Genomic DNA, 403,747 nt, shown 5'->3' with positions numbered 1-403,747 from the left:
TCTCTCTCTCCCTGAAGAATTAATAGTCGAGTGCTTGTTTTCCGGTGAAACTGGTGACAGGCGGGTAAGCGCGTTCGTCGGTGACGACGTCAATGACAGTCAGAACATTGGAACGAAGAGCCGTCTCAAGTGCAGCGGCAAGTTGATCAGCCCGCTCTACCCGCATGCCGTTGACACCGCAGGCTTGCGCAATTGCCGCATGATCGACCGGCTGGAAATGCACGACATCGGTATATGCACCAAAGAGGCTGAGTTCCGCATGTTTCTGGTAACCCAGAATCTGATTGTTGAGCACAACAACCACAACTGGCAAATTCATCCGCTTGGAGGTTTCGATCTCGGCCCAGACATGCGCGAAGCCACCGTCGCCCGTCAGGCAAATAACCGGCGACTGCGGGCGAGCTGCCTTTGCGCCCAGCGCAAACGGTAGTCCCCAGCCCAAACCGGCCAGGCCCCGCGGGGTGATGACCCGTTGTCCGCCGGAGCGGATGGTCACACCATCGGCAACCCAGATCGAGGAATAGGACGCGTCCGCCACGACAATGGAATCGGGCGTAAGCAGACGGTCGATTTCCGCGACAATCCGTTCGGGCCGCAGCGGTGTCGCATCCGAACCCGCCTTGGTCTCGCGCAGTTTTGCGCCATCCTTCAAGCCATCGCGAATGCGTGTCTCAGTGGCCGGGCGTTGCGCCTCGCGAACAGACAGGTCTTGCAGCTTCAGTGCTGCAACAAGGGCCTCCAGCCCAAGACGCGCATCGCCGACAAGGCGCAGTGCCTCGTAGTTGCGGCCAACCTCTGTGCCATCAATATCGATCTGGATATAGCGCGCGTCTTTCGGATAAAGCTGCCAGCTGTCGGTGCCGTTCTGATTGGTGCGATTGCCGACCAGCAATATGACATCTGCGTCCTGTACCATCGGCGCGAGTTGACCCGCACGCGCGCCAGGCCCCATGAAATAGCCCACCACGCCAAGCGAAAGCGGATTGGTTTCGTCGATTGCACCCTTGCCCATCACCGTGGTCGCGACAGGAAAACCGAGAGCCTGCAGCGCAGACAGAGCTTCATAGCCGCGCGCGCTGTGCACGCCGCCGCCAGCAATAACCAAAGGTTGACGTGCGGACGCAAGCAGCGCCGCAGCTTCGCTGACACGTGCCGGATCTGGCGCAACCGGATCAAGAGGGTAATGGCCAAGAGAAGCCTGACGTGCAGTCTTTAATGCACCGTCGTCCAGTTCATCGAGAACATCGAGCGGAACCAGAAGAACAGCCGGGCCTGCACGACCGGTCGTCGCAACCGTAAAGGCCATATCGACATAGTCTTCGATACGCGAAATCTCGCTGACGCGACGAACCCATTTGGCTGCTCCGTCAAAGAGCGCCAGATGATCCAGCTCCTGAAAAGCGTTCTTGTCGGTAAACTGGCGATGGACATCCTGAACAATTGCCACAACCGGAATAGAAGCCTTGAGTGCTTCGGCGAGGCCCGGAACCAGCAAGGTTGCTGCCGGACCGTTCTGAGCGGTTACGACCGCAACTTGCCCAGAGACGCGGGCATAAGCATCGGCCATGGCCGCACCCGCATTTTCCGTACGGTAGCCGACCTGCGTAATGCCGAAATCAGGCGCGGCAAGAAAGAACGCTGAAGGGATCGACTGTCCGAAGACACGGGTAACACCGTGGCGCTGCAACGCGCCTGCCAAGATATGAGCGCCGGTACGATTGGAACGTCGTTGAACATCTAGCATCTGCGCTTACTCCTCGCCGCAGGCAGTCGTTTTAAGAACAATCTTGCCCGTATGTGCTGAGGCTTCGAGATGAGCATGGGCTTCACGCACATCGGCAAGGTTGAATACGGAATCGATGACGGGACGAGCCCCCTTGTCGAGGATCAACGGCAAGACCTCGGTCTCCACCGCGCGGGTCAATACCGCCTTCATCGCCAACGGGCGCGCGCGGAGCGTCGAACCGCTGAGCGTGAGGCGCTTGAAGAGCAAAGGTCCCATGTCCATCTGGGCCTGCGATCCTTGCTGGAAGGCGATTTGCGCAATGCGTCCATCCTCGGCTACCAATTGCAGATTGCGCTGCATGTAGCTGCCCCCGACCATATCGACGATCACTTCCGGTCCACGCCCCTCGGTCAATGCCCGACCGGCCTCAACGAAATCGGTTGTGCGATAATTGATCGAGGCCACCGCGCCCAGAGCTTCGGATGCACGGCACTTGTCGTCCGAACCGCATGTGGTGATCATGCGTGCGCCGATGGCCTTGGCCAGCAATGTCGCGGTCACGCCGATACCGGACGTGCCGCCATGCAGGAGCACCGTTTCGCCGGGCTGAAGGCGAGCGCGCTGGAAAAGGTTGCTCCAAACCGTGAAGTAGGTTTCGGGAATACCCGCCGCCTCAATCATCGACAGACCGGCTGGCACCGGTATGCAGACATCCGCCTGCACCACGGCTTCTTCAGCATAAGCGCCACCGGCCACCAGCGCCATGATGCGGTCACCCACGCGGAAACGCGTGACGTCATTCGCCGTCTTAAGGACCACGCCCGACAGTTCCAGCCCCAAAACGTCAGTCACACCGGGCGGTGGTGGATAGTTACCGGCACGCTGCATGGCATCGGGCCGATTGACGCCTGCCGCATGCACTTGTACGCGCATCTCGCCGGGCTTCAGGGCGGGCAACTCACGCGCAACAAGTTCGAGAACTTCAGGGCCACCCGGACGGGCAGCTATAACGGAAAGCGTCGTCATATCAGACATTGGGATTTCCTTCGGGAAACAGCATCACTTTGAGCGCGGCCCGCTTTCGGGCGAGCGCAAATCCTTCTTCGGCGTCAGCCAAAGACAAACGATGGGTGATCATGCGGGTATAAAGCTCAGGCTCCGCAGCGAGACGCTCAACGGCTTCAGCGAAGGCTTCCGGTGTGGCGTCGTGGCTGCCGCGCAATTGCTTTTTGCCGCGCACCAGCACATTGAGATCAAGAGTGAGTGGTTCGGCATGGATACCGACAACCACCAGAACGCCGCCAGAACGAAGCTGGGTCAATCCGGAAGCCACACTTTCAGCGCGCCCGGTTGCTTCGAAAATGATATCGAGCCCGCCCTCGAAGTGGCTCGTCACAGCATCCGCCAAATTCACATGCTTCAGGTCCACACAAGCTTCGATGCCCATGGCACGCGCCAGCTCGAGGCGTGCATCATCATCATAACCAGCAAGCATCACCTTCGCGCCGCGCGCTTTGGCGACAATCGCGACGCCCATTCCGATCGGACCGGGTCCCAATACCAGCACCCGATCTCCAGGCAAGACTTCGCCGACATTGACGGCATTGATCGATACCGCCAGTGGTTCTGTAAGTGCGGCCACGTCCAGCGGCAGCGCATTGGGCAGCAACAGCGCATTTTTAGCGGGGATACGCACCTCCTCCGCGAAGCCACCATCCCGATGGAGACCAATCACGCGGCGCGTTTCACAACTGCCCGGAAGGCTATTGCGGCAGGATTTGCATTTTCCGCAAGCAACGGTTGGACAGCACACAACGGCATCGCCGATGGCAAGCTGGCTCACGCCAGCGCCGAGGCCAGTCACGATCCCCGTAAATTCATGTCCAAGGGTAAGCGGCAGAAAGGATTCCATGAAGCCGTAAGCAGGCTCCCATGCATGCGCATGGAGATCGCTGCCGCAGATGCCCGCAGCATGAACTTTAACGGCAATCTCTCCAGTGGAGAGGGCCTCAATTCGATCGCATTCTACCAACTCCGCACCCGGAGCGGGTAGACGCTTGCGCAAGGCTAGCATTAAATCCTCCTCCGGCGCACCGGCTCCTCAACCGTATCGCGCCATGTCTATATATGTTATAAGCCACATGTTATAACACTGAGTCAATTGAGAACCGCAAGATTGCCGATCAAAGGGGTGATGAATGGTAGAAGCTACAGCGACCGAATGGATAAAACCCATTCAAAGACAAAACCTTAGCGAGCTTGCCTATACCAATCTGCGTGAGGCGCTTATGGAGGGCCGACTCAAGCCGGGCGAAGACCTGCCGTTGCGTCCGATCTCCAGAAGCTTCGGAATCAGCGCCACGCCGATGCGCGAAGCGCTGTTTCGGCTTGTCGCCGAGCATGCGCTTGAGATCGATGGACGTGGCCGTATTTCCGTGCCTCACCTCACCCGTGCGACGCTGATTGAAGTTCGTAAAGTGCGCGGTTTTCTCGAAGGAAACGCTGCGCGTGAAGCCGCGCTCAATGCCAGCCCAGAGGCAGTCGATGCGCTTGAGGCTATTCATAATAAGCTGAGTGCAGCCCAGGATGCCGATGACTTTCCTACCGCCATCGGGCTGAACACCAAATTTCACCTGAAACTTTGTGAGATTGCGGGCCTGCCGGTCACGCATGAAATGGTATCCAATCTTTGGGTCCGCTGCGGGCCCCTGCTCTCTCATCTCTATGATGGCGGCGTACCGCTGAACTGGGATCCGCATCCGCATGTGCGCATTGTGAAAGCCATCCGCGCCAGAGATCCCGACGCCGCCTATGAAGCGCTGAACATGGATATTGAAGGCGGTGGCGCCGGACTGTTGGCACATGTGAAAGACTGATACTCTCGCCTCGTCCTGTGCGGCTTTATGGGGAGCAGGCATGTCCATTGCTCTCTCAGGCTGCCGTATAACGGGACTCGACCCACCGTATTGACGCCTCAAGCCCATCCGCATCCAACGGACGCGGGAGATGGCCGATATGCGGCGCAGTCATCGTTCTGCTGACGATTTCTCCGATCTCGTCGTCAGCCGCAGCGCGTCCACCGAGTTCGATCAAGGTGGCTGGCAGGCCAACACGACGGGAAAAGGCAACAAAGGCATCGATTTCAGGCGTCTGCGCCCCTTGGGCGTGCATCTGAACGACATTTGCATAGGCAACCTGAAGGCCATGCATTTTTTCCGCGAAAGGCGATACTGCGGTCAGCCCACGCGTCATCGAATGCGCGACAGACAAGCCCCCGCTTTCAAAAGCAAGGCCACTCATCAGGATTGTCGCTTCCACGACGCGCTCCAGCGCGGGCGTCGGTGTTTTCCTGTCTAATGCGGCGAGTGCGGCCTCGGCATGTTCCAGCAATATTGCGTGACACGCTTCGGCCAGAACCACAGCTGTCCAGGCGGAACTGCCACCGAAAATGTTCTTGCCCTGCGCATTGGCGCAGCATCTTACTTCATGAATTTTCCCGATCGCGTCGCCTATTCCAGCCAGGAAAAATTGCTTCGGAGCTTTCGCGATAACCGCCGTATCGGCCAGAACAAGCTCGGGATTACGCGGGAGTTTGCTGACGCCCACCATGCGATGGGCATCGTCATACATGACATAATTGTGCGAGGTCGGCGCATCCGTCGATGCGATGCTTGGCACTGTTACGACTTTGGCGTTCAAGCGATGCGCCAAGGCTTTGCCCGCATCGATGCATTTGCCGCCGCCAGCTGCCGCAACGACAGAAGGCACGCCGGCGAGCGCATCATGTAACCTGGTGATTTCGGCCTCGGTGCAATCACCGCCGAACATCAATACCGCGACTGTGATCTGCTGGTTTCGAAACGATTGCTCGATCATGTCTCCGTACTGTTCCCACAGCACGGGGTCGGCGACCAGAACTGCATCTCCGCCAAGTCGAACAAGTTCGGGACCAAGCTCTTTCAGAGCGCCTGCACCCTGTACATAGCGCGATGGTGATCCAAAAATTATCATTTGCGTTCCTCCCCGGCGTTTCGAGCGAATGCCCACCCCGTCGAATTTTTTGCGATTGCATATCATATATGATGCTTGATGTATCCTCGAAGAGTCAATATACATATTTTCGTCTGGTCGGAAGGAGCCGCCTTGACGCAAACATGACGCCCGCTTTCAGGATTGGCCCTTGCGGCGCATATGCCACCCATGGAGAACAATATGACCCTGCCATCGCCCATCGGAATGTCATCCGCTGGAGCATCGCCCGGCGCGAACAGCTATATGCCCGATGAGAAAACGGTTTCATTTCTGCGCGAGCGCGCGCAATTCATTCGACTGGAAACCATTCGACTAATCGATATTGCAAAGACCGGGCACTACACCTCTGTCTTCTCGGCGGCAGAAGCCTTCGCAGCGCTTTATTACGACGTGATGAACCTGCGTCATGGCGAGCCGCATTGGGACGAACGCGACCGGTTCACGATTGGCAAGGGCCACGCAGCCGTTGGCCTGTTTCCGATTTATGCGGATCTCGGCTTTTTCCCCAAAGAATGGCTCGATGATTACACGCGGCTCGGCAGTCCGCTCGGCGATCACCCGGACATGCGCAAGGTTCCAGGCGTGGACTTTTCGTCCGGCTCTATCGGTCACGCGCTATCGAATGCTATCGGCATCGCCCTCGCGCAGCGCTGGACCGGCAAATCCTACAAGGTCTTCTGCATGATGGGCGATGGCGAAATGCAGGAAGGTCAGGTCTGGGAGGCGGCACTCTTTGCAGCCCAGAACCGGATGAGCAATCTTATCGCCATTGTCGATCGCAACGGCTACCAGCTCGACGGCAAAGTGGACGACGTGATGAACATCGAGCCGCTTGACCAGAAATGGTCGGCTTTTGGCTGGGAAGTCCATGAAGTCGACGGTCATGACGTGACCGCTGTCACGGAATTGTTGCGCCGCTTGCGCGCAGACGACACCCGCGAGCGCCCCGTCGTGGTGATTTCCAAAACAGTGAAAGGCAAAGGCGTTTCCTACATGGAAACCGAACCGGGCTGGCATTTGGGCTGGCTGGACACCGAGGACGCAGACGCAGCCGTAGCCGAAATCAAATCGAAGGTAATCTGATATGAGCAGCCCTAAATCCCCTAATTCCTGGCAGTATCGCGGCCTGAATATGGTCAATCCCGGCCTCGACCACCTTTCAAATGGCCTGATGCAACTCGTCGAAGCGGGGCATAATGTAGTCGCCGGCTCCGCCGACCTTCAATATTCCAATGGTTTGAACCGTTTTGCCGCCGCCCATCCCGACCGATATATTTCATTCGGCATCTCCGAGCAGAACATGGTTTCTGTCGCAGCAGGGATCGCCACCTGCGGCGTTACGCCCTTTGTGGCGACTTTCGCATCCTTTCTCGGACTTCTGACCTGCGAACAAATCCGCATGGATGTCGCCTATTCCGCGCAGCCGGTGCGGCTGGTCGGCCATCATACGGGTATTTCGCTGGGCTTCTACGGCACCTCGCATCATGCGACGGAAGATATCGGAACGATGCGTTCCATCGCCGATCTGGCCGTGGTTTCGCCGTCCGATGGGGCACAGTTGGAAGCCGCAATCCGAGCTTCAGCCGATTGGGATCAGCCGATCTATTTCCGTATCGGGCGCGGTCGCGATCCGGTGGTTTATAGTGACGGCGCGAATTTCCAGTTCGGCAAGGCGCATGTTCACTCTCTCGGGGACGAGCTGACAATTATCGCCTGCGGCATTACCGTTCATGCTGCGCTGGAAGCAGCAGTCGCACTCAACGCTGCTGGTCATTCGGTCGGTGTCATCGACATGGCTTCGATCAAGCCGCTGGACCGCGATGCCGTTCTTGAAGCCGCAGAACGATCCCGCTGCATCATGACGGTGGAAGAACACAATGTGCTCGGGGGCCTCGGCTCGGCTGTGGCAGAAGTGATTGCCGACGAGGGCAAGGGCGTGCGCCTGAAGCGCCATGGCATTTATGACGAATACGCGTTGATCGCGCCGCCGACGCATCTTTACGCACATTATAAACTTGATGGGGCCGGTATTCGCCAAGTCGCGGAATCCTTCATTCGCAAAGGTCAAATGGCATGAAAACGGCAGTCATCACAGGCGGCGGCACTGGTATCGGCCTGGCCACAAGCAGATTTCTGCTGTCGCAGGGCTGGCGGGTGATCGCTGGCGGCATGGACAAGGAAGAGCCCCTGCCCGATGGGCTTGAGTTCATCCAAACGGATGTGACCAATACCGATGATCTTGACCGGTTGATGAACAGTGCCGAACGAATTGATGCGCTCATCAATTGCGCTGGTATCATTCGGCAGGCGCGCGAATGGCAGGCAGCTGAATTCCATAAGGTGCTTGAGGTCAATCTCACCGCCTCTCTGGCAGCAGCGACCGCAGCGCGGGAAAAGTTGCTGGCCGCAAAAGGCAGTATCGTCAACATCGCATCCATGTGGAGCTGGTTCGGTTCGGCCAACGCGCCCGCTTATGCCGCATCCAAGGGCGGCATCGTTGCACTGACGCGTTCCCTTGCCGTCGCTTGGGGACGTGAGGGAATACGCTGCAACGCCATTGCTCCGGGGTGGGTAAACACGCGGATGGGAGCAGGCGCTAAAAACGATCCATCGCGCGAGCCAGCTATCACAGCACGTATTCCGCTTGGACGCTGGGCGGAGCCTGAAGAAATCGCGGAGGTGATCGGTTTTCTGATCTCACCTGCCGCGCGTTATATCAATGGAGCGCTACTCCCGGTGGACGGCGGCTATTCCATCGCATGATAGAGGCCGTGCCTCGTCCATTACGGGGCACGGCACAACACCACTCAACGAGCGTTCTCGCTGTTCTTTTCTTCTATCCGGGCGACGAGTTCATTCGCCCATTGAATATCAGCCTGCATCGCATTGCGTGCTGCGTCAGGATCGTTGCGGCGCAAAGCCTCAATGAAGCGGAAATGCTGATGATCTTCGCCGGACAATTGCCTGACCGGCATTTCCTCGTGAAATGTACGCAGGAACGGCCCCATCAGTGTCCACATGTTTTCGCAAATCGTTTCGACATAGGGCAGCTCGGCGCGGCGCAAAATCAGAAAGTGAAACTCACGATTTGTCTGAGCGGCCTCGCGTGGGTCCTGTGCCGCCGCTGCGGTGAAACTCGCATTGAGCTTCTCGAATTCTTCTACAATCTCACCTGTAGCAGTTTGGCCGACGCGGTAGGCCGCCATACCTTCCAGATTGTTGCGAATAGCCACAATCTCGCGCAGATCGCGCGGCGTCAAAACAGGCACCGCGACCGAGGTGGCGGCAACAAAATTCAAGGCCTGCTCCGAGGCCAAACGCATGATAGCTTCGCGCACCGGCGTAATCGATGTACCGTAAAGTTCGGCCACACCGCTAATCGTGAGACGCTCCCCCGGACGATATTCACCCTCCATGAGAGAGAGGCGCAGATTGCGATAAATCTGTTCCGACAGGTTCGCTTTAATGACTTGCTTCTGGACCATCCAAATCGCCTTTCATTTGGATATATCGCAGCAAAATCAAGCGATGGCCAGCCATAAAGTGGCATTACAACGCGGCAACCCATCGCGGACCACTGATCGCAAACAAAGCACATTCGTTGAGTCCAAGTGCTCCAGTTTGGTTGAGCGCAATCCCCTCTCTTATCATCAGTCTAGAAACCACAACCTCTAACTTCCGCCGCGTCCACGACATGTCTGCACTAAAAATGATGGCTGACGAGAGCCGCACCCAGCCCCACCAGTATCGTGCCACACGCCTTTGGCACCATCCAACCCATCCTGTTACTGTGGAAGCGTCCAAAGGCGAGAGACGCAATAGCGACAGCTGCAACGTCGGCCGTTGAGAAAATCAGGTTAACGACGATGCCCAACACAAGGAACTGAAGCCAGAGCGGAATTTCGGTCGCCGGCTGCACGAATTGCGGCAGAAAAGTTAGGAAGAACAGCGCTGTCTTCGGGTTGAGAACTTCAACCACGATACTGTCGCGAAACGTTTTTGATACCGGACTTCCGGATTGATCGCCTTCTCTATTCCAATTAAAGAATAGGGCGAACCCCGACCAGATCAGATATCCGGCACCGGCAAACCTTATAATTGCGTAGATGATCGGTGCGTGTTCCATCAACGATGCAAGGCCTATCGTGGCAGCAACGATATGCACGTAACATCCCAGATGAACACCAAGAGCCGCCATCAGGCCAGCATTGCGACCGTGCGCAAGGGTTTGCGCGGTCATGTAAAGTATTGCTGGCCCTGGCACGCAAGCAAATGTTAACGTCGCAACAGCAAACGGTATCCATAAGTCCAGCGACGACATAATGGCTCCTCCCCATGGTCCAATGGCAGGAGTATTAGGCTTGGCTGAAACGCAATGATATACGGCAGGTGTCGTATTTAGACGGCAGGAATGCTCGGATAATCTACTTTTGGTTAAAGCTTTTTAACGCGTATCAAGGCACATAAATGTCCCGATCAGACCACTAACTTTGTTACCGTGACCACTTACGAACCGGTCAATGGGGTGACATTAAAATCGTGGGCTCGATTTTAGCAATTCCCTGATATGGATTTGCATGAATCGCCAGGATCCACAGACATAAAGTTGCGCTGACCGTGTATATAAGCAGAGCCACAATTCCGGCTCGAACTCTGTCTGAATGTGTTGAAGAAATCGCAATTACTGTCATGATAGTGAGAGAAATAACCAAATACCATCTGTAGGAATCTACAGACGTCGTTCCAATAGAAAGCCTCATGCTTCTGGCATCTTGCAGAATATCAAGATCGCTTAATAAATACGAAATTACGGGACCTGGAATGTTTTCTTTGCTCATTTTCAATATCACGTCGCGGATGTCCTGCAGGGACTTTTCGACCGAGCCAGCTGGCTGCAGGTTTATGTTCTTCACCCATTCATCGTCTACGACAGCGTTCCTGTAGCGGATCAATACCTCTCGCAGAGGAGGTGCATCGATTTCTGGAGAATCGGCAATTCCAATCAATCGAATGATCGCGGAGCGCTCATCGCGTGTGGCTTGATTTGCTTTTGCGGTAATGGCCCATATGTCAGCCGCGACAAATCCGAGTGCAAGTGCCCAAGCCGTCGCCACTGTAGCGACAAATGCTCCGACTGGTATCGATAGAGGGTCACGTTCGGCATATTTTGCAAATATATGCAGCATCAGACGCCCAAACAGAAAAAACGCTCCCCCTAATGCAGCAAACGCAAGGAGAGACATTTGGACGGAGAGCGCAAATATCGTAACCATCTTAAAGGTGCCCCGTTTCTTTTTGACTTCCAATATTGTTGTTACGGTATAGAATACTAATCGCCAATAAAGATTACGATGCTATTAAGTTTGCGACCATAGTGGTACGGGCATTTCTTGGGAGAATAGCCATGCAAAAAAAGATTTCAGTCGCAGCAACCAGTGTGGTGTTACTTATCAGCTTGGTGAATTCCGCGTCAGGCGCGTCGATAGGCGGAGGGAATCCCCACCCTGTCAGCGATTACGTGTGCAAAGACGGCACTCATCTGGCTGTTCGTCTCCTCGGAGAGAGCGCTTCGGTATCTATCAACGGCAAACCCGCCATCGACCTGCCCTCCCAAGGGACAGATGGAACGACCTATTCCGACGGCCAGCAGACACTGGCGATAGTAGATGGTCGACTCTCATGGACCATAGGCCTGGCTGCGCCGATCGCTTGCACCGGCGGCTGAGCACCTACCCGGCCAACGGAGAGCACCGTAAGTTGAGAAGACAAATTTTATTTATAAGATGATTAATGTGTCAGTCGAGTTGACAGCTGGCTTCAATTTAAACGCGAACTTATAAGTTTATCTCGGCGCGCCCGATTGCCGCAAACAATCTCGCCCATACAAGCAAGCAGCAAGATGCGTTGATAGACTCAACGTTTTAAAGCACCCACAAGTCAGAACTTCCGTATCCGCGCTTAAGTCTGGCAACAAACGCTCAAGACGCCCCTAGCTTCTTCCCGGCTATCTCGCAGCGTTGAATCACGTCCACCGGTGCTTCAAAATCAAAGTCGGCAACAGTCTCGTTCTCCGCAATTGCCTGCCCCAACACCTTGAACTCCTTGCCGCTCGCTCCCGGCTTTAAGCTGAACGCATGGGCTTTGAGATGAACTACTTTTCCGCGTACGAGGCTCTCCCCTTCCCCGCCTTTCGTCCTTATATCCCCATCAACCGTGATGGTACCAAACGGCTTTGACAGCTGGACGCCGATTGCGCCATCACCAAAGGTTGTGATGCTCTGGAATTCGGCATGGTTCAGCGTACCGTCATAAAGGTTGAATCCCCGCGCACCCAGACCATGCGTCTCGATAGGAGCTTGAATCTTGAGCGCGTTGATATCACCGAAATTCACGAACCCAATGCCGCTTGAACCGTAGGAAGTTATCGGGGCTTTTGCCGCCCAGGAATCGACAGCTCCCCAATTGTCGAGAACCATATCATTAGGACTATAAGTCGTCACCGAATCCTGATTGATAACGCTCAACGCGTTGACGCCGGAACCCACAAACACGCCACCCGTAATCAGATTGCCGGTGCCTTTTGGGATTCCACCGTCCGAATGGATTTCTCCCGTGGTGAGTTCGGTGAGTTCGATCACGCCGCCAGCTTCGGTTGGAGCCGGAGCCTTAGCCATGTCGGCATCAAAAGGAATATACGCTCCACCGAATATGAATATACCACTGCCCCGCAGAGGATTTTCTTTGCTGCCGCCCGAAAGATTATGGGCTTCCAGTGTCCAGCGGCTCGCTTTATTCTTCGAGTTGTTGAGGACCGTCAATCCGCCAAGCAGAACTTCGACTCCGAATCCTGAAGGGCGATGCGCGGCAATTCGGGCGTCCGCCCTTTCAACATGAATGTCATCAAGCTTGATATGCGCTGCTAATGCGCCGGCTGCTTCCAGATGAAAACGGCCGACAGTTCTTATATTGTCAACCGTAATCGTACCGAGATCGGTGTTTTCATCAGCCAGACCGATGGCGATCTGAGTTTCATCCGTCACTATCCGCAAATCAGCGATCCGATGGTTCGCACTCAAGATCAGGCCCGGTTGCCCTTCCTTGAAACGCAATTCGGCTGTGCCATCAACACCACGAAGCAGCGTTCCCGATGACAATTTAAGGCTGGGAAGATTATCGATGACACCTTCGACCTCAATGCTCTTCGCATTTTCGTGAATGGCAAGCTGAATGTCGGCAGCATCTTTCACTCGTCGTGTATTATTAATCATGGAATACTCCTATTATTGTCGATGCCACAATTTTTTCGGACGCATTGCGCCGTTTACTTGCCATTTCAATTGAGGAAATAGACCTGCTGCCTAGATTTTCAAGTATTCAGGCGACAAATCCTTGACGGATTTCGCCCCCGCCAACAGCATGACGAGATTCAACTCTTGGTGCACGTGCTCAAGCACACTCTGCACGCCCGCAGCTCCACCCACTGCTGATCCGTAGAGAACAGGACGCCCAACGGCCACAGCAGAAGCTCCAAGGCAAAGGGCGCGGAATACATCAATACCACGGCGGATTCCGCTATCGAAAAGCACCGGCACGCGGTTGCCTACCGCATCGCTGACTTCCTTCAGCACACTGATGGCACCTGGAACGCCGTCGAGCTGGCGTCCACCGTGATTGGAGACCTGAATGGCGTCCGCACCCGCTTTGATCGCCGTATCCGCATCTGTTCCGCGCATAATCCCTTTGACGATGACCGGCAGTTTGGACACTGATTTGACCATACGAATGTCATCGGGAGTAAGATCGATCTTCTGATTTCTGAAATTACCAGTTCCGCCGTAACGCGGATCATGATTGCCAAAGCTGAATCCGGGTGGGAAAGGCTTGCCCAGTTCAATGAACGCATCGCTCGCGCCGGGCCCAAGAGCATCTGCTGTGATGATAATCGCGGAATAGCCAGCGTTTCGTGCACGCTCAAGCAGACTTTGCGTCACATTAATGTCTGCGTTGAAGTAAAGCTGGAACCATTTGGGTCCTGTGGTCGCCTTGGCTATTTCTTCGAGTGGCCGGTTGGATGCACCCGACGATTGGTAAAGCGTACCAGCCGCTCCGGTGCCAGCGACAGCCGTAATCTCGGCTTCAGGATTAGCAAAAATTTGCGCGCCCATCGGGGCCACCATGATCGGAAACGGCAGTTTCTGGCCCAGAAGCTCCAAACCAAGATCAACATTATCAGCCGCGACACCAGCGAGACGGTGCGTTCGAATGGGGTAGTCGTTAAAGGCACGACGGTTTTCGCGCAGTGTCCATTCATCGCCCGATGCATGGGCGATGAATGCATAAGCAGGCTCACTCATGATGGCTTTTGCGCGTTGCTCAAGCAGGTCGAAGTTTACGATATCAATTTTTTTGTCCGTCGACCGTTTTGTTCCGCTCGCAGCGGCTGCAGCTTTGCGGGTATTCCCGGTCGCATGGGCAGCGCCGGACAGGGCAGCCAGCGCAAAACCCGCGCCGGCTCCTTGCAAGAGATTGCGTCTTGAGTGATTCATATGTTCTGTATCCTGTGTTTGGACCAACGGCTTGCCACCGCAGCCTTGAAAGACTGCTACCAGGCACCACGGCGGTGATTGCTAACCCAGCGATACATGCCGAGAATATTCAACGTCTTCATCGTGCTGAATGCAGTCCAGCTCTGAACCTCCGGACTGAATTTGACGTTGCGATAAAGTTCATCCCAGGACTGTCCAGCCCGCACGAGGTCGAGAACCTGCCGATGAAGATCGACGATGTAATTGCGTTCTGCAACGATGTCTTCTTTCTTCGCCGGGCTGTAATGACCGACATCGATTACATCGACGTCCTGCTTGATGACCCAATCAAGGGTCTCCACCCATCCATCATAATAGAAATCGAGGAAGTCATTGTATGGCATGGACTTGCTTTCGCAGACATCCGTGCATTGCAGAGCTTTGTAGCCAGGGAAATAGACCATCACCATGCTGTTGGAATGGCTTGGCGCGACGCGGTGCAAACGCACCTCCTCCCCGCCCAATGTGATCGTCATATTCTCATCGAAAACTTTGTCAGGCACCGCCGTCGGAAGCTTTTCGCCAACGATGGGCTCGACTGCCCGTTGGTTGGCGATAACCGTGGCTCCGTCCTGCTGAAAAATCTGTCCACCACTGACGTGATCGGCATGGGCGTGGGTGTAAACCAGATACTTCACCGGCACATTGAATCGCTTCTTGATTTCGTCTTTGAGCCAGCCAGACGTGCAGCTCATCGCGGGGTCGATAACAAGTGCGCCTTCCGTGGTAACCAAAACCAGGCCACTATGGACAGCCAGTCCTGCACCGGTCGTATGACGGTAGAGATTACCCTTGACCTGTTCCAGGCTACGAGGAGTATCGGGGCAGGCTGCGCCGGTGAAATCGGGAAGAACCGCGCGATTGGCATAGGGCGTTTGATCGAGAACGACAGCATCATCGCTGGCCGCCAGCGCAGCCGTGCCGGTCATAACAGCCAAGAGCAGCGCCACGAGTTTAGTCAAAGAAAGTTTCATCAATTATCCCCTTGAGGTGTTCGGCGAAGGGTATCTGCGGATACTGAATTGTCCTGAGTTTGATTGCGGCCCATCTTGAACAGCGGTTGTCGGCCCGACATTACTGGGCCGGAAGCTACCGCCCGTTTGATCTATCTGACAATTCGGATAATATTGATGATTATGAACAGTCCATTCGATAGAACCAAAAAACAGCCCACCCTGGATCAGATCAATGTGTTCCTGGCCGTTGTCGAAGCGGGCGGATTTTCTGCGGCGGCACGGCGGCTGCATCGGCAGCAATCGTCTGTCAGCTATACGATTGCTGCATTTGAGGCCCAATTGGGCGGCGTCGCGCTGTTCGATCGGACAGTCCGCCGTCCCGTACTGACGGAAATCGGGCGCGCGGTGCTGATCGATGCGAGGCGCATCGCGCAAGAAGTGGATGGTTTGAATGCCCGGATGGACGGGCTACTGGCCGGTGTGGAGCCAAAGCTTTCCATTGTAGTCGATGCCATGCTTCCCGGACCTGCTCTTGTGGCCACCCTTCGCGATCTGCGCGCCGAATTTCCCAAACTTGCTGTGCAGTTGAGGACGGAGGTTCTAGGTGGTGTCCCGGCAGCCGTTCTGGACGGATCAGCCAATATCGGAATCAGTGGACCGCTTTTTTATCGTATCGACCGGCTGGATCAGGTTCGTATCGGTCAGACCAGTCTTATCCCTGTGTGCGCACCGAACCATGAACTTGCAAAAATGCCGGGACCAATTAGCAACAGGCAGGCGCGAGCTTTTACCCAATTGGTTTTGACAGACCGCTCGGAAATGTCCAAAGGCCAGGACTTTGCCGTATTGTCACCAGACACAATCCGGGTTTCGGATATCCAGGCCAAATACTGGTTGGCGCTGTCTGGCCTTGGATGGGGTAACCTCCCCTTGTGCCTCATCAAGGATGATCTTGCAGCAGGCCGATTGCACGAGGTTAAACTGGCGGAATGGCATAGAAGGCCCTATCCCTTCCACACAGTTCATTCCATTGACGCACCGCCCGGTCCGGCTGCCCTACGCTTTGCAGAATATCTTGAGAGACATTTGACCGAAGATTAGCCTTCGTGCTGGCATCTACACTTCTCAATAAATTCCAGCGCTGAAAAACTTGCAGTAATACGCACGAGCGTCCGCATCGGCTGCGATTGTTCCCTTTGTCTTCATGATCGCGATACAGGACGCGGAAATCGCCGCGAGCGCATAGCCAAACTCCAAAGCGACGAAAAGCTAAATAGTGGAATCTTCGCATGAGAAAAAACCACCCCAGACGACATTTTCCTAAATATTACATTTGCAGCTATATCAAAATAAGCGTGCATATCGTTATGTGTTGATATTGCAACAGGTTATATGTGAACTAATACTGTCATAAAACTGATAATTGAAAATGAATGTATTCGATGTTTTTTTGATTTCGCAAATACAACTACTTCAGGTGACGAATCATGAAAATCACTACACTTCTGATTTCTTTCTCAGCGGGGATCATATCTTTGCCGGCATTTGCCGCCGATGCAATTGTTGCTCCAGAGCCGGAAGCCGTCGAATATGTTCGCGTTTGCGATGCTTACGGCGCGGGCTATTTTTACATTCCAGGCACCGAAACCTGCCTGCGCGTTAGCGGCTATGTCCGTTATGACGTGAAGGGTGGCGACGACGCCTATACAGGCTTTGATCGCAAGGGCTGGGACAAGGGCGCCCGCTTCACGTTGCGCACCCACACCGCGACCGAAACCGAACTGGGCACGCTCAAGTCCTATACCGAAACCCGCTTCAATTACACGGCGGACAATTCCGGCTGGGATGGCGAGTATGGCTCCGCGTCGAGCGGTGTCGACAATCGCCGCGCCTATATCGAACTTGGCGGCTTCCGCGTAGGTATCGACGAATCGGCCTTCCACACCTTTACCGGTTACCTCGGAGATATCATCAACGATGACGTTATCGCAGCTGGTAGCTACACCACGGGCCAGATCTCCTACACCTTCAACGCTGGCAATGGTTTCTCGGCCCTTATCGCAGCCGAGCAGGGTGGCAGCAGCTACACGATTGACGGCTACACTCCGCACCTTCTTGGCGGCTTGAAGTACAAGGCTGGCTGGGGCTCGATCGCAGCTGTCGTGGCTTACGATTCCGTTCTCGAAGACTGGAATGCGAAGCTTCGTGGCGATGTGAACATCACCGAAAGGTTCTCGGTCTGGGTACAGGGCGGCTATTCGTCGGAAGAAACCCCAGATCAGAATTACGGCCAGTGGGGCGGCGAATGGGTTGTCTGGGGCGGCGCGAAGTTCAAGGCAACCGAGAAGGCCACAATCAATATCCAGGGCGCTTACGAAGATTGGGGCAAGACCGCAATTGCTGCAAACGTGGCTTATCAGCTGGTTCCTGGCTTCACCATCACCCCGGAAATTGCCTACACCAAGTGGGATAGCGATCATCCGCTGCGTGAAGCTGGTCTCGTAGGATCAGACGGCATTCAGGGTACGGTTCGCTTCCAGCGTTCGTTCTGATTATTTGGCGTGAATCGTAATAATTACGAAAGTAACGTTTGACAAATTCAAGATAAATATGAATATTGAAATCGTGATAATCTGACCTCCAATCATGATTTCATCACATAAACTAGCAGCGGCAGATTATTTCTGTCGCTTTTTTTAACTGTATTAAATATTAGTTTTCATATTGCATCGTCACATAAATTCACAAATATTACGATTAGCAGACATAATGTTGGATGTTTCAGTGCAACATCGATCGACAGAACAAAACCGAAATCGACTTTGGTAATTGTCTGGAAGAGATATTAATTCTCTTTGGCATCATTGTTCGCATACAATGAAAGGTCGAATTCATGAAAATAAAGTCGTTCCTGATTGCTTCCGCTGCGGTCGTGACATCAGTTCCGGCATTTGCTGCCGATGCAATCGTTGCTCCAGAGCCTGAAGCTGTTGAATATGTTCGCGTCTGCGATGCTTACGGCGCGGGTTACTTTTACATTCCGGGCACCGAAACCTGCCTGCGCATCAGCGGCTATGTCCGCTACGAAGTAAAGGGTGGCGACAATCCTTATTCCGGCGTTGACCGTGAAGGCTGGGACAAGAGCCTGCGCTTTACGCTGCGCACCTCGACGGCTTCGGAAACCGAACTTGGCAGCCTGAAGACCTTCACCGAAACCCGCTTCAACTATTCGTCCAACAATTCGGGCATCGATGGCGTTTATGGCGACACCGGCAGTGATGTCGAACTGCGCATGGCCTATATTGAGCTTGGCGGCCTCAAAGTAGGTATCGACGAATCCGAATTCCACACCTTCACTGGCTATCTCGGCGACATCATCAACGATGACGTGGTCTCGGCTGGCGCCTATCGCACCGGCAAAATCGCTTACACGTTTGCAGCCGGTAATGGCTTCTCGGCCGTTGTCGCTCTTGAACAGGGCGGAGATAACGATGGTGGCTTTACGGCTCCTCGCGATGGTGGCTATGCAATTGACGGTTACATGCCGCATGTTGTCGGCGGCCTGAAATATGCAGGCGGCTGGGGCTCGATCGCTGGCGTCGTAGCATACGACTCCGTTATTGAAGAATGGTCCACGAAGGTTCGCGGCGACGTCAACATCACCGACCGTTTTGGCCTCTGGCTTCAGGGCGCCTACTCTTCGGAAGCAAGCCCAGATCAGATGTACGGTCAGTGGGGCGGCGAATGGGCTGTCTGGGGCGGCTTGAAATACGCACTGACGCAGAAGGCAACGTTCAACCTCCAGGGTGCAACCGACGACTGGGGTAAAACTGCCGTTGCTGCCAACGTAGCCTATGAACTCGTCCCTGGCTTCACGATCACGCCTGAAGTCACCTACACCAAGTTCGGCGGCGATTGGAAGCGTTACGAAGCAGTTGTCAATGACAACAACGTAAATGATGCTTGGGGCGGCACGATCCGCTTCCAGCGTTCGTTCTAAGCTGTTTTCTGAGAAAACAGCTACAGGTCATAACAGGCGATCAATAATGACGAAGGCTTAGACGTCATATATTCATCGATGCAGTGACAACCAAAGCAGCGGCGACCGCGTCATCCGGTCGCCGCTGTTTTTTTGAGTTGATAGCCAGACAGACGACAGGTGATTGGCAGGACAGAGGCCCGCGGTCGATTCACTTGCGAGCCTACCGATCCGTCCCACGTTCTCGCAGGTCGTCCAATTTTCGCTATATCACCTGTTCAAGCGAACGCACGATATTCGCATTCGCGCAATGCGACTTTTAAGACATTATTTCAATAAATTATGCCGAAAACAACAAATATCAAATTTATGTAATTTACATTTCGAGATACATTTTCTAAGATAATAGAAATACTTTATATATAATTTTTCATGAATAATTTCCGTACTGTATCTTTATTTGTAATAACCTGCACATTTCGCCTCGGCCTTTATTCTCACTGAGGTTCTGATTGTCGAAAACTATGCGATGATCGCCATATTAGGAATAGCCGATACGATTACTGGCATGGGAATTCCGTATATTGCCAGCGTCTTTGGCATATTCCTGTTACGTCAGACATTCAAATCTGTACCCGCCGAATTAGAGGATGCAGCGCGGGTCGATGGATGCGCGTGGCTGGGCGTCCTTTGGCGCGTCTACGTACCGGCAGCTAAATCCACCTACCTGGCTTATGCTCTGGTCTCGGTTACCACCCACTGGAACCATTTTCTCTGGCCACTGATCGTCACCGACACACCCGGAAAAAGACCGCTTACGGTAAGGCTGTCGCTGTTTGGATCGCCTGAAAGCGGCGTGGATATTTCAACCATCAGCGCCGCGACCATTATGGTCATTGCGCCATTGGTTATAGCCTTTTTGATTTTTCAGCGCCAATTTGTGCAAGCATTCCTCAGAGCAGGAATTAGGTGAATGACCAAGCGAACGTGGTTGAGTGCCAAACAAGCCATGCATCCCCACTATCTTCTCCAAGGGAGCATACCCGCTAATTTTTTACCTTTTATTTCGACCTTAAAGGTCTCGTACTCAAAGATTATATGTCGGCATCAAACCTATAATGCGAGAGCGTCATCTCCGTCAAAACATTAAAACCACTTCGATGTTCTCTGACATTTTCATAAACTCTCCAATTGCAAATGCTTATCATATTCATTTAACATATTGATATTGCTTGACAATTTTTTCAGTTGCAAATAGGAAATCCGCATCGGGGAGTAGCCACCACCGAAGTGCAGCCCATTGAGGCAATGCCAAGATCAAGTGGGGTCACGTCAACACAATCGCTGAAAAGCGTGGCGCGACCAGCCGTTTAACGGCCCGGCAAGACCGTGGTATCAGCCATCCGCCGACGGACGGATGGCCTTTGTTGCCCGGCCAATCCTCCGTCTGAGCAGACATGATGTCCCCCATCACAGTATTATTTCTTTCCGTCAGTATGTCGGTCGATGCTTTTGCGGTCTCTGTTGGGCGTGGTACTGCCTTGAACCGTCCTCGACTTTCCGAGGCTTTGCGTACCGGCATCGTCTTTGGCGTGGTTGAAGCCATCACCCCGTTTCTCGGCTGGGTGGCTGGCGTTCTCGCCAGCGACTGGGTTTCCCATGTCGATCACTGGCTTGCATTCGGGCTGTTGTCGGCAGTTGGTCTGCATATGCTTTATACAGTCATCTGGCCCAAGGATGACGACGGAGAGGCATCTCAAGGAGGTTCGTTCCTCGTTCTGCTCGCAACGGCGCTTGGTACGAGCATCGATGCCATGGCTGTCGGTCTGTCGCTGGCCTTTATCGGTATCAACTTGCAGGGCATCATCGTGATTTCAGTGGCCATCGGTCTTGCGACATTCATCATGTCCACGATGGGCCTGATGATCGGCAAGGTAATCGGAACCAGGTTCGGCAAGTTTGCCGAAGTGGCGGCGGCTGTTGTGCTTTGTGCTTTGGGCACGTCCATCCTCGTTGAACATCTTTCGGCATAGGTTTTCAGGGCGCGCAAATTTTCCGCACACGACTGTAATGATGGGGGAGGCGCAGCCCTCCATCATTTGAGAGCGGCCCTTGTGGGATGCTTTCACAAATTTTCCATTCGGAGTTGCCCTTTCCATAAAACATGACTAAAGAACTCATATTTCTGAATGTGTCTTTGGATCAGGTATATGTCTCCGTTGAATGCCGTTTTTGAACGTTTCTTTGTACGGGAACGCTCGCGCCTGAAACGGTTTGCCATAAAACTTCTCGGCAATGCCCACGATGCCGACGACATTCTGCAAGAGACCTACATCAAGCTCTCTTCCCGCGAACTTTCAGACGGCGACAGAGGCCTGGTGGTTCGCACTCTGACGACATTGGCCATCGATCACATTCGCACTCGCAATGTTCATGACGCAGGCGGCAAGGCAGCGAGCGACGAGGTCTTCGTGGAGCACATTCAGCCTGAACGCATCGTTTCGTCAAAACATGATCTCGCCGTTCTGCTCGACGCGATCAATCATCTTCCGCGCCGCCGTGCAAAAATCTTCCTGCTCGCACGTGTAGACGGCATGACTTATGGACAAATTGCCCAAACACTTCACGTTTCACTCAGCACCGTCGAGAAAGAAATGGCTGCCGCCATAGCTTTTTGCCATAAGTGGCAGCAGTCACATGGCTGATTGCGATTCATCTCTTCTAACTTTAAATAGCAAGACTATGTTGGAATCTGGCAACCACGAAAAGTCGAAAGACGTAGCGATTGATGACGCCGCGACGTGGTTTGTCCGTATGAGCAGCCACCCAGTACCGGACGATACAAAGCGCTCGTTTCAATTGTGGCTTCAAGAAAGCCCTGCCAACCGGGACGCCTATGACAGCATTTGCAAACTTTGGGGCGAGTTGAAAGCACCGGCTCAAATTGTAGCCCGATCAAGCCGTCGCGGCTTGGGTTGGGTTGAACGCTTTTTCTCTCAACAGACCTTGAAATGGGCGCTCTCTGCATCTGTAGTGGCACTGGTCGTTGGCGCAGGCGCAATCTGGCGCGATGAAGGTTTGATCGCCCGGCGATTTGCCGACTATGCCGCATCGCCCGGAACCCAGAACGAAGTTGTGCTCTCGGATGGGACCAGAGTCTATATGGACGGCGACAGCGCCATCGACACGACGTTTTTGACAGGTGAGCGCCACATTAGATTGATCCGCGGTAGCGCGTGGTTTGATGTCGCTCGTGATGAAGATCGACCGTTCTATGTCGAAACACAGAACGCAACAGTTGGCGTTCTTGGGACAGTCTTTACCGTCGACATTGGAAATAATGACTCAACAAAGGTCAGCGTCGAGAGCGGCACGGTATCTGTTCGCTCCGCAACTGGCGAACAAATCAAGCTTGGAGCGGGCAATGGTACGGCGGTTTCGTCCCGTGGTTTTCAAAAGCTCGAAAATGCCGACATAGACACAATGAATGCCTGGCGGCGCGGGCTTATCATTATGAACCAGACCCCTCTTCGAACCGTTTTGTCAGAAGTTTCACGCTATACAACAGGCCGAATTGTCGTGTCGGACGAAAACATCAAAGATCTTCAGCTTTCTGGCGTCTTCCGCACGGATGATGCCGATGCAATATTCACGGCACTCCAGTCAATACTTGACCTGAAAGTCAGAAGAATTCCAGGTCTGCTGACGATTATCTACCGCTGAAATATTTCTAATAGAAATTGCACATTATTTTTACGGGTTTTGCCGGTCTCGTCCGTTCTTTGCATGAAGGGCTTCATACTCATGCAATTGAATAGGGACGGTTCATGGAAAAGACACTCAGAACAGCGCTTGCGATAGGCAGCATTTCACTGATCGCGTTCGTGGTTGCGAGAGCGCCGGGCGTCATGGCGCAGGAGATGGATTTGAAAAGCCATTCGTCTGCGTTCGATTTCAATATTCCGTCGAAACCTCTTCTGGCCGCGCTGGCTGATTTTGCCGAAGCGACAGGCATCCAGATTGTGAAACAGGATGGCAACCCGATCCAGGGATCATCCCATGCCGTTAGCGGTCGCCAGTCTGCCGAAACGGCCCTAACGCAAATGCTGTCGAACTCGAAATTACGCCATCGTTTCATTGATGCGCGCACGGTGAGCATCTTTGATCGTCAAGGCACCATAGCGCCCACGGATGGGACGACCTTTCTCGAAACAATAGTGGTCGGCAATGCTAGAATGACAGATGCGGCATCGGTTTATTCAGCACCGCGCTCCAGTGTTTATGTCTCCGGTGAGGAACTCGATCGCTATGGCGCTATTTCTGCTGCGGACACTCTCAAGGGGCTACCAGGCATTCAGGCCGCTGATAGCAGGAATGGCGGCGGCGTGGACGTCAATATCCGCGGAATGCAGGGGCAAAGCCGCGTGGCAGTGACAGTGGATGGATCGCAGCAGGCTCTGAATGTTTACCGCGGTTATGCAGGCACGCAGCAGCGCAGCTATTTCGACCCGGATCTCGTCAGTGACATGGTTATAACCAAGGGACCGGCACTCGCGCCCGGCGCAGCTGGCGCAATTGGCGGCACTGTCGCGATCACAACCTTGCGTCCCGAAGACATTCTCAGCCCGGGCAAGAATATCGGCATCCGATTAAAGGGCGAATTGTGGGACAACGGCATTAAGCCGCCGCATCGCAACACACAGATAAAGAGCAGCAAGGAGTTGTTCGCGCAGCCCCACGAAGGCAAAGAAAATCTGTTTGACTCGGATGCCAGGTCAGGAAGCGCTGCTTTTGCCTTCCAGCAGGACAATTTTGATTTCATCGCAGCCTATGCCCGTCGTAATCAGGGTAACTACGTCGCCGGACGTCACGGCCACGATAAATACCGCATATTCAGCAATTCCGGTTACGAGCAGAATTCGGCGGCGACCTCCTATGCGCCGGGCGAAGAAGTTCTCAATACATCCGCCAAGACAGAATCCATTCTTTTGAAGGCGACAATCCGGCCAACAGACGAACAAGAACTGGAACTTAGCTACCGTCGCTTCGATGGTCGTTTCGGCGAAATCATGCCATCCGATATTTTCCGGTCCGGAACAGCTGGCATTTATCAGTACCCGCAAGGTGAGATGTTGATCAATTCGGCGTCCGCACGGTACGCCTTTGATCCTGAAGACAATGACTGGATAAATCTCAAGGCCAATCTGTGGTGGACCGATGCCCAAAGCAGCCAGATAAATGGCGTCACAGGTCCCAAGTCACAGTATTTCGCAAGCGACCGCAGCTGGGTCAGAATGTCCAATCGCCGCATTGGCGGGGATATTTCCAACAAAACGGATTTTGCATCACGGTTTGGCGATTTCAATCTCACGCTTGGTGGTTCGTTCCAACATGAAGAGATTCAGCCACAGGATGGCGTTGTTATTACCGAGCACGATCTTAACACCAACCGGTTTCTGCGTAATGGTTCCAGAACAGAAATGAGCCTTTCAGGTCAACTACAATATCGACCGGTGGATACGCTCAAATTCTGGGGCGGCGGTCGCTACAGTATGTTTCGCTCGAAAGACCGCAACGCTATGTCGAAAGCGCGATGGGAAGACGCTTTTGGGCGCTGGATATATGCATCCAACTCAAAGGAAACTGGCTATATGTTCTGGCGACCGGATGCCAATGGTCTGTTTAGCGATGCGACAGACCCTCGCCTGAACAATGGACTGCTCTTTGGTGACAGCAACAATCCATTCGATGGGGTACCATTCAACGAATTTGGTGCTACCTATACCCATGCTTTTGACCCCCGTTGGTCGGAGACGGTTGTTGGCTTTGACCGGGGCCCGAGCCTATCAACCAAGGATAGCGGTTTCACGCCTGCTTTTGGTGTAAATTACGAGATCGCGCCTGACACCTTCCTTTATGCCAGTTATGCCGAAGGCATGCGTATGCCTTCGCTTTTCGAAACCACTTTGGGAACGCTTCAGGTGGAACCCACAGGTGGACTCAAGCCGGAACGCTCGCGCAACTGGGAGATCGGGGCCAGCACCACGCTCGACAATCTGCTAACGGCTGGCGACACAGCATCGTTCAAACTCGCTTACTTCAACACCAATGTTAAAGATTACATCACTCGCTACTATGATCCGAATACGAACGGCGTGATGACCTTCTCCAATGCAGAAAGCTACAAGACGAGCGGCCTTGAGTTTCAGTCGAGATTCGACAATGGCAAACTATTTGCCGATCTGTCGGCAACCTATTATTTCAAGACAGAGACATGCGACCCCACATTCGCGTCCTATTTGCGTGAAACCGCAGGGATTTATCAGCATACCGAGAATACACCCGACTGCACGCCGGGCAGTTTCATGGGCTCCTATACCAATACGCAGAACCCACCCAAATATGCTGTAAACCTGACATTGGGCAGCCGCTTCTTTGAGGAGAAGCTGATCCTGGGAGGGCGAATGACTTATACATCTGGTCCGACAGAGGAAATAACCGAACCTTGGCAAACCGGAGCGACAACGCCGCAACTTGTCTATCAGCCGGTCGCAATTTTCGATGCCTTTATGAGCTACAAGCTGAGAGACGATGCTATTTTAAACGCATCGGTGCAGAACATCACGGACCGCTATTATCTGGATGCGCTGGCACAAAGCTTCATGCCAGCACCAGGCCGCACCTATCGCGCGGGACTGACAGTCAAGTTTTGAACTCGTGAAGCATCAGATATCGCCCACGCCATCTGACTATTATCAGTTGGTGGCGGGGACGCCAGTCAGGACACTCACTTGTGGAAAGGCATTTACGAATGGATTGTTCGACGCAGGCAGAAGCCGCGCAAAATCCGTGAGAATTTGCGCGTAATCCTCCGCGTGAAATTCGTATGGCAGTTCCAGCCGAAACTCGGAAACTTGCGGCAGTACAGGATCGGTTGCGAGCGTTTCCAGAATTTGGTCAGTCGTGCCCACAATATCGGGCAGAAACAAAGTGCGGCGCGGACCATGGGCGAAACCTGTTCGCTTGTCGCGCTCGGCGGCAAATTCCGCATAGCGACGACGCGCATCGGGACTTGCACTGTCGGTGGGCAGAATCACGCGCCCAAGTGCAACACGCGGCGCATGTTCATGCCCCCATTCCCGACGGAAGCGTTTAATGAGTGTTTTCTGTGCTGTCAGAAAATCGTCCGTATTTTCACCGCTGACAATGTTTCCTGTCAAAAGGTGGAAACCGGTCCGGCCTGCCCATCGTGCGGAATTTTGCGAGCCGCCGCCATACCACAGGCGGTCGGTCAGCCCTTCGGCAAAAGGTCTCAAACGCGGGATTTGCCCCCCCGCGGCATTGCCCGCTTCGGTTTCGCCGGAAAGCGGTTCAGAGCGCAGCGCCTGGGCCAGTTTTTCTGCGCGCGTATGGCTGTAATCAGCAGTTGGAACAGCATCAACGAAATCAGCGATCAGATGCGCAAAAGGCGGCGCGCCCACCGAAACACCAACATTCAGCCTGCCATGGGACAGCAAGTCCACAGTTGCCAGATCTTCGGCCAGCCGAAATGGATTTTCATAGCCGAGCTGAATGACCGCAGTGCCAAGCCCGATGCGTTTCGTCCGCTGCGAAGCAGCAGCCAGAAATGTGGCTGCGGATGAAATGCCACGCTCCAGATGGCGCTGGCGCACCCATGCGCTATCATATCCCAGTCGCTCTCCATGCTCGAAAAGCTGAAGCGTATCCTCTAAACCTTGTGCGGGGTCATTCGTGAGCGCGACGAACAACCCACCTTTTCTTTTGTGAATGAGGCCGCGAGATAAGCTCCTTCATCGATAGGAGCGGAATGGAATGGTTGGAGAACGCGCTGATGCCATGCTTGAAGTCATGGATGAAGGCATGCATGAAGCTAGGCATGAGGGAAAGTATCGTCGGATCGAGGTGATCACCGGTCGGCGCCAGCGGCGGAATTGGTCAGACGAGGAGAAGGCGCGGATCCTTGCGGAAAGCGCGGAACCTGATGTTAACATCTCGGCCGTTGCCCGGCGCTGGGGCGTCAATCGCGGCTTGCTGAACGTCTGGCGCCGGGACGCTGGGCTGACCTCCCAACGATCTGCGAGGTCCAGTGCGCAGCAGGCGATGTTCGTGCCCGTGACGGTGGTTGGCGATCGAACGCCTCCCGGAAGCTTGCCGTCGGATGTCGCCCACGTTGCCGCAGGTCGGATTGAGATCGAGATTGCTGGCGCGCGCATGACGGTTATGGGCCCGGTAGCACCTGAACTGGCGCAAGCGATGGTGGCGGCCTTGCGAGGTCGCCGGTGATCGGAGTTTCGCCGAGTGGCGTGAAGATCATGGTGGCGACGCAACCTGTCGACTTCCGGCGCGGTATGAATGGTCTTGTGGCTTTGGTGGCGTCAGCGCTTGCGGCCGATCCCTATTGTGGCGACGTGTTCGTGTTCCGCGCCAAGCGTCTGGATCGACTTCGCTGCATTTACTGGGATGGGTCAGGCATGATCCTGGCGACAAAGTGGTTGGAAAGCGGAAAGTTTGTTTGGCCCCCGATCCGCGATGGTGCGATGCAGATGAATGCCCAGGAGTTCTCACTTTTACTGGCGGGCATTGACTGGACACGGGTCAAGCGAAACGCGGTGAGACGACCCTCAAAAGTAGGCTGATCCTATTGGTTTTGCTTGAAGATTCAGGTTCATATGGTAGGGTCAGTCATGCTGCTTCGACCCGATCCCTTGCCTCAGGATGCTGCGCAATTGACCCGGATCATTCTCTCGCTCGACGAAGAGAATGCCGACCTCAAAGCGCGTATTGTCTTCCTTGAGCGCCAGCTCTTCGGGACGAAATCGGAGAAGATGACGATCATCGATCCGGCCCAGGCAACACTCGACCTGGGCGATCCAGGCGATATTCCCGTTGCAGCCAATGACGATGCCGCACCGGCCGATGAAGACAAAACACAGGCACGGCGATCGCCTGCCCGCAATATCGGCCGTTTGCCCAAGCATCTTCCGCGCTATGAAGAGATCATTGAGCCGGAGAGCAAGATTTGCCCTTGCTGTTCGTTCGAACTGCATTGCATCGGCACGGACGTCAGCGAGGCGCTCGACATCGTACCTGCTGTTGTCCGGGTCAAACGGACGATCCGGCCGCGCTATGCATGCCGGGCCTGTGAGAGTGCCGTCGTGCAAGCACCTGCACCGGCGCGCGTGATGGACGGTGGCATGGTGACCACTGCGTTTGCCGCGCATGTCGCTGTTTCGAAGTTTGCCTGGCATCTCCCGCTCAATCGTCAGGCGCAAATGCTGGCCTCCTGCGGTGTCATCATCGATCGCGGCACGCTTGGCGCCTGGGTAATGCGGGTCGCCTGGTGGCTGGAGCTTCTCTATGACGCGCTTACCGCCTTTATCCGCTCGCAGCCGAGAGTGTTCTGTGACGAGACGCCGTTGCCCCGGCTCGAGCCGGGCCGCAAACGAACCAAGGTCTGCCAGTTATGGGCGCAGGCGGTTGACGACCGTCCCTGGAATGGTCCGGCACCGCCGGCTGTGGCCTATATCTTTACCGAAAGCCGCAGCGCCCGCGAGATCGAGGGACAATTGTCGTCGTTTACCGGCGTGCTTCAAGTCGATGGATACCAAGCCTATAAAACCATGGTCAAACGTCGGGGCAAGAGCAATGTCGCACCCATGCGGCTAGCCTTCTGCCTTGCCCATGCCCGGCGCAAGTTCGTTGATGTCGTCAAGCTGACGGGTTCTTCGGAGGCTTTGTCGATCCTTGCCAGGATTGCGGAAATCTATCGGATCGAAGCAAAACTGCGCGGCGAAAGCGCCGATACCCGGCTCGTCGTGAGACGTCGGGAGGCAGCTCCAGTCATGAGGGAGCTGAAGGCCCACCTCACCGAACTGCGCGACGAGGTGTCGGCGAAATCGGCACTTGGCAAGGCCGTCAGCTACACGCTCAACCATTGGAGCGGGTTGACAGCCTGCCTTGATGATGGCCGGATCGAGGTCGACTCCAATGTGGTCGAGCGTTCAATGAAATCCGTGGCCCTGACGAGGAAGAATTCGTTGTTCGTGGGCAACGAGCGGGGTGGAAAGACTTTCGCTGTCCTCGCATCGCTCGTCAACACCTGTAAACTGAATGGTGTGGACCCCGAGGTCTGGCTTGCCGATGTGCTGGAGCGCATCATCTCCGGCAAAGTGAAAGCCAACGAAATGGAAAGTCTCCTGCCGTGGGCCTGGAAGGCTGAGCGTGAAGCGATGACACAGCAGGAGCGACGGGCGGCATGACACCGAACAGCCAGGCGACGACGGCACGACCGAAGCTCGATGACGAGGCGTTCGAAGCCTTTATCAGGGCACGTCGTCCGGCATCGCCAATCTGGTCAATGAGCGGTCTCGATGGTTATCTTACGGCTCTCATCATCGGCCCGAAGTTCATCGACCCACGCAAGTGGATCCCGGAACTGACCGGCCAGGACGCCCTGAACTTGCCGATGCAAACAACCGAACATCGGGCCGTGCAGACGATCGTTGCGGAATATAACCGTATCTCCGCGAACCTTTCCGAAACCCCGAAAGACCACAGGCCCAGGTTCACCAGGATCGATGACCAAACCTTTGATCCGTTCGATTGGGACCTCTGCTTTTTGCTGGCAACAGGATACGCGCCGAGGCTTTGGCAGCCGGTTCTTCGAGGTCATGCCGGGACTGGCGATATCATTGCGCCCATCCGCAAGCTCGGCGAGACAAAACGGAAAGCGACCCGCCAGGATGCTGCTGACGTCGCCGAAGCACTCGTCAATATCCGAACCTACTTTATGCCGAAGCGGGCAAAACAGAAGTTCTGAAAGAAAGTGCTATTGCGATCCCGTCAACGCCGAAAGCAGTGGGCTGTTCGTCGCGCTCACGGTCATTCTCCCGGTGACTACCGGGAATGAGGAAGGCAAAATGTTCTATGTGTGAAAGAGGCATGGTCAATTTCCCTTCTCGCGCAGCGGCTTCGCAATAGCTTTGAAGTCGAATTCAATAGGTTTCCCCGCGCAGATGGCTCGCGAGAAACCCCAGATTATCCTGTCCCCAATAGGTCTCGGTATCATAGATATAGGTTGGAAAACCAAAGACGCCCCTGGCCACGGCCTGTTCACGATCCGACTTCCACTTGGCTTGAACATCGTAATCATTCTCACGTGCGGCCAGATAATCGCCGTTGAAACCGGCCCTATCCGCAACCGCACTGCGGACTTCCGGCTTGCCAATGTCCTTTGCCTCTGACCAGAATGCATGTTGGAAAACACGTGTCAGCTGCAGCCAGTTTTGACCATCAAGATGGGCCGCGATCACACTGAAGGAAGCAGGTGTGGGATCACTCAAAGCTGGACGGCCATCGATGAAAAGCGGCTTGCCACGAAATTTGGCCCAACGCTTGAGATCCTGTGTGCCATAAGCGCGACGTACTTCCGGCCGATTGCGCGAGAGGATGCCGCCATTTTCCTCAATAACGGTTGCGAGGTAAGGCTTGATTTCGACCACATGCTGCTCTGCCAGTTCCTCAAGCGTATCCAGCCCAAGATATGACCAGGGCGAACCGATGGAAAAGAAATAATCGATCGTTTTTGGCACATTATGTCCTTCGATAATGACTGTACCGGAAGTTTATTTGAACTTCGGCAATCCGGGCGGATTGGTCTCCGATTGTTTCAAAGCTTCTTCGTCCAGATGCCAGCGGTCGAGAATGCGGGCATAGTCGCCGCTTGCGATCAGGCTATTGGTGGCGATCGTCAGCGCATTGGCAAGTCCGCTGCCCTTGCGGGTCGTAATTGCCACATCCGAACGATCCGGCCAGCCCGCACTGAGCGTGCCAACACGTTTGATATTCTTGTCACGTGAGGCAATGAATACGAGCTGTGCATGGGGTTGAACAATCACATCGGCCCGACCCGATTGCACAGCAAGAAGGCTGGCGGCCTCATCATCATAATATTGCAGTTCCAGCGGTTTCAGTCCCGCCTTCTCATTCTCCTCGCTCCACTTGACGAGAATGCGTTCCTGATTGGTCCCGGCACCCACGATGATGCGGAGGCCTGCAGCATCCTTTGGCTCCTTGATGGAGGTAACGCCACTGTCGGCCTTTACGAAGAAGCCGTGCAGGCCCTGCCGATAGGTCGAAAAGTCGAACTTTTCCTTGCGCTCTTCCGTAACGCCAACATTGGATATCACGGCATCATATTTGCCGGATGCGAGACCCAGCGGCCAATCGATCCATGCAACCGTAACGCTTTCGAGTTCAAGCCCAAGGCTTTCAGCAATCGCGGACGCATAGTCCGCATCCGCACCCACAACGGTCTTGGCATCTGTGGCATAGGCCGCCAGCGGCGGCCCGCCCGGCGCGACGGCCACAGTCAGCTTGCCCGGCGTGACGAATTTGAAATCGGCGGGAATGGCGGCGATTGCCTTAGCATCTTTCTGCACATGAATGCGGCCCGTCTGTTCGGGCGACAAATCAAAATCATCTTCTGATAGCGCTGGCAGGGTTGAAGCGCCAACCAACGCCCATGCAGCTATTAACAGAGCACCTGCTCTCATGAACCATTCTCCATTTATGTAGAATAAAGCGGGCTGGCACACGCATCCCCTCATGTGCCAGCCCCACCCCTCACGAACCGCTTTTCGGCAGGCCCTGTGGATTTGTCTTGGCTTCGGTGATGGCTTCCGGTCCGAGATTCCAGGTATCCAGAACCTTGGTATAGGCGCCGCTCGCGATCAGATCGTTGAGAACATTGGTCAACGGGCCTGCAAGCCCGCTGCCCTTACGCGTTGTAACCGCAATCTCGGCGGTGATCGGCCAGCCACCACTGACCGTGCCAACCAGCTTGGTCTTGCCATTGATGCCAGCGGAATAGGCCTGGGTCGCGTTCACGCTGAACACCGCATCGGCACGACCACTTTGAATGGCGAGGTCCTTGACCGCGTCATCGTCGTAATATTGCACCTCGATCGGTTTCAAACCCGCTGCAACATTCTGCCGATCCCATTCCAGCAGCACCTTTTCCTGATTGGTGCCCGCATCGGTGATGATCTTGAGCCCTTCAATATCCTTTGGCTGTTTCAATTCCTTGATCGCGCTGTCTGCCTTAACGTAGAAGCCAAGCTCATCCTTGCGATAGGTGGAGAAATCGAACTTCTCCTTCCGTTCTTCCGTTACGGTGACATTGGAAATCACCGCATCGAATTTGCCCGAAGCAAGCCCAAGTGGCCAATCGGCCCACGCAACGGAAACCAGTTCCAGATCGCGTCCGAGACTGTCGGCAATGATCTGTGCCAGATCGACATCGTAGCCGATGACGGTCTTGGAATCTGAAGCATAGTCATGCAACGGCAGATGCCCGCTGGTGCTGATGCCGATAGTCAGAACACCATCTTTGACGAATTTGAAGCCCTTGACTTCCTCGATACGTTTATCGAGTTTTTCAACCCGCAAGCGGTTCGGCTGTTCTGGGCTGAGATCAAATTTACCCTCACTCCGTGCCGCATTCGTCATCAGCAGAGCCGTTGAAATCAGGCCCGCAGTGAAACATCCCGCTTTTCTGATATAAGTCATATGCCCATCTCCTAGAGTGTAAAACACTGTGTAATGACCTGATTTCTCTACATTTCGCTTTGTTACGAGCGGAACTTACGATCCGCTTTTAGGCAATCCGGCAGGGTTAGTTTTGGCTTCGTCAACGGCTTCTGAACTCAGGCTCCAGCGTTCCAGAACCTGTCCATATTTGCCGTTCTTGATAAGCTCATTGAGCGAGAGCGTCAGTGCGTCAGCCAAACCGCTGCCCTTGCGCGTGGTGATTGCCACTTCGGCAGTCTGTGGCCAGCCACCGCTCACCGTCCCGACAAGCTTGGTCTTGCCGTGCTGCGCTGCGGCATAGGCTTGCACTGCATTGACGCTGAAGACCGCATCCGCACGACCGGATTCAATCGCGAGACCCTTGACTGCATCATCGTCATAATACTGTACTTCGATGGGTTTCAGTCCGGCTGCGACATTCTGCTTGTCCCACTGCAGAAGGATGTTTTCCTGATTGGTGCCGGGATCGGTAACGACCTTCAGGCCCGCAATGTCCTTGGGCTCTTTCAGCGATGTGATTGCACTGTCCGCCTTGACGTAAAATCCAAGTTCGTCCTTGCGATAGGTGGAGAAATCGAACTTTTCCTTGCGTTCCTCGGTCACGGTCACATTGGAAATCACGGCGTCGAACTTGCCAGATTCCAGTGAAAGCGGCCAATCGGCCCAGGCGATTGGCACCAACACAAGCTCGCGCCCCAATGTATCAGAAACCAGCTGAATCAGATCGGGATCGAAGGCCACCACGGTCTTTGCATCCGTAGCATAAGTGCTGATCGGGGGCACCCAAGGATTGATGCCGACGACGAACTTGCCATCCTGCACGAACTTGAAATCCTTGGGGACAGCATTGATAACGGCATCGCTTTTCTCCGTGCGCAGACGGTTTGGCTGTTCCGGGCTCAAATCGAGTTCTGCGGAAATGGCTGGCGCGCTAAACAGTGTTGCTACTGCCAGAAGGCCGCCCAATATTGCGCTTTTGTAGTTACCTGATTTCATTGAATAACTCCTGAGAATGTTCTGAATTTTGGACAAACAATCCCCGGCGATTGCCCCGTCAGGGCAATCGTGATTGTCGGGGTGTGGTGTTAAACGGACGTTCTGGCGTCAGAGGACTTTTGCTAGAAACTCCCGGGTTCGGGGATGCGTTGCCGCATTGAAAAGCTGCTCCGGCCTGCCGGTTTCGAGAATGCGGCCCTCTTCCATGAAGACCACCGTATCTGCCACTTCACGGGCAAAGCCGATCTCATGGGTTACGATGACAAGCGTGGTGCCAGAGCGTGCGAGCTCCTTGATTACATCCAGCACTTCACCCACCAGTTCGGGGTCGAGCGCAGAGGTCGGCTCGTCGAACAGGATCACTTTGGGATTGAGTGCCAGTGTACGAGCGATGGCGACACGCTGTTGCTGACCACCGGAAAGCTGACGCGGATAGGCATTGATTTTTTCGCTGAGACCAACGCGCGCCAGCAGACGTTTTGCAATCACGGTCGCGGCATCCCGGCTCAGGCCACGGACAATCATCGGCGCTTCAATGATGTTTTCCAGCACGGTCAGATGCGGGAAGAGATTGAAGTTCTGAAACACCATGCCGACATCGACGCGTTTTTTCAGAATGTCTTTTTCCTTCAACTCATAGAGCGTGTCGCCACTCTGGCGATAACCCAGCAGTTCGTCATCAATCGAGATAAAGCCGTCATCCACACGCTCCAGATGATTGATGGATCGCAGCAATGTCGACTTGCCCGAACCCGATGGGCCGAGGATCGCTGTCACGCTCCCGGGCTTGATGTGCAGACTTACATTATCAAGAACGAGATTGCTGCCGAAGCTCTTCGATACACCGTGAATGTCCACCGCACCGCGTCGCACACCGGTAAACCCGCTGACAGCAATTTTTTCAGCAATCCGTGCATCAGGCTCGCTCAGCGCAACAGGCTCGATCCTGGTCGATAACGGGGTTTCTGCTGGAATGAAACGAGCGAAAAGTCGTGTCAAAATAGCTGGTGGTGGATTGCGCAATGCACCGCGCGAAAAATGGCGCTCGATGTAATATTGGGCGATCGACAGGACCGTCATGATGATCAGATACCAGACGGTTGCGACCATCAGCAGGGGAATGACTTCGAGATTGCGGCGGTAGATGACTTGCACCGTGTAGAAGAGTTCCGGCAGCGCAAGCACATAGACCATCGATGTGCCTTTAGCGAGACCGATGATCTCGTTGAAGCCCGTCGGAAGGATCGTGCGCATGGCTTGCGGAAGCACGATGCGGAAGGCTTGTCTGCGCCGTGGCAGGCCGAGCGCGGCGGCAGCTTCGAGCTGCCCCTGATCGACAGACAGAATGCCGCCACGGATGATCTCGGAAGAGAATGCAGCCTGATTGAGGCTCAACCCTAAAAGGGCGGCAGCAAACGGACTGAGTATCTGAACGGTGGGATATTCGGCAAAGGTGATATCGGTATATGGAACACCTAATCTGACCGTTTCATAGAGATAGCCGAGATTGTTCAGAACCAGAAGCAGGACGATCAGCGGAATGGAGCGCAGCAGCCAGATATAGGCCCAGGAAAGACCGGACAACAGCGGCGAGCGTGAAACGCGAGCCAACGCGAGTGCGGTTCCAAGGGCAAAACCCAGCACTGTTGCAAGCGCTGTCAACCACAGTGTCCGCATCAAACCGACGAGAACAGGCTCGGAGAAGAACCATTCTGCAAAGACTGGCCAACCCCATTTCGGATTGGTCAGAACCGATTGCAGCGCAGCGATAATCAGGCCTGCGGCGATGACTGTGCCAACGACGCGTGCTGGATAACGGGCCGGAACGATGCGATAATGTTTGAAATCGCCGGGACTTACGCGAGAGCCTGTCTCTCTATCCGTACCCGCAAACTCTGTAGCGATAGCCATGATCAACACTGCTCCGAATAGCCGTTCAACTTATGAATCACCGCAGGAATTCCTGCTTTTGAAGTCACCGGATTCCATTTTTGGAGATGAGGCGTCGAGTTTCAAAACAAATAAGTCTATTTAATCAGGCGGTGGCGGATGTTTTTTCCATAACACCCACCACAACGCCCAAGCATCTACTTAGCCAAACACCACCTGTTTTAAAGCGGATTCGGAAGGATGAAAATTAACTTGCCCTATATTCTCGATATTTTTCTCGAAAGGCAACGTCCCGTAAATTTCGGGATCGACCGCGACATCAAAAAGCGCCGTATATCCGTTTCTTAAATAGAGTTCCCTGGCTTCCGGCTGCCGGAAACCAGTGGTCAGATAGACGCGGCTATAACCCTGCTGACGCGCCTGCGCTTCCAGTTCATCCAGCACCTTTTTTGCCAATCCCTGTCGACGGAAATCACTATGTGTCCAGATGCGCTTGAACTCGGCGGTCACATCGTTATAGCGCATGAATGCGCCACCAGCGATTGTCTGGCCATCACGAAGCAACAACAGGAAATTGCCGTGCGGAGGCGCAAAAGCTTCCGGCGGATATCTGTTCATTTCGGCGGCTGCACCCTCTTCATTGAAATAGGTGCCGTAGCGCGTGTCATACTCAATCGTCAGCGCCTCGATCAATGGCACTGCACGAATATCGGTCGTTGAAGTGTAGAGAAATTCATCCGCCATGATGGGCCATCCATGTTGAAGAAATCGTGCAATCTCAGATCAGCGATGCTTCGGTCAGCCGAACCCAAAACAACGCGGCTGGAAGCAGGATTTTATCGTTGAAATTGTAATCGGGGCTGTGCAGACCGGCACTTTCACCATTGCCGACGAAGAAATACGTTCCCGGCTTTTGTTCGAGCATGAAGGCAAAATCCTCACTCGCCGTGCGCGGTCGGAAATCTTCGATAACTGTGCCGGTGGGGAAAGTGCTTAGCGCGACCTGTCGTGCAAATTCCGTCTCGGCTTTTGCGTTGATCAAAGCAGGAAAGCCCCACTGATAATTGACATCAGCAACAGCACCAAAACTTTCGGCCTGTGAACGCGCGACAGCTTCAATCCGCCGCCGCAATTCCTCGCGCACAGTTTGCGAAAACGAGCGGATGGTAATGCCAAGATCAACATGCGCGGGAATGACATTCAACGCATCACCGCCATGAATGGAGGCCACCGTCACAACCCCCATATCGAGCGGATCGAGATTGCGCGCGACCACCGTTTGCAAGGCCAGAACAATGGATGAAGCCACCACAACCGGATCTACCGATTTGTGTGGTTCGGCCCCATGACCGCCACGGCCGTTCACGCGAATTCTTGCCCGGTCCACCGATGCCATCGCCGGGCCAGTCACAAAGCCGAACTTGCCTGCGGGCACGCCCGGCCAGTTATGCAGCCCATAGACGGCATCGCACGGAAATCGCTCAAAGAGGCCGTCCTCGATCATGCGTCGGGCGCCAGCCCCGATCTCCTCAGCTGGCTGGAAAATCAGGTGCACCGCACCGGAAAAACTGAGCGAGATAGCGCGCTGCTGTCAGCAGAATGGTGGTATGTCCGTCATGGCCACATGCGTGCATCACACCGGAGTTGCTGCTTGCGTAATCAAGGCCAGTTGCTTCGATGATTGGCAGGGCGTCCATGTCTGCCCTGATACCAATGGCCTTGCCGGAGTTGCCGCGTTTCAATGTGCCAACGACACCAGAACCACCAACGCCGGTTGTAACATCATAGCCCCACTGACTGAGATAATCCGCCACCAGAGCAGAGGTTCGTGTTTCCTCGAACGCCAGCTCCGGATGAGCATGAATGTCGCGACGCAAAGCGATAAACTCGTCGATAAACGAGGCAAGACCCGCCTCGATTTCCAGTTTGCGGTTTACGTCTGGCGACCGTTGAATATTCATGCCGCACCCTTTCGGTGGCTTTCGGCATCATTGTTTTCAACGGGCTTCGCATAACGGCTCTGCGGATGCTCCAATCCAAGATTTCCGCGCAGCGTGTCGTATTTCAGACTGCCTTCATGATATCCGCGCTTTTCCAGAATTGGCAGAACATGGGCAATGAAATCATCCAGCCCTTCAGCAATCACCGGGAAGCCGAGGATGAAACCATCAGCTGCCTTTTGCTCTTTCCAGAGAATGATTTCGTCTGCGATTTTTTCCGCCGTACCAATGAAGGACGTGCGTGGTGTGGCAACATTCAGCGCCACTTCACGTAAACTGAGCCTGTTTGCAGCCGCGTCGCGCTTGATACGATCCGTTGTCGAACGGAAGCTGTTTTTGCCGACATCACCAAGATCCGGGAAAGGCGCATCAAGATCATAGGCGGTGAAATCATGATGATCGAAGAAGCGACCGAGATAAGACAGAGCTTCGTTGATGCTTACGAGATTACGGATCGCATGATATTTCTCTTCGGCCTCGGTATCGGTTCTTCCAACGATGGGACCAATGCCGGGATAAATGCCGACATCGTCCTGCGAGCGCCCATGCGCAACAGCGCTGGCTTTAATCTGCGCATAAAATGTTTGGCTGTCCTTGATGGTGCCGGCATTGGTGAAGACGGCGTCCGCATGTTTACCCGCAAGTCCTACACCCGCTTCCGAAGCGCCGGCCTGAAAGATGACGGGCTGGCCCTGAGGCGAGCGCTGGATATTGAGTGGCCCTTCAACCGAGAAGAAGCGGCCCTTATGGTCGAGCCGATGGAAGCCCTCCGGCCTGTAAAACTGTCCGCTCTCGCGATCGCGAACGAAGGCATCTTCATCCCAGGAATCCCAAAGACCTTTAGTCACTTCGAGATATTCATCGGCGATTTCATAGCGTAACGCGTGTTCTGGGTGTGGCTTGCCATAGTTGCGGCCCGACCCTTCAAGTGGCGACGTCACCACGTTCCAGCCCGCACGCCCGCCGGAGATGAGATCAAGCGATGCAAACTGTCGCGCAATCGTAAATGGATCGCTATAGGACGTCGAAACCGTGCCTGCGAGACCAATGCGCTTCGTGTTCGCTGCGAGCGCCGAAAGGACGGTCAAAGGCTCAAAGCGATTGAGAAAATGCGGAACGGAAATCTCGTTGATATAAAGCCCGTCGGCGATGAAAGCGAAGCTGACACCAGCCTCTTCGGACTTGCGCGCCGTATCGATGAAAAACTGGAGATTCACGCTTGCATCTGCCGGCCCGGATGGATGTTTCCAGGCATTCATATGTCCGCCCGCACCCTGAAGCATCACACCGAATCTGATCTGCTTGGAACCCATTTTAGATACTCCTTATCGCCAGTGGCTTTGGATCAGGCGGCAATTGCCAGACGTTCGCCTGCCAGGCCTTCGATGGCAGCTAATCTTTGCTCATGAGAAACAGCGGGGAACTCGAGCACAAACTCGGCCACCCCATATTGCTCGTGCAGTTCATCGAGCTTCTGCTTCACCTGCTTTGCCGATCCTGCGAGCACATTTGGATGCTTTTCTTCAACCCGGTAATCAGCCTCTCCAGCCTGCCGCGCAAACTCGGCGGCGGCCTCCTGTGTGCCAACCGAAACGGATTGTCCGGAGGCGAGATGCACCTTGAAGATTTTGATTTTTGAGACCGCAGTATCAACCGCGTCTTCGCTCTCGGCAACCACTGCGCCAAGCGCCAGAACCGGCACCTTTCCGGTCACTTTGTGATAGGCGTCGAACGTTTTCTGCAGATTGGCAGTATCACCATTCAAATGACCGGCATAGACAAAATCCCAGCCGGAATGTGCGGCAAGCAACGCGCTTTCCGGGCTTGCGCCAAGCACGAACTTTTCCGCAGAAACCTGTGGTTTAGGCGTTGCCGCCAGTCCTTCAAACGGACCGGAAGCGATCTTGCCACCGCCAAGAAACGCGCTGAGCTGCTCAAGCTTGCTGTTGAAATCGAGGCGCTTTTCGCTGCCTGTTTCCTGCTGTAACGCCCTGGTTGATAAAGGAAGTCCGCCCGGCGCCTTGCCGACACCGAGATCAACGCGCCCGCGCCCAAGGGCAGCCAGAAGGTTAAAGTTTTCGGCAACTTTGTAAGGGCTGTAATGCTGAAGCATCACGCCGCCAGAGCCAATTCTGATCCGCTTTGTCGATGCCAGAAGATAGGAAACAAGCACCTCCGGCGAAGGCCCGGCCAGTTCCTCCGCGTGATGATGCTCCGCAACCCAGAACCGCTTGTAGCCCGCTTGTTCGGCCGCCTGAGCATAAGATACGGTGTTCGCAAGAGCGGCTTCCGCATTGCCCGCTTGTGCTACCGGACTCTTGTCGAGAAGACTTAACTGATAGGGCATCGGTACATCCACTTTCGCTGAGCATTACATCGGGTGACCCCTTCGCGCAAAGCGCACGTCTAGGGATCAGCCTCAGATAGTTTCTCGGCTGCGGGACGAAATCTCAAAGATCAGGCAACTTAAATCTTCTGCATTGCGATAAATTTATTCTGCGGCGCAGTTATATGTTGAAACGGCCTGCTTTGCCCGTCTTCTTCTGCTGTTGCCCAAGCAGTCAACACCCCGGTGCACCGATGATGTTGAGACTCGAACGCAAAATGGAAACCAGACCGGTTCGCTTATTCTCAAGGTGCGAGGCTCACGCCTCTTGTAAATCACTCTCATATGTCTTCTTGGTCTTTGGCACACAGAGGCAGGCAGGCACGATCAGCACCGCGATAAGCATCATCGCTACAAAGGTCGCGTGCAGCGCGTGCTGAAGCGCCAGCCGTAGCTCATGCTGATCAATCAACATCTCCGCCCCATTCAGCAGGTCACGAAGTTGTTCTGACGTAATCGCTTCACCGTGGTTGGCATTCGCAAGACCGTAGGTGAGCACTGCGCCCAGAATGGCCGCGCCGAGTGTGCTTCCCAAATTACGCGAGAAAACATTCGATGCCGTAGCGCTGCCACGCTCTGACCAGCTTACGCTGTCCTGCGTCAAGATTAGTGCCCCGATGTTAAGCAGCCCCATGCCGAAACCCATGATCAGAGAACCGGCTCCAGCCATTGTTGCCGAACTTGACGGGGTGAGCATGACAAGCAGAGAGGTTCCGATTGGAATACAGATGCTTCCGACGATCATGATTGGACGCAGCCCAAAACGCGTAAACTGTCGCGATGCAATTGTTGCCCCGCAGGGCCAGCCCAGCAGCAGCATAGTGAGGGCAAAGCCCGCGACCACGGGAGAACGGTCGAGAACCGTCTGTACATACATCGGCAAAAATGTCGTGAGGCCCATAATCGACATGCTGGCCAGGAAAACTGCAAGATTGGAAAAAGCTATAGGACACTTCAGCCACAGGTCGGGCGCGACAATGGGTTCCTTCGTGCGGCGTTCCTGCCAGATGAAGGCAATCAACGAAACGGCAAAGAGAATGAATGCCAGAATTCCTTCCAGTGAAACCGCGCTCTCCATCAGGGTAAGCGCAATCATCAATGACGAAATGGAGACAGCGAAAAGTGCCGCGCCGAGCACGTCGACCGAGACCGGTTTTGTCCGCTTCTCTTCATGCAGGAAGAGAAGAAAACCAGATGCCGCCAGAATACCGACGGGAATATTGATCCAGAAAACCCAGGCCCAGCTCAGATTGTGAATGATGAGACTGCCAAGCAACGGGCCGACGACGGCTGACAAAGCCCATACACTGGCAAGATACCCTTGGACCTTGCTACGCTGCGCTCCGGGAAAAAGGTCCGCCACCACAGTCATGGCCGCAGGCTGGATCGCCCCTGCGCCGATGCCCTGCAAAAGCCGGAAGACGATCATCGAAGGCATCGACCAGGCGAAGCCTGCCAAGACCGAAGCGGCGAGGAACAGCGCGATACCGAAAATAAGAACGGGCTTGCGACCATAAATGTCTGCAAGCTTTCCAAACACGACGGTCGTCGCGGTCTGGGTCAACAGGAATGACGAAAAAACCCAGGAATACAGATTGAGTTGTCCCAGCTGTGCTGCAATCTGCGGCATTGCGGTAGACACAATCGTTGCCTCGACGGCGATCATGGCCATGCTCGCCATGATCGCGGCGACAACAAGCCCGCGATGAGAGTGTTTTTCTGTCATGGATCGCTTTCAGACCAGAACTGGTCGTCGTTGAGAGAAGCCTCCTCGCTCCCGGCTTGCTTCTTAGACCCGCTCGACCACCATCGCAATACCCTGCCCGCCACCGATACACATTGTTGCCAACCCGTAGCGGCCACCGATACGTTCCAGTTCATAGCAAAGCTTGATGAGGATGATCGCTCCCGACGCTCCTACCGGATGGCCGAGAGCAACGGCGCCACCATTCGGATTGACCTTATCTTCCGGAAACTCCAATTCCGCGCTGACCGCACAGGCCTGCGCCGCAAACGCTTCATTGGATTCGATCACGTCCATATCGGCGACGGTCAGACCCGCCCGCTGCAAAGCCTGTCGGCTGGCGGGAACGGGGCCCATACCCATTACCTCGGGTGCGACGCCACCGAGTCCGGTTGCGATGATGCGGCCTAATGCCTTGACACCATGGGCTTTAGCGACACCCTCCTCCATAAGAATTAGAGCTGCCGCACCATCGTTGAGACCCGATGCATTGCCCGCCGTTACGGTGCCGTCCTTGCTAAAAGCAGGGCGCAGCTTGGCCATATCCTCCAGAGAGACATTGCTGCGCACATGTTCATCCGTATCAAACAGTTTTTCTGTCCGACCCTGCTTGACGGTAATTGGCAGTATCTGGCCGCTAAAGCGGCCATCTGCGATTGCTGCTGCCGCTCGACGGTGCGATTCAACCGCGAAAGCATCCTGCTTTGCCCGATCGATGCCAGACCGCTCAGCGATATTCTCAGCGGTCATGCCCATGTGACCATGACCGAAAGGATCGGTCAGAGCCCCCACCATCATATCAATCGCGGTCACATCGCCCATCTTCTGACCGTTGCGTGCCTGCGTCAGTAAATGGCCAGAGCGGCTCATGCTCTCCGCACCGCCAGCAAGCACGATATCGGCTTTGCCAAGCTCAATCTGTTCGGCAGCGGAAACGACCGCCTGAAGGCCCGAACCGCACAAGCGGTTCAAAGTCAACGCAGGCGACGTGTGAGGAACCCCAGCACGAACCGCAACAACGCGCGAAATATACATATCTTCCGGTCTGGTGTGAATGACATTGCCGAAGACTGTCTGCTCAACCTGATCGGGCTCGATGCCAGCACGCGCGATCGCTTCGCGCGCCACTGCGGCTCCCAGTTCACACGGAGGAATACCTGCAAGAGAGCCACCAAAATCTCCGATTGGCGTGCGAACCCCGGAAGCAACAACCACTGAACGTTTCATGTTGGTCTTCCTTAAACCTTGTCAGCCATTTCAGGCAGAGCCTGGAACAAATCAGCCACCAGCCCATAATCAGCAACCTGGAAGATCGGCGCTTCTTCATCCTTGTTGATGGCGACGATGACGCGGCTGTCCTTCATGCCAGCCAGATGCTGGATCGCGCCGGAGATGCCGACAGCGATGTAAAGCTCCGGTGCAACCACCTTGCCCGTCTGGCCAACCTGCCAGTCGTTTGGCGCATAGCCCGCATCGACTGCCGCGCGGCTGGCGCCAACCGCCGCACCGAGCTTGTCGGCAACCGGAAGGATCACTTCCTGGAACTTTTCAGCCGAACCAAGTGCACGACCGCCTGAGATGATGATCTTGGCCGAGGTCAGTTCCGGACGATCCGAAGCCGACAGCGCATTGCCAACAAAGCTCGACAGCGCCGGATCGGCAGGCACCGTTGCGTTCTCGACGGCAGCCGAACCGCCCTCGCCCGTTGCGGAGAAGGAGGCCGTGCGAACGGTGATCACCTTCTTGGCGTCGGTAGACTGCACTGTCTGGATTGCATTGCCCGCATAGATCGGACGCTTGAACGTATCCGCCGACACCACTTCCATGATTTCGGACAACTGCATCACATCGAGAAGCGCTGCAACGCGCGGCAGGATATTCTTGGCCGAGGTCGTCGCCGGTGCGATGATCGTGTCGTAATTGACGGCCAGTTCCACGATGAGCGCTGCCGTTGGCTCGGCCAGACGGTTTTCCAGCGCATCGCTTTCAGCCAGCAGAACCTTGCGCACGCCTTTGAGCTTGGCGGCTGCATCGGCTGCAGATTTTGCACCCTTGCCTGCAACCAGAATATCGACATCGCCGCCGATCTGGGCAGCTGCCGTCAGCGCCTTTGCCGTCTGGTCCGAAAGGGTTGCATTGTCGTGTTCGGCAATAAGAAGAATAGCCATTTTTCTCGTCCCTTCCGATTTCTTAGATGATGCCGTCAGCCTTCAGCTTCTCAACCAGCTCGGCAACCGAGCCAACCTTGACGCCAGCCTTGCGGCCACCCGGCTCTTCGGTCTTCAGCACCTTGAGGCGCGGTGCAATATCGGCGCCGAAATCGGCAGGCGATTTCTCGTCCAGCGGCTTCTTCTTCGCCTTCATGATATTGGGCAGCGACGCATAACGCGGCTGGTTCAAACGAAGATCGACCGTGACAATCGCCGGAAGCTTCACATCGATGGTCTGCAGACCGCCATCCACTTCGCGCGTGACCTTGGCCGAACCGTCAGCCAGTTCCACCTTGGAGGCAAAGGTTGCCTGGCTCCAGTTGAGGAGCGCCGAGAGCATCTGACCGGTCTGGTTGGCATCGTCGTCGATCGCCAGCTTGCCGAGGAAGACGAGGTCCGGCTTTTCCGCCTCGACCACGCCCTTCAACACCTTGGCGACGCCGAGCGGCTCGACCGTCTCATCGGTCTTGACCAGAATGGCGCGGTCCGCACCCATGGCGAGCGCCGTGCGCAGCGTCTCCTGTGCCTGTGCCGGACCAACCGAAACAGCCACAATCTCCGTTACCTTGCCAGCTTCCTTCAGACGGATCGCCTCTTCAACCGCAATCTCGTCAAAAGGATTCATCGACATCTTGACGTTGGCAAGCTCAACGCCCGAACCGTCTCCCTTCACACGGATCTTTACGTTGTAATCGACAACCCGTTTTACTGCGACAAGGACTTTCATTCCTGACTCCTTCGAATTTTTGCTGCCCCAATTCCATCGGATCCAGACACAATCGCAGCCAACTGGGTGGCTCCCGTCGATGCGTACATCGCGTTATGGTCTGGTTGATAAGAACTGGGGCAAATCACATTAAAAATCGATGATTTCTGCGGCTCTGGCTGCGAGTGCAAAGGGCCCCTCGCGCCAGGAATAGCCAAGCTGCATGGCGGTATCGATTGCACCAGCGTCCGATGCAATCTCGGACAGATGTGTCTCGCAGTAGCGCACCAGCTTGCGCAACACCGAACGCGCATAGTTCCCAATTGGACCTTGTTCGCTAAGCAGGTCATGCAATTCCGTAGGCAACGGCACCGGGCGAGTGGCGCGATAAAGCATTTTGTCAGTATCGAGCACTTCGAACTGCCCATCGGCGGCCTTGCGGTAGAACCCGCCGCCCGCCTTGCGCCCAAACGACCCTTTTGCCAGCAATTCAATGATGAGCGGATTGCCCGGCAGATTATAGTCCTGCAAGGCATCATCTTTCGGCAGCGCCTGCATCAAACCGCCCCATATGGTTGGCACGAGGTCAATGCCAATCAGATCGAGCAACCCGAAAACACCGGTATTTGGAACTCCGAGTACCGTCTGCACAGCGTCGGCAGTTTCGATATCCAGTCCAAAACGACAAGCTTCCGTGACCGACACCGCTATCCAGAAACAGCCGATACGGTTGGCTATGAAGCCTGGCGTGTCATGGCAATCAATCGGTGTTTTGCCCAGCAATAATCTGGCCGCTTGATGCAACTGATCGCGCAGGTCAGGATCAGCCTGATCGTCGACAACAACTTCCAGAAGCGGCATCAGTCGTGGCGGATTGAAGAAATGCGTGATGGCAAAGCGGCGTGCAAGACTGCTTTCCATATCAGCAACCAGATCATGACGCGGGATGGTTGATGTGTTCGAAGAGAGAATTGCCGACGGTTTCAGATGGGGTGCAATTTTCCGGAACAACTCGCGTTTAATGTCGAGTTTTTCCACCACCGCCTCAATGACCCAGTCTGCATCCTGTAACCGGGCGAAATGATCGTCAATATTGCCGGGGCGTATTCGGGCTGCAGCCTCCGGCGTCGTAAACCCGCCCAATTTAAGTTGGCGGGAAATCCCGGTTTCCGCCGGTTCGATACGGTTGACGCCACGGGCAATATCCAGCAGTTCAACGGCAATACCGGCATCGGCAAACTGCGCTGCAATACCCGCCCCCATTGCGCCGGCTCCGATGATCCCGACTTTCTTTATTCCGGTTGTCTCGGCACCCGCGACTTTTGCTATCAGATTCTGCATGACGTGATCTCAGTCCAGCCGTACATCGATGAGCACCGGCCCATCCTTGGCCAGAGCTTTGGTCAAGGCTAAATCCAGCTCGCTATTGGTGGTCACCGTCACCGCCTCGACGCCAAAGCCCCGTGCAATCGATACCCAGTCAATTTCCGGCCGGACCAAGCTCATCATGTCGAGCGCTGTCGGGCCGGGTTCGGCACCAACCTTGGCATATTCTCCGAGCAGAATGGCGTAGGAGCGATTGTCGAGCAGCAATGTGGTGACGGGCAAGTTTTCGCGGGCCTGCGTCCACAATGCCTGGACCGTATAGGCGGCGGAACCGTCAGCCTGCAAAGCGATGACCCGTCGTCCCTTGTCGCCGACCGCTTCCGCCCCGATGGCAGCGCCCGTTGCGAGCGGCATTCCTCCACCGATTGCACCGCCTGTCACAGTCAACCAATCACACGGAGCAGCCAATGGCATGACCGCAGCAAAACCGCCTCCTGAGGTCAGCGCCTCATTGACGATGATGCTGTTTTCCGGAATCTGACGCGCTACAATCTGGGCCAGAGTATCCGACGTTACCGGACCATCCACCGGCACTTCGATCTCTCCATTCTGGATGGCGATGTCGCTTTCACGAGCCCCAAGCACTGTGGCCAAAGCAGTCAACGCACCCTTCGCGTCCTGATGAGCGGTCGTCAGAGTCAGAACCTCGGCATCGGCGCGATGCAGCAGGCTCGGCAGACCGGGATAGCGGAAGAAGCCCACTGGTGGCGGACAATTGACCAGCACGACCAGATCATAAGGATCAAGACAATGTAGCGCTTCCGTTACCACATAAGGCACGACCGGCAGCACCAGCCGCCCTTTTCCCTTCGGCATGTTGGAAATGGTTGAACTTCCCATCAATTCAGCGCCGGTTTGGTCGGCAATGCCCTTGAGTAAGGGATGCAACTCTTCGACGACAGCCGGATTACCGAGGATGATGACCGCCTTGCGGCCAGATTTCAGAGCTTCGGCAACTTGTGTCACGATTGCCGGGTCCATTGGAGATGGCCCTTCTATGCCCCCAAGTTCCGCCGTTTCGCCGCCTTCGCTCCATGACACGTCTGCGGGCAAGACCAGAGACGCGATCTGGCCATAGCCAAAAGAGGCCTCTTTCAGACCAGCCATAGCATCGGCACCGATTGATGCCGGCTTTGTGCCGAAGCGATGCCAGTCTGAACTGCCCCCTACGAGCGCTTCCACATCGGCGGTCAACGGACTGTCATGCGCAACATGATCTGTTGCATGATCACCGACAATATTGAGCATGCCGCTGCCAGCCCGACGCGCATTATGAATATTGGCAATGCCATTGGCATAACCTGGACCGCAATGCAGCAGTGTTACCGCCGGGCGCTGCGTGACGCGGAAATAGCCGTCGGCCATCCCGGTCACCACATTCTCCTGCAGACCCAGCACACACCGGATACCGGGTATCCGATCAAGCGCCGCGACAAAATGCATTTCACTCGTGCCGGGATTGGCAAAGCAGGTATCTACCTTGGCAGCAACAAGACTATGGACGAGCGCTTCCGCTCCAGTGAGATGCGGTCTGTTCATAATGTTTCCAGTCGGACTTGAGTGAACATGGCCGCCATACGCCGACGGCGGCCAGCGGCTTCGTTTTAACGATGTTCTATGATGAGGGCGTCCACAGCGATGGCGCTGTCGGTTCCCAGCATCAACGGATTGACGTCTAGTTCGAGCAAATTATGCCGATGATCGCCAGCATAGGCCGCAATGGCCATGACAGCATCAATAACCGGCTCCAGTTGCACCTTTGGCTTGCCGCGAAAACCGTCGAGAAGCGCAAAGCTCTTCAGTCCGCGTAGTGCATTTTCAACGTCTGCACGACTGACCGGTAACAGCAATGGTGTGGCGTCCTTCAACAGCTCCACCAGAATACCGCCTGCACCGATGACGAGAACCAGCCCAAACAGCGGGTCGCGTTTGACGCCGACGATCAGTTCAGCAAGTGGGGCCGCTTGCATCGGTTCCATCAGAAATGTCGTAAGCTCGATTGAAGCATCGTGCTGTTTGACCGATGCGACCATGCGCTCGGCTGCAGCGATGGCATCATTTCGGCCACGAATGTTGAGAGCAACACCGCCAACTTCTGTCTTATGCGCCAGCTGATCGTGCAGAACCTTCAGAACCATCGGGGTGTCGAAGGTTTCCGGCAGTTCGCGGATCGTCTCAATGGTCAAAATGTTGCCGTTCGGCACATTCAACCCATAGGAGCTCAATCGCCGCTTGGATTCCGCTTCATTCACTGTCACGCCGTTTGAAGGCAAGGCGGTGACTGCAAACGGGACTTTGGGTTCCAGGGCAGCATCGCCCTGCCGCCGGTCGCACCCAACCATTTTGCAATAATTCGCCCATTTCGCGACAACCTGCGCAGCATCATGCAGACCATTCAGAGGGACTATCCCTTGCGCGATCAGCGCTTCGGCATCTTCTGGCGGTATGCTTTCCGTATTCACCGATGCATGAAATACCGGCTTATCCGCAATCTTGCCAGCTGCAGCCAGAGCCCGGTCCATAGCCTGATGCGCGGATTTATCCTTGTAGGGCGATCCGACCGGCGGATAATCGATCACCAGCATGGCCGCATCGTAATCACCGTTCAGCATGGTGGTGAACATGGGTGTCAGCAGTTCTTCGCTGCCCCAATAGCCTGCTGTGAAATCGAGCGGGTTGGACACATGACCAAAATCAGGCAATGTCGGCTTGATGATAGCTTTCTGTTGCTGACTTGGCTGTGGCAATTGCAGGCCAGCAAAGGAACAATAATCCGCAGCCAGGCCATTATCGCCGCCGGAACTGGAAAACACGGTGATGCGCTCGCCTTCAAGCGGTGCGGCAATCGAAGCAAGCTTCATCATTTCGAGGAATTGCGGGACCGTATCGGTCTCGATCACGCCGAGACGGGCAAACAATGCTTCATAATATTCATTTTGCCCGGCCAGCGAACTCGTATGGCTGGCGGCCATCACCGCACCAAGTTCTGAACGCCCGGAACGGCAGACGATGACCGGAATGCGCTTTGCACGCGCCCGCAAGGCGGCCTGCGAGAACGCGGCCACATCACGTATGCCTTCCATAAACAGACCCAGACAGGTCACGTTCGGGTCATCGATGAGGTAATCAATATAGTCTTCAAAGCCGAGAACGGCCTGGTTGCCCGCGCTGATCAGATAGGAATAAGGCACCGAACGACCGTTGGAAACCAGATGCCCGGTGACGTTGCCACTCTGGGAAATGACCGCCGCGCCGCGACTGTTCTGCAACTTAGGGTAAAGTGCTGGCCAGATCGAGCCATGATTGACGTAATTGACGAGGCCATAGCAGTTCGGGCCGACCACCGCCATGTCGCCTGCAGCTTCGACAAAAGCCAGATTGCGTTCAAAACCCGCCGCGCCAATTTCGGAAAAGCCGGAAGCATAGCAAACGACACCACCCGCCTTCATGGCCGACAGTTCACGCAATGCGGTGATGGTCGCATCGGCATTGACGGCCAGAAATACCGCATCAGGCGAAACAGGCAGATCGGCAATCGACGGAATGCATTTATATCCGGCGATTTCGCTGCGTTTGGGATTCACCACATAGACATCGCCAGCATAATCCTGCTGACGCAGGGTTTTCAATGTTGCCTCGACCTGACCACCACCAATGAAGGCCATGGCGCGGGGCGCAAGAAGACGCGCAAAATTCTCTCGCAGCGTAGGGCTGACACGGCCCTCCTCCACGCTCGTACTCACCTGTAGCATATTCCTCTGCCTCTTAACTTAAGGCACTGCCAGCCCAGCGGGCTCAAACTTCCACGGCAGCGCTCGTTCCAGCTTGACTGGTAAGAGGTGCAGACGTCGGGAAATTCTCCACATCGAAATTGGGCAGCAGCGGATGATCGGCGGGATTTTCGCCAAACAGATCGCACAGCCATTTGCGGATGATGATACAGCAATCCTCGGCCGAATAGGCTTCTTCCATGACCCAGCCGTGCCATAGCCCGTCCGCCAGTTGCGTAAGAGCGATGGCCGCCAGACGGACATCAATTTCCATATTCTTTTCTGCCGCGACCTTGGCAAGCCGACGTCCGAGAAACGCGCGGTATTTGCCCCATAGTTCGCGATGTAATGCCATGATCTCTGGAACAATCCAGGCGGCACTGTTGTAGTGAATATGAACCTGTTGATATCCGCGTCCGTGGAAAAATGGCCCACAGGCAACAAAGTATAGCGTATCGAAATTCCCGGTCTTCACCGATGATACAAGGTGCCGGTAATAATCGTCCCCATTTTGAAGGTAATAGCGATGTGCTGCGGTCAGCAGATCTTCCTTGCTGTCAAAATAGTGGTTTATCAATCCACGTGAAAAACCAGATTCTTCACTGATCGTGTTGATCGTCGAATTCAGATAGCCATGTTTGACTATTGAATTCAGCGTCGCAAGGATCAGATCCTGTCGTCTGATTTCGTTGGTTTGCCTCTTTTTGACAGCTTTCCGCATTCTTTACCTTCTCGAAGGCCGATGACTAACGGCGACACTTATTATTGATACGGTCTCAACAGATCCTTTGCGATAATATCCTGATGGACCTCGGACGTACCTTCCCAGATACGTTCGATACGCGCATCTCGCCAGAAACGCTGGATGGGGAATTCTTCCATAACGCCCATGCCACCAAAGATTTGCACGGCATCGTCCGCAACCCGGAACACCATTTCCGAGCACCAGTAATTCACCATTGACGCTTCAGTGCGGTTCATCGTCTGATTCTCAATTTTCCACGCGGCTTCTTTCACCATAAGATCACCGAGCTTTATATCAACCGCCATATTGGCAACCTTGAAACCGACCCCCTGGAATTCACCAATTGTTTTGCCAAACGCCTTGCGGGTTCCGGCCCACTCCTTGGTCATTTCGAAGATGCGTTCAGAACGACCGACACAATGGGCGGCCAAAGCAACCCGGCCATCGTAGAGCCACTCATTGGCAGTATCGAAGCCCTTGCCCTCTTCGCCCAGAATATCATCGCTATGAACACGAACATCTTCGAGATAGACCATCGTCGGATTATAGCCACGGGTGACGATCGACTTCATCGGCTCTACACGCAGTCCCGGCAGGGTTTTGTCGAGCAGAAACGCCGTAAAACGCTTGCGTGGTCCGCGTGGCGTTTCATCCACGCCGGTAACAGCAATGAGAACGATGAAATCTGCGATATCGGCGTGAGAGATAAACTGTTTCACCCCGTTGATAACCCAGTGATCCCCATCGCGCACGGCCTTGGTCGTAATGCCGCGTGCGTCAGACCCCGCACCGGGTTCCGTGAGCGCGAAGGCATCCTTACGTTCGCCTCGGATAGCTGGCTTCAGATATTTTTCAATTTGGTCGCCCTTGCATTTGAAGAGGATGCCGGTAACGCCACGGTTCATGCACATGGTGAGCGCGGCGCTCGATTTACCAAGCACGCGTTCAGCCTGCATCTTGGTCTGCTTGTCGAGACCCGGGCCACCCCATTCTTCCGGCAGATTCATCCCGGCGAAGCCCGCCTGGATCGATTTTTGCTGAATTTCCTGTTTGATTTCCTCAGGAACGTAGCGAAGTTCCTCAACGAGATTCTCGTGCGGATAAAGTTCGCGCTTGCAGAACTCTTCCAGTGAATCGATGAGCGCCTGTTGTTCAAAACTTAATGCAAAATCCATGGTGTTCCCCCTTTACGCGCCGATGAAATTCGGTGCGCGGCGCTCATTGGCAGCAGCCAGGCCTTCTTTATGATCTTGGGTCTGTGCGCAGACCTTGCCCGCCGCTACTTCTTCCAGCTGCTGATCGGATAGGCTGCGCGTATGAGCGCTGTTCAGCAATTTCTTGGTCTGCGCGATGGCGACAGTCGGCCCGCTTGCCAGTTGCCGGGCGAAGGCCAGCGTGTCCTGCCACAGATTGTCAGAGCTGCTGACGTGGCTGACGAGCCGATTTTGAAGCGCAATCTGGGCGGTCCATAATTCACCCGTATAAGCAAAACGCTTTGCCGCCTCGAGACCAATCACGCGCGGCATCAACCAGGTTCCGCCGCAGTCCGGGTTGTAGCCGACATTGGTATAGGAACAGATGAACTTGGCCTTTTCCGATGCGTAGCGAAAATCGCACGCCAAAGCCATATCAAGACCGGCACCAACGGCTGCACCGTCGATCATGGCGATAACGGGCTTGGGCATTTCATGGACTTGCTGAACCAGTCGCAGCGACTCCTCGACCCAGTTCATGTCCGGCCAATCCGTTCTGCCCGCCGCCCATTCCTTCACGTCTGCACCGGCTGAAAAGGCGCCACCGCGTCCAGCCAGAATAAGGGTGCGGAGCGTTTGGTCAGCCGCCGCTTCCTTTAGTGCCTTGCGCAGTTCTATGGTGATCCCCATACCGAGCGCATTGCGCGCCTCCGGCCGGTTGAGCGCAATAACGCCCACCGCGTCATGACGTTCAATTTCCAGAAATTTGTACATAGCTCTCCCTTTCTGCCCAGCCACAAGGGTTGGGCAGTCTCAATTGTCATTCAGTTATTGGTTCAGCGTCCGCGCCAGCGCGGCGGTCGTTTTTCGAGGAAGGCTTTTTGGCCTTCGATCATATCCTCCGAGGACAACATGGCGGCAAAGGTGGACAGCTCCGGATTATCGCCAGCTCGCAATCTCATGGCGTCGCGGTCTGACATGCCATCCACGGCACGCAACGCTTCTTTCAACGCCTGTTGTGCCAGCGGTGCAGATGCCGCAATTTTCCGGGCTATTTCCAATGCCATTGGCATAAGATTTTCTCGTGACGCGGTGCGATAAACCAACCCCCAACGCTGCGCTTCCTGCGCGCTCATGGGTTCGCCGGTCCAGATCATCGCGGTTGCCACATAATAGGGAATACGGCGAGGCAGACGTTGCAGTCCCCCGCCATCGGGCAGCAGTCCCCGCTCGAGCTCGGGCAGCTGGATGAAGGCGTCATCCGCCATCAAAAGAATATCGCAAGCCAACGATATTTCGAGACCACCGCCAATGGCCGGGGCGTTGATAGCAGCGATCAGCGGCTTTCTGAGTGACCACAACGTCGTTATACCGCCGAAACCACCCTCTTTTGCGCCTTCGGTGCTTGCACCACTGTTCTGATCCGTTCCTTCCTTGAAATCATAACCAGCTGAAAAAGCACGCTCTGACCCGCTGGACAGAATACCGACGCGCAGATCGGGATCACCTTGCAAATAGAGCGCTGCCTTCTCCAGATTGCGGCTGAGACTGCGGCAGATCGCATTGACCTTTGGCTTGACCATACGGATCTCAAGTACGGATCCGTGTCTCTCAAGGTGGACAAAGCCATCCATTTCTCGGTTAAGTTCTGCAATCATATCAACCACCGTTCTTTGCTGCCCGCTGGCTGTAAATGTGCAGCAGAACCGGTGGTAGCGATGTGACAATCAGCATGAGTGTTGAAACCGCCGCCAATGTAGGATCGAGATCATCGCGCAGCGTGGAGAAGGTAACGCGCGGCAATGTCGACATGGGCCCCGATGCCACCATCAGCGAGATAATCAATTCGTCGAAAGAGATCAGGAAAGACAGCAGCATCGAGGTTGCGACCGAAAGCTTGAGCTGAGGCAAAGTCACAGTCAGAAAGGCTTTGAGCCGATTGGCACCGAGACTGCGTGCCACCATTTCCTGCGATGAGTCATAACTGCTGAAACCGGCCAGCATGGTCAGGATCACAAACGGCATCGCAACCACGGAATGGCCGAGGATCATGCCCCAAATGGTGTTCAACAGCATTCCGATCTTTGCATAGACAAAGAAAATGCCGACAGCGATCAGGATCGAGGGCACTGCCAGCGGCGCAACCAGCACCGTCTTCAAAAGACCCTGAACGGCGATGCGTCCCTGATTAAGAGCGTAGGATGCCGCCACGCCGGTGACAGTCGCAACGATCATGGTCCCAAATGCGACCCGCAGCGACACCCAGAGCGAGCTGATCCACTTTTCCTGACCGAAAAATGAAGCATACCAGCGTGTGGACCAGCCTGCTGGCGGGAAAACCAGTGATGTCGTTGAACTGAACGAAACCGGAATGACGATCAGGGTCGGAACGATCAGAAAAAACAGCACCAGTCCGACGAGAATGTAGAGCCAGAGACGTGCACGGTGAGAAACGTGAGCTTCCATCATACCACCTATCGATCCGACGACAGCCGGCGCACCAACACCAGACTGATCCACAAGCAAAGAGCCGTCATTGCCAGCAGCAACACCGCAAGGGCAGCCGCAGGACCCCATGTCGGGTAAAGCGAGATCATCTCCTCAATGCGCTGCGCAATCATCTTTACCTTGCCACCGCCGAGCAGTGCGGGCGTGATGTAAAAGCCGAGGCACATGACGAACACCATTATGGCGCCAGCGACCAATCCGGGCATTGAAAGCGGAAGGAAGATGCGCAGGAACGCGTGCGTTGGCGACGACCCCACATTGGCGGCAGCACGCATCAGATTGGCGTCGATGGCCTTCATCGATGCATAAAGCGGCAGCACCAGAAACGGGATCATGATATGCACCATACCGATGACAACGCCGGTGGTGTTGTTGACCAATGCCAGCGGCTGGTTGATGAAGCCAAGGCCTTGCAATGTCTTATTGACCACGCCGTTGCGCTGCAAAATGATAAGCCATGAAAAGGTACGCACCAGCCCGGATGTCCAGAAGGGCACCAGCACTGCCAACATCAGTAGCCCCGCCCATTTGGGGGACAGGATCGACATCAGATAGGCAACCGGATAGCCGAGCAGCAGGCAGATAACGGTGACGATGAGCGCGATCTTGAACGTATTGAGAAACATCTCGATGTAGACAGGTTCCGAAAAGAACAATCGGAAATTTCCGAGACCATATTCTCCATTGATGTCGACAAAAGACATCGACAGCAACCACAAAAGCGGCGCCACCATCAAGATGCCAACAATAGCGAGTGCAGGGATGGTGAGGCGCACCATCGACCAGCTTTCGTATTTTTTTTCGCGGTTCAGCGCACGGCGGTTTTCATCCAGTTCGGCTTGCATCACTGGTTTGGGGGCTGCAACAGGAAACGAGACAACAGCTTTTGTCATCATCAAGCCTCCGCGCGTACAAGCCGCGCGTCCGCCCGTTCTAGACGCAGCGCCACGCGTTCACCAACTTTTGGCACTGCCCGCAGATTTTCCGAGCGGTTGGCAATGCGTGTGAATACCTTATGGCCACCATCCAGCATGACCTCGAAAAGCAGGCATTCACCCTGGTAGATGGCCGTGACGACCTGACCGGAAAACAGGTTCGCTCCCGAAGCGCGCGCCGCCGCTTCGTCTGTGGCAAAACGCAGACGCTCGGGGCGCATGCTCAGCAACATGTCGTCGTGCAGTTCGCCTACATCATCCGACAAATTCACGTCCTGGTCGCCATAGCTGACACCTGCGTTAGTGCGCCGGAGCGGCAGAAAACTGGTTTCACCAATGAATTCCGCAACAAAACGGCTTTCCGGGTGTTCATAAAGATCGGTCGGCGACGCGATCTGGGCCAGTTTGCCCTTCGAAAATACGGCAATCCGGTCCGACATTGTGAGCGCTTCACGCTGATCATGCGTGACGGAAATGGTCGTCATGTCCAGCCGGTCATGCAGTTTGCGGATTTCGATCTGCATCGTTTCCCGCAGTTGCTTGTCGAGCGCGGACAAGGGTTCATCCATCAGCAGAATGCGCGGTTCGAACACGATGGCGCGCGCCAGCGCTATACGCTGGCGTTGTCCCCCAGACAGTTCGGTGATCTTACGCTCGCCATAGCCACCCAGTTGCACCAGATCGAGTACTTTCTTGACCCGTTCCTCGATTTCGGCTCGACCGATCTTACGCAAACGCAGCGGATAAGCGACATTCTCGAATACCGACATATGCGGGAACAGGGCATAGTTCTGAAAAACCATGCCGATATTGCGCTTATGGGGCGGAAGATGCACGATTTCCTGTGTACCAATCTTGATCGAACCATCCGTCGGACGGGAAAAGCCCGCAATCATCATCAGAAGGCTTGTTTTTCCTGACCCGGAGGGGCCGAGCAATGTGAGAAATTCACCGGCTTTAATCGCCAGCGATACGTCGTCAACCGCCCGGACCGTACCGTAATGTTTGGACAGTGCTTGGATCGTAACCGGCAAAGCCGTCGTCGAGGAGTGTTTCATCTCTGCTTTCCATCAGCGCACAACAGGACACCGCAGCATTGTCAGCTACAGACTGTAATCTTGGGCTCCATGAAGAAAATTCCGGGTTGGAGGCCGAAGCCTCCAACTTTCCAGAACCAGCTATTGCATCATAGCCTTGTCCCACATGGTCTGCGCCTTTTCGTGATTTTCGGCCCAGTACGGCATGTTGGTGATGAGCTGCTTCTTGAGATTCTCAGTGCTCGTGACAATGCTCGCCGCCTTGTCGGCGGGTACAAGCCCTTGTTTGAAGGCATCCTGGTTCATCGGGCCATAGGCGATATAATTTGGCAGGTTCGCCTGATATTTCGGGTCGAGCAGATGGTTGACCAGGCGCATTGCACCTTCCGGATTGGGTGAATTTTTGGGAATGACCAGGCATTCCACATCCATCACCGCGTCGTCAAGCTTATAGGTATAAGGTGCGCCTTCCTTGATGGCGGCATCTATGCGGGCTGCCCAGATCGATAACATATCGACCTCTTCGGACGTTGCGAGCTGGGTCGCCTGCGCGCCCGTGGCCCATTGAACACTGATATTCGGTTTCAGCGTAGACCATTTGGCCATCGCCCTCTCCATATCAATGGGATAAATCTTGTCCTTGGCCACGCCATCGGCCATCAGGGCAATTTCCATATTTGTCGCTGGCGAATTCCCCGAGATAGCGCGGCTGCCGGGGAATTTTTCCGTATCGAAGAAGTCGGCCCAGTTTTGTGGCCCCTTGTCACCATAAACGTTTTTGTTATAGGCAAGGACCGACGTATAGGCGGTGAATCCTACCCAATATTTTGAGCGCAGGTGTTCCGGGATTCCAGCCGCATTGGGAATTTTTGAATAATCGAGCGGAACCAGAAGCTCTTCTTTACCGGCCAGATCACACAGACCACCATAGAGTTCGGCCACATCGATATCAACCGCATTTGCACGCACCTTGGTACGGATATCGCGGATACCGCCAGCCAGTACATAATCGACAACGGTCATGCCATGGTCTTGGGGCAAGTGGTCAAGAATGGCCTTTCGCACGCCTTCCTGATAGGCGCCGCCGTAGGACGCATAACTGACCTTTTCTTCAGCCCCAGCCGAACCGGCTGCCATGGCAAGCACTGCACCCAGTATGAATGTCTTTTTCATTGTTCCTCCTCCCTATGCGACCCACTAGCCGCGTTTTTTTGCATGCAACAACCGGCAAAGGCACTTCCTCCAAAGCACCTTATTCGGCATTCCGCTGACAAAAGTCAGTTGGAAAATGCGCGTAACCCCCTTGTCATGGCAAGGCGGCAATCACTGACCATACGCTCGATAAGCTCCTGACAGCTCGGAATATCCTTGATCAACCCAAGCGTCTGACTTGCCCAGACCAGACCGCTATCCAGTTCGCCAATTGTCAGCGCGTGGCGACCTCGCTCTCCGGAAACCAGCGGTCGAACATCTGTAAACTCCGCACCGCCCGGTCGACCTTCGATAGCGACGACTTCATCGGAGATTGCATTTTTCAAAACACGCCCGGTGTTTCTGAACGTTCGAAAGATCAAATTGGTGTCGCGCTCACCGGCATTGACCAGCGCCTGTTTGATGTTCTCATGAATGGGAGCTTCTTTGGTGGCACAAAAGCGCGTCCCCATGTTCACGCCCTCGGCACCGAGCATAAAAGCTGCCGCCATGCCTTCGCCAGTGCCGATACCGCCCGAGGCGATCAATGGAATTTTGACCTGCGCCGCTGCAGCGGCAAAAAGGACCAAACCGCCAACATCATCCTCACCCGGATGCCCCGCCGCTTCAAATCCATCGATGGAGATGGCATCCACACCAGCCCGTTCCGCTGACAGCGCATGACGCACAGCCGTACACTTGTGAACGACAACCGCACCAGCCGCCTTTATTTTCTCGATGAACTCTTTTGGACTGCGTCCCGCCGTCTCTATCACCTTCACACCCGACTGTAGCGCCGCATCAAGATACTCTTCATAAGGTGGAGGCGCTGTCGTGGGGAGTATCGTGAGATTGACGCCAAATGGTTTATCGGTCATCTGCCGGCAGCGAGCGATCTCTTCGCTTAGCGCTTTGGGACTAGGTTGCGTCAGTGCTGTCAAGATTCCAAGGCCGCCCGCATTCGATACAGCTGATGCAAGTTCGGCACGACCAACCCATTGCATTCCGCCTTGAATGATCGGGTATTTCGTTTTCAATAGCTCGGTTACTCGGGTCTTCACGCCCCACTCCCTGCTGCAATCAAACCTGATGATTAGATACTGAAATTCGCCGCAGATGAAGTCAAACAAAAAATTTGCTGAACGTCCAACTTTTTATTAACATGCAGATATAACACGATGATTTTCGTCGGAGCCCCATAAAGAGGGCCAATTGGAGGGGGAACATCATGAAACTGCGAAAGATCACGCCATATCAAGGACGTAGTCTAAATCACCGCCCAGTATCTTCGAATTCACCACCCCCGGAACAGCACGCAGGAGCCCCGAATCCCGTGTCGCCGACGGCTGGTCTGATAGTTCGGGCGTGGTCTCCAGAGCGGCAACCTGTCGCGGTCATGGCGCGTCCACATGTATGATGTACCGACCGCGACAACCCTTCCCCATCTTGAACACTGTCCTTGCGAGTATTTTCAGGTCGCGACTGACCTTGAGGAGGCCGCATGATCCCACTGCGTTTCCTTGGCGCTGCCGTTCTATGCACAAGCAGTCTTGCTTTTACCCTGAATGATACGACGACCAAGTTTCTCATCAGCGACTATGATGTGTCATCGATCATTTTGATCCGCAGCCTGATGGCATTGCCGATTCTTTACCTGTTTCATGTGCGGACAACCGGGCGAAGCAAAATATGGTCGGCCAGAATTGGGCTCCATGCGCTGCGGGGAGCCTTTGGCTTGATTGCCGCCTATTTATACATCGCTTCCCTGAAAACTCTGACTGTCGCTGAGGCGGCAGTCATTCTCTTTATGACACCCGTCATTATCACTGCGATGTCCCGTTTTCTGCTCAAGGAGAATGTCAGTTTTCGCACATGGCTGTCGATCTGTTTCTGTTTCCTTGGCGTGGTTGTGGCGATCAATCCACGGGCATCCAACTTCAATTACGCTATGGGGCTGGCTGGTACATCGAGCGTGTTTTACGCCATCAATGCGATCAGTTCGCGTTGGATTCCGTCCGAAGATAACCTGTGGACGATCTCGTTCTTTGGCGCGTTTTTTTCGGCGCTATTTGTCGCCCCGTTCGCCATTGAGCATTGGCGTGGACTGCAAGTCCCACACCTTGCCCAGTTTGGGGCTGCGGCGGCATTCTCCAGCATGGGCATAGGTTTAAGCGCCATTGCCTACCGCATGACATCACCTGCCCTCCTCGCCCCCTTCGGTTATTCGGGGCTGATCTGGTCGATTACGGTCACCTGGCTGTTCTGGGGCATTCATCCCAGTCTCAATGCCATTCTCGGCACGTTCATTATTCTAGGCAGCGTCACATTGACCATCAAAACCAGCCGCATCATTCCCCAACCGAATCCGCAGAACTGTATCAAGGGATCCACAAATGACGACCCCAATCCTTGTCGATATGAATAGAGCAACCGGCATCAGCACCGTCACATTCAACCGCCCTGAAAAATACAACGCTATCGATGAGGCGATGGCAGCGGCCTTTCATGAGGCCGTGCAAGCCATAGCATCGGACAAGGGCATACGTTGCGTCGTTCTCAAAGGCGCGGGCAAAGCGTTTATGGCAGGTGGAGATGTCGCGGCTTTTGCAGCCGACCCTGATAGGGCTGATCTTGTCTTGCAGCGCATATTGCGCCACATGCACCCAGCTTTGTTAATCCTGCAGCAATTGCCAGTGCCTGTCATCGCGGCAATACACGGACCGGCAGCTGGCGCCGGATTGAGCATGGTTCTATCGGCAGACTATGCCATCTGCAGTCAATCAGCAGAGTTCATTCTTGCTTATGATCGACTGGCGACGGTGCCCGATTGCGGCGGCAGCTGGTATCTTCGGCAAAAGCTGGGGCCGCGTGCTGCTTTTGCCCTTATGCTCAAGGGTGGCAAACTCAATGCCAGTCAGGCCAAAGCAGTTGGGATCGTCAACGACGTGGTTGAGGATAGCAGTTACCAGGAACAGCTTTCTGCCCTGATACAAAAAATTGCCTCTGGCCCAACACGAGCCTTTGGACTGTTCAAGCAATTGCTGGCCGCGGATCTTTCGTTGGCGGCTCAACTTGAGGCAGAAAAGGCAGCCTTCATGGAAGCCACTTATACGCATGATTTCCGGGCTGCCATCCACAACTTCCCGAACAAGCAACCGGTTCAATTTCTCGGATACTGAAACGAGATCGTGTCCGACGGGAACCGTTGTATTCAACGTCACCCTGCAAAACCTAACAATTACCAGAGAGGGAAATATCGTGCTCCAATCCGACCAGAACACCAATTACATCGTAAAGACTGACATTTATATCGATGGCGCTTGGGTCGAACCTTTCGGAACCGACACCATTGCCGTCGTCAACCCCGCCAATGAGCAGCCTTATGCAACCATTTCGGCAGGCTCAACTCAGGATGTTGATCGAGCGGTCACAGCCGCCCGTAGGGCATTCTCTTCCTGGAGCGAAACCCCGGTTGAGGAGCGCGCCCGCTTCTTGCGCAAGATCGCAGAAATATATGAGGCGCGTCTCGAAGATATGGCCAAAACCATTTCGCTTGAAATGGGTGCGCCTATCACCATGGCCCGCGATCAACAGGCCGCTGCAGGCTTGTATCACCTCAACGCGTTCATCCAGGCGCTGGAAAACTTCGATTTTGAAGAAAAGCGAACAGATAATTCCGGCGAGATCATCGTGCGCGAACCAATCGGCGTCTGCGGTCTGATTACCCCATGGAATTGGCCAATGAACCAGATTGCTTTGAAAGTTATTCCAGCGATCGCGGTCGGATGCACGGTAGTTTTGAAACCCTCCGAAATAGCGCCCATGTCTGCAATGCTCTTTGCCGAATTTCTCCATGAGGCAGGGCTTCCAAAAGGCGTTTTCAACCTTGTCAACGGCGAAGGTTTGGTCGTGGGCGAAGCCATGTCACGTCACGCGGACATCGACATGATGTCATTCACCGGCTCGACTCGTGCGGGCACAGCCGTCGCGCGCGGCGCGGCAGATACAGTCAAACGTGTCTCACTTGAGCTCGGAGGCAAATCCCCCAATTTGATTTTCGCGGATAGCGACATTGAAAGCGCGGTAGAGCGCGCCATTGCGGAGTGCTTCAACAATACCGGTCAATCCTGCAATGCCCCCACCCGATTGCTGGTCGAGAACTCGGTTTACGATCAGGTCGTGCAGCTCGCCGCTCGTGCCGCTGATCAGATGCTGGTCGGTGATCCGGCTCTCGAAGGAGATCATATCGGCCCGCTATCATCGAAAGTGCATTTCGACAAAGTTCAAGGTCTGATCCAAGCAGGCATTGATGAGGGTGCACGTCTGGTTGCAGGTGGCCTCGGTCATCCGAAAGGATTTAACGCCGGCAACTACGTCCGCCCGACCATATTTGCGGATGTACGGAACGATATGACGATTGCGCGCGAAGAGATATTTGGTCCGGTGTTGGTCATCATTCCGTTTGCCGATGAACAGGAGGCTATCGCTATCGCGAATGATACACCATACGGTTTATCCGCTTATGTCCAAACCGGATCTGTTGAGCGCGCCAAACGCCTTGGGTGGAAGCTCCGCGCAGGCATGGTGCAGATCAACGGCTCATCGCTTGGTTCCGGCAGCCCGTTCGGCGGCTACAAGCAATCCGGCAATGGCCGTGAAGGTGGAAAATGGGGGCTGGAAGACTTTACGGAAGTTAAAGTAATCTCCGGCTAAACGGACGCGAAAAACGCCAACCGCGGCGAGTTCAATCTATGTTGGAAATTAATCCACTCGACTGACATCATGAAGCCAACTGATTGATGATAGCGCGTTCTCGCCGCGCTCCCAAACGCTAACTATCCAAATTTTTGAACAAAAGCTGAACTGTTTATTTTACCGTCATAAGTGTTGAGCAGCCCTGCCCACTAGACGATGTTTCGCGGCAATGATCGCGCGAATTTTTACGTCCGCCCACAGCGGCCCGTGATCAGGGTATCCAATTTTTTGCACCGCGCATCTGCAGTTGCTTCCAGAAAGGCAGTATCGCTTTGCGCTTTTCATTCCGCTCCCTGTTTAAAGATTTTGAGAAATTATCGGCATTAAAGACTCATTATTGCATTACAAAAATTATCCGCTATCATATTTCAATCGAAGTAATCGCATAACAATTAAATGGGAAAATGACAGTGCCAGTGATTGCGGAACTGATCGAGCTAATCGGTGCTGACGCGGTGATCGTCGATGCCGCCGAAATGGCGCATGCCACCGAAGACTGGCGCGGTCGATATAGTGGCAAGGCGCTTTGCGTTGCGCGTCCGGCGAATACGGAACAGGTTGCGGCCATCGTCGCCTGCTGTAATCGCCACGACGTTCCCGTATTGCCGCAGGGCGGCAATACGGGTCTGGTCGGCGGGTCCGTACCGGCAAAGGATGGCCCGGCACCGGTAATCATCAGCCTGGAACGCATGCGCCGCATCCGCAATGTCGACCCCGTCAATAATACGATGGAAGTCGATGCAGGCTGCGTGCTCGCCAATATCCATACCGCCGCAACCGACGCCGGACGCTACTATCCGGTCAGCCTTGGAGCGGAAGGCTCGTGCCAGATCGGCGGCACCATCGCCACCAATGCGGGTGGCACGTCGGTTCTGCGTTATGGCAATACCCGCGAAAACATTCTCGGGCTGGAGGCCGTCTTGCCAGATGGTTCGGTCTGGTCCGATCTCAAGGCCCTGCGCAAGAACAATTCGGGCTACGATCTGAAGCATCTCTTCATCGGTTCCGAAGGCACGCTCGGAATCATAACCGCCGCCGTATTGAAATTGCATCCGCAACCCATCCGCCATGTGGTGGCATGGGCCGGGCTGCCCAGCGCCCATTCCGCCGTCAAGCTTCTGACCACCGTGCAGGAACGCTACGGCGCCAAGCTTTCCGGCTATGAACTGATGAACCGCCTCCAGCTCGATCTGGTGGTGGCAAACGTTCCGCAGCGCCGTTCGCCGGTCGATACGGAACATGATTGGCATTTGCTGATCGAACTGTCCGACAGTGGCGGCGAAGACGATCTCGACGCTGCGCTGGAAAACCTGCTGGGACAGGCTTTCGAGGATGGCCTTATCGAAAATGCCGTGATCGCCAGCAGCGAGGCCCAGCGCGCCGCGATGTGGGAAGTGCGCCATAGCGTTTCGGAAGCCAATAAGAAGGCGGGCGTCGGCCTGACCACCGACTGCGCCGTACCGGTTGCCGCGACCGCCGAATTCATCGACCGCGCCAGCGCCGCCGTGCTTGATCTCGCACCCGATGCGTCACTCGTCATTGTGGGGCACCTCGGCGACGGCAATGTCCATTTCATTCCTTTCTTTACCTTCGACGACTGGAAGGCGCTGGAAGACCGCGACGCGCTCGCAGCCAATATCCGCCATGCCGTCAACGACGCATCCTTTGCGCTGGGCGGCACATTCAGCGCCGAACATGGCGTCGGACAGATCTCGCTCAAGGAAATGGAGCGTTACAAGACAACCACCGATCTGGCGCTGATGCGGGCTGTGAAGTCCGCCATCGATCCAAAAGGATTGTTCAACCCTGGCCGTCTCATACCAGCAGCACGGGCGGAGCATTGAAATCGAAAGCATTTCCAGCAGAAGCGTGAAGCGGCTTTGCGTCGGATAATGCGAAAAACAATGAGTTAGAGCCGACCATTGGTCTGGTTCAGCATTTTAGAAAGGGAACGAACATGACAATCAAGAATACCACCTGGTCACGCCGCCAGTTTCTAAAAACCACCGCAGCAGGTGCAGTCGCTCTTGCCGCCCCTGCGATCTGGACGCCGTCACAGGCCCAGAACAAGCGCATCGTCGTGCGCGATGACGGTGGCATCTACACCAAGGCTTACGGTGCCGTTTTCTACCGTCCGTTCCAGGAAGCAACCGGGATCGAAGTCGTGGGTGTTCAGGCCAATGCGGAGCCAACCGCGCAGATCCGTTCAATGGTCGATGCCGGGTCCTACACCTGGGACATGGCGAAGATCAGCGAACCGGCCATCCTCATGCTCACTGCGGGAGACAAGAAGTATCTCGAAAAGCATGGTCTCGAAAGCGAAGCCGTCATCGCCAGCCTGCCGAAGCAGTATCTGTCGGACTACGGCGTAGGCAACAATGTTTACACCACCGTTCTTGCCTATCGTACTGATGCTTTCGAGGGACGCGATGCGCCCAAATCCTGGGCCGACTTCTTCAATCTGGAAAAGATTGAAGGCCGTCGTGCACTGCGCAAGCACCCGTTCGACACCATCGAACAGGCCCTGATGGCTGAGGGCGTGGCCAATGCGGACGTCTATCCTTGCGATCTCGACCGCGCCTTCAAGTCGCTCGACCGCATCAAGAAGGACGTTTCGGTATTCTGGACCAGCGGTGCGCAGGTCGAGCAGATGCTGATTTCCGGCGAAGTGGACATGATCCCGACCTGGGTTTCGCGCGCGCAGTCGGCGCAGTCGGGCGGCGCTCCGGTTGAAATCGTCTGGGACCAGAACATCTGGGGCCTCGACAACTGGGCGATCCTTGCCGGAACGCCGAATGCCGATGCCTGCCGCGAATTCATCAAATTCGCCTCCGATCCGAAGCGTCAGGCGCAGCTGGTCGAATATTTCGCCGCTGGCGTCACCCAGCCAGAAGCCTTCGACATCATCGATCCGAAAGTCGCGCAGAACTGCCCCACCTTCCCGGATCACATCAAGAACGGCGTCAAGATCAACGCCCAGTATTGGTATGACAATCAGGACAAGGCCATCGAACGCTATAATAGCTGGCTCCTGAGCTAACCGGAGCAACAGGCCCGGCATCAGCCGGGCCTGTCACTTCGAGCAGATACGATGTTCGTTCAAACAAAAATTTAGAGCGCCGATCCGGTTCAAGCCGATCGAAACGCGCTCTAGCCCAGCGGAATTGCCATGTCTTCATCCAGCCTAACCATCCAGAAACTCGCCAAGCGCTATGGCGACTTCATCGCACTTGCCGAAACGGACCTTCTCGTCCCGGAAGGCGAGTTCCTGACCCTGCTCGGCCCATCGGGATCGGGCAAGACAACCCTTCTCAGCCTAATCGCGGGTCTTGCACGACCGGATAACGGCGCTGTTCTGATCGGCAATGAGGACGTGACCTACAGCGCACCGCATCTGCGCGATATCGGCGTGGTTTTCCAGAACTACGCCCTGTTTCCGCATATGACTATTCTGGAGAACATCGCCTTTCCGCTGAAGATGCGCAAAGTGGCTGCAGAAGAGGCCCGCAAGCGCGCCACCGAAGCGCTGGAAATGATCCGCCTGCCGCATATTGCGCAGCGTTATCCGAAGGAACTGTCCGGCGGCCAGCAGCAGCGCGTGGCGCTTGCCCGCTGCATGGTCTACCGCCCGTCGATCATTCTCATGGACGAACCGCTCGGCGCGCTCGACAAGAAGCTGCGCGAACATATGCAGCTTGAAATCAAGCGCATTCACCGCGAACTCGGCGCGACCATCGTTTATGTCACGCATGATCAGGAAGAAGCGATGACCATGTCGGATCGCATCTGCCTGATGAATTCCGGCAAGATCGAACAGCTCGGCACCCCTGCCGATCTCTATTTCCGCCCCCGGACACTGTTCGTCGCCGACTTCCTCGGTGAATCGAACCTGCTGCCTGCAAAGGTCGAGAATATCGAGGGTGATGAAGCCGTAGTCCGCATCGGCGCAAAATCCGTCGAAGCGCGCGCGCTCAGCAATGGGTCGATTGCAGCTTCGGCTTCCATCCATGTGATGATCCGCCCGCAGAACCTTTCTGTGGCGCTTGCTGACGAAAACAATGCTTCGGCGCTCCGCGCCACCGTCACCGATGTGATGGTGACGGGCAGCCTCACCAAAATCTATATGCGCGCAGAAGACGAAAGCCTGCCCGAACTGGTTGCGGCTTTCCCCACCCGTATTTCCGGTCGCGCTTTCCAGATCGGCGACGTGCTTGCACTTTCGTGGCACGGCACCGACGCGGTCACCATTGCCGGCAACGGGAAGGCCTGACCATGAGCGCGCTTCCGACCCGTACCAGCAAACCGCCGAAGCCGCTGTGGATCAAGCATTCGCTGATGATCGCGCCGTTGATCGTGCTTCTGCTGGCCTTCCTCGTCTATCCCGTCGGCAAGCTGCTGTCGCTGAGCTTTATCGGTCGCGACGGATTCTCGCTCGCCGCCTATCAGCAGCTTTTCGCCTCCAGTCTTTATCTCAACGTCCTGTGGATCACGCTGAAGATTTCGCTGGCGACGACCGCGCTTGCGGTCGTGCTGGGCTATCCCGTGGCCTATCTCATCTCCACCGCAGGCCCGAAAGCCAAGAGCTGGCTGATCTTCCTTGTGCTCCTGTCCTTCTGGACCAGCTTTCTGGTGCGCGCCTTCGCCTGGGTGGTGATTCTCGGACGTAACGGTGCCATCAATCAGTTCCTGCTGGCCATTGGCGTCATCGACCGTCCGGCCAACCTGATCTACAGCCTCGGCGCGGTTCTGGTCGGCATGGTGCATGCCATGCTGCCGCTTGCCGTGATGACCATGCTGTCGGTCATGGAAAATATCGACCGCAACCTGCCGCGCGCCGCCTCCACGCTGGGCGCGCGTCCGGGTTCAGCCTTCTGGACGGTCTATTTTCCGCTATCCATGCCCGGTGTGGCGGCTGCCGCCATCATGGTCTTCGTCACCTCCATCGGCTTTTTCATCGTGCCTGCGCTTCTGGGCGGTCGCTTTGAAACCATGATCACCCAGCTCATCATCGATCAGGTACAGCAGACACTGAACTGGGGTCTGGCCGGAGCGATTTCCGTGCTGCTTCTCGTGGTCGTGCTGGCGGTCTTCGTCATCTATGACCGGATTTTCGGCTTCGAAAGCCTGACCGGCGAAACCTCGGCAATCAATGTGAACCGCGACACCGCCGCACGTCGCGCCGGTGCAAAGTTTCTCGCCATCATTGGCGATATCAGCGACAGACTGATCGCGCTCTTTCCCGGCAGCCGCAAAAGCTCCGATGCCGAAACCTCGCCCAAGTTGCTGAGCGGCTTCGTCTGGGCTCTGCTCATCATGATCAGCCTTCCAGCCATCATGATGATCCCGATCTCGTTCAGCGCCGCTGGACTGAACTGGCCGCCGTCCGGCTTCACCATGCAATGTTATGAGCAGATGTGGAACACGCCCGTCTGGTCGCAGGCCCTGTGGCGTTCGCTGGTCGTGGCATTGGGCGCTGGCATCCTGTCGATGCTGATCGGCATTCCCGCTGCCTTCCTGCTGGCCCGCGCCAATATTCGCGGCAAGGCAGCAATCCTCGCCTTCGTGCTGTCGCCCATCGTCGCACCGCGCATCATCATCGCTGTCGGCCTGTTCTATGTCTTCGCAGAACTCGGGCTGGTCGGCACATCTCTCGGCCTCATCATCGGTCATACGGTGGTGTGTGTACCTTACGTGGTCATGACCATGGTGGCGGTGCTGCGCAACTACGATACGCGTCTTGATCTCGCTGCCCAGAGCCTCGGCGCCAGCCCGGTGAAGAGCCTTGCCTATGTCACCTTCCCGATGCTGGCGGCAGGCATGTTCTCGGCCTTCCTCTTCGCCTTCGCGACCTCCTTCGACGAACTGACCATCGCGCTGTTCTCGTCGGGCGGCCTGAACTCAACCCTGCCGAAGCAGTTCTGGGACGAAGTGACCCTTCAGGTCTCGCCGGTCATCGCTGCGGTATCGACGTGCCTCCTCGTCTTTATCTCAGTGCTGATCTTCGTGGCCGACCGCCTGCGCCAGCGCAGCATGTCCCGCTGAACCAATTATTGAATTCGCATGAAAGGACTACCCATGATCAACTCTTCCAGTCTTCGCGGCATTTTCCCTGCGCTCGTCACCCCGGTTCAAAGCGACGACACGATCGACCTGAAGGCGACCGATGCGCTGTTCGCCTGGCTGAAGCAGCAGGGCGTGGACGGTGTCGTTCCGCTTGGCGGAACGGGTGAATATGGCGCTTTGGCTCGCCGCGAGCGCAACCGCTTTGTCGAGCTTTCGGCCAAGGCGATGGAAGGAAAGGGCCCTGTCGTCGCCGGTGTGCTCGATCCCGGCTATCACGACGCCATCGCTTCGGCGAAGGACTTTGCAGCGGCTGGCGCAGACGCTCTGCTGGTGATCACGCCTTACTACACCAACCCCACGCAGGCTGGCATCCGGGACTATTTCCTTCGTTATGCGGACGAATCTCCCTTGCCGATCCTGCTCTATGAAATCCCGTATCGCACGCGCATCGCAATCGATCCGGAAGTTATTCACGAGCTGTCGCGTCACGAGCGCATCATCGGCATGAAGGCATGCAACACCGACATGTACCACTATCTGCGCGTGGTAGCGGGCATCGATGCAGCATCTTTCGCCGTACTCAGCGGAGAAGACCACCTGTTCCCGCTGCATGTTGCAGCTGGTGCAACGGGCGGCATCGTCGTGACCGCAAACCTTCTGCCGCGCGTCTGGCGCAAGATGTTTGATCTCGCCGCAGAGGGCAAGACCGCTGATGCGCTGGCGCTGCATCGCGACATGATCCCGTTGATGAATCTGGCCTTTGCGGAAACCAATCCGGGACCGATGAAGTCGGTGATGGATCTGATCGATGTCAACGCCCCCACCATGCTTGCACCACTGCGCCAGCCGAAGCCGGAATTGAGCGAAGCGCTGAAGAAGGAATATGCACGTCTTCTGGACAAGTACGAAAGATCGCCTGTCGATCTTGCTTCTTGAGCCTTTAGTTAGGCAAATACAAAGTTGAGGTCGGGTTCGCGATCCGACCTTTCGAGCGCAGGGCTTTGCGGTCCTGCGCTTTTGCAGCACATGGAAAATGAAAGAGCCGATATGTCGATGCAGGCGGATACAGGGAAAAAGTCGGGGGAAACGGGCCGCGAGGAAGCCGATCCCAAGCGCTCATCCCTTTTCGTCGGATCGACCGAAAAGACATTTCAGATTCTGCAGGTCTTCGACGGGCCGCAACGGCAGTTGCCGCTTTCGGAAATCGCAAAGCTGGCGGGGCTGGATCGCAGCGCCGCGCAACGTCTGGTCCATACGTTGGAGACGCTTGGATTTCTGCGCCGCGTCCACAATACCCGCAACTACGCCCTGACCTCCAAGGTTCTACAGTTCGCCTATAACTATCTTTCCGCCCATGAAGTCCTCCATAAGGCAGCCCCCTATCTGTTGGAGATCAGCCGCACGGTCGGCGAAACCGCCAACCTTCAGGAACTGGATGGGACCGAAATTGTCTATGTCGGACGCTTTCCGGGTCAGCATCTCGTCAATGTCGATATCATGGTCGGCAGTCGCCTGCCGGCGCTTTTCACGGCATCGGGCACGGTCATTCTGTCCCACCGTTCGCCGGAAGAACAGGAAGACGTCTTCGAACGCTCTGTACTGAAGTCGCTGACGCCCTATACGGTGACGGACACAGGCCGCTTGAAAGCCCGCATTCAGGAGGCGGCTGAGAAGGGTTATGCGATCGTCGCCAACGAAACAGTTCTCGGCGATATTTCGGTTGCCGCAGCCGTCACCGACGAACGTGGTCGCGCTGTCGCTGCTGTCAACATCGCCGCACCGACCACACGCTGGTCACTCGAACGCGTCGAAGCCGAATTGGCGCATCATGTTCAAGTCGCGGCCACGTCGATCTCCATGTCGAAGTTTATTCGTTAGGACAAGACGCGTCGGCTCAACCGCCTCACGCATTGGAGGCTCATCCTCCGTTATGGAATGTCGCGTCTTTCCGTCTGACATGGATTGAATTTGCCTATCGATTAACAATATTGCTCAAAATACCGGCAAAAAGAAATAGCTTGACGGAATTGCGCTAAATTCAGTAATTTCTCAGTCAAATTGTTACTTGGCATTTGGGCCCTTCTCGGAATCTGAAAATTCCGGAGGGGTTTTTTTGTTTGGCTTTCTGCATGTCTCAAAACAACAAAATTGACATCCCTGTCGGCGTCTTGTTTTCGCACTCCGGTCCTTATCAAAAGCTGGGTTACGAGGGCTATTGCGGAGCTATGGCGGCGATCAAGGCCGTCAATGATCGTGCGCTTCCGTTCAATCTCGTGCCGCGCATCGCCGACCCAAGTGGTAACCCTGACCGTTATGCGCCGCTGAGCGAAGAACTGATCTCGCAAAAGGGTGTTAAACACATCATCGGCTGCACCACATCCTGGAGCCGCAAGGAAGTCATTCCCGTTGTCGAAAAGCGCGATACACTGCTCTGGTATCCGTGCGTCTATGAGGGATTTGAGGCCAGCGACCGCGTCGTTTATGCGGCGGCCTGCGCCAATCAGCATCTTGTACCGCTGATCGACTTCATCGTTCCCCGCTTCGGCAATCGCGCCATATTGCTCGGTTCAAACTATATCTGGGGTTGGGAAACCAATCGCCTCGCCCGCGAAATGCTGAATGCCGCGGGTGGCGAGGTTCTCGGAGAGCGCGCCATTGCAATCGGCGACACGGATATCAACCATCTCATCCGCGAAATCGAAAGCAAGAAGCCCGACTTCATCCTCAACAATCTGATCGGTGAATCGTCCTACACGTTCCTGCGCGCCTATGCAGAACTGGGCCGCAAAAACCGCGATTTCCGCACCGATGTCAGGCCGGTTCTGAGCTGCAATCTCTATGAAAGCGAGCTGGAGCATGTCGGCGATGCCGCCGCGGGCAATTATAGCGTAAGCTGCTATTTCCGCACGCTGCCGGGCGAAACCAATCGCGCCTTTCTGGAAGCCGTCAGAAGCAACGGCTTTGACGGTAGCCTATCGGCCATCTTCGCCCAGGCCTATTCCAGCGTCCTGATGATCGCCGCCGGTATTGAGCGGGCTGGCACCGACGATGTCGAAAAAGTGCTTGCCGCCGTCCAGACGCACCCCACCAGCACGCCGCTTGGCGATGTGCTGGTCGAGCCGCGAACAAACCATATCGCCCTGCCCGCGCATATCGGACGGGCCAGACAAGATTGCAGCTTTGAAATCGTGCATGAGGCCGAGGTCGCCATTCAACCGGACCCGTTCATGGCGCGAACGCATCTGCAAACATCCGTCAATCCCGGCCACCAGCCCGGCTTTCTGAGGCTCGTCAAATGACTATGACAGACCCGGCCTTCACCGTCGCCAGTTGGGGCGCATTCGAAAACTGGACCGCGCTGATCGTTCATCGCCGCCACACCAATGTCGATGCGATTGTGCAGCAGTTGCGCCGCATCGGCGTGGACGCTGTGGAATGCTGGCCGGACCTGCCTGAGCACGCCGACATCTCCCGGTTCAACGTCGTCTTTTTCGATGTCGATATGGGATATGACGAGCAGTTTCCGTGGCCGCCGCAACAGGCGCCTGTGCCCACCGTCGCCCTGATCGGCTCGGAAGCGCCGGGCCGGATCGGCTGGGCGCTCAATCAGGGTGCCGATGCGCAGCTTTTGAAGCCAATCGGCAATGCGGGCGTCTATAGCGCGCTGGTCATCGCCATGCATAATTTCCAGCGTCGCCATGCGCTGGCAACCGAAATTGGCGAACTGCGCGAAAGCCTTGCCGGGCGCGAAGCCATTGCGCAGGCCACGGCAATCCTAATGTTAGCAGACAATATCTCCGCCAGACAGGCCTATCAGAAACTGCGCCTTGCCGCGATGGCGGAGCGCGTCAGTGTCGAGGCCTTTGCCCGGCGCTTTCTGAACGAAAAGCAGACAGGGAACGATCGTGAGCGCGCTTGACACTCTTCCGGTCGGCCAGAAAAAAGCCGAACGCGGCGTTCTTGGCCGCATCATCCGCCGACCGCTGGCCGCTTTCGGCCTTGTCGTCATCGTCGTCACTGTCGCCGCCGCCATTTTCGCGCCCTGGATCGTCCCCTTCGATCCGAACGAACAGTTCTTCGACGGGCTGACGCTGGAAGGCGCGCCGCTCGCGCCCAATCTGAAATTCTGGTTCGGCACCGACCTCGTCGGGCGCGATCTTTTCTCCCGCCTGATCTATGGTGCGCAGACATCGCTGATCATCGGCGTCGTGGCCAACGGCATTGCCGTGCTCATCGGTTCGACTGTCGGCATTTGCGCCGGGTATTTCCGTGGCTGGGTAGAAACCGTGCTGATGCGCTTTACCGATCTGATGATGGCCTTCCCCGCTTTGCTGCTGGCCATTGTGCTTGCGGCAATCTTCAAGCCGAGCCTCTGGATCGTCGCAATGGTGATCGCCATGGTCAACTGGGTTCAGATTGCGCGCGTGCTCTACACGGAAACCCGGTCTCTCTCCGAACGAGATTTCATCGAGGCCGAGCGTGCCATGGGTGCGGGCGCGCCCCGCATCATCCTGAAGCACATCCTGCCGCATCTCTTTTCCACGATGATCGTCTGGGCAACGCTCGGTATCGCCACCACCGTTCTACTGGAGGCGACCCTGTCCTTCCTCGGCATTGGCGTGCAGCCGCCGACGGCCTCCTGGGGCAATATCATCTTCGAAAACCAGACCTATTTCACGAGTGCACCCTGGCTCGTCTTCATTCCGGGCGTGGCAATCCTGTTGCTGGCGCTGGCCTTCAACCTCGTCGGTGATGCCTTGCGCGATGTGCTCGACCCAACACAGCAGGGACATCACTGATGCTCGCCTATATTGCCCGCCGCCTCATCCAGACGGTGATGATCCTGATCGGCATCAGCTTCGTAACCTTCATCCTGCTTTATCTGGTGCCCGCCGATCCGGCGCGCCAGATTGCCGGTCGCAGCGCCACCGCACAGACGGTCGAAAATATTCGCGAGCAGCTTGGCCTCAACCTGCCCTTCTATGAGCAATATCTGCGTTATTTGAGGGGCCTCGTTCAAGGCGATCTCGGACGCTCCTATCTGCAGAAAACCGAAGTGGCATCGCTGATCTGGTCGCGTCTGCCCGCAAGCCTGCTGCTGATGGCCGGAGCCATCTTCTCGGAACTCGCCATCGGTCTCACGATGGGCGTCATTGCCGCTACCCGGCGCGGCAGCCGCACCGACAATGCCCTAATGATCTTTTCCTTCGTCGGCGTTTCAGCACCGCAATTCGTCATCGGCATTCTGATGCTCTACGTGTTTGCGGTTAAGCTCGGCTGGTTCCCGATTGGCGGCTACGGAACGTTCATGCATCTCGTCCTGCCTTCGCTGACGCTCGGCCTTCTGGGCGCAGGCTGGTATTCGCGCATGATGCGTTCCTCGCTGCTCGACGTTCTTCGTCAGGATTATATCCGCACTGCCCGCGCCAAGGGGCTGGCACGCTGGAAAATCCTGCTGCGTCACGCCATGCCCAACGCCATACTGCCGATCATCGCGATGATCGGCATCGACATCGGCCTGTTCATGTCGGGCATTGTCGTCGTTGAAAGCGTGTTCGGCTGGCCCGGCATCGGCCAGCTTGCCTGGCAGGCAATCCAACGCGTGGATATTCCCATCATCATGGGCGTCACGATTGTCTCCGCTTTCGCCATCGTTCTCGGCAATCTCATCGCCGACCTCATCACTCCACTGATCGATCCGCGCATCAAGCTGCGGTGAAACCAAAAGACTCCAGAGAAAGGGACACCGATGAAAAAGACTTTTCTATCCGGCATATCGGCGCTGGCGCTTGGCCTCGCCATCTCGTTCGGCGCGCAAGCCGCCGACATCAAGCAGGGTGGCTCGATGATCGTCACCTATAAGGACGACGTTTCGACGCTCGACCCCGCCATAGGCTATGACTGGCAGAACTGGTCGATGATCAAGTCGCTGTTCGACGGTCTAATGGACTACGAGCCGGGCACCACCAATCTGCGCAAGGAAATCGCGGAAGATTACACAATCTCCGACGACGGCAAGACCTTCACCTTCAAATTGCGGAAGGGCGTGAAGTTCCACAATGGTCGCGAACTGAACGCCGATGACGTCAAATATTCCATCGAACGCGTCGTCAACCCGAAGACCCAGAGCCCCGGCGCTGGTTTCTTCGGCTCCATCGTCGGTTTTGAAGATGCATCCGCAGGCAAAGCGGAGACGCTCTCCGGCATCACCGTTGTCGATCCTTACACGATCAAGTTCGAACTGAGTCGCCCGGACGCGACCTTCCTGCATGTGCTGGCGCTGAATTTCGCCCACGTCGTGCCCAAGGAAGAAGTCGAGAAATACGGTGCAGATTTCGGCAAGCATCCGGTTGGTTCCGGCGCGTTCAAGATGACCGAATGGACGCTCGGCCAGCGCATCGTCTTCGAACGTTTCAAGGATTATTACAATCCGTCGCTGCCGAAGCTCGACCAGATTACCTTTGAAGTCGGTCAGGAGCCGGTCGTTGCCCTTCTGCGTTTGCAGAACGGCGAAGTCGACATTCCGGGTGATGGCATTCCGCCTGCGAAATTCATCGAAGTTACCAAAGATCCTAAGTTCAAGGACCTGATTATTCAGGGCGGCCAGTTGCACACCGGCTACGTGACCATGAACGTCAAGATCAAGCCTTTCGACAATGTGAAGGTGCGTCAGGCCGTCAACATGGCCATCAACAAGGACCGCATCGTCCGTATCATCAACGGTCGCGCCGTTCCGGCCAATCAGCCGCTGCCGCCATCTATGCCGGGCTATGCCAAGGACTATAAGGGCTATCCTTACGATCCTGAAAAGGCAAAGGCGCTGCTTGCCGAAGCCGGTGTGGGCGATGGTTTCGAAACTGAACTGTTCGTCGCCAATACCGATCCGCAGCCGCGCATTGCGCAGGCCATCCAGCAGGATCTGGCCGCCATCGGCATCAAGGCCTCGATCAAGTCTCTGGCGCAGGCCAATGTCATCGCGGCTGGCGGCGAGCCCGAAGGCGCACCGATGATCTGGTCCGGCGGCATGGGCTGGATTGCCGACTTCCCCGATCCGTCCAACTTCTACGGCCCGATCCTGGGTTGCAGCGGCGCGGTACAGGGCGGCTGGAACTGGTCATGGTACTGCAATGCAGAGCTGGACAAGAAGGCGCAGGAAGCCGACGCCATCGTCGACCCGGCCCGCAAGCAAGAGCGCGAAGCCATGTGGCGCGATATCTATCTGAAGATCATGGACGACGCGCCGTGGGCGCCGATCTTCAACGAGGAGCGCTTCTCGGTTCGCTCTGAACGTCTGGGCGGCCCCGACGCGATCTTCGTCGACCCTGTCCACATTCCGGTCAATTACGACGAGGTTTATGCAAAAGATGTGCAATAATTGCCAATATACCATTCATGGTCGGCATCATCATTTCGGCTGGGACAACTCGTTCCAGCCGGTTGAAACGGTCGCGCCCGGCTCGACCCTGAAATTCGAATGTCTGGACAGCGGTGCAGGCCACTATCATCGCGGCAGCACGGTCGCCGATGTGTCGACGATGGACTTTTCCAAGGTCAATCCCGTTACCGGCCCCATCTTCGTCGATGGCGCCAAGCCGGGCGATGTCCTGAAAATCACCATTCACCAGTTTGAGCCTTCGGGCTTCGGCTGGACCGCAAATATTCCAGGCTTCGGTCTTCTTGCTGATGACTTCAAGGAGCCGGCACTAGCATTGTGGAACTACAATCCCACAACGCTGGAGCCAGCACTTTTCGGAGAGCATGCGCGCGTTCCGCTGAAACCGTTCGCCGGAACCATCGGCGTTGCACCGGCGGAAAAGGGCCTGCATTCGGTTGTGCCGCCGCGTCGCGTCGGCGGCAATCTCGACATTCGCGATCTCGCAGCCGGAACCACGCTTTATCTGCCGATCGAAGTCGAAGGCGCTTTGTTCTCCATTGGTGACACCCATGCGGCACAGGGCGACGGCGAAGTTTGCGGCACCGCCATCGAAAGCGCGATGAATGTCGCTCTGACGCTGGATCTCATCAAGGATACGCCACTGAAGATGCCCCGGTTCACCACGCCGGGGCCAGTGACACGGCACCTCGATACCAAGGGTTACGAAGTCACCACCGGTATCGGGTCCGATCTGTGGGAAGGCGCGAAAGCCGCCCTCTCCAACATGATCGACCTTCTTTGCCAGACGCAGAACCTTAACCCGGTGGATGCCTATATGCTCTGCTCGGCTTGCGGTGATCTGCGCATCAGCGAAATCGTCGATCAGCCGAACTGGGTCGTGTCGTTCTACTTCCCGCGTTCCGTTTTCGAATAAGGCATGAGGGGGCGGTCCCCGCCGCCCTCTTCCATCACTCAGCGAGCACAATCATGAACACGCCTTCTCCGCTTCTGCAGGTAAGAGATCTGGTGACGCAGGTTGCGACACCTGACGGTGCACGCACTGTCGTCGACCGGCTTTCCTTCGATCTGCAATCCGGGAAGACCTTGTGCATTGCCGGCGAAAGTGGTTCCGGCAAATCCATGACCGTGCTCTCGCTGATGCAGCTTTTGCCAAAGTCCTTGGCGCGCGTGACCGGTGGCACCGCCATGATGAACGGTCGCGACATTCTCAAGCTCAACGAAAACCAGATGCGTAGTGTGCGCGGGCGTCATATCGGGATGATCTTTCAGGAACCCATGACCTCGCTGAACCCGGTTCTGACCGTGGGGCTACAACTGGCGGAAGCCGTCGCCAATGAAGCTGGCCCGAAAGGCAGCCTGTCGGGTACCGCGCTGAAACAGCGTTGCAAGGACTTGCTCGATCAGGTGCAGATTTCCGATTCCAGTCGTCGTTTGCTGCAATATCCATATGAACTTTCCGGCGGCATGCGTCAGCGCGTCATGATCGCCATGGCGCTTGCCCAGAAGCCTGAAATTCTCATCGCCGACGAGCCGACGACCGCGCTCGACGTGACTGTCCAGTCGCAGATACTTGCGCTCATTCGCAAGCTGCAGGCAGAGAACGGCATCTCGGTCATTCTTATCACCCATGATATGGGCGTCGTCGCAGAAATGGCAGACCATGTTCTTGTGATGAACAAGGGCAGGCAAGTGGAGCAAGGCCCGCTTCGCGATGTCTTCCATCACCCTCGTGACGAATATACGCAGCGATTGCTCGCAGCCGTACCGCGGCTGGGCGAAATGACTGGCACCGATAAGCCGAAGCGCGCGCCAGCTGAACCAAAGGCCGAGCCAGCGCCCGCTCCATCCAGCCCTATTCTCGAAGTCGAGAATCTGGTTGTTCGCTTCGACATAAAGGGCGGTATCTTGCAGCGCCCTGTTCGGCGCGTTCATGCTGTGGAGGGCGTATCCTTTACTGTCAATCGCGGTGAAACGCTGTCACTGGTCGGTGAATCGGGCTGCGGCAAGTCCACGACGGGTAAGGCCCTGCTCAATCTGGTGCCATGGAGCGGTGATATCCGCATTGACGGCAAGAGCACAAAGGGCCTGAGCCGCACGGCGATGCGGCCAGTGCTTCGCGACATTCAAATGATCTTTCAGGATCCCTATGCTTCTCTTGATCCGCGCATGCGGGTTGGCGACCTTGTGGGTGAGCCGCTGACGATCCATGGTCTGGCATCCGGCAGTGAGCTGAAAGACCGGGTCGAATATCTCTTTCGTCGCGTCGGCATGTCTGCCGACCAGATGAAGCGCTATCCGCACGAATTCTCCGGCGGCCAACGGCAGCGCATCTGCATCGCGCGCGCTTTGTCGCTTTCACCGAAGCTGATCGTTGCGGACGAAAGTGTTGCGGCTCTGGACGTCTCCATTCAAGCGCAGGTTTTAGACCTTCTGCAGGATATCCAGAACGAGACAGGCGTGTCCTATCTTTTCATCAGCCACGACATGGCGGTTGTCGAGCAGATCAGCCACCGTGTGGCGGTGATGTATGCAGGTCGCTTTGTGGAAACCGGGACACGCTCGCAGGTGTTTGAGCATCCCGCCCATGACTATACGCGTCGGCTGATGTCGGCGGTTCCCGTAGCTGATCCAGATCGTGAGCGTCGATTGTTTGTCGCCAATGAGGGCGAGCTTCCAAGTCCCGTCAAGTCGCTCGATTATGTAGCACCACATCTTGATTGCGTGGAGCTAGGCGGCGAACACTTCGTTTGGCGGGAAGCTGTGGCCTGATGCTGGGAGCGCCCACCCATGACATTGCTTTGGGCACTGGCTTTTAGTTGAAGCGGTCAATCAGCTCTGAAATTGACCCCAATCCCAGCTGCCCCATAGCATTGATCAATTCGGCACGCAGCAATTCAGCCATCTGTTCCGGCCCCCTGGCAACACCGGCCGCAGCGACGGCGTAAAGAAAAGGACGGCCAATAAAAACGAAATCGGCTCCGCGATCGAGTGCAGAAATGATATCGGTCCCTGAGCGGATACCGCCATCCATTAGCACCGGGATCTGTCGTCCCACGGCTGCGCGAATTTCCGGCAACGCAGCTAATGGCGCCGGTGCCGCTTCGAACTGCCGTCCTCCATGGCTGGAAACAATCAGTGCATCCGCCCCTGTGTCGACAATTCTTCGGGCGTCGGACGGATTCAACACACCTTTGACGATGAATGTTCCTTTCCAGCGTCGCCGCAGGTCGCCCAGAATTGTCCAGTCGAGCCTGCCCGAAGTCTGGCGGGCCATCAATCGCGCCAGCGATGTGCCGGACTGCGACCCCGATGCATAGTTCGCAAAATTAGCAACTTTCGGTGACCCCGCACGCAACGTGGCAAGACACCAGGCTGGGTGGGTCGCAAAGCTGAAAATGCTTCCAAGACTGGGACGCAAGGGCAATGTAAAACCATTCGCCAAATCCCTCAGCCTTCTGCCGGGAGCCGGTATATCAACCGTGACGACAAGTTTTTTGATACCGGCAGATTCCGCACGATCAATCAGATTGTCCACGATAGACTGATCTTCGCCCACATAGAGCTGGAACCAGGCATCCGGGTTAACCTTGGTGATATCTTCCATGGTTGTCGATGCCGCCGTCGAAAGTACGTATGGAATGCCAAGCCGATAGGCAGTCGCTGCCAAGGCTATATCCGTTTTTGGCCACACAAGATCGGCAAGCCCTATCGGTGGAATACCAAAAGGCAAAGACTGTTCCGTACCAAAAAGGCGGCAGCTCGTGTCGAATTCAGTATGACCCCGCAGAACACGCGGCACGAGTTCCAAGGCATTGAATGCAGCTTCGGCCCGACGCAACGCATTCTCGCGCCCGGCACCGCCATCGATAAAATCGAACGCTATGCGAGGCAGGCGCCGTTGAGCCGCCTGACGTGTGTGTGAAACGCCGATCAAACCCATGGCGCGTCCTCAAACTTCTTCTACGAGTGACGGTCGGCGGCGGCGCCACAAAGCGATGAGTGCAGGAATGGCAATCATCGCAATCCCGGCGGTCATAACACTCCCGACGAGCCAATTTGAAAAGAAGACTGAAAGCGACCCTTGGGAGATCATCAAGGACTGACGAAAGGCATCCTCTGCTTTCTGACCGAGCACCATGGCGAGCACAAACGGAGCGATGGGGTAGTCCAGCTTCTTGAAGAGATAACCTACCACGCCGAATATCGCCAGCAACACCATATCGAATGATGCGCTCGCCACCGTATAGGCACCAATCAAACATACAAACATGATCAGCGGTGCCACGATGGCAAAACGGACCCGTAGAATGACAGCAAAGAAGGGAACCGTTGCCAGGGCGAAGATGACACCAATGACATTGCCGAGATACATCGAGGCAATCAAACCCCAGACGAAATCCGTATTCTGGACAAATAGCATCGGACCGGGATTGAGCCCCCAGATCAAAAGGCCTCCCATCATGACGGCAGCGGTTGCAGAACCTGGAATTCCAAGTGCCAGCATCGGCAATATCGCCGAAGAACCGGCGGCATGATCGGCGGTTTCCGGCGCGATGATACCTTCTGGAATACCGGTTCCGAATTTCTTTTTGCCGGAGCGTTGCGCGACACCATAGCTCATGAAGGAAGCCGCCGTTGGCCCTCCCGGTGTTATTCCCATCCAACAGCCAATGGCGAGGGAACGCAGATATGTTGCCCAATATCGCGGCAGCGTTGCAATCGTTTTGAAAACGCGACGGATTTCAAGCTTTGATTTCACGGAATCGAATTTCAGGTCTTCCTCCATCGTCAGCAAAAGCTCTCCGATGCCGAAGAGGCCTATCACGGCAACGAGGAAGCTGATCCCGCGCAGCAGTTCAGAAAAGCCATAGGTCAACCGCACTTCACCTGAAACGGTATCCATTCCGACCGATGTGAGTGCAAAACCAAGCGCAATTACTGCAGCGCTCTTCAGCATCGACCCGGAACCGAACCCGATAAAGCAGGAAAAAGCGAGAAAATAGACGGCGAAATATTCCGCCGGTGAAAAGCTGAGCGCGAAGGAAGCAATCCAGCTCGATAAAACCGTGATCAGCGCCACCCCGCACAACGCACCGATACCTGCGGAGGAAAATGCATAGGTCAATGCTTCGGTAGTCTCACCGCGCTTGGCCATGGGATGACCATCGAATGTGGTTGCCACCGAAGATGGTTCGCCAGGGATGTTGAACAGGATCGATGTGGTCGATCCACCAAAGAGTGCGCCCCAGTACATACTGGTTAGCAGGATGATGGCCGAGACGGGCTCCATCGAGAATGTCAAAGGCAACAAAAGCGTCACGCCATTGGGCGCACCCAACCCCGGCAAAACGCCGACGAGAAGCCCCATCATGACGCCTGCAATCATGAGGAATATATGATAGCCGCTAATAGCGATCGAAAAGCCGTGCAGAAGATTTTCGAGGTTTTCCATTATTTCCACCTCACAATCCGAGAAGAGGTTCGATCGGCCCCTTCAATAGCGGGATACGAAACCAGAACTCAAACATCACATAGAAAAGACCAACTGCGAGAAGAGCGATCAAAAGCGCATTCAAAGTCGAAGCCTTGGCTTGAAACCGGATAGTCAAAAACAGATAGATCAGGCCCGCGCAGTAGATGCCCAGAAGATAACTGGCAACGACCAGTCCTATGATGGGCAGGAAGAACGACAGGACATCGCGCGCGCCATCGAGTGTCAGAAAAACTCTGGCTCTATAACGCTCACGTTCGAGATAGCTCGAAATCGCGATCCCCATACCGGCGAGCCCTATTGCCCATCCAAGATAGAATGGTACATAGCCTGAGTCCGGGCCGCTGGATGTCCAGCCATAACCCAGACCGGCGGCACCGTAAGCAACGAGTACGCCTATAGCGACGAGCAGTGCTGCCACAAACATTTCGGCAGCAAAGCGCGTTAGCAATACCTTCCTGGTATCGTCCATATCGGTCTCTCCCATTTCCAGTAGACAGCGCGGCTTGAACGCGGCCGCACAAAGCTTGCCCTATTTGACAAGCCAACCTTCACGCTCAAACACCGCTCTGGCTCTCGCACTATCTTGATCGACATAAGTCTGAAGTTCAGACCCCTGTAAAAACAGATCGCCCTGCATGGTTTTCTGCAGATAGGCTTGCCATTCCGGCTTCTCGCGCACTTTCGACAGAAGATCGCGAAAATAGGCCTGTTGCTCGTTGGTTAATTTCGCTGCGGAAAAGATCGTTCGCGGAATCTCGTAGGATTGTATTTTGCTGCCCTGACTTGCACAGGTTGGAATATCTCCAAAGCCCTGCCCGTCATACACTTTGTTCGTGTCCTCAAGCTTGGCGTCTGCAAAAACGCAGATTGGCCTCACCGCACCACCAGCCCACTGTCCCACATTTTCCGACGGGTTATTGGTATTGATGTCGACATGCCCGCCGGCCAGCTGTACAGCGGCTTCACTTCCACTCTTGAAAGGAATGTAAATGAAATTGCCGCCTGCCTCTGCCGCAATCATGCGCACGAGAATCTCATCACCGTCTTTGGACTGGGTGCCACCAGACTTCAAAGGTGCCGAATTATCTTTAGCGGCGTTCGCCACATCCTGATAGGTCATGTAGGCGCTATCTTTGTTGGCCCAGAGCAGGAAAACATCTCTGGCCATGCTGGCGACTGGTGTCAGATCGTCCATCGAATAGCCGACCCTCGCCTTCATTGGCAGCAGCCACGCATTATTGTTTCCGAACAAGAGCTTATAAGGATCCTTGCCGCCGGTGACACCATACATGAAGGCTTCGCTTCCAGCACCGGCTGGCTTATTCGTCACGACGACATCCACATCCGCCAAATCATACTTCTGAATTATAGACTGGATTGTGCGCGCAAACAGATCGGTCCCACCGCCCGGCCCCGCACCTGCCACGAATTCAAGATCCTGTGTCGGTTTCCATTCCGCCTGTGCGATGTCCGAAAACGACATAGCCGCGATCAATGCCAAAAATGCAGTCGAATAACGCATTCCATCCTCCCAGTGGTTTGCTTTCCATCAGTATTCCTGCTCATCCCAACAGATGAAGCAGAGGTACAATCATCCTTTTCCACGTCCCATCGACGTCGGCATTTTCAACAGTTCCGCCTTGCGTTCAGGCGACATCGAAAAGCCCAGACCCGGAGTTTCCGGCAGAGCAATCTCGCCTTCTCCCAGAGCCGTCAGTCCTTCAAAGACCCCTTTGCACAGTTCAACCGAGACGAGGTGCCATTCAACCAGACCGCCATTGGCCATGGCTGCGTGCAAATGCATATTGTGAAAAGGAAATGCCCCACCATTGTCGATTGTGGTGTTAAAGGCCTGCGCCATGCCCGCGATCTTGGCACCCATCGTATAGCCGCCACCGATACAGACATTCGGCTGCAACACATCAACAGCCTGATGCATGAGTAGATCGCGATACCGAAACAGTTGCCCCTCGTTCTGGCCAGCAGCTACCGGAATTCTAATCTTGCGGCGAAGGTCCGCCAGACTTCCAACATCGTTTCCACGCAGGGGCTCCTCGAAGAACCGAATATCGCAATCGGCAATCCGTTCTGCCAGAAGTTGCGCGTGAAATTTGTCCAAACTGCAATTGGCATCAATGAAGAGGTCGACATCGTCACCAACCGCCAGGCGCACTGCGCGAATTCTGGCCTCATCTTCGCGAATGACCGCATCAAGCGAACGACCACTATCACGACGCGCCAGCGCATGATGGCCAACGACCATTTTCAACCGTTTCTGCCCCTGGCGGGAGAGGTGAGCTGCCGCTTCCGCGAGTTCCTCCCGATCAAGCGCGGCGAAACCAAACGTTACATAGGTTTCGACCTTGCTGCGCGCACCACCCAACAGACGCCAAACCGGCATCTGCAGTTTCTTTCCCGCTATATCCCACAGTGCAATGTCGATTGCGGAGGCGACGTGACTTGCATAACCGGTTTGCCCACGAGGGCTGAGCAACCAATAAAGGCGTTCTGCCACGGCCTCACGCGACATTACAGGCATGCCGACAAGATTGGGTGCAACAAGGCTGTTGACGGCAGCGCTCACCACCTCTTCATCGGTAATCGCCGTAAAACCGTGTCCAATGGCACCGTCGGCGGTTTCAATCTCAACCACCACGGCAGACAATTCAGTCGAGCGATGAATTGCACCGATTTTCAACTCGCACGGCAGAAAGACCGGGATAGCCTCTACCCGCGCAATTGTATCGCCTGCTAAATCGCTTCTAACCAGCATATTCATGGCTTCCTCCCAAGTGCCGAGCAGTCATAATGCTCGACAACCATTCACGGCTTGACGTTGACCTCTACCAGCGCCAGCCCCTTGTTCGCTGACGCATGGGTGACAGCAGCCTCCAAAGCCGCCGGCAAATCTTCCGCTCGTTTAACGTGCTGTGCAAAAGCGCGACTGGCTTGTGCGACCATCGCAAAATCGGGTGTCGGTCCCAGCGAGGTCAGAGGCATGATGTTGGCCTGCGCTGCATAGCCTTCCGGGTAAAGGTCGGCGACCGACTGCCGCACCGCACCCCACTCGGAATTGTTTACCACCACAACCACGATCGAAAGACCCAGGGCTTCTGCAATCTGATGACAGACCACAGGGTTGGCGAACATGTAGGAGCCATCGCCCATGGTCGCGACGACCAGTCGGTCAGCTTTTGCCAGTTTCATGCCCAGAGCGGCTGGAAACGACCAGCCCAAACCACCAGAATGCGGTTCCTGAAACCAGCTTCCATGCCTGTTCAATGTCAGCGGCTCCAACGGGCAACCGAGCTCCGACAGAACCGACGCTTCGTGGTTTTGTACAGCTCGCGAAAGGCAGAGACTGACATAATCCTTGGTTATACCGGAGTCCTGCCCGGTCTCAGCCTTGGAAATCACCTTTTCGCGTCGCGTGCGACAACGGCCCTGTGCGTCTTCGCGGCGGGTTTGGATATAATGGCCGCTTTCGACGCCCAACTCCTCCAAGGCCTTTTCCAACGCAACAAGAAATGCACCAACCTCGCTGGTAATGGTCCGATCCGAAGGAAAATTCCGATATGGGAACCTTTCGTAGAGCGGATCCGCGCCGACCTGAAAAATCCGGCAATCTGCTTTCGGTTCATGGATTGCAGGAGACCACGGCGCCAGACAATCCAAGACGACGATCAGATCAGCATCGTTGATCCATGGCGCGATTTCCGCACCGGTCGAAAAAGGATGATCAGTCGCAAGTGCAAGCTGCACTGCCCAATACTGGCTGACGGGGATAGCCCAGTTTCGGGCTATGCGATCAAGGGCAGCAAAACCCTGTTCTGTCCCAGCACCTTTTTGCGCCACGAATAGCGGCCGCCGCGCATCCCGGATGGCTTGCGCCAGCTCAGCCACGCCATCAAAATCGAGCGCAGAAACAGACGACGCCACTCGACTGGGCGCGGTCAGGCCTTCATAGTCAACAACCTCGCACAACACTTCGCGCGGAACACTGACGTAAACCGGACCTCTCGGTGTGGAATTTGCAATGGCAAATGCCCGATCAACGACATCTGGTATCTGCTCCGGAAAGCGGAGTTCATAGTCCCATTTGGAAGCTTCACGGACCAGCGCATGCTGATCGCGCATCTCCTGCCCCCAACCGATGGGCGCTGTTCGGGCACCGAACCGACCCTTTTCAAGCGTTGGCGTTCGCCCCGACAACAGCAGCATGGGGATTTGTTCCGCCGCGGCGTTGATGGCGCCCATGGCGCAATTTGCAAGGCCAACATTGGTGTGCGCCATCACCGCTTGAGGGCGGCCTGATGCGAGATAGTACCCATGCGCCATTGCGACAGCGGCTGACTCGTGGGGAATAACAAGCGCCTCCGGCAAAGCTATTCCATTCGCCTTGGCTTCAGCCAGCCCCTCAATGATCGGGGGAAAGTCAGTACCGGAATTGGCAAAAATATAATCCACGCCAACAGCTTTCAAACGCGCAAGGAGCGCACCTCCCGCGGTCATGGAATGGCTAGTCTGGGGACGAACATCCACGCGTTTTCCTCCTCCCGAGAATTTGCGTCTTGTTCTGCTTCTCGCAGATATTTCTATATGTGAAATTTATATTGCAATTAATGATAGGTATGTTACGCTTCGTTTGTCAACACGCTTCGGAATTTTGCGGATATCGCGTTCTGTAGGGAGAAAAATGCGTCATGAGCCAGGCCAATGGATCGGTTATTAAGGCCTTCCAGATATTGGACTTATTCGACGATCAGCTGCTCCAGATTGGATCAAGCGATGTCGTATCGCGCCTGGGGTTGAATACGATAACAGCGCATCGTTTTCTGAAAACCCTCGAAGCTGCGGGCGCGCTCGTGGCGGTTTCGCGTGGACATTATCGACTGGGCTACAAACTGGCCGAACTGGGAAAACGCGCCGCCGGAGCAGACAATTTGCGCAGCGCCTTGCAGCCTGTGCTCGACCAACTGACGAAGGACGTTGGCGAAGCAACACTTGCGTCCAGTTTTGACGGTGAAAGCGCGATTTGTATCGCCCGTGCCTTGCCGGATCGGCCGATGTTCGTATCGATACAGCTTGGCAGTCATCTTGAAGCCTATGCCAGCGCGCATGGTAAATTGTGGCTCGCCCATTTAAGTGAAACCGCGCTTGATGCCTATCTTGAGCGCGTTGAGCTCAAGGCGATCAATGAGGGCTTTGTGCCAAACCGGTCGGGGCTCATCGCCGAACTGCACGAAATTCGAGAGTCCGGCCTTGCCTTTAATCGGGGTGAACGGGAGCCCGATGTCTATGCGCTGGCTGTGCCAGTCCTTAACCCCTCCGGCAAAATGATCTGCGGCCTTTCAGTCTTCAGTTCAAAAAGCCGGATGGAACCGCTGATCGCCAATGATCTCGCAGCCAAACTCCGGGCTGCCGCAAAGAAAGTGCAGATCGCCTTCTACGGAACGGCAACCCACGCCAGTTGAACACACCTCAATTCCAAAAATGGGAGGATTAGATGAATATTGGACTGCTGATAGATGGCCAGGATGTTCCGGCACTGGGCAGCGCGACCTTTACCCGTATTGACCCCGTCACCGGAGAAGAGGCCACTGTAGCGCCCGCCGCCCGGCAGCCTGATGTCGACAGGGCCGTCAAGTCATCGGCAACTGCCTTCGCAGCATGGTCCGAAGTCGGCCCGAGCGAGCGCCGCACCATCCTGCTCAAAGCGGCGGATCTTCTCGAAGCCCGGATCGGCGAATTCACCGCCTGCGGCATCGCTGAAACCGGGGCGACTGCCCCGTGGATCGGATTCAACGTCGGGTTGGCTGCCAAAATCCTGCGCGAAGTCGCCGCCGCAACAACTCAGATCAAGGGCGAGATCATTCCATCCGATAAGCCTGGAACCCTTTCCATGGCCGTACGCGAACCGGTTGGCGTCATGGTTGGAATGGCGCCATGGAATGCCCCTGTCATTTTGGCGGTACGCGCCTTTGCGATGCCCATTGCCTGTGGCAATACGGTTGTTCTCAAATCGTCCGAGATGTGCCCGCGCCTGCATCGCATGCTGGGCGACGTAATGATTGAAGCGGGTCTGCCAAAAGGTGTTCTCAATATTGTCAGCCACAGCGCTGATGACGCACCGGAAGTTGTCAACGCGCTTGTATCGCATCCTCTCGTTAAGCGGATCAACTTCACCGGCTCCACACGGGTGGGGAAAATCATCGCACTTGAAGCTGCCAAACACCTCAAGCCTGTGCTTCTGGAACTGGGAGGCAAGGCGCCATTGGTCGTACTGGATGATGCCGATCTTGATGGTGCCGTCAACGCGGCGATTTTCGGTGCCTTCATGAATCAGGGGCAAATCTGCATGTCCACCGAACGCATCATTGTCGATGAAAAAATCGCCGATGAATTCGTGACCAGGTTTACGGCACGGGCTTCAGCATTGCCAAGCGGCAATCCACGCGAGAAAGTCGCTCTGGGCGCTGTCGTCGCGCAAGGCACAGTTGATCGGGTGCTCGAACTGGTTGCCGATGCCAAAGAATCCGGTGCCACAATCACAACTGGGGGCACGGCAAGCGGAACAATCATGCCAGCCACGATTGCCGACAGGGTTACACCCGCAATGCGTCTGTTTCGCGAGGAGTCATTCGGACCGGTCGTCTGCGTGGTGCGCGCCCGCGATGACAATCATGCCGTCGAGCTTGCAAATGACACGGAGTATGGTCTGTCCTCTGCCGTATTCAGCCAGAATATCGACCGCGCGCTCAAGGTTGCGCGTAAAATTGATGCCGGCATTTGCCATATCAATGGGCCGACGGTGGGAGATGAACCACAAATGCCTTTCGGCGGCGTCAAAGACAGCGGCTATGGTAGATTTGGCGGGTCCGCAGGCATAGACAGTTTTACCAATCTTCGATGGATCACAATCGAAGACCCCAAGCAGCATTATCCATTCTAGCATCAGCTCCATCAAACCGGAGCCATATCAGACCCGATATGGCTCCGGCCAGCATCTCAAGAGGTCCCTACATCACAGCCAGCAACATTGTTCGCCAAAGGCGTCCTACCTCTCAATCTAACCCAGGAGTGGTATCACGATGACCAAATTGACCCGACGCAATGTGAATACTCTTATCGGTACACTTATAGCCGGTGGCATAGCACCGAACAGCGCCTACACACGGAATTACGGTAGTGGCGGCACAAGACTGGCGATGACCAATATACGCATGCTGATAGGCCAGGAGATGTCTGGCCCCGGCGCGATCCTGATTGAGAATGGAACTATTTCAGCGGTCCTTAACGAAACGGACAATACGGCAGCAGCTTTGCAGAATGCGCAGATTGTCGATTATCAAGGACGATATCTGATCCCCGCATTCACCAGCAACCACGCCCATGTCGGGCTTATCAAGGGCACGACGGGCGGACGACATAATTTCACACCGGAAAACGCTTATGCAGCGTTACGCCAGTTTCAGGCTTACGGTATCGGCACGGTGGTTTCGCTGGGCTTGACCCCCACGCCCGAGCCCAAAACCCGCGAAAACATGCGCAATAACCCGCAATACGGTGCGTCCTTCATGACAGCAGGTGCGGGAATATTTGCCCCTGACGGTCTGTCACCACGTCCGCAGATACCGGAAGAAGCGCGTCAGGTCGTTCGCCAAATGGCGCAGCAACCGATAGATATCATCAAGCTATGGATCGACACATTCGGACCTATCCAACCGATGAGCGAGGATTGTTTTCGCGCAGCAATCGATGAAGCACACCAACTGGGTTTCGCTGTCGCCGCCCATGTCTACACACTCCACCACGCCAAAAAGCTGGTCGCTGCGGGTGCTGATATTCTAGCCCACGGTGTTCGCGACGTTGAGATCGATCAGGAGTTTATCGATGCTCTTCGCGAGAAGGGTACGTGGTATATTCCAACGGTGCACATGGACGAAGCAACTTATATTTTCGCCGACCAGCCTTCGCTACTGGAAAACCCCTTCCTGCAATCGGCTTTAAGCCCTGAACTGAAAGACCAGTTTTCCAGCGCAGAATGGCGCGAAAAGACAGCTACCAGCGAACGGGCACAAAAAGCGCGACGAGATGTGGAAATGAACCTCCGCAATTTGTCAAAATTGATAGAGGCTGGCGGTGTAAAATTCGGCTTTGGTGCGGATGCAGGTGCATTTCCAGAACGTATACCTGGCTTCGCCGAACATCGCGAGTTGGAACATCTGGTCAATGCAGGACTCTCGCCCGTTCAGGCAATCGGCGTAGCAACCGAGCAGGCCGCGGCGCTGCTGAAATTGACCGACAGGGGCAAGATTGCCGAAGGACAGCGGGCCGATCTGATCGTCCTTGATGCCAACCCGCTGGATGACATCACCAATACGCGAAAAATTCATGCCGTCTGGCAACAGGGCGAGCTGGTTTCCCTCGGCACTCCGTAATCGGCGGACTGTGTCGCATTCAACCGCCGCCAGATCGGTCTCATAGCCTCGTCTATATCGTTAAAAAGGGCATAGCGCCGGGCGTAATGCCCTTCCAGCGACGCGTCCGGAAGGTAATGCCGCTCGGCCTTGACCATGGCGGCTGCACCTTCGCTGAAATCGGCAAAAAGCCCGACACCGGTTCCGGCGGCAATCGCCGCTCCGAGCGCACCAGTTTCACGCGAACGGCTGACGGATACAGGAAGGCCGAGTATGTCCGCGAATATCTGAGGCCATATCAGGCTGCGAGCCCCACCGCCTGAAAGCACGGCTTCGTTGAACACGGCACCCGCTCTGCGAATCCTCTCGACATGCTGGCGATGACCGAAAGCGACACCTTCGAGAAGCGCCCGAACAAGATGTCCTTTGGTGTGCCAACCCGCGATACCGTAGAAACCAGCGCGAGCGTGACCATCTTGCTGGGCACCATAGAGGTAGGGATGATAAAGCGGATCGTCCGCTGCTGGCGTGATCGCTCCGGCCAAGGCACAGCACGCATCGAAGGGTGAACCACCGTCCGCATTCTCACCTTCGAAGAACTCCTTGACCAGCCATTCCAGATTGGCGGCCGAGGTCGCGCTGTTCTCCATCGCCATGTAGCGGGTACGATCAAATGTCGAGGACATGAATACCGGTTCATTGAGGTCCGGTCCGTCGATAATAACCTGATTGATGCTCCAGGTGCCTGCAATGATTGAGGCGCTACCGGTGCGCGAGACGCCTGAGCCGAGCGCCGAAGCGACAACGTCGAATAGCCCCCCAACCACCGGCGTTCCCGCAGCGAGCCCCGTCTGCGCCGCAACTTCTTGCGTGACAGTACCCGCGATATCAGCGCTTTCGATCAGCGGAGGAAGGAGGTCGATACAATCTTCAAGGCCATAGGCTGCCATCAAGGTCTTGTCATAGCGGCGCGTCGCCAGATTGAGCAGACCCGCGCCGGACATGTCCGAAACCTCGCTGACGCGTTGGCCGGTCAGGCGATTGACGACGAAATCCTTCGAGAAGAACACCGTGCCGATGTTGCTGAACAACTCCGGCCGGTTTCGTTTCAACCATGCAAGCAAGGTCGGCGTCTGCGATGGCCAGGGGCGCTGGCGCGCGATCGGCTGGGTGCGCTCGCCCACACCCCGAGCGGCCCATTGCTCGACCAGCCCGGTCGCACGCGTATCGATCGACTGGATGCCGATGAGCGGCGCGCCATCCCGGTCCAGCGCATAAAGTCCGTTGCCATGGCCTGCGCAACCGATTGCGATAATTTCAGCCGGCGATATCCCTGCACGCTCGATACAGCTACGGATCACGTGCCGTGCGTTCGTCCATAGCTCATCCAGACCACGCTCTACATGGCCTGGGCATGGCATGCGGCTGCGTCCCTCCTCGGAAGCAGCCGCAATTTCATTACCTGTTCGGTCGAAGATCACCGCCTTGATAACGGTGTTTCCAGCGTCGAGCCCTAAAAGATATTCTCCCATACAGAACCCCTCCCAAGGTCCAAAATCTCTGCTTTAGCCCTTCAGATAAAGTTCGAATGCCTCTTCCCCGCTCGCATTCCCATGGATAATGGCCATCAACCCTCGCACGACCGCATTGGGATTGGCATGCTGATAAATGTTGCGCCCATAGACCATGCCCAACGCACCTTGCCGCATCAAGTTCGCAGATTTGTCGAACACCGCACGAAGATCTTCCTTGCCGCCACCGCGCACCAGAACCGGGCACCGTGCGGCTTCGACCACGCGGTGGAAATCTTCCACATTATTCGTCGGGTCCGCCTTGATGATATCCGCGCCCATTTCGCGCGCAAGCCGCGTCAACGTCACAATTTTTTCGGCATCACCGTCGACCATATAGCCGCCCTTTTCGGTGACCGGCTGCATGACCAGTGGCTCGATCATAAGCGGCATTCCGTATTTGTCGCAATCGGCTCGCACGCGGGAAATGTTCTGCACACATTGACGGAACAACTCAGGCTCGTCCGGCAGCATGAAGAGGTTGACGACGACGCAAGCCGCATCCATCTCCATTGCACCGATCAACGGCTCTGCCTCGTTCTGCAACACCGCCCACATGTCACGGTGGCGGATGCGATTATAGGGGTTGCCCATATCGATACGCATGACCAAAGCCGGTTTGTCCTTCCCCGGAATGTCCTGTAGAAGGTCTGACTGGCCGTAATTCATCTGGATCGCATCCGGTGCCGCCTCGACCAACGTCTTGACGACAGACTGAATATCTTCCAGCCCATCCAGAAAGGACGGCTCGTTGCAGACGCCGTGATCGATAGCTACGTCAAGGCAGCGCCCGCCGCCAAACAGCCTGTTCATCCGGACTTTGCTATTGTGTCGCATTCTGTACTCCTTTGTTCGTTCCTTGCGGAAAGCATGATTTCGCTGACGCCGTGGCGCTCGCTGAGAAGGTTGAGAAAACGGGCGCGCTCAATGGCACGCTGTGTGGTGGTCCAGCGCTTTTCTTGAGAAAGCAGGTCGAGAACGGCATCCATCATGTCGAGCGAAAGCTCACCCGAAACGGCCAGCGTCGTTCGTCGCAAAAGCAGATCATCGAGATGTTCGACTGCCTCGTCCCGGATCAGGAACAGGATTTCACGCTCGGAATAACCGGGGTGTGGCAGTGGCCTTTCCGGTCCTGCAGTGATGAAGTCGGTGACTGTCTCGGCATGCGTACCATAACGCTCGAACAATTGAGCCATGCGCACCTCGGACATACGCCTCGCTGTCGCCAGGCCAGCCAGCCAAACCGGCGCGTTTGTGGGAAATGCGCGACCGCCGCCGATTGCGCGATCAGTTGTCGAAACAAGTCGTTGCCGACCAAGCTTTTCCAGAACGATATCTGCTGCCATTTCACCAAACGAGCGGAATGTCGTCCATTTCCCACCGATCATGCACAACACTGACGGGCCGTCGTCGCTCTGTTCGATGACCGTACAGAAATGGTCCCGTGGAATGCGTCCGGTAAAGCTGTCAGTGCTGGTGGGCAATGGCCTTACGCCGGAAAACTGGAAGACGATCTCGTCAGGCCTGACGCTGATGTCTGGCAGGACGAAGGCGAGTGATTGCAGGATATAGTCCCGCTCATCCGCCTCGCAACGCACCGCTTCGGGATTGTTCACCCGGATATCCGTGGAGCCGACCAGAACCTTGCCAAGATAGGGAAAGAGGATGCAAATTCGCCCATCCTCGTTTTCGTAATAAATCATGTGATCGGCAAGTGCGTCACGCAATTCCGCATTGTCGATGATCAGATGCGAGCCCTTGGTGCCGCCCATCAATGGCGCCGGGCGCGCCTGCGGTGGAAAAAGCGTTTCGTTGGCAATGTCGATCCAGCCGCCGGTGGCGTTGATGATCAATGCCGGATCGATGGTAACAGAGGTGCCGCCGAGATGGTCCTCAACGCGATAGCGCCCATCCTCTGCGCGGCGCAGTTCCGCGTAATTCAACGCCCAAACATCACCGTGCGCCTCCAAACCATCCCTCAGCAGTTCGATCCCCAATCTCTCTGGATGGCTCACCCAGGCGTCGAAATAGGTTGCGGAACTTTTGATATTGCGGTTGAGCGCGGGCCATTTTTTGAGTGTCGTGCGACGACCGCGAAACTGGTGACGCGGCATCAGTGCCCGCTTTCGCGTCAGGAAATCATAGATGCAGAGGCCAGCTTTGATTGCGAGGGCACCGCGGCGGCTGGGCCGACGGCTTAACCCCAGGAACCGGACGATGCCGTTGCCAAGACCGGAGAAGATATCGAACACAGGTACTGTTGTCGGGAGCGGCGCAACATAATGCGGCGCATTGCGTAGCAGGCGATCACGCTCGGCCAGCGACTCCTTCACAAGGTTGAACTCGCCATTTTCCAGATAGCGAAGCCCTCCATGGACCATGCGTGACAGGGCCGAACTGGCGCCCGAGCAATAATCGTGCTTCTCCACCAGCAATACATTCAGCCCTTGCAACGCGAGTTCCCGGAAGACGCTGACGCCATTGATGCCGCCGCCAATCACGCACACGTCCACCTTCGGGATCTGGCGGATCCCGTCCAATATCTCTTCACGCTTCATGATGGCGATCCGTTACCTGTCCATGTCAGTCAGTTTCACCGCTATGGCCGTATCGATGGCGGCAAGATCGGCAGCGTCCAGCCGGATTGTTCCAGCCCGCGCATTGTCCATTGCCTGTGTCGGGTTACGCGCTCCACAGAGCGCAAAGGTCACACCGGGCTGCGCAAGCGTCCAGGCGATCACCGTTTGAGCGATACTGGCACTGTGCTTTTCAGCAACCGGCCGGATCGTTTCGGCAAATGCCGTCGCCTTCTGCCGATTGCCGACGGAGAAGCGCGGATTGTGCTTGCGCTGATCGTCGCCAGAAAACACCCGGTCTGCCCCTATTGCGCCGGATAAGAGCCCCAACGCCAGCGACGAATAGCTCAATGTCGCGATGCCTTTGTCCCGAGTCAACGGCAGAAGGTCTGCCTCGATTTCACGATCAATCATGCTGTATCGCTCTTGAATGGCGTCGAGACCCCCAACCGCAATATAGGCTTCAAGATCATGGCGGCTGACATTGCTCGCTCCAATCGCCCGGATCTTGCCGGAGGTTCGAAGATCCTCCAGCGCCCGCATCGTCTCCTCAACCGGTGTCGTCGGGTCCTGCCAATGGGTGATGTAAAGGTCGATATAGTCGGTTCCAAGCCTTCTCAGGCTTTCTTCAACCTCGTGCTGGATCGCATCGCGACCGAGGTATCGGTGGACCGGCTTGCCGTCCTGATCGAAAAAGTGCCGCCCCTTTCGCGTATGCCAGACAAGGCCGCATTTGGTGGCAATAACCGCCTTCTCGCGGCGTCCGGCCAATGCCTTTCCGACGATCTCTTCGGAGCGGCCAAGCCCATAGGCTGGCGCAGTGTCAATCAGCGTGACACCGGCATCGAGCGAAGCCTGTATCGCAGCGATAGATTCTTTTTCGTCGGTGCCGCCCCACATCCAGCCGCCGATCGCCCAGGTTCCCAGCCCGACTGCCGAAGCGGAGACGCCGGACTTGCCGATCTCTCTTATCAACTGTTGCCCGCTCATATCCATTTCCCCTCGCCATTCGCCAGTTCCAATACCCGAGCGCCCGTTGCCTCGTCAGTCACCAGCGTATCCAGATGATTGCCGCGCAGAACGCTGAGGATCGGCGCTGCCTTGTTCGGCCCGCTCGCCACACCGATCTTGGTCGGGATCGAAGCGAATTCGGGCAGCGTCAATGACACCAGCGAACGGTTGAGGCTGTAGTCGCAGACCTGCCCCCGATCATCGAGCAGATGTGCAAGAAGTTCGCATGCCGCGCCAGAACGCTCGATTGCAGCGCGATCCGTGCTGGAAGATGGGTGCAGGTCGTAATAGCTTGAATCATCCGTCAGGATCGAACCGATGCCGACCACTGCGATCTTGGCTTCGCGGGCTCGTTCGAACACGTCGGCGACGGAGCGCATATTCATCAGCATGTCACGCTCAGCCGCACTATCGGCAAACAGCGGCGCATGGATTTGGTAGGAGTGACCGCCCAGCCGATCCGCCATCAACGTTGAGACGTGATTGACGTCGGTATAATGCTTTCCCTGCACACAACCGGTCGCCGGGATTACCTCCACAGCGAAGGGCCGCTGCGCCTGAAGCCCGGCCACTACAGCACTGACGCCCTTGCCGCCGGTGATGCAGATCGTATCTCCGTCGGTAATCTCCTCAAGCAGCAACCGAGCTGCCGCCTCACCAACCGCCTGAAGTGCCGTTTGCGGATTGTCAGACACGGTCGGCACGATCACGGCACGACCGATGCCGCCGAGCGCCAGAAGCTGTTCCTCCATGTCGACCAGCGGTTCGACGGGCGACTTGATCTTGATTTCGACGAGGCCGAGCTGGCGACCACGCTTGATGAGGCGGTTTACCGTCGCATGCGAGATGCCAAGCTGGTCGGCAATTTGCGCCTGTGTCAATCCTTCGAGAAAATGCAGGACCAGGGCCTGATGCATCTGCCTTGCGATGACAATTTCCTCGCGCGGCGCGTTAGCGGGTTTCCGTTTGGCAATCGGCATGTCAGGCAGCCTTCCGCTTATGAAGGAAATGGTCAATCGATACGGCGGCAAGCAGAATGCAACCCTTGATCATGTCTTGCCAATAAACCGAGACGTTTAGCAAGATCAGCGAACTTGTGACCACCGAAAGCAGGGCAATACCGAGAATTGCCCCCAGGATCGTGCCTGATCCCCCACTCAACGAGGCGCCCCCGATCACGGCAGCGGCAATGATGTTGAGTTCCATGCCAACACCGAAGGTGGGCGTCGCTGCACCGAAGCGGGACATGTAGATAACGCCTGCCACACCCGACAGCGTGGCGCAAAGTACTGTTACCCAGAATTTCACCTGATTGGTCTTGATGCCGGAATAGAGCGCTGCCTTCTCGTTGCTGCCGGTGTAGAAAACCTTGCGGAAGGCCGTTGCACGACGCAGCAGGAAATCGAAAAATACGACCACGGCGACGAAGATCAGAATGACAATCGGGACGCCCTGAAACGTGCCCTGCCCGATCGCCTTGAACGATGGCGGCAAGGTGAAGAGCGACAGCGGGGTGCCTTTGGTTATGATCAGGCAGACGCCGCGTACGATCACCATCGCTGCCAGCGATGTGATGAAGTGGTTCAAGCCCACGACCGTAACGAAGAAACCCATGACACAGCCGATCAATCCGCTGGCGATAATGCCGATCAGCGATGCGCTCCAGGGGTCGAGCCCCATCAGAAACAATGTCCCCGAAAGAACCATCGAGAAGCAGACGACCGAACCCACCGACAGGTCGATGCCGCCGACGATCAACAAGATCGTCATACCAACAACGACAATGCCTTCTACCGAAAACGACATCAGCATGGCCCGAAAATTGCCAAATGTCAGGAAGTGCGGCGACGCGAAGCTCATGGCGATGCAAAGCGCCAGAATGATCGCGATCAGTCCCGCTTCGCGCATCGTGCCCAGCCGTTTCCAGCCTGAGGCGCCTTTTCCATAGGTTGTTGTCACTGTTGCGCTCGTCATGACCGTCTTCCCAGCCCCTGTTTCCTGTTCATGCGACATGCTGTGATGCCTTCGAATTCTTGGGGTCATCAATGCCCGACGCAAGCCGCATGATCGCTTCTTCCGTCATCGCTTCGCCCTCGACTTCACCCATAACCCTACCCTCCCGGATGACCAGCACCCTGTCGCAAAGGCCGAGAAGTTCCGGCAGCTCCGATGAAATCACAATGATGCCAATTCCAGAGCGCGCGAGATCACGCAGCAGCCGGTGGATTTCCGATTTCGCACCAACATCAATGCCTCGCGTCGGTTCGTCCATCAGGATGACCTTCGGATTGACCGCCAGCTGCTTGGCTATGGCCACCTTCTGCTGATTGCCGCCCGAAAGCGACGAGACAGGCATGCCGATCCCGCCCATTCGCACGCCGAGCCGACGGGTGAGTTCTTGTGCGCGTTCGGCTTCAGCCTTGGAGTTCAATAGACCGAGCGGTCCGGTCAGCGATTTCAGGTCCAGGACAGCAATGTTTTGGGCAATAGAAAGATCGAGGAAGACCCCGGAACCCTTCCGGTCTTCCGAGAGATAGACAACCCCCGCCTGCACGGCGTCGGCGTAAGACTTCGCCCGAAGCTTCTGCCCATACAGAAACACCTCGCCCTCGTGAACAGGGCGCAATCCGCAGATGCCTTCGGCGATTTCGGTACGTCCCGATCCAATCAGCCCACCAACACCCAGAATTTCGCCTTGTCGCAAGTTGAAACTGACGTCTTTGAAACGGCTGTTGTCCCCAAGACCACGGACACTCAGAACGGTTTCTTCCGTACGCTCTTCCAAAGCCTGCTTTTCAGGATAGAGCTGCGTAATCTCGCGACCGACCATACGACGCACGATATCATCCGGCGTCAGGTCCGCGACGTTCTCTGTCGAAACATAGCGCCCATCGCGCAGCACGGTGACCCGATCACACAGGCTGAAGATTTCGGCCATGCGGTGGCTGATATAGATGATCGATATTCCCTGGGATTTCAGGTTTCGGATAATACCGAACAGAACCTTTGTCTCGGCTTCCGTCAGCGCCGCCGTTGGTTCATCGAAGATCAGAACTTTGCAATCGAGCGTCAATGCTTTTGCAATTTCGACCAGTTGCTGGTTGGAGATCGACAGTTCCGAGACCTTGCGGCGCACATCAATCGGTGCCAGCCGGTCCATCACTGCCTGCGCGGTCCGCTGTAACTCGGCGTAGTTCATGAAGGGCGAACGGCGACGATCTGTTGTCGCCATGAACATGTTCTCGGCCACGGTCACATCGGGGCAGAGCGCAATTTCCTGATGGACAAGACCAAGCCCAAGAGCCTGCGCAATGGTGGGCGACGTTACCCGGACCGGCGAACCCTCTACGCGGATTTCGCCTTCTGTCGGCTGCACCACACCGGCAATGATGTTCATGAGCGTCGACTTCCCCGCGCCATTTTCGCCGCAGATCGCATGAACTTCGCCCTTCGCGAGGCTGAAGTTCACGTCCGTTAACGCTTTCACCGCACCGAAATGCTTGCTCACGTTGCGGATTTCCAAAACGGACACAGACACCATGACATGCTCCTCCCCAAGCTTGCGGTGGCCATACGGAACTTAACCATCCCGGATGGCCGACACAAAAGGTTACTCGTCGATCCCTTTGGTGCCCCGCCGCTTCAGGTACTTGTCCCAATAAAAGTCGTCCGCATTCTCTGCCGTAACAATCGACAGCCCGTTGTCGACGAATGGAATGCTCATCGGATTGAAGCCGGAACGCTTGGAGTCGTTCATCGGGTCAATGAGTTCGGGATGCTTGGCGAGCCACAGCATCATGAAGCCCATATAGCCTTGCATGCCCTGATTAGGGTTGATCGAGCCGAACACCTGTCCAGCCTTGATCATATCGAGGATGTTGGCATTGACGTCGGCACACATGACGAGGATATTGCCGCCGCTTTCCTGATTGGCTTGGGAGGCCCCGATCGCCGAGTTGGCTTCCGGCATGAAAACCGCGCCCAGGTTTGGGTGTGCCTGAACCAGACTCATAAGCCCCTGATAGGCCTTGTTAGGGTCCTGGTTGGAGGCTGCGCGACCAACGAGCTTCAAGTCTGGATATTTTTCCTCCATCCGGGCGATGAAAGCCGCTATGCGCTTGTCATGGTTGTCCTGACCCGGATTTTCAAGAACGGCATATTCGCCCTTGCCGCCCATCTTCTTTGCAATCGCGTCGGCGGCATAGGTGCCTTCGCGGGTATTGTCCGAAGTGATGAACGAAATACGTTTCGAGAGTGGTGAGTCCGCAGCGAAAGTGACGACGGCAGTGCCCTGATCAATCGCCCGGTTGATAGGCTCAACGAAGGGGTCCGAGTTCATCGGATGGACAAGAATGCCCGCCGGATTTTGGGCCAGCGCCTGATCGAAGGTAGCGATCTGCTTGTTGACGTCATATTCCGGCGTGCCGGTATAGGCTGTCTCGCAACCGAACTGCTGACCGGCTTGTTTGAACATCTCGTAAACCGGGAACCAATATTCGACGCCCGAAACCATGACGTTCATGACATATTTTTCGCCCGGCTTGCAGCGAAACGGGTTTTCCGTTTCCGCGCTTGCTACACCGGTGAATAGCGTCGTTGCTAGGATCGCCGCTGCGGATGTACTTAGAAAATTGCGCAAGTTCCCTCCTTGAGGCCGAAGCCCCTCCCAATATCCTTTGTCGCCCTACCGAGCGGCCGATGAACTCTGAAGACCGAACCTCCTCCTCGAAATCCGGTAAAGCCAGATAATCGGAAGAAATTTGCTATGTCAATATAATTCACATAATGAAATATATTTCACACCACTCCGAGAAGCGTCGAGTACAAGTTGCTAATCCTGCGCGGGAAAAATCTTTGATGTTGTTATAAGCGCTGATGAGGAAGGCAGGCATGCGTGACGCGGATATGTGGCAGAACCATCAAGCAAAGTAGAATGGTGGTGAAACGCCTATTGAATAGATGCGGTGCAAGCGGCACTAGAACACCCGCTTCCACCGTCAGCTGTCAGCAATATGTGATTATGGCTTGCGCCTGCTATAGTCCCAAAGGGATTTATTGCTTGACGAAACGGCAATTGCGCCCTCTTTCATTGCCTTCGCAACATCGGTCTCATCACAGATAAAGCCGGAAGCCACGATAGGCGGGAGACGGCGTTTGTCCTCTGCAGAGAGATAGCCAAGCATGGGCGATGGCATGATCTGCACCAGATTGGGCCCGCTTTGCGAAATCGCCTTCAGGCTGCGCGGCCAGGTGGACCGGTCGGTCACAAAGACTTTCTGCATGGTCAGAAGGCCGCATTGCGCTGCCTTCTGGATTGTTGGAACACGGGTCGACAGCAGAACCGAAATGCCAATCTCTGCAAGGAATTCGATAGCTCCCTTGTCCTGCGACAGGCCTTCGCAACTGTCGATGTTCAGAACGATCAGCTTGTTGCTTTTTTTGAGCGCGTTGAGCACTTCGGCCACATGGCGCAAGGCAATGTTGGCGACAATGCCCACTTCCGCCTTGCTGTCCAGAAATGCCTGAAGATTATCCACGCCGTAGAGCGTCGCCATGACTGGCGCCCGCAAAAGCCGCTCACCGATCGTTCTGTCCAAAGTCATTCCATCATTTTCCGTCTCTTGGCATGTCGAGCGAAAGTCCGAGCTTGCCGGGGTTAAGCAGATTGTCCGGGTCGAGCGCCTTCTTCACCGTTTCAAGGAGAGGAAACGCAGAACCCAGAGCGTCCTTCATGTAAGGCGCGCGGAGCAGTCCGACGCCGTGGTGATGGCTCAAGGCTGCACCATACTTGATTAGAACGGCATTGGCAGCATCCCAGGCAGCACGATACCATTCGGCGCGCTTTTCCACTTCCACGTCGCCACGCAGCGAGAAATAGAGGCAGGCGCCGTCGACATAGGCATGCGACTGATGCGCCGAACCGGCCAGCGTCCCCGGCACTGCATTGATTGCAGCGACGACCTCGTCGTAGATCGCAGGCAGATCGCGCCAGCATCCCGTCATTTCCAGCGTATCGGCAACAAAGCCCGGGCTGCGCTTGAAGCCTTCGGCGCTCTTGCCGGTCAGATAGCGCGTGTCGAGCCACTTCTCGAAGATCGTGTCACCATCGAGCTTGTCACCGAGTTCGGCGCAAACCTTCTCGCTGATCGCCATCACGGCGTCGACCATTTCCTGAGCGCCTTCATCGGCGATCAGCAGCACGTTGCTTTCCGGCAGGCCGAACTGCACACCGCTTTCCAGCTCGTCGTAAAGACGCAGTGCTGCGGGATTGGCGCCGCCCTGCATGATACGGCGGCAGGCTTCCAGACCGATGCCGAAGCTCTTGAAGCCATAGGCGATCGCGCGGGCATAATGCGGCAGACGATGCAGCTTAAAGCGCGCCTTCACGATAATGCCAAGCGTGCCTTCCGAACCAATGAATAGCTGCTGGAGATCGGGTCCGATGGCTGCACGGGCATAGTTTCCAACCGTCACCAGCGAACCGTCCGCCAGCACGACTTCCATGCCGTACACCATGTCCTCGATCTTGCCATAGCGTGTCGAAAGCTGACCTGCGCCGCGGCAAGCGATCCAGCCGCCCACGGTGCTGATACCGAATGAGGACGGCCAATGGCCCATGGTCATGCCAAAGTCGCGCTGGATCATCTCCTCGAAAATATCGCCGAACATGCCAGCTTCAACTTCAACGATCTGGCTGTCCGCATCGAAGCTGACGAAACGGTTGAGATTGCAGACATCAAGCACAATACCGCCGCGCAACGGGAGTGCCGCGCCCGTAACGTTGGAGCGTCCGGCAGAAACCGTAACCGGAACTTTTGCTTCATGCGCAAGGCGCATGACGGACTGAACCTGTTCGACCGTCGAAACGCGAACGAATACGCCGTCGACCGTTGCGGGCTTTCCACCCGTTTCCGCGACCATGGTGCGCGCCCACCAGTCGCGGGTGTTCACGACGACATCTTCGCGCGCTGTCAGAACTTCGTCTGCAACGCCCCGCAGCTTTTCAACGAGAGCAGCGTCTACGGCAACGGCGTTCTGAGCCAGATCGGCCTCGGTGCCGATTTCCTTGATGCTGCCGGCATAATGCGGCTGGGTCGGTGCGCCAACGACATAATTTCCACGATTATAACCGCGTTTGATGGCTTCCTTGCTGATCATATTCAGTTCGCTCCTATGAGAATGGATTTTTCTTTTTCGGTCGCAGCCACATAAGCGGCGACCTGACGGTCGATTTCGGTTTGGGGGAGACCAAGCTCCTCACCCAGCAAAGCGCCCACCTTGGCGGCGGCACGGGCGGAAGCATCGCGCGCCATCAGGCGGGCACGCATACGACGCGACAGCACGTCATCGATGGTCCGGGCAAGTTCATGCCGGGCGGCGTAGATGACTTCGCCGCCGGTATAGGGCAACCCTTCCACAATCGGTTGGCAAAGTTCAGGACGAGCGGCCATCAGATCACTGACGAAGCGCGATTCCGTACCGTAACGTTCGCCCAGATGCGCCTCCATGCCACCCGAAGCGACGATTGCCTGCGCGTCATAACCGGCGGCACCGAGCAAAAAGGCTTTCTTGGTGGTGCAACGGCGGCGATCACCCAGAACTTTCGCGGCGGCATCCACCGTCTGTTCGGCCATATGGCGCGACGTCGTCAGCTTACCGCCCACAATCGTGACAAGGCCATCAGGCGCAACATGCACGGAATGGTCGCGTTTGACGTCCATGGTGCTGCCGCCCGATGAAGCGGCCACCAGCGGACGACATCCGGCAATGCTGCCGACGACATCATCCGGCGTCAGGTCGATATTGAGCGCGCTGCATGCGCCCTCGATCAGAAAATCAAGCTCGCGGCGCGTGCAATGCACATCATCGAGATCGCCCTGATAATCCTCATCGGTCGTGCCGAGATAGGAGACATTGCCCCAGCGCGTGATGGTCGCCCGGCGGCTACGGCCCGGCACGGGCACCGTCACCGTGCAGTCGTTGCGGATTTTCAGCCAGGGGATCGCCACGTGAACACCCTTTGCGGGGCGCACATGCAACGGCTTTTCGCCGTCCTTGCCAAGGCCCATCCAGTCGCGCAGCCATACGCCCGTCGCCATGATGACGGCCTTGGCGCGCACCCGAATTTCCTTGCCCTCGACGGTATGAACGATTGCGCCATCAACCCGGCCCGAACTGCGGGTGATCTCGGCAACTTTCGAGTGGTTGAGGACCGTCGCCCCATGAAAACCGGCCGAGCGGGCAAGCGCCAGCGTCAGGCGCGCATCGTCGACGCGGGCATCAAAATACATCAGGCCACCGCGCAGATACTCGTCCTTGAAGGTCGGGCAATGCGCCAGCACTTCCGCCGCAGTCAGCTTCTGATGCAGGATGCCTTCGCGCCATCCGCCTGCCAGATCATAGGTCCAGAGCAAGCCTTCAAACGCCTTGGCAAAGCGCGAGTCGAACACACCATCCCTTTCAAGAATGGGGAACAGGAAAGGCAGGCGCTGCACCAGATGGCTTGCGTTGCGGCGCAGGCGCTGGCGCTCCAGCAGGGAATGACGAACCAGCCCAAGATTGCCCTGTTCGATATAGCGCAAGCCGCCATGCACCATCTTGGAGGATTTCGATGATGTACCGGATGCGAAATCATCCTTCTCGACCAGCGCAACACGAAAGCCGCGCAGACTTGCGTCGAAGGCGCAGTAAGCCCCGGTCACGCCGCCGCCGACGATCAGAATATCGTAGGTTTCGGTGGCAAGACGGTCTTCCTGTTCCGAACGGTTCAGCCGCAGCGGTTCGGTGCGGATCATCCGGGCGCGATCCTTGTCCGCGCGCCGGGAGCGCAGATTCAGCATTTCAACTCCTGTTTAATGATAGTGACCGGATCGAACGCGTGCGACTTCCTCATCCGTGAGGGAATGCCACCGCGCTCTGCGGTCCTGTCTTTCCGCTTCGCTGGTCTTGGGGATAAAAAGATTGCCTTCGGGCAGCGTGGCGCGAGCTTCAGCAAGGTCGCTCCATAGCAAGCCATCGCTGCCTGCCAGAAATGCGGTTCCCCGCAGGCTCGCGCGATCCTGATCCGCCATGCGCCGCACCGGCACACCGCTGAGATCGGCCTGCAGCTGAAGCAGCGTATCGCTGGAGGAAAGCCCTCCACCTGCCACCACTTCCCGAACCGGAACGCCCGCCACTTTAGAGCTCGCCTCCGCACAGGAAACGACCGAATGCGCAATACCTTCCAGAATGGCATGAGCAAGATGCGCCCGGCTATGTGCCATCGAGAGCCCGGTCAGTGATGCCCGGCCATCGGGAACGATGTTCGGCTGGCGCAATCCCGTCAGGGTCGGCATGAAGAACAGCCCATCGGAAGACGGTACAGTTGCAGCCAGCTCGCTGATTTCCTTGGCATTCTCGAACCAGCGCATTTCATTACAGAGCCAGTTGAGCGCTGAACCGGTTGTGGCGGCGTAAGTCTCGACCGCGAAATGCGAGAGGTTCTCGCTCCGCCAGGCCGTCATGGTGAAAGTTGCCTCGTAGAGGCCGGGATTCTTTGGCGTCTGCTTTCCGATCACAAGATCGACGAAACTACCCGTACCGTGTACGCACATGGCTTGCCCTGCATCGTGACAGCCAAGACCGACAAGACCACCAAGCTGATCACCGCAAGACGCCTTGATCGGCACGCGGATACCGAGAATATCCTGGCGCGTATAACCGAAATCGTCAGCGTCCTGTTTCAGCGCGGGCAACAGCTCCAGCGGAAAATCCTGCGCCTCCACCCATTCGGTGAAGTAGCGGTTCTCAGCGAGAATATAGGCACCGGCAGAAGTCGCATTCGTCGGCGTGGTGACGGCCTTGCGTTCTTCGGACAGATTCCACAGCAGCCACGTGTCGACCGTGCCGAAAGCAAGCCTTTTCGCTTTCCATGCCTCGCGCACGGCGGGCGTCTCCTGCATGTGGCGCGCCGCCCATAGATAGATCGCGCGTCCGCCCACAGGACGTCCGGCAAGCGACACGAGTTTCGCGTCCCAGATGGCTCCGAGTGGTTTCAGTTCTTCGGCATAGCGCGAATCCTGCCAGACCATGGCGGGAACCAGCGCCCGGCCCGTTTGCGTATCCCACAGAACACCGGTGGCGCGTTGCGTGGCGATTGCCATTGCAGCAATCTCCACGTCCGCATCACGTGCGGCTGCAATGGTCTTGCCGCACATTTCGATGGTCTTTTGCAAAAGAACATCGGCGTCCTGCTCCACCACGTTGTGACGTGGTGAAGAGACGGCAAGCGTCGTGTAATTGACGGCGGAGACCGAACCGTCGGCCGCGACAAGCGCGGCCCTGGTTCCGGACGTTCCTTCATCAATGGCCAGAATGGCCTGTCTGCGTCCGTTCACATTATCCTCCGTTGTTACCGGTCGCCTTCGAACTGCGGCGCATTTGGCTCGTCATCCGGGCTGACCTTGGTGCGGGTCGGATCCCACTGAATGATCGAGCAGATGATGCAAGCGATCAGTGGAACCACCGACAGGATCAGGAATGTCGGGCCGAGGCCGTAGCTCTCACGGAAGAGCGGAAAGACCAGCAGGCCAAGGGCCGCTCCCATGGCGCCGAGTGCACCGATGATGCCGTTCGCGCCTGCACGCAGTTCGCTTCGGAACGAGAGCGACGACAGACTCTTGCCGTTTGCGCCCGGACCACCGGAATGGAACAGGATGAACAGCGATGGCACGATCACTGCAAGCCAGGTCGGCATGGTGTCATGGAACAGGCCCATGATGACAAGCATGACGAAGACTGCACCAAAACCGATGGCGGAAGCCTTGCGCAGGCCAAGCACGCGCCCGATGACAGGTGAAGAAAAGCCGCCGATGATACCGAATACGTTGAACACCAGCGTGCCCAACATGGCATAGATGAAATCCTTGCCGAACAGCGCTGCACTGATGAGGGGTAGATACCAGCCCACAGCAAAATACTGGATGGATTGCCCGATCTGGACAGTGGCCGCTAGAATAGTGCGGGGCAGATAGATGCCACGGAAAATCAGGGCAACATTGGCAATGCCGCGGCGGGCCTGATTGAGAACCGGTAGACGGTCTTCCGGAAGAGCGGCAACGAAATCGCGATGATAGATGCGTGTCATCGCACGGGCAGCCTCTTCCAGCCTTTCCTTGCGGGCAAGCCAGATCGGGCTTTCGACCATGAACATTGCCTGAAGCACCATGATGGCAAAGGCAAAGATACCAGTGGCCGCGACGGAATAGCGCCAGATCGCATCACCCACATCCCAGCTGTAGAACAGCATGGCCAGAAGCACATTGGTACAAACGGCTGTGTACCAGATGCCCTGCCATGTATTGAGACGGCTGCGCAGGCGCGCAGGGGTGAACTCGGCAAGGACGGCCATGGCGATGGCAAAGTCGATACCGTAGGCGGCGCCAACGAAGAAGCGTCCCAACAGAATGACTTCGTAGGAATGCGCGGTCATCACCAGCACTGCGCCGATGAGCGCGATGAGCTTTGCGAATATCAGCGGGCACATACGCCCCCAACGGTCGGCAATCCAGCCACCAATCGGATTGAAAGCGATCGACACCCACGCGGCGAATGAGGTCATCAATGCGACCTGCGCCGCGTCCAGTCCCAGATCGCGTGTCATTGGCCCAAGGCCTGCGCTCAATGCCGAATTGGCGAAGGCATCAAGAAACAGGCCACCAAGGGCGAGCCACCAGATGACACCGGCGCGGCCTCGAATGCCGTCATTCGCATCTATGTAGGAAATGATATCCGGTACGCCCCTAAGGGCTATTTTGCTTCCGTGCATTACGGCGTCCTCCCAACGTCGCTATGACATCTGCAAGAGGACTTATCCGGATTCCAGACGCAATAAGACCACCCTTGCAGATGGTCTTAAATCTTCAGTCTGCATTTGTAGTTATAGCCACTTTTTATGAGGAGTCAATGCACCACTTTTATCGCAGAAGCGACGCTGGATAATGCCGCTCTGAAGGAGGACGCACGGGCGGGCCAGCGCCGGGTATGCTGCGACATAGTCGGATGCGTAAGAGCTTGGCCGCAATCAAGACTTCAGCGCGCCAAGCAACTCTAGCAGCCCGGCTTTCAATGCCGCGACATCATCCTCATCGGCGCGCAACGCAATCTCGTTCATCGCGCCGTTGAGCAGTATGGCAAGCATAGTCGGGCCAGCTGAGAAGCGGATGGCGCCGGCATCGATCGCCTCTTCTACGCCGATGCGGAGGAGATCAAAGGAAAGTTCGCGATCAAGCGCTTCCCATCTCTCGCGCCCGAGTACACCTGGCGCATCGATAACAAGTATGCGACGGCTGTCCGGTCGGACCATAAAGTCAATCCACGAGAGAGAACCCTGCTCTAGCGCCTCGACAGGATTGGTCAAATCCTCGGTTGCGATTCGGATTGCTTCGGCCGCATCAACGGCGAGATCGCGACACACCGCCTCGAACAAATCCGACTTGTCCCGATAGTGATGGTAGAGCGCGCCCCGTGTCACACCGGCTGCGGCTATGATCGCCTCCGTGCTGGTTTGCGCATAGCCTTCCCGGGCAAACAGTGTTCGCGCCGCAGCAACCAACCGCCCCTTGGTCTGGCTCGTGCGAAGTTCATTCTTGGTCATTTCCGCTTCCTTCGGAATTTCATTGACAGACAGTCTGTTTGTTTTTAAGTCTTCCATGGAGACAGATAGTCTGTTTGTTTATAATAGGCAAGGAGGCCAGTATGCGATTTACCGACCGCTACCCCATCATCGTCACCCCAAACAAAAACGCGGCACGCGACTTTTGGGCAAAATATCTTGAGTTTGAGGTGGCTTTCGATAGTTCATGGTTTTGCCTGCTCGTCGCAGAGGGCGGAACGGCCTCAATCGCCTTCATGACACCCGATCATCCTTCGTCGCCCCCCGGCCCCGAAATCTACACCGGAAGCGGACTCTGCTTCGAAATGGAAGTTGCGGACGCAAAGGCCGCCCATGAGGAACTGGCAGGCAGGGGGCTGCCAATTACTTATCCGCTCACTGAAGAGCCTTTCGGCCAGCGCCGCTTTGGCTTCGCAGATCCAACTGGCTTGTGGGTGGATGTGGTCGAGCAAATCGCGCCGCAAAGAGACTTCTGGGACAAATATATGGTGTGATCCACACAATTCATCATCGCTCTCTAAACCGTGAGATGGTTCCGCGCCCTTTGTGTGTCGAGAACCTCCGCTGGACCGTCCAGCACGATCTCGCCGCGGTCCATGATGTAGACATGGTCGGCAAGTTCGCGACAGAAATCGAGATATTGTTCGACCAGAAGAATGGCCATGCCGGTGGAATCACGCAGATAGCGGATGGCGCGACCAATATCCTTTATGATGGAAGGCTGGATGCCTTCCGTCGGCTCGTCGAGCACCAGAATGCGCGGTTTCAGCACCATGGCGCGACCGATTGCCAATTGCTGCTGCTGGCCGCCGGACAGATCGCCGCCGCGACGCGGCAACATATCCTTCAGCACCGGAAAGAGATTGAATATCTCGTCGGGAATGAAGCGTTCCGAGCGCTTCAGCAAGGCATAGCCGGTTTCGAGGTTTTCCTTCACCGTCAACAGCGGAAAAATCTCGCGCCCCTGCGGAACATAACCCATGCCCCGGCTGGCGCGCGCATAGGGCGGCAGGCCCTTCATGTCTTCATTGTCGAACACGACACGCCCACCGCTCAGCGCCTGCTGGCCAGTGATAGCGCGCAGCAGGCTGGACTTTCCAACACCGTTGCGACCCAGAACACAGGTAATGCGGCCAGCCTCTGCCTTCAGCGATACCCCGCGCAGGGCCTGCGCCGCGCCATAGTGAAGGCTCACATTTTCAACGCTCAACATCTGTAGCCTTTCTAGCGCCCAAGGTAATTTTCGATCACCTTCGGATCGGAACTGACGAAATCGATAGATCCTTCGGCAAGCACGCTGCCTTCGGCGAGACAAGTTACCTTGACGCCCAGCTCGCGGATGAAGCCCATATCGTGCTCCACCACCACAACCGAACGCGTTTTCGCAATCTCTTTCAGCAGGATGGCCGTCTCGGCAGTTTCGGCATCCGTCATGCCCGCCACCGGTTCATCTACCAGCAGAAGCTTGGGCTCTTGCGCCAGCAGCATGCCGATTTCGAGCCATTGTTTCTGCCCATGCGAAAGATTGGCGGCGAGTTCATCCCGCCGCGCCCATAGCCGCACCGTCTTCAATATATCTTCGATGCGCTCGCGATCCGCCTTGTCCTGCCGATAGAGCAATGTCGCCCACACACCGCGCTTGCGGTCCAGCGCAAGCTCGATATTGTCCCAGACACTGTGGCTCTCGAACACGGTCGGCTTCTGGAATTTACGCCCAATGCCGATCTGGGCGATATCGGCCTCATCCTTCTTGGTCAGATCGATATTGCCCTCGAAGAAAACCTCGCCCTCATCCGGTTTGGTCTTGCCGGTAATGATATCCATCATCGTGGTCTTGCCCGCGCCATTCGGGCCAATAATGGCACGCAACTCGCCCGGCTCGATGACGAAGGACAGCGAGTTCAGCGCCTTGAACCCGTCGAAGGAGACGGACACGCCGTTGAGATAGAGCAGGCTGTTGGTGCTTTCGCTCATGGTGTCTCTCACTCCGCAGCCGATGCTTGCAGTTTGGCCTCATCGCCGGATGGGGTGGTTGCCGGTTTGCGCGACGCCATGAAGGCGCGGAACGTGCCGACAATCCCTTTCGGCAGGAACAGGGTAACGGCAACGAAGAGCGCGCCGAGCACGAACAGCCACATTTCCGGGAAAGCCGTTGTGAAGACGCTCTTGCCGAAATTGACCAGCACGGCCCCGATCACCGGCCCGACCAGTGTTGCCCGTCCGCCCACGGCCGTCCAGATCACAACCTCAATAGAATTCGCTGGCGTGAATTCGCCCGGATTGATGATGCCGACCTGCGGAACATAAAGCGCGCCCGCCACCGCCGCCATTATCGCCGAAACCGTGAAGATGAAGAGCTTGTAGTTTTCCGGACGGTAGCCCAGAAAACGCGTGCGACTTTCCGCGTCGCGCACGCTGACCAGCACCTTGCCGAATTTCGATTTGACGACTGCCGAACTGAAGATCAGCGCGACGGCCAGCACGAGTGCGGAAGCAGCGAAGAGTGCGGCGCGCGTACCGTCTGCCTGAATGTTGAAACCCAGAATATCCTTGAAATCGGTCAGGCCGTTATTGCCGCCGAAACCCATCTCGTTGCGGAAAAAGGCCAGCATCAGGGCATAGGTCATCGCCTGCGTGATGATCGACAGATAAACACCGGTGACGCGGGAGCGGAAGGCGAACCAGCCGAAGACGAAAGCCAGCAGCCCCGGCACCAGTAGCACCATCAGCAAAGCAAACCAGAAATGATCGAAGCCGAACCAGTACCACGGCAGTTCCTTCCAATTGAGGAACACCATGAAATCCGGCAGGCCGGGATTGCCATAGACGCCGCGCGCGCCGATCTGCCGCACCAGATACATGCCCATGGCATAGCCGCCGAGTGCGAAGAAGGCGGCATGGCCGAGCGAGAGAATGCCGCAAAAACCCCAGACCAGATCAAGCGCCAGCGCCAGCATGGCATAGGTCAGATATTTGCCGATGAGCGACACCATATAGGTCGGCACATGCAGCGGATGATCCGGCGCCGTCAGCAGATTGAGAGCCGGAACGACCAGCGCAGCCGCGATCAGGATTGCAGCGGCGATAAAGACACCGCGGTCGAGTTTTTTGAACAGAAATGCCGTGATCATGCTTCCACCGCCCTGCCCTTGAGAGCGAACAAACCGCGCGGGCGCTTCTGGATAAAGAGAATGATGAGGACCAGCACCAGAATCTTGCCGAGCACCGCGCCAGCATAAGGTTCGAGGAACTTGTTCAATATACCGAGCGAGAAGGCGCCGACGAGTGTACCCCACAAATTGCCGACACCGCCGAACACCACCACCATGAAGCTGTCGATGATATAACCCTGCCCGAGATTGGGCGACACATTATCGATCTGCGACAGGGCCACGCCCGCCATGCCGGCAATACCGGAACCGAGCGCAAAGGTGAAAGCATCGACATAAGGCGTGCGAATGCCCATTGACGACGCCATGCGGCGGTTCTGCGTGACGGCGCGCATTTGCAGGCCGAAGTTCGACCGCTTCAAGACGGCCAGCAGCGTGAAAAACACGGCCAGCGAAAACACGATAATCCACAGGCGGTTCCAGGTCACGGTCATGCCGCCGAGTTCGAAAGCACCCGACATCCAGGAGGGATTGCCGACTTCACGGTTGGTCGGCCCGAAAACCGAGCGCACAGCCTGTTGCAGGATGAGCGAAATGCCCCATGTCGCCAGCAATGTTTCCAGCGGACGACCATAGAGAAAGCGGATTACGCCGCGCTCGATCACCAGACCGACCAGCGCGGTAAACAGGAACGCCAATGGCAGGGCGATGGCCAGCGACCAGTCGAACAGGCCGGGATAGCTGGTGCGGATGACCTCCTGCACCATGAAAGTGACATAGGCGCCCAGCATGACCATTTCGCCATGCGCCATGTTGATGATGCCCATGACGCCGAAGGTAATGGCAAGGCCGATGGCCGCAAGCAGCAGGACGGAGCCGAGCGACAGCCCGTACCAGACATTCTGCCCGGCGTCCCAGAAAGCCTGCCTTTGTTCGATATGACCGATGGCTGTATCGAGCGCGGCGGCAAGCTCTGGCTGCGCATTGGCGCGGGCGGCATTCAAAACCGACAAAGTGGAACGATCGCCATTGTTCTGAAGAAACTGCGTCGCCTTGAGCTTGTCGGCAACCGGACGGTCCGTTGCCAGCAGCGCCGCAGCCTGCGCCTTTTCCAGAAGGGCGCGGATCGCGTCGTCCTGTTCCTTGGCCAGTGCCGCCTCGATCGGCTCAAGCGCATCCGCATCGGCGCTTGCGGCAACGATCTCCGCAGCCTTCAGCCGTTCGGCCCGGTTGGGGCTCATCAGCGTGAGACCGCCCAAGGCCGTGCGAACCGCGCGGCGGACGGAATTGTTGACCTTGACCTTGTCCATCGCGGCTTTGGGCGCCTCGCCCGCCGCTTCACCGCCGACCGGATCGGTAAGCTGGAAATTAGCGCCGGATGCTTTCGTGATGAAGACGCGACCATCCGACTTGCGTGCATAAAGATCGCCATCGCCAAGCGCGTTCAGCACAGGCACGACGCGCGTGTCGCCGGTGCCCGTAAGCTCGGAAATTCGTTCCTGCATCTGGGCAAAATTCGCCTTGCCCAACGCATCGACAAGCCCCTGAAATTCATCCGCCCGGGCTGTCGTCGCCAGTGCGGCAAACAGGACGGACATGACGAGCAGGACGGCCCGTATCCGGCGCTCCATGGCTGATTTCCTCAATAATAGCTGCATTCTCTATTGTGATTGCAAGGGGCGGGCCCGTTCTGCCCGCCCTCTGCATCCCCCGTTATCAGGACCCGCCCTGACCGCCGCACTTGCCCGTTTCGACGTTAAAGTTGCCGCAGGACATCGGCTTGCGCCAATCGGAGATCAGGTTCTTGGAATCCGGCAGATAATCGGACCATTCGTCACCGACGATCAGGCCCTGCGTCTGGCTGACGATTTCAAACTGACCGTTGGACTGGATTTCGCCAATCAGCACCGGCTTGGTGATGTGATGGTTCGGCATCATGGTCGAATAGCCACCCGAAAGATTCGGGACAGACACGCCGACCAGCGCGTCGATCACCGCATCCTGATCGGTGGTTCCGGCCTTTTCGACGGCCTTCAACCACATGTTGAACCCGATGAACGATGCTTCCATCGGATCGTTGGTGACGCGTTTGTCGTCCTTGGTATAAGCGTGCCAGGTTTCGATGAACTTGGCATTGGTCGGGTTATCGACGGATTCGAAATAGTTCCAGGCCGCGAGATGGCCGACCAGCGGTGCGGTGTCGATACCGGCCAGTTCTTCCTCACCGACCGAGAAGGCCACGACCGGGATATCTTCCGCCTTCACGCCCTGATTGGCGAGTTCCTTATAGAACGGCACATTGGCATCGCCATTGACGGTCGAAACCACGGCGGTCTTCTTGCCGGCTGCGCCAAAGCCCTTGATCGCCGCCACTTCGGTCTGCCAGTCGGAGAAACCGAACGGCGTGTAGTTGACGCGGATATCTTCCGGCTTCACGCCCTTGGACAGCAGATAAGCTTCGAGGATTTTATTGGTCGTGCGCGGATAGACATAGTCGGTGCCTTCCAGAACCCAGCGTTCGACGCCTTCGTTTTCCATCAGGTAATCGACGGCGGGAATAGCCTGCTGGTTCGGCGCGGCACCCGTATAGAACACGTTGCGCTCGGATTCCTCGCCTTCATATTGCACTGGATAGAACAGGATATTGTTCAGTTCCTTGAAGACCGGCAGGACCGATTTGCGCGACACCGAGGTCCAGCAGCCGAACACGGCCGCGACCTTGTCCTGGGAAATGAGCTGGCGGGCCTTTTCCGCGAAAAGCGGCCAGTCCGAAGCCGGATCGACGACGACAGCCTCGAGCTTCTTGCCCAGAAGGCCGCCCTTCTTGTTCTGCTCTTCTATGAGCATCAGCATGGCGTCCTTGAGCGTCGTTTCCGAGATCGCCATCGTGCCCGACAGCGAATGGAGAATACCGACCTTGATCGTGTCTTCTTCGGCGAGTGCGCCAGAAAGGCTAGGGATGGTGAGCGCGCTTGCAAAAAGTGCGGCAAGCATCTGCGACCGGAATGTCATTGCGTGTCCCTCTCTGTTGGTTGGTCCCGATTTTTCGGGTTACTGCCAACTATTGGGGAGAGGGAGCCGTTTCCTTATACGTTAAATGACGTAGTTACTGGGGTGAAATATGCATTCATAGAATTACCTGCTATCTCTCTTTGAAACGGCACAGCAAGGAGCCGGAGGGGAAATGGAGCAGCATGGCAGCGCGGCAACGCATCATCCCGGTCCGACGGGAATATAACCGCTGGGTCGCGGATGAAACGCTGGAAGATTACGCGCTGCGCTTCACCGCGAAAAGCGCGCGCCGCTTTTCGTCCAATCGCATCGCTCATACCGCCATCGGCGCAATCTCCTTCCTCGCGCTCGAAGCCATCGGCGGCGCGATCACGCTATCCTATGGCACCAGCAACGCCGTAGCCGCCATTATCGTCGCAAGCCTCGTCATGCTGGCGGTCGGCCTGCCGATAAGCCGCTATGCCATACGCCACGGCGTCGACATAGACCTTCTGACACGCGGCGCGAGTTTTGGCTATATCGGATCGACCGTCACCTCGCTCATCTACGCGACCTTCACCTTCCTGCTCTTCGCCATCGAAGCTTCCATCATGTCGGGCGCTCTGGAACTGGCCTTCGGCATCCCGATGTGGATCGGCTATGTCATCAGCGCCGTCGTGGTCATACCGCTCGTCACCTATGGCGTACGCATGATCAGCCGCTTCCAGATCGCCACCCAGCCCTTCTGGATCGCGCTCAATATTCTGCCCTTCATCTTCATCGCACTGGCAGACTGGGGAAAGTTCGACCTCTGGCTGACCTTCTCCGGCATTCAGGCTGGATTTACCGGCGGCGATAGAGCGCCCTTCGTACTGGCGCAGTTCGGGGCCGCCTCGGCAGTCATTCTGGCACTGATGGCGCAGATCGGCGAGCAGGTCGATTTCCTGCGCTTTCTTCCCCCTGAAGGCCAACGCAAATGGCGGCACAAGATCGCGGTCTTTCTCGCCGGTCCCGGCTGGGTCGTGCTCGGCGCGCCCAAACTGCTGGCCGGATCGTTTCTGGTGGTACTCACGCTGAGTGCCGGTGTTCCCGCCGATGTCGCAGCCGATCCGGCGCATATGTATCTGACGGCTTTCGGCTATATGATCCCGTCCCATACAGCGGCTTTGCTGTTGACCGTCGCCTTCGTCGTGGTCTCGCAACTGAAGATCAACGTCATGAACGCCTATGCCGGATCGCTTGCGTGGTCTAACTTCTTTTCCCGCCTGACGCACAGTCATCCCGGGCGCGTCGTCTGGCTAGTGTTCAATGTGTGTATCGGCCTTCTTCTGATGCAGCTTGGCATTTACAAGGTGCTGGAACAGACGCTCGGCGTCTTCTCCATCGTTGCCATGGCCTGGCTTTCCACGATTTCAGCCGATCTCTTCATCAACAAACGTCTTGGCCTGTCGCCGCCCGGTATCGAATTCAAACGCGCTCATCTCTATGACATTAACCCGGTCGGCACCGGCACCATGGCCATTGCGTCATTCGCGGCATTGGCCGCGCATTTTGGCGCTTTCGGGGCTATGGCCGCAGCGCTTGCGCCCTTTATCGCACTTCTGGTGGCCTTCATCGTTTCACCGCTGATCGCGTGGAAAACAGGCGGCAAATATTACCTCGCGCGCAAGCCGCGCAAATCCTGGCAAAACCAGCTCACCATTACCTGTTCGGTCTGCGAGCATAATTTCGAGCCGGAAGATATGGCCTGGTGTCCTGCTTATGCGGCCCCGATTTGCTCGTTGTGCTGTTCGCTCGACAGCCGCTGCCACGATCTTTGCAAGCCGAAAGCACACATGCGCGCCCAAAGTGCCAAAGTAGCCAATGCGCTGCTGCCTGCCGCCGTCATCGAAAAATTCTCGACACGGCTCGGACGCTATGCAGTGACGGTGGCCGTTTCCGTGGCTTTTCTTGCTACCATTCTCGGGCTCGTGGCTTATCACGCAGGTGCGGCATCGCCGGAAACTGCGCAGGTCGTCAATCGCACGATCCTGATTGTGTTTTTCGTTCTGGCACTGATCGCCGTCATCGTCTGCTGGTTCTATGTGCTGGCGCATGACAGCCGCATCGTTGCGGAAGAGGAATCCTCGCGACAAACCGCACTTCTTTTAAAGGAAATCTCCGCGCACAAAAGAACCGACGCGGCGCTGCAACAGGCCAAAGACAATGCGGAAGCCGCCAACCGGGCCAAAAGCCGCTATGTCGTTGGCCTCAGCCACGAATTGCGAACGCCGCTGAATGCGGTGCTGGGTTACGCCCAGATATTGGAGCGCGACGAAACGATTCCCCCAGCCCGACAGCCTTCGATCAAGCTGATCCGCCGCAGCGCCGATCACCTTTCGGGCCTGATCGACGGGCTTCTCGATATATCCAAAATCGAAACCGGCCATTTGCAGGTCTATTCCAACGAAATCAATCTGCATGATTTTCTCGACCAGATCATCGACATGTTGAAGCCGCAGGCGGAAGCCAAGGGCATAAGTTTCCGCTACCGCAAGGTCGAAGCGCTGCCGCAATATGTGCGCACTGACGAAAAGCGCCTGCGTCAGATTCTAGTCAATCTGCTCACCAATGCGATCAAGTTCACCGAGAAAGGGGAAGTCGCGTTGGAGATTGCCTATCGCAATCAGGTCGCCACCTTCAGGATCATGGATACCGGACGCGGCATTGCGGACAAGGACCTTGAGCGCGTTTTCGAACCCTTCCAGCGCGGCGAGGCCGAACATACCCGCCATCTGCCGGGCCTCGGTCTCGGCCTGACCATCACCAAACTCCTGACCAATACGCTTGGCGGTGAGCTTTCCGTCACCAGCGCCTATGGCAAGGGGTCCACATTTCAGGTTCGATTGATGCTGGGCGCCATCGACCGCCCGATCAATCTGGCCGCACCGACGCGAAAAATCCAAAACTATACCGGCCCGCGCCGCACTCTCATTGTGGTCGATGACAATGACGATCATTGCGCGCTGATGCGTGAAATCCTGACGCCGCTTGATTTCATCGTACTGACTGCCAAAAGCGGGACGGAATGCCTAACACTGATCGAAGGTATTCGTCCCGACCTCTATTTTATCGACATCCGAATGCCGCAGATGAATGGCTGGGAACTGGTGACCCGCCTGCGCGAGAAAGGCGAGAGTGTGCCGATCATCATGCTCTCGGCCAATATCGGCGATGGCACCCGGCCCGACAGCCTGCCGGACAATGCGCATAACGACACGCTGACGAAACCATTCGATATCCGGCAAATTCACGCCAAACTGGCGGTGCATCTGGGTATCGACTGGGTTTACGAAGAGAACCAGGAAAAAAAGCTGCAGTCGCGCGCTACAAGCATCAACAGCCCCGCGATTGCCGATTTGCAGGAACTGATCCGTCTGGGGGAGATCGGCTATGTTCGCGGCATCGAAGCCAAGCTCGCCCTTCTGGCGCAGGATGAACACCTTCAACCCTTCGTCGACAACGCGCGCGAATATATACGCGCCTTCAACATGTCGGGCTACGATATGTTCTTGCGCAATCTGGAACAGAAAATGGATAACCGGCCATGAGCGTTCTTCCCCGCGACACGGTTCTTATCGTTGACGATTCTCCGCAGACGCTCGGCTTCCTGACCGAAGCGCTGGAACAGGCTGGCTACTCCGTGCTGATCGCAACATCCGGCAGCGCTGCGCTTGGCATTGCTGAACGTATCACACCGGACATGATCCTGATGGATGCAATTATGCCCGGAATGGACGGGTTCGAGACCTGCCGCCGGCTCAAGGCAAATCCAGCCATCTCGCAAGTGCCCATCGTATTCATGACCGGCCTGACAGAAACTGAACATATCGTCCATGCGCTGGAAGCGGGCGGTGTCGACTATTTGACCAAGCCCATCAATATTGATGAGCTGCGGGCGCGCATAAGGGTGCATCTCACCAATGCCCGCTCCGTGCAGAGTGCCCGCGTCGCGCTCGACGCCAGTGGCAGACATCTGTTTGCGGTGGACCGTGACGGCGCCATTCTCTGGTCCACGCCGCAGGCGATGCGCCTGATGGATAGTGCCAGTGAGAATGGGAACGGCCAGCTGCTTTTGCAGCAAAAATGCGCCGAGTTGCTACGGGCACGGGACCGACAAGGAATCTCCAATGATAGCCCGGAATTCGTCACGACCAACGGGCAGATATCCCTGCAACTGGCGCATCTCGGTTCGACCGGTCCCAATGAGTTTTTGTTCCAGCTGACTGCGATCAGCGAAAACGGCGAACAGGACATGCTACGCCGTCACTTTGGCCTGACGGCGCGAGAAAGCGATGTTTTACTTTGGGTAGCCCATGGAAAAACAAATCGTGACATCGGCACTATTCTCGACCTGAGCGCTCGCACTGTGAACAAACATCTGGAGCAAATCTATATTAAACTTGGGGTCGAGAACCGTGCGGCAGCAGCTGTGAAGGCTACCATCGTTCTTCATAGATAAAAGCTTGGCACTCCAGGAAGCGCCATTTTTACTTCTGCGTGAACAGAGAGCTTGAATTGCATTATTTGCGATCAGGAAAATTTTCAGCGTTCTCAACTGCTGCGGCGAAGAGTTCGTCTCGGGATCGGGTCCCGACCCCACTTTGCAAGCCCTCGTCAACGAAGTGCTGCATAGCGGCAATTTTATCGCTGCGCATCTGATCTTTACGGATCAAATCGCGCACATAGTCGCTCGCGTTTGAATAGCGTCCTGTCTTTGCCTGCGCCTCAACCCATTCTTTCATCGGATGAGGGAGCGATACGTTCATGGTTGCCATTTAGGTCTCCCTTTTTTGGCTTACATTGTGCATTGGCAAAGTTTGTCAATTCAATTTCAACGACTCTGCCGCAGTGACTATGTGCCGAAATTGTGGCAACGAAGGAGGATGAAAGCACTCAGAGCATCATTACGTGATAATCAGATTGCGACCACCTTTGTGGCGTTTATCTGCGCGTTTTTGATGCTTCAGGGAATGCTGTCGGGCTTCACACGCAGCGCCATGGCTGGAAGCGAATACGAGAATGTATTCGGAGTAATCTGCTCGACCGCCGGAGCAGTTCATCTGCAAGCCAATGAAGATGACCACAAAACGCCGTCCAAATCTGGTGATTGCCCGTGTGCCTCTCTTTGCCGACTGGCATCGAGTGCCCTGCAAGTTGCGCTGACACCCACCCAGGCGTCTTTTCAGGAGCCCATTCGCAGCACCAGTCTGGTCCGATATTCAGTAATTTCGGCAGCCTCCAGTCCACAATCAAGTTTCTATTCTGAAGCCAGGGCTCCGCCGCCAATCTCCTGAACAGTTCACCTGGCGCAACCCGCCACATGGAATTCAGGAGAATTGCAATGTCTGAAGACACTCAAGGCGCGGCGCGTTCCGCATCCGCCCCATCCGATCTCTATCGTGCCGTTTGGCGCTGGCATTTCTATGCCGGTCTGCTTGTCCTTCCCTTTATGGTCACATTGGCAATAACAGGTGCTTTGTACCTGTTTCAGAACGAACTTGACGGGATCATTCACGCCGACCTCAAGCGCGTCCAAGTTCAGGAAACTTCAAAAGTTTCTCCATCAGCAATGGTGGAAACATCTCTCGCAGCCGTACCGGGAACCGCGATCAAATTTACCGATCCGGCAAGCCCGAACAGCTCTGCCGAGATAACGGTAAACACGCCGGACAATGGGAAGGTCGCTGTTTACGTAAACCCTTATTCGGGAAGTGTGCTTGGATCGTTGCCTGATCGTGGCACAGTGATGTGGACGGTCCGATATCTGCACAGTCTGAAATATTTTGGGTCCTACGCCAGAATGGCGATTGAGATTGCCGCGGGATGGGCGATACTTCTGGTGGGAACCGGAATTTATCTCTGGTGGCCACGAAAGCAGTCCGGCGGTGCCGTGAGCGTGCGGGGCACCCCATCAAAACGTGTGTTCTGGAGAGATACGCATGCGGTAACCGGTATCGTTGTTGGGTTCTTTATCGTTTTCCTTGCCGTTACAGGAATGCCATGGTCTGGCGTATGGGGTGGGAAGGTAAACGAATGGGCGAATGGCAACAATTTCGGATATCCTGCTGGCGTCCGTGTTGCCGTTCCCATGTCCGATGAACACCTGGATCATATTGCGAAAACAAGCTGGTCGCTTGAACAGGCGCAGGTTCCCATGTCGTCGGGCGACCATGACCAAATGAGTTCCATCGGCCTTGATAAAGCCGTGGCAAAATTTGACGATCTTGGGCTTCATCACGGTTACGCTGTCAATATTCCAACAACTCCGACGGGTGTATTTACCGGATCGGTCTACCCTGATGATCTGTCGCAACAACGGGTTGTCCACCTCGATCAATATTCAGGAAATGTTTTGATCGATATGAGCTATGCAGACTATGGGCCGCTTGGAAAAGCGCTGGAATGGGGAATTAATACCCATATGGGCCAGCAGTTCGGTCTCGCCAACCAGATTATCCTGGCGCTTGCCTGTATTGGCATCGTGCTCTTGGCGGTTTCTGCCGGGGTTATGTGGTGGAAGCGGCGTCCCGAAGGCTCTCTTGGCGTTCCGCCGATGCCGGGTGACAGGCGGGTATTCCGGGGACTGTTGCTTATTCTCGTGATTGGCGGAATTGTGTTCCCACTCGTGGGAGCGTCCCTGCTCGTAATGCTCGTCCTTGACTGGATCTACACGCGCTCGCGAGACCGAGCGAGAGCCGATCGGAAAGCACGAGCCTAGCATCCACTTTGCTATTTCTTAGAGCACGAAACTGACCATCCTCGATGGTCAGTTTCGCAAACTTGAGGCCGATCTGGAAAGCTGGCCAGCCTTCGCGTAGCGGACTTAAAACTCCCAGTCTTCATCCTCTGTCGCCACGGCCTTGCCGATGACATAGGAAGAGCCCGAACCGGAGAAGAAGTCGTGGTTTTCGTCAGCATTCGGCGAAAGTGCTGACAGGATAGCCGGATTGACCTTACAGGCCTCAGCTGGAAACAACGCTTCATAACCGAGATTCATCAGCGCCTTGTTCGCGTTATAATGCAGGAACTTCTTGACGTCTTCGGTCAGGCCGACGCCGTCATAAAGCGCTTCCGTATAGCGAACCTCATTATCGTACAGTTCAAGCAGCAGCTCGAAAGCAAAGTCCTTGATTTCCTGCTTCTGCGCTTCGCCCAGCACTTCAAGCGCATGCTGGAACTTATAGCCGATATAATAGCCATGTACGGCTTCATCGCGGATAATGAGCCGGATAAGATCCGCCGTATTGGTGAGCTTGGCGCGGCTCGACCAAAACATCGGCAGATAGAAACCCGAATAAAACAGGAAGCTCTCCAGAAACACACTGGCGATCTTTTTTCTGAAAGGATCATCCGCACGATACTGTTCGAGGATCAGTTCAGACTTGCGTTGCAGGAACTCGTTTTCTTCCGACCAACGATAGGCGTCATCGACATCCGGTGTCAGACAAAGCGTGGAGAAGATCGAAGAATAGGAGCGCGCGTGGACCGCTTCCATGAAGGCGATGTTGGAAAGCACCGCCTCCTCATGGGGCGTTGCCACGTCCTCCATCAGCCCCACTGCGCCGACGGCGTTCTGGATCGTGTCGAGCAGGGTCAGACCCGTGAAGACACGGATCGTCAGCTGCTTTTCCTGCGGCTTCAACGTTTCCCAGGACTGGATATCATTGGAGAGCGGCACCTTTTCCGGCAGCCAGAAATTACCCGTCAGTCGGTTCCAGACTTCCAGATCCTTGTCGTCTTCGATGCGGTTCCAGTTGATGGCGCGCACGAGACCCGGGGTCTTTCCTTTGCCGGTTTTGAATTGCATGTTCATTGGATTTCCTCTGGTCACATCTGGAACTTACAAAGCGCAGGAAACGCAGCCTTGCACCTGTGTCCCCTCAAGCGCCATCTGGCGCAGCCGGATGTAGTAGATCGTCTTGATGCCTTTCTTCCAGGCATAGATTTGAGCCCGGTTGATGTCGCGGGTCGTGGCCGTGTCGCGGAAGAACAAGGTCAGCGACAGACCCTGATCGACATGCTGGGTCGCAGCCGCATAGGTGTCTATGATCTTTTCCGGCCCGATCTCATAGGCGTCCTGATAGTAATCGAGATTATCATTGGTCATGAATGCAGCCGGATAATAGACGCGACCGATCTTGCCTTCCTTGCGGATCTCGATCTTGGACACAATCGGATGGATCGAAGAGGTGGAGTGATTGATATAGGAGATAGACCCGGTCGGCGGCACGGCCTGTAGGTTTTGGTTGTAGAGGCCACCCTCCATCACCGCCTTTTTCAAATCGCGCCAGTCATCCTGCGTGGGGATCGCGATGCCTGCCTTTTCGAAAATCTCACGTACCTTTTCGGTCGCGGGCTGCCAACACTGATCCGTATATTTGTGGAAATATTCACCTGACGCATATTTGGATTTTTTAAAACCGCTGAACGATTTGCCCGCTTCGACGGCAATGCGGTTGGAAGCACGCAGAGCGTGGTAAGTCACGGTGTAGAAATAGATATTCGTGAAATCCACCCCTTCTTCCGAACCGTAGAAAATCCGCTCACGGGCCAGATAGCCATGCAGGTTCATCTGACCAAGGCCGATGGCGTGGCTTTCATCATTACCGCGCGCGACAGACGGCACCGAGCTGATATGGCTCAAATCAGAAACCGCCGTCAGCGCCCGAATGGAGGTCTCGATGGTCTTTCCAAAATCCACTGAATCCATCGCGGCTGCGATGTTGAGCGACCCCAGATTACACGAAATATCCTTGCCGAGATGGGCATAGGAAAGGTCTTCATTAAAGATGCTGGCTTCGCTCACCTGCAGAATTTCCGAGCAAAGATTGCTCATGGTGATGCGCCCGTCGATCGGGTTGGCGCGGTTCACCGTGTCCTCGAACATGATATAGGGATAGCCGGACTCAAACTGGATTTCCGCCAGAACCTGGAAGAATTCGCGCGCGTTGATCTTCCGCTTGTGGATGCGCGCATCATCGACCATTTCACGATATCTTTCCGTGACCGAAATCTCGGTCAGCGGCTGACCATAGACCCGCTCCACGTCATAAGGCGAAAAGAGATACATATCCTCATTGTTGCGGGCGAGTTCAAAGGTGATATCCGGGATCACCACACCGAGCGACAAGGTCTTGATACGGATTTTCTCATCGGCATTCTCGCGCTTGGTGTCGAGGAAGCGCATGATATCGGGATGATGGGCATGCAGATAAACCGCACCGGCTCCCTGTCGTGCGCCAAGCTGGTTGGCGTAGGAGAATGAATCCTCCAGAAGCTTCATCACGGGAATAATGCCCGAAGACTGGTTCTGGATCTGCTTGATCGGCGCGCCGGATTCGCGAATATTCGTCAGGCTCAAGGCCACGCCGCCACCGCGTTTGGAAAGCTGCAATGCGGAATTGATGGAACGTCCGATGGACTCCATATTGTCCTCCACCCTCAACAGGAAACAGGACACGAGTTCGCCGCGCTGCTTCTTGCCCGCATTGAGGAATGTCGGCGTTGCAGGCTGATAGCGACCGGAAATGATTTCATCGACAAGGTCACGCGCCAGTTGCTCGCTGCCGCGCGCCAATGCCAGCGCCACCATGCAGACGCGGTCTTCATAGCGCTCCAGATAGCGCTTCCCGTCGAAGGTTTTCAGCGTGTAGCTGGTGTAATATTTGAAGGCGCCCAGAAATGTCGGGAAACGGAACTTTCTCGCATAGGCCTCATCGAAAAGATCACGCACGAAATTGAAGGAATACTGGTCGAGCACGGCCTGCTCGTAATAGTTCTCGGTTACCAGATAATCCAGCTTCTCCCGCAGATTATGGAAGAAGACCGTATTCTGATTGACGTGTTGAAGAAAATATTGCCGCGCAGCTTGCCGGTCACGGTCCAGCTGGATGTTGCCTTCATCGTCATAGAGATTGAGCATTGCGTTCAGCGCATGATAGTCCAGCCCATCCGTAGATTTGACGGGCTTGGGGCTGTTCGACGCTGCCGCTTGTGGCGCGTCCTCCGCAATCGGCTCTGCATCGCGCTCGCGGATCAGGGTTGTGTCGGCCGTGTCCAAAATCGTTCCATCCCGTTCCTGACATTGCCAATGTCTTCATCGGTTCCCAAAAGCTCGAAGCGATAAAGATAGGGAACCTGACATTTGGCGGAGATTATTTTGCCGGCTATGCCAAAAGCTTCGCCGAAATTGCTGTTGCCCGCGGCGATCACGCCGCGGATCAGCGAGCGATTGCCCGCATTGTTGAGAAACCGGATGACGGGCTTTGGCACCGCCCCCTTGGTTCCACCGCCGCCATAGCTTGGCGTCATGAGCACGAATGGCTCGTCTATCTGCAACAGGCTCGTGTCATCCTCACCCCTTTGGAGGATGGGAATGCGCCTCGCGCGCATTCCAAGCCGCTCTACGAAACGGTGCGTGTTCTCGGAGCGACTGGAAAAATAGACAAGGAGACCCATTGCAGAACTCATGGCGAAGCCACGGTCACGAAAGGCCGTTGATCATATCCGGGCGAAAACCGGCCCAGTGGGTTTCACCGGCCACGACGACCGGCACCTGCCGGTAACACAGCCCCCTCACGAGATCGAAAGCCTCCATATCTGCAGAAATGTCGATGACCTGATAATCAATCCCCTGGCGGTCGAGGGCGCGGGTTGTTGCGGTGCACTGGACGCAGGCGGGTTTGCTATAGACGGTAACGTTCATTTCTTCCTCACTGGATTGGGCGCAAGCTGACTGGGACCCGTCCGCCGTATGGGGGACAGATGCGCATAAAAGATCGTTCGCGCACGGGACATGCGCGTGAAGACGGACAAAATGGGGAAAGTCAGCGATGCATGAGCACCACTGGACCGCGCAAAATCACCTCTGGAAAGGTGGTCCTGAACTGAAAGGACAATACAAACTGCACAATGTGTCAGACATGGACTTCACCCCGAAGCTTGTGAGCGGGTATTCGGGGTAGCAATCGGCAAGAAGCACAACTCGCCTCAATGACTGCACACCAACCGGACACCCCGCCCGTGGACGTTCATTGCTCAAGGCAGGTCTCCTGGCTCACGGGTCAGCGCCCTTGTCGGTCTTCCCAGCTTACGCCAGTGACATGATCAACAAGAACTCACCGTTTACAGTTGCGGGGGCAGCTTCGGCTTCGTCTCAACCTTCATGGCGGCGACTCACCGAATTCCCTCTTAGCTTTCGACCCATCGAATCGAAAGAACCTAGAACACTATATATAGTAGTCTAAGTTAAAAATCGGTCAATAGATAGTTGCGGAAAACGCGCGTCGGTGGGCGAATACGTCAATCGCGACGACGAAACGACGAGGCATCGATGTCGTGCCTTTGCAGCCTTGCATAGAGACTACGGCGCGGCAGTTGCAGCACTTCAGCAGCAACGCCCACATCGCCATTGCATCGTTCGAGCGTGGCGCGGATGACCCCTTCCTCGAACCGATCCATCTGTTCGGATAACGGCAATGTGCTCGGTTCATGTTCAGGGTCATGCCGCAAGCCAAGCACCACCTGTTTGGCATAATTGCGCAGCTCGCGCACATTGCCCGGCCAGTCGTCGGAATGGAGCCGTGACTCGATGGCTGCATCGATTGCGGGGCGCGGTTGCCCGAACTGGCTGGCGGCCTCGTCGAGAAAATAGGCAAAAAGGAGACCTATATCCTTGCGGCGTTCACGCAAGGGCGGAATGCGCAACCGCACCGTTTCTAGCCTATAGAAAAGATCAGAGCGAAAACGCCCCGCTGCAACGGCACCGTCCAGATCGCCTTTGGCGGCCGCAATCACCCGCAGATTGACAGCACGAGGCTCTCCGGTCAGCGAAGGCAACTCGCGCTCCTCCACAACCCGCAGCAACTTGCCTTGCAGGTTGACCGACATGCTGTCGATCTCGTCAAGAAAGAGCGTACCCCGATCAGCATCGGCAATCCTGCCGCGCTGAATACGATTGCCAAACAGGACGTCATCTGCAACCGCATCGGGGAGCGCAGCGCAATCAATCGCAACGAAGCCGCGAGCATGGCGCGCACTCCAGCGATGCAACAGTCGGGCGACAAGTTCCTTGCCCGTACCAGTCTCGCCTTCGATCAGTACATCAACATCGACGCTCGCCAATTGGCGAATCGTGTCGCGCAGCCGCACCATGACCGGCGTTTCGCCCAGCAATGGATAATCCTGCTCGGCTTCCGCCGCAGCACGGCGCAGACGCCGGTTTTCCAGCACCAGACGGCGCATTTCCAGCGCACGGCGCACACTGGAAATCAGGTGATCGGCTGCAAAGGGTTTGGCAATAAAATCGAAGGCGCCCTTCTTGAGCGCCGTGACGGCCATGCCGATATCGCCATGGCCTGTCATCAGAATGACCGGCAATTCGGGGTCACGCGCCAGCAGCGCTTCCATAACGGCATGGCCATCGATACGCGGCATCCGAATATCGGTGACGACAACGCCGGGAAAATCGGCGGTCAGATTGGCTAGCGCCGACTGGCCATCGCCGTGGGTTTCAATATCGATCCCGGCAATCTCGAAGGAATCCGCAAGGGCCGTGCGAAACGGCGCATCGTCATCGACCAGCATCACGCGCAAGGGTTCACTTTCCGTCATGCTCACCGTCCTTATGCACCCGCTTCCACGTCGCAGCAAAAGCCGCACCACCCAGTGGTGAAGGAACGACCCGCAACGTTCCCTCCAGTTCCGTCATCAGATCGCGCGCGATACCGAGCCCAAGACCAAGCCCGTCCGGTTTGCCGGTGACAAAGGGGCTGAAAATCTCATCATCCAGTTCCGGATCAATACCCGGACCGTTATCTGCAACGATCAACGACACTTGTTCATCGTCTTGCTCGATGATGATTGCGACATGCGGATCGGGCTGCGCCGTCACCGCATCGAGCGCGTTTTGCAGCAAATTGACGAGCACCTGTTCCGAGCGGATACGGCAGGCGAACACCATCAATTCTGATTGCTCCGGCATATCCAGCGGTACATTGGCATTGCGAAAACGGTCGCCCATCAACACCATCGTGCCATCGACCAGTTCGTTCAGTGGTATCGGACGCGCAACGCTGCCGCGTCGACGGGCAAAGCGGCGCATCTCCTGCGTAATGGAGCCGATGCGCGCCGTCAGATCGACGGAGGTCGTCAGATTTGCGGCAACCTTGTCGAGCTTGCCCTTGGACAGATAGTGCTGCGCATTCTCGGTCAGCGTACGGATGGTCGCGACCGGCTGATTGATTTCATGCACAAGGCCCGCAGTGATCGAGCCAAGCGAGGCCAGCCTGTTTGCCTGCGCCAACTCCTCACGGGCATCACGAAAGCGCTTGTCGGCGCGCTCGCGCTCGATCATCTCGGCACTTAGTTCCGCCGTGCGTTCGGCGACAGCTTTTTCCAGCGCAGCGCGATCAGCAGTTGCACGCGCAGCGTGCGTCATGCGCCAGTAGACGGCAGCGGCAAGCAAAAACACCACCAGCATCGCCGCAACGGTGATCAGTCGCGCCAGATCATGGGCCGCCTGCATGGACGGTGCGGTCGGCTCGATATGGACCAGTTTCAGCGCGGTCCCGGCAATGGGTTCTTCAACGACGACGAACGGATCGCCGGAAGGTCCGCGCATCACCCCTCCAGACTCAAAAGCATAACGGCTCGGCTGGAGATCGGCGGCATGGAACTGCCCGCTTTGGAGAATTTTCGTCCGTTCGGCGGTGGTAATCGGCTGGAAAGACCGCAGCGCTTCCGGCATATCGGTCGACGCCAGAATGATTCCGCGTGGATCAATCACAAAGGTCTGACCCGGATCGTTCGTCCATGTAGTGACCAACCGGTGAAACTCAAATTTCACCACCACCACGCCGACCGGATTGGTCTGATCACCGATGCGCCTGGAAAGGAAAAGACCAAAACGTCCGCTCAGATCGCCGATGGCGTAATATTCGGCGTCACCGGCAGCCATGGCGCCCTGAAAATAGGGGCGATAGCTATAGTTGCGTCCAACAAAGCTTTCCGGCGTGCCTGCATTCGATGAGGCAATAACGACACCGTCACGGGCGATGACATAGATGATAGGCGAGCCGATCTCACGGGCCAGAAAACCGAGATTGGCATTCAAGCGCGCGACGGCGTCCTGCGCCCCGCCTGCCAGCACATCCCGCAGATCGCTATATTCCTTCAACGCGACAGGAAGGAGACGAAACTTGGCCAGCTCACTGTCGATCAGACGTGTTTGCTGACGCGCAACAAGTGTTGCGTTCTGACGCAACCGTTCGGTCGCGCCCTGCTCCGTCCATAGTTTTGCAGCCGTCCAGAAACCCGCCGCCAACATAATAGCAAAAGCAAGAAGCAGGAGTTTCACCGCGTTTCGGGACATCTTCATTTGTGCAGAATTATGCAATATCCAACGCAAAGTCACGCAGATTTTTGCACAAACTATGCAGACTTACGCAGCCGCGGACCATCTTTTTCAAATAATTTCAAAGAATTAAACTTTTTAACGCCGCTCTATGGCGATTGAAATCCGCGTACCGCATCTTATCGCCACCACGAAAATGGGAGTTTCGTCAGGAGGGGTTCACCTATGCAGCGATATCAATGCCCGCCTAAAGTTAGCCGGACGGGGACTTCAATTTCCTCAACGCCAATGGCGCTTTTGTGGCGGAGCGCGGTTCATAGCTGAACCCTCCTTTCACAATTTCAGACAATCCGGCTTCGGTTTTCAAGCCGTCCGGCACCACAGCCTTTTAAAACCCTCAACACAACAGAACCCGACTGGCAGCGCAACGAAGCTGCGCTTCTGCAACGGGTTGATCCTCAGATATCGAGACATGTGAAGGAACAATAATGGCCTCAATAACATCCGAACGGAGTGATGCGCCGAGCACCAACAGTCGGCTTAAATCGATCATCGGTGGTTCTACCGGCAATTTGGTCGAATGGTTCGACTGGTATGTCTATGCTGCTTTCACGCTCTATTTCGCACCGCATTTCTTCCCCTCCGACAGCCAGACCGCGCAGCTTTTAAGCGCCGCAGCCGTCTTTGCCGTCGGCTTCGTGATGCGTCCGATTGGTGCGTGGATCATGGGCATATATGCCGACCGCAAGGGCCGTAAGGCTGGTCTGGCACTCTCCGTGACACTGATGTGTGCTGGTTCGCTGATCATCGCGCTCACCCCTGGATATGAGACCATTGGAATTGTCGCGCCAGCCCTTCTGGTCCTCGCACGACTGATGCAGGGGCTGTCGGTCGGTGGCGAATATGGTGCGAGCGCCACCTATCTTTCTGAAATGGCGGGGAAAGACCGTCGCGGCTTTTTCTCATCGTTCCAATATGTGACGCTGATCTCCGGCCAGCTCTTGGCCATTCTTCTCCTGATCGTTCTGCAATCGACCATGGAAACCTCGGCGCTGGAAGCCTGGGGCTGGCGTATTCCATTCTTCATTGGCGCTCTGCTTGCCGTTGTCGTCTTCTGGCTGCGTCGCGGCCTTGCGGAAACCGAAAGCTTCAAGAACGCGAAAGCGAAGGATGCGCCAAAATCGGGCTTCTGGACCCTGATCAAGTACCATCCGAAGGAAACTGCGCTGGTCATGCTTCTGACCGCTGGTGGTACGCTCGCCTTCTATGCCTACTCGATCTATATGCAGAAATTTCTGGTCAACACGTCGGGCTTCAGTCGTGAAGTGGCAAGCCAGATCAATGCCGTGACACTGTTTGTCTTGATGTGCCTGCAGCCGATAGCCGGTGCGCTTTCGGACAAGATCGGTCGCAAGCCCCTGATGATCGCCTTCGGTGCGGCTGGCGTGCTGTTCACCTACCCGATTTTCACCACGCTGGAACAGACCCGCGATGCATGGACTGCCGGGATTCTCGTTATGGCGGCACTGATCATTGTGACCGGTTACACCTCAATCAACGCAGTAGTAAAAGCAGAACTTTTTCCGGCTCATATCCGTGCGCTTGGCGTGGCGCTGCCCTATGCTCTCGCCAATACACTGTTTGGCGGCACGGCGGAGTATGTCGCGCTGAGCTTCAAGAATGGCGGCTGGGAACGTGGCTTTTACTGGTACGTCACCGTCATGATCGGCATTTCCTTGATCGTCTATCTCCGTATGCGGGATACGAGCAAGGACAGCATGATCAAGGAAGACTGATCATATTGCCTCCCAAGCGCAAAGAATGCCGGGCCTATGGCCCGGCATTCTTTTAGAGGGGCTCTATTTTAAGAACGTAAAGCTCTCTTTCCGATCCATTGGCATTAGCTTACCCAAACGGTCACCGGCGTTCTGAAACGGTGCGTGCGGCATTTTCGACGAGTGGTCCGAAACTGTCGCTGAAGCCTTCCGCCGACCATTCCTGCAGGCTGCCAGCCACATGAATTGCGCCGACCGGATTTCCGCCCGCATCAAGAATGGCCGCGCCAATAGCAACTTCGTTATGCAGAAGCTGGCGACACAAGACAGAATGCCCGCGTTCCCGCGTGGCATTCACCTGCTCCATCACCTCTTCCAGAGAGCGAATCGTATGGGGCGTGAAAGGCGTCAGGTCGGAACGGCTGACGATATCCGCGATTTTTTCGTCGGGCAGTCGTGAAAGAATGGCAACGCCACCCGCCGTGCAATAGGTCGGAACGGCATGGCCGACGAGCGTCGCGCTGAAGATTTCGTGCTTTGATGGCATGCGCACGGCGTAGACAACCCGGACATCGTCGAAAAGCGAAAGATCGACGCGTTCACGCACGCGGCGACGGAGCTCCAACATGATCGGGTTGGCGCGTTGTAGCATCGGATTGAGCCGCAACAGATCATGAGTCATATCGAGGATGCGCAAGCCCGGCAGGTAACCGCGATCTGCGGGATCGCGGGCGATCACATCAAGTTTTAGCAGTGAATGGACGATGCGCTGGGCTGCGCTTCGATCGATCCCAGCTGCAGTCGCTATCTGGCTCAGCGACAGCGGATGCCGTGCCTTCTGAAACGCCATCATGACAGCCACGGTCCGCGCAACAGAGCGCAGGAACAATGGATCTTCATTATAGGCTTCCCCCTCATCGGGGTCAAAAGTGGAGATGCCGCCCAGGTCTCGAAATGTGTTCATGGGAAAAATCTTTAGTCGCCGTTCAAGGATTGACAAGTACCAAAATTGGTCCCTAAGATAAAAATAGATATAGATGTATCGCTGACAGATACACGTTCCTGCCCGAGGGGGCAAATCTATGAAATGGGAGTATGCTCGTGTCAAAACGCGTGGCTGTCGCTGGCTTTTTGCATGAAACAAACACGTTTGCTGCGGCTCCAGCCGATATGGCGGCATTCGTTCAAGGTGGCGGTTATATTCCGCTGTCGCGCGGTGACGCGATTGTCGATCACGCGCAAGATGTCAATCTGGGCATTGCCGGTGCACTGAAATTTGCCCATGAAGCGGGATGGGAAATTGTGCCGATCCTGTGGGCAGGGGCCATACCGTCTGCACTGGTCACAGAAGATGCTTATGAAACCATCGTCTCGGAAATCGTTGCCGGGCTAAAGGATTGTGGTCCGCTCGACGGGATTTTCATCGACCTGCACGGTGCAATGGTTGCTGCGCATGTCGATGACGGTGAAGGTGAATTGCTTGAGCGGATTCGCGTCGTCCGCCCGGAAGAGCCGATTGCAGTCGCGCTCGATCTGCACGGTAACATTACAAAGCGCATGTTCGAACTTTCCGATGTGATGGTCGGTTTCCGCACTTATCCGCATGTCGATATGGCTGAAACCGGTTATCGTTCGGCCAAGGCGTTGCAAGCCCTGATTGATAAATCGGATGTCTGGCCGCATGGCTGGCACAAGACCATGCGTCAGGGCGACTATCTCATCCCGATTGCCTGGCAATGCACGGACGAGCAACCCGCCAAGGCCCTCTATGGCATGACGGTTGACCTGCCGGAAAATGTGCTGACAGCCTCGCTTTTCATGGGGTTTCCCGCCGCTGATTTTGCTGAATGCGGCCCTTCTGTCTTCGCCTATGGCTGGGACCACGCCGCGGTTGAGCGTTGCGCGGACGCCATCGCCAATGCGCTGGCCGCGGCGGAAGGGTCGTTTGCAGGCATTGCCTATCAACCCGAGGAAGGGGTCGAAAAGGCGATTGAACTCTCCCGCGATGCAAAGCGACCCATAGTAATTGCCGATACGCAGGACAATCCCGGCGCCGGAGGCAGTTCCGACACGACAGGAATGCTCCGGGCACTTGTGGCCTGCGGTGCCAATAGGGCATCCATCGGCTGCATGCACGATCCGGAGGCGGCGGCACTCGCCCATCGCGCTGGCGAGGGAGCAGAAATTGAAATTTCGCTGGGCGGCAAATCCGGGATAGCCGGCGACGAGCCGTTCACAGCCCGGTTTCAGGTCGAGAAACTGTCTGACGGGAAAGCCCATGCAACCGGGCCCTATTATGGCGGCACGTGGCTCAACATGGGACCATCAGCATGTCTGCGGCTTGGCGGCACGCGCGTGGTCGTGACGACCAATCTGGCGCAGATGGCCGACCGCGCCCTGTATCGCATGGTGGGTATAGAGCCGGAACAGGAAGCCATTCTTGTCAATAAAAGCTCTGTCCATTTTCGCGCAGATTTCGCGCCGATTGCCGAGAAACTTTTAGTCTGCACGGCTCCCGGAGCCATGCCGCTGAGCCCGGCCCAACTATCATGGAAACATCTTCGCTCGGGCATCCGGCTCGAGCCGCTAGGGAAAGAATTCAATCCATAAATAAAGAAAAAACCTTCAGAGGAACCACATAAATGCTGTTTTTCAAATCCCCCACCTCCGGTCCCATTCTTCGCCGGTTGAAATACGGAATAGCCGCTTCTCTGATCGCACTCGGTGCTGGCAGTTTATCAAGCAACGCATGGGCTGAAACAACCCTGACAGCCGTCATGCATTCGGATCTGCGTATCCTTGATCCAGTTATCACGACGGCGCATATCACACGCGATCATGCCTATATGATCTATGATGTGCTGATCGCCGTGGACGAGAATTTCAAACCGCAGCCACAAATGGCAGACTGGACGATTTCAGACGACCAGAAAGTCTACACTTTTACGCTGCGTGACGGTCTCAAGTTCCACGATGGCGCACCTGTCACCGCAGCCGACGCCGTGGCGTCACTGCAACGCTGGGCCAAGCGCGACGCGGGCGGCCAGCTCATCATGGACATCACGGAGTCGCTCAAGGCCACCGACGACAAGACGCTGGTATGGACGCTGAAGGAACCTTTCGCGCCGTTCCTCGATACGCTGTCCAAGCAGGCGGCCCTGCCGCCTTTCATCATGCCAGCCCGCATCGCTGCGACCCCCGCCGATACGGCGATTACCGAACATATCGGTTCGGGCCCGTTCAAATTCGTGCCTGCGGAATTCCAGCCAGGCGTCGGCGTCAGTTATGTCAAGAACGAGGATTACGTCCCGCGCAAAGAGCCTGCGAGCTGGATGGCCGGGGGCAAGATCGTGAATGTGGACAAGGTCCGCTGGGTCACGATGACCGACGCGCAGACTGCGGTCAACGCGCTGATGAGCGGCGAAGTCGATTACATGGAGCAGGTGCCGGTCGATCTGGTCCCGCTGTTCGACGGCGACGATTCCGTCGTTCTGGAAAAGCGCGATCCGCTCGGCTACCAGACCATGGGGCGTCTGAATTTCAAGCATCCGCCTTTCGACAACCCGGATATCCGGCGCGCTGCCTTTCTGGCAATGTCGCAGGAACCGGTGCTGGCAGCGCTGATGGCGGACCCGAGCTATTACAAGGTTTGCGGCGCAATTTTCGGTTGTGGCACACCGAATGCCACGGATATCGGCGCCGAAAGCCTAACGGCGAAGGGCAATATCGAGGAAGCCAAGGCGCTGCTGAAAAAGGCTGGTTATGACGGCACGCCGGTCGTGATGATGCAGCCGACCGATGTGACCAGCCTGTCGCCCCAGCCGGTTGTTGCCGCGCAGCAATTGCGTGCGGCCGGTTTCACGGTCGATATGCAGCCGATGGACTGGCAGACGCTGGTTGGTCGCCGCGCCTCCAAGGATGAGCCTTCAAAGGGCGGCTGGAACATTTTCTTCACCAACTGGCAGATTCCCGAAATTGCAACGCCGCTCAATTCGGTGATGCTCAATGGTCGTGGCGATCAGGGCTGGTTCGGCTGGCCGAAGGACGACCAGATCGAAGCCCTGAAGAAGGACTATATAGCCGCGCAGTCGCCGGAAGACCGCAAGGCCGTGGTCGAGAAGATACAGGCGCACACGCTTGAGAATGTCCTCTATATCCCGCTCGGTGAGTACAACCCGCCACAGGGCCGCCGCGCCAATGTGGTCGAAATGCTCGGCTCGCCAGTGCCGGTCTTCTGGAATGTGAAAAAGACAGAGGAATAATTCTGCCCCGGCTATCGCGCTGCAAATCTCTCTGGCGCGATAACTCCCTGTCCAACGCGGAACCGGCTCCTCCCTCCGGTTCTGCCTCACACGGGACGTGTATATGGCTGTCTATCTGATAAAACGCATTTTTGCGCTCGTGCCGGTTCTGTTGCTGGTATCGATCTTCGTCTTCCTCCTTTTACGTCTCACGCCCGGCGATCCGGCGGCAATCCTCGCAGGCGATGCCGCGACGACCGAGCAACTGGAGCGTATTCGTGAGGCCATGGGTCTCAACGAGCCGATTCTGACGCAATATTTCACCTGGATGGGCAAGATATTGCAGGGCGATCTCGGCGTGTCACTCATTTCCGGCGTGCCTGTGCTGGATATGGTTTCGCAACGCATCGGTCCGACCATTTCGATTGCCGTTCTGACCATCATCATTGCGGTTCTGGTGGCTATCCCCATGGGCGTTGTCGCAGCCTGGCGGCATCGTTCCTGGATCGACTATCTGGTCATGAGCTTTTCGGTTCTCGGCTTTTCCGTGCCTGTGTTTCTGGTCGGTTATGTGCTGTTGTTGATCTTCTCCGTCAATCTCGGCTGGCTGCCGGTACAGGGGTTCAAGCCGATTTCATCGGGCTTCGGCGGTTTCATGGAACGGGCCATTCTGCCCGCTCTGACATTGGCTTCCATCTATATCGCACTCATTGCCCGCATGACCCGTGCGGCGATGCTGGATGTGCTGGGTGAGGACTATATTCGTACCGCGCGTGCCAAGGGTGTGAGCGACCGCCGCCTTCTTTTCGTGCACGCGCTCAAGAACGCTGCCGTGCCGGTCGTGACGATTGTGGGTACGGGCTTTGCCTTGCTGATCTCCGGTGTCGTCGTCACCGAGAGCATCTTCAATATTCCGGGCATCGGTCGCCTGACCGTAGATGCCGTGCTCGCGCGCGATTATCCCGTCATTCAGGCCATGATCCTTTTGACGAGCGCGCTTTATGTGTTCGTCAACTTGCTGATCGACCTTTCATACACCCTGTTCGACCCAAGGATTCGTTACTGATGCGCTCTGAATCGACATCGGCTGGCATGCACTGGATGCTTCGCCTGTTCTCGTTGCCGCGCGTCGCTCGCGTCGGTATCGGGCCACTGGTTGCGGGCGCTCTTCTCGCCGCAATCGTTCTGCTCACCCTCATCTCACCCTGGATCGCACCGCACGATCCTCTTGCTATGAACCCTCTGATGCGTCTGAAACCGCCCTCGGATGAATATCTGCTCGGCACGGACAATTATGGCCGCGACCTCTTCTCGCGCATGATCCTCGGCGGGCGCATCTCGCTCCTGATCGGGCTTCTCGCAGCGGCGGCATCGATTGCAGCCGGTGTGTTCATCGGTCTCATCGCTGGTTTCTTCCGTACTGCCGATACCATCATCATGCGTATGATGGATGCCCTGATGGCGATGCCTTCGATCCTGATTGCCATCGCACTTGTTGCGCTCAATGGGCCGTCCATCGGTTCGGTGATCGCTGCGATCACCATTCCCGAAATCCCACGCGTGGTGCGTCTGGTCCGTTCGGTTATTCTGAGCGCCAGAGAGGAGCCCTATGTTGAAGCGGCAATGGCCCTCGGGTCCAGCACACCGAAAATTCTCTTCCGGCACCTTCTGCCGAATACGATGGCGCCCTTGATCGTGCAGGGCACCTATATCGTCGCATCAGCAATTCTGACCGAAGCGATCCTTTCATTCCTGGGTGCGGGTATCAGCACCGAAATCCCGACCTGGGGCAACATCATGGCGGAAGGCCGCCAGTTCTTCCGCATCAAGCCGTCGATTGTGCTTTGGCCCGGGCTTTTACTGACATTGTGCGTGTTGTCGATCAATCTTCTGGGCGATGCAGCGCGCGATAGTCTCGATCCACGTCTCAAGAAGCGGGAGGGCTGATATGGAACTGCGCAATCGTGATTTCTCGCAAGAGCCTGTTGTGCTTGAGGTGGAGAACCTCATCGTTGCCCTGCCGGGTGGCACGCCCGTCCTGCGTGATGTCAGCTTTGATATCCGCAAAGGTGAAACGGTTTGCCTTGTCGGTGAATCCGGATCAGGCAAATCCGTGACCTCCCTGACGGCGATGGGACTGTTGCCCAAGGATGCCCTCAAGGTGAAAGGCGGCGCAATCCGGCTGGATGGCAACGACCTTCTCAAACTGTCGCTTGCCGATATGAAGAAAATGCGCGCCACGCGCATTTCCATGATCTTTCAGGAACCGATGACGGCGCTCAATCCTGTCATGCGGGTTGGCGAACAGATCACCGAGGTCCTCGACATTCACACAGCACTGTCGGCGGAAGCCAAACGCGCCAAAGTCATCAACATCATGGAACAAGTGCACCTGCCGGATGTGGAGCGCATCTATCAGAGCTATCCGCATCAGCTTTCCGGTGGTCAGCGCCAGCGCATCATGATCGCCATGGCGCTCATTCTGGAGCCGATGCTGTTGATTGCCGATGAACCGACCACGGCGCTTGATGTGACGACGCAAAAGCAGATTCTGTCGCTGATTGCTGAATTGCAGGAAAAGCATGGAACCGCCGTGCTGTTCATCACGCATGATATGGGTGTGGTTGCCGAAATCGCAGATCGTGTCTGCGTGATGCGCAGCGGCGAGATCGTGGAGCGCGGCACCATCCGGCAGGTGCTGACGCGGCCGCAGCAGCAATATACCAAAGACCTGCTCGGTTCGGTGCCAAGTCTCGTTCCACGAGCGGCGCGCGAACCGCTGGGACATGATCCTGTTATCCGCGTCCGCAATCTTGGCATGACCTATCAGAGCGGCAGCATTTTCAGCAGAAAGCCCGGTGTCAAAGCATCGCGCGAGGTGACCTTCGATCTGCAACCGGGTCGCACGCTCGGTATCGTCGGTGAATCCGGTTCTGGCAAGACGACGGTAGCGAGATCTATCATGCGCCTGATCGAGCCGACCGAAGGTGAAATCGTTGTTGACGGTCGCGATATCGCCCATCTCGGCAAGCGCGATATGAAGCCGTTTCGTAAAAAACTTCAGGTCGTTTTTCAGGACCCGTTCCGCTCGCTCAATCCGCGCTGGTCCATCGAGCAGAGCCTGACCGAAGGCCCGGTGAATTATGGTGTCCCTTATGAGGAGGCCGTGGCGGAAGCCAAGAGGCTCCTGAAGATCGTATCGTTGCCGGAAGATGCTTTGAAGCGTTATCCCCACCAGTTCTCGGGCGGGCAGCGCCAGCGCATCGCTATCGCCCGCGCGGTTGCGCTGCGCCCGGATATTCTGGTTGCAGACGAGGCAGTGTCGGCGCTTGATGTGTCGGTGCAGGCGCAGGTTCTCGATCTTCTGGCAGAACTGCAGAAGAACACCGGTATCGCCATCATCTTCATCACGCACGATCTGCGCGTCGCAGCGCAAATTTGTGATGAAGTGCTGGTGATGAAGCGTGGCGAGGTGGTCGAGCAGGGAGAGGCGGCCAACGTTCTGGGAAGCCCGTCACACGACTATACGCGCGCACTGATCGAAGCGGCTCCCGGTCGCTTCTGGGATTTTGCAGCGGGTCAGCCCGTCGCCTAATTGGGGGCCGCAGGGAGCGGCCCCGATTTTCCGAGTGATTTTGAACAGGAATGAAATCATGCCCATCATACCGTTTATTGAGGAGAAAGCCGGCGAGATGCGCGCGGTTTTCGAGGATCTGCATCGTCATCCCGAGATCGGCTTTGAAGAGAAACACGCTGCGGGTGTTGTCGCCGATCTTCTGGAAAAATGGGGCTTCGATGAAGTTCATACCGGCATTGCCAAGACAGGCGTCGTCGGCATCCTGAACGGGCGCAATGCTGGCAATCGTCGGGTCGGCCTGCGCGCGGATATGGATGCGCTGCCCATCGACGAAATTTCCGGCGTTCCCTATAGCTCGCAAAACCCCGGTCGCATGCATGCCTGCGGCCATGACGGACACACGACGATGTTGCTCGGCGCCGCGCAATATCTGGCCGCAACCCGCAATTTCGAAGGCAGCGCCGTTTTCGTTTTCCAGCCCGCCGAAGAGGGGCTCGGCGGTGCGCGCGGCATGATCGCGGAAGGCCTGTTCGAGCGCTTTCCGTGCGATGAAATCTACGGCATGCACAACCAGCCCTTGGGCACACTTGGCAAAGCCGTCATCCGCAAGGGCGCGGCCATGGCCGGTGCCAGCTTCTTCGACATCAAGCTGACCGGCAAAGGCAGCCATGCCGCCCAGCCGCATAATGCGCGCGATGTACTGGTGATCGGTGCCGATCTGGTCGGTCAGTTGCAGACCATCGTTTCCCGCAACATTCCGGCGACCGAAGCCTGTGTCGTTTCCTGCACGCAGTTCCACACCGGCAGCGCCTATAACATTGTGCCGGAAGTGGCGACAATCACCGGGACGATCCGCTATTTCGAAAAGCGCGTCTGCGATCTTGCTGAAAGCCGCTTGCGTGAGATTTGCGCCGGTGTGGCTGCGGGTTATGGCATCACGGTTGATGTCGATATTCGCAATGTTTTTGATGTGCTGCGCAACGATCATGAACTGGCCGATGCCTATGTTGCGGCGGCACGCGACGTGCTGGGCGAAGAAAATGTGACCGACGATTGCCCGGCTTTCATGGGCAGTGAGGATTTTGCCGATATGCTCGCCCGCGTACCTGGCGCTTACATCAATGTGCTGCATGGTGGCAAAGCAGCCCTTCACAATCCAGCCTTTACGCTCGATCCCGCAACGTTGCCCATCGGGTCGTCCATCTATGCCCGGATCGTGGAAACTCGCCTGCCAGTGAATAAGGAATTAGCCGCATGAGTGCGCATGAACTGCCGTTTGATCTCGACGATATGATTGCGCGCCTGCGCCCATGGATCGAGACGGAAAGCCCGACCTTCGATGCGGCGGCCGTAAACCGCATGGTGGATGCTGCGGCTTATGATTTTGCAGCCGCCGGTGCGAGCATCGAATTCATTCCTGGACGCATGGGCTATGGTGGCTCATTGCGCGCACGCTTTCCGCATGCGGATCAGGGCAAGCCGGGCGTTCTGGTGTCAGGCCATCTTGATACTGTGCATCCACTAGGCGTCATCGATGTGAACCCCTATCGCCGCGAAGGCGGCAAGATTTATGGTCCCGGCATTCAGGACATGAAGGGCGGCAATTTCGTCGCTCTGGAAGCGATGCGCCAGATCGTTCGCTCGGGGCTGACGACAAAACTGCCTGTTACGTTCCTGCTGACACCCGACGAAGAAGTCGGCACGCCTTCGACGCGCGACCTGATCGAACAGGAGGCGCTCAAGAACAAATATGTGCTGGTGCCCGAACCGGCGCGGCGCGATGGCGGCGCTGTGGTGGGGCGCTATGCAATTGCCCGCTATAATCTCGAGACGGTCGGACGCCCCAGCCATGCCGGCTGGCTTTTGGCGGAAGGCCGTTCCGCCATCCGCCGCATGGCGGAAAAGATCATCGATATCGAAGCGCTCACTACGGATGACTGCACCTTCTCCGTCGGGGTTATTCAGGCGGGGCAATGGGTCAATTGCGTTTCCTCAAACTGCAAGGCCGAAGCGCTTAGCATGGCCAAGACCCAGAAAGATCTCGAAGACGGTGTTGCGCGGATCATGGCGCTTGCCGGTGTGAAAGACGATGTCGAGTTTATCGTGACGCGCGGTGTGACACGCCCGGTTTGGGAAAATGCGCAGCCGCAGGATATGAAGCTTTTCAACTTCGCCAATGATATCGCCCAGAAGATCGGCTTTACCATGACGGCACAGAGTTCTGGCGGCGGCTCGGATGGTAATTTCACCGGCGCGCTTGGCATCCCAACGCTCGATTCCATCGGCGTGCGGGGCGAAGGGCTGCATACATTGGACGAGCATATCTTTGAGGACAGTCTGATCGAACGCGCACGCCTTCATGCGGGCCTTTTCCTCGAGCTTGAATAAAGTGTGGCAGGTGCGGCGATGTTCAATGCAAAGTCGGATGAGATGAAATTTGATGCCCATCAGATCACGGGCCTGAAAGAGAACGTCACCATCACGGTCGATCAATGGGGTGTTGCTCATATTCGAGCCAACAACCTTCATGATCTTTTCTTTGCAGAGGGTTGGAACGCCGCACGAGACCGCCTCTGGCAGATCGATGTGGCGCGCAAGCGTGGCCTCGGCCTGCTGGCGCGCGACTTCGGCCCCGGTTACCTTGAACAGGACAGGGCTGCACGGCTGCTGCTCTATCGCGGCGACATGGCTCCCGAATGGAACGCCTATGGACCGGATTCGGAAGAAATCTGCACCGCATTTGCCGGTGGCATCAACGCCTATGTCGATGCCTGCGATGCGGGGGTGATAGCGCTTCCTCCTGAATTTCTGCTACTGGGCAATCGACCGGATCGCTGGAAGCCGGAAGATGTCGTGCGTGTGCGGACTCACTCGCTCACGCGCAATGCATCGTCCGAACTTCTGCGGTCGAAAGTGATGGCAGCAGCCGGGATCGAACTTGGCGCGAAGCTCGATCAGTTACGGAAAGAATTGTCGCCCGGTGTCGTCCCGCAACCGGTTGACGGGTTCGATCCGGTGATTATGACGGATCGGGTTCTGCGCGATTTCAATCTCGCCGTCAGCCCGGCGACCTTCTCCAGAGACCGGCTTGCCGCTACACTTGAGGAAGCCGATCTATGGACCACGATTGCTCCATCCGGTGAAATCGTCAGGGCCGCTTTCGAAGAAGGGTCCAACAACTGGGCGATATCAGCGGAGAAAACCAGCACAGGTCGTCCAATTCTGGCTCTCGACCCGCATCGCACACATGTCTTACCGTCGATCCGCTATGTCGTGCACCTGTCAATGCCGGGGCTGGACGTGATCGGCGCCGGTGAGCCGATGGTGCCCGGCATATCGATGGGCCACAACGGCACCGCCGCTTTCGGGCTGACCATTTTCGGTGCGGACCAGGAAGATATTTATGTCTATCGAACAAAGGAAAGCGACCCCGATCTTTATGCCTATGGCGAGGACTGGGAAGCCGTCAAGACGATAGAAGAACCGATTTCCGTCAAGGGATATCCAGATCAAACGGTTGCGCTGAAATTCACCCGCCACGGCCCTCTTCTCTATCAGGATGCTGAAAGCAATCGTGCCTTTGCATTGCGCACCGTCTGGATGGACCCGGGTATGGCGCCCTATATGGCCAGTCTTTCGGTCATGCGTGCAACCAGTTATGCGGACTATGCGGATGCACTGGCGGGCTGGGGGTGTCCATCCGTCAATCATATCTATGCCGATACGAGCAACACGATCGCGTGGAAGCCATCCGGAGCGTCGCCCGTTCGCACCAATTGGGACGGGCTTCTCCCTGTGCCGGGCAATGGGCGTTATGAGTGGGATGGATATTTGCCGCCGCAAGCCGGTCCTCAAGAGATCAACCCCGCTCGCGGTTTCGTGGCGACGGCTAATGCGATGAATGTGCCCGACGATTGGTCGCGTTCGAATCCGGCCATCGGCTATGAGTGGCTCGACAGCAGCAGGCATAATACGCTTCATAACGAACTATCCCGAATGGATCCAATTTCGATAGCCGATTGCGCGCGCCTGCAATGCTCAACTTTTTCACCGATTGCCGCGCGCGTGTGCGCCTGTTTATCAGCCATGCCAGCGGTGACTGCATCACGGGTCTGGCCGCTGCTTCGAGACTGGAATGGCGATCTCGCAGCCGGATCTGCGAGCGCTGCGTTTTTTGAGGTTTGGTTCAGCAAGCATCTCGGTCCGCTTGCCGCTCGATCGGAGGGCGCGACGCCGCAGATTATCCCGTTGCTCATGCCATTTGATGCACCGAGCATCGTGACCTGGCTGGAAGGCGCACAGGCCGATAAGCAGGTGGTTGAGCGCATCATCCAAAGCCTCAATGACGGCTGGGCAGAGTGCGAAACCCTGATGGGTACTGATCCTGATTGCTGGTCATGGGGACAAATCCACAAGCTGTATTTGCAGCACCCGCTGCAAGCGCTTACCGAAGAAAACTGGTCTCTGCCACCCATCGGTCTCGGCGGAAGCAGTTCGACACTCAACTATGCCAATTATCGTCTTGAGGATTTTTCTGTTCTGGCCGGGCCGTCTGTCCGCATGGTGATCGATGTTGGGGCTTGGGATAACAGCCTGTTTGTCAATAATCCCGGACAGTCGGGCATTCCAGAAACATCACATTATCAGGACCTTCTTGAGAATTGGCACGAGGGAATTCATTGTCCGCTCGTCTATTCGCCAAAGGCGATACAAGCCGCAGCCAAGCACACGATCATGCTAAAAGCATAGTTGAGGGATATTCAGATAAATTGCGGAAGATATCAGGCCGTCACATTCCGCCCGGCCTATTACCTCTCAGCAGTAATCATATCACCAATCATCGGACCGATTTTGACAATAAGCGAAGGAAAAATCCCCCGCCAATAAGAGAGGCAAGCAGGCCCGCCGACATGGGCCACGGATAGGCGAGATTGCGCCCAAGCCAATCTGCAAATACGAGCAGCAAAGCGCCGAGCAGAGCGCTGGCCAGAAGTCGCATCGTCACCCCTCGGAACCCGAGCATTGCTGCAAAATGCGGCACCATAAGACCAATGAAGCTGACGGGCCCGACAGTGATCGTCGCCGCCGTTGTTCCAAGTCCTGCAATGGCAAGAAGGATCGCCCGGCTTGACGAAACTTTAAGGCCAACAGAGCGCACCGTTACATCGCCCAATGGAAAGATATCCAGCGGTCGCCTGAACAGAAGGGCTGCAAGCAGAACGATAGTCGCGCAGATGCAAACCAAAGCCGCGTCATTCCAGCCGATGTTACCCATCGAACCTGAAAACCAGTTCAGGAGGCCAGCCACCCGCGGATTGCCACTGGCGAGAAGCAGGATCATCAGAGCATGGAACATGCTCCCCAAGCCAACGCCGATGAGAAGAACGCGTTCGGGCTGAAAAGCAGTACGCCAGCCGATCCCGGCAATGACACTCAGCACGACCAATGCGCCGAAGGTGGCGACGGCAAGCTTGGAAAAGCCGCTCGCATCGCCCATGAAGAGCACCGCGATTGCAAGCCCAAAACCCGCACCATAGCCAATGCCGAGCAAGTCAGGACTGGCCATCGCATTTCGCAGCGTACCCTGCAGAACAAGGCCCGCAACTGCGAGACATATGCCGGCGCCCGCCGCAGCAAAAATTCTTGGCCCGCGCCACCCTGTTACGGCCTCTGGCGCGGCAAAACTCCAGCCGTCAGGCGTATTCGACACCAGCACTGAAAGGATCATGCAAAAGGCAAGAGCGCATGAAAGGGCAAAGAGGAGGCGCAACGGCTTCTGGAGTCTCTTTCCAGTCGAGGTACCTTCTTGTGCTGACGAAACACCGGGCAGACGAACGCGGCTTGCCAGAATGACGAGAATTGGTCCTGTGAAGAGGCCCGTAGCGGCGCCAGCGGGAATATTGCCGACGAAAGGCGCAATGGCCCGCAACAGCTGATCGATACCGACAAGCAGCAACGCGCCGAGCAAAGCCGACCACACGAGCCTGCGCCCGTCCTGTCCGGGCGCAAAGGCGCGCGCAAGGTTGGGCGCGGCAAGTCCAATCATACCAATCAGCCCAAGACTGCTGGTAATGACCGCAGCGGTCGCGGCAGCGGCGGCAAGCAGAACCAGCCGCATCATTGCTGGTGAAATACCAAGGCCCTTTGCCTGGTTATCACCGAGCGATAGAAGATTGAGCGGACGTTGCAGAATGAAGATGAGTACTGCAAGCGGCAGGAGGCGCGGAAGCAGATAGAGACAGACTTCCCACCCACCCTGCTGCAGGGAACCTGCCTGCCAGGTCAGCAGGTTGATGAGGTAATCATGATTGAAGAGTACAAGCAGGCTGAAGATTGCGTTGCAATAAAGTCCAACCATCAAACCGGCCAATACGACAGTCGTCGAAGAAAACTGTCCGCGAGAGGCGATGAACAGCGAAAGGCTGAGTGCCATTCCCGCACCGATGATTGCTATAGCTTCATTGCTCGCGATCCACAGGCCGGGTGCGAAAACCAGGGTGAAAGCCAGTGCGATCTGCGCGCCGGAGGCGACGCCCAAAAGTCCGGGTTCAGCCAGCGGATTGCGCAGAACGGTTTGAAACACCGCGCCGCCAAGCCCGAGCGCACCGCCCACGAGCAGGCCGACCGCAAGACGCGGCAGAAAGCTGTAATAACCGATCACATGGCGCGGATCGTCGGGATTGGGAGCTGTTATAATATGCAGCCATTCTGCGGGCTTAGCGATGCTAAGAAAGCCCTGGACAATCAACAGCGCTACACATGCCACCGAGAAGGCCAGCATTATCCAGCGCAGGGAGGAGTGTCGCGGGCGGGCGCAGGTTGTTTCAAGGCCGCTCACGCCATGTTCTCCAATCCCGAGGCGATGAGGTCCGCCAGATGGGCCGCGGAAGGCACGCCGCCAAAGGGATGAAACTGGTTCAGCCATGCGACGCGTCCATCGCGCACCGGTCGGAGCAGTTTCCACATGGTGTTTTGCTGTAAGGAGCGTTCGGTCTGAATCCGTTGCGAGGGAATGTCCACGACGAGAAATGCCGCGTCAGCGCTTTCCACCAGCTGATCAAGCCCGACACGAGCCATGCCGGTTCCATTCACCGGGCCAGACCAGACATTCGAAAGTGCGAGTTTTCGCAACACGGCATCGGGAAGCGTGCCTTCGCCATACATGGTCATTTCACGGCCGCCAATATCAGGCAGCATGACACCCACCGCATACTTATGTTTTGAGACCGTTTCACGCGCCTTTGCAAAGCGCGTTTCCGCATCCTCCACCACGGAAGATGGCACGGAAGGCGAAACACCACACAAATTCGCGACGCGCTTCAATATCTCGATCGCGAGCTGGTATCGTTCGACATTGGGCGTCGTGATGCTCGGCACCAGCGCGACACGGGCAACATCGGCGATGCGCGGTGTCATCACCAGATTATAATCCGTCGCGATCACAAAATCGGGCTTCAGCGCTGCAAGCGCTTCAAGATTGATCTCCCAGAAAGGCCCGACATCAACGACCGTTTCCGGTAAAACCGGCGCCGCCATACGCTGACGGTAGAAACTTGTATCGGAAAGCCCCACGGGTACAATTCCGAACGAGAGCATGGCTTCCGCCGCAGCCCAATCGATCGCCACGACACGCGGAGCAGATGCGGCGGCGACTGCGGAACCAAAGCCTGAAAGCCCCGCGCAAAGCGCGAGGCCCGAACCCAATATTATCTGGCGACGTGTCAGCAAAGCATCTGCCTTAGAAGCTGACCTTCACCCGGCCAATAACCGAGCGGCGGTCGCCTTCATAGCAGCTGACAGTATCTTCACAGGTGGTGAAATACTTCTTGTCGAAAAGGTTCGTCGCGTTGAGCTGGAAGGTCATGTCCTTGTATTTGTAGCTCACACCGGCGTCGACCAAAGTGCGGCCGTCAACCTTGACGGTGTTGGCCTTGTCACCATAGCTGGAACCGACATAACGCACGCCGCTGCCCAGGCTCAAGCCTTCCAAAGCGCCGCTGTTGAATGTGTAGTTCAGCCATGCCGAAGCCTGATGTTCAGGCACCATCGTCGACTGCTTGCCGATATAGGCGGCGGCGTCTTCGGTGATTTCGGTATGGGTGTAGGTATAGGACCCAATGAAGTCCCAGCCATAGGAAAGGTTGACTTTGCCTTCCAGTTCCAGACCGCGTGAATGGACCTCGCCGGTTGCCTGCGGGCCATCGATGTAGCTGTAGGAAACAACATTCGACTTCACGATGTCGAACCACGCCATCGTGAACAGGCCGTCAAATTCCTTCGGCTGGTATTTGACGCCGGCTTCCCACTGACGCCCTTCCGACGGATCGAAGGTGTTGCCGCTATTGTCCGTGCCAAGATTTGGAACGAAGGATTCCGAATAGCTGACATAAGGCGCAATCCCCCATGGCGTGACATAGGTGACACCTGCACGACCGCTGAACTTGCCGATATTCTGGTCGGTATCGCTGTCGTCGAGACGATTGTGATTGTCGAGGTTCAGCCAGTCATAGCGACCGCCGAGTGTGACGATCCAGCTGTCGTTGAACTTGATCTGATCCTGCGCATAGACACCGGTCTGATTGTATTTCTGACGATAGCTCTGCGTCAGCGTCGTTGGCACGGCGATCGGAATACCGTAAGACGGGTTGAACGGGTTGAGGCTCGGTGCCGGGTCACGATATTGCGTGACATCGGAGTTGGAATAGGAATAGTCAAGACCGAGCAACGCTTCATGCGCGATATTGCCGGTTTCAAATTCGGCAACTGCCTGATTGTCTACGACAAAGCCGCTCATATTCTCGTCGAAACGGCGCGCCTGCCGGGTAATCCCCGTCGGTCCGAGACCGAGCGCCAGCACATTGTCGAGAAGGAAACTCACCTGACCGTAACGCAGGTTCTGCTTCAACGTCCAGGTGTCGTTCAGATGATGTTCGAACTCATAGCCGATACTGCCCTGCTTCTGCACGCTTCTGTTGAAGTCGGGATCACCAACCAGAATATTCGGAGAGTTCGGATAGAGATTGCTGATCGTGGCGGGCAGAACGCTGCCGCCGCTGTCATCACGCAAAAGCTGGCCGGAGACGGTCAGCGACGTGTCGGCGTCCGGCGCCCAGGTGAGCGACGGCGCAAACATGTAGCGGTCGTCCTTGACCTCGTCTCCATTGGAATATTCGAACTGCGTATCGCTTTTGCGCACCACGCCGATCATACGATAAAGCAGCGTCTTGTCCTCATTGACCGGCCCCGTCAGATCGACGCCGAACTGCTTGCGGTTATAGCTGCCATATTCCACCGAGGCTTCATGGAAGGCTTCGGCCTGCGGCTTCTTGGTGACGCGGTTGACCAAACCGCCAGCATCGCTCTGGCCATAGAGCGATGACACCGGGCCGCGCAGCACTTCAATCGAATCCAGCTCATAGGGATCGGTGCGGAAGAAGGTGTAGCTGTTGGAAAGCTGGCGCAGCCCATCCTGATAGGAGCTTGTGGACTGGGCGTTGAAGCCACGCATCAGGATCCAGTCATAACCTTTCGGGTCGGGGCCATAGGTTTCAATGGTCACGCCCGGCACATAGCGCAGGATTTCCGTCACGCTTTGCGCATTCTGGGTTTCGATCTGCTTGCGGCTGACCACCGAAACCGACTGCGGCACTTCAATTAAGGGCGTATTGGTCTTGGTTGCGCCTCTGGAGTTTTCGACCACAACGCTGCCCGATGTATCGCCTGCCACTGCGCCTTGCAGAGTAATCGTGTCGAGAAGCAGCGAACCGTCCGCAGCCACGGCTACCGCGTCGCCAGCCTGTTGGGCTGAAATGGTCACGGTGTTTCCGCGAATGCGATAGGACAGGCCCGAGCCGGACAGAATGCTGTTCAGCGCTTCCGAGCGGGTGAGCGAGCCTTTTGCGCCAGTGGAATTCTTGCCGCGCACGATATTGGCATCGTAGAAAAGCTGGACGCCGGTATTATTGGAATATTGCACCAGAGCCTTGGACAAAGGCTGCGCCGCAATATTGAAAGATATACGCTGCACCTGTTGCCCGGCACCTGCGGCCTGCGCCCAGACCGGGTTGGTCGCAAACGAAACGACGGCAACCAGTGCGCTTGCTGCCAGAAGATCCAAGAATAGCTTCGATTTGAGAAGAAGAACTGCGCGTCCCTGGCCAATCCCTGTGTGAATTCCGCTCGTCTTATCCACGCGCATGCTGCAATCCCCAATGTCTGACACCCCGCCGACGGGCGGGAAACTCTGTTTCATGGCGGCCGCCAAGCAGCCCCTCAGATGGTTAGACACCTCGGAAACGCGAACTAATGATCGGTCCGGAAAATATTTTTGATAATTCTTGTCATATTAACGCCGCGTGACGACTGTTACCCAGCCGGAAGCGTTCATAACCTTGACGGGAAGGGTTTCCGCAATGGTGGCAAGCGCCGCTTCCGCATCGCGGGTATCGAAGATCGCCGTCACCGGCATATTGCCTATTTCGGCATCGGTCAGGAAAATCCTGCCCCGGCGATAACGTTCGAGTTCCGTTAGCACACGGCGCAGCGGTACATCTTCAAAGATAACGCGATCATTGCGCCATGCTTCGACGATCTGACTGTCAGAGCGATGCGGCGCGGCGATAGTGCCACCAATGAACGTCAGCTGCCAGCCTTCATCAAGTCGAACTGGCGCAGCATCACCAAAGGCCACCGACACGGCATGTTCAACAACGGAAACGGTCACGGCATCTTCGTCCAGCTTGACATCGAAGGCTGTGCCAAGCGCGGTAATTGTGCCACCTTTGGCGGAAACCACGAAAGGGCGCGTCGCATCGGCGGCAACCTGAAAGAAGCCCTGTCCCTGATGCAGCACCAGATCGCGGCGCTTGTCCGAAAATTCGACCGAAAGGGCGGAATAACTGCCAAGCTCCACCGTGCTGCCATCGGCAAGGGTAAAGCTTCGGCGCTCGCCCACATCCGTCTTGTAGGTCGCAAACAAGCCGGGGCGCGACAGCATATAGGCACCGGGCGCCAGTACCAGCGCCGCGAAGCCGCCCAGAACGACCCCGCGCCTGCTGACACGGTTCGATCCTTTGTACCTATCATATTCCGGTTTCACGGCATCAAACCGCTGCCACAGAGCTTGCGCACGCTCATAAGCAAGCTGGTGGGCCGGATCGGACGCTATCCAGACCGAGAACGCACGCCGGTCATCGGCGCTAACGGCTTTGTCCTGCAAAAACACGAACCATTCCAGCGCTTTCATGAAAACCGGGTCAGTCTCGAAATCCTTCATGCCTGTCCACAACTGCCTTGGCTCTTCCTATGCGGAGAGCCGTTTGTCGAGTTCGGCCAGAGCCGCTACAATCTGGGTTATAACCGTATTGCGCGAAATTCCCATACGCGCGGCCACTTCATCGTAAGTGAGGCCTTCGATCCTATTGAGGACGAAAGCCTGACGGCGGCGCGGCGGCAAATCTGCGATGGCTTGCAAAAGACGTCGCAGCTCGCTGCGATATAGCGCCGTCATTTCCGGCGAAGGCGTGCCGTCGGCGTAACGCTCCGGCGCATCGTCTTCCAACTCCACATCCGCCCTGCAACGGGCGTCACGTAAGTGATTGAGCGCAAGATTACGTGCTGTGCGCTTCACATAAGCGGGACCCGGCACTTGTGCCGCATCGTCATAGTGAGAAAGCAGGTTCAGGAAGGCCTGCTGAACGACATCTTCGGCTGCGGCGGCGTTTCCGACAATACGACGCACAAAAGTCCGCAGACTAATCTGCTCGCTCTCATAAAGTTCAGTCAGATCCCAAAACCGGGAAGTCATTCCTTCGCGCGCTCCAGACAACATGTTTACAGCCGCATCTGCGAAATAGCAGCTGTCTCACGCCATAGAGGTCCGAAAAATATCGCGCAATCACAATGATTTAGAAGAATTCTAGGCGGACAAAATAAACATGCATAAATTACTCAGCTTTTATCGTTAGAAAACATCGACTTCGGTTGAAAAATACACGCGCCGGTCGTTGGCGGGGAAAGGCAACCATCAAAATTCTAATATCTTAATGTATCTAAAATATCACATAAATCGCCTTGATTGCTTGGGCGAATATTATCGAAACATCTTTAAACCGGATCTATGCCACCCTCCTGAAAGCCATACGGTGAAACATGATCGCCAGAAGCGCCGGCTCGACAAGCGGCGCGGTATAACGGTATTGCAGGCTGATAGCCTCCCTGTGCATGAATGCTCAGCACATGTGCCGTCCATCGCGCGATCTTCCGGGTCACAACACCGTCAGATACAAACCGTATGGCAAACCTAAAAATCCCATCTGTGGTCGTTGAAAATAGTTTGCGATATTAACGCTCTAACTAGTTCTTGTCGTTCGTTGTTCAGCACAATATGGTTTGGGTGTTAACTCCTGTATTGACCTTTGTTTTTGGACAGAATGCGCATGAATGACAAACGAGGTTCTGGCGCTTCGAAGCCACTTAATCCGGCAACATCATTCCACGAGAATGACCGCCCCACTTTGAAGACGATCGCGTTCATGACTGGGCTCGGTGTCACGACCGTTTCGCGCGCTTTGAAAGATGCTCCTGAAATCGGCCCTGAAACTCGAAAACGCGTTCAGCTTATTGCGCGCCAAATCGGTTATCGCCCCAACCGGGCGGGAGTGCGACTGCGCACAGGCAAGACGAACGTCATCGCACTTGTCCTCAATACACAGGACGAAATCATGGGCTTTACCAGTCAGGTCATTCATGGCGTGGCCGACGTTTTGGCCGAGACCCAATATCATCTGATCGTGACACCCTATTTCGACTCCAGAGCGCCCATTGAGCCGATACGCTATATCGTTGAGACCGGCTCCGCTGATGGTATCATTTTTTCACGTACAGAACCCGACGATCAGCGTGTGCATTATCTGATCGAGCATGATTTTCCATTCGCCACCCACGGGCGAACGGATGCAGGCATTGACCATCCATATCACGACTTCGATAATCAAGCATTTGCCCGAAGGATGGTGGGGGAGCTAAGCGCTCGCGGGCGCAAAAAGCTTGTGTTGTTGACCCCTCCAGCGCAGCTGACCTATTACCGCCATATGGTCAATGGGTTTTATGAAGGGTTGCGGGAATTTGGTTGCTTCGGTTCGCCGTTGGAAGGTGTTGATCTCGATACACCACTTGAAGATCTTCGTGTTTATATCGCCGATCTGATGAAAAGTCCTGATCGCCCCGATGGCATCATATGTTCGGGCAGCGCAGCAGCATTGGCTGTTGTTGCGGGCATTGAAGATGCCGGATTGCATATCAGTCAGGAAGTTGATGTTGCGGCGAAGCAGTCCACCCAAATTCTACGCTGGTTCCGCCCCGGCCTGATTGTGGTGGAGGAAAGTTTCAAACTGGCCGGACAACAGCTCGGCAAGGCGATTTTGGGGCGCATCAATGGAGCGGATATAAAATCGCTCCAGACGATAGGATAATGAAAGCACAAGTTGAGCTACAAGCCGTTCCGACGATCGAACGGCTTGCGCTATTCGAGAAAAGAAAAAGCTAGCTCATTGCCCGCTTTGCTTCGGCTTGTGCCGGAAGCAGTAAAGCCTCGGCGGCGGCAATATCAAACGCTTCAGGTCTTGTGCACGTTGTCGCCACCTCAACGAAACGCCCCTCCTCGCCCGATTTGAGAATGGCGAGCATGACATCGACACCATGCAAGGCGCGTTCAAGCGAACAGCGCATGTCACGGCCTTCCAGGATAGAAGTCGCCATGTCGGCCAATCCGGCTGTACGATAATTCGCCATCATGCCATTGGAATGTTCTTCATTCGCAATGCCAAATGGATGGCTCCAATTTTCAACAGTCGTCGCAGGCTGACCCGGTTTTACCACCTGCACGTCACCGCCAAAGAAGTTCGGATCGGGCAGATAGAGCGACCCTTCCGTGCCATATAGTTCCATATTTGCATGGCGATGCGACCAGACATCCCAGCTTGCAGACAATGTGATTGTCGCGCCTTGTTCAAACTCAAGGAGCGCATGGATGGTGGTTGGGGTTTCGACCGGGATGGTTTCACCGTTGCGTGGCTCCGACAGGATAGTCCGCGTCGGCGTCGCGGCTGAGGTCAGCGCCGCAACCCGTTTTACCGGACCGATCAGGTTGATCAGATTGGCAATGTAATAGGGCCCCAGATCGAGGATGGGACCACCGCCGCGCTTGAAGAAGAAATCCGGGTTCGGGTGCCAGTGCTCCATGCCATGGCTCATGACATGGCAAGTGCCCGATGTGATGCGTCCGACATGACCACGATCGACTTCACGCCGGGCAAGCTGATGCGCTCCACCAAGAAATGTGTCGGGAGCGCAGCCCACTTTGAGGTCGCGACCATCGGCGAGCGCCTTCAGCTCCAGACCCTGTTCCATGGACAAAACCAGCGGCTTCTCCGAATAGGCGTGCTTGCCTGCGGCCAGTATCTGTTTGGTGACGGCGTAATGCGCATCAGGAATAGTCAGGTTGACGACGATATCAATGTCGTCATTCTGCAGCAATTCGTCGATGGTCTGAGCCTTTATGCCAAATTCTTCAGCGCGCGCCTTGGCCGCCGCTGGATTAATATCGGCACATGCCCGAATTTCGATGGATCGAAACATCGGCGAAAGCCGCAGATAGGCCGCCGATATATTTCCGCAACCGATAATGCCGACACCAAGTGTGTTCGTCATTTCCTTCTCCAGATCAAAGTGTCTTTACGGTTTCGATGGAACGGCTGGCAAATCGCGCATCGTCCGATGGGTTGTCGTGCTCCATCACGAAATAGCGCACCGGCGTTTTGCGCAGGGCTGCAAACAATCCCGCCCAATCGACCGTTCCATGGCCCACATCTTCCCAACCGTCCTCGTTGGTCTTTTCACCGCTGACCGCAATATCCTTGACGTGCACAGCGAGGATGCGGTCACCATAGCGTTCGATCCATTGAAGAGGGTCGGCCCCGCCCTTGATGATCCAGGCGATGTCGGCCTCCCATGCGAGTTCCGGCGACGCATCGAGAATATGTTCCTGCGGAACCGAACCGTCCGGCAGCGGTCGAAATTCGAAATCGTGATTGTGCCAGCCGAACGCGTAGCCTGCCTTGCGATAGGGTTCGCCGGCAGCGGCAAGCCGTTTGCCGAACGCCTGCCAGCCTGCAACCGTATCCGGGCGGCGATCCGCATCGAGATAGGGACAAAAGATTGCTTTCATATCCGCAACCTTTGCGATCTCCAGAACACGGTCGACTTCGTTTTCCAGCATATCGAGGCCAAAATGACCGGTCGGCATGGACAGTCCGAACGTATCCAGATTTTTCTTCAGTTGCGCCGGATCGGCATAGATGCCGCCATATCCTTCGACCCTGCTGTAGCCGAGATCGCGCAGCATGGTCAAAGTTCGCTCTAAAGGTTGGAAATTGCGGGAGCTGTAGAGTTGATAGGAATAACCATTCATGTCTTTCATCCTTTGAACCTGATCCTGAATTTTAACCGGACTTCGACGAGACAAGCTCTCGCGTCACGGCGCGAACTCTTCGTGCCGTCTCTTGAACGTCAGTCGTTTCACATATGATGGAAGCGCTATCGCGCGTGTGCGTAGCTGTTCATCTAAAGCCTTTCCTCAGACTGAGAATCGAATAGCGACAGGGCGTCGGCTTTGAAGCCGATCCTGACCTTATCGCCTGCCCGATAACGCTTGCCGGCTTCGACACGCGCAGACAGCGCATGTCCGTTTAGCTTGAGCCAGACCAGACTATCCGCGCCCATCGGTTCATCCAGATCGACCGTGGCCTCGAACCCGTCTGCGACATCAAGCTTGATATGTTCGGGTCGGACACCCAGCGTCACCTTCCGCCCCTGCTCCAGCGCACCGTCATAACCGTCGAGTTGCACCGCAGCTTCGCCTATGTGGAAGACCGGCTTGCCGCTTAGCGAAGCGATTTCGCCGGAAAAGAAATTCATGGACGGCGACCCCAGAAAACCGGCAACAAAACGGTTTTTCGGGCGATTGTAGATTGTCAGCGGGTCGTCAAGCTGCTGGACGACGCCGCCTTTCATCACAGCGATGCGATCCGCCAACGTTAAAGCTTCGATCTGGTCATGCGTGACATAAATCATCGTATTGCCGAGCTTCTGGTGCAGGCGCTTGATTTCGACACGCAACTCGGAACGCAGTTTGGCATCGAGATTGGACAGCGGCTCGTCGAACAAAAACACATCAACATCGCGAACAAGCGCCCGCCCGATAGCGACGCGCTGCCGTTGGCCGCCCGACAATGCCGAGGGCTTTCGTTGCAGCAATGGTTCAATCTGGAGGATTTCGGCGGCACGTTTAATGCGTTTGTCGATCTCAGCCTTGGGCAGGCCCGCGACGCGCAAACCGAAAGACAGGTTTTTCTCGACCGTCATTTGCGGATAAAGCGCATAAGACTGGAACACCATGCCGATGCCGCGATCCTTGGGCTCTTGCCATGTAACATTGCGACCTTTGATAAAAATGCTGCCCTCGGAAATATCGAGCAGACCTGCGACACAGTTCAGCAAAGTCGACTTGCCGCAACCGGATGGTCCCAGAAGCACAAGGAACTCGCCCTCGCCGATTTCCAGATTGAGATTTTGCAGGACGTTGACCGAACCGAAATCGAGCGACAGATCCTGAATGGAAACACTGGAATTCATGAGGTTCATCCTTTCACTGCGCCCGCAGCGATACCGCGTACGAAGTAACGGCCTGATACGAAGTAAACGAACAAGGGTACGGCGCCTGTCAGAATGGTGGCGGCCATATTGATGTTATATTCCTTCACACCCTGCATGGAGTTGACGATATTGTTGAGTTGAACGGTCATCGGAAAATTCTGCGTTCCTGCGAACACTACACCGAACAGGAAATCGTTCCAAATTCCGGTCACCTGAAGGATGATCGCGACCACGAATATGGGGAACGACATCGGCAGCATGATCTGGAAAAAGATGCGCCAGAACCCCGCGCCATCGACCCGCGCGGCCTTGAAGAGTTCGGGCGGCAGAGCGGCAAAATAATTGCGGAACAGCAGTGTCAGTATGGGCATACCGAAAATCGTGTGGACGAACACAACACCAGCCAGCGTGCCGAATATGCCTAGTTCCCGCGTTATGATGACAAGCGGGTAAAGCATGACCTGATAAGGAATAAACGCCCCGAACAACAGGACCGAAAAGAAGATTTCCGATCCTTTGAATTTCCAGTTCGCCAACGCATATCCGTTGACCGAAGCAATAGCGATGGACACGATAACGCTTGGCACGGTGATCTTGACGGAGTTCCAGAATCCGGCGCGGATGCCTTCGCAATAAAGGCCGGTGCAGGCCTGGCTCCATGCCTTGACCCACGGTTCGAACGTGACTTCGACGGGTGGTGCAAAGATATTGCCGAGGCGTATTTCCGGCATGCCCTTCAATGAGGTCACAACCATCACATAGAGTGGCAAAAGGTAGTAAACAGCGGCTACAAACAGGATGCTGTAGAGCATGACGGTAGCAGGTGCAAAGTGTCGTTTCGGCTTGCGCCCCCAAGGCCGCGCAGCACTGCCTTGCGCCACGCCAAGCGGAACCTCGGTTCGCTCCAGCGCAGTTTCCATTTTCCGGTTCAGCACTGCTTCCGTCATCGCGCTTTCCTCCGGCTGTATTCGAGCATGGTCCATGGGACGAGGATGATGAGGACGGCGGTGAGCATGACCGTCGAAGCGGCAAGCCCCTGTCCAAGATTGGCCCAGCCGAACATGAAATCGTAGACATATTTGGCTGGCACTTCCGACGCTATCCCCGGACCGCCATTGGTCATGGCGACAACCAGATCGTAGAGTTTCACAATGCCGGTCGCGATCAGCACCACTGTTGTCACCAGCACCGGGCGCATCATAGGCAGAATGATGAAGAGATAGGCTTTCCACTTGGGAATGCCGTCTACACGCGCGGCCTTCCAGATTTCATCATCCACATTGCGCAATCCGGCCAGCATCAGGACCATCACCAGTCCGGTCATCTGCCAAAGCCCGGCGATAACGATTGCGTAGATGACATAGGTTCGGCTTGACAGGATCGCCATTTGAAAACTGTCGAACCCTATATCGCGAATGACTTTTTCCAACCCCAGTTGAGGGTTGAATATCCATTGCCAGACAAGTCCGGTCACAATGAATGACAACGCATAAGGATAAAGAAAGATCGTTCGAAACGTATTCTCGAAACGGATCTTATGGTCCATCAGCGCCGCCAGCAAAAAGCCAACCACCAGTGAGAACCCCATGCAGAGAACACCGTAGATTGCCAGATTGCGGACAGACACATGCCAGCGGGAAGCGCCGAAGAGCCTGACATATTGATCGAAGCCGACAAAATTCCATACCGGCAACGATTTGGAGGACGTGAAGGAATAGGCGACGGTCCAGAGTGTACAACCGATAAAGACCACGAGAACAGTCGCAATCATTGGAAGTGCTGCAATTTTCGCATTCAGATTGCGAAACATTCCGGAGGGCTTTCTGCGACTGCCCTCTTCTATAACGGCCATGTTATCCTCCCTGTCCCATTGCCGGAAAATCCGGCACTGCCCTCCTCAAAGCAATGCCAGACCTTGCAACCGAGCTAATGCGCCTGTTCGATGATCTCCGCAAACCGTTCCTGAATATCATCGACCGTCATGTCGGGATTAGAAAAGAATTCCGCCGAAAGGCTTTCGATCTGCCCCTGTGTATCGGGCGCACGCAACTGCTCAACCGACGGAACGATATTGTCCGGATTCTTCAGGATATCAATGCCTGCGCGCATGCAGCTCGAAGCCGTATCGAGGTCGATGTCGCCACGGATCGGCAGCGATCCTTTTGCGAGATTGAAAGCCACCTGCGTTTCCTTGGAAACGAGCATGCTCGCCAATTTGAGCTGGGCCTTGGTGACTTCTGGATCCTTATTCTTGGGGAAGTATATCGCATCGCCACCCGTATCGAGATATTGATGGACGCCGAGCCCCGGCAGGCAGTCATAGTCTTTCCCGGCAACCTTGCCCGCCGTGCCGAATTCGCCCTGCGCCCAGTCGCCCATGATCTGCGTACCGGCCCGGCCTGTCAGCACCATATTCGTGGCTTCGTTCCATGAGCGACCGACATACCCGGGATCAGCCAGCCCGCGTGCCTCAGCCAGCGCCTCGAAAACCTTCTTCATTTCAGGACCGCGCGCCGCTTCGGCATCCTTGTCCTTATTGACTTTGAGGTAGAGGTCCTTGCCACCAATGGCTGTCGTCAAAACCGTCAACATCCCGTTCACTTGCCAGCCATCACCGGTCGCCAGCGGCACGATGTTCTTTTCCTTGAGCTTTGGCCCCGCCGCAACGAGATCGTTCCAGTTTTTCGGCGGTTCCGCGCCAGCATCTCGAAAGGCTTGCGGGTTGATCCACATCCATTCCCAAGAATGAATGTTCAATGGCACACAATAGAGACGCCCCTCATAGGTACAGGATTCAAGCAGGCTCTTCGGGCGTATAAAATCGGCCCATCCTTCCTTTTCAGCGAGTTCCGTGAGATCGGTCATCAAACCGCCCTGAACCAGTTCTTCCGCCTGCCGTCCGTGATTGAGCTGGGTGGCGCCCATCGGATTACCGCCCAAAATACGGCTGATGATGATGGGACGCGCCGTAGAGCCACTGCCGGCGATGGCACCATCGACCCACTTATCCCCACCGAGCGTATTGAATTTTTCAGCCAGAACCTTGACCGCAGCCGCTTCGCCGCCCGAAGTCCACCAATGCGTCACTTCAAGATCGGCAGCGAATACCGATCCGGTCATTACGCAGCACACCGATGCGACCAACGTCGCGAACTTCAATCGATACATTTCATCTCCTCCCAAATCTGAAACGTTACAGGTATCGTATTCAAAACCATCTGCATTGCAAGAGTTTAATTTGGAAATGATCATAACTCACTGAATTAGCAGATTAATATCCTATTTCTTCCCAATTTTTTGGTCACGCGATCCTGCCAGAGCTCCTTGATAAAGAGAATACCCATTACATTCCAAAACATTTTCTGAAACGTTACAGATTTTATAAAACCTTGGGATTATACATCACAGCTTTGGCGTCACCACCAATCTTTCGTCTCGTTGTGCGCTGCGCACAACCTATCATCGGCGACGATAGAGGATCATCCCGGCGTGATGAAAAATGTCATTGATAAAATTGCCATCGACGATGAAACCGGTGTCGTGCCAGTATCTGATGCGGTTGCCGGACAGTTCGTAACGGCTTCGCAGGCGCGTTCTCGTATGCCACGCGCCTCCACAAATCGGGCCAGGAGTTAACGTCGGGCGTTTCCGCGCTCAATCACCCCAAGGCCGAAGTAGGTGGTTGATCGATATTCAGTTTTTGCATCGATGCGGGTTGCCCCGCTCAACGCTGCCGCCCACTCGTAAAAGAGCGGGAGGCTTACAATACATCAGCCAAGGCTTGGATGTTCAAATCATCATTGAATCGGGCACCGAGCTGGAAACGACATAGAACCCCATGGCATAGAAAATTAACTCAGCTTCCTGCCGACGGTTTTCGCGACCAGCGCCAGCGAAATGGCCCCTGCATCCGCATGTCCGATGCTCTTCTCAGCTAAGGGTCTTGCTCGACCGAGTTTCGGCACAAGTGGCGCCGTCGCGTCTGCCGCCGCCTTTGCAGTCTCTGCAGCATTGTTCCAGGCATCGGCCAACGTCTTGCCAGATGCAAACGCCCTTTCGAGCGTTTCCACGAAAGGAACAAACGCATCAACCAATGTCTTGTCGCCTGGTTTCGCCCCGCCAAGGGTTGTCACTGAATCAAGCGCGCGTCTGCCGCCGCGAACGACCGCACCATCCTCCATCTTGCCATTATCGGAAAGCTCGGTGCTCCAAGAGCGCAGCAGAAGACCCCATAGCGCGCCAGATGTTCCTCCGGCCCGGTCTGCCCAGGCGTCGCCTGCCACAGCCAATACGCTTGCAGCACCGGCACCTGCCTTAACAGCCTGATCCGCTGCATCTTTTGCAGCCGCAGAACCTCGACGCATACCTTGTCCATGATCGCCGTCGCCTGCAAAAGCATCGATACGACCAAGTTCTTCTTCGGCCTCGACCAGTACGTCGGCGACAGCGTGCAAAATACCCTGAATGCAAATGCCACCGGCCTGCCCCGCCTCATCGGCTGGAGCAAAAACAGAAACCGCATCCTCGTTGGCAATCACATCGTCGGCAGGCTCGACTGCGATTGCTTCGCCGCGGCGCAAAACCGGCGTATCGCAAGCTGCCGTCCAATAGCGTTCGAGTTCGTCATCGAGCCAAAGAAGGGTCAGCGAGCAACCTTGCATGTCGAGACTGGTAACAAACTCACCAGCTTCCGGAGCGACAACGTGAAGATCAGCTTTTTCCAGCAGCGACGCAATCGCCGTCCACAAGACGAACAGTTCTTCATATTTGGTCGCACCAAGACCGTTCAGGATAACGCCAACTTTTTGCGTTCCTTCGGGGCGTTCCGCCAGAAGTTTCTCAACCAGCAGGCTTGCCAGACCGGAGGCAGGCAGGATCGCCTCTTCCTTGATCCCCGGTTCACCATGAATGCCGAGACCAAGCGCCATCTGGCCTTCCGGTACGGTAAAGAGCGGGTGCGGAGCGCCAGGCAAAGTACAGCCTTTGAAGGCAACACCGAAAGACACAGTATTAGCATTCGCGAGACGTGCAAGGCGTTCAACCTCATCCAGTGACAGACCAGCTTCGGCGGCAGCACCGGCAATCTTGAACACGACCAGATCACCAGCAATGCCGCGCCGCTTCTCGTGCATATCCATCGACGCGCTAGCCACATCATCGGTCACGGGCACGATGCGGACGTCGATACCCTCGGCACGCAGACGTTCGGCGGCCACGCCAAAATTGAGGACGTCCCCGGCGTAATTGCCGAAGCCCAATAGAATACCGCCGCCCTTATGCGCCTGCCGGCAGATACGCGCCACCGCCGCCGTGGAAGGTGACGCAAATACGTCACCGGCAACGGCTGCATCCGCGAGTCCCGGCCCCACATATCCGGCAAATGCAGGGTAATGGCCAGAGCCGCCGCCCACGACTACAGCGACCTTGCCGTGAGGCACCTTTGTGGAGCGCACAACGCCGCCACGCACGTGGCGAACATAGCGGCTAAAGATACTGGCAAAACCGGCAAGAGCGGTCGAGGCAAACTCCTCCGGCGCGTCGAAAATGGTCGTCATTAAAACAGTCCTTAATCTGGGTCATTAGCCGCGAGGCAGGATGCGGCGTAGGTAGTCACGATTTGTTGCCGCAACGGAAAGCCCGTCGCCACCATAATGTTCACATAATAGCGGACTGGCAAATCCGTGATCCAGCGCCATTCTGATCGCTGCACGATAATTGATGATCCCGCTTTCAAGGGGAGCAGGATGCGTGACGATGACACCGGACGCTGGATCTTCTGTACGGGTGTAGTTCTTGACGTGCCAGAACTTTGCGTAAGGCGCGACCTTCTCCATCATCTTCTGCCAATGCTCGACCGGGCGGTGCAGACGAATGAGATTACCCAGATCGGCATTGATCCCAACATTTTCGAGACCCACGTCCTCAACAAAACGAACTGCGCTGTCCGCAGTGCCGAGATAAGTATCCTCGTACATTTCAAGCGACAGCTCTATACCAAGCTCCTCTGCGTGGCGACCGAGTTCGCGAATGCGTTCAACAGCCTTGTTCCAGATAGCCGGATCGTCAGGATTCTTCGCTCCATCGACCGTCCAGAACCACAATGCCTGTTTCTGCGCGTCCGTCAGCGGTTCAAAAAGCCCGAAGGAAACGCAACTGGCGCCGACTTCCTTGGCCGTGTCGATGACCTTGTGCCCATAGGCCAGATATTCGTCGCCGTGTCGTGCATCGATCACGCTGCGCCGCGAGGTGGAAATCGCAGGTATCGTGAAGCCAAGCGATTTGGCGACCGACATAAACTCGTTAAGACGGGCCGGGGACAAATCCGCCAGCCGCAACCAGCTGTCAGTTGGATCGAGTTCGGTAAACCCTGCATCCGCAACGTCAGACAAAGTGCGCGCCCAATCTTCTGGCGACTGATCCTGCACCGAACTGCCATCCGGCAGCATATTGGGATACTGGATCATCGCCGCTGCAATCGGCCAGGTTTCACGTGTCCATTTGGATGTCGTCTGTTTCAACTTGTGTTCCTGTTCTTTTGTGTGATCCATCAAAGTCACGCCATATTGCTGTTACCGGAGGAAATTTCGGTTTTTCGGCTGCGCAGTTTGGCAATACCCCAGAAGATGGCGGGAGAAACAAGCAGGAAGACGCCGAGCGTCATTAACGACGCAACCAAGCCATTCGACCAGAATATGGAAAGTTCGCCGCCGGACATCATCATCGACTGACGGAATGCATCTTCTGCCTTGTCTCCGAGAACCATGGCGAGAACCAACGGCGCCAGCGGATAATCTAGTTTCTTGAAGATATAACCCAGCACCCCGAATGCGATAACCAGCCAGACGTCGGTTATCGAGTTGGCGACCTGATAGGCACCGGAGAAAATGACCGCAACAATGATCGGTCCGATGATCGAGAACGGCACGCGCAGAATAGATGCGTAGAGCGGCACGGTCGCGAGTACCAGAATAACGGCGACGATATTGCCAAGATACATGGACGCAATCAGGCCCCACACGAAATCCGGACGATCCGTGAACAATGTCGGGCCGGGAGTGAGGCCCCAGATCATCAGGCCGCCCATCATCACAGCAGCGGTAGCCGAACCCGGCACGCCAAGCGCAAGCATCGGGAGAAGCGCAGATGTACCGGCTGAATGGTCAGCGGTTTCCGGTGCCACGATACCGCGAGGGTCCCCCTTGCCGAACTTCGATTTATCACGGGCGGAACGACGGGCCACGCCATAGCTCATAAAGGATGCGGCCGTTGGCCCGGCGGGTGTTATGCCCATCCAGATACCGATCAGCGTCGATCGTGCAAGCGTAAACCAGTAGCGCGGCATTTCCAGCAGCGTACGCCCAATCTCACCGAGACGCACCCGCGCCTTGATTCCATCAAAGCGTAACCCCTCTTCCGTCGTCAGCAACAATTCGCCGATCCCGAACAGGCCCATCACTGCAATCAGAAAGGAAATACCCTTGATGAGTTCCGGTATCTCGAATGTCAGGCGCAAATTGCCCGAGATCGTATCCATGCCCACCGAAGCAAAAGCAAAACCGATCATCATGGAAACGAGCGTCTTGAAGGGCGATTGAGCGCCCATGGATATGAAGCTGGCAAAAGCCAGAAAATAAACAGCGAAATATTCAGGCGATGAAAACCGCAGGGCGAAATTGGCAACCCAGCTGGAGAGCAGTGTAATCATCACCACGCCCGCCAGTGCTCCGATACCAGCGGAAACGAATGCCAGCGTCAAAGCGCGGCTCGCATGTCCGGCCTTCGCCATCGGATAACCATCGAACGTGGTGGCAACAGAGGAAGGCTCGCCTGGAATATTGAACAGAATGGACGTTGTCGATCCGCCGAACAATGCTCCCCAATACATACAGGAAAGCAGAATAATCGCGGAAATAGGGTCCATCGTGAATGTCAGCGGCAAAAGCAGGGAAACGCCATTGGGCGCGCCCAATCCCGGCAGGACGCCAACCAGAATTCCAAGCGTCACACCCAGCATCATCAACAGAACATGATTGAAACTGAGTATATGCGCGAAGCCATCCATCAAGAGACTGAAGTTTTCCATGTCTTTCCTCCAAAGACATCGGACTTTCCGGTATCAATAAATGCCGAAGAAAGCCTCGACCGGGCCTTTAAGGAGCGGAACCTTGAAGCCGATTTCAAAAATGACGAAAAAGAACAGGGAAATGGCGATACCGGCTGATATGGAAGCCCACCACTTGTAGCGTCCCTGAAACATCATCGCTCCAGCGATGTAGAGTGCCGTGCCGACATACAACCCGAGAACCGAGGATATGGCAGCGAAGGCAACGAGCGGCAAGGCGAAACCGAAAACCGGTTTCAGCCGGGAGAGTTCAACGAAGACTTCCCCGCTACCGCGATGTTTTACAAATGCCACACCGAGATTGACCGCACTTCCGAACATGATCAGCAGCCCGATGTAGAACGGAAAATAACCCGCATCCGGCCCCATTTCCGTCCAGCCTGTACCGGCCTGTTGTGCGCCGAAACAGACCGCCGCTCCCAGCGCGCCTGTCAGGAGAGCAACGCCCATCTCGATGACGAAGCGGGAAATGCCGCCTTCACCTTTATCACTCATGGGATGAACCCCTTTGATGAATGATGCAGACGCCATCGGCGTCTGCATGACTGCACAAAACGTCAGTTGGCGAGCCAGCCTTCACGCTTGAGCACGGCTGTTACCGCTGTTTCATCGTTCTTGATAAAGGATGAGAGTTCACCACCGCTCATATAGGCGGAAGATTGCGAACTATCGGCAAGATACTTCGCCCATTCAGGCGTCTCTGCAACCTTCTTGAGTACGCCTGCATAGTAATCGACGACGTCCTGATCGACGCCTGCGGGAAGCCATACGGTGCGTGGCATGGAGTAATTTTCGATTGTAATTCCTGCTTCCTTGCAGGTCGGGATGTCGCTCCAGCCCATGTCGCCAGCAACCTTGCCGTCACCCTTGAGCTTTTCTCCCTTGAAAACACAAAGTGGCTTCACCATACCCGCCTGCCATTGACCGAGGTTCTCACTCGGATTGTTGACATTGGCTGCGATGTGCTCGCCCGCAAGCTGAACGGCGGCTTCGCCACCGCTTTTGAACGGGATATAGCCGAGCTTTGAGCCCGTAGCATCGTTGATCATGGATGTCAGAATCTGGTCAACGTCCTTGGACTGGCTGCCGCCAATCTTCATGCCCGCATCATCTTTCGCCTTGGCGATAAACTCTGCGGCTGTCTTGAAGTCGGACTTTCCATTGACCCAAAGAATGAATTCATCCGAAGCAAGCGCCGAGACGGGGAGCAAATCTGTCGATTTATAAGGAACTTTGGCGCGCACTGGCAGAAGGTAGGCGTTGTTGGTTCCGAATGCGAGCTTGTAAGGATCGCCCTTATAGCCAGCAGTATAGACAAAGCCTTCCGCCCCGCCTGCGCTGCCTTTGTTTGTGACAACAATTGGCGCGCTCATCAGATCATATTTACCGATGATAGACTGGATCGTACGCGCGAAAATATCCGTGCCACCGCCCGGTCCGGCAGTCACAACAAACTCCACAGGCCGTGTCGGCTCGAATGCCAAAGCAGATGATGCGATTATTGCCACACCTGCCGCCAGGCACGCGATATGCAAAGACTTCTTCATGGTCCATCCTCCCAGTTAAGCGGCACAGGCCTCCCCCCATGCCGATAGTGTCAAAATGTCGAAAATCAGGCCGCGTCTGAAAGTGCAGCTGCTCTTTTCGCCATTCGTGCCGCGAGCAGGATCGCTTCGCGCGTGGCCCCCACGTCGGCGACGCCCTTCCCGGCAATATCGTAGGCAGTGCCGTGAGCAGGAGTGCAAAGGGGGAAGGGCAATCCGCCCATCATTGTCACACCTTTGTCGAAGCCCATCAGCTTCATCGCGATCTGCCCCTGATCGTGATACATGGTCAGCACCGCCTGAAAGCCATCCTTCAGCGCGCGCAGAAATACTGTGTCAGCCGGAAACGGACCATCGACATCGAACCCCTTGGCCTTCGCCGCCTTGACTGCAGGCTCAATGATGTCAATTTCTTCCATGCCAAAGCTGCCGCCATCACCGGCATGCGGATTGAGTCCGGCCACTGCGATCTTCGGATTGTCATATCCCGCCTTCTTCAAGCAAAACCAGGCCAGTTCCAGCTCGGCGAGAATTCCTTCAACAGTCAAGGTGGCAGCTACATCCTTGAGTGGAATATGCGACGTCACGCGTGCGTTCCAGACTTTCTCCAGAACATTGAACTCACGCACCTTGCCTTTGAAGTCCAACACATCGGCAACAAAGCGGATTTCGTCGTCATAACCTGGATAGGCGAACCGCATGGCCTGCTTGTTGAACGGCGTAAAGCAAACAGCCTGCGCATGCCCGACATCGGCAAATTCCAATGCAGTACGAAAGTTCTGGGTTGCAAATGTTCCGCCGACCAGCGTGGCTTCACTGCGCACGACATCCTTCGGATCGAGATTCCTCAAGTCAATGAAGACGTGCTTGCCGACCGGCATGTTCGGTGCATTTTCGAGAGTGGATTCCTGAAGATCAAGCTCAACACCCGCAATATGCGCACCTTCGTCCAGAATGCGGCGATCACCAAACACGATGAGATGCGCTTCCTTTCTGACATCGGGCAAAGCGAGGAGACGTGCTGTCAGCTCGGGACTGACACCGGCTGGATCCCCCATTGCAAGCGCAATCACGCTCGGTTCAGCGCCATTAGCGGTCATTCGTATCCTCCTCGTCTGCATTCTGTATGCAATATGCATATGGCAGGTCTCAGCGCGACGCAAGTATTTTGTATTCTGTATGCAGCATTTTATATTGACGGTTGAGAGCAGGCCAGCCATCTTCACCTCGAACGGTGAGGTAAGGATTCGGGCTCACCCTTTGAGAAAAAGGCCGATGGACGAAAATCAGAAAACCGAGCAAGCCGAACACGGCACACAATCGTTCCGCCGCACGGCTTTGCACGATATGCTTGTCAACCATCTGCGCGACATGATCATTGAAGGACAGCTGGAGCCCGGCACGCGCCTGCATGAAGGGCAGCTTGGAGAGCAGCTCGGCGTGTCCCGCACACCGCTGCGTGAGGCTATCAAATATCTGGCCAGCGAAGGACTGGTCGAGCTTGTTCCAAGCCGCGGCGCAGTTGTGAAACGGTTCAGCGCAGCTGATGTCAAGGACATGCTCACCGTCCTACGTACCCTGGAAGAGCTAGCAGGCAAACTCGCCTGCGAGCTCGCAACCGACAAGGAAGTTGCTGAGGTTCGTTCGCTGCACGATGAAATGATCAAGCGCTACCGAACCGCTGACCGGCTGCAATATTACAAACTGAACCAGCAGATTCATATCGCTATTGTTCGTCTTGCCAAGAACCCTACGCTGGCAGACGTTCACCAAATGCTGCAGACACGATTGAAACGGATCCGTTTCGTCGGCCATGAAGGCGCCGAGAAATGGGCGGCGGCTGTATCGGAGCACGAAGAAATGATCGAGGCTCTGGAAGCCCGTAACGCGACCCGGTTGTCCGAAGTATTGGGCCGCCATTTGACCAATGCATGGGAGCGCGTACGCGAATCGATGTAGACGAGCCGTTCGCGGAGACGTGCGGCGAATCCAATGCCACGCCGAAAATTATCGAATGGCATGCACACGAAACATGCTGACACTGGGTTGGCGGCAAAAAGCCGTCGATTGCGCTAGTAATGCGGGTGCCGATATAACAGTTCGGAGCTGACACGACCCGGAAAGGACCTCCATGCTGCCGACCGAACCCGATCCTCACCGCCTGGAAATGACGGTTTTGATGACGCCCGACATGGCAAATTTCAGTGGCAAGGTTCATGGCGGCGCCTTGTTGAACCTGCTGGACCGTGTCGCTTTTTCCTGTGCGTCGCGCTATTCGAAACAATATGCAGTTACGCTTTCTGTCGATCAGGTCACGTTCAAAGAGCCGATCAATGTTGGTGAACTCGTGACGTTTCGGGCTTCGGTGAACCATACGGGCCGGACGTCCATGGAGATCGGCATTCGCGTGGAAGCGGAGCATATCCGCTCGGGCAAGCGCCGCCACACCAATTCCTGTTATTCTACAATGGTAGCGGTCGATGATACCGGGCGACCTGTTGCAGTGCCTGCCTTGATCCCAGTCGACGCTTTGGATCGCAGGCGCCATGAAGCAGCCGAACTCCGACGGACGCTCCGACGGGAATTCGCACAGCGGATGGAAATGGTTGCCGCGACCGGGCGAGACATCGTCGACACCACGGAGTTGTAAAAGCAATCTTTGCTACGAAGATCGCTTGGCGGACAGCCGAAATCGCTGATGGGCGTCGGCTGGTGCTTAGATCACCAATACCGTATGCAGGGCTGAGCAAGAGAACGGAAAGGCCCTTTCACCTAAAAAAGTGCCTGCTCGACGGAATCTTCATTCAGCAAGCGCGTGGGTGGCGACGCACTGCGTTTCAATTCTCTTGCCGGTGTGGCGATCAAAGCTGGCGCCGGAAATGGCGGCGGACCTTCCACATGAAAAGCGCATGCGCCAATATCTGGAGCGCTATGTCGATTTTATTTTGGGAAGATGCTGAGCGGGCGGCTTTGTTCGATTATTTGAACAACAACCCGGTCCGGACGCTGGAACAAACCGCTGATTTGTTCCGGGATTTCCTCGCATATACCGATGCGATCATTCTCGCCGCGCAGGAAGCGGGTTCAGTTCGTTCAGGATCGCCAAAGTTCCTTGCAAGTTTTGCTCGCGGTGCGACCCGTCATACCCTGAAACGAAGACGTCCCAACCCGCTTCCCCTCGAGCCCGAGGAAAGGCAGTTGATCATCGATATGTGCTGGAGTGCTCTGTCGGGTGCCAACAAGGCGTAGCTATTAAGGAGTTTAACGAACCGCGACTGGCATTTGGAATAACGGCGCCTGACTTTTTGGGAGTAGGCCCGCTCACTGATCTTACATGGTGAGAAACAAGGGTCTGACAGTCCCAGTGTGTACGAAAGCTTTCTATTCGTTTCGATGTTTTCCCACCTATCGTGTTCGAAGCACGTTGCCAGTCGTTCCCGCATCAACGTTGAAAGTTGCCGGTTGACTACTATAAATGTAATTTAGCGGGAGTTAAAAGCCAAAGGCAGAAAGAATGACCCAAAACAATCTGTCGAGCAATTCATCCCAGATTGAGCCATTACAAATTCATGATATCAAGGTCATAGATAACGTAAAGCTCAAAAAGGCGATCACCGCTGCAGCCTTGGGCAATGCGATGGAGTGGTTTGATTTTGGCGTATATGGCTTCGTCGCCTATGCTTTGGGCCAAGTGTTCTTTCCAAATGCCTCGCCCGGTACGCAGACCATTGCAGCCCTTGCTACTTTTTCCGTACCATTTCTGGTGCGTCCCCTTGGTGGGTTGTTTTTTGGCGTCATGGGTGACCGTTTTGGCCGCCAGAAAGTCCTTTCCCTTACCATTATAATCATGGCCGCCAGCACTTTTTGCATCGGCCTCATCCCCTCTTACGCCACCATTGGCATCTGGGCCCCAATCCTTCTGTTGATCTGTAAGCTGGCGCAGGGCTTTTCCGTCGGTGGTGAATATACGGGGGCTGCTATTTTCGTAGCAGAATATGCACCCGATAAACGTCGCGGCTTTCTGGGCAGCTGGCTCGATTTTGGCTCGATTGCCGGCTTTGTTCTGGGAGCCGGTTTCGTTGTTTTTCTCAGCACAATGCTCGGCGAAAAAGCCTTTCTGGAGTGGGGATGGCGGGTTCCATTCTATTTTGCTGCGCCTCTCGGGCTGATCGGACTGTATCTGCGTCATGCGGCTGAAGAAACGCCAGCGTTTATGCAGCAACTTGAAGCACTGGAAAAAGAAGATCGGGATGCAATCGAAGACCGCCCGATGGTGTCATTCAATGAAATTGTCAGCAAATATTGGCGTGCGTTGAGTGTGTGCACCGGAATGGTGCTGGTGACGAACATCACCTATTACATGCTGCTGACCTACATGCCAACCTACCTGTCGCAAAGCCTTGGCTATTCCGAGGACCGCGGTGTGCTCATCATCATCGTGGTGATGATCGGCATGCTGTTTGTTCAGCCAGTTGTGGGATTTCTCAGTGATCGGTTTGGCCGCAGACCGTTTCTGATTATCGGAAGCGTTGGCCTGCTGTTGTTGTCTGTAGTTGCCTTTCACCTGATCGCCAGTGGCAACATCGCAACGATATTTGTCGGGCTGCTGATACTGGCAGTCCTGCTTAATTGTCTCACTGGCATTATGGCGTCAACACTTCCGGCGCTTTTCCCCGCGCGTATTCGATACAGTGCTCTCGCGGCGGCATTCAATATTTCGATTATCATCGCGGGACTGACGCCGACCGTTGCAGCTTGGCTCGTCGAGGCCACAGAGAACCTCTATTTGCCCGCCTATTATCTTATGTGCGCTGCAGTTATCGGGCTGATCACGGCGTTCTTTCTACCCGAAACGGCTAACCGTCCACTGAGAGGAGATACACCGAGCGCATCGAACAAGACCGAAGCCAAACAGTTATTGCAGGAAGCCTATTCCAATATAGAGCAGCGCGTTCAGGCAATCGATGAGGACATTCTCACGCTCGAACAACAGATCGAGGATTTGCGCCTGCGTAGACAGGCACTCGTGGATCGACATCCAAAACTTTCTTGATCTCGCGTGGAAGCAATACTGCGCCGACGAGTGGCAGATGTAACCTACCCTGCTTGTCAGAACGGTGCTTCTAAAGTGTAAACCTGCCCGAAGAAGCCGCGACGGAACAGGCGACGAAGCTTAAACGGGATTGCTACTTACGAAAGGGTTTCAAGTTGAAATTCTGAACATGCATAGTGAGTTGGCCCCCATTGAAGCATGGCGTCGATCTAGCGCGACTAAATAAGACAAATCCACTCTTGTTTTAAGAACAACATTTGGCTTATAGGAAAGCCAGTTCCACAAGGCCGACGGAAAACAGCGCCCCGCAATCCAGGATTTTATCAGTGACTGCAATGAAAACTCTTCTGGCCGCTACCGGCCTTGTTGCTGTGTTCGCGCTTCAGAACAATGCAGCAGATGCCGCCACACAATATCCGCTGACGCTCGAAAACTGCGGTACGAAAGTTACGTTTCAGAAGGCGCCGGAGCGCGCGATCGGCCTTGGACAGAACAGCGCCGAAATATTATTGCTTCTGGGCCTTGAGGACAAAATGGCGGGAACGGCGTTCTGGCTAAGCAAGGTTTTGCCGCGGCTTGAAGCCGCCAATTCTAAAGTGAAGCTTCTCACCGTTGAGTTCCCGACATTTGAATCGATCCTTGCAGAAAATCCGGATTTCGTAGCGGCAGCTCTTCCAAGCCTCATTGGCCTGAACAGCAAGGTTGCAAAGCGCGAGGATTTCGACAAGGTAGGCGTCCCCACCTATCTTTCGCCCAGCACGTGCCTGAGCACAGAGAAGGTCAGGGATGAATATGGTAGCCGCGACAAGCTGTGGAACATGGATCTTCTTTATAAGGAGATCGACGAGCTTTCGCAGATTTTCGATGTTTCAGATCGCGGTCAGGCGCTGATCGCTGATTTCAAGGCACGCGAGGCGGCCTTGCGCGCAAGCGTTCCCGCGAGCGGTAAGAAACTTTCTTATGTCTTCTGGTTCTCCAGCCCGTCGCCATCGGCGGACGCCTATCTGGGTGGAGGAAACGGTGCCTCGAGCTTTATCGCTGACGTTCTGGGCGGCGAGAATGCCATCAAGGCAGAAGCCGAATGGCCGACGCTTGGTTGGGAAAGCATTATCGCCGCCAACCCTGACGTCATTGTTGTTGCAAATCTCGACCGTAATCGTTGGGAACTCGACAAGCCAGAAGCCAAGATCCAGTTTCTCAACACAGACCCTGCGGTCAGCCAGATGCCAGCCGTCAAGAACAAGGCCATTGCCGTCATGGATGGTCAGGCGATGAACCCGACCATCCGCACGATTTATGGCGCAGAACAGGTCGCGGAACAGCTGAAAGCGCTTGGTATTCTCAAGTGAGTGCTGCTGGACCATCTTTAAGGCATTGGGGCGCCTTCAGCATGATGCTGTTGGCGTCGCTTGTTGCAATCGGATTGGTGGTGGGTATCAGTGTCGGGATCGGAGATCTGCCGATCCCTTTATCGACAACGTTTGCAGCGATAACCAATCGTCTTGGATGGAGTTCCGTCGAGCTCAATCGCATTCATGAAACGGTCATCTGGGATTACCGCCTCAGCCGCGCGTTGGTGGCGGCATTTTGTGGTGCGGGTCTCGCGCTTTCAGGCGCGATCATGCAATCGCTTTTGCGTAATCCGCTGGCTGAACCCTATGTTCTGGGTATTTCGGCTGGAGCATCGACCGGCGCTGTAACCGTTGTCATACTCGGCATCGGTGCTGGCGCAGTTTCATTATCAGCAGGCGCATTCGTTGGCGCGTTTGCGGCCTTCTTCTTTGTTGCGCTCCTCTCCAATGGAACAAGGGGCGGTGCGGATCGCACCATTCTGGCAGGCGTTGCGGCTTCACAGCTTTTCAACGCTGCGACCTCGTATATCGTCACCACATCCGGCAACGCGCAGCAGGCTCGTGACGTGATGTTCTGGCTCCTTGGCAGCTTCGGTGGCGTTCGCTGGCCAGAATTCACGCTGGTGTCGGTGGTCATCACCTTCGGTCTTATCGCCGGCCTTCTCTATGCCCATGTTCTGGATGCTTTCGCTTTCGGCGATGAAGCCGCCTCATCGCTCGGCGTGAATGTGGCCCGTGCGCGCATTGTTCTCTTTGCGCTCACAGCAATGATGACAGCCACTATCGTCAGCATGGTCGGTTCGATAGGCTTCGTCGGGCTCGTTGTCCCTCATGCCGCACGCTTCATCGTCGGTCCGCTACACATAAGGTTGTTGCCCGCCTGCGCCATCGTCGGTGCAATCTTCATGGTGTTGGCCGATATCGCCTCACGCGCGTTGATACCGCAACAGGTCCTCCCCATCGGTGTGGTGACAGCACTTGTCGGCGTGCCTTTCTTCTCGATCATTCTATACCGTTTTCAGCGCCCATCATGACGATCAGAGCCGAAAATCTTGTCTGGAAAATTGGCAAGAAAACGATAATCGACGACGTGTCTTTCGAGGCAAAGCCTGGAAAGATGCTGGGGCTTTTAGGACCAAACGGTTCTGGAAAAACATCCCTGCTGCGTCTGATCGCGGGCTTAAAACGCCCCCATTCCGGGCATGTCCTGCTTGGCGAAAAAGATATCAATACGGTTGCCCGGCGTAGCGTCGCGCAGCGTGTGGCTTTTGTTGAACAACACGCCACGACAAACGCGGGTTTGAAAGTCCTGGACGTCGTGAGACTTGGGCGTTTTCCACACAGATCGATGTTCTCGGGCTGGACAGGCGCGGATGAAGGAGCCGTTCAAGATGCAATTGAACGCACCGGTATGACGGCCAAGAAAAACGACACGTGGCAAAGTCTGTCAGGTGGCGAAAAACAGCGTGCGCATATTGCAAGGGCTTTGGCCCAGACGCCGAAAGAACTCATCCTTGATGAACCAACCAATCATCTGGATATTCAGCACCAGATGAGCTTGTTAAAGCTGGTTTCAGGGCTACCAATCACGAGCGTCATTGCACTGCACGACCTTAATCATGCTGCCATGTTTTGCGATGAATTGATCATTATGCTGTCTGGAAAGATCGTGGTTTCGGGAACACCGGAAGAGGTCATCAACGAGACTATTCTCAAGCAAGTCTTCTCGATTGAAGCGCGCGTGGAAACTTCTCCGTTCAGCGGGCGCCCGCATATCCACTATCTGAGATAAGAAACGCGCCGGATAAAACCGGGTGTTTAATGATATACTCCGATCCATTTACCCCCACCACGCGGCGAAGAACTCTGGAAGAGTTGCGCAAGAAGGCGCCACATCTACTGTCGACAAGCCTCACCAGATGCGCAGGCTGCGCGCGGCGTCGGCAAACAATACGGCAGCACGCGAAGTCAAAAGACCACGGATTGTAGACGATATTGTTGTGATCACGCCCCCGCCCGTTCGGTCTGCATCGTCCTGGCGGATAACGAGCCAGCCGGAGTGTTGAAACGTCGATTAACTCTCACTTTTATTAGCTGAATCGAATAGAAGCGTTGAGTGCCGCCGACGCAACTTTCTCATAAAAATTGGAATAAAATATGGATAGTGCAGTGCTTTTTCTGCATGCACGAGGTCAGTCGGCCGATGAAATCCGGTCGCTGGATTGGAGTCGGAACCCGATCGGAGTGCCTGGGAATTGGCCAGCGCCTCTGGTCACTGCGGTGCAGATGATGCTAGCTTCACAATTTCCCAAAGCAATCATTTGGGGTCTGGAATATACGACGATTTATACGCTTTCAGGCCTATTCTCGGTGAGAAAGAGAACTGCATGGGAGCATCCTTTCGCGATACTTGGTCTGAAGTCTGGGATGAACTGCTGCCGATGGTCCAGAAAGCTTATGCTGGCGAAGCGACGTTTATCGAAGACTTCCCTCTGGTCATCGATCGACACGGATATGATGAACAGTGCTACTTTACTTTCTGCTACAGCCCTATCTTTGACGAGCAAGGACGTGTTGGCGGGATGATCGATACAGTCATCGAAACTACCGAAAAGGTGGAATCCGAAAAACACGCCAAGATTCTAAATGCCGAACTCGCTCACCGCATCAAGAATACATTCAGTGTGGTATCTGCAATTGCGAGCCAGACATTCAACAATTATGCCGACGAAGAGGTCATCAACACTTTTACTAAGCGGCTGTTTGCGTTGGGCAATGCTCATGATGTTCTTCGGCTTGGTAAAAGCTCGGAAGGCTCATTGCGTCAAATCGTGTCTGGGATAACAACAGCGCTGGCTGTTGCAGATCGCGTTCATATGAATGGACCCGATGTAATGATCGGTCCGAAGGGCGCGTCTATCCGCGTCAGCCGGGCGACACGGCACTGATATCCGAGGGTCTGCGTCTTCATTTCAATATCCCCAAGCGCCGGAGAGACCGCCTTCCCAACAGGGACGGACTAAAAATCGTTCTCGCATTCGCTATTCTTGATTGTAACTTTCATATATTTTTATAAGTGGTCAGGCAGACTTCCGCTTACGTTAGAGGTGGCTCGGTTTGTTTGAACAGTTTCGGGCGTTTCGCTAAGTGGATTTCCGCCTCGATTATGCCGCCACCTCGGCTGATGCCAGCGCGCGCCTCGGGCACCGTCTCGTAAGCATGCAGATAAACCTCCTCGTATTTGATCGACCGCCATAGCCGCTCAACGAAGACATTGTCGCGCCAAGCGCCTCTGCCGTCCATCGAGATGGCAATTTCAGCTTTCTTCAACACCGCCGTGAAGTCGATGGATGTGAACTGCGATCCTTGATCGGTGTTGAAGATGTCTGGCTTACCGTAGCGGGCAAGCGCCTCTTCAACCGCCTCGATGCAGAAGTCGGCTTCCATCGTGATCGACAGTCGCCACGACAGAACACGACGGCTGAACCAGTCCACGACGGCGCAGAAATAGACAAAACCACGCGCCATCGGGATGTAGGTCAGGTCCATCGCCCATATGTGGACGGCTCCGACTTGCAAGTGTTTTATAAGATATTTTGATCAGATCGCTTGCTTCCATATGTGCGGCCTTTTTGTGTGGTCGCACATGACCACTGGCCAAGATGGTCTCCGCAACGCGTGTTCCTAACAGACCTGCGGCCATTGACGGCCATTGGGCAATGCGGAGTGTCACACGTCTTGGATCGATCGATCACACCATCTGTTTTCTCTTGCAAGTTCACAGCATCAGCTCAACACGACAGCAATCATATCTTGCTCACCGAGATGGCCAATCTCCTATGTTGCCTGCGTCTGCCCTTCTGCTCGCCGGTACCTTTCTCCGCTCACCATGAGCTTCCAAGCGATGCGGGCGATCTTATTGGCGAGCGCCACAGCCACCAACTTTGGTTTCTTCCGCTGCAGAAGTTCGATCAACCATCGGGACGTATGTCTACTTCTGCCGGCTCTGACATATTGAAGAATGGCAGTTGCACCGACCACTAATATGCTCCTCAGCATTTCGTCGCCCGCTCGGGTGATTACCCCGAGTCTGAGTTTGCCTGCGGTCGAATGGTCTCTAGTGGTCTGATTCCAACATTTGCCTCCCTCGGTTCACGCGCTGAGCAAATGTTGGAATCAAAAAGACCACTAGCAACTATATGTATCTAGTGGATTTTTCGAATTTGACGTTTGAAACAGCGTATGTGTCAGCCGGGATTCAAACGTCAAATTCAATCCACTAGGTGTAAGACCTATCCAAGCGGCGAAATCGCGACCTGACTTAAACATCTTGGGATCGGGAGTCTTCATCATCAACAGCGATGCGCCAATCGGTCCGACACCTGGTATTTCGGCTAGCCGCATGCTGCATTCATCCGAGCGATGTAATGTGGTAAGCCTTTCCTCGACAGCTTTCGTTTCCGCAAGCAAATCTTGATATTCATCGCCATGCATGGCAAAAAGCGCGCGGGCCAGTTCAGGTAACGATGGATCAACCGCTATTCGCTCTAACAAAGGCTCAATGCGGCACATGCCGGTGGCAGCGACGATCCTGAACTCCATAGCAAAACCTCGAATGGAATTAGCGAGCTGCGTCCGATTGCGAATGAGCCTCTCTCGCATGCCGATAAGCATCAATGCCGCTTGCTGGTCGGCAGTTTTCACCGGCACGAAACGCATGGTAGGCCGGCTCATCGCCTCGCATAAAGCTTCCGCATCCGCAGCGTCGTTCTTGCCACGCTTAACATAGGGCTTCGCCAATTGAGGCGCGATCAGCTTCACCTCATGGCCGAATGAGCTTAACTGCCTTGCCCAATGATGAGATCCACCACAAGCTTCGAGTGCAATAGTAGTCGGCGACGCTTTCTCGAAGAATCTCACCATCTCTCTACGCGAAAGCTTCTTACGAAGGATTGGCTGCTCGGCTGCGTTCACGCCATGCAACTGGAAAACACTCTTTGGCGTATCTATACATTCGAATAATCTGTTCCAAGGACGGTCTCCCTTGATTGAGCTTTCAACGAACTCATTCTGGCACATCGCGATGCCGTTGGGAGCCGTCCACACCAACAGACCTGATTGGGTCTGGTAACCGCCAGCTTGCGCAGGAGGTAGGGATAGACCTTGTGCCCTGGCGCTGGTTTCGACGTGTTCGGGCCATGGTAGATCGCCTCGATACCCATCTTCTTCATGAGCGCGGCGACGTGCAATCGCCCAACCTCCAGCCCTTCTCCCCTCAAAAGCCCTTGCACCATCCGACTTCCGGCAAACGGGTAATCGAGATGCAATTCGTCGATCCGGCGCGTCAAAGCCAGATCGACGTTCGGCACTGGGCGCGGAGAATAATAGACACTGCCACGACTGAAGCCGAGAAGCTTCGCCTGGCGCACGACGGATAGCTCGTGATTGCGGTCAATCATTTCTTTCCGCCCAGCAATCCCGCCTTGCCGAGCGCTCCGGTTATCGTAGCGGGGACCGTGGCCCCAGTGGGGCCGCGTAAGCCCCAAGCGAAGCATCATTCTCCAGTGTTAGCTCGCCGATCTTGGCGTGAAGCGTTTTGACGCCGACGGTAGGCCCCGCAAGTTCGGCCTTGGTTTCATCGCCGAAAACGCCTGTCGCTCCCTCAAGAAGCTGTTCTTTCCACTGCTTGATCTGATTGGTATGCACGTCGAACTGCTGGGATAATTCCACCAGCGTCTGCTCGCCTCTGATCGCGGCAAGCGCCACCTTGGCCTTGAAAGCCGGACTATGATTCCGGCGCGGTCGTCTCGTCATGGTATCTCCTGTTCCCAGCATTTAAGCTGAAGTCAGGCGGAAATTCCACTTATCCTAGCTGTTCAAATTTTCCGAGCCACCTCTCCTTCGCGGTTGAAGTCGTCCAGGACGTTCAGCAGCCGGAATTGCCTCCCATCCTCCAGCCGGTCGGCCATGAAATCCATGGACCAGACCATGTTCGGCGCATCTGGCACGGTCAGAGCATCGGGCTTGTCCCGCTTCAACCGCTTGCGCGGCTTGGTCCTGAAGTTCAATTCAAGCTCACGCGTTTATGGTTCCAGTGATGCCCCCGGACATTGCGCAGATGAAGGAAACACAGACCGAAGCCCCAGGTCTTCTTAGCCTGCGTCAGTCCGATCAGGAGATCGGCAATCTGCGCGTTCTCGTCGTTCAGCCTGGCGCTGTAACGATAACATGTCTCGCTGACCTCGAAGGTGCGGCAGGCAAGCGCAACGCTCACCCCTCGCAACGCCACTGCTTTCCCGGCCATCTCCCGGCGTTGAGATGGCCGCGTCACTTTTTTCCAAGAGCCTCTTTGAGCAGTTCCGCCTGCATGCTCATCTCCGCATACATCTTCTTCAGGCGACGGTTGCTCCGCCGGGCAATTGATTCACTGGATCAATTGCTTTTCCGGCTTCGACCCTCCAGAGCCTTCATCTCGCTGATCATCGAGGCATCCATAACACCGTATTTAACTATCTGACTAAAGTGGAGAAATCTCCATTTCCCTGGTGACAGATTCATCGATGGGCGTTTCATATGTCATCAGGATGTAACCAAGAACAGAATAGAAGCCGACCGTAGCGATCAAGTCGAAAACGGCGGCTCTCCCAATGCGAGCGGCTAACCGTTTTTCGAGATCGAGTGGCAACCGTCTTTTGTCGAAAAGGCAATCGACGGCTTCCGCAATCAGGCCATCTTCGCCTTCCGGTGTGGAACGCATGGCTGCTATACGCTCATCCGACATTCCAAGCGCACGAGCGCGGCTCACATGGTGCGCCCATTCGTAAGCCGACCCCATGCGGTGTGCCGAGCGTAGAATAACCAGTTCCGAACGCTCCAGACCGAGCGCGCTGTCTTTCACAATATGCTGGCGCAACGGTGCCCAGGCCCGAACGAGATCCGGGTGATGCGCCATCGTACGGTAAACGTTCAAGGCACCGGCGAAGCCGGACCGAAGATCTTCGATAGCTGCGGGCCAGTCGGCGTCTTTGAGCGGTGGGCATGGTGTCTCGGTCATTGCGGTGTCTCTATAATTTCGTTCTTTTCAACAGCAGGAGCGTCTTCGCGTAGAGCTCTGGAACGCGGTCAGTTCCAGTGGCGGGCGCGATGATGTTGTGCACAGCGGAGGCAAAGGCGATGCGATGCGTCATCGTCAGGCCCGGAATGCAGCTTCAATTGCAGACGACACCCGATCGACAATCAGGTCGACTTCTTCAGGCTGAATGATATAGGGCGGCGCGAGCAGAACATGATCGCCGCGAACACCGTCAATAGTGCCGCCCATTGGATAGCATAGGAGACCCCGCTGCATCGCTTCCCGCTTGATCCGTGCATGCAACTTCTTTGCCGGATCAAATGGGGTCTTGGAATCCCTGTCAGCCACGATCTCGATGCCGCGGAAAAGCCCACGTCCGCGAATATCACCGACATGCGCATTCTGCCCAAGAGCGGCCTCAAGACCCGACTGGAGGCGTTCCCCCATGCGGACAACATTGTCGAGAATGTCGGTGCCAGTCAGGATTTCCACGACCTTATCGGCGGCAGCCGCTGCAACCGGATGACCGATATAGGTATGACCGTGCTGGAACAGACCGGAACCGTCTGCAAATGCGCGATAGATCCGCTCCGAGAGAACAACCGCGCCGATGGGCTGGTAACCACCACCGAGCCCCTTCGCGATTGTGACCAGATCAGGGACAATGCCTTCCTGTTCGAAGGCAAAAAGTGTTCCGGTGCGACCCATGCCACACATGACTTCGTCCAGAATCAGGAGAACACCATACTTGTCGCAGACAGCGCGGATTTTCTTGAAATAATCGGCGACCGGCCCAACCGCGCCAAGCGTAGCGCCCACAACCGGTTCCGCGACGAAAGCGATGACTTCATCGGCGCCCAGTTCATTAATCTTGGCTTCGAGTTCAGCGGCAAGACGCGTCGCATAATCGGCGCCATCTTCCTGCGCCGCTTGATCTCGATAGGAATAGCAAGGCGATACGTGATGGGTCTCCGGGAGGATGGGCTGAAACTGTGCACGGCGCCAGGCGTTACCGCCCGTCGCAAGCGCGCCAATGGTGTTGCCGTGATAGCTCTGACGGCGCGCGATGATGTGGCGACGTTGCGGCTGGCCGATTTCGACGAAATACTGGCGCGCCATTTTAAGAGCGGCCTCAACCGCCTCAGACCCGCCGGATACCAGATAGACATGGTCCAATCCGTCCGGGGTCATGGCGACGAGGCGTTCGGCGAGCGATTCCGCTGCGTCGGTCGTAAAGAACGATGTATGCGCGTAGCTGATACGATCAATCTGCGCCTTCATCGCAGCTGCAACGTCTGCATTGCCATGACCAAGACAGCTGACAGCCGCCCCGCCCGATCCATCGATGTAACTGCGCCCTTCACTATCCGTGATATAGATACCCTGCCCGCCCACGGCTCGCGGTAAATTGGCAATTATCGAACGGTGGAGAATTCGTGTCATGTTTCTCTCGATTGCCTTGAAAAGTTCATCGACCTACGTTTCGATACATTTGTTGCAGGCTTTTCCTCTCTTTGCAACATATGTTTTATAATGTGAACTTTAGGCACAAACGTATTATTTATGCAGCCGTGAAACGTTGTGATCATGGACCAGCGGAGCGCTTTAACCCCATAACTTACGAAATTATTTGACTTTTTACGTAAGACGGCCAAATTCGATTGAAACTCATCCGACGAAAGACGATACAAATGTTGCATACCGACTCATTACGGGCGCGCATCATTGCTCGCTTTGACGAAATGTCACATCAGTTACAGCAAGCCGCCCGATACATTCTGGCGCATCCACAGGATGTCGCCCTTGTGTCCATGCGGGAGCTTGCGCGCAATGCAGGCGTCCAGCCTTCCACGATCACCCGTTTGACCAAGTTTCTCGGCTTGGACAGCTATGAAGAAATCCGGTCGCATCATGCGCAGGCAATTCGAATCAGCGCCGATGGCTTTGCCGCCCGCGCCCTGCAATATAATGTCGATACGTCGGGTGGTGACACCAACGACCTCGCCCGCAATATGCTTCAGGGCCTGTCGGCCCAGCTTGCGCGTCTTTGTGAACCCCAGTCGCTCAACCACTTGAGCGCAGTGGCCGACCATCTCTTGAAAGCCCGTCGTGTCTATGTGCTGGGACTTCGGTCCTGCCATTCCGTTGCGTGGCATTTTCATTATGTCATGTCATTGTTGGGCGACAAGACAGTGCATCTCGATGGCCCGGCGGGAACCGGCGGCGATGCACTGATGCATGCAGGCTCCGAGGACGTTCTTTTTGCCATTTCAATAAACCCTTATGCATTGCAGACATTGGAACTTGCTGAAATCGCCAGACAAAAGGGCATGCCGATTGTCGCGATCACAGATAGCGAAGTTTCGCCGCTCGTTGCGATTGCCAATCAAAGCGTACTGGTTTCAACCGAGAGCCAGACATTCTTTCATACGTTGACGCCAGCGCTTGCCGTTTCGGAAGTGCTGTGCGGCCTTTTGGCCAATCGCAATCGTTCTCAATCCGTCGAGGCGCTGACCAATGCCGACCGTTATCTGCAATCCTTGAACATTTACGCAAGCACGATCCCGCACCGAAAGCTCTAGACCTCACCTTGGTCCGTAAATCACACAGGCTCCAACCGATTGATATGACGAATAAATCGGCATTCTGAACAATTTTCACGATCACTTTGCGCAAATTTTCATTGCGACAAACATAAAAAAGCATTTTATATTTGCATACAGCAGAGAGGGATCAACCTTCAACGCAACCAACGATAAAGGGAACACATCCATGAAAACGCGTATTCGTCATCTGTTGCTGGGCGCTGTTATCGCCGCCATCTCCATCGGCACTGCAAAGGCCGAAGACCTCATCGTTGCGACCGATACCGCCTTCGTGCCCTTCGAGTTCAAGCAGGGCGACAAATATGTCGGGTTCGACATCGACCTGTGGGATGCCATCGCCAAGGATCTCGGCGTTACCTACAAGCTCCAGCCGATGGACTTCAACGGCATTATTCCCGCACTTCAGACCAAACAGGTCGATGTTGGTCTTGCCGGTATAACCATCAAGGATGAGCGCAAGCAGGTCATCGATTTCTCCGACGGATATTATGATAGCGGATTTTTGCTGATGGTGCCTGCAGACAGCGCAATCACGGGCGCGCAGGACCTGAAAGGCAAGACGGTGGCGATCAAGACCGGAACCTCTGCTGCTGACTATGCCAAAGCGAACTTCAAGGACACTGAACTGCGTCAGTTCCCGAACGTCGACAACGCCTATATGGAATTGCAGACGGGCCGCGTGGATGCAGCCATGCACGATACGCCGAACATCCTCTACTACATCAACACCGCGGGCAACGGTAAGGTAAAGGCTGTGGGCGAACAGATGATGGCTCAGCAATACGGCATTGCGTTTCCCAAGGGCAGCGATCTCGTCTCCAAGGTCAATGCATCGCTCGCCAAGCTGAAGCAGGACGGAAGCTACACCGCTATATACAAGAAATGGTTCGGCACCGAGCCCAAACTTTGATCCGTATTTAAACGGTCTTCGCGCGTCGGGCTTACCGACGCGCATCCTATGGGAGTACACCAATGCAGTTTGACTGGTCGGTGGTCGTGGATGCAATGCCCGCCCTTTTGGGTGGCGCGCGCCTGACCATCCTGATTGCTCTTGCCGGCCTTGTCGGCGGCACCATTCTTGGAACAATTACCGGCTTCATGCGCGCCTATGGCAACTGGCTGCTGAACGCCATCGCCTTTATCTATATCGAGATTATTCGCGGTACTCCCATCGTCGTGCAGGTGATGTTCATTTATTTCGCCTTGCCGATGGTCGCGGATATTCGTGTGAACCCGATGACTGCGGCGGTAACTGCAATCGTCGTCAATGCTGGCGCCTATATTGCCGAAATCGTTCGCGGCACATTGCTTTCAGTCAGCAAGGGCCTGAAAGAAGCGGGGCTCGCCCTTGGCCTGCCGATGTGGAAAGTGTTGGCCTATGTCATTGGTCCCATAGCTTTCCGCCGCATGATCCCACCGCTTGGCAACCAGTTCATCGTCAGCCTCAAGGACACCTCGCTATTCATCGTAATCGGCGTTGGGGAATTGACCCGGCAGGGTCAGGAGATCATGGCTTCCAACTTTCGCGCCGTCGAAATCTGGACCGCAGTGGCGATATTGTATCTCATCATGACGGGCGTTCTGACCCTTGCTCTCCGCTTCACCGAAAAAAGGATGCGCATCCTATGAGCATCGTTGAGTTCAAGAACGTTACAAAGACTTTCGGCCACATCACCGTTCTCAAGGATGTCGATCTCAGCATCAATGCCGGTGAGGTGGTTGTTCTGATCGGTCCCTCCGGTTCAGGCAAATCCACGCTTTTGCGCTGCATCAATGCACTGGAAGAAATCGATGCGGGTGACCTGATTGTGGACAAGATCAGCGTCCGCGATGGACGCTCGCGCGTGCGCCTGATCCGTCAGGAAGCCGGTATGGTGTTTCAGCAGTTCAACCTGTTTCCTCAGATGACTGCACTCGAGAACGTGGCGTTCGGTCCGCGCCGCGTGCGCGGTGTTTCGAAAGCCGAAGCAATCGAGCAAGCACAGGCCTTGCTGGTCAAAGTAGGCTTGGGAGATCGCGGCGGACATTATCCGTCGGAATTGTCCGGTGGACAGCAACAGCGTGTCGCCATTGCGCGCGCCTTGGCCGTGAAGCCCAAACTCATGCTCTTCGACGAACCCACCTCGGCGCTCGATCCCGAACTGCGTCAGGAGGTGCTTAAGGTCATGCAATCGCTCGCCGAAGAGGGCATGACCATGATTGTCGTTACCCACGAGATTGCTTTCGCCCGGCAAGTGGGCACCAGACTGATCTTCATGGAGGGCGGCAAGATCACGGTCGATGGAAGCCCTGCCGAATTGCTCGATAATCCCGAAAATCCCCGCCTGCGCGAGTTCCTTCAACATGTCCATTAATGTCTCCAATCGGCTTTCGGCAATCGCAGTCGCTGGAACGCCTTTCGAAATCGGAAAGGCGCTGGGGCAGCATGGCGCCGCCGCAGCGCACCGGCATCTGATCCGCACCCACGCCTGGGCCGTCGTTACCGGGTTCAGGGACAGCGAGTGTGTACAAACGGCGCTCGCGCTGACGGAAAAGCATTTTCCAAACTACCTGGACGAGCTAACCGGGCTGGCTGATGGCCTGGACCTTCCTTTCGAGAGTGTTTTTGCTTGGAACTGCCGTGGTGATGTATGGGCTTTAAGTCCGGACGGTTGCACGACCGTGCAGACACCCGGCTCCAAACCGGGGATCGCTCATAATGAGGATGGTGACCCCGGACTTCGGACGGGCTGCGCGATTGCAACCGTCCAGCCGGATCAGGGCCGCGCTTTCAGCGCATTTGTTTACCCCGCCTCCATTCCGGGCCACACATTTGCGCTCAATGACGCCGGGCTTGTGATGACCGTCAACAATATCCGCTCCCGCCAGAGCGGCAACGGGCTTCCGCGCATGGTGCTGACCCGCGCTCTACTCGACTGCACATCACTGGATGAAGCCATCGATCTCTTGCGCGCTTCGCCGCGCTCGGGCGCCTTCCACCTGACGCTCGCCCGGCCCGGCGAGCCTGAAATCCTCAGCGTCGAATTCACCCATGGCGATGTATCGGTCATTCCGGTGGCCAAACAGTCTTGCCATGCCAATCATCTGATCCATGATACTATGATCGCTGAAAAGCAGGTCGTGACGGGTTCGTCGCTCTCGCGACAGGAACGTGGCGATGAAATACTCGCCCTTTGCGGAACGACATCTGCTGAACCTTTGACCATTTTGCGCGACACACAACGGACGGCACTGCCGATCTATCGCATGCAGCCGGATGACCCCGATAATGAAAACACACTGGCCACAGCAAACTTTGTGATTGGCGCCGATAGTGTTGAATGCGCAGTTTATGATAATCTCGAATCTTCTCCGCGCTTTCGTTTTCGCAGCGATGCGCTCAGCCCTCAATGAGGTTCATGGATGACCGGTGGCAGCGCATCGACTGATTTCTTACGTCCACAGACGCTGGAACAGCTGCGTGCGCTGACAGTCGATATTCGGCGCGGCGCGGCGGGACCATCCTTAGGCGGCAAATCGCTGGATGTGCTCTCGCGCCTTGTCGATGTGCCGGAACAAACTGCCGTGCGCTCAATCTCGGAACTTGCCGAGATCCTCGGGATCAATGCATCGACATTGACCCGGCTTGCCCAGCGACTGGGCTATAGTGGCTTTGCTGACTTACAGAGCATTTTTCGTGAGGCCATCGCCGACGACGAACAGTATTTTTACAGCCGACAGGCAGGTAAACTTATGTCCGTCAAATCCGAACCTGACGAAGAACTGCACGTCATCGAGATAATTTCAGCAGAATCCAAGGCGAATATCGATGGGTTCCTCTCGCAATTGGACAATACCCAGTTGCGCGAAGCGGCTGCGCTGCTCGCCCGTGCCGGACGCATTCGCGTTCACGGCGTCAGACAATTTCATGCTTTTGCGAGTTTTCTGACCTATGGGCTGTCGATGATCCGCAATGATGTGGCGCTGCTGGATGCGCCACGCCTTGGGGAAGCGGAGAGCATTGCCCAACTCTCACAGGGCGATGTCATTGTCGTTGCCAGTTGCGCGCCCTATACACGCAATGTTGCAGATGTAGCGAAGGTGGCGGCAAAGCACGGCATTGATGTGATCGCTATCACCGACACCCGTGCGTCACCACTCGTCGTGCCTTCGAAACATGCGTTCTTCATTCCCCATAACAGCAGCTTCTTCAGCAACAGCATGGGTGCGTATATCGTCTTCTGCGAAGGACTACTCAATCTCGTGGCGCGCGCGCTTGGCGATCAGGCGATACACGCGCTTGCAAAGCGTGAAGCCCTTATAGACGATCTGGCAATAGAAACGGATCGGTAACCCTTATCACCGGCCATCACGCATCCGCGTTCTGAAATCATCGTTCCAAGGCTCGCGCACCGAAATGGAGCCTGCGACATTCGAAACCGTCTTGGCGAGCGCTTCCTGTTCGTCGGCACTGAGCGTCCCACCGGGGCGAACGAGGTTGATATTGACAGCCGCCACCACACGCATGGAGGCGTCGAATACAGGCGCCGCGACGGAAATATCCCCTTCGAAAATTTCGTGATGCGTCGTTGCAATGCGCTCGCTACGAACCTTGTGCAGCCGGGCAACGATATCTTCCCTGGTTAAAAGAGAGCCGCTTGCATAGGGGACAAATCTCACTTCATCGATCAACTTCTCCGCTTCCTCCTCTGGAAGAAACGCAACAATCGCCTGACCGATTGCCGAGATATGCCATGGGAAGCTGGAACCCAACGCCACGTTGGGCGACACCACTTCATGGCCTGACGCCCTTATCACCACAGTAATCTGGCCACGGTCCAGAACGCCCATATTCACCGTTTTACCCAGACGATGATTGCAGGCCAGAATATGTGGGGTGGCTCTTTCAATGAACTGATTTCCCCGCAGATAGATAGACCCCATCCTCACGAGGCCAGGCCCCGGAGAATAGCGCCGTGTCGTTGGATCCTTGATCAACAAGCCGGAAGCCACAAGGGTTCTTGTGAACCGCTGTACAGCCGTCTTCTCTATGCCGGTCATGGATACCAGTTCGGTCAAGCCTAAAGTTTGATGGCCGTACTCAAAAGCTTCCAGAATTCTCAAGCCCCGTTGCAGCGAGGTGCTTAGCAGACGCGAGTTCTCTTCTGGTTCACTCATGGCTTCTTGCTTTCATGAAGGCTGGGCCACTTCTTCTCAATTTTTTTCAGAGGCGGCTCAACGCAAAATTCGTTCGTAATCAATCGTCTCTCTATCTCATTGTGCAGCTGCCGCTGTCAAACCGATATTAAATGTATTGACTCGAATGGCGATAAATGTACCATTAATTCATATAACGCACTTTAGTAGCGATTATCGCTACTTCTCAAAAGGGAACAAAGATGGACGGCTCAGCGGAAGAAACGTTTCTTTCCAAACTTCGAGAAATCGTGGGCAGCAACAACGTCCTGACGGACAGGGACGATCTGGCTGCCTATGTGATCGATGCGCGACGCCGTTACGAAGGAACCACCATGGCCGTTGCCCGCCCGGCGACAACGGATGAGGTTTCGAAGATAGTCGCGCTTTGCAGTCGGGAGAAAGTGGCTGTCATACCGCAGGGCGGCAATACGGGAATGTGCGGTGGCGCAACCCCGCTTTTGAAAGATCGAGCGTCCATCGTCGTCGCGCTTGGTCGAATGAACAAGGTGCGTCACCTCGATCCGGCGAACAATACTATTGCCGTCGATGCTGGCTGCACGCTCTCATCCATACAAGCCGCAGCAACGGAAGTGGAGCGGCTTTTCCCGATGTCGCTGGGAAGCGAAGGCACATGCCAGATTGGCGGCAATATCGCCACCAATGCGGGCGGCACCTCGGTGCTGCGCTATGGCCCGATGCGTGACCTGGTCCTCGGCATTGAGGCGGTGCTCCCCGACGGACGCATCGTTGACGCGATGAAGGGACTTAGAAAAGATAATACCGGCTTCGCGCTCAAACATCTTTTCATCGGTTCTGAGGGAACGATTGCAATCATAACCGGTGCGGTGCTCAAACTCGTCGCCAAACCCGCCAAAAGCTCAGTCGCGATGGTCGGCCTTGCCGATATTGATCAGGTTCTGGACCTGCTTCACAAGGTTCAGATGGCGGTGGGGGACAGGTTGACCAACTTTGAGGTTCTATCTTCCGGCCAATACGACCTCATAATGAACCTCCCGAAGGGGCTACAAAATCCCCTGGCCGAACAGCATGCATGGATAACAATTATCGAGCTCACCGACCCTGACCCAAAGGCGGAGCTCGACGAATTGCTGGCCTCCATACTTTATGAAGCCATGGAGGCGAAGATCGTTGATGAAGCCATTCTGGCCAATAGCGACGCCAAGGCCGAGCTGATTTGGGAAATCCGGCATTCCGTCACCGAAGCCAATGTGAATGCTGGCCTCACCTTTTCTCACGACACCTCTGTCCCCGTTTCCCGCGTCCCGCATTTTGTAACCGATGTTCAGAAGCACATCGGTGAAAGGTTTCCTGAAGCGAAGGTAGTGTTTGTGGGACATGTTGGAGACGGAAACATTCATGCCGTCGTCATCCTGCCACGTGAGCTAAAGACCGACAAAGCCGCCGTCGACGCGCTGGCTGCCGCCGTTAACGCAACAATCGACGAAGTCGCGATTTCGCTCGCAGGTTCGATAAGCGCCGAACACGGAATTGGCCGCTCCAATCGCGCGCGTCTCCACTCTTATCTTGATGACACCCAACTCGCGCTTATGCGAGGCATCAAATCGGTATTTGATCCCGAAGGCATCATGAATCCGAACGTTCTCTTCTAACATATCGAGGATCAAGAATAATGACCAAGTGTGTGGCACTCATCGATCCAACCATTCTGCCGGTGGGCGTTGAATATCTCAAGAGCCGGGCGCGTGTGACGCTTGCTTCAGACGGCAATGAAAAGACTTTGATCCAAACGATCCAGGAAGCACAGGCGCAGGCGCTGATCGTGCGGGTGGAGGATGCAACCCGCACGATTTTCGAGCAATGCCCAAGCCTTTGTGTTGTCGGCATGCACGGTGTTGGAACAGATACTATCGATATCGAAGCCGCCACGGATCAGGGCATTCTGGTTCTGCATACACCGTGGGTCAACTACAAGTCCACGTCCGAACATGCGCTGGCGCTTCTGATGTCCGTGGCCAAAAAGATTATGCCCGGCCACCAAGCCGTGAAGGATGGCAAATTCGTTTACTACCGTAATAACCATCTGCCAACGGAACTGGAGGGAAAGACGGTTTTCATCATCGGTGTCGGGCGTATCGGTGGTGAAATGGCCCGTAAATGCAAAGCCGCGTTCAATATGCGTGTGCTGGGCCATGATCCCGCCTACACCGCCGACGAACTGGCCAAAAAGGGCGTTGAGAAAGTCAGCCTGGAGGACGGACTGAGGCAGGCGGATTTTGTCTCTATTCATACGCCGCTCAATCCCACAACGCGCCGCATCATGAATGAACACACATTCTCTCTCATGAAGAAAGGTGCTACCTTTATCAATGCTTCGCGTGGTGGAACGATGGACCAATCGGCACTGCTTGCTGCACTTGATTCAGGTCATCTGTTTGGTGCAGGTCTTGATGTCTTCAATCCGGAACCTGTCCCATTGAACGACCCTGTCACGACCCATGAAAAGATTGTTTTGAGCCCCCACTTTGCCGGAGACACCAACGAAGCGCGTAGCCGTTGCTCCGAAACGATCGCCAAGTCGATCATTGACGCGCTTGATGGTTTGTCGGTTGAAGGCGTCGTGAACCCCGAGGTTCTGACACGCGCCAATTATCGGCTGGGACATCTGCTCGCAGCGTAAAAAGAATACAAAAAATAGGGAAACAGATGTCACGGCTATTCAAAAGCAAATCGGGAGCAGAACACTCCAGAGCCTACTATCGAAATCCGCTGCGGGCAAAACTCCAACGCGGTGAATTCACACAAGGTCTCTGGATCACCTTGTCGAACCCCGCCGTAACAGAGTTTGCAGCGGAACTTAATCTGGACTGGGTCTGCGTTGATATGGAGCATGGCGCAACCTCTTATGCCGATGTCGCCAACCATGTTCGCGCCGCCAAGGGAACGGAAGTTGCCGTTTTCGTGCGTGTCCCTTCCATATCGGTGGATGCAATTGCGCGTTGCCTGGATCTGGGCGTCGACGGGATCGTCCTGCCACTCGTCCGCTCTTCGGAGGATATCCTTCGGGCCATGGATTATATGCTTTACCCACCCAGAGGAAGCCGTGGCCTTGGAGGGGAAAGGGCGCAGAAGTGGGGGCTAGGCGTGGACGAATATATCGCCTCGGCCAATGACGAGCTTATCCTTATGCCCATGATCGAACACAAGGATGCGGTTTCTGCGATCGACGACATCCTAAGCATACCGGGCCTCGACCATTTCTTTATCGGCCCCGGCGACCTGTCGTCCAGTCTTGGACATCTCGGACAATGGGATACAGCCGATACTGCAGCAGCGATCGAGCATGTCCTGTCCCGAGCCAAGGCGCATGGGGTAACTGCAGGTATTTATGCCATTGGTCCAGATGACACCAGGAAGCGGATAGAGCAGGGCTTCAAGATCATCGCTATAGGCTCCGATCTCGCTCTGATGGGCAGGCAAATCCGGCATGATCAGGAAGTTCTGGGCGCAACGCTGGCGGATGCCGCAAATCCCGGGGAGTGAGATTGCAGCCATGTTGAACAAGCTAAACGTGAACTCGACCACAAGCAGCGCTGATATTAAGCTGGCGGTGAAGGGCCTCAGCAAGACTTATGGTTCCTTCACCGCCCTCCACCCAACTGATCTCGAGTTGAAAGCCGGGGAGTTTATGACCCTTCTCGGCCCATCGGGATCAGGCAAGACAACACTTTTGATGATGGTGGCTGGTTTGCTGAATTCCGACACCGGCGACCTCTGGATCGACGGTCGCCGCACCACCAACGCGCCCCCATGGGAGCGCGGCATCGGAATGGTGTTCCAGAACTATGCGCTTTTTCCCCATATGAGCGTCTTCGAGAATGTCGCCTTTCCTTTGCGGATGAGAAACGCGCCGCCCGACGTGATCAAGCGCGAAGTCACGAACGTCTTGCAGATGGTGCAGTTGGAACACACCGCGCATAGACGTCCGCGCGATCTTTCCGGCGGTCAACAACAACGCATCGCGTTGGCTCGCGCTTTCGTATTCAAACCGCATATTATCCTGATGGATGAGCCATTGGGCGCGCTCGACAAAAATCTGCGCGATCAACTGCAACTCGAAATCAAGAATATCCACCTCACCCACAAAACAACGATCCTTTACGTCACGCATGACCAGGGCGAAGCCCTGACCATGTCGGACCGGATCTGCCTGATGAATCACGGCAGGATAGAACAGCTGGATACCCCGTCTGAACTCTATTTCAGGCCAAAAACGGTGTTTGCCGCGGATTTCCTGGGCGATTCAAACTTCATCGATGGCGAAGTCGTGAGCCGGAATGGTGACTATGTGCACCTCGCGGCCAGTTTTGACCGGCAAACAATACTGCGCGGATATGGACCAGCTTTAAGCGTTGGCGACAAAGCCAGAATGATGGTTCGACCAGAACGCCTCAAGCTGTCCGCCGACGCGCCGCAGAACTGGAACGCTATCCCCGTAACGGTAAAGCAATCGATCTTCGTGGGCAGCTTTACACGGCATTATGTCTCCGATCCGACCGGCGCTGAAATGGCGACATTGGAACTCACGTCGGGACCAAACGGTCAGCCAATGGCCGGGCAAAGACTGATGGCCGTATGGTCGCCCGACAGCGCAGTCGTTCTACCAAACGCGCCGGGGAGATCGTGATGAACGTCAAAGCCGTCAGGGGTAATCTCCAACCGTTCAACCTCTCTTTGCTTGCTGCAAAATGGGGTAAGATCGCACCAGCGCTCGTTATTCTAATTGTCATTGCCATCTTGCCGGTCGCCCGGCTTCTCGAGATGAGCTTCCGTGATGGAGGCAATTGGAGCCTCAGCCATTATGCGCGTCTTTTATCGTCACCGGTATATCTCCGCGTGCTGGGCACCACGTTCCAAGTAGCTGCACTAACAACGATCTTTACCCTTATCCTCAGCTACCCGATCACCTATTTTGCGGCGAAATTACCACGACGCCAAAAGAACCTGCTTCTTTTCGTCATTATGCTTTCGTTCTGGTCAAGCTTTCTGATCAAGACCTTCGGCTGGATGGTGATCCTGAGCAAGAATGGGATGCTTAGCCAGATACTGTCGTCGCTCGGCCTCATCAGCGAACCGGTCGGCTTTCTCTATACGCCCACCGCTGTCGTGATCGGCATGACGCATGCGATGGTGCCCCTTTGCATCCTGACCATGTTGCCGGTGTTTCAATCCATTGATCACAATCTCTCAAAGGCGGCCATGGTGTTGGGTGGCAAGCCGGGCAGCGTTTTCTGGCAAATCTACTTTCCACTATCGTTCCCCGGCGTGACCGCCGCTGCCCTTCTCGTCTTCATCACGTCTCTTGGGTTCTTCATCGTACCGGCGTTTCTGGGTGGCAGACTGCAGACGATGCTGACCCAGCTCATCATTGAGCAAATTCAGGAATATCTGAACTGGCCTTTTGCCGGGACACTATCGCTCCTGCTGCTCTTGTCGGCTCTGCTGGTCTTCTGGATTTATGATCATCTGTTTGGTCTATCCGCCCTCACCGGCACATCGGATCAGGGAAAGTCCGGTCGGTCTATGGGATCGATCAGTCGGCGATTGATGAAGATTGCTTCGCTTGTCTCGAACACTCTTTATAATGGCGTGAACCGCCTGACTGGTTCCCACATGCAGAGTGTCGGAAACCTCGCCCGCTATCTCGTTATCGGGTTGACACTTTTGTTCCTGATTTTTCCGGTTCTCGTCATGATGCCGGTTTCCTTCACCGCGGGCAGCCGCATGACCTGGCCGCCGGAAGGCTTCAGTCTCCGCTGGTATGAGGCCATCCTGGCCTCACAAATCTGGACTCAGGCGGCAATACGGTCTTTGATTGTCGCTCTGGCTTCAGCAACCCTGGCCGTCATTATCGGAACGCCCGCAGCTTTCGCTATTGCGCGCCAGAAACTACCTGCCAAGACCTTGATCCTGGCGATCATTCTCTCGCCTCTGATCATGCCACGTATGGTTTTGGCCGTCGCACTGTTTTATCTCTACGCGCAGATCGGTCTGGTCGGGACTTATATCGGACTGATTATCGGCCACGCAATTCTGGCGATTCCTTATGTGGTCATCACAATCATTGCCGTGCAAAAGCACTTCGACCCGCGCTATGAGCAGGCCGCATGGAGCCTTGGCGCACGCAAGTCGCAAACGTTACGGCGCGTTACCCTGCCTCTTCTAAGCGGGGGCCTGTTCTCTGCGTTCATCTTTGCAATGATCACATCGTTTGATGAGCTCACCATCGCCCTTTTCGTCACCGGTGGCTTAACCACCACACTTCCAAAACAGATGTGGGACGACGCGATGAATATCGCCACCCCGACACTCGCAGCGCTTTCAACGTTGATGCTTCTGTTTGTGGCTGTGATGACACTGATAGGTCTCAAACTGCAGTCTCGTAACTGACGACGCTACTCACTCATAGAAAAACAAGGAGGGAACTATGAACAAGATGATGATCTCAAGGCGCAGCTTTTTGAAAGCGACCGCAACAGGTGCAGGGATCGCACTTGCCGCGCCGATGATAGCCCGTTCAGCATTCGCACAAACCAGGCAGATAGTCATACGGACGCCCGGCGGCCCGACCGCCATAGCAATGCAAAAATCCTATTACGATCCTTTTGAGGCGGCGACCGGCATCAAGGTGGTTCCAGCCACCTCGACGAACGAGCCGGTCAGTCAGGTAAAGGCCATCGTGGAGTCCGGCGCCAAAACATGGGATATGGCGGCATCGTTTTCGCGCTCAACCATAAGTCAGCTGATCAAGGATGGCGATTATCTCGAACCGCATGGACTGAGTGATGATCCGGCTATCGCCATGATACCCAAAGCCTACCGCAATGACTTCGCCGTGGGACACGGCATTTATGCGACACCGATCACCTATCGAACCGATAAGTATCAGACGGCACCTAAAAACTGGGCAGACTTTTTCAATGTGGAGCAGTTTCCAGGACCGCGTGCCATGCGCAAAAACCCGGTGGAGACACTCGAAATCGCACTGATGGCCGACGGCGTTGCCAGAGAGCAGCTATATCCCCTCGATATCGACCGCGCCTTCAAGTCGCTTAACCGGATTAAGCCCCATATTTCGAACTGGTGGACAACACCGGTGCAGGCAACCGAACTCATCGTCAATGGAGACGTGAATATGGTTCCAGTATGGGTAAACTTCCCCGTAGCAGCCATCGGCGACGGCGCTCCGCTGGGATTAAGCTGGCAAAACAACATTTTCGGTGTGGACATGTTTACGATACTCAAAGGATCGCCAAACGTGGACGCCTGCCGGGAGTTCATCAAGTTCAGCCTTCAGGCGAAGCAGCAGGCGGGCGTTGCGTCCCAGGTCGCAATCGCTCCCACCAATCCCGACGCCTTCGCCTTGATCCCACCCGACAGAGCAAAGCTTCTCGCCAGCAGCCCGGAAAACTCCAAAGACGCCGTGGAAATCAACAGCGACTTCTGGTCCGCCAACCGAGACGCGATTTCGGATCGCTTTAATGAATGGCTGCTCGAATAGTCTGGCCTGTACCAACAATCATTCAAGCAGACAGGAGAGGCAATGGAAAAAGCGAATTATCAATTCTCCACGCCCGTGCTTGCCAACGCATCCGAACGGGTGCTTGGCCCATGGACGCCACGGCAGATGATCCTTGATGGACTTGTTGCACTGCGCAAGGACGACAGAGCAACAGGCAGAGCCTACACCATAAGGCTTCGGCGATCATCAAAGCCTTCGAGAGCAAATGCCGCCCGAACACTGGCGGCTTACGATGCCGCGCCCGCCGACAGCATTGTCTTCATTCAACTGGTGGATGATCTTGGGGGTGCGGTTGTTGGCGATATTATCGCGCATCGGCTGAAAAAGCTGAACGTCGCTGGCGTGGTTGTTGAGGGTCCCGTGCGCGACATTGACGGGCTCATCCAGTTCGGCCCGCCGATCTGGTATCGGAATGCAGTCGCGTCGGGCCTCGAACTGGCTGAACAGAGGTTGAAGTCCAGGTTGCGCTGCAACTGGGCGCGGCTTTGGTGGAACCCGGATCGATCATATCGATCGATCGCGACGGTGTGTTTGTCTTCCCCGGTACGCACTATGAAGCACTGGTCAGCCAGGCCGATACGATTACAGCCAAAGAAGCATTGGTTCATGCAGCCCTGGAAAACAACGAAAGTTTGTTGAAGGTGCTGAATTTGGACGACGAGATAACCCCTTGATCGGGATGCAGAAAGGTAATTTCATGTCGAACGAGACGAATTTTTCACCGGCGGCGGATGGCGTCGGCAGTTCAACTATTTGGGATGTTACGGAACATCTTCATGGTGGCTTTTCCATCCGTCACAGGACCATCGACACATTGAAAGCACTTCGCCCAACGGATCATGCGATTGGTGTGGCCTATACGATCAGAATGCGCCGGGCCAAGAACAGCGACCCTTCAAACAGACTTCAGTTTTTGCAGGCCTATGATAATGCACCCAAGGGTGCTGTGGTTGTCGTTGAAGTGCAGACCGATATTGGCGGCGTGCCCATGGGCGATCTGGTTGCCCATCGGTTGGCGGCAATCGGGGTCAGCGGCGTCGTGATCAATGGACCCATCCGCGATACGGCGGGTCTGGCGAATGTTGCACCACCAACATGGTACAAGAACATTACGCCTGCGGGTCCGGTCTCGAAAGAGATAACGGTGGAGGTTGGCGTTGATGTGGTGGTTGATGGCGCCGTTGTTCGCAACGGCGATCTTATTACCGCTGACGCAGACGGCATCATGGTAACGCCGCCCGGCGAGGCCGATGAACTTGTCACTGCGGCGAATGCCGTCGTTGAGCGCGAAACTGCTATACATCAACGCCTTTCGAAAGGCGAAAGCCTCGCCTTCATACTGATGGGGAAATAGGCGAAACTCAACCAATTGTTGCCGGGCGCCGTCAGGCCTTTGAACAAAACGCGAGAAGCGGTAAGCTTCCGCGCATAGGCTGATTTCGCACCAGAACACAGCTCTTCCCAGGGAGGAATAAGCAATGCCATCGACCAAGGTCGCGCCGCTCACGAAAAACCTGAAGGATCTGGAACGTCAAATTCTGTGGCACGCCTGCTGGATGATCCACAACGCCAATCATCTCCGCGAAAAAGGCGAGGTTAAAGTTGGCGGTCATCAAGCGTCGTGCGCCTCTATGGTGTCGATTATGACGGCATTGTATTTCCACGTTTTGAAGCCAGAGGACCGGATTGCTGTCAAACCGCACGCATCGCCGGTCTTTCACGCCATCCAATATCTGATGGGCAATCAGACCCGCGAGAACCTTATCAATTTTCGCGGGTTTGGCGGGGCACAGTCTTATCCGAGCCGCACAAAGGATATTGACGACGTCGATTTCTCGACCGGTTCCGTTGGGCTCGGCGTGGCGATCACTGCCTTTGCCTCGATTGTACAGGATTTTCTGGCGGCGAAGCCTTTTGCGACCGATATTCCGAAGGGCCGCATGATCGCGCTCGTCGGCGACGCCGAACTCGATGAAGGCAACATCTATGAATGTCTTCAGGAGGGCTGGAAGCACGATCTTCGCAACACTTGGTGGATCATCGACTATAACCGCCAAAGTCTGGACGGTGTGGTGCGTGAGAACCTGTGGCAGCGGATCGAAGGCATATTCACCGCGTTCGGCTGGGATGTCAAAGTGCTCAAGCATGGGATACTCCAGCAAGCAGCCTTCAAGGAGCCCGGTGGTGAGAAGCTGCGAGCATGGATCGACAATTGCCCGAACCAGCTCTATTCGGCGCTGGCCTTTCAGGGTGGCGCAGCATGGCGGCGGCGTCTGAACGATGAGATTGGCGATCAGGGCGACGTAAGCCGGTTGATCGAAAGCCGCTCCGATGAAGAACTTTCCGATCTCATGAACAATCTCGGTGGCCATTGTGTCGAAAGCCTCGTGCAGACGTTTGAAGACATCGATCACGACCGGCCAACCGTTTTTCTTGCTTATACGATCAAAGGATGGAGCACGCCGCTCGCCGGTCATAAGGACAATCATGCCGGGCTTATGACCAAAGCCCAAATGGAAGAGTTGCAACGACGCGTCGGTGTGCCCGCAGGAAAGGAATGGGAGGAATTCGGCGCTATCCCGGATTCAGCCGAAGTCAAAAAGTTCCTCAAAACCGTTCCGTTCTTTGCCAATGGCAAACGGCGGTACAGTGCCAAACCGGTTCGCACGGAAGGCCCGGTATTCCTTGATGATCGCGAGCTTTCGACGCAAGCCGGTTTCGGCAAGATACTGGATGCGATCGGTCGTAAAGACGACGATCTGGCGCGCCGCATTGTCACCACGGCACCCGATGTGACGGTTTCAACCAATCTCGGTCCCTGGGTCAATAGGCGCGGGCTGTTTGCACGCCAGACCCTGGCGGATACTTTCCAGCAGGAAAAGGTGCCGTCGGTTCAAAAATGGTCATTTGGACCAGGCGGGCAGCATATAGAACTAGGAATCGCCGAGATGAACCTGTTCCTGCTTCTCGGCGCGGCAGGCCTGTCTCATTCGCTTTTCGGGGAGCGGCTGATCCCAATCGGCACCGTCTACGATCCCTTCGTTGCGCGCGGCCTCGATGCCTTGAACTATGCCTGTTATCAGGACGCCCGGTTCATGATCGTTGGCACGCCTTCCGGCGTCACTCTCGCGCCGGAGGGCGGAGCGCATCAGTCCATCGGTCAGCAACTGATCGGCATGAGTCAGGATGGCCTTGCCAGTTTCGAACCGGCATTCCTTGACGAACTTTCAGTCATCATGGACTGGTCTTTCGACTACATGCAACGAGTGGGGCATGCGAAACATGATCCCCGAACCTGGTTGCGCGACGAAGCTGGCGGATCGATTTATCTGCGCCTGACGACACGACCAATCGAGCAGATCACGCGTCGGGAAGATCCAGCGTTCCGTCAGGGTGTCATCGACGGCGCTTACTGGCTGCGTGAACCCCGACCGAACACGCGCCTCGTTTTGGCCTATCAGGGTTGTGTGGCGCCCGAAGTTCTGACGGCTGCAGGCCGCCTTGCAGAGACACAAAGAGACGTTGCCGTGCTCGCCGTCACCTCGGCAGATCGCCTGAATGCGGGCTGGACAGCGGCTCAACGGGCGCGGCGCCACGGATTTGGCGAGGCCGTGAGCCATATTGAACGGCTTCTGGCCCCCGTTCCTTCACATGCGCATTTCATCACTGTCACGGACGGACACCCTGCAACGCTCGGATGGTTGGGCTCCGTTCATGGCAACGCGACCACATCGCTGGGCGTTGAACATTTCGGCCAGACGGGATCCATCGCTGATCTCTATGCGCATTTTGGTATCGATACAGATTCAATTATCGATGCCGCGGAGGCTATCTCCCGGCGTTTCGCAAAAGCAGGTTAGGGTCACAAGAACGACCCTGCATTCGCAGCAATCTCCCGCTTGTCAAAGCGGGAGATTTAACGCGCTTCTGAATTTGGTTGATTAGTGGTGCTGTAGTATCTCACCGAGGAAGGTTCGTGTGCGGGGATGCGCCGGCGCTCGAAAGAATGTTTCGGGATCATTCTCTTCGAGAATCTCTCCGTCCGCCATGAAGATGACCCGGTCCGCAACCTGACGAGCGAAGCCCATTTCATGCGTCACGCAGATCATCGTCATGCCATCGCGGGCAAGCGACACCATCGTATCAAGAACTTCCTTGACCATTTCGGGATCGAGCGCCGAAGTCGGCTCATCGAAAAGCATGGCCTTGGGCTCCATGCATAGCGCCCGCGCAATAGCAACGCGCTGTTGCTGTCCACCGGAAAGCTGCGCGGGATATTTTTCGGCCTGATCACCGATACGCACCCGATCGAGATATTTTCGTGCCGTCGCTTCCGCTTCGTCCCGCGAAATTTTGCGCACCCGCATCGGCGCCAGAATGCAGTTCTCCAATACGGTCTTATGTGGAAACAGGTTGAACTGCTGAAAGACCATACCAACTTCACGGCGCACCGCATCAATGGCTTTCTGGTCTTCCTTGACCGCGTGACCGGCAACGACGATCTCGCCGCCCTGGCTCGCTTCCAATCGGTTGATGCAACGGATCAGGGTGGATTTGCCGGACCCCGATGGACCACACAGAACGATCTTCTCTCCCTTTGCGACCGTCAGGGAGACCTTTTTCAGCGCATAGAAGTTGCCATACCACTTCTCCACGTCGCGCATCATGATCATCGGTGGCGCATCTGACTTTTTATCAGTTGTCATGAGAAGTTCCCTTTCTTATCTGGAGAGGCCGGCGGCCATGCGTCGTTCAATACGCCTGCCCCACAAGGAGAGCGGCCAGCACATGGCGAAGTACATCGCCCCTACCACACCGAACACGAGAAGCGGTCGGTAGATCTGATTGGAGATTATCGAACCGGCGCGGGTCAGTTCAATGAAGCCAACAATCGCGGCAAGCGACGTGCCCTTCAGAAGCTGAACAAGAAAGCCAACGGTGGCCGGCAACGATAGTTTAAACGCTTGCGGCATGATGACGTCGACCATCAGGCTGTAGCGATGCAGTCCAAGCGCATCCGCCGCTTCAGTCTGCCCTTTCGGAACGGCTTCAATCGCGCCACGCCAGATTTCACCCAGAAAGGCCGAAGCGTGCGCGGCAAGGGCTATGCCCACCGCCGCCCAGGCCGGGAGATCGAAACCAAGAAGGGGCAAGCCGAAATAGGCAACAAAGAGCTGCATCAGCAAAGGCGTGCCCTGAAAGAGACCAATCCAGCCGATTGCGATAGCCCGAACCCATTTGAGCTTCGATACCCGCATCAGAGCGATGATGATGCCGGAGACAATACCGCCAGCAAACGCCATAGCGGTCAGGATGAGCGTCCAGCCGAGACCTTGCAGCAGATAGGTGAATTCTTGCAGTCCCATAAGTCGTCCTCCTCAACGCTGCGGATAGCTGAATGCACGCCGCCCGATGGCGGCAAGCGACCACATCGTCACCAGCGAGATCACCAAATAAATGCCGGTCAGGGTGAAATAGGTTTCAAAGCTGCGGAATGTTTCCGCCTCAATGCGCTGTCCCGCTGAGGTCAACTCATAGGCGGAGATCGACGTGCAAATTGCGGTCGCGAGCGTGAGCAGGATGAACTGGCTCGACAGTGATGGATATATCGCGCGCAACGCCGGTTTCAGAACGATCATACGGAACACTTCGTGCCGGTGAAGGCCGAGCGCCAGTCCCGCTTCCGTCTGGCCTTTCGGAATGCTTTCGACCCCGCCACGGATAATCTCAATGGCATAAGCGCCGCCATTCAATCCGAGGGCAAGAATGGCCGTCAGTGTGGGATTAAGCCGCACACCCGCAAGAGGCAATGCAAAGAAGATGAAGTAAATCTGTACCAGAAACGGCGTGTTGCGGATCACCTCAACAAAGGTCGTGACCAAAAAGGATGGGATCACCCTATGAGTCCGCAAGATTGCAACCCCCACGACACCGATGATGGTGGCGAGTGTCATGCCGACGACGGCCAGGAACAGCGTTCCCAGTGTCCCATAGACCAGCGAGGGCCAGGCATCCGCGACGACGCTGAAATCAAGTGTCATGTTCTAACCTCCTCCAGCAGGGCGTTCAGTCCCATTCGGGTTCCCATTCAAAACGGGAGAACCGTTCGCCGCGTGCAAGCGCATGGATTGCCGCCATATCTTCCGGGGACAGTTCAAAATCAAAAATATCCCGGTTGGACTTCATATTCTCAGGTTTGGCGGAGCGCGGAATGGCGCCAACATTGTCCTGCTGCAGAAGCCAGCGCAAAGTAACTTGACCAGCGGATTTTCCGTATTTGCGCCCAAGCTCGACAAGGATATCCGAGCTGAAAACCTTGCCCCGCGCTATCGGCTGATAGGCATTTAAAAGCATGCCTGCCTCACGCATGCGCGTAAGGAGCTTCTCCTGTGACAGATAAGGGTGATACTCGACCTGATTGCAGAACAACTCGGCGTTATGAACATCCAGCGCTTCGTCCAGAAGTGCGACCGTGAAATTGCTGACGCCGATCAGGCGGGTCTTACCGCTCGCTTTTGCTTCTGCAAAAGCTGAAAGCGTTTCGCCGAGAGGAACAGTCTTGCTCGGCCAGTGCACCAGAAGCAGATCGACATAGTCAAAGCCAAGCCGCTCCAAGCTTTCATCGACCCGGCGGGAAACTGTTTCCGGATCAAGATCGGTGAACCAGATTTTGGACGTAACGAACAAGTCTCCGCGTGCGACACCGCTCTCGCGAACAGCGCGCCCCACTTCAACCTCGTTGCCATAGCGAATGGCCGTATCGATCTGACGATAGCCAAGCTCAATCGCCGTGCGGATTGCAGCTTCGCCTTCCGGCCCTTTCAGTTCGAACGTGCCCAGTCCAAGGCTGGGGATCGTCACGCCCTGAATGGTCTTGGTTTCAAGGTTTTTCACGCTACAACCTCCCCGGTCACTTTGGCCAGTATGTCATTTGATGCCCGCAGCGTTCGCTTCGCCCATTCAGCAACGGACAAGCCTTTCGACTGACGATCATTCGGGATTTCGACCGCAACCGGGATATCAGCCGGCAAAGCATCGAACATGCCAATGAGATCGAGCTCGCCTTCTCCTGGCAGGAACCGCTCGTGGCGTGCGGCAAAATTCAGCTCTTCACGACTTTCCGGGATTTTGGCCGGAGCATCGCAAATCTGCGCATAGTGCAGCCATTGGCGCGGCACAGTGGCAATTTCTTCGATCGTGGTGCGCGCTCGCGAAACATGGAGCGTATCGATAATCACGCCCTGATTTGGCTGGTCAGCCGCAGTCAGCACGCGGGTCGCCGCCGCAAGATCGCGGAGTTCGGACTGCGGCATGAACTCCAGATCCATCGACAAACCGAAAGGACGCGCAGCCTCACACAGTTTCACAAAGGAGTGGGTCAAACGCACCTCGTCGGCGTCATCACTCGCAACCAGAATGGCACGTGCACCCAATTGGGCCGAACAATCCAGAAACGGCAGATATGGCTCGGGATCGAAATCCGGTCCTATGCGGATCATCTCGATGTCGAATACCTCGACGCCCTTGTCATTCATGAGGCTGATAAGTGATTTCACACGGGCTGGCTCGTCCATCAGCGCATAAGCCAGTCCTCCGGGAACAGCGGGCAGCAGGCGAAAACCGAGATAATCGTAACCTGCTTCCGCTGCGGCCAGCACGGCTTCTTCCGGCGCGACGCCAAGCCCGGTCAGGAACGAGAGTGATGTCTTTCTGCTCGTCATGCCGCCACTCCGGCTGTGTTCAGCATTTCCGCAAGGGTCACGGTACGGTCCTCACGTCCCGCAACATCGACCGCAAGCGTGGCGGCGAGCGTCAACATGCCATCGCGTGCCGTGATCAACGGCTTGGCATTGCCATGGATCACATCGACGAAATGGTCGAGCTGGTTCACATAGGTCAGCGAGCCATCACCGGGCCGGTATTCGCGGATCAGCGGATGCTGCCAATGATCACTTTCCTCCGCGTGTCGCCATAGATACATATCGGAAACGGACAATGCTGCCTTGCGTCCGGCAAGGAAGAGGCATGGTCCGGGTTGTGCCGGATGATAGAGCGCCTGACCGGACGTATATTCCCAGGCCCAGGGGCTGACGGCACCATCGGAAATCAGGAACGTGCCCAGTACCCCATTGACGAAGCGGATCGAGATACTTGCAGTATCTTCCACTTCGAAGCCGCGGCGCGCAGATGACGTAAAGGCGCGTATACTTTCGATCTCGCCTACCAGATAGCGCAGCACATCAATGTCGTGGATCAGATTGATCAGCAGCACCCCACCACCCAATTTGCGTCGCCATTCCGTATTGAAATAGTCATCGGGCTTGTCAAACAAGGTCATGCCATTGACGGCAACCAGAGGGCCGAGTTCGCCCGCGTCAATGGCACGCTTTGCCGACCGGATATCCGGGCTGTGACGCCGCTGATGCCCGACGAGCACAGCAACACCCGAACGTTCGGATGCTTCTACAATCCGGTTGGCTGACGCCAGACTTTCCGCAATCGGCTTTTCGATCAGGCAAGGTACACCGCGCTCGATGCAAGCCAGAGCTGCCGGTGCATGCAACTGGTTTGGCAGGGCGATGATGGCACCGTCCAGCTTTGCCTCATCGAGCATCGTGCCATAGTCGGAGAAATGCGGGACGGAAAGCCGTGCCGCCATTTCAGCAGCGGCTGGCGTCGGGTCGCAAATGGAGGCAATTTTCGCGCGCCGGTTGGAAGTCAGAAGTTCCGCATGTTCGCGGCCAATCAGGCCCGCCCCCATAAGACCAATGCGTGTCATGCCGTCATCTCCGTCATTGCCCTGAGAGCAAGGCGATACCCTTGAGCTCCAAAACCTGCCATCACGGCTGTTGCCGTTCTCGATACGAGCGACTTGTGATAGATTTCCTCACGCTGATGCACGTTGGAAATGTGCAGCTCGATCTTGGGACCATTGAAGGTCTTGAGTGCATCAAGAATAGCAATCGAGGTGAAAGTAAAGGCGGCCGGATTGATGATGATCCCAACCGCTTCGTGACGTGCGGTATGGATCGCTTCGATGATTTCACCTTCGAAGTTCGACTGGCGAAAATCAATCGCCACACCGAACTCTGCGGCATCCGCCTCCACCCAGGAACGAATTTCATCGAGCGTCGTTCGACCGTAAATTTCCGGCTCACGCTGACCGAGCAGATTAAGGTTGGGGCCGTTCAGTAAGAAGATTTTACGCATGTTCAAACTTTCCGTGGAAACGAGGGCGCGACTTCGCAATCGTGGCCGCGCACCCCGCCTCATCATGCTGTATTGGAATTGTCGCTGATCTTATTCGACGGTGTAGGGCACGCCTTCGAGCTTCTCCGGGAAATTCGGAAGCTTGTCTTCGCCGAGCCACTTCTTGTTGATCGCCTCAAGACGGCCATCTGCCTTGATCTTGTCGATGAACTGGTTCAGCCAGGCGTTGATTTCCTTGTCACCAAGCTTGGCCGTAACGCCCATCCACTGTTCATTGAAGACCAGTTTCTGCTCGTAATCGTTGCCCGGTGCAGCCTTGTCGAGATTGATCTTGTAGGTGGTGTTGCCACCAATGGCATCGACCTGCCCGGATACCAGCGCCTGCATTGTCGAACTGTCATCATCGAAACGGCGGATATTGGCGACATCGCCCAGAAGACTGGTGATTGACTTGTCCTGCGCAGCACCGCGCGGCACGCCTATACGAAGGCTTTTCGCGTCTTCAATCTTGGTAATGTTGTTCTTGGCGCTCGACAGAAGAATGATCTTCAACCCGGCATAGGGCTTGGTGAACTGGACAGCTTTCGCGCGATCAGGATACATGCCCATGACCGCCATCTGCAGATCGACCTTGCCGGTCAAAAGGTTGGGAATACGTGCAGCAACGGCGTTTGGCACGAACTCGACCTTGACACCCATTTCCTCGCCGATCAGCTTCGCAACATCGACGTCATAGCCGACATTGTTGCCTGTGGAGTCGATTGAACCCCATGGGGCCTGTTCGCCCATCACGCCGATGCGAACGACGCCTGCGCTTTTGATTTTCTCCAAGGCCTGTGCATGGGCTGCAGAAGCGCCGAATACCATAGCCACGCCTGCAAAAAGCGTCAGTGCAGCATTACGAATTGAGAATTTGCCCGGCATTGATGGTCCTCCTCAGGGTTTGTGCCGTTTTGTCCAGACAGCGACTCCTCTTCGCTACCGGACCTGTGTTCGTCTTTTTATTAACCAACCGGTTGGTTGATGTCAATCCACGTGATATCCCTGTCCGCAGATCGATGACTTATGCTCAAGCTGCTGCCCAATTCCTTCCAATGTGGTAAGAGGACAGCCAGTCCGAGGAATCCAGATGACGAACACCGATACGATGCCAACACAGAACACGCTCGATCCTGGGCAACGATCGCCGGAAAAACGCAGGCGCCTTCTGCTTGAATCCGCTATTGCGGAGTTTTCGACCCATGGAATTGGCGGCGCTCGGGTGGATCGCATTGCGCAGCGGGCGAATTCCAATAAGGCGATGGTCTACCACTATTTCGGCAGCAAGGAGGAACTCTACGTTGCGGCCATGGAACACTTATATGTCGGCATCCGTTCCGCTGAAGAGCAGTTGTTGCTTGATCCCGCCGACCCCATTGGCGCAATGAAAGCGCTGATCTCCTTTACCTTCCGTTATTACATCGACAATCCAGCTTTCGTGCGGATGATCAATACCGAGAACCTGCATGGCGCGGTCCATTTGCAGGCGGCGACCGGCATGGAGGGGCTCAACAGCGCCATCGTCAACAGAGTATCGACGATTATCGAGAGCGGTGTCGCCCAGGGACTTTTCCGTCATGTCGATCCGCTTGATCTCTATATCTCCATCTCTGCGCTTGGTTTTACCTATGTCTCCAACCGGCACACGCTGAAGGTCCTGTTCGGTCGTGAACTCCTTGCAGAAGACGCTATCGATGCCCGCTTGCAGACGATGACCGACATGATCCTGCGATTTATCGCTGCGGATGGCCATCAGGCCGCTCCCGCCACTGCACGATAATGGGCAACGGTCTGGGCAATCCCGTCACGCAGCGACGTGACGGGGATGGCTCCCAGCAGACGCTTGTTGTCGGTTGCCGCGATATTGGGCGCCATCGGTACGGCTTCACCGGCAAAGTCGATTTTGGCACCGGGTATTTCTGACCGGATAGCCCGGATGACGTCGGGCACATCCTCGCATGCGCCACCCAGCGAAAAGGCGTGCGCACCTTCGTAAGATCGTGTTGCCGCAGCCGCAAACGCCGCCGCCACATCGGCCACGAAAACCATGTCCTGCGGCCCTGAATAGCCAATTGTATAAGAATTGCCACGAACCGCTTCGCGACAGGCAATTGTCGGCCCGGCGGTTAGCCCGCTTTCCCGGCCCGGCCCGTAAACAACGGTGGGACGCAGGCCGATACTGGCAATACCAGAATCATGCCAATAGGCTCTGGCGCTTCCCTCACATGCGAGTTTGAAAGCACCATACTGCGTGACCGGATAAGGCGTCAGCCCATCGTCCGGGCCAAAGACAGCGGCACTGCTGGCATAGGCTACCCGCCCAATCGCATTTGCCTTGGCGGCTTCGAAGACATTCAGCGTACCAATCAGATTGACCGTTGCACCCAGCACCGGATCGTTCTTGCAAGCGGGCGTTAAAAGTGCTGCAAGATGGACGATAGAGGTACAATCGCTGGCAGCCGCCTTTACAGCCTCTGCATCTGCGATATCGCCTTGATACCACTCAACCTGCTCAGCCTCGTCGCCGACAATTTCCCGCAGAATACGTCGATCACTGGTACGGTCGAATATCCGCACTTCGTGAGCTTGCGCCTTCAACGCCTTCAAAATCCATCCGCCCAGAAAACCGGCCCCACCGGTAACGAGGACCCGCGTCATGCTGCCCCCTGCATATCTTCGGAGGTCAGTGAAAAGGCGGCATCGTAAATATTGCTGATGGGAGAAGAAAGAACGCCGGTTTCAATTGCCAGTTGCTCAATCTGTGGCAGCGCCGAATGAAGTCCCGGATTTGAAGACCCTTCAATGAGAACCACCACATCGAAACCGCTTTCGCTCATTTCGGCACGCAACTCGGTTTCCCTGGTGCGAACGCTCGAAACTTCGTTGCGCGAAATACCGATATGCACGCAAGCGGCACCACGAACGGCGAGCATCTTGTCCGCAAGCCCCTGCGCCTTCGCCCTCAGCCCTTCCTCTCCTTCGCTCCCCGAAAGATCGAAGCGGATCGTTGCCACAGAGCCTCCGTCGCCAGTACCGGCGGTCGCTATCCGTTCGCAGGCGACGCGCAGAAAGTTGCGAAAGCTCGGCGCGACGGCAGCAGTCCACCGCGTTGGATTGTTCAGACGTTCGAGATAAGCCGGTGACCGAAATGTTTCGACTGTTTCGCCAGCATAGATTGTCCCGAAGACATATCGGGTGGCAGCGGGCGCGTGGAGCCGTTTGCCTGTCCTGAAGCCGGGTATCGAGAGGCGTTCAGGCATATGTTCCCGTGTGTGCCACTCGATATATTCGTCATGGGCACCATCTTCGATGTCGTGCCAAATCGCCAGAAAGGCAGAGCCCTTCAGTCCCATATTCTTCTCCTCCATTCTGCTTGCCCCGCGTCCTCCCGCTTGACAAGTCGGTCGTTTCCGACCCATTTAGGCTACTAGAATGTTAGTATTCTATAGAATGTCAAGCACAAGATTCGCCGTCCGTTTGGGAGCACCAAACATCTCATTCACAGGGCCGCTCGAAAGCGGGCCGGATTATCAGGGAGAAAAGCCATTATGGCAGAACAGGAAACATCACGCGTCGCGATTGTAACCGGCGGTGCGGGAGGGCTCGGATTTCCCATTGCGGCACGCCTTGCGGCCAAAGGGCACAAGGTCGCGCTTTGGGATATCAACCGCGAGCGCGTGGAAGAAGCCGCCGCAAAATTGCCGGGCGCCAAAGGGTATGTGGTGAATGTGATGGATGCCGCCGAGGTTGAAGCTGCAACCGCAGAGGTGGTAGCTGAGATGGGGCCACTCGGCATCCTCGTTACCAGCGCCGGTCACAATGGTCCTCTGGAGCAATTCGAAAAATATCCCCATGACGGCTGGCGGTTCGTCATGTCGCTCAATCTGGATGCCGTCTTCTATTGCTGCCAGTCGGCGGTGCGTGAAATGCGCAAGACCGGATATGGCCGCATCGTCAATATCGCCTCCATCGCCGGCAAGGAGGGCAATCCCAACGCGGTCGCTTATTCCGCCTCCAAAGCGGGCGTTATTGGCCTGACGAAATCTGTCGGAAAAGAGCTTGCAACCACACAGATTCGCGTCAACTGCGTCACGCCCGCAGCTATCGAAACCGAGATGATGAACCAGCTTACGCCGGAATTCAAAGCCTTTGTAACCGCGAAAATACCGGTCGGCAGGCTCGGCGAAGCCGACGAAGTTGCAGCACTGGTGAGCTGGCTCGCCTCAGAAGAATGTTCGTTCTCAACCGGCGCGGTCTTCGATGTGTCCGGCGGTCGCGCAACCTATTGAGGCCGCAGCATGTATAAAAAACATCCTCTCTCCCTCGCCTATCTGACCGTCTTCGGTTGCCCACCCGTTGATAACGTCAAGATCGCAGCGTCCTGCGGTTACGATATGGTCAGTCTGCGGCTGATCGCCCCGCACGGACTGGAACTCGCCCATCCCATTGTCGGCCAAAAGCCGCTGCTCCGGGAGATCAAGGCCGCCGCCGCAGATACCGGTGTCTCGTTCTATGACGGGGAAGTATTTACGCTTTTGCCCCAGACCGATATTGCGGCATGGCTACCAATCATCGAAACGGCTGGCGAATTGCGCATGCCGGTGATGCAGATCACCTGCGAAGACCCCGACCTGTCGCGGTCTTCGGACAATCTGGCGCAGATCGCCGATGCTGCAGCACAATACGACATCAAAATGGCGGTAGAGTTCATGCGCTGGCGTTCGACGGCGACGATCCAGGATGCAACGCGCCTTGCCACCGCATCGGGCCGGAAAAATGTCGGGCTCCTGATCGATGCACTGCATCTGTCCCGGTCGGGCGGTAATCCCGGTGATGTTGCGTCCCTGCCGGAAGGACTGGCGCTCTATCTGCAACTTTGCGATGCACCGGCTGAACAGCCGGTGGACAATGCCGGTTGCATTGCTGAGGCCCGAACTGGACGGATGTTCCCCGGCGACGGTGGTCTTTGGTTGCGCGAACTGATGTCCGTCCTGCCCGACGATGTCGTCATCAGCGTCGAAACTCCGCATAAAGGCGATACCGAACTTAGTTTCCTTGAACGTGCCGAACAGGGAATGGCGGCAACAAAACGCTTCCTCGACAGTGTGTAACTGCCGTAGTGTCATGGCACCGGGGGTGTTGCTTCGCCCCCGGTGGACGCGTACAGGAATCATTTATACTGCATTGAGAAGTTATTTTAGCTGCAACAAGGAAAGGGTCCGCAGAAATGCATTCAAAACCGCGATCCTCGCTGGGTGCACGGGTGACCGACAGGTTGCGGCGGGCAATTATTGACGGTGAACTTGAACTGGGGGATGCGCTGTCGGAAGACAAGCTCGCAACCGCGCTCGGTGTCAGCCGCAGTCCCGTCAAGGAAGCCTTCGCCATTCTTGAGCAGCAGGGCCTGATTGATGTGCAACCACAGCGGGGCACTTTCGTTTTCCTGCCGACCCATGAAGACACCGTCAATCTGTGCGAGTTCAGAAAGACAATCGAAGTTGAAGCGGTACGTCTTGCCATGATGCGCAGGCGTGATGAAACGTTGAACGCGATGCGCATCGCAGCGAAAGACATGGTTGAGGCATGTGAGGCTGGCGATGTTTTGCGCGGTGCCCGGGCCGACGATCATTTTCACGACGCGGCGCTGGAAAATTGTGGCAATCCCTACCTCGTTAACGCCTATCATCTGGTCGCCAGCAAAGTTGCGGCGTTGCGGTCGCATCGCTCGTCTTTGCCAACCCGCAAATTTTCCAGCGCGGAGCATCTCGTCATTGTCGATCTTCTCGAAAACAACCAGATTACCGAAGCGCTGCAGCAACTTTCTGCACATATCATGATGATGGCTGAGCGTTATGGCATAGATAACGAACCGGTGCGCGCGCTGGGTACGCGAGCCGCTCGCGGCGCCAAGCTCGATCATATCGGACCGCTTACAGATTAGCGCATAATCCGCGCGGAGCGAGCCAAGCGTCCACGGGTTCAACCCCATCGAACCCCGCGCCCCCGAGTGAACCGTAGTCAACCCTCGTGCATAGCAGCAACGCGGCTTCGAGAACGCGCGGGCGATAAAGCACGCAATGCCACATTTGGGAGAAGGAACACAATGAAAGCGCTGGTTTATCTGGGTAAAGAAAACATGGTTTATCGCGAAGTCGAGGAACCGCAAGCTGGCCCCCGTACAGCGCTTCTCAAGGTCAAGGCGTGTGGCATCTGCGGATCGGACATGCATGGTTATCACGGACACGACCCGCGTCGGGTTCCACCGATGATTATGGGACATGAAATAGCTGGTGTTGTGGAAACAGGACCTTTGGCCGGGCAGCGTGTGGCGGTCAATCCACTTTTGACCTGCGGAGAATGCACCGAGTGCCTGTCCGGGGCGCAACAGCTATGTGAGAACCAGCGCAACATAGGGCTCCCGCCGCATGCAGGCGGCTTTGCCGAACGGATCGTGGTCCCAGAACGCAATCTGGTGAAAATTCCAGACGACATGGATTTTCGTGTGGCCGCGCTCACCGAACCGGTAGCGGTCGCCTATCATGCAGTTCTTCTCGGGACAAACAATTTGCGTCGTCCGCTTTCGGCAGCGCGCGTTGCGGTGCTTGGCGGGGGAGCCATCGGACTGACGACCGCGCTTGTCGCAATCGCCCAAGGGGCGGGTGCTGTAATGCTTGCAGAACCAAATCCTATTCGCCGCCGGACCGCGTCTGCCGTCAGTTCCGCGATTATCGCCTACGATCCCAACGATGCGCCATTAGCGCCTCCGGCGAACTCAGTCGATCTGATCTTTGACGCGGTCGGCGCGAAGCAAACGAGAGAGGCAGCATTCTTGATGGCACGCCGCGGGGCTACGATTGTGCATCTCGGCCTTCTGCCGGGATCGGAAGGTGTGGATGTCAGACGGATCACGCTTGCGGAAATCGCTTTCATCGGCTCCTATTGTTATTCAATGACGGATTTTCGGGAAACAGTCGCGCTGCTGGCATCCGGGCGACTGGGTCCGCTCAATTGGGTCGAAAGCCGGCATTTATCCGAAGGGAGCCAAGCCTTCCGCGATCTTGATAGGGGGCACACCGCCGCCGCCAAGATCGTCTTGACCATCTAAGCAATTGTCCGAAGGTTTGCGCCCCTTCCCCGTCAGCTTCTATCCGTGGGAACCAAAAGTGCCACACTTCCCGATTGTTCGCCACGGCTTGGGTCAATTCTTCTGACAGCGCACTGTAATCGCCTTGACTGTCTTGGCTCATGTGCCACAAAGAGCATAGGTAACTGAAATGGGATATTATGAGCGCTCTTGAAAAATCGCTGACCATCATCGAGCTGCTCGCGGCTCGTCCTGCCGGTCTGTCCGTCTCAGCGATTGCCCAGCATGTCAATCAGCCTCCAAGTGGCGTGCACCGCACGCTTAACGAGTTGATTCGACTTGGTTATGTTCGTCAGGTTCAGGATCAGGGCGACTATGCGCTCACCATGAAGCTCGCAGCGCTCGGTGTAGGTTTTCTCGGCCGCACGGGCGTTGGAGATGTGGCTCAGCCCATATTGGACCGGTTGGCCCAAACCAGCGGCGAGTTGATTCGTCTCTCGGTGATTGATGGCGACGATCTGATCTGGGTCGCGGTTGCACAAGGCGCGACCGGCGGTTTGCGTTATGATCCCGGACAAGAACAGGGCGTCAATGTTCATCTGGCCACAAGCGCAGGTGGTCAGGCGTGGCTTGCGTCGATGACCGATGAAGAGGCTCTGCACCGGGTTGCGCAACAGGGCCTCGTCAACAGCAACAAGCCCTCCGGTCCTGGTGCTCCCACCACGATCACTGAACTTCTGAAAGTGTTGGCGCAGACACGCAAGCGTGGCTATTCCATTTCGGTCAATAGCTACATTATTGGCATGGCTGCGATGGCTGTGCCGGTTCGCAGCGGCGGCGAGGTTATTAGCTGCCTTTCCATCGCCGGACCAACTGTCCGCATGACACCGGAGCGGATGGCGGAGCTTGCACCGCACCTCACCAGAGCAGCAGAAGAGATCGGTCTTGCGGCGAGTGGATCGCGCTACTTTCCCGGCTTGCACAAGCGAAGCTGAGGCCCGGCCGGCATAGAGCATTTCCAGCAAAAGTGCGTAGCGCCTACGCGGGGAAATCAGTTCACTGGACTGATTTCTGATCCCGCTTCGATACGTAGGATAATGCTTAAAAGCAAATAGATAGAGCGGTTCCACGATTCCGTCTTAACCGGAACCGCCCTAAAAAAGCCCCGAATGGATTATCCCTCGGGGCTTCTTTTGTTTGGGAGGATTAACGCAGAGCTGAAAAAAGCTTAGCCAGCCTTGCGTAAGTTTTGTTGTTCAGACAGCGCCCAGCCCAGAGGTTGCAGCTTTTGCAAAGCGTCCTGAATTGCGGCGTCCGGTTCGGAACTGAGAATTTCCACGACCGACAGTCCCCGATAATCCGACGCGGCCAGTGCTTTGGCCGCCGCCACGAAATCAACGCTGCCCGTTCCGATGGGGTCGTGCTTCCAGGCGCTTTTCCCAGTGTCGGACATGTGCAGTATATCGAGGTAAGGGACCACCAGCGGGATAGCTTCGCTCAGGTCCTCACTGATGAAATGCGCATTGGCCAGATCGTAGCAGATGGTCAAAGCGGGGCTCGCAAATTCTTCCACCCATTTGACCATGCTCTTTGCATCCGGCAAAACCCCCATCGGGATGTTTTCCAGAAACACCTTTACCCCAGCCCGCTCCGCATAAGCGACCGTCTTCTCGAGAGAACCCCGGAACCAGCCCTCCAACTGCGCCTTTGGTGGCGCATTTAGAGAATTATATCGCCCTGATACGGAGACAAAGCCTTGCGCCCCAAGTTCGTAGGTCGCGTCCAATAGTTTCTTGTTGAAGCCGACCGTCATTTCGCGAATTTCTTCGCGGGGCGAAGCAAGATTATGGTCCAGGCTCTGTGCCGTCAGCGAATGAATGGTCAAGCCTTCCGCTTCCAGAAACCGACGGATGCGCGCATAATCACGCGCCGTCATATTCTGGATGTCGAGATGCGCCGGGCTGACCATCACATCGAAATGCGTGAAGCCAAGCTTCGCCAGACGCTTCAAAGACTCTTCCAGCGGCACTGTCCAGGCATCACTGATCGTACTCACTCCAAGAGGAAATGAGGCCATTTCTTCTTCTCCCGTTTTGATCGTCGCGACTTATTTCAGAGGCGAATTTGCAGTCGGAAAAGCGATGGTCGAACGCATGTCGGTCGTCAGCCAATCCGGCCCGCCTTTCGGTGGCCACACGTTTTTAGCAACGGAATCTACACGGATCTGGCCGCGTTCGTTGACCGAAGCGAAAGGCCAGATATGCGTCATGCGCGGCTTGCCGTCGACGCCATACATGCAGATGGTCAGCTTTGAGAGTTCCGTGCGCGCCGGTACAGCCGCTTCCCATGCCTTTATCGTCGGTTCCAGACCACCGGTCTTGAGAACGTAGGTGCGAAATTCATAGGCAGGACCAAAGCTGCCGATTTCAATCGGCGGCAGAAATGGAAATGGCGCATAGCCTTCAAGTTCCAGTCCGGTCAGCCATTCGGCAGCACCAAACGGGCTGGCCGCGCGAAGTGTGCGCTCACGCTCGACTTCAAAATCGCCGGTGGTATCAAAGCCGCGCAGAACCAGAACCTTATTCAACGCGCCAATATCGGCATAGAAAATGCCCAGAAGACGCCCCTTGCCTTCCCCCGCGAATGCTTCCACTGCCGGCGCAACCTTGGCGGCTGCCCCCATGGACGTGGAAAGAGTGGCGATTTCATAGCGTTGCATGTTTCTTCCTTTCATTCGTGATAACGTCGGGCGCATCTTGTGACACATCGGTAAGCTTTCCGGCGGCATGTTTGGCCACACGCCATCCAAACACCACGGCTGGACCAATGGTCGTGCCCGGCCCCGGATAGGTCCCGCGAAAGATGGAGGCGAGATCATTGCCGCAAGCATAAAGCCCATGGATCGGCTCGCCGTTCTCATTGAGAACCCGGCCAAATTCATCGCCGGAAAGACCCGCGCTGGAGGCGAGATCAGATGGGCGCACAGACATGGCGTAATACGGACCGGCACCAACCGGCCCTAGGCACGGATTAGGGCTGAAGCTAGCGTCGCCATTGAACCTGTTCATCACCGACGTGCCGCGCCCAAAGTCTTCATCAGTACCGGTTGCGGCAGAACGATTATAGGCTTCGACGGTCTGGACAAGCGTGCTCGCGTCGCAACCGATCTTGGCCGCCAGTTCCGGCAAGGTCGCGCCCTCAATCACATATCCGGCCTTGAGCATGGCTTTCAGGTTCTTCGCCCCCGGCAGGATCATCCCCATACCATAGCGATGCAGAAATGCTGCGTCGCAAACCAGGTGGGCTGGATTGGCGCCATTACCAATCTGGCCCATGGAAAAATCATGATAGGAATTGGATTCATTGACGAAGCGCTTGCCTGCGGCGTCAACCGCCAGCAGTCCCGGCTTGGCGCGGTCGAGGATGATATGCGGCCACACGGCCAGCGATCCGTCGGCCCGACGATAGGACGAGCACGGCATCCAGAGGGCGGGGCTATCGCCGCCATCTTCGAAGCGCGCGCCTATCGCCATTGCCACATCCGCTCCATCGCCGGTGTTGGTGACAGGCGCCAGCGAATAATCGCGCGCCGCTTCAGGAAACAGCCGGTCGCGGATTTTCTTGTTCCAGCATACGCCCCCCGTCGCCAGCACGACCCCTTTGCGAGCCCTGACGCGACGCAGTCCCAATGGCCCCTCCAACACCGCGCCAACAACGCGGCCATCCTCCACAATCAGTTCATGAACGCCGGTTTCGAACAGTACTGGCACCTTTGCCTTGCGCAGACTAAAGAGAAGCCGTGCCACCAGTGCATTGCCCATCAAAAGGCGTGTTCCGCGCTTGTAACGTAGACGGTCGAGCACATAGCGCCCGACGATCTGAACGGTGCTGCGGAAATTGGCGATGGAGCCAAAGGGTTGCAGCAAGGCGCCCAGTTCATTGCGTCCCACCATCATACCGCCAAGTCCCATGAATTCGCGGCGCGGCGGACGAACCCGGTCGAAATCATCACGCTCCAGCAGGCGACCGTCAAAAGCGACTGGGCCCAAAGCCCGGCCCCCATAGGCAGAACCTGGCCCGTCGAGATAGTCGGGATGTGCAAGAGCGGCGGCAAATTTCACATCGGTGCGACGGTCGAGTTCCTCGATAGCCTCGCGCCCTGAGGCGAGAAACGCCTCGCGCAGCCGAATGCCGCTGCGATTGGCGACAACGCTTTCCAGAAAAGCGCGCGCATCCTCGACGGTATCAGGAACGCCTGCTTCTTCAGAAAGATGTGTTCCCGGCACCCAAGTGGTGCCACCCGAGGTTGAGGTTGTGCCACCAACCTGTTTGGTCTTTTCACATAGGAGGACATTTAGTCCCTCCAGAGCACCAACCAGCGCCACCGTCATGCCACCAGCGCCTGCACCGCAAACCAGCAGATCGACTTCGTCTGTTCCGTGCTGATCATGATCAGATCGCATATTCTGTTTCCTTGCTGTTGGATTGTGCGCTCTCTATCGCGGCCCGCTTGGCAATGGTTTCAGCTGCGAGGAACCCAAAGGTCATGGCAGGGCCAAGCGTGATACCACCACTTGGATAGTGACCACCCATAATGCTGTTCATGTCGTTGCCGGCTGCATAAAGACCGGCAATTGGCTGGCCCGAAGCATCGAGGACACGCGCAAATGCATCGGTCTCGATACCGGTAAATGTGCCCAGACTGCCCGGTACAATTCGCACCGCATAGAAAGGTCCATTGCGGATGGGAGCAATACAGGGATTGGGTTTCTGATCGGGGTCCCCCTGAACCCGCTGATAGAGCGTCTGGCCGCGATTGAATTGCGGGTCTTCTCCCCATTGCGCATCACGGTTGAACGCTGTGACGGTCGCGTTGAGACCCGCCGCGTCGATGCCGCAGCGTTCAGCCAATTCGGTAATCGTTGCGCCATTGATAAGATAGCCGTTGTTCAACCAACGCCGATAAGGAACGGGCGCTGGTTTGACAGCGCCAAGACCGTAACAGCGCAAAAACCGATGATCGCAGATGAGCCATGAGACAACTGGTTGCCCCTCCGGGGTCGCTGCTATCATATCACAAACATAGTCATGATAGGGGCCGCCCTCATTGGCGAAACGGCTTCCCGAAGCCAATACCGCGATTACACCCGGCTTTCCGCGCTCGACCAGATGCGGAAAACGCCCCACGGTTCCATCATTGCGGGGAACGAGCGATACCGGCGCATAGGCCGCACCATGCACCATGCGGTCGGATACGTGCCCGCCGACCATTTCGGCAAGACGCATACCATCGCCACTGTTTGTCTTGGGCGCTGCCGATGCGTGATCCGTACCGGCCCGAACATGCGGCAAGTGTTCAAAGAGACGCCCTTTATCATGCGGAAAGCCACCTGTCGCCAGCACAACGCCATGTTTGGCAGTGACAGTAAGGGGGCCTTTAGCGGTCATGAGAACGGCGCCCGTGACACGTCCTTGATCAGCGGTCAATTCGCGCGCTGCGGCTCCCGACCAAAGGGTAATCTCCTTATCGGATGCAGACCGCAATAGCCGCGCGACCAGCGCGTTGCCATTGACAAGTTGCATCGCCCGGCGATGAACAACGAGATCGCGCAGATGTTTCGACACGCGCCGTGTAACATAGGCAAATGCCTTGAGTGAACGCATCGCCGTCAGGAACATGCGCATGTCGACGCCCGATGCGATGCCCATGCCCAAAAACGTTGTTTCAGGGATGGGCGGGCGCAATTTTCCGATCAAGGAGCCAAGTTCGCGACCGTCATAAGGTGCAGCGACAACCGAACGCCAGCCTGTCGCCGCCGCCGGTGCATTGCCGTGAAAATCCGGTACGCCGCTGCCCGGATTGAAGCGGACTTGCGTGTTGCGCTCAAAGAAAGACAGCATGCGCGGCGCGGCTTTCAGATAACCGTCGATCATGGCCTCATCGTAACTATTACCAAGAATATGCCTCAAATAGGCTTTCGGCTCATCGGGGTTTTCACCCTTGCCAGCCGATACGGCATGAGGCGCATTGGGGATCCACAACCAGCCACCGGAAAAGGCAGTGGTGCCACCAAATACATCGGCTTTTTCGGCCACGATGACCTTCAATCCGAAATGCGCTGCCGCTACCGCTGCAGAAAGTCCCCCGGCACCAGAACCGATAACGAGGACATCGCATGCCGCTCGATGAGAGGATATCATCGGGTCGTTGTTATCGATGGAGTGGTCGGGAGACATATGTATTTCCTATCTGCCAAAACGCGTAACTATCGGGCTTGGGAGTAAAGGGCGGCGATGGCCGCAATCACCAGCGGAACCGCAAAGACGATCATCACCGTCGAAAGGCTTGCACCCGAACCGATCAGAACACCACCCATCGACGGGCCAACGACGGCACCAAAGCGTCCCGCTCCCATGGCCCAGCCAACGCCCGTGCCCCGGACGGAAGCCGGATAAAGGCTGGCTGCAAGACCATAGAAGGAATTGAAGCCGCCATAGATCGCCATTCCCATGAGGAAAGCCGTGAAGAGTACGATGCCCAGCGACATGTGGACTGTTCCAAACACCACCAGAAGTGCAGCGGCGAGAACTAGGAACACAGCCCCGACAATGCCTTGCGGAAAGCGGTTCGAAAGCTTGCCCATCAGCAACGTTCCCAGAAACGCGCCGAAGTTCAGGATCGCACCGACATAGATGGCATTTTCCAATGTCAAACCGGCTTGGGAGGCGAGCTTCGTCACCCATGAGATAACGAAATAAAGCGACAGGAAGCCCATGAAAATTCCGACCCAGAGCCAAATCGTTGGCACCAGGCGATTTTCGGCGAAGATGGTAGCGAAACCGGCAGCTTTTTGCTGGGGGGACTTTTGCGGCAATTGCTCGACCGACTCCATACCGAGCCTCGCCAGCACATGATTGACGCGTTGCAGAGCATTTTCAGGCCGTTTGCGGACCAGAAAATCCAGCGATTCCGGTAGGAAAAACCAGACGAACGGCAGCACCACCAACGAGGCAACGCCCGCGCCGATCAGCATCATATGCCAGCCGTAGACAGGGAGCAGCGGTGCCATGGCGAGGCCGGTAAAAACCGCCCCAAGCGGATAGCCAGCGGTCATGACGGCCACGGCGAAGGAACGCTCCCTTACCGGTGCAAATTCCGCAGCAAGCGCGGCCATCGAAGCAAGGATCGCGCCGATCCAAACGCCGATGAAGAAGCGCAGGACAACCAGTTCCATGACTGTGGTTACAAAGCCGCTCAGGATCATGGCGACGGTGATTGCTGCCAAGGCAGTAATCGTCAGTGGCCGGCGACCCCATCTGTCTGCAAGCGGCGCAACGAAGAAGCAGCCGATCACCATGCCCGCAAGACTTGCGGAGAACACGACACCAAGCCGCTCCGGTGACAGCGCCCAGTCTGCCGAAAGCGCAGGCGCGATATAGGAAAGAATAACAACATCCATGCCATCGATGGCGTTCAATAAAAAGCAAATCGCCAGAATGATGACTCTCAACGAAGACCAGTTTTGCGAAGCGCCGATGGCTTCTAACGCAATATTGTCCTGCTTCGTTTGATCAATGGCTTTTCCATGCACACCCTTGCGGGCTGCAAGCGTCAGTTTTGCGCCATCGGACCCGACGGCATCTATGCTGTTCATCTGTTCCTCCACTCGATCGCATGCGTTCCACGTTGCATTTGCAGCGCGGTTCCACCGTCATGATGCGACATTCTTGTCCTCGTGCGCCGAGGACTCACGATCCTCACTCCCCAGCGTGAGGATCGTTATACATAAATTTGAATATCATTCCAGAAAATAATTTGATTTTAATTTTTGAGGGAATTCACCAAGCTCAGTGTCGCGGCCAGCGCCTGAGCCGCTCTTTCACGCGGCGCCAGCCGCGCGTGCAATTCTTCGGAGGCGATTTCCACACTGATCGGCACATTCGCAGGCAAAGCCGCCAGAAATGCGCGCAGATCAATACCGCCCTGTCCCGGAAACAGCCGCCCGCCGCGGGCAACGCGGATCAGTTCGCTATCGGTGTCGATGAATTCCTTTGGCGCATCGCATATTTGAAAATAATGAATACGCTCGGTCGGAATACATGTGAGATCATCGACCTTGCCGCCAGTGCGGTCCCAATGCAGAGCGTCGGCAAGCACACCACCATTGGCTTGGCCGGCCTTTTCCACGATGGCCAAAGCCGCTTGTGCGTCCCGCACGCCAGTCCACGGCATGAATTCGAGATCAGCGGTCAAACCATAGCGGCCCGCAAGCTCGGCGAAACGCGCAAAAGTCTGGGTGAGCCGCGCTGGATCTGGATCGTCACCAGCAACCAGAATATTTGCAGCGCCGAGCACTGCCGCACATTCCAGAAACGGCAGAAATTCCTCGACCTTTGTCTGGGCTTTCAAACGCACGATCTCGACATCCCCAATGCGAATGCCGGTATCGGACAAAGCTGACCGGGCCTCTCTCAGAACTGCCGGGTCGGTCAAAATGGGATAGGGGCCCTCACCGCTGGCGGCGGCTGGAAGCAAGCGCAGACCAACGCTGTCATAGCCAGTTTCCGCTGCGATGCGGATCGCTTCTGCAGGAGCGAGATCGAGAACGGTGAGGAATGCGAGTGCGAAATGCCTGTTCATGTCGTTCACACCGCGCAGAGAAAATCGACCATCAGATCGCGTACTTCGACGAACATGTCGGCACCGGTGATTGTGCCGCAGCCGATTTCGCGCGCACGCGCCACAAGCGGGGAAATGGCCGGTTTGGTGATCACTTCTCCCACAAACATGTCGGATGTCAGCTTGTCGCCGTCAAAGGGAAGAGCATCGCCTTCCTTCATGCCCGCAGGCGTCGCATTGACAATAACATCAAATCCGGACGGGTCTGATGTGCCCACGTCAATTTTCGCCAGACCCAGAGAAGAAAGCCGTTCGATCAGGCTATCGCGGCGTGCCGCATCCATTTCGTGGACCGCCAGTTCCGCGATGCCCGACTGAACGAGCGCATAGGCGATAGCCCCACCTGCACCCCCAGCGCCTGCCAGCAAAACCTTTTTGCCTTCCAGCTGGCAGCCAGCCTTACGTAGCGCCGCAACATGGCCCATTCCGTCAAACATCGCGCCTTCCCAGCCTGTTGGGGTCCGTCGCAACGTGTTGACAGAGCCCAGAAACGCCGCCGTTTCGGAAAGACGATCCGCCATGCGCGTGGCTGCGATCTTGTGGGGAACGGTGACAATAATACCATCCAGATTCTGAAGCGCGCGGGCGCATTGCCAGAAACTGGCCAGATCTTCGGGCTTCACGTGGCCCGGTATGCAGATGGCATTATGCCCCCGGGATTGAAGCATCTCGGTTACACCTTGCGGCGATTTCACCTGTGCGATGGGATCACCGATGACGAAGTGGAGACGCAGCGCGCCATTCAGCTCGGGGGCCATATTTCCTCCAATAATTGAATATAATTCAATTTTCGAATATCATGCCAGAAACAAGCGGTCGAGCGAAAAGCGCCGCTCCAGGTCATTATAAGATCGCTGGAAACGAGCTGTTCCAAAGAAATTGGAAAGGCCGAACGCCGTCACTTCCGCAAAACAATGATTGAAAAACAGAATGTGACATGTCAGTTTTAAATTGACATGTCAGTTTCGCAAATGCTACGTTCATATTATAGACTTTTTGTCCATAATGTGAACACAGGAGGAGCCGTGGTCGCGCAACCGCCCGGGGATATCGACCCCGAAACATTGCGTCGGATGCCCTATCAAAAGCCGCAGCCAGTAGAAATGCTGCCTGATTTGGTGGTGCCCAACGCCATTCCAACCGACGAACGTATCTGGGTTCCACAGTCCGAAAATGTCTGGTTCCGGCCATTGTGCCTCAACCGGTCAGCCGGTTACTGGATGAACCTGTTGAAGGTTCGCAAGTCTGGCGTGCTCAGCCGCCATCGTCATCCTGGCCCTGTCCACGCGCTGGTGCTTAAAGGCAGCTGGCGCTATCTGGAGCACGACTGGATCGCCACCGAGGGGGCCTATGCTTTCGAACCACCAGGCGAAATCCACACGCTGGTTGTCGATGAAGGTGTGGAAGAAATGATCACCTATTTCCAGGTTAATGGTTGCATGTATTACGTCGACCCCTGGGGCAACAATAACGGCTATGAAGATGTCTTCACGAAGATAGACATGTGCCGGAAACATTATGAAGAAATCGGCCTCGGCGCCGACTATGTCGATCAGTTTATCCGCTGATCGCAATCGGTTGCCGGATACAAAATAAGTCAAAAAGGCAGGTTTGAATCCTGCCTTTTTGCAGCACCAGTTGCACGCTCCCATTCTCCCAACCCCTCAAAGAGTTTTCACCATGACCTATGCCCCCGATCTGTTTTCAGGGAAACTGGCGCTCGTCACCGGAGCCACAACCGGCATTGGAGCCGGAATTGCGACCGGCCTTGCCAGACTTGGCGCGCGTGTCGTCGCCGTTGGCCTCGGTAGCGACCAGTCAAAGCCGGAAGCAGGTCTCGATATCAGCTATCATGAACTGGATGTTTGCGATGCAAATGGCGTTCAGGCGCTGATTGACGGTCTCGACCGGCTCGACATGGTGGTCAATTGCGCAGGCGTCATCCGGCGGCATGAGGAACATGAACTCGACGTGTTTGAAAAAGTGCTCGCCATCAATCTTACCGGCACGATGCGCGTCTGCACGGCAGCGCGCAGCAAACTCGCGGAAGGCAAAGGCGCCATCGTCAACACCGCTTCCATGCTGTCCTTCTTCGGCGGCGGGCTTGTCCCCGCCTATAGCGCCAGCAAGGGCGGCGTGGCTCAGCTCACCAAATCGCTGGCTATCGCCTATGCTCCCGACGGCATCCGGGTGAATGCTGTTGCACCCGGCTGGATCGCCACGCCGTTGACACAGGCTTTACAGGACGACCCCACGCGTTCCGGGCCCATCCTCGACCGCACCCCGATGAAGCGCTGGGGCAAGCCGGAGGATATTGCTGGCGTTGTCGCGTTTCTTTGCAGCCCTGCGGCAGCCTTTGTCACCGGTATTGTCATGCCCGTCGATGGCGGCTACCTAATAGCCTAACCAAAGGCCGAAGGACCGCTGAAACAGGGAGAATAGATCCTGACAATGCAGGAAAAAGTACCCGGCACCGCCGCGTTCTCCCGTTTCATGCAGGTCTTGCAGGCTGTCAGCGATCAGGAACAACCGCTGACGACTGCCAGGCTTGCCACGGCGGTCGATTTGCCTCGCCCTACGGTTTATCGCATCGTTGCGGCGCTCAGGGCCGAAGGTATGCTGACGGAAGTTCGGGGATCGGGCTTGTTGTTGCTGGGCCCGCGGCTTATCAGCCTTGCCGCACGCAGCTGGGAGCGTTCGGATTTGAGACAAGCGGCGGAATTGCCGCTGGCGCGGCTGCGCGACGCCATCGATGAGACAATCCATCTGGCGATCCGCAGCGGCAATGAAATGATCTATATCGACAAGCTGGAAAGCAACCGAACCGTCAGGATGATGTCCCGGGTAGGCACAAGGGTGCCGCTTCACTCCAGCTCGGTCGGGAAAGCCTGGCTTGCGGCGCTTGATCAGGCTGAAATTCAGGCAACGCTCGATACGCTGCCCCTTCCCCAAAGAACGCGCCATACGATTACCGGTCGCGACGAGTTCGCCCGTGAGATCGGGGCGACCCGCGAGCGCGGTTATTCCCTCGATCTGCAAGAAAACGAGGACGATATCTGCTGTTACGGTCGCGCTATCGTGGATCGCAACAGGCAGGTACTGGGCTGTATCAGTGTCAGCATGCCGCGATATCGGTTCGAGGAAACCCCGGCGGAAGCAATCCTCAGGGCGATGGCGGATTGTGTCCGCGACATCGCCCGTCAGTTTAATGAGTTTAACGGCTGACCCTCACGCAAACACGACGGAGACCGGGCTGCCGATCTCATAAGTTTCGCCAAGTGGCGAAAGCGCCCCGCTTGTCTGATCAATCGCGTAGACCGCGAGCGAATGACCGTCCTGATTGGCTGCAACCAGACAGCGCCCACTCGGGTCGATAGCGAAATCGCGCGGGGTTTCACCCCGGGTCGTGTACCAGCCAACAGCCTCCATTTCTCCACTTTCAGCATGAACCTTGAAAGCGACGATAGTATCGTGACCGCGATTGGATGCGTAGACGAACCGTCCGTTCGGGTGGACGCGGATTGCCGCGCAAGCCGATTCACCGGTAAAGACCGCGGGCAAGGTGGAGATTTCCTGGATCAGCCGGATTGCATCGTCGCCAAGGGCATATGCGCTGACCGAGCATCCCAGTTCATGCACAACGAAGAGCTTCGACCCATCGGTCGAAAGCGCCATATGCCGGGGCAGATACCCGCCTCTGGTTTTCACCACGCGATCGGGAGTTGTTGTTATCAAGCCTTCAGCAAGTGAATAACGCGCAATCTCATCCGTTCCTGCATCGCAGATCAGAACGTGGTTGCCATCGGGAGTGACCGCTGCGCAGTGAACATGCGGTCCTTCCTGCCTGCTCTCGTTGGGACCCGTCCCACTGCGCTGAACATTGACAACCACTCCGGTCGCAACACCGGCGGCGTCGAGTTCGCAGGTTATGAAATTTCCGCTCAGATAGTTGGAAACAAAAAGCCTGTCTTCGGCTTTGTCCAGCGCAACGTGGCAAGGCCAGTCGCCCATCGCATCGACTCGACCGAGCAATCGTATATCGCCCGAGGCTTTATCGAAGCTGAGCGCTGCCGCCGCCGCGCCATCCTTGGCAGAAAGTTCCTCGACGGCATAAAGCGTCTTCTTATCGGCAGATAGCGTCAGATAAGTCGGGTTGCGAAGCCCCGCGAATTGCGAAACCGGTGTGATCCGACCGCTTTCGCTCGAAAGCCGAAGAACGCTGATCCCCTGCCCGCGCGCCTGCACATGGGGTAGCGAATCCGTATAGCTGCCAATGATCAGGGTGATTTCGTCCGGATTGTTATTCTGTTCGGTCATGATTGGGGTCTCCTCCATTCATTGGGCGATGCGGGCGTAAAGATCGTCCTGCGGATGATAGCCGAGGAAGCGTTTGCCATTGTCGAGGCTCCAGTCTGAACCGGCATTCGCCGATACACCGTTAACCACAATGCCTTGCTCCGGCCAAGCGTCGCTCGATGCGGTGACGCTGGCGAAGACAAGCTGTTCGAAATCGCCGTTGGATAACCACATATTGCGGAACCATCGTAATGTGCGCGCTTCCTCTGCGTCGGCGGCGCTAGTCGCGCTCTGCCCGCTGGGCGAGCCGGAGGTGCTGATATCGGCAGGGTCGTTGTCGCCGGGCAACGCCCAACCGACGCGCAACGACACAGCGCTCAGACGTCCCTTGGAACCAGCGGCAAGACCGGCGACGAAACGCTCACCCATGATCTTGGAGGAACCATACGCCGTCGAGTCGATATCCTTCGTGCCATCGTTCCAGCGGGTGCCCGGCGCTGGCGCCAGTTCCTCGCGGAGGGCACCCGGAGCCATGGTGGCGGCCAATTCGCCATCCTTGTATCCGCCCATCGCGTGATTGGACGAGCAGAAGACATAACGGGCGACGCCATGCTCAAGACAAGCGAGTCCGAGATTGACGGTCATGTCGAATGACGCAGCCGCTTCGGACCATGTGGAGTCCGGCACGGGGTTTTTTGCGGCAAAATGAACAACTGCATCCACACCCTCAAGGTGTTGACGCCAACTTCCGTTCGCATCCGTCAGATCGGCCACCACGATTTCGATCTTGTCGTTCTCCGGTTTCGGTGGCGTGCGATTGGGCGAATAGAAACCAATGACTTTCTCGCACCAGGGCGCTGCGGCCAGTGCTGCGACAGCCTTCGCGCCCAGATTTCCACCAGCGCCCGTCACAATAACCGTTTTTGCCGTGCGCAATTTGGCATCCTTCTCCATATGTCTCACTCCCTTTCGGTATCTTTTCGCCTTTCAGCGCATGAATCGTTTGAACAGGCTAGATGCCGTGTCTCGTCCCTTGCGGTACAGAATAGTCGTGCAGCGGACGAAACCTCAACGCATCCTTGTTAAGGGTCGCAATATCGGGGCATCCAAGAAGTCCCAGCCCGCGATCCACCTCCGACGACAGGATGCCGATGGCATGCCGCGCGCCAGCCTCACCGCCTGCGGCCAGACCATAAATCCCAGCGCGGCCGATCAGCACAAGATCAGCTCCCAGAGCCTTCGCCTTGAGAATATCGGTGCCGCGCCGGAAGCCGCCATCCAGCATGATAGCAAGCTTGCCTTTCAGCTCGGCGGCAATTTCCGGAAGCACTTCCAGAGCCGATACCGCACCGTCAAGCTGACGTCCGCCGTGGTTGGAAATCACGATCCCATCGGCGCCGCAATCGAGCGCCAGCCTTGCATCGGCTGCCGTCGAGACACCTTTCACGATGAGTTTTCCCGGCCACAGATCGCGCAGCCAACGAATGTCGTTCCAGTTGAGAGATGGATCAAGCTCGCGACCTAACACCGCCGACGCACCTTTGGCAGAGTCCTGTCCCGGTGGCAAAAGATCGCCAAGGTTCTTGAAACGCGGCAAACCATGCGGGATCGGCACATCCAGCAACCAGCGCGGATGCAGAGCCGTGTCGATAAGGTTGCGCAGATTGAGCTTCATGGGGCGGCGAAAATTGCGAAGGTCCCATTCGCGATTGCCATAGACCGGAATATCCGTCGTGACCACAAGGCCTTGAAACCCGGCGGCCTTGGCGCGTTCGGCGACTTTGCGGACGAATTCGCGTGTCCGGTACATATAGACCTGCATCCACAACATACCGCCTGCATGTTCGGCGATATCTTCCATCGAGGTATTCGAGACATTGCTGAGCGTGAACGGAATACCAGCTTTCGCAGCGGCGCGCGCAAGCTTCAGGTCGCCCTGATGCGTGAGCATTCCGTTAAAGCCGGTCGGCCCGATAGCAAACGGGCTCGCCACACGCTGGCCGAACAGCTCGACCGACTGGTTTCGACTGGTCACATCGACAAGCGTGCGCGGCAGAAAGCCGATCTGTTCGAAGACTTCCCGGTTGCGGTGCAACGTCACCTCGTCATCCGCTCCGCCTTCGACATATTCGAAGCAGAAATTCGGCGTTCGGCGGCGCGCGATCAAACGCAGTTCCTCGATGTTGCGGGCGCGTCTGAAATCCCAACCCGCGTAATATCGTCTTTTCATCAAATGCTCGCTGTCCGTTGCAGAATATGCCCATGCAAACAGAAATGTAACATGTCATTAATTGTATTAATGGCTCCGCACCCTCTGCCTGCGGAGCCACTATCTGGAAAATGCGTCAGCCGCTGTGATAGCCACCATCAACCGGCAATACGGCACCGGTGACGAAAGCTGCCGCAGGTGACGCAAGGAAAAGCGTCGGCCCTACAAGATCATCCACCGTGCCCCAGCGCTTCAGCGCCGAGCGCTGCGCGATCTTGTCCGCACTGCCCTCGACCTGCCAGAGGTCTTTCGTCATGTCGGTCTTGTGATAGCCCGGCGCGACTGCGTTGACGCGCACGCCGTCACGACCATATTTATGCGCCATGGCGCGGGTCAGACCGACGATACCCGCCTTGCTCGCGGTGTAGGCGGGCACGGTTTCATCGGCAAGATAGCTCAGCATCGATGCCACATTGATAATATTGCCGCCGCTCGCCTCCAAGAGAGGATAAGCGCTGCGGGCGAGGCGCATGGCGCTCGACAGGTTGATATCGATCACATTCAGGAATGTATCTTCATCCCATTCCTTGTCCGGGCGGGAAATGCCCTGACAATTTACCAGAACATCCAGACGCTCCAGTTTGGCAAAAAATGCATCAGCGGCTGGCGCATCGCGCACATCCAGACGCTGGAACGACAGCCGGTCAGTCGCAAACTGTGCGGCCTCTGCGATACGCTGTTCTGAACTGCCCGTGGCGATGACGGTCGCACCGGCTTCGGCAAAACCGCGCGCCATGGCAAGCCCGATGCCGCTGGTACCGCCGGAAACGATCACAACTTTGCCGTCAAAGACCGGCTTTGCGAATGTGCTTACATCCATTTTGATTAACCTCCTCATTTGTCCTTGAAATCACGAAGCCAGTGCCCTGAGCGCCGAAACCACCATGTTGGCTGTAACGGGCATCGGCTCGTTGTGAATAATCTCGCCTTCGCGGGTGGCGCGCCTTGCGACGACGCCAAGTTTTTCTTCCGTCACCTCAGTTATGCCGATATCGGACAGGCGGTTGGGAAGGCGCACCGATTGACAAAAGGTACGTACGCGCTCGAATTCTTCTGTTTCGCCAGCAATGAGCAGTCCCGCCAGCACGCCGATCGCGACCTTTTCGCCATGCAGATGATGGTGCACGTCATCCAGTTCGCAAAGGCCATGGTGAATGGCGTGGGCGGCTGCAACGCCGCCGGATTCAAAGCCAATGCCCGACAAGAGAATGGTGGCTTCGACGACGCGTTCCAGCGCCGGGCCCGCCTCGTTGCGGTCGCATTGCGCAAGTGCTTCTTCACCGAAGGCAAAGATTTCATCCCGGCATCTGGAGGCAATGGCAAAAGCCAGATCGGCGCCGGGCAGACCCATGCAGTTCGCCGCACCACTTCGGCGGCAGGCCTCGGCCTCATAGAAGGTGGCAAGTGCATCGCCGATCCCCGCCGCCAGATAGCGGGAGGGAGCGCGCGCGATCAGCAGCGTATCGACAAGGACGAGATCGGGATTGCACGGCAGGAACAGATCATAGGCAACCGTACCATCATCGCGATAAACCACGGCAAGCGCACTGCACGGCGCGTCGGACGCGGCAATTGTCGGAACGACGACAACCGGAAGGCCGAGCCGGTGAGCGACAGCCTTGGCCGTATCGAGCACCTTGCCACCGCCGATCCCGACGATCAGGTCTGAGGACGATGTGGCGGCCAGTTTCTGGACATGCTCCACTTCCGCTTCCGAACACTCGCCGCCATGTCTGACAGCCACCGGCTGCATGGCCTCGCCGAAGGCGGAACACAGGCGCGGTTCCAGCTCCGCGAAAAGAAAACCGTCCAGAAGCGCCAAAGGTTTGACGCCAAGTTCGGGACTGTGCTGCCCCAGTTGCGCGAAGACATTGGGGCCCTGGATATAGCGGCCCGGAAAACGAATGCCACGGACGGAAGACAGGTTGCTCATGAAGCCCCTCCGATCCGCACCACGATTTTCCCAAGTACGTTACGCTCGCGCATGCTCTTGAGCGCATCGACCGCCTCGTCCAGCGAAATGACCTGCTCGATCATCGGGTCAATTTTCTTTTGCTGCAAAAGCGCCAGCATGGCGTCGCCCATCACGGCGAAGTCTCGCTGGGTGGGAACATGCCCGGCGGCATAGGCGCCGCCCAGCGCCACCTCATGGATGGAAGCGGCATAGGTATAGGGCGGAACGTCACGCAAAACCGGCATGGGATCAATGCAGAGCAGATGCCCGTTATAGCGGATCAGATCAAGTGACTGCCGCGCATCGCCGGGATTGGCGACCTCCAGCATGATATCGGCTCCGTAACCATCGGTGAGCGCGTGCACGTGTTGCTTCAGATCTTTTGCATGGCGGTCCAGAACATGATCCGCGCCAAGCGATCTTACGCGCGGTTCCTGATCCTTGCGCGCCAGAGCGATGACCGTCGCGCCTTTGGATTTGGCGATCTGCATGGCAAAGCCGCCCACGGCGCCGCTCGCGCCCTGAACAAGTACGGTCTGCCCTACTTCCACGTGCGCCTTGCGCACCAATGCCTGATAGGCAGTCAGGCCAGCACAGGGCAGCGCCGCCGCAGACGTCGCCGCTATATCGTCTGGCAATCGGGACAGGACGTGGCTGTCAGCCAGTGCAAATTCGGCCAAAACGCCCTGCCGGTTAAGGTCGCTGTGCCATAGGACTCGATCCCCCACGTTCCAGCCCGTCACGTCCGGTCCCAGACTGTCGATCACGCCTGCGCCATCAAGGCCAACGACATGCGCGCCGGTTCCTTGCCACCATGGCGCAAAGCCGGTCGCAAGTTTCCAGTCCACGGGATTGAGCGATGCCGCCTCAACGCGGACGCGGACCTGCCCTTTAGAAGCTTGTGGACGCGGAATCCGGCGCAGGCTGACACCCTCCATCTTCTCGTCCGGCGCATCGCAAACGACGGCCCACATCAATGGCTCGCCTGAAACATGTAACATGTTAGAAATTTCTGCACTGCGGTCGGGCTTTGTCATGCCGTCACTCGTCCATCAGACCGGCGTAATAGACTTCAGAATAGCCGATGTGCTGGCGCAGGAGTTTGCGCACCGCTTCCACATCATTGGCTTCGATTGCATCGCGCAATCCCTTATGCTCGCTGAGCGAATGTTCGACATGCTGCGGCTGTTGGCTGAAACGCGTGCGGAGCGCGGCAAAGCGGCTATTAACCTTGCTGGTGAATGTTTCCTCCAGGAAAGGCGAACATGCACTTTCCACGAACAGAAGATGCAACCGCGTATCGAGCTTTTGATATTCATCAATTGCCCCGCGCTGGGCGCAATCGACCATCTCGTCATAAATCTCGCTGACGCTGCGCTGCAACACACGCAGGCTGCGCTGCATGGCAAGAGAAATTGCCTCAAGTTCCAGCGCCGTGCGCAGCTCGGACAGAGCCTGAAGCTCCTGCGGTGTCGGCTTGAAAACAAAAGTTCCTGACTGCGCCCGGATTTCAATCAGCCCTTCTGCTTCAAGGCGGATATAGGCCGAACGGATTGGTGCCTTCGTGACCTGATAAAGTTCCGACAACTGGCCTTCCGAAATCTTCTCGCCCAGCGCAAATTCGTTGTTGACGATATCGGCGCGCAGTCGTTCCAGCACGATCTCGGATACCGGTTTCGGTCGGACGATTTTTGCAATCGTTTTCTTGGATCTCATATCATCCTGCCCGCTTGCTACCCATGGCGCCGGTCACAGTACCGGCCATGGCTTCAACTGCCTTTGCCGCAATCACAAGTGTCGTCGAGTTGGTATTGCCACTGATGATATTTGGCATTGCGGAAGTATCGCCGATTCGCAAGCCCTCGACACCCATCACTTTGAGATCGCTGGTGACAACCGCATTCGGATCGTCCTCGCGCCCCATTCGCACTGTACCGACCGGATGATAAACGGTTTTGACGAATGCCCTTGCATGTTTGGCCAGCTCTTCATCCGTATCCTTGCCGGTTCCCGGAAAGATTTCGCGGTCGACCATATGCTTGAGCGGCGCCGAATTCAGCACCCTGCGCGCCTGACGCAAGCCCGCGACAGACAGGCGCAGATCTTCCGGATCGGACAGATAATTCGGGTTCACCAGGGGCTGTTCGTCAGCCTTTCCGGAACCCAGCCGTACCGTTCCCCTGGACGCCGGACGCAACACACAGGAATTGATGGTCACGCCATAGCTCGGCTTCAGATCGGTTGTGCCCCGGTCGAGATAAACCGACGGAATACAGAACTGCTGTATCTTCGCGTCGTTGGAGAAATCATCCGGGTCGAAGAACGAACCGGCTTCCACCCCGTTCGATGTGACAGGACCGCTTTTGAACAGAAGATATTGCAGGCCATTGCGGATCTGGTTCCAGCCCCTATCCTGCCCGAAATAGCCGTATTTACCGTTGCAGAACGCAAGCACCGGCACCTCCGTGTGATCCTGAAGGTTTTCGCCGACGCCTGCGCGATCCAGCACAACGTCGATGCCGTGCGCCTTCAGATGCTGCTGCGGACCGATGCCCGACAGCATCAGGATTTTCGGCGTGGCGATGGCCCCGGCGCAAAGCACCACTTCCTTTTGCGCCTCGATCTCGGTTACCGCATTGCCGCGCGAAAATATCACGCTCTTTGCACGTCCGTTTTCGATGCGCACGCGATGAACGAGGCTACCGCTTGATATATCGATGAGACCCGTTTTCGTCGCCGGATAGAGGAAAGCATCGGCTGCCGAACAGCGTCGACCATTATGCGTGTTGAGCTGGAAAAAACCCGCTCCGGTCTGCTGACCGCGATTGAAGTCAGCCTTGAAGGGCAGGCCTGTGGCCTGCGCTGCCTGCACATAAGCCCGCGACAACTCATTGACATGCAACGGGTCGGAGACTTTCATCGGTCCTTCGCTGCCATGCAGATCGTCGTTGAAACGGTTATTGCCTTCAATGGCGCGAAAAAGTGGCAGCAGTCGCTCGTAACGCCAGCTCTCGTCGCCGGTCGCCTCCACCCAGCGGTCGTAATCGGTGGACTGGCCACGGATATAAACCATCGCATTGACCGAAGACCCGCCGCCGATGACGCGGCCGGACGGAATGACCGGTGTGCGTCCATTGAGCTGTTCCTGTCGTACCGACTGGAAAAACCACATATAGCGCGCAGCATTCAGCAACTTCACATAACCTGCCGGCATCTGGATCAGCGGATTGCGATCCGATCCGCCCGCTTCGAGAACCAGAACACTTGCGCCCTGCTCGGCCATTTTAGCCGCAATATAGGAACCGGACGTGCCGCCACCGACAACGATATAATCATAAGCCTTGCGCGTCATTTGAACTGGTCTTCCTTTGCCGCATGAAACAGAAGCAGTTGCGACGGATCGATGGAAATCGTGATCGCCTCACCGCGTTCTACACAAATATCCGGCGGCGTAACGATGGATATGCGGGTCGCGCCGACATCGGCAAAGACAATGCTGTGATCCTGCAATTCCTCGGTAATGAAGGCATTGGCTTTCAACTGGATCGGACCATGCGCGCCGAGTTTCAGGAAATGCGGGCGCACTGCGATCTGCCCCTGCGGCCCTACCTCTTGCAGACGCGGCAGCAGATGGTCCGGCAGATCGATATGATTGCCCTCCACATCCAGCGCACGGTCGGAGGTTGCCTTATAAGGGAGAAAATTGATCGGCGGCTCGCCGACAAATCCCGCCACAAAGGCGTTTTTCGGGCGTTGATAAATCTCCGATGGAACGTCGAATTGCTGGATATTGCCGTTGCTCATCACCATGATGCGGTCGGCGAGCGCAAGAGCCTCTTCCTGATCGTGGGTCACATAGATCATCGTATGGGCGAATTCCTGATGGATCGCCTTGATGAACCGCCGCATGCGATAACGCTGACGCGTATCGAGATGGCTGATAGGCTCGTCCAGCAAAAAGACCGACGGCTTTCTGACCAAGGCGCGCGCCAGTGAAACACGCTGCGCCTGCCCCGACGACAGACCACCCGGACGCAACGAGAGCAAAGACTCCAGCTCCATCTTGGATGCGATGTCGCGCACACGCTTTTTTACCTCCGCATCGCTCATGCCGGATGCGCGCAGGGGAAAGGCGATGTTTTCGAAAACGGTAATCGGCGCATAGAGCGCGTAATTCTCAAAGCTCATGGCGACGTTGCGATCGCGAGCGCGCACATCGTTGACCTTTTTACCGTCGAAATAAATGGCACCATCCGAAACGGTTTCAAGGCCAGCGATCATGCGCATGGTCGAGGACTTGCCGCAGCCGGAAGGCCCCAAAATAGCAACGAATTCACCGTCATTAATCTCAAAATTCAGCGGGTGCACGGCTTCCACGGTGCCGTATCGCTTGACGAGGTTTTCCGCTCTTATCGATGCCATCTGTCAGGCCCTTCCTTCCAGAGCCTTTTCGCCCTGGAACAACTGAAACTTGCCGGGATCGATTGCAACGCCGACCCTGTCACCAGCGCGCACAGAGGTCGTTGTCGGCAGCGATATCGACACCTGATCCCCACCCACATTGACGACGGCAATATTCGCATAACCAAGATGCTCGACGACGCTGACCTGCCCTGCAATCGTGCCGGGCTTACCCGCTTCACCAAGCGAAACCGCTTCCGCCCGGAAGCCGGCCTTGAGATCATCCAGCTTGCTGAAGCGGCTGAAATGTTCATCGGAGACAATCTTTTCACCGGCCAGGCTTGTCAGTCCGACGCTCTTGCCTTCGCCTGTCACACGCACGGAAACGAAACTCATCGGGGGATCGCCAATGAAGGAGGCAACAAAAGCGTTTTCGGGCCTGTGGTAAAGCTCCGCAGGGGTTCCAACCTGTTCCAGCTTGCCCAGATTGAGCACCGCGATGCGGTCGCCGAGCGCCAATGCCTCACGGCTGGAGGTGGTGGTGAACACCACGGTCGCATTGAGGTCTTGCGCAAGCGCCTTGAGTTCAGCCCGCATCTGGTGACGCAGCTTTGCGTCAAGGTGGCCGATGGGTTCGTCCAGAAGATAAATGTCGGCCGGGCGGATGATAGCGCGTCCCAAAGCCACGCGCTGACGCTGCCCGCCAGACAGGAAGCCCGGACGGCGATCGAGCAGATGGCCGATGCCGAGCATCCCCGAGACCCGCTTGACCCTGTCTTCGACTTCCGCACGCGACATCTTGCGCGCCTTGAGCGGAAAGGCGAGGTTTTCGCCGACGCTCAGATGCGAATAAAGCGCGTAATTTTCAAACGCCATCGCAGCATCGCGCCGTTCGGGCGGCAGCGGCAACAGGGAAACGCCGTCGCGCTGAATATCGCCCGATGTCGGCCTGGTGATGCCGCCCAAAAGGTTGAGCATCGTTGACTTTCCGGCACCTGCTGGACCGTAGAGAACGAAGAAGCTACGCTTTTGAATATCCAGATTGATCTTGCGCAGCGCAACCGTTCGCAAGCCGTAACGTTTATGGACGTTGACAAAACTATACATGGTCAGTCCACCTCTTTCATGAGGGCGGCGATTTCAGCTTCGGCCAGCGCGCGCTCCTTGCGGCAGCTTTGACGGACGAAAATGAAGAAGCCAATGGCGAGTATGGCGGCGACGATATTCATGATCGTGACCGAAAACCCACGGTCAGGAAAATGTGCTTCAAGAAAGCAGAGCCAGAAGAAGACAACGCCGATGTAGATCATCACGGACTTGAAGCCCGCATCCCAGATTTGTGAGAAAGACATCGTTACCCCCTCACCGCGCCGAAAGTCAGTCCGCGGACCATATAGCGCTGCATCAAAAGGACGAAGAGAAGCATCGGCGCGACCGAGATCGTTGCCGCTGCTGCGACGGGACCCCAGAGAATGCCTTGCAGGGTGAAGAAGCTTTCAACGCCGACCGTCACCGTCGAGGCAAATTTGCGGGTGAGAATGTAGGCGAAGAGGAACTCGTTCCAGCAAAAAATCAGGGTGAAAACCGTGGTCACGGCAATGCCGGGTGCAGCCAGCGGTAACGTCACCTTGCGCAGTACTTTCATGCGACTGAGACCGTCCATACGCGCCGACTGTTCCAGTTCACGCGGAATGTCCTGAAAGAAGCTGACCAGAAGCCAGATGGCGAACGGCAGATTGAACATCACATAGGACACGATCAATGCGCCATGCTGGTCGAGCCCCAAATGCATGAACTTGCCAAATCCGGTGCGCCCGATATCGCGAAAGATCAGAAAATAAGGCAGGATCACCGCAATGGCTGGCATCATCTTGGTGGACAGGATGAAGAACAGCACATGACCATCGCCAACATTATAACGGGCGAAACTGTAAGCCGCGAGCGAGCCGACAACGATCACGATTGCAGTCGAGATCACCGAAATGATGAGCGTATTGCGCACATAGAAAAGGAACCCCTTGTCAAAGAGCGCATGCTGGTAGTTTTCCAGTGTGGGCGTGAAGAAAAACTGGGGTGGCGACACCATGATCGCCGATTCCGGCTTGAAGCTCGTCAGCAGCATCCAGAAAATCGGAAAGAAAAAGAACAGAAGTACGACAAGGATCGCCGCATAGCGCAGAATTTCTTTCAGTGGTGATGTCTTGTGTTGCAACATCTCATGCCTCCCCTGCACGATCGGTGAACTGCTTGAGCAAAGGCTTGAGCGCGAAGATTGACGCCACCAGCATCACGTAAAGGAAAAAGACAGCCATGGTCGAAGCATAGTCCATGCGGAAAAGCTTCAAGCCTGTGCGATAGAGATAGAAGGTCATGGTTTCCGTCGAGGTGCCAGGACCACCCTGCGTCAGCACCGCGACCGCATCATAGAGACGAACGCAATCAATGGTCCGCAGCACGAGAATCAGGAACAGAACCGGCTTGAGCAATGGAAAGGTCAACGTGCGCAGGACGCGCCATGTGGATGCGCCGTCCAGTTCGGCAGCCTCGAAAGGTTCCTTGGGCAGCGCCTGAAGCCCGGCCAGCACGATCAGGGCCACAAAGGGCGTCCACTGCCAGACGTCAAAAATAATGACGGACCAGAGCGCGATATTGAAATCGCCGAGCCAGTTGGGCTCCGGCAGACCGAAGGCGCCCAGCACCCAGTTTACGACGCCGAACTGCGTATCATAGAGGTAGCGCCAGAACAGCCCCGTCACGGCAGCCGAAGTCGCCAGAGGCAGGATCATGATCGATCGGATGAGGCCCTTGCCATAGCTCGCCCCGTGGATGAGAAACGCAATCGCTATGCCGAACGACATTTGCAGGCCGACCGATACGATGGTGAATTTCAGCGTGATCCAAGCCGCAGCCCAGAAGGCCTGGTCGGCAAATATCGTGCGGAAATTGTCGAGCCCGATATAGTCTCCCAGTTTACCACGCGAGAGGTCGGCAAAACGGAAAGATACGTCCACCGCATAATAAAGCGGCAACAGCGCGAAGATAATGATGACCAGCATCGCAGGAACGATAAGCAGGACCGAGAATGCGCGGTCGGACGCCACCTTTGCAGGTGGAGCATGATAACTGTTCATGACAGGAATCCGGTCTGTTTCTGAGTAGGGGTACCGGAGCGGCCTGCGGGTGCCGTCGGGCGGAAACCGCTCCGGGTGGATGTTGGGCATTTCAACCGGAAGGCTCAATGCTTCCAGAAACATGCCAGTTGATCCGCTGTCGGGATACCGTCCGACAACGATCTGGTTTACTTACCGATAGGGCAAGGACCGCCGCAGATTTTTTCAACTTCAGTCGCAAGGCTTTCAGCCGCCTGCCGTGCGGTCAACTGACCTGCCGCCGCTGACTGCAACGGAATTTGCATCGTGTTGTAGATCTTGGCGCCAAATGGAGAGGAGACGAGATTGGACGTGAAACCGTTCATGCTCTCGAAGACCTGGGCCAGCGTTGCATATTCGCCATTGGTCTTGCGCGCTTCCGGCGTCTGGAACTTCGGATCGGTCAGGATCGACATCAGGGTGGTCGCACCGCCATAGGATGCAAACTTTGCCTGCGCTTCTGGTCCTCCGATATGGGCAATGAACTTCATTGCCATATCCGGATTTGCCGAACTCGACGAAACTGCCAGAAGGAAGCCGCCGACATAAGACATTTTACCCGGTGCCTCCGCGACGGCCATTTTCGCTCCGGGCACGCTTTCCTCGGTTTTGACCGCATTTGGCCACTGGTCGAGGAAGAAGTCATGCGTCATCGCAATCTGGCCGTCGCGCATCTGGTTCATGACACCGTCATAGGTGACGGTCAAAGCCGCGGGAGGCGCGAATTTCAGAAGTTCGATATAATCGGACAGGACCTTCTCGACGTCATCGACAGGAACCTTGCCCTCACTGTTCAGCCAGTCGGACTTCATGTCCCACAAAGGCGCCGATAACTCGTCCTGAATGTCGGGAAAACGACCGGCCATCAGACCGACACCGTAGAAGTCTTTTTTCAGAACTTCACCTTTCAGTTTTTCGCCCGCTTTGCGCGTGAAAAACTCGGCCATGTCGCGATGCTGCTTCCAGTCGGCAGGCTTCGCCAGCTCGTAGCCATATTTGGCTTTAAAGGCGGCCTGCTCCGCTGGATCTTCCCAAAGGTCGGCGCGATAGAAGAAGCCCGAGGAATAGGTATAATAAGGCAATCCCCACAGATCGTCCTTATAACGGATCGTCATATTGGCGAGAGTGGGGTGAATATCGTCGATGATGCTTTGCTTGTCTTTCAGAAAATCCGTCATCGGCAGAATGAAGCCGTTTTCTGCAAACTCCGCATATTCCGCGTTGTTGAGCGTCACGACATCATAAGCGCCGGTCTGCCCCACCATCTCGATAACCTGTTTGTTATAGAGCTGGGAATTGTCAATGTTGATGACATTGACCTTGGCGCATTCCTTTTCCTGAAAGTCATTGACGAGCTGCGCCATGGCGTCGGTGTAAAAGCCTGCAATCGTAGACCAGGTGATCTCGACGCGATCCGCGTCGGAACAGGCAGCAGAAGCCGGACTGGACAAGGCGACAAGACAGAGCGCGCTGGCGCCCAGAAGATAATTTCGCATGATTTCCTCCCATTTCCTAATTAGACATGTAACATGTCAGATTGAGAGTCAAGACGGTATTTTCGTGCTATTGCGGATTTGCAATCCTGCCCTGCATGGCGATCGCTGCAAGGTCAGGCGGCATGAAATCCCATGTCGCAGCTGGGGCCTGACAGAACTGCCGCGCCTCCTCCGCAGAATGAGGTGCACCTTTGCCGTCGGGAGATTAGCCGGCAAATCGATAATCACGGCGTTCTGCGCGCCGTAATTTATTCGCCACGGCGACTGGGTGCCGTTTCAAGGGCCTGTAAGTTGTCGACGGTTCTTATGAAATGACAGACCGAAGGCATCTTCGCCGCGTCGAGTCATTGACTTTTTTCAATTGTGACAGTTAAAAACGCTCAAAATTCCTTCAATGGACCATTCACAAGCGGCTATTTCGGCCGCTACATCGCGTTAGTAATCAAGAGTAAATCATGGCAAACGAAGATCTCGAAGCTCGGCACTTAGAGACCTTGGATCGAGATTTGGGCCGTTTCGCCAACCTCGAAACGGCAGCGAGTTACGTTTCACGTCCGCTCGTGGCACCGGGCGTCGCGCTGGTATTTATCATCCTTGCAGGGCTTGGCGCGGCCATGCTGCTCGGTCAGACCAGCCAGACGCTGATTGTCGTCGCCGCGGCCGTTTTTGGCGCCTATATGGCCTTAAACATCGGCGCTAATGATGTGGCCAACAATATGGGCCCTGCCGTCGGCGCCAATGCGTTGAGCATGGGCGGCGCGATTGCGATTGCCGCCGTGTTTGAAAGTGCGGGTGCGCTCATCGCGGGGGCTGACGTCGTGTCCACCGTGGCGACGGGCATCATCGCGCCAGATACGCTCGCCACCCCGATGATGTTCATCTGGGCAATGATGGCGGCTTTGCTTGCCTCTGCCCTCTGGGTTAACCTCGCGACATGGATCGGCGCGCCTGTCTCGACCACTCATGCGGTTGTCGGCGGGGTCGTCGGAGCGGGTGTCGTCGCGGCAGGCCTCGGCGCAGTCAATTGGTCCCAGATGGCGGCAATCGCGGCAAGCTGGGTTATTTCGCCTGTGTTGGGCGCTATCATAGCGGCTGGTTTTCTTTGGCTGATCAAGGCCCGTATCGTCTATCGCGCGGATAAAATTGCTGCGGCTCGCGTCTGGGTGCCCATCCTTGTGGGGCTCATGGCGGGGACCTTTGCAACCTATCTGATCATGAAAGGACTGAAGCAGCTGATCGACGTGTCGATCGGGGTAGCCTTGATTATCGGATTGGCATTTGGCATCGGAAGCTGGATTGCCTTGATCCCGGTCATTCGCCGCCAGTCCCGGGGCCTCGAAAACCGCAACAAGTCGCTCAAAGTCCTGTTCAGCATTCCCTTGGTCGTTTCGGCTGCACTGCTCAGCTTCGCCCACGGCGCGAATGATGTCGCCAATGCTGTCGGGCCGCTCGCGGCAATTGTCCAGACATCACAGACTGGCACGCTAACTGACGGCGTTGTAATACCACTCTGGGTCATGCTGATTGGAGCCTGCGGCATTTCCTTCGGCTTGTGCTTGTTTGGTCCCAAACTCATTCGCATGGTTGGCAATCAGATCACAAAGCTGAACCCGATGAGGGCCTATTGCGTCTCACTCTCAGCCGCAATCACGGTCATTCTGGCCAGCTGGCTGGGGTTGCCCGTCAGCTCGACCCACATTGCCATCGGTGCGATCTTTGGGGTCGGCTTTTTCCGCGAATGGGACACAGAACGGCGGTTGAAGAAAGCACGCCAGGCTCTACCACTGAATTCTGTTCCCGTAGAAGAGCGTCGCCGTCGCAAGCTGGTTCGCCGTTCGCATGCACTGACCATTGCTGCCGCCTGGGTAGTGACTGTCCCCGCCGCCGCGATCCTCTCCGCCATCCTGTTTGCGCTGCTGAACCAAATCTCCGCTGGAGTCTCCTGACCAGACCAAAAAACTCCGTCTCCTTGACCCGCCGAGGTCAGTAATCGCCGCTTAGCTCCAACACATGGAACCTCAGCTGGTCTGGCCGGTTATCCTTGATGCGTGCGAGGAGGAGAGTGACAATTGAGCGATTTCGATCTTTACTACTGGCCAGTACCATTCCGCGGCCAGTTCATTCGAGGAATTCTGGCCTATGCTGAATGCTCCTGGGATGAACATGATTTCGGCGAGATTGAAGAACTCATGCGCCTTGATGTCGAGGAGCAGCCGATCGCATTTATGGGCCCACCGGTGCTGATTGATCGTCCGCGCAATTTTGCAGTGTCACAAATGCCCGCGATCGCCATGTACCTCGGAGAAAGGCTGGAACTCCTGCCAACAACGATCGAAAAACGAGCATTGACAGCCAAGATTGTAAACGATGCCAACGACGTCATCGATGAACTGACGCTCGACGGCGGGCGTGAAATGTGGACGCGTGAAAAATGGACCGAATTCGTTCCCCGACTACGCCAATGGCTCCGCATTTTTCAAGATACTGGCAAGCGAAACGGGCTTAAAGTCGATACAGGATTTATGCTTGGAACTGAAAAGCCCGGCATCGCCGACATCGTGACTTCTATCGTTTGGTCTACGATGGCCGACAGGTTCGCTACAATTGAGACCATAATCAAACATACCTCACCGATGATATGGGGTCTTTCCAAGCGGATGCAGGAGATACCGTCGCTGGCTGCGCTGGATACCAAAAACTTCAATGATTATGGCGATGCCTATTGCGGCGGAGAAATCGAGAAGTCGCTTCGGAAAATAGCGACCTAGAGCGGTTCCGGTTCAAACGGAATCGGGGAACCGCTCTATCTATTTGTTTTTACGCATTATCCCACATGCAGGCCCGGTGCTTCCTGTCCTGTGCTTTCGACATATTCGGTATAGCCGCCACCATATTGCTGAATGCCATCCGGAGTGAGTTCCAGCACGCGATTGGAAAGCGCCGCCAGAAAACGACGATCATGCGATACGAAAAGCATTGTGCCTTCATAAGATGAAAGCGCCTTGATGAGCATTTCCTTAGTGTCGAGATCAAGATGGTTCGTCGGCTCATCGAGTACGAGGAAGTTCGGCGGATCGAACAGCATCGCGGCCATGACCAGCCGCGCTTTTTCACCACCGGACAGCACCCGGCATTTCTTCTCGATATCATCCCCGGAGAAGTCGAAGCAGCCAGCTAGCGCGCGCAACGGAGCCTGCCCTGCCTTTGGAAAACGCTGCTCCAGCCATTCGAGAATAGTGCTGTCGCCGTCCAGAATATCCATCGCGTGCTGCGCAAAATAGCCAAGTTTCACGCTGGCGCCGAGATTCACAATCCCCTGATCGGGTTCCGCTGCACCTGCGACAAGCTTCAGCAGCGTCGATTTACCGGCGCCATTGACGCCCATAATGCACCAACGCTCACGGCGGCGAACCATGAAATCCAGTCCGTCATAGATCGTGCGGCTACCATAGGTTTTGTTGACGCCCTTGAGACTGACCACGTCTTCTCCCGAACGCGGAGCGGGCGCGAAGTCGAAAGCAACCGTCTGGCGCCGACGCGGTGGCTCCACACGGTCAATTTTTTCAAGCTTCTTCACACGGCTCTGCACCTGCGATGCATGAGATGCGCGCGCCTTGAAACGCTCAATGAACTTTATTTCTTTGGCCAGCATTGCTTGCTGACGCTCGAACTGGGCCTGTTGCTGCTTTTCGTTCAGCGCACGCTGGCCTTCATAAAAGGCATAATCGCCCGAATAGGAATTAAGCGAGCCGCCATCGATTTCGATAATCTTGGTGACGATGCGGTTCATGAATTCGCGATCATGCGATGTCATCAACAGCGCGCCATCGTAGTTCTTGAGGAAAGCTTCGAGCCAGATCAGGCTTTCAAGATCAAGATGGTTGCTTGGTTCGTCGAGCAGCATAACATCGGGCCGCATCAGCAAAATACGGGCAAGCGCCACGCGCATTTTCCAGCCGCCGGACAATTTGCCGACATCGCCGTCCATCATTTCCTGACTGAAACTCAACCCAGCCAGAACTTCACGCGCACGGCCATCCAACCCGTAGCCATCGAGTTCCTCATAGCGGGCCTGAACCTCGCCATAGCGCTCGATGATCGCATCCATCTCATCGAGCCGATCGGGATCGCACATGGCCGCTTCAAGTTCGCGCAGTTCCCCCGCAACGATGCTGACCGGCCCGGCGCCATCCATGACTTCAGCGACAGCCGAACGTCCGCCCATTTCGCCGACATTCTGGTTAAAATAACCAATCGTCACGCCTTTTTCGACCGTGACCTGACCTTCATCCGGCAGTTCTTCACCGGTGATCATGCGGAAAAGCGTTGTCTTGCCAGCGCCATTTGGTCCGACAAAACCGATCTTTTCACCACGGTTCAATGCGGCGGAGGTTTCGATAAACAGAATGCGATGGCTATTCGACTTACTGATATTGTCGATACGGATCATGAGTGTGGGAGGCCTTGTGATAACTTGGCCTTCCTATGGCATGCCTTGCTCGTGCTGTCACGGGGCACCGCGCAACCCGCGTCGCTAATTTCTTTCTTAATACAGGAACGGGCAAATTGGCCATTGTTCGACCGGCAAGGCAGAAGCAACGCCGAACTACGCCGCTCGATCCCTCTCAACGCGATTTCGTCCGTGTTGCTTGGCACGATAGAGATAGCTGTCGGCGCGGGCGATTGCCGATTTAAACGGCTCGCCCTGTTCCAGCACTGTTACGCCAAAGCTCACGGTCAGCTGCAGATCGGCAGATATATGGCGCCATCGTCTGGCTGCAAATGTCTGGCGCAAATCCTCGGCCAGAGTAGTTGCAACCGACGCAGAAGTTCCGGGCAGGAGTGCCACAAATTCCTCACCCCCCAAGCGCGCCACGCAGCTTCCCGGGCCCGCCCGTTCCTGTAACAATTGAGCAAAATCAGTCAAAACCATATCGCCGGCATGATGGCCAAACCGATCATTCACCGTTTTGAAGTGATCAATATCCGCAAGAATGATTGTCGTTGGCTCGACCGACCCATTGGCCAGCTGAAACGAGCGCAGGAACGCCTGCAGACCTCTGCGGTTTGGAACACGTGTGAGCGAGTCCGTGTGAGCCATATCGCGATAGCCGTTGATCAGATCGATACTCACCGCAAGGACAATCGAAAACGTTAAGATAACGCCGCCGAAAAGCCCCGTATATTGCAGCATAACGCCCCAGAACGAACGGCTCCAAAAGCCGACCTCAGGCGCGGCGTCGCTCAAAAACAGATAGACGACACTCTGAACCAAAAGAAACGCGAAGATGACAATAAAGGTCACAAAAAGTACGTTCTCGGAAGAGGATTTCTTCTTTGCTCTCACCTGCCAGAGAGACGCCAATGTCAGTGATGCGCTGCCACTGAGTATCGACAGCGTCTCAAGCCTCACGCTTTGAAAAAGCGCCAGCGATAGTGCCGCTGCGCCAAGGAAAATCACGACAAGAGCGATTTCTAAAACCGGCTTCTTTGGCATTTTGAAATGGTAAACCAGCGCGCGGCAGCATAGGGCCACGCCCGCCAGAATGAGCAAGTCCTCTCCCAAAGGTTTAACCGCCGAGAATGTGGCCGTGCGAAAGAGCATCAGGCCATAGCCAGCTCCAAGCAGGCATAATCCGCGACCCCATAGAATTGTTGGAAAACCGAACCGGGCAGCAACAATCAGGCCAAAACCGCAAACAAGGATCAATAGTGGAACGGACCATTCCAAAGCGGAATTGATCATACGGCGGCCTTTACAATCATTTAATTGAATACAGACTTAACTGATGTCAGAAGGCCGAGTATGCCACGCAAAAACGTGGATTGCTTACGCCGTCCTGTCCGCTGATCGACTAACACTTAAGGGCGCATTCAACAACCCACGGTTTACTTAAAATCAATCAAAACAATGTGTTAATCATACATGATTGGTGAGAACAGTGACTACCTTATCTATAACGACCTGCTATCAGGGCGTACCTTTCCCAACGACGGCTGATATTCCATTCGTTGGCTTTGGGCACCACACTAACTGAGTGAATTCCTGCCTACCTGCAGAGGATCGAGCTACTGACAATAGGACGGCTTCTTACCGCTTACCATGCCGCAACCGCGCTTGATTTCATCCCTGATCAAATCGCATGAATTTCCCGAATTGCACGGCGGGTTGGTGGCGGGCGAAATTTCCTTGCATTGGTTGACGAGAATATTGGCCGCTTTCGCACCAATCTCTTGTTTACAATCCATGGCTGCATCGGAATCGTCCTGCTGTCCGATTTTTTTCAGCCAACCCAACTGCTGGCTCAAGAGACCTATTCTTTGGCGCGTCAGGACTTCCTTGCAATCCGCTTCAGACACCATGATCGCGTAGTTTACTTGCTGATAGCGGCATTCACTGTCGCGGTACTTGATCCAGTTGCGCTGGCTTTCCTTGAGCTGCGCTTGACTTCCATCCGGCAAGGCATTGATGACCTGACCATAAAGGTCATTCAGCCGGCGATCCGCCGCCTTCAAATCGGCATAGGCAAGAGAAGACTGGAGCACAGCAAACACAACCAAACCGAACATCATCAATCGCTGCATCGTCTCGCTCCTCTATCGCCTAAAATCTGAACGGGCACCGGCGGACCGAGCGTACTCGATCCGCCGTTACTGGTCTACTTGGTTGTATAACCGCCATTGACGAGAATTGTCTGCCCCGTCATCCACCAGCCTTCCGAGACCAGCAAGCGGATCCACGGAACAATGTCGCCAATATCCGTCAGGCCTGTCTTCGAGAAGCTCGAAAGTGCTGCGGCTGTCTTGTGATAGGCCACCGCGTCCGCACCTTCAGCGGGGTAGAAGAACGGCGTATCCATGGGACCGGGTCCGATAGCGGTCACTGAAATCCCGCGCTCACCGAACTCTTTTGAAGCGGCGCGCGTGAAATGTTCGACGGGAGCCTTCGTACCGGCATAGCTCGAATAAAACGGCGTATAAGCGCCGAGCAGCGAAGTGACCAGCGTGCAGATTTTGCCGTTATCGTTCAGTTGCTTGCCTGCTTCCTTGATGAAAAAGAATGCGGCTTTCGCATTGACTGCGGACATCTCGTCATATTCAGCCTCGGAGATCTCGGTCATTGGCTTCTTCAAGACCTTGCCGACGGTATTGATGGCAATATCCGGCTTGCCAAGGGCTGCAATCGCGTCAGCGAAAAGCTTCTCCGTCGCGCCAGCCGTGATCAGATTGGCCTGAAATGCAACGGCTTCCGCACCTGCCGCCTTGACAGCGGCAACGGTGGCATCGGCATCCGCTTTGCTTGCTGCGCTGTTATAGTGGATCGCGATTGCCTTGGCGCCATGAGAGGCGAGATCACGCGCGATAAGCCCACCCAGATTTTTCGCACCGCCAGCAATAATGACGGTTTTGCCTTTGATGGAATGATCGGTCATGGAAAGGGCCTCCTTTGAAAATTACCGAATTCATCAGCTATCCCTCCAGGAAGGGGCTGATACTCGCTATATGAGCATGCATATCTGAGTTATCGCTACTAAATCAGATGCTGTTATTCCTTTCTGATTGAATTCAGATATGACAGTCGTTTTCGAACAATGGCGGCTCTTTGGAACGCGGCAGGTTAAGAGACAACCTGCCTGCGTTCTTATATTTCGCCACGCCTTATCTTTGTGGGCGTTGTATGCAACCGTTCCCTTATCAGGGAAGTCATATGGCTTTGGCTTCCAAACCCGCAAATCCGCCAGATTTCGGCAAGCGGCAGATCGTCGGCGCGAATGAGAAGTTCTGCGCGCTCGACACGCAGATCAATGAGATACTGATGCGGGCTTTTGCCGGTAGTTTGACGAAAGGCGCGGGAAAAATGGCTGACGGATAAGCGCGCCAAACTCGCAAGGGTTTCGATAGGAATGGTATCTGCGAGATGCGAGCGCATATAATCGTCCACCGTGCGCCAGGCCCTTGCCGAGAAACCACCTGCGAGACCGTTATATGTAGTTTTCCTAATGGAAGAATGATTTCGCAGGAGATGCAGCCATAACGCGACATTCAGGGAATCCAGATACAGCAAATTGGAGCTGTCGTTTCCGCGTAAAATCTCCTCCCGCATGAGCCGCGCAAGCGCCAATGCGGTCTTATCTATCCGCCCAGGGCTCAACGGTCTTAACTCAAACTCATCCGTCTCAAATTCTACACCGGCCAGATTGCGCAACCGATCGCTTCCGAAACAGGACAGGATGTTTTCCTTTGGCGTACGCCAGCGCGCGAAGAGATCAGCCTGATCCGGAATAAGCTCCAGCGACCCCATCGGGACATTCGCAGTGGTGCTTCGGTCGGAGCCTATTCTCGCCTCCCGTTTTATCTGCGGTGTGAGCAGGATAAGCGCGAAGGGATCTGGGGCCACAATCTGGATTTGATTTGGCCCGGTCCGGGTAAGGGTGACCGCGCTTTGATCGCTCTTGTGCAACTTACCCCATTCTTCGGGAATACTGTCGAGCCACTTCATCCGACCGCCGAGCTCAAAACCGTACTAAGCCGTTCGATTTGCGCAACAAAAGGGCGACCGCTGCCAGTTAACTGGGGGCGAACTGACAGCGGTCTGTCACAGTGCCTGCGTTGGAGAGTGCGGACAACCAACGAGGATCTGTGGACTTCGATTACCCACTCACGCGAAGGTAGAACTTCTTTTCTATCGAGAAAGGGCTGTGTTCGAGCAGAGGGATATTCGCGACCAAAAATGGCGCTCTGCAATTTTAGTCGCCAGGCGGCACGTCTGAAATCCATCCGCAGTTCGCCGATTATTAAAGATTCGCTTCTCAAACCAGCCGCTGACAGCCAGTATATCCGATCAACCATGCGCACCCCTTAAACGCATTATTTAACACGCTCGTATTGACCAACACTCGATCAGAATACGCTACTTTGAATAGTCCTTAAATGAGCAACAGGTTTTGGGGAGGTTACGTAACCGTCACATCCACCGCGAAACGTCAGACGGGGTTGATATCGGACGGAATGTTACGGAAAAACTTTGGTATATAGCTTCCCTTGGGGATCGCGATATGGATGGGTTCCAGCTTTCCCTTCCCGTTATTGTAGACGTCCAGTGATTGTCGGAGCCTCTTGGCACTTGTTCTGACGAGTGAATCGCCTGCGAGATCGTGCCCGCTTTTCCGGTCAAATACATCCAAGGCGATTGTATATTCTTTTATTCTGTCCGCCCGCCCTGAAAGGGTTTCTTCGACAATATAGATAAGAAATTTCCGCGCACGCGGCGATCTGGAGAATTCGGCTGCGCTTGTCAATTTGGCAAGACATGCACGTATAGCTTCATCCATATCCGGAAATTCATTCTGTTCCACTTCCCGCTGATTTACGCCATTCATCGAAATAGTGGACGTCTTCGAAAAATCGGCAGACGTGCTGGAAGAATGCTGTATTTCCGCTCCGCTGTGCAGCACAGAGGCTTCGACCGTAACGGACGACTGATCCAACGCACGCGATTTCGATACGGTAAGCGCATCGGGAACTCGGCTTATCCTATCTCGATAGGCCGCAATGATATCCAAATTTATTGTCAGAAGCACTGACAGCGCGAGTATAAGACCGCCGAAAAGACCTGTATATTGCAGAAAGACGCCCCATATGGAATTACTCCATAGACCAACTTTGGGATCGACGTCTTGGACAAATATATTCAACCGCTTGCATCAACAAACAAACAAGTGCAAAAGAAAAAACTGATATTAATATCCATTCACTAGCGGTTCTCATTCCAAATTTTACGCGCGATAAATATAAAATCAAAAGAACAGCGCATCCGGTTAGAACAGATAGACTTTCCAGTCTAATGCTTTGAAAATAGAACAATGAAAAAGCAGCCGCTGCTAAAGCGAGCAAAACGATCAGCGCATCAAAAATCGATAGAACCCTAAGCTTAAACTTGCTCGCAAACGCATGGCAGCAAATCGCAATCCCCGACAGTATCAGGAGATCTTCACCAAGCGGTTTAATAGCGGAAAAGCTTTCAGTACGAATAAGCATCAACGAATAACCGACGCCTAAAAGACACAAACCCACGCCCCATTTTATGGTCGTCGCGTTCATCTTTGCCGCGACGATAAGTGCGATCCCGCAAAGGAAAAGCAGTATCGGAACGGACCACTCCAGGGCAGCAGTTAACATAGTTCAGGGCCTTTTCTTTAAACCGCGATAACGAGGGCAATAAAGGGGGGAACCCGCGCCATGCAATTTGGAGGGTTGATAGCCGCTCCTTTTAAAAATCGACTAACACCAGGTCTTTGGCCCTACAATAAATTTAATCGCTTATGCATTTCAAATGAGTATTTATTTCGTACATTTTCAGTGAACGCGCATATAACGGGGGACACTAAAAAGAATTCAGTATCCCCCTCGCGAGGACGGCACGAAAGCTTTCGATTGTTGATCCAGCCGTCCGTTTAGTTGTCGGTATCCGGATTATCGACTTCGCATCCCACGCCATGGCAACCGGTATAATTGCCTTGTGTATCGAAGTTCGGATTGCCGTCCCTATCGAACTGAGGCCGTGTATCTATTTGGCTTTCTTCACGGCGGCGGCGCTCCCGCTTGCGTTCACGATCACGCTCTTCCTGTGCCTGAATGCGATCCTGAGCGCGCTGCTCATCTTGTTCATGAAGCGCACTTTGTTGCATCATGCAGTTCGCGAAGGCATCGGTGCCCGGGCGAAAGCCGAAGGACGAACATTTGTCTTGGAAGACTTCATCTGCGGTGACACAGCCAGTGATTACCAAAGGCACAGCTGCAAGTATGAGGTACTTTAACTTCAATCGTGGCATTCGATACTCCTCATATGGGGGAACAGATGGCCGCGTGCGAGGCTATGCTGGATCAAGCCCGTCTCGAAAGAACACGGCACCAGAGCAACATTTAAACTTGGAAACACGACGACGACTGCATTTTTAGAGGTCTTTGTTAGCTGACTTCCTGTAGTTCACGATCTGCAATGTCATCCTGACTTTTAGAAAAGGGCGACCACGTCATTTCGTGGCAGCGACGCATCCGGCCAGAGATTAATCCACCCGACGGCCAATATTAACAGCCGCCGCGCCCCTGCCCATTAAGAGCTTCTTTTCTATGGCAGATTCGAAGTAAATACGAAATCTTATTTTGACGACGCATAACAACATTGCCATTTGCTTTGCGTTTTAAAGATAAGGGCGGCGCGTTTGCGCGCCCTCATCTATGCAACCTGCTAATCAGGGCTGTCCACCAAACATCCGACACCGTGACAGCCGATATAATTGCCATGCGTATCGTAGTTGGGTTCGCCGTTTCTATCGAACTGCGGTGTGTTATCGATACGCTCAGAGCTATCCGGCCTGTCGACAGTGCACCCAATGCCGTGGCAGCCATTATAGTCACCGGAGTCACGGTAGTTGCTTGTTGCATGGCTGTGTTTGTGCTTGTTATCGGCAACCATTCCCTCGACGATTGCACCGAGAACTGCACCTGCGACAACACCGCCAATATCATGACCATGATGATCGTACTGGCGCGCACCCGGATCGAACCCATCGCCCCGGCCATGGTGATAGCCACCGACATCTGCAAATACGCCGGAACACCCTTGCGCAACCCATATATAGCGGCTCTTTGGATTGTATCCCCACGTGCGGTTCAGTATGCAAGCAGAGCTTGACGTTTGATGGATAAGTTGTGGCCTGGACAGCGGCCCGGCGTAGCATTCATCGTATTTATAGTCTCTTGAGCGGCACTCGACAGTCGTTTGAGCTTTTGCTTCGAAAGCGAGTGGCGGCGCAATTGTTGCACCAACCGCGATAGCCCCCACCATGGTCAGATATCTTAGCATTCTTCCCTCCGAATCCGTTGACATTCCGTCGTGCTGGTCAGAGTGCGCCTAGAACACGTGACCAATGCAACAAACCCAAGAGATATACTTATACAATTTCGTGATGACTTGTTTAGTGTAATCTGAATTAATGTTAACATAAAGAAAATTAGTAACTTATAATATACATCTATTTATGAGATAATGGGCGCGAGTTGGCTGCTGCACTTAAGTGCTGATCGCGACGCTACTGAAATGGAGTTCTGCAAGGAAAGTGGCTTCGGCGAAGGTAATCGGCTGGAGATGTCTTGCTAAAAGCAATTAGAACGCGAAGACAGAGTGATAATTCCTCGCGCGACTATTCAATCGCCATTCTGTTGGTTCTTCTCAATCTGATAGGTAAGCCAGCGGCAGAACATGCCGATAATGGATGTTGCCGCGCCGGATATCAAACATATCGTCAGCAAAATACTTTTCTGCGCGCCGTCCCAACTAACGACTGCCAACAGCAAAACGCTTAGCGTGGAAACGAGATAGCCAGCACCCTTCAGTTTGTGCAAGGAATTCGGGCTCATCCTCGACCCCATCTCGCTAATCGTTTTTAACGCGCTCAACAAGCTGAGCGAATGGCCCGTCAATATATGCCTGTAGCGTCGGGAGTGCCTCGGCCTTGATGCCCTTCTGACCGAGAAAATACTTGATCAGTGCATCGGAACCTTTCATGAACTTGCCCCGTTCAACCTCTGCAGCGGGGAAGCTCAAATCCTCCAGCACCGGGGACAATTTTTCCCTGATCTGAGCCTGCTCAGTTGTTCCTTCGGCAAACTCGATAAGCTCAATACAATCAAGCATTCCGGCTTCCAGAAATGCGAGCCGCAGTTTGAAACAGAAAGGGCAGCCTTTCTTCAAATAGACCACAGGCTTGCTTAAAGCGGGTTCAGGCGCATCGGATGCCGATAGCCCTTCTCCCAGGGCGCCGGTGACGCCTCCGGTTTCCTCGTCTGGTCCAGGCTTGCTATAGTGGTCATTGTCTGCGGTGCGAACTGATTTGGGCTGATTGTTCATGTCTCTCTCACTGCATTAGCGGACAACGGGCAAGGCCACTTGGTTACAGTTTTACGGCCTCCTCGCGCGGCCAGAACCTGAGCTTGCGGCAAGCTTCGACAAAAACCGGGATCGAAGTCGCACTGTCGATGGAAAGCAGGCCCTTATCGGCATCCGGCGCTATGCCCGCCTTTGCAAGGAGCGGGAGAGCTCCGGAATTGAACCCGATGAACTTGCAATGCGCAAAAGCATCGGCCACGAAATCACGCGCTGCAGCTTCTCCGGTCAATCTATTGGCCGCCTCTTCTGCCAGGACAAGGGCAACGGCGTCAAACACAACAGAGGGGCCACCATCAATCATATGATGGGCCACGATCCATTCGCCAGCGGAGGTCTCAAAACCGCCAACTGTTGGAGAGACAAGTTCTATCACCGCTCCTTCTGTCACAGCCGCTTCACGGATCGCTTCAACCAGTTCCATATCCGTCCCATTCGCCACAAGAACGCCGATCTTGCGGCCCTTGAAGCTTGAGGGACCATTTTCAATAATGCTGAGCGCTGGCGACAGAGGCAGATCCTGGCGCACGGGTGCAAGAGCATCGGCGGGCTTTGGCATTGTGCGGATGCCAAGCCTCTCCGCGACCTCGTTTGCCAGCCCCTCTTCAATATTCATCAAATGCGAGACCATCCGTTCGCGGATAATGGGCGTTTCTACTTTCGACAGTTCGAAGGTCAACGCCATCGCAATATGTCTTTGCTCAACCGATGTCTGGCTCAGATAGAATTGGCGAGCCTGGCTATAATGATCGTTAAAACTCTCCGGGCGCAAACGGACTTTTTCACCGCTTTCCTGCGCTTCAAAAGAACGGAAGCCGTTGACTGGATCGGGGCGCGGCCCCTTCACCCAGGAATTGGGCTGATAATTGGCCCGGCTGTCTGGATTGCGCATCGCCATATGCCCGTCCTGCTGAAAATGCGCAAACGGACATTTGGGCGCGTTGATGGGAAGCTGGGTGAAATTCGGTCCACCGAGCCGCTTCAGCTGGGTGTCCAGATAGGAAAAATTGCGCCCCTGAAGCAAAGGATCGTTCGAGAAATCAATGCCGGGCGGCACATTCTGCGTCATGAATGCAACCTGCTCGGTCTCCGCGAAAAAGTTCTCCGGCATGCGGTCGAGGACCAGCCGACCGACCGAAATCGGCTGGAGAATTTCTTCGGGTATCAGCTTGGTCGGATCCAGCACGTCGAAATCGAAGCTGTCCGCAAATTCCTGATCGAAGAGTTGCACGCACAATTCCCATTCCGGGAAGTTACCGGTTTGAATGGCAGTCCAGAGATCGCGCCGGTGAAAATCTGGATCGGCCCCGTTGATCTTCACAGCCTCGTTCCACACCACCGATTGCAGTCCGAGCTTCGGTTTCCAGAGAAATTTGACGAATGTCGATTGATTGTCTTCATTCACGAAGCGGAACGTATGGACCCCGAACCCTTCCATGAAGCGAAACGAGCGTGGGATTGCGCGGTCCGACATGATCCACATGATCATGTGCATGGATTCCGGCGTCAGGCTGATGAAATCCCAGAAATTATCGTGAGCGGATTGTGCCTGCGGAAAAGCGCGATCCGGCTCTTCCTTCACGGCATGAATGATGTCAGGGAAGCGTATCGCATCCTGAATGAAGAAGACTGGAATATTGTTGCCGACGAGATCCCAATTGCCCTCCTTGGTGTAAAACTTGACCGCAAAACCGCGCACGTCACGGGCGAGATCGAACGAGCCTTTTGAACCCGCAACCGTGGAAAAGCGGACGAAGACCGGTGTTTTCTCGCCAACGCGCTGGAATATATCGGCGCGCGTATATTCGGAGATCGACCGGGTGGTCTCAAAATACCCGTGCGCGCCATAACCTCTCGCATGGACGACACGTTCCGGTATGCGTTCATGGTCAAAATGAAAAATCTTTTCCCGAAAATGGAAATCCTCGATCAGCGTTGGGCCGGATTCGCCGATTTTAAGCGTATTCAGATCGTCTGATACCGGCCCGCCCTGAGATGTCGTCATGACCGGAACATCGTCAGTCGCAATCTGGTGAAGATCGCCACTGTTGCCGGGAAAAAGCCTCTGGTCGTGGATTGTAATCGGCTTGTCTTCGGCGCTCGGCCTTTTGCTCGCGGGCATGGTTCGCTTCCCCTTTTTCAACGGTTGTGAGCCACTTGGAGTGACAGGAGCTTGCGTCCTAACCTTGCGAATTGGGGTTTGTTCCAAACTGCCGCCTGCGCTTGTCTTTTAAATCAGGCGCGCCAAGACAACTTTGCTAAGTTTCCGGGACCGTTACGGCGAGACTTTCGGGGCATTCAAACGCGATTTTGGCCCGCTGACAAAACCGGACCCTCGCAACCAGAAGCGCCAGGGCTTCTCAACTGCTCGACTGATACCGATGCGCGGACCGCAATCCACAGTGCATGGCTGTTCAGGCGCCGAAAGCAAAAACGGGGCGGCATCGAGCGCAGCCCCATCCAACTCGCCGGAAATTGCCAAAGCCTGGGCAAGCTTCGCCGGCCCCGAACAAAGCTGCTTAAGGTCCGTCATACCTCGCCGTTCCTGCATGAGCGGTATGCCCTGTCGCGGCTCAATTGCCCGCAGGAGTACGGCAGATGCATCAGCGCAGACAATGTTCATGCACCAATGCAGGCCATATATCCGATAAACATAGGCGCTGCCCGGACGTCCAAACATGGAGGCGTTTCGGCGCGTCGGACCAGAGAAACTGTGAGAGGCCGGGTCAGTTCTGCAATAGGCTTCAGTTTCGACAATCAGACCGCCGACTTCGCCGACGCGAAACGTCCAGCCAATCAGTTGCGGAGCGATCTCTACAGCGCTGCGGTTCAGAAACATGCGCCCAGCATCATTATTGTTCATGAAGGCCTTTAGCGCCGGTGTTTTCAAGCCGAAAGCGGTTCCTTTGAAAACAAGCACAGTTAGGTGTCATCCGCAATGACCCCTTGGCGTGCATTGGAATTTGCTACCCCAGTGTTCGGCTGATGACGATCTGCGTACTTCTTGTGCGAGAGCCGGGCGGAAAGCTCTACAATATAGTTCTGGTCCCGCAGCCCGCTATCATAGAGAAGCAGGATGGATGACGCCAAATCCCGGCCCGAATATTCATGATCACTCTCTTCGAGGATGATCGCCGCCAATGTATAACAACTGCGCATGAAGTCGACCTCGACCTGGCTGTAAATGCGGCTTGCTTCGTGGAATAATGGCATGTCTGCCTCCATTAAAAAACCATTATGCGCCTACTTCTCAGCCGCGTATCAAAGGGTCTGCTAACGTACAGACCATATAGCTTTCCCGCAGTCTCCGTTCTTCAGACCGCCTGTTGCCACTATCGGACTCCCCTTCTAAGTCCCATTTCTGCAAAGCTGCTCGTTTTGAAGTACATCTCAACAAAGCGGCTTGCCCGAAAGTGGCTCCTGATTGGCTGGCTTTGCCGGAATTGTCCGCTAGCGTACCAAAAATCATTTGCCGGATCAAAGTGTTATAGACTTAAAACCGTCAAAGAGGATTGGGAGCGTGACGGCGAGGCGCTCGTACTCTGCCCGAAGAAAAACAAGATGTACGACAGAAATACAGTGAAAAACCGCCTGTTAAAAAGCCTTCCGCCAGACATCTACAATCAAATTCAAACTTTATTGGAGCCTGTTACCCTGGAACGTGGACAGGTACTCGTTAAAGCTGACCAACCTATCGATTATATTTACTTTCTCTGCGAAGGCATCGGATCGGTCATCACCGTGTCTGATAAAGGTCCAATGGTGGAAGCGGGCATGTTCGGTCGCGAGGGATTTTCGCCCACATCGGCGGCCGTTGGCGCAACGACCAGTATCCATGAGGTCGTCATGCAGGTCAGTGGTTCTGGCCATCGGATCGAAATCGGCGCGGCGCGGGCGGAAATCAACCGCAACAGCTTGTTCGCCAATTTGCTGGCTCGTTACATTCAGACCTTCGCCTCGCAATTATCCTACACAGTCTGGGCGAATGTGAATCTGCATATTCACGAACGTCTGGCTCGCTGGCTTTTGATGTCTCACGACCGGACCGACGGGGATGAAATCGTGCTCACCCACGATTTCATCGCGTTGATGCTCGGCGTCAGACGTCCCAGCATCACGACCGGCCTGCACGTGCTGGAAGGGAAAAAGCTGATCATATCCGAAAGAGGCCGTATTACGGTTCGTGATCGAAAGGGTCTGGAGGATTTTGCCGGTGAAGCCTACGGCAAACCGGAAGAGGAATATCGTCGTCTTTTTGGTCTGAGCGGTTAGACCGGATCGGAACGGGCGCGGTCAAAACTGCCCATCAGACGTGAATACTCTTTTTCCGGCCAGCCGTAAGCATCCCGCGCATATTGCTCCAATTCTCGGCGGCTGCGAATGAGAACCGCTCCGCGCACGGATTTGATCAGGCCCAGCCCCTCCAATATATGGAGCGAAGTGGTCACGCTTGGTCGCCGGACCGCAAGCATGATAGACATGAATTCATGGGTCAGGGCGATTTCGCTGCCAGATATCCGATCGTCACACATCAATAACCAGCGCGCGAGGCGTTGAGGAACATCGTGAATGGCGTTGGAAGCCGCAGTGTGGGCCAGTTGAACCGAAAAGGCTTCTATTGACCGGATCATGATATTGGAGAAATTGCAGCTACTGGCCATCCAATGACGAAACCGGTCATAGGGTATTTCGTACGCTTCGCCTGCGACCTGTATGAAGACATCGTAAGAGCTTGTTTCAACACCGGCAATTGCCGAGGTCGGCACATAACCGTCAAATCCAAACAGCCCCGCCTCGGCCCGGTGACCTTCGGCGGTCGTCACCACAATGGAGCCGATGCCGGATGTCATAAAATAGACTTTTGTGATTGACCGGCCTTTTTCCGCAATAATGACACCCCGCGGAAGATCGACAGGCACGGTTTCACGGATGATCGCAGCATAATCGTCAGGCGGGAGCAAAGCCAAAAGTTTGTTCGCCATGGCGTCTTGGCTGGGAAATGACATACATGCACCTCTTCTGGCTCGTCATGAAGTACAACCACCAGAAGAACGGTTAGTTCCGAAAAACCTCCCTTCCAACTCGGCGGAAACACTTCCCCTTTTGGAAAGGCGGCATTAGAAACAGTGAGCGAACCGGCGGCTTGCTCACTGTTTGTCGTCAGAGCTCAAATCGCCTTCGAGCTGATTGCGCGCCCTGTTAAGCCTGCTTTTGATGGTGCCGATGGTGCAACCCGCTTTTGTGGCGGCGTGCTCATAGCTCAATCCGTTAAAAATCACCAGTTCGATGACGTTCCGGTGAAGTGGCGATAACCTGTCATAGGCGCGTCCGACATCCTGCAGTTCCATGGCCCAGTCCTGCGACGGACCGATCGTGGGCCCGTCCCACTCCTGCATGACATCCTCGCGCCGCGCGCGCTTGATTTTGCTGCAGAAAGTGTTCTTCATAATGGTGAAGAGCCATGACTTCAGCGGCCCAAACGGCACATATTTATCCTGGTTCTTGAGCGCCTTCACCACTGTCTCCTGAACCAGATCGTCCACATCGGTGGATTGCCGGCACATTGTTCGCGCAAACTGATGGAGCGCGGGTAAAAGTTTCAGCAACTCATCTTCGAAATCGGGATTGGATGACATGGTATCTCCTCCTGCCCACCCGGTGAGATAAGGCCTCTCGAAGCTATTGGTTCCGACGCAACTGCAATTGGTACGTTACCGTACATTTTTTCGGCAGGCAGGGAACAACCCGGAGCGTGGATGGTTAGGACTAACCAATTCGAGGAGCATGACATGAATATTCTGACGATCAACGTTCGCAGCGACGAAACGCCAGTAGTCGTGGAATTTGTAGGGGAAGCGGAAGAGAAAATTACGGTTCAGCTTACGTCCAGCAGTTCGTCGGAACGAAATGAACAACTCGAGCAAGCGGCAAACTGTCTGTCGCAGGCGATAAAGACGGTCGAGATAGAATTGGGACGGGCAACCACGCCCCCGCAACGAGACGATGAAAATCAGCGCCTTGAAAAAGGTTTGAAGGACAGTTTTCCGGCAAGCGATCCGGTTGCCGTGACAACGCCATCGACACCGGCCTCAGCCGATCCAAAATCCTGAGGTTTGTCTTTTCGAAACGCAGATGGGGATTTCGATGAAAAGCGATCTTGTCGTCCCGCCGCCCTCATTGCATCGCCTCTCATGCCTGTAGAAACGGGTCTTTTGCGGGGTAAGCTCCGGCCCGGCTCCATGCATCTTTGTATCGACATGCAGAATCTGTTTGGACCAAACTCACCATGGTTCGTTCCGTGGGTAGAACAGATTTTGCCACGGATCATCGATATCTGCACGGCCCAGCGCGACAACACCATATTCACGCGCTTTATCCCGCCAAAGCGCCCCGAGGATGCGATAGGTATCTGGGTCGATTACTATCGGAAATGGGAAGCGCTCACGCTGGCCCATATTGATCCTGCGCTAATTCAGCTTGTGGACCCGTTGAAGGATTTCGTGCCTCCCGCAGCCGTACTCGACAAGACAGTCTATTCGCCATGGACAGAAGACCATCTCCAAACCTATCTGGTCAATAAGCGCATTCATACACTCGTTATCACCGGTGCGGAAACGGACCTTTGCGTACTCGCTACTCTGCTGGGGGCCGTGGATCGTGGATATCGGGTGATTATGGTTCATGATGCAATCTGCAGCGTTTCCGACCAAACGCATGACGCGATCATGTCGCTTTGCCACCAGCGCTTCAGTGAACAACTGGAACTGGTTTCCACAGAGGAACTGATAGACGCCTGGCGTTGAGGTTGGAGGTGTAGCCTTGCCGATCAGCGGCCCCAAATCAGGATAAGCGCCACTATAATCACTAGCAGGATCACCAGCGCCACTAAGAATGGCTGCACAGTTCGCTTTCTATCCTTCTCCCACTGACGCAGGGCCGAAGCGTGACTGGAGGCATTGCTGTCGTGCTTCATACTGTCTGGTGATTGTTCATGATCGCGCCCCGGAGAGGAACTGCCGCCCGCTTCGGAATCCGTTTCGAAAGGCGCTGCAGCCGGATCAAATCCAGGCGCCTTGTCACCGGTTTGTCCCTTCTGGATAGCACCGCGTATGCGGGATCCTTCGCTCGTTTTGTGTCCGTCCTTGTCCATTTTTGATCTACCTCGGCAACCAAACCCCACGTTGGCCCAGATGTTCCCGGTGCGCCGTCAGTGTTATTTGCCCCGGCGGCGTCTCCCAACATCGCCGGGGCAGGCGCTTAGCGTTCGAACACTCCAAGTGTTGCTTCGCGCCATCCATCCGATGAGCCGTACCCTCGGATGTTCAAGCTGGCAGTGCTGGAGGACGTGCAGACACATCCGCAGCCTTGATAGCGGCAATGAAGCACTCTCTGGCTGTGTTGGGCTTGTTCTCAAGGTCGGCAAGACAGTTCTCGATGGCGCGCCAGAATTCCGCACCGCGGGCCTCATGCGGCCATTCTTCAAGAAGATATTCCGCAGCCATCGCCGTGTTCGTGACCGTGCAGTGTTTGCCCGTTCCGAGCAATTCAACGTCGACAGGTTCACCCCAAGCCATGGCAACCTCCCAAAAAGATGCCCTGCCTCGGCGGGGGCGAAAGGCAGGGCTGGTGACAGCCTGGCAAGCAATGTTCGAGCGGGACTGACACCAATTCTAGATCGGTGAGCCTAACCGCCTGCGCTAGAGTTTGTTCCCTCAAGATTTGAATTTGCCGCCATCGATTTTTGACGGCGATCCATGAATTTCTTATTGGCGAGCCCGGCGACCAGTTCGGTAATATAATTATGGTCGCGAAGACCGCTGTCATAAAGCAACAGTGTCAAAGACGCCAAATCGCGCCCCGAATATCCCCGGTCACTTTCTTCCAGCATTATAGCCGCGTGAGTATAACAACTTCTCATGAAGTCGACTTCAATTTGATTATAGATGCGGCTCGCTTCATTAAAAAATGGCATGTCTGGCTCCCGGCTTTGACATAACCAGCGAACCATATTCATTCTCATAAAGATATCATTTCCTGATCACTTAATATGTGGGTCAAGAAAAGCTCATCCGTACAAAAGGATGCGGTTATTCATTATTTTTTCCGCGCAGCTTTCTTTGCACCTTTAGGTAGAATTAAACCGTTATACAACTTACTATTACGTCAACTATTCAGACTTTTACAAGCCACCCGGCCGGTAAGGGCGACCGGATGGTCGCCCCTACCAACTTTGGAACATCAACGCCTGCGACGATCATCATATTCGTAATCGCGGCGATCATCCCATCCCCGCCGCGACGCTTCGGAATGGCCTTCCGGATCGCCGAACCAGCCGCCATGGCCCCGACTGCTGGAACGCCGGTCATCGTCACGGCTTGCGTAACGGCGATCATCATCGCGACTGGAATAGCTGCGTCGACCGTCATCGCGGTCATCGCGTCGTTCGTCCCAGCCCCGGCGGGCGGCTTCTGCATGCCCGCGAGAGTCCCCGTACCAGCCACGACCACGATCATCGTCGTCATAGCGACTGGAACGACGGTCGTCGTAATCATCATTGCGGCTGGAATAGCGGCGACGATCGTCATAATCCCTGTCGTCGCGGCGTTCGTCCCAGCCACGGCGGGCGGCTTCAGCGTGTCCTTGCGGATCACCAAACCAGCCGCCGTGGCTGCGTCCCCTGTCGTCATCGTCGTAACGACTGGACCTGCGATGATCGTCATCACGGCGGCTTTCGGCATAGTGGCGACGACCGCCGGCTCTGCTGCGGTCATCATCACTGACAAAGCGGCCCTGATCGTCACGTTCTGGCATATTACGTGGCATTTTTTCCTCCTGATTGTATGAATTTTGCGCGCAGTGGCGCATTGAGCTGCAAGAGCCCTTCTCCAGCTGCATTCCCGCAGCCGCGAGTCTTCCGGTTTCGATTAAGCTGTACCCTTAGCGGATGGCGCCGTGGCCGAGCGGACCTTAATGTTGTTTTGAACATCCGCCACGCCCGCACATGCTCCGGCGCAATCCTCGGCGCGGCGTTTATCCTGTCGGGTTGCGACTTGTCCCTGCAAGGTGACTTCGCCCTTCTTGACGCTGACCTCAATGTCGGAAGCATCAAGATCCGCATCTTCCATCAAGGCATCAGAGACATCTTCCTTGATGCGTTCGTCCGTCCGGGTGTAACCTTTCGGTCCCTTTCCGCGATGCATTCCTGTGCCGCTTGTGGACTTCATCGGCTCATTGCGTGCGCCGTGACGCTCATAGCGGCTATCGCGCGCAAAAGATTCTCTTTGCGGCGAATTATATGCGAAGCGTTCCTCGTCATCGCTATAGCCGCGCGAACGATAATCACCCGGATAGCGTTCGTCATAGTCGCGGTAGTTTGCGCCACGGCTTTCATAATCACGGTCCCGGTAGGGTTCGTTATAATAGTCGTCGCGATCTTCGTTTTGGTATCGACCTGGCATATCACGTGCTCCTTTGGTCATTGGCAAATGACAGCCAACCCAACCGCAAGCGATTGCCTTTGTTCCTGCATGTTTAGATTTTTCTGAGACCCGCCCGTCGCTATCAATGAAATCGAACAAACAGCCGGTATCAGCGGCTGAACAGGTCCAGCCACGCATGATACATGCCTTCTCCAGTCAGCAAGAGAAAAGGTTATTCAACGGCTAACTTTGGCAAGGCGATTGATATTTCAAGCGCGTTGTCCGTCCACGCCCGATCAAGTCGGGCCGCAAGGGCTGAGACCAGCGCCTTTTCAAGTCGCGTTCCGAATCCTTCGCTTGGTTGATCGTTATGATGTTCATTGCCCGTTTCCAGCCAATGAACGACGACAGCTTCCTGTGTTTCTTCTATGCTGACCAAAAGCTGGCCCCCTGTACCCGCCAGTGCGCCATGCTTGGCGGCATTCGTCGCCAGTTCATGCAAAAGCAGCGACAGATTTGTCAGCGACTTGCCCGAGATTGCAGGATCAGCCCCGGAAATACGAATATTCTGCTCATCATAGGGTTGGAGAATGGTGCCTAACAGAGTCTGGAGTGGCACCGAAGAAACCGTCATTTCGGCCTCTTCCCATGCTGGCATTGTCAGTTCATGCGCCCGCGCAAGCGCGGCTAGGCGCGCCTGGACGGTCTCGCGGAGTTCGTCAACCTGCGTGGTCGATCTTGCGCTCAGCGAAACGATTCCGTTCGCCAGTGCGAAAAGGTTTTTCACACGATGCTGCATCTCGCCCATCAGGAGCAGCTGCTGCTTTTGCGCCTGCAGACGTTCTGTAATGTCGCGCGCGATCTTCGAAGCCCCAACAATCACGCCATTCGCATTGCGAATGGGTGAAATCGTCAACGAAATATCGATCAGCGTTCCGTCTTTTCGCTTCCGGATTGTTTCAAAGTGGTCGACCCGGTTGCCATTGCGTATCGCGGCCAGAATAGCCGGCTCTTCGCCCAACCGGTCGTCTGGAATGAGAATTCTCACCGGCTTGCCAATGACTTCTTCCGCCTGATAGCCGAAAAGGCGCTGTGCACCTCTGTTCCAGCTCTTAATAATCCCGTCCAAGTTCTTGCTGATGATGGCGTCATCAGAACCGTCGACAATCGCGGCCAGCCAATCGCGAATGTCGAGTTCCGTATCGCTAAATTGCGGCCGCGGCGCAGCTGTGACGGACAACGTGAATCGACGTATACCGCCGGTCGAACCAACGAGCCGCTCATCGCCAGTTTGATCTTGATGACTTTCCATCTTATCCGCCCATTCCAAAAAGATTAATTCATATTAGTCGATCATGACGCGATATCAATTGTCTGAAATAAACCAACCGGATTCCAGGTGCAGGCGTTGTCCGCCCCTTCTCGTTCGCGCCGCAATTCCGTTCTTGCGAAAGGGTGTTTCGATCCCAAAGCTTGCAAGCGCAGCGACACAAGGAACAAAAATGTACGCGCCAGGTTAGGGAGCCCGAAACTTGTATTGGCGCCAGCTGCCGTTCGAACAACACTTGCCAAGCTGACGTCAGCCCCAGCCTTACCACCTCAAGGCAGGACATCTTTTATTGGGAGACCGCGATGGCTTGGGGAGAACCCGTTGATATTCAGCTCTACGGCGTCGGTAAGTATCAGGTCGTGACGAATACGCCAATGGCGGCGGAATGCCTTTTAAACTATTGGCCGGAAGGCGCCCAGGGCGACGAATATCAGGACGCATTGCAGGCCTGCCTCGCCGATATGGAGGGGCTGCCCAATACTGCCCGGGCGTCATTTATCAAAGCCGCCGAAGCGGCGGGACTGATGGTCCGCCATAATCAAAAGCCCACGCTTAACTAAGCGGCGACGCCTTTTCCCAACTGTCTTTGCTTTTCCAACCGCTGAAGGTGCAATGAAGTGGGCCTGCCAAAACATCTGTTTGGCGGCTGTGTAACCGTATCATTACCAGATAAGCACTGTCTTAAGTATTCCCAGCCTGCATAAGCTTAAGATAAGATCGAGGGTCCCGGTGCCGTTTCAAAAGATAGGAAAACGGTCACGTCTATATTGATGGTAACCAGCAATGGGACTGCTCGCCTCGCATATCTCTCCTTTTCAGCCAGATTTGATGTGGCGCACCGCCGACCGCACGCGCCTAAAGGGTGGTTTTCAAGGCACAGCTTATGCCGATCAGTGTGAATGTAAGCGGGGCCAATACTTCATTACGGAGGTCAGCCGACAATCCTTTCATCGCCTCCCCCCCGCACCAGCCAAGTTTTTTAGCGCCTACTATCTGATGCTCGACACACCAAGGAATAATCCATGAGCCAATCAGTTCATCCTCTTTTGCGCCTGCGAGACGGTCATCATGCGCATGTCACCTATGAAGAGCTTTTCTTCGATCTCGTTTACGTCTTCGCCGTCACTCAACTCAGCCACGCGCTGCTTCATCATCTGACCGCGTGGAGCGCGCTTGAAACGCTGGTGCTATGGTTCGCGGTCTGGCTCGGCTGGCAATATACGTGCTGGGTCACCAACTGGTTTAACCCCGAACAGCCGAAAATGCGCCTTGTTCTGTTCGGCTGCATGGCGCTGGCGCTGGTCATGGCCGCCTCAATCCCGGACGCGTTTGGTGAAGGCGGTCTGATATTCGCCGGGTGCTATGTCGCAATGCAGCTTGGACGAACCGGCTTTATCGTCTGGCAATTGGGGCGGGACCACCCGCTTTCCGCTAATTATCGGCGCATGCTGGGTTGGCTCACCATTTCGGCCTGCTTCTGGATCGGCGGAGCCTTTGCGGACGGGGAAGCCCGGCTGGCGCTTTGGATCGTGGCAGCGCTTTGCGAATATGTTTCGCCCATGATCGGCTTTGCCTTGCCGGGAATGGGTCGCTCACACGTCAGCGATTGGACGATCGAAGGTGGGCACCTCGCCGAGCGTTGCCAGCTCTTTGTCATCGTGGCGCTGGGCGAAAGTCTTCTAGCAACGGGCGCCACACTTGCAGGCGCGGAAAACTGGAACGTTGCCGAACTGTCCGCCATGCTTGCCACCTTTCTCGGCACCATCGCCATGTGGTGGCTCTATTTTGGGACGTCGAGCAAGGATGCGACCGCCCGCATTACGCAGGCCCGTGATCCGGGAAAGATCGGTGCCTATTTCCACTACATCCACGCCATATTGATTTTCGGCATCATCGTGAGCGCTGTGGGCAATGATCTCGCCATGGAGCATCCCGCAGGTCATGCCAGCGTGGCGCAAATTGTCGTTATCGCAGTCGGTCCTGCTATCTACCTGATTGGCAGCGCGATTTACAAATATGTCGTTTACGGTCGCCTCCCCCTGTCCCATATCGGAGGGGTCGTTTTGTTGGCTCTCATTGCGCCTTTCGCACAGAGCGCCGATCTTCTCACGCTGGGATGGCTCACAACCGCCGTGCTTTTTGGTATCGGCTTATGGGAAAGCCGGACCAGGAGCGAAGTTTCCTTAAATGAAGGCGGCGTCCACCAATAAGGTGACGCCAGGTCTTTCTTTCACGGCGGCGCATCAGTGGATGCGCCGCAGCAATCTTTCGCGATAGGTATCGACAATCACAGCAAGTATGATCACCGCGCCAATGATGATTGGCTTGTAATTATCGCCGATGCCGAGCAATTGCAGGCCAGTCGCCAGAACTTGCAGAATACAGGCGCCCGCCAGTGTGCCGACGATCGAGCCTTTTCCCCCAAAGAGACTGGTCCCGCCGATAATGACTGCCGCAATCGCGTTCAGTTCATAGCCGATACCGGCGATCGGGCTGCCAATATTCAAGCGCAGCAAATAGACGATCGCGGCGATACCTGCGGTGACGCCCGAGATAACAAACGCAGCAATCTTATACGTGTCGGGATTATGCCCCGACAGACGGACCGCCTCATCGTTGGCCCCAACGGCGTAGATCATGCGACCGAAAACAGTAAACCGCAGGATGAACCAGCCTGCAAAAATGACCGCCACTGCCACCAGAAAGATTGAGGGCAGAAAGCCGCCGATGATCAGATTACCGAAATCGACGAAGCCTTGCGGCAATCCCGTAATGGTCGAGTTGCTGGACACTACACGCGCTGCACCAGCGGCTATATTCAACATGCCGAGCGTAACAATGAAGGAAGGAATCTTCCAAAAGGTCGACACCTTACCGTTGATGTAGCCACAAAACCCACCAACTGCGATGCAAGCCAGCACGGCAAGCGGTATCGATAATCCGGGTTCCAGACCTGATGTCATGATGAGCGCACCTATAACCGTGCAAAGCGCGAGCACCGAGCCAACGGAGAGATCAATGCCGCCGGTCAGGATGACGAAAGTCATCCCCGCCGCGAGAACCGTATTGATGGCGATCTGGACGAAAATCTTCAACGCGTTGCCGGGCGTGGCGAAATAAGGCGCAGTGAAAGAAAACACCAGCGTGATCAGTAAGAGAGCCAGAAAAACGCCAGCATCACGCAGCAAGAAGCGTTTCAACTTCTGTCGGTCCGTTGCTGCGGCTCTCTCGGGCACAGATGGCTTAGCTGTCATTGAACATGCTCCTGATAGGCAAGCGAGAGAATACGCTCCTGATCAAATTGCGACCGAGGCAGTTCTCCTACCAGCTTGCCATTGGAGAACACGATAATGCGGTGACACATGCCAATGAGTTCAGGCAAATCCGAAGAGACCATAATGATTGCTTTTTGATTTGCGGCCAGCATCCAGAGTAATTGATAGATTTCGCGTCTGGCACCGACATCGACGCCCCGCGTCGGTTCATCCAGGATCAATGTTGAGGAACCGCGAAACAGCCATTTTGCAAGCACCACCTTTTGCTGGTTACCACCAGACAAATTGCGCACCGATGTGCCTATGGAGGCCGTTTTGATCCGCAATTGCTCAACCAGTTCCATAACGGATTTCTTTTCTTCGCCTTTGTCCAGCAATCCGCCATGGGAGATTTTCTTCAAATCGGTGATCGTCGCATTTATGTCTACAGGCATATCCAGCATCAGCCCCTGCCCCTTACGATCTTCGGTCAGGAAACCCAGTCCCTTTCTGACAGCATCTTTGGGATTGCGAATATTTACCGGCTTGCCGTCCACACGGATTTGTCCCCCGCCTTTGGGATCAGCACCGAAGATCGCGCGCATGATCTCCGTGCGGCCCGATCCTACCAGACCTGCCACACCCAGAATTTCGCCCTCGCGCACCGAAAAGGAGACCGCAGGGTCTGTTGTCGATCGTGTAACGCTTTCGACCTCGAGGGCAACCGAACCTGGCACGATGGTGGAGTCGAAGCTATATTCGTCTGCAATATCCCGGCCAATCATCATGCGGACCAGATGGGGCACGCTCAGCCCCTCCAAGGCGCGCGTTTCAACCAGACGACCGTTGCGCAAAACGGTGACCCGGTCACCAATTTCAAAGACTTCATGCAGGCGGTGCGAGATATAGATGATAGTCACGCCCTTGACCTTCAGTCTCCCTATAATGGCAAAGAGCCGTTCAATTTCAGGCGGTGTCAGTGTCGCCGTCGGCTCATCCAAGACCAAAAGCTTGCTATCATAGCCAAGCGCCTTTGCAATTTCGACCAATTGCATTTGCGCGACGCCCAATTCGGAGACAAGTGTGCGGGGATCTAACGCCAGCCCAACCTCGTCCAGCAATTCAGCGGCACGCCTGTTGAGCGAAGCCCGATCCATGATGCCGCAACGTCGCGGGAGCCTTTCCAGCATCAGGTTTTCCGCTATGGAAAGGTGCGGAAGTAAATTGAGTTCCTGATGAACAATGCGAATGCCCTGAACCTGCGCATCATGCGGTGTCTTGGGCCTATATGGCTGATCATTCAAGATAATCTCGCCAGCATCGGGTTGATAGATACCCGCAAGCAGTTTGATGAGCGTTGACTTTCCAGCGCCGTTTTCACCGAGAATAATATGCGTTTCGCCGCGCAACAGTTGTAGATTGATACCGTCCAGAGCGATTACGCCCGGAAAGACTTTGCCGACGTTTTCAAGCTTCAAGATCGCGTCGGCTGACTGCATACTGTTCCTGCCTGCCGGAGTGACGGAAGGCCGCAACGGAGTGCATCCGATGCGGCCTCGCTATCTTGCGAGTTGCTAGAGGTCCTTAGCGGTAATCAGCTTGATATCCGTCTTGACCCAGCCTGAGAATTTTTCTCCCGCCAGTTCCTTAAGGCCATAATCGATGCCCATTGCCGCCATCTGCGCGCCGAACTGGTCGATCGTGGCCAGCATCTTGCCGTCCTTGATCAGTGGCTGTACGGCGGGAATATTGTCGAAACCAACGACTTTGATCTGGCCTGACTTGCCTGCTGCATCAAGCGCCTTCACAACGCCCAGCGCCATTGAGTCATTGGCTGCCATAACGCCCTGAATATCCTGATATTGTGTAAGGAAATTCGTCATGAGTGTGTTGGCTTCTTCCGTCTCCCAATGTGCGGTCTTGGAATCCAACAGTATCAAGCCGCCTTCGGCCACAGCATCATCGAAACCCTTCTTGCGCTCCTTGGCATTGTCGGCCTCGGGATTACCTTCGAGGATAACCACCTTACCGCCCTTGCCGAGTTCCTTGGCAAGTGCCATGCCGGACAGCTTTGCGCCTTCGCGATTGTCGGGTCCGAAAAATGCCAGATCGACACCGGCCTGCTTCTTCGCCTCTTCATCAAGCGCCACGTCGATATTGATGACCTTGATGCCAGCTTCCAGCGCCTTCTTCACCGGTGTGACCATAGCCTTGGAATCGGCCGGCGCCAGAACGATCACATTGAACTGCTGCGTGATGAAGTTTTCAACCGCATCAACCTGGGCGGCGAAATCACGTTCGTCTTTCATGCCAACAGCGGCAAAGGTAAACTTGTCCGTATTCTTGGCCGCATAATCTTCAGCACCGGCCTGCATTTGCTTGAAAAACTCGTTTGCAAGCGACTTCATGACAAGCCCGATTTTGGGTTTGTCCGCTGCAAAAGACGGTAAGGACGGCAAAAGCAGAGCGCCTGCTCCAGCCGCGCTGGTCGTTAGAAACTGGCGTCGCGAAATTGAACCTAGACCCAGCCCATTAATTATTGAACCTTTAGTCATGAATTCCTCCCCTCGCTTCAGCATTAAGCTTGAGCGTGAATTCAAGGTAGAGCCGGAAATGGAAAACTGTCAAGACTACAGAAAGTGGGAGATTATAAGTAACTCGCCAGGGCGAATACATTCGATAAAATTGAATGGCAGATAGTCTTTTCCCAGTTTCTTGGGTCTAACCCGACACACCATCTGTCTCTAACAAGCAACTTCCACCCACCGCAAAACTCGCCCGAAGGCTTCGCAAAGTTGATTGCTCTTCCCCGGTGCAACAATTCCTCGACTTGCTCCACTGAAGGTTTGTGCGAACCGCTCGGCCGTTTTTTATCGACTTGTCTAAGTTGCTCTAACCAAGTGCTCGCTTGATCTTTTCAGGTGTGATCGGAAGTTCATAGAACCGCTTGCCCGTGGCATGCGCTATGGCGTTTCCAATGGCCGGAATGATCGGGATCGTCACGACCTCGGCAATGCCCTTTGGCGGCGAAGTGTCGGAAAGCGGCGTCAGATAGTCCGCGCTCTGTTTCCATACGGCGACGTCTTTCGACCTCGGCAATGTATAGCGATTGAAATTCCATGTTCCGTCGCCCGGACCATCATCGTAAAGTGGCAGCTCCTCCATAAGCGCGTGGCCGATGCCCATGGCGAGGCCACCCTGCTGCTGGCCCGAAACCAGTTCGGGCACGATGATCTTGCCGGGATCGAGAATGCTGTGATGCTGCATGATCTCAACCGCACCCGTAAAGGTGTTGACGTTGAGTTCCACAATGCAGGACGCTGGCGCATAGGTCGTCACGCCCGCATTGACGCGCTGCACCGGCGGGAAATTGACCTTGCTGCGTTTGATATATTCATAACCACCCGTGGTCATCCGTTTCGCCTCTGCGGGAGCGCCATCACCATAGCGCACCGCCAAAGCGTCGATGGCAAGCTCGCGCATGCCTGCGCCGGGTATGGTGAACTGGGCGGTCGCCCATTCCCAGCGGCTGAAACAATGAAGCGCCACGCCGGTGATCAAACCCAGTTCGTGCGCCTTGCGGGCGATGCGTTCAAAGGAAAGCGTTTCCATGCTGCCGCCGCCCACGCCGCCCGGGACGATACGGATGTCGGCGAAAGTGACGTCGCCGGCCGATATTTGTCCGTCGGCTGGCCCTTCGCTCCAGATAGTCCGAGCGGCAGGCCAGATGGTGTTTTCCAGCAGGAACTGCGCGGCCTGCCGGGTGCCGAAGCTTAAAAAATACGCGCTGTTGGAGGCGCTCATCGCTGGCAAAGTGGCAGGCACCCAGAAAGGGTTCTTCTCGGCCTCGTCCTGCTGCGCCTGCGTCATGGTATAGGGCGAACCGGTGCTGGTAATCGGAAGCTGCGGAAAATCCGTCACGCCGAATTCGACATCATCCGGCACCTTACCGATAATGTCGCGCACCAGAACCTGTTGCGCCGTTGTCGCTCCGGTGCCAATTTCCTGCACGCAATGCCGCATGGTCAGCCGCCCCTGTGCGTCGAATTCCAGCGCTAGCGCGGAGGTGTCCGCCCCCGTGCCGTAATCCTTCTGCACCTGCGCGAAGCCGATGCCGTAAAGGCGCCCCGGATGCGCCGCGTCATAATCCTTCTTGGCCTGTTTGCGATTGGTCCACAGCGGATTACTGGCCGCCTTGTCGAGCATTTCGATATTGCGCGGATCGCCAAGCGGCTGAGCGCCTTGCGTGTTCAGGTAACCCGCCTTGGTGGCATTGCGACGACGAAGCTCAATGGCGTCGATGGCAAGTTCATTTGCCAGTTCATCAACCATAAGTTCAGTCACCGACATGACCTGAAGCGCGCCATAGCCACGCATGGAACCGGCCTCCACGGCCTGGCTCGCCAGCGCGACCGAACTGAAATCCGATTTCGGCAGATAATAGATCGATTGCGCCGCCGTTGCAGCGACCTGCGCGACGGAGAAGGAATAGTTGGCCCGTCCGCCTCCATTGGCGACATAGTGCCCTTTCATGATTTCGAACTGGCCCGTCTTGCGGTCGGCGACAAGCGAGACATCCATATGGAACGAATGTCGCTTGAGGCCCATCTGGAACTGCTCATATCGATCATTGGCAAGACGCACGGCTTTGCCACCGCCGTAAAACGCCGCCATCACGCAATAAAGCGGGAAAATCGAATGGTCCTTCGAGCCATAGCCAACCGTTGTGCCGGATTGGAGCTTGATCTCATCGACCGGAAAGGTCTTGTTGCCCTTGACGATCATGGCCCCCGCCCGCCCCACTGCGCCCGCATCCAACTGACGAGCGCGGCGATCTCGCCCTCGTCCATCGTGTCGGCGAAGGCCGGCATGGCGTACATGCGCTGCTGGTTGGTGAATGCCTGAGTGGCAATACCGTTCAAAACGGCACTGATCAGCGCGTTCGGTTTATCCAGCGCAACTATGCCGTTGCCTTTCATGGCGGGCGCGACATTGGGTATGCCTTCGCCGTTCAAACCGTGGCAGCCCGAACAGGCCGAAATATAGGACATACGCCCCTTGTCCATATCGGCATCCGGCGGCAACGTAACGGCCTGCGGCAAGGCTTCGGGCGCGGGTTTTGGCGGCGGAATATTGCCGTCACTGTCCGTCAGCAGATAGGTGGCGATAGCGCGAATATCGTCGTCGGACATGACATTGGTGGAGAAATGGGTCACCGTATTCATATCGGCGAACGATGTTCCCTGCGGAGCAATGCCCGTTTTCAGATATTGGCTCAAGGCACGCAGATCGAAGCCCTGTCGTGCCAGGCTGGGCTGCGTAATGTCGGGCGCGACCATGCCCTCCAAAATGCCCCCTTGCAGATTGCGCGCAAAGTCGGGCGCCATCATGAGATTGAGCGGCGTGTGGCATCCACCACAATGAGCCAGCCCTTCAACCAGATAAGCCCCTCTGTTCCAATCGGCAGAGCGCTGGTCGTTATGCGTCGCTTCGCGTTTTGGGAAAAGTCAGAAGCGCCCAGAAATTCACGAAAGGACGAACCGGAAGCCGAAAGATGGCGCTGTTGGGTCTGTTGGCGACAGCCATAGGCGGTATCGTCATCAGATAGGCGTAGAGCGCATCGATATCATCCGGCGTCGTTACCTGCGTAAACAGGTAGGGCATAGCCGGATAAAGATTGCGATGACCGGGCGCGATGCCATATTTCATCACGCGATGAAAATCGGCCCGGCTGTATCTTCCAATGCCGTAAGTCGGATCTGGCGTGATGTTGGTCGAATGCAGAGTGCCAAAAGGGGTGGCGATAGCAACGCCTCCCGCTGCCATCGGACCTTCGGGCAGGGAATGGCAACCGAAACAATCGGCAGCGCGCGCCAGTTCCTGTCCCCGGGGGACAAGCGCATGCATCTGTTCGACTGACAGCGGTGTTTGTACATCCGGGCTGACGGTTGAGGTCCGGAACAGACCCAGCAGAACCGACAATCCGCCCGCGATGACAACGAGCGTGACGGCCAAAGCAATGTGGTAAAGACGCTTATGTTTCATGCCCCGCTCCGCCCCATCAACCGATGACGCAGCCGGGTGTTGCGAGAGCAACATCCCGGATCGCCTCGTAATAACGGACATAGCCGGTGCAGCGGCAGATATGCACATCGAGCGCATCCTCAATCGCCGCTTCCAACTCAGCACGCTTTACAGGCTGTCGTTTCAGCTGTTCGATAAAAACGGTCGCGCCTGCAACGAAGCCCGGCGTGCAATAGCCGCACTGAAAGGAAAAATGATCGATGAAAGCCCGCTGCACCGGTGTCAGGCTGAGAATACTACCGTCACTGTCGCGCTGCGCGTGGCCCTCAATGGTGAGGATCGATTTGCCGGCAAAAAAATGTGCATCATAGATGCATGTGCGGCTTTCAGCCTTGGTGCCGTCAGGCTTGACCTCGATAACTGTACAGGCATGGCAGATGCCCTGACCGCAGCCAAAATGCGTGCCCGTCAGGTCGAGATATTCGTGCAGAAAGTCGATCATCGGCATCCCGAGCGGAACGTCAACGGGTCCGACTGTGGCGCCATTAATCGTCAGGGTCAGCGGTCGCTTTTCCATATTCTATCCCGAAACCTGTTATTGATCAGCCGCTCGAACATATCGCCACAATATAATTTTTACCGATATCTTACATGTAGCTAATTTAACTAAATGTAATATTATTCAATTAAATAATAATCATTCTTCCATTAACGGACTATGAAACTAAATCCGACCGAATATCAATTCAATAGATAAATAATAATTGGTTGTTCCCATTCAACACGAGCTACCGCTGAATTAACCTTTACGGATATGCGTCCTGTTTCCGATAACGCCGGACGGCAGCGTCAGAAACGCAAGGCGGCCAATTCCAAGTAATCATCTAAAAAATTGTTATAAAAGCACTTTCCAGAATCTGGACAGACAGAAAAACTGAATTATTATATTAGTTATGCGTCAGCAATAGAATATAGATTTGCAAGCCTGGGGGTCCGCGTTGTATTTTCTCACTGACCCTGTGGTGGCGCTATTTGCTTCCCTTGCAATAGGCTACCTCATCGGCCGCTTGCGCATTGGCCCGGTTCGATTGGGCGGGGTTTGCGGGACATTGCTGGCGGCGCTGGCAATCGGGCAACTTGGCGTCCGCATTTCGCCGGACCTGAAGGACAGCGCCTTCACTCTTTTCATCTACGCTCTCGGATTTACGGCGGGACCTCAGTTTTTCGCCAATATTCGAGGTGGGTGGCGGTATGGAATTTTTTCCATCATCGAAGTTGTATGCGTCACTTTGCTGGTTTCGATTGCGATCATTCTGTTCAAGCTCGATATCGGAACGGCAACCGGCCTTTTCGCAGGGTCCGCGACGGAATCCGCGGTCATCGGCACAGCGTCACAAACGATTTCCCGTCTGCCCGTCTCGCCAGAAGAGATTGAACAATTGCAGGCCAATGTCGCCACCGCCTACAGCCTCACCTATCTGTTCGGCCTTTTGGCAATCGTGGTGTTCACGACCCAGCTTGCGCCAATACTTTTGAAGGTCGATCTCAAAACCGAGGCGCAGGCGCTCGCCAGAAAACTGGGTTCGGAGGATGAGGACGACGTTCAGGTCGAGGGGCTCCCCATGTTCGTCGCTCGTGCTTTCAGGGCTGGCTTCATCGGCGGACAGACGGTTGGCGATTTGGAGAAAGGCTGGAATTGGACGGTCACGATTGAACGTGTGCGCCGACATAAGAAAATTCTTCAAACAGACCCTACGTTCCTTTTGATGCCGGATGACATTGTCATTGTGCATGGACGCCGTAACGCTGTTATCGCCATTCAGGATTCATTTGGAGACGAGGTGCCCGTGCCAGACGGCACCAGTCTGGCGCTGGTGACCCGTGAAGTGGTTCTCATCCGGGCTGACGCATTTGGGCGTCAAATTCGCCAGTTGCGCCATTCGGCGTCGCCAGAATTGCGGCGTGGCGTGTTCATATCGAATATTCGCCGGTTAGGGCAGAATATCCCGGCTCTGCCCGGTACGGTTCTCCATGAAGGAGATGTTCTGACGCTTTATGGACAGGAAGAGGTAGTCACCCGCGCAGTGCAAGCATTAGGCAAGCCTTTGCCCAAAGTCGCCAGCACAGATTTTGTCTTTCTCGGACTGGGCATCGTCGCTGGTCTTCTGCTGGGCAATTTCTCCCTCAATATCCGCGGCTGGGAGCTGACGTTAGGGTCAGGCGGCGGCGCCTTGATCGCTGGCCTTGTCTTCGGTTGGCTCAACATGCGAAATCCGGCGCGCGGCGGGTTTCCGGTTCCTGCCGCTGAATTTGCGAAAGATTTCGGACTGGCGACATTCATCGCCGCCATCGGGTTAAGCGCCGGACCCGAGGCGATCGATCTTGTCCTTCAATACGGACTGATCCTGCCGATCCTTGGCCTGATCGTTTCCTTCGTTCCGGCTCTCGTGTCACTTTTTGTCGGCGCGAAACTGATGAAGATCGAGACACCAATTCTTCTTGGCGCAATCGCTGGTCAGCATTGCAGTACGCCAACGATCAGCGCACTTGTGTCCCAGGCCGGGAATTCGACGCCGGTCATCGGATACACGGTCACCTATGCGATTTCCAATGTTCTCCTGCCCCTTATGGGACCAATGATCGTGGGGATTGCTGCGGCGCTCGGAAGCTAGCTGACCCCAGCAAATCTCCGGCGATGTGCCCGTTACGTGGTCGGCAATCCGAGGCGAACGGCATAGGCCGTCAGCTCGGCAGAACTATGGAGATTAAGCTTCCGCATCAGGTTTTCGCGATGCTTGCGTGCGGTCAACGGACTGATCCCCAGTCGCGTAGCTACATCCCGCGCAGTCAGCCCTTGCGCGACCAGCGCCAGAATTTGACGTTCGCGACGCGTCAGCGGGATCGGCGACAGAATATCCGGCGCGGGCTCAGAGCTGCTGCTGCCCATCGCCCCCGTGATCGCAAAACGGATGGACTGGGCCAGATAGGTCTTGCCATTTCTGACAGCGTCGATGGCGGCGCCGATTTCTTCCGGATCGCCGTCCTTTGTCAGATAGGCGCTGGCCCCGGCTTCCATCGCGGCGAGAATTGTTCTGGGCTCAACATTCGCAGTCAGGATCAATATTTTCAGTCTGGGCGCAACAGCTTTTATTTCCGAGATGAATTGAATTCCGGCGACCCCTGGCATGCCGAGGTCTAGAATGAGCAGATCGGCCCCTGCACTGCGCACATGCTCCATAACGGACGTTCATCATTGGCTTCCGCGATGACGGAGATGCCGTCCATCACGGAAACCAGAAGCTTCAGCCCCTGACGCACGATAGCGTGGTCGTCGGCAAGAATGGCGGTAAGAGGACGGGTCATCCGGCTATCATTCACCTTGCATTGGCGCCCATTGGCGCAAATCGTTCAAATCACAACTTATTGGCGGCAAGTTACTGATCGATCAATAATTTAAGTATATCACTGCGCAACAGACGACAATGCAACATATTGGGAGGACGGATGCAGGAAGACAGGATACGTCAGGCTCTCACGGAGCTTTTGTACCGAAATTCCTATGGCGTCATTATCTCGAACGTCGTCATTTCTCTCGGTGCGATCTATGTTCTGAAAAATGCTGTGCCAACAAGCTGGATAGCCGGATGGCTTGGCGCACTTTATTTGCTGACCGCAATCCGTGTTTTCGCATCACGCCAATTCTTTAGCCGCCAAAGAGACGCGCAGTCCATTCAGCGCTGGGCGTGGCTTGCCGCGAGCTTTTCCTGGATATCTGGCCTGTTGTGGGGCGGGCTGGGGTGGGCGGGGTTTCTGCCGGAAGCGCCAATCGTTCTGTCCTTCACCGTCATCGTCCTGACCGGACTTGTCTGTGGCACGGTGCCTTCGCTCTCGGCCTTTCCACCAGCGCTGGTCGGGTCAATCATCGCGACGGTCATACCGATAGCGGTGCGTTGCATCACCAGCGAAAGCGAAATTTCTGGCGCCTTCCTGTTTCTGCTGGCCTCGCTTGTCGCCATCAATTTCTATTATTGCCGGATCACCTATCGCATGTTGCACGAGACCATTCGCCTGCGACTGGAAAACGAAAATCTGGTCGAGCATTTGCAGGAGGAAACGGACCGGGCGCAGCGCGCCGACAGGGCCAAGACACGTTTTCTGGCGGCGGCAAGCCACGATCTTCGCCAACCGATCCACGCATTGAGCCTGCTGATATCCACGCTCGGAGTCTTGGGGCAGCGCGGCAATGTTGCATCCAGCGATGCACGCGATCTCGCCGGGAAGGCAAAATCCGTCGTCCACGATCTGAGCGGACTTTTAAACGAGCTGCTCGATATTTCGCGGCTCGACGCGGGCATTGTAACGGTGGTGAACGAACCGGTTTCTCTGTCGGTACTATTTCACGACCTGCATGACGAATTTGCGCTGGAAGCAGAGCAACGCGGACTTCAGTGGCATGTTGTCGAGAGCGATCTTTATGTCGATAGCGATCCGATGATGCTCAAACGCATCCTGAACAACTTTCTATCGAATGCTTTTCGATACACCAAGCAAGGTCGCATCCTCCTTGGCTGTCGCAGACGCGGCGATGCGATCGAAATTCAGGTCTTCGATACGGGCCCCGGTATTCCAACCGATCAACAGGCGAAGATTTTCGAGGAGTTTGTCCAGCTGCAAAATCCGGCGCGCGACCGGTCGCAAGGTCTGGGACTAGGGCTCGCCATAGTCCGGCGCACAGCCATGCTGCTGGGACATCCGTTGAAACTCGTGTCCATTCCGGGCCGAGGCTCAATGTTCTCGCTCACGGTTCCCCAAACCCGCGACGAAGACCACGCAAACCCGCCAGGGCATCTGCCGCTCGAAGTGGAAACCTCGCTCGGCGTCATCGTCATTGATGACGAGAAAGATGTTATCGACGCCATGGAGCAGCTGCTTCACCTTGATGGGCACCGGATTTATCCGGGGCGCTCAGCCGCAGAGGCTGAGGCATCCTATGCGGCAGCCCTCGAGAGTGGGGACGCGCCGGTCGATTTGATCATTGCAGACTATCGGCTGGGCGGAGGCGTTACCGGGCTCGACGCCATTCAAACACTGCGTTCGGTGGTCGGGCGACCTCTGCCGGCGATTATCGTCACCGGAGATACCTCTCCCGCGCGATTGAGGGAGGTCAATGCCAGCGGGGCACTCATGCTGCATAAGCCCATTGATGTCGATGAACTGCGCGAAGCCATTGCCGCCGCGATTTCCGCCCCGGTCAAAACCTCACCCTAAGCACGGCATTTACACCCTGTTGATAGGCGTGAGAACCAATCTGGCCGGTATAATTGACCCCAAGCGTAGCGCTGCGGGAAAGATTGAAGTTCAGGCCAGCCTCGATGAGCGCTGCGTCCTTCGCAATCGGCGCTCCGTAAACCGTGAAGGCGGATGACCCGATGAAACTGTTCGTCGAACTTGTGTCGATATCGCCATAGGCGTGACGCCAGCCAATAGACCCGTGCGCATTGGCCGATACATTGCCCAGCATAAAATGTCGTGACGCCCGCAAGCCGATGGTGGTGAAAGCTGTGTCCATCGTATCGCTATCGACAGAGAGCCGCGCCGCCGTTCTTCCCGCTTCATTGAAGCCATCCGTGCGGTGATGCACATAAGCGAGATTAGCAAACGCTTCCAATGGAGCATCTTCCCTACCCCATTGATAAGCAAGTTCGCCAAAAGCCTGAAACGTGCTGGCGTGATAATCGCTGTTCAGACTATCGGAAAAGCGCGAAAAAATGACGGATCGGTCGAGCTCGATTTCGTGCCACGTATAGGCAAGCCCGGTGCGGAAGGCGATTGCATTGCCATTGTTCAGTTTCCAGGACGAACCGGCATAGGCGCCCAATGTATAATTATCGCTTTGCCCCGAGGATGCGCGCCCATCCACATCGAATGTTGTCCGGCTATAGCCCGCCAGCAATCCAAGACGCCAATTATCGAATACTGTACCGTCTACTCCCGCAACGAAGCCGCCGGTATTGTAGTCAAGCCCCGCAGTGTTTCCGTTGCCGTCGATTGAAGCCCAGTTACCATAGCCCTGAATCCAGGCGTTATAATTTTGCTCGCGAGCCGTGGATGTTATCGCCGCAAACGCGTCCGGCCTGGCGGCAGTCGAGCCACTCTCGGGACCATAGGAAAGTAGAGTTGCGGAGGGCGACAGCACGAAGCTCTCGGTTGATCGCAAACGACTGTTCATGGCGTCGCGAATAACGGCGCTTCCTTCGATGAGTGCTGCTTTCGTTGAAGCATAGGCTTCGCCGGACAGAAGGTTAAAAGCAGATCGCGCCTCGTCTGCGCTGAGCATCAACAATCTGTTGTAAAGTTCGAGAGATGGCCCCGACTGCTGCAGCGTATCCAGCGCCTTTGCCGTCGCGATCTGGTTCCTCGTTTCCGAAACAGTTGCGAAGAGCGCCGGTGGCGGTGTGCCCGAGGTCGGGTCGACACCTCCCCCATCCGTCTGACCGACATTTTTGACAGCAATTGTCAGATTAACGTTGTTGAGATCATAGGTCTCGTTTGCATTGATAAAGGCCGACTTCGATACTGTATCCTCAAAAGCGCCGTTTATTCCGCCATCCGAGGTGAGGATCGTATAGGTCTGTCCGCTTTGATACCTGGTGGCAGGATCAAGGGCGGTCACGCTGACATTTCCGCCCAAAATCGTGGTTGCGCCGGTCACATGCGTCAGATCGCTCATGCCAGCGCCTGCAATATCAACGGCGAAAGTCGATCCACTTTGAAGCGTCAGGTCTCCGTTGATTGTCAACGTACCAATCGAATTGCCAGACGACAAAGTTGCGCCAGTCAAAATGTCGACCAGCGACCCACTGCCCGAACCGATGGAGCCATGCCCACCAACCAAGGCACCGTCTCCTATAATGAAGGAGCCACCCAAAACCGCATTGCTGTGACTATCATCCGATCCGACAATCAAGCCGCCTGCGGACACTTTGGTCATGCCCGCAAATCCGGGGCTTTCGCCGTTATAGGCGAGCGTTCCAGGTCCAGCCTTGATGAAAGTCCCCTCACCCGTCAACAGACCGGTAAACTGCGCGCTGGTCACCTGATCGAATGTAAATGCGGCCGCGGCAGCAATAGAGACATCGCCGGAGAAACGTTCCGCGCTGGAAGTCAGGTCGCCTTCCTGTACGATCCAGTTGAGATCTGACGCGCCACTCAAGATAAGGCTGCCAGATCCTTCCTTGATCATCGTTCCAGCAACCCCGCTTGCGCCCGCTATATTTCCGGCAAAATTGCCATCAGCTGCCTGCGCGAAAACGACGACACCCGCATTTGCGATATTGCCCGCAATCGTTTCCGAATTGCCGACGAGACGACCCGCCTCAATGACCGTGTTGCGATAGCTATTACCGCTATTTGTGAGTTGAAGCGTCCCTGCCCCCACCTTCACGAGATCATCCTGTCCCGATATGACACCGTTCACGGTGAGGTCGGTATTATCCAGCACATCGAAAATTCCGGCCTGCGTAAGCGTGATCGACCGGCTCGTCTGGAAACTCGCCGTCGTCGCCAATGCGCCGCCGTTGAAAATCAGGCCACCGGTCGGATCGCCGAGATTATCATCGCGCAACACCTGCAACACGCCCCCCGCTATCGTCGTGCCGCCTGAAAAACTGTTGATACCACCAAGCGTCAGCACGCCGCTGTTGAGTTGCAGAGCCAGCCGACCGCTGCCGCCATCTTGAATCACGCCGGAAAATTGTGACGGGCCGACAGACGAACCGTCAATGGTCAAGACACTGCTTGTCGCCGCGCCATTTTCAACGAGACCAGCGCCTGCGCCAATACTGTTGATAGCGCCGACGGTTGTACTAAACCCATTGAGTTTGATGGTTCCCCCAACGCCACCCGGCAGATTGTCGAAATTGACGCCAACACCTGACGTCACAGCATTGGTGGCCAGAACATTAAGCGTGCTATTGCCATAGAGGGTCTGAGCGCCACCGCTCAGACCGCTGGTGGCGGAAACGTTGAAAACGCTGCTATCGTGAAACTCCCGAGCGCCACCGTTGACAGCATTGGCCGCCGACGCATTCAAGACACTGAGATTGTAGAAATGTTGCGCGCCGCCACCGACCGCTTCGCCCACGCCAGCATCCAACACGCTGTTGTCATTGAAATATTGCTCACCACCGCTCAGCGCGTTGGCAGCTGTCAACGCCATGACGCTATTAATGTAAAAACTCTGCGTTCCACCGTTGACTGCGCTTGATGCGGTCGCATTTAGATGACTGCTGCCATTGAAAAACTGCGAACCGCCAACGATGGCGTTCGCTGTCGCGGCGTTCAACGCGCTGGTGTCATAAAAAACCTGCTGCCCGCCACTGAGGCCGCCTGCCGTTGTTACGTCCAGCCTGCTGCTGGCGTTGAAATACTGAAAGCCGCCACTAATCGCATTTGTCGCCGATGCATTTAGCGTGCTGGTGTCGTAGAAGCTCTGCCCGCCGCCGGCAATGGCGAATGATTGTGACGCATTGAGACTGCTGAGGTCGTTGAAATATTGCGATCCGCCAATAATGGAGTTCATCGCGGTGGCGTTCAGCGCACTCGAATTATAGAATGCTTGCGTACCACCGCTAATAGCACTGGTTGCTGTCGCGTTGAGCAGGCTTGTATCCCGAAACAGCCAGGTGGAACCGGATATGTTGGGGAAATAGTCGGCTGAGTTCGCGTCAACAACCGTAGCGCCCGTGCATGGCGACGACGTGCAAGCAGTCTGGGCGTCTGCCGGCGCTGTGAGGGCGAGACCGGCTGCGACTAACAAGACCGCCTTGGTTATGTCGAGATTTATGACCGACGCCGGGCTATTCTTCCAAGAGGCCAGTCCTGTCTGAACCACACGCGCCTGTTCAACTCGCTCTCCAATTAATCCGACCAAATACGCAATCAACACACATCCCCCACAAACCAGCCGGCGAAAGCAAAGCCAATCACCCGGGCTTGAGCACTCGAGACCAGCATTCCTGAAACGGAAATGCTGGGATCGGAAACTCCGTTCTGTTTGTTAAAGGGGTAGGTTATGCGCGCCGTCAGAGGAACATCACCAATATACAAGGTCGCCTAGGCTAATCGACGATTATGGGCTGAACATTACGCCATTGTTGGTATCGCACTACGACACCTATCGAATGCGGTTTCCCACATTATCGGGGATCATCTTCCACCCGAGCATCCCAACATTCCGCACTGAAACAGTCCGGAAATGATCGCTATAAGGTTTTCGCTGGAGCCGTTCGCACATGAGGGGCCCAGCACGTCTGATGCCTTTTAGACGGTCGAAAAGAGATTCTTTGGGTCTTTGCGCAAACACAGCTGTAGATTTTTTGGTGTCAATCAGTTATAGAGTTGCGTATCGAATGCTGCGTTACGCCCTGGCTCACGCGGCAAAGTTCGAACTGGAACACTCCTCCAAAAAAATTAAAAACAGACAATCGCTCGAGCTAAATTTAAGACCCACTTAGCTTTTGTTTGCGAAATTTTTCACCATAATTTCAATAGCTTGATTTCATCGCAATCCATCGCCCCCAGTACCTTTATAAACACTCATTCATGCGCGTCTCGTTTTGCGCGCTGGGTTGGAATGCCGTGTACAACCTGTGAGACTGAGGGCAACCTCAACCCGTGTAGTTATTCGATATTCTCGCCCAGTCCAGCAATACTCCTACGATCAGCAATATCAGTCGATGCGCCCCGTCAATTCAATTATATGACCGCAGCAAACGGCCCAACAGTAAAGTCGGCAACCTGACGGTCGGCCTTGAGATGACGGCGAGACAAATTATTCATGCTTGGAGACACGTTAGTATAACTAAAAAATTGTTTGGAACTGCAAACGTTTTACTCGTGCGTACGACTGCGCTCGTTTCGTTATTGCCCACGCCCGCCATATTCAATCGAAACTGAAATTGACAGCTGTCAACGCGTCAGCGCAAACAACTCTTTGCCACCCATAACAGCACTTTCACCGCATTCCATCCATATGTGAGAGCCCTATCACGACATGAATAACGCACCGGAATCGTCCGGCATGGGCATTCGACCCTGATCGTAGGTCCAAGTCTTCATGCTGTGGGCTAAGTAAGAATCGGTTATCATCGCCTTCAACAACTGGCAGGAGTTTTTCTATGAGTGTCGCCTTCGCCAAAGAAGAGAGCGCAGAAGCAGCTTCGGAAACGATATTGCCAGATCGTGAAATCTCGCCTCACCCCAATCTTGTGACAGAGAAGGGCTTGCTACTGCTGCAGGAGGAGCTTCAGAAGGCGCGAGATGCGTATGAAGTCGCAAATTCGATCGAAGACATCTCAGAACGCCGCCGGCAGACGGCACATCCAATGCGTGATCTCCGATACTATGCAGCCCACCTTCATTCAGCGCAGCTCGTACCAACACCACAATATCCATCGAATGTTGGTTTCGGCTGCGTTATATCTATCAGCAGGGATGGCGGGGCGCGCCAAACTTATCAGATAGTCGGCGAGGACGAAGCTAATCCGAAGTCTAGCACGATATCGTTCGTTTCGCCGCTGGCACGATCCGTCAGCGGTAAATCACTTGGCGATATCGTCATTTTGGGCAACAATGAAATTGAAATCCTGGCAATCTCGTGAGTTTTTCAGAAATGCCGGCTCGGCTCTAGACAGATTTATTCTTCACCAATCTGCGTCAGACCCAGTTGTCAGCGCATTTCCGGCAACATTGACAGCTGTCAACGTAAACAACACATGACGGAAGATTAAATTACCACCAGATTGCTCGTCAGTAAAATCGTTTAGTCCCGATAATTGCTTTGCTTGATGTTAACTATTCATTAACTAAAAACAAATTGCGGTGAAGACAGAATCGGGGCATCTTTGTCAGCGCATATTTGTTACGTTTTACTGAATATGCGCTGATAAGGACGAGCCATGCACCAAAACCCGACAGCATCTCCGCAACCTCATAGCAGCCTTCAGTCTTTGATTGAAGCCGACGCTGAAGAGCTGTCGAAGCGACTTCAGGCGCATCAAATGCGCATTTTTCCGCCAACAGCGCAGAAATCGATTCGCTCATTCACGCCCGCGGAAGCTGCATCTTTTATAGGCGTGGCGGAAGGCTACCTCCGGCAGATCGTATCGGAAGGCCACGGACCAGCGCCCCAGAGCAATGGTCGGCGGATGTATTCCATTCAGGACATCCACGCCATTCGGCAATTGCTGGATGACAACTCTCCCAAGACGCACGGCAAATATATCCGTCATCGTCGCAACGGCGAGAAGTTGCAGATCATTTCGGTCATGAACTTTAAGGGTGGCTCTGCAAAAACCACTACGTCGGCCCACCTCGCCCAGTATCTGGCTTTGCGCGGATATCGGGTTCTGGCCATTGATCTCGATCCGCAAGCCTCACTTTCGGCGATGTTCGGCCATCAGCCTGAGCTTGACGTGCGCGTCAATGATACGCTGTATGGCGCCATTCGCTATGATGCGGAACGACGTGAGATTACGGATATTGTCCGATCGACCTATACGCCGGGATTGCATGTCATTCCGGGCAATCTCGAGCTCATGGAATTTGAGCACGAAACGCCCAAGGTTCTGGCTGAGCAGAAGAATGAAGCCATGTTCTTCTCACGCATCGGCAGTTGCCTTGCGGTAGTCGAAGATCTTTACGATGTCGTTGTGATTGATTGCCCGCCGCAGATGGGCTTCCTGACCCTGTCCGCCTTGTGCGCGGCCACATCGGTTTTAATCACCGTCCATCCGCAGATGCTCGATGTTATGTCGATGAACCAGTTTCTGCATATGACGTCCGACCTCCTCGCTGTTGTTGAGCGCGCCGGTGGGAATACGCAATATGACTGGATGCGTTATCTGATCACCCGCTATGAGCCAAACGACGCGCCACAAAATCAGATGGCAGGCTTCATGCGCTCGATATTTGGCAATCGTGTTCTTGAAACTCCTATGCTGAAATCGACCGCTATTTCCGATGCGGGTCTGACAAAGCAAACCCTTTATGAGGTTGATCGTTCTGCATTCTCCCGCGGTACTTATGATCGAGCGTTGGAATCGTTGACATCTGTCAACGCTGAGATTGAAGACCTTATTCGCCAGACCTGGGGGCGTAACTAACCATGGCCCGCAAGAATATTTTCGACTTTTCTGAACAGTCCGAGCCATCGCAGACAACTGACGATCGCTCCACAGGCTCGTCCTTTGAGCAGGCGAGGCCGCTTGCAGGTCTGGATCGAGACCGCGCAAATCGTCCCGCCGCACTTGGCGCGATTTCGCAGTCTCTCGAAAAGATCAACGAACGGTCCGCCCGCGCCGATGAAATCGAACGTCAGCTTTCAACTGGTCAAACGATCGTCGAGCTCGATCCCGATCTGATTGACAGTTCATTCGTCTCTGATCGTCTGGGGTTTGACGATGAGGACCAAACGAAGCTCATTGAGCAGATCCGCGACAGCGGGCAGCTGGTGCCAATTCTGGTGCGCCCTCACCCCCAGAATGCGAATCGGTTCCAGATCGCTTATGGTCATCGGCGCGTCGCAGCGATTAAAGCGCTCGGCATCAAAGTCAGAGCGGTCGTCAAACAGCTTACCGATGAAGAACTGGTTATTCATCAGGGCCAGGAAAACAATACGCGTTCAAACCTCTCCTTCATCGAAAAGGCTTTCTTTGCCTATATATTGGAAGGGCAGGGCTATTCGCGAGAAACGCTTTATCAGTCGACGGGCATTGATAAAGCCATCCTGTCCAAGATGATCACGATCATCAAGTCGATCCCCGAAGAGATCATCCGCAAGATTGGCCGTGCCCCGTCTATCGGGCGTACGCGCTGGGAAGATTTCGTTAGCCTTTTGACAACTGTCGGCGAATCTGTCGCAACGGACGCCATAGGTAGCGCTGGCTTTTCCACGTTGCGTTCAGACGATCGATTTCAATTCGTATTCGATGCGCTCAAATTGTCAGCGTCGAAGGATAAGCGTCAAAAGAATGCTGTTCTATCACCTGTTCTCGGTGACGGTATTCAGCCTGTCTCCATCAAACGAGCTGGCAAAAATGTACAGTTCACCTTCAATGACAAGGCGGCTCCGCAATTTGCCGACTTTATCCAGTCGCGACTTGAAGAGCTCTATGCTGAATATAAGGCCGGCGAAGCACCCAAATAGCCTGGGAAGCGTAAGCCTTCAGCACTAGATCTAACCGATACATAGCCCAGGAGACTAAACCGCAAAAGAAAAAGGCCCCCAAAACGTTGCCGCATGGAAGCCTTCCTCAGATTTAAGCACTCAGAGAATCGCATTTCCATGAATCAGTGTCAAGAGTCATAACGTCATTATGGCGGCTGAATTTCTTTTGCCTGAAAAAAGGTAAGAGGAAATGCAAATTCTGGAGTCAATAACGTCCACATTTCGTGGGCGAAGGATGGCGTTTGGCCAATTGAAGCCTTCTTCACCGACCAAATTAGATGGCAAGACGGTCAACCGTTGGGCGATCTATAAAGAGCTTTGCATTGCCAAGTCAGTGTTCGGGATCAACGATCGCTGTCTGGCGGTGATAAGCTCGTTGCTGTCGTTTCTTCCCGAGAATGAAATCACCGTCAAAAACGGACTTGTTGTTTTTCCTTCCAATCGTCAGCTCTCCTTGCGAGCCCATGGGATGCCGGAATCGACTGTTCGTCGCCATATTGCTACTCTCATCGAGAGCGGCCTGATTGCGCGACGCGATAGTCCCAATGGCAAGCGCTATGCGTATAAAAACGAGGCCGGACAGGTAGAAGAAGCTTTTGGCTTTTCACTAGCGCCGCTTCTCTATCGTGCAGAGGAAATCTCGCAAGCCGCCAAGCAAATACAGGCCGACGCAGCGCTCCTCAAACGTAAGCGTGAACAGATCACCTTGCAGCGACGAGACCTCACCCAAATGATCAACGCAGCACTGGCTGATTCTCCATCCAGCTTCTGGCAGAATGTTCATTTGCGCTTTCGCGTGATCGTTGACGCCATCCCCCGCCGTGCTTCAACGACAGAACTTCAAGACATTCTAGACAAGCTGACCGCATTACGGGCAGAAATTGATAAAGCGTTGATTCAGATGAACAATATTGAGGAAATGAGCACCAATCACAACCAAAATGAGCGGCATCATATTGAATCCCTGCCTGAATCCCATTTTGAATCTCAAAATATAAAAATGAATGATTTGAAGGCGTCTTCTTCATCATTCACCGAGACCACGATTAAAACCAGCAAACCCGACCCCACGAAACAGATCTCCCTCGATACGGTGCTCAGAGCATGTCCTGACATCAAGGATTACAAACCAACCGGCATTACGTCTTGGCGTGATTTAATTGAAGCAACGAGAACTGTTTCAGCTTTCCTCGGCATCACGCGATCAGCCTATCATGAAGCCTGTCAGGTCATGGGCGTTGAAGGATTGTCAGCGACAATTGCCGGCATTCTACAGCGCATAAGAGAAATCGGATCAGCCGGCGGTTATTTGCGTTCTCTAACCCACAAAGCACGAGTAGGGGAGTTCTCCATCGCGCAAATGCTCTTGTCGTTGATGAAAGCAAACAGATCTCAACATGCTTTGAGTTGACGAATACGCTAACGAACTCCGTTCTGCACACCGCAACCGGGACATCATCGTAACCGACATGGCCATTCCCGCCTGGTGCCTGCGAATTATCCTCTGCAGGTGATGTGGAAAGGGGCGTCTCGGGTTGGCGGGAAAATCTAATCAGCTTGGAAGAGGGGGCATGTTTTGAAATCGAAACTGTGGGTACCGTGAAAGCGTTCGAACCTCAACGTTACGGTGTACTACTAAAACTAAAACCAATCCGCTCGTTTAATGTATCGAAGGTCTGTTGTAGTTTGTCGCTGTTCGATCGAGACAACAGCTCCGGAAATGCCTGACGCAAGAACAACCAGGACGTCCCAAGCGTTATGAACTGGTTGCGATAGCGTGGGCCAGAAGCAGGGCCCGTTCGCGCGCATCGCCGGTCAGTTCAACAATGGGGATCGCGCAACGAGCGCCAGCGCCTGATAACAAGCGGCAAAGGCGATCCATTCGGTCTCGGCGGGAGGCGCGCGCGCTGGCAAGATGCGATCATCGCCTGAAGTTGATAGGCGCCGGGGTGACGGCCATGGCGCGGTTCAGGCCGTCTGGGCCGCTCCGGATCTGCGACCAGTGCGGCGGCTGCGATCCTGACCAGCAGGAGGATCGGGTTTCCTGCCTTGTCGGAGCGCGCGGCAAAGCGCGATGCCTACCATTCCATAGGGACGGCAAGACCGTGGACATCGGGCTTGTTTGGCATCAATGCCGCAAGCGGGCGCCCGAGGCGCAGCGCTTCATGGCAAAGATCCGCACCAGCCAGTGTGCGCATTCGCTTGCCATATAACCCTCGTTGAAAATTAGACAAACCACTTCCAGCACGGTGGAATGCCGCTGCCGTCGTTCACGGCCCTGAGGGGTTTCGAAGACAGCTGTCGATGCGTTGAACGACGGTGGCTTCAGATACGAAAAAGGCGTGCGCCACTTCCGGTATCGATAAACCGCCCAAGAGCCTGGCCCTGCTCGGCGGGCAACGGGGGATGGCAGGCCGTAAAGATCAGCCGCAACAGGTCATCATCAATGACTTCATCAAGCCTGGCTTCGATATTGGGATCGGCCTGTACCAGTTCCGTGAGGTCGATTGCCGGTTCGCGATGCTCGCCGTCGATCAGCGTGGTGCGACGCTGCCGGTCTAGCGCGCGGTACTTCGCCACATGCATCAGCCAGGCGGCAGGGTTGCGCGGTACTGTTTATGGTCGCGCCGTCAACCGCCGCGTGCAAGGTTCCGCCATTGAGAGTGATTGCGTCATTACCAAACGTGTCATGCTCTCGTCCGTGGCGCGGTTGGCCACGACTGTTCCTTGTGAGATAGTTGTGCCACCGGAACAGGTATTGGATCGATCAAGATAAAGCGTGCCCACGCCCCCATTTTATGAGGGCACCGGCCCCAGAAATAGTCGTTGCGGCGGTTGGAGCACATCTTGAACCTTTGAGATCAGGCGGCTTCTTTCAAAATAGCACGGATAGGTGTTGGTGCAGTGCCCAGATATCCAGCAATCATCCGGGTGATGTGCTCGACAATATCGGCCTCGTCCGAGAGTGAGTGGCCGCAGTCATTGAGAACGATGGCATGGGTCAACGTCTCCACTGTCGTTACGCATATAAACGCAGCCGTATCGAGGTCATTGAGCTGAACGTCGTCCTTGCATTTCTCCAGATAATGCCGAACCAGATGGAGCGTGTCCTTTCGGATGGCTTCCACCTTGGCAAGTTTTCCAATACGGGGAACTTCTTCTTTCAAGATGCGGTGGAGCTCAGGATTAACCCGGTGCGCAGCAATCATCGCGCGAATGAGCTCCCGCATGCCACTATTCAGGTCGTCTGACGCGCGCTCTTGCATGGCATTTTCCAGCAGAGCCAGAATTTCACGATTGTGCCTTGCGACGAGCGCAGCCACAAGCGACTCCTTATTGGGAAAATACTGGTAGAGCGATCCAATGCTCACTCCCGCTACTGCAGCAACGCGATTTGTGCTGGCCCTCGCATATCCATCGCGCACCAAAACGCGAGCAGTGGCATCCAGTATCGCCTCGACGGTCATTTTCGACCTCTCTTGCGAGGCAGCTTTTCTGGGATTTGTAGCGTTGAGCTTGGCCATATTCTCGATTTCCTAATGCGAGTAGACAATGTGAGTAAAAGCTCACATATATTGTATAAATCGTCAACAATAAAGAATGTGAGCTCATTCAAGGCGCTCAAATGCCGAGATGGCGCTTCATTGTTCGAATTCGGAAAAACAAAGTAAGAGTTATATAAATGGTAGTGAAGTCTATCAACACTGTGATACTTGTTTCAGTAATGGTAGTTGGGGCTGGTTGTGTAAGCTCGGGACAAAGAAATCAAATTTCTGCGGCAGATTGTGTCGTTACAAAGTACACTCAGACATTCAATGAAAAATGCGGCACGCCTCGACTGGGTTGGAAGGGCGCGAACGGAAGCGATTTCATTATTAGATAATGATCGCACGCCACATGTTGATTAGTCTCGCGGCACCCTTCGCTTGAAAAAATGGAGGAGGGCAGTGCGTAGCCTAACATCCGAGGGGCTCCGTGGGCTTAATGAGGCCCTTGGCACCGAAGGGCTGTTGATCCATCTGTTCGAATATTTTTTGCCTGGATTGGCCATTCTTGATCACTGGATGATAGCCATAGGCGGACTCCAATTCAAAAGCTCACACTGAGTTTAGCATTGTATCCGTTCTGTTTGGCGCCGGAAGCAAACTGGCCGTTATAGGACAGGCCGAGTGTGGCGTCTTCGGTCAATCTGAAATCAAGTCCTGCTTCGATGAGAGCTGCATCTTCAGCGATCGGAAGCCCAGAGACTGTGAAGGCGTTTGAACCGATAAAGCTTGCGGTGGAAACCGGCGTGATGTCGCCATAGGCATGTCGCCAGCCAAGGTCGGTTCGGGCCGTTGCCGTGATGCTGCCAGAACAAACTCTGTCGATGCGCGGAGGCCGAGCGTTGAGAAGCTGGTATCCGTCGTGCCGGACTGAACCGAAAGGGCGGCAGCAGTCTGACCCGTTTCATCAAATCCATCGGTCTTCAGGCGAACATAGGCAAGACCCGCATAAGGCTCGAACAGGGCTTTGCCGTAGTGGATCTTATAGCCAAGTTCGCCAAAGAGCTGAACACTTCCAGCATCATAATCGCCGGTCAGATTATCGGCAAAGCCGGGAAAGGCGACAGAACGGTTCATGTCCATATCATGCCATGTATAGGCAAGACCGGATCGGAAAGCCAAGGCATGGCCATTGTTGAGCGTCCATTCGGTTCCCGCATAGGCGCCGAGTGTATAATTATCGCTGCTGCCCGATGAAGCGCGATCATCCCCATCGAAGCTGGAATGGCTGTAGCCGGCCAGAAGGCCGAGACGCCATGTGTCGAGGACAGTACCGTCGATACCGGTGACAAAGCCGCCAACAGAGGATTTTACCGATCCTGCATTGCTATTGCTATCCTGCCTCGTCCAAGCGCCATAGGCATAGCCCCAGGCGGTATAGAGATTTTGAGAAGGAGCAATGCCGACAGGGGCCGCGGCATCGATGGCAGAGGCTGAAGCCGAAACAGGCCTTTGCGCTTCGGCATAGGAAAGCGCATTGATCGGCGTTGCCGGAGCGCCGCCAAAGGCTTGTTGCAGACGACCAAGGGCTGCATTGCGAATAAACTGGCTGTCGTTGATCAAAACGCCCGTAGCGGTAGCATAAGCCTCGCCGGAAAGGCTGTCGAAAGCCGCACGCGCCTCATCGGCCGACAGCATCAGCAGGCTATTGTAGAGCGCAAGCGAAGAACCCGTCTGCTCCAGCGTATCCAGGCCGCCAGCCGTGGCATACTGATTGCGGGTCTGAGCGACCGTCGTAAAGAGGGCAGGGGAGGGCTGTTCAGGCTCAACCGGAATGGGACAGCCGGTATTCAGGCAGATTTTGAGATCTGCTGCGGTGTCACTAAAGGCAAGGCTCATATCGAGAAAGGCAGAGTTCGACATAACGCTTGCGAATTCACCACTGACACCGCCGTGGGTGGTCAGGATATGGTAGAGTTGACCATTCTGATAACTGGTTTCCGGATCGATGGTGGCAACCGAGACACTGCTGCCGGAAATTGTAGCAGTTCCCGCCACATCGACGCGATCGGAAGTGCCATTGCTGGCAATTTCGATCTCAAGAACTGAACCAGGTTTCAGCGTCAGATCGCCGTCGACAGTAAGCGTGCCAATGGAGTTGCCAGGAGCCAACCTGCTTCCCGGAGCGAGCGTGACTAGAGAACCTGGCCCGGAGCCTACGGACCCGTGTCCGCCGAGTAAGGCGCCATTCTCTATTAAGACGGAGCCGGCAAGCCGCGTATTATTCTTTGTGACTTCTGAGCCAACAATGAGCCCGCCTGAGAGAACAGACGTTGTTCCCGTGAAGGCTGATGACCGGCCATCATAAGCGAGGACACCGCCGCCTGATTTTGTCAGATTGCCGACGCCTTGGATTGTGCCTGTGAGTGAAAGTACGGTGCCAATAGCGGTGTTGATATATCCAGTCGACGTCACGTCGACGTTGCGTACCATTGCAAACGTTGCTGTCGTTTCGAGCGCACCGCCATTCAACACAAGATTGCTGGAAGAACCGCCCAAGTTTGCATCCGAAGAAACAGTCAGAACGCCAGCGTTTAAGGTTGTTGCGCCGCTATATGAATTGATGCCGGACAGCTCAACTATTCCTGAACCATCTTTTATTAGTCCGCCCTCTCCGGAGACCATTCCAGAAAGATGGAGATTGTAGCTGGCCGCGTTCAGTGTTAACGCCGAACCTGCTCCAAGTTTGAAATCATTATCTAATCCAACGGGCCCATCGATTCCAGACATGGTCACTGTGCTGCCGCTGTCAAGCTCGATCCCACCTATCAGCTGTGAACGGCCGGCAAGTTCCAAGACATTTGCCGAACCACGGAAGAGCAGAGCGTTAGAACGCGTCTGATGGTCACCCGACAACCCGCCGCTGATCGCACCAAAGTTGACGATTCGAGTATCGCCATTGGCGATGATCCCCACTCCGCCAGTCCCATCGTCGCCATCATTCCCATTTTGGGATGACAATTGAAAGCCGATACCGCCATCTCCACCGGCTCCGCCATTTCCTCCCAGGATCGTTCCAGCATTCGTCAGATTGTTCCCGGCATTCAAATAAATGCCGGTACCACCGTCGCCACCATTACCTCCGTTGCCCGCATATTTGAAACCGCTATTGCCCTTTCCGCCCCGTCCGCCGTCTCCGCCCGAGCCCCCTTGTATGAGGCCAACATTTAAGTGCGAAAGATCGGAGCCCTGTATCTGCAATCCGTCACCTCCGTCACCTCCCGAACCCGCACCCCCGGTGCCAGATGCCGGCAGACCTGCTCCACCAATACCTCCGTTGCCGCCCATTCCGCCTCGAATAATTCCATAGTTGTTCATCAGGCCGCCAACAATTGCGCCATTGCCGCCGGCTCCCCCGCCCCCGCCCCCGCCGTGATGATCCTGTCCTGACAGTTCGAGTCCGTTTCCGCCGCTGCCGCCACTGCCACCCAGAAGTAGGTCTGTCGCGGTGAGATGAAGGGCGATGTCTTCAAGCCCATTTGCGCCGCCGCCGCCACCGCCGCCGCCGGCACCGTAGCCACCCTTGCCGACGGCGTCCTGACCATTCCCGCCGTTGCTTCCCGGTGCGGTTCCTCCGGATCCGCCTTGGCCACCGGTGGTTGGCAGTTTACCTGCTTTGTCGACTCCATTGCCACCATTTCCGCCGTCGCTCCCAACACTGCCTCCGCCTCCACCACTGCCTTCGCCGTAGAAACCGGAATTGAAGTCTGGCGTAAGACCGGAGCCGCCTGCTACCCCGGATTTTCCTCCCTTTCCCCCTTGAAGCATGCTGAACGCCGCATCATTTTGAAAGAATTGGTCCGAGGCACCCCCATTACCGCCGGAGTGTTCGGCACTGAATGCTGTGATCGGTGAAAACAGAGTGAGGAAGAGCGTGGCTATCGCCGGTTTCGCAAAATAGAGGGGCGTTCTGGCAGACAAAATCCTTGAATCGGGAAGTTTGAAGCAAACAGGCGAGGAGTTCGTTGATAAGAACGTTGCTTGTGACAGGCGCAATCGAGAACTCCCAACCATTGTCATTCCCCCGAGAGCTGGCCAGATTTTAACTGTTATCGTTGAGTCCTTACTGACGCACAACGGACCGAACAATACGGCAGATGCCGTATTTTTTGAGGGTACGAAGGGTTTTCTGGATCAGCTCAGTAAACGAGACGCGCGTCCACTGCGCCGCTTGGCGTTGTTATAATAGTCGGACGCCTGCTGTACGGAGCGATGACGCGATTGTTCCATCGCTTCCGGGAGCGGAATACCACGATTGGCGGCTTCGGTGAGATAGCCGGAGCGTAACCCGTGCGCTGAAAACTCCCTCGGTTCAAGCCCTGCCATTTGCACCCGCTGTTTGACGATCCGGTTGACGGCGCTTGGTTCGAGCGCTCGCGTGGACACATTGCCCCAGCGATCGACTTTTCGAAACACGCTGCCCTTGTCGATCCTGGCTGCTTCCAGCCAGCGGGTGAGGGCTTCGACGGGTCGGCCGGTCAGATAGACGATTTCATCGTGATCGGCACCACTGGTTTTGGTGCGACCAAGATGGATGCCGAGCGAGGGGAGGGGAAGGCCGTCTTCATCGGTGACAGGGGGTTGTTTGATGAGCTGTTCTACACGCAAGCCGGCGACTTCGCTGCGCCTGCGCCCGCCCGAAGCAAAGGCTACCATCAGGATTGCCCGATCCCGGATAGGGGTTAGATCCTCGCCGGAACAGGTTGCCAGCAGCTTGCCCAGAATATCGCCGGTAATCGCATGGGCACTCTTGCGGCTGCGCGGCCGGTTCGGGGCGCGCACCGCAAGCCGGATGGCCGATTTGACGGACGGTGATGAAAACGATCCCTCCAGACCGCGCCAGCGGGTCAGCGTCGACCAGTTGGCGAGACGCCGGCGCACCGTTGCCGGCGCATGCGGCCCGGATACACGCAGAAAGCCTTGTCGGCGCAAGTGTGCTTCCACGCCGGCCGGCATGCCGTGCTCGGATTCGATCTCACGTTGCTGGGGGCTCCACAAATGATGCGCGATGAATTTCAGGAGCAGGGCTTCCGGCGCCGGGAAGGGAAGGGGGCTGCCGGTTGCGGCCATTGACCAAGCTTCGAGATAGGCAAGATCCGAGGTCAAGGCGCGCAGCGTGTTTTCCCCCATGCCTTCATTGACCAGATGGCGCAGTGTCTCGACATCCTCATCCGTCAAAATGCCAGCCAGCATGTCGCGCCGGTTCATCGGCAAAACGGCGGCAATCGTGTCGAGTTGTTCTGCCCGGCTCTGGACAGGCAAGCGGTCTGGTCTGGTCATTGCACGATACTTCTCGATTTAAAACTTGCGGAAAACCCGGAAATTCCGTACATTACGGAAAACGGAGGTTGATCATGACATCCACAGTAACAGCCGCAGCCATTTCCAAGAATTTTGGCGCTTATCAGGACGCTGCCGTGCGCGATCCGGTTATCATTACCAAGAACGGTCGCCCGCGCACTGTTCTGCTCGCTTACGAGGATTATCTGCGTTTGATGCGACGGGAGCGTCGCGTCGAATTGACCGCTACGCTGACCGAAGATGATCTCGCGGCTGTTGAAGCCGCCTCGATGGAAGCAGGCCTTGAGCATCTCGATCGTGAACTGAACGAAAAATAGCATGATTCCGAGTGAGCCCAAGGTCGGTTGGATTTTCAGATATTCGTATTTGTGGCACTGGCAGTTCGAGCAGGGGCGGGAAGAGGGCGACAAGGATCGGCCTGTTCTCGTATTGGCTATCACAACGACACTGGAAGACGGATCGCCGGTTGTCAGGGTTTTGCCCGTCACCCACACGCCACCGCAACGGGCTGACCAGGCAATTGAAATTCCCGCTGCCACCAAACGCCGCCTCGGACTGGACGATGAGCGTTCCTGGATCGTGCTCAGCGAAAGCAATCGCTTTGTCTGGCCGGGACCGGATCTGCGACCTGTCGATGGTGATACCGGCTATTACGGTCCGGTGCCACCGGCGCTGTTTGCCGAGATCCGAGACCGTTTTGTTGCACTCGCTCGTAGCGCGAGTCACCGGCAAGTACATCGCTCTGAATAGGTTCTTGCGCGTTGTTAAACAGCCGCCTTTGCCCTGACTTTCGCTGATTTGCGGCGTCAAATCAATAAGCTTCGATAACCAATCTAATCATGTATTTTTCGAACTAAGGTTGCCAACAACGCGTATGGGTTCCAGTCGGCGGCCGTCTGTGAGTTCTGACGAATAGTCAAGAACGGCTAGTCGTCGCCGAGACGGGGTCGCGAGTGGCACTCATTTGCCGAGACTGTCTTGTGGATGCCTCCGCCCGAGATCAACGTCAAGCTCTTCTAGAGTGAACAAGATAAGCGATCACATCGGTAGGACTACGATGATGGTGATGATCCATAAGCTTTAACAACAGGCGAAAGTGGCTTTCAGGTGCGTGCTCAACCTCATAATCAGAGATTGTGATCAGCACGATAACTGAAAAGGGTGATTGTCGCGTTTGTGGAATTGTCGGAAAAGACCGCGGAAAATCGCGCCGGATGGGTTACAATGAGAAGGTTTGTGCTGAGCAAAGTAGACAAGGCGCATTACTAACAAGGGAGCATTTCGATGGAAACGCCGCTTAGAATTAGAAACGTTCTGCTAAGAGCTTTCCTGATCAATCTGCTATTTATCATCTTTGTGTGGTTGATGTCGCTCAGCGGCATTAAACAAGTATGATGTCCGTCTTTTTTGGCTTTAGCGTCGATCAAACCCACATGTACATGGCCAATATCACCGGGTTCTGGAAGATTCTGAACGGCGTCCTTTTCCTGAGCCCCGCAATAGCGATCCAATGGGAATATCGTGCAAAGAGATGACCATGATAAACTTGGCAACATTTTGCGACCCAGTCGCGTAAATGGATATGGACCGTAGCGTCGCCAGTCTCGTGAAGCAAATGGAGTTCGGCCCGTGGTGCTTCGCAGCGAAGAAGTTCTGTGAAAGCACGAACGATCCCCGCGCTTGCGCTGTGGGAATGAGTTAGGCTTCCAGTTGGTGAAGTAGATCGAGGTCATTGAATTCGGTGAACGGGCCAAGTGCCTTGTTTGAAATTGGGTAGTCTGTGAGAAGTCGCCCATTTACGCCGGTTGTGGAACGTAGGCGCTAGTGACGGCAGCAATAATTATGCATCTACGGGAAGGCTTCTCTGGTTGGTCGGGCCTGGGTCAGCATTATTCGGGCCAATGCCTCTGGTTCCAGTCGAGCTACGTTGTGGCCACAATCGAGAGAAAAGGTTGACCAATCCGTTTCCTCGCTCAAGCTTTGGTAAAGGTCGAGGAATGGACTTCCATCCCATCCATGTGCGCCAACGAAGACCTTACGAGGTATTTCACGCCAGCGTCCGGTTAAAGTGATTGACTGGAGAAGTGTCGCGATCGGTTGTGGGCGGCATCGTGGGTCCAGATTGGAAGGCGGGGCACAATTCAGCCCGTCACCTTTTGCACCTGCGATGAACATGTCTCGAAAGCGCGGTGTTGTCAGCGACCAGACCGAGTCGCCGGTTTCTGGGACATAAGCGTCAACATAGACCAGTGAACGGATGCGCGACGGAACGGCGTCCGCTACGCCGCTCACGATCATTCCTCCGTAGGATTGCCCGACAAGGATCAAGTCGTCACTATGCGACTTCACGACATCAACGACCTCGCTTACATGAGTTTCAAGATTGGCCGAAGGGGCAGGTGTATCACCGAGCCCCGAAAGTGTGATTGGCACAACTATGTGCCCGTGCCCTGCGAGGATATCCGCTACTTTCTGGTAGACCCAACCGCCCTGCCAGCCTCCGGCTATCAGAATGAAAGTGGCCATAATAATCGTTCCTATCGTTGGTGCGGTAACGAACTGAAGAATAGACCGCTTTTGCGCCCAAACCGGTCATTCAGCGTAATCGCAGATAGAGCGTCGTTCGAACGCGGCTCTGTCCAGAGGATCATAGTCTCATTGTCAAAATATTTTACTGTGTCGAAGGTAATTAAAAGTTTTCTCTGTGCTGAAAAGACCTCTGCCATGATTGCGCCAACGTCGCCTGGCCATTGCTCGAACACCGCAAGTGTCAGATGGGGCAGATATCCTAATTCCAGCATCGAGCCTTTCGGTTCAAATACGCTCGCCACATCCCAAAGCTTCAGGATTTCAACTGCGGTAGCGTTGCAGCTTTTCAAGCTGACTCCATAGGGCATTCATTGCCTCCACCGGGTGTTTCTTTTCGACCCTACAGCAACTAGGTGTCGCCGGTCGAGCGTTCGCTTTGGGCCTCATAACTGCCAATTGCAATACCTCAGTGTAGCTCAGCGGAAGCTAGAAGCTCACTGAGCTTGGCGTTGAACCCGTTTTGTTTGGCGCCGTATACGAACTGGGCAATCGCTCTTGCGTTGGTACCAATTATTGGTACAATCGCGTAAAGGAGTGAATATATGTCACGAAACACATCAGTTACCCTCGGTGATCACTTCGCCAATTTCGTCGATTCACAGGTGAGGGGAGGGCGCTATGGCTCTGCCAGTGATGTTGTGCGTGCAGGATTGCGCCTTTTAGAAGAACATGAAACGCGCGTTAGGTCCTTGCAGGAGGCGCTGATTGCGGGCGAAGAGTCTGGTCAGTCGAAGCCCTTGGATCGTGAGGGCTTCCTGCAGAGAATGAAGACGAAGCATGCGCTTTGATGGGTATCAGCTTACACCGCTTGCCGAGGCCGATCTCGAAGATATCTGGGTTTACACCTTACGCGAATGGTCATTAGAGCAAGCAAACAGCTATATCACTGACGTCATGGATGCTTTTGAAGGGTTAACGGACGGGAGCAAGCGTGGTCGGTTGACGGACATCCGACCAGGTTATCTCAAATATGCCGTCGGATCCCATGTGATCTATTTCCGGGAGCACGAGAACACGCTGCTTGTTGTGCGTATTTTGCACGGGCGTATGGATGTTGGGCGGCACATGTAACGCATATTGTGTTGCATTATCGAAAGTTCCAATGACGGAGGATTGTCTATCACATTGATTGAAAGACGGCCTCTCGGCCGAATGATCGGTCAGGCGCTTAGCGACGAATGAGACCAAAACCGTGGGCTTCATCTAAAAGGTGACGAACGGAGGAAGGCTGCCATTTCCTCCCACCGCGCGTCGGCCGCTCTCCCATCTGATCGAGCTGGGCCGCGATATCGCGAAGCGACAATCCGGGATCGGCAATCGCAATTGCGGCGACCAGTTTCATCAGGTGATCAGAAGGAATGCGGCGAGGGGATCGGGCAACAAGCTTCTTGTCGGCGATTTTTTCGCGGACGAGACGATGCACGGCGCGGCGCAGACGCTCGACCGTCCAGTCATGTCCGCGCCTATTGAGCACCTGTACGATATTCTCCCAGCTGTGGACCGGGCGCATTTGTTGCACCAGAGGCAACCAGGTCTGTGCCGAGGTGATCAGTTCATCGAGATAGCGTTTGTTGCGCGCTTGAGATACCGCCCGGATCGCTTCCGGCTTGCGCTCTCTCAAGCCGGGATTTCCCGGAAGCTTGCCGCGCGCCTTTGCAGCTTTGATCCCCGCTTTGGTCCGTTCTGCAATCAGCGCGCGTTCGAGCTGTGCAACGGCGTCCAGCACCTGCAGAGAAAACATGCCTTGCGGCGTGGATGTGTCGATGGGATCACGGATAGATCGAAAGTGGATGCCGCGTTGTTCGAGATCTTCGATAACCTGCAGAAGGTGACTGACCGAGCGGGCGAGGCGGTCCAGCCGGACCACGACGAGAACGTCACCGGCAACGAGTTTCGAAAGCAGCCGGGTCAGGACCGGGCGGGCGAAGTCCCGGACCCCTGCTCCTGAAAGATGCGATCACAGCCAGCTGCCCGCAACTCGTTCTGTGCATCATGGACCGGATCGTCGGTCGAGACGCGTGCGTAACCGATGAGGCGAGCGGGACGGGGCAACGCACTGGTGGCCTGACGTTTTTGACATGGCTGTTTCTCCCGCGCTTGAAGCGACTTTGTTCAAATAAGGAATGCATGAGGAAATGGTTAGTTGCAAGCGAGTTTTACTATGCAATTTAACCGCCATCAGAAGCGATTTTAATGGGTAGACGAGAAACCCTCATCAAAACAACCGTTGCGCGCCAGCGGCCTACCTAAGTTAAAAGGTCCAAATCTATAAACAGGGAGAGGGATGGATAAGCTGGAATGATCACGGTAGGCGGCGAAAAGAGATAAGCCGAGAGCCTCGGTAGATACCGAGCAATCCGTAGTATGATAGCTCGTCCTTGGCGAAAAAATGAAAGGTAAGAACACTTGGCGTCCCTTGCGGAGAACAGTGCCGTGAGAAGGGCTTCAAAAGAACTGTTTTCCTAAAATAGGTGCGACCGATTGGAGAAAATGTCAACTCGACGATACTTTAAATCCTTAGATTGTGGCGGGAGATACGTTCCTTGATCTGCCATTTGCTTTTGCTTCAATGGCAGTGTTAATTGTCGTTCAATTGGGGTGGGGGCATGATACAGAATCGATCGTTTCTTTTCTTGATAACAGGGTTTGTTGTCAGCGTTCTTGTTACGGGCTGCGCGGTATCCGATGTCGGGCCGATCAATCGTTCAACGTCTCAATTATTCGCGTTTAACAATCATTTCGTTCCCGATCACGGGGATGATGGCGCAATGATAATTGGCCTGGCGTTTTCTGGCGGCGGCACTCGGGCTGCCGCTTTTGGCTATGGAGTTATGCGGGCGCTCGACGATACGATAGCGGACGAATATCCCTATGAGCGAAGCCTGGTCGATAATATCAGGATAATATCGGGGGTGTCTGGAGGTGCGGTTCTTGCGGCCTATTTTGGCATGAAAGGGCGCGATGATTATCGGGATTTCCGTGAAACGTTTCTGGTCAGGAACGCTGAAGAACGCGTGCGCACCAATGCATTGTCGCCAGCAGTCGCCATTGGCGTTCTGAATGGCGGCGCAAATGACCGATCCTCGCTTGCCCGTTGGCTCGACGACAATATTTTCCATGGTGCGACCTATTCAAAGTTTGACTGGTCCAATGCGCCATCGATCTGGATCTCTGCATCGGATATCTACAACCGGGTTCCATTTCACTTCAGCGTAGAAACCTTTGCAGCACTGTGCAGTAATCTGAAGGATCTGCGGATTGCTGACGCAGTCGCGGCGTCCGCGGCGGTTCCGGTCGTTTTCAAGCCCATTTCGGTTGCATCCAACCATGGTGCCTGCACCTATCGCCAGCCCGATTGGCTAAGCCGGGTCATGGCCGATCCCGAGGCGTCGTATAGGTTGAAGGCCTATGGGCGCGCACTGCACACTTACCGGTCGAACAATGTGAATTTCATAAAATTGCTCGATGGCGCGCTGACCGATAATCTGGGGCTTACGCCATTTGCGATGGCCAGAGCCTCGGCGCAAACGCCCTATGGGCCATTGTCGCTTGCCGATGCCGTGAAGCTGAAGACTTTTCTTTACATTGTCGTGGATGCTGGCCGTGAGATGGAATATCCATGGGTAAAGGAGCTGCAAGGGCCAGGGATTTCTGAAATCCTCGGTGCGGTTACGGATACTGCCATTTCCTCGTCGGTCAGGGAAGGGTTCGATGCGCTGAAGCTGGCGACAACGCAATGGCGCGACGAACTCATTGCATATCGGTGCGGCCTGTCTGCAGCCACGGTAGCGCGCTATCGCGGCTCGTTGAAAGGATGGAACTGCCGCGATGTCCGGTTTCATGTACAACGCCTGTCGATACAAGATCTTCCCGCTGGCATGGCTGCAAGTTTCAATGAAGTGCCAACCCGCTTCGTGCTTCCGACAGAACAGGTGGATCAGGTGATTGCCGCTGGTCGCGTGGCGTTTAAAAGAAACGCCGTCCTCCAGAACGCCATTCGCGAAGTCCAGTCCGATGCAGGCGTCAAGAAACCGGTTAGCCCGAATATGCTCCAACAAAATCTATCATCGTCTGAAACACTGGCGTCGGGGCCATTGTAGCGCCAGCACCAACCCGGTTCTCGCAATATTACCATTTATGACTGCCGATCCGAGGCCACAGAATATACCATGATCAAACTGCTTTTTATGTTTGCCTGGGCATCGCTATGCTCGATGATTGTGTTATGGGCGGCAATGGCGCTCTGGTTTCATTTGCAGGTGGGGCAGACGATCAAAATCTGTGTCATGGCCCTGACCGCGCTTGTTCTTGCAGTTTATATCTCGGTCCTGTTTTCACCGCGTTCGAGCAGCCAGTTGATAAGCTTCAGTAACGTCGCATTCATCTGCCTCGGTTCCCTCTTTCTGGTCTCCTGGTTTTCGATGAAGCCCTCGCTCACGCGGGATTGGGCGGCAGATGTCCAGCACACGGTGACAGCGGATGTTCAGGGCGACGAGGTGACATTTCACAACATTCGTGACTTCACATGGAATGACAGCCGGATATTTGTGCCGAGGTGGAAATCCGGGACGTACAGGTTGAACGAACTCAATTCGGTGGATGTCATCTTGTCTTACTGGACGCATCCGGCCATTGCACATACATTGATTTCATTCGGCTTTGCAGATGGTCGCCATCTGGTGTTCTCAGCCGAAATCCGCAAGAAAAAAGGTCAGGAATTTTCTTCGCTGGGTGGCTTTTTCAGAAGTTTCGAATTGGCGATGATAGCGGCGGAAGAACGGGACATTGTTTATTTGAGAACCAATGCCCGCGACGAGCGCGTCTATCGATATCCGGTCGATGTTGATCAAGAGCTTATGCAGGCGATGTTGCTCAAATATATCGAAAAGGCCAACGATCTTGCCAGAAACCCGGCCTTCTACAATACACTTACGTCCAATTGCACGACGGTCGTTTTCGACCTTGTTCGCCTGCTGGAACCAGGTTTTCCATTTGATTACAGGATTTTGCTCTCCGGCTATCTGCCGGAGTTTCTCTATGACAATGAGCTGCTCATGAACAGCGACCTGCCGTTCAGTGAAATCCAGCAGCGCGCCTTGCTGACGCCGGTTCGCTCGATGGAGCGCGAACAGTTTTCTACGGTCATCCGGCAGCCTGCCGGTACTTAGCCAGGCCGGATATATGCGAGACGTGCGCTAGCTTATGTCTTGCTTCGTGTTTGCGTATTTTTTTAGCAGGCGAAGTTTGGGAAACGTCAAGAACGATTTTGGCGGATCGACCAGAGCCGACAATGCGCGCGCATAATCCAGCACCAGACCGGGCGTCCACGCCATGGATTCTGCGCGTTTGCGCATCAGTCCCGCTGCCCATAGCTCAGGATAAATGATCGCGCGCAACGCTGTCATTATTGGCCAGTTGTGGTCACGATAAACACCTTCCAGCGCTGCATCCAGAGCATCAGCGACTGCACTTGAGCAATTGCGGTTTGTGAGATTATAGGTGTTGTCTGCGCTGTAATGTTGCCAGAATGCATTCAATCGCGATGCGTCGATATTCTTAATCACCACCTGCACCGTCGATTGGCACCATTCGGCGGATTCTTCCTGATAGCTTGGCAGGAAACGTCCGGGCACATTGTTGTCTGCGGTGGCGCGTAATGTCCGGGTGAATTCGTCCGGCGATCGGTCGATCTCGACTGCCGGATAATGGCTGATATAGACGTGTGGGGCCATTTCCAGAGCCGCATGGCCTGTGGAAATGACGCCGTTTGTATCGACGGCTGCGATATATCGATTGATGGCCCTTTGATGAAGCGGGGTCATGACCTGACCTGTGGGAGTCCAGACATGGACGATCAGCTCGCTGCGATTGGCAGAATGGGCGAGGGAGCTGGAATCCGGCTTGTTCCAAAAAGGATTTCTGTTGAAGATACTGCTGATCGATGCGCCTTCTTCCAGCCGTCGCACCCGTGTCGCAATGTTCAATATGCCAAGGCTGGTAAGGATCATGACGGCGCCGACATTGAAGGCAACTGTTCCGGCGTACCATGTTGGCCATGGCTGAAGCGTTGCAATGGCGATGCAAACTTCCGCAATGCCGCCCATCAACCCCAGCCGCCAGCGGGGATAGCGGACAACCCATGCACTGCCAATGCGCACACTGCCATCCACAAGGAAGCAGAACCCCAGCACCATCGCAAGCGTGAAGTGGCTGGCGGGGGTGGCGCTGAGGATCAGCAAGGCGACCGCGAACAACGCGATACCCTGCACGACACGCATTCGTCTCGCCGTTCCCTGACTGAACGCGGCAGCCAGGAGGCCGACAGCCGCCTCCGGCAGCAGGAAATAGCCAAAAAAGCGCGACGGAATGATCGTCTTTCCGTCCAGCGCATCTATAGCGATGAATGTGCCGAGGAGAAGCCAGACGCCGCCGGTAATGAGCAGTATTTTCCAGTGCCGCTGGATAATTTCGCGACCAAGGAGAATAAGAACGATGCGTATCATGCCTGGGGGTCTCCACTGGGTTTAAGCGTGCGCTTTACGATCAGGGCGAACACCATGAAAACGACGCAGACCATTCCCACAAAGGTCGGTAGGCCGTGCTGCATCACGTCCAGAAAACCGCCTGCCAGCATCGGTCCCACCAAGGCGCCACCGCCCCAGAACAGCCCCATCGCCGCATAGACGCTGATAAGGTCCGCCCCACGGAACTGCGAGCCGATTATCGCGAGCATTGTCGTATAAATGCCAACGAAAATTCCGCCCCAGATGAACAATGCCGGGTAGGCCAGCCAGCTCACCGATAGAAGCAGGGGCCAGAGAAATGCCGTTATTGCGGAAACCGCCGTTAGGGCGATCATCAGTGTAACCCGGTTCATCTTGTCTGATAGCCAGCCGATGGGAAGCTGCAGCGCAATGGCACCGACCATGAGAACCGTGATCAGTTGTGCACCTTCGGTTTCGTTCCAGCCGAGCCGCATGGCATAAATGGCAAGGAAAGACAGTCCGGCTGTTTCAACTGCCGAATTGATTGCCGTTGTTCCCATGGCAATGGGCGACAGTCGCATCATACGCAAGAAATTTGAGTGTTTTTGCTGGGCCATTTCAATCTGTCGAAGTCCCGGCAGACTCATGATGACAAAGGCGAGGAGGGCAACGACCGCCCCGATTGCAAATGGCACCAGCCCTTCAAACCCCGTAAACGACAGGATCAGCGGGCCGCCGGCAAAACCCAGCGAGAGCGACGCCGTATAGGTCGCCATGATGCGTCCGCGATTTTTATTGTCGCTCAGCTCGCTGGCCCAGGTTTCCGTCAATACGAACAGAATTTCGGCAGAAATTCCCAGCAGGAAACGCAACGGAAACCAGAACCAGAAACTAGGCACCATTGGAAACAGGATCAGAAGCAACGCTGATGAAAGTAGCGCGGCCATGATGAGATATTTGGGCTTGTAGCGGATAGCCAGTCCCGAAAGGAAGGGTGCTATGCACAGGACGCCGAGCGCATGCATGGCGGCATTGGCACCGACAAGCGTTTCCGTCAGCCCGCTTTTGATAAGCATATGCGCCACCAGCGGAGCCGTCAGGCTGTAAGTGAGCCCGAAAATTGACGCTGTCGCAATTATGATGGCAAGGGAAAGGAGCGAACTTTTTTCACTTGAGCGTTGTGTTTCAACGCTGTCGACTTCTGCTTCCAGTCTCAATTCTTTGCCCCAACCCAAAAGAATAGAATCGATGATACCCCATTGTCCAATACACCGCTCTTCGTAATCAATTAGTAAAGCCGAAATTGCAAAAATTCTACATAGAGGCCTCCCCGAAAAGGGTAAAACGGTTTTCGGAGAAGACTTGTGCTGAAAAGAGATTTTAAAACATTGATCTATTTCATTCAGATCGGTCGTCACACTCTGTGTAACTTCGAATAAACGCCGCGATAAACCAGAGGACCTATATCCAATTCCCTTCTAGAGAACACGGTTTATTTACGCCCTCTATATAATGAGTTGCGCCAACGTATTTTTTGGGGGGGCGTTCATGGCAACATTACTGGGGATGTCGATTTACGTATCATTCTTGGCATTTTGCTTTTTCGGGGCGCTTTTATATGCCTGCGGCTGGCTCCTTCTGAAGCTGCGGGGCCTGCGGGCGTTGAAAGATCCGACTTCGGTGCCCATTGGTGCCTTTGTCGGCACGATATCCACCGCATGGGCTTTGTCTCTCGGCTTCGTCGCGGCAGATGCATGGACACTCAATTCTCGAGCGGATCTCGCGACCAGCAACGAACGGTCTGCGATATTTCGAATGTTGGGGACTGCTCATCCCACGGTCCTGAACAATGAGAGACTTAAGAACGCAGTGGAAACCTATCGGAATCTGGTGGTGTCAGATGAATGGGGAGCCGACGACAATATCGTGCCTTCGCCCAAGGTGGAGAAGTCGCTTCTTGCCATTCGTTCCGTTGTCCAGACGGTGGCCAGCGACGGCACGCCCTCTCCGATCGTATCCCAGCTCATTCATGATTTTAACGAGCTTCAGAATGCGCGCAATGATCGCATCGCTATCGCTAATACGTCCATCGACCAATATAAATGGTATCTTGTACTGGCGCTGACATTCCTGACTATCGCCACTATTGCCTCGACCCATGCGGATCGGGTGCGGGCTGGGAGGCATGCCTTGCTACTTTATTCGGCAACGGCTTCGATCAGCTTGTGGATTCTTGCGATCCATGCCAATCCATATATCGGCACCGAAGAACTAAATCCCACGCTGTTGTTTTCAAGCCAGCGTAGCTGATCAGGCACGTTCTCGAGCGGTCATCACGATGAACGACCGCTGTTAACAAGCTGCATGTGGCAGTTTATAAGTAAGCGCGATCCAGTTCATGCTTAGTGCGGTCGAAGAGTTGGAGGTCCCTCCGTGAATAGTATCATAGCAGCCGCGATGCGCGCCCACTGCGCCGCTTAGCATCGTTATAATAGTCGGACGCCTGCTGCACGGAACGATGACGCGATTGGTCCATGGCTTCGGGGAGTGGAATGCCGCGATTGGCGGCTTCGGTGAGATAGCCAGAGCGGAGGCCGTGGGCTGAGAATTCTTTTGCATCGAGACCTGCCATTTGCGCGCGCTGTTTGACAATCTGGTTGATGGCGCTCGGTTCGAGCGCTCGCGCCGAAACATTGCCCCAGCGATCGACTTTTCGAAACACGCTGCCTTTGTCGATTTTTGCCGCTTCCAGCCAGCGGGTGAGAGCCTCGACAGGCCGCCCGGTCAGATAGACGATTTCATCGTGATCGGCACCACTGGTTTTGGTGCGACCGAGATGAATGCCGAGCGAGGGGAGGGGAGAGCCGTTCTCATCGGTGACCGGTGCCTGTTTGACCAGCTGTTCTACACGTAAGCCGGCGACTTCGCTACGCCGACGACCGCCCGAGGCAAAGGCCACCATCAGGATGGCCCGATCCCGCAGAGCCGTTAGATCCTCTCCGGAACAGGTTGCCAGCAGCTTGCCCAGAATATCGCCGGTAATCGCATGGGCACTCTTGCGGCTACGCGGCCGGTTCAGGGCGCGCACCGCAAGCCGGATTGCCGATTTGACGGCAGGCGATGAAAACGATCCTTCCAGACCGCGCCAGCGGGTCAGCGTCGACCAGTTGGCCAGACGCCGACGGACGGTGGCCGGCGCATGCGGCCCCGACACGCGCAGAAAGCCTTGTTGGCGCAATTCCTCTTCCACGTTGGCTGGCATGCCGTGATCGGGTTCGAGTTCACGTTGCTGCGGCCGCCACAAATGATGGGCGATGAATTTCAGCAACAGGGCTTCAGGTGTCGGGAAGGGGAGGGGGCTGCCGGTCGCAGCCAGCGACCAGGCTTCGAGATAGGCCAGATCCGAGGTCAGGGCACGGAGCGTGTTTTCGCCCATGCCTTCATTGACCAGATGGCGCAGTGTCTCGACATCCTCATCGGTCAAAATGCCTGCCAGCATGTCGCGGCGGTTCATCGGCAAAACGGCGGCAATCGTATCGAGTGTTTTGGCGCGGCGTTCGACGGCGGAAACGGGCACTGATGGCACGGGCAAAACTCCTTGATTGACCTGAAAGCGGCTTTCTGCGGCACAGCTTTTAAACCCTGACCTTTCACCGATTTGCGGCTTCAAATCAATCACCTACGATAACCCTTACTTATCGGAGGTCAAAAGCCCAACCCAGAAGCATCACCAGTGCCGGACATTAAATATTCCCTGGTGTCCGTTTGAGAACTTGTTTACCATAAATTCAATGCGTTACGAACTCGATCATTTGCCTCTGAAGACCTTGCTGTTGCCGCTGGCGCGTGCCAGTGCAGGATTGGCGCGTCTCGACGAGCGTCTTGCTCCTTCTTCGGTCGGCACGGGGCTGATCGAACGGCTCCATTTTGCCGATGCCTGCGCCTCGCTGTGGCTCGATGGCGAGCTGGTCGAGATGGAAGATCTCGTCCTGCATGAGGCAGCGCGCGATATCCGCTCACCCAGTCATGCGCTCACCATTGCCCGCGATGTGTTGCAGACAAGGCGTCGCATTACAGCGCAGCCGCCGGACTGGGCGCTGAGCCCGAACGGTCTGCGCAGCCTCCGAATTGGTGGGCAGGCGTGGCCTGCATCCTCTCCTGGGGATGGCATCCTCGCGGAGAGCGAAAACGCCGCGGTGCACGATGCGGCGGTCAGCTGGCGAGGCGGGGAGGGGAGAAAACATCGTTGGGGTGATAGGTTCGACCTGCCCGGCATCGATCTTGACGCCATCGACGCGGTGCTGGCACGGTCCGAAGACGTTCTCGCCAAAGCGAGACAGAAGCAGCGGTTTCCGAAACCCGAGGCCGACCCGCTGATCCGCGATCCCGACTGGGATGAGGACGAACGGCTCGACGAATGGCGGGCGGTGTTACGTTCAATCAGCGATTTGCCGCCGGTTTTGCAGGCCATCCTGGCACTCGATGCCTGGAACGAGCTCGCGGTGTTGCAGCGGGCGCCGTGGCTGGGCCGTCAGCTGGCAGCATCGCTGCTCCGGCGGGAAGGGCTGACGACTCAGGCGCATTTGTTAGCCTTCAGTATGGGCCTGAAAACCATCCGCGTCGAACGGCGGCGTCATCGTAATTTCGAAACCCGGATACTCGCCAATCTCGAGGGGCTGATGGCGGGTGTCGAGCTAGGGTTCAAGGAGCATGACCGGCTGCGGTGTTGTCACGTTAAGTTTCTCTGACCGGAAAGGCCCGTGGCTCGTAGATATTCAGGCGAAACAGGCCGCAATTTTCCATGCATCGAAAGCTTCGAGGCGATGGTAGCGAATTGTGTGTGCGGCTCGGCGACGAGATGGAACAGAGAAACAATTGCGGGTCGCTGAGTGCATGGAGACGAACCGTTGCAACGCTCCAGGCGACCGATGACCTTGCATGGTTCGCTCCCGTTTCCTAAACGGCAGATGGCTATTTTCGGCCCGATTATTGAGGCCCTTGTGCGACCAATGGTCAAGGCCGGGCGCCACTTCTGCCTTTGCTGCACCGTAGGAGCGGAGCTTATCGGTGATGATCCGTTTGGGAGCAAAGCCATAGCGCTTCATTAACGCCACGAGCAGTCGCTTTGCCGCCCTTTTATCACGCCGCTTCTGCAAGATTTCTTCGAGAACGGAGCCATGTTGATCCACCGCACGCCAGAGCCAGAATTTCTCTCCAGCGCATTTGACGACCACTTCGTCCAAATACCAAATATCGCCAGGGCGCGCCTGACGCCGCCGCAAGTTGCGTGTGATCTGGGGTCCGAACTTGGCGATCCAACGACGAACTGTCTCGTATGATACGTCAATTCCACGCTCAAGCAGCATTTCTTCAACTTCACGCAGACTAAGGTTGAACCGCAGATAAAGCCACACCGCATGAGCAATAATCTGTGGCGGAAAACGGTGACGCTTGAAGATGATATCTGATGTCTGCATCGCCAAAATTTACGCCCAAACCGTCAGGCAGGCAACTGTAGCCCAGTTAACGTGACAACACCTAACCAACACATGTTCCTCTCCTTCAATCTCGTAGATCGGATTGAGCCGCTTCGCCGGGATGGGGGCGAACGTTTTATGTATTAGGGGAATGACAATACGTGTTTTCAGCTCATCCAGTAGATCAGCCTGTACGTCGAGCACATAACCCCCGCCCGGATTGGGGTAAACGTCATATCTTGCCATTAGAATTGACGGTAACTTTCAAGAGGCAAGCCATTCGCTTCGACGTAAGCATTAGAGCTTTGTATAGCTGGACGATTTTCTTCTTTCCAAAGTGCTGACTTGGCGGCAGCGAGCGCCTGCGCAATTCCGCTCTCGGCCGCACGGGAAATATTTATTTTATGTCGGCGCGCTTCGGAAAGAAGCTCAATATCGATTGAGAGATTGGTTGCGCGCTTGAATGTCCGGGCAGATTCCTGTTGTGGCATAAGACATGCTCCTTTGGTAAGCAGAATATGCGCATATTTATGTGCATTCAACTAAAAACTGTATGGAACCTGAAGGCAGATAATGCTGCCGAACTGGTCGCATTTATGTGCATGGTCACGGTCTTACGATGTATAGCCCCGCGTTCCATTAAAGACGCTGGGTTGAGCGATACACGAACAACTGACACGATCCGGTCTCGAACGAGATATGCGAAACTCTGACTGGCAATCAGATGGCACGACCAGCAGCGGAGTGGGAACAGTTGTCTGAAAACTGGTTCCTGACGCTGCACCGCAACTTAATAGGAGGGAAACGGCTTGTAGCCTTTAATATTAACGACTGCGCAGAAGATGGTCTTCAGACAGGGAAATCGCAACCAAGTCCATCACGGCGCATATTGCTGGGACTTTGCGCAGATCGTTATGAACTGTAAGTCAAGTCTGTTTTCGAACCAAATGTTCCAGGCTATGTCGACGCTGCAATCGTCAGCACATGGTTTGAAAAGCAGGGTGAAGAAGTAGGCGATCATAGGGGCCACACAACATGGGGGCGCAATCAGGCGCAAACTTCATCGAAAGCTTAGTGCTGATGCGATCACAACCTAGATAGTTCTCTCCTTGTCGGGACGACTAAACGGTCGTGCTCTTACTGAGCACTCGACGGTCGTCGCTCAGTTTCAGGCTACGGCAGTAATTCGGACGCTGCGGTTCAATATGTGCCTTGCATGCTGAATAAACAAAACGAAGCTTTGAGGTTTTTTGCAATCCGAGCGCCGCCTTTGCTGTCAGTTCGGATTTTCCGAGACGACTCGAAGTTGCGCGCGCTATCTGGCGCGTCGTTTTCCATCGAATTGACACATGATGGAACTTTCTGGCAACTTCCCTGGAGATGCGGAGGGGGTTCTATGGCTGAGGAGATCGGATTGAAAAACGCGACGAGGGTCGGCAAAACACAGCAAACATCACGTGATAGTCGCTACCCTCGAGATGTCATCGGTATCATTGTCGATATGCAATCGGGCTTTTCGAAATCCAATCAGCGGATTGCGGCGGGCATCCTTGGAGAACCGCATCGCTTTGTCGAGCTGCCAATCGAAGAGTTGACCAATTGGCTCGATGTTTCTGCGCCGACGATTACCAGATTTGCGCGTACCGTCGGTTGCGAAGGGCTGAAGGATCTCAAACTGAAAATCATGGGCTCCGTTCGCGTCGGTCGTCGATATATGGAGCCGGATACTCCGCCGAACTCGGTAGGGGAAATAGCCGAGCGTGTCAGCCAGCGGGCGCAAAAGACCATTTCGGATATGCACCACGCGCTGGATCTCGATCGAGCCGAACAGATCATCAAAATCATCAGTCGATGCCATACGCTTTATGCTTTCGGCAGTGGCGGCGTGTCGTCATGGCTTATCGGTGAGTTACAAAACCGCTTTTTCAGGCTCGGTATCCGAGTTGTTCCGAGTGACGATCATACGATGCAATTGATGCTGGCTTCCACCGTGGAACGAGACGACGCATTGTTGTGTTGTTCGTTGACTGGCGACAACAGAGAGCTTGAGCGGGTGGTCACTGTTGCGCAAGGCTATGGCGCGAAAGCTATAGCCCTGTGTCCTTCGGATAGTCTCATAGCCAAGGCAGTCGATCTGCATCTCGCTGTCGATAATCCTCCCGACGAGGATATTCTGTCGCCAGCAACTATGCGTTACGCCTACCTCATGTGTATCGATGTCATTGCTTATGGAGTTGCCATCGAGCGGAACGAGACTGGTCGTGAAAAGATGCGGCGCATCAAGCAGCAGCTCGCCAATGTTCGGGGGAGTGATCGGACGCAGCCTTTGTGCGATTGATAGTCAATTGATTGATGAAATTTTACTTTTGGATCAAATTTTGCTTCTTTTATAAGCAACTAAGCGATTTCAGTCAAAAAATGACATAAAAATGAAAAAAATATTGGACAGAGAATAATTTTCACGCATACTGGCACCATAAATAAGAATTGAAATGCCAAGATGACAATCAACGCCTGAGGGGCGTTGATTATAGTTTTCTCTTTAGGGTTCGTATTGTTCGAATTCTTGCAATCAAAAATAAATAAAATGGGGAACTGGCATGAATAATGCGCTGGATCGATACTTGCTGTCTAGAAGACAGGTATTGGCGGGCATGGCTGGCTTTACGGCCACAGGAATGCTTGGCAAACGGGCGATGGCGGCACCGTCCACGGCCATGGCATTCATCGGTTGGCAGTACCAGCCGCAGATTGTCGCTGAAAATGTAGAGACCTTCAAAAAGCTCTATGATGAAAATGTCGCGTATGAGCTGGTGACCGGCGATTATCATCCCGTCGTAGAGACCAAGCTGACCGGCGGACAGCATATGGATATGCTTTACTCAGAGGAAAACTATATCGCTCGCTGGCATGCTGCTGAATGGATCCGCGATCTAGATTCATTGCCGGGTGTGGCCGATATCAAGGCTGGCATGTTTCCTGTGAGTGTGCAGTCATTATCCTTGCCGAATGGTGGCCCATTGTGCGGTTTGCCCTATTATGCGGGATACAATACTTTTCTCTATAATGAGGAGCACTTATCCAAAGCAAAGGCGGATGTGCCCAAGACCTGGGATGAAGTGCTGGAGCTAAGCCGGAAGCTCAAAACCGATGGTATCAGCGATGCTCCCTTCCATGGCATGTGGCAGCAGCAATGGTCCGATCTGTCGTGGAACATCTTTGCGTGCTGGTATTCCGAAGGGGCCAAGATCTTTGATGAGAAGGGCGACTTCGTCGATGAGCCGGCACTTCGAAAAGTGCTGGAATTTTTCCAGACGGTCTACAAGGAAAAGCTCGTTGTGGAAGACATCATGACACTGCCGGGTGAAGGTGTGCCGAGCTATGCTTCCGGCCGTCATACATTCATGGTGGTGCATGACTACAACCACAAGGTCGTCAACGATCCGGCCGTTTCCAAGATCGCAGGTAAAGTGCGCAATGCACTAATGCCAGGTGCTACCCAATCGACCATGGCATGGACCGCGGCCTATCTGATGGGCGCGCAGCCCGTTGACGACCAGCGCGTTTGGGATCTGTTGCAGTTTTTTGGTGGTAAGGCCTCGGATGGCCAGTACCATGTCATCAAGCGTTGGGCGCTCGAGTTCGGTCTGGGTTCTGCTTATCGCGAAGTGATGGCTGACCCGGATATCGTCGCGAGCTTTTCCAAGTGGCGCGACCTCGACATCTCGGCCAAGCAACTCGGCATGGCAACCTCACGCGCCATCGGCAAGGCGATCTGGTTCCCGGAGTGGGATATGTTCATGATGCAGCAGCTCCAGGAATATATCCGTTCAGGCAGTTCGACTGATGCCTTTGTTTCCGCGCTTGCCGCGAAAGCTTCTGAGCTGAAGGCCCAGTATCAATAAGGCTGTTGGCTGGAAGCGCTCCGGCCACCGCCGTCTATCCCTTTCCGTTTCCCAGTCTGGTGGTGACTGCTTTTGGCTGTTTCGCCGGGCGAAGAGTGTGAGGTCGTGATGACACTTACGATAGACAGTCGCTCAGCGCATATACCCACGAAAGACCGGCGCCAACTATTCCGGCTTCCGGCATTTGCCTATGTTTCGGTGACACCAACACTTTTCCTGATGATCCTTATCGTCGGAATTCCGCTCCTCTACAGTTTCTATCTCTCATTTGTAAGTGTGAACCCCATTACCAAGAAGTGGGTGTTTGTCGGTTTAGGCATGGAATAGCCCCTTAATTGCCCGGACAGTTTCTGCCACTTAAATAAGTGATAGGACTACTGTTCACATTATGACTGGTAATAGCATTAAGATGGAAATTCTTTCCGGCCCTGAGCGGCGTCGACGCTGGAGTACCGCGGAGAAACTTGCGATTGTCCACGAAACCTACGAGGCGGACGCAACGGTCAGTCTGGTCGCCCGTCGTCATGGCATTGCGCCTAACCAGCTGTTCGCGTGGCGCAAGCTTGCGTCACAGGGTGCATTGGTCGCAACGGCAGCCGAAGAGGAGGTTGTCCCTGCCTCGGAATACCGGGCGCTTCAGGCTCAGGTGAAGGAATTACAGCGCCTGCTGGGCAAGAAGACGATGGAAGGGGAAATTCTCAAGGAGGCCCTCGAAATCGCCAGCGGCCCAAAAAAACGCATGCTGCACTCAATCTCGCTGCCGAAGGACGTTTTGCGATGAAAGCGGTATGCGAGACGCTAGGTGTTGCCCGGTCGAATATCGCGGCGCGAGCCACAGGCACCCTTTCCAGAGCCCGAGGGAGACCTCCGCTTCCCGACGCTGATCTGGTTGCTCAGATCAAGGCGATCATTGAAGAAATGTCGACCTATGGCTATCGGCGCGTTCATGCCGTTCTGCGGCGCAAGGCCCGTGAACAGGGGCGTTCATGGCCGAACGCCAAACGTGTTTACCGCGTGATGAAGCAGCATGATCTGCTCCTTCAGCGCCATACCGGAGCTGCCGGTGAACGCAGACACGACGGGCAAGTCACCGTCGAGCGCTCCAATACCAGATGGTGCTCCGATGGCTTCGAGATCACGTGCGACAACAAGGAAAAGGTCCGCGTTGCATTTGCGCTCGACTGCTGTGATCGGGAAGCAATCGCTCATGTGGCCACGACAGAAGGCATCAAGAGCGAAGATGTGCAGGATCTTGTCATCACGGCGGTAGAAAACCGCTTCGGGCGCATCAATACGCTGGCAGAGCCCATCCAGTGGCTTACCGACAATGGTTCATGCTTCATTGCGAAAAGCACCGCGTCCTTGCTCCGGGATATCGGTATGGAACAGTGCAGAACACCAGTGCGCAGCCCGCAGTCAAATGGAATGGCTGAGGCTTTCGTCAAAACATTCAAGCGCGATTATGTCCGGATAAATCCGACGCCGGACGCCGAAACTGTCATGGCTCAACTGCCATCATGGTTCGAGCACTACAACAATCTTCACCCGCACAAGGCTTTAGGATATCAATCTCCACGAGAGTTCCTGAGCCGAAATGCTCAATTCTGAAAATGTCCGGTTTTTATGGGGCAACTCCAAGGCAATTACACTCGCATCTTCTCCAACGGTGACTTCTGGGCGGCATTGGGGCGAACGCTTTATTTCTCGGTTTTGTCCGTCGCGGGGACGACGGTTGTCGGAACTGCCATGGCATTGGTGCTGAACAGGCACTTTTCGGGCCGGGGATTTCTGCGCAGTGTCGTCCTCATTCCCTGGGCAATGGCTCCGGTAACCATCGGTGTATTGTGGTCTTTCGTCTACGCAGGCAACTTCGGTCTGCTGAACGGTTTACTGAATGACATCGGTATGGGGCATTTGGCACGTCCCTGGTTTGGCGACGGCTTTCGAGCGCTCAATCTCGTTACGTTGACCCAGATATGGAACCAAGCGCCATTGATGACGCTCATGCTCCTCTCAAGCCTGCAATCCATGCCCTCCAACCTGCATCGCGCAGCTGAGCTTGATGGGGCCGGGCCGGTAACGCGCTTCATGGCGATCACCCTGCCATGGCTGAAATCCACGTTGTTATTTGCGATGATCGTTGCCACCATCAATGCGCTGATGACTTTCGATATTATCTGGATCATGACCCGAGGCGGTCCGGGTGCGGCAACCACGACGCTATCCTGGCTTGGCTATCTTCAGTCGTTTCAATTCCTGAAATTCGGAGAAGGGGCAGCACTTCTATATTTGCTGATGATGCTTAGCCTTTTGCTTGCACTGGTCTATTTCGCTTTCCTGTCTCCCAAAAAACAGAAACAACCATCACAGGACGCCATGACCGAGGTCTTATCGTCAGCGCCGCGTACCAGAGCATTCATGGTAATCTTGCCTGCTTTCTCAAGACGTCGCCTTGTCCAACCGCAGACGGCGAAGCGTTTGACCACGATCGGCTTTTATACTGCCGTTATCACAGTCTTCCTGTGGTCCTTCCTCCCGGTTGCCATGCTTGTTCTCATCAGTCTGTCACCAACAACGGATCTCATACGAACACCACCGTCCATGATACCTTCGGCATTGACGCTCGATAACTACCGGGCTGTTCTGATGCCAAGTGGTGGTACGACAAGTGTGCAGGCGGCACGCGTACCTTTATCGTTGCTCAACAGCTTTGGTATCGGCGTCGTCGTCTCGGTTATCAATGTGGCTCTGGGAACTCTCGCCGGTTATGGATTTGCCCGTTATGCCTCGCATAGGTTCTTTTCGGTGAGTTTGTGGGCGCTTCTCATAACGCGCATGGTTCCGGCGCTCACTCTCGTCCTGCCGTTTTTTGTGCTGTTTCGCATATTGGGCCTCATTGATACACATCTGGGGCTTGTGATCGCATATTCAACGATCCTGATGCCGCTTTCCGCTTGGATGATGAAGACCAGCTTCGAAAATGTACCGCTCAGTCTGGAGCGGGCGGCACTGATCGACGGATGCACACCGTTCGAGATGTTCCGCAAGGTGCTGATACCTGTCGTAAAGCCGGGAATTATCGCGGCACTGATATTCTGCTTTCTGGTTTCGTGGAATGAATTTCTCTTCGCAATGATCCTGACATCCACGCCGAAAACTCAGACTATCCCAGTGGTTATCGCCGGGTTTCTCAGCCAGGCTAGGTTCAATGAATATGGCCCGCTATTCGCGGCGAGCGTGCTGGCGATTATTCCTCCGGTGGCAATCGCCTTCTTCTTTCAAAAATATCTCGTTCAGGGTGCGCTTTCAGGCGCGGTCAAGGGCTGAAAGGAAACTCTTATGGCATCAATTCAGATCGCAGGCCTGAACAAACAATATGGTGCGTTAAACATCCTGAAAAACCTCGATCTTTCGATCGATGATGGCGAATTCATCTCATTTCTCGGGCCGTCGGGTTGCGGAAAGTCAACGTTGCTTTTCTGTATAGCGGGGCTGGAGGAGATCAGCGAGGGATCGATCCGCTTTGACGGTCAGGAGATGTCGGATCTGTCGCCCAGAGATCGCAATATCGCGCTCGTCTTTCAGGATTATGCGCTCTATCCGCATATGAGTGTTCGCGACAATATTGCATTTCCGCTGCGCCGACAGAAAGTCGATGAAGCGACAATCAATCGGCAGATTGGCTGGGCCAGCGAAGTTTTGGGTATTGAAGCTTTGCTTGACCGGCTCCCGGCTGCGCTTTCCGGCGGTCAGAGACAGCGCGTCGCTGTGGGGCGGGCCATTGTCCGCAATCCTTCCGTTCTCTTGATGGACGAACCCCTGTCCAACCTTGATGCCTCTCTGCGCGTGCGCATGCGGACGGAAATCCGGCGCTTGCAGAAGGAGCTTGGGATCACGGTCATTTTCGTAACCCACGATCAGGAGGAGGCGATGGTTCTGTCTGATCGTATTGCGGTGATGAAGGATGGTGTGCTGCAACAGTTTGCACGTCCCATGGAGGTTTATTCCAGTCCCGCCAACCAGTTTGTCGCCGGGTTCATCGGTAGTCCGCAGATGAATTTTCTTCCTGCGGAATTGTGTGGCGGGTCCAAGGGTGAAATCATCGGCGTTCGTCCCCACGATCTTAAGCCCGTACCAAGGGCGGCAGGCGGGCTGAATTTGTCCGGGGATCTGGTTCTCGTCGAACCAGCCGGGCCCTACCAATTTCTCGATGTCGCAATCGGGGACCACGCGGTGCGTGCCACCTGTACCGATGCCAGCGGTTTGTCTCCTGGATCGAGAATTATCCTCAACGCGAGCGCGGAAGCAGTGCGTTTCTTTTCGAGCGACAGCGGCGCGCGCATCAATCAGCAATTAAAGGAACCGGAAAGCAGAATTCATGTCGTATGATCTGGTATTGAAGAATGGCCGGGTAATCGATCCCTCGCAAGCCATTGACCGTGTGACGGATGTGGCCTTCAAGGATGGCAGGGTTGCCGCGGTTGGAGAGGGACTGACAGGCACAAAAATGCGCGATGTTTCGGGCCTGATCGTGACCCCAGGTCTGATCGATCTGCACACCCACGTGTATTGGGGTGGCACTTCGCTCGGGGTGGACCCCGATCTGTTCGCTCGCAAGAGCGCGGTGTCTACATGTGTCGATACCGGCAGCGCCGGACCCGGCAATTTCCCGGGCTTTCGCAAACATGTCATCGAACGCAGCACGGCGCGTGTATTGGTTTATCTGCATATATCCTTTGCGGGTATCTATGGTTTTGCCAAGAACATCATGCTGGGTGAAAGCCATGACATTCGCCTTCTGGCCGCGCGCGAGGCAGTCGAAGTCATCAATGAAAACCGGGATGTGATCGTCGGTGTGAAGGTTCGCATCGGACGTCATGCATCTGGTCCCGCCGGTATTCAGCCGCTTGATGTGGCGCTTCAGGTGGCCGATGAAACCGGCCTTCCGCTAATGGCGCATATCGACGAGCCACCGCCTTCCTATGAAGCGGTCGTATCGCGTCTTCGCAAGGGCGATGTACTCACGCATTGTTTCCGTCCGTTTCCCAATGCACCGATCGATGGCAAGGGCAATATCAAACCGGAAGTTCTGGCAGCGCGTGAACGAGGGGTTATCTTCGATATCGGTCACGGCATGGGTTCATTCGCCTGGAAAACCGCTCGGGCCATGATGGGGCAGGGCTTTATGCCCGATACGATTTCGTCCGACGTGCATGCGCTGTGCATCACCGGGCCGGCCTATGATCAGGTGACGACATTGTCCAAGTTTCTGGCGCTCGGCATGCCGATCAGCGACGTTATCGCAGCATCGACGATCAATCCGGCGCTTGCTGTCCAACGGCCTGAGCTCGGGACTTTGAAACCAGGTGCTGTAGGAGACGCCAGTGTTCTCGACCTGCGTGCCGGCACGTTCCCGCTTGAGGATGTGCGTGGTGAAGTGGTGACGGCATCACAGCGCTTGTTCGCTGCCGGTCTCGTCATTGGCGGGCGTGAAATGGATATGGACAGCCAATCGTTCGCAAACGCAGCAGAATGAATGGGAGGGAAGATCATGGATGGTGGTTACACATCCGCTAAAATCGGAAATTTTATCGCAGGCGGTTGGGAGACAGAGCCCGAAACCATGCCAGCGATCAATCCGGCGACTGGCAAGCAGATAGCGCTGTTGCCGAAATCGACGGTTGCGACTGTCGACAGGGCGGTGATGGCAGCCAAGACGGCTTCTTCTTCCTGGGCATCGACGCCGATATTTGAAAGAGCGGCTCTTTGCGTGAAAATCGGATCGGCGATTGATGCGTCAAGGGAAAAGCTCGCACGTATCTTGTCCGGGGAACAGGGTAAACCGCTCTCTGAGGCGATGGGAGAAGTCGGCAAGGCTGCAGACGGTTTTCGTCTAGCATCCGAACTTGTCAAACAGATGGGGGGAGAAACTCTGCCCACTGAGGACCCGACCAAGCTGGCAATGACAATTCGCCAGGCACGTGGCGTCTATGGTGTGATCACACCATGGAATTTTCCCGTCAACATTCCGGTCGAGTATCTCGCGCCGGGTATAGCGACGGGCAATGTCATAGTCTGGGTTCCTGCACCTTCAACGTCCTTGATCGCCTGTGCTCTGATGGAAGTCATCGAACAGGCGGGGCTGCCTGACGGTGTTATCAATCTGGTGATCGGTGAGGGCGCTACCGTGGGTGATGCCGTTGTTGTGCATCCCGATGTCGCGGCAATCGGTTTCACGGGAAGTGCTGCGACGGGCAAGCGCATCGCCGAACGTGGAGCAGGCAAACCACTTCTCCTGGAACTCGGCGGAAACGGGCCGGTTATCGTCTTTGAGGATGCCGATATCGAGGCTGCTGCTTCTTCTGCCGCTGGTGGGGCTTTCTTTAACGCGGGGCAGGTTTGTGCCGCGACTGGGCGCGTACTCGTCCATGAAACCGTGGCCGATGCGCTCTGTGAAAAGCTTGTCCAGCATGCCGAGCGCCATGTGCTAGGCGATCCTTTTCAGCAAGGCACGACGATGGGGCCGCTCAACAATGCCAAGGTTGCGGTCAAGGTGAAAGAACATGTCGATGATGCGGTGGCGAGTGGTGCAACATTGCTTTGTGGAGGCAAGGCGCGTCCCGATCTGGGGAGTGACCTGTATTTTGAGCCAACTGTCATTGCCGGTGTAACGCGCGATATGCGGATCAATCGCGAGGAAACATTCGGACCTGTCGTTCCAGTGCTGACGTTCCGAAATGACAGCGAGGCTCTCGAACTTGCTCTAGACAGCGAATATGGACTGTCGGTGGGCGTATTTACCAAGGACATGCAACGCGGTCTGTCGGTTGCTAAAGCTATTCCGGCAGGCATTGTGAACATCAACTCCGGCAGCACCTATTGGGAAATCCATCTGCCTTTCGGCGGTGGTACGAACACCAAGAGCGGTATCGGGCGCCTTGGTGGGCTGCATACGATGGAGGCCATGACGGAACTCAAGATGATTACGATCACTCTGGATCGCAGGTAGGAGCGATAGGATGGAATCTGTATCGAGAAAGGACGAACGGCTGGTCAATTTCGCGCTGTCTGCGGACGAAGAGGCGAGAATGATTGCGGCGCTTGTTGATGAACTCATACCGGGCGATGCAATCTGGCCGTCGGCTTCTGCGGCAGGCGTCCACGGGATTATTGCTCTGCGGTTGTTTTCATCATGGGACACTGCAGCTCTTGAAAAATTTGCCGATTTGATTGGCTGGCTCAATGGCAGCCTATCGAGCGACGAACCAATGCAGCGGACTGAAGCGGTTGCTGCGTTCGAAGTTCGTGATCCCGATCTTTTTGACAAAATTTACATCGCAACCGTGCTTGCCTATTACGAGACGCCGTTTGTCGTATCGGTTATCCAGCAAAGCGGCAGACCTTATTCCATCCGTCCTCATCTATCTGGCTATCCGATGGAGCCGTTTGACTTCAGCAAGGATATCCCCACTCACAATCGCGGTCATTATCTCGCGACGGACGCTGTCGTGCCTGTCGATATTTCCGAACTGGCGCTTGAAACGCAGAAAACTGAAAACTGGGGAGTTGCACGATGACCGCGGATCGGACTTGCGACGTTTTGATTATCGGTGCCGGTGCAACCGGCTCTCTCGCGGCACTGGTACTGGCACACGCCGGACTTGATGTGGTTTGCCTTGAGCAGGGCTCCTGGGTTGAGGCTGAAGATCACCCGCATCTTCATTCGGATTGGTCCTGGCAGCGGCGCACTAATTGGAGCCCGGATGTCAATAAGAGGTCCCATCCGGACGATTTTCCGGTCAACTCGGATTCCTCGCAAATACTGATGTGGAACGGAGTTGGTGGATCGACGAATGTGTATGGCGCCATCTGGCCGCGATACCGTCCATCCGATTTTCGAAAAGGGACGGAACATGGGTTACAACCCGATTGGCCGATTTCCTATGAAGACCTGGCGCCCTTCTACGAAGCGGCGGATAAATTGGTTGGTGTCTCCGGGTTGGCGGGTGATCCGGCTATGCCTGATCGGGAGCCCTGCCCAACCCGTCCCATGCCGGTGTCGAAAGTGGCCAAACGACTCTCTTCCGGTTTCGACAACCTCGATTGGCATTGGTGGCCGGTAGAAGCAGGAGCCATCACCGAGGATTATGACGGGCGTCCAGCCTGTAACAATTGTGGTGTCTGCAACGGTTGTCCGCGCGGCTCAATGAGCAAGTACTCCATGTCGATCTGGCCCAAGGCACTTGATGCCGGCTGCGAGTTGCGTATCCACGCGCGCGTGCTGCGTATCGAAAAGGATAGTGACGGACGGGCGACCGGCGCGCTTTATGTCGACCGCAATACCGGTTTGAAGCGATTCCAAAAGGCTCGCTTGGTTATCGTTGCCGCCAATGGAATCGGAACGCCGCGCCTTCTGCTTGCTTCCGACAATCTGGCGAACAGCAACGATCAGGTTGGCCGTTATCTCTTACACCATACGCTTGTCGCTTGTGAAATGTGGGTGAATGAGCCGGTTGATGGCCAGACTGGCTATGTCGCGTCGCTGATTTCACGCCAGTTTGCGGAAACCGATCCGTCACGTGGTTTCGTTAATGGCTTCAATTTCAACTGTATCACGTCTTCGCCATCCGCGGGAGAACTGGCCGCAGGCTGGTTTACTTCTGCGCGAGCTCCTTGGGGTAAAAACCATCACAGTTGGTTCCAGAAGCATTTTGGTCATTCGATCGGGGTTTTTGCCATCGGTGACGATCTGCCAAATCCCGAGAACCGGGTGACACTCGATCCGGAATTGACCGATTCCGATGGAGTGCCAGCCGCCCGCACCCATTATGCACCGGGCGAAAATGACAAGCGCATGATGAACTATATGCTTGATCGCCTGGAAGATCTGGCAAAGGCATGTGGTGCGTTTGAGTATCGCTTGCATGATTATCGTGACAAGAATGGCGTCTATCGGACACCTGCCTGGCATATGATCGGCACATGTCGCATGGGAAGCGATCCCGAAACGTCGGTTGTTAATAAATGGAACCAGACCTGGGAAGTCCCAAATCTGTTCATCGTTGACGGAAGCGTGCTAGCAACCGGTGGTGTCGTCAATCCCACGCCGACGATATCGGCCTTGGCGCTGCGGGCCGCTGAATATATCAGGGATAATTTCGCGACCCTTACCACGACGGAAAAAACATCCATCGCGGCATGAAACCCTTACCCTGCCGACAACGATCTGTCGGCAGGGTAGCAAACAGCCGATTTCTGCCAGAGGATTTGAGAATGCTACAGGTTCCGCCGGCTCAGCCGGGAATGAGAGAGGCGGATATCGATACGCCCGCGCTGATCATCGATCTCGACAAAATGGAAGACAATCTGGATCGTATGGCAACCTATTGCGCGTCGTCAGGTATTCGATTGAGGGCGCATGCAAAAACACACAAGTCACCGGTCATTGCGCACTGGCAGATGGCGCGCGGCGCTGTCGGTCAATGCGTTCAGAAAACCGGTGAAGCGGAAGTGCTCGCATGGGGCGGTGTTTCCGACATTCTGGTGTCGAACGAGGTCGTAAGCGAACGTAAGCTTGCGCGCCTGCTGGCTTTATCTGGCATGAGCGATGTTGCGGTTTGCGCCGACAATGAATCAGTCGTCAATTTGGTCGAGAAAGTTGCGGCTGACAGCGGCAAACGTTTCAGGGTTCTGGTTGAGATCAATGTCGGCGGAATGCGCTGCGGAATTGCTCCGGGCGAACGGGCGGCGGAGCTTGCCGCAGCAATCGCGAACAGCAAACATCTCATATTCGGTGGACTGCAGTCCTATCATGGCGCAGCTCAGCATTTTCGCAGCGAAGAAGAGCGCTTTGAGGCCATAAGACAGGCGGTTGAGAAGACCGAAGCGACGATCACGGCAATACGAAAGCGCGGACTTTCATGCGACATCGTCGGGGGTGGCGGTACCGGCACCTTCCGATATGAGGCGGCAAGCCAAGTCTATACAGAATTACAGGCTGGCTCCTATCTGTTCATGGATGCCGACTACAGCCGCAACGATCCCATGCCGCCTTTCAGCCAGTCGCTTTTTGTCTTGAGTACCGTCATGAGCGCTCCGCGTCCAGATCTGGCTGTGCTGGATTGCGGCCATAAGGGCATTGCGGTCGATAGCGGCCTGCCGCTGGTTTACGGTCACCGCAACGTCACCTATGCCGGTGCATCCGATGAACACGGTGCACTCATAGTTCATGCGGATGGAGAGCGACTGCAGATCGGCGAAAAGCTTCGTTTGGTGCCGGGACATTGCGATCCGACAGTGGATCGTTACGATTGGTATGTCGGTGTACGAAAAGGGCGCGTCGAATGCGTGTTCCCAGTCGCCGCGCGGGGAATGATGCAATGAATATTAAACGTAGCAGTCTGGCTAACCAAAACCGACTCGCATCGATCGCGTTGCAGTGCACGCAATGTGCAGCAAGAGTGGCGGCCTCGCTCGTTTATCGCTGCGATAAGTGCGAAGGCATTCTAGAAGTTCAGCACCTCGAAGAAAAAAGCGGTTATTGGGCAACAAGTGATTTCGTGGATGAGGAGGTAACGCTGGGTGAGGGAAACACGCCTCTGCGTCGTGTTCCGGAGACTTTGCTGCACGAAGCCTTTTGTGGAAGGCTCTATATCAAGGATGAAACCGGCAATCCATCCGGCTCATTCAAAGATAGACTGGTCGCCGCAGCGATTAGCAAGGCGATGTCATTCGGTGCCCGCGGCATCGTTTGCGCATCCAGCGGCAATGCGGGTGCAGCGGCGGCCCGTTATGCCGCGCACCTGGGATTGCCCGCAGTCATTGTCTGTCCTGAACTGACACCGGAGGGAAAACTCACGCAGATAATGGCCTATGGTGCTCGTCTGGAAAAAATTCCCGGACACTATGGCAACTCTTTTGCCCACGCTTTGGATATTTGTCGCAAGACGGGCTTTGTCAATGTCACAACCACTTATCTCAATCCCTATGGTGTTGATGCGCTGCGTCTGGTGGGACAGGAGATTTATAACGCACTGGGTGACGATGTACCGGATTGGGTCAGCGTACCAACCAGTTCCGGGCCGTTGGTGAAAGGAGTTTTTACCGGGTTTAAGGATGCAGCCGGATGCCTGCCCAGGCTTGTTGCTGCGCAGGCGTTGGGCTGTGCGCCTATTGCGCGTGCCTTTGCAGCGGGTGAAATGAATGTTGAGCCTTGGGAACAACCGAAAACTGTCGCGTCGGGGATATCCGATCCATTGCAATTCTACCCTCAGGAAGGAAGTCATACGCTTTCGCTTGTTCGCGCGACTGGGGGGATGGCAATAGGTGTTGAGGACGAATTTATCCTTGAAGCGATGAAAGATCTCGCGCGAACAACCGGAATATTCTGCGAGCCAACTGGGGCAACTTCGCTTGCTGCGGTGCGCAGACTATTTGCCCAAGGGCATATCGCGCGCGATGCGGTTGTCGTTTGCATCGTAACCGGTCATGGCTTCAAGGACTTTGCAGCATGGAAATTTTGATAGAATTTTCAAGGTAACATCAAGTGCAACGTGACGTCACCCTATCATGTAATCGCGTGAGAATTAAGTGCAGCGCCGGCCCAGCTTCAACAGAGATGGACCGGCGCCCAGGGCTGCTTAGTAATCGGTGATCTTTTTCATGTAGCGGCGACCATCCAGCATGACCTGCTCACGCTTCGCAGCCAGTTTGTAGGCAAATTTCCAAAGCGCATCGAAGAAAATCAACGGCACGAAATATTCCTTGAAAGTGTCATCTATGTCAGCGAGATCGAGTTTCGCTGCATCCAGCACCAACATATTGTCCGGCTCGCCGAAACGGTACAGGAAATCCCGGCCACGCTCCGCCAGCGCACGCGTTTCATCGAGCCCAATCATGACGACGAAGCAGGCATTTTTATCGACGACTTCGAAGGGGCCATGGAAAAACTCATTGGCGTGGATAGCTTGCGAGTTGATCCACAGCATTTCCATGAGCACGCAGATGGAGAATGAATAGGCTGCGCCATAAACCGGACCGCTAGCCATGGTGTACACGACTTTTTCGCGGCCATAGCGCTCTGCATATCTGGTAAAGGTTTCATCAAAATGCTGCTGACCGCGTTCAATGGCCGGTTGCAGTGCCGGCAGGCTTTCCAGGAGTTTGGGCAGCAGGCTGGTCTTTTCGCGTAAATCGACAATGCCCGCCAGCAACATGTAAAGCACGCTGTAATTGCTGTCGGCGCCATCAATCGGAATGCCGGTGGTGTAGGACGCCTGGTATTGCAGCACGTGGTCGGCGGCGGCGGCGAGCGGCGATTGCGGATCCAGCGTCAGGGAGATCACGCAGGCGCCCCGGCGACGGGCATGTTCTGCCGCCCGCACCGTTTCGTTGGTGGTGCCCGTCTGGGAGCACAGAATGACAATGGCGTCGCTGTTGAGGCGACGCGGGTCGCGTGTGACGAACTCGTCGCCATTATAGACATCAGAGGTCAGCAGTCCCGAATGGCGATCCAGAAAATACTTGCCCGGATGCATGATTGACAGCGATCCGCCGCAGGCAACCAGAAACACATGCGAAAAATCCCGCTGCGCAAGCGCACTCAAGGTTTCAGCAATATCGATAGGAAGTTGTTTGGGCATTCTATTCCTCTTTTCAGCGTCTTGAAGAGCCTGGCTGCGCCGATCGGCAGCCGTTCCGGTCCAGTGCAACATTTCCCGGTACCAATCCCGCGATACGTTGACAGTTCTACTTTAGTGTGCGAACGTTCTCACATCTTGTCAATTGGGAAAATAAGAATGATCAAAATCGCGGCGATGGGCGACAATGTCGTCGATTGTTACATTTCGCGTCGGGAAATGTTTCCGGGCGGTAACTGTGTCAATGTCGCTATCCATATGAGCCGTTTTGGGGCCGAGGCGGCCTATATCGGCGTGGTTGCCGCGGATGCGGCCGGAAGGGTCATTCAGACCGCACTGCGCGACGAGGGGGTCGATACTTCGCATCTGCGTATGGAGGCCACAGGCAAGACGGCCTATTGCATCATTGGTCATCGCGGCAATAATGATCGCTATTTCATCCGCTTTGATCTCGGAGTGTCGATGTTTGAGCCGAGCGCTGCCGATATTCAGTTTGCGCGCCGGTTCGATGCCGTCCATATCGGTCAGTCGAGTGGCCTTGACGGCTGGCTGGATGCTATTGCGCCGCAACGCCTGTCCTATGATTTCTCCATCCGTCGCGACGTGGAACACTATCGACGCATCGGCCCGAAATGCTTTCTGGCCGCTGTTTCGGGCGGTGAGCTTTCGCCGGACGAGGTTACGGCGACCATTGGCTGCCTGCGCGAGAGCGGCGCGGATTGGGTGCTGGTCACCCGCGGCACCAAGGGCGCAGTTCTTGCCGGTGCGCAAGGGGTTTTCCATGCCGAAGCAACGCCGATTGTGGCGGTTGACACGTTAGGCGCTGGCGACAGTTTCATCGCCCGCACCCTTTATGGCCTGGTGAAGGGCGAGGCGCCCGCAACATTGCTACAGGCGGCGTCACGCGTTGCTGCGGCGACATGTGGCCAATATGGCGGTACAGGTCATGCCGCGCCGATTGATCTCGGCGAGCCTATAGCCGAGTTGCAGGATTGAGTCGGCTGCGCATGTCTTTTTGAGGTTAAGGCCGGCCAGATCAACCGGGATGGTGGGCGAGCGAACAGCGCGGCTGCCATTCGGCATGCAGCACAATATCCTGCTGCGCCCGATCGGCGCTATCGAGCCGCTCCAGGACTAGACGCGCCGCGGCTTCGCCAACTTCGAGCAGTGGCTGCCGGATTGCCGTCAGTTTAGGGGTAAAGAACGACATCCAGTCCAGATCGTCGAAGCAGACCACGGACAGTTGCTGCGGAATGGAAATATCGAGTTCGCTGATCGCCAGCATGGCGCCGGCTGACATCAATCCATCGGTGGTAAACAGCGCTGAAGGCGGGTTTTCCCGGGTCAGCAACGCGATGGCGTGCTGGCGGGCAATATCGATCGAATAGCTGCCCACCTGGGCAACGAGACTCGGATCAAAGGCGATCCCGGCTTCCTCATGCGCTTCGATATAGCCGAGCAGACGTTGCCAGCTCGGATAAAGCGATGAAATATCGATTTTCTTGTGCTGGCGGTCGTGAAGAAATGCGTTGAGATTCTTGTAGCGGCCATGCTCGAGTTCCGCCAGTACGCCAATGCGACTATGGCCGTCGAGAATCATTTGGGTCACTGCGGCGTGGGCGGCCTGGCGGCCATTGACGGTCACCGAATCTGCCTTCAATCCCTTGACGCGGCGATCGATCTGGACCACCGGACAGCCGCTGGCAACGACATCGTGCAAGTGCTGCGCCTTGAGAATATCACAGGGCGCAATGATGATGCCGTCGGCCTGCTTTTCGCGCAGAAGATCCACTGCCTCCAGCTCACGATCGATCGATTCATCGCTGTTGGTGACGATCAGGCCAAAGCCGCGCGCACGAACCACATCGGAAATACCGCGCAGAATACTGGCGTAAAACGGGCTTTGCATGTCGCCCGCGACAACGCCTATGGTCTTGCTGCGCCCGGTGATAAGACTGCGTGCCAGCAGATTGGGGCGATAGCCCAGCGTATCAGCGGATTTCTTCACCTTGTCGCGGATTTCTTCGCTGGTATAGCCATAGCCGCCCAATACCCGTCCGGCGGTCGCGGTGCTGACGCCGGCCAGGCGCGCCACATCGGCAATGGTCGTCTTGTCGGCGCGTCGTTCACTCATGTCTGCGCGTTCCTTCCAAGCAGTTGCACGCTGCTCAATACCTGTACCGTTTCATAGGCGAAGTTGGGCCTGATCTCAACTTTCAACTTGACGGATGCGATCAATCAATGGCTATATTGTGAGAACGTTCGCATATCATTATCAGCAACGCAAGTAGAAGACGAGCCTCGCACGGGGATAAAACTCCAATCAAAAGGGGAGATAAATGACCAATCGTCGCAAAACCGCATCCCGGCGCATGATGGTAGCGCTGGCGGCGCTGGCCACGGCCGCCGGCATCACCTCGCTGCATGCCGCACCGATCAAGGCACTACAGGACGCTGTGCCGGAGAATTACAGGAAGGGCGTCAAGATTGCTGCCTTCAATGACTGGCCACCGGACGAGTTTGTCGAAGACGGCGTCCTGAAAGGCTGGAGCATCGATATGGCCAAAGCCATGTCGGAACGCATTGGCGTGCCATTCGAATTTACCGCAACCAGTTTCGACGCCATCATTCCGGGCCTGGCCAGCAAGCGTTTTGACGCCGGATTTTCTTCCTTCGGTGTGACGCCGGAACGGCTTGATTCGCTTGATTTCATTCCTCAGCGCAAGGAAGGCACCGCCTATGCCTTCTTGAAAGGCAAGGACTTTTCCATCAAGTCGGAAAAAGATCTGTGCGGCCATAGCGTTGCAGTGATGACCGGTGCCTGGGACTACCAATATCTGAAGGAAAAGAGCGCGGAATTGTGCGAATCCGCCGGTGAGAAGCCGATTAACCTGCAGCAATTCACGACCCAGAACGCCGCCGAACTGGCTGTGTCCTCGGGGCGTGTTGAGATGGTGGCGGCCGGATCGGCGAAAATGCACTATATGGCCAAGATTACCGGGCGCTTCAGCGTATCTGAACTGGTCAGCAATCCGGTCTTCAACGGCATTGGCGTGCGCAAGGGTGATGCGCTCGGGCCAGTTTTCCGCGATACCATCCAGTCCATGATCGATGACGGCTCCTACAAGGAAATCATGGCAAGGTGGGGCGTTGATGGGGCCGGCACCCTGGAAAAGGCGGTTCTGGTTACTAAGGACAATTCGGAGCCAAAATAATCAGGGCCGATTGAAGGAGAACGCCCGTCAGCCGGCGGCGGTGCGAATACAGCCGCGGTCCATCACGCAAGGGCCGGCCCGGAACACGGGCCGGCAGGTTTGGTGAGTTCGAATACGAATTTCGCTAAACACGATACGGTAGTCTGGAGTAAATCATGGCAAGAACAGCAAAGACGGTCGCGCATCGGCCGGATATACATAGTGTCAAACCGATACCCGTGCGCCATCCGTCTCGATGGATCACCGGCGCCGTGCTCATTCTGATCGCATTGAGTTTTGTCAATATGCTGGCGACCAATGAGAACCTGCAATGGAACATTGTTGTGCGCTACATGTTTCATCCCGACATTCTCGCTGGCTTGGCGCGCACGCTGTTCCTGACTTTTGCCGCAATGATCTTCGGTTTTGCAATCGGCATCATACTGGCCGTGATGCGCCTGTCGGCCAATCCGGTGCTGCAATGGGCAAGCTGGCTGTGGATATGGTTCTTTCGGGGCGTTCCGCCTTTGGTCCAGCTGATTTTCTGGTACAATCTGGCGCTTCTGGTTCCCAATCTGACCATTGGCATTCCGTTCGGGCCGACCTTGTGGTCTTGGGACATGAACACGCTGATCACGCCGATGAGTGCAGCACTGCTTGGCCTGTCCTTTACAGAAAGCGCCTATGCCGCCGAAACCATCCGCGCTGGCATCCAGGCGATCAATCCAGGCCAGACCGAGGCCGCCGCGACACTTGGCATGACGCGGTTTCAGATCATGAAGCGCATCGTGCTGCCGCAGGCAATCCGCATTATCATTCCGCCGATCGGCAATGACACCATTTCAATGCTGAAATTCACGTCGCTGGTCAGCGTGCTTGCCTTGCCCGATCTGCTCTATTCGGCGCAAATGATTTATTCGCGCACTTATCAGACCATTCCGCTGCTGATCGTGGCTACGATCTGGTATCTCATCCTGTCAACCGCCCTGACCATCATCGAACACCATATCGAGAACCGCCTGAAATTCCGGCAGATCACCCGTTCCGCGCCATTCCTGTCCAGACTGCTGCCCTTCAAATTTGCGCTTGGATATCAAAAATGAATGAAACGTCCGCGATCTTGCCACTGCTGCAGGTGGAAAGACTGACCAAATCTTTTGGCAATCACCGGGTGCTCGACGGCATCGACATGACGGTGGAAAAGGGGGACGTGACCTGCATTGTCGGCCCATCCGGCTCCGGCAAAAGCACATTGTTGCGCTGCCTGAACTATCTCGAAGTGCCGGATTCCGGCGCCGTGTTGCTGGAAGGCGAGCCGATCGGCATGCGTTGGCAAGGGGAGCGGCTCTATACGATGTCCTTCAACGAACTGGCACGCCAGCGCCAGAAAATGGGCATGGTGTTCCAGGGCTTCCATCTCTTCCCCCATAAGACCGTGGTGGAAAACATCATTGAGGCGCCTATGATCGTACGCAAGATAGGTCGCCAGTCGGCCACCGCTGCGGCGATGAAGCTGCTGGAAAAAGTCGGCCTTACCGAGCGCGCCAATTATTATCCCGACCAGCTCTCCGGTGGGCAGCAGCAACGCGTGGCGATTGCCCGTTCATTGGCGATGCAGCCTCGGCTGATGCTTTTTGATGAACCCACATCAGCTCTTGATCCGGAACTGGTCGGTGAGGTTCTGGCGGTGATGCGCCAGTTGGCCGAAGATGGCGTGACCATGATTGTCGTCACGCATGAAATGAACTTTGCCCGCGAAGTCGCCGACCATCTGATTTTCATGGATGGTGGCGTGATTGTTGAATCCGGCCCGCCCAAGAAGGTGATGGGCAATCCACAACATCCGCGTACCAAAAGTTTTCTGACGCGCGTGGCCTGACAGGAACGAATGATGATAACTCTCAATGCAGATCAAACCGATGCCGCGCTCGATTATCCGGGATTGATCGAAGCCTTGCGTCGAGCGCACGCGAGCGGCAAACGACCGCAATGCAACACTACCGTACTGCAGGACCGGCAAAGTCCTGACAACCAGTTCGTATCCCTGGTAGCGTGGCTCGAAGGCGAGGCCGTTGCCGTCAAGCTGGTCGGGGTTTTCCCTGCGAATGTCAAACTTCCTGTGGCCCAACCCTCGATCCAGGGCACGGTAACGCTGTTCAGCGGTCAGACCGGCGAAGCACTGATGGTCTGCGACGGCGCCATTGAAACCTTCAAGAAGACGGCGGCAGATTCGGCACTTGGCGCCAGCCTGCTGGCGCGCAGGGACGCCCGTACCTTGCTGGTGGTTGGCGCCGGGGGGCTAGCGCCCCATGTGGTGCAGGCTCATTGCGCCAGCCGACCGTCGATCGGTCAAGTCTTTATCTGGAACCGCAGCTTCGACAGGGCGGAAAAACTTGCCAGCCGACTTGAAATTGCTGGCGTCAACATTGTTGCTGTGCAGGATCTTGATGATACCGTCGCCAAGGCGGACATCATATCCTGCGTCACCATGTCAACCAGTCCGCTGGTGAAGGGAAAACTGCTGAAAGAGGGCGCTCATGTTGATCTGATCGGCGCCTATATGCCAGACATGCGAGAAGCCGACGATGACGTGTTCCGCCGTGCCGAACGAGTATTTGTCGATACGCGCCATTGTTGCGATGGTTCGGGCGAACTCGGAATTCCGCTCGCCACCGGTCTGATCAGCTCTGAGCAGATCGAAGCTGATCTGATTGAGCTATGTCAGGCAAAACATCCAGGTCGCAGCGACGACCGCCAGATCACCGTCTACAAAAATGTTGGCGGCGGGCATCTCGATCTGTTTACCGCGCAATATCTGTACAGCACTCTTTAAGAGGCCGTGCCACGTTAACATCATGGGATTGCGCACTGGACGGCTACGGAGACGCGTTATTGACTGGCATCGCGCATCGCTCAATAGTAGGCGCCGGCGGTTCATATCGGTTCCAACGCGTTTAAGAATTATGCAGTGAAGGGCAGGTCGAGCCTGAGCTTGCACTCAATCAATGTGACAGCGTCCGATTTGATTGTGTCTGGGCTATAATCGACAGTTCGACTGCGATTTGGAGCGAGTGTTGGTCTCGGTGGTTGTGTGCCTCCGCAACCACGCTTCAGCCTGCTGGACCGTCCCAATCTACGATTCCTTACGACACGCAGCCCTCTCGAATCAATGGGTCCAATCGGGTAAAGCTGCGAGCCAAAGTAATGAGGATTTCCGAACCGCGAATGATCTGATCAATTTCGACATATTCATCACGCGCATGGGCCTGGGCTATGTCTCCGGGACCAAAAACTACCGTCGGTGTACCGGATCGGGTGAATTTGGTCGCATCCGATCCAAACGGGACGCCAATCGGTTCATGAGGAAGGCCATAATCTTGTAACAGGCGTGAAAGCGCGGTGACGATACGAGCGTCAGGGGGAACTTCCATGGAGACGGAGTCGATATAAGGCCTGTGCATCGTGATTTGAGTGTCGGATGGATAACGGGCGGCGAATTCGTCAACGACTACTTTTATTTCCGTCCATGCCTCTTCGCCGGTCTGATCCGGCAATGTACGCAAGTCGAAGGTCAGGACGGCTTTGCTCGGTACCGTGTTGGGGCCTTCGCCAGCCTGCATCATTGTACAGGTCAAGGTGCGTCGCTCGAGCGTTTTGTGGTTGCGCTCGTGAGATGACATATAGTCCCGCAGATGACGCACGAGATCGGCGGCGGCAAGCAGCGCGTCCACACCCTCTTCGGGTTTGGAGGCATGCGATGCACGGCCATCGACTTCGATCTGCCACCGTATAACGCCCTTGCAGGCGTTTACCAGTGCGAGCATTGTTGGCTCTCCGGCGATGCCGAGGTCGTAAACGGGTCTGGCGCGTACATGGTGCAGAACACCCTCAAAGGTGGTTTCTTCGTCGATCGCTGCCACGAAGGTGAGGTCACAAGCACAGCCATTACGCCTGAGTTCGCGCATTGCCAGCATGAACATGGCAAGACATCCCTTGTCGTCAACCGCCCCGCGTCCGTGAAGCCGCCCATTTTCCAGACGCGGTTCGAATGGCTTGTCCATGCCTTCAACCTGTACCGTATCTGTGTGGCCTTCCCATATCATGGAGACAGCGTCTGCGGCTGCGGGCAAACGGGCCACCACGTTGGGGCGTCCCGGCAGGACTTCTTCCATCCAAACTTCGATGCCTTCGTTGCGCAGCCAGCCAGCGATGAAGTCCGCGAGTTTCGCTTCTCCGAACCATTCCGTTGGGAGACCGCTTTTCTGAAAGGCAGGATTGATGCTGGGTATGGCGACCATCGCTCCCAGCAGTTGCGCGACTTCGTCCGTGCCAATCCGGTTTTTTGTCATGGCTTGATTACCGGTTGAAAAATTTCTGAAGGGTGAGATCAGCGGCGCCTACAATGCCAGCATTGCCACCCAGTGCGGCGGGAACGATTTCCGGTCGTAGGTGAGGTGGCGCGTTGTCGGTGAATTCCTGAACCATTTTTATATAGCCTTCGGCCAGTCCCACACCACCGCCGATCACGATCCGCCCGACATCGAGCGCGAGTTTGATGTCGCTGCATAATCCGGCAATGCGTTGCGCCGAATGGCGGACGATGGATGCGGCCCATGCTTCGCCGGCAACCTTGGCGGCGAATACACCTTTCGCATCGACGGCATGGCCGGTCTTGTGTGCCTCGGCCTCAATCCAGCGTCCACTGACTATGTTTTCGAGGGGGGCGCCGTGCAACAAAGAGCCGATCTGTCCGAAATGCCCGGCAAGTCCGCCGAGCAACCGGCCATTGACTACGAGTCCGCCACCGATTCCTGTCGATATGGTGAGGAATGCCATGTCAGGGCATCCCGCGCCAGCGCCGTGGCGATATTCGCCCCATGCTGCGGCTTGCGCATCGTTGATTGCGAGAATATCGACATTGCCGAACAATCGGGATGCCGTTTCCGTCAGCTCGAAATTGTCGGGAATGGCGAGAGTTTCGGGGTTCAGAGCGGACCAGAATCCATTGCGTACCGCGCCGGTAACAGCGATGCCGATGGGCAGCTTGTCGATCTGCCATTTATCCACGGCCGCGTGGATCGATCGCAGCCATGCCTCCGGTCCTGCGTCGCGCGCTGTCACTATCGTTATGCTGTCGATGATTTCGCTCCCGCGCACCAGCGCCGCCATGATCTTCGTGCCACCTATGTCGATAGCGAGGCGCGTTTGGGATGAAGCTGCCTCGCTGGCATGGGCGCTTTCCACCGCGTCCCGGAACCATTGCGTAACGTGCTCGGTACGGGTGATGGCGGAACCGACGACGACCGCGAATGCACCGGCCTGCACTGCTTGCGCCGCATCGGCAGGCGCTTTCACGCGCCCTTCGGCGATGACGTAGGGAGTGAGTCGCCGCATGGCCGTGATCAGCGCGATATCAGGTGCATCAGGAACCGGGCCCCCGACATAACCCGACAGTGTCGTGCCGACGAAATCGACGCCAAGGGCAAGCGCCTGCCGGGCGTCTTCCAGTGAGGAGCAGTCGGCCATGGCCAGTTTGCCGCGCCGATGCGCTGCATCGAGAAGTGCTGCGACGGATGCGGGCCGTACGCGATCCGTCGCATCGAAGGCGATGATGTCCGCACCAGCATCCGCCAACGCATCGACATCGGATATGAATGGCGTGATGCGTACGGGACTGTCATTCAGATCGCGTTTGACGATCCCAATAATCGGCACGTCGATCCAAGGCCGGACAGCTGCGACATAGCGGATGGATTCGATACGCACGGCCTTAGCGCCCGCTGCAACGGCTGCCTTGGCGAAGCCGATGACAAAATCGGCATTATCCGTTGGACCATACTGCACAGGTTGACATGACACGATCAAGCTGTGGCGAAGACCGTCGCGAAGGGACTTTTTCGTGTTATTCGACTGCACGGATAATGGCTCCTGAAGCGTTGGCGGACAAGTAAGCGGCGGTTTGGTATGACCCGATTTGATGGAACTCGCTTTATAGGGGGCGTATGTGCGGGGACAGCCGGACGGAAATGCGATCGCAGGCGGCTTGCAATATGGCCAGCGTGGTTTCATGGCGGTTCTCCCGCCGGTACCGGTTGACATAAGCTATGATGATGGATGCCACGGCGGTTCCATCCGATCCGAAAATCGGGCAGCAGATGTCGGTTATACCGACGAAATCGCGGCTGTCGCGCAGTTCATATCCCTTGGAGCGAATGGTTTTGAGGTGTGTCTCCAGCGCAGGGCGGTCGATCGGCGTGGGAGAATTCGCGATGCACTGATCGATCATCCTGGCCGCAACCCCCGGCGGCTGGAAAGCAAGGATGACCTGGCCGGAAGTCGAGTCGGTGGCGAGACGCCCGTAACCGAGCCGCAGTGTGAAAGACATGTCTTCCCCACCCGGAACCGCCGCCGTCACGACGGTCAATCCATGATTGAGGACCACGAGATGTGGTGATTGCTGACTTTCATAGGCGATCACCGAAAGTTCGGGCATAGCCGCCGTCATCAAATCCTGCGCGCTCGGCGTATGGAGGCCGAGCTTGAACAGCCGGTCGGTGAGGGAGAAGGCGTCGGTTTCCGGGTTGCGCTCGATATAGCCACGTTCCTGAAGGGCCACCAGCATTCGAAATATTTCATTCTTGGAGCGGCCGAGGCCGTCGGCGATTTCCTTCATAGTCAGCGGACAGCGGGCCTCTGCAAGCAGTTCCAGCACTTCTAGCCCCTTCGTCAGTGCGGGCGCGGAATAAGACGGCTTGCCGTCGTCATTCGTATTGTTGTTCATGCGTGAATCCTCTGTGGAACCGCCACCATAGAGAACCGAAAGCGATCTCGCTATTCGTTTCATATTCAAACTTGACACCATATATAAAACTGCCATGATGAAACCCACAACAAAAAACTGAGTGGGTTCGATGACAAATTTCACGGTGGTGAAGTCCGATGGTTTGCAGCGCAAGCCGGCGACGCCGCGGCGCAACAGCATCTTCACTTCCGTCGATCTGGATCGACCGGGCAAGCAGATCGGGTACTTCAGTGTTCCCCAATCACCGCATGATGACGCGTGGGGGACCGTGCAGGTTCCGCTGGCCGTCGTGAAGAACGGCACGGGGCCGACTGTCCTCATCGAGGCTGGCAATCACGGCGATGAATATGAGGGACCGATCGCGCTTGGCGAATTGCTGCGTGAGATCGACCCATCGGAGATTTCCGGTCGCATCATCGCAATACCGGCTGTCAACATTCGGGCGGTGGAAGCGGGTACGCGAACCTCGCCCGTCGACGGGTTGAATTTCAACCGCTGTTTCCCCGGCGACTTTGACGGTACGCTGACTCGCCAGATAGCGGCCTATGTTAATGATTGTCTGTTCCCCATTTCCGATTATTTTCTCGATCTGCATTCTGGCGGTTCGTCGCTGATGATTCTTCCCAGCGCCATCATCGAACGCTCCCCAACGCCGGAAGGGCATCGCCGAAACATCAAGGCGACGCTCGCATTCGGCGCGCCCACCGTGGTGATGGTGGACAACCTGGGAGAGACGCGGACCTCCACGGCGGCGGCGAATCTGCAGGGCTTGATCGTGATCGGCAGCGAGATGGCTGGCGGTGGCCTTGTGGGTCAGGAAGCGCTTGCGATCTGCCGGCGCGGCATCCGCAATGTACTGAAATATGCGGGTGTGCTGAAAGGAGAGCCGGACATTCCAGCCAACGCCAACGCACGCGTGCTCAAGGTTCCCGGCAGTGAAGGATATATTATTTCAGACGAAGACGGGGTTTTCGAGCCCCTGAGCGAGCTTGGAGCCATCGCGAAAAAGGGCGATGTCGCCGGGCGCATACATTTCCTGCGCTCGCCGTCGCGTGAGCCGGTCACATTGCGCCATCCAATTGATGGCTTCGTCTTCGCCAAGCGGCAACCAGGGCGTGTGCGTCCGGGAAATTGCTGCTTCGTGCTTGCGAACGAATATCCAGAAGCGCTGGCGGACGAGGAATAGCCCGATGAGCTACGAAGATATCAAGGCGGCGGCGGAACGCATTAGGCCCTTCGTGCGCAGGACGCCGGTTTTCAAGCTTGAGCAATGTGCTGGTGCCGACATTCGCAACGACTTTTATCTGAAGCTGGAATGCCTGCAGGTCAGCGGTTCATTCAAGATACGCGGGGCCACAAACCGGGTGAAATCCCTGCCGCCGGAACGGATCGCGCAGGGGCTTGTCGCGGCATCGGGCGGTAATCACGGTCTGGCGACGGCTTATATGGCGCGCCACTCCGGTGTGCCAGCCACGATCTTTTTGCCGAAGAATGCCAGCCCGATCAAAGAGCAGAAACTGCGTAAATGGGGCGCGGATGTGCACTATGATGGCATGGTTTGGGACGAGGCCCATGAGGCCGCTCTGGCCTTTGCGAAGGAGCAGGGCGCATTCTACATGCATCCTTTCGCCGACGACGCTATTGTTTCGGGGCAGGGAACCGTCGCGCTTGAGATGATCGAGCAGATTCCCGACGTGGACCTCTATATCGTTGCCATCGGCGGCGGTGGCCTCATCACCGGCCTATCGCAGGTGATCAAGGCCGTGAACCCATCCGCGCGCGTTATCGGGGTGGAGCCGGTCGGTTCGCCGACATTGCACGCCTCGTTCGCTGCGGGCCATGTCGTTCAGTTGCCGGAGATTACCACCAGGGTGGCTACCATGGCCTGCGGTCGCACGGACGAGACCATCTATGAAATCGCGCGGCGTCATGTGGATGACATTGTCTTGATCGAGGACCAGGACATGCAGCGCGCCGCCGAGCTTTTGTGGTTCGAGTTCGGGATTGCGGCCGATCTCAGCGGCGCGGCTTCACTCGCCGCGCTGGTGTCGGGCGCGGTTGCGCCCAAGTCGGGCGAGCGGATCGCCGGGCTGATTTGCGGCGCGGGTATAGACGGCCTTTCCGCCTGAAGGGCGGGGCAAGGTTGGGCAAACGAATTCCCGCTGGGCCGAAAAAGGGTGCGGCGGACCAATTTCAAGAAGAGGCGGCAAACGCCCAGATAAAAACCTGTCGAGGCAGAGGAGAACTGGAACATGAGGACTATTCTTAAAGCATCCGCGGCATTGATCGCGCTGGCGCTTGCGACGCCGTCTTTCGCACAGGAGAAGGTGCTGGGCGTTGCCGCTATCGATCTGCAGAACTCGTTTTATGTTCGCATGAAGGAGGCCGGCGACGTTGCCGCTTCCGATTACGGCGTGAAATCCACATGGCAGAGCGCCGAAGGGAGCCTGGAAAAGCAGGTCGGCATCATCGAGAATTTCATCAATCAGGGTGTGAGCGCGATTCTCATCGACCCTATCGACAAGAATGCGGTCCTCCCGGCGATCAAGAAGGCGCTGGACGCCAAGATACCAGTCATCACCATGGGCAACAAGGTGGATGGCGGCGGCAATTATTCGACGCTTTATCCCGACTATGACAATATGGCCATGGTTGCTCGCGCCATTGCTACATCACTTGGCGGCGAAGGGGAGATCGCGTTGCTCGTGGGTTCGCGAGGCAATTTCGTTTCCGATACAAGAGAAAACGGTTTCGTCGATACGATCAAGAAGGAATTCCCGAAGATCAAGATCGTCGGCGTCGAGCCGACCAACTGGGACGCGGCTAAGGCCACCAATGCAGCACAGACCTGGTTGACGACCTATCCTGATCTAAAGGCCATTGGCTGCATTTCCGATAGCCTTTGCCTGGCGGCGGATTCGGTCGCCAGTTCCATGGGAACCGATCTCATTTATGGCGGCTATGACGGTGATGCTGAGATGAAGGACCTCATCGATAGCGGTAAGATGGTCATTGACGTGCTGACCGGCGCTTATCGCGTCGGCTATTGGAACATCGCGGTCGCCGCCCGTCTCGCGAAAGACGAGGAACTGCCGAAGGACCTTTTCATGCCGACCTATTTCGTCATATCCGACGAAACGGCGTCGAAGCTCCAGGCTGCCGGATTGAGCGTTGATTATATCAACACCGAAAAGGAAGCGGTCGAGGCCAAGAACTATACGGAACAGCTTGGTCCCAAGGTTTCCGTTTCGGCCATGACGGTCGGTAAGTAACCGTCCCGGAAATGGCACCGGCGTGTCACTGACGTGCCGGTGCCCAAGCCGTAATTCCTGAAAGTCCGCCTCCTTTCGCCGCCGCGCGGATAGGTCGCCATGTTCGATAGGTGGGAACCATGTCCCAGACCTGGAAATCAGCTTTCCTTCGCCGCAACGAGCCCGTTCTGATAATCGTGCTCGCAATTTCCGTTGCCGTTTTCGGCTGGATCGATCCGCGTTTTCTGACGGCGGGCAATTTCGTCAGCATCGCGCAGCAGAGTGCCGTGATCGCGCTGATCGCCTTCGCCATGACGGCAGTAATCATTGCACGCGGCATAGATATTTCCGTCGGCAGCACGCTGGCCTTTGCAGGAGTAACGGCAGGGCTTGTCCATGCATCGACGGGTTCCGCTCTGGCGGCGCTTGTCGCCGCTATGGTGAGCGGCGGCGCGATCGGCCTCCTGAATGGCGCGCTCATCGGCTTCGCGGGTATTTCGCCTTTCATCGCGACGCTGGCCACCATGGCTTTTGCGCGCGGCCTTTCGCTCAGCATGTCAGGCGCATCCAGCATCGCCATCACGGATCCCGTCATTCTTTTTGCGGGCCGCGAGACTTTCGGGTTTCTTCCCGTTTCCGTGATCATCGCGGGCATTGTCCTGTGCCTCTGGTGGTTCGTGCTCAGACGCACTGTCTATGGACGCTGGATATATGCCGTCGGCGGCAATGCGGAAGCGGCCCGCGCATCGATGGTGCCGGTGGAGTGGGTGCGGATATCGGTCTATCTCATTGCGGGCGCGACGGCGGGCTTTGGCGCGATCCTGACCATCGGTCGTCTCGGTTCGGCTCAGCCTCTTGCCGGAACCGGCCTGGAATTTACCGCGATCACGGCGGCGATCATCGGCGGCACGAAGCTTTCCGGCGGACAAGGTTCTATCTGGGGCACCGCAATTGGCGCCCTTCTGCTTGGCGTCATCAATACGGGCCTTTCCTTTCTTCAGCTTCCGCAGATCGTCATCTATTGCATCACCGGCGCTTTGATTCTGATTTCCGTGCTGGCAAGCCAGCCCGAAAGTCTCACAGAATTTTTCCGGTCTCTACGCCGCAGGAAATCGGTTTCCGCAAAGGCGGCAGCGGTCAGTGCGACTGTAAACGCCAGCGAAAAACACAGCATCGAATTGCGCGGCATGGGCAAGATATTCCCCGGCGTCAAGGCCCTTGACGGCGTTTCCTTTGCCGTGTCGGCTGGCGAGGTGGTCGCACTCGCCGGCGAGAACGGCGCGGGAAAATCGACACTTGTGAAGTGCATTTCCGGCGTGCATCGTCCCGATGAAGGACAACTCGTCATCGACGGCAAGGCGGTCGCCTTCAATTCGCCGCAAGACGCGGCGGGCATCAGTGTCATTCACCAGCATTTCAGCCTTTCACCCGATCTGACGGTTGCAGAAAACATGTTCGTCGGTCGCGAGCCGCGAACCCGGCTCGGGTTTCTCGACCGGGCGCGAATGCGGCGCGAAGCGCAGGCAATCATGGACCAGCTTTCGCTCGATATTACGGTCGATGCAGAACTTCGTTCCCTTTCCGTTGGGCGGCAGCAGATGGTAGAAATCGCGCGCGCCGTTCTCTCGGACGCCTGGTTCATGATCATGGATGAGCCGACGAGCGCGCTGTCCAACCGTGAGCGCGACCAGCTCTATGTCCTGATTGACAAGTTGAAGGCGCGAGGTGCGGGTATTCTCTACATTTCACACAAGATGGAGGAGATCTTCAATCAGTGCGACCGCGTGGTTGTGCTGCGCGACGGCAAGTTTATCGGCGAGCGCCGTACCACGGAGACGACGGAAGCCGAAATCGTTTCCATGATGGTGGGCCGCGAGGTAGGCGACGTATTCCCCTATCGACAAGCGAAAATCGGCGAGAAGGCCGTTGAGATTAAAAACGTTTCGAACGGAAAACTGCTCAAATGCGCCTCGCTGCATGTGCGCTGCGGCGAGATCGTTGCTCTCGCTGGTCTCATGGGCAGTGGCAGGTCGGAAGTGCTGCGCCTGATCGCAGGACTTGAAACATTGCATGATGGTTCGATTTCAGTATTCGGCGAGGGCCAGGTCGGAGGTGATGTCAAGACGGCAAACCGTGCGGGCATTGTCTACATCCCGGAGGACCGGCACCTTGAAGGTTTTGTCGGCACCATGTCCATCCGTGATAATCTGTCTCTCGCCTGGATTCGTGGCAACAGCCGGTTGGGTATTCTTTCCCTGCGCAGGATTGGCGCAATGGCAAAGGAAATAATCGGCTCACTCGGCGTGCGCCCGGCGCAGCCGGACAAATTGACCATCGAACTTTCCGGCGGCAACCAGCAAAAGGTTGTTATAGGCAAGTGGCTTGCGACAAATCCGAAGATTATTCTTCTCGATGAGCCGACGCGTGGCGTGGATGTTGGCGCAAAGTCGGAACTGCATCACTTGATCGCCAGGCTAAAGCAACAGGGCGCGGCTATATTGATGGTTTCCAGTGAATTGCCCGAGGTTCTGGGCGTTGCGGATCGGATCATCGTCATGCGTGAAGGGCATTCCGTGGGAGAGCTTTCCCATGGCGCGACCGAAGAAGACGTGATGGCCCTGGCGTTCGGCGACCGGCTGATCGAACAGCCGACCGGCGGAACGCGGGACGCGGTACGTCCGCTCAAGCGCCTGGCCCTGAAAGGAGGCGTGGTATGACGGAGTCCCGGAACAGGATGGCGAGGCGTGTCCTTGATCTCGCTCCTCTCATTCTTCTGATCGTCCTGACCGTGATTTTTGCCGTGGTGGATCCACGCGTGGTTTCTGGGCAGAGCCTGATCAATATCGTATCGCAAGCTACACCCATCGCGGTTCTTGCACTTGGCGCCCTCATCGTGCTTCTGACCGGCGGGATTGATCTTAGCGCAGGTATTGGCGTTGCCTTCTGTGCCGTACTCATAGCGACATTGGTCGATAGTGGTATGGGACTGCCGGGCGCGCTTGTCATAGGTTTGGTGGTGATGCTCGCGGTCGGGCTTGCCAATGGTTTCATCATATCCCTCCTGAAAATCCCGCCATTCGTCACGACCCTTGCTGCCATGGTAGCGCTGCAAGGCGCGACGCTTGCGGTGGCATCCAAGGGGGTACTGATGCTGAAGGAACCCATGCTGCGTTTCATCGGTGTCGAGCGGTCGTTTGGAGTTCCGCATGTGATTTTCACCACGCTGGCCATTGTGGCTCTGGCCGCTGTCATCATGCGCCGCACACGCTTCGGCTTGCGCACCTATGCACTGGGTTCCGACGCGGCTGCGGCTGAACTCGCCGGGATACCTGTCACCCGTCATATCATTCTCGTTTATGCTGGGTCCGGCCTGTTCGTTTTCCTCACGGCTTTCATCATGATCAGCCGCGTGCCAGTGGTGACGCCGAATATTGGCGGCACGTCATTGCTGCTGGACGCCATCGCGGCGGCTGTTCTGGGAGGCACCAGCATTTTCGGTGGTCGCGGTACGGTCTGGGGTACGGTCGTCGGGGCGCTGATCGTCAGCCTTCTGACTACGGCGCTGCGCATTTTCGGCACCGACCCATCTAGCCTCGAACTCTACAAGGGCGCAATCATCATGGCCGCGCTTCTGGCGGATTCCGGCATGACCTATGCCAAGACCCGTCTCGTGGAGGCGGCGCGATGAGCGTGTTTATGCCCGCAGTGGCTTCTTCCTTCGCTTGGATGACATCGCCCGAAGCGGGACGTCTGGCGATGGTCGGGCCCGTGCGTTCTGTCGCGTTGCTTCCGACCGGCGCTGTGGAGCAGCATGGTCCCCATCTGCCAATGGGTCTGGACATCTGGCTTGCTCACGCCGTCGCGCTTAAGGCGGCGGAGGGGCAAGATGGGATACGGGTCTGCGAACCGTTCGCCTATGGTTCCTCGCAGCACCATAGAGCTTTTCCCGGTACGATGAGCCTTGCACCTCAGACGTTCATCGCAGTTATGGTCGATCTTTGCAGTTGTCTCTGGGAGGACGGTTTTCTGCCGGTGATCATCAATGGGCATGGCGGCAACCGGGCGGCCATTCAGGTCGCAATCACGACGCTCGGGCGTGATGGGGTGATCTCGGCGGGATTTTCCTATTTCGACCTCATCGCGGATATTGCCACGGAAACCCTGCCGGATGCGGTTGGTGGAAGCGGGCACGCTTGCGCTCTGGAAACATCGCTGATGATGCATGTCCTGCCCCAAAGCGTTCGCACTGCACTGATACCGAAAGGCACGACGCCGCCATCATGGCCCGATCCACACCTTTACGCGGGACCGGCGGTTTCCGTTTGGCGTCCCTTCGAGGCGATCCGGGAAAACGGCGTTATCGGCACTCCCTCCGAAGCGTCGCCTGAAGCGGGCGCGCGCCTGTTCGCCGCCGCCGTTCAGCGCAGTCGCGAAACCATTCTTAAGATTCAAACTGGCTACGGTCAAAGGAGTTCGTCATGACGGTTCATTTCAAATCCTCGCTCAATGGCCCCAATTTGCGTGGCATGCCTATCGTGACGGAACCGGAATCTGGTCTACGGCTCGGCGTCAACCGTATCGGATCGGAGTGGCTGGCGGGCAGTTCGGGCACCTTCCTCAAAATCGACAGTCCTTCCACCGGCGAGACGCTCGGCCATATCGCGCTTTCGACACGAGCCGATGTGGGCCGTGCCGTGGCGGCCGCGGAACGTGCACGCGAAAGTCTTGGTAAGATGGGCGTTTTCACACGGGCGGCGCTTTGCATGAAGGTCGCCGACGAGATCGACCGGCGCACCGATGAGCTTGCACGCTTGCTTTGCCTTGAGCAAGGCAAGCCGTTTCATTCCGAGGCTAAAGCGGAAGTCGGTGCGGCGGCTCTCGGTTTCCGCAACGCGGCGGAACAAATGAAATGGTTGGAAACGGCCGCTTTTCCTGTTGCCGATGCCAACAAGCGTGCCTTCTGCTTCCTGCAGCCAAAGGGTGTCTTCGCGATCATCACGCCGTGGAATTTTCCGCTAGGCCTGCCATGCCTCTATTATCTTGGACCTGCGGTTGCGACGGGTAATACGGTGGTCTGGGTACCCGCCCCGACGACCTCGCTCATCGCCGTTGCCCTCATGGAATGCATGATTGAGGCAGGGTTGCCCGATGGCGCTATCAATCTCGTTCTGGGCGATGGGGCGGAGGTCGGCGACGAAGCCGTCGTACATCCCGGCACCCATGCGATCGGCTTCACCGGAAGTTCCGTCACGGGAGCGACCATAGCGAGGCGCGGAGCAGGCAAACCCCTGCTTCTGGAAATGGGCGGTAACGGGCCGACCATCGTGCTTGCGGATGCTGACATCGAGATGGCGGCGGAACAGATCGGCGCGGGTTGTTTCGCAAATGCGGGCCAGATATGCACGGCGACAGAGCGGGTGCTGGTGCATAAATCTGTTCACGATCGCTTTGTGGACGGGCTGGTGAAGGCGGCCGGAAAGGTACGCATGGGCGACCCCTTCGACCCGGCCACAACCATGGGGCCGGTCAACAACGCGGCAGCGCTGGACAAGATGTTGTCCCATATGGCCGACGCCGCCGCGCGCAAGGCGAAGGTGCTGATCGGTGGCAAGATTGCCGAAGGTATGCCGACGAATCTCTATTTCGAGCCGACCGTTGTGACGGGGCTGACGCACGAAAGCTTGCTTAACAAGGAAGAATCATTCGGACCGGTGGCTCCGGTGCTAACCTTCGAGACGGACGAGGAGGCATTGGAACTGGCGGCGACGAGTCCCTACGGGCTCAACGCGGCCATTTTCACCAATACGATCAAAAAGGCATTCTTTTTCGCTGAAAGCCTGCGCGTCGGTATCGTCAACGTCAATGAGAAGAGCTGCTATTGGGAACCGCATATTCCCGCAGGTGGTGCAGCGGGCACGCAAAGCGGCCTTGGCCGGACCGGTGGGCGCCATACGCTGATGGAAATGTGCGACCTTAAGACTATGACGATCGACATTACGCGCTGAGCTTTGGCCGTGCTTCATCAATTGAAAAAAGGATACTGAAATGACCATCAAGAGACACGGAGTGGGTGAAGGGCGCGGATCAGCGGGCCGCAAACTGCCTTTCGCCAAGGCGGTGGAAGCGGGAGGCTGGCTGCACGTATCGGGCCAGACGCCTATGCGAGACGGCGAGATCGCCGGAACGGGCATCGTCGAGCAGGCGCGCATCGCTATCGAGAACATGCTCAAGATCGTGCATGACGCGGGCTACCAGACGTCCGATATCGTGCGCGTCGGCGTCTGGCTGGACGATGCCCGCGACTTCTGGAGTTTCAACGGTGTGTTCGAACGCTATTTCGGCGATCATCCCCCGGCGCGTTGCTGTGTGGAATCGTCGATGGTCGTCGATTGCAAGGTTGAAGTGGATTGCATCGCCTACAAGGCCGGCTGAGACGGTTTCAGGCTTCAGGATACTTCGGAATGCGTTCAAACTCAATTCGAGCGGATTATATCATCGTCGGCGGCGGTTCCGCCGGCTGCGTGCTTGCCTCGCGCCTAACCGAGAATCCCGCCTTGCGGGTTGTTCTTCTCGAAGCGGGGATTGATGCCGCGCGGCCAGAGGATTTTCCTGACCTCGCCAACCCCTATCCGGGAGTTGCCTATTCCAATCCACGTTATACTTGGTCCGGTCTCAAGGCTTCCTTGCCCTATGGCGGCTCGAACCAGCCAGAAAGCAAGGCTAGCCGCTATGAGCAGGCTCGTGTTCTCGGTGGTGGCTCTGCCATCAACGGCATCGGAGCCAATCGTGGTTCGCCCCATGATTATGACGAATGGGGCGCGATGGGCATTGACGGCTGGTCTTGGGAAGAATGTCTACCTTTCTTCAAGAAGCTGGAACGTGATCTCGACATAGACAATGAGTTGCACGGCAAGACAGGGCCATTTCCCATTCGTCGTCGGGGCGATGTGATCTGGACACCTTTTACCCGCACCATGCTGCAAATCTGCGAGGATCGGGGCATTCCGTTTCTGCCCGACCAGAATGGCGTATGGGAGGAGGGTATCTTTGAAATGGCCGTCAATATGGATGAGCAACGCCGGCGCGTAAGCACGGCATGGGCTTATCTTACGCCGGAAGTTCGCCGCCGTCCCAATCTCGAAATCAGAACGGAGACTACGGTTTCGCGTATTCTCGTGGAGCGCGGAAGGGCGGTTGGAGTCTTGGTCACGCGCGGTGAAAACCGCGAGGAATTGCGCGCCGGCCGCGTCATTCTTTCCTCCGGCGCTTTGGCGACGCCCGCGATCCTCATGCGCTCCGGCATTGGCCCCGCGCCCCATCTGGCCGATTGCGGAATTACGACGTTGCACGATCTACCCGGCGTTGGCCAGAACCTAATGGAGCATCCGTCGGCGGGGTTGGTTCCTTTCCTGAAGCCTTCCGCACGTCAGAAGGGCGCACCAGATTATCATATTCCCATCGGCTATCGCTTTTCCTCCGGCCTTGAGGGTTGTCCACCCGGCGATATGCACATGAATTTCGTCACCCGCGCCGCATGGCACCCTGTCGGGCGGCAACTCGGTTCGATTTTCTTCTGGGTCAACAAATCCTATTCACGCGGCCAACTCATGCTCGATCCCGCCGCTCCGGACGGTCCGCCGCGCATTGATTTCCGCATGTTGTCGGATCGGCGCGATCTCACTCGACTTGCCGATGCCTTTGAGCGGGCGGTACGGCTTGCGAGCGATCCAAAGCTTGCTGCAGTGGTTTCCGGCGTCTATGCGGGTGGCATGTCCGAGATCGGTAAACGGTTTTCCAAGCCTTCGGCTTTGGTGGCGGCGATCACAGGATTAGGTTCGATCGGGCTTGATGCGATTGGTAAACTGCGTGAAAGGATTCTCCCCTACATGCTTGCAAATTTTGATAATCCATCGCGTCTTGCTGAAAGTCGCGAGGATCTTGAGGCCTATATTCGGGAGACTGTTGGAGGTGTTTGGCATCCTTCTGGCACCTGTCGGATGGGAGCGGATATTGACAGGATGGCGGTTACGGACAAGGACGGAGAAGTGCGCGGCCTTGAAGGCTTGTTCATTTGCGATGCTTCGATCATGCCGACAATACCATGCGCCAATACCAATCTGCCGACGATCATGGTCGCCGAAAAGATAGCAGCCACCTTAATTACTCACCATTGACAATTGGAACTATGCTAAAGGTACGAAAAATTCCTTACATTTAATACTTTTTTTCACAATTGTGATTTGCCTGTTCGTTTTACTGTTTCAGGAAATTTGAACCTTGAGCGTTCGGGATTTTTTGACTGGCAATCAGTTCTCGTTCAGGCGATTGGGTCGGCGGTGGGAAATTTTTGTCTCAGAGACTTGCATTAGGAGAATGGCGCAGGGGCTTAGTCCTCTCCCAAAAGCCTTTCGGCAACGACTTCATCTGTAACAATAATATTTGGCCGCAGAAGTTTCATTGCAGCTTTAAACACTGCTAATTTCTGCCATCCACCAGAAGCTAGCACGACTTTTCGGGCCGAACGCAGGGTTTCGGGATGAACCGCGATGACCCTATCATTCACTTGATGGTCGACGATTTCGCCCCGGGCGTTTACAAAACGGCACAGAACGTCGCCAATGGCACCGGCCCTTTCCAGAGAGGCTATCTCTTCTTTCTCGAGAAGCCCGTACTTTACAAATGTGGAGGAGGGAGACAGGTCACCAACACTGATGATTGCAAGATCAAGATGCTCAGAACGCCTGAATACTTCCCTGATGCCAGGATGGGTCATGAGGGCATCTCTCGTTTTTGCATCTGGCGCAAAAACAGGAGCGGCCATCAAAAGACATTCGGCCGAAAGTCGATCGCCCAGCCGCCAGGCAAACTCGGACGGGTTAAAGGCGCTTACTTTTGTCAATCCGCCAAGCAGTGAGACGACCGAAATTCCCTTAGCGTCCTGTTGCGGGATGGATCCTAAGGCTGAACTGAGCGTTTTGCCCCAGCCAAGACCAATCGTCACATTCTGATCAAGGCGATCGGCTATGAATTCGCCAAGAACAGCTCCAATAACGTCGGAAGTCTGTTCGTTTTGTACGGGTGTTGGTATGATGATGGCCCTTTCGAGCCCGTGACGTTCTTCTATTGCCCGTTCCAGCTCAACACAACGGCTCTGCTTTGCTGTAACACGGATCTGCACGATGCCATCCTGGCGCGCAGTTCCGAGCATCCGCAGCACGCGGGTGCGCGTAACGCCAAGTTCCTGGGCCACCTGATCCTGGGTCATACCTTCCTTGTAATAAAGCCAGGCTGCACGTACTCGCAGATCTTCCTGAAAATCACTCACTCGTTTTGTCCCCTGTTTGCGACAGCCTGTTCGGTTTTAATGCCTTACCGGAAATAAGAACGCAAACGGTTCATCTTCTGTGAAACTGCCGATCTTCAGCAATGTCTCGTCACGCGCGCCGTCGGAAGAGGTCAACCATGATGGCTACGAGCACGACACCGCCAACGATGACGCGCTGCCAGAAGCCGGATACATTTAGCAGCACAGTTCCATTTGCCAGCACCGTGAGCAGTAGTGCTCCAAGAACTGTGCCAACGACTGAGCCCTGACCGCCGCGAAGACTAGTGCCTCCTAATATGGCTGCTGTGATTGCGCCCATGAGCCAACCTTCGCCGACAGATGGCTGACCGGCATCCATCCGGCTTGCAAAAAGGATACCAGCAAGAGCGGCAAACATGCCGGCCATCCCAAAGACGAGAAACTCGACCATCCTGGTTTTTATACCGACAAGAATGGCTGCGTCTCGGTTTCCGCCCACGGCATAGATGTTGCGGCCGAACTTTGTCTGCGTCAGCATCCAGATTAGAAGAAGACCTGCCATTATGAAAATGATCACTGGAATCGGGATTGAAAATAATTCACCCTTACCAAAATACTGAAATGTCTCGCCAAGCGGCCGTATTGGATAACCTTTGGTAATGACAAGCGTGATTCCGGCGAATATTTCCCAGGTCGCGAGTGTTACGATGAAGGGATTAAGCCGAAGGAACGCGACAAAGAATCCGTTCAAAAGTCCAAGCCCCATTCCAAAGAGCATCGTAAGAGGTATGACCGCATAGGGATGGATCCCGAGGCTTGTGAGTAAAAGAGACCCGACAATTGCCGAAAGACCTGCGGCTGCTCCAACCGACAGATCAATGCCCCCCACAAGCAGAACCAATGTCTGACCAAGCGCAACCAGCCCAACAAAAGCTGCCTGACGCGTCACGACCGAGATATTATAAGTGGTCAGAAAATTATCTGTGACAAGTGCGAGTACAGCGGTCAGTACGACAAGCGCCACGAGCACGCCGCTTGCTTCCCATTGCCAGAACCGCGTGAGAAGACCCGACGAGGATCTGGTTGTGATAGGGTCTGAAACTATTTCCTGTGCCATAATTATATCCTTAACTCATGGCGAGCTGCAGCAGAGACTCCTGCGACACTTCAGCTGCTTGTGGCGTTCCTTTGACCTTCCCGTCATGCATAACCATGATCCGGTCAGAAACCGTAATGACTTCTTCCAGCTCCGATGAGATGAAGATGATAGAAAGCCCCTGCTGCTCCGTGAAACGACGCAGTTCGGCTTGAATCTCAAACTTAGCGTTCACATCAATCCCGCGGGTAGGCTCGTCCATTATGAGAATACGTGCATTCTTCATCAGCCAACGTGCGATGATGACCTTCTGCTGGTTACCACCCGAGAGGCTAGTGATCGGATCTGAGGGGGATCCGATCTTTATGCGAAGTCTTTTCACGTAATCGCCAACCTCGCTCATCATCTCGCGATTGCGCATCGTGCCTAGAGTGCGAAAGCGATCAATGGAAGGCATCGCCATATTCTCAGCGATGCTTAGCAAAGGGAAAATTCCCTCCTGCTTCCGCTCCTCAGGCAAGTAGACAAGACCTTTATTGACCATGCCTAAGGGGTCAGCATGTGTTACGTTCTGGCCATAGACGTGCACTTCACCGCAATCGGGACGCGTTAGTCCAAAAATGCATTTCGCCAGTTCGGTACGCCCTGATCCGACGAGGCCAGATACGCCCAGGATTTCACCTTGATGCAACGTAAAACTGACGTTTGTAAATTCGCCCGATCGCGAAAGATTTTTCACTTCCAAGGCCGGAGCCGTGGCCAACGGCGGCCTGCGTACTGGCTGGGCAATTTGGGCTGCAGCACGCCCCGCCATCAAACGGACCATATCGTCTTTGGTGGCTTTCACCGGATCAAGCTCGCCTACATACCTTCCGTCACGCAAGCCCGATATGCGGTCTGATAGTTCCAGAACTTCATCGAGCCGATGTGAAACATAAAAAATGGATCCGCCAGCCTTCCGAAAATCATTTACGTATTTGAAGAGCTTTTCGGTCTCCCTCCAAGTCAAAGTGGCTGTCGGCTCGTCGAGAATTAGGATTTTTGCGGAGGTCGCTGCCGCGCGTGCAATCTGTATGAGTTGTTGATGTGCCTTGCTCACATCGCACACCTTCATGTCCGGATCGATGCCGTCATCAACTGCGTGAAGGTGTTCAGCTGCCCGCCGCCGCGTTTGTCGCCAATCAATTCCAAAACCTGACGGCCTCTTTATATGCATACCAAGCATGATGTTTTCAGCAACAGTCAGATGCGGAACGAGGTTGATCTCCTGGGGGGCGATTGTGATGCCTGCGACCTGTGCCTGACTGGGCGCGCTGAATTCAATTTGATGGCCATTACGCCAAAGCGTACCTGAACTGGGGCGTACTTTTCCTGATAACACGCTCATCAGCGTGCTTTTACCCGCACCATTTTCACCGATGATTGCATGCACCTCACCCTTTCGAATGCCAAGCGAAACATCGTATAGGGCCTGGACTACGCCGTAATTCTTTGAAAGATTGCGCGCTTCGAATACATAATCAGACATGATGAAATGTCTCCGTGGCTTCAGCGGGCGCATACGTCTGCGCCCGGCTAGGCATTTCTACTTGCAATCGTCTTTTGTGATGAAACGCGAACCCGTGTCGTGGGCCATTGGATAAGTGTGGTTCTGGTTCATGGCGACGAGATAACGTACCGACCAGTAACCCATATCCCACTGCCGTTGGGCCTTAAGTGCGGTAATCGTACCATCACAGACCGCATCTACAGCTTCTGGAAGGTCGTCCATGCCGACGATTGCCACTTTCCCTTGTTTATCGGCGTTTTTAACCGCACGGGCGGCTCCGATAGGATTGGACGCGTTTGAACCAAAGATCGCGGCGAGGTCGGGGTGGGCCTGGAGTGCGTTCTCTGTCAGCGAAACTGCTTCTTCCAGAACGTCGTTATCCGGCTGCTCGAATACAATTTGCATGTCCGGGTGTTTTTCGAGCGCTTTCTTAAATCCTTTGATCCGCTGAATATGATCTGTTGCCGTCAGGCTACCCGACAAAATCCCAACTTTGCCTTTGCCGCCGAGATGTTTGGCCAGAAATTCTCCCAGATCATAGCCGTCCTGTTCACTGTCCTTAGGACCGACAAACGGAAACTGGTCATTGCAAAATGAGTTGAATGTTATGACATTCACACCCGCATCTCTGGCCTCATTTAACATTTGTGTGTTGGTGGCCTGGTCAAGACACGCCACTGCTATTCCGTCAGGATGACGACCTATATTTGTCTCGATGCGCTGATTTTGATCAGTGACATCCGCCTGAGGGGGCTGGTCCCAGATTACCTTGACTTTAATGCCCTGTTTGCCGAGCTCTTCAGCGGCAAATTTCGAGCCATCTGCGACGACGTCATACCAGGGATGAATGACTTTTGGAATGAAGACAAACGTCAGTTCCTTGTCGACCGGTTTGATCAGATCTGCTTGGTTTTGTGCCGAAACGGCCCCGGTCAATGCTGTCAAAAATATGGATGTGATGAGAGTTTTCGTAACAATTGACATGGTTGCCTCCTCCGCTCCCGTGCTTGCTTTCAATATGGATTATGAGACGTGATCAAACAGCCCAGCGTGCAGCTGGTTTTCGCTCGGCACGAACTGGGGCCTGAAGCATGAAGTCCCAGGTCTGCTCAAATGACTGAATACCTGCCTGCGAACCAAGGCCGGTTGCGACAAGCCCTGCCGCCGCCTGAGCGAACCGCACGGATGTTTCAGGATCATAGCCCTTGATCAGGGCGGTTGCGAAACCTGCGTCGAATGCGTCACCACATCCGCACGTGCATACGACATCCACCTCAAATGCGGGGATTAAGAATTTGGTACCATCGGAATGATGGTAGTAAGCGCCCACGCCACCAAGTGTGAGCACACAGCATCCCACGCCTTTATCTAGGAAGAACTGCGCGATCTCCTCAATGTTGCGCAATCCCGATAGTCCTTCCGCTTCTTCGATAGATGGAATGAAATAGTCTACATAGGGCATCAGCGGCTCCACGAGCGGTAAAAACTCTGGAGTGCCTGCCAAAAGATCGTGTGTCGTGACGCAACCTCGCGCTTTGGCGGCTTTCAAAAACTCGACACTTCGAGGGCCATCCATACGGTTCATCAGGCCAGTGCCGCCCAGATGTACAATTTTGGCATCAAGTACTTGGTCAAGCATGTTGTCGCTAATGATGAAATCACCCGTCGCACCTTTCATATGCATCGCCGGTCGCGCACCATCTGAGCGGGTGGTGACAATCGTGGTCGACGTTCGCGAATGTTCCAGGATTTGCATAGCACTGGTGTCCACACCGTGACGGTCAAGTTCTTGGAGGACCCATTTGCCCATGTGATCGGGCCCGACTGCTCCTACGGCAAGCGTTTTGAGGCCGAGTTTCGCAGCATCGATCGCGCAACTCCCAGCCGTTCCCGATACTGCGAGAGCTATTTCTTCAACAAACGATACTCCTCCTCCAGCAGGAAGCTTGTCGATCGGATAACCAAGACAGTCGAATGTGTAAAAGCCAACAGATGCATAATCGTAGCGCATTGATCCTCCCAGATAACGCAAGCGCACATTTAGTTAAACTAGACACATTTTGTGCACCGCATTTCGAACATGTCAATAGAGATTTAGACAAATGTTCTGCGAATTAGACTAGGAGTATGAGCATAATGGCGGATGCAATATGCATGAGGCTGACATAGCCCAATAATGAGCCTATTGCAAAGTGCACAATAATATATTTCAATAGATATATGTGCAACTATGTGGAATAGGTCGGAATGAGAGCTGCAGTATTACGGGCACCCAATGAACTGGCTTGCGAAAGCATTCCAGAGCCGCAATTGACCCACGGGGACCTTCTGATAAAGGTTAAGGCCGCTACCGTATGCGGTACAGATATTCGTATCTTTCGAGGCAAAAAAACTGCTGGTGTACGTTATCCATCGGTCCTAGGGCATGAGTTTGCAGGCGAGGTCGTCGATAACGGCGGTAATAAAAGTTTCTCGTGTGGCGAAGCGGTGGGTGTGTGCCCCGCAATACCTTGTGGTCATTGCGATAATTGCAAACGCGGGTTTGAGAATATATGCACCAATTTGATCGCGATCGGTTACGAAATTGACGGTGCTTTTGCAGAGTATATTCGAATACCAGCACGCGCTGTCGAAAGTGGTAATGTATTTCACCTACCGTCTGGATTGACCTGGGAAAAGGCATCCCTCATTGAGCCTTTCTCCTGTGTAATGAACGGCCAGGAAAAAATCAAAGTTGGTCTCGGTGATTTTGTTGTCATCCTCGGCGCGGGACCAATAGGTCTTATGCATGTCAAGCTTGCAAGATACGCCGGTGCCTATCGCATTCTTGTCAGCGAGCCGAATTCGGCTCGTCGGGCGGCTGCTCTATTGGCTGGTGCCGATATGGTTGTCGATCCCACTTCGGAAAATCTGCCGGAGCGCGTGAAGCACGAAACAAATGGCCAGGGCGCCGATAAGGTGATTGTAGCAATTGGCGTGCCGCGCCTTGCAAACGATGCACTGCAACTCGTGCGAAAGAGAGGATTTGTCAGCCTTTTTGCGGGCTTTTCCGTCTCGGAAACAGCGACCATGGACGTGAATGCAATTCACTATGGTGAGATCCAGGTAACGGGTTCATTCGGGCTGACACGTCTTCAGTTCGAACGTTCTTTAAATCTAATAGCACAAGGTCATATCGAACTTGATTCCCTTATTACTCACAGGTTCGCACTCGATAGAATAGACACAGCCTTGATCACCGCGGAAAGTGGCGAGGCGATTAAAGTGGTTGTGGCAAATGACTGAGAGCCGCAAATCCGCGTCTGGTGAACGCGACCCTAGATTCGCCTCACTATCCGATAGCTATTCTGTGGTGATCATAGGCGGTGGCATTAACGGTTGTGGGTTGTTTCGCGACCTTTGCGAGCAAAATATCGATTGCCTCCTTATAGATAAGAATGATTTCTGTTCAGGCGCGAGTGCTGCACCATCGCGCCTTATTCATGGTGGCATAAAATACCTTGAAACCGGAGAGTTCCGGCTGGTGCGTCAATCTGCCTTTGAACGCAATCTACTTCTTCAGAACGCACCGCATTATGTCAAACCAATCGAAACCCTGCTTCCGGTCTACTCAAAGTTTGGTGGAATTGTATCGTCTTTCAAACGTTTTTTGGGGTTGAAGTCACGATTGACAGACCGGGGGGCAATAATAATAGCGATAGGACTGCATTTATACGACTTCCTGGGGCGCCGCTTCAAATCGATGCCCAGACACCAAATGCTTTCAAAAAAAGCCGCGCTGTCAAAATTCCCCTTGCTCACGAGTCAGATCCGGTCGCTCGGTGTCTATCACGAAGCAAAGATCAGCCACGCTGAGCGACTTGGCCTGGAATTGATTGTCGACGGTCTAAAGGCAAACGCCATGGCCAAAGCGATGAATTATGTTGAGATCGAAGACGCAGGCGAACAAGGGATTACAATTAGTAGTGCGCTTAAGAATGATCGAAAGACAATAAGGGCCGGAATAATTGTTAATGCGGGCGGCGCATGGATCGATAAAATCAACAAATCCCTTGGCCTGAGTACACAATTTATCGGGGGTAACAAAGGGTCTCATCTTATCGTAAAAAACCAGGCGCTTTACGAAGCGCTGCAGGGGCGAATGGTCTATTACGGTTCGGCTGACGGAAGGGTTAACTTGCTCTATCCCTTCATGGGCAACGTTCTCATTGGGTCGACTGACATTCCACAGCGTGACGTTGAAAGCGCGACTTGCAGTCAGTCTGAAATAGATTACATGATCGAAACCACGCGCGAGGTGTTCCCCACTATTCCTATCAGCCCTCACGAGGTTATGTTGACCTATTGTGGTGTGCGTCCACTACCCGCAAGTGACGCATCTGATCCCGGAGACGTAAGCCGGGATCACTCAATCGCTATCCGCAAATTGCCCGGAACGAATATCGACGTTATGTCGCTTATTGGCGGCAAGTGGACAACATTCCGTGGATTCTCTCAGGAAGTAGCCGATCTTATTCTGGCTCGGATGGGTAAGCCTCGCATAAGGGACACAGCCGATCTTAAAATAGGCGGCGGTGCAAATTTTCCTCCCGATCAGAAAGCGCGTATTGATTACATCGAAAAGCTGACAACAAAAAGCGCGCTGTTATCCAATCGTGTAAGCGTCCTCTTTGAGCGATATGGCACAAAATGCGAGCAGTACATTGAAAATCTGAGTGGCGGCGAAGAGCTTCTGTCGAGCTGCCCCTCCTACAGCGTGGAGGAACTGCGATGGATTGCACAAAATGAGCACGTAATCCGATTGAGTGACGTTTTGTTCAGACGCACTGAGATTGTGCTTTCTGGGTCACTGACTGAAGACGTAGTTGAAGAAACAGCTCAAATAATCGCTTTGATCTTGGGTTGGGATGAATACAAAACAGGTTTAGAGAAAGGGGACGTGAGGTCAACGGCGGCCAGGAATTCCATTAGCTTACGCCAAATTGACGCCGCAACTTACTGCTAGGTCTCGGGCGTAAAAACTCTCCAAAGCGAGCGGCTTACGCTCCGGTGTCAGCTACGATTCTTGACTGGCAATCTGTGAATCGTTGTAAGGATCTTCAGCGGAAACAAGCGCGGCGATTTAATTTCATGCCGAGACCTGCGATATCCGAACTGATAGGTAATTCGCCGCGTACTGGATGTGAAGCCTACAGTCTTTTTGGACAGAGAATTTCAGCGGAAGCCTGGGGTTGCAAAGCTGAAAATTCGTTCTCCCACTATGTTGCGGGGGGGCGAGACGACTGAGGGTCGTGGGCGGCCAACAACGTTCTTAGCGGGGTATAAAGCCATTGACCAGCCGTTCTCAAACTCATTGCGTCCCACGGCGACTGGCGTTTCAATGGATATTGAAATTGCAAGCTGTGTGTTATGCGAAATGAATTATCGTGGAACGGGCAGAGCGTTCTTTTGCTCCGCTACAATTCGTTGTTTAACGCCCTGTTGCATGATGTAGTAACAACAGCTTCGTTGCGTATGCGTAAGCGCAGACGGTTTTGACGCCGCCTGCTTTCGTGGCCTAACTTATCAGCGAGCAAGTCCCAGCGAACCGGGGTTCATTAATCCGCTTGGGTCGAGCGCCTTCTTGATATCCTGAGTAAGAGACCAGGTTCCGGGCGTGAGGATCGATTCAAACGGATAGTCCCGCGCAATCTGCCAACTGACGCCGCCAAGACTGGCATAGAGCTCTTGTGTGCCCTGACGCAATTCAACCACAGCATTGCGGGTGACCGGATTGGCGGCATTGTTGAGCCATGGCTTGACAACGTCCAGGCCAACGCTTTTTGCATGAAGAGGCGTAATCTCGTCGTTCCAATAGAAGGCCGGTTCGATGAAGAATTCATTGCCGACCGTCATGCTCATGACCGAATAGACAATGCCGTATTTTTCCATGAACGCCTTCCTTTCCTGAAAATAGGCGTCATTGGCCGCAACCACTTTCTGAGCGTCGCTCAGCGGGAAGACTGCGTGGATTGGAACCCAACGCTCGCCATTGAGACCAAGCATACCGCGCACTGGCGAGAAGGGTTTGGAACGCATGACTTTGGGCACAGTGTTTTCTATTTCGGCGCCGTGCTTATTTCCGATTAGGCGCAATGTCTCGATATTGCTCTTTAATTGTTCGGTGGAATTTGCTTCCGTAACGATATGAAGCGTGAAATTGTGCGCTTTGAGGAAAGCCGTACCCCCAGCCGCGACACTCGCCGCGTCTTTCAGGCCTTGCAGCATTGATTTGCCAGCCTTCGCCACATTGCCCAGTGTTTTCAGGCCATCGGAGATGCGATTGACACTGGCCGAATGATTGGCTTTGTTGCGGTCGATCCCAAAACCTTCGGAGACAAGACGCGTACGCGCCATTTCCACCTGCGCCGCCGCCATCGCCGCCATGCTGACGAAGCCGAATGAAAGGAAGCCAGTTTCGGAAGGCTTGGGTGTTAAGCGCAGCGTCGCCGCGACCTTGACACCAAAGGCGCCGTTATCACCAAGGAACATGCCGGTCAGATCCGGTCCGCCGTAACGGGTGAAGGGTTTTGCACCCTGGCGTCCACCAGAGCCGGTGGTGACAATGCGGCCGTCAGCAAGCACAACCGTCACGCCGATCACAGAGTCCGCGACAGTACCGTTCAGCGCCGAACCAAAAAACGCGCTATTTTGTGAAAGCGCGCCGCCAATAGTGGCGTTGACGCCGGAAAGCGGTCCCCAATAACCGGTCCGAAGACCGGTGCCCTGAAGTGCGGTGTTGAGTTTATCCCAGGTGCAGCCCGCTTCAACGGTTACATATAGGTCCTCCACATTGACCTCGATCACACGATCCATCTTGCGTGTGTCGATGACAATGGAATCGGCGCGATCGGGCAGATAGCCTTTGGTGTAAGACATGCCGCCGCCGCGTGGTACGACCGCCAGGCCCTGATCGGTGGCCAGCTTCACGGCCTTCGCAAGCTCTTCGCGCGATTCCGGCAGGACAACTGCGAGAGGCGGAAGACCAGGTTGCCAGAATATGTCATTGGCGTAGTAGTCCCGGGTCGCCGTGTCCGCCAGCACCCGGTCATCGCCGAGATCGCGCTGAAGAATATCGATGGCCATGAGGTCATCTGTCCGCATGTGGGATGTCAATGTCACTAGGTCTCTCCTCCCTGTGGCTGAAAATATCATGCCCAAGTCAATAAGGCTTGTGGCTGGGCGGAGCCGCTGCTTCGGCTGCGACGTCTCGCTCTAATTGGAAAAGGAAGCATTGTTCATCGGGTATGTCAACGAACAACTTGAATATCATCTGACGACACGTTATGGATAGAGCGCCCTGCCGATGGGGATTATACGCGGCCGTGGAACGACTGACACAATGGGCTGCGTCAACATAGGGTGAGCATCAGACGAATGACCGATAAAAGCACAACCATACAGAACGTTCGCGCTGTGACCCGCGCCTTGGCGATTCTGAATTCTTTCGCTGGCAAAAACCTCCAGTCTCTCGCAGAGGTCACGCAGGAGACCGGGCTTGATAAGGGAACGACGCGGCGTCTGCTGCTGACACTGATGGATAGTGGTTTCATCGCGCAGGATCCCGCCACCCAACATTATCGGCTGGGCCGTGCGGTGCGCGATCTTGCCGCCAACGTTGCCGACGATCTTGATCTCAAGGCGATTGCTCTGCCGGTCTTGACAGAGCTCGCGGCCGATTTGCACATCACAGCGTTCATATCAGTCTATGATGAAGGTGACACGGTCTGCCTCGATCGTATTCACGACATGAAGGGCATCGAAGTTCATTGGTGGGCGATTGGCGGCACGCTACCGTATAATTGCGGTGGCGCGCCAAAACTGTTGCTTGCCTATCAATCGGCACAGGAAATCACGCGGCTTCTCAAGCGCCCGATGACGGCGATGACGCCGAAGAGCGTCATGGATGTGACAGAGTTTCGCGATCAACTGGAAAGAATTCGTCGTCGCGGCTGGGAATGCGCGGTTGACGATGTGGCGTTGGGCCTGACTGCGCTTGCAGTTCCAGTGCTCGACCGCAGCGGTGAGGTTGTCTGCTGCATCAGCATGGCAGGATTGACGCCACAGATGATCAACCGTGGGCGGCCAGTTCACCTCGCTCGTCTTCAGGCGGCCGCCGAGCAGATTGAGCGGCGTTTGAGGCAGTAGTCTCGCGATTCAGGCATGGGTTGTTTCACCGGATAATACGGCGTGAAAAGTGTCATACTATGAAATGCGTTTTACATGTTGACAGACTTGTGCATCTGGCCCTAACGTAGATGTCGAGGAGAACAGGGAGATTGAAGCGCCTTTGATGGATGGCCATCAAAAGCTCTGGTTTGAGAATTACCTCTTCGTACATCGTTCGGGGAACATGCAGATTTCGCAGCGGTACTGCTTGTGCCGCATGCATGGGACCAATGACTACTTTGCAACCGGCGGTCTGTAGCGGACCGTTGCGGAAGGCGATGGTGTGTGGATGGTGGTTCGACATGCGTTTCTGTCGACCATAGCAGGTTCTTCTTCCCGTTTTAAGATAATCAGTTTCCTTTGATCCTGGGGAGGATGTTCTGAATGGAAAAGCTGACTGCAACGCCGCGTTCGATCCGTAAATCTCTAACGGCGATATCCGCAACTATTGCAATTCTCGCCGCAACAACCAGTGGTTTTGCGGCGCCTGCTGCTGGTGAATACTCGATAGGCTTCGTGACCGAAAGCACCGGTCCGCTTGCGGCTGCGGGTGTTTCCTATGAGCGCGGCGCCCAATACGCGATTGACGAGATCAATAAAAAGAACTGGGTCGGCGAAGGCGTGACGCTCAAGCTGTCCGAAAAGGAAAGCGGTTCGGATGCCGCACGCGCCGTTCAGGCGCTGACACAGTTTGCTGCTGATCGTAATATTCTGGCTGTTACGTGTTGCATCCTGTCACCTGTTGCTGGTGCTTTGCGTCCTGTTGCGACCAATCAGAAAATACCGCTGGTTCTTTATGGCGCCACAATGCCTGGACTTCCACAACCGCCCTTCGTAACATCGATTGTTGCTCTTCCAGGGCCACAGGAAGTCAAGATGACAAAGCTGATTGCCGAAAAGCTGAAGCCGAAGTCGGTCGCCTATTTCGTCAATGCCGATAATGAAGGTTTTCAGGGGCGTTTCAAGGCCGCCCAGCAGGTGATGGAAGAGGCGGGCGTGAAAACGGCCGGTGTCGTCAGTATCCTTTCAGCGGATACCGATTTCACTGCGCCCGCCACCCAGGCCATGGGTATGAATCCAGACCTGATCATGGTCTGGACGACCCAGACGCCCGCCGCCGGTATCATAGCTGCGCTCCGCAACCGGGGATATGAAGGCACGGTTACGGCGTCGGATGTGATTTCACCGGCGCCGGTGTTCAAGAAGATCGGTGAGCCGCTGGCGGGGGTGCCGTTTCCAATCGCCTTTGCTCCGGAAATCTCAGACAGTCCAGAAGCCAAGACCTTCATCGCTGGTTACCAGGACAAGTTTAAGGAATTGCCGGATACCTACGCCGCGCAGGGCTACACAGCCACCTATTATATCGCGCAGGGGTTGAAGTCGCTGGATGGAAAGCCCACGCGTCAGGACCTTGCGAATGCTTTGTCCAAAATCACCAGTATCGAGCCGAATATCTATGGCGGCCTGCCAATGGTGAACGGTCAGGCGAGTGTTGAGAATTCGATGATCGCAGCCTGGAGCAAGGACGGCAAGGTCGTCACCTGGGAGCAAAAATAACATGCAGCTTTTCATCGAGCAGTTGATCAATGGAGTGGCGTTGGGGTCGCTCTATGCTCTCTTCGGAATCGGCTTCGGTCTGGTGTTCGCCACTTTGGGTATTCTCAACGCGGCCCACGGGACTTATGCAAGCTGGGCGGCGATTGCCGCTTATTACGTCATGGACAAGTTCGGGGCGCCGTTTCCGATCGCGATACTCGCAGGGATTATAGGGGGCGGGCTATTGTCCGTTCTGGTGGATCAGATCGGTTTCCAGCCATTGCGCGCCCGCAAAGCGGGCATGCTTGGTGCGTTGATCACCAGTATCGCATTCTGGATCATCCTCGACAGTCTTGCAGGCTTTGCGACAGGACAGCAAAGCCTTGCATTTCCCGCATCAAGCTATCCGAGCAAGATGCTGGCGCTTGGTCCGCTGCGCATTCCACAGATGCAAGTCATTATCATTGCAGCCCTCCTGATTTGTACGGTCGGCATCTATCTGCTGATCCAAAAGACCAGACTTGGCGCGGCCATGCGCGCCGTTGGCTGGAATGACGTCGCCGCTTCCCTCGGTGGGGTCAACTCGCGCATGGTCATCCTACTCACGGCTTTTCTTGCCGGCGCCACATCCGGTCTCGCCGGGGTGCTTGCAGGCGTTGCGACGTCGAACGTCTCCTTTACCCTCGGCGAGGGCTTGATGCTCAAGGGTTTCGCAGCAGTCGTCGTCGGCGGATATGACGATGTTCGAGGCACAGCGATCGTGGGCATTATGCTGGGCATAATCGAAGTGTTCGTCGCACAATATGTATCAACCGCTTTCCGGGATGGCTTCACCTATATTCTGCTTCTGGCGTTTCTCATCGCCCGCCCGCGCGGCCTATTCGGCAGCCTCAACTTCACACGAGCATGATCATGGAAACACTTCTCGATCTGTGGGCGGCGTACGGCAGTACGTTTATGTTCGCCATCGTTAATTCCTTTTTCGCGCTAAGCACCTATGCCGTTCTGTCGACCGGTGTGCTCAGTTTCACGACTGTGGTGTTCGCAGCCGTTGGAGGATTCATCGCCGCCCAGGCGGTCACACATCTCGATATCTCGATCTATCTGGCGTTTCCGCTGGCGGCGGTCGGTGGCGGTGTTGCTTCCGCCCTCGTGGCGCTCGCCTTCCTGAAGCTGGAAAGCCATTGGATGGCGCTTGCCAGTCTTGCGCTCGTGTTGATTACACGCGTCACCGCGCTCAACACGCCGACTCTGACCGGTGGCGTCAATGGTCTGGTTGTGCCGATGACGGTATCGCCGCTGGATCTTAGCATCGTGCTTGCGATTGTTGCTTTCGTCTTCTACCGCCTTTATAAATCCTGGTATGGTCTGGCCTCTCGCGCCGTGCGTGAAGATGCAGCTGTCGCCTCGACCATGGGTATCAGCCCATACAAGATACAGTTCATCGCCTTCATCATCAGCGGCATCGTCGGTGGCGTCGGCGGTGCGGCTTTGGCCTTCACGCTGCAGTTCATATCGCCGGAAACCTATTTCATTGGGATTGCTTTCACGATGATCGCATCGACGGTGCTTGGCGGATCATTCCATTGGCTTGGTCCGATCATCGGAGCGATTGTATTCACTGTGCTGCCTGTGACCATGCAGATGATCGTCCCGGCGATAGAGGATGTCGCAAAAGGTGTCGTGCTGCTTCTCATCATGATCTTCGTGCCGCGTGGCCTGATCGATCCTCGAGCAGTAGGGCTGCGTCGCGCCGCCAGAAAGCGGCAGAAGACGGAGGAGGGTGCAGCAAATGTCTGAACTGGTATCGATCACACCGATCCTTGAATTCAAGAATGTCATCAAACGTTTCGGCGGCGTGTCAGCCGTGGATGGTTTGTCAGCCCATATGCGCAAGGGCAGTGTTCACGGATTGATTGGACCGAACGGCGCGGGCAAGACCACGTTGATTAATCTGATCACCGGTCTGTACCATCCGACCGAGGGGGAAATCCATTTCGAGGGCAAAGCGCTCCAGAATATGGCGCCGCAGAAGATCGCAGAGCTCGGCATCAGCAGAACCTACCAGAATGTGCGGTTGTTCAGTGGAATGACTGCGCTGGAACAGGTTATGACCGGTTGTTATCTCTCTCGCGAGGTCAGCCTGTTCTCCTCCTTCCTAGGGTTGCCTTGGGCGCGCACTGCTTGGAAGCGCACCCGCGATCATGCGATGCACCTGTTGAAGCGCGTCGCGATGGATCATCGCGCTAACGAACTGGCTGAAACGTTATCCTATGGAGAACAGCGACGTATCGAGATTGCACGCGCGCTCGGTTCCAGCCCAAGGCTGTTGTTGCTGGATGAACCGACGGCCGGGATGAACCATTCCGAAGCCAACGCGATTGGCCGCCTCTGTCATGAACTGCGTGACAGCGGCCTCACAATCATTATGGTCGAGCATAATATGGGGCTGGTCACCGAATTTTGTAACAGGTGCACGGTCGTCAACTTTGGTCGATTGCTCGCTGAAGGTGATCCAAAGAGTTGTATCGCCAATCCCGATGTTCAAGAAGCTTATTTCGGACGTAAGAACGATGCTGAACGTATCCAAGCTCTCCGCTAGTTATGGCGCCATTCAGGCGGTCCGCTCAATCGACCTGGAAGTGAAGGCAGGTTCCTTCTCGGTATTACTGGGCGCGAATGGCGCGGGTAAATCCACCACGTTGCGCAGTATAGCGGGGCTTCACCGACCAGTTACGGGGTCGGTCAAACTTGGCAATAAGGAAATCTCGAAATTGCCGGTCCATAACGTCGTGCGTTCCGGTCTAGCCTTCGTGCCCGAAGGCCGCATGGTGGTGGCCCCCCTGACCGTCGAGGAAAACCTGGAGCTTTCCCGTTTCGCCGGGCGAACTGACGAAGCGGACCTGACGGACCGCATCTATGACCTATTTCCGCGCCTGAAGGAACGCCGCAAGCAGCGAGCGGGACTGATGAGCGGTGGCGAACAACAAATGTTGGCTATTGGTCGGGCATTGATGACGAAGCCCGAGGTTCTCGTGCTGGACGAACCCTCCATGGGCCTTGCGCCCGCAATTGTCGATCTTGTTTTTGAGTCGATCGTCAAACTGCACAAACAGGGGCAGTCGATTCTTCTCGTTGAGCAGAACGCCGCCATTGCGCTTTCAGTCTGTGATTACGGTTATGTTATGAAGCGTGGTAATATCGTGGTGCAAGGCGCACCCGACGAGCTGAAGCAAAATCCGGAAGTTCTGGAGGCTTATCTTTCTTAAAAACGTTACCGGTGGTGGTGTCAGCGCGCGCGTTGGCGGTGTCGCTCGGATGCCGGCAGATAAATGCTGTATGCTCATTAGAGCGGTTCCGGTTAACACGGGATCGGAGAACCGCTCTATCCATTTGTTTTTATTTGCATTATCCTACACAAAATCGCTGCACACTTTTGCTGGAAATCTTCTAGAGCTCGCGGCGGAAATAATCCTCATAAATTTGGTAGGTCTGTTCAGCAAGATCCACATCGGGATCTGGCCACCAGACGGTGGTCGGCGTGAGGCGAGTTTCGACGCCTGGAACATTTAGCTTTTCGGAATCGGCGACGCCGTTCACCAGCATGTCATTGGGCCCGGCGCAGATAAGCGCGGGGCGCTTCAAGAGCGGAAGACGGCTCGCCGTATCGTATTTGAAAGCAGAACGATAGGCCTGATCATAAGTCCAGCCGCTTTCCAGAATGCCGATTGCATAAAGATGAAGTTGTTCCGATGAAGGAACGCCAAGCTGGCGCGCGGTGTTTCGCTCCACCCTGTACCAGGGCCAGTACATAAACATGTCCCGTCGCCAGTTCCATACGAGCGAAATATGCATGCCCCACTTGTCTGCAATTATCTTGGGAAAATAATTATCGAGCAGGTCCGACTGGAAGTCTGGCGAGATGAACACTGGACCTTCCAACACCGCTCGGCCCACCAGATCTGGAAACAACACCGCCAGTTCAATGCCCACCAGTGAACCAGTATGCGAACCCCATATGTCGACATCCTCAAAACCGAGCGCCTCAATCACCGCAGCTGCATCGCGGGCGAGCATCTCGATTGTCACATCGCGGTCAAGCCGCTCGGATAGGCCATTGCCGAAATAGTCGATGGAAAAGGCTTGCCGGTTTCTGGACAAGCGTTGAACGACGGTTGAGAACTGTTGTGACGAGCCGCCTCCGGTCGGTATGACGAGGATCGGTCTTCCGCTGCTCCCTGCGCGGCGCAGATGCACCCGCCCGCGTGACGTTTCAACATAATCGCACCAGAGCACATTTCCGGGACGCGGCTGTGTTCTGGGAAGCGTGGTATCGTTTGCGACGAGCGGAATATCTGCTAACGCCGCTGGAAGGTCTGCTACGAGCGGCGCGTTAACCAGGTCGCCTGGCGATGTGATGTTGATAGTTCCCTCAATCAACAGACGCCAAAGCACCGCATAGCTGGCGGGCGCCACAGCTGCTGCAACAAAACCTGCATCAAGTTCGGCAGGGGTTGGTAATGGTTCACCATTGGTCGCAGGCTGGGTCGGGTCGGAGGGAATGAGCAGATGACAATCGCGCATATGATGCCAGAGCGCGGTCAGATGCGTTCCGTCCTGCCTTGGTTCCATTGGCGGTGGCTGGAGGCTGCGCTGCGCCCATGCCTGTGCGCGGTCGAGGCCGATAGCAATTGTAGCGGCTGGCTTTCGCCCGAGTCTTGCGGGAAGCGTGGGCAAAAGAGCGGCGGCCAGGTCCATGGCGGCAAGGGCATAGGAAGGATAGTCGAGGGCGGTGATCCCCTGCGCCAATGTGTGGCCCAACCCATCCATATCGGAAACAGGTAGAGAGGCTGAGCCACCAATTCCCGGCAATTCGAACACCGTCACGCGATAGTGCTGCAACGCGGCATGGAGCCTTTCCGCCAGTGGCTCCGCGCCGATGGTTTGACCGGCCAGGACAATCAGATCGGATCCGCTGCCAAGCTGCCACAACCGCAATTGTCCGGTGTCCAGCGTGATATAGTGCGGTTTTGCGGCTGTCCTGTCCGTCATTCCACGTCCTTCCGATTATGAAGCCGATGCATAGCCCTATCAGGCCGCACGCCAGGTCGCGGTCGGTTGATTGTTTAGATATTTCAGTTGCTGCTCCTCGATTTCCTTGAAGCCGATGAAATCGATGAAGGGGTCGTGGGCTTCAACAGCGCGCGGCAGGTTGCGGGACGACTTGTCTCGGGCAAGCCGGGTGAGATTTTCCTGAAGGGCCTTGGCAGCGCTCATCAGAGGCACAAGTGCGAAGGTCGCCATGCCGGCAACGCTTTCAACTTCGTCCGGCGACAGGTCCTTTTCCAGCCAGCCGAGCATTTGTAGCGAAAGCGGCACTCCGGCAGCCTGACGCATGGCGCGAAGGCCTTCGATTGAACGGAAGCATTTGCTGATCGGCTGAATCATGTCCGCCCCAGCTGCGACATAGGTCTTGGCGCGGATCATCGCTTCTTCTTCCGTCGCCGCATCCGTGCGAGCGATGATGACGAGATCGGGATTTGTGCGGGCTGCGACGGCTGCCTTGATTTTGCCAACGGCCTCGTCGATCGGAACGATCTCGACACCGCCCACGCAGATCGGGCATCGCTTTGGTGAAACCTGATCTTCCATGATGACAGCGGCGACGCCAACGGATTCAAATTCGCGAATGGTCCGCATGGCGTTGATCGCGTTACCGTAAGCCGTGTCGATATCGGCGATGACCGGCGCCTTGACGGTGTTGACGACGTTTTTAACGACGGCAAGGTTTTCTGACATCGTGTAAAGTTCCGCATCCGGCATGCCGAGGAAGGAAGCAGAAACGCCGAAACCGCTGGTCATGACGGCGTCGAAACCGGCTTTTTCGATATAGCGTGCGGACATGGCGTCATATGCGCCTGCCGCCCAGACGGTTTTCTGATTGATGAGACGTTCACGGAATTCGCGCTTGCTGAGGGTCATGAAACTATCCTTTCAAATTGTGGCGACGGGGCGCTTGAGGTATGGAACAAGGCCGCCTGCATCGAGCATTTCGCGGTCCGCATAGGAAAGTGGCTCGATGGGCAATGACGTGTTCTTGGTCAAATTTCGGACTTCATTGGCTTCCCAGTCGACTTCGACTTCGTCCCAACGATCCACCAGCCCAAGAATGCCGGGGCAGCTGGCCTGCGGAAAGCCCATGCTGATCTCGCCGCGCCAATAGCCCGGCGAAAAGGATTCCGCGATAACCCCGGTAATGCCGAGATGGCGCATCGCGCGCATGGGTGGGTAATGGGGATGGCCGTAACCGAAGTTGTTATTTCCAACCAGAAGATCGCCCGGCCTAACCTGGTTGTGAAAGTTGGGGTCATATGATTGCATGGCCGCCTTCGCCAGTTCATCAATGTCGGTGATCTTGATGTTCTTGACGCCGACGATCTGGTCGACATCGAAATTAATCTCATCAAAGATGAATGCAACGCGCCCGCGAAGGTTCTTGAGTGTCATGTTTATGCCTCATAGATATTTGCGGGGATCAGCGATCGCGCCCTCAATAGCTGAGGCGGCGACGGTTGCGGCATTGCAGAGATAGATTTCAGAATCGGGGCTCCCCATGCGACCGCGCACATTGAGCGTGCCGGTGGAGACCGCGCGCTGGTTTGCCGTCATGGTCGCGATGCGTCCGAAACAATAGTCGCAGCTTGGCGATGAAACGAAGGCGCCAGCTTCTGCGAGGATCGACAATAGTCCCTCACGACCGGCCTCCGCCATGATTTCCTGACTGGTCGGCACCACGTTGAGCTGAAAACCGGGCTTGACCTGCCGGCCCGTGAGCACCTTGGCGGCCACGCGCAGATCTTCCAGACGGCCCGACGCGCACGAACCGAGATAGCCGGTATTGATCTCGATGCCGAGATATTCCGAGAGGTTACGCGAATTGGCCGGTGTCGGTGGAATAACCACCAGTGGTTCGAGATTGGTCAAGTCAATGTCGTAGACTGCCGAATATTCGGCGTCATCGTCGCTATAAACGGGCTCGATTTTTTTCCTTGCGCGCGCAAGCGCGTATTCAAGACGTTCCCGATCCGGATTGACGATGGCGGTCACCGCGCCAGTGAACATCGCAAGGCCGGTGATGGTCTGCAGACCCTCGGTCGACAACTGCGATAGCGCCGGACCGCCGATCTCCAACACCTGGAACCGGCAGGAAGATGGCCCCATTTCCCGCACAAGATGGTGAAAGACATCCCTGGCCATGACGCCCTTGTTCAATGTGCCGCGCAGATTGACGCGCACGGTCTGGGGCACCTTGATCGAAATACGCTCACGTACAAAGGCTTCGAGCAGATTTCGGCGTATGCCCATCGCCAGCGTACCAAAGGTGCCGAGCTGGCTGATATGGCCGTCAAAATGCACGACGAACGCGCCCGGAACCGCATAGCCAACTTCGGCTGCGACCTGATGGCCGATGCCTTTGCGTTCATAGAGCGCGACGTTGTTTTCGGCGCACCACTGGCGTGTGCCGATATGCAACTCCTCCTCTTTGGGCGATGTCGCCGGCACCATATGGTCGATGAAAATGGCGTAACGGTCCGGTTCGGCAACGCGGTCGATGCCGAAATCTTCTTTCATCTGCTTGAAATATACATCCGTATAGCCGGGGAAGTCATAAGCGATGACGTAGTCGGGCTTGGCCATGACTTCGTCACCTGCTTTCACATGATCCTTACCCGACACACGGGCGAGAATTTTCTCTGCGATCGTGTAGCCCACGTCACATCTCCTTCAGGTCTCTTGATCTGGTGCTCGTCGCGCGTCAGTTGGCGCGCAACCGGGCGTTAGCGCTGCACAAGGCCGCGCTTTTTCTTCAAATTGTCGCGTCGCGCTTGCCGAAATCGCTTTCGATTTTGGGAGCGACAGCTATCCGGCGTTTGCAAACCTCATGGAAGGCGATGCCGTCACTGCAGCCGGCTCGAAGCGAAAGCCGTCGCCGTCTCTCAACACGTAACCACCATGCGGCGGGCCAAAATGCATGGGAAGCAGAAGGGCGTTTCTGTCGGCGCAATAGTTCAGGAGTTTGCGACGGGTATCGCGCGCCGCTTCCTTGTCTTCGCAAAAACAGGAATTTAGCTCAGGTGCGTAGATTTGAATCGGTTGGTGGATGCAATCCCCCGAAATCACAAAAGCGCCCTCGGCTGATTCATATTTCAGGATCAACTGCGTGACCGTGTGGCCGGGGGCCAACTCGACGCGTAGACCGGGCAGAATTTCTTCACCGTCTTCGATCAGTTCCATCTGACCAGCTTCTGCAACCGGTGTTACACTGTCGGCAATGACCTGGATGTTTTCTGGAAACAACTCCGGTCCCTTGCCGGAGGTCCAGTGATTATATTCGGCCTTGCCAAAGATATAGCGCGCGTTGGGGAAAGTTGGCGTCCATCCGCCATCCTCCAGCTTCGTATTCCATCCCGCATGATCAACGTGCAAATGTGTGCAGAAGACGATGTCGACATCTTCCGGGCGCACACCTTCCTTTCCCAGATTATCGATGAAGGGCAGGTCTAGCATGTGGAAGCGCTGGAACAGCGGCAGCGCGCGTGTCTTTCCATTGCCAGAACATGTGTCAACCAGAATGATCTTGCCATCAATGCGCAGTAACCACGAATGGATACTGGACATGACCCGGTCTTCGCTGGCGTCGTAGAAGTTCGGTTGCGCCAGAATCGGGTGTCGCTTGAATATTTCCGCATCGAAACCCGGTAGCAGCCATGACGGCCTGAAGCCTTTTTCCAGCACTTCCTCTATCCGCGTCACCGATGCATTACCGATAGTGAACGTGGTCACATCGCACCTCCTCGCCTGGTTTCCTCCCCGGCTGCATCTAGCGATAACACTCTGTTCCCGCTTTGCCAAGCAGCAAAATGCATGTCATTCTATGACACATCGATGGAATGGCGCTTCAACCTATGATGCAGGACATGGCCCTGGTGGTGTCATACAGTGATTTCGTGTTTTGACTGTTGACACGAATTTCATGGCGTGCATTTTATGGATGAACGTACCGAGCGGGCCGTCTTGCACGGTTCTTTGGAGAGAGGAGGCTCCCTTGGTTTTTCCCTGGAAAAAACGTTTCGCGCAGCAATACGAGCTATTGTTCGGGTCTCGTCTTGTGCCCTGCTATCGGGGGCGACCGGAAACCATTGACGATATGTTCAGGGCCGCCGTTACGCGCGCGTCCTCCGCGGAGGCTGTCGTCGATGGCGACAGGCGGGTTTCTTATCGTGAGCTGGAAAGCCTGGTGGCAAAAGCTGCGGCTGGTCTCGTCGAGCGCGGCGTGGCGAAGGGTGATCGCATCGCCATTCTTCTTGGCAACCGAACGGAATTCATTGTGGCGCTGCTGGCGATTGGTCGTGTTGGCGCCGTCTCGGTGCCAATCGGCACGCGGGAAGCTGCGCCTAACATTGCTTTTATCATCGGCAATTGTCAGGCGCGGGGCGTGATCTTCGAGGCTGATCTGGCTGATCGCATACCGGAAAGAAATCAGAATGGGAGCCTGCAGCTCTTCATCGCAACCGGTACTGATATCGCAGATGTGGAGAGTTTTGACGACCTGTGCGCGGGGGATAGGCGGCTTGATGAAGTCGCCAGCCCAACTTCGGAGGAAGATGCCGCTGTCATTCTTTACACGTCGGGGACGACCGGTCAGCCAAAGGGCGCGATCCTCTCGCATGTTAATATCATACATTCCTCCATGCATTTTCAGGAATGCTGGGAGTTTGAAGACGGTGAACGGTCGATCCTGGCCGTACCTGCGTCCCACGTGACCGGCCTTGTGGCGATCATCACCAGCATGATCAATGTCGCAGGATGCATCGTCATGATGCGTAGCTTTGATGTACAGGGGTATCTTTCGCTGGCCGCGCGAGAGCGAATGACGACCACGGTTCTTGTGCCAGCCATGTACAATCTCATTCTTCTGCGTGGCAACTTCTTGGGGCTGGACCTATCGGCCTGGCGGATTGGTGGTTTTGGCGGCGCTCCGATGCCGGAAGCGAGCATTGAAGCCATGGCGGAACGGCTCCCCGCACTCCATCTTTTGAACGCCTATGGCTCGACGGAGTGCGCAACGATTATCAGCGTGGTTCCGATCGGACACACACGCAAATGTCTGGATTCTGTAGGTGCGGGCGTTCCGTGTGGCGACCTGCGGATCGTCGGTGACGATGGCAAGGAAGCCGCGCCTGGGGAAACTGGAGAAGTGTGGGTGCGTGGTCCGATGACCATTAATGGTTATTGGGAGCGTGAGGAGGCAACCAGGACATCCTTCGTGGATGGCTATTGGCGCTCGGGTGACATCGGATCTATCGATGTGGAGGGTTTCCTTCGGCTTTTTGACCGGAAGAATGACGTCATTAATCGCGGGGGCTACAAGATTTATAGTGTCGAAGTGGAAAACGTTCTTGCCCGTCATCCGGGCATCGTTGAAGCAGCCGCTGTGTCGCATCCCGATAAGGTGTTGGGCGAGAAACTCCATGTCTTTGTGCAGCGTGATGCGCAGGACATCGACGAAGAGGGCATTCGCAATTATTGCCGCACAATGTTGGCGGACTACAAAGTGCCGGATTTCGTGACGTTTCTGTCAGACGGGTTACCTCGAAATCCCAACGGCAAAGTCTTGAAGCGGGCGCTTCGCGACAGGATTCCACCGCTCTGATCGGCTCGGTGACGTGTTCCATTTAACCGGAGATTTGTGAAGTGCAGTCAAGGAATGATTTCGGCTTCTCGCTTGTCGGCAAACGAGCGCTGGTCACCGGCGCGTCGAGCGGCATTGGTCGACATATCGCGCTGATGCTTGCATCGGCGGGCGCTGATGTCGTGGTGGCCGCGAGGCGCCGTGATCGTCTGGATACGGTGAAGAGCGAGATTGAAGTACTCGGCAGGCGAGCGCTTGGGGTTGAACTGGATGTAACCGACCGGGACAGCGTTGAGAAAGGGATTGAGACAGCGGAAACCGAATTGGGCGATCTCGATATTCTGATCAACAATGCCGGTATTGCTGAAACAGCGCCTTTCCTTGAAATGACGGAAGAGGCCTGGAGCAATATTGTCGAGACGAACCTTACTGGGGTCTGGCGCGTGGCGCAGGTCGTGGCGCGTCGCATGGCGGCCCGCAAGAGTGGCGCGATTATCAATATTTCCTCCGCGCTCGGTCTCGCCGTGCAGAAGAACCAGGCAAACTACGCGTCTGCAAAGGCGGCTGTGAACCAACTGACCCGCGTGATGGCGTTGGAACTGGGACGCGTAAACGTGCGTGTTAACGCCATTGCGCCGGGTTATTTCCGGACGGAGATAAACGGTGACTTTTTCGCAAGCCAGCAAGGGCGGGCCTATATCGAAAAGCTTTTTCCGCGACGGCTCGGCGCGCTTTGTGAGATGGATGGGCCGATCCTGCTTCTCGCCTCCGATGCTGGAAGCTTCATCACCGGTACGGTGGTGCCCGTCGAAGGCGGCGCTCTTTTAAAGAGCCTTTGAACCAACAGCAGTTTCAGGAGTTTCGTCTTGGATTTCACGATTTCAAAAAAGACGCAAGCGACCGCCGATCGTTTAACGGCGTTTATGGAAGAACATGTCTACCCGGCTGAAGCGGTTTACCATCACCATGTGGAAACGGCTTCCAATCGCTGGTCGATTCCACCCATAATGGAAGACCTCAAGGCCAAGGCAAGGGAACAGGGCCTCTGGAACCTGTGGCTTCCCGAATCCGAATATGGCGCTGGCTTGACCAATCTCGAATATGCGCCGCTTTCCGAAATCATGGGACGCTCGTTGATTGGTCCAGAAGTCTTCAACTGCAATGCGCCCGATACAGGCAATATGGAAGTCTTCGTGCGCTACGCCACTGACGAACAGAAAAAGCGTTGGCTGGCGCCACTGCTGGAGGGAAAAATCCGCTCTGCCTTCTGCATGACCGAGCCGGAGGTTGCTTCGTCCGATGCGACCAATGTGCGGTGTTCGATCGTTAGGGACGGGAACGACTACGTGATCAACGGGCGCAAATGGTGGGCAAGCGGCGCGCTCGATCCACGCTGCGAGATCATGATTGTCATGGGCAAAACCGATCCGAACGCCGAAAGCCACAAACAACAGTCGATGATCCTTGTGCCAACCAATACAGCGGGCGTCACGCTGCTGCGGCCGATGCAGGTCTTCGGCCATGACGATGCACCGCATGGTCATGCGGAGATTGCTTTCGAGAATGTCCGCGTGCCGAAGGAGAACATCCTGCTTGGCGAAGGGCTCGGTTTCGAAATCGCGCAGGGTCGGCTTGGGCCGGGACGTATTCATCACTGCATGCGGCTGATCGGTTGCGCCCAGCGCGCGCTGGAGATGATGTGCGGGCGTGCGCATGAGCGTGTCGCCTTCGGCAAGCCGCTTGCCGAACAGGGTGCAGTGCGCGAAGAAATCGCCCGTAGCGCCTGTGACATTGCGCAGGCGCGCCTGCTCACGCTTTCCGCCGCCGACAAGATGGATCGGGAAGGTAACAAAGCCGCCCGTGATCTGATTGCGATGATCAAGATCACAGCGCCAACAATGGCGCAAACGGTGATCGACCGCGCCATCCAGCTGTTTGGGGCTAAGGGCGTCAGTCAGGATACATTTCTTGCCGACGCCTGGAAATACGCCCGCACGATCCGCATTGCGGATGGCCCCGACGCCGTGCATTTGATGAGTCTCGGTCGTCAGTTGCTGAAGCAGCACGGGGCGTCGAGAGCATGAGCGCGCCAGTTGTCGGAGAAGGACGGAAAGGAACAGTCGGTGCAGAGGAGACCTTGCTCGATCTCGATAAGCTTGTCCCCTATCTCGAAACCAACCTTCCGGGCTTTCATGGCCCAGTCAAAGCAAGCAAGTTTCCCGGCGGCCAATCCAATCCGACATTCTTGATCGAAGCGAAATCGGGAAAATATGTGCTGCGCCGGAAGCCATCGGGTGTCCTTTTGAAATCAGCGCACGCCGTCGAACGCGAATATCGTGTGATGAAGGCGCTGGGTCCCACAACTGTTCCAGTGCCGAATGTCGGTCTGCTGTGTGAGGATGAAGCAATTGTTGGCACCGCCTTCTTCGTGATGGACTTTGTGGAGGGGCGCATTTTCTGGGACCCGGCGCTCCCTGATTTGCCGGTCGATATGCGTGGCGACTATTATCTGGAAATCGCCCGCGTCCTGGGTGAAATGGCGAAGCTTGATCCGGCGGCTGTTGACCTTTCCGATTATGGTCGCTCCGGCAATTACGTGCAGCGGCAGATCAGTCGCTGGACAGAGCAGTATAGGGCTTCGGAAACCGAAACAGAGCCGGATATGGAGGCGCTGATCCAGCATCTGTCGGAATGGCGATCCGATGAGGACCGTATCGCATTGGTCCATGGCGACTTTCGCATCGACAATCTCGTGTTCCACCAGACTGAACCGAAGATCATCGGTATTCTCGACTGGGAGCTCTCGACATTAGGCACACCGCTTGTCGATGTCGCCTATTTTTGCACCATGTTGCGCCTGCCGCGCGAAGGCTATGTCAAAGGTCTGGGCGAGATCGATCGCGAAACTATCGGCCTTCCCTCCGAAGAGGCTTTTCTCGCAGCATTTTGCAACTCCAGTGGGCTTGCGGTTCCGAAAGATTGGAGCCTTTGGCTTGCCTTTCATGCTTTCCGTTTCGCTGCGATTACGCAGGGCGTCAAAAAACGACATCTGGAAGGCAATGCGTCGAGCACAGCTGCCGGCGAGGCTGCCGCCATGATGGAAATTTCCGCCGCACTCGGTCGCAAGCTCGTCGACGTTCGGCATAATTGATACACGAAAAGTAAGGCAGTTTTTCATGACGCCCGCTTCAAAAGATATCTACGTCGTCAGTTGTGTCCGCACTGCGATCGGCGTGTTCGGCGGTTCTCTCAAGAACCATGCGCCGACCGAATTGGCGGCGCTGTGCGTCGCTGAGTCAGTCAAAAGGGCCGGTGTCGAGCCCGCCCAGATCGGTCACGTGGTCTTCGGTCACGTCATCAATACGGAACCGAAGGACATGTATCTGTCGCGCGTCGCCGCGCTTGAGGCCGGATTGCCGATCGAAACCCCGGCGATGAATGTTAATCGGCTTTGCGGTTCCGGCCTGCAGGCAATCGTTAGCGCAGCACAGGCCATTGCACTCGACGAATGCGATCTCGCAGTAGCAGGTGGTTCCGAGGTGATGAGCCGCGCGCCCTATCTCATGTCGTTCGCGCGTTGGGGGCAGAAAATGGGCGACGCTCAGTCTGTGGACGCGTTGGTTGGTGCGCTGACAGATCCTTTCGGCCATGGGCATATGGGCGTGACGGCCGAAAATATCGCCCGTCGGCGGCATATTTCCCGTAAGGATCAGGACACGTTTGCGGCGGAGAGCCATGCGCGCGCTGAGCGGGCCATCAAAGAGCGCCGATTTGCAGACCAGGTTCTGCCGGTCCTCGTCAAGGACGGGAAGGTGGAGCGGGTTTTCGACATTGATGAGAACGTGCGCGCAGGAACAACGGTCGAAAAACTGTCCAGCCTGCGACCTGTCTTCGAAATGGAAGGCTCTGTCACCGCTGGCAATGCTTCCTCCATCAATGATGGTGCGGCCGCACTGGTGTTAGCGAATGGCGATGCTGTTTCTGCCCATAACCTCAGACCGATGGCGCGCATCCTTGGCTGGGCGCACGCCGGTGTCGAGCCGGATGAAATGGGTATTGGCCCAGTCCCGGCGGTGCGCAAGCTACTCGAACGTACCGGGCTTTCGATCAGCGATTTCGACGTGATCGAATCCAATGAAGCATTTGCGGCGCAGGCCCTTGCTGTCTCCCACGCTCTCGATTTTGCGACGGAAAAGACCAATCCGAATGGCGGCGCCATTGCGCTTGGTCATCCGGTCGGTGCAAGCGGCGCAATTATTGCGGTCAAGGCCATATACGAATTACAGCGCCTTAAGGCTCGTTATGCGCTCGTGACGATGTGTATTGGCGGCGGACAGGGTATCGCCGTGGCGCTGGAACGCCCAAACTGAAGGCCAAGACGGTCATTTCCCAAGACGAAAGGCATTTTGAATGACCTACCTCGCGCCCGTTAACGATATTCTCTTCACGCTCAATGCGATTGGTGGTCTTAATGACACAATCGATAGTGGGCTTTATGGGGAGACCGATATAGAACTTGTGACAGCTGTCGTGAAGGAAGCGGGGCGTTTCGCATCCGAACGTATCGCGCCGATCAATCGGGAAGGCGATCTGATCGGTGCGCGCCTGGAGGGCGCGCGCGTCATCATGCCGCCAGCCTTCAAAGAGGTCTACCAATCTTGGGCGAAAGCAGGTTGGAATGCATTGCCCTGCGCTCCGAAATGGGGTGGTCAGGGACTTCCCTCTCTCGTTCAGGCCGCCTGCACCGAAATCTGGAATTCTGCTTCGATGGCCTTTGCGCTCGGGCCGCTTTTGACCGCGGGCGCGGTTGAGGCGATTGCCGCACATGGCTCGCCGGATCTTCAAGCGCGTTATCTGGAGAAATTGGTTTCCGGATCATGGATGGGGACGATGAACCTCACCGAACCACAAGCCGGTTCCGACCTTTCCGGTATGCGAAGCAGCGCCGTGCGGCAGGACGATGGCGCTTACCGGATCAAGGGCCAGAAAATCTTTATCACTTATGGTGAACACGACCTGACCGAGAACATCGTGCACCTCGTATTAGCGAGGCTTCCTGACGCACCGCCCGGTACGCGGGGCATTTCGTTATTCCTGGTGCCTAAATTTCTGCCCGATGGAACCCGTAATGATGTGTATTGTGGCGGGATCGAGCAAAAGCTCGGCATCCATGCTTCTCCCACTTGCACCATGATCTTCGGTGATGGGCCAGGAGCGATTGGCTGGCTGGTGGGCGAAGAGAATCGCGGATTGAACTGCATGTTCACGATGATGAACAATGCGCGTCTTGCTATGGGGCTGCAGGGTGTGGGTGTTGCGGAAAGAGCCTATCAGCAGGCGCTCGGTTATGCCCGCGAAAGACACCAGGGGAGGACTGTTCGTGGTGCGGGACCTGCGGCAATCATTGAACATCCAGACGTCAAACGTATGCTTTTGACAATGAAATCCAAGATTCATGCGGCAAGAGGTATCTGTTATCTGACAGCTGCCGCGATTGACCGTGCGCGTCTGGTGACTGACGCGGATGAAAGGCGTGCAGCTGAGGAACGCGCGTCTCTGCTGACACCGGTGGCCAAAGCCTATGGCAGCGATATTGGATGCGAGGTGGCATCGCTCGGCGTCCAGATTCATGGCGGCACGGGATTTGTCGAGGAAACTGGAGCGGCGCAGCATATGCGCGATGCTCGCATAGCGCCGATCTACGAGGGCACCAATGGCATCCAGGCTATCGATCTGGTAATGCGCAAGCTTTCGGTATCGAACGGTGAATCTGTGCGTTACCTGATTGCTGAAATTGCGACAACAGCGGAGAGGCTTCTGGGAAACCGTAATGCCGATCTGGCCGCTATTGGCGAACGGTTGAAAGCTGCATGTCGCGATTTTAATCGCGTCACGGTTTTCCTATTGAAATTGGTGGAAGAAAAAGCCAACGAAGATGCGCTTGCAGGTGCTACCCCATACTTGACCGCTTTTGGACATACGCTTGGTCTGGCGACATTGGCGACAATCGCTGAAGCTGCCCATAACCAGATCGTAGAAGGATTTGACCAGCCCCAGCACAAGGGGCGTATAGCGCTCGCTCGGTTCTTTTCCGATCAGATCGCGACCGAAGTATCGGGGCTCGTTGAATGCATTGAGATGGCTGGTCCATCGCAGCAATCTGCGGAGCTGGCTCTATCCAGCTCAGAGGGGCTTCTTACTTGAGCAGTTTAATCTCCCACGATATGGTCAGTATATTGCTTTTTTGGTAACCGCCGGCGCTGCGGATGTAGAACTATGTCACTCTAGCCATTATTGGGCTCTCATCAGGGAACTCGTTTGTGATTACAATTCGCTTTCTGAGCGAAATGTTTCGCGTGTTAGGTCTGAATAGCTCTGTTCTTTACGAAGCCGACGTCAGGTTTAGCATTTTGAATGCCTGCCAATCCGTTGTGGGAAGTTGGGCAGCGATTCTTGACTGGCAATCAGGTCGCAGCGCTAACATTCTCCAGAATAATTTCATCGTGCTCTCGAAGCAGCAATAGGTAGCCTTCCCTTCGAAGCGCCAAGGTTGGCGTGGAGTGCTTCGTTCCCTTATTCCGAAGGGCCTGTTAAGCAGAAAGAAGCCGCCGAAATACCTCGGCGGCTTCTTCCCGACATCGCGATAATCCGGATGGCTAGCTAGACAGTTTCCAACTGTTCAGGGCTCAGTCGGAGCACTGCGGCCCGACGGTGTCCTTCGAGCTGTTCCGTTGCACTTTGCCGAACAGCAGCTGGCGCTACAGCAGCAACGCCACGCTCGTCCAGCCATTGATGCGTGGCAATTTTTACGTATGAGCCCACCCAAAGTCCACCCGTGTAACGGCCCGCCGCCATAGTGGGCAGTGTGTGGTTCGTGCCGCAGCATTTGTCGGAGTATACAACACTGGCCAGCTCGCCGATGAAAATCGAACCATAGTTGCGCAGCTTTTTCGCCGTTGCCTTCGGGTCGCGTGTGTGGACCTGAAGATGCTCTGTTGCGATATAGTCGGAGTAGGCGATCATGGTTTCTTCGTCGTCAACAACGGTCACTTCGCCGTAATCTTTCCATGCAACCCCTGCTACAGCAGCGGTGGAAAGGTCCCGCAGCTGTTTTTCGACTTCTTTGATGGTCTCATCCGCCAGCTTCCGATCTGTCGTAACCAGGCCAACGCGTGTGCGTACGTCATGCTCAGCCTGAGCAAGCATGTCGGTCGCCAGCGTCGCAGGATTGGCTGTTTCGTCGGCAACGATGAAGATTTCGCTTGGGCCCGCAAGCTGATCAATACCTACTTGGCCGAAAACCTGACGCTTTGCTTCGTTTACAAACGCATTGCCGGGCCCCACGATTTTGTCGACCGCGGGAATAGTCTCCGTGCCATATGCCATGGCTGCGATTGCCTGTGCACCGCCGACGCGGAAGATGCGGTCTGCACCCGCCAGATGACAGCCTGCAATCATGGCCTGATGCGCATTCGGGGGAAGACAGGCGATGACCTGATCACAACCAGCGACTTTGGCCGGGACGATCGTCATTACCGGAGCTGAGAGAAGAGGATAACGTCCGCCTGGTACGTAACAGCCTACGATTTCAATCGGAATAACCCGATGACCGAGATGCAGGCCCGGCAAGCTCTCTATTTCCAACGGGAGGATCGTGCCGAGTTGTGCTTCGGCGAAACGGCGGACATTGGCGATGGCAAATTCGGTGTCTTGACGCGTCTGCGGATCAAGGTCGGCAACGGCCTTGAGCTTTTCTTCCTCAGTGACCTCGAAACGGTCGAGATCCGCTTTATCAAAAGCAAGAGAATATTCGCGAACAGCAGCATCGCCGCGTTCTCGGACATTTGCGATGATGTCCTTCACTATTTTTTCGACCGGCGCCGTATCAGAGACGGCGTCTCGTGTCGGTTCTTTTATTTGAATAAACTTGCCTTTCAGCGCATCGAGACGCGACGTCATCAAAACCTCCTGTGTGGGATGATCATCCTCAACATCTTTCAAGCTTGGCTATCCGACAATTGCCCACAAACCATATGTTCATTATAATCACCAAAGCAGGTGAACCAATTTCGCTCCAGGTATCCTCCCTGCGTTTACGATGACAATGTGGGTAAGCACAGAAACATGGAAAACGATATATGCCTAAAATCGGTAGCAAACTTCGCGAACTTCGTCGTCGCCGAGATCTGGGAGTTCGAGAACTCGCCGCTCGTTCCGGGATATCTCACTCCACAATATCATTGATCGAACGTGACCGGATGAGCCCGTCCATCGACACTCTTGGTGCAGTACTCGATGCGTTGGGGACAACACTGACCGGTTTTTTCTCCGATTTGCAATCCAGCCTTCCTTATTCGCCCTTCTATTCGTCGGCAGATTTAGCTGAGATTGGGAAGGTAGATACGATTTCCTATAGAGTAATCGGTCTGGACCATCCCAATCGAGAACTTCTCATGTTACATGAACGTTATGCACCTGGGGCGGATTCTGGCGAGGAATTTACTCACGCAGCACAGGAGGCTGGCATGGTGCTTTCTGGTCTGGTTGAAGTTACGGTCGGAAGCCAGAAGAGGGTGCTAAAACCCGGCGATGGGTATTATTTTGATAGCCGTGTGCCTCATCGGTTTCGGAATGTCTTCGACGGTCAGAGCGAGATTATCAGCGCGGTTACTCCGCCAACTTATTAATCCCTTCACCCTATACTGAAATACGGTGAATATATTGACCGTTTCGGTTAACCCCGCTTTCCAAAGTTTTCAAACGTGCTTTGCTATAGGCCATCGAGAGCACAAAGGGGAGCGTCCGATGAACATACTCAAAGTTTCGATTATAGCGTCCACAGTCCTGGTAGCAGGTGTCTTTGGTGCCCAGGCCCGTGATCTGACCGTTGTATCCTGGGGAGGAAATTTTCAGGACGCGCAACGTAAAATTTTCTTTCAACCCTTCGCCTCCGCGATCGGCAAGCCAGTTTTAGATGAAAGTTGGGAGGGCGGTTACGGCGTTCTCCAGGCCAAGGTGAAGGCCGGTGTTCCAAACTGGGACGTGGTGGAAGTTGAGGCTGAAGAATTAGCGCTAGGGTGCGCCGACGGTATTTATGAGAAAATTGATTGGGAGAAGCTTGGCGGGAAGGATGCGTATCTTCCTGCAGCAGTCAGTGACTGTGGTATTGGCAATATCGTGTGGTCGACCGGGCTTTCATATGACGGCGAAAAGCTCAAAGAAGAGCCAAGGACATGGGCTGATTTCTGGGATACGAAGAAGTTTCCCGGCAAGCGCGGCCTTCGCAAAGGGCCGAAATACGCTCTTGAGTTCGCATTGATGGCCGACGGCGTTCCTGCTTATCAAGTCTATGAAGTTTTGAGCAGTGAAGGCGGCGTTGACCGGGCTTTCAGGAAACTTGAAGAATTGAAGGCAGATATCATCTGGTGGGACGCTGGCGCGCAGCCGCTACAGCTGCTCTCGTCCGGGCAGGTCGTCATGACTTCTGCTTACAATGGTCGTATCAGCGGCATCAACCGGTCCGAAGGCAAGAGTTTCGGATTTGTGTTCCCAGGCAGTGTATACGCCATCGATAGCTGGGTCATTTTGAAAGATAGCCCGAACAAGGATGCGGGCATGGATTTCATCGCCTATGCCAGCAAGGCAGAGAACCAGGCGAAACTTCCTGAATATATCGCTTACGGTTTACCGACCCTTGGGGCGACGAAGCTGGTGCCTGAACAGTTCCAGAAAGAGCTTCCGACTGCCGATGAAAACATCGGCGGAGCCATCGCTCTGGACGTGGATTTCTGGACCGACAACCTAGAAGAGTTGACGCAGCGTTTCAATGCCTGGCTAGCTCAATAGGAATCAACGATTGCAATCTCTTGCTCCATTGCCCTCAGGGGCAGCGGAGCAGCCTTTGGCCTCGAGACTACCAAGAATCAGCGCAGGTTATGATGAGTGACGCGTTTATCCATTTCGACCAGGTCAGCAAAGCGTTCGGTATGATGACCGTTGTCGATGATCTCGATCTGTCGATTGGCAAGGGAGAGTTCGTGAGCATGCTGGGCCCATCCGGGTCCGGCAAGACAACACTTCTCATGATGCTGGCCGGTTTCGAGAATCCAACTAGCGGTGCAATTGCTGTCGGAGGCAGGCGCGTAGATGCTTTGCCGCCCCATAAGCGAAATATGGGAGTTGTATTCCAGAATTACGCTTTGTTTCCTCACATGTCTGTAGCGGACAACGTAGGATTTCCGCTCAAGATGAGGGGCCTTTCCAAAGCCGAGATTGTCGAGCGTGTGACGAAGGCCCTCGACATGGTTCAACTGGGAGCCTTCCACGAACGTCGACCAATACAATTATCCGGTGGTCAGCAACAGAGGGTTGCGCTGGCTCGCGCATTGGTATTCGAGCCGGAAGTCGTATTGATGGACGAGCCGTTGGGCGCTCTTGACAAGAAGCTTCGCGAACAGATGCAGATGGATATTCGCGATATCCATCATCGCTTGGGCTTGACTATCGTCTTTGTTACACACGATCAGACTGAAGCTTTGACGATGTCCGATCGCATAGCGATCTTCAATCATGGCAAGATTGAGCAGATCGGCGAACCCTCGGAAATTTACGACCGGCCAAAAACTCAATTCGTTGCCGAGTTTATTGGCGAAACTAACCTAGTGAGCGGCACAGTCGCTTCATCGTCCAATGGCATCGTGGACGTCACTTTGGATGATGGTCAAACAATCAAAGTAGCATCTACCGCAGGCTTGGAACCTCGAAGCACTATCAATGTGTCTGTGCGCCCGGAACGTATAGAGCTCGGACAGTCTGGAGCGGCAAAAAATCAGCTAAAGGTAACGGTAGCCGATATTGTGTATCACGGTGACCATCTTCAGGTACAAGTGGACGCCGGAAACGGATCCTTCGTGGTCAAGGCTACTAGAACCGCGATCACGCCAAAAATAGGGCAAGAGGTCATAGCCTCTTTCGCTCCGGAACAATGCTGGGTCGTTTCATGAACCGTCCATCTCGGCTCCAAAATCAAATCAAGTCGATAGCGCTAATTGCACCACTGGCTCTCTTCCTGGCATTTTTCTTCGTCGCACCACTTGCAACAATGATGAAGTCGGCGGTTTCCGATCCTATCGCGTCAAGAGCACTACCCACCGTATCCGAGTCCCTGCAGGATTGGGACAGAGCAACTGTCCCGTCGGCGGCAGCTCAGCTAGCACTCGCCAACGACATCCGAAATGTCAGCGACGATGAGCTTTTCGGCGACTTGGTCCGTCGATTGAACAGCGCAAAGTCCGGCTTTCGCACTTTGATGACCAAGACACGTACCGCTGTTGCGGAGAACCAGTCAATCTCCGATCTGGTGTCGGTGGACCCGCGATGGAGCGATCCGGTATTCTGGATTGCAATCCAGGAAGCGGCTGGCACCACGATTACCGACAGAAACCTGCTGTCGGCTGTCGATCTACAGCGAGACGCCAACGGCAGTATCATCAATGTGCCCGAAGATAAATCCGCCAATCGGACCACGCTCTTTCGAACGCTGATCATGGCCGGAGTGGTGACGATATGTTGTGTTGCTATAGGACTACCCTTTGCGATGGTTGCCGCATCGACTAATGGTTGGAGACGTCAATTGCTACTGGGAGCTGTGCTTCTTCCTCTCTGGACTTCGCTCCTTGTGCGAACTGCAGCCTGGTACATCATTCTTCAGGACAATGGCCTCATCAATATGACGCTTCAAACCCTTGGCTTGACAAGCGGGCCCGTACCACTCATCTTCAACCGGTTGGGCGTTGTGATTGCAATGACCCACGTCCTTCTACCCTTCATGGTACTGCCGATCTTCAGCGTTCTCATCGGGATTCCGAAAAACCTGATGCCTGCTGCTGCATCGTTAGGCGCGTCACCCTTTCGCGCTTTTTTGTTGGTACTGCTGCCCCTTAGCCTTCGGGGTGTCGTGTCCGGTGGGCTTCTCGTCTTTATGAGTGCACTTGGTTACTACATCACACCAGCACTGATCGGGGGGGCTAAGGATCAGATGATTAGCTCTGTCATCGCCTATTACGCGACTGGGGCGGCCAATTGGGGTATGGCCGGCGCGCTTGGAATTGTGCTTCTGGCTGCAACAATGATCCTCTACGTCGTCTATCTTCGTCTATCTTCGGAGGAAGCGCGCGCATGAGAACGCTCATCGTCAGCAAGGCAATATTCGGGTCTGGGGTTATCATCTTTTTGATGGCTCCGTTATTTGCCATCCTTCCTCTGGCTTTTACAGACAGCATTTTCTTGAATTACCCGATTCCTGGTTATTCTTTTCGTTGGTTTCATGAGTTGTTCACGGCCGACGCTTGGCGTCGATCCATCGTCAATAGTTTAATTATTGGAATTGGAACGACGATCCTTGCGAGCATTCTTGGTACGGTTGCTGCACTCGGATTACGTGGAAAGTCTGTATCTTTGTTATTCAGCTTCTTTCGAACAGTATTTCTGCTGCCAATGGTCGTTCCAGCAGTCGTGCTTGGCGTCGGCATGCAGTTGATGTTCGCACAGTATGGCCTCGCAAATACGTATATGGGTGTTATCCTTGCTCATACGGTCATTGCAATTCCGTTTGTTGTTGTTAACGTGACCGCTGCGCTTCAGGGCATTGACCGCCGCCTGGAAAATGCCGCAGCTAGCCTTGGCGCATCACCTTGGATGGTTTTGCGTCAGGTAACTCTACCATTGGCAACACCGGGCATCGTGACAGGGGCGGTGTTTGCTTTTGCAACGTCCTTGGATGAAGTCGTGCTAACCTTGTTTGTTGCAGGTCCGAACCAACGCACGGTTGCTCGTCAGATGTTCTCGACAATCAGAGAGAATATAAGTCCAGCCATCGCTGCTGCGGCGTTTCTGTTCATTATTGGAACGATCATCATCGCCTCGCTCTTACTGCTTTCAAAGCGAAACCCCCGAGCTAATATATAGCAGGTCGGAAGCAAGCAAATTGGGATGCGCAGTCGTCAGAACTTTGTCCGAACAAAAGTGGCAAAGTGAGGATACTGGTCGGCGAGGGTCAATTTTTATGCAAATCAGTTTTTGACTGGCAATCAAATAATTCCAGCGATCATATAAACGCGCGGACTGACGATACTTGATGTCTACTCAGCCATTTCTGAGAACAACTAATCACGAAACGCTATAATTTTCATATAGCGTAGACCCTACGGAATAAACGACGGTTCCTAATTCAATATCAAAGAATGCGCCGAGATCTCCTCAGATACGATGATCCCAACTAAATCCATCTAGGCGCATATTGCTGGGATGTTGCGCAGATCCTTAAGGAGACCGTAATCCAGATATCGTCGGCAAATAAGGAACATTTTGCTGTTACGTGTTAGGTCACGATCTCGCTCACCTATAAAACTAGGTAGTTCCCTTACACCCCCACCCGCCCGTGCGACGAGCAAGTGCTCGCATTGATGCTTCCGCTATCAGGCCATCCCCCACAATCTCATGCATTCTGCGGAGCGGACGTGACAAGCTCGATAAGGCGGGATCCTAGTTTCCCGGTCGGATTAGCAAGATCCAACACGGCATTCATGTGGTTCAGACCTGGTATTGCAAGCACGTTGGAGACTTGGCCTGTCGAACATAATTGTTCGTGGAAGGCTTCTGCCTGTTGACGAAATGGCGACGTCTCGGCACCACCAACAGCAACTATTCGCTCCGGACATGGAAGTTGTCGCGAGGTCAGCGGGGACCAATCTATCGCTTCTGCCGGTGTCATTTTGGCCTCGTCGCGAAGGAAACTATTTGGGATGCCTGACAGATCATAGATGCCACTGACGAGTAGAAGCCCTCTTATTTTCGGCAACAAAGGCATCGCTGTTTCGGCGGGACCTATTGCGGCAAGAAAAGATGCAAGGTGCGCACTTGCCGAATGCCCGCTGACCGTGATTTTCTGAGTATCCGCCCCGAAGTCGCCCGCATATTGTTCGAGCCAAAGCACAGATCGCCGCACCTGATCTACCAGCACGTGGAGGCGCTGACTGGGCATCAGGTCGTACTCTACGATAGCGGCAACGCCGCCAGCTGCAAGAACCGGTGCAGCTACGAAGCGGTAATTCTCCTTTTCACCTGAGCGCCAATAACCGCCATGAACAAACACATGGAGGGGCGCGCCAGCGCTTGGGCGCTCGGGCCGAAGGAGGTCTAGGGTCTCCCTGCCACCGGAGCCGTACCTTATATCCGCGAACACCGCGGCCGTTGACGAGATTTCGCGACTACGATCTGCAAATTCCGCCGCAATTGCATCGAACTCTGGTACAAAATCACGGATCCGGTAGAGGTCTTGGGGTGTCACGATGAATTTCCTCAAAATTGGAGCGTATACGAAAAAAGCGCGATATGCTTCTGCTTGAAATCTAGTCCACCGGACTAATTTCTGACCGTATCAAATCAAAACGCGCTCTAGTATTCCACTGCGTAATATTTTGCTTCCATAAATTCCAAAATACCCGTAACGCCGCCTTCCCGACCAAGTCCGCTTTGCTTGACGCCGCCGAAGGGGGCCGCCGGATCCGACATCAATCCCCTGTTGATGCCCAGCATCCCCGTTTCGAGGCGTTTGCCGATCTTGAGCGCTCGCTTGAGGTCTCCCGAATAGATATAGGCAGCGAGACCATATTGCGTAGCATTGGCGAGGCGAACCGCTTCGTCCTCGGTTTCAAACCTGTAGACAGGCGCGACCGGACCGAAAATTTCTTCACGTGCGATGGCTGCATCGATGGGGACGTTCTCAAGGACAGTCGGCGGATAGAAGTAGCCGTTCTCGGCCATCGGCTTGCCACCGGTCGTGATGCGGGCGCCGGCTGCTACAGCGTCCGAGACAAGGCGGTCGATTTTCTTGACCGCGTTCGTCGTGATCATCGGGCCGCATTGTGTGTCCGCGTGGTAGCCAGCGCCAACCTTTAGCGCCGCCATACGCGCTGTCAGTCCAGCCACAAATGCATCGTGTATGCCGGACTGGACATAGAAGCGATTGGCGGCCGTGCAGGCTTCGCCCGCATTGCGCATCTTGGCGACCATCGCGCCGTCAAGTGCGGGCTCAAGGTCAGCATCATCGAAGACGATGAAGGGCGCGTTGCCGCCAAGTTCCATCGAGCAACTGACGACCGACTTGGCAGCTTCTGCGAGAAGCGTGCGACCTACACCGGTCGAGCCGGTGAAGGAGAGCTTGCGAACGCGCGCATCGGCGAGCATGGCATTGGTTACGCCGCTGGGATTGGTTGTGGTCAACACGTTAACAACACCGGCCGGGACACCCGCTTCCGCGCCGAGGCGGGCCATGGCATAGGCGGTTAGCGGTGTTTCGGATGCCGGCTTTAGAATAACGGTGCAGCCAGCGGCAAGCGCCGGACCGATCTTGCGAGTGGCCATCGCGGCCGGGAAGTTCCACGGCGTGATCAGGACCGCGATACCAATCGGCTCGTGGTCAACGAGAATGTTGTGCGAGCCTGATGGCGTATGGCGATATTCGCCTGGAATGCGCACAGCCTCTTCCGCATACCAGCGAAAGAACTCGGCAGCATAGGCCACTTCGCCACGAGCATCCGGCAACGCCTTGCCATTTTCCAACGAGATGAGTGTTGCAAGTTCCTCGGCATGCTCGCTCATCAGTTGGTACCAACGGCGTAGAATTTCTGCACGCTGGCGCGCGGGTGTAGTACGCCATCCGATAGCGGCTGCTTCGGCGGCATCAATTGCGCGGCGAGCGTCGCTGATTGAGGCGTCGGCGACCTCGGCAAGCGGCATCCCCGTCGACGGGTCCAGGACGGGTATGCCGCCTCCCTTGATCCAGTTTCCGCCAATATAGAGGCCGTGAGCATGAAGTGCAGGGTCGGCATAATCGACAATCTGTGTTTTGAGGTTCATTGGATGTCCTTTGAGATCAGATAAGGCTGGCGCGATTGCCATAATGGGCGGCGGCGACAAGGTTGCGCATTTCCAGCGGGTTCAGCGGGCGCGGATTGTTCTGGATGAGGCGCGTAATCCCGCAGCTTTGTTCGGCCACCCATTCGATACGGTCATCGGCGAGGCCGAGATCGCGCAGCTTGCTGGGAATGCCGATCCGGGCGAAAAGCGCAGCGAGCGCGGGAATGACATCTTCAGCATCGTCCAGTCCTGCAGCCGTGGCGATCTGCGTTAGTTCTGGCCTGATGGTCGGGCAGTTCCAGGTCATCACATAGGGCATAAGGCAGGCGACACCCAGTCCATGGGCCGTATGAGTGAGAGCACCGACGGGATATTGGATGGCGTGGGCAGCTGCTGTTCCCGCCACACCGAAGGCCAGGCCAGCGAGGGTAGCGCCGAGCATGACCTTTTCACGTGCCGCATGATCGGCGCCATCCCGGCAAGCGGCTTCGAGGCCCTGCCAGAGAAGGCCGATGGCACTAAGCGCAAACTGGTCGGATAGGGCGTTCTTGCCGACGAAGACGCGTTGCCGCGTTATACCCGGTACGGGATCGCGCCGGATCGCCGTGAATGCCTCGATGGCGTGGGTAAGAGCATCCGCGCCGGCGATTGCCGTGAGGGCGGATGGACAGGAAAGCGTGAGTTCGGGATCGCAGATGGAAACGGTCGGAACCAGATAGGGACTGGAAATGCCGACCTTCAGGCTGCGCTCCGCATCCGAGAGAACGGCGACAGGCGTTACTTCCGAGCCCGTTCCGGCTGTCGTTGGGATCGCGATCATCGGCAGCACCGGGCCGGGCACCGCGAGCTCGCCATAGTAATCCTGTGGTCGCCCGCCATGCGCAAGGAGCAATGCCACGCATTTTGCCATGTCGAGGCAGGAGCCGCCGCCGATGCCGATGACGAAATCGGGTGCGAACTGTCGGGCATTCCGGGCGCAGGAAAGAGCTGTTTCGACGGGGACGTCCGGCAGGACCGAGGTGTCAACCATGACGGCGAGGCCGGATGTCTCGAGCAGGCCGAGCATGGCACGGAAATCGGCATCCCCAGCGAGACGCGCGTCCGTGACCACAAGGGCGCGTCGGCCAAGTACGGCTGCGACGGTACCAAGCACCTGACGCTGACCGGTTCCGAAGAGCAACTCGCGAGGTGCCCTCAATGTGCCGAAAAGGTTCATTCGTTTTTTCCTCCAGTGATCAGGCGGCCTCTAGGGCCCTAAGCTGTTCGAGAAGCGGCTGCGGCAGCGCAATACCCTCTTTCATCGCGATGGCCCGGCGACAGCGCGCGCCATCGCCGGGCACGGCAACCGGTTGGGACGGGTCGAGCGGGCGCGAGAGCCGCAGGCTCCGAAGATAGGCAGTCAATGCGGGAAGCGTGCCGTTGCCGGCTGCAGGGTCTACGAGTATCAGTAGTTCACCTTTATTTACCGGATGAACGTCATCCAGAGTTCCATGTACTTGCGGTGACAGAGCCGAGCCTGCGAGGGCCGCAACAAGCAGCTCGATGGCAAGGCCCAGCCCGTAACCCTTAGCGCCGCCGAAAGGGGCGATGGCGCCTTGTTGCGCCGCCACGGGATCCTCAGTAGGCCGCCCATCGGCATCGACCGCCCAACCGGGCGGTATTTTCGCACCGCGTAGAGCGTGATTTTTGATTTTGCCCATCGGAACGACGCTTGTCGCAAGATCCAGCACGAAAGGTTGTTCGTCCGTCGGAATGCCGACCGAAATCGGGTTCGTGCCCAACATCGCTTCAGTGCCCCTGAACGGATGAACCAGAGCCTCGCTGGTCGACATGATAATGGCGATCAGGCCGTCGCGCGCGGCCGCCTCAGTGTAATAGGGGTCGGAACAAGAGCAGTGCAAAACCGTACGCTAAGGTCGAACGGACCGTGAACCTTCATCGCGAACCCGCAAAATGGTCTGTCGGCTGGTAGCAAACTTCCTTGCGATGGCCGAAAAGCTTATTCCCATCGCCAGATCATCACGTACATCCTGCTTCTGTTTATCGCTTAGCGTTGACGGGCGGCCGAGGGTTTTACCTTCCGACTTCGCGCGCTTCAGGTCGGATTGTGCGCGCTCGATGAGCAAGTCCCGCTCGAACTGAGCAACAGCATTGAGCACGTTCATGGTCATCGTGCCGGCCGAGTTAGTGAGGTCGGCCCCACCAAGTGCGAGGCAATAGACCTTCACGTCCATTTCCGCGAGGGCTTTGACGGTACTGCTTACATCGATAGCATCACGACCAAGGCGGTCGAGCTTGGTGACGATGAGGATGTCTGCGGACTCCAGCTTATCCAACAACCGGGAAAAGCCGCGACGCTGCGCGGTGGCGGTGCTGCCGGGAATCGTTCAGTGACGATCCGGCGCGGCTCGACTTGAAAGCCGGTGGCTTCGATTTCCTGGATCTGTTTTTCCGTGGTCTGGCCGGTTGTCGAGACGCGGACATACCCAAAGGTGCGCGGTATAAGCTCAATTTCGTCTGAATAGGCTGTCCGAAACAGCCCCTCTGTTCGAAATCATGTCAAGATAATGTGTGGACAGGCTGTTTCGCCTCTGTACGAAAACGGTCGATTCCGTACAGGGGGCCAGTAGTGCAGAGTTGCAAGAGTAAAGAATGGCCAAGCGGACGCTTCTAAAAATCCAGGATCGACACGAGCTTTTCGACATTCCAACCGACGAAGATAGTTTGATCAGACATTATTCGCTTTCACCGGCGGATCGCCTGGAAATAGAGCTTCGTCGGCGCAAGCAAAATCAGCTTGGCTTTGCGGTGCAACTTTGTCTGATGCGTTACCCTGGAAGAGCGCTTCTGCCGAACGAAGTTCCCCCACCGATGCTGCTCAACTATATTGCCGAGCAGATCAACGTGGATCCACGGTTATTTAATTTATACGCAACGCGTGAGGAAACCCGACGCGAACATATCGGACACTTGCAGCGCTATCTCGAGCTGCGGAGTGCAACCGCTGAAGACCGTCGCGCCGCTTTGCGTGCGGGCATTGAAGCAGCCTCCCAAACAGATAAAGGGTTGCCCATAGCAAAAGCGATTATCGCCACATTCCGCGAGCGATGCGTTCTCCTACCGGTAGTGAATATGATAGAGCGTATGGGGCTGGCAGCGCGAGCCATTGCTCGTCGGCGCGCTGAGAGTGCGCTCATTGCTGATCTCAGTGATGAAAAATTGGAAGCTCTTGATATCCTATTGGAGGTTGACCCGGCGATCCGTCAGACGCGTTTCAATTGGTTGCGGTCCGCTCCAGACGCCCCGGGAGCAGGAAATCTGATTGGAATGACGGAGCGCATAGCGTTCCTACGCCATCTTGAGATTGATCCCCAGCTGCAACTTCGCATTCCCGCCGGTCGGTGGGATCAGATGATCCGCGAGGGCGATGCCACTCCGGCCTGGCTTGCCAGTGACTTCAGTTCCAGTCGTCGTCGCGCTACAATTGTGGCTCAGCTTATCAAGCTCGGCCAGAAGCTCACTGACGATGCGGTAACGATGTTCATCAAGCTGATCGGTCGGCTGTTCTCAAAAGCCAATAACAGGAAAAAGCAGCGGCATATGAATGCTCGGATAGAAACATCAAGGGCGCTCAAATTATTCCTCGACACAATTGTCGCCTTGCAGAATGCCAATGATGCTAATGAAGATGCAATGAAAGTGGTAAACAGGCAGGTCGGCTGGCATAAGCTGCTCCAGATCAAGCCTAACCTTGAAGCCATGGTCGAGAACGCGGACACATCGCCTTTGGTGATGGCGGCAGAACAGTATGCTAATGTTAGAAAGTTCTCGGGCGTCTTCCTTCAGATATTCACGTTTCACTCACATCGAAAGCATGATCCACTACTGGCGACGATCAGAATTCTGAGGGGGCTTTATGCGGAAGGGAGGCGTGTTCTGCCCGATCGGGTGCCAATCGGCCATCTCGGGTCATCTGAGAAAAAGCTAATATTCCTGGACGGAAAGCCGGATCGGCGGCTTTACGAGATTGCAACTCTGGCCCATTTGCGGGATCGGCTACGCTCGGGGGATGTCTGGGTTGATGGCAGCCGATCATTCCGGCCGATTGACGAACATCTCATGCCTAAGCTTGCTTTCGTCGCCATGAAAGATGAAGGCAAACTCGGTCTCGGTGTTCAAGGAGACGGCGCGGCCTGGCTCGCGGAAGTCCGGCAGATGATGGATTTTAATCTCAAGCGTTTGGCTTATCGCGCTCGCAATGGAAAGCTTGATTACGTCAGGCTGGAAGCCGGAACCCTGATCGTGACGCCGCGTGCGAGCGATATTCCCCCAGCAGCGGATGAACTGAATGTCGAAATCAGCGAGATGTATCCGTTGATCGAAGTACCCGACCTCCTTAGGGAAGTGCATGACTGGACCGGGTTCGCCGACCAGTTCACGCATGTCCGGACGGGAGATACGCCGCAAAACATCTCCGCAATGCTCGCCGGTGTTCTAGCGGACGGCACAAACCTCGGACCAAAGCGCATGGCAGGAGCGTCGAAGGGGATCACTGCCCACCAGATCGGATGGATGCGCACCTTTCACGCCCGCTCTGAAACTTACAGGGCGGCGCAGGCCTGCGTAACAGATGCTCATACGCGCCATCCACATTCGCTGCTCTGGGGAGATGGATCGACCGCATCATCCGATGGGCAATTCTTCCGTGCCAGCGACCGGACCGCCAAGCGCAGTGACATCAATCTACATTATGGCAGTGAACCTGGTTCGAAATTCTACAGCCATCTCTCCGACCAGTACGGATACTTCGGTATATTGCCAATCAGCCCGACTGAAAGCGAGGCAGTCTATGTCCTCGACGGTCTATTCGATCATGACACGACTCTGGAGATCGAAGAGCATTTTACCGATACCGGTGGCGCAAGCGATCATGTTTTTGCGCTCTTCGCCCTAATCGGAAAGCGTTTTGCGCCGCGGCTTCGAAACATCAAGGATCGGAAATTCCACACATTCGAGAAGGCCAATGCCTATCCGGCGCTGGAAAGTCATATCGGCGCACCGATCAACACCGCGCTCATTCTCGAACACTGGGATGATCTTCTACGTTTGGCAGCATCGATCACAACAGGCACAGTTGCGCCGTCAACGATCCTGAAAAGGTTCTCCGCTTCCTCGAAATCCAGCGAACTCGCAAAAGCTCTGCGTGAACTTGGTCGCATCGAACGCACGCTGTTCATGATCGAGTGGTATTCCAGCTCGGCGCTGCGGCGGCGTTGTCAGGCTGGTCTCAACAAGGGCGAAGCCGCTCACAAGCTGAAACGCGCAGTCTTTTTCCACGAGCGCGGAGAAATCCGTGATCGGTCCTACGACAGCCAAGCATTCCGTGCGTCCGGACTCAATCTGGTCGTGAGCGCCATTGTTTACTGGAATACCGTCTATCTCAGTCGCGCTGCCGCACATTTGCGGCAACAAGGCCGGAATATTCCAGACGAGTTATTGAAACATGTCTCGCCACTCAGTTGGGAACACATAAACCTCACCGGCATCTACTCCTGGGATGCAGAACAGCAAATGACAGACGGTTTCAGGCCCTTGCGCCGCACTGGCCAAATGCTACGTGCTGCGTGAAGTTCATTGTTCGTTCGCCCTAAACGTACGATTTTGCACTATTCTTGTTCCGCCCCCTACGTGTAATTCCGATCTACATCGCATTTGCCATAGCCGCGCCACTTGTTGGATGGACAGTTGGCCGGCTGCTCAGACTTGAGATTTCCGCAGCAAGGGCCGTAGCCTTCAGCACCGGCACGCGCAACTCGCTCGTAGTACTGTACCGAACGGGATTCCACTGCTCCCCGCAATAATCGTAACGCAGACGCTGATCGAACTGGTCAGTCAGCGTGCCCACGTTCGATTAGTTCCAAAGCTGGGCTCAAGCCGCGCCTCGCGCCTTTGGCTGCATTGATGATTGAATATGAGCCGCAGGCGATCGTCCAACACGGTCGCCTGCGAACGCAGCTAGAGGTTCGCCAATATCCCTGTCGTGATCTCGTCAGTCGATAGCGACTTCTTCCCGCCGGTTCCTTCCGAGAAGGCGGCGATTGCAGCCATCACGGCGTCTGCAGCAGCATCCTCGCCAAGGTGACCAAGCATCAACGCGCCTGACCAGATTGCAGCCGTTGGGTTCGCGATACCCTTGCCGGCGATATCCGGCGCGGATCCGTGCACCGGCTCGAACATCGACGGCACGCCGCCGGCCGGATTCACGTTCGCGGAGGCTGCATAACCTAGACCACCCTGAATCGCAGCACCCAGATCGGTGAGGATGTCACCGAAGAGATTAGATGCGACGACGACGTCGAGACTGTCGGGTTGCATCACAAAGCGAGCCGCTATCGCGTCAATGTGGTAGCGGTTGACCTCCACGTCAGGATAGTCCTTGGCGACGACGTCGGTGACCTCGTCCCAGAATACCATCGAATGCTTTTGAGCGTTCGACTTGGTCACTGAGGCCAGCTTTTTCTTACGTTTCCGAGCCTGCTCGAATCCATAGCGGAGGATCCGCTCGACGCCTCGCCGGGTAAAGATCGAGGTCTCCACTGCGACTTCATCCGGCGTTCCGACGTGAACTCGGCCTCCAGCGCCGCTGTACTCACCTTCGGTGTTTTCACGTATGCAGAGGATGTCGAACTCTTCCGAGCGCAAAGGACCGACAGTGCCGGGGAGCAGCGTGTGGGGTCGGGCGTTGACATAAAGGTCGAACGCCTTGCGGATCGGCAGCAGAAGGCCGTGAAGCGAAACGGAGTCAGGCACCTTTTCCGGCCAGCCGACCGCGCCAAGAAGGATCGAGTCGAACTTCCGCAGTGTCTCGATCCCGTCTTCTGGCATCATCCTCCCGGTGCGGAGAAAATAGTCGCACGACCATTCGAAGGTCTTTCCCTCGAGCGCAAAACCGAACTTTCCGGCCGCAGCCTGAAGTACCCGCCACGCTGCCTCGGTGACATCGACACCAATCCCGTCGCCGGGTATAAGGGCAATCTTGTAGGTTTTCATCCAGCTGCTCCCTTACAGACCGAGGCCGCCGACGCAGACGTATTTGGTGTCGAGGTAGTCGTCGATCCCGTACTTGGAGCCTTCCTTGCCCACGCCCGATTCCTTGAAGCCGCCGAACGGCGCCACCTCAGTCGTGATCATTCCCTCGTTGATGCCGACAAGACCATACTGAAGGCGCTCGGATACGCGGAAAGCGCGACCCAGGTCCTTCGTGTAGAAGTAGGCTGCAAGGCCGAACTCGGTGTCATTCGCTGCTTTCACGGCCTCGGCCTCTGTCTCGAACTTGAAGACCGGTGCGATCGGTCCGAAGATCTCCTCGCGGGCGAACTGCATGTCCGGGCTGGCACCGGAAACTATGGTAGGCTGGAAGAAACGACCACCCTTCGAGTGGCGTTGACCGCCTGTCACGACCTTGGCGCCCTTACCGATGGCATCCGTCAGGAATTCCTCGACCTTCGTTACGGCAGCGTCGTCGATCAGAGGGCCCTGGGTGGTGCCGCTTTCGAGACCTGATCCTACGACCAGTTCGTCGGTCGCCTTCGCGAAGGCTTCGACGAAGCGGTCATAGATGCCCGACTGGACATACAAGCGGTTGGTGCAGACACATGTCTGTCCGGCATTGCGGAACTTCGCGGCAATAGCGCCTGCGACAGCCTTGTCGAGGTCGGCATCGTCGAAGATGAGGAACGGAGCGTTACCGCCTAGCTCCATCGAAACCTTCTTCACGGTATCTGCTGCCTGCTTCATCAGATGTTTGCCGACGCCTGTCGATCCAGTGAAGGTGATCTTGCGGACGAGCGGATTGGAGGTCAGTTCCCCGCCGATCGCGCGAGCGTCGCCTGTGACGATGTTGATCACGCCTGCGGGAATGCCTACCTGTTCGGCAAGCAGGCCCCAGGCGAGGGCCGAGTAGGGAGTCTGGCTAGCTGGCTTGGCCACGACCGTGCAGCCGGCGGCAAGGGCCGGGCCGATCTTGCGGGCGAGCATGGAAGATGGGAAGTTCCATGGCGTGATCGCACCGACTACACCGACCGGGCTCTTGGTTACCATGATGCGGCGATCGGCCCATGGTGAAGGGATTGTGTCGCCATAGACGCGGCGGGCCTCTTCCGCAAACCATTGGACATAGGCTGCACTCATGCCGACTTCGCCTTTGGCCTCGGCGAGGGGCTTGCCCTGCTCGCGGGTCAGAAGCTCGGCAAGAGCGGACTGGTTGTCCATGATCGCTGTCGCGAGAAGGCGGAGATAGTTCGCGCGCTCGTTTGCCGTCGTCTGGCTGAAGGTTTCGAACGCCTTCTGCGCTGCTTCAATAGCACGGCGCGTCTCGTCCGCGCCGGCGCTCGGAACCGTCCCCAGTTCAAGGCCCGTCGCCGGGTCGATCACGGATATGGTTTTCTTGCTGTCTGCCTCGACCCATTGGCCGTTGATCAGGATTCGCTCCTGACGGAAATTGCTCCACGAGCTCATGTTCGTTCCTTTCTCAGCATCCAAAGCGAGACTGGCGGCAGAGGAGGAGGATCCTGAGCCGCCAGTCATCGCGTGACGATCAGCTCGCTACGTAGCCGCCGTCGACCGGGATCGTCACACCGTTTATCAACGAAGCGGCCGGGGAGGCGAGGAACACGGCGGTTCCCGCGAGGTCAGACGGTTCCGCCCATTCGCCGCCGGGAATGCGGGCGACAACCTTTGCGTTGAACTCGGGGTTCTCGCGGCCACCGCGGCTGATCTCGGTCTTGATCCAGCCCGGTGCGATCGCGTTGACGCGGATGCCGTCCTCGGCGAATGAAATCGCCAGGGATTTCGTCAAGGACACGACGGCGGTCTTCGCGGCGGCATAGGCCGGAACCTGCGGAGCGCCGAAGTAGGAGTACATGGAGCCGATATTGATCAGGCAACCGCGGGTCTTCTTCAGGTGTTCACGGAATGCATTCGCCAAACGCAGGTTCGCGACCAGGTGAATGTCGATGATGTTCATGAAGACGTCGGGCTTGTATTCCTCCCAACGCGACAGCTTCCCGGCGCAATGGATCACGACGTCGAGCGTGTCGATTTTCTTGGCCAATGCCTCGATCTGCTCGTCGCTCGTCACGTCGAGCTGCTCGTAGCGGATCCTCTTGTCGACGCCTTCCTTCGGCGCCGCCAGGTCGGCGACGATGACATTGGCGCCATGTGCCAGAAAGCCCTTCGCGAACTCGCTGCCGATGCCGCCCGTGCCGCCGGTGATCAGGACTGTCTTGCCAGCCACGCTGAAATCGGGAGTGATGGTCATTTTCTTACCTCGGTTATCAATGTTTCAGTGGTGAGACGAAAGTCGGTAAGGGCTTTCGATGGCGATGCCTTGCGCGTCGAACAGATGCACACGGCTTGTCGGAGTGGCGATCGATACGCGGTCGCCGACTTTGATGCGGGAGCGGCCTTCAACGACCGCTGTGACGTTTTCACCAGTGGAAGCGGTCAGAAGCACGTGGGTCTCGGCGCCGAGATGCTCGACGACGATGGCCTCTCCGGACAACGAAATTTCACCCGGGTCCGTGCTAAAGTCTTCTGGTCTGATCCCGACCGTGAGACTGTCGCCAACCTTGATCGACGACCCGTCCATGATCGGATACTGAAAGCGGACGTTGGCGCCGAATTCGACAGCGACCGACTGGGGGGAGGCTTCCACCACCTTGGCCTTCAGGAAGTTCATCTTCGGCGATCCGATGAAGCCGGCGACGAAGAGGTTGCGGGGTCGTTCATAGAGCTCCAGCGGACTTCCGACCTGCTCGATGTGGCCTCCGTTCAACACGACGATCTTGTCAGCCAGCGTCATCGCCTCGACCTGATCGTGGGTGACATAGATCATCGTCGCCTTGAGAGATTGATGCAGACGGGCGATTTCGATGCGCATCTGGCCGCGCAGGGCTGCGTCGAGGTTCGAGAGGGGCTCGTCGAACAGGAAGAGGCGAGGATTGCGGACGATGGCGCGACCGATGGCCACGCGCTGGCGCTGGCCGCCGGAGAGCTGTTTCGGCTTCCTGTCGAGCAGCGGCTCAAGTTCAAGGATCTTCGCAGCCGCGGTCACCTTCTGGTCGATAGTCGCCTTGTCGACTTTGGCCATTCGCAAGCCGAAGCCCATGTTGTCGCGGACGCTCTTGTGGGGGTAGAGAGCATAGCTCTGGAACACCATCGAGATCTCGCGTTGCGCCGGAGGCAAGTCGTTGACCACCTTGCTGTCGATCTCGACAGTGCCGCTCGAAATGTCCTCAAGCCCTGCAATCATGCGCAGCAGGGTCGACTTCCCGCAGCCGGATGGACCAACGAAGACAACGAACTCGCGATCTTCGATATCGAGATCGATACCCTTGATCACGTCGATTGCACCAAACGTCTTCTTGACCTGTTTCAAATTCAGAGTCGCCATCTCTACCTCCTCAGAAAAAGGCGATGGGACGGAGGGGAGACCCCGATCCGTTTTCGATTGGAAGGGGAGCCGCAAACATGAAGCAGCTTCGCGGAAGCAACTCCATTCTTGCGACGCATTCGAGAATGAGGATCCCGTTCGGAAGCCAGTGCCGATCGTGACCCGGCGCATCGCCCATGACGGCGTCGACGGTTGCGATCTCGCAGGCGATAGTGTCTGCGCCGACGGCACGGACCTTTCTGTCACGGAAGAGTTCAGCGACGCCTTCGTCCATGCCCGGCTGATTGCGAGCGTAGAAGTAGGCGCGGTGATCTGTGAACCAGTGGTTCTTCAGCCAACCGAAATTGACCAGGGCGATTTCTCCTTCGCCGACGGGAGCGCCATGCTTGCGCTCGTAGTCAAGGATGTCGTCCTGCGTCAGGACCTGACCCGGTTTCCAATCCCGATCCGAGAAGTCGTAAACCCTGGTCGTGGCGACAAGCTGGTCGACTGGAAGGGTGTCGACGGTTTCGCTCATCCGATCGGCGTGGATGTGGGCGGGAACGTCGCAATGGCAGCCTGTGTGCTCGGCCATGGAGATGCTCTGGCAGTAGTAGCCGTCATGTGCGTGGTTCATGGTGGGATCGATCACCATGTGCGGATGCGTCGGGAACTTCGGCATGCCTCGTTCGAGCTTCGGAGCGAGGTCCACCCGTTTCATCTTCCCAAGAATCGACGCCAGGGCCGCTACGTTATCCATTCGTGTTTCCTCCATTGCCCCATGCCTTTGTCGGCTCGGTTATTGTCGTGATGGCCACGTTCTCGGGAGCTCCGAGGAACGCCTGAACGTGCGCCATGTCCGGGAAACTCCGACGGCCGCCTTCGCCCGTGCACTTCACAGCGGCGGTGGCTGAAGCGAGCCGGAGCGCCTCTTCTTCGGACATTCCCACTCCGAGGCCATAAGCGAATGCTCCGTGGAAGATGTCACCCGCTCCCACTGTCTCGACGGCGTCGACCTTGAAGGCCGGAAGATGACGCAGCACCTCGTCGCTTCCGATCCACAGGACCCCGCGGCGCCCATCGGTGACCGCGACGAATGGGGCGAACTTCTTCGCTTCCCTCAACCCCTTCACCGGATCGTTGGTCTTGAAGAGCGCGGCCAAGCCCGGTGCGGAAAACACAGCGTGCGTCGAGGCACGGACTGCGTCGAGCGTGCTGTCGTCGCCCGCGCTATCGGCATCTAGGACTGCGGGCAATCCTTTCGCGCGTCCGGCTGTCAGCAGCGCCACTGCACCTTCGACCCACCGATTGTCAGCGAGTACCGCGTCCGCGTCGAGAAGTCTGTCGAGTGGAATCCAGGATGTGTCCGGATCAACGCCTTCGGCGCGGTAGAGGATGATCGCGCGGTTGCCCGCCAGATCCTTCAGGACGATCGAGTGCGAGGACTGGATACCTGGAACGGTTCTGGCCGTTTCAACATCCACGCCCTCATGACGCAGGCCTTCGAGGATTCGTTTCCCCTTGTCGTCGTCACCAACCCGTCCGCACCAGTTCGCCTGGCCGCCGAGACGGCTCACGATGACCGCGGCATTGGCAGCCATGCCGCCGCCGCTTTCGGCATAGGAGCGTGCCGAGCTCTTGCCGTCTTCCGAAGGGAGGTGGTCGACACCATAGATGAGATCGAGAACGCCTCCGCCGAGGCATGAAACCTTGACTGTCATTTTACGGCTCCAGCCAACATGTTTTTCACCAGGGCTCGCGATGCGAGCCAGCCAGCTACGAGGACGGGGAAGACCGCGACGATCGACGCTGCAGACATCCGCGCCCAGCTTTGACCTTCGGTCGTGAAGAAGGAGGCCATGTAGACGGGCAGGGTCGCTGCCGAATGGCCGGACAGGTTCACTGCGAAGAAGAATTCGTTCCACGTCAGGATAAGAAGAAGGAAAGCGGTGGTGGCGAGGCCGGCGCGAGACAGAGGCAGAGCGACCTCCCAGAAGATCCGAGGATGCGACGCACCTTCCATCAGGGCGGCTTCCACCAACTCATAGGGCACGTCCTTGAAGAAGGACCGCATCAGCCAGAGGACGATCGGGATGTTGAGCGTCGTGTACATGATCACCAGGCCCACCAGGGAGTCGATCAGGCCGATCTTCGTGTAGAGCAAGAAGATCGGGACGATGACGGCGACGCCGGGCATGAACCTCGTCGATAGAGCGAAGAACAGCACATCGTTCGCGCGCTTGCCCGGAAAGAACGCCAGTTTGTAGGCGGCAGGCAGAGCAAGGGCAAAAGCGGCGAGCATCGAAGCGAAGACCGCCACGAGCGTGTTGATGAGATAATGAAGATAGTCGCCCCCGAGAGCGCCTACATAGTGATCGAACCCTAGTGGTACGAAGATCCGGGGCGGAACCGAGATCGCGTCGGTTTCCGACTTGAGACCGGTGAAGAACGTCCAGATGATCGGAAAGCACAGTGCGAACGCGATCAGGAAGGTCGCTGCCACCAGCGCCATCTGCTTCATAGGCGAGCGCATGTCAGTTTCTTTCCATATAGGGTCTGATGTAGGCCAGCAGTGCCGAAGCAGCGACCGTCGTCATGACCGCGGTGATAATCCCGCCGGCCGCCGCGCGACCGATCTCGTATTGTTCGGTTAGCGTCTTGTAGACGCTGAACATCAGGTTGGCCGTCTGGTTGCCTGGGCCGCCATAGGTGCCGACATAGATCGGACCGAACACTGGAAGGATGAGGATAGCCTCAATCAGCATGCCGACTGCCAGATAGGGCACGAGGTGGGGAAGCGTGATGTGGACGAACTGATCCAGGGGGTTCGCGCCGTCGATGCGGGCCGCGTCGATCGTCTCCTGGTTCACGCTCTGTAGGCCCGCTAGCAGGATGAGCATCATGAATGGAGACCATTGCCATACGATCATGATGATGATCGCTGCCTTGGGCATCGTGGTGATCATGTCGATGGGCGACAAGCCTGTACTCGTCAGGACGTAGTTCAGGAGACCGTAGATCGGGTTGAGGATCAGGTTTTTCCAGATAATCGGGTTCACCGTCTCCATGATGAGGAACGGTGCGAACAGCATGGAATAGGCCAGGCCGCGCCCGAAGCTAAGCCTGTTGACGAGAAGGGCGAGCCCCATGCCGATCAGAGCCGTCAGGATCGCGGGCACGATCGTGAAGATGACAGTGTTCCAGATCGCGGTCGTGAAGATCGGATCCGTGAAGATGTACGTGTAGTTGCGGATTCCGACAAATCGCATTCCACGGCCCGGATAGAGCATGTTCCACGAATGAAGACTAAAGTAGAGCGTTGCAAGCAGCGGGATCTGGGTGGTGACGATCAGATATCCGACCGTCGGGATCGTCGCCCATTTTCCCGGTGCGAGGCGGCCCATCCGGGCCGCGCTCATTGTTGGGTTCGAAGACATCTGGTCCTCCGGGTTATTTGATGTAGCCGGCGTCGGTCATCACGCGTACGGCTGCTTCCTGGGAACGGTTGAGAGCGTCGTCGACCGACATGCTTCCGGCGATGACGGCCGAGAAATTCTGTCCGAACTCGGCGGCCCATGCGGCGTATTCAGGAATATTTACCTGCGCAGTTCCCGTGTACGGAACCGGATCCTTCGCGGGCTTCGACATGTCAGCGGCTTCGATAGCCTTCAGGACGACGGGGGCGAACGGCGCGGCCTTCTTGTAGTCGTCGCGCTCATAGGTCGAACGACGCGTGCCCGGAGGGATGCGCACCGGACCTTCTGTCTTGGCGACGAGGTCGATGTAGTCCTTGGACGTCGCCCAGCGGATGAACTTGAATGCGTCGTCCGGATTCTTCGAGCTGGAGACGATCCCAAGAGCCCACGTGTAGAGCCACGAGGAACCATTCGTCGATCCTTCGGTCGGGGCGAGAGCATACCCGATCTTGTCGGTTACCTGAGAGGTCTTCGGATCGGCAAGGAAGCCAGCGCCAACGGTGGAGTCCACCCAGATGCCAGCCTTGCCCTGCGACATGAGCGTCAGCGCCTCATTGAAGCCGATGCTGGTCGCGCCCGGCGCGCCGCAGGACTTGACGAGATCCGTGTAGGCGGTGAAGGCCTTCTTGAATTCGGGGCTGTTGATCTGCGGCTTCCAGTCCTGGTCAAACCACTTCGCGCCATACGAATGCATGAAGGTGATGAACGGTGCGAGCTGGCCGTAGTCGGGAACACCCTTCATCGCGATACCGTAGACGCCCGCCGAGGGATCGTTGATCTTGCAGGCCGCCGCCTTGATGTCATCCCAAGTCGGGGCATCAGGCATCTTGAGACCAGCCTTCTCGAAGAGATCCTTGCGATACATCGTGAACGAGGATTCACCGTAGAAGGGGAGGCCGTAGAGCTGGCTGTCGACTGTCATCGCGCCGCGGATCGTGGGGATCACGTCGTCGAGGTCATATGCCTTCTTGTCGGCGTCCGAGAGCTTGTCGAACATTGGCGTCAAGGGCGAGAGCCACTTGTTGGCCGCCCAGCCAGCCTGCACTTCGAAGGGGCCAACAGTGACGATGTCATAGCGGCCACCGCCGACTGCGACGTCCTGCGTGATGTTCTGGCGAAGAACGTTGTCGGGCAGGACGACGAATTTCACGGTGACATCGGGATTGGCCTTGGTGAACTCAGCAGACAGCTTCTGCATCGTCACCATGTCGGGATTGTTCACGGTGGCGACCGTGATCTCTGCGGCATGCGCGGCAAACGCCGTTGCCAGAACGGTCGACGCCATCAGAAACATTTTCATTGCACTACCTCCCAGGTTGAAGAAAACCGCCATGTTAACGTTTACATGGGCAGTTCGACGTTTGGGCCACCAAGCAGCCCAAATTGCTTAGGCCGACTTTCTCTTCGTCAGCGTGAATGGAAGCACGACATCATCACTCTGGATGTCGGCGGAGTTATCAGGGTCGAACAGAGCTGCGACCGCGGGGCCGAAGTCGAGGGCAGGAACCTTCACGGTCGTAAGCCAGGGGGCCAGCCACTCGTTGACCCTATTATCGTCGAAGCCGCAGATCGCCAGGTCTTCCGGGACCCGGACGCCACATTCCATCGCTGCACGGTGGATCCCGTAGGCGATCATGTCGTTGCCGCAGAAGACGGCCCGGACCTTGTCTTCCTTCAGAAGTTCGAGGCCATGTTCGTACCCGGCCTCCATATTCAGCGTGCTCTCGATCTGCCGGACGGACGCGCGGTCGCCGTACCCTTCGAGGAAGCCTTCAAGACGGTCGCGGCTCGCCGAATACTGCCGAGGGCCGTGGATCACGGCGCAGTGCTCATAGCCTTGCCGGGCGAAGTAGCGGCCGACCTCCAGCCCTGCCGCCATGTTATCGATGCCGACATACGGGGCTTTGATTGCGGGCGGGGGGCGGCGGTTCAGGAACACCAGGCGCTTGTGGCGTTCTGCGATCTCGCGCAGCTTTGGGGTATCTATCGCGCCGAGCAGCACCAGACCGTGAGGGCGAAGGCCTTCGGCATCGGAAAGAAGTTGATCCTGCTGATCCGCATCCTCCGACGTATTCATGAGAACCATCGACAGACCGACCGCCTTTAGCGAGCGTTCGACCGAAACAGCGACGTCGGCGCAGAAGTCGTTGGTGGCGTCGGGGACGAGCATTACCACGACGGTCGTGGTCGCAAGCCGCAGTGAACGGCCTATCTCGGAAGGAGTGTATCCAAGGCCACGCGCAGCCGTGCGGACGCGTTCGGCGGTTTCCGGAAGGACGGACCCAAGCTTCCCGTTGAATACACGGGACACCGTGGCGGTGGACACGCCGGAGACGCGCGCAACGTCATGTACGGTTGCAGGCTTCGAAGCCTTGCTGGTCCTCTTCATGAGGGTCCTCCCAGACCGTCGTCTTCTCGATGTTAACGTATACATCATCATTTCCTAATCATGTCAACGTTTACATGGTGTATTTTTTGTTAGCCGGCAGATATCTTTGGACCTGATCATAAGCCACAGAAACTCCCTGCCGGCCGGCACCAATTTGACTAAATTTCAGCGATCACAGGGTCAGGCGACGTGCTTGTCGACGACGTCGCAAAGGCGCTTGAGACGGTTCACGCCGTCTTCGGAGAGGGCCTTCTGCACATCCTTTTCCCCGATCGTGTTGCGCCACACGGCGCGGCCAGCGAGGAAGCCCGAAGCGCCTTCCTTGCAGGCCCATTCGACCGCCTGCGGAAACTCGTCAGGGCCGACGCCCGACGACAGGACGACCCAAGGGCCGTTGATGATCTTCGTCAGCTCAGCGCACTGTGCGCGGACGGCACTTTCGCCGCCTTTGCCGTGCAACGGAACTTCCGCCTTGTAGAGATCGGCACCCGTGTTCCCGAGTTCACGGGCGGCGGCGATGATGCCTTCATGAAGATCGAACTTCCGTCCGTCACGAGCGCCGCGGGAGACCGGTTCGATGATACTGATGAGACCGGCGGCTTTGCAGCGCGCAACGAAGTCAGCAACCATCGCCAGTCTGCCTTCGGCGCTTTCATCGGGGCGCCACGGAACGAGCAGCTTCAGCGCAACGCCGCCGTCCGCCTTCACCTTCGCCGGATTGACTTCCTCGTCGATCTTCACGTCGGCGACGATCTCGGTGGGGCTGGCGATGAAGTGGTCCATTGCCGCGATCATGCCGCAGGTAGGGGCGACCGCTTTCTCGGCGACGGCACGATCCCAAGCGAATTGGCGGTCGATGAGGACGGCTGAGGCATACGGGGTGAGGGTCTGGAGCGCCTGGATCTTGAAGTCGCTGAGTTGTTTGTCGGTCACTGGCTCAGACTGCTTCTCTGCGAACATCGCGCGCATGGATTCGCGCTGGTCGATGGCGAGCATCGCCAGGGCGCCTGATTGACGGGCGAGGGGTTTCAGGTTGGATGGAACTGGCATTGCACTTCTCCTTGGGTAATCTCTGTAGCGATGGTTCTTCAGATCCGCAGACCGTTGGAATCGAATGCGAGGGCCTTACCTGGCGCGAAGCTCAGGTAAACGTCCTCGCCAGTGGTTGGCATCTGGTCAGCGGGCAGTCGCGCGATGAGAGATGTCTTCCCGACAGTGGCGGCCAGAAGGGTGTCGGATCCGAGCGGTTCGACAACGTCGACTCGCGCGCGGATGCCTTGGCCCTGCTGCGTCAGCGAAATATGTTCGGGACGAATGCCGACTTCGCCTTGCTGCGAGGCGACGCCCGCCGAAGAGGACCTCCGGAAGTCGATGGCGTCGCCGGTCTCCAGGACCGCACGGGCGCCATCGATCTTCGCGGGGAGGAAGTTCATGGCAGGCGAACCGATGAACCCGGCCACGAACCGCGTCCGCGGCTCATTGTAGAGTTCGATTGGCGTGCCGAGCTGCTCGATGTCTCCGCCTTTAAGAACCACGATGCGGTCGGCCATGGTCATCGCTTCAACCTGGTCGTGGGTGACGTAGATCATCGTCGTCTTCAGGCGATGGTGAAGACGCTTGATTTCCGTGCGCACCTCGACGCGAAGCTTGGCGTCGAGGTTTGACAGGGGCTCGTCGAAGAGGAAGACCGACGGCTCGCGGACGATCGCGCGGCCCATGGCGACGCGCTGACGCTGGCCGCCCGACAGTTCACGCGGCTTGCGATGGAGCAGATGCTTGATCTGAAGAATTCCGGCAGCTTCGTCGATGCGGCGCGCAATCTCGGCCTTTTCAAAACCACGCATGCGAAGGCCGAAGCCCATGTTCTTCTCGATCGTCATATGCGGGTAAAGCGCGTAGTCCTGGAAGACCATGGCGATGTCGCGGTCTCTGGCCGGAACCTTGTTTACGACACGGTCGCCGATCGCAATCTCGCCGCCCTGGAAGTTCTCGAGACCGGCGATCATGCGGAGGAGGGTGGACTTGCCGCAGCCCGAAGGGCCGACGAAGACCATGAATTCGCCGTCCTTGATGTCGAACGACAGGTCGCGGATCGCAGAAACCGCTCCGTAGGATTTCGCCACGTGGCGTACGTCAACTGAGCTCATAAAATTAGACCTTCTTGTTTCTTGTTCCCATCAACCCTTCACCGCGCCGACCGACAGGCCTGCCACCAGCCAGCGCTGGACCGTGAACGTGAGGATTAGGGGAGGAAGGGCGATGACCGTGGCGGCCGCCATAAGGGCGCCCCAGTTCGTCGTGCCTTCGCCGATGAAATTGAATGATGCGACGATTGCGGTCTTCGTTTCGAAGCCTGAGAGCGCCAAGGCGAACAGGAAGTAGTTCCACGAGAACACAAAGCTCATGATCGCGGCCACGACGACTCCCGGATAGATCATCGGAAGGACGATACGCAGGAGGATAGTTCCGCTGCGGCAGCCATCGATCTGACCACTCTCCACGACCTCGCGAGGTGTCGCGTCGAAGTAGGGAAGCAGGATCCAGAGCGCCAGCGGCATGGTGATGACCGTGTGCGCGAGAATAAGCGCCGTATAGCTTCCGGCCAGTCCGACGCTCGAGAACATGATGAACCATGGCAGCAGGAAAAGCGTGCCGGGAGCCATGCGGGCGAATAGACTGACCGTCGCCGGCCATGTCAGTCGGTGCCAGGAGATCGCGAACGCAGCCGGAACGGCGATGGCGAGGCCCAGAAGCGTGGAGCAGCCGGCGACGACCAGCGAGTTCCAGGTAAAAAGAGCGAAGTCGGTGTTGTTGTAGAGCTCAGCATAGTTGTCGAGCGTCGGGCTGAAGAAGAGCTTCGGCGGATAGGCGGTGACTTCCAGCTTGTTCTTGAAGCTCGACAGAGCCATCCAGAGGATCGGCGACATGAAAAGCAGTGCGCCGATCGACAGAAGGAAGCGTGCCGTCTTCGAGGATGATGTGGTGTTCATGTCCAGGACACCTTTCTGCGGAGGCTAGCGAAAAATACGACGGAGCCAAGGACAAGGATTCCGAGCGTGATCATGACAGCCGAGGCGTAGCCGACGTCCATGAAGTCGAAGCCGAGCTTGTAGGCCATGATGTTGAGTGTGGTGGTAGCGTATCCAGGGCCGCCCTGGGTGGTGATGTAGATGATGTCGAAAAAGCGAAGGAGATCGACACTTCTAAGCACGGCGGCCGTCAGCAGCGTTGGGCCGAGGAGTGGCAGTGTGATGAACCAGAACCGCCGAATGCCGATAGCGCCATCGATTTCTGCAGCTTCATAGACACGCAGCGGAAGGGACTGCAGGCCGCCCAGCACGATAAGCGCGACAAACGGGGTCCATTGCCAGGTATCGATCAGTGCGATGACGAGCAGCGACCAGTCAGGAGACGCGAGCCAGAGAAAATGGGGGATCCCCACGATCTCCAGCAGATAGTTCGCGGCGCCTAGGCCAGGATCGAGAACGACGATTGCGATCATGCCAACGACGACAGGAGGCAGCATGAACGGCGACAGGATTGCGGTTCGAACGAGCCCCCGGACCGCGCCAAAGCGATTGAGAAGCAGCGCCAGGGCTGTGCCCAGGATGAGCTGCAAGACGAGTGCCACGAAGAACAGTCCGAAGGTGACCTTCAGTGCAGACCAGAACTGCGGGTCGGCAGTCATGCGTTGATAGTTTCCAAGACCAAGTCCTGGTGATGTGGCGCCCATGGCGCTTCCGCCAAAGCTTAGGTAAATGGCGTAGCAGAGCGGGAAGATCACCATTGCCAAAGTCAAGATCACGGCAGGGGCGATCATCCAGTGTGCAGACATCGCCTTCTGCCCACCAGCGTTTACGGGTTTCATTTCATGCTCCTGTGGTGTGGGACGCTCCGCCGGACTCCGCCGCCGGAGCGTTGCGCCATCAGTTCTGCAGTGCCTGGACCTGTTCGGTCACGGCGCAGGCAGCGGTCTTCGCATCGGCCTGACCGAGCACGACCTGCTGGACGACGTTGCTGAGGATTTCACGAGCTTCCGGCGTGCGAGTCAGCGTTGGCGTCTGGTAGAGCGAGGTGCCTGTGGATGCGATCTCCTTGAGAGCCGCGACCCACTCGGTACGTGCCGAGTTTTCCTTAGCCCAAGCCGCGAATTTTTCGCTATCGAAGACGGATGCTCGGGAAGGTGCGATCCCCTTGTCGGCAAGAACGGCCTGGATTTCCTTACCTGTTGCCCACTGGATGAAGTACCAGGCGGCCTCGGAGCGGCCGGAGTAACCCGAGATTGCAAGGCTCCAGTTCAGCACGACAGGCTTGGAAATACCGGTCTCGCCACCCTTCGGAAGAACGCCAACGCCGATATCTTCAG

General features: G+C 55.7%; 348 protein-coding genes, 9 pseudogenes and 1 riboswitch (1 of these 358 running past the window's edge). Of the genes and pseudogenes, 149 read left to right on the top strand and 208 right to left on the bottom strand.

All coding sequences use genetic code 11. From position 1 onward, the window contains the following. Positions 1 to 19: 19 nt before the first annotated feature. Genes WIX40_RS22555 through WIX40_RS22545 form a run of 3 tightly spaced genes read right to left on the bottom strand, consistent with a single transcriptional unit; the run spans position 20 to position 3,800 of the window. Positions 20 to 1,744: an acetolactate synthase catalytic subunit gene (locus tag WIX40_RS22555; RefSeq protein ID WP_339442338.1), complete on the bottom strand. Its 1,725-nt coding sequence runs from the start codon at positions 1,742 to 1,744 to the stop codon at positions 20 to 22. Between the two features lie 6 nt (positions 1,745 to 1,750). After that, complete coding sequence (locus WIX40_RS22550) at positions 1,751 to 2,761, bottom strand: NAD(P)H-quinone oxidoreductase (RefSeq protein ID WP_339442336.1); 1,011 nt, start codon at positions 2,759 to 2,761, stop codon at positions 1,751 to 1,753. Beyond that, entirely contained in the window at positions 2,754 to 3,800 is a 1,047-nt protein-coding gene (locus tag WIX40_RS22545; protein ID WP_339442335.1) for a zinc-dependent alcohol dehydrogenase, read from the bottom strand. The genes WIX40_RS22550 and WIX40_RS22545 overlap by 8 nt, the downstream gene beginning before the upstream one ends. 124 nt (positions 3,801 to 3,924) lie before the next feature. Here WIX40_RS22545 and WIX40_RS22540 point away from each other — a divergent pair, with 124 nt between their 5' ends. Next, positions 3,925 to 4,602, top strand: a complete 678-nt coding sequence (locus WIX40_RS22540) for a GntR family transcriptional regulator (RefSeq protein ID WP_109366214.1) — start codon at positions 3,925 to 3,927, stop codon at positions 4,600 to 4,602. 55 nt (positions 4,603 to 4,657) lie between these two features. Here WIX40_RS22540 and WIX40_RS22535 read toward each other — a convergent pair whose 3' ends face one another. Continuing rightward, a complete protein-coding gene (locus tag WIX40_RS22535) occupies positions 4,658 to 5,737 on the bottom strand; it encodes a glycerol dehydrogenase (RefSeq protein ID WP_109366215.1) in 1,080 nt (359 codons plus the stop codon). A 201-nt stretch (positions 5,738 to 5,938) separates the two neighbouring features. Between WIX40_RS22535 and WIX40_RS22530 the strand changes: the two genes are divergently transcribed. The 3 genes from WIX40_RS22530 to WIX40_RS22520 are packed head-to-tail and all read left to right on the top strand — an operon-like array spanning position 5,939 to position 8,521. Next, positions 5,939 to 6,841, top strand: a complete 903-nt coding sequence (locus WIX40_RS22530) for a transketolase (RefSeq protein ID WP_339442331.1) — start codon at positions 5,939 to 5,941, stop codon at positions 6,839 to 6,841. A gap of 1 nt (position 6,842) precedes the next feature. Beyond that, positions 6,843 to 7,835, top strand: coding sequence for a transketolase family protein (locus WIX40_RS22525; protein ID WP_339442329.1), 993 nt, complete (start codon positions 6,843 to 6,845; stop codon positions 7,833 to 7,835). After that, positions 7,832 to 8,521 (top strand): SDR family NAD(P)-dependent oxidoreductase, encoded by a 690-nt coding sequence (locus WIX40_RS22520; protein WP_121537571.1) that lies wholly within the window; start codon positions 7,832 to 7,834, stop codon positions 8,519 to 8,521. Before WIX40_RS22525 ends, WIX40_RS22520 begins: the two co-directional genes overlap by 4 nt. Before the next feature lie 44 nt (positions 8,522 to 8,565). Here the strand turns inward: WIX40_RS22520 and WIX40_RS22515 are convergent, their stop codons facing one another. The 3 genes from WIX40_RS22515 to WIX40_RS22505 form a co-directional block, all read right to left on the bottom strand. Next, a complete protein-coding gene (locus tag WIX40_RS22515) occupies positions 8,566 to 9,243 on the bottom strand; it encodes a GntR family transcriptional regulator (RefSeq protein WP_109366218.1) in 678 nt (225 codons plus the stop codon). Positions 9,244 to 9,461: 218 nt separating this feature from the next. Next, positions 9,462 to 10,079 carry a LysE family translocator gene (locus WIX40_RS22510; RefSeq protein WP_124915348.1) on the bottom strand — a complete coding sequence of 206 codons (618 nt, stop codon included), beginning with the start codon at positions 10,077 to 10,079 and terminating at the stop codon, positions 9,462 to 9,464. A gap of 196 nt (positions 10,080 to 10,275) precedes the next feature. Beyond that, on the bottom strand, positions 10,276 to 11,031 hold the full coding sequence (locus WIX40_RS22505; RefSeq protein ID WP_339442322.1) for a bestrophin-like domain: 756 nt from the start codon (positions 11,029 to 11,031) through the stop codon (positions 10,276 to 10,278). A gap of 131 nt (positions 11,032 to 11,162) precedes the next feature. Here WIX40_RS22505 and WIX40_RS22500 point away from each other — a divergent pair, with 131 nt between their 5' ends. Further along, the gene (locus WIX40_RS22500; RefSeq protein ID WP_171317732.1) at positions 11,163 to 11,483 is read left to right on the top strand and encodes a hypothetical protein; all 321 of its coding nucleotides are present in this window, start codon (positions 11,163 to 11,165) and stop codon (positions 11,481 to 11,483) included. Positions 11,484 to 11,736: 253 nt separating this feature from the next. Here WIX40_RS22500 and WIX40_RS22495 read toward each other — a convergent pair whose 3' ends face one another. The 3 genes from WIX40_RS22495 to WIX40_RS22485 form a co-directional block, all read right to left on the bottom strand. Next, positions 11,737 to 13,026 (bottom strand): hypothetical protein, encoded by a 1,290-nt coding sequence (locus WIX40_RS22495; RefSeq protein ID WP_339442320.1) that lies wholly within the window; start codon positions 13,024 to 13,026, stop codon positions 11,737 to 11,739. 90 nt (positions 13,027 to 13,116) lie between these two features. Continuing rightward, positions 13,117 to 14,304: an alpha-hydroxy-acid oxidizing protein gene (locus tag WIX40_RS22490; protein ID WP_339442318.1), complete on the bottom strand. Its 1,188-nt coding sequence runs from the start codon at positions 14,302 to 14,304 to the stop codon at positions 13,117 to 13,119. Positions 14,305 to 14,360: 56 nt separating this feature from the next. Beyond that, positions 14,361 to 15,317, bottom strand: a complete 957-nt coding sequence (locus WIX40_RS22485) for an MBL fold metallo-hydrolase (protein WP_124915344.1) — start codon at positions 15,315 to 15,317, stop codon at positions 14,361 to 14,363. Positions 15,318 to 15,473: 156 nt separating this feature from the next. Here WIX40_RS22485 and WIX40_RS22480 point away from each other — a divergent pair, with 156 nt between their 5' ends. The 8 genes and pseudogenes from WIX40_RS22480 (at position 15,474) to WIX40_RS22445 (ending at position 25,991) form a co-directional block, all read left to right on the top strand. Further along, the gene (locus WIX40_RS22480; RefSeq protein WP_339442316.1) at positions 15,474 to 16,400 is read left to right on the top strand and encodes a LysR family transcriptional regulator; all 927 of its coding nucleotides are present in this window, start codon (positions 15,474 to 15,476) and stop codon (positions 16,398 to 16,400) included. Between the two features lie 386 nt (positions 16,401 to 16,786). Next, positions 16,787 to 17,851, top strand: a complete 1,065-nt coding sequence (locus tag WIX40_RS22475; RefSeq protein ID WP_339442314.1) for a porin — start codon at positions 16,787 to 16,789, stop codon at positions 17,849 to 17,851. Between the two features lie 341 nt (positions 17,852 to 18,192). Next, a complete protein-coding gene (locus WIX40_RS22470) occupies positions 18,193 to 19,299 on the top strand; it encodes a porin (protein WP_339442312.1) in 1,107 nt (368 codons plus the stop codon). Between the two features lie 472 nt (positions 19,300 to 19,771). Further along, a pseudogene (locus WIX40_RS22465) lies at positions 19,772 to 20,251 on the top strand (carbohydrate ABC transporter permease); the annotation flags it as partial. Between the two features lie 568 nt (positions 20,252 to 20,819). Beyond that, positions 20,820 to 21,311, top strand: a complete 492-nt coding sequence (locus tag WIX40_RS22460) for a manganese efflux pump MntP (RefSeq protein WP_503657223.1) — start codon at positions 20,820 to 20,822, stop codon at positions 21,309 to 21,311. 177 nt (positions 21,312 to 21,488) lie between these two features. Next, positions 21,489 to 21,983 carry an RNA polymerase sigma factor gene (locus WIX40_RS22455; protein ID WP_283735685.1) on the top strand — a complete coding sequence of 165 codons (495 nt, stop codon included), beginning with the start codon at positions 21,489 to 21,491 and terminating at the stop codon, positions 21,981 to 21,983. Next, positions 21,976 to 23,001: a FecR family protein gene (locus WIX40_RS22450; RefSeq protein WP_339442310.1), complete on the top strand. Its 1,026-nt coding sequence runs from the start codon at positions 21,976 to 21,978 to the stop codon at positions 22,999 to 23,001. The genes WIX40_RS22455 and WIX40_RS22450 overlap by 8 nt, the downstream gene beginning before the upstream one ends. Before the next feature lie 104 nt (positions 23,002 to 23,105). Then, entirely contained in the window at positions 23,106 to 25,991 is a 2,886-nt protein-coding gene (locus WIX40_RS22445) for a TonB-dependent receptor domain-containing protein (protein WP_339442308.1), read from the top strand. Positions 25,992 to 26,033: 42 nt separating this feature from the next. Here the strand turns inward: WIX40_RS22445 and WIX40_RS22440 are convergent, their stop codons facing one another. Continuing rightward, positions 26,034 to 27,047, bottom strand: a complete 1,014-nt coding sequence (locus WIX40_RS22440) for an LLM class flavin-dependent oxidoreductase (protein ID WP_339442306.1) — start codon at positions 27,045 to 27,047, stop codon at positions 26,034 to 26,036. 64 nt (positions 27,048 to 27,111) lie between these two features. On the opposite strand from WIX40_RS22440, the gene tnpA reads away from it, so the two are divergent. The 4 genes from tnpA to WIX40_RS22420 are packed head-to-tail and all read left to right on the top strand — an operon-like array spanning position 27,112 to position 30,118. After that, a complete protein-coding gene (gene tnpA, locus WIX40_RS22435; protein ID WP_043062545.1) occupies positions 27,112 to 27,582 on the top strand; it encodes an IS66-like element accessory protein TnpA in 471 nt (156 codons plus the stop codon). Continuing rightward, on the top strand, positions 27,579 to 27,935 hold the full coding sequence (gene tnpB / locus WIX40_RS22430; protein ID WP_043062544.1) for an IS66 family insertion sequence element accessory protein TnpB: 357 nt from the start codon (positions 27,579 to 27,581) through the stop codon (positions 27,933 to 27,935). The genes tnpA and tnpB overlap by 4 nt, the downstream gene beginning before the upstream one ends. Before the next feature lie 48 nt (positions 27,936 to 27,983). Next, positions 27,984 to 29,558 (top strand): IS66 family transposase, encoded by a 1,575-nt coding sequence (gene tnpC, locus WIX40_RS22425; protein WP_043062543.1) that lies wholly within the window; start codon positions 27,984 to 27,986, stop codon positions 29,556 to 29,558. Next, positions 29,555 to 30,118: a UPF0149 family protein gene (locus WIX40_RS22420; protein ID WP_112591117.1), complete on the top strand. Its 564-nt coding sequence runs from the start codon at positions 29,555 to 29,557 to the stop codon at positions 30,116 to 30,118. Before tnpC ends, WIX40_RS22420 begins: the two co-directional genes overlap by 4 nt. Positions 30,119 to 30,293: 175 nt before the next feature. Here the strand turns inward: WIX40_RS22420 and WIX40_RS22415 are convergent, their stop codons facing one another. The 25 genes and pseudogenes from WIX40_RS22415 to WIX40_RS22295 form a co-directional block, all read right to left on the bottom strand. Then, positions 30,294 to 30,890: a 2-hydroxychromene-2-carboxylate isomerase gene (locus WIX40_RS22415; RefSeq protein WP_339442304.1), complete on the bottom strand. Its 597-nt coding sequence runs from the start codon at positions 30,888 to 30,890 to the stop codon at positions 30,294 to 30,296. Positions 30,891 to 30,923: 33 nt separating this feature from the next. Beyond that, the gene (locus WIX40_RS22410) at positions 30,924 to 31,853 is read right to left on the bottom strand and encodes an ABC transporter substrate-binding protein (protein ID WP_339442302.1); all 930 of its coding nucleotides are present in this window, start codon (positions 31,851 to 31,853) and stop codon (positions 30,924 to 30,926) included. Between the two features lie 70 nt (positions 31,854 to 31,923). Next, positions 31,924 to 32,808, bottom strand: coding sequence for an ABC transporter substrate-binding protein (locus WIX40_RS22405; protein ID WP_371834172.1), 885 nt, complete (start codon positions 32,806 to 32,808; stop codon positions 31,924 to 31,926). A gap of 135 nt (positions 32,809 to 32,943) precedes the next feature. Then, complete coding sequence (locus WIX40_RS22400; RefSeq protein WP_339442299.1) at positions 32,944 to 33,885, bottom strand: ABC transporter substrate-binding protein; 942 nt, start codon at positions 33,883 to 33,885, stop codon at positions 32,944 to 32,946. Positions 33,886 to 33,993: 108 nt separating this feature from the next. Further along, positions 33,994 to 35,796 carry an ABC transporter permease subunit gene (locus WIX40_RS22395; protein ID WP_339442297.1) on the bottom strand — a complete coding sequence of 601 codons (1,803 nt, stop codon included), beginning with the start codon at positions 35,794 to 35,796 and terminating at the stop codon, positions 33,994 to 33,996. A 180-nt stretch (positions 35,797 to 35,976) separates the two neighbouring features. Beyond that, positions 35,977 to 36,519, bottom strand: a complete 543-nt coding sequence (locus tag WIX40_RS22390) for a GNAT family N-acetyltransferase (RefSeq protein ID WP_339442295.1) — start codon at positions 36,517 to 36,519, stop codon at positions 35,977 to 35,979. Between the two features lie 34 nt (positions 36,520 to 36,553). Next, positions 36,554 to 37,736: pseudogene (locus WIX40_RS22385) on the bottom strand (M20 aminoacylase family protein). After that, complete coding sequence (locus WIX40_RS22380) at positions 37,733 to 39,088, bottom strand: LLM class flavin-dependent oxidoreductase (protein WP_339442293.1); 1,356 nt, start codon at positions 39,086 to 39,088, stop codon at positions 37,733 to 37,735. Before WIX40_RS22380 ends, WIX40_RS22385 begins: the two are co-directional and overlap by 4 nt. Before the next feature lie 32 nt (positions 39,089 to 39,120). After that, entirely contained in the window at positions 39,121 to 40,122 is a 1,002-nt protein-coding gene (locus tag WIX40_RS22375; protein ID WP_339442292.1) for an MsnO8 family LLM class oxidoreductase, read from the bottom strand. Between the two features lie 298 nt (positions 40,123 to 40,420). Next, a complete protein-coding gene (locus tag WIX40_RS22370) occupies positions 40,421 to 41,887 on the bottom strand; it encodes an MDR family MFS transporter (RefSeq protein WP_339442291.1) in 1,467 nt (488 codons plus the stop codon). Positions 41,888 to 41,950: 63 nt separating this feature from the next. Next, positions 41,951 to 43,132 carry a beta-ketothiolase BktB gene (bktB, locus tag WIX40_RS22365; RefSeq protein WP_339442290.1) on the bottom strand — a complete coding sequence of 394 codons (1,182 nt, stop codon included), beginning with the start codon at positions 43,130 to 43,132 and terminating at the stop codon, positions 41,951 to 41,953. A gap of 11 nt (positions 43,133 to 43,143) precedes the next feature. After that, positions 43,144 to 44,073 carry an electron transfer flavoprotein subunit alpha/FixB family protein gene (locus WIX40_RS22360; protein ID WP_339442289.1) on the bottom strand — a complete coding sequence of 310 codons (930 nt, stop codon included), beginning with the start codon at positions 44,071 to 44,073 and terminating at the stop codon, positions 43,144 to 43,146. 22 nt (positions 44,074 to 44,095) lie between these two features. Then, a complete protein-coding gene (locus tag WIX40_RS22355) occupies positions 44,096 to 44,842 on the bottom strand; it encodes an electron transfer flavoprotein subunit beta/FixA family protein (RefSeq protein ID WP_339442287.1) in 747 nt (248 codons plus the stop codon). Between the two features lie 129 nt (positions 44,843 to 44,971). Next, positions 44,972 to 46,162, bottom strand: coding sequence for a 3-hydroxyacyl-CoA dehydrogenase family protein (locus WIX40_RS22350; protein ID WP_140025942.1), 1,191 nt, complete (start codon positions 46,160 to 46,162; stop codon positions 44,972 to 44,974). Positions 46,163 to 46,171: 9 nt separating this feature from the next. Further along, positions 46,172 to 47,746, bottom strand: a complete 1,575-nt coding sequence (locus tag WIX40_RS22345; RefSeq protein ID WP_339442285.1) for an acetolactate synthase large subunit — start codon at positions 47,744 to 47,746, stop codon at positions 46,172 to 46,174. Between the two features lie 65 nt (positions 47,747 to 47,811). Continuing rightward, positions 47,812 to 49,959, bottom strand: coding sequence for an acetate--CoA ligase family protein (locus WIX40_RS22340; RefSeq protein WP_339442284.1), 2,148 nt, complete (start codon positions 49,957 to 49,959; stop codon positions 47,812 to 47,814). Between the two features lie 43 nt (positions 49,960 to 50,002). Beyond that, positions 50,003 to 50,698, bottom strand: a complete 696-nt coding sequence (locus WIX40_RS22335; RefSeq protein ID WP_006188557.1) for a TetR/AcrR family transcriptional regulator — start codon at positions 50,696 to 50,698, stop codon at positions 50,003 to 50,005. 41 nt (positions 50,699 to 50,739) lie between these two features. Next, positions 50,740 to 51,897 carry an acyl-CoA dehydrogenase family protein gene (locus tag WIX40_RS22330; RefSeq protein ID WP_006188555.1) on the bottom strand — a complete coding sequence of 386 codons (1,158 nt, stop codon included), beginning with the start codon at positions 51,895 to 51,897 and terminating at the stop codon, positions 50,740 to 50,742. A gap of 12 nt (positions 51,898 to 51,909) precedes the next feature. Beyond that, positions 51,910 to 52,689: an enoyl-CoA hydratase/isomerase family protein gene (locus tag WIX40_RS22325; RefSeq protein WP_094513508.1), complete on the bottom strand. Its 780-nt coding sequence runs from the start codon at positions 52,687 to 52,689 to the stop codon at positions 51,910 to 51,912. Between the two features lie 62 nt (positions 52,690 to 52,751). Continuing rightward, positions 52,752 to 53,573, bottom strand: a complete 822-nt coding sequence (locus WIX40_RS22320; RefSeq protein ID WP_339442279.1) for an enoyl-CoA hydratase-related protein — start codon at positions 53,571 to 53,573, stop codon at positions 52,752 to 52,754. Position 53,574: 1 nt separating this feature from the next. Beyond that, complete coding sequence (locus WIX40_RS22315) at positions 53,575 to 54,384, bottom strand: ABC transporter permease (protein ID WP_339442277.1); 810 nt, start codon at positions 54,382 to 54,384, stop codon at positions 53,575 to 53,577. A gap of 5 nt (positions 54,385 to 54,389) precedes the next feature. Further along, positions 54,390 to 55,319 carry an ABC transporter permease gene (locus tag WIX40_RS22310; protein WP_339442276.1) on the bottom strand — a complete coding sequence of 310 codons (930 nt, stop codon included), beginning with the start codon at positions 55,317 to 55,319 and terminating at the stop codon, positions 54,390 to 54,392. Further along, on the bottom strand, positions 55,319 to 56,416 hold the full coding sequence (locus WIX40_RS22305; protein ID WP_109366242.1) for an ABC transporter ATP-binding protein: 1,098 nt from the start codon (positions 56,414 to 56,416) through the stop codon (positions 55,319 to 55,321). The genes WIX40_RS22310 and WIX40_RS22305 overlap by 1 nt, the downstream gene beginning before the upstream one ends. Positions 56,417 to 56,536: 120 nt before the next feature. Next, positions 56,537 to 57,568, bottom strand: a complete 1,032-nt coding sequence (locus WIX40_RS22300; protein ID WP_109366243.1) for an ABC transporter substrate-binding protein — start codon at positions 57,566 to 57,568, stop codon at positions 56,537 to 56,539. A gap of 104 nt (positions 57,569 to 57,672) precedes the next feature. Continuing rightward, positions 57,673 to 58,647: an NAD(P)H-dependent flavin oxidoreductase gene (locus WIX40_RS22295; RefSeq protein ID WP_339442275.1), complete on the bottom strand. Its 975-nt coding sequence runs from the start codon at positions 58,645 to 58,647 to the stop codon at positions 57,673 to 57,675. A 440-nt stretch (positions 58,648 to 59,087) separates the two neighbouring features. Between WIX40_RS22295 and WIX40_RS22290 the strand changes: the two genes are divergently transcribed. The 16 genes from WIX40_RS22290 (at position 59,088) to WIX40_RS22215 (ending at position 78,569) form a co-directional block, all read left to right on the top strand. Further along, positions 59,088 to 60,011, top strand: coding sequence for a DMT family transporter (locus tag WIX40_RS22290; RefSeq protein ID WP_339442273.1), 924 nt, complete (start codon positions 59,088 to 59,090; stop codon positions 60,009 to 60,011). Then, the gene (locus tag WIX40_RS22285; protein WP_121537506.1) at positions 59,980 to 60,765 is read left to right on the top strand and encodes an enoyl-CoA hydratase/isomerase family protein; all 786 of its coding nucleotides are present in this window, start codon (positions 59,980 to 59,982) and stop codon (positions 60,763 to 60,765) included. Before WIX40_RS22290 ends, WIX40_RS22285 begins: the two co-directional genes overlap by 32 nt. Before the next feature lie 79 nt (positions 60,766 to 60,844). After that, positions 60,845 to 62,299, top strand: coding sequence for an aldehyde dehydrogenase family protein (locus WIX40_RS22280; RefSeq protein ID WP_339442408.1), 1,455 nt, complete (start codon positions 60,845 to 60,847; stop codon positions 62,297 to 62,299). A 452-nt stretch (positions 62,300 to 62,751) separates the two neighbouring features. Beyond that, positions 62,752 to 64,185 carry an FAD-binding oxidoreductase gene (locus WIX40_RS22275; RefSeq protein WP_339442270.1) on the top strand — a complete coding sequence of 478 codons (1,434 nt, stop codon included), beginning with the start codon at positions 62,752 to 62,754 and terminating at the stop codon, positions 64,183 to 64,185. A 113-nt stretch (positions 64,186 to 64,298) separates the two neighbouring features. Continuing rightward, positions 64,299 to 65,381: an ABC transporter substrate-binding protein gene (locus WIX40_RS22270; RefSeq protein WP_339442268.1), complete on the top strand. Its 1,083-nt coding sequence runs from the start codon at positions 64,299 to 64,301 to the stop codon at positions 65,379 to 65,381. Positions 65,382 to 65,510: 129 nt separating this feature from the next. Then, positions 65,511 to 66,611, top strand: a complete 1,101-nt coding sequence (locus tag WIX40_RS22265) for an ABC transporter ATP-binding protein (protein ID WP_339442266.1) — start codon at positions 65,511 to 65,513, stop codon at positions 66,609 to 66,611. Positions 66,612 to 66,613: 2 nt separating this feature from the next. Next, a complete protein-coding gene (locus tag WIX40_RS22260; protein ID WP_339442264.1) occupies positions 66,614 to 68,383 on the top strand; it encodes an ABC transporter permease subunit in 1,770 nt (589 codons plus the stop codon). 33 nt (positions 68,384 to 68,416) lie between these two features. Next, positions 68,417 to 69,340 carry a 4-hydroxy-tetrahydrodipicolinate synthase gene (dapA, locus tag WIX40_RS22255; protein WP_339442263.1) on the top strand — a complete coding sequence of 308 codons (924 nt, stop codon included), beginning with the start codon at positions 68,417 to 68,419 and terminating at the stop codon, positions 69,338 to 69,340. 90 nt (positions 69,341 to 69,430) lie between these two features. Further along, positions 69,431 to 70,282: an IclR family transcriptional regulator gene (locus WIX40_RS22250; RefSeq protein ID WP_339442261.1), complete on the top strand. Its 852-nt coding sequence runs from the start codon at positions 69,431 to 69,433 to the stop codon at positions 70,280 to 70,282. A 251-nt stretch (positions 70,283 to 70,533) separates the two neighbouring features. Beyond that, the gene (locus tag WIX40_RS22245) at positions 70,534 to 71,703 is read left to right on the top strand and encodes a transporter substrate-binding domain-containing protein (RefSeq protein WP_339442259.1); all 1,170 of its coding nucleotides are present in this window, start codon (positions 70,534 to 70,536) and stop codon (positions 71,701 to 71,703) included. Positions 71,704 to 71,705: 2 nt separating this feature from the next. Continuing rightward, on the top strand, positions 71,706 to 72,323 hold the full coding sequence (locus WIX40_RS22240; RefSeq protein ID WP_371834171.1) for an ANTAR domain-containing response regulator: 618 nt from the start codon (positions 71,706 to 71,708) through the stop codon (positions 72,321 to 72,323). Between the two features lie 49 nt (positions 72,324 to 72,372). After that, positions 72,373 to 73,203, top strand: coding sequence for an ABC transporter permease (locus tag WIX40_RS22235; protein WP_371834170.1), 831 nt, complete (start codon positions 72,373 to 72,375; stop codon positions 73,201 to 73,203). Further along, a complete protein-coding gene (locus WIX40_RS22230; protein ID WP_339442255.1) occupies positions 73,203 to 74,123 on the top strand; it encodes an ABC transporter permease in 921 nt (306 codons plus the stop codon). Before WIX40_RS22235 ends, WIX40_RS22230 begins: the two co-directional genes overlap by 1 nt. A 30-nt stretch (positions 74,124 to 74,153) precedes the next feature. Beyond that, positions 74,154 to 75,779: an ABC transporter substrate-binding protein gene (locus WIX40_RS22225; protein ID WP_339442253.1), complete on the top strand. Its 1,626-nt coding sequence runs from the start codon at positions 74,154 to 74,156 to the stop codon at positions 75,777 to 75,779. Continuing rightward, complete coding sequence (locus tag WIX40_RS22220; RefSeq protein ID WP_339442406.1) at positions 75,769 to 76,713, top strand: acetamidase/formamidase family protein; 945 nt, start codon at positions 75,769 to 75,771, stop codon at positions 76,711 to 76,713. The genes WIX40_RS22225 and WIX40_RS22220 overlap by 11 nt, the downstream gene beginning before the upstream one ends. Before the next feature lie 53 nt (positions 76,714 to 76,766). Continuing rightward, positions 76,767 to 78,569 (top strand): ABC transporter ATP-binding protein, encoded by a 1,803-nt coding sequence (locus WIX40_RS22215; RefSeq protein ID WP_339442251.1) that lies wholly within the window; start codon positions 76,767 to 76,769, stop codon positions 78,567 to 78,569. A gap of 43 nt (positions 78,570 to 78,612) precedes the next feature. Here WIX40_RS22215 and WIX40_RS22210 read toward each other — a convergent pair whose 3' ends face one another. The 6 genes from WIX40_RS22210 to WIX40_RS22185 form a co-directional block, all read right to left on the bottom strand. Further along, positions 78,613 to 79,740, bottom strand: coding sequence for an alpha-hydroxy acid oxidase (locus WIX40_RS22210; RefSeq protein WP_339442249.1), 1,128 nt, complete (start codon positions 79,738 to 79,740; stop codon positions 78,613 to 78,615). A 9-nt stretch (positions 79,741 to 79,749) separates the two neighbouring features. Then, on the bottom strand, positions 79,750 to 81,252 hold the full coding sequence (locus WIX40_RS22205; RefSeq protein ID WP_140025951.1) for a tripartite tricarboxylate transporter permease: 1,503 nt from the start codon (positions 81,250 to 81,252) through the stop codon (positions 79,750 to 79,752). A gap of 10 nt (positions 81,253 to 81,262) precedes the next feature. After that, on the bottom strand, positions 81,263 to 81,763 hold the full coding sequence (locus WIX40_RS22200) for a tripartite tricarboxylate transporter TctB family protein (protein ID WP_339442247.1): 501 nt from the start codon (positions 81,761 to 81,763) through the stop codon (positions 81,263 to 81,265). 60 nt (positions 81,764 to 81,823) lie between these two features. Next, entirely contained in the window at positions 81,824 to 82,816 is a 993-nt protein-coding gene (locus tag WIX40_RS22195; protein ID WP_339442245.1) for a tripartite tricarboxylate transporter substrate binding protein, read from the bottom strand. A gap of 69 nt (positions 82,817 to 82,885) precedes the next feature. Continuing rightward, positions 82,886 to 84,073: a mandelate racemase/muconate lactonizing enzyme family protein gene (locus tag WIX40_RS22190; RefSeq protein WP_339442243.1), complete on the bottom strand. Its 1,188-nt coding sequence runs from the start codon at positions 84,071 to 84,073 to the stop codon at positions 82,886 to 82,888. A gap of 44 nt (positions 84,074 to 84,117) precedes the next feature. Next, the gene (locus WIX40_RS22185; RefSeq protein WP_339442241.1) at positions 84,118 to 85,836 is read right to left on the bottom strand and encodes a thiamine pyrophosphate-requiring protein; all 1,719 of its coding nucleotides are present in this window, start codon (positions 85,834 to 85,836) and stop codon (positions 84,118 to 84,120) included. A 161-nt stretch (positions 85,837 to 85,997) separates the two neighbouring features. Between WIX40_RS22185 and WIX40_RS22180 the strand changes: the two genes are divergently transcribed. The 3 genes from WIX40_RS22180 (at position 85,998) to WIX40_RS22170 (ending at position 89,735) form a co-directional block, all read left to right on the top strand. Next, positions 85,998 to 86,768, top strand: a complete 771-nt coding sequence (locus WIX40_RS22180) for an IclR family transcriptional regulator (RefSeq protein ID WP_339442239.1) — start codon at positions 85,998 to 86,000, stop codon at positions 86,766 to 86,768. A 32-nt stretch (positions 86,769 to 86,800) separates the two neighbouring features. After that, entirely contained in the window at positions 86,801 to 88,246 is a 1,446-nt protein-coding gene (locus WIX40_RS22175; RefSeq protein ID WP_339442238.1) for an aldehyde dehydrogenase, read from the top strand. A 139-nt stretch (positions 88,247 to 88,385) separates the two neighbouring features. Further along, positions 88,386 to 89,735 (top strand): amidohydrolase family protein, encoded by a 1,350-nt coding sequence (locus WIX40_RS22170; protein WP_339442236.1) that lies wholly within the window; start codon positions 88,386 to 88,388, stop codon positions 89,733 to 89,735. Here the strand turns inward: WIX40_RS22170 and WIX40_RS22165 are convergent. The 14 genes from WIX40_RS22165 to WIX40_RS22100 form a co-directional block, all read right to left on the bottom strand. Beyond that, a complete protein-coding gene (locus WIX40_RS22165) occupies positions 89,687 to 91,246 on the bottom strand; it encodes an FGGY-family carbohydrate kinase (protein ID WP_109366264.1) in 1,560 nt (519 codons plus the stop codon). The two genes, WIX40_RS22170 and WIX40_RS22165, sit on opposite strands and share 49 nt — an antisense overlap. Before the next feature lie 33 nt (positions 91,247 to 91,279). Then, positions 91,280 to 92,122: a class I fructose-bisphosphate aldolase gene (locus tag WIX40_RS22160; protein WP_339442234.1), complete on the bottom strand. Its 843-nt coding sequence runs from the start codon at positions 92,120 to 92,122 to the stop codon at positions 91,280 to 91,282. Further along, complete coding sequence (locus WIX40_RS22155; RefSeq protein ID WP_339442233.1) at positions 92,095 to 93,843, bottom strand: glycerol-3-phosphate dehydrogenase/oxidase; 1,749 nt, start codon at positions 93,841 to 93,843, stop codon at positions 92,095 to 92,097. Before WIX40_RS22155 ends, WIX40_RS22160 begins: the two co-directional genes overlap by 28 nt. Before the next feature lie 12 nt (positions 93,844 to 93,855). Then, positions 93,856 to 94,851, bottom strand: a complete 996-nt coding sequence (locus WIX40_RS22150; protein ID WP_339442231.1) for an aldo/keto reductase — start codon at positions 94,849 to 94,851, stop codon at positions 93,856 to 93,858. Beyond that, positions 94,848 to 95,852: a sugar-binding transcriptional regulator gene (locus tag WIX40_RS22145; RefSeq protein ID WP_339442230.1), complete on the bottom strand. Its 1,005-nt coding sequence runs from the start codon at positions 95,850 to 95,852 to the stop codon at positions 94,848 to 94,850. Before WIX40_RS22145 ends, WIX40_RS22150 begins: the two co-directional genes overlap by 4 nt. A gap of 1 nt (position 95,853) precedes the next feature. Beyond that, positions 95,854 to 96,846, bottom strand: coding sequence for an ABC transporter permease (locus WIX40_RS22140; RefSeq protein ID WP_109366269.1), 993 nt, complete (start codon positions 96,844 to 96,846; stop codon positions 95,854 to 95,856). Between the two features lie 28 nt (positions 96,847 to 96,874). After that, the gene (locus WIX40_RS22135) at positions 96,875 to 98,413 is read right to left on the bottom strand and encodes a sugar ABC transporter ATP-binding protein (RefSeq protein ID WP_339442227.1); all 1,539 of its coding nucleotides are present in this window, start codon (positions 98,411 to 98,413) and stop codon (positions 96,875 to 96,877) included. 69 nt (positions 98,414 to 98,482) lie between these two features. Next, positions 98,483 to 99,511, bottom strand: coding sequence for a substrate-binding domain-containing protein (locus WIX40_RS22130; RefSeq protein ID WP_339442225.1), 1,029 nt, complete (start codon positions 99,509 to 99,511; stop codon positions 98,483 to 98,485). Between the two features lie 379 nt (positions 99,512 to 99,890). Continuing rightward, positions 99,891 to 100,475 carry a glycerol-3-phosphate responsive antiterminator gene (locus WIX40_RS22125; RefSeq protein WP_339442223.1) on the bottom strand — a complete coding sequence of 195 codons (585 nt, stop codon included), beginning with the start codon at positions 100,473 to 100,475 and terminating at the stop codon, positions 99,891 to 99,893. 4 nt (positions 100,476 to 100,479) lie between these two features. Further along, positions 100,480 to 102,030, bottom strand: coding sequence for an FAD-binding oxidoreductase (locus WIX40_RS22120; protein WP_339442221.1), 1,551 nt, complete (start codon positions 102,028 to 102,030; stop codon positions 100,480 to 100,482). 2 nt (positions 102,031 to 102,032) lie between these two features. Further along, on the bottom strand, positions 102,033 to 103,712 hold the full coding sequence (locus tag WIX40_RS22115) for a glycerol-3-phosphate dehydrogenase/oxidase (RefSeq protein WP_339442220.1): 1,680 nt from the start codon (positions 103,710 to 103,712) through the stop codon (positions 102,033 to 102,035). A 12-nt stretch (positions 103,713 to 103,724) separates the two neighbouring features. Next, positions 103,725 to 105,248, bottom strand: coding sequence for an FGGY-family carbohydrate kinase (locus WIX40_RS22110; protein WP_339442218.1), 1,524 nt, complete (start codon positions 105,246 to 105,248; stop codon positions 103,725 to 103,727). A gap of 14 nt (positions 105,249 to 105,262) precedes the next feature. After that, positions 105,263 to 106,678 carry an MFS transporter gene (locus tag WIX40_RS22105; protein WP_339442216.1) on the bottom strand — a complete coding sequence of 472 codons (1,416 nt, stop codon included), beginning with the start codon at positions 106,676 to 106,678 and terminating at the stop codon, positions 105,263 to 105,265. A gap of 255 nt (positions 106,679 to 106,933) precedes the next feature. Next, positions 106,934 to 107,506 (bottom strand): TetR/AcrR family transcriptional regulator, encoded by a 573-nt coding sequence (locus WIX40_RS22100; RefSeq protein ID WP_339442215.1) that lies wholly within the window; start codon positions 107,504 to 107,506, stop codon positions 106,934 to 106,936. 101 nt (positions 107,507 to 107,607) lie between these two features. Here WIX40_RS22100 and WIX40_RS22095 point away from each other — a divergent pair, with 101 nt between their 5' ends. Continuing rightward, on the top strand, positions 107,608 to 108,018 hold the full coding sequence (locus WIX40_RS22095; RefSeq protein ID WP_339442213.1) for a VOC family protein: 411 nt from the start codon (positions 107,608 to 107,610) through the stop codon (positions 108,016 to 108,018). Positions 108,019 to 108,041: 23 nt separating this feature from the next. Here the strand turns inward: WIX40_RS22095 and urtE are convergent, their stop codons facing one another. The 5 genes from urtE to urtA all read right to left on the bottom strand — a co-directional run bounded on the left by urtE (position 108,042) and on the right by urtA (position 113,628). Further along, positions 108,042 to 108,737, bottom strand: a complete 696-nt coding sequence (gene urtE, locus WIX40_RS22090) for an urea ABC transporter ATP-binding subunit UrtE (RefSeq protein WP_339442211.1) — start codon at positions 108,735 to 108,737, stop codon at positions 108,042 to 108,044. A gap of 11 nt (positions 108,738 to 108,748) precedes the next feature. Next, on the bottom strand, positions 108,749 to 109,498 hold the full coding sequence (gene urtD, locus WIX40_RS22085) for an urea ABC transporter ATP-binding protein UrtD (RefSeq protein ID WP_339442210.1): 750 nt from the start codon (positions 109,496 to 109,498) through the stop codon (positions 108,749 to 108,751). A gap of 8 nt (positions 109,499 to 109,506) precedes the next feature. After that, the gene (urtC, locus tag WIX40_RS22080) at positions 109,507 to 110,655 is read right to left on the bottom strand and encodes an urea ABC transporter permease subunit UrtC (RefSeq protein WP_339442208.1); all 1,149 of its coding nucleotides are present in this window, start codon (positions 110,653 to 110,655) and stop codon (positions 109,507 to 109,509) included. Beyond that, positions 110,652 to 112,265 carry an urea ABC transporter permease subunit UrtB gene (gene urtB / locus WIX40_RS22075; RefSeq protein ID WP_339442206.1) on the bottom strand — a complete coding sequence of 538 codons (1,614 nt, stop codon included), beginning with the start codon at positions 112,263 to 112,265 and terminating at the stop codon, positions 110,652 to 110,654. Before urtB ends, urtC begins: the two co-directional genes overlap by 4 nt. Positions 112,266 to 112,350: 85 nt before the next feature. Next, on the bottom strand, positions 112,351 to 113,628 hold the full coding sequence (gene urtA / locus WIX40_RS22070) for an urea ABC transporter substrate-binding protein (protein WP_371834169.1): 1,278 nt from the start codon (positions 113,626 to 113,628) through the stop codon (positions 112,351 to 112,353). A 200-nt stretch (positions 113,629 to 113,828) separates the two neighbouring features. On the opposite strand from urtA, the gene WIX40_RS22065 reads away from it, so the two are divergent. Next, complete coding sequence (locus WIX40_RS22065) at positions 113,829 to 117,215, top strand: hybrid sensor histidine kinase/response regulator (protein WP_339442203.1); 3,387 nt, start codon at positions 113,829 to 113,831, stop codon at positions 117,213 to 117,215. Further along, positions 117,212 to 118,126 carry a response regulator gene (locus WIX40_RS22060; protein WP_339442202.1) on the top strand — a complete coding sequence of 305 codons (915 nt, stop codon included), beginning with the start codon at positions 117,212 to 117,214 and terminating at the stop codon, positions 118,124 to 118,126. Before WIX40_RS22065 ends, WIX40_RS22060 begins: the two co-directional genes overlap by 4 nt. A gap of 61 nt (positions 118,127 to 118,187) precedes the next feature. On the opposite strand, the gene WIX40_RS22055 is transcribed toward WIX40_RS22060, so the two are convergent. Further along, complete coding sequence (locus WIX40_RS22055; RefSeq protein ID WP_339442200.1) at positions 118,188 to 118,442, bottom strand: type II toxin-antitoxin system ParD family antitoxin; 255 nt, start codon at positions 118,440 to 118,442, stop codon at positions 118,188 to 118,190. A gap of 108 nt (positions 118,443 to 118,550) precedes the next feature. Here WIX40_RS22055 and WIX40_RS22050 point away from each other — a divergent pair, with 108 nt between their 5' ends. Beyond that, positions 118,551 to 118,961, top strand: coding sequence for a DUF2946 family protein (locus tag WIX40_RS22050; protein ID WP_339442198.1), 411 nt, complete (start codon positions 118,551 to 118,553; stop codon positions 118,959 to 118,961). A gap of 47 nt (positions 118,962 to 119,008) precedes the next feature. After that, the gene (locus WIX40_RS22045; protein ID WP_339442197.1) at positions 119,009 to 120,385 is read left to right on the top strand and encodes a PepSY-associated TM helix domain-containing protein; all 1,377 of its coding nucleotides are present in this window, start codon (positions 119,009 to 119,011) and stop codon (positions 120,383 to 120,385) included. A gap of 105 nt (positions 120,386 to 120,490) precedes the next feature. Here the strand turns inward: WIX40_RS22045 and nrdF are convergent, their stop codons facing one another. The 6 genes from nrdF to WIX40_RS22015 form a co-directional block, all read right to left on the bottom strand. Further along, complete coding sequence (nrdF, locus tag WIX40_RS22040) at positions 120,491 to 121,480, bottom strand: class 1b ribonucleoside-diphosphate reductase subunit beta (RefSeq protein ID WP_371834165.1); 990 nt, start codon at positions 121,478 to 121,480, stop codon at positions 120,491 to 120,493. Between the two features lie 27 nt (positions 121,481 to 121,507). Beyond that, positions 121,508 to 123,727, bottom strand: a complete 2,220-nt coding sequence (gene nrdE, locus WIX40_RS22035; protein WP_339442195.1) for a class 1b ribonucleoside-diphosphate reductase subunit alpha — start codon at positions 123,725 to 123,727, stop codon at positions 121,508 to 121,510. Next, entirely contained in the window at positions 123,703 to 124,125 is a 423-nt protein-coding gene (gene nrdI / locus WIX40_RS22030) for a class Ib ribonucleoside-diphosphate reductase assembly flavoprotein NrdI (protein ID WP_339442402.1), read from the bottom strand. Before nrdI ends, nrdE begins: the two co-directional genes overlap by 25 nt. A gap of 25 nt (positions 124,126 to 124,150) precedes the next feature. After that, the gene (gene nrdH / locus WIX40_RS22025) at positions 124,151 to 124,372 is read right to left on the bottom strand and encodes a glutaredoxin-like protein NrdH (RefSeq protein ID WP_339442193.1); all 222 of its coding nucleotides are present in this window, start codon (positions 124,370 to 124,372) and stop codon (positions 124,151 to 124,153) included. Positions 124,373 to 124,691: 319 nt separating this feature from the next. Next, positions 124,692 to 124,906, bottom strand: a riboswitch (cobalamin riboswitch). A 62-nt stretch (positions 124,907 to 124,968) separates the two neighbouring features. After that, the gene (locus tag WIX40_RS22020; RefSeq protein ID WP_339442191.1) at positions 124,969 to 126,279 is read right to left on the bottom strand and encodes a sigma-54-dependent transcriptional regulator; all 1,311 of its coding nucleotides are present in this window, start codon (positions 126,277 to 126,279) and stop codon (positions 124,969 to 124,971) included. Further along, the gene (locus WIX40_RS22015) at positions 126,266 to 128,044 is read right to left on the bottom strand and encodes a sensor histidine kinase (RefSeq protein WP_339442190.1); all 1,779 of its coding nucleotides are present in this window, start codon (positions 128,042 to 128,044) and stop codon (positions 126,266 to 126,268) included. Before WIX40_RS22015 ends, WIX40_RS22020 begins: the two co-directional genes overlap by 14 nt. A 464-nt stretch (positions 128,045 to 128,508) precedes the next feature. On the opposite strand from WIX40_RS22015, the gene WIX40_RS22010 reads away from it, so the two are divergent. After that, positions 128,509 to 129,816 (top strand): MFS transporter, encoded by a 1,308-nt coding sequence (locus WIX40_RS22010; protein WP_339442189.1) that lies wholly within the window; start codon positions 128,509 to 128,511, stop codon positions 129,814 to 129,816. Positions 129,817 to 129,937: 121 nt separating this feature from the next. Here WIX40_RS22010 and WIX40_RS22005 read toward each other — a convergent pair whose 3' ends face one another. Next, on the bottom strand, positions 129,938 to 130,759 hold the full coding sequence (locus WIX40_RS22005; RefSeq protein ID WP_339442187.1) for an IclR family transcriptional regulator: 822 nt from the start codon (positions 130,757 to 130,759) through the stop codon (positions 129,938 to 129,940). Positions 130,760 to 130,890: 131 nt separating this feature from the next. On the opposite strand from WIX40_RS22005, the gene WIX40_RS22000 reads away from it, so the two are divergent. The 8 genes from WIX40_RS22000 to WIX40_RS21965 all read left to right on the top strand — a co-directional run bounded on the left by WIX40_RS22000 (position 130,891) and on the right by WIX40_RS21965 (position 142,362). Beyond that, positions 130,891 to 132,405, top strand: a complete 1,515-nt coding sequence (locus tag WIX40_RS22000; protein ID WP_339442185.1) for a M81 family metallopeptidase — start codon at positions 130,891 to 130,893, stop codon at positions 132,403 to 132,405. A gap of 32 nt (positions 132,406 to 132,437) precedes the next feature. After that, complete coding sequence (locus WIX40_RS21995; protein ID WP_339442184.1) at positions 132,438 to 134,057, top strand: ABC transporter substrate-binding protein; 1,620 nt, start codon at positions 132,438 to 132,440, stop codon at positions 134,055 to 134,057. A 103-nt stretch (positions 134,058 to 134,160) separates the two neighbouring features. Continuing rightward, entirely contained in the window at positions 134,161 to 135,102 is a 942-nt protein-coding gene (locus WIX40_RS21990) for an ABC transporter permease (protein ID WP_109366298.1), read from the top strand. Further along, positions 135,102 to 135,983 carry an ABC transporter permease gene (locus WIX40_RS21985; RefSeq protein ID WP_078340590.1) on the top strand — a complete coding sequence of 294 codons (882 nt, stop codon included), beginning with the start codon at positions 135,102 to 135,104 and terminating at the stop codon, positions 135,981 to 135,983. Before WIX40_RS21990 ends, WIX40_RS21985 begins: the two co-directional genes overlap by 1 nt. A 1-nt stretch (position 135,984) precedes the next feature. Further along, positions 135,985 to 137,631, top strand: coding sequence for an ABC transporter ATP-binding protein (locus WIX40_RS21980; protein WP_339442182.1), 1,647 nt, complete (start codon positions 135,985 to 135,987; stop codon positions 137,629 to 137,631). Positions 137,632 to 137,689: 58 nt separating this feature from the next. Beyond that, on the top strand, positions 137,690 to 138,871 hold the full coding sequence (locus WIX40_RS21975; protein ID WP_140025892.1) for a M20 aminoacylase family protein: 1,182 nt from the start codon (positions 137,690 to 137,692) through the stop codon (positions 138,869 to 138,871). Further along, a complete protein-coding gene (locus WIX40_RS21970; protein ID WP_140025891.1) occupies positions 138,868 to 140,001 on the top strand; it encodes a M20/M25/M40 family metallo-hydrolase in 1,134 nt (377 codons plus the stop codon). The genes WIX40_RS21975 and WIX40_RS21970 overlap by 4 nt, the downstream gene beginning before the upstream one ends. A 42-nt stretch (positions 140,002 to 140,043) precedes the next feature. Further along, the gene (locus WIX40_RS21965; protein ID WP_339442177.1) at positions 140,044 to 142,362 is read left to right on the top strand and encodes a penicillin acylase family protein; all 2,319 of its coding nucleotides are present in this window, start codon (positions 140,044 to 140,046) and stop codon (positions 142,360 to 142,362) included. An 88-nt stretch (positions 142,363 to 142,450) separates the two neighbouring features. On the opposite strand, the gene fhuB is transcribed toward WIX40_RS21965, so the two are convergent. The 5 genes from fhuB to WIX40_RS21940 all read right to left on the bottom strand — a co-directional run bounded on the left by fhuB (position 142,451) and on the right by WIX40_RS21940 (position 149,419). After that, a complete protein-coding gene (gene fhuB / locus WIX40_RS21960; RefSeq protein WP_339442175.1) occupies positions 142,451 to 144,451 on the bottom strand; it encodes a Fe(3+)-hydroxamate ABC transporter permease FhuB in 2,001 nt (666 codons plus the stop codon). Further along, positions 144,448 to 145,341, bottom strand: a complete 894-nt coding sequence (locus WIX40_RS21955; RefSeq protein ID WP_339442173.1) for an ABC transporter substrate-binding protein — start codon at positions 145,339 to 145,341, stop codon at positions 144,448 to 144,450. The genes fhuB and WIX40_RS21955 overlap by 4 nt, the downstream gene beginning before the upstream one ends. A gap of 10 nt (positions 145,342 to 145,351) precedes the next feature. Continuing rightward, positions 145,352 to 147,730: a TonB-dependent siderophore receptor gene (locus WIX40_RS21950; RefSeq protein WP_339442172.1), complete on the bottom strand. Its 2,379-nt coding sequence runs from the start codon at positions 147,728 to 147,730 to the stop codon at positions 145,352 to 145,354. Positions 147,731 to 147,958: 228 nt separating this feature from the next. Then, a complete protein-coding gene (locus tag WIX40_RS21945; RefSeq protein WP_339442170.1) occupies positions 147,959 to 148,888 on the bottom strand; it encodes a FecR family protein in 930 nt (309 codons plus the stop codon). A gap of 27 nt (positions 148,889 to 148,915) precedes the next feature. Continuing rightward, positions 148,916 to 149,419 (bottom strand): RNA polymerase sigma factor, encoded by a 504-nt coding sequence (locus WIX40_RS21940; RefSeq protein ID WP_339442169.1) that lies wholly within the window; start codon positions 149,417 to 149,419, stop codon positions 148,916 to 148,918. 631 nt (positions 149,420 to 150,050) lie between these two features. Between WIX40_RS21940 and WIX40_RS21935 the strand changes: the two genes are divergently transcribed. Further along, entirely contained in the window at positions 150,051 to 151,085 is a 1,035-nt protein-coding gene (locus WIX40_RS21935) for a LacI family transcriptional regulator (RefSeq protein ID WP_339442167.1), read from the top strand. A gap of 70 nt (positions 151,086 to 151,155) precedes the next feature. On the opposite strand, the gene WIX40_RS21930 is transcribed toward WIX40_RS21935, so the two are convergent. The 13 genes from WIX40_RS21930 to WIX40_RS21870 all read right to left on the bottom strand — a co-directional run bounded on the left by WIX40_RS21930 (position 151,156) and on the right by WIX40_RS21870 (position 165,092). Continuing rightward, a complete protein-coding gene (locus WIX40_RS21930) occupies positions 151,156 to 152,322 on the bottom strand; it encodes a Gfo/Idh/MocA family protein (RefSeq protein ID WP_339442166.1) in 1,167 nt (388 codons plus the stop codon). 13 nt (positions 152,323 to 152,335) lie between these two features. After that, on the bottom strand, positions 152,336 to 153,082 hold the full coding sequence (locus WIX40_RS21925) for a sugar phosphate isomerase/epimerase family protein (RefSeq protein ID WP_124916195.1): 747 nt from the start codon (positions 153,080 to 153,082) through the stop codon (positions 152,336 to 152,338). Between the two features lie 152 nt (positions 153,083 to 153,234). Beyond that, positions 153,235 to 154,305, bottom strand: a complete 1,071-nt coding sequence (locus tag WIX40_RS21920) for an ABC transporter ATP-binding protein (RefSeq protein ID WP_371834164.1) — start codon at positions 154,303 to 154,305, stop codon at positions 153,235 to 153,237. A 5-nt stretch (positions 154,306 to 154,310) separates the two neighbouring features. Next, positions 154,311 to 155,273 carry a carbohydrate ABC transporter permease gene (locus WIX40_RS21915; protein ID WP_371834163.1) on the bottom strand — a complete coding sequence of 321 codons (963 nt, stop codon included), beginning with the start codon at positions 155,271 to 155,273 and terminating at the stop codon, positions 154,311 to 154,313. After that, positions 155,270 to 156,178, bottom strand: coding sequence for a carbohydrate ABC transporter permease (locus tag WIX40_RS21910; protein WP_339442162.1), 909 nt, complete (start codon positions 156,176 to 156,178; stop codon positions 155,270 to 155,272). Before WIX40_RS21910 ends, WIX40_RS21915 begins: the two co-directional genes overlap by 4 nt. A gap of 74 nt (positions 156,179 to 156,252) precedes the next feature. Further along, on the bottom strand, positions 156,253 to 157,494 hold the full coding sequence (locus WIX40_RS21905; protein WP_339442161.1) for an ABC transporter substrate-binding protein: 1,242 nt from the start codon (positions 157,492 to 157,494) through the stop codon (positions 156,253 to 156,255). Positions 157,495 to 157,785: 291 nt separating this feature from the next. Then, positions 157,786 to 157,881 carry an Atu4866 domain-containing protein gene (locus WIX40_RS21900; RefSeq protein WP_339442397.1) on the bottom strand — a complete coding sequence of 32 codons (96 nt, stop codon included), beginning with the start codon at positions 157,879 to 157,881 and terminating at the stop codon, positions 157,786 to 157,788. A gap of 296 nt (positions 157,882 to 158,177) precedes the next feature. After that, positions 158,178 to 159,881, bottom strand: a complete 1,704-nt coding sequence (locus WIX40_RS21895; RefSeq protein ID WP_339442159.1) for a dihydroxyacetone kinase family protein — start codon at positions 159,879 to 159,881, stop codon at positions 158,178 to 158,180. Positions 159,882 to 159,905: 24 nt separating this feature from the next. Continuing rightward, positions 159,906 to 160,874, bottom strand: a complete 969-nt coding sequence (locus WIX40_RS21890; RefSeq protein WP_319080494.1) for a sugar phosphate isomerase/epimerase family protein — start codon at positions 160,872 to 160,874, stop codon at positions 159,906 to 159,908. Between the two features lie 5 nt (positions 160,875 to 160,879). Next, positions 160,880 to 162,409 carry a tripartite tricarboxylate transporter permease gene (locus tag WIX40_RS21885; protein ID WP_121539219.1) on the bottom strand — a complete coding sequence of 510 codons (1,530 nt, stop codon included), beginning with the start codon at positions 162,407 to 162,409 and terminating at the stop codon, positions 160,880 to 160,882. Positions 162,410 to 162,442: 33 nt separating this feature from the next. After that, on the bottom strand, positions 162,443 to 162,943 hold the full coding sequence (locus tag WIX40_RS21880; protein ID WP_339442156.1) for a tripartite tricarboxylate transporter TctB family protein: 501 nt from the start codon (positions 162,941 to 162,943) through the stop codon (positions 162,443 to 162,445). A gap of 62 nt (positions 162,944 to 163,005) precedes the next feature. Next, positions 163,006 to 163,995 carry a Bug family tripartite tricarboxylate transporter substrate binding protein gene (locus WIX40_RS21875; protein ID WP_339442155.1) on the bottom strand — a complete coding sequence of 330 codons (990 nt, stop codon included), beginning with the start codon at positions 163,993 to 163,995 and terminating at the stop codon, positions 163,006 to 163,008. Between the two features lie 65 nt (positions 163,996 to 164,060). After that, positions 164,061 to 165,092, bottom strand: coding sequence for a 4-hydroxythreonine-4-phosphate dehydrogenase PdxA (locus WIX40_RS21870; protein WP_339442154.1), 1,032 nt, complete (start codon positions 165,090 to 165,092; stop codon positions 164,061 to 164,063). A gap of 175 nt (positions 165,093 to 165,267) precedes the next feature. On the opposite strand from WIX40_RS21870, the gene WIX40_RS21865 reads away from it, so the two are divergent. The 8 genes from WIX40_RS21865 to WIX40_RS21830 all read left to right on the top strand — a co-directional run bounded on the left by WIX40_RS21865 (position 165,268) and on the right by WIX40_RS21830 (position 173,345). After that, on the top strand, positions 165,268 to 165,951 hold the full coding sequence (locus WIX40_RS21865) for a GntR family transcriptional regulator (RefSeq protein WP_140025876.1): 684 nt from the start codon (positions 165,268 to 165,270) through the stop codon (positions 165,949 to 165,951). A 172-nt stretch (positions 165,952 to 166,123) separates the two neighbouring features. After that, positions 166,124 to 166,642, top strand: coding sequence for an acyl-CoA thioesterase (locus WIX40_RS21860; RefSeq protein ID WP_339442152.1), 519 nt, complete (start codon positions 166,124 to 166,126; stop codon positions 166,640 to 166,642). Between the two features lie 248 nt (positions 166,643 to 166,890). Beyond that, a complete protein-coding gene (locus tag WIX40_RS21855) occupies positions 166,891 to 167,241 on the top strand; it encodes a TetR family transcriptional regulator C-terminal domain-containing protein (RefSeq protein WP_339442151.1) in 351 nt (116 codons plus the stop codon). A 265-nt stretch (positions 167,242 to 167,506) separates the two neighbouring features. Further along, on the top strand, positions 167,507 to 169,045 hold the full coding sequence (proP, locus tag WIX40_RS21850) for a glycine betaine/L-proline transporter ProP (protein ID WP_339442150.1): 1,539 nt from the start codon (positions 167,507 to 167,509) through the stop codon (positions 169,043 to 169,045). 326 nt (positions 169,046 to 169,371) lie between these two features. Continuing rightward, a complete protein-coding gene (locus WIX40_RS21845) occupies positions 169,372 to 170,394 on the top strand; it encodes an ABC transporter substrate-binding protein (protein ID WP_339442148.1) in 1,023 nt (340 codons plus the stop codon). Between the two features lie 41 nt (positions 170,395 to 170,435). Continuing rightward, the gene (locus tag WIX40_RS21840; RefSeq protein ID WP_339442146.1) at positions 170,436 to 171,431 is read left to right on the top strand and encodes a FecCD family ABC transporter permease; all 996 of its coding nucleotides are present in this window, start codon (positions 170,436 to 170,438) and stop codon (positions 171,429 to 171,431) included. Next, entirely contained in the window at positions 171,428 to 172,189 is a 762-nt protein-coding gene (locus WIX40_RS21835) for an ABC transporter ATP-binding protein (RefSeq protein ID WP_339442145.1), read from the top strand. Before WIX40_RS21840 ends, WIX40_RS21835 begins: the two co-directional genes overlap by 4 nt. Positions 172,190 to 172,652: 463 nt before the next feature. Then, positions 172,653 to 173,345 carry an HWE histidine kinase domain-containing protein gene (locus tag WIX40_RS21830; protein WP_339442144.1) on the top strand — a complete coding sequence of 231 codons (693 nt, stop codon included), beginning with the start codon at positions 172,653 to 172,655 and terminating at the stop codon, positions 173,343 to 173,345. 229 nt (positions 173,346 to 173,574) lie between these two features. On the opposite strand, the pseudogene WIX40_RS21825 reads toward WIX40_RS21830, so the two are convergent. The 6 genes and pseudogenes from WIX40_RS21825 to WIX40_RS21795 all read right to left on the bottom strand — a co-directional run. Next, positions 173,575 to 173,955: pseudogene (locus WIX40_RS21825) on the bottom strand (transposase); the annotation flags it as partial. Positions 173,956 to 174,234: 279 nt separating this feature from the next. Further along, positions 174,235 to 175,429 (bottom strand): annotated as a pseudogene (locus tag WIX40_RS23705) (IS110 family RNA-guided transposase). Between the two features lie 79 nt (positions 175,430 to 175,508). Continuing rightward, a pseudogene (locus tag WIX40_RS21810) lies at positions 175,509 to 176,211 on the bottom strand (IS3 family transposase); the annotation flags it as partial. Positions 176,212 to 176,294: 83 nt separating this feature from the next. Then, positions 176,295 to 176,955 (bottom strand): annotated as a pseudogene (locus WIX40_RS21805) (transposase family protein); the annotation flags it as partial. Further along, entirely contained in the window at positions 176,915 to 177,451 is a 537-nt protein-coding gene (locus WIX40_RS21800; RefSeq protein ID WP_339442143.1) for a carboxymuconolactone decarboxylase family protein, read from the bottom strand. The gene WIX40_RS21800 and the pseudogene WIX40_RS21805, both read right to left, overlap by 41 nt. 135 nt (positions 177,452 to 177,586) lie before the next feature. Next, on the bottom strand, positions 177,587 to 178,912 hold the full coding sequence (locus WIX40_RS21795; RefSeq protein WP_339442141.1) for an aspartate aminotransferase family protein: 1,326 nt from the start codon (positions 178,910 to 178,912) through the stop codon (positions 177,587 to 177,589). A gap of 248 nt (positions 178,913 to 179,160) precedes the next feature. On the opposite strand from WIX40_RS21795, the gene WIX40_RS21790 reads away from it, so the two are divergent. From WIX40_RS21790 to WIX40_RS21765, 6 genes are all read left to right on the top strand, one after another. Then, positions 179,161 to 180,051 (top strand): MurR/RpiR family transcriptional regulator, encoded by an 891-nt coding sequence (locus WIX40_RS21790; RefSeq protein ID WP_339442139.1) that lies wholly within the window; start codon positions 179,161 to 179,163, stop codon positions 180,049 to 180,051. Positions 180,052 to 180,241: 190 nt separating this feature from the next. Then, on the top strand, positions 180,242 to 180,985 hold the full coding sequence (gene glnH, locus WIX40_RS21785) for a glutamine ABC transporter substrate-binding protein GlnH (protein ID WP_339442137.1): 744 nt from the start codon (positions 180,242 to 180,244) through the stop codon (positions 180,983 to 180,985). Between the two features lie 62 nt (positions 180,986 to 181,047). Next, entirely contained in the window at positions 181,048 to 181,704 is a 657-nt protein-coding gene (glnP, locus tag WIX40_RS21780; RefSeq protein WP_140026038.1) for a glutamine ABC transporter permease GlnP, read from the top strand. Continuing rightward, the gene (glnQ, locus tag WIX40_RS21775; RefSeq protein WP_140026037.1) at positions 181,701 to 182,429 is read left to right on the top strand and encodes a glutamine ABC transporter ATP-binding protein GlnQ; all 729 of its coding nucleotides are present in this window, start codon (positions 181,701 to 181,703) and stop codon (positions 182,427 to 182,429) included. Before glnP ends, glnQ begins: the two co-directional genes overlap by 4 nt. After that, on the top strand, positions 182,419 to 183,468 hold the full coding sequence (locus WIX40_RS21770; protein WP_339442133.1) for a C45 family autoproteolytic acyltransferase/hydrolase: 1,050 nt from the start codon (positions 182,419 to 182,421) through the stop codon (positions 183,466 to 183,468). Before glnQ ends, WIX40_RS21770 begins: the two co-directional genes overlap by 11 nt. 9 nt (positions 183,469 to 183,477) lie before the next feature. Further along, on the top strand, positions 183,478 to 184,407 hold the full coding sequence (locus tag WIX40_RS21765; protein WP_339442131.1) for a MurR/RpiR family transcriptional regulator: 930 nt from the start codon (positions 183,478 to 183,480) through the stop codon (positions 184,405 to 184,407). A 6-nt stretch (positions 184,408 to 184,413) separates the two neighbouring features. Here WIX40_RS21765 and WIX40_RS21760 read toward each other — a convergent pair whose 3' ends face one another. Continuing rightward, positions 184,414 to 185,232, bottom strand: coding sequence for an IclR family transcriptional regulator (locus tag WIX40_RS21760; RefSeq protein ID WP_140026034.1), 819 nt, complete (start codon positions 185,230 to 185,232; stop codon positions 184,414 to 184,416). A 221-nt stretch (positions 185,233 to 185,453) separates the two neighbouring features. Here WIX40_RS21760 and WIX40_RS21755 point away from each other — a divergent pair, with 221 nt between their 5' ends. From WIX40_RS21755 to WIX40_RS21715, 9 genes are all read left to right on the top strand, one after another. Beyond that, positions 185,454 to 186,884: an FAD-binding oxidoreductase gene (locus WIX40_RS21755; RefSeq protein WP_339442127.1), complete on the top strand. Its 1,431-nt coding sequence runs from the start codon at positions 185,454 to 185,456 to the stop codon at positions 186,882 to 186,884. Between the two features lie 20 nt (positions 186,885 to 186,904). Beyond that, positions 186,905 to 187,912 (top strand): hydroxyacid dehydrogenase, encoded by a 1,008-nt coding sequence (locus WIX40_RS21750; RefSeq protein WP_339442125.1) that lies wholly within the window; start codon positions 186,905 to 186,907, stop codon positions 187,910 to 187,912. A 26-nt stretch (positions 187,913 to 187,938) separates the two neighbouring features. Beyond that, on the top strand, positions 187,939 to 188,775 hold the full coding sequence (locus WIX40_RS21745) for an HpcH/HpaI aldolase family protein (RefSeq protein WP_339442123.1): 837 nt from the start codon (positions 187,939 to 187,941) through the stop codon (positions 188,773 to 188,775). Continuing rightward, entirely contained in the window at positions 188,720 to 189,919 is a 1,200-nt protein-coding gene (locus WIX40_RS21740; RefSeq protein ID WP_339442121.1) for an ABC transporter ATP-binding protein, read from the top strand. Before WIX40_RS21745 ends, WIX40_RS21740 begins: the two co-directional genes overlap by 56 nt. Beyond that, positions 189,919 to 191,682, top strand: coding sequence for an ABC transporter permease subunit (locus tag WIX40_RS21735; protein WP_339442120.1), 1,764 nt, complete (start codon positions 189,919 to 189,921; stop codon positions 191,680 to 191,682). The genes WIX40_RS21740 and WIX40_RS21735 overlap by 1 nt, the downstream gene beginning before the upstream one ends. A gap of 37 nt (positions 191,683 to 191,719) precedes the next feature. Then, on the top strand, positions 191,720 to 192,793 hold the full coding sequence (locus tag WIX40_RS21730) for an extracellular solute-binding protein (RefSeq protein ID WP_339442119.1): 1,074 nt from the start codon (positions 191,720 to 191,722) through the stop codon (positions 192,791 to 192,793). A 42-nt stretch (positions 192,794 to 192,835) separates the two neighbouring features. Continuing rightward, the gene (locus WIX40_RS21725; RefSeq protein WP_339442118.1) at positions 192,836 to 193,453 is read left to right on the top strand and encodes an RraA family protein; all 618 of its coding nucleotides are present in this window, start codon (positions 192,836 to 192,838) and stop codon (positions 193,451 to 193,453) included. A 58-nt stretch (positions 193,454 to 193,511) separates the two neighbouring features. Continuing rightward, complete coding sequence (locus WIX40_RS21720; RefSeq protein WP_339442116.1) at positions 193,512 to 194,168, top strand: RraA family protein; 657 nt, start codon at positions 193,512 to 193,514, stop codon at positions 194,166 to 194,168. Between the two features lie 124 nt (positions 194,169 to 194,292). Further along, positions 194,293 to 196,674 (top strand): thiamine pyrophosphate-binding protein, encoded by a 2,382-nt coding sequence (locus WIX40_RS21715; protein ID WP_339442114.1) that lies wholly within the window; start codon positions 194,293 to 194,295, stop codon positions 196,672 to 196,674. 81 nt (positions 196,675 to 196,755) lie between these two features. Here WIX40_RS21715 and WIX40_RS21710 read toward each other — a convergent pair whose 3' ends face one another. From WIX40_RS21710 to WIX40_RS21675, 8 genes are all read right to left on the bottom strand, one after another. Next, positions 196,756 to 197,520: an amino acid ABC transporter ATP-binding protein gene (locus WIX40_RS21710; protein ID WP_140026025.1), complete on the bottom strand. Its 765-nt coding sequence runs from the start codon at positions 197,518 to 197,520 to the stop codon at positions 196,756 to 196,758. Between the two features lie 15 nt (positions 197,521 to 197,535). Continuing rightward, positions 197,536 to 198,180 carry an amino acid ABC transporter permease gene (locus tag WIX40_RS21705; RefSeq protein ID WP_283735617.1) on the bottom strand — a complete coding sequence of 215 codons (645 nt, stop codon included), beginning with the start codon at positions 198,178 to 198,180 and terminating at the stop codon, positions 197,536 to 197,538. 12 nt (positions 198,181 to 198,192) lie between these two features. Continuing rightward, a complete protein-coding gene (locus WIX40_RS21700) occupies positions 198,193 to 198,855 on the bottom strand; it encodes an amino acid ABC transporter permease (RefSeq protein ID WP_339442112.1) in 663 nt (220 codons plus the stop codon). A 25-nt stretch (positions 198,856 to 198,880) separates the two neighbouring features. After that, a complete protein-coding gene (locus WIX40_RS21695) occupies positions 198,881 to 199,708 on the bottom strand; it encodes an aldo/keto reductase (protein ID WP_283735616.1) in 828 nt (275 codons plus the stop codon). Further along, entirely contained in the window at positions 199,705 to 200,535 is an 831-nt protein-coding gene (locus WIX40_RS21690) for a sugar phosphate isomerase/epimerase family protein (RefSeq protein WP_339442110.1), read from the bottom strand. Before WIX40_RS21690 ends, WIX40_RS21695 begins: the two co-directional genes overlap by 4 nt. Further along, complete coding sequence (locus WIX40_RS21685) at positions 200,532 to 201,593, bottom strand: Gfo/Idh/MocA family protein (RefSeq protein ID WP_339442109.1); 1,062 nt, start codon at positions 201,591 to 201,593, stop codon at positions 200,532 to 200,534. The genes WIX40_RS21690 and WIX40_RS21685 overlap by 4 nt, the downstream gene beginning before the upstream one ends. Further along, entirely contained in the window at positions 201,590 to 202,024 is a 435-nt protein-coding gene (gene aroQ, locus WIX40_RS21680) for a type II 3-dehydroquinate dehydratase (RefSeq protein WP_339442107.1), read from the bottom strand. The genes WIX40_RS21685 and aroQ overlap by 4 nt, the downstream gene beginning before the upstream one ends. Before the next feature lie 90 nt (positions 202,025 to 202,114). Beyond that, complete coding sequence (locus WIX40_RS21675) at positions 202,115 to 202,948, bottom strand: transporter substrate-binding domain-containing protein (protein ID WP_339442105.1); 834 nt, start codon at positions 202,946 to 202,948, stop codon at positions 202,115 to 202,117. Positions 202,949 to 203,153: 205 nt separating this feature from the next. On the opposite strand from WIX40_RS21675, the gene WIX40_RS21670 reads away from it, so the two are divergent. Beyond that, positions 203,154 to 203,843: a TetR/AcrR family transcriptional regulator gene (locus WIX40_RS21670; RefSeq protein WP_339442104.1), complete on the top strand. Its 690-nt coding sequence runs from the start codon at positions 203,154 to 203,156 to the stop codon at positions 203,841 to 203,843. Here the strand turns inward: WIX40_RS21670 and WIX40_RS21665 are convergent. Then, entirely contained in the window at positions 203,816 to 204,721 is a 906-nt protein-coding gene (locus WIX40_RS21665) for an NAD-dependent epimerase/dehydratase family protein (RefSeq protein ID WP_283735613.1), read from the bottom strand. The genes WIX40_RS21670 and WIX40_RS21665 overlap by 28 nt on opposite strands. After that, positions 204,718 to 205,431: a hypothetical protein gene (locus WIX40_RS21660; protein ID WP_339442102.1), complete on the bottom strand. Its 714-nt coding sequence runs from the start codon at positions 205,429 to 205,431 to the stop codon at positions 204,718 to 204,720. Before WIX40_RS21660 ends, WIX40_RS21665 begins: the two co-directional genes overlap by 4 nt. A gap of 180 nt (positions 205,432 to 205,611) precedes the next feature. On the opposite strand from WIX40_RS21660, the gene WIX40_RS21655 reads away from it, so the two are divergent. From WIX40_RS21655 to WIX40_RS21635, 5 genes are all read left to right on the top strand, one after another. Then, a complete protein-coding gene (locus tag WIX40_RS21655) occupies positions 205,612 to 206,352 on the top strand; it encodes an SDR family NAD(P)-dependent oxidoreductase (protein WP_339442101.1) in 741 nt (246 codons plus the stop codon). Between the two features lie 9 nt (positions 206,353 to 206,361). Next, on the top strand, positions 206,362 to 207,174 hold the full coding sequence (locus tag WIX40_RS21650; RefSeq protein ID WP_339442100.1) for a sugar phosphate isomerase/epimerase family protein: 813 nt from the start codon (positions 206,362 to 206,364) through the stop codon (positions 207,172 to 207,174). A 116-nt stretch (positions 207,175 to 207,290) separates the two neighbouring features. Continuing rightward, positions 207,291 to 208,004 (top strand): GntR family transcriptional regulator, encoded by a 714-nt coding sequence (locus tag WIX40_RS21645; protein WP_339442098.1) that lies wholly within the window; start codon positions 207,291 to 207,293, stop codon positions 208,002 to 208,004. Between the two features lie 162 nt (positions 208,005 to 208,166). Continuing rightward, positions 208,167 to 209,168 carry a zinc-dependent alcohol dehydrogenase gene (locus tag WIX40_RS21640; protein WP_124915802.1) on the top strand — a complete coding sequence of 334 codons (1,002 nt, stop codon included), beginning with the start codon at positions 208,167 to 208,169 and terminating at the stop codon, positions 209,166 to 209,168. Between the two features lie 179 nt (positions 209,169 to 209,347). Continuing rightward, a complete protein-coding gene (locus WIX40_RS21635; protein WP_109365637.1) occupies positions 209,348 to 210,142 on the top strand; it encodes an IclR family transcriptional regulator in 795 nt (264 codons plus the stop codon). Between the two features lie 233 nt (positions 210,143 to 210,375). Here WIX40_RS21635 and WIX40_RS21630 read toward each other — a convergent pair whose 3' ends face one another. The 7 genes from WIX40_RS21630 to WIX40_RS21600 all read right to left on the bottom strand — a co-directional run bounded on the left by WIX40_RS21630 (position 210,376) and on the right by WIX40_RS21600 (position 218,585). Further along, positions 210,376 to 211,224, bottom strand: a complete 849-nt coding sequence (locus WIX40_RS21630) for a sugar phosphate isomerase/epimerase family protein (RefSeq protein ID WP_109365636.1) — start codon at positions 211,222 to 211,224, stop codon at positions 210,376 to 210,378. Positions 211,225 to 211,254: 30 nt separating this feature from the next. After that, the gene (locus WIX40_RS21625; RefSeq protein WP_339442096.1) at positions 211,255 to 211,866 is read right to left on the bottom strand and encodes an NIPSNAP family protein; all 612 of its coding nucleotides are present in this window, start codon (positions 211,864 to 211,866) and stop codon (positions 211,255 to 211,257) included. Continuing rightward, on the bottom strand, positions 211,853 to 213,610 hold the full coding sequence (locus WIX40_RS21620; protein ID WP_339442094.1) for an FAD-binding protein: 1,758 nt from the start codon (positions 213,608 to 213,610) through the stop codon (positions 211,853 to 211,855). Before WIX40_RS21620 ends, WIX40_RS21625 begins: the two co-directional genes overlap by 14 nt. Continuing rightward, the gene (locus WIX40_RS21615) at positions 213,600 to 215,384 is read right to left on the bottom strand and encodes an FAD-dependent oxidoreductase (RefSeq protein ID WP_339442093.1); all 1,785 of its coding nucleotides are present in this window, start codon (positions 215,382 to 215,384) and stop codon (positions 213,600 to 213,602) included. The genes WIX40_RS21620 and WIX40_RS21615 overlap by 11 nt, the downstream gene beginning before the upstream one ends. 29 nt (positions 215,385 to 215,413) lie before the next feature. Beyond that, positions 215,414 to 216,802, bottom strand: a complete 1,389-nt coding sequence (locus WIX40_RS21610) for an MFS transporter (protein ID WP_339442091.1) — start codon at positions 216,800 to 216,802, stop codon at positions 215,414 to 215,416. A 167-nt stretch (positions 216,803 to 216,969) separates the two neighbouring features. Continuing rightward, a complete protein-coding gene (locus WIX40_RS21605; RefSeq protein WP_339442089.1) occupies positions 216,970 to 217,788 on the bottom strand; it encodes a sugar phosphate isomerase/epimerase family protein in 819 nt (272 codons plus the stop codon). 5 nt (positions 217,789 to 217,793) lie between these two features. Beyond that, positions 217,794 to 218,585: a shikimate dehydrogenase family protein gene (locus WIX40_RS21600; RefSeq protein ID WP_140026008.1), complete on the bottom strand. Its 792-nt coding sequence runs from the start codon at positions 218,583 to 218,585 to the stop codon at positions 217,794 to 217,796. Between the two features lie 315 nt (positions 218,586 to 218,900). On the opposite strand from WIX40_RS21600, the gene WIX40_RS21595 reads away from it, so the two are divergent. From WIX40_RS21595 to WIX40_RS21585, 3 genes are all read left to right on the top strand, one after another. Continuing rightward, on the top strand, positions 218,901 to 219,395 hold the full coding sequence (locus WIX40_RS21595; RefSeq protein ID WP_339442395.1) for a 2,4'-dihydroxyacetophenone dioxygenase family protein: 495 nt from the start codon (positions 218,901 to 218,903) through the stop codon (positions 219,393 to 219,395). Between the two features lie 112 nt (positions 219,396 to 219,507). Beyond that, positions 219,508 to 220,233 (top strand): SDR family NAD(P)-dependent oxidoreductase, encoded by a 726-nt coding sequence (locus WIX40_RS21590; RefSeq protein ID WP_124915796.1) that lies wholly within the window; start codon positions 219,508 to 219,510, stop codon positions 220,231 to 220,233. Between the two features lie 45 nt (positions 220,234 to 220,278). Further along, positions 220,279 to 221,052 (top strand): IclR family transcriptional regulator, encoded by a 774-nt coding sequence (locus WIX40_RS21585; protein ID WP_339442085.1) that lies wholly within the window; start codon positions 220,279 to 220,281, stop codon positions 221,050 to 221,052. A 3-nt stretch (positions 221,053 to 221,055) separates the two neighbouring features. Here the strand turns inward: WIX40_RS21585 and WIX40_RS21580 are convergent, their stop codons facing one another. From WIX40_RS21580 to WIX40_RS21515, 14 genes are all read right to left on the bottom strand, one after another. Next, on the bottom strand, positions 221,056 to 222,144 hold the full coding sequence (locus tag WIX40_RS21580; protein WP_339442084.1) for a lactonase family protein: 1,089 nt from the start codon (positions 222,142 to 222,144) through the stop codon (positions 221,056 to 221,058). 18 nt (positions 222,145 to 222,162) lie between these two features. Further along, positions 222,163 to 223,077: an NAD-dependent epimerase/dehydratase family protein gene (locus WIX40_RS21575; RefSeq protein WP_339442082.1), complete on the bottom strand. Its 915-nt coding sequence runs from the start codon at positions 223,075 to 223,077 to the stop codon at positions 222,163 to 222,165. Between the two features lie 58 nt (positions 223,078 to 223,135). After that, entirely contained in the window at positions 223,136 to 224,353 is a 1,218-nt protein-coding gene (locus WIX40_RS21570; RefSeq protein ID WP_339442080.1) for an alpha-hydroxy acid oxidase, read from the bottom strand. Positions 224,354 to 224,468: 115 nt separating this feature from the next. Continuing rightward, positions 224,469 to 225,212, bottom strand: a complete 744-nt coding sequence (locus WIX40_RS21565; RefSeq protein ID WP_339442078.1) for an SDR family NAD(P)-dependent oxidoreductase — start codon at positions 225,210 to 225,212, stop codon at positions 224,469 to 224,471. 30 nt (positions 225,213 to 225,242) lie between these two features. Continuing rightward, positions 225,243 to 226,325, bottom strand: a complete 1,083-nt coding sequence (locus WIX40_RS21560; RefSeq protein ID WP_339442076.1) for a glycerol dehydrogenase — start codon at positions 226,323 to 226,325, stop codon at positions 225,243 to 225,245. Beyond that, positions 226,322 to 227,347, bottom strand: a complete 1,026-nt coding sequence (locus WIX40_RS21555; RefSeq protein ID WP_339442075.1) for a zinc-binding dehydrogenase — start codon at positions 227,345 to 227,347, stop codon at positions 226,322 to 226,324. The genes WIX40_RS21560 and WIX40_RS21555 overlap by 4 nt, the downstream gene beginning before the upstream one ends. A gap of 40 nt (positions 227,348 to 227,387) precedes the next feature. Continuing rightward, the gene (locus tag WIX40_RS21550; RefSeq protein ID WP_109365621.1) at positions 227,388 to 228,062 is read right to left on the bottom strand and encodes a GntR family transcriptional regulator; all 675 of its coding nucleotides are present in this window, start codon (positions 228,060 to 228,062) and stop codon (positions 227,388 to 227,390) included. Between the two features lies 1 nt (position 228,063). After that, complete coding sequence (locus WIX40_RS21545) at positions 228,064 to 229,698, bottom strand: GMC family oxidoreductase (protein WP_339442073.1); 1,635 nt, start codon at positions 229,696 to 229,698, stop codon at positions 228,064 to 228,066. Further along, positions 229,695 to 230,768, bottom strand: coding sequence for an ABC transporter ATP-binding protein (locus WIX40_RS21540; RefSeq protein ID WP_339442072.1), 1,074 nt, complete (start codon positions 230,766 to 230,768; stop codon positions 229,695 to 229,697). Before WIX40_RS21540 ends, WIX40_RS21545 begins: the two co-directional genes overlap by 4 nt. Positions 230,769 to 230,771: 3 nt before the next feature. Next, positions 230,772 to 231,854, bottom strand: coding sequence for an ABC transporter ATP-binding protein (locus WIX40_RS21535; protein ID WP_339442070.1), 1,083 nt, complete (start codon positions 231,852 to 231,854; stop codon positions 230,772 to 230,774). Between the two features lie 2 nt (positions 231,855 to 231,856). Further along, complete coding sequence (locus WIX40_RS21530) at positions 231,857 to 232,099, bottom strand: hypothetical protein (RefSeq protein WP_339442069.1); 243 nt, start codon at positions 232,097 to 232,099, stop codon at positions 231,857 to 231,859. 2 nt (positions 232,100 to 232,101) lie between these two features. Beyond that, entirely contained in the window at positions 232,102 to 232,962 is an 861-nt protein-coding gene (locus WIX40_RS21525; protein WP_121539057.1) for a carbohydrate ABC transporter permease, read from the bottom strand. Position 232,963: 1 nt separating this feature from the next. Further along, positions 232,964 to 233,878 carry a carbohydrate ABC transporter permease gene (locus WIX40_RS21520; protein ID WP_121539058.1) on the bottom strand — a complete coding sequence of 305 codons (915 nt, stop codon included), beginning with the start codon at positions 233,876 to 233,878 and terminating at the stop codon, positions 232,964 to 232,966. A 167-nt stretch (positions 233,879 to 234,045) separates the two neighbouring features. Beyond that, complete coding sequence (locus WIX40_RS21515) at positions 234,046 to 235,392, bottom strand: ABC transporter substrate-binding protein (protein WP_339442067.1); 1,347 nt, start codon at positions 235,390 to 235,392, stop codon at positions 234,046 to 234,048. A 455-nt stretch (positions 235,393 to 235,847) separates the two neighbouring features. Between WIX40_RS21515 and WIX40_RS21510 the strand changes: the two genes are divergently transcribed. Together WIX40_RS21510 and gst are read left to right on the top strand one after the other, a co-directional pair. Beyond that, complete coding sequence (locus WIX40_RS21510; RefSeq protein WP_140025992.1) at positions 235,848 to 237,338, top strand: inorganic phosphate transporter; 1,491 nt, start codon at positions 235,848 to 235,850, stop codon at positions 237,336 to 237,338. Between the two features lie 123 nt (positions 237,339 to 237,461). Further along, the gene (gene gst / locus WIX40_RS21505; RefSeq protein WP_339442066.1) at positions 237,462 to 238,160 is read left to right on the top strand and encodes a glutathione transferase, Atu5508 family; all 699 of its coding nucleotides are present in this window, start codon (positions 237,462 to 237,464) and stop codon (positions 238,158 to 238,160) included. Between the two features lie 56 nt (positions 238,161 to 238,216). Here gst and WIX40_RS21500 read toward each other — a convergent pair whose 3' ends face one another. The 14 genes from WIX40_RS21500 to WIX40_RS21435 all read right to left on the bottom strand — a co-directional run bounded on the left by WIX40_RS21500 (position 238,217) and on the right by WIX40_RS21435 (position 251,551). Then, the gene (locus WIX40_RS21500) at positions 238,217 to 239,842 is read right to left on the bottom strand and encodes an ABC-F family ATP-binding cassette domain-containing protein (protein WP_339442065.1); all 1,626 of its coding nucleotides are present in this window, start codon (positions 239,840 to 239,842) and stop codon (positions 238,217 to 238,219) included. A gap of 156 nt (positions 239,843 to 239,998) precedes the next feature. Then, positions 239,999 to 241,138, bottom strand: a complete 1,140-nt coding sequence (locus tag WIX40_RS21495; RefSeq protein ID WP_339442063.1) for a GGDEF domain-containing protein — start codon at positions 241,136 to 241,138, stop codon at positions 239,999 to 240,001. Positions 241,139 to 241,461: 323 nt separating this feature from the next. Next, entirely contained in the window at positions 241,462 to 241,977 is a 516-nt protein-coding gene (locus WIX40_RS21490; RefSeq protein ID WP_109365610.1) for a lysozyme inhibitor LprI family protein, read from the bottom strand. Between the two features lie 74 nt (positions 241,978 to 242,051). Beyond that, on the bottom strand, positions 242,052 to 242,825 hold the full coding sequence (locus tag WIX40_RS21485; protein WP_109365609.1) for an SDR family oxidoreductase: 774 nt from the start codon (positions 242,823 to 242,825) through the stop codon (positions 242,052 to 242,054). A 209-nt stretch (positions 242,826 to 243,034) separates the two neighbouring features. Further along, positions 243,035 to 243,892 carry a helix-turn-helix domain-containing protein gene (locus WIX40_RS21480; protein WP_339442062.1) on the bottom strand — a complete coding sequence of 286 codons (858 nt, stop codon included), beginning with the start codon at positions 243,890 to 243,892 and terminating at the stop codon, positions 243,035 to 243,037. Between the two features lie 484 nt (positions 243,893 to 244,376). Further along, positions 244,377 to 244,955, bottom strand: coding sequence for a hypothetical protein (locus WIX40_RS21475; RefSeq protein WP_339442061.1), 579 nt, complete (start codon positions 244,953 to 244,955; stop codon positions 244,377 to 244,379). Positions 244,956 to 245,037: 82 nt separating this feature from the next. Next, positions 245,038 to 245,571 (bottom strand): hypothetical protein, encoded by a 534-nt coding sequence (locus WIX40_RS21470; protein ID WP_339442059.1) that lies wholly within the window; start codon positions 245,569 to 245,571, stop codon positions 245,038 to 245,040. Between the two features lie 275 nt (positions 245,572 to 245,846). Further along, positions 245,847 to 246,224: a hypothetical protein gene (locus tag WIX40_RS21465; RefSeq protein ID WP_109365606.1), complete on the bottom strand. Its 378-nt coding sequence runs from the start codon at positions 246,222 to 246,224 to the stop codon at positions 245,847 to 245,849. Positions 246,225 to 246,640: 416 nt separating this feature from the next. Next, complete coding sequence (locus WIX40_RS21460) at positions 246,641 to 247,258, bottom strand: DUF3011 domain-containing protein (RefSeq protein WP_121539067.1); 618 nt, start codon at positions 247,256 to 247,258, stop codon at positions 246,641 to 246,643. A 341-nt stretch (positions 247,259 to 247,599) separates the two neighbouring features. Further along, a complete protein-coding gene (locus tag WIX40_RS21455) occupies positions 247,600 to 247,812 on the bottom strand; it encodes a hypothetical protein (RefSeq protein WP_124915777.1) in 213 nt (70 codons plus the stop codon). Positions 247,813 to 247,828: 16 nt separating this feature from the next. Next, entirely contained in the window at positions 247,829 to 248,302 is a 474-nt protein-coding gene (locus tag WIX40_RS21450; protein WP_339442055.1) for a thioredoxin domain-containing protein, read from the bottom strand. A gap of 43 nt (positions 248,303 to 248,345) precedes the next feature. After that, on the bottom strand, positions 248,346 to 250,460 hold the full coding sequence (katE, locus tag WIX40_RS21445) for a catalase (protein WP_339442053.1): 2,115 nt from the start codon (positions 250,458 to 250,460) through the stop codon (positions 248,346 to 248,348). Between the two features lie 153 nt (positions 250,461 to 250,613). Next, a complete protein-coding gene (locus WIX40_RS21440; protein ID WP_339442051.1) occupies positions 250,614 to 251,201 on the bottom strand; it encodes a DNA-3-methyladenine glycosylase in 588 nt (195 codons plus the stop codon). A 59-nt stretch (positions 251,202 to 251,260) separates the two neighbouring features. Continuing rightward, complete coding sequence (locus WIX40_RS21435) at positions 251,261 to 251,551, bottom strand: hypothetical protein (protein WP_109366384.1); 291 nt, start codon at positions 251,549 to 251,551, stop codon at positions 251,261 to 251,263. A gap of 348 nt (positions 251,552 to 251,899) precedes the next feature. On the opposite strand from WIX40_RS21435, the gene WIX40_RS21430 reads away from it, so the two are divergent. After that, positions 251,900 to 252,610 carry a Crp/Fnr family transcriptional regulator gene (locus WIX40_RS21430; RefSeq protein WP_339442049.1) on the top strand — a complete coding sequence of 237 codons (711 nt, stop codon included), beginning with the start codon at positions 251,900 to 251,902 and terminating at the stop codon, positions 252,608 to 252,610. On the opposite strand, the gene WIX40_RS21425 is transcribed toward WIX40_RS21430, so the two are convergent. Both WIX40_RS21425 and WIX40_RS21420 read right to left on the bottom strand, forming a co-directional pair. Beyond that, entirely contained in the window at positions 252,607 to 253,344 is a 738-nt protein-coding gene (locus tag WIX40_RS21425) for a Crp/Fnr family transcriptional regulator (protein WP_339442047.1), read from the bottom strand. The genes WIX40_RS21430 and WIX40_RS21425 overlap by 4 nt on opposite strands. Positions 253,345 to 253,485: 141 nt before the next feature. Next, positions 253,486 to 253,974 (bottom strand): sigma-70 family RNA polymerase sigma factor, encoded by a 489-nt coding sequence (locus WIX40_RS21420; RefSeq protein ID WP_124915773.1) that lies wholly within the window; start codon positions 253,972 to 253,974, stop codon positions 253,486 to 253,488. Positions 253,975 to 254,127: 153 nt separating this feature from the next. On the opposite strand from WIX40_RS21420, the gene WIX40_RS21415 reads away from it, so the two are divergent. Together WIX40_RS21415 and WIX40_RS21410 are read left to right on the top strand one after the other, a co-directional pair. Further along, positions 254,128 to 254,448: a hypothetical protein gene (locus WIX40_RS21415; protein WP_339442045.1), complete on the top strand. Its 321-nt coding sequence runs from the start codon at positions 254,128 to 254,130 to the stop codon at positions 254,446 to 254,448. Positions 254,449 to 254,529: 81 nt separating this feature from the next. Continuing rightward, on the top strand, positions 254,530 to 255,141 hold the full coding sequence (locus WIX40_RS21410; protein WP_339442043.1) for a cysteine hydrolase family protein: 612 nt from the start codon (positions 254,530 to 254,532) through the stop codon (positions 255,139 to 255,141). 23 nt (positions 255,142 to 255,164) lie between these two features. On the opposite strand, the gene WIX40_RS21405 is transcribed toward WIX40_RS21410, so the two are convergent. The 6 genes from WIX40_RS21405 to WIX40_RS21380 form a co-directional block, all read right to left on the bottom strand. Continuing rightward, positions 255,165 to 255,488, bottom strand: coding sequence for a hypothetical protein (locus tag WIX40_RS21405; protein ID WP_339442042.1), 324 nt, complete (start codon positions 255,486 to 255,488; stop codon positions 255,165 to 255,167). 172 nt (positions 255,489 to 255,660) lie between these two features. Continuing rightward, positions 255,661 to 255,912 (bottom strand): DUF982 domain-containing protein, encoded by a 252-nt coding sequence (locus WIX40_RS21400; protein ID WP_339442040.1) that lies wholly within the window; start codon positions 255,910 to 255,912, stop codon positions 255,661 to 255,663. Between the two features lie 110 nt (positions 255,913 to 256,022). Continuing rightward, on the bottom strand, positions 256,023 to 256,310 hold the full coding sequence (locus WIX40_RS21395) for a hypothetical protein (RefSeq protein ID WP_339442038.1): 288 nt from the start codon (positions 256,308 to 256,310) through the stop codon (positions 256,023 to 256,025). A gap of 266 nt (positions 256,311 to 256,576) precedes the next feature. Further along, on the bottom strand, positions 256,577 to 257,161 hold the full coding sequence (locus tag WIX40_RS21390; RefSeq protein WP_339442036.1) for a hypothetical protein: 585 nt from the start codon (positions 257,159 to 257,161) through the stop codon (positions 256,577 to 256,579). Between the two features lie 101 nt (positions 257,162 to 257,262). Then, a complete protein-coding gene (locus WIX40_RS21385) occupies positions 257,263 to 257,955 on the bottom strand; it encodes a BON domain-containing protein (protein ID WP_339442034.1) in 693 nt (230 codons plus the stop codon). A gap of 34 nt (positions 257,956 to 257,989) precedes the next feature. After that, entirely contained in the window at positions 257,990 to 259,069 is a 1,080-nt protein-coding gene (locus WIX40_RS21380; protein ID WP_339442032.1) for a PAS domain S-box protein, read from the bottom strand. Positions 259,070 to 259,389: 320 nt separating this feature from the next. Here WIX40_RS21380 and WIX40_RS21375 point away from each other — a divergent pair, with 320 nt between their 5' ends. Both WIX40_RS21375 and WIX40_RS21370 read left to right on the top strand, forming a co-directional pair. After that, positions 259,390 to 259,647, top strand: a complete 258-nt coding sequence (locus tag WIX40_RS21375) for a DUF982 domain-containing protein (RefSeq protein WP_140025974.1) — start codon at positions 259,390 to 259,392, stop codon at positions 259,645 to 259,647. Between the two features lie 462 nt (positions 259,648 to 260,109). After that, complete coding sequence (locus WIX40_RS21370) at positions 260,110 to 261,297, top strand: low temperature requirement protein A (RefSeq protein WP_140025972.1); 1,188 nt, start codon at positions 260,110 to 260,112, stop codon at positions 261,295 to 261,297. Between the two features lie 33 nt (positions 261,298 to 261,330). Here the strand turns inward: WIX40_RS21370 and WIX40_RS21365 are convergent, their stop codons facing one another. The 7 genes from WIX40_RS21365 to WIX40_RS21335 form a co-directional block, all read right to left on the bottom strand. Continuing rightward, on the bottom strand, positions 261,331 to 262,341 hold the full coding sequence (locus WIX40_RS21365) for an ABC transporter permease (RefSeq protein ID WP_339442030.1): 1,011 nt from the start codon (positions 262,339 to 262,341) through the stop codon (positions 261,331 to 261,333). Further along, the gene (locus WIX40_RS21360; RefSeq protein ID WP_339442028.1) at positions 262,338 to 263,840 is read right to left on the bottom strand and encodes a sugar ABC transporter ATP-binding protein; all 1,503 of its coding nucleotides are present in this window, start codon (positions 263,838 to 263,840) and stop codon (positions 262,338 to 262,340) included. Before WIX40_RS21360 ends, WIX40_RS21365 begins: the two co-directional genes overlap by 4 nt. 75 nt (positions 263,841 to 263,915) lie before the next feature. Next, the gene (locus tag WIX40_RS21355; RefSeq protein WP_339442027.1) at positions 263,916 to 264,896 is read right to left on the bottom strand and encodes a sugar ABC transporter substrate-binding protein; all 981 of its coding nucleotides are present in this window, start codon (positions 264,894 to 264,896) and stop codon (positions 263,916 to 263,918) included. 337 nt (positions 264,897 to 265,233) lie between these two features. After that, complete coding sequence (locus WIX40_RS21350) at positions 265,234 to 267,126, bottom strand: xanthine dehydrogenase family protein molybdopterin-binding subunit (RefSeq protein ID WP_339442025.1); 1,893 nt, start codon at positions 267,124 to 267,126, stop codon at positions 265,234 to 265,236. Next, the gene (locus WIX40_RS21345; protein ID WP_503657159.1) at positions 267,123 to 267,731 is read right to left on the bottom strand and encodes a c-type cytochrome; all 609 of its coding nucleotides are present in this window, start codon (positions 267,729 to 267,731) and stop codon (positions 267,123 to 267,125) included. Before WIX40_RS21345 ends, WIX40_RS21350 begins: the two co-directional genes overlap by 4 nt. Positions 267,732 to 267,819: 88 nt before the next feature. Beyond that, positions 267,820 to 268,386 carry a c-type cytochrome gene (locus WIX40_RS21340; RefSeq protein ID WP_339442023.1) on the bottom strand — a complete coding sequence of 189 codons (567 nt, stop codon included), beginning with the start codon at positions 268,384 to 268,386 and terminating at the stop codon, positions 267,820 to 267,822. Between the two features lie 16 nt (positions 268,387 to 268,402). Further along, positions 268,403 to 268,942 carry a (2Fe-2S)-binding protein gene (locus tag WIX40_RS21335; protein WP_339442022.1) on the bottom strand — a complete coding sequence of 180 codons (540 nt, stop codon included), beginning with the start codon at positions 268,940 to 268,942 and terminating at the stop codon, positions 268,403 to 268,405. A 421-nt stretch (positions 268,943 to 269,363) separates the two neighbouring features. On the opposite strand from WIX40_RS21335, the gene aspT reads away from it, so the two are divergent. Further along, positions 269,364 to 271,037, top strand: a complete 1,674-nt coding sequence (gene aspT / locus WIX40_RS21330) for an aspartate-alanine antiporter (RefSeq protein ID WP_339442020.1) — start codon at positions 269,364 to 269,366, stop codon at positions 271,035 to 271,037. Between the two features lie 32 nt (positions 271,038 to 271,069). Here aspT and WIX40_RS21325 read toward each other — a convergent pair whose 3' ends face one another. Together WIX40_RS21325 and WIX40_RS21320 are read right to left on the bottom strand one after the other, a co-directional pair. Next, complete coding sequence (locus WIX40_RS21325; RefSeq protein WP_339442391.1) at positions 271,070 to 271,552, bottom strand: LuxR C-terminal-related transcriptional regulator; 483 nt, start codon at positions 271,550 to 271,552, stop codon at positions 271,070 to 271,072. 8 nt (positions 271,553 to 271,560) lie between these two features. Continuing rightward, positions 271,561 to 271,728: a response regulator gene (locus WIX40_RS21320; protein ID WP_339442019.1), complete on the bottom strand. Its 168-nt coding sequence runs from the start codon at positions 271,726 to 271,728 to the stop codon at positions 271,561 to 271,563. Between the two features lie 141 nt (positions 271,729 to 271,869). Between WIX40_RS21320 and WIX40_RS21315 the strand changes: the two genes are divergently transcribed. Beyond that, a complete protein-coding gene (locus tag WIX40_RS21315; protein ID WP_339442017.1) occupies positions 271,870 to 273,633 on the top strand; it encodes an ATP-binding response regulator in 1,764 nt (587 codons plus the stop codon). Here the strand turns inward: WIX40_RS21315 and WIX40_RS21310 are convergent. Beyond that, entirely contained in the window at positions 273,617 to 277,258 is a 3,642-nt protein-coding gene (locus WIX40_RS21310) for an autotransporter domain-containing protein (RefSeq protein WP_339442016.1), read from the bottom strand. The two genes, WIX40_RS21315 and WIX40_RS21310, sit on opposite strands and share 17 nt — an antisense overlap. A 1,285-nt stretch (positions 277,259 to 278,543) precedes the next feature. Here WIX40_RS21310 and greA point away from each other — a divergent pair. The 4 genes from greA (at position 278,544) to repC (ending at position 283,004) form a co-directional block, all read left to right on the top strand. After that, positions 278,544 to 279,026, top strand: coding sequence for a transcription elongation factor GreA (greA, locus tag WIX40_RS21305; protein ID WP_339442015.1), 483 nt, complete (start codon positions 278,544 to 278,546; stop codon positions 279,024 to 279,026). 297 nt (positions 279,027 to 279,323) lie between these two features. Next, positions 279,324 to 280,529 carry a plasmid partitioning protein RepA gene (gene repA / locus WIX40_RS21300; RefSeq protein WP_109365580.1) on the top strand — a complete coding sequence of 402 codons (1,206 nt, stop codon included), beginning with the start codon at positions 279,324 to 279,326 and terminating at the stop codon, positions 280,527 to 280,529. A gap of 2 nt (positions 280,530 to 280,531) precedes the next feature. Next, on the top strand, positions 280,532 to 281,572 hold the full coding sequence (gene repB, locus WIX40_RS21295) for a plasmid partitioning protein RepB (protein WP_339442013.1): 1,041 nt from the start codon (positions 280,532 to 280,534) through the stop codon (positions 281,570 to 281,572). Between the two features lie 211 nt (positions 281,573 to 281,783). Next, entirely contained in the window at positions 281,784 to 283,004 is a 1,221-nt protein-coding gene (repC, locus tag WIX40_RS21290; RefSeq protein ID WP_339442012.1) for a plasmid replication protein RepC, read from the top strand. A 914-nt stretch (positions 283,005 to 283,918) separates the two neighbouring features. On the opposite strand, the gene WIX40_RS21285 is transcribed toward repC, so the two are convergent. The 5 genes and pseudogenes from WIX40_RS21285 to WIX40_RS21270 all read right to left on the bottom strand — a co-directional run bounded on the left by WIX40_RS21285 (position 283,919) and on the right by WIX40_RS21270 (position 290,418). Continuing rightward, complete coding sequence (locus WIX40_RS21285) at positions 283,919 to 284,173, bottom strand: hypothetical protein (RefSeq protein WP_339442010.1); 255 nt, start codon at positions 284,171 to 284,173, stop codon at positions 283,919 to 283,921. Between the two features lie 36 nt (positions 284,174 to 284,209). Continuing rightward, on the bottom strand, positions 284,210 to 284,380 hold the full coding sequence (locus WIX40_RS23700; RefSeq protein ID WP_371834162.1) for a hypothetical protein: 171 nt from the start codon (positions 284,378 to 284,380) through the stop codon (positions 284,210 to 284,212). 74 nt (positions 284,381 to 284,454) lie between these two features. Further along, the gene (locus WIX40_RS21280; protein WP_339442009.1) at positions 284,455 to 285,117 is read right to left on the bottom strand and encodes a TetR/AcrR family transcriptional regulator; all 663 of its coding nucleotides are present in this window, start codon (positions 285,115 to 285,117) and stop codon (positions 284,455 to 284,457) included. 628 nt (positions 285,118 to 285,745) lie between these two features. Then, positions 285,746 to 287,763 (bottom strand): annotated as a pseudogene (locus WIX40_RS21275) (autotransporter outer membrane beta-barrel domain-containing protein); the annotation flags it as partial. Between the two features lie 1,509 nt (positions 287,764 to 289,272). Further along, entirely contained in the window at positions 289,273 to 290,418 is a 1,146-nt protein-coding gene (locus WIX40_RS21270; protein ID WP_339442007.1) for a site-specific integrase, read from the bottom strand. Positions 290,419 to 290,492: 74 nt separating this feature from the next. Here WIX40_RS21270 and WIX40_RS21265 point away from each other — a divergent pair, with 74 nt between their 5' ends. After that, the gene (locus WIX40_RS21265) at positions 290,493 to 290,756 is read left to right on the top strand and encodes a type II toxin-antitoxin system Phd/YefM family antitoxin (RefSeq protein ID WP_024899766.1); all 264 of its coding nucleotides are present in this window, start codon (positions 290,493 to 290,495) and stop codon (positions 290,754 to 290,756) included. Between the two features lies 1 nt (position 290,757). Further along, positions 290,758 to 291,189: a plasmid maintenance toxin (PemK-like) gene (locus WIX40_RS21260; protein ID WP_339442004.1), complete on the top strand. Its 432-nt coding sequence runs from the start codon at positions 290,758 to 290,760 to the stop codon at positions 291,187 to 291,189. A gap of 1,098 nt (positions 291,190 to 292,287) precedes the next feature. Here WIX40_RS21260 and WIX40_RS21255 read toward each other — a convergent pair. Next, a complete protein-coding gene (locus tag WIX40_RS21255; RefSeq protein WP_339442002.1) occupies positions 292,288 to 292,965 on the bottom strand; it encodes an alpha/beta fold hydrolase in 678 nt (225 codons plus the stop codon). Positions 292,966 to 292,976: 11 nt separating this feature from the next. Continuing rightward, positions 292,977 to 293,336: a hypothetical protein gene (locus WIX40_RS21250; RefSeq protein ID WP_339442000.1), complete on the bottom strand. Its 360-nt coding sequence runs from the start codon at positions 293,334 to 293,336 to the stop codon at positions 292,977 to 292,979. A gap of 234 nt (positions 293,337 to 293,570) precedes the next feature. Between WIX40_RS21250 and WIX40_RS21245 the strand changes: the two genes are divergently transcribed. Beyond that, on the top strand, positions 293,571 to 293,816 hold the full coding sequence (locus tag WIX40_RS21245) for a type II toxin-antitoxin system ParD family antitoxin (protein WP_109366597.1): 246 nt from the start codon (positions 293,571 to 293,573) through the stop codon (positions 293,814 to 293,816). After that, the gene (locus WIX40_RS21240; protein ID WP_339441999.1) at positions 293,806 to 294,099 is read left to right on the top strand and encodes a type II toxin-antitoxin system RelE/ParE family toxin; all 294 of its coding nucleotides are present in this window, start codon (positions 293,806 to 293,808) and stop codon (positions 294,097 to 294,099) included. Before WIX40_RS21245 ends, WIX40_RS21240 begins: the two co-directional genes overlap by 11 nt. 97 nt (positions 294,100 to 294,196) lie before the next feature. On the opposite strand, the pseudogene WIX40_RS21235 reads toward WIX40_RS21240, so the two are convergent. Continuing rightward, positions 294,197 to 295,080, bottom strand: a pseudogene (locus tag WIX40_RS21235) (recombinase family protein). Positions 295,081 to 295,634: 554 nt separating this feature from the next. On the opposite strand from WIX40_RS21235, the gene WIX40_RS21230 reads away from it, so the two are divergent. Together WIX40_RS21230 and WIX40_RS21225 are read left to right on the top strand one after the other, a co-directional pair. Then, positions 295,635 to 297,128, top strand: a complete 1,494-nt coding sequence (locus tag WIX40_RS21230; RefSeq protein WP_339441998.1) for a patatin-like phospholipase family protein — start codon at positions 295,635 to 295,637, stop codon at positions 297,126 to 297,128. A 69-nt stretch (positions 297,129 to 297,197) separates the two neighbouring features. Further along, on the top strand, positions 297,198 to 298,196 hold the full coding sequence (locus tag WIX40_RS21225; protein ID WP_339441997.1) for an Lnb N-terminal periplasmic domain-containing protein: 999 nt from the start codon (positions 297,198 to 297,200) through the stop codon (positions 298,194 to 298,196). Between the two features lie 27 nt (positions 298,197 to 298,223). On the opposite strand, the gene WIX40_RS21220 is transcribed toward WIX40_RS21225, so the two are convergent. Together WIX40_RS21220 and WIX40_RS21215 are read right to left on the bottom strand one after the other, a co-directional pair. Next, complete coding sequence (locus WIX40_RS21220) at positions 298,224 to 299,531, bottom strand: HdeD family acid-resistance protein (RefSeq protein WP_339441996.1); 1,308 nt, start codon at positions 299,529 to 299,531, stop codon at positions 298,224 to 298,226. Beyond that, positions 299,528 to 300,931 carry an MFS transporter gene (locus WIX40_RS21215; protein WP_279678447.1) on the bottom strand — a complete coding sequence of 468 codons (1,404 nt, stop codon included), beginning with the start codon at positions 300,929 to 300,931 and terminating at the stop codon, positions 299,528 to 299,530. The genes WIX40_RS21220 and WIX40_RS21215 overlap by 4 nt, the downstream gene beginning before the upstream one ends. A 130-nt stretch (positions 300,932 to 301,061) precedes the next feature. Between WIX40_RS21215 and WIX40_RS21210 the strand changes: the two genes are divergently transcribed. Next, a complete protein-coding gene (locus WIX40_RS21210) occupies positions 301,062 to 301,823 on the top strand; it encodes a bestrophin-like domain (protein WP_109366593.1) in 762 nt (253 codons plus the stop codon). A 133-nt stretch (positions 301,824 to 301,956) separates the two neighbouring features. Here WIX40_RS21210 and WIX40_RS21205 read toward each other — a convergent pair whose 3' ends face one another. Beyond that, positions 301,957 to 303,027, bottom strand: coding sequence for a site-specific integrase (locus tag WIX40_RS21205; protein ID WP_339442390.1), 1,071 nt, complete (start codon positions 303,025 to 303,027; stop codon positions 301,957 to 301,959). Between the two features lie 277 nt (positions 303,028 to 303,304). Between WIX40_RS21205 and WIX40_RS21200 the strand changes: the two genes are divergently transcribed. Next, the gene (locus WIX40_RS21200) at positions 303,305 to 304,261 is read left to right on the top strand and encodes an RHE_PE00001 family protein (protein ID WP_339441995.1); all 957 of its coding nucleotides are present in this window, start codon (positions 303,305 to 303,307) and stop codon (positions 304,259 to 304,261) included. A 27-nt stretch (positions 304,262 to 304,288) separates the two neighbouring features. On the opposite strand, the gene WIX40_RS21195 is transcribed toward WIX40_RS21200, so the two are convergent. Genes WIX40_RS21195 through WIX40_RS21185 form a run of 3 tightly spaced genes read right to left on the bottom strand, consistent with a single transcriptional unit; the run spans position 304,289 to position 305,481 of the window. Beyond that, positions 304,289 to 304,990, bottom strand: a complete 702-nt coding sequence (locus WIX40_RS21195; RefSeq protein ID WP_055661736.1) for an IS6 family transposase — start codon at positions 304,988 to 304,990, stop codon at positions 304,289 to 304,291. A gap of 9 nt (positions 304,991 to 304,999) precedes the next feature. Continuing rightward, positions 305,000 to 305,236 carry a CcdB family protein gene (locus WIX40_RS21190; protein ID WP_339441994.1) on the bottom strand — a complete coding sequence of 79 codons (237 nt, stop codon included), beginning with the start codon at positions 305,234 to 305,236 and terminating at the stop codon, positions 305,000 to 305,002. Then, positions 305,236 to 305,481 (bottom strand): type II toxin-antitoxin system CcdA family antitoxin, encoded by a 246-nt coding sequence (locus tag WIX40_RS21185; protein ID WP_025090415.1) that lies wholly within the window; start codon positions 305,479 to 305,481, stop codon positions 305,236 to 305,238. Before WIX40_RS21185 ends, WIX40_RS21190 begins: the two co-directional genes overlap by 1 nt. 725 nt (positions 305,482 to 306,206) lie before the next feature. On the opposite strand from WIX40_RS21185, the gene WIX40_RS21180 reads away from it, so the two are divergent. From WIX40_RS21180 to WIX40_RS21130, 11 genes are all read left to right on the top strand, one after another. Further along, the gene (locus WIX40_RS21180) at positions 306,207 to 307,328 is read left to right on the top strand and encodes a MurR/RpiR family transcriptional regulator (RefSeq protein WP_339441991.1); all 1,122 of its coding nucleotides are present in this window, start codon (positions 306,207 to 306,209) and stop codon (positions 307,326 to 307,328) included. A 262-nt stretch (positions 307,329 to 307,590) separates the two neighbouring features. Continuing rightward, a complete protein-coding gene (locus WIX40_RS21175) occupies positions 307,591 to 308,895 on the top strand; it encodes an ABC transporter substrate-binding protein (protein WP_339441989.1) in 1,305 nt (434 codons plus the stop codon). A 388-nt stretch (positions 308,896 to 309,283) separates the two neighbouring features. Beyond that, a protein-coding gene (locus tag WIX40_RS21170; protein WP_339441987.1) for an IS3 family transposase occupies positions 309,284 to 310,503 on the top strand; the annotation gives its coding sequence in 2 pieces (ribosomal slippage) (positions 309,284 to 309,620 and positions 309,620 to 310,503; 1,221 coding nt in all). Between the two features lie 15 nt (positions 310,504 to 310,518). Then, positions 310,519 to 312,222 (top strand): ABC transporter permease, encoded by a 1,704-nt coding sequence (locus WIX40_RS21165; protein ID WP_339441986.1) that lies wholly within the window; start codon positions 310,519 to 310,521, stop codon positions 312,220 to 312,222. Positions 312,223 to 312,234: 12 nt separating this feature from the next. Continuing rightward, on the top strand, positions 312,235 to 313,284 hold the full coding sequence (locus tag WIX40_RS21160; RefSeq protein WP_138787095.1) for an ABC transporter ATP-binding protein: 1,050 nt from the start codon (positions 312,235 to 312,237) through the stop codon (positions 313,282 to 313,284). Continuing rightward, complete coding sequence (locus WIX40_RS21155; protein WP_138787096.1) at positions 313,274 to 314,431, top strand: amidohydrolase/deacetylase family metallohydrolase; 1,158 nt, start codon at positions 313,274 to 313,276, stop codon at positions 314,429 to 314,431. Before WIX40_RS21160 ends, WIX40_RS21155 begins: the two co-directional genes overlap by 11 nt. Before the next feature lie 15 nt (positions 314,432 to 314,446). Then, positions 314,447 to 315,904, top strand: coding sequence for an aldehyde dehydrogenase family protein (locus tag WIX40_RS21150; protein ID WP_339441983.1), 1,458 nt, complete (start codon positions 314,447 to 314,449; stop codon positions 315,902 to 315,904). Between the two features lie 79 nt (positions 315,905 to 315,983). Continuing rightward, positions 315,984 to 316,472, top strand: coding sequence for a gluconate 2-dehydrogenase subunit 3 family protein (locus WIX40_RS21145; RefSeq protein ID WP_371834161.1), 489 nt, complete (start codon positions 315,984 to 315,986; stop codon positions 316,470 to 316,472). Further along, the gene (locus WIX40_RS21140; RefSeq protein ID WP_138787098.1) at positions 316,469 to 318,097 is read left to right on the top strand and encodes a GMC family oxidoreductase; all 1,629 of its coding nucleotides are present in this window, start codon (positions 316,469 to 316,471) and stop codon (positions 318,095 to 318,097) included. The genes WIX40_RS21145 and WIX40_RS21140 overlap by 4 nt, the downstream gene beginning before the upstream one ends. 71 nt (positions 318,098 to 318,168) lie before the next feature. Further along, a complete protein-coding gene (locus tag WIX40_RS21135) occupies positions 318,169 to 319,278 on the top strand; it encodes a DSD1 family PLP-dependent enzyme (RefSeq protein WP_339441977.1) in 1,110 nt (369 codons plus the stop codon). Continuing rightward, positions 319,275 to 320,417: a pyridoxal-phosphate dependent enzyme gene (locus WIX40_RS21130; RefSeq protein WP_339441975.1), complete on the top strand. Its 1,143-nt coding sequence runs from the start codon at positions 319,275 to 319,277 to the stop codon at positions 320,415 to 320,417. Before WIX40_RS21135 ends, WIX40_RS21130 begins: the two co-directional genes overlap by 4 nt. Before the next feature lie 117 nt (positions 320,418 to 320,534). Here WIX40_RS21130 and WIX40_RS21125 read toward each other — a convergent pair whose 3' ends face one another. Further along, positions 320,535 to 321,536, bottom strand: a complete 1,002-nt coding sequence (locus tag WIX40_RS21125; protein WP_339441974.1) for an SIS domain-containing protein — start codon at positions 321,534 to 321,536, stop codon at positions 320,535 to 320,537. On the opposite strand from WIX40_RS21125, the gene WIX40_RS21120 reads away from it, so the two are divergent. Beyond that, complete coding sequence (locus WIX40_RS21120; RefSeq protein WP_339441973.1) at positions 321,468 to 322,529, top strand: PfkB family carbohydrate kinase; 1,062 nt, start codon at positions 321,468 to 321,470, stop codon at positions 322,527 to 322,529. The two genes, WIX40_RS21125 and WIX40_RS21120, sit on opposite strands and share 69 nt — an antisense overlap. Positions 322,530 to 322,569: 40 nt before the next feature. Here WIX40_RS21120 and WIX40_RS21115 read toward each other — a convergent pair whose 3' ends face one another. Then, positions 322,570 to 323,667 carry a LacI family DNA-binding transcriptional regulator gene (locus WIX40_RS21115; protein WP_109365697.1) on the bottom strand — a complete coding sequence of 366 codons (1,098 nt, stop codon included), beginning with the start codon at positions 323,665 to 323,667 and terminating at the stop codon, positions 322,570 to 322,572. Positions 323,668 to 323,872: 205 nt separating this feature from the next. On the opposite strand from WIX40_RS21115, the gene WIX40_RS21110 reads away from it, so the two are divergent. The 4 genes from WIX40_RS21110 to WIX40_RS21095 all read left to right on the top strand — a co-directional run bounded on the left by WIX40_RS21110 (position 323,873) and on the right by WIX40_RS21095 (position 327,560). After that, on the top strand, positions 323,873 to 324,748 hold the full coding sequence (locus WIX40_RS21110) for a transporter substrate-binding domain-containing protein (protein WP_339441971.1): 876 nt from the start codon (positions 323,873 to 323,875) through the stop codon (positions 324,746 to 324,748). Positions 324,749 to 324,903: 155 nt separating this feature from the next. Next, complete coding sequence (locus WIX40_RS21105) at positions 324,904 to 325,830, top strand: amino acid ABC transporter permease (RefSeq protein WP_339441969.1); 927 nt, start codon at positions 324,904 to 324,906, stop codon at positions 325,828 to 325,830. Continuing rightward, positions 325,827 to 326,606: an amino acid ABC transporter ATP-binding protein gene (locus WIX40_RS21100; protein ID WP_339441967.1), complete on the top strand. Its 780-nt coding sequence runs from the start codon at positions 325,827 to 325,829 to the stop codon at positions 326,604 to 326,606. Before WIX40_RS21105 ends, WIX40_RS21100 begins: the two co-directional genes overlap by 4 nt. Positions 326,607 to 326,669: 63 nt before the next feature. Next, the gene (locus tag WIX40_RS21095) at positions 326,670 to 327,560 is read left to right on the top strand and encodes an ornithine cyclodeaminase family protein (RefSeq protein ID WP_339441965.1); all 891 of its coding nucleotides are present in this window, start codon (positions 326,670 to 326,672) and stop codon (positions 327,558 to 327,560) included. A gap of 310 nt (positions 327,561 to 327,870) precedes the next feature. Here WIX40_RS21095 and WIX40_RS21090 read toward each other — a convergent pair whose 3' ends face one another. From WIX40_RS21090 to WIX40_RS21080, 3 genes are all read right to left on the bottom strand, one after another. Then, positions 327,871 to 329,076 (bottom strand): M20 family metallopeptidase, encoded by a 1,206-nt coding sequence (locus tag WIX40_RS21090; protein ID WP_339441963.1) that lies wholly within the window; start codon positions 329,074 to 329,076, stop codon positions 327,871 to 327,873. Positions 329,077 to 329,083: 7 nt separating this feature from the next. Further along, positions 329,084 to 330,643, bottom strand: coding sequence for a putative N-acetylmannosamine-6-phosphate 2-epimerase (locus tag WIX40_RS21085; protein ID WP_339441961.1), 1,560 nt, complete (start codon positions 330,641 to 330,643; stop codon positions 329,084 to 329,086). A 73-nt stretch (positions 330,644 to 330,716) separates the two neighbouring features. Next, a complete protein-coding gene (locus tag WIX40_RS21080) occupies positions 330,717 to 331,508 on the bottom strand; it encodes an IclR family transcriptional regulator (protein ID WP_339441959.1) in 792 nt (263 codons plus the stop codon). Between the two features lie 130 nt (positions 331,509 to 331,638). Here WIX40_RS21080 and WIX40_RS21075 point away from each other — a divergent pair, with 130 nt between their 5' ends. From WIX40_RS21075 to WIX40_RS21035, 9 genes are all read left to right on the top strand, one after another. Then, on the top strand, positions 331,639 to 332,715 hold the full coding sequence (locus WIX40_RS21075) for a succinylglutamate desuccinylase/aspartoacylase family protein (RefSeq protein ID WP_339441957.1): 1,077 nt from the start codon (positions 331,639 to 331,641) through the stop codon (positions 332,713 to 332,715). A 4-nt stretch (positions 332,716 to 332,719) separates the two neighbouring features. After that, entirely contained in the window at positions 332,720 to 333,658 is a 939-nt protein-coding gene (locus tag WIX40_RS21070; RefSeq protein WP_339441956.1) for a threonine ammonia-lyase, read from the top strand. 123 nt (positions 333,659 to 333,781) lie between these two features. After that, positions 333,782 to 334,801 carry a sugar ABC transporter substrate-binding protein gene (locus tag WIX40_RS21065; protein ID WP_339441955.1) on the top strand — a complete coding sequence of 340 codons (1,020 nt, stop codon included), beginning with the start codon at positions 333,782 to 333,784 and terminating at the stop codon, positions 334,799 to 334,801. Positions 334,802 to 334,920: 119 nt separating this feature from the next. Further along, positions 334,921 to 337,497 (top strand): ATP-binding cassette domain-containing protein, encoded by a 2,577-nt coding sequence (locus WIX40_RS21060; RefSeq protein WP_339441954.1) that lies wholly within the window; start codon positions 334,921 to 334,923, stop codon positions 337,495 to 337,497. After that, a complete protein-coding gene (locus tag WIX40_RS21055; RefSeq protein WP_339441952.1) occupies positions 337,494 to 338,468 on the top strand; it encodes an ABC transporter permease in 975 nt (324 codons plus the stop codon). The genes WIX40_RS21060 and WIX40_RS21055 overlap by 4 nt, the downstream gene beginning before the upstream one ends. Next, positions 338,465 to 339,262 carry a creatininase family protein gene (locus WIX40_RS21050; RefSeq protein ID WP_339441950.1) on the top strand — a complete coding sequence of 266 codons (798 nt, stop codon included), beginning with the start codon at positions 338,465 to 338,467 and terminating at the stop codon, positions 339,260 to 339,262. The genes WIX40_RS21055 and WIX40_RS21050 overlap by 4 nt, the downstream gene beginning before the upstream one ends. Beyond that, complete coding sequence (locus tag WIX40_RS21045) at positions 339,259 to 340,785, top strand: aldehyde dehydrogenase family protein (protein WP_339441948.1); 1,527 nt, start codon at positions 339,259 to 339,261, stop codon at positions 340,783 to 340,785. The genes WIX40_RS21050 and WIX40_RS21045 overlap by 4 nt, the downstream gene beginning before the upstream one ends. Before the next feature lie 40 nt (positions 340,786 to 340,825). Further along, a complete protein-coding gene (locus WIX40_RS21040) occupies positions 340,826 to 341,212 on the top strand; it encodes a RidA family protein (protein WP_339441946.1) in 387 nt (128 codons plus the stop codon). Positions 341,213 to 341,241: 29 nt separating this feature from the next. Beyond that, the gene (locus tag WIX40_RS21035; RefSeq protein WP_339441944.1) at positions 341,242 to 342,954 is read left to right on the top strand and encodes a GMC family oxidoreductase; all 1,713 of its coding nucleotides are present in this window, start codon (positions 341,242 to 341,244) and stop codon (positions 342,952 to 342,954) included. 212 nt (positions 342,955 to 343,166) lie between these two features. On the opposite strand, the gene WIX40_RS21030 is transcribed toward WIX40_RS21035, so the two are convergent. The 5 genes from WIX40_RS21030 to WIX40_RS21010 all read right to left on the bottom strand — a co-directional run bounded on the left by WIX40_RS21030 (position 343,167) and on the right by WIX40_RS21010 (position 348,740). Continuing rightward, positions 343,167 to 344,105 carry a sugar-binding transcriptional regulator gene (locus WIX40_RS21030; protein WP_339441943.1) on the bottom strand — a complete coding sequence of 313 codons (939 nt, stop codon included), beginning with the start codon at positions 344,103 to 344,105 and terminating at the stop codon, positions 343,167 to 343,169. A gap of 109 nt (positions 344,106 to 344,214) precedes the next feature. Continuing rightward, positions 344,215 to 345,108, bottom strand: coding sequence for an ABC transporter permease (locus tag WIX40_RS21025; protein WP_339441941.1), 894 nt, complete (start codon positions 345,106 to 345,108; stop codon positions 344,215 to 344,217). A 103-nt stretch (positions 345,109 to 345,211) separates the two neighbouring features. Further along, positions 345,212 to 346,708: a sugar ABC transporter ATP-binding protein gene (locus WIX40_RS21020; protein WP_339441939.1), complete on the bottom strand. Its 1,497-nt coding sequence runs from the start codon at positions 346,706 to 346,708 to the stop codon at positions 345,212 to 345,214. Positions 346,709 to 346,765: 57 nt separating this feature from the next. Beyond that, positions 346,766 to 347,713: a substrate-binding domain-containing protein gene (locus WIX40_RS21015; protein WP_339441938.1), complete on the bottom strand. Its 948-nt coding sequence runs from the start codon at positions 347,711 to 347,713 to the stop codon at positions 346,766 to 346,768. 52 nt (positions 347,714 to 347,765) lie between these two features. Then, positions 347,766 to 348,740 (bottom strand): carbohydrate kinase family protein, encoded by a 975-nt coding sequence (locus tag WIX40_RS21010; protein WP_339441937.1) that lies wholly within the window; start codon positions 348,738 to 348,740, stop codon positions 347,766 to 347,768. 236 nt (positions 348,741 to 348,976) lie between these two features. Here WIX40_RS21010 and WIX40_RS21005 point away from each other — a divergent pair, with 236 nt between their 5' ends. Both WIX40_RS21005 and WIX40_RS21000 read left to right on the top strand, forming a co-directional pair. Beyond that, positions 348,977 to 350,014: an alcohol dehydrogenase catalytic domain-containing protein gene (locus WIX40_RS21005; protein WP_339441936.1), complete on the top strand. Its 1,038-nt coding sequence runs from the start codon at positions 348,977 to 348,979 to the stop codon at positions 350,012 to 350,014. After that, positions 350,007 to 351,734, top strand: coding sequence for a glycerol-3-phosphate dehydrogenase/oxidase (locus WIX40_RS21000; protein ID WP_339441935.1), 1,728 nt, complete (start codon positions 350,007 to 350,009; stop codon positions 351,732 to 351,734). Before WIX40_RS21005 ends, WIX40_RS21000 begins: the two co-directional genes overlap by 8 nt. 560 nt (positions 351,735 to 352,294) lie before the next feature. Here the strand turns inward: WIX40_RS21000 and WIX40_RS20995 are convergent. After that, a complete protein-coding gene (locus WIX40_RS20995; protein ID WP_339441934.1) occupies positions 352,295 to 353,890 on the bottom strand; it encodes an FAD-binding oxidoreductase in 1,596 nt (531 codons plus the stop codon). A 255-nt stretch (positions 353,891 to 354,145) separates the two neighbouring features. On the opposite strand from WIX40_RS20995, the gene WIX40_RS20990 reads away from it, so the two are divergent. The 6 genes from WIX40_RS20990 (at position 354,146) to WIX40_RS20965 (ending at position 359,742) form a co-directional block, all read left to right on the top strand. Then, positions 354,146 to 354,916, top strand: a complete 771-nt coding sequence (locus tag WIX40_RS20990) for an IclR family transcriptional regulator (protein WP_339441932.1) — start codon at positions 354,146 to 354,148, stop codon at positions 354,914 to 354,916. Between the two features lie 405 nt (positions 354,917 to 355,321). Beyond that, a complete protein-coding gene (locus WIX40_RS20985) occupies positions 355,322 to 356,494 on the top strand; it encodes an ABC transporter substrate-binding protein (protein ID WP_339441931.1) in 1,173 nt (390 codons plus the stop codon). A gap of 1 nt (position 356,495) precedes the next feature. Beyond that, positions 356,496 to 357,383: a branched-chain amino acid ABC transporter permease gene (locus WIX40_RS20980; RefSeq protein WP_339441929.1), complete on the top strand. Its 888-nt coding sequence runs from the start codon at positions 356,496 to 356,498 to the stop codon at positions 357,381 to 357,383. A gap of 2 nt (positions 357,384 to 357,385) precedes the next feature. Further along, positions 357,386 to 358,273: a branched-chain amino acid ABC transporter permease gene (locus WIX40_RS20975; protein ID WP_339441928.1), complete on the top strand. Its 888-nt coding sequence runs from the start codon at positions 357,386 to 357,388 to the stop codon at positions 358,271 to 358,273. Then, positions 358,266 to 359,075 carry an ABC transporter ATP-binding protein gene (locus tag WIX40_RS20970; protein WP_339441926.1) on the top strand — a complete coding sequence of 270 codons (810 nt, stop codon included), beginning with the start codon at positions 358,266 to 358,268 and terminating at the stop codon, positions 359,073 to 359,075. Before WIX40_RS20975 ends, WIX40_RS20970 begins: the two co-directional genes overlap by 8 nt. Beyond that, entirely contained in the window at positions 359,047 to 359,742 is a 696-nt protein-coding gene (locus WIX40_RS20965) for an ABC transporter ATP-binding protein (RefSeq protein WP_339441924.1), read from the top strand. The genes WIX40_RS20970 and WIX40_RS20965 overlap by 29 nt, the downstream gene beginning before the upstream one ends. Positions 359,743 to 359,923: 181 nt before the next feature. On the opposite strand, the gene WIX40_RS20960 is transcribed toward WIX40_RS20965, so the two are convergent. The 5 genes from WIX40_RS20960 to WIX40_RS20940 form a co-directional block, all read right to left on the bottom strand. Next, positions 359,924 to 361,525, bottom strand: a complete 1,602-nt coding sequence (locus tag WIX40_RS20960; RefSeq protein WP_339441923.1) for an alpha/beta hydrolase — start codon at positions 361,523 to 361,525, stop codon at positions 359,924 to 359,926. Positions 361,526 to 361,564: 39 nt separating this feature from the next. Beyond that, positions 361,565 to 362,455, bottom strand: a complete 891-nt coding sequence (locus WIX40_RS20955) for an isocitrate lyase/PEP mutase family protein (RefSeq protein ID WP_339441921.1) — start codon at positions 362,453 to 362,455, stop codon at positions 361,565 to 361,567. 12 nt (positions 362,456 to 362,467) lie between these two features. Continuing rightward, positions 362,468 to 362,980 (bottom strand): 3-isopropylmalate dehydratase small subunit, encoded by a 513-nt coding sequence (locus WIX40_RS20950; protein ID WP_339441919.1) that lies wholly within the window; start codon positions 362,978 to 362,980, stop codon positions 362,468 to 362,470. 9 nt (positions 362,981 to 362,989) lie between these two features. Further along, on the bottom strand, positions 362,990 to 364,246 hold the full coding sequence (locus WIX40_RS20945) for a 3-isopropylmalate dehydratase large subunit (protein ID WP_339441918.1): 1,257 nt from the start codon (positions 364,244 to 364,246) through the stop codon (positions 362,990 to 362,992). A gap of 147 nt (positions 364,247 to 364,393) precedes the next feature. Further along, positions 364,394 to 365,269 (bottom strand): MBL fold metallo-hydrolase, encoded by an 876-nt coding sequence (locus WIX40_RS20940; RefSeq protein WP_339441917.1) that lies wholly within the window; start codon positions 365,267 to 365,269, stop codon positions 364,394 to 364,396. A 217-nt stretch (positions 365,270 to 365,486) separates the two neighbouring features. On the opposite strand from WIX40_RS20940, the gene WIX40_RS20935 reads away from it, so the two are divergent. Genes WIX40_RS20935 through WIX40_RS20910 form a run of 6 tightly spaced genes read left to right on the top strand, consistent with a single transcriptional unit; the run spans position 365,487 to position 373,370 of the window. Further along, entirely contained in the window at positions 365,487 to 367,187 is a 1,701-nt protein-coding gene (locus tag WIX40_RS20935) for a class I adenylate-forming enzyme family protein (protein WP_339441915.1), read from the top strand. 41 nt (positions 367,188 to 367,228) lie between these two features. After that, positions 367,229 to 368,005, top strand: a complete 777-nt coding sequence (locus WIX40_RS20930; protein WP_339441913.1) for an SDR family NAD(P)-dependent oxidoreductase — start codon at positions 367,229 to 367,231, stop codon at positions 368,003 to 368,005. A 27-nt stretch (positions 368,006 to 368,032) separates the two neighbouring features. Next, positions 368,033 to 369,250, top strand: a complete 1,218-nt coding sequence (locus WIX40_RS20925; protein ID WP_339441911.1) for an acyl-CoA dehydrogenase family protein — start codon at positions 368,033 to 368,035, stop codon at positions 369,248 to 369,250. Next, positions 369,247 to 370,317, top strand: a complete 1,071-nt coding sequence (locus tag WIX40_RS20920; protein WP_339441909.1) for a phosphotransferase — start codon at positions 369,247 to 369,249, stop codon at positions 370,315 to 370,317. The genes WIX40_RS20925 and WIX40_RS20920 overlap by 4 nt, the downstream gene beginning before the upstream one ends. Positions 370,318 to 370,342: 25 nt before the next feature. Beyond that, the gene (locus tag WIX40_RS20915) at positions 370,343 to 371,536 is read left to right on the top strand and encodes an acetyl-CoA C-acyltransferase family protein (protein WP_339441907.1); all 1,194 of its coding nucleotides are present in this window, start codon (positions 370,343 to 370,345) and stop codon (positions 371,534 to 371,536) included. Positions 371,537 to 371,576: 40 nt separating this feature from the next. Continuing rightward, complete coding sequence (locus tag WIX40_RS20910) at positions 371,577 to 373,370, top strand: acyl-CoA dehydrogenase family protein (RefSeq protein WP_339441905.1); 1,794 nt, start codon at positions 371,577 to 371,579, stop codon at positions 373,368 to 373,370. 456 nt (positions 373,371 to 373,826) lie between these two features. On the opposite strand, the gene hisD is transcribed toward WIX40_RS20910, so the two are convergent. Further along, positions 373,827 to 375,125: a histidinol dehydrogenase gene (hisD, locus tag WIX40_RS20905; protein ID WP_339442384.1), complete on the bottom strand. Its 1,299-nt coding sequence runs from the start codon at positions 375,123 to 375,125 to the stop codon at positions 373,827 to 373,829. Between the two features lie 179 nt (positions 375,126 to 375,304). On the opposite strand from hisD, the gene WIX40_RS20900 reads away from it, so the two are divergent. The 5 genes from WIX40_RS20900 to WIX40_RS20880 all read left to right on the top strand — a co-directional run bounded on the left by WIX40_RS20900 (position 375,305) and on the right by WIX40_RS20880 (position 380,132). Beyond that, positions 375,305 to 375,853 carry a type II toxin-antitoxin system RelB family anti-toxin gene (locus WIX40_RS20900; RefSeq protein WP_121539296.1) on the top strand — a complete coding sequence of 183 codons (549 nt, stop codon included), beginning with the start codon at positions 375,305 to 375,307 and terminating at the stop codon, positions 375,851 to 375,853. Between the two features lie 118 nt (positions 375,854 to 375,971). Continuing rightward, complete coding sequence (locus tag WIX40_RS20895) at positions 375,972 to 377,012, top strand: ABC transporter substrate-binding protein (RefSeq protein ID WP_339441904.1); 1,041 nt, start codon at positions 375,972 to 375,974, stop codon at positions 377,010 to 377,012. A 92-nt stretch (positions 377,013 to 377,104) separates the two neighbouring features. Beyond that, positions 377,105 to 378,169 carry an ABC transporter ATP-binding protein gene (locus tag WIX40_RS20890; RefSeq protein ID WP_339442382.1) on the top strand — a complete coding sequence of 355 codons (1,065 nt, stop codon included), beginning with the start codon at positions 377,105 to 377,107 and terminating at the stop codon, positions 378,167 to 378,169. Next, positions 378,166 to 379,347 carry an ABC transporter permease gene (locus WIX40_RS20885; RefSeq protein ID WP_124915725.1) on the top strand — a complete coding sequence of 394 codons (1,182 nt, stop codon included), beginning with the start codon at positions 378,166 to 378,168 and terminating at the stop codon, positions 379,345 to 379,347. The genes WIX40_RS20890 and WIX40_RS20885 overlap by 4 nt, the downstream gene beginning before the upstream one ends. Next, positions 379,344 to 380,132, top strand: a complete 789-nt coding sequence (locus tag WIX40_RS20880; protein ID WP_339441902.1) for an ABC transporter permease — start codon at positions 379,344 to 379,346, stop codon at positions 380,130 to 380,132. The genes WIX40_RS20885 and WIX40_RS20880 overlap by 4 nt, the downstream gene beginning before the upstream one ends. A gap of 529 nt (positions 380,133 to 380,661) precedes the next feature. On the opposite strand, the gene WIX40_RS20875 is transcribed toward WIX40_RS20880, so the two are convergent. The 5 genes and pseudogenes from WIX40_RS20875 to WIX40_RS20855 all read right to left on the bottom strand — a co-directional run bounded on the left by WIX40_RS20875 (position 380,662) and on the right by WIX40_RS20855 (position 385,587). After that, a complete protein-coding gene (locus WIX40_RS20875; RefSeq protein ID WP_339441901.1) occupies positions 380,662 to 381,513 on the bottom strand; it encodes an alpha/beta hydrolase in 852 nt (283 codons plus the stop codon). 107 nt (positions 381,514 to 381,620) lie between these two features. After that, positions 381,621 to 383,084: an NAD-dependent succinate-semialdehyde dehydrogenase gene (locus tag WIX40_RS20870; RefSeq protein ID WP_109989803.1), complete on the bottom strand. Its 1,464-nt coding sequence runs from the start codon at positions 383,082 to 383,084 to the stop codon at positions 381,621 to 381,623. A 16-nt stretch (positions 383,085 to 383,100) separates the two neighbouring features. Further along, a complete protein-coding gene (locus tag WIX40_RS20865; protein WP_339441897.1) occupies positions 383,101 to 384,300 on the bottom strand; it encodes an iron-containing alcohol dehydrogenase in 1,200 nt (399 codons plus the stop codon). Between the two features lie 19 nt (positions 384,301 to 384,319). Next, positions 384,320 to 384,985 (bottom strand): Ldh family oxidoreductase, encoded by a 666-nt coding sequence (locus WIX40_RS20860; protein WP_339441896.1) that lies wholly within the window; start codon positions 384,983 to 384,985, stop codon positions 384,320 to 384,322. Between the two features lie 9 nt (positions 384,986 to 384,994). Beyond that, a pseudogene (locus tag WIX40_RS20855) lies at positions 384,995 to 385,587 on the bottom strand (recombinase family protein). A gap of 149 nt (positions 385,588 to 385,736) precedes the next feature. Here WIX40_RS20855 and WIX40_RS20850 point away from each other — a divergent pair. Next, positions 385,737 to 388,712 carry a Tn3 family transposase gene (locus tag WIX40_RS20850; RefSeq protein WP_339441895.1) on the top strand — a complete coding sequence of 992 codons (2,976 nt, stop codon included), beginning with the start codon at positions 385,737 to 385,739 and terminating at the stop codon, positions 388,710 to 388,712. A 387-nt stretch (positions 388,713 to 389,099) separates the two neighbouring features. On the opposite strand, the gene WIX40_RS20845 is transcribed toward WIX40_RS20850, so the two are convergent. The 15 genes from WIX40_RS20845 to WIX40_RS20775 form a co-directional block, all read right to left on the bottom strand. Then, positions 389,100 to 390,134 carry a tartrate dehydrogenase gene (locus WIX40_RS20845; protein ID WP_339441894.1) on the bottom strand — a complete coding sequence of 345 codons (1,035 nt, stop codon included), beginning with the start codon at positions 390,132 to 390,134 and terminating at the stop codon, positions 389,100 to 389,102. Between the two features lie 12 nt (positions 390,135 to 390,146). Further along, positions 390,147 to 391,601, bottom strand: a complete 1,455-nt coding sequence (locus WIX40_RS20840) for an NAD-dependent succinate-semialdehyde dehydrogenase (protein WP_339441893.1) — start codon at positions 391,599 to 391,601, stop codon at positions 390,147 to 390,149. Positions 391,602 to 391,680: 79 nt separating this feature from the next. After that, a complete protein-coding gene (locus tag WIX40_RS20835) occupies positions 391,681 to 392,403 on the bottom strand; it encodes an SDR family NAD(P)-dependent oxidoreductase (protein WP_339441892.1) in 723 nt (240 codons plus the stop codon). 24 nt (positions 392,404 to 392,427) lie between these two features. Beyond that, positions 392,428 to 393,537, bottom strand: coding sequence for an ABC transporter ATP-binding protein (locus WIX40_RS20830; RefSeq protein WP_339441891.1), 1,110 nt, complete (start codon positions 393,535 to 393,537; stop codon positions 392,428 to 392,430). A 10-nt stretch (positions 393,538 to 393,547) separates the two neighbouring features. Further along, positions 393,548 to 394,276 carry a cyclase family protein gene (locus WIX40_RS20825; RefSeq protein ID WP_339441889.1) on the bottom strand — a complete coding sequence of 243 codons (729 nt, stop codon included), beginning with the start codon at positions 394,274 to 394,276 and terminating at the stop codon, positions 393,548 to 393,550. Further along, positions 394,269 to 395,237, bottom strand: a complete 969-nt coding sequence (locus WIX40_RS20820; RefSeq protein WP_339441887.1) for a sugar kinase — start codon at positions 395,235 to 395,237, stop codon at positions 394,269 to 394,271. Before WIX40_RS20820 ends, WIX40_RS20825 begins: the two co-directional genes overlap by 8 nt. Next, positions 395,234 to 396,037 carry a carbohydrate ABC transporter permease gene (locus WIX40_RS20815; protein WP_339441886.1) on the bottom strand — a complete coding sequence of 268 codons (804 nt, stop codon included), beginning with the start codon at positions 396,035 to 396,037 and terminating at the stop codon, positions 395,234 to 395,236. The genes WIX40_RS20820 and WIX40_RS20815 overlap by 4 nt, the downstream gene beginning before the upstream one ends. 13 nt (positions 396,038 to 396,050) lie before the next feature. Continuing rightward, on the bottom strand, positions 396,051 to 396,953 hold the full coding sequence (locus WIX40_RS20810) for a carbohydrate ABC transporter permease (protein WP_339441885.1): 903 nt from the start codon (positions 396,951 to 396,953) through the stop codon (positions 396,051 to 396,053). A 13-nt stretch (positions 396,954 to 396,966) separates the two neighbouring features. After that, on the bottom strand, positions 396,967 to 398,292 hold the full coding sequence (locus tag WIX40_RS20805; RefSeq protein WP_339441884.1) for an ABC transporter substrate-binding protein: 1,326 nt from the start codon (positions 398,290 to 398,292) through the stop codon (positions 396,967 to 396,969). Between the two features lie 87 nt (positions 398,293 to 398,379). Further along, the gene (locus WIX40_RS20800; RefSeq protein ID WP_339441883.1) at positions 398,380 to 399,381 is read right to left on the bottom strand and encodes a LacI family DNA-binding transcriptional regulator; all 1,002 of its coding nucleotides are present in this window, start codon (positions 399,379 to 399,381) and stop codon (positions 398,380 to 398,382) included. 180 nt (positions 399,382 to 399,561) lie between these two features. Continuing rightward, positions 399,562 to 400,431: an aldolase gene (locus WIX40_RS20795; protein WP_339441881.1), complete on the bottom strand. Its 870-nt coding sequence runs from the start codon at positions 400,429 to 400,431 to the stop codon at positions 399,562 to 399,564. Positions 400,432 to 400,469: 38 nt separating this feature from the next. Next, positions 400,470 to 401,528: an ABC transporter ATP-binding protein gene (locus WIX40_RS20790; protein ID WP_339441879.1), complete on the bottom strand. Its 1,059-nt coding sequence runs from the start codon at positions 401,526 to 401,528 to the stop codon at positions 400,470 to 400,472. A gap of 30 nt (positions 401,529 to 401,558) precedes the next feature. Then, positions 401,559 to 402,371, bottom strand: coding sequence for a carbohydrate ABC transporter permease (locus WIX40_RS20785; RefSeq protein ID WP_339441877.1), 813 nt, complete (start codon positions 402,369 to 402,371; stop codon positions 401,559 to 401,561). Further along, the gene (locus WIX40_RS20780) at positions 402,368 to 403,249 is read right to left on the bottom strand and encodes a carbohydrate ABC transporter permease (RefSeq protein ID WP_339441876.1); all 882 of its coding nucleotides are present in this window, start codon (positions 403,247 to 403,249) and stop codon (positions 402,368 to 402,370) included. Before WIX40_RS20780 ends, WIX40_RS20785 begins: the two co-directional genes overlap by 4 nt. Positions 403,250 to 403,307: 58 nt before the next feature. Next, on the bottom strand, positions 403,308 to 403,747 hold the 3' end of the coding sequence (locus WIX40_RS20775) for an ABC transporter substrate-binding protein (RefSeq protein WP_339441875.1). Its footprint extends 859 nt past the window's final position; the window shows 440 of its 1,299 coding nt (coding positions 860–1,299); its start codon lies off the right edge, out of view — the gene reads right to left on this strand; it ends in the stop codon at positions 403,308 to 403,310.

Origin of the sequence: Ochrobactrum teleogrylli (assembly GCF_037482325.1) — a bacterium.
Taxonomy (GTDB): domain Bacteria; phylum Pseudomonadota; class Alphaproteobacteria; order Rhizobiales; family Rhizobiaceae; genus Brucella; species Brucella teleogrylli.
The sequence above is the reverse complement of the archived record's forward strand: the minus strand, read 5'-3'. Positions and strand labels throughout refer to the sequence as shown.

What these genes read in the sequence shown, in the direction of transcription:
- WIX40_RS22555 (WP_339442338.1), bottom strand. Translation starts at nt 1,744, where the DNA reads ATGCTAGATGTTCAACGACGTTCCAATCGTACCGGCGCTCATATCTTG.
- WIX40_RS22550 (WP_339442336.1), bottom strand. Translation starts at nt 2,761, where the DNA reads ATGTCTGATATGACGACGCTTTCCGTTATAGCTGCCCGTCCGGGTGGC.
- WIX40_RS22545 (WP_339442335.1), bottom strand. Translation starts at nt 3,800, where the DNA reads ATGCTAGCCTTGCGCAAGCGTCTACCCGCTCCGGGTGCGGAGTTGGTA.
- WIX40_RS22540 (WP_109366214.1), top strand. Translation starts at nt 3,925, where the DNA reads ATGGTAGAAGCTACAGCGACCGAATGGATAAAACCCATTCAAAGACAA.
- WIX40_RS22535 (WP_109366215.1), bottom strand. Translation starts at nt 5,737, where the DNA reads ATGATAATTTTTGGATCACCATCGCGCTATGTACAGGGTGCAGGCGCT.
- WIX40_RS22530 (WP_339442331.1), top strand. Translation starts at nt 5,939, where the DNA reads ATGACCCTGCCATCGCCCATCGGAATGTCATCCGCTGGAGCATCGCCC.
- WIX40_RS22525 (WP_339442329.1), top strand. Translation starts at nt 6,843, where the DNA reads ATGAGCAGCCCTAAATCCCCTAATTCCTGGCAGTATCGCGGCCTGAAT.
- WIX40_RS22520 (WP_121537571.1), top strand. Translation starts at nt 7,832, where the DNA reads ATGAAAACGGCAGTCATCACAGGCGGCGGCACTGGTATCGGCCTGGCC.
- WIX40_RS22515 (WP_109366218.1), bottom strand. Translation starts at nt 9,243, where the DNA reads ATGGTCCAGAAGCAAGTCATTAAAGCGAACCTGTCGGAACAGATTTAT.
- WIX40_RS22510 (WP_124915348.1), bottom strand. Translation starts at nt 10,079, where the DNA reads ATGTCGTCGCTGGACTTATGGATACCGTTTGCTGTTGCGACGTTAACA.
- WIX40_RS22505 (WP_339442322.1), bottom strand. Translation starts at nt 11,031, where the DNA reads ATGGTTACGATATTTGCGCTCTCCGTCCAAATGTCTCTCCTTGCGTTT.
- WIX40_RS22500 (WP_171317732.1), top strand. Translation starts at nt 11,163, where the DNA reads ATGCAAAAAAAGATTTCAGTCGCAGCAACCAGTGTGGTGTTACTTATC.
- WIX40_RS22495 (WP_339442320.1), bottom strand. Translation starts at nt 13,026, where the DNA reads ATGATTAATAATACACGACGAGTGAAAGATGCTGCCGACATTCAGCTT.
- WIX40_RS22490 (WP_339442318.1), bottom strand. Translation starts at nt 14,304, where the DNA reads ATGAATCACTCAAGACGCAATCTCTTGCAAGGAGCCGGCGCGGGTTTT.
- WIX40_RS22485 (WP_124915344.1), bottom strand. Translation starts at nt 15,317, where the DNA reads ATGAAACTTTCTTTGACTAAACTCGTGGCGCTGCTCTTGGCTGTTATG.
- WIX40_RS22480 (WP_339442316.1), top strand. Translation starts at nt 15,474, where the DNA reads ATGATTATGAACAGTCCATTCGATAGAACCAAAAAACAGCCCACCCTG.
- WIX40_RS22475 (WP_339442314.1), top strand. Translation starts at nt 16,787, where the DNA reads ATGAAAATCACTACACTTCTGATTTCTTTCTCAGCGGGGATCATATCT.
- WIX40_RS22470 (WP_339442312.1), top strand. Translation starts at nt 18,193, where the DNA reads ATGAAAATAAAGTCGTTCCTGATTGCTTCCGCTGCGGTCGTGACATCA.
- WIX40_RS22455 (WP_283735685.1), top strand. Translation starts at nt 21,489, where the DNA reads ATGTCTCCGTTGAATGCCGTTTTTGAACGTTTCTTTGTACGGGAACGC.
- WIX40_RS22450 (WP_339442310.1), top strand. Translation starts at nt 21,976, where the DNA reads ATGGCTGATTGCGATTCATCTCTTCTAACTTTAAATAGCAAGACTATG.
- WIX40_RS22445 (WP_339442308.1), top strand. Translation starts at nt 23,106, where the DNA reads ATGGAAAAGACACTCAGAACAGCGCTTGCGATAGGCAGCATTTCACTG.
- tnpA (WP_043062545.1), top strand. Translation starts at nt 27,112, where the DNA reads ATGGTTGGAGAACGCGCTGATGCCATGCTTGAAGTCATGGATGAAGGC.
- tnpC (WP_043062543.1), top strand. Translation starts at nt 27,984, where the DNA reads ATGCTGCTTCGACCCGATCCCTTGCCTCAGGATGCTGCGCAATTGACC.
- WIX40_RS22420 (WP_112591117.1), top strand. Translation starts at nt 29,555, where the DNA reads ATGACACCGAACAGCCAGGCGACGACGGCACGACCGAAGCTCGATGAC.
- WIX40_RS22410 (WP_339442302.1), bottom strand. Translation starts at nt 31,853, where the DNA reads ATGAGAGCAGGTGCTCTGTTAATAGCTGCATGGGCGTTGGTTGGCGCT.
- WIX40_RS22405 (WP_371834172.1), bottom strand. Translation starts at nt 32,808, where the DNA reads ATGACGAATGCGGCACGGAGTGAGGGTAAATTTGATCTCAGCCCAGAA.
- WIX40_RS22400 (WP_339442299.1), bottom strand. Translation starts at nt 33,885, where the DNA reads ATGAAATCAGGTAACTACAAAAGCGCAATATTGGGCGGCCTTCTGGCA.
- WIX40_RS22395 (WP_339442297.1), bottom strand. Translation starts at nt 35,796, where the DNA reads ATGGCTATCGCTACAGAGTTTGCGGGTACGGATAGAGAGACAGGCTCT.
- WIX40_RS22390 (WP_339442295.1), bottom strand. Translation starts at nt 36,519, where the DNA reads ATGGCGGATGAATTTCTCTACACTTCAACGACCGATATTCGTGCAGTG.
- WIX40_RS22380 (WP_339442293.1), bottom strand. Translation starts at nt 39,088, where the DNA reads ATGGGTTCCAAGCAGATCAGATTCGGTGTGATGCTTCAGGGTGCGGGC.
- WIX40_RS22375 (WP_339442292.1), bottom strand. Translation starts at nt 40,122, where the DNA reads ATGCCCTATCAGTTAAGTCTTCTCGACAAGAGTCCGGTAGCACAAGCG.
- WIX40_RS22370 (WP_339442291.1), bottom strand. Translation starts at nt 41,887, where the DNA reads ATGACAGAAAAACACTCTCATCGCGGGCTTGTTGTCGCCGCGATCATG.
- bktB (WP_339442290.1), bottom strand. Translation starts at nt 43,132, where the DNA reads ATGAAACGTTCAGTGGTTGTTGCTTCCGGGGTTCGCACGCCAATCGGA.
- WIX40_RS22360 (WP_339442289.1), bottom strand. Translation starts at nt 44,073, where the DNA reads ATGGCTATTCTTCTTATTGCCGAACACGACAATGCAACCCTTTCGGAC.
- WIX40_RS22355 (WP_339442287.1), bottom strand. Translation starts at nt 44,842, where the DNA reads ATGAAAGTCCTTGTCGCAGTAAAACGGGTTGTCGATTACAACGTAAAG.
- WIX40_RS22350 (WP_140025942.1), bottom strand. Translation starts at nt 46,162, where the DNA reads ATGCAGAATCTGATAGCAAAAGTCGCGGGTGCCGAGACAACCGGAATA.
- WIX40_RS22345 (WP_339442285.1), bottom strand. Translation starts at nt 47,746, where the DNA reads ATGAACAGACCGCATCTCACTGGAGCGGAAGCGCTCGTCCATAGTCTT.
- WIX40_RS22340 (WP_339442284.1), bottom strand. Translation starts at nt 49,959, where the DNA reads ATGCTACAGGTGAGTACGAGCGTGGAGGAGGGCCGTGTCAGCCCTACG.
- WIX40_RS22335 (WP_006188557.1), bottom strand. Translation starts at nt 50,698, where the DNA reads ATGCGGAAAGCTGTCAAAAAGAGGCAAACCAACGAAATCAGACGACAG.
- WIX40_RS22330 (WP_006188555.1), bottom strand. Translation starts at nt 51,897, where the DNA reads ATGGATTTTGCATTAAGTTTTGAACAACAGGCGCTCATCGATTCACTG.
- WIX40_RS22325 (WP_094513508.1), bottom strand. Translation starts at nt 52,689, where the DNA reads ATGTACAAATTTCTGGAAATTGAACGTCATGACGCGGTGGGCGTTATT.
- WIX40_RS22320 (WP_339442279.1), bottom strand. Translation starts at nt 53,573, where the DNA reads ATGATTGCAGAACTTAACCGAGAAATGGATGGCTTTGTCCACCTTGAG.
- WIX40_RS22315 (WP_339442277.1), bottom strand. Translation starts at nt 54,384, where the DNA reads ATGATGGAAGCTCACGTTTCTCACCGTGCACGTCTCTGGCTCTACATT.
- WIX40_RS22310 (WP_339442276.1), bottom strand. Translation starts at nt 55,319, where the DNA reads ATGATGACAAAAGCTGTTGTCTCGTTTCCTGTTGCAGCCCCCAAACCA.
- WIX40_RS22305 (WP_109366242.1), bottom strand. Translation starts at nt 56,416, where the DNA reads ATGAAACACTCCTCGACGACGGCTTTGCCGGTTACGATCCAAGCACTG.
- WIX40_RS22300 (WP_109366243.1), bottom strand. Translation starts at nt 57,568, where the DNA reads ATGAAAAAGACATTCATACTGGGTGCAGTGCTTGCCATGGCAGCCGGT.
- WIX40_RS22290 (WP_339442273.1), top strand. Translation starts at nt 59,088, where the DNA reads ATGATCCCACTGCGTTTCCTTGGCGCTGCCGTTCTATGCACAAGCAGT.
- WIX40_RS22285 (WP_121537506.1), top strand. Translation starts at nt 59,980, where the DNA reads ATGACGACCCCAATCCTTGTCGATATGAATAGAGCAACCGGCATCAGC.
- WIX40_RS22270 (WP_339442268.1), top strand. Translation starts at nt 64,299, where the DNA reads ATGACAATCAAGAATACCACCTGGTCACGCCGCCAGTTTCTAAAAACC.
- WIX40_RS22265 (WP_339442266.1), top strand. Translation starts at nt 65,511, where the DNA reads ATGTCTTCATCCAGCCTAACCATCCAGAAACTCGCCAAGCGCTATGGC.
- WIX40_RS22260 (WP_339442264.1), top strand. Translation starts at nt 66,614, where the DNA reads ATGAGCGCGCTTCCGACCCGTACCAGCAAACCGCCGAAGCCGCTGTGG.
- dapA (WP_339442263.1), top strand. Translation starts at nt 68,417, where the DNA reads ATGATCAACTCTTCCAGTCTTCGCGGCATTTTCCCTGCGCTCGTCACC.
- WIX40_RS22250 (WP_339442261.1), top strand. Translation starts at nt 69,431, where the DNA reads ATGGAAAATGAAAGAGCCGATATGTCGATGCAGGCGGATACAGGGAAA.
- WIX40_RS22245 (WP_339442259.1), top strand. Translation starts at nt 70,534, where the DNA reads ATGTCTCAAAACAACAAAATTGACATCCCTGTCGGCGTCTTGTTTTCG.
- WIX40_RS22240 (WP_371834171.1), top strand. Translation starts at nt 71,706, where the DNA reads ATGACAGACCCGGCCTTCACCGTCGCCAGTTGGGGCGCATTCGAAAAC.
- WIX40_RS22230 (WP_339442255.1), top strand. Translation starts at nt 73,203, where the DNA reads ATGCTCGCCTATATTGCCCGCCGCCTCATCCAGACGGTGATGATCCTG.
- WIX40_RS22225 (WP_339442253.1), top strand. Translation starts at nt 74,154, where the DNA reads ATGAAAAAGACTTTTCTATCCGGCATATCGGCGCTGGCGCTTGGCCTC.
- WIX40_RS22220 (WP_339442406.1), top strand. Translation starts at nt 75,769, where the DNA reads ATGTGCAATAATTGCCAATATACCATTCATGGTCGGCATCATCATTTC.
- WIX40_RS22215 (WP_339442251.1), top strand. Translation starts at nt 76,767, where the DNA reads ATGAACACGCCTTCTCCGCTTCTGCAGGTAAGAGATCTGGTGACGCAG.
- WIX40_RS22210 (WP_339442249.1), bottom strand. Translation starts at nt 79,740, where the DNA reads ATGGGTTTGATCGGCGTTTCACACACACGTCAGGCGGCTCAACGGCGC.
- WIX40_RS22205 (WP_140025951.1), bottom strand. Translation starts at nt 81,252, where the DNA reads ATGGAAAACCTCGAAAATCTTCTGCACGGCTTTTCGATCGCTATTAGC.
- WIX40_RS22200 (WP_339442247.1), bottom strand. Translation starts at nt 81,763, where the DNA reads ATGGACGATACCAGGAAGGTATTGCTAACGCGCTTTGCTGCCGAAATG.
- WIX40_RS22195 (WP_339442245.1), bottom strand. Translation starts at nt 82,816, where the DNA reads ATGCGTTATTCGACTGCATTTTTGGCATTGATCGCGGCTATGTCGTTT.
- WIX40_RS22190 (WP_339442243.1), bottom strand. Translation starts at nt 84,073, where the DNA reads ATGAATATGCTGGTTAGAAGCGATTTAGCAGGCGATACAATTGCGCGG.
- WIX40_RS22180 (WP_339442239.1), top strand. Translation starts at nt 85,998, where the DNA reads ATGAGCCAGGCCAATGGATCGGTTATTAAGGCCTTCCAGATATTGGAC.
- WIX40_RS22175 (WP_339442238.1), top strand. Translation starts at nt 86,801, where the DNA reads ATGAATATTGGACTGCTGATAGATGGCCAGGATGTTCCGGCACTGGGC.
- WIX40_RS22170 (WP_339442236.1), top strand. Translation starts at nt 88,386, where the DNA reads ATGACCAAATTGACCCGACGCAATGTGAATACTCTTATCGGTACACTT.
- WIX40_RS22165 (WP_109366264.1), bottom strand. Translation starts at nt 91,246, where the DNA reads ATGGGAGAATATCTTTTAGGGCTCGACGCTGGAAACACCGTTATCAAG.
- WIX40_RS22160 (WP_339442234.1), bottom strand. Translation starts at nt 92,122, where the DNA reads ATGCGACACAATAGCAAAGTCCGGATGAACAGGCTGTTTGGCGGCGGG.
- WIX40_RS22155 (WP_339442233.1), bottom strand. Translation starts at nt 93,843, where the DNA reads ATGAAGCGTGAAGAGATATTGGACGGGATCCGCCAGATCCCGAAGGTG.
- WIX40_RS22150 (WP_339442231.1), bottom strand. Translation starts at nt 94,851, where the DNA reads ATGAGCGGGCAACAGTTGATAAGAGAGATCGGCAAGTCCGGCGTCTCC.
- WIX40_RS22145 (WP_339442230.1), bottom strand. Translation starts at nt 95,852, where the DNA reads ATGCCGATTGCCAAACGGAAACCCGCTAACGCGCCGCGCGAGGAAATT.
- WIX40_RS22140 (WP_109366269.1), bottom strand. Translation starts at nt 96,846, where the DNA reads ATGACGAGCGCAACAGTGACAACAACCTATGGAAAAGGCGCCTCAGGC.
- WIX40_RS22135 (WP_339442227.1), bottom strand. Translation starts at nt 98,413, where the DNA reads ATGGTGTCTGTGTCCGTTTTGGAAATCCGCAACGTGAGCAAGCATTTC.
- WIX40_RS22125 (WP_339442223.1), bottom strand. Translation starts at nt 100,475, where the DNA reads ATGACTTTGGACAGAACGATCGGTGAGCGGCTTTTGCGGGCGCCAGTC.
- WIX40_RS22120 (WP_339442221.1), bottom strand. Translation starts at nt 102,030, where the DNA reads ATGATCAGCAAGGAAGCCATCAAACGCGGTTATAATCGTGGAAATTAT.
- WIX40_RS22115 (WP_339442220.1), bottom strand. Translation starts at nt 103,712, where the DNA reads ATGCTGAATCTGCGCTCCCGGCGCGCGGACAAGGATCGCGCCCGGATG.
- WIX40_RS22105 (WP_339442216.1), bottom strand. Translation starts at nt 106,678, where the DNA reads ATGCACGGAAGCAAAATAGCCCTTAGGGGCGTACCGGATATCATTTCC.
- WIX40_RS22100 (WP_339442215.1), bottom strand. Translation starts at nt 107,506, where the DNA reads ATGACCAAGAATGAACTTCGCACGAGCCAGACCAAGGGGCGGTTGGTT.
- WIX40_RS22095 (WP_339442213.1), top strand. Translation starts at nt 107,608, where the DNA reads ATGCGATTTACCGACCGCTACCCCATCATCGTCACCCCAAACAAAAAC.
- urtE (WP_339442211.1), bottom strand. Translation starts at nt 108,737, where the DNA reads ATGTTGAGCGTTGAAAATGTGAGCCTTCACTATGGCGCGGCGCAGGCC.
- urtD (WP_339442210.1), bottom strand. Translation starts at nt 109,498, where the DNA reads ATGAGCGAAAGCACCAACAGCCTGCTCTATCTCAACGGCGTGTCCGTC.
- urtC (WP_339442208.1), bottom strand. Translation starts at nt 110,655, where the DNA reads ATGATCACGGCATTTCTGTTCAAAAAACTCGACCGCGGTGTCTTTATC.
- urtB (WP_339442206.1), bottom strand. Translation starts at nt 112,265, where the DNA reads ATGGAGCGCCGGATACGGGCCGTCCTGCTCGTCATGTCCGTCCTGTTT.
- urtA (WP_371834169.1), bottom strand. Translation starts at nt 113,628, where the DNA reads ATGCTTGCCGCACTTTTTGCAAGCGCGCTCACCATCCCTAGCCTTTCT.
- WIX40_RS22065 (WP_339442203.1), top strand. Translation starts at nt 113,829, where the DNA reads ATGGCAGCGCGGCAACGCATCATCCCGGTCCGACGGGAATATAACCGC.
- WIX40_RS22060 (WP_339442202.1), top strand. Translation starts at nt 117,212, where the DNA reads ATGAGCGTTCTTCCCCGCGACACGGTTCTTATCGTTGACGATTCTCCG.
- WIX40_RS22055 (WP_339442200.1), bottom strand. Translation starts at nt 118,442, where the DNA reads ATGGCAACCATGAACGTATCGCTCCCTCATCCGATGAAAGAATGGGTT.
- WIX40_RS22050 (WP_339442198.1), top strand. Translation starts at nt 118,551, where the DNA reads ATGAAAGCACTCAGAGCATCATTACGTGATAATCAGATTGCGACCACC.
- WIX40_RS22045 (WP_339442197.1), top strand. Translation starts at nt 119,009, where the DNA reads ATGTCTGAAGACACTCAAGGCGCGGCGCGTTCCGCATCCGCCCCATCC.
- nrdF (WP_371834165.1), bottom strand. Translation starts at nt 121,480, where the DNA reads ATGAACATGCAATTCAAAACCGGCAAAGGAAAGACCCCGGGTCTCGTG.
- nrdI (WP_339442402.1), bottom strand. Translation starts at nt 124,125, where the DNA reads ATGGGTCTCCTTGTCTATTTTTCCAGTCGCTCCGAGAACACGCACCGT.
- nrdH (WP_339442193.1), bottom strand. Translation starts at nt 124,372, where the DNA reads ATGAACGTTACCGTCTATAGCAAACCCGCCTGCGTCCAGTGCACCGCA.
- WIX40_RS22020 (WP_339442191.1), bottom strand. Translation starts at nt 126,279, where the DNA reads ATGACGGAAAGTGAACCCTTGCGCGTGATGCTGGTCGATGACGATGCG.
- WIX40_RS22015 (WP_339442190.1), bottom strand. Translation starts at nt 128,044, where the DNA reads ATGAAGATGTCCCGAAACGCGGTGAAACTCCTGCTTCTTGCTTTTGCT.
- WIX40_RS22010 (WP_339442189.1), top strand. Translation starts at nt 128,509, where the DNA reads ATGGCCTCAATAACATCCGAACGGAGTGATGCGCCGAGCACCAACAGT.
- WIX40_RS22005 (WP_339442187.1), bottom strand. Translation starts at nt 130,759, where the DNA reads ATGAACACATTTCGAGACCTGGGCGGCATCTCCACTTTTGACCCCGAT.
- WIX40_RS22000 (WP_339442185.1), top strand. Translation starts at nt 130,891, where the DNA reads ATGCTCGTGTCAAAACGCGTGGCTGTCGCTGGCTTTTTGCATGAAACA.
- WIX40_RS21995 (WP_339442184.1), top strand. Translation starts at nt 132,438, where the DNA reads ATGCTGTTTTTCAAATCCCCCACCTCCGGTCCCATTCTTCGCCGGTTG.
- WIX40_RS21990 (WP_109366298.1), top strand. Translation starts at nt 134,161, where the DNA reads ATGGCTGTCTATCTGATAAAACGCATTTTTGCGCTCGTGCCGGTTCTG.
- WIX40_RS21985 (WP_078340590.1), top strand. Translation starts at nt 135,102, where the DNA reads ATGCGCTCTGAATCGACATCGGCTGGCATGCACTGGATGCTTCGCCTG.
- WIX40_RS21980 (WP_339442182.1), top strand. Translation starts at nt 135,985, where the DNA reads ATGGAACTGCGCAATCGTGATTTCTCGCAAGAGCCTGTTGTGCTTGAG.
- WIX40_RS21975 (WP_140025892.1), top strand. Translation starts at nt 137,690, where the DNA reads ATGCCCATCATACCGTTTATTGAGGAGAAAGCCGGCGAGATGCGCGCG.
- WIX40_RS21970 (WP_140025891.1), top strand. Translation starts at nt 138,868, where the DNA reads ATGAGTGCGCATGAACTGCCGTTTGATCTCGACGATATGATTGCGCGC.
- WIX40_RS21965 (WP_339442177.1), top strand. Translation starts at nt 140,044, where the DNA reads ATGAAATTTGATGCCCATCAGATCACGGGCCTGAAAGAGAACGTCACC.
- WIX40_RS21945 (WP_339442170.1), bottom strand. Translation starts at nt 148,888, where the DNA reads ATGAAGGATTTCGAGACTGACCCGGTTTTCATGAAAGCGCTGGAATGG.
- WIX40_RS21940 (WP_339442169.1), bottom strand. Translation starts at nt 149,419, where the DNA reads ATGACTTCCCGGTTTTGGGATCTGACTGAACTTTATGAGAGCGAGCAG.
- WIX40_RS21935 (WP_339442167.1), top strand. Translation starts at nt 150,051, where the DNA reads ATGAATGACAAACGAGGTTCTGGCGCTTCGAAGCCACTTAATCCGGCA.
- WIX40_RS21930 (WP_339442166.1), bottom strand. Translation starts at nt 152,322, where the DNA reads ATGACGAACACACTTGGTGTCGGCATTATCGGTTGCGGAAATATATCG.
- WIX40_RS21925 (WP_124916195.1), bottom strand. Translation starts at nt 153,082, where the DNA reads ATGAATGGTTATTCCTATCAACTCTACAGCTCCCGCAATTTCCAACCT.
- WIX40_RS21920 (WP_371834164.1), bottom strand. Translation starts at nt 154,305, where the DNA reads ATGAATTCCAGTGTTTCCATTCAGGATCTGTCGCTCGATTTCGGTTCG.
- WIX40_RS21915 (WP_371834163.1), bottom strand. Translation starts at nt 155,273, where the DNA reads ATGACGGAAGCAGTGCTGAACCGGAAAATGGAAACTGCGCTGGAGCGA.
- WIX40_RS21910 (WP_339442162.1), bottom strand. Translation starts at nt 156,178, where the DNA reads ATGGCCGTTATAGAAGAGGGCAGTCGCAGAAAGCCCTCCGGAATGTTT.
- WIX40_RS21905 (WP_339442161.1), bottom strand. Translation starts at nt 157,494, where the DNA reads ATGTATCGATTGAAGTTCGCGACGTTGGTCGCATCGGTGTGCTGCGTA.
- WIX40_RS21895 (WP_339442159.1), bottom strand. Translation starts at nt 159,881, where the DNA reads ATGACGACCATTTTCGACGCGCCGGAGGAGTTTGCCTCGACCGCTCTT.
- WIX40_RS21890 (WP_319080494.1), bottom strand. Translation starts at nt 160,874, where the DNA reads ATGGATCACACAAAAGAACAGGAACACAAGTTGAAACAGACGACATCC.
- WIX40_RS21885 (WP_121539219.1), bottom strand. Translation starts at nt 162,409, where the DNA reads ATGGAAAACTTCAGTCTCTTGATGGATGGCTTCGCGCATATACTCAGT.
- WIX40_RS21880 (WP_339442156.1), bottom strand. Translation starts at nt 162,943, where the DNA reads ATGAGTGATAAAGGTGAAGGCGGCATTTCCCGCTTCGTCATCGAGATG.
- WIX40_RS21875 (WP_339442155.1), bottom strand. Translation starts at nt 163,995, where the DNA reads ATGAAGAAGTCTTTGCATATCGCGTGCCTGGCGGCAGGTGTGGCAATA.
- WIX40_RS21870 (WP_339442154.1), bottom strand. Translation starts at nt 165,092, where the DNA reads ATGACCGCTAATGGCGCTGAACCGAGCGTGATTGCGCTTGCAATGGGG.
- WIX40_RS21865 (WP_140025876.1), top strand. Translation starts at nt 165,268, where the DNA reads ATGGACGAAAATCAGAAAACCGAGCAAGCCGAACACGGCACACAATCG.
- WIX40_RS21860 (WP_339442152.1), top strand. Translation starts at nt 166,124, where the DNA reads ATGCTGCCGACCGAACCCGATCCTCACCGCCTGGAAATGACGGTTTTG.
- WIX40_RS21855 (WP_339442151.1), top strand. Translation starts at nt 166,891, where the DNA reads ATGAAAAGCGCATGCGCCAATATCTGGAGCGCTATGTCGATTTTATTT.
- proP (WP_339442150.1), top strand. Translation starts at nt 167,507, where the DNA reads ATGACCCAAAACAATCTGTCGAGCAATTCATCCCAGATTGAGCCATTA.
- WIX40_RS21840 (WP_339442146.1), top strand. Translation starts at nt 170,436, where the DNA reads ATGATGCTGTTGGCGTCGCTTGTTGCAATCGGATTGGTGGTGGGTATC.
- WIX40_RS21835 (WP_339442145.1), top strand. Translation starts at nt 171,428, where the DNA reads ATGACGATCAGAGCCGAAAATCTTGTCTGGAAAATTGGCAAGAAAACG.
- WIX40_RS21800 (WP_339442143.1), bottom strand. Translation starts at nt 177,451, where the DNA reads ATGACCGAGACACCATGCCCACCGCTCAAAGACGCCGACTGGCCCGCA.
- WIX40_RS21795 (WP_339442141.1), bottom strand. Translation starts at nt 178,912, where the DNA reads ATGACACGAATTCTCCACCGTTCGATAATTGCCAATTTACCGCGAGCC.
- WIX40_RS21790 (WP_339442139.1), top strand. Translation starts at nt 179,161, where the DNA reads ATGTTGCATACCGACTCATTACGGGCGCGCATCATTGCTCGCTTTGAC.
- glnH (WP_339442137.1), top strand. Translation starts at nt 180,242, where the DNA reads ATGAAAACGCGTATTCGTCATCTGTTGCTGGGCGCTGTTATCGCCGCC.
- glnP (WP_140026038.1), top strand. Translation starts at nt 181,048, where the DNA reads ATGCAGTTTGACTGGTCGGTGGTCGTGGATGCAATGCCCGCCCTTTTG.
- glnQ (WP_140026037.1), top strand. Translation starts at nt 181,701, where the DNA reads ATGAGCATCGTTGAGTTCAAGAACGTTACAAAGACTTTCGGCCACATC.
- WIX40_RS21770 (WP_339442133.1), top strand. Translation starts at nt 182,419, where the DNA reads ATGTCCATTAATGTCTCCAATCGGCTTTCGGCAATCGCAGTCGCTGGA.
- WIX40_RS21765 (WP_339442131.1), top strand. Translation starts at nt 183,478, where the DNA reads ATGACCGGTGGCAGCGCATCGACTGATTTCTTACGTCCACAGACGCTG.
- WIX40_RS21760 (WP_140026034.1), bottom strand. Translation starts at nt 185,232, where the DNA reads ATGAGTGAACCAGAAGAGAACTCGCGTCTGCTAAGCACCTCGCTGCAA.
- WIX40_RS21755 (WP_339442127.1), top strand. Translation starts at nt 185,454, where the DNA reads ATGGACGGCTCAGCGGAAGAAACGTTTCTTTCCAAACTTCGAGAAATC.
- WIX40_RS21750 (WP_339442125.1), top strand. Translation starts at nt 186,905, where the DNA reads ATGACCAAGTGTGTGGCACTCATCGATCCAACCATTCTGCCGGTGGGC.
- WIX40_RS21745 (WP_339442123.1), top strand. Translation starts at nt 187,939, where the DNA reads ATGTCACGGCTATTCAAAAGCAAATCGGGAGCAGAACACTCCAGAGCC.
- WIX40_RS21740 (WP_339442121.1), top strand. Translation starts at nt 188,720, where the DNA reads ATGATCAGGAAGTTCTGGGCGCAACGCTGGCGGATGCCGCAAATCCCG.
- WIX40_RS21735 (WP_339442120.1), top strand. Translation starts at nt 189,919, where the DNA reads ATGAACGTCAAAGCCGTCAGGGGTAATCTCCAACCGTTCAACCTCTCT.
- WIX40_RS21730 (WP_339442119.1), top strand. Translation starts at nt 191,720, where the DNA reads ATGAACAAGATGATGATCTCAAGGCGCAGCTTTTTGAAAGCGACCGCA.
- WIX40_RS21725 (WP_339442118.1), top strand. Translation starts at nt 192,836, where the DNA reads ATGGAAAAAGCGAATTATCAATTCTCCACGCCCGTGCTTGCCAACGCA.
- WIX40_RS21720 (WP_339442116.1), top strand. Translation starts at nt 193,512, where the DNA reads ATGTCGAACGAGACGAATTTTTCACCGGCGGCGGATGGCGTCGGCAGT.
- WIX40_RS21715 (WP_339442114.1), top strand. Translation starts at nt 194,293, where the DNA reads ATGCCATCGACCAAGGTCGCGCCGCTCACGAAAAACCTGAAGGATCTG.
- WIX40_RS21710 (WP_140026025.1), bottom strand. Translation starts at nt 197,520, where the DNA reads ATGACAACTGATAAAAAGTCAGATGCGCCACCGATGATCATGATGCGC.
- WIX40_RS21705 (WP_283735617.1), bottom strand. Translation starts at nt 198,180, where the DNA reads ATGGGACTGCAAGAATTCACCTATCTGCTGCAAGGTCTCGGCTGGACG.
- WIX40_RS21700 (WP_339442112.1), bottom strand. Translation starts at nt 198,855, where the DNA reads ATGACACTTGATTTCAGCGTCGTCGCGGATGCCTGGCCCTCGCTGGTC.
- WIX40_RS21690 (WP_339442110.1), bottom strand. Translation starts at nt 200,535, where the DNA reads ATGACGAGCAGAAAGACATCACTCTCGTTCCTGACCGGGCTTGGCGTC.
- WIX40_RS21685 (WP_339442109.1), bottom strand. Translation starts at nt 201,593, where the DNA reads ATGACACGCATTGGTCTTATGGGGGCGGGCCTGATTGGCCGCGAACAT.
- aroQ (WP_339442107.1), bottom strand. Translation starts at nt 202,024, where the DNA reads ATGCGTAAAATCTTCTTACTGAACGGCCCCAACCTTAATCTGCTCGGT.
- WIX40_RS21675 (WP_339442105.1), bottom strand. Translation starts at nt 202,948, where the DNA reads ATGCCGGGCAAATTCTCAATTCGTAATGCTGCACTGACGCTTTTTGCA.
- WIX40_RS21670 (WP_339442104.1), top strand. Translation starts at nt 203,154, where the DNA reads ATGACGAACACCGATACGATGCCAACACAGAACACGCTCGATCCTGGG.
- WIX40_RS21665 (WP_283735613.1), bottom strand. Translation starts at nt 204,721, where the DNA reads ATGACGCGGGTCCTCGTTACCGGTGGGGCCGGTTTTCTGGGCGGATGG.
- WIX40_RS21660 (WP_339442102.1), bottom strand. Translation starts at nt 205,431, where the DNA reads ATGGAGGAGAAGAATATGGGACTGAAGGGCTCTGCCTTTCTGGCGATT.
- WIX40_RS21655 (WP_339442101.1), top strand. Translation starts at nt 205,612, where the DNA reads ATGGCAGAACAGGAAACATCACGCGTCGCGATTGTAACCGGCGGTGCG.
- WIX40_RS21650 (WP_339442100.1), top strand. Translation starts at nt 206,362, where the DNA reads ATGTATAAAAAACATCCTCTCTCCCTCGCCTATCTGACCGTCTTCGGT.
- WIX40_RS21645 (WP_339442098.1), top strand. Translation starts at nt 207,291, where the DNA reads ATGCATTCAAAACCGCGATCCTCGCTGGGTGCACGGGTGACCGACAGG.
- WIX40_RS21640 (WP_124915802.1), top strand. Translation starts at nt 208,167, where the DNA reads ATGAAAGCGCTGGTTTATCTGGGTAAAGAAAACATGGTTTATCGCGAA.
- WIX40_RS21635 (WP_109365637.1), top strand. Translation starts at nt 209,348, where the DNA reads ATGAGCGCTCTTGAAAAATCGCTGACCATCATCGAGCTGCTCGCGGCT.
- WIX40_RS21630 (WP_109365636.1), bottom strand. Translation starts at nt 211,224, where the DNA reads ATGGCCTCATTTCCTCTTGGAGTGAGTACGATCAGTGATGCCTGGACA.
- WIX40_RS21625 (WP_339442096.1), bottom strand. Translation starts at nt 211,866, where the DNA reads ATGCAACGCTATGAAATCGCCACTCTTTCCACGTCCATGGGGGCAGCC.
- WIX40_RS21620 (WP_339442094.1), bottom strand. Translation starts at nt 213,610, where the DNA reads ATGCGATCTGATCATGATCAGCACGGAACAGACGAAGTCGATCTGCTG.
- WIX40_RS21615 (WP_339442093.1), bottom strand. Translation starts at nt 215,384, where the DNA reads ATGTCTCCCGACCACTCCATCGATAACAACGACCCGATGATATCCTCT.
- WIX40_RS21610 (WP_339442091.1), bottom strand. Translation starts at nt 216,802, where the DNA reads ATGAACAGCATAGATGCCGTCGGGTCCGATGGCGCAAAACTGACGCTT.
- WIX40_RS21605 (WP_339442089.1), bottom strand. Translation starts at nt 217,788, where the DNA reads ATGAACAGGCATTTCGCACTCGCATTCCTCACCGTTCTCGATCTCGCT.
- WIX40_RS21600 (WP_140026008.1), bottom strand. Translation starts at nt 218,585, where the DNA reads ATGGCCCCCGAGCTGAATGGCGCGCTGCGTCTCCACTTCGTCATCGGT.
- WIX40_RS21595 (WP_339442395.1), top strand. Translation starts at nt 218,901, where the DNA reads ATGCCCTATCAAAAGCCGCAGCCAGTAGAAATGCTGCCTGATTTGGTG.
- WIX40_RS21590 (WP_124915796.1), top strand. Translation starts at nt 219,508, where the DNA reads ATGACCTATGCCCCCGATCTGTTTTCAGGGAAACTGGCGCTCGTCACC.
- WIX40_RS21585 (WP_339442085.1), top strand. Translation starts at nt 220,279, where the DNA reads ATGCAGGAAAAAGTACCCGGCACCGCCGCGTTCTCCCGTTTCATGCAG.
- WIX40_RS21580 (WP_339442084.1), bottom strand. Translation starts at nt 222,144, where the DNA reads ATGACCGAACAGAATAACAATCCGGACGAAATCACCCTGATCATTGGC.
- WIX40_RS21575 (WP_339442082.1), bottom strand. Translation starts at nt 223,077, where the DNA reads ATGGAGAAGGATGCCAAATTGCGCACGGCAAAAACGGTTATTGTGACG.
- WIX40_RS21570 (WP_339442080.1), bottom strand. Translation starts at nt 224,353, where the DNA reads ATGAAAAGACGATATTACGCGGGTTGGGATTTCAGACGCGCCCGCAAC.
- WIX40_RS21565 (WP_339442078.1), bottom strand. Translation starts at nt 225,212, where the DNA reads ATGGATGTAAGCACATTCGCAAAGCCGGTCTTTGACGGCAAAGTTGTG.
- WIX40_RS21560 (WP_339442076.1), bottom strand. Translation starts at nt 226,325, where the DNA reads ATGAGCAACCTGTCTTCCGTCCGTGGCATTCGTTTTCCGGGCCGCTAT.
- WIX40_RS21555 (WP_339442075.1), bottom strand. Translation starts at nt 227,347, where the DNA reads ATGTTACATGTTTCAGGCGAGCCATTGATGTGGGCCGTCGTTTGCGAT.
- WIX40_RS21550 (WP_109365621.1), bottom strand. Translation starts at nt 228,062, where the DNA reads ATGAGATCCAAGAAAACGATTGCAAAAATCGTCCGACCGAAACCGGTA.
- WIX40_RS21545 (WP_339442073.1), bottom strand. Translation starts at nt 229,698, where the DNA reads ATGACGCGCAAGGCTTATGATTATATCGTTGTCGGTGGCGGCACGTCC.
- WIX40_RS21540 (WP_339442072.1), bottom strand. Translation starts at nt 230,768, where the DNA reads ATGGCATCGATAAGAGCGGAAAACCTCGTCAAGCGATACGGCACCGTG.
- WIX40_RS21535 (WP_339442070.1), bottom strand. Translation starts at nt 231,854, where the DNA reads ATGTATAGTTTTGTCAACGTCCATAAACGTTACGGCTTGCGAACGGTT.
- WIX40_RS21530 (WP_339442069.1), bottom strand. Translation starts at nt 232,099, where the DNA reads ATGTCTTTCTCACAAATCTGGGATGCGGGCTTCAAGTCCGTGATGATC.
- WIX40_RS21525 (WP_121539057.1), bottom strand. Translation starts at nt 232,962, where the DNA reads ATGTTGCAACACAAGACATCACCACTGAAAGAAATTCTGCGCTATGCG.
- WIX40_RS21520 (WP_121539058.1), bottom strand. Translation starts at nt 233,878, where the DNA reads ATGAACAGTTATCATGCTCCACCTGCAAAGGTGGCGTCCGACCGCGCA.
- WIX40_RS21515 (WP_339442067.1), bottom strand. Translation starts at nt 235,392, where the DNA reads ATGCGAAATTATCTTCTGGGCGCCAGCGCGCTCTGTCTTGTCGCCTTG.
- WIX40_RS21510 (WP_140025992.1), top strand. Translation starts at nt 235,848, where the DNA reads ATGGCAAACGAAGATCTCGAAGCTCGGCACTTAGAGACCTTGGATCGA.
- WIX40_RS21500 (WP_339442065.1), bottom strand. Translation starts at nt 239,842, where the DNA reads ATGATCCGTATCGACAATATCAGTAAGTCGAATAGCCATCGCATTCTG.
- WIX40_RS21495 (WP_339442063.1), bottom strand. Translation starts at nt 241,138, where the DNA reads ATGATCAATTCCGCTTTGGAATGGTCCGTTCCACTATTGATCCTTGTT.
- WIX40_RS21490 (WP_109365610.1), bottom strand. Translation starts at nt 241,977, where the DNA reads ATGCAGCGATTGATGATGTTCGGTTTGGTTGTGTTTGCTGTGCTCCAG.
- WIX40_RS21485 (WP_109365609.1), bottom strand. Translation starts at nt 242,825, where the DNA reads ATGACCGATCATTCCATCAAAGGCAAAACCGTCATTATTGCTGGCGGT.
- WIX40_RS21480 (WP_339442062.1), bottom strand. Translation starts at nt 243,892, where the DNA reads ATGAAGTGGCTCGACAGTATTCCCGAAGAATGGGGTAAGTTGCACAAG.
- WIX40_RS21470 (WP_339442059.1), bottom strand. Translation starts at nt 245,571, where the DNA reads ATGTTAACTGCTGCCCTGGAGTGGTCCGTTCCGATACTGCTTTTCCTT.
- WIX40_RS21465 (WP_109365606.1), bottom strand. Translation starts at nt 246,224, where the DNA reads ATGCCACGATTGAAGTTAAAGTACCTCATACTTGCAGCTGTGCCTTTG.
- WIX40_RS21460 (WP_121539067.1), bottom strand. Translation starts at nt 247,258, where the DNA reads ATGCTAAGATATCTGACCATGGTGGGGGCTATCGCGGTTGGTGCAACA.
- WIX40_RS21455 (WP_124915777.1), bottom strand. Translation starts at nt 247,812, where the DNA reads ATGAGCCCGAATTCCTTGCACAAACTGAAGGGTGCTGGCTATCTCGTT.
- WIX40_RS21450 (WP_339442055.1), bottom strand. Translation starts at nt 248,302, where the DNA reads ATGAACAATCAGCCCAAATCAGTTCGCACCGCAGACAATGACCACTAT.
- katE (WP_339442053.1), bottom strand. Translation starts at nt 250,460, where the DNA reads ATGCCCGCGAGCAAAAGGCCGAGCGCCGAAGACAAGCCGATTACAATC.
- WIX40_RS21440 (WP_339442051.1), bottom strand. Translation starts at nt 251,201, where the DNA reads ATGAACAATAATGATGCTGGGCGCATGTTTCTGAACCGCAGCGCTGTA.
- WIX40_RS21435 (WP_109366384.1), bottom strand. Translation starts at nt 251,551, where the DNA reads ATGCCATTATTCCACGAAGCAAGCCGCATTTACAGCCAGGTCGAGGTC.
- WIX40_RS21430 (WP_339442049.1), top strand. Translation starts at nt 251,900, where the DNA reads ATGTACGACAGAAATACAGTGAAAAACCGCCTGTTAAAAAGCCTTCCG.
- WIX40_RS21425 (WP_339442047.1), bottom strand. Translation starts at nt 253,344, where the DNA reads ATGTCATTTCCCAGCCAAGACGCCATGGCGAACAAACTTTTGGCTTTG.
- WIX40_RS21420 (WP_124915773.1), bottom strand. Translation starts at nt 253,974, where the DNA reads ATGTCATCCAATCCCGATTTCGAAGATGAGTTGCTGAAACTTTTACCC.
- WIX40_RS21415 (WP_339442045.1), top strand. Translation starts at nt 254,128, where the DNA reads ATGAATATTCTGACGATCAACGTTCGCAGCGACGAAACGCCAGTAGTC.
- WIX40_RS21410 (WP_339442043.1), top strand. Translation starts at nt 254,530, where the DNA reads ATGCCTGTAGAAACGGGTCTTTTGCGGGGTAAGCTCCGGCCCGGCTCC.
- WIX40_RS21405 (WP_339442042.1), bottom strand. Translation starts at nt 255,488, where the DNA reads ATGGACAAGGACGGACACAAAACGAGCGAAGGATCCCGCATACGCGGT.
- WIX40_RS21400 (WP_339442040.1), bottom strand. Translation starts at nt 255,912, where the DNA reads ATGGCTTGGGGTGAACCTGTCGACGTTGAATTGCTCGGAACGGGCAAA.
- WIX40_RS21395 (WP_339442038.1), bottom strand. Translation starts at nt 256,310, where the DNA reads ATGCCATTTTTTAATGAAGCGAGCCGCATCTATAATCAAATTGAAGTC.
- WIX40_RS21390 (WP_339442036.1), bottom strand. Translation starts at nt 257,161, where the DNA reads ATGCCACGTAATATGCCAGAACGTGACGATCAGGGCCGCTTTGTCAGT.
- WIX40_RS21385 (WP_339442034.1), bottom strand. Translation starts at nt 257,955, where the DNA reads ATGCGTGGCTGGACCTGTTCAGCCGCTGATACCGGCTGTTTGTTCGAT.
- WIX40_RS21380 (WP_339442032.1), bottom strand. Translation starts at nt 259,069, where the DNA reads ATGGAAAGTCATCAAGATCAAACTGGCGATGAGCGGCTCGTTGGTTCG.
- WIX40_RS21375 (WP_140025974.1), top strand. Translation starts at nt 259,390, where the DNA reads ATGGCTTGGGGAGAACCCGTTGATATTCAGCTCTACGGCGTCGGTAAG.
- WIX40_RS21370 (WP_140025972.1), top strand. Translation starts at nt 260,110, where the DNA reads ATGAGCCAATCAGTTCATCCTCTTTTGCGCCTGCGAGACGGTCATCAT.
- WIX40_RS21365 (WP_339442030.1), bottom strand. Translation starts at nt 262,341, where the DNA reads ATGACAGCTAAGCCATCTGTGCCCGAGAGAGCCGCAGCAACGGACCGA.
- WIX40_RS21360 (WP_339442028.1), bottom strand. Translation starts at nt 263,840, where the DNA reads ATGCAGTCAGCCGACGCGATCTTGAAGCTTGAAAACGTCGGCAAAGTC.
- WIX40_RS21355 (WP_339442027.1), bottom strand. Translation starts at nt 264,896, where the DNA reads ATGACTAAAGGTTCAATAATTAATGGGCTGGGTCTAGGTTCAATTTCG.
- WIX40_RS21350 (WP_339442025.1), bottom strand. Translation starts at nt 267,126, where the DNA reads ATGATCGTCAAGGGCAACAAGACCTTTCCGGTCGATGAGATCAAGCTC.
- WIX40_RS21345 (WP_503657159.1), bottom strand. Translation starts at nt 267,731, where the DNA reads ATGATGGCGCCCGACTTTGCGCGCAATCTGCAAGGGGGCATTTTGGAG.
- WIX40_RS21340 (WP_339442023.1), bottom strand. Translation starts at nt 268,386, where the DNA reads ATGAAACATAAGCGTCTTTACCACATTGCTTTGGCCGTCACGCTCGTT.
- WIX40_RS21335 (WP_339442022.1), bottom strand. Translation starts at nt 268,942, where the DNA reads ATGGAAAAGCGACCGCTGACCCTGACGATTAATGGCGCCACAGTCGGA.
- WIX40_RS21325 (WP_339442391.1), bottom strand. Translation starts at nt 271,552, where the DNA reads ATGCCAGGGGTCGCCGGAATTCAATTCATCTCGGAAATAAAAGCTGTT.
- WIX40_RS21320 (WP_339442019.1), bottom strand. Translation starts at nt 271,728, where the DNA reads ATGACCCGTCCTCTTACCGCCATTCTTGCCGACGACCACGCTATCGTG.
- WIX40_RS21315 (WP_339442017.1), top strand. Translation starts at nt 271,870, where the DNA reads ATGCAGGAAGACAGGATACGTCAGGCTCTCACGGAGCTTTTGTACCGA.
- greA (WP_339442015.1), top strand. Translation starts at nt 278,544, where the DNA reads ATGAGTGTCGCCTTCGCCAAAGAAGAGAGCGCAGAAGCAGCTTCGGAA.
- repA (WP_109365580.1), top strand. Translation starts at nt 279,324, where the DNA reads ATGCACCAAAACCCGACAGCATCTCCGCAACCTCATAGCAGCCTTCAG.
- repB (WP_339442013.1), top strand. Translation starts at nt 280,532, where the DNA reads ATGGCCCGCAAGAATATTTTCGACTTTTCTGAACAGTCCGAGCCATCG.
- repC (WP_339442012.1), top strand. Translation starts at nt 281,784, where the DNA reads ATGCAAATTCTGGAGTCAATAACGTCCACATTTCGTGGGCGAAGGATG.
- WIX40_RS21280 (WP_339442009.1), bottom strand. Translation starts at nt 285,117, where the DNA reads ATGGCCAAGCTCAACGCTACAAATCCCAGAAAAGCTGCCTCGCAAGAG.
- WIX40_RS21270 (WP_339442007.1), bottom strand. Translation starts at nt 290,418, where the DNA reads ATGACCAGACCAGACCGCTTGCCTGTCCAGAGCCGGGCAGAACAACTC.
- WIX40_RS21265 (WP_024899766.1), top strand. Translation starts at nt 290,493, where the DNA reads ATGACATCCACAGTAACAGCCGCAGCCATTTCCAAGAATTTTGGCGCT.
- WIX40_RS21260 (WP_339442004.1), top strand. Translation starts at nt 290,758, where the DNA reads ATGATTCCGAGTGAGCCCAAGGTCGGTTGGATTTTCAGATATTCGTAT.
- WIX40_RS21255 (WP_339442002.1), bottom strand. Translation starts at nt 292,965, where the DNA reads ATGGCCACTTTCATTCTGATAGCCGGAGGCTGGCAGGGCGGTTGGGTC.
- WIX40_RS21250 (WP_339442000.1), bottom strand. Translation starts at nt 293,336, where the DNA reads ATGCCCTATGGAGTCAGCTTGAAAAGCTGCAACGCTACCGCAGTTGAA.
- WIX40_RS21245 (WP_109366597.1), top strand. Translation starts at nt 293,571, where the DNA reads ATGTCACGAAACACATCAGTTACCCTCGGTGATCACTTCGCCAATTTC.
- WIX40_RS21240 (WP_339441999.1), top strand. Translation starts at nt 293,806, where the DNA reads ATGCGCTTTGATGGGTATCAGCTTACACCGCTTGCCGAGGCCGATCTC.
- WIX40_RS21230 (WP_339441998.1), top strand. Translation starts at nt 295,635, where the DNA reads ATGATACAGAATCGATCGTTTCTTTTCTTGATAACAGGGTTTGTTGTC.
- WIX40_RS21225 (WP_339441997.1), top strand. Translation starts at nt 297,198, where the DNA reads ATGATCAAACTGCTTTTTATGTTTGCCTGGGCATCGCTATGCTCGATG.
- WIX40_RS21220 (WP_339441996.1), bottom strand. Translation starts at nt 299,531, where the DNA reads ATGATACGCATCGTTCTTATTCTCCTTGGTCGCGAAATTATCCAGCGG.
- WIX40_RS21210 (WP_109366593.1), top strand. Translation starts at nt 301,062, where the DNA reads ATGGCAACATTACTGGGGATGTCGATTTACGTATCATTCTTGGCATTT.
- WIX40_RS21205 (WP_339442390.1), bottom strand. Translation starts at nt 303,027, where the DNA reads ATGAACCGCCGCGACATGCTGGCAGGCATTTTGACCGATGAGGATGTC.
- WIX40_RS21200 (WP_339441995.1), top strand. Translation starts at nt 303,305, where the DNA reads ATGCGTTACGAACTCGATCATTTGCCTCTGAAGACCTTGCTGTTGCCG.
- WIX40_RS21195 (WP_055661736.1), bottom strand. Translation starts at nt 304,990, where the DNA reads ATGCAGACATCAGATATCATCTTCAAGCGTCACCGTTTTCCGCCACAG.
- WIX40_RS21190 (WP_339441994.1), bottom strand. Translation starts at nt 305,236, where the DNA reads ATGGCAAGATATGACGTTTACCCCAATCCGGGCGGGGGTTATGTGCTC.
- WIX40_RS21185 (WP_025090415.1), bottom strand. Translation starts at nt 305,481, where the DNA reads ATGCCACAACAGGAATCTGCCCGGACATTCAAGCGCGCAACCAATCTC.
- WIX40_RS21180 (WP_339441991.1), top strand. Translation starts at nt 306,207, where the DNA reads ATGCTGAATAAACAAAACGAAGCTTTGAGGTTTTTTGCAATCCGAGCG.
- WIX40_RS21175 (WP_339441989.1), top strand. Translation starts at nt 307,591, where the DNA reads ATGAATAATGCGCTGGATCGATACTTGCTGTCTAGAAGACAGGTATTG.
- WIX40_RS21165 (WP_339441986.1), top strand. Translation starts at nt 310,519, where the DNA reads ATGGGGCAACTCCAAGGCAATTACACTCGCATCTTCTCCAACGGTGAC.
- WIX40_RS21160 (WP_138787095.1), top strand. Translation starts at nt 312,235, where the DNA reads ATGGCATCAATTCAGATCGCAGGCCTGAACAAACAATATGGTGCGTTA.
- WIX40_RS21155 (WP_138787096.1), top strand. Translation starts at nt 313,274, where the DNA reads ATGTCGTATGATCTGGTATTGAAGAATGGCCGGGTAATCGATCCCTCG.
- WIX40_RS21150 (WP_339441983.1), top strand. Translation starts at nt 314,447, where the DNA reads ATGGATGGTGGTTACACATCCGCTAAAATCGGAAATTTTATCGCAGGC.
- WIX40_RS21145 (WP_371834161.1), top strand. Translation starts at nt 315,984, where the DNA reads ATGATTGCGGCGCTTGTTGATGAACTCATACCGGGCGATGCAATCTGG.
- WIX40_RS21140 (WP_138787098.1), top strand. Translation starts at nt 316,469, where the DNA reads ATGACCGCGGATCGGACTTGCGACGTTTTGATTATCGGTGCCGGTGCA.
- WIX40_RS21135 (WP_339441977.1), top strand. Translation starts at nt 318,169, where the DNA reads ATGCTACAGGTTCCGCCGGCTCAGCCGGGAATGAGAGAGGCGGATATC.
- WIX40_RS21130 (WP_339441975.1), top strand. Translation starts at nt 319,275, where the DNA reads ATGAATATTAAACGTAGCAGTCTGGCTAACCAAAACCGACTCGCATCG.
- WIX40_RS21120 (WP_339441973.1), top strand. Translation starts at nt 321,468, where the DNA reads ATGCGAAAAATCCCGCTGCGCAAGCGCACTCAAGGTTTCAGCAATATC.
- WIX40_RS21125 (WP_339441974.1), bottom strand. Translation starts at nt 321,536, where the DNA reads ATGCCCAAACAACTTCCTATCGATATTGCTGAAACCTTGAGTGCGCTT.
- WIX40_RS21115 (WP_109365697.1), bottom strand. Translation starts at nt 323,667, where the DNA reads ATGAGTGAACGACGCGCCGACAAGACGACCATTGCCGATGTGGCGCGC.
- WIX40_RS21110 (WP_339441971.1), top strand. Translation starts at nt 323,873, where the DNA reads ATGACCAATCGTCGCAAAACCGCATCCCGGCGCATGATGGTAGCGCTG.
- WIX40_RS21105 (WP_339441969.1), top strand. Translation starts at nt 324,904, where the DNA reads ATGGCAAGAACAGCAAAGACGGTCGCGCATCGGCCGGATATACATAGT.
- WIX40_RS21100 (WP_339441967.1), top strand. Translation starts at nt 325,827, where the DNA reads ATGAATGAAACGTCCGCGATCTTGCCACTGCTGCAGGTGGAAAGACTG.
- WIX40_RS21090 (WP_339441963.1), bottom strand. Translation starts at nt 329,076, where the DNA reads ATGACAAAAAACCGGATTGGCACGGACGAAGTCGCGCAACTGCTGGGA.
- WIX40_RS21080 (WP_339441959.1), bottom strand. Translation starts at nt 331,508, where the DNA reads ATGAACAACAATACGAATGACGACGGCAAGCCGTCTTATTCCGCGCCC.
- WIX40_RS21075 (WP_339441957.1), top strand. Translation starts at nt 331,639, where the DNA reads ATGACAAATTTCACGGTGGTGAAGTCCGATGGTTTGCAGCGCAAGCCG.
- WIX40_RS21070 (WP_339441956.1), top strand. Translation starts at nt 332,720, where the DNA reads ATGAGCTACGAAGATATCAAGGCGGCGGCGGAACGCATTAGGCCCTTC.
- WIX40_RS21065 (WP_339441955.1), top strand. Translation starts at nt 333,782, where the DNA reads ATGAGGACTATTCTTAAAGCATCCGCGGCATTGATCGCGCTGGCGCTT.
- WIX40_RS21060 (WP_339441954.1), top strand. Translation starts at nt 334,921, where the DNA reads ATGTCCCAGACCTGGAAATCAGCTTTCCTTCGCCGCAACGAGCCCGTT.
- WIX40_RS21055 (WP_339441952.1), top strand. Translation starts at nt 337,494, where the DNA reads ATGACGGAGTCCCGGAACAGGATGGCGAGGCGTGTCCTTGATCTCGCT.
- WIX40_RS21050 (WP_339441950.1), top strand. Translation starts at nt 338,465, where the DNA reads ATGAGCGTGTTTATGCCCGCAGTGGCTTCTTCCTTCGCTTGGATGACA.
- WIX40_RS21045 (WP_339441948.1), top strand. Translation starts at nt 339,259, where the DNA reads ATGACGGTTCATTTCAAATCCTCGCTCAATGGCCCCAATTTGCGTGGC.
- WIX40_RS21040 (WP_339441946.1), top strand. Translation starts at nt 340,826, where the DNA reads ATGACCATCAAGAGACACGGAGTGGGTGAAGGGCGCGGATCAGCGGGC.
- WIX40_RS21035 (WP_339441944.1), top strand. Translation starts at nt 341,242, where the DNA reads ATGCGTTCAAACTCAATTCGAGCGGATTATATCATCGTCGGCGGCGGT.
- WIX40_RS21020 (WP_339441939.1), bottom strand. Translation starts at nt 346,708, where the DNA reads ATGTCTGATTATGTATTCGAAGCGCGCAATCTTTCAAAGAATTACGGC.
- WIX40_RS21015 (WP_339441938.1), bottom strand. Translation starts at nt 347,713, where the DNA reads ATGTCAATTGTTACGAAAACTCTCATCACATCCATATTTTTGACAGCA.
- WIX40_RS21010 (WP_339441937.1), bottom strand. Translation starts at nt 348,740, where the DNA reads ATGCGCTACGATTATGCATCTGTTGGCTTTTACACATTCGACTGTCTT.
- WIX40_RS21005 (WP_339441936.1), top strand. Translation starts at nt 348,977, where the DNA reads ATGAGAGCTGCAGTATTACGGGCACCCAATGAACTGGCTTGCGAAAGC.
- WIX40_RS21000 (WP_339441935.1), top strand. Translation starts at nt 350,007, where the DNA reads ATGACTGAGAGCCGCAAATCCGCGTCTGGTGAACGCGACCCTAGATTC.
- WIX40_RS20990 (WP_339441932.1), top strand. Translation starts at nt 354,146, where the DNA reads ATGACCGATAAAAGCACAACCATACAGAACGTTCGCGCTGTGACCCGC.
- WIX40_RS20985 (WP_339441931.1), top strand. Translation starts at nt 355,322, where the DNA reads ATGGAAAAGCTGACTGCAACGCCGCGTTCGATCCGTAAATCTCTAACG.
- WIX40_RS20980 (WP_339441929.1), top strand. Translation starts at nt 356,496, where the DNA reads ATGCAGCTTTTCATCGAGCAGTTGATCAATGGAGTGGCGTTGGGGTCG.
- WIX40_RS20975 (WP_339441928.1), top strand. Translation starts at nt 357,386, where the DNA reads ATGGAAACACTTCTCGATCTGTGGGCGGCGTACGGCAGTACGTTTATG.
- WIX40_RS20970 (WP_339441926.1), top strand. Translation starts at nt 358,266, where the DNA reads ATGTCTGAACTGGTATCGATCACACCGATCCTTGAATTCAAGAATGTC.
- WIX40_RS20965 (WP_339441924.1), top strand. Translation starts at nt 359,047, where the DNA reads ATGCTGAACGTATCCAAGCTCTCCGCTAGTTATGGCGCCATTCAGGCG.
- WIX40_RS20960 (WP_339441923.1), bottom strand. Translation starts at nt 361,525, where the DNA reads ATGACGGACAGGACAGCCGCAAAACCGCACTATATCACGCTGGACACC.
- WIX40_RS20955 (WP_339441921.1), bottom strand. Translation starts at nt 362,455, where the DNA reads ATGACCCTCAGCAAGCGCGAATTCCGTGAACGTCTCATCAATCAGAAA.
- WIX40_RS20950 (WP_339441919.1), bottom strand. Translation starts at nt 362,980, where the DNA reads ATGACACTCAAGAACCTTCGCGGGCGCGTTGCATTCATCTTTGATGAG.
- WIX40_RS20920 (WP_339441909.1), top strand. Translation starts at nt 369,247, where the DNA reads ATGAGCGCGCCAGTTGTCGGAGAAGGACGGAAAGGAACAGTCGGTGCA.
- WIX40_RS20915 (WP_339441907.1), top strand. Translation starts at nt 370,343, where the DNA reads ATGACGCCCGCTTCAAAAGATATCTACGTCGTCAGTTGTGTCCGCACT.
- WIX40_RS20910 (WP_339441905.1), top strand. Translation starts at nt 371,577, where the DNA reads ATGACCTACCTCGCGCCCGTTAACGATATTCTCTTCACGCTCAATGCG.
- hisD (WP_339442384.1), bottom strand. Translation starts at nt 375,125, where the DNA reads ATGACGTCGCGTCTCGATGCGCTGAAAGGCAAGTTTATTCAAATAAAA.
- WIX40_RS20900 (WP_121539296.1), top strand. Translation starts at nt 375,305, where the DNA reads ATGCCTAAAATCGGTAGCAAACTTCGCGAACTTCGTCGTCGCCGAGAT.
- WIX40_RS20895 (WP_339441904.1), top strand. Translation starts at nt 375,972, where the DNA reads ATGAACATACTCAAAGTTTCGATTATAGCGTCCACAGTCCTGGTAGCA.
- WIX40_RS20890 (WP_339442382.1), top strand. Translation starts at nt 377,105, where the DNA reads ATGAGTGACGCGTTTATCCATTTCGACCAGGTCAGCAAAGCGTTCGGT.
- WIX40_RS20885 (WP_124915725.1), top strand. Translation starts at nt 378,166, where the DNA reads ATGAACCGTCCATCTCGGCTCCAAAATCAAATCAAGTCGATAGCGCTA.
- WIX40_RS20880 (WP_339441902.1), top strand. Translation starts at nt 379,344, where the DNA reads ATGAGAACGCTCATCGTCAGCAAGGCAATATTCGGGTCTGGGGTTATC.
- WIX40_RS20870 (WP_109989803.1), bottom strand. Translation starts at nt 383,084, where the DNA reads ATGAACCTCAAAACACAGATTGTCGATTATGCCGACCCTGCACTTCAT.
- WIX40_RS20865 (WP_339441897.1), bottom strand. Translation starts at nt 384,300, where the DNA reads ATGAACCTTTTCGGCACATTGAGGGCACCTCGCGAGTTGCTCTTCGGA.
- WIX40_RS20850 (WP_339441895.1), top strand. Translation starts at nt 385,737, where the DNA reads ATGGCCAAGCGGACGCTTCTAAAAATCCAGGATCGACACGAGCTTTTC.
- WIX40_RS20845 (WP_339441894.1), bottom strand. Translation starts at nt 390,134, where the DNA reads ATGAAAACCTACAAGATTGCCCTTATACCCGGCGACGGGATTGGTGTC.
- WIX40_RS20840 (WP_339441893.1), bottom strand. Translation starts at nt 391,601, where the DNA reads ATGAGCTCGTGGAGCAATTTCCGTCAGGAGCGAATCCTGATCAACGGC.
- WIX40_RS20835 (WP_339441892.1), bottom strand. Translation starts at nt 392,403, where the DNA reads ATGACCATCACTCCCGATTTCAGCGTGGCTGGCAAGACAGTCCTGATC.
- WIX40_RS20830 (WP_339441891.1), bottom strand. Translation starts at nt 393,537, where the DNA reads ATGGCGACTCTGAATTTGAAACAGGTCAAGAAGACGTTTGGTGCAATC.
- WIX40_RS20825 (WP_339441889.1), bottom strand. Translation starts at nt 394,276, where the DNA reads ATGGATAACGTAGCGGCCCTGGCGTCGATTCTTGGGAAGATGAAACGG.
- WIX40_RS20820 (WP_339441887.1), bottom strand. Translation starts at nt 395,237, where the DNA reads ATGACAGTCAAGGTTTCATGCCTCGGCGGAGGCGTTCTCGATCTCATC.
- WIX40_RS20815 (WP_339441886.1), bottom strand. Translation starts at nt 396,037, where the DNA reads ATGAAGCAGATGGCGCTGGTGGCAGCGACCTTCCTGATCGCGTTCGCA.
- WIX40_RS20810 (WP_339441885.1), bottom strand. Translation starts at nt 396,953, where the DNA reads ATGTCTTCGAACCCAACAATGAGCGCGGCCCGGATGGGCCGCCTCGCA.
- WIX40_RS20805 (WP_339441884.1), bottom strand. Translation starts at nt 398,292, where the DNA reads ATGAAAATGTTTCTGATGGCGTCGACCGTTCTGGCAACGGCGTTTGCC.
- WIX40_RS20800 (WP_339441883.1), bottom strand. Translation starts at nt 399,381, where the DNA reads ATGAAGAGGACCAGCAAGGCTTCGAAGCCTGCAACCGTACATGACGTT.
- WIX40_RS20795 (WP_339441881.1), bottom strand. Translation starts at nt 400,431, where the DNA reads ATGCCAGTTCCATCCAACCTGAAACCCCTCGCCCGTCAATCAGGCGCC.
- WIX40_RS20790 (WP_339441879.1), bottom strand. Translation starts at nt 401,528, where the DNA reads ATGAGCTCAGTTGACGTACGCCACGTGGCGAAATCCTACGGAGCGGTT.
- WIX40_RS20785 (WP_339441877.1), bottom strand. Translation starts at nt 402,371, where the DNA reads ATGAACACCACATCATCCTCGAAGACGGCACGCTTCCTTCTGTCGATC.
- WIX40_RS20780 (WP_339441876.1), bottom strand. Translation starts at nt 403,249, where the DNA reads ATGAAACCCGTAAACGCTGGTGGGCAGAAGGCGATGTCTGCACACTGG.